At 37.4% G+C, this 461373-nt stretch carries 427 protein-coding genes, 1 tRNA gene and 2 pseudogenes (2 of these 430 running past the window's edge); 186 read left to right on the top strand and 244 right to left on the bottom strand.

Annotated elements, in window-relative coordinates; all coding sequences use genetic code 11:
- The 5 genes from ileS to CPT03_RS20570 form a co-directional block, all read left to right on the top strand.
- A protein-coding gene (gene ileS, locus CPT03_RS20590; protein WP_099440587.1) for an isoleucine--tRNA ligase crosses the window boundary here: on the top strand, nucleotides 1-1323 show its 3' end. It extends 2070 nt beyond the left edge of the window; 1323 of the gene's 3393 nt are visible here — the last part of the coding sequence; the start codon falls outside the window, past its left edge; its stop codon occupies nucleotides 1321-1323.
- A 5-nt stretch (nucleotides 1324-1328) separates the two neighbouring features.
- Nucleotides 1329-1712 (top strand): TraR/DksA family transcriptional regulator, encoded by a 384-nt coding sequence (locus CPT03_RS20585; RefSeq protein ID WP_099440586.1) that lies wholly within the window; start codon nucleotides 1329-1331, stop codon nucleotides 1710-1712.
- A complete protein-coding gene (locus CPT03_RS20580; protein ID WP_099440585.1) occupies nucleotides 1712-2314 on the top strand; it encodes a lipoprotein signal peptidase in 603 nt (200 codons plus the stop codon). Before CPT03_RS20585 ends, CPT03_RS20580 begins: the two co-directional genes overlap by 1 nt.
- Nucleotides 2315-2400: 86 nt before the next feature.
- A complete protein-coding gene (locus CPT03_RS20575) occupies nucleotides 2401-3105 on the top strand; it encodes an SIMPL domain-containing protein (RefSeq protein WP_099440584.1) in 705 nt (234 codons plus the stop codon).
- Between the two features lie 111 nt (nucleotides 3106-3216).
- Nucleotides 3217-3531, top strand: a complete 315-nt coding sequence (locus CPT03_RS20570; protein ID WP_099440583.1) for a hypothetical protein — start codon at nucleotides 3217-3219, stop codon at nucleotides 3529-3531.
- 119 nt (nucleotides 3532-3650) lie between these two features.
- On the opposite strand, the gene serS is transcribed toward CPT03_RS20570, so the two are convergent.
- Nucleotides 3651-4922 (bottom strand): serine--tRNA ligase, encoded by a 1272-nt coding sequence (gene serS, locus CPT03_RS20565; protein ID WP_099440582.1) that lies wholly within the window; start codon nucleotides 4920-4922, stop codon nucleotides 3651-3653.
- A gap of 139 nt (nucleotides 4923-5061) precedes the next feature.
- On the opposite strand from serS, the gene rsmI reads away from it, so the two are divergent.
- From rsmI to lnt, 3 genes are read left to right on the top strand one after another with little or no spacing between them, the layout of a single operon-like run.
- The gene (gene rsmI, locus CPT03_RS20560) at nucleotides 5062-5769 is read left to right on the top strand and encodes a 16S rRNA (cytidine(1402)-2'-O)-methyltransferase (RefSeq protein ID WP_099440581.1); all 708 of its coding nucleotides are present in this window, start codon (nucleotides 5062-5064) and stop codon (nucleotides 5767-5769) included.
- A gap of 47 nt (nucleotides 5770-5816) precedes the next feature.
- Nucleotides 5817-6470, top strand: coding sequence for a PH domain-containing protein (locus tag CPT03_RS20555; RefSeq protein ID WP_099440580.1), 654 nt, complete (start codon nucleotides 5817-5819; stop codon nucleotides 6468-6470).
- Nucleotides 6470-8089, top strand: coding sequence for an apolipoprotein N-acyltransferase (gene lnt / locus CPT03_RS20550; RefSeq protein ID WP_099440579.1), 1620 nt, complete (start codon nucleotides 6470-6472; stop codon nucleotides 8087-8089). The genes CPT03_RS20555 and lnt overlap by 1 nt, the downstream gene beginning before the upstream one ends.
- Here lnt and CPT03_RS20545 read toward each other — a convergent pair whose 3' ends face one another.
- Entirely contained in the window at nucleotides 8090-9730 is a 1641-nt protein-coding gene (locus CPT03_RS20545; RefSeq protein WP_099440578.1) for an NAD+ synthase, read from the bottom strand.
- Nucleotides 9731-9769: 39 nt separating this feature from the next.
- Nucleotides 9770-10432, bottom strand: coding sequence for a porin family protein (locus CPT03_RS20540; protein ID WP_099440577.1), 663 nt, complete (start codon nucleotides 10430-10432; stop codon nucleotides 9770-9772).
- Nucleotides 10433-10494: 62 nt separating this feature from the next.
- On the opposite strand from CPT03_RS20540, the gene gldB reads away from it, so the two are divergent.
- Nucleotides 10495-11538 (top strand): gliding motility lipoprotein GldB, encoded by a 1044-nt coding sequence (gene gldB, locus CPT03_RS20535; protein WP_099440576.1) that lies wholly within the window; start codon nucleotides 10495-10497, stop codon nucleotides 11536-11538.
- A gap of 6 nt (nucleotides 11539-11544) precedes the next feature.
- Entirely contained in the window at nucleotides 11545-12336 is a 792-nt protein-coding gene (locus CPT03_RS20530) for a patatin-like phospholipase family protein (protein WP_099440575.1), read from the top strand.
- Here the strand turns inward: CPT03_RS20530 and CPT03_RS20525 are convergent.
- The 7 genes from CPT03_RS20525 to CPT03_RS20495 are packed head-to-tail and all read right to left on the bottom strand — an operon-like array spanning nucleotide 12320 to nucleotide 19232.
- Nucleotides 12320-13048 carry a 2-phosphosulfolactate phosphatase gene (locus tag CPT03_RS20525; protein ID WP_099440574.1) on the bottom strand — a complete coding sequence of 243 codons (729 nt, stop codon included), beginning with the start codon at nucleotides 13046-13048 and terminating at the stop codon, nucleotides 12320-12322. The genes CPT03_RS20530 and CPT03_RS20525 overlap by 17 nt on opposite strands.
- A gap of 16 nt (nucleotides 13049-13064) precedes the next feature.
- On the bottom strand, nucleotides 13065-14144 hold the full coding sequence (gene gcvT, locus CPT03_RS20520) for a glycine cleavage system aminomethyltransferase GcvT (protein ID WP_099440573.1): 1080 nt from the start codon (nucleotides 14142-14144) through the stop codon (nucleotides 13065-13067).
- 39 nt (nucleotides 14145-14183) lie between these two features.
- Nucleotides 14184-15374 (bottom strand): glycosyltransferase family 4 protein, encoded by a 1191-nt coding sequence (locus CPT03_RS20515; protein WP_245869909.1) that lies wholly within the window; start codon nucleotides 15372-15374, stop codon nucleotides 14184-14186.
- A gap of 42 nt (nucleotides 15375-15416) precedes the next feature.
- On the bottom strand, nucleotides 15417-16016 hold the full coding sequence (locus CPT03_RS20510; RefSeq protein ID WP_099440571.1) for a ribonuclease HII: 600 nt from the start codon (nucleotides 16014-16016) through the stop codon (nucleotides 15417-15419).
- 33 nt (nucleotides 16017-16049) lie between these two features.
- A complete protein-coding gene (locus CPT03_RS20505) occupies nucleotides 16050-17141 on the bottom strand; it encodes an ABC transporter permease (protein WP_099441209.1) in 1092 nt (363 codons plus the stop codon).
- Nucleotides 17141-18277, bottom strand: a complete 1137-nt coding sequence (locus CPT03_RS20500) for a glycosyltransferase family 2 protein (RefSeq protein WP_245869908.1) — start codon at nucleotides 18275-18277, stop codon at nucleotides 17141-17143. The genes CPT03_RS20505 and CPT03_RS20500 overlap by 1 nt, the downstream gene beginning before the upstream one ends.
- Nucleotides 18255-19232 (bottom strand): hypothetical protein, encoded by a 978-nt coding sequence (locus tag CPT03_RS20495; RefSeq protein WP_099441208.1) that lies wholly within the window; start codon nucleotides 19230-19232, stop codon nucleotides 18255-18257. Before CPT03_RS20495 ends, CPT03_RS20500 begins: the two co-directional genes overlap by 23 nt.
- A 43-nt stretch (nucleotides 19233-19275) precedes the next feature.
- On the opposite strand from CPT03_RS20495, the gene ruvC reads away from it, so the two are divergent.
- Nucleotides 19276-19842, top strand: coding sequence for a crossover junction endodeoxyribonuclease RuvC (gene ruvC, locus CPT03_RS20490; protein WP_099440570.1), 567 nt, complete (start codon nucleotides 19276-19278; stop codon nucleotides 19840-19842).
- Nucleotide 19843: 1 nt separating this feature from the next.
- On the opposite strand, the gene CPT03_RS20485 is transcribed toward ruvC, so the two are convergent.
- The 10 genes from CPT03_RS20485 to CPT03_RS20440 form a co-directional block, all read right to left on the bottom strand.
- Entirely contained in the window at nucleotides 19844-20695 is an 852-nt protein-coding gene (locus CPT03_RS20485; RefSeq protein ID WP_099440569.1) for a DUF4349 domain-containing protein, read from the bottom strand.
- 135 nt (nucleotides 20696-20830) lie between these two features.
- Nucleotides 20831-21046 (bottom strand): hypothetical protein, encoded by a 216-nt coding sequence (locus CPT03_RS20480; protein ID WP_099440568.1) that lies wholly within the window; start codon nucleotides 21044-21046, stop codon nucleotides 20831-20833.
- Nucleotides 21047-21129: 83 nt separating this feature from the next.
- Nucleotides 21130-22011, bottom strand: a complete 882-nt coding sequence (gene atpG, locus CPT03_RS20475; protein WP_099440567.1) for an ATP synthase F1 subunit gamma — start codon at nucleotides 22009-22011, stop codon at nucleotides 21130-21132.
- A 26-nt stretch (nucleotides 22012-22037) separates the two neighbouring features.
- Nucleotides 22038-23612: a F0F1 ATP synthase subunit alpha gene (atpA, locus tag CPT03_RS20470; RefSeq protein ID WP_099440566.1), complete on the bottom strand. Its 1575-nt coding sequence runs from the start codon at nucleotides 23610-23612 to the stop codon at nucleotides 22038-22040.
- 62 nt (nucleotides 23613-23674) lie between these two features.
- Complete coding sequence (gene atpH, locus CPT03_RS20465; RefSeq protein ID WP_099440565.1) at nucleotides 23675-24223, bottom strand: ATP synthase F1 subunit delta; 549 nt, start codon at nucleotides 24221-24223, stop codon at nucleotides 23675-23677.
- Between the two features lie 34 nt (nucleotides 24224-24257).
- Nucleotides 24258-24752: a F0F1 ATP synthase subunit B gene (locus tag CPT03_RS20460; protein WP_099440564.1), complete on the bottom strand. Its 495-nt coding sequence runs from the start codon at nucleotides 24750-24752 to the stop codon at nucleotides 24258-24260.
- A 92-nt stretch (nucleotides 24753-24844) separates the two neighbouring features.
- The gene (gene atpE / locus CPT03_RS20455) at nucleotides 24845-25057 is read right to left on the bottom strand and encodes an ATP synthase F0 subunit C (protein WP_048907663.1); all 213 of its coding nucleotides are present in this window, start codon (nucleotides 25055-25057) and stop codon (nucleotides 24845-24847) included.
- Between the two features lie 41 nt (nucleotides 25058-25098).
- Nucleotides 25099-26223, bottom strand: a complete 1125-nt coding sequence (gene atpB, locus CPT03_RS20450) for a F0F1 ATP synthase subunit A (RefSeq protein WP_099440563.1) — start codon at nucleotides 26221-26223, stop codon at nucleotides 25099-25101.
- Between the two features lie 17 nt (nucleotides 26224-26240).
- Entirely contained in the window at nucleotides 26241-26627 is a 387-nt protein-coding gene (locus CPT03_RS20445; protein ID WP_245869906.1) for a hypothetical protein, read from the bottom strand.
- A 53-nt stretch (nucleotides 26628-26680) separates the two neighbouring features.
- Nucleotides 26681-26899 (bottom strand): AtpZ/AtpI family protein, encoded by a 219-nt coding sequence (locus tag CPT03_RS20440; protein WP_099440562.1) that lies wholly within the window; start codon nucleotides 26897-26899, stop codon nucleotides 26681-26683.
- 210 nt (nucleotides 26900-27109) lie between these two features.
- Between CPT03_RS20440 and CPT03_RS20435 the strand changes: the two genes are divergently transcribed.
- Genes CPT03_RS20435 through uvrC form a run of 3 tightly spaced genes read left to right on the top strand, consistent with a single transcriptional unit; the run spans nucleotide 27110 to nucleotide 33843 of the window.
- Nucleotides 27110-29782: a tetratricopeptide repeat protein gene (locus tag CPT03_RS20435; protein ID WP_245869905.1), complete on the top strand. Its 2673-nt coding sequence runs from the start codon at nucleotides 27110-27112 to the stop codon at nucleotides 29780-29782.
- A 2-nt stretch (nucleotides 29783-29784) separates the two neighbouring features.
- Complete coding sequence (locus CPT03_RS20430) at nucleotides 29785-32007, top strand: penicillin-binding protein 1A (RefSeq protein WP_099440560.1); 2223 nt, start codon at nucleotides 29785-29787, stop codon at nucleotides 32005-32007.
- 24 nt (nucleotides 32008-32031) lie between these two features.
- Nucleotides 32032-33843 carry an excinuclease ABC subunit UvrC gene (gene uvrC, locus CPT03_RS20425; protein ID WP_099440559.1) on the top strand — a complete coding sequence of 604 codons (1812 nt, stop codon included), beginning with the start codon at nucleotides 32032-32034 and terminating at the stop codon, nucleotides 33841-33843.
- 52 nt (nucleotides 33844-33895) lie between these two features.
- On the opposite strand, the gene gldN is transcribed toward uvrC, so the two are convergent.
- From gldN to CPT03_RS20385, 8 genes are all read right to left on the bottom strand, one after another.
- Nucleotides 33896-34777: a gliding motility protein GldN gene (gldN, locus tag CPT03_RS20420; protein WP_099440558.1), complete on the bottom strand. Its 882-nt coding sequence runs from the start codon at nucleotides 34775-34777 to the stop codon at nucleotides 33896-33898.
- Nucleotides 34778-34783: 6 nt separating this feature from the next.
- Nucleotides 34784-36322, bottom strand: coding sequence for a gliding motility protein GldM (gldM, locus tag CPT03_RS20415; RefSeq protein WP_099440557.1), 1539 nt, complete (start codon nucleotides 36320-36322; stop codon nucleotides 34784-34786).
- Nucleotides 36323-36368: 46 nt separating this feature from the next.
- Nucleotides 36369-37178 (bottom strand): gliding motility protein GldL, encoded by an 810-nt coding sequence (gene gldL / locus CPT03_RS20410; protein WP_099440556.1) that lies wholly within the window; start codon nucleotides 37176-37178, stop codon nucleotides 36369-36371.
- A 44-nt stretch (nucleotides 37179-37222) separates the two neighbouring features.
- Nucleotides 37223-38590, bottom strand: a complete 1368-nt coding sequence (locus CPT03_RS20405) for an SUMF1/EgtB/PvdO family nonheme iron enzyme (RefSeq protein WP_099440555.1) — start codon at nucleotides 38588-38590, stop codon at nucleotides 37223-37225.
- A gap of 161 nt (nucleotides 38591-38751) precedes the next feature.
- Nucleotides 38752-39522 (bottom strand): uroporphyrinogen-III synthase, encoded by a 771-nt coding sequence (locus CPT03_RS20400; RefSeq protein ID WP_099440554.1) that lies wholly within the window; start codon nucleotides 39520-39522, stop codon nucleotides 38752-38754.
- A 16-nt stretch (nucleotides 39523-39538) separates the two neighbouring features.
- Nucleotides 39539-40519 (bottom strand): DUF4271 domain-containing protein, encoded by a 981-nt coding sequence (locus tag CPT03_RS20395; protein WP_099440553.1) that lies wholly within the window; start codon nucleotides 40517-40519, stop codon nucleotides 39539-39541.
- Nucleotides 40520-40559: 40 nt separating this feature from the next.
- Nucleotides 40560-41018: a hypothetical protein gene (locus tag CPT03_RS20390; RefSeq protein ID WP_099440552.1), complete on the bottom strand. Its 459-nt coding sequence runs from the start codon at nucleotides 41016-41018 to the stop codon at nucleotides 40560-40562.
- Nucleotides 41019-41394: 376 nt separating this feature from the next.
- On the bottom strand, nucleotides 41395-42291 hold the full coding sequence (locus CPT03_RS20385; protein WP_099440551.1) for a LysR family transcriptional regulator: 897 nt from the start codon (nucleotides 42289-42291) through the stop codon (nucleotides 41395-41397).
- Between the two features lie 131 nt (nucleotides 42292-42422).
- On the opposite strand from CPT03_RS20385, the gene CPT03_RS20380 reads away from it, so the two are divergent.
- Genes CPT03_RS20380 through CPT03_RS20370 form a run of 3 tightly spaced genes read left to right on the top strand, consistent with a single transcriptional unit; the run spans nucleotide 42423 to nucleotide 44814 of the window.
- The gene (locus CPT03_RS20380) at nucleotides 42423-43406 is read left to right on the top strand and encodes a c-type cytochrome (RefSeq protein ID WP_099440550.1); all 984 of its coding nucleotides are present in this window, start codon (nucleotides 42423-42425) and stop codon (nucleotides 43404-43406) included.
- A complete protein-coding gene (locus tag CPT03_RS20375) occupies nucleotides 43407-43868 on the top strand; it encodes a DsrE family protein (protein WP_157766507.1) in 462 nt (153 codons plus the stop codon).
- A 25-nt stretch (nucleotides 43869-43893) separates the two neighbouring features.
- Complete coding sequence (locus CPT03_RS20370; RefSeq protein WP_099440549.1) at nucleotides 43894-44814, top strand: molybdate ABC transporter substrate-binding protein; 921 nt, start codon at nucleotides 43894-43896, stop codon at nucleotides 44812-44814.
- Nucleotides 44815-44832: 18 nt separating this feature from the next.
- On the opposite strand, the gene CPT03_RS20365 is transcribed toward CPT03_RS20370, so the two are convergent.
- Both CPT03_RS20365 and CPT03_RS20360 read right to left on the bottom strand, forming a co-directional pair.
- Entirely contained in the window at nucleotides 44833-46314 is a 1482-nt protein-coding gene (locus CPT03_RS20365; RefSeq protein ID WP_099440548.1) for a family 43 glycosylhydrolase, read from the bottom strand.
- Nucleotides 46315-46325: 11 nt separating this feature from the next.
- Nucleotides 46326-47870 (bottom strand): glycoside hydrolase family 172 protein, encoded by a 1545-nt coding sequence (locus CPT03_RS20360; protein ID WP_172954202.1) that lies wholly within the window; start codon nucleotides 47868-47870, stop codon nucleotides 46326-46328.
- Between the two features lie 179 nt (nucleotides 47871-48049).
- On the opposite strand from CPT03_RS20360, the gene CPT03_RS20355 reads away from it, so the two are divergent.
- The 3 genes from CPT03_RS20355 to CPT03_RS20345 are packed head-to-tail and all read left to right on the top strand — an operon-like array spanning nucleotide 48050 to nucleotide 52527.
- Nucleotides 48050-50542 (top strand): hypothetical protein, encoded by a 2493-nt coding sequence (locus CPT03_RS20355; RefSeq protein WP_157766506.1) that lies wholly within the window; start codon nucleotides 48050-48052, stop codon nucleotides 50540-50542.
- A 50-nt stretch (nucleotides 50543-50592) separates the two neighbouring features.
- Complete coding sequence (gene hemW, locus CPT03_RS20350) at nucleotides 50593-51738, top strand: radical SAM family heme chaperone HemW (protein ID WP_099440545.1); 1146 nt, start codon at nucleotides 50593-50595, stop codon at nucleotides 51736-51738.
- Between the two features lie 3 nt (nucleotides 51739-51741).
- Nucleotides 51742-52527: an SDR family oxidoreductase gene (locus tag CPT03_RS20345; RefSeq protein WP_099440544.1), complete on the top strand. Its 786-nt coding sequence runs from the start codon at nucleotides 51742-51744 to the stop codon at nucleotides 52525-52527.
- A 132-nt stretch (nucleotides 52528-52659) separates the two neighbouring features.
- On the opposite strand, the gene CPT03_RS20340 is transcribed toward CPT03_RS20345, so the two are convergent.
- Nucleotides 52660-55818 carry a glycoside hydrolase family 2 TIM barrel-domain containing protein gene (locus tag CPT03_RS20340; RefSeq protein WP_099441204.1) on the bottom strand — a complete coding sequence of 1053 codons (3159 nt, stop codon included), beginning with the start codon at nucleotides 55816-55818 and terminating at the stop codon, nucleotides 52660-52662.
- A 140-nt stretch (nucleotides 55819-55958) separates the two neighbouring features.
- Between CPT03_RS20340 and CPT03_RS20335 the strand changes: the two genes are divergently transcribed.
- Nucleotides 55959-57278 (top strand): DUF3472 domain-containing protein, encoded by a 1320-nt coding sequence (locus tag CPT03_RS20335; protein ID WP_099440543.1) that lies wholly within the window; start codon nucleotides 55959-55961, stop codon nucleotides 57276-57278.
- Nucleotides 57279-57329: 51 nt separating this feature from the next.
- Here CPT03_RS20335 and CPT03_RS20330 read toward each other — a convergent pair whose 3' ends face one another.
- Nucleotides 57330-58595, bottom strand: coding sequence for a DUF1501 domain-containing protein (locus CPT03_RS20330; RefSeq protein ID WP_099440542.1), 1266 nt, complete (start codon nucleotides 58593-58595; stop codon nucleotides 57330-57332).
- Between the two features lie 21 nt (nucleotides 58596-58616).
- Nucleotides 58617-60509, bottom strand: a complete 1893-nt coding sequence (locus CPT03_RS20325; RefSeq protein ID WP_099441203.1) for a DUF1800 domain-containing protein — start codon at nucleotides 60507-60509, stop codon at nucleotides 58617-58619.
- 159 nt (nucleotides 60510-60668) lie between these two features.
- Here CPT03_RS20325 and CPT03_RS20320 point away from each other — a divergent pair, with 159 nt between their 5' ends.
- The 6 genes from CPT03_RS20320 (at nucleotide 60669) to CPT03_RS20295 (ending at nucleotide 67503) form a co-directional block, all read left to right on the top strand.
- On the top strand, nucleotides 60669-61550 hold the full coding sequence (locus tag CPT03_RS20320) for a cupin-like domain-containing protein (protein WP_099440541.1): 882 nt from the start codon (nucleotides 60669-60671) through the stop codon (nucleotides 61548-61550).
- A gap of 141 nt (nucleotides 61551-61691) precedes the next feature.
- Nucleotides 61692-62573, top strand: a complete 882-nt coding sequence (locus tag CPT03_RS20315; RefSeq protein ID WP_099440540.1) for a cupin-like domain-containing protein — start codon at nucleotides 61692-61694, stop codon at nucleotides 62571-62573.
- A 96-nt stretch (nucleotides 62574-62669) separates the two neighbouring features.
- Complete coding sequence (locus CPT03_RS20310; protein ID WP_099440539.1) at nucleotides 62670-63767, top strand: vWA domain-containing protein; 1098 nt, start codon at nucleotides 62670-62672, stop codon at nucleotides 63765-63767.
- 32 nt (nucleotides 63768-63799) lie between these two features.
- Nucleotides 63800-65296, top strand: a complete 1497-nt coding sequence (locus tag CPT03_RS20305) for a sigma 54-interacting transcriptional regulator (protein ID WP_099440538.1) — start codon at nucleotides 63800-63802, stop codon at nucleotides 65294-65296.
- Nucleotides 65297-65316: 20 nt separating this feature from the next.
- Nucleotides 65317-66588 carry a metallophosphoesterase gene (locus tag CPT03_RS20300; RefSeq protein WP_099440537.1) on the top strand — a complete coding sequence of 424 codons (1272 nt, stop codon included), beginning with the start codon at nucleotides 65317-65319 and terminating at the stop codon, nucleotides 66586-66588.
- A gap of 24 nt (nucleotides 66589-66612) precedes the next feature.
- Complete coding sequence (locus CPT03_RS20295) at nucleotides 66613-67503, top strand: hypothetical protein (RefSeq protein WP_099440536.1); 891 nt, start codon at nucleotides 66613-66615, stop codon at nucleotides 67501-67503.
- On the opposite strand, the gene CPT03_RS20290 is transcribed toward CPT03_RS20295, so the two are convergent.
- From CPT03_RS20290 to CPT03_RS23270, 4 genes are read right to left on the bottom strand one after another with little or no spacing between them, the layout of a single operon-like run.
- Nucleotides 67504-68193: a response regulator transcription factor gene (locus CPT03_RS20290; protein ID WP_099440535.1), complete on the bottom strand. Its 690-nt coding sequence runs from the start codon at nucleotides 68191-68193 to the stop codon at nucleotides 67504-67506. It lies immediately after the preceding gene.
- A gap of 44 nt (nucleotides 68194-68237) precedes the next feature.
- On the bottom strand, nucleotides 68238-69905 hold the full coding sequence (locus CPT03_RS20285; protein ID WP_099440534.1) for a sensor histidine kinase: 1668 nt from the start codon (nucleotides 69903-69905) through the stop codon (nucleotides 68238-68240).
- A 10-nt stretch (nucleotides 69906-69915) separates the two neighbouring features.
- Nucleotides 69916-70140 carry an alpha/beta hydrolase family protein gene (locus CPT03_RS23275; RefSeq protein WP_262497705.1) on the bottom strand — a complete coding sequence of 75 codons (225 nt, stop codon included), beginning with the start codon at nucleotides 70138-70140 and terminating at the stop codon, nucleotides 69916-69918.
- A complete protein-coding gene (locus tag CPT03_RS23270) occupies nucleotides 70128-71729 on the bottom strand; it encodes a prolyl oligopeptidase family serine peptidase (protein ID WP_262497704.1) in 1602 nt (533 codons plus the stop codon). Before CPT03_RS23270 ends, CPT03_RS23275 begins: the two co-directional genes overlap by 13 nt.
- 396 nt (nucleotides 71730-72125) lie before the next feature.
- Between CPT03_RS23270 and CPT03_RS20275 the strand changes: the two genes are divergently transcribed.
- Genes CPT03_RS20275 through rfbC form a run of 3 tightly spaced genes read left to right on the top strand, consistent with a single transcriptional unit; the run spans nucleotide 72126 to nucleotide 74815 of the window.
- Entirely contained in the window at nucleotides 72126-73934 is a 1809-nt protein-coding gene (locus tag CPT03_RS20275) for a tetratricopeptide repeat protein (protein ID WP_099440533.1), read from the top strand.
- A 15-nt stretch (nucleotides 73935-73949) separates the two neighbouring features.
- Nucleotides 73950-74252 (top strand): DUF4286 family protein, encoded by a 303-nt coding sequence (locus CPT03_RS20270; protein WP_099440532.1) that lies wholly within the window; start codon nucleotides 73950-73952, stop codon nucleotides 74250-74252.
- 8 nt (nucleotides 74253-74260) lie between these two features.
- On the top strand, nucleotides 74261-74815 hold the full coding sequence (gene rfbC / locus CPT03_RS20265) for a dTDP-4-dehydrorhamnose 3,5-epimerase (RefSeq protein ID WP_099440531.1): 555 nt from the start codon (nucleotides 74261-74263) through the stop codon (nucleotides 74813-74815).
- Between the two features lie 101 nt (nucleotides 74816-74916).
- Here rfbC and CPT03_RS20260 read toward each other — a convergent pair whose 3' ends face one another.
- The 20 genes from CPT03_RS20260 to CPT03_RS20165 form a co-directional block, all read right to left on the bottom strand.
- The gene (locus CPT03_RS20260) at nucleotides 74917-75759 is read right to left on the bottom strand and encodes a flagellar motor protein MotB (RefSeq protein WP_099440530.1); all 843 of its coding nucleotides are present in this window, start codon (nucleotides 75757-75759) and stop codon (nucleotides 74917-74919) included.
- 82 nt (nucleotides 75760-75841) lie between these two features.
- The gene (locus tag CPT03_RS20255; protein WP_099440529.1) at nucleotides 75842-76504 is read right to left on the bottom strand and encodes a DUF2461 domain-containing protein; all 663 of its coding nucleotides are present in this window, start codon (nucleotides 76502-76504) and stop codon (nucleotides 75842-75844) included.
- On the bottom strand, nucleotides 76501-76899 hold the full coding sequence (locus CPT03_RS20250; RefSeq protein WP_099440528.1) for a DUF983 domain-containing protein: 399 nt from the start codon (nucleotides 76897-76899) through the stop codon (nucleotides 76501-76503). The genes CPT03_RS20255 and CPT03_RS20250 overlap by 4 nt, the downstream gene beginning before the upstream one ends.
- Nucleotides 76883-77137 (bottom strand): hypothetical protein, encoded by a 255-nt coding sequence (locus tag CPT03_RS20245; protein WP_099440527.1) that lies wholly within the window; start codon nucleotides 77135-77137, stop codon nucleotides 76883-76885. Before CPT03_RS20245 ends, CPT03_RS20250 begins: the two co-directional genes overlap by 17 nt.
- A 54-nt stretch (nucleotides 77138-77191) precedes the next feature.
- Nucleotides 77192-77764, bottom strand: a complete 573-nt coding sequence (locus tag CPT03_RS20240; protein WP_099440526.1) for a DUF420 domain-containing protein — start codon at nucleotides 77762-77764, stop codon at nucleotides 77192-77194.
- Between the two features lie 21 nt (nucleotides 77765-77785).
- Nucleotides 77786-78493, bottom strand: coding sequence for an SCO family protein (locus tag CPT03_RS20235; protein WP_099440525.1), 708 nt, complete (start codon nucleotides 78491-78493; stop codon nucleotides 77786-77788).
- Entirely contained in the window at nucleotides 78493-78852 is a 360-nt protein-coding gene (locus CPT03_RS20230; RefSeq protein ID WP_099440524.1) for a cytochrome C oxidase subunit IV family protein, read from the bottom strand. Before CPT03_RS20230 ends, CPT03_RS20235 begins: the two co-directional genes overlap by 1 nt.
- A gap of 20 nt (nucleotides 78853-78872) precedes the next feature.
- Nucleotides 78873-79580, bottom strand: a complete 708-nt coding sequence (locus tag CPT03_RS20225; RefSeq protein WP_099440523.1) for a cytochrome c oxidase subunit 3 — start codon at nucleotides 79578-79580, stop codon at nucleotides 78873-78875.
- Between the two features lie 30 nt (nucleotides 79581-79610).
- Nucleotides 79611-80201, bottom strand: coding sequence for a heme-copper oxidase subunit III (locus CPT03_RS20220; protein WP_099440522.1), 591 nt, complete (start codon nucleotides 80199-80201; stop codon nucleotides 79611-79613).
- Nucleotides 80202-80207: 6 nt separating this feature from the next.
- Nucleotides 80208-81086 (bottom strand): heme o synthase, encoded by an 879-nt coding sequence (gene cyoE, locus CPT03_RS20215; protein ID WP_099440521.1) that lies wholly within the window; start codon nucleotides 81084-81086, stop codon nucleotides 80208-80210.
- A gap of 11 nt (nucleotides 81087-81097) precedes the next feature.
- Nucleotides 81098-82054: a COX15/CtaA family protein gene (locus CPT03_RS20210; RefSeq protein ID WP_317044315.1), complete on the bottom strand. Its 957-nt coding sequence runs from the start codon at nucleotides 82052-82054 to the stop codon at nucleotides 81098-81100.
- 192 nt (nucleotides 82055-82246) lie between these two features.
- Nucleotides 82247-84136 carry a cbb3-type cytochrome c oxidase subunit I gene (locus tag CPT03_RS20205; protein WP_172954201.1) on the bottom strand — a complete coding sequence of 630 codons (1890 nt, stop codon included), beginning with the start codon at nucleotides 84134-84136 and terminating at the stop codon, nucleotides 82247-82249.
- Nucleotides 84137-84156: 20 nt separating this feature from the next.
- Complete coding sequence (locus CPT03_RS20200) at nucleotides 84157-85389, bottom strand: cytochrome c oxidase subunit II (RefSeq protein ID WP_099440519.1); 1233 nt, start codon at nucleotides 85387-85389, stop codon at nucleotides 84157-84159.
- A 68-nt stretch (nucleotides 85390-85457) separates the two neighbouring features.
- Nucleotides 85458-86672: a quinol:cytochrome C oxidoreductase gene (locus CPT03_RS20195; RefSeq protein ID WP_099440518.1), complete on the bottom strand. Its 1215-nt coding sequence runs from the start codon at nucleotides 86670-86672 to the stop codon at nucleotides 85458-85460.
- A 14-nt stretch (nucleotides 86673-86686) separates the two neighbouring features.
- Nucleotides 86687-87295: a cytochrome c gene (locus CPT03_RS20190; protein WP_317044314.1), complete on the bottom strand. Its 609-nt coding sequence runs from the start codon at nucleotides 87293-87295 to the stop codon at nucleotides 86687-86689.
- A complete protein-coding gene (locus CPT03_RS20185; protein WP_099440516.1) occupies nucleotides 87288-87824 on the bottom strand; it encodes a DUF3341 domain-containing protein in 537 nt (178 codons plus the stop codon). The genes CPT03_RS20190 and CPT03_RS20185 overlap by 8 nt, the downstream gene beginning before the upstream one ends.
- 2 nt (nucleotides 87825-87826) lie before the next feature.
- A complete protein-coding gene (gene nrfD, locus CPT03_RS20180; RefSeq protein ID WP_099440515.1) occupies nucleotides 87827-89299 on the bottom strand; it encodes an NrfD/PsrC family molybdoenzyme membrane anchor subunit in 1473 nt (490 codons plus the stop codon).
- Nucleotides 89300-89322: 23 nt separating this feature from the next.
- The gene (locus CPT03_RS20175) at nucleotides 89323-92397 is read right to left on the bottom strand and encodes a TAT-variant-translocated molybdopterin oxidoreductase (RefSeq protein WP_099440514.1); all 3075 of its coding nucleotides are present in this window, start codon (nucleotides 92395-92397) and stop codon (nucleotides 89323-89325) included.
- Nucleotides 92398-92444: 47 nt separating this feature from the next.
- Complete coding sequence (locus CPT03_RS20170; protein WP_099440513.1) at nucleotides 92445-93737, bottom strand: c-type cytochrome; 1293 nt, start codon at nucleotides 93735-93737, stop codon at nucleotides 92445-92447.
- A gap of 253 nt (nucleotides 93738-93990) precedes the next feature.
- Nucleotides 93991-94971 (bottom strand): deoxyhypusine synthase family protein, encoded by a 981-nt coding sequence (locus CPT03_RS20165; RefSeq protein ID WP_099440512.1) that lies wholly within the window; start codon nucleotides 94969-94971, stop codon nucleotides 93991-93993.
- A gap of 272 nt (nucleotides 94972-95243) precedes the next feature.
- Between CPT03_RS20165 and CPT03_RS20160 the strand changes: the two genes are divergently transcribed.
- Complete coding sequence (locus CPT03_RS20160; RefSeq protein WP_245869904.1) at nucleotides 95244-96323, top strand: BamA/TamA family outer membrane protein; 1080 nt, start codon at nucleotides 95244-95246, stop codon at nucleotides 96321-96323.
- A 10-nt stretch (nucleotides 96324-96333) separates the two neighbouring features.
- Here the strand turns inward: CPT03_RS20160 and CPT03_RS20155 are convergent, their stop codons facing one another.
- The 3 genes from CPT03_RS20155 to CPT03_RS20145 form a co-directional block, all read right to left on the bottom strand.
- A complete protein-coding gene (locus tag CPT03_RS20155) occupies nucleotides 96334-98199 on the bottom strand; it encodes a M56 family metallopeptidase (protein ID WP_099440510.1) in 1866 nt (621 codons plus the stop codon).
- 1 nt (nucleotide 98200) lies between these two features.
- Nucleotides 98201-98566 carry a BlaI/MecI/CopY family transcriptional regulator gene (locus CPT03_RS20150; protein WP_099440509.1) on the bottom strand — a complete coding sequence of 122 codons (366 nt, stop codon included), beginning with the start codon at nucleotides 98564-98566 and terminating at the stop codon, nucleotides 98201-98203.
- A 105-nt stretch (nucleotides 98567-98671) separates the two neighbouring features.
- Entirely contained in the window at nucleotides 98672-99472 is an 801-nt protein-coding gene (locus CPT03_RS20145) for an O-methyltransferase (protein WP_245869903.1), read from the bottom strand.
- A gap of 17 nt (nucleotides 99473-99489) precedes the next feature.
- On the opposite strand from CPT03_RS20145, the gene CPT03_RS20140 reads away from it, so the two are divergent.
- Nucleotides 99490-100359 carry a transglutaminase-like domain-containing protein gene (locus tag CPT03_RS20140; protein WP_099440508.1) on the top strand — a complete coding sequence of 290 codons (870 nt, stop codon included), beginning with the start codon at nucleotides 99490-99492 and terminating at the stop codon, nucleotides 100357-100359.
- 1 nt (nucleotide 100360) lies between these two features.
- Here the strand turns inward: CPT03_RS20140 and CPT03_RS20135 are convergent, their stop codons facing one another.
- The 3 genes from CPT03_RS20135 to CPT03_RS20125 form a co-directional block, all read right to left on the bottom strand.
- Nucleotides 100361-101275, bottom strand: coding sequence for an alpha/beta hydrolase (locus CPT03_RS20135; RefSeq protein ID WP_099440507.1), 915 nt, complete (start codon nucleotides 101273-101275; stop codon nucleotides 100361-100363).
- A gap of 3 nt (nucleotides 101276-101278) precedes the next feature.
- Nucleotides 101279-102353, bottom strand: a protein-coding gene (prfB, locus tag CPT03_RS20130; RefSeq protein ID WP_157766505.1) for a peptide chain release factor 2 whose coding sequence is annotated in 2 segments (ribosomal slippage) — nucleotides 101279-102292 and nucleotides 102294-102353 — 1074 coding nt in all. Because the reading frame shifts where the segments join, the coding sequence is not laid out codon by codon here.
- A gap of 78 nt (nucleotides 102354-102431) precedes the next feature.
- Nucleotides 102432-102935: a hypothetical protein gene (locus tag CPT03_RS20125; protein WP_099440505.1), complete on the bottom strand. Its 504-nt coding sequence runs from the start codon at nucleotides 102933-102935 to the stop codon at nucleotides 102432-102434.
- Between the two features lie 169 nt (nucleotides 102936-103104).
- On the opposite strand from CPT03_RS20125, the gene pgi reads away from it, so the two are divergent.
- Together pgi and CPT03_RS20115 are read left to right on the top strand one after the other, a co-directional pair.
- The gene (gene pgi / locus CPT03_RS20120; protein WP_099440504.1) at nucleotides 103105-104754 is read left to right on the top strand and encodes a glucose-6-phosphate isomerase; all 1650 of its coding nucleotides are present in this window, start codon (nucleotides 103105-103107) and stop codon (nucleotides 104752-104754) included.
- A 159-nt stretch (nucleotides 104755-104913) separates the two neighbouring features.
- Complete coding sequence (locus tag CPT03_RS20115; protein WP_099440503.1) at nucleotides 104914-105456, top strand: DUF4251 domain-containing protein; 543 nt, start codon at nucleotides 104914-104916, stop codon at nucleotides 105454-105456.
- 13 nt (nucleotides 105457-105469) lie between these two features.
- On the opposite strand, the gene CPT03_RS20110 is transcribed toward CPT03_RS20115, so the two are convergent.
- The 9 genes from CPT03_RS20110 to CPT03_RS20070 all read right to left on the bottom strand — a co-directional run bounded on the left by CPT03_RS20110 (nucleotide 105470) and on the right by CPT03_RS20070 (nucleotide 116039).
- A complete protein-coding gene (locus CPT03_RS20110; RefSeq protein WP_099440502.1) occupies nucleotides 105470-106576 on the bottom strand; it encodes a glutaminyl-peptide cyclotransferase in 1107 nt (368 codons plus the stop codon).
- Nucleotides 106557-106919 carry a YraN family protein gene (locus CPT03_RS20105; RefSeq protein WP_099440501.1) on the bottom strand — a complete coding sequence of 121 codons (363 nt, stop codon included), beginning with the start codon at nucleotides 106917-106919 and terminating at the stop codon, nucleotides 106557-106559. Before CPT03_RS20105 ends, CPT03_RS20110 begins: the two co-directional genes overlap by 20 nt.
- Nucleotides 106919-108892, bottom strand: coding sequence for a DNA primase (gene dnaG / locus CPT03_RS20100; protein WP_099440500.1), 1974 nt, complete (start codon nucleotides 108890-108892; stop codon nucleotides 106919-106921). The genes CPT03_RS20105 and dnaG overlap by 1 nt, the downstream gene beginning before the upstream one ends.
- A gap of 48 nt (nucleotides 108893-108940) precedes the next feature.
- A complete protein-coding gene (locus tag CPT03_RS20095) occupies nucleotides 108941-109606 on the bottom strand; it encodes an SGNH/GDSL hydrolase family protein (RefSeq protein ID WP_099440499.1) in 666 nt (221 codons plus the stop codon).
- A 54-nt stretch (nucleotides 109607-109660) separates the two neighbouring features.
- The gene (locus CPT03_RS20090; RefSeq protein WP_099440498.1) at nucleotides 109661-110605 is read right to left on the bottom strand and encodes a hypothetical protein; all 945 of its coding nucleotides are present in this window, start codon (nucleotides 110603-110605) and stop codon (nucleotides 109661-109663) included.
- A gap of 12 nt (nucleotides 110606-110617) precedes the next feature.
- Nucleotides 110618-111805 carry a M20 family metallopeptidase gene (locus CPT03_RS20085; RefSeq protein ID WP_099440497.1) on the bottom strand — a complete coding sequence of 396 codons (1188 nt, stop codon included), beginning with the start codon at nucleotides 111803-111805 and terminating at the stop codon, nucleotides 110618-110620.
- Complete coding sequence (locus tag CPT03_RS20080; protein ID WP_099440496.1) at nucleotides 111789-112241, bottom strand: SPOR domain-containing protein; 453 nt, start codon at nucleotides 112239-112241, stop codon at nucleotides 111789-111791. The genes CPT03_RS20085 and CPT03_RS20080 overlap by 17 nt, the downstream gene beginning before the upstream one ends.
- Before the next feature lie 69 nt (nucleotides 112242-112310).
- Entirely contained in the window at nucleotides 112311-115625 is a 3315-nt protein-coding gene (gene secA, locus CPT03_RS20075; protein WP_099440495.1) for a preprotein translocase subunit SecA, read from the bottom strand.
- A 111-nt stretch (nucleotides 115626-115736) separates the two neighbouring features.
- Complete coding sequence (locus CPT03_RS20070) at nucleotides 115737-116039, bottom strand: hypothetical protein (protein ID WP_099440494.1); 303 nt, start codon at nucleotides 116037-116039, stop codon at nucleotides 115737-115739.
- 158 nt (nucleotides 116040-116197) lie between these two features.
- Between CPT03_RS20070 and purD the strand changes: the two genes are divergently transcribed.
- Complete coding sequence (gene purD, locus CPT03_RS20065; protein ID WP_099440493.1) at nucleotides 116198-117469, top strand: phosphoribosylamine--glycine ligase; 1272 nt, start codon at nucleotides 116198-116200, stop codon at nucleotides 117467-117469.
- Nucleotides 117470-117651: 182 nt separating this feature from the next.
- On the opposite strand, the gene CPT03_RS20060 is transcribed toward purD, so the two are convergent.
- Together CPT03_RS20060 and CPT03_RS20055 are read right to left on the bottom strand one after the other, a co-directional pair.
- Nucleotides 117652-118803, bottom strand: a complete 1152-nt coding sequence (locus CPT03_RS20060) for a TlpA disulfide reductase family protein (protein ID WP_099440492.1) — start codon at nucleotides 118801-118803, stop codon at nucleotides 117652-117654.
- A 96-nt stretch (nucleotides 118804-118899) separates the two neighbouring features.
- Nucleotides 118900-120081, bottom strand: coding sequence for a formimidoylglutamase (locus tag CPT03_RS20055; protein ID WP_099440491.1), 1182 nt, complete (start codon nucleotides 120079-120081; stop codon nucleotides 118900-118902).
- A gap of 75 nt (nucleotides 120082-120156) precedes the next feature.
- Here CPT03_RS20055 and CPT03_RS23315 point away from each other — a divergent pair, with 75 nt between their 5' ends.
- The 8 genes from CPT03_RS23315 (at nucleotide 120157) to CPT03_RS23185 (ending at nucleotide 128081) form a co-directional block, all read left to right on the top strand.
- Nucleotides 120157-120717 (top strand): SDR family NAD(P)-dependent oxidoreductase, encoded by a 561-nt coding sequence (locus CPT03_RS23315; RefSeq protein WP_317044313.1) that lies wholly within the window; start codon nucleotides 120157-120159, stop codon nucleotides 120715-120717.
- 80 nt (nucleotides 120718-120797) lie between these two features.
- The gene (locus tag CPT03_RS23310) at nucleotides 120798-121124 is read left to right on the top strand and encodes a hypothetical protein (protein ID WP_317044312.1); all 327 of its coding nucleotides are present in this window, start codon (nucleotides 120798-120800) and stop codon (nucleotides 121122-121124) included.
- A gap of 1 nt (nucleotide 121125) precedes the next feature.
- Nucleotides 121126-122424, top strand: a complete 1299-nt coding sequence (locus CPT03_RS20045; protein WP_099440490.1) for an HAD-IB family phosphatase — start codon at nucleotides 121126-121128, stop codon at nucleotides 122422-122424.
- A gap of 1 nt (nucleotide 122425) precedes the next feature.
- On the top strand, nucleotides 122426-123391 hold the full coding sequence (locus tag CPT03_RS20040) for a tryptophan 2,3-dioxygenase family protein (RefSeq protein ID WP_099440489.1): 966 nt from the start codon (nucleotides 122426-122428) through the stop codon (nucleotides 123389-123391).
- Between the two features lie 79 nt (nucleotides 123392-123470).
- On the top strand, nucleotides 123471-124535 hold the full coding sequence (locus CPT03_RS20035) for a branched-chain amino acid aminotransferase (RefSeq protein WP_099440488.1): 1065 nt from the start codon (nucleotides 123471-123473) through the stop codon (nucleotides 124533-124535).
- 118 nt (nucleotides 124536-124653) lie between these two features.
- Nucleotides 124654-126771 (top strand): DPP IV N-terminal domain-containing protein, encoded by a 2118-nt coding sequence (locus CPT03_RS20030; RefSeq protein WP_099441201.1) that lies wholly within the window; start codon nucleotides 124654-124656, stop codon nucleotides 126769-126771.
- A gap of 28 nt (nucleotides 126772-126799) precedes the next feature.
- On the top strand, nucleotides 126800-127609 hold the full coding sequence (locus CPT03_RS20025; RefSeq protein ID WP_099440487.1) for a family 16 glycosylhydrolase: 810 nt from the start codon (nucleotides 126800-126802) through the stop codon (nucleotides 127607-127609).
- Nucleotides 127610-127796: 187 nt separating this feature from the next.
- A complete protein-coding gene (locus CPT03_RS23185) occupies nucleotides 127797-128081 on the top strand; it encodes a phytase (protein WP_317044348.1) in 285 nt (94 codons plus the stop codon).
- 4 nt (nucleotides 128082-128085) lie between these two features.
- Here CPT03_RS23185 and CPT03_RS20015 read toward each other — a convergent pair whose 3' ends face one another.
- Together CPT03_RS20015 and CPT03_RS20010 are read right to left on the bottom strand one after the other, a co-directional pair.
- Nucleotides 128086-129888 (bottom strand): hypothetical protein, encoded by a 1803-nt coding sequence (locus CPT03_RS20015; protein ID WP_099440486.1) that lies wholly within the window; start codon nucleotides 129886-129888, stop codon nucleotides 128086-128088.
- 45 nt (nucleotides 129889-129933) lie between these two features.
- Complete coding sequence (locus CPT03_RS20010) at nucleotides 129934-131742, bottom strand: hypothetical protein (protein ID WP_099440485.1); 1809 nt, start codon at nucleotides 131740-131742, stop codon at nucleotides 129934-129936.
- Nucleotides 131743-132049: 307 nt separating this feature from the next.
- Here CPT03_RS20010 and miaB point away from each other — a divergent pair, with 307 nt between their 5' ends.
- The 9 genes from miaB to CPT03_RS19965 all read left to right on the top strand — a co-directional run bounded on the left by miaB (nucleotide 132050) and on the right by CPT03_RS19965 (nucleotide 141191).
- Entirely contained in the window at nucleotides 132050-133498 is a 1449-nt protein-coding gene (miaB, locus tag CPT03_RS20005; protein WP_099440484.1) for a tRNA (N6-isopentenyl adenosine(37)-C2)-methylthiotransferase MiaB, read from the top strand.
- 16 nt (nucleotides 133499-133514) lie between these two features.
- On the top strand, nucleotides 133515-134750 hold the full coding sequence (locus CPT03_RS20000; protein WP_099440483.1) for a sigma-54 interaction domain-containing protein: 1236 nt from the start codon (nucleotides 133515-133517) through the stop codon (nucleotides 134748-134750).
- 2 nt (nucleotides 134751-134752) lie between these two features.
- Nucleotides 134753-135250: an LptE family protein gene (locus CPT03_RS19995; RefSeq protein ID WP_099440482.1), complete on the top strand. Its 498-nt coding sequence runs from the start codon at nucleotides 134753-134755 to the stop codon at nucleotides 135248-135250.
- A gap of 33 nt (nucleotides 135251-135283) precedes the next feature.
- Nucleotides 135284-136393, top strand: a complete 1110-nt coding sequence (locus CPT03_RS19990) for a hypothetical protein (RefSeq protein ID WP_099440481.1) — start codon at nucleotides 135284-135286, stop codon at nucleotides 136391-136393.
- A 14-nt stretch (nucleotides 136394-136407) separates the two neighbouring features.
- A complete protein-coding gene (secG, locus tag CPT03_RS19985) occupies nucleotides 136408-136758 on the top strand; it encodes a preprotein translocase subunit SecG (protein ID WP_099440480.1) in 351 nt (116 codons plus the stop codon).
- Nucleotides 136759-136987: 229 nt separating this feature from the next.
- Nucleotides 136988-137281 (top strand): co-chaperone GroES, encoded by a 294-nt coding sequence (gene groES, locus CPT03_RS19980; RefSeq protein ID WP_090991726.1) that lies wholly within the window; start codon nucleotides 136988-136990, stop codon nucleotides 137279-137281.
- Between the two features lie 76 nt (nucleotides 137282-137357).
- Nucleotides 137358-138998, top strand: a complete 1641-nt coding sequence (gene groL, locus CPT03_RS19975; protein WP_099440479.1) for a chaperonin GroEL — start codon at nucleotides 137358-137360, stop codon at nucleotides 138996-138998.
- 89 nt (nucleotides 138999-139087) lie between these two features.
- A complete protein-coding gene (locus CPT03_RS19970) occupies nucleotides 139088-139747 on the top strand; it encodes an MgtC/SapB family protein (protein WP_245869902.1) in 660 nt (219 codons plus the stop codon).
- A 16-nt stretch (nucleotides 139748-139763) separates the two neighbouring features.
- Nucleotides 139764-141191: an L-serine ammonia-lyase gene (locus tag CPT03_RS19965; RefSeq protein WP_099440478.1), complete on the top strand. Its 1428-nt coding sequence runs from the start codon at nucleotides 139764-139766 to the stop codon at nucleotides 141189-141191.
- A gap of 6 nt (nucleotides 141192-141197) precedes the next feature.
- Here CPT03_RS19965 and CPT03_RS19960 read toward each other — a convergent pair whose 3' ends face one another.
- Genes CPT03_RS19960 through CPT03_RS19935 form a run of 6 tightly spaced genes read right to left on the bottom strand, consistent with a single transcriptional unit; the run spans nucleotide 141198 to nucleotide 147284 of the window.
- Entirely contained in the window at nucleotides 141198-142544 is a 1347-nt protein-coding gene (locus CPT03_RS19960) for a DUF58 domain-containing protein (RefSeq protein WP_099440477.1), read from the bottom strand.
- 11 nt (nucleotides 142545-142555) lie between these two features.
- The gene (locus CPT03_RS19955) at nucleotides 142556-143533 is read right to left on the bottom strand and encodes an AAA family ATPase (protein ID WP_099440476.1); all 978 of its coding nucleotides are present in this window, start codon (nucleotides 143531-143533) and stop codon (nucleotides 142556-142558) included.
- Nucleotides 143534-143536: 3 nt separating this feature from the next.
- Nucleotides 143537-144721: a DUF4350 domain-containing protein gene (locus CPT03_RS19950; RefSeq protein WP_099440475.1), complete on the bottom strand. Its 1185-nt coding sequence runs from the start codon at nucleotides 144719-144721 to the stop codon at nucleotides 143537-143539.
- Nucleotides 144718-145440 (bottom strand): DUF4129 domain-containing protein, encoded by a 723-nt coding sequence (locus CPT03_RS19945; RefSeq protein ID WP_099440474.1) that lies wholly within the window; start codon nucleotides 145438-145440, stop codon nucleotides 144718-144720. The genes CPT03_RS19950 and CPT03_RS19945 overlap by 4 nt, the downstream gene beginning before the upstream one ends.
- A gap of 1 nt (nucleotide 145441) precedes the next feature.
- Complete coding sequence (locus tag CPT03_RS19940; RefSeq protein WP_099440473.1) at nucleotides 145442-146332, bottom strand: hypothetical protein; 891 nt, start codon at nucleotides 146330-146332, stop codon at nucleotides 145442-145444.
- The gene (locus CPT03_RS19935; protein ID WP_099440472.1) at nucleotides 146322-147284 is read right to left on the bottom strand and encodes a stage II sporulation protein M; all 963 of its coding nucleotides are present in this window, start codon (nucleotides 147282-147284) and stop codon (nucleotides 146322-146324) included. The genes CPT03_RS19940 and CPT03_RS19935 overlap by 11 nt, the downstream gene beginning before the upstream one ends.
- A 131-nt stretch (nucleotides 147285-147415) precedes the next feature.
- On the opposite strand from CPT03_RS19935, the gene CPT03_RS19930 reads away from it, so the two are divergent.
- Nucleotides 147416-148147: an RDD family protein gene (locus tag CPT03_RS19930; protein WP_099440471.1), complete on the top strand. Its 732-nt coding sequence runs from the start codon at nucleotides 147416-147418 to the stop codon at nucleotides 148145-148147.
- Between the two features lie 8 nt (nucleotides 148148-148155).
- Here CPT03_RS19930 and CPT03_RS19925 read toward each other — a convergent pair whose 3' ends face one another.
- The 5 genes from CPT03_RS19925 to CPT03_RS19905 all read right to left on the bottom strand — a co-directional run bounded on the left by CPT03_RS19925 (nucleotide 148156) and on the right by CPT03_RS19905 (nucleotide 151168).
- Nucleotides 148156-148866, bottom strand: coding sequence for an SGNH/GDSL hydrolase family protein (locus CPT03_RS19925; RefSeq protein WP_099440470.1), 711 nt, complete (start codon nucleotides 148864-148866; stop codon nucleotides 148156-148158).
- A 47-nt stretch (nucleotides 148867-148913) separates the two neighbouring features.
- A complete protein-coding gene (locus CPT03_RS19920; protein WP_099441199.1) occupies nucleotides 148914-149249 on the bottom strand; it encodes a DUF2752 domain-containing protein in 336 nt (111 codons plus the stop codon).
- 6 nt (nucleotides 149250-149255) lie between these two features.
- A complete protein-coding gene (locus CPT03_RS19915; protein ID WP_099440469.1) occupies nucleotides 149256-149732 on the bottom strand; it encodes a DUF5684 domain-containing protein in 477 nt (158 codons plus the stop codon).
- A gap of 86 nt (nucleotides 149733-149818) precedes the next feature.
- Nucleotides 149819-150514 carry a lipoyl(octanoyl) transferase LipB gene (gene lipB / locus CPT03_RS19910; protein ID WP_099440468.1) on the bottom strand — a complete coding sequence of 232 codons (696 nt, stop codon included), beginning with the start codon at nucleotides 150512-150514 and terminating at the stop codon, nucleotides 149819-149821.
- 12 nt (nucleotides 150515-150526) lie between these two features.
- Nucleotides 150527-151168 (bottom strand): 4'-phosphopantetheinyl transferase family protein, encoded by a 642-nt coding sequence (locus CPT03_RS19905; RefSeq protein ID WP_099440467.1) that lies wholly within the window; start codon nucleotides 151166-151168, stop codon nucleotides 150527-150529.
- A 67-nt stretch (nucleotides 151169-151235) separates the two neighbouring features.
- Here CPT03_RS19905 and dcd point away from each other — a divergent pair, with 67 nt between their 5' ends.
- From dcd to CPT03_RS19885, 4 genes are read left to right on the top strand one after another with little or no spacing between them, the layout of a single operon-like run.
- Nucleotides 151236-151772 (top strand): dCTP deaminase, encoded by a 537-nt coding sequence (gene dcd / locus CPT03_RS19900; protein ID WP_099440466.1) that lies wholly within the window; start codon nucleotides 151236-151238, stop codon nucleotides 151770-151772.
- 47 nt (nucleotides 151773-151819) lie between these two features.
- The gene (locus tag CPT03_RS19895; RefSeq protein ID WP_099440465.1) at nucleotides 151820-154504 is read left to right on the top strand and encodes a carboxypeptidase-like regulatory domain-containing protein; all 2685 of its coding nucleotides are present in this window, start codon (nucleotides 151820-151822) and stop codon (nucleotides 154502-154504) included.
- A gap of 8 nt (nucleotides 154505-154512) precedes the next feature.
- Entirely contained in the window at nucleotides 154513-155274 is a 762-nt protein-coding gene (locus tag CPT03_RS19890) for an enoyl-CoA hydratase/isomerase family protein (protein ID WP_099440464.1), read from the top strand.
- A 3-nt stretch (nucleotides 155275-155277) separates the two neighbouring features.
- The gene (locus tag CPT03_RS19885) at nucleotides 155278-156153 is read left to right on the top strand and encodes an SDR family oxidoreductase (RefSeq protein ID WP_099440463.1); all 876 of its coding nucleotides are present in this window, start codon (nucleotides 155278-155280) and stop codon (nucleotides 156151-156153) included.
- Between the two features lie 19 nt (nucleotides 156154-156172).
- Here the strand turns inward: CPT03_RS19885 and CPT03_RS19880 are convergent, their stop codons facing one another.
- Nucleotides 156173-157219, bottom strand: a complete 1047-nt coding sequence (locus CPT03_RS19880; protein WP_099440462.1) for a 3-oxoacyl-ACP synthase III family protein — start codon at nucleotides 157217-157219, stop codon at nucleotides 156173-156175.
- 80 nt (nucleotides 157220-157299) lie between these two features.
- Here CPT03_RS19880 and CPT03_RS19875 point away from each other — a divergent pair, with 80 nt between their 5' ends.
- Nucleotides 157300-157581, top strand: a complete 282-nt coding sequence (locus CPT03_RS19875) for an ATP-dependent Clp protease adaptor ClpS (RefSeq protein WP_039866272.1) — start codon at nucleotides 157300-157302, stop codon at nucleotides 157579-157581.
- On the opposite strand, the gene CPT03_RS19870 is transcribed toward CPT03_RS19875, so the two are convergent.
- Nucleotides 157578-158180 (bottom strand): thioredoxin family protein, encoded by a 603-nt coding sequence (locus CPT03_RS19870; RefSeq protein ID WP_245869901.1) that lies wholly within the window; start codon nucleotides 158178-158180, stop codon nucleotides 157578-157580. The genes CPT03_RS19875 and CPT03_RS19870 overlap by 4 nt on opposite strands.
- A gap of 94 nt (nucleotides 158181-158274) precedes the next feature.
- On the opposite strand from CPT03_RS19870, the gene CPT03_RS19865 reads away from it, so the two are divergent.
- The 3 genes from CPT03_RS19865 to CPT03_RS19855 are packed head-to-tail and all read left to right on the top strand — an operon-like array spanning nucleotide 158275 to nucleotide 162126.
- The gene (locus tag CPT03_RS19865) at nucleotides 158275-160764 is read left to right on the top strand and encodes a TonB-dependent receptor domain-containing protein (RefSeq protein ID WP_099440460.1); all 2490 of its coding nucleotides are present in this window, start codon (nucleotides 158275-158277) and stop codon (nucleotides 160762-160764) included.
- Between the two features lie 20 nt (nucleotides 160765-160784).
- Entirely contained in the window at nucleotides 160785-161339 is a 555-nt protein-coding gene (locus tag CPT03_RS19860; protein WP_099440459.1) for an NUDIX domain-containing protein, read from the top strand.
- Nucleotides 161340-161379: 40 nt separating this feature from the next.
- On the top strand, nucleotides 161380-162126 hold the full coding sequence (locus CPT03_RS19855; RefSeq protein ID WP_099440458.1) for a lysophospholipid acyltransferase family protein: 747 nt from the start codon (nucleotides 161380-161382) through the stop codon (nucleotides 162124-162126).
- Nucleotides 162127-162135: 9 nt separating this feature from the next.
- Here CPT03_RS19855 and CPT03_RS19850 read toward each other — a convergent pair whose 3' ends face one another.
- Both CPT03_RS19850 and CPT03_RS19845 read right to left on the bottom strand, forming a co-directional pair.
- Complete coding sequence (locus CPT03_RS19850; RefSeq protein ID WP_099440457.1) at nucleotides 162136-162882, bottom strand: LytR/AlgR family response regulator transcription factor; 747 nt, start codon at nucleotides 162880-162882, stop codon at nucleotides 162136-162138.
- A complete protein-coding gene (locus CPT03_RS19845) occupies nucleotides 162879-163910 on the bottom strand; it encodes a sensor histidine kinase (protein ID WP_099440456.1) in 1032 nt (343 codons plus the stop codon). The genes CPT03_RS19850 and CPT03_RS19845 overlap by 4 nt, the downstream gene beginning before the upstream one ends.
- A gap of 230 nt (nucleotides 163911-164140) precedes the next feature.
- Here CPT03_RS19845 and CPT03_RS22855 point away from each other — a divergent pair, with 230 nt between their 5' ends.
- Nucleotides 164141-164317, top strand: coding sequence for a hypothetical protein (locus tag CPT03_RS22855; RefSeq protein ID WP_157766504.1), 177 nt, complete (start codon nucleotides 164141-164143; stop codon nucleotides 164315-164317).
- A 107-nt stretch (nucleotides 164318-164424) separates the two neighbouring features.
- On the opposite strand, the gene CPT03_RS19835 is transcribed toward CPT03_RS22855, so the two are convergent.
- Complete coding sequence (locus tag CPT03_RS19835; RefSeq protein WP_099440454.1) at nucleotides 164425-165783, bottom strand: M20/M25/M40 family metallo-hydrolase; 1359 nt, start codon at nucleotides 165781-165783, stop codon at nucleotides 164425-164427.
- Between the two features lie 169 nt (nucleotides 165784-165952).
- On the opposite strand from CPT03_RS19835, the gene CPT03_RS19830 reads away from it, so the two are divergent.
- Both CPT03_RS19830 and CPT03_RS19825 read left to right on the top strand, forming a co-directional pair.
- Complete coding sequence (locus CPT03_RS19830) at nucleotides 165953-166330, top strand: BlaI/MecI/CopY family transcriptional regulator (protein ID WP_099440453.1); 378 nt, start codon at nucleotides 165953-165955, stop codon at nucleotides 166328-166330.
- Nucleotides 166327-168318: a M56 family metallopeptidase gene (locus CPT03_RS19825; RefSeq protein WP_099440452.1), complete on the top strand. Its 1992-nt coding sequence runs from the start codon at nucleotides 166327-166329 to the stop codon at nucleotides 168316-168318. Before CPT03_RS19830 ends, CPT03_RS19825 begins: the two co-directional genes overlap by 4 nt.
- An 89-nt stretch (nucleotides 168319-168407) precedes the next feature.
- On the opposite strand, the gene CPT03_RS19820 is transcribed toward CPT03_RS19825, so the two are convergent.
- The 4 genes from CPT03_RS19820 to CPT03_RS19805 all read right to left on the bottom strand — a co-directional run bounded on the left by CPT03_RS19820 (nucleotide 168408) and on the right by CPT03_RS19805 (nucleotide 173580).
- On the bottom strand, nucleotides 168408-169178 hold the full coding sequence (locus CPT03_RS19820; RefSeq protein WP_099440451.1) for a succinate dehydrogenase/fumarate reductase iron-sulfur subunit: 771 nt from the start codon (nucleotides 169176-169178) through the stop codon (nucleotides 168408-168410).
- 23 nt (nucleotides 169179-169201) lie between these two features.
- Nucleotides 169202-171181 carry a fumarate reductase/succinate dehydrogenase flavoprotein subunit gene (locus tag CPT03_RS19815; RefSeq protein ID WP_099440450.1) on the bottom strand — a complete coding sequence of 660 codons (1980 nt, stop codon included), beginning with the start codon at nucleotides 171179-171181 and terminating at the stop codon, nucleotides 169202-169204.
- A 24-nt stretch (nucleotides 171182-171205) separates the two neighbouring features.
- Nucleotides 171206-171886, bottom strand: coding sequence for a succinate dehydrogenase cytochrome b subunit (locus tag CPT03_RS19810; protein ID WP_099440449.1), 681 nt, complete (start codon nucleotides 171884-171886; stop codon nucleotides 171206-171208).
- A gap of 170 nt (nucleotides 171887-172056) precedes the next feature.
- Nucleotides 172057-173580 (bottom strand): Do family serine endopeptidase, encoded by a 1524-nt coding sequence (locus CPT03_RS19805; protein WP_099440448.1) that lies wholly within the window; start codon nucleotides 173578-173580, stop codon nucleotides 172057-172059.
- 175 nt (nucleotides 173581-173755) lie between these two features.
- Between CPT03_RS19805 and dapF the strand changes: the two genes are divergently transcribed.
- A complete protein-coding gene (gene dapF / locus CPT03_RS19800; RefSeq protein ID WP_099441198.1) occupies nucleotides 173756-174541 on the top strand; it encodes a diaminopimelate epimerase in 786 nt (261 codons plus the stop codon).
- A gap of 6 nt (nucleotides 174542-174547) precedes the next feature.
- On the opposite strand, the gene CPT03_RS19795 is transcribed toward dapF, so the two are convergent.
- The gene (locus CPT03_RS19795; RefSeq protein WP_099440447.1) at nucleotides 174548-176842 is read right to left on the bottom strand and encodes a helix-turn-helix domain-containing protein; all 2295 of its coding nucleotides are present in this window, start codon (nucleotides 176840-176842) and stop codon (nucleotides 174548-174550) included.
- Between the two features lie 151 nt (nucleotides 176843-176993).
- Between CPT03_RS19795 and CPT03_RS19790 the strand changes: the two genes are divergently transcribed.
- Together CPT03_RS19790 and CPT03_RS19785 are read left to right on the top strand one after the other, a co-directional pair.
- Complete coding sequence (locus tag CPT03_RS19790; RefSeq protein ID WP_099440446.1) at nucleotides 176994-179801, top strand: outer membrane beta-barrel family protein; 2808 nt, start codon at nucleotides 176994-176996, stop codon at nucleotides 179799-179801.
- 4 nt (nucleotides 179802-179805) lie between these two features.
- A complete protein-coding gene (locus CPT03_RS19785; RefSeq protein WP_099440445.1) occupies nucleotides 179806-180579 on the top strand; it encodes a GLPGLI family protein in 774 nt (257 codons plus the stop codon).
- Here the strand turns inward: CPT03_RS19785 and CPT03_RS19780 are convergent.
- The 3 genes from CPT03_RS19780 to CPT03_RS19770 form a co-directional block, all read right to left on the bottom strand.
- A complete protein-coding gene (locus CPT03_RS19780) occupies nucleotides 180576-181271 on the bottom strand; it encodes a response regulator transcription factor (RefSeq protein WP_099440444.1) in 696 nt (231 codons plus the stop codon). The genes CPT03_RS19785 and CPT03_RS19780 overlap by 4 nt on opposite strands.
- Before the next feature lie 11 nt (nucleotides 181272-181282).
- Nucleotides 181283-183124: a sensor histidine kinase gene (locus CPT03_RS19775; RefSeq protein WP_099440443.1), complete on the bottom strand. Its 1842-nt coding sequence runs from the start codon at nucleotides 183122-183124 to the stop codon at nucleotides 181283-181285.
- A 250-nt stretch (nucleotides 183125-183374) separates the two neighbouring features.
- Complete coding sequence (locus CPT03_RS19770) at nucleotides 183375-183740, bottom strand: DUF3127 domain-containing protein (protein WP_099440442.1); 366 nt, start codon at nucleotides 183738-183740, stop codon at nucleotides 183375-183377.
- Nucleotides 183741-183812: 72 nt separating this feature from the next.
- On the opposite strand from CPT03_RS19770, the gene CPT03_RS19765 reads away from it, so the two are divergent.
- From CPT03_RS19765 to CPT03_RS19745, 5 genes are all read left to right on the top strand, one after another.
- Nucleotides 183813-185000 (top strand): class I SAM-dependent RNA methyltransferase, encoded by a 1188-nt coding sequence (locus CPT03_RS19765; RefSeq protein ID WP_099440441.1) that lies wholly within the window; start codon nucleotides 183813-183815, stop codon nucleotides 184998-185000.
- A gap of 4 nt (nucleotides 185001-185004) precedes the next feature.
- Entirely contained in the window at nucleotides 185005-185652 is a 648-nt protein-coding gene (locus CPT03_RS19760) for an HD domain-containing protein (RefSeq protein ID WP_099441197.1), read from the top strand.
- Between the two features lie 61 nt (nucleotides 185653-185713).
- Nucleotides 185714-186742, top strand: coding sequence for a sensor histidine kinase (locus CPT03_RS19755; RefSeq protein WP_099440440.1), 1029 nt, complete (start codon nucleotides 185714-185716; stop codon nucleotides 186740-186742).
- 87 nt (nucleotides 186743-186829) lie between these two features.
- The gene (locus CPT03_RS19750; RefSeq protein ID WP_099440439.1) at nucleotides 186830-187471 is read left to right on the top strand and encodes a DUF47 domain-containing protein; all 642 of its coding nucleotides are present in this window, start codon (nucleotides 186830-186832) and stop codon (nucleotides 187469-187471) included.
- Between the two features lie 11 nt (nucleotides 187472-187482).
- The gene (locus CPT03_RS19745) at nucleotides 187483-188493 is read left to right on the top strand and encodes an inorganic phosphate transporter (protein WP_099440438.1); all 1011 of its coding nucleotides are present in this window, start codon (nucleotides 187483-187485) and stop codon (nucleotides 188491-188493) included.
- Here the strand turns inward: CPT03_RS19745 and CPT03_RS19740 are convergent.
- Both CPT03_RS19740 and CPT03_RS19735 read right to left on the bottom strand, forming a co-directional pair.
- Nucleotides 188490-189593: a hypothetical protein gene (locus CPT03_RS19740; RefSeq protein WP_099440437.1), complete on the bottom strand. Its 1104-nt coding sequence runs from the start codon at nucleotides 189591-189593 to the stop codon at nucleotides 188490-188492. The two genes, CPT03_RS19745 and CPT03_RS19740, sit on opposite strands and share 4 nt — an antisense overlap.
- Nucleotides 189586-190164 (bottom strand): RNA polymerase sigma factor, encoded by a 579-nt coding sequence (locus CPT03_RS19735; protein ID WP_099440436.1) that lies wholly within the window; start codon nucleotides 190162-190164, stop codon nucleotides 189586-189588. The genes CPT03_RS19740 and CPT03_RS19735 overlap by 8 nt, the downstream gene beginning before the upstream one ends.
- Before the next feature lie 98 nt (nucleotides 190165-190262).
- Here CPT03_RS19735 and CPT03_RS19730 point away from each other — a divergent pair, with 98 nt between their 5' ends.
- The 7 genes from CPT03_RS19730 (at nucleotide 190263) to CPT03_RS19700 (ending at nucleotide 198539) form a co-directional block, all read left to right on the top strand.
- Nucleotides 190263-192161, top strand: coding sequence for a YfbK domain-containing protein (locus CPT03_RS19730; RefSeq protein ID WP_099440435.1), 1899 nt, complete (start codon nucleotides 190263-190265; stop codon nucleotides 192159-192161).
- Nucleotides 192148-192882 carry a DUF4197 domain-containing protein gene (locus CPT03_RS19725; RefSeq protein ID WP_099440434.1) on the top strand — a complete coding sequence of 245 codons (735 nt, stop codon included), beginning with the start codon at nucleotides 192148-192150 and terminating at the stop codon, nucleotides 192880-192882. The genes CPT03_RS19730 and CPT03_RS19725 overlap by 14 nt, the downstream gene beginning before the upstream one ends.
- A gap of 72 nt (nucleotides 192883-192954) precedes the next feature.
- Complete coding sequence (locus tag CPT03_RS19720; protein WP_099440433.1) at nucleotides 192955-194187, top strand: DEAD/DEAH box helicase; 1233 nt, start codon at nucleotides 192955-192957, stop codon at nucleotides 194185-194187.
- A 46-nt stretch (nucleotides 194188-194233) separates the two neighbouring features.
- Nucleotides 194234-195514, top strand: coding sequence for a replication-associated recombination protein A (locus tag CPT03_RS19715; protein ID WP_099440432.1), 1281 nt, complete (start codon nucleotides 194234-194236; stop codon nucleotides 195512-195514).
- Nucleotide 195515: 1 nt separating this feature from the next.
- Nucleotides 195516-196988: a DUF5687 family protein gene (locus CPT03_RS19710; protein ID WP_099440431.1), complete on the top strand. Its 1473-nt coding sequence runs from the start codon at nucleotides 195516-195518 to the stop codon at nucleotides 196986-196988.
- A 5-nt stretch (nucleotides 196989-196993) separates the two neighbouring features.
- Nucleotides 196994-197689 (top strand): ABC transporter ATP-binding protein, encoded by a 696-nt coding sequence (locus CPT03_RS19705; protein WP_172954200.1) that lies wholly within the window; start codon nucleotides 196994-196996, stop codon nucleotides 197687-197689.
- A gap of 169 nt (nucleotides 197690-197858) precedes the next feature.
- On the top strand, nucleotides 197859-198539 hold the full coding sequence (locus CPT03_RS19700) for an OmpA family protein (protein ID WP_099440429.1): 681 nt from the start codon (nucleotides 197859-197861) through the stop codon (nucleotides 198537-198539).
- Nucleotides 198540-198617: 78 nt separating this feature from the next.
- On the opposite strand, the gene CPT03_RS19695 is transcribed toward CPT03_RS19700, so the two are convergent.
- Entirely contained in the window at nucleotides 198618-198962 is a 345-nt protein-coding gene (locus tag CPT03_RS19695; protein ID WP_048907844.1) for a hypothetical protein, read from the bottom strand.
- Nucleotides 198963-199094: 132 nt separating this feature from the next.
- On the opposite strand from CPT03_RS19695, the gene CPT03_RS19690 reads away from it, so the two are divergent.
- The gene (locus CPT03_RS19690; RefSeq protein ID WP_099440428.1) at nucleotides 199095-200108 is read left to right on the top strand and encodes a Gfo/Idh/MocA family oxidoreductase; all 1014 of its coding nucleotides are present in this window, start codon (nucleotides 199095-199097) and stop codon (nucleotides 200106-200108) included.
- 3 nt (nucleotides 200109-200111) lie between these two features.
- Nucleotides 200112-200891, top strand: a complete 780-nt coding sequence (locus CPT03_RS19685; protein ID WP_099440427.1) for a zinc-dependent peptidase — start codon at nucleotides 200112-200114, stop codon at nucleotides 200889-200891.
- On the opposite strand, the gene CPT03_RS19680 is transcribed toward CPT03_RS19685, so the two are convergent.
- Nucleotides 200886-201875 carry an alpha/beta fold hydrolase gene (locus CPT03_RS19680; RefSeq protein WP_099440426.1) on the bottom strand — a complete coding sequence of 330 codons (990 nt, stop codon included), beginning with the start codon at nucleotides 201873-201875 and terminating at the stop codon, nucleotides 200886-200888. The two genes, CPT03_RS19685 and CPT03_RS19680, sit on opposite strands and share 6 nt — an antisense overlap.
- A gap of 88 nt (nucleotides 201876-201963) precedes the next feature.
- On the opposite strand from CPT03_RS19680, the gene hutH reads away from it, so the two are divergent.
- Nucleotides 201964-203454 (top strand): histidine ammonia-lyase, encoded by a 1491-nt coding sequence (gene hutH / locus CPT03_RS19675; RefSeq protein ID WP_099440425.1) that lies wholly within the window; start codon nucleotides 201964-201966, stop codon nucleotides 203452-203454.
- Nucleotides 203455-203502: 48 nt separating this feature from the next.
- Here the strand turns inward: hutH and CPT03_RS19670 are convergent, their stop codons facing one another.
- Together CPT03_RS19670 and CPT03_RS19665 are read right to left on the bottom strand one after the other, a co-directional pair.
- Nucleotides 203503-205824 (bottom strand): TonB-dependent receptor, encoded by a 2322-nt coding sequence (locus CPT03_RS19670; RefSeq protein ID WP_099440424.1) that lies wholly within the window; start codon nucleotides 205822-205824, stop codon nucleotides 203503-203505.
- Nucleotides 205825-205947: 123 nt separating this feature from the next.
- Entirely contained in the window at nucleotides 205948-206292 is a 345-nt protein-coding gene (locus CPT03_RS19665; RefSeq protein WP_157766503.1) for a hypothetical protein, read from the bottom strand.
- 72 nt (nucleotides 206293-206364) lie between these two features.
- On the opposite strand from CPT03_RS19665, the gene hutU reads away from it, so the two are divergent.
- The 4 genes from hutU to CPT03_RS19645 all read left to right on the top strand — a co-directional run bounded on the left by hutU (nucleotide 206365) and on the right by CPT03_RS19645 (nucleotide 210576).
- Nucleotides 206365-208017 carry a urocanate hydratase gene (gene hutU / locus CPT03_RS19660; protein WP_099441196.1) on the top strand — a complete coding sequence of 551 codons (1653 nt, stop codon included), beginning with the start codon at nucleotides 206365-206367 and terminating at the stop codon, nucleotides 208015-208017.
- A 112-nt stretch (nucleotides 208018-208129) separates the two neighbouring features.
- Complete coding sequence (locus CPT03_RS19655; RefSeq protein WP_099440422.1) at nucleotides 208130-208783, top strand: TetR family transcriptional regulator C-terminal domain-containing protein; 654 nt, start codon at nucleotides 208130-208132, stop codon at nucleotides 208781-208783.
- 6 nt (nucleotides 208784-208789) lie between these two features.
- Entirely contained in the window at nucleotides 208790-210106 is a 1317-nt protein-coding gene (locus tag CPT03_RS19650; RefSeq protein WP_099440421.1) for an ABC1 kinase family protein, read from the top strand.
- Complete coding sequence (locus CPT03_RS19645; protein WP_099440420.1) at nucleotides 210103-210576, top strand: nuclear transport factor 2 family protein; 474 nt, start codon at nucleotides 210103-210105, stop codon at nucleotides 210574-210576. The genes CPT03_RS19650 and CPT03_RS19645 overlap by 4 nt, the downstream gene beginning before the upstream one ends.
- Here the strand turns inward: CPT03_RS19645 and hisS are convergent.
- The 3 genes from hisS to pdhA all read right to left on the bottom strand — a co-directional run bounded on the left by hisS (nucleotide 210573) and on the right by pdhA (nucleotide 214755).
- Complete coding sequence (hisS, locus tag CPT03_RS19640; protein ID WP_099440419.1) at nucleotides 210573-211961, bottom strand: histidine--tRNA ligase; 1389 nt, start codon at nucleotides 211959-211961, stop codon at nucleotides 210573-210575. The genes CPT03_RS19645 and hisS overlap by 4 nt on opposite strands.
- 122 nt (nucleotides 211962-212083) lie before the next feature.
- Nucleotides 212084-213730: a pyruvate dehydrogenase complex dihydrolipoamide acetyltransferase gene (locus CPT03_RS19635; protein ID WP_099440418.1), complete on the bottom strand. Its 1647-nt coding sequence runs from the start codon at nucleotides 213728-213730 to the stop codon at nucleotides 212084-212086.
- Nucleotides 213731-213759: 29 nt separating this feature from the next.
- Nucleotides 213760-214755 (bottom strand): pyruvate dehydrogenase (acetyl-transferring) E1 component subunit alpha, encoded by a 996-nt coding sequence (pdhA, locus tag CPT03_RS19630; RefSeq protein ID WP_099440417.1) that lies wholly within the window; start codon nucleotides 214753-214755, stop codon nucleotides 213760-213762.
- 231 nt (nucleotides 214756-214986) lie between these two features.
- Here pdhA and CPT03_RS19625 point away from each other — a divergent pair, with 231 nt between their 5' ends.
- The 3 genes from CPT03_RS19625 to CPT03_RS19615 all read left to right on the top strand — a co-directional run bounded on the left by CPT03_RS19625 (nucleotide 214987) and on the right by CPT03_RS19615 (nucleotide 217757).
- Complete coding sequence (locus CPT03_RS19625) at nucleotides 214987-215541, top strand: C40 family peptidase (RefSeq protein ID WP_099440416.1); 555 nt, start codon at nucleotides 214987-214989, stop codon at nucleotides 215539-215541.
- A 68-nt stretch (nucleotides 215542-215609) separates the two neighbouring features.
- Entirely contained in the window at nucleotides 215610-216722 is a 1113-nt protein-coding gene (locus tag CPT03_RS19620) for a CapA family protein (RefSeq protein WP_099440415.1), read from the top strand.
- A gap of 102 nt (nucleotides 216723-216824) precedes the next feature.
- On the top strand, nucleotides 216825-217757 hold the full coding sequence (locus tag CPT03_RS19615; protein WP_099440414.1) for an SPFH domain-containing protein: 933 nt from the start codon (nucleotides 216825-216827) through the stop codon (nucleotides 217755-217757).
- A 76-nt stretch (nucleotides 217758-217833) separates the two neighbouring features.
- Here CPT03_RS19615 and CPT03_RS19610 read toward each other — a convergent pair whose 3' ends face one another.
- The 5 genes from CPT03_RS19610 to CPT03_RS19590 all read right to left on the bottom strand — a co-directional run bounded on the left by CPT03_RS19610 (nucleotide 217834) and on the right by CPT03_RS19590 (nucleotide 225273).
- The gene (locus CPT03_RS19610) at nucleotides 217834-220020 is read right to left on the bottom strand and encodes a carboxy terminal-processing peptidase (RefSeq protein ID WP_099440413.1); all 2187 of its coding nucleotides are present in this window, start codon (nucleotides 220018-220020) and stop codon (nucleotides 217834-217836) included.
- Nucleotides 220021-220123: 103 nt separating this feature from the next.
- On the bottom strand, nucleotides 220124-220828 hold the full coding sequence (locus CPT03_RS19605) for a hypothetical protein (protein WP_099440412.1): 705 nt from the start codon (nucleotides 220826-220828) through the stop codon (nucleotides 220124-220126).
- Nucleotides 220829-220881: 53 nt separating this feature from the next.
- The gene (locus CPT03_RS19600; protein WP_099440411.1) at nucleotides 220882-223413 is read right to left on the bottom strand and encodes a phosphocholine-specific phospholipase C; all 2532 of its coding nucleotides are present in this window, start codon (nucleotides 223411-223413) and stop codon (nucleotides 220882-220884) included.
- Nucleotides 223414-223553: 140 nt separating this feature from the next.
- Nucleotides 223554-224396, bottom strand: coding sequence for an isoaspartyl peptidase/L-asparaginase (locus CPT03_RS19595; protein ID WP_099440410.1), 843 nt, complete (start codon nucleotides 224394-224396; stop codon nucleotides 223554-223556).
- 1 nt (nucleotide 224397) lies between these two features.
- Nucleotides 224398-225273: a cyanophycinase gene (locus CPT03_RS19590; RefSeq protein WP_099440409.1), complete on the bottom strand. Its 876-nt coding sequence runs from the start codon at nucleotides 225271-225273 to the stop codon at nucleotides 224398-224400.
- Between the two features lie 360 nt (nucleotides 225274-225633).
- Between CPT03_RS19590 and cphA the strand changes: the two genes are divergently transcribed.
- Nucleotides 225634-228249 (top strand): cyanophycin synthetase, encoded by a 2616-nt coding sequence (gene cphA, locus CPT03_RS19585; protein ID WP_099440408.1) that lies wholly within the window; start codon nucleotides 225634-225636, stop codon nucleotides 228247-228249.
- A gap of 53 nt (nucleotides 228250-228302) precedes the next feature.
- Here cphA and CPT03_RS19580 read toward each other — a convergent pair whose 3' ends face one another.
- The 5 genes from CPT03_RS19580 to fumC are packed head-to-tail and all read right to left on the bottom strand — an operon-like array spanning nucleotide 228303 to nucleotide 232061.
- Nucleotides 228303-228857: a DUF1543 domain-containing protein gene (locus CPT03_RS19580; protein ID WP_099440407.1), complete on the bottom strand. Its 555-nt coding sequence runs from the start codon at nucleotides 228855-228857 to the stop codon at nucleotides 228303-228305.
- Nucleotides 228858-228878: 21 nt separating this feature from the next.
- On the bottom strand, nucleotides 228879-229316 hold the full coding sequence (locus tag CPT03_RS19575) for a low molecular weight protein-tyrosine-phosphatase (RefSeq protein WP_099440406.1): 438 nt from the start codon (nucleotides 229314-229316) through the stop codon (nucleotides 228879-228881).
- Complete coding sequence (locus CPT03_RS19570; protein ID WP_099440405.1) at nucleotides 229316-230116, bottom strand: S1/P1 nuclease; 801 nt, start codon at nucleotides 230114-230116, stop codon at nucleotides 229316-229318. The genes CPT03_RS19575 and CPT03_RS19570 overlap by 1 nt, the downstream gene beginning before the upstream one ends.
- A 31-nt stretch (nucleotides 230117-230147) precedes the next feature.
- Nucleotides 230148-230660, bottom strand: coding sequence for a fumarate hydratase (locus tag CPT03_RS19565; protein WP_245869900.1), 513 nt, complete (start codon nucleotides 230658-230660; stop codon nucleotides 230148-230150).
- 3 nt (nucleotides 230661-230663) lie between these two features.
- Nucleotides 230664-232061 (bottom strand): class II fumarate hydratase, encoded by a 1398-nt coding sequence (gene fumC, locus CPT03_RS19560; RefSeq protein ID WP_099440403.1) that lies wholly within the window; start codon nucleotides 232059-232061, stop codon nucleotides 230664-230666.
- Nucleotides 232062-232716: 655 nt separating this feature from the next.
- On the opposite strand from fumC, the gene CPT03_RS19550 reads away from it, so the two are divergent.
- Nucleotides 232717-233946 (top strand): serine hydrolase domain-containing protein, encoded by a 1230-nt coding sequence (locus CPT03_RS19550; protein ID WP_099440401.1) that lies wholly within the window; start codon nucleotides 232717-232719, stop codon nucleotides 233944-233946.
- Here CPT03_RS19550 and recG read toward each other — a convergent pair whose 3' ends face one another.
- The 6 genes and pseudogenes from recG to CPT03_RS19525 all read right to left on the bottom strand — a co-directional run bounded on the left by recG (nucleotide 233947) and on the right by CPT03_RS19525 (nucleotide 240091).
- Complete coding sequence (recG, locus tag CPT03_RS19545) at nucleotides 233947-236052, bottom strand: ATP-dependent DNA helicase RecG (RefSeq protein WP_099440400.1); 2106 nt, start codon at nucleotides 236050-236052, stop codon at nucleotides 233947-233949.
- 4 nt (nucleotides 236053-236056) lie between these two features.
- Entirely contained in the window at nucleotides 236057-236968 is a 912-nt protein-coding gene (locus tag CPT03_RS19540) for an EamA family transporter (protein WP_099440399.1), read from the bottom strand.
- Between the two features lie 3 nt (nucleotides 236969-236971).
- A complete protein-coding gene (locus CPT03_RS19535) occupies nucleotides 236972-237352 on the bottom strand; it encodes a RidA family protein (RefSeq protein ID WP_099440398.1) in 381 nt (126 codons plus the stop codon).
- Nucleotides 237349-237432 carry a hypothetical protein gene (locus CPT03_RS23305; protein WP_317044347.1) on the bottom strand — a complete coding sequence of 28 codons (84 nt, stop codon included), beginning with the start codon at nucleotides 237430-237432 and terminating at the stop codon, nucleotides 237349-237351. Before CPT03_RS23305 ends, CPT03_RS19535 begins: the two co-directional genes overlap by 4 nt.
- Nucleotides 237433-237616: 184 nt before the next feature.
- Nucleotides 237617-238945, bottom strand: coding sequence for an OmpA family protein (locus tag CPT03_RS19530; RefSeq protein WP_099441195.1), 1329 nt, complete (start codon nucleotides 238943-238945; stop codon nucleotides 237617-237619).
- A 376-nt stretch (nucleotides 238946-239321) separates the two neighbouring features.
- Nucleotides 239322-240091 (bottom strand): annotated as a pseudogene (locus tag CPT03_RS19525) (ArgK/MeaB family GTPase).
- Between the two features lie 194 nt (nucleotides 240092-240285).
- Here CPT03_RS19525 and CPT03_RS19520 point away from each other — a divergent pair.
- From CPT03_RS19520 to CPT03_RS19510, 3 genes are all read left to right on the top strand, one after another.
- On the top strand, nucleotides 240286-240945 hold the full coding sequence (locus CPT03_RS19520; RefSeq protein WP_099440397.1) for a glycosyltransferase family 32 protein: 660 nt from the start codon (nucleotides 240286-240288) through the stop codon (nucleotides 240943-240945).
- 84 nt (nucleotides 240946-241029) lie between these two features.
- Nucleotides 241030-241839, top strand: coding sequence for a glycosyltransferase family 2 protein (locus CPT03_RS19515; protein WP_099440396.1), 810 nt, complete (start codon nucleotides 241030-241032; stop codon nucleotides 241837-241839).
- Between the two features lie 2 nt (nucleotides 241840-241841).
- Nucleotides 241842-242636 (top strand): glycosyltransferase family 2 protein, encoded by a 795-nt coding sequence (locus CPT03_RS19510; RefSeq protein ID WP_216641570.1) that lies wholly within the window; start codon nucleotides 241842-241844, stop codon nucleotides 242634-242636.
- On the opposite strand, the gene CPT03_RS19505 is transcribed toward CPT03_RS19510, so the two are convergent.
- Nucleotides 242623-243726: a glycosyltransferase family 2 protein gene (locus CPT03_RS19505; protein ID WP_099440395.1), complete on the bottom strand. Its 1104-nt coding sequence runs from the start codon at nucleotides 243724-243726 to the stop codon at nucleotides 242623-242625. The two genes, CPT03_RS19510 and CPT03_RS19505, sit on opposite strands and share 14 nt — an antisense overlap.
- Nucleotides 243727-243858: 132 nt before the next feature.
- On the opposite strand from CPT03_RS19505, the gene CPT03_RS19500 reads away from it, so the two are divergent.
- Genes CPT03_RS19500 through CPT03_RS19480 form a run of 5 tightly spaced genes read left to right on the top strand, consistent with a single transcriptional unit; the run spans nucleotide 243859 to nucleotide 249822 of the window.
- Nucleotides 243859-245685: an ABC transporter ATP-binding protein gene (locus CPT03_RS19500; RefSeq protein ID WP_099440394.1), complete on the top strand. Its 1827-nt coding sequence runs from the start codon at nucleotides 243859-243861 to the stop codon at nucleotides 245683-245685.
- 24 nt (nucleotides 245686-245709) lie between these two features.
- Nucleotides 245710-246678 carry a glycosyltransferase gene (locus CPT03_RS19495; protein WP_099440393.1) on the top strand — a complete coding sequence of 323 codons (969 nt, stop codon included), beginning with the start codon at nucleotides 245710-245712 and terminating at the stop codon, nucleotides 246676-246678.
- Between the two features lie 41 nt (nucleotides 246679-246719).
- Nucleotides 246720-247892: a glycosyltransferase family 4 protein gene (locus tag CPT03_RS19490; RefSeq protein WP_099440392.1), complete on the top strand. Its 1173-nt coding sequence runs from the start codon at nucleotides 246720-246722 to the stop codon at nucleotides 247890-247892.
- A 52-nt stretch (nucleotides 247893-247944) separates the two neighbouring features.
- Nucleotides 247945-248961 (top strand): glycosyltransferase family 2 protein, encoded by a 1017-nt coding sequence (locus CPT03_RS19485; protein WP_099440391.1) that lies wholly within the window; start codon nucleotides 247945-247947, stop codon nucleotides 248959-248961.
- A gap of 9 nt (nucleotides 248962-248970) precedes the next feature.
- Nucleotides 248971-249822, top strand: coding sequence for an alpha-1,2-fucosyltransferase (locus CPT03_RS19480; RefSeq protein WP_099440390.1), 852 nt, complete (start codon nucleotides 248971-248973; stop codon nucleotides 249820-249822).
- A gap of 17 nt (nucleotides 249823-249839) precedes the next feature.
- Here CPT03_RS19480 and CPT03_RS19475 read toward each other — a convergent pair whose 3' ends face one another.
- The 6 genes from CPT03_RS19475 to CPT03_RS19450 all read right to left on the bottom strand — a co-directional run bounded on the left by CPT03_RS19475 (nucleotide 249840) and on the right by CPT03_RS19450 (nucleotide 257626).
- A complete protein-coding gene (locus CPT03_RS19475) occupies nucleotides 249840-250922 on the bottom strand; it encodes an acyltransferase family protein (RefSeq protein ID WP_099440389.1) in 1083 nt (360 codons plus the stop codon).
- A 107-nt stretch (nucleotides 250923-251029) separates the two neighbouring features.
- Nucleotides 251030-252007 carry a GDSL-type esterase/lipase family protein gene (locus CPT03_RS19470; RefSeq protein ID WP_157766502.1) on the bottom strand — a complete coding sequence of 326 codons (978 nt, stop codon included), beginning with the start codon at nucleotides 252005-252007 and terminating at the stop codon, nucleotides 251030-251032.
- A gap of 97 nt (nucleotides 252008-252104) precedes the next feature.
- Entirely contained in the window at nucleotides 252105-255146 is a 3042-nt protein-coding gene (infB, locus tag CPT03_RS19465) for a translation initiation factor IF-2 (protein WP_099440387.1), read from the bottom strand.
- Nucleotides 255147-255228: 82 nt separating this feature from the next.
- Nucleotides 255229-256464 (bottom strand): transcription termination factor NusA, encoded by a 1236-nt coding sequence (gene nusA / locus CPT03_RS19460; RefSeq protein ID WP_048907881.1) that lies wholly within the window; start codon nucleotides 256462-256464, stop codon nucleotides 255229-255231.
- 2 nt (nucleotides 256465-256466) lie between these two features.
- Complete coding sequence (gene rimP, locus CPT03_RS19455; RefSeq protein ID WP_099440386.1) at nucleotides 256467-256931, bottom strand: ribosome assembly cofactor RimP; 465 nt, start codon at nucleotides 256929-256931, stop codon at nucleotides 256467-256469.
- A 260-nt stretch (nucleotides 256932-257191) separates the two neighbouring features.
- Nucleotides 257192-257626 (bottom strand): hypothetical protein, encoded by a 435-nt coding sequence (locus CPT03_RS19450; protein ID WP_099440385.1) that lies wholly within the window; start codon nucleotides 257624-257626, stop codon nucleotides 257192-257194.
- Between the two features lie 18 nt (nucleotides 257627-257644).
- Between CPT03_RS19450 and CPT03_RS19445 the strand changes: the two genes are divergently transcribed.
- Nucleotides 257645-257992: a phage holin family protein gene (locus tag CPT03_RS19445; RefSeq protein WP_099440384.1), complete on the top strand. Its 348-nt coding sequence runs from the start codon at nucleotides 257645-257647 to the stop codon at nucleotides 257990-257992.
- Nucleotides 257993-258046: 54 nt separating this feature from the next.
- Here the strand turns inward: CPT03_RS19445 and CPT03_RS19440 are convergent, their stop codons facing one another.
- From CPT03_RS19440 to panC, 5 genes are all read right to left on the bottom strand, one after another.
- Nucleotides 258047-258511, bottom strand: a complete 465-nt coding sequence (locus CPT03_RS19440; RefSeq protein WP_099440383.1) for a nucleoside triphosphate pyrophosphohydrolase family protein — start codon at nucleotides 258509-258511, stop codon at nucleotides 258047-258049.
- Nucleotides 258512-258538: 27 nt separating this feature from the next.
- Nucleotides 258539-258745 (bottom strand): hypothetical protein, encoded by a 207-nt coding sequence (locus CPT03_RS19435; protein ID WP_099440382.1) that lies wholly within the window; start codon nucleotides 258743-258745, stop codon nucleotides 258539-258541.
- 61 nt (nucleotides 258746-258806) lie between these two features.
- The gene (locus tag CPT03_RS19430) at nucleotides 258807-259946 is read right to left on the bottom strand and encodes an acyl-CoA dehydrogenase (protein WP_099440381.1); all 1140 of its coding nucleotides are present in this window, start codon (nucleotides 259944-259946) and stop codon (nucleotides 258807-258809) included.
- Between the two features lie 97 nt (nucleotides 259947-260043).
- Nucleotides 260044-260394, bottom strand: coding sequence for an aspartate 1-decarboxylase (gene panD, locus CPT03_RS19425; protein WP_048907888.1), 351 nt, complete (start codon nucleotides 260392-260394; stop codon nucleotides 260044-260046).
- 45 nt (nucleotides 260395-260439) lie between these two features.
- Nucleotides 260440-261279, bottom strand: coding sequence for a pantoate--beta-alanine ligase (gene panC, locus CPT03_RS19420; RefSeq protein ID WP_099440380.1), 840 nt, complete (start codon nucleotides 261277-261279; stop codon nucleotides 260440-260442).
- 153 nt (nucleotides 261280-261432) lie between these two features.
- On the opposite strand from panC, the gene CPT03_RS19415 reads away from it, so the two are divergent.
- Both CPT03_RS19415 and CPT03_RS19410 read left to right on the top strand, forming a co-directional pair.
- Nucleotides 261433-262257 carry a glycogen/starch synthase gene (locus CPT03_RS19415; RefSeq protein WP_245869899.1) on the top strand — a complete coding sequence of 275 codons (825 nt, stop codon included), beginning with the start codon at nucleotides 261433-261435 and terminating at the stop codon, nucleotides 262255-262257.
- A gap of 18 nt (nucleotides 262258-262275) precedes the next feature.
- A complete protein-coding gene (locus CPT03_RS19410; protein ID WP_099440378.1) occupies nucleotides 262276-263721 on the top strand; it encodes a DUF4270 domain-containing protein in 1446 nt (481 codons plus the stop codon).
- A 120-nt stretch (nucleotides 263722-263841) separates the two neighbouring features.
- Here CPT03_RS19410 and CPT03_RS19405 read toward each other — a convergent pair whose 3' ends face one another.
- Both CPT03_RS19405 and mutY read right to left on the bottom strand, forming a co-directional pair.
- A complete protein-coding gene (locus tag CPT03_RS19405) occupies nucleotides 263842-264270 on the bottom strand; it encodes a single-stranded DNA-binding protein (protein WP_099440377.1) in 429 nt (142 codons plus the stop codon).
- Nucleotides 264271-264284: 14 nt separating this feature from the next.
- Nucleotides 264285-265334, bottom strand: coding sequence for an A/G-specific adenine glycosylase (gene mutY, locus CPT03_RS19400; RefSeq protein WP_099440376.1), 1050 nt, complete (start codon nucleotides 265332-265334; stop codon nucleotides 264285-264287).
- Between the two features lie 171 nt (nucleotides 265335-265505).
- Between mutY and CPT03_RS19395 the strand changes: the two genes are divergently transcribed.
- The 6 genes from CPT03_RS19395 (at nucleotide 265506) to CPT03_RS19370 (ending at nucleotide 271910) form a co-directional block, all read left to right on the top strand.
- On the top strand, nucleotides 265506-265808 hold the full coding sequence (locus tag CPT03_RS19395) for an HU family DNA-binding protein (protein WP_008240139.1): 303 nt from the start codon (nucleotides 265506-265508) through the stop codon (nucleotides 265806-265808).
- 7 nt (nucleotides 265809-265815) lie between these two features.
- Entirely contained in the window at nucleotides 265816-266676 is an 861-nt protein-coding gene (locus CPT03_RS19390; protein WP_099440375.1) for a tetratricopeptide repeat protein, read from the top strand.
- A 250-nt stretch (nucleotides 266677-266926) separates the two neighbouring features.
- Nucleotides 266927-268477, top strand: coding sequence for a ribonuclease E/G (locus CPT03_RS19385; RefSeq protein ID WP_099440374.1), 1551 nt, complete (start codon nucleotides 266927-266929; stop codon nucleotides 268475-268477).
- A gap of 99 nt (nucleotides 268478-268576) precedes the next feature.
- A complete protein-coding gene (gene radA / locus CPT03_RS19380; protein WP_099441193.1) occupies nucleotides 268577-269953 on the top strand; it encodes a DNA repair protein RadA in 1377 nt (458 codons plus the stop codon).
- Nucleotides 269954-270387: 434 nt separating this feature from the next.
- The gene (locus CPT03_RS19375; RefSeq protein ID WP_099440373.1) at nucleotides 270388-270945 is read left to right on the top strand and encodes a LemA family protein; all 558 of its coding nucleotides are present in this window, start codon (nucleotides 270388-270390) and stop codon (nucleotides 270943-270945) included.
- A complete protein-coding gene (locus CPT03_RS19370) occupies nucleotides 270945-271910 on the top strand; it encodes a DUF3137 domain-containing protein (RefSeq protein WP_099440372.1) in 966 nt (321 codons plus the stop codon). Before CPT03_RS19375 ends, CPT03_RS19370 begins: the two co-directional genes overlap by 1 nt.
- A gap of 38 nt (nucleotides 271911-271948) precedes the next feature.
- Here CPT03_RS19370 and carB read toward each other — a convergent pair whose 3' ends face one another.
- Complete coding sequence (gene carB, locus CPT03_RS19365) at nucleotides 271949-274765, bottom strand: carbamoyl-phosphate synthase large subunit (RefSeq protein ID WP_099440371.1); 2817 nt, start codon at nucleotides 274763-274765, stop codon at nucleotides 271949-271951.
- 218 nt (nucleotides 274766-274983) lie between these two features.
- On the bottom strand, nucleotides 274984-275301 hold the full coding sequence (locus tag CPT03_RS19360) for a hypothetical protein (RefSeq protein ID WP_099440370.1): 318 nt from the start codon (nucleotides 275299-275301) through the stop codon (nucleotides 274984-274986).
- Nucleotides 275302-275571: 270 nt separating this feature from the next.
- Here CPT03_RS19360 and CPT03_RS19355 point away from each other — a divergent pair, with 270 nt between their 5' ends.
- The 6 genes from CPT03_RS19355 to CPT03_RS19330 all read left to right on the top strand — a co-directional run bounded on the left by CPT03_RS19355 (nucleotide 275572) and on the right by CPT03_RS19330 (nucleotide 281925).
- Nucleotides 275572-276093, top strand: a complete 522-nt coding sequence (locus tag CPT03_RS19355; RefSeq protein ID WP_099440369.1) for a hypothetical protein — start codon at nucleotides 275572-275574, stop codon at nucleotides 276091-276093.
- Between the two features lie 73 nt (nucleotides 276094-276166).
- Nucleotides 276167-276781 (top strand): nicotinamide riboside transporter PnuC, encoded by a 615-nt coding sequence (pnuC, locus tag CPT03_RS19350; protein ID WP_099440368.1) that lies wholly within the window; start codon nucleotides 276167-276169, stop codon nucleotides 276779-276781.
- Nucleotides 276765-277292 (top strand): AAA family ATPase, encoded by a 528-nt coding sequence (locus CPT03_RS19345; RefSeq protein ID WP_099440367.1) that lies wholly within the window; start codon nucleotides 276765-276767, stop codon nucleotides 277290-277292. The genes pnuC and CPT03_RS19345 overlap by 17 nt, the downstream gene beginning before the upstream one ends.
- Nucleotides 277293-277503: 211 nt before the next feature.
- The gene (locus CPT03_RS19340; protein ID WP_410522616.1) at nucleotides 277504-279978 is read left to right on the top strand and encodes a TonB-dependent receptor; all 2475 of its coding nucleotides are present in this window, start codon (nucleotides 277504-277506) and stop codon (nucleotides 279976-279978) included.
- A 4-nt stretch (nucleotides 279979-279982) separates the two neighbouring features.
- Nucleotides 279983-280615, top strand: coding sequence for a thiamine phosphate synthase (locus CPT03_RS19335; protein ID WP_099440366.1), 633 nt, complete (start codon nucleotides 279983-279985; stop codon nucleotides 280613-280615).
- Between the two features lie 35 nt (nucleotides 280616-280650).
- Complete coding sequence (locus CPT03_RS19330; RefSeq protein ID WP_245869898.1) at nucleotides 280651-281925, top strand: MFS transporter; 1275 nt, start codon at nucleotides 280651-280653, stop codon at nucleotides 281923-281925.
- A gap of 2 nt (nucleotides 281926-281927) precedes the next feature.
- On the opposite strand, the gene CPT03_RS19325 is transcribed toward CPT03_RS19330, so the two are convergent.
- From CPT03_RS19325 to CPT03_RS19270, 12 genes are all read right to left on the bottom strand, one after another.
- Nucleotides 281928-283679, bottom strand: coding sequence for an ABC transporter ATP-binding protein (locus tag CPT03_RS19325; protein WP_099440364.1), 1752 nt, complete (start codon nucleotides 283677-283679; stop codon nucleotides 281928-281930).
- An 84-nt stretch (nucleotides 283680-283763) separates the two neighbouring features.
- Entirely contained in the window at nucleotides 283764-284327 is a 564-nt protein-coding gene (frr, locus tag CPT03_RS19320) for a ribosome recycling factor (protein WP_099440363.1), read from the bottom strand.
- 40 nt (nucleotides 284328-284367) lie between these two features.
- Complete coding sequence (pyrH, locus tag CPT03_RS19315; protein WP_099440362.1) at nucleotides 284368-285075, bottom strand: UMP kinase; 708 nt, start codon at nucleotides 285073-285075, stop codon at nucleotides 284368-284370.
- Nucleotides 285076-285098: 23 nt separating this feature from the next.
- A complete protein-coding gene (gene nagA, locus CPT03_RS19310) occupies nucleotides 285099-286220 on the bottom strand; it encodes an N-acetylglucosamine-6-phosphate deacetylase (protein ID WP_099440361.1) in 1122 nt (373 codons plus the stop codon).
- 114 nt (nucleotides 286221-286334) lie between these two features.
- Nucleotides 286335-287174: a translation elongation factor Ts gene (gene tsf / locus CPT03_RS19305; RefSeq protein WP_099440360.1), complete on the bottom strand. Its 840-nt coding sequence runs from the start codon at nucleotides 287172-287174 to the stop codon at nucleotides 286335-286337.
- A gap of 101 nt (nucleotides 287175-287275) precedes the next feature.
- Nucleotides 287276-288106, bottom strand: coding sequence for a 30S ribosomal protein S2 (gene rpsB, locus CPT03_RS19300; RefSeq protein ID WP_048907934.1), 831 nt, complete (start codon nucleotides 288104-288106; stop codon nucleotides 287276-287278).
- An 18-nt stretch (nucleotides 288107-288124) separates the two neighbouring features.
- A complete protein-coding gene (gene rpsI / locus CPT03_RS19295) occupies nucleotides 288125-288511 on the bottom strand; it encodes a 30S ribosomal protein S9 (RefSeq protein WP_099440359.1) in 387 nt (128 codons plus the stop codon).
- Nucleotides 288512-288522: 11 nt separating this feature from the next.
- The gene (gene rplM, locus CPT03_RS19290) at nucleotides 288523-288966 is read right to left on the bottom strand and encodes a 50S ribosomal protein L13 (RefSeq protein WP_099440358.1); all 444 of its coding nucleotides are present in this window, start codon (nucleotides 288964-288966) and stop codon (nucleotides 288523-288525) included.
- A gap of 228 nt (nucleotides 288967-289194) precedes the next feature.
- Nucleotides 289195-289965: an SDR family NAD(P)-dependent oxidoreductase gene (locus CPT03_RS19285; RefSeq protein ID WP_099440357.1), complete on the bottom strand. Its 771-nt coding sequence runs from the start codon at nucleotides 289963-289965 to the stop codon at nucleotides 289195-289197.
- Nucleotides 289966-290017: 52 nt separating this feature from the next.
- Nucleotides 290018-290434: an L-rhamnose mutarotase gene (locus tag CPT03_RS19280; protein ID WP_099440356.1), complete on the bottom strand. Its 417-nt coding sequence runs from the start codon at nucleotides 290432-290434 to the stop codon at nucleotides 290018-290020.
- A 1-nt stretch (nucleotide 290435) separates the two neighbouring features.
- Nucleotides 290436-292079, bottom strand: a complete 1644-nt coding sequence (locus tag CPT03_RS19275) for a sodium:solute symporter (RefSeq protein WP_099440355.1) — start codon at nucleotides 292077-292079, stop codon at nucleotides 290436-290438.
- Between the two features lie 16 nt (nucleotides 292080-292095).
- A complete protein-coding gene (locus CPT03_RS19270; protein ID WP_099440354.1) occupies nucleotides 292096-293325 on the bottom strand; it encodes an enolase C-terminal domain-like protein in 1230 nt (409 codons plus the stop codon).
- A 152-nt stretch (nucleotides 293326-293477) separates the two neighbouring features.
- On the opposite strand from CPT03_RS19270, the gene CPT03_RS19265 reads away from it, so the two are divergent.
- The 7 genes from CPT03_RS19265 (at nucleotide 293478) to CPT03_RS19235 (ending at nucleotide 303379) form a co-directional block, all read left to right on the top strand.
- Nucleotides 293478-294023, top strand: coding sequence for a sigma-70 family RNA polymerase sigma factor (locus tag CPT03_RS19265; protein ID WP_245869897.1), 546 nt, complete (start codon nucleotides 293478-293480; stop codon nucleotides 294021-294023).
- 120 nt (nucleotides 294024-294143) lie between these two features.
- Nucleotides 294144-294779, top strand: coding sequence for a hypothetical protein (locus CPT03_RS19260; protein ID WP_099440353.1), 636 nt, complete (start codon nucleotides 294144-294146; stop codon nucleotides 294777-294779).
- Between the two features lie 14 nt (nucleotides 294780-294793).
- Nucleotides 294794-296032, top strand: a complete 1239-nt coding sequence (locus tag CPT03_RS19255) for a DUF4374 domain-containing protein (RefSeq protein WP_099440352.1) — start codon at nucleotides 294794-294796, stop codon at nucleotides 296030-296032.
- Nucleotides 296033-296121: 89 nt separating this feature from the next.
- Nucleotides 296122-298506 (top strand): TonB-dependent receptor, encoded by a 2385-nt coding sequence (locus CPT03_RS19250; RefSeq protein ID WP_099440351.1) that lies wholly within the window; start codon nucleotides 296122-296124, stop codon nucleotides 298504-298506.
- Between the two features lie 22 nt (nucleotides 298507-298528).
- Nucleotides 298529-299731 (top strand): DUF4374 domain-containing protein, encoded by a 1203-nt coding sequence (locus CPT03_RS19245; RefSeq protein WP_099440350.1) that lies wholly within the window; start codon nucleotides 298529-298531, stop codon nucleotides 299729-299731.
- A 24-nt stretch (nucleotides 299732-299755) separates the two neighbouring features.
- Nucleotides 299756-300883, top strand: coding sequence for a PepSY-associated TM helix domain-containing protein (locus CPT03_RS19240; protein ID WP_099440349.1), 1128 nt, complete (start codon nucleotides 299756-299758; stop codon nucleotides 300881-300883).
- A gap of 9 nt (nucleotides 300884-300892) precedes the next feature.
- Nucleotides 300893-303379, top strand: coding sequence for a TonB-dependent receptor domain-containing protein (locus CPT03_RS19235; protein WP_099440348.1), 2487 nt, complete (start codon nucleotides 300893-300895; stop codon nucleotides 303377-303379).
- On the opposite strand, the gene CPT03_RS19230 is transcribed toward CPT03_RS19235, so the two are convergent.
- Nucleotides 303363-303713 (bottom strand): hypothetical protein, encoded by a 351-nt coding sequence (locus CPT03_RS19230; RefSeq protein ID WP_099440347.1) that lies wholly within the window; start codon nucleotides 303711-303713, stop codon nucleotides 303363-303365. The two genes, CPT03_RS19235 and CPT03_RS19230, sit on opposite strands and share 17 nt — an antisense overlap.
- Nucleotides 303714-303818: 105 nt before the next feature.
- Between CPT03_RS19230 and CPT03_RS19225 the strand changes: the two genes are divergently transcribed.
- The 5 genes from CPT03_RS19225 to CPT03_RS19205 are packed head-to-tail and all read left to right on the top strand — an operon-like array spanning nucleotide 303819 to nucleotide 307139.
- Nucleotides 303819-304025: a hypothetical protein gene (locus CPT03_RS19225; RefSeq protein ID WP_099440346.1), complete on the top strand. Its 207-nt coding sequence runs from the start codon at nucleotides 303819-303821 to the stop codon at nucleotides 304023-304025.
- Between the two features lie 10 nt (nucleotides 304026-304035).
- Nucleotides 304036-305433 (top strand): MBL fold metallo-hydrolase RNA specificity domain-containing protein, encoded by a 1398-nt coding sequence (locus CPT03_RS19220; protein ID WP_099440345.1) that lies wholly within the window; start codon nucleotides 304036-304038, stop codon nucleotides 305431-305433.
- A gap of 27 nt (nucleotides 305434-305460) precedes the next feature.
- Nucleotides 305461-306150, top strand: a complete 690-nt coding sequence (locus CPT03_RS19215; RefSeq protein WP_099440344.1) for a class I SAM-dependent methyltransferase — start codon at nucleotides 305461-305463, stop codon at nucleotides 306148-306150.
- Nucleotides 306151-306155: 5 nt separating this feature from the next.
- A complete protein-coding gene (locus CPT03_RS19210) occupies nucleotides 306156-306713 on the top strand; it encodes a YeeE/YedE family protein (protein WP_099440343.1) in 558 nt (185 codons plus the stop codon).
- 9 nt (nucleotides 306714-306722) lie between these two features.
- Nucleotides 306723-307139, top strand: coding sequence for a DUF6691 family protein (locus CPT03_RS19205; protein WP_099440342.1), 417 nt, complete (start codon nucleotides 306723-306725; stop codon nucleotides 307137-307139).
- A gap of 1 nt (nucleotide 307140) precedes the next feature.
- Here CPT03_RS19205 and pepT read toward each other — a convergent pair whose 3' ends face one another.
- Nucleotides 307141-308394 carry a peptidase T gene (pepT, locus tag CPT03_RS19200; RefSeq protein WP_099441190.1) on the bottom strand — a complete coding sequence of 418 codons (1254 nt, stop codon included), beginning with the start codon at nucleotides 308392-308394 and terminating at the stop codon, nucleotides 307141-307143.
- Between the two features lie 67 nt (nucleotides 308395-308461).
- Here pepT and CPT03_RS19195 point away from each other — a divergent pair, with 67 nt between their 5' ends.
- The 3 genes from CPT03_RS19195 to CPT03_RS19185 all read left to right on the top strand — a co-directional run bounded on the left by CPT03_RS19195 (nucleotide 308462) and on the right by CPT03_RS19185 (nucleotide 311522).
- Nucleotides 308462-309139 (top strand): hypothetical protein, encoded by a 678-nt coding sequence (locus tag CPT03_RS19195; protein WP_099440341.1) that lies wholly within the window; start codon nucleotides 308462-308464, stop codon nucleotides 309137-309139.
- 62 nt (nucleotides 309140-309201) lie between these two features.
- Nucleotides 309202-310902, top strand: a complete 1701-nt coding sequence (locus CPT03_RS19190) for a M14 family zinc carboxypeptidase (protein WP_245869896.1) — start codon at nucleotides 309202-309204, stop codon at nucleotides 310900-310902.
- 2 nt (nucleotides 310903-310904) lie between these two features.
- Nucleotides 310905-311522 (top strand): rhomboid family intramembrane serine protease, encoded by a 618-nt coding sequence (locus CPT03_RS19185; protein ID WP_099440339.1) that lies wholly within the window; start codon nucleotides 310905-310907, stop codon nucleotides 311520-311522.
- On the opposite strand, the gene CPT03_RS19180 is transcribed toward CPT03_RS19185, so the two are convergent.
- Complete coding sequence (locus CPT03_RS19180; protein WP_099440338.1) at nucleotides 311519-312487, bottom strand: hypothetical protein; 969 nt, start codon at nucleotides 312485-312487, stop codon at nucleotides 311519-311521. The two genes, CPT03_RS19185 and CPT03_RS19180, sit on opposite strands and share 4 nt — an antisense overlap.
- Before the next feature lie 88 nt (nucleotides 312488-312575).
- Here CPT03_RS19180 and CPT03_RS19175 point away from each other — a divergent pair, with 88 nt between their 5' ends.
- A complete protein-coding gene (locus tag CPT03_RS19175) occupies nucleotides 312576-313613 on the top strand; it encodes a dipeptide epimerase (RefSeq protein WP_099440337.1) in 1038 nt (345 codons plus the stop codon).
- On the opposite strand, the gene CPT03_RS23005 is transcribed toward CPT03_RS19175, so the two are convergent.
- Together CPT03_RS23005 and CPT03_RS19165 are read right to left on the bottom strand one after the other, a co-directional pair.
- Nucleotides 313600-313788 (bottom strand): DUF6358 family protein, encoded by a 189-nt coding sequence (locus tag CPT03_RS23005; protein WP_099440336.1) that lies wholly within the window; start codon nucleotides 313786-313788, stop codon nucleotides 313600-313602. The genes CPT03_RS19175 and CPT03_RS23005 overlap by 14 nt on opposite strands.
- A gap of 3 nt (nucleotides 313789-313791) precedes the next feature.
- Nucleotides 313792-314109: a rhodanese-like domain-containing protein gene (locus CPT03_RS19165; RefSeq protein WP_048908338.1), complete on the bottom strand. Its 318-nt coding sequence runs from the start codon at nucleotides 314107-314109 to the stop codon at nucleotides 313792-313794.
- Between the two features lie 148 nt (nucleotides 314110-314257).
- Between CPT03_RS19165 and CPT03_RS19160 the strand changes: the two genes are divergently transcribed.
- Together CPT03_RS19160 and CPT03_RS19155 are read left to right on the top strand one after the other, a co-directional pair.
- Nucleotides 314258-315343 (top strand): DUF4407 domain-containing protein, encoded by a 1086-nt coding sequence (locus CPT03_RS19160; RefSeq protein ID WP_099440335.1) that lies wholly within the window; start codon nucleotides 314258-314260, stop codon nucleotides 315341-315343.
- 5 nt (nucleotides 315344-315348) lie between these two features.
- Nucleotides 315349-316662, top strand: coding sequence for a M20/M25/M40 family metallo-hydrolase (locus CPT03_RS19155; RefSeq protein ID WP_099440334.1), 1314 nt, complete (start codon nucleotides 315349-315351; stop codon nucleotides 316660-316662).
- Here the strand turns inward: CPT03_RS19155 and CPT03_RS19150 are convergent.
- The 4 genes from CPT03_RS19150 to CPT03_RS19135 are packed head-to-tail and all read right to left on the bottom strand — an operon-like array spanning nucleotide 316659 to nucleotide 322081.
- On the bottom strand, nucleotides 316659-317153 hold the full coding sequence (locus CPT03_RS19150; RefSeq protein WP_099440333.1) for a GNAT family N-acetyltransferase: 495 nt from the start codon (nucleotides 317151-317153) through the stop codon (nucleotides 316659-316661). The genes CPT03_RS19155 and CPT03_RS19150 overlap by 4 nt on opposite strands.
- Before the next feature lie 19 nt (nucleotides 317154-317172).
- A complete protein-coding gene (locus tag CPT03_RS19145) occupies nucleotides 317173-317733 on the bottom strand; it encodes a thiamine pyrophosphokinase (protein WP_099440332.1) in 561 nt (186 codons plus the stop codon).
- Nucleotides 317734-317768: 35 nt separating this feature from the next.
- A complete protein-coding gene (locus CPT03_RS19140; protein WP_099440331.1) occupies nucleotides 317769-318674 on the bottom strand; it encodes an alpha/beta hydrolase in 906 nt (301 codons plus the stop codon).
- An 8-nt stretch (nucleotides 318675-318682) separates the two neighbouring features.
- Nucleotides 318683-322081, bottom strand: coding sequence for a ThuA domain-containing protein (locus tag CPT03_RS19135; RefSeq protein ID WP_099440330.1), 3399 nt, complete (start codon nucleotides 322079-322081; stop codon nucleotides 318683-318685).
- 147 nt (nucleotides 322082-322228) lie between these two features.
- On the opposite strand from CPT03_RS19135, the gene CPT03_RS19130 reads away from it, so the two are divergent.
- From CPT03_RS19130 to CPT03_RS19120, 3 genes are all read left to right on the top strand, one after another.
- A complete protein-coding gene (locus tag CPT03_RS19130; RefSeq protein ID WP_099440329.1) occupies nucleotides 322229-322840 on the top strand; it encodes a hypothetical protein in 612 nt (203 codons plus the stop codon).
- Nucleotides 322837-324261: a S41 family peptidase gene (locus CPT03_RS19125; protein WP_099440328.1), complete on the top strand. Its 1425-nt coding sequence runs from the start codon at nucleotides 322837-322839 to the stop codon at nucleotides 324259-324261. Before CPT03_RS19130 ends, CPT03_RS19125 begins: the two co-directional genes overlap by 4 nt.
- A 107-nt stretch (nucleotides 324262-324368) precedes the next feature.
- Nucleotides 324369-326180 carry a hypothetical protein gene (locus CPT03_RS19120; RefSeq protein ID WP_245869895.1) on the top strand — a complete coding sequence of 604 codons (1812 nt, stop codon included), beginning with the start codon at nucleotides 324369-324371 and terminating at the stop codon, nucleotides 326178-326180.
- A 1-nt stretch (nucleotide 326181) separates the two neighbouring features.
- On the opposite strand, the gene CPT03_RS19115 is transcribed toward CPT03_RS19120, so the two are convergent.
- Both CPT03_RS19115 and CPT03_RS19110 read right to left on the bottom strand, forming a co-directional pair.
- Nucleotides 326182-327807 (bottom strand): hypothetical protein, encoded by a 1626-nt coding sequence (locus tag CPT03_RS19115; RefSeq protein ID WP_099440327.1) that lies wholly within the window; start codon nucleotides 327805-327807, stop codon nucleotides 326182-326184.
- Between the two features lie 196 nt (nucleotides 327808-328003).
- Nucleotides 328004-328255 carry a hypothetical protein gene (locus tag CPT03_RS19110; RefSeq protein ID WP_245869894.1) on the bottom strand — a complete coding sequence of 84 codons (252 nt, stop codon included), beginning with the start codon at nucleotides 328253-328255 and terminating at the stop codon, nucleotides 328004-328006.
- Nucleotides 328256-328564: 309 nt separating this feature from the next.
- On the opposite strand from CPT03_RS19110, the gene CPT03_RS19105 reads away from it, so the two are divergent.
- A complete protein-coding gene (locus CPT03_RS19105; RefSeq protein WP_157766501.1) occupies nucleotides 328565-329053 on the top strand; it encodes a hypothetical protein in 489 nt (162 codons plus the stop codon).
- 3 nt (nucleotides 329054-329056) lie between these two features.
- Here the strand turns inward: CPT03_RS19105 and CPT03_RS19100 are convergent, their stop codons facing one another.
- Nucleotides 329057-329674 (bottom strand): hypothetical protein, encoded by a 618-nt coding sequence (locus CPT03_RS19100; protein ID WP_099440324.1) that lies wholly within the window; start codon nucleotides 329672-329674, stop codon nucleotides 329057-329059.
- Between the two features lie 73 nt (nucleotides 329675-329747).
- On the opposite strand from CPT03_RS19100, the gene CPT03_RS19095 reads away from it, so the two are divergent.
- Complete coding sequence (locus CPT03_RS19095; protein ID WP_099440323.1) at nucleotides 329748-330038, top strand: hypothetical protein; 291 nt, start codon at nucleotides 329748-329750, stop codon at nucleotides 330036-330038.
- Nucleotides 330039-330120: 82 nt separating this feature from the next.
- Nucleotides 330121-332421 (top strand): DUF6263 family protein, encoded by a 2301-nt coding sequence (locus tag CPT03_RS19090; RefSeq protein ID WP_099440322.1) that lies wholly within the window; start codon nucleotides 330121-330123, stop codon nucleotides 332419-332421.
- Between the two features lie 679 nt (nucleotides 332422-333100).
- Here CPT03_RS19090 and CPT03_RS19085 read toward each other — a convergent pair.
- From CPT03_RS19085 to CPT03_RS23265, 3 genes are all read right to left on the bottom strand, one after another.
- A complete protein-coding gene (locus CPT03_RS19085) occupies nucleotides 333101-333553 on the bottom strand; it encodes a hypothetical protein (RefSeq protein WP_099440321.1) in 453 nt (150 codons plus the stop codon).
- 116 nt (nucleotides 333554-333669) lie between these two features.
- A complete protein-coding gene (locus tag CPT03_RS19080) occupies nucleotides 333670-333903 on the bottom strand; it encodes a hypothetical protein (protein WP_099440320.1) in 234 nt (77 codons plus the stop codon).
- A gap of 122 nt (nucleotides 333904-334025) precedes the next feature.
- Entirely contained in the window at nucleotides 334026-334148 is a 123-nt protein-coding gene (locus tag CPT03_RS23265; RefSeq protein ID WP_262497703.1) for a hypothetical protein, read from the bottom strand.
- A gap of 1114 nt (nucleotides 334149-335262) precedes the next feature.
- Here CPT03_RS23265 and CPT03_RS19075 point away from each other — a divergent pair.
- Nucleotides 335263-336375, top strand: a complete 1113-nt coding sequence (locus tag CPT03_RS19075; protein WP_245869893.1) for a Fic family protein — start codon at nucleotides 335263-335265, stop codon at nucleotides 336373-336375.
- A 700-nt stretch (nucleotides 336376-337075) separates the two neighbouring features.
- Here the strand turns inward: CPT03_RS19075 and CPT03_RS19070 are convergent.
- The 9 genes from CPT03_RS19070 to CPT03_RS19030 form a co-directional block, all read right to left on the bottom strand.
- On the bottom strand, nucleotides 337076-337840 hold the full coding sequence (locus CPT03_RS19070; protein WP_099440319.1) for a DUF2971 domain-containing protein: 765 nt from the start codon (nucleotides 337838-337840) through the stop codon (nucleotides 337076-337078).
- Nucleotides 337841-337899: 59 nt separating this feature from the next.
- Complete coding sequence (locus CPT03_RS19065; RefSeq protein ID WP_099440318.1) at nucleotides 337900-338097, bottom strand: hypothetical protein; 198 nt, start codon at nucleotides 338095-338097, stop codon at nucleotides 337900-337902.
- Between the two features lies 1 nt (nucleotide 338098).
- Nucleotides 338099-338539, bottom strand: coding sequence for a hypothetical protein (locus CPT03_RS19060; RefSeq protein WP_172954199.1), 441 nt, complete (start codon nucleotides 338537-338539; stop codon nucleotides 338099-338101).
- A gap of 181 nt (nucleotides 338540-338720) precedes the next feature.
- Nucleotides 338721-339182: a toll/interleukin-1 receptor domain-containing protein gene (locus tag CPT03_RS19055; RefSeq protein WP_245869892.1), complete on the bottom strand. Its 462-nt coding sequence runs from the start codon at nucleotides 339180-339182 to the stop codon at nucleotides 338721-338723.
- Nucleotides 339183-340089: 907 nt separating this feature from the next.
- Nucleotides 340090-340542, bottom strand: coding sequence for a hypothetical protein (locus CPT03_RS19050; protein WP_157766500.1), 453 nt, complete (start codon nucleotides 340540-340542; stop codon nucleotides 340090-340092).
- Nucleotides 340543-340606: 64 nt separating this feature from the next.
- Nucleotides 340607-341368 (bottom strand): DUF4595 domain-containing protein, encoded by a 762-nt coding sequence (locus tag CPT03_RS19045; protein WP_099440314.1) that lies wholly within the window; start codon nucleotides 341366-341368, stop codon nucleotides 340607-340609.
- 16 nt (nucleotides 341369-341384) lie between these two features.
- Nucleotides 341385-341873, bottom strand: a complete 489-nt coding sequence (locus CPT03_RS19040; RefSeq protein WP_099440313.1) for a hypothetical protein — start codon at nucleotides 341871-341873, stop codon at nucleotides 341385-341387.
- Nucleotides 341874-342192: 319 nt separating this feature from the next.
- The gene (locus CPT03_RS19035) at nucleotides 342193-342693 is read right to left on the bottom strand and encodes a hypothetical protein (protein ID WP_157766499.1); all 501 of its coding nucleotides are present in this window, start codon (nucleotides 342691-342693) and stop codon (nucleotides 342193-342195) included.
- Between the two features lie 138 nt (nucleotides 342694-342831).
- Complete coding sequence (locus CPT03_RS19030) at nucleotides 342832-343344, bottom strand: hypothetical protein (protein ID WP_157766498.1); 513 nt, start codon at nucleotides 343342-343344, stop codon at nucleotides 342832-342834.
- A gap of 367 nt (nucleotides 343345-343711) precedes the next feature.
- Here CPT03_RS19030 and CPT03_RS19025 point away from each other — a divergent pair, with 367 nt between their 5' ends.
- Together CPT03_RS19025 and CPT03_RS19020 are read left to right on the top strand one after the other, a co-directional pair.
- A complete protein-coding gene (locus CPT03_RS19025) occupies nucleotides 343712-344155 on the top strand; it encodes a hypothetical protein (RefSeq protein ID WP_099440310.1) in 444 nt (147 codons plus the stop codon).
- On the top strand, nucleotides 344136-344579 hold the full coding sequence (locus CPT03_RS19020) for a hypothetical protein (RefSeq protein WP_099440309.1): 444 nt from the start codon (nucleotides 344136-344138) through the stop codon (nucleotides 344577-344579). The genes CPT03_RS19025 and CPT03_RS19020 overlap by 20 nt, the downstream gene beginning before the upstream one ends.
- 146 nt (nucleotides 344580-344725) lie before the next feature.
- Here CPT03_RS19020 and CPT03_RS19015 read toward each other — a convergent pair whose 3' ends face one another.
- The 6 genes from CPT03_RS19015 to metG all read right to left on the bottom strand — a co-directional run bounded on the left by CPT03_RS19015 (nucleotide 344726) and on the right by metG (nucleotide 351972).
- Complete coding sequence (locus CPT03_RS19015) at nucleotides 344726-346579, bottom strand: hypothetical protein (RefSeq protein ID WP_099440308.1); 1854 nt, start codon at nucleotides 346577-346579, stop codon at nucleotides 344726-344728.
- Nucleotides 346580-346785: 206 nt separating this feature from the next.
- Entirely contained in the window at nucleotides 346786-347295 is a 510-nt protein-coding gene (locus tag CPT03_RS19010) for a hypothetical protein (RefSeq protein ID WP_099440307.1), read from the bottom strand.
- Nucleotides 347296-347420: 125 nt separating this feature from the next.
- Nucleotides 347421-348215: a hypothetical protein gene (locus CPT03_RS19005; RefSeq protein WP_099440306.1), complete on the bottom strand. Its 795-nt coding sequence runs from the start codon at nucleotides 348213-348215 to the stop codon at nucleotides 347421-347423.
- 74 nt (nucleotides 348216-348289) lie between these two features.
- On the bottom strand, nucleotides 348290-349555 hold the full coding sequence (locus CPT03_RS19000; protein ID WP_099440305.1) for a site-specific integrase: 1266 nt from the start codon (nucleotides 349553-349555) through the stop codon (nucleotides 348290-348292).
- 144 nt (nucleotides 349556-349699) lie between these two features.
- Nucleotides 349700-349771, bottom strand: a tRNA-Arg gene (locus tag CPT03_RS18995).
- A 92-nt stretch (nucleotides 349772-349863) separates the two neighbouring features.
- A complete protein-coding gene (metG, locus tag CPT03_RS18990; RefSeq protein WP_099440304.1) occupies nucleotides 349864-351972 on the bottom strand; it encodes a methionine--tRNA ligase in 2109 nt (702 codons plus the stop codon).
- Nucleotides 351973-352012: 40 nt separating this feature from the next.
- On the opposite strand from metG, the gene CPT03_RS18985 reads away from it, so the two are divergent.
- Nucleotides 352013-352876 (top strand): LD-carboxypeptidase, encoded by an 864-nt coding sequence (locus tag CPT03_RS18985; protein WP_099440303.1) that lies wholly within the window; start codon nucleotides 352013-352015, stop codon nucleotides 352874-352876.
- A 128-nt stretch (nucleotides 352877-353004) separates the two neighbouring features.
- Here the strand turns inward: CPT03_RS18985 and CPT03_RS18980 are convergent, their stop codons facing one another.
- From CPT03_RS18980 to CPT03_RS18955, 6 genes are all read right to left on the bottom strand, one after another.
- On the bottom strand, nucleotides 353005-354108 hold the full coding sequence (locus tag CPT03_RS18980; protein WP_157766497.1) for a S8 family serine peptidase: 1104 nt from the start codon (nucleotides 354106-354108) through the stop codon (nucleotides 353005-353007).
- A 99-nt stretch (nucleotides 354109-354207) separates the two neighbouring features.
- On the bottom strand, nucleotides 354208-354756 hold the full coding sequence (locus CPT03_RS18975) for a hypothetical protein (RefSeq protein WP_157766496.1): 549 nt from the start codon (nucleotides 354754-354756) through the stop codon (nucleotides 354208-354210).
- A gap of 250 nt (nucleotides 354757-355006) precedes the next feature.
- A complete protein-coding gene (locus tag CPT03_RS18970) occupies nucleotides 355007-355828 on the bottom strand; it encodes a hypothetical protein (protein WP_099440300.1) in 822 nt (273 codons plus the stop codon).
- A 176-nt stretch (nucleotides 355829-356004) separates the two neighbouring features.
- Nucleotides 356005-357489, bottom strand: coding sequence for a SusD/RagB family nutrient-binding outer membrane lipoprotein (locus CPT03_RS18965; protein WP_099440299.1), 1485 nt, complete (start codon nucleotides 357487-357489; stop codon nucleotides 356005-356007).
- An 11-nt stretch (nucleotides 357490-357500) separates the two neighbouring features.
- The gene (locus CPT03_RS18960) at nucleotides 357501-360719 is read right to left on the bottom strand and encodes a SusC/RagA family TonB-linked outer membrane protein (protein WP_099440298.1); all 3219 of its coding nucleotides are present in this window, start codon (nucleotides 360717-360719) and stop codon (nucleotides 357501-357503) included.
- A 307-nt stretch (nucleotides 360720-361026) separates the two neighbouring features.
- On the bottom strand, nucleotides 361027-363513 hold the full coding sequence (locus CPT03_RS18955) for a M14 metallopeptidase family protein (RefSeq protein ID WP_099440297.1): 2487 nt from the start codon (nucleotides 363511-363513) through the stop codon (nucleotides 361027-361029).
- Between the two features lie 90 nt (nucleotides 363514-363603).
- On the opposite strand from CPT03_RS18955, the gene CPT03_RS18950 reads away from it, so the two are divergent.
- Nucleotides 363604-364905 (top strand): UDP-N-acetylmuramoyl-tripeptide--D-alanyl-D-alanine ligase, encoded by a 1302-nt coding sequence (locus CPT03_RS18950; protein WP_099440296.1) that lies wholly within the window; start codon nucleotides 363604-363606, stop codon nucleotides 364903-364905.
- Here CPT03_RS18950 and CPT03_RS18945 read toward each other — a convergent pair.
- The 3 genes from CPT03_RS18945 to CPT03_RS18935 are packed head-to-tail and all read right to left on the bottom strand — an operon-like array spanning nucleotide 364888 to nucleotide 367932.
- A complete protein-coding gene (locus tag CPT03_RS18945; protein WP_099440295.1) occupies nucleotides 364888-365367 on the bottom strand; it encodes a gliding motility lipoprotein GldH in 480 nt (159 codons plus the stop codon). The genes CPT03_RS18950 and CPT03_RS18945 overlap by 18 nt on opposite strands.
- The gene (locus CPT03_RS18940; RefSeq protein ID WP_099440294.1) at nucleotides 365354-366781 is read right to left on the bottom strand and encodes a stage 0 sporulation family protein; all 1428 of its coding nucleotides are present in this window, start codon (nucleotides 366779-366781) and stop codon (nucleotides 365354-365356) included. Before CPT03_RS18940 ends, CPT03_RS18945 begins: the two co-directional genes overlap by 14 nt.
- 2 nt (nucleotides 366782-366783) lie before the next feature.
- Entirely contained in the window at nucleotides 366784-367932 is a 1149-nt protein-coding gene (locus CPT03_RS18935) for an ATP-binding protein (RefSeq protein WP_099440293.1), read from the bottom strand.
- 220 nt (nucleotides 367933-368152) lie between these two features.
- On the opposite strand from CPT03_RS18935, the pseudogene ruvX reads away from it, so the two are divergent.
- From ruvX to CPT03_RS18890, 8 genes and pseudogenes are all read left to right on the top strand, one after another.
- Nucleotides 368153-368568 (top strand): annotated as a pseudogene (gene ruvX / locus CPT03_RS18930) (Holliday junction resolvase RuvX).
- Nucleotides 368569-368589: 21 nt separating this feature from the next.
- Nucleotides 368590-369225, top strand: coding sequence for an O-methyltransferase (locus CPT03_RS18925; protein WP_099440292.1), 636 nt, complete (start codon nucleotides 368590-368592; stop codon nucleotides 369223-369225).
- 3 nt (nucleotides 369226-369228) lie between these two features.
- Nucleotides 369229-369909, top strand: coding sequence for a glucosaminidase domain-containing protein (locus CPT03_RS18920; RefSeq protein WP_099440291.1), 681 nt, complete (start codon nucleotides 369229-369231; stop codon nucleotides 369907-369909).
- Nucleotides 369909-370802, top strand: coding sequence for a glucosaminidase domain-containing protein (locus tag CPT03_RS18915; protein WP_099440290.1), 894 nt, complete (start codon nucleotides 369909-369911; stop codon nucleotides 370800-370802). The genes CPT03_RS18920 and CPT03_RS18915 overlap by 1 nt, the downstream gene beginning before the upstream one ends.
- A 50-nt stretch (nucleotides 370803-370852) precedes the next feature.
- Entirely contained in the window at nucleotides 370853-371605 is a 753-nt protein-coding gene (locus tag CPT03_RS18910; RefSeq protein WP_099440289.1) for a hypothetical protein, read from the top strand.
- Between the two features lie 404 nt (nucleotides 371606-372009).
- Nucleotides 372010-373005, top strand: coding sequence for a DUF3078 domain-containing protein (locus CPT03_RS18900; protein WP_099440288.1), 996 nt, complete (start codon nucleotides 372010-372012; stop codon nucleotides 373003-373005).
- Nucleotides 373006-373101: 96 nt separating this feature from the next.
- Nucleotides 373102-374442 carry a signal recognition particle protein gene (gene ffh / locus CPT03_RS18895; protein WP_099440287.1) on the top strand — a complete coding sequence of 447 codons (1341 nt, stop codon included), beginning with the start codon at nucleotides 373102-373104 and terminating at the stop codon, nucleotides 374440-374442.
- Between the two features lie 70 nt (nucleotides 374443-374512).
- Nucleotides 374513-374908 (top strand): hypothetical protein, encoded by a 396-nt coding sequence (locus CPT03_RS18890; RefSeq protein WP_099440286.1) that lies wholly within the window; start codon nucleotides 374513-374515, stop codon nucleotides 374906-374908.
- On the opposite strand, the gene CPT03_RS18885 is transcribed toward CPT03_RS18890, so the two are convergent.
- From CPT03_RS18885 to htpG, 9 genes are all read right to left on the bottom strand, one after another.
- On the bottom strand, nucleotides 374905-375162 hold the full coding sequence (locus CPT03_RS18885; RefSeq protein ID WP_099440285.1) for a hypothetical protein: 258 nt from the start codon (nucleotides 375160-375162) through the stop codon (nucleotides 374905-374907). The genes CPT03_RS18890 and CPT03_RS18885 overlap by 4 nt on opposite strands.
- A 29-nt stretch (nucleotides 375163-375191) precedes the next feature.
- Nucleotides 375192-376625 (bottom strand): COG3014 family protein, encoded by a 1434-nt coding sequence (locus CPT03_RS18880; protein ID WP_099440284.1) that lies wholly within the window; start codon nucleotides 376623-376625, stop codon nucleotides 375192-375194.
- A gap of 29 nt (nucleotides 376626-376654) precedes the next feature.
- Nucleotides 376655-377248 (bottom strand): penicillin-binding protein activator LpoB, encoded by a 594-nt coding sequence (locus tag CPT03_RS18875; protein ID WP_099440283.1) that lies wholly within the window; start codon nucleotides 377246-377248, stop codon nucleotides 376655-376657.
- 39 nt (nucleotides 377249-377287) lie between these two features.
- Entirely contained in the window at nucleotides 377288-377659 is a 372-nt protein-coding gene (locus CPT03_RS18870; protein ID WP_099440282.1) for a hypothetical protein, read from the bottom strand.
- 96 nt (nucleotides 377660-377755) lie between these two features.
- Nucleotides 377756-378334 (bottom strand): TlpA family protein disulfide reductase, encoded by a 579-nt coding sequence (locus CPT03_RS18865; protein ID WP_245869891.1) that lies wholly within the window; start codon nucleotides 378332-378334, stop codon nucleotides 377756-377758.
- 42 nt (nucleotides 378335-378376) lie between these two features.
- Nucleotides 378377-379618 (bottom strand): hypothetical protein, encoded by a 1242-nt coding sequence (locus tag CPT03_RS18860; RefSeq protein WP_157766495.1) that lies wholly within the window; start codon nucleotides 379616-379618, stop codon nucleotides 378377-378379.
- Entirely contained in the window at nucleotides 379605-380174 is a 570-nt protein-coding gene (locus CPT03_RS18855; protein WP_099440279.1) for an RNA polymerase sigma factor, read from the bottom strand. The genes CPT03_RS18860 and CPT03_RS18855 overlap by 14 nt, the downstream gene beginning before the upstream one ends.
- A gap of 113 nt (nucleotides 380175-380287) precedes the next feature.
- Nucleotides 380288-380992 carry a DUF4397 domain-containing protein gene (locus tag CPT03_RS18850; RefSeq protein WP_099440278.1) on the bottom strand — a complete coding sequence of 235 codons (705 nt, stop codon included), beginning with the start codon at nucleotides 380990-380992 and terminating at the stop codon, nucleotides 380288-380290.
- 177 nt (nucleotides 380993-381169) lie between these two features.
- Nucleotides 381170-383059: a molecular chaperone HtpG gene (htpG, locus tag CPT03_RS18845; RefSeq protein WP_216641569.1), complete on the bottom strand. Its 1890-nt coding sequence runs from the start codon at nucleotides 383057-383059 to the stop codon at nucleotides 381170-381172.
- 141 nt (nucleotides 383060-383200) lie between these two features.
- On the opposite strand from htpG, the gene CPT03_RS18840 reads away from it, so the two are divergent.
- Genes CPT03_RS18840 through def form a run of 5 tightly spaced genes read left to right on the top strand, consistent with a single transcriptional unit; the run spans nucleotide 383201 to nucleotide 387689 of the window.
- A complete protein-coding gene (locus tag CPT03_RS18840; protein WP_099440277.1) occupies nucleotides 383201-384181 on the top strand; it encodes a DUF2157 domain-containing protein in 981 nt (326 codons plus the stop codon).
- Nucleotides 384178-385347 carry a hypothetical protein gene (locus CPT03_RS18835; RefSeq protein ID WP_099440276.1) on the top strand — a complete coding sequence of 390 codons (1170 nt, stop codon included), beginning with the start codon at nucleotides 384178-384180 and terminating at the stop codon, nucleotides 385345-385347. Before CPT03_RS18840 ends, CPT03_RS18835 begins: the two co-directional genes overlap by 4 nt.
- Nucleotides 385348-385385: 38 nt before the next feature.
- Nucleotides 385386-385838 (top strand): hypothetical protein, encoded by a 453-nt coding sequence (locus CPT03_RS18830; protein ID WP_099440275.1) that lies wholly within the window; start codon nucleotides 385386-385388, stop codon nucleotides 385836-385838.
- 36 nt (nucleotides 385839-385874) lie between these two features.
- A complete protein-coding gene (locus tag CPT03_RS18825; RefSeq protein WP_099440274.1) occupies nucleotides 385875-387104 on the top strand; it encodes a M16 family metallopeptidase in 1230 nt (409 codons plus the stop codon).
- Nucleotides 387105-387122: 18 nt separating this feature from the next.
- Nucleotides 387123-387689: a peptide deformylase gene (gene def, locus CPT03_RS18820; protein ID WP_099440273.1), complete on the top strand. Its 567-nt coding sequence runs from the start codon at nucleotides 387123-387125 to the stop codon at nucleotides 387687-387689.
- Here def and CPT03_RS18815 read toward each other — a convergent pair.
- The 3 genes from CPT03_RS18815 to CPT03_RS18805 are packed head-to-tail and all read right to left on the bottom strand — an operon-like array spanning nucleotide 387686 to nucleotide 389741.
- On the bottom strand, nucleotides 387686-388327 hold the full coding sequence (locus tag CPT03_RS18815; RefSeq protein WP_099440272.1) for a hypothetical protein: 642 nt from the start codon (nucleotides 388325-388327) through the stop codon (nucleotides 387686-387688). The genes def and CPT03_RS18815 overlap by 4 nt on opposite strands.
- A gap of 54 nt (nucleotides 388328-388381) precedes the next feature.
- Nucleotides 388382-388627 (bottom strand): NifU family protein, encoded by a 246-nt coding sequence (locus CPT03_RS18810; RefSeq protein WP_099440271.1) that lies wholly within the window; start codon nucleotides 388625-388627, stop codon nucleotides 388382-388384.
- Between the two features lie 37 nt (nucleotides 388628-388664).
- Nucleotides 388665-389741, bottom strand: a complete 1077-nt coding sequence (locus tag CPT03_RS18805) for an Mrp/NBP35 family ATP-binding protein (protein WP_172954198.1) — start codon at nucleotides 389739-389741, stop codon at nucleotides 388665-388667.
- Nucleotides 389742-389875: 134 nt separating this feature from the next.
- On the opposite strand from CPT03_RS18805, the gene CPT03_RS18800 reads away from it, so the two are divergent.
- From CPT03_RS18800 to CPT03_RS18790, 3 genes are read left to right on the top strand one after another with little or no spacing between them, the layout of a single operon-like run.
- Nucleotides 389876-392041: a transglycosylase domain-containing protein gene (locus tag CPT03_RS18800; RefSeq protein ID WP_099440270.1), complete on the top strand. Its 2166-nt coding sequence runs from the start codon at nucleotides 389876-389878 to the stop codon at nucleotides 392039-392041.
- A 30-nt stretch (nucleotides 392042-392071) separates the two neighbouring features.
- A complete protein-coding gene (hpt, locus tag CPT03_RS18795; RefSeq protein ID WP_099440269.1) occupies nucleotides 392072-392629 on the top strand; it encodes a hypoxanthine phosphoribosyltransferase in 558 nt (185 codons plus the stop codon).
- A gap of 46 nt (nucleotides 392630-392675) precedes the next feature.
- Complete coding sequence (locus CPT03_RS18790) at nucleotides 392676-393335, top strand: phosphatidylserine decarboxylase family protein (RefSeq protein ID WP_099440268.1); 660 nt, start codon at nucleotides 392676-392678, stop codon at nucleotides 393333-393335.
- A 60-nt stretch (nucleotides 393336-393395) separates the two neighbouring features.
- Here the strand turns inward: CPT03_RS18790 and CPT03_RS18785 are convergent, their stop codons facing one another.
- The 5 genes from CPT03_RS18785 to CPT03_RS18765 form a co-directional block, all read right to left on the bottom strand.
- Nucleotides 393396-394514 (bottom strand): mechanosensitive ion channel family protein, encoded by a 1119-nt coding sequence (locus CPT03_RS18785; protein ID WP_099440267.1) that lies wholly within the window; start codon nucleotides 394512-394514, stop codon nucleotides 393396-393398.
- A gap of 3 nt (nucleotides 394515-394517) precedes the next feature.
- Complete coding sequence (locus tag CPT03_RS18780; RefSeq protein WP_099440266.1) at nucleotides 394518-395744, bottom strand: Glu/Leu/Phe/Val dehydrogenase dimerization domain-containing protein; 1227 nt, start codon at nucleotides 395742-395744, stop codon at nucleotides 394518-394520.
- Between the two features lie 188 nt (nucleotides 395745-395932).
- Entirely contained in the window at nucleotides 395933-396280 is a 348-nt protein-coding gene (rplS, locus tag CPT03_RS18775) for a 50S ribosomal protein L19 (RefSeq protein WP_099440265.1), read from the bottom strand.
- 201 nt (nucleotides 396281-396481) lie between these two features.
- On the bottom strand, nucleotides 396482-396775 hold the full coding sequence (locus CPT03_RS18770) for a hypothetical protein (protein ID WP_099440264.1): 294 nt from the start codon (nucleotides 396773-396775) through the stop codon (nucleotides 396482-396484).
- A 45-nt stretch (nucleotides 396776-396820) separates the two neighbouring features.
- A complete protein-coding gene (locus tag CPT03_RS18765; RefSeq protein WP_245869890.1) occupies nucleotides 396821-397129 on the bottom strand; it encodes a hypothetical protein in 309 nt (102 codons plus the stop codon).
- A 130-nt stretch (nucleotides 397130-397259) separates the two neighbouring features.
- Between CPT03_RS18765 and CPT03_RS18760 the strand changes: the two genes are divergently transcribed.
- Nucleotides 397260-397619, top strand: a complete 360-nt coding sequence (locus CPT03_RS18760) for a hypothetical protein (RefSeq protein WP_157766494.1) — start codon at nucleotides 397260-397262, stop codon at nucleotides 397617-397619.
- On the opposite strand, the gene trmD is transcribed toward CPT03_RS18760, so the two are convergent.
- From trmD to CPT03_RS18745, 3 genes are all read right to left on the bottom strand, one after another.
- Nucleotides 397616-398293: a tRNA (guanosine(37)-N1)-methyltransferase TrmD gene (gene trmD / locus CPT03_RS18755; RefSeq protein ID WP_099440262.1), complete on the bottom strand. Its 678-nt coding sequence runs from the start codon at nucleotides 398291-398293 to the stop codon at nucleotides 397616-397618. The two genes, CPT03_RS18760 and trmD, sit on opposite strands and share 4 nt — an antisense overlap.
- A 15-nt stretch (nucleotides 398294-398308) precedes the next feature.
- Entirely contained in the window at nucleotides 398309-398836 is a 528-nt protein-coding gene (gene rimM, locus CPT03_RS18750; protein WP_099440261.1) for a ribosome maturation factor RimM, read from the bottom strand.
- A 107-nt stretch (nucleotides 398837-398943) separates the two neighbouring features.
- Complete coding sequence (locus tag CPT03_RS18745) at nucleotides 398944-399516, bottom strand: 30S ribosomal protein S16 (protein WP_099440260.1); 573 nt, start codon at nucleotides 399514-399516, stop codon at nucleotides 398944-398946.
- A 161-nt stretch (nucleotides 399517-399677) separates the two neighbouring features.
- On the opposite strand from CPT03_RS18745, the gene CPT03_RS18740 reads away from it, so the two are divergent.
- Together CPT03_RS18740 and CPT03_RS18735 are read left to right on the top strand one after the other, a co-directional pair.
- Entirely contained in the window at nucleotides 399678-400196 is a 519-nt protein-coding gene (locus tag CPT03_RS18740; protein WP_245869889.1) for a 5' nucleotidase, NT5C type, read from the top strand.
- 43 nt (nucleotides 400197-400239) lie between these two features.
- Nucleotides 400240-400560: a YbjQ family protein gene (locus tag CPT03_RS18735; protein ID WP_048908115.1), complete on the top strand. Its 321-nt coding sequence runs from the start codon at nucleotides 400240-400242 to the stop codon at nucleotides 400558-400560.
- A 39-nt stretch (nucleotides 400561-400599) separates the two neighbouring features.
- Here the strand turns inward: CPT03_RS18735 and pfkA are convergent, their stop codons facing one another.
- The 4 genes from pfkA to CPT03_RS18715 all read right to left on the bottom strand — a co-directional run bounded on the left by pfkA (nucleotide 400600) and on the right by CPT03_RS18715 (nucleotide 404732).
- Complete coding sequence (gene pfkA, locus CPT03_RS18730; protein WP_099440259.1) at nucleotides 400600-401583, bottom strand: 6-phosphofructokinase; 984 nt, start codon at nucleotides 401581-401583, stop codon at nucleotides 400600-400602.
- Complete coding sequence (locus CPT03_RS18725) at nucleotides 401576-403267, bottom strand: protein-disulfide reductase DsbD family protein (protein ID WP_099440258.1); 1692 nt, start codon at nucleotides 403265-403267, stop codon at nucleotides 401576-401578. The genes pfkA and CPT03_RS18725 overlap by 8 nt, the downstream gene beginning before the upstream one ends.
- Before the next feature lie 215 nt (nucleotides 403268-403482).
- Complete coding sequence (locus CPT03_RS18720) at nucleotides 403483-403932, bottom strand: protein-disulfide reductase DsbD N-terminal domain-containing protein (protein ID WP_099440257.1); 450 nt, start codon at nucleotides 403930-403932, stop codon at nucleotides 403483-403485.
- Between the two features lie 26 nt (nucleotides 403933-403958).
- Complete coding sequence (locus tag CPT03_RS18715; RefSeq protein WP_099440256.1) at nucleotides 403959-404732, bottom strand: biotin--[acetyl-CoA-carboxylase] ligase; 774 nt, start codon at nucleotides 404730-404732, stop codon at nucleotides 403959-403961.
- 41 nt (nucleotides 404733-404773) lie between these two features.
- On the opposite strand from CPT03_RS18715, the gene rsfS reads away from it, so the two are divergent.
- The 4 genes from rsfS (at nucleotide 404774) to CPT03_RS18695 (ending at nucleotide 409126) form a co-directional block, all read left to right on the top strand.
- Nucleotides 404774-405148, top strand: coding sequence for a ribosome silencing factor (rsfS, locus tag CPT03_RS18710; protein WP_099440255.1), 375 nt, complete (start codon nucleotides 404774-404776; stop codon nucleotides 405146-405148).
- Between the two features lie 30 nt (nucleotides 405149-405178).
- Nucleotides 405179-407272: an ATP-dependent zinc metalloprotease FtsH gene (gene ftsH / locus CPT03_RS18705; protein ID WP_099440254.1), complete on the top strand. Its 2094-nt coding sequence runs from the start codon at nucleotides 405179-405181 to the stop codon at nucleotides 407270-407272.
- Between the two features lie 61 nt (nucleotides 407273-407333).
- Complete coding sequence (locus CPT03_RS18700) at nucleotides 407334-407978, top strand: lactate utilization protein C (RefSeq protein WP_099441182.1); 645 nt, start codon at nucleotides 407334-407336, stop codon at nucleotides 407976-407978.
- A gap of 65 nt (nucleotides 407979-408043) precedes the next feature.
- Nucleotides 408044-409126 carry a 3-oxoacyl-ACP synthase III family protein gene (locus CPT03_RS18695; RefSeq protein ID WP_099440253.1) on the top strand — a complete coding sequence of 361 codons (1083 nt, stop codon included), beginning with the start codon at nucleotides 408044-408046 and terminating at the stop codon, nucleotides 409124-409126.
- 9 nt (nucleotides 409127-409135) lie between these two features.
- Here the strand turns inward: CPT03_RS18695 and CPT03_RS18690 are convergent, their stop codons facing one another.
- The 5 genes from CPT03_RS18690 to CPT03_RS18670 all read right to left on the bottom strand — a co-directional run bounded on the left by CPT03_RS18690 (nucleotide 409136) and on the right by CPT03_RS18670 (nucleotide 413518).
- On the bottom strand, nucleotides 409136-410644 hold the full coding sequence (locus CPT03_RS18690; protein ID WP_099441181.1) for a tetratricopeptide repeat protein: 1509 nt from the start codon (nucleotides 410642-410644) through the stop codon (nucleotides 409136-409138).
- A 204-nt stretch (nucleotides 410645-410848) separates the two neighbouring features.
- Nucleotides 410849-411592: a zinc ribbon domain-containing protein gene (locus tag CPT03_RS18685; protein ID WP_099440252.1), complete on the bottom strand. Its 744-nt coding sequence runs from the start codon at nucleotides 411590-411592 to the stop codon at nucleotides 410849-410851.
- Entirely contained in the window at nucleotides 411592-412689 is a 1098-nt protein-coding gene (locus CPT03_RS18680; RefSeq protein WP_099440251.1) for a Nif3-like dinuclear metal center hexameric protein, read from the bottom strand. Before CPT03_RS18680 ends, CPT03_RS18685 begins: the two co-directional genes overlap by 1 nt.
- Nucleotides 412690-412839: 150 nt before the next feature.
- Entirely contained in the window at nucleotides 412840-413199 is a 360-nt protein-coding gene (locus CPT03_RS18675; protein WP_099440250.1) for a TM2 domain-containing protein, read from the bottom strand.
- Nucleotides 413192-413518, bottom strand: a complete 327-nt coding sequence (locus CPT03_RS18670; protein WP_099440249.1) for a DUF2752 domain-containing protein — start codon at nucleotides 413516-413518, stop codon at nucleotides 413192-413194. Before CPT03_RS18670 ends, CPT03_RS18675 begins: the two co-directional genes overlap by 8 nt.
- A gap of 79 nt (nucleotides 413519-413597) precedes the next feature.
- On the opposite strand from CPT03_RS18670, the gene mfd reads away from it, so the two are divergent.
- Together mfd and CPT03_RS18660 are read left to right on the top strand one after the other, a co-directional pair.
- Nucleotides 413598-416939 carry a transcription-repair coupling factor gene (mfd, locus tag CPT03_RS18665; RefSeq protein ID WP_099440248.1) on the top strand — a complete coding sequence of 1114 codons (3342 nt, stop codon included), beginning with the start codon at nucleotides 413598-413600 and terminating at the stop codon, nucleotides 416937-416939.
- An 11-nt stretch (nucleotides 416940-416950) separates the two neighbouring features.
- A complete protein-coding gene (locus tag CPT03_RS18660; RefSeq protein ID WP_099440247.1) occupies nucleotides 416951-417169 on the top strand; it encodes a DUF3820 family protein in 219 nt (72 codons plus the stop codon).
- A 194-nt stretch (nucleotides 417170-417363) separates the two neighbouring features.
- Here CPT03_RS18660 and CPT03_RS18655 read toward each other — a convergent pair whose 3' ends face one another.
- From CPT03_RS18655 to CPT03_RS18645, 3 genes are read right to left on the bottom strand one after another with little or no spacing between them, the layout of a single operon-like run.
- Nucleotides 417364-418173 (bottom strand): phosphatidate cytidylyltransferase, encoded by an 810-nt coding sequence (locus tag CPT03_RS18655; protein ID WP_099440246.1) that lies wholly within the window; start codon nucleotides 418171-418173, stop codon nucleotides 417364-417366.
- Complete coding sequence (locus tag CPT03_RS18650) at nucleotides 418173-418379, bottom strand: putative signal transducing protein (protein ID WP_099440245.1); 207 nt, start codon at nucleotides 418377-418379, stop codon at nucleotides 418173-418175. The genes CPT03_RS18655 and CPT03_RS18650 overlap by 1 nt, the downstream gene beginning before the upstream one ends.
- Nucleotides 418360-419292, bottom strand: a complete 933-nt coding sequence (locus tag CPT03_RS18645; RefSeq protein WP_099440244.1) for a CPBP family intramembrane glutamic endopeptidase — start codon at nucleotides 419290-419292, stop codon at nucleotides 418360-418362. The genes CPT03_RS18650 and CPT03_RS18645 overlap by 20 nt, the downstream gene beginning before the upstream one ends.
- A gap of 53 nt (nucleotides 419293-419345) precedes the next feature.
- On the opposite strand from CPT03_RS18645, the gene dusB reads away from it, so the two are divergent.
- Nucleotides 419346-420353, top strand: coding sequence for a tRNA dihydrouridine synthase DusB (gene dusB / locus CPT03_RS18640; RefSeq protein ID WP_099440243.1), 1008 nt, complete (start codon nucleotides 419346-419348; stop codon nucleotides 420351-420353).
- A gap of 34 nt (nucleotides 420354-420387) precedes the next feature.
- A complete protein-coding gene (apaG, locus tag CPT03_RS18635) occupies nucleotides 420388-420774 on the top strand; it encodes a Co2+/Mg2+ efflux protein ApaG (protein WP_099440242.1) in 387 nt (128 codons plus the stop codon).
- On the opposite strand, the gene CPT03_RS18630 is transcribed toward apaG, so the two are convergent.
- Entirely contained in the window at nucleotides 420771-421466 is a 696-nt protein-coding gene (locus CPT03_RS18630; protein ID WP_099441180.1) for a zinc metallopeptidase, read from the bottom strand. The genes apaG and CPT03_RS18630 overlap by 4 nt on opposite strands.
- Nucleotides 421467-421549: 83 nt before the next feature.
- On the opposite strand from CPT03_RS18630, the gene CPT03_RS18625 reads away from it, so the two are divergent.
- Both CPT03_RS18625 and CPT03_RS18620 read left to right on the top strand, forming a co-directional pair.
- Nucleotides 421550-422689: an NAD(P)/FAD-dependent oxidoreductase gene (locus CPT03_RS18625; protein ID WP_216641568.1), complete on the top strand. Its 1140-nt coding sequence runs from the start codon at nucleotides 421550-421552 to the stop codon at nucleotides 422687-422689.
- Between the two features lie 62 nt (nucleotides 422690-422751).
- Entirely contained in the window at nucleotides 422752-424077 is a 1326-nt protein-coding gene (locus CPT03_RS18620) for a DNA recombination protein RmuC (RefSeq protein ID WP_099440241.1), read from the top strand.
- Here CPT03_RS18620 and thiL read toward each other — a convergent pair.
- Together thiL and nadA are read right to left on the bottom strand one after the other, a co-directional pair.
- On the bottom strand, nucleotides 424072-425112 hold the full coding sequence (thiL, locus tag CPT03_RS18615) for a thiamine-phosphate kinase (protein WP_099440240.1): 1041 nt from the start codon (nucleotides 425110-425112) through the stop codon (nucleotides 424072-424074). The two genes, CPT03_RS18620 and thiL, sit on opposite strands and share 6 nt — an antisense overlap.
- Nucleotides 425113-425175: 63 nt before the next feature.
- The gene (gene nadA / locus CPT03_RS18610) at nucleotides 425176-426168 is read right to left on the bottom strand and encodes a quinolinate synthase NadA (protein ID WP_099440239.1); all 993 of its coding nucleotides are present in this window, start codon (nucleotides 426166-426168) and stop codon (nucleotides 425176-425178) included.
- Nucleotides 426169-426669: 501 nt separating this feature from the next.
- Here nadA and nadB point away from each other — a divergent pair.
- Nucleotides 426670-428256: an L-aspartate oxidase gene (gene nadB / locus CPT03_RS18605; protein ID WP_099440238.1), complete on the top strand. Its 1587-nt coding sequence runs from the start codon at nucleotides 426670-426672 to the stop codon at nucleotides 428254-428256.
- A gap of 2 nt (nucleotides 428257-428258) precedes the next feature.
- Nucleotides 428259-428768 carry a gamma carbonic anhydrase family protein gene (locus CPT03_RS18600; RefSeq protein ID WP_099440237.1) on the top strand — a complete coding sequence of 170 codons (510 nt, stop codon included), beginning with the start codon at nucleotides 428259-428261 and terminating at the stop codon, nucleotides 428766-428768.
- 2 nt (nucleotides 428769-428770) lie between these two features.
- Here CPT03_RS18600 and CPT03_RS18595 read toward each other — a convergent pair whose 3' ends face one another.
- The 5 genes from CPT03_RS18595 to CPT03_RS18575 all read right to left on the bottom strand — a co-directional run bounded on the left by CPT03_RS18595 (nucleotide 428771) and on the right by CPT03_RS18575 (nucleotide 438426).
- Nucleotides 428771-430261: an Ig-like domain-containing protein gene (locus tag CPT03_RS18595; protein WP_245869887.1), complete on the bottom strand. Its 1491-nt coding sequence runs from the start codon at nucleotides 430259-430261 to the stop codon at nucleotides 428771-428773.
- Between the two features lie 281 nt (nucleotides 430262-430542).
- The gene (mnmG, locus tag CPT03_RS18590; protein ID WP_099440235.1) at nucleotides 430543-432405 is read right to left on the bottom strand and encodes a tRNA uridine-5-carboxymethylaminomethyl(34) synthesis enzyme MnmG; all 1863 of its coding nucleotides are present in this window, start codon (nucleotides 432403-432405) and stop codon (nucleotides 430543-430545) included.
- A 131-nt stretch (nucleotides 432406-432536) separates the two neighbouring features.
- Nucleotides 432537-434399, bottom strand: coding sequence for an ABC-F family ATP-binding cassette domain-containing protein (locus CPT03_RS18585; protein WP_099440234.1), 1863 nt, complete (start codon nucleotides 434397-434399; stop codon nucleotides 432537-432539).
- 254 nt (nucleotides 434400-434653) lie between these two features.
- The gene (gene ybeY / locus CPT03_RS18580; RefSeq protein WP_099440233.1) at nucleotides 434654-435103 is read right to left on the bottom strand and encodes an rRNA maturation RNase YbeY; all 450 of its coding nucleotides are present in this window, start codon (nucleotides 435101-435103) and stop codon (nucleotides 434654-434656) included.
- Between the two features lie 11 nt (nucleotides 435104-435114).
- Nucleotides 435115-438426 (bottom strand): DUF4175 family protein, encoded by a 3312-nt coding sequence (locus CPT03_RS18575; protein ID WP_099440232.1) that lies wholly within the window; start codon nucleotides 438424-438426, stop codon nucleotides 435115-435117.
- 92 nt (nucleotides 438427-438518) lie between these two features.
- On the opposite strand from CPT03_RS18575, the gene CPT03_RS18570 reads away from it, so the two are divergent.
- Nucleotides 438519-439328: a glycerophosphodiester phosphodiesterase gene (locus CPT03_RS18570; RefSeq protein WP_099440231.1), complete on the top strand. Its 810-nt coding sequence runs from the start codon at nucleotides 438519-438521 to the stop codon at nucleotides 439326-439328.
- Nucleotides 439329-439394: 66 nt separating this feature from the next.
- On the opposite strand, the gene CPT03_RS18565 is transcribed toward CPT03_RS18570, so the two are convergent.
- From CPT03_RS18565 to CPT03_RS18555, 3 genes are all read right to left on the bottom strand, one after another.
- Nucleotides 439395-439586 carry a cold-shock protein gene (locus tag CPT03_RS18565; protein ID WP_008241764.1) on the bottom strand — a complete coding sequence of 64 codons (192 nt, stop codon included), beginning with the start codon at nucleotides 439584-439586 and terminating at the stop codon, nucleotides 439395-439397.
- A gap of 97 nt (nucleotides 439587-439683) precedes the next feature.
- Nucleotides 439684-440445, bottom strand: coding sequence for a hypothetical protein (locus tag CPT03_RS18560; protein ID WP_099440230.1), 762 nt, complete (start codon nucleotides 440443-440445; stop codon nucleotides 439684-439686).
- Nucleotides 440446-440691: 246 nt separating this feature from the next.
- On the bottom strand, nucleotides 440692-441945 hold the full coding sequence (locus CPT03_RS18555) for an aspartyl protease family protein (RefSeq protein WP_099440229.1): 1254 nt from the start codon (nucleotides 441943-441945) through the stop codon (nucleotides 440692-440694).
- 31 nt (nucleotides 441946-441976) lie between these two features.
- On the opposite strand from CPT03_RS18555, the gene CPT03_RS18550 reads away from it, so the two are divergent.
- Nucleotides 441977-443308, top strand: coding sequence for a D-alanyl-D-alanine carboxypeptidase/D-alanyl-D-alanine-endopeptidase (locus CPT03_RS18550; protein WP_099440228.1), 1332 nt, complete (start codon nucleotides 441977-441979; stop codon nucleotides 443306-443308).
- Between the two features lie 2 nt (nucleotides 443309-443310).
- On the opposite strand, the gene CPT03_RS18545 is transcribed toward CPT03_RS18550, so the two are convergent.
- From CPT03_RS18545 to CPT03_RS18530, 4 genes are all read right to left on the bottom strand, one after another.
- A complete protein-coding gene (locus CPT03_RS18545) occupies nucleotides 443311-443994 on the bottom strand; it encodes a M15 family metallopeptidase (protein ID WP_099440227.1) in 684 nt (227 codons plus the stop codon).
- A gap of 8 nt (nucleotides 443995-444002) precedes the next feature.
- Entirely contained in the window at nucleotides 444003-445229 is a 1227-nt protein-coding gene (locus CPT03_RS18540) for an alanine dehydrogenase (RefSeq protein ID WP_099440226.1), read from the bottom strand.
- A gap of 67 nt (nucleotides 445230-445296) precedes the next feature.
- The gene (gene tsaE, locus CPT03_RS18535) at nucleotides 445297-445713 is read right to left on the bottom strand and encodes a tRNA (adenosine(37)-N6)-threonylcarbamoyltransferase complex ATPase subunit type 1 TsaE (protein ID WP_099440225.1); all 417 of its coding nucleotides are present in this window, start codon (nucleotides 445711-445713) and stop codon (nucleotides 445297-445299) included.
- 2 nt (nucleotides 445714-445715) lie between these two features.
- A complete protein-coding gene (locus CPT03_RS18530) occupies nucleotides 445716-447269 on the bottom strand; it encodes a bifunctional response regulator/alkaline phosphatase family protein (protein WP_099440224.1) in 1554 nt (517 codons plus the stop codon).
- Between the two features lie 104 nt (nucleotides 447270-447373).
- Between CPT03_RS18530 and CPT03_RS18525 the strand changes: the two genes are divergently transcribed.
- The 7 genes from CPT03_RS18525 to CPT03_RS18495 all read left to right on the top strand — a co-directional run bounded on the left by CPT03_RS18525 (nucleotide 447374) and on the right by CPT03_RS18495 (nucleotide 453997).
- On the top strand, nucleotides 447374-448597 hold the full coding sequence (locus CPT03_RS18525) for an HD domain-containing protein (protein ID WP_099440223.1): 1224 nt from the start codon (nucleotides 447374-447376) through the stop codon (nucleotides 448595-448597).
- Nucleotides 448598-448718: 121 nt separating this feature from the next.
- A complete protein-coding gene (gene lpxD, locus CPT03_RS18520; protein WP_099440222.1) occupies nucleotides 448719-449804 on the top strand; it encodes a UDP-3-O-(3-hydroxymyristoyl)glucosamine N-acyltransferase in 1086 nt (361 codons plus the stop codon).
- On the top strand, nucleotides 449794-451206 hold the full coding sequence (locus tag CPT03_RS18515; RefSeq protein ID WP_099440221.1) for a bifunctional UDP-3-O-[3-hydroxymyristoyl] N-acetylglucosamine deacetylase/3-hydroxyacyl-ACP dehydratase: 1413 nt from the start codon (nucleotides 449794-449796) through the stop codon (nucleotides 451204-451206). The genes lpxD and CPT03_RS18515 overlap by 11 nt, the downstream gene beginning before the upstream one ends.
- Complete coding sequence (lpxA, locus tag CPT03_RS18510) at nucleotides 451203-451988, top strand: acyl-ACP--UDP-N-acetylglucosamine O-acyltransferase (RefSeq protein WP_099440220.1); 786 nt, start codon at nucleotides 451203-451205, stop codon at nucleotides 451986-451988. The genes CPT03_RS18515 and lpxA overlap by 4 nt, the downstream gene beginning before the upstream one ends.
- A 14-nt stretch (nucleotides 451989-452002) precedes the next feature.
- Nucleotides 452003-452617, top strand: a complete 615-nt coding sequence (locus CPT03_RS18505; RefSeq protein WP_099440219.1) for an ATP-binding cassette domain-containing protein — start codon at nucleotides 452003-452005, stop codon at nucleotides 452615-452617.
- A gap of 156 nt (nucleotides 452618-452773) precedes the next feature.
- On the top strand, nucleotides 452774-453334 hold the full coding sequence (gene efp, locus CPT03_RS18500; RefSeq protein WP_099440218.1) for an elongation factor P: 561 nt from the start codon (nucleotides 452774-452776) through the stop codon (nucleotides 453332-453334).
- Between the two features lie 84 nt (nucleotides 453335-453418).
- Entirely contained in the window at nucleotides 453419-453997 is a 579-nt protein-coding gene (locus tag CPT03_RS18495; protein WP_099440217.1) for a 5-formyltetrahydrofolate cyclo-ligase, read from the top strand.
- Here CPT03_RS18495 and CPT03_RS18490 read toward each other — a convergent pair.
- The 4 genes from CPT03_RS18490 to CPT03_RS18475 are packed head-to-tail and all read right to left on the bottom strand — an operon-like array spanning nucleotide 453958 to nucleotide 457644.
- A complete protein-coding gene (locus tag CPT03_RS18490; RefSeq protein ID WP_099440216.1) occupies nucleotides 453958-454926 on the bottom strand; it encodes a formimidoylglutamase in 969 nt (322 codons plus the stop codon). The genes CPT03_RS18495 and CPT03_RS18490 overlap by 40 nt on opposite strands.
- Nucleotides 454926-456170, bottom strand: coding sequence for an imidazolonepropionase (gene hutI / locus CPT03_RS18485; RefSeq protein WP_099440215.1), 1245 nt, complete (start codon nucleotides 456168-456170; stop codon nucleotides 454926-454928). The genes CPT03_RS18490 and hutI overlap by 1 nt, the downstream gene beginning before the upstream one ends.
- Nucleotides 456171-456173: 3 nt before the next feature.
- Nucleotides 456174-456944 (bottom strand): exodeoxyribonuclease III, encoded by a 771-nt coding sequence (locus CPT03_RS18480; protein WP_099440214.1) that lies wholly within the window; start codon nucleotides 456942-456944, stop codon nucleotides 456174-456176.
- Between the two features lie 16 nt (nucleotides 456945-456960).
- On the bottom strand, nucleotides 456961-457644 hold the full coding sequence (locus tag CPT03_RS18475) for a peptidylprolyl isomerase (RefSeq protein WP_099440213.1): 684 nt from the start codon (nucleotides 457642-457644) through the stop codon (nucleotides 456961-456963).
- A 147-nt stretch (nucleotides 457645-457791) separates the two neighbouring features.
- On the opposite strand from CPT03_RS18475, the gene CPT03_RS18470 reads away from it, so the two are divergent.
- Nucleotides 457792-458364 (top strand): YceI family protein, encoded by a 573-nt coding sequence (locus CPT03_RS18470; protein WP_099440212.1) that lies wholly within the window; start codon nucleotides 457792-457794, stop codon nucleotides 458362-458364.
- A gap of 50 nt (nucleotides 458365-458414) precedes the next feature.
- On the top strand, nucleotides 458415-459242 hold the full coding sequence (ygiD, locus tag CPT03_RS18465) for a 4,5-DOPA dioxygenase extradiol (protein ID WP_099440211.1): 828 nt from the start codon (nucleotides 458415-458417) through the stop codon (nucleotides 459240-459242).
- On the opposite strand, the gene CPT03_RS18460 is transcribed toward ygiD, so the two are convergent.
- Nucleotides 459243-460643: an aldehyde dehydrogenase family protein gene (locus tag CPT03_RS18460; protein ID WP_099440210.1), complete on the bottom strand. Its 1401-nt coding sequence runs from the start codon at nucleotides 460641-460643 to the stop codon at nucleotides 459243-459245.
- A gap of 119 nt (nucleotides 460644-460762) precedes the next feature.
- On the opposite strand from CPT03_RS18460, the gene CPT03_RS18455 reads away from it, so the two are divergent.
- Nucleotides 460763-461373, top strand: partial view of a hypothetical protein gene (locus CPT03_RS18455; protein WP_099440209.1) — the 5' portion only. Its footprint extends 559 nt past the window's final position; 611 of the gene's 1170 nt are visible here — the first part of the coding sequence; it begins with the start codon at nucleotides 460763-460765; its stop codon lies off the right edge, out of view.

Below are 461373 nucleotides of genomic sequence, written 5' to 3'. Positions count from 1 at the left end.
TTTAAGACACTGGAAGAGTACGGACCGGATGCTACGCGCTGGTACATGATATCGAACGCAAACCCTTGGGATAACCTGAAATTTGATATTGAAGGAATTGCAGAGGTACGCCGTAAATTCTTTGGAACACTTTACAATACCTACGCTTTCTTTGCATTGTATGCGAATATTGACAAGTTTGAAATAGACCAGGATAACCTGACTCCGGTTGCTGAACGCAGTGAGCTTGACAGATGGATATTATCGCTTTTGCAAACGCTTATTGCGGAGGTAGACGAAAGTTATGCTGCTTACGAACCAACAAAAGCGGCAAGGGCAATTCAGTCGTTTGTAGACGAGCACCTGAGTAACTGGTATATTCGTTTATCACGCCGCCGTTTCTGGAAGGGCGAGATGACAGCCGATAAGAAAGCAGCTTATGAAACTTTATATGCCTGCCTGACCAGTATCTCACAACTAATGTCGCCTATAGCGCCTTTCTTTGCAGATTGGTTATTCCAGAATTTAACTGCCGGAGATGCGGCTAATGATGTTCAATCTGTTCACCTTGCCTTACTTAAGGAAGCTGACCAGAGTTTAATTGACACGGAACTTAATGAGCGTATGCATCTGGCACAAGACATATCATCAATGGTATTGTCGCTGCGTAAAAAAACAGGCATCAATGTTCGTCAGCCTTTGGCTAAAATCCTGATTCCTGTTCTTGATAACAAATTTGCCGGACGTGTTGATTTGGTTAAAGAATTAATCCTATCGGAAACGAATATTAAGGATATTGAGTATATTACCGACACTGCCGGTTTCATTACCAAAAAGATCAAACCTAACTTTAAAGCATTAGGCCCTAAAGTTGGTAAAGACATGAAAATGGTTGCTGAAGTGGTGAACAACTTAACACAGAAACAATTGAGTCAGTTTGAAAATGAAGGGAAATATCAAATTACTGGCACTAATTATGTTATCGAGTTGAGCGACGTAGAGATCATTGCTGAGGATATACCGGGATGGCAGGTAACCAACATGGGCAACTTAACTGTGGCTCTTGATGTTACAATAACCGAGGAATTGAAACAGGAAGGATTGTCGCGTGAACTAATTAACAGAATTCAGAACTTAAGGAAAGAACTTAATTTCGAAGTTACAGATAGAATTACTGTGACTTTACAAAACCATAATTTAGTAGCTGCAGCTGTAGCTCAAAATAAAATATACATTTGCTCGGAAATTTTAGCAGATGAGCTTAAATTAACAGAAAGTCTAGATAACGGAAACAAAATAGTAATCGATGATGTTGAATTACAAATTTCGATTGCCAAACAATAATTATTATGGAAAAAGCTACAAAAACAAGGTACTCTGACAGTGAACTTCAAGAATTTAAAGATTTGATTCAGGAAAAATTACGTATGGCCAGAGAAGAGTTTCTTGATTTAACGAACTCTCTAAGCAATCCTAATTCTAATGGAACAGAAGATACTTCTGGTACTTACAAAACACTTGAAGATGGTTCTGCAACTCTTGAAAAAGAACAATTAAACCAACTGGCTGCCCGTCAGAAAAAATTCATTGAGAATTTAGAGGCTGCATTAGTACGTATTGAGAATAAAACTTATGGTATTTGCAGGGAAACAGGTAAACTGATTCAAAAAGAACGTTTACGCGCTGTACCACACGCAACTTTAAGTATGGAAGCTAAACTGAAGCAGTCGTAATGAAAGGCTATACAAAACCTTTATTAATAATTTTCCTGGTTTTACTTGCCGATCAGGTTTTAAAAACCTGGATAAAGACCAATATGTTTATGGGTCAGGAATTCAAAATCATTGGCAATTGGTTTATTATCCATTTCACGGAAAATAACGGGATGGCTTTTGGACTTGAATTTGGTGGTGAATTTGGTAAGCTTGCCTTATCATTATTCAGAATAGCAGCTGTTGCTGGTATTGGCTACGGATTACATTATCTGATCCAGAAAAAATATCACCGTGGCCTTATTTTGAACGTAGCTCTAATATTTGCAGGCGCACTGGGCAACATTATTGACTCTGTATTGTATGGAGTAATATATGGTTACGCAGGATGGTTTCATGGAAGAGTAGTAGACATGTTCTATTTCCCTATCTGGGAAGGTCATTTTCCGTCGTGGTTTCCTATATGGGGAGGAGAAGATTTTATCTTTTTCAGACCTGTATTTAATATCGCAGATGCGGCCATCTCTGTTGGTGTAATTATTATACTACTGTTTCAAAAAACTTATTTTAAGGAAGAATTTAAAGAAGAAATTGGTCCTAATAATGAGATAGTTGAAGAATAATTTTATATTTTTTGATAATAATTTGTGGAATTAGTATGGTAATTTCATCTAACTATTAAATACACAAAAGAAAAACATTTATCATTATGAAAAAGTTATTAACCCTTGCCTTTGTTTCCTTATTAAGTATAAGTGCTATGGCTCAACAAGTAGATTTAAGAAAAAAGATTAGCGTTAGCGGTTCAGCCGAAACTGAGGTTACTCCTGACATTATTTACATCAGCATTTCCTTAAAAGAATATTTAAAGGACAACAACAGTAAGAAAAAAGTAGAGATCACTACCTTGGAAAATCAGTTGTATGATGCAGTTCAAAAAGCTGGTCTTGATAAAGGCAACTTAACGATTAACAACTTATCAAGCTATGCAATTGTTACCGAGAAAAAGAAAAACCCTGACTATCTGGCTAGCAAACAGTATCGCTTAAAAGTTTCTGATCTGAACAAATGGAATGATATTATTGGTTCTATAGATCCTAAAGGGATTGCTTACACCAATATTGACAGCTACGATTATTCAAAAATTGAAACACTTAAAAAAGAGCTGAAAATTAAAGCACTGCAAGCTGCTAAAGAAAAAGCATCTTACCTGGTAGAAGCCCTTGGCGATAAATTAGGTAGCGTAATTGACATTCAGGAAGTGAACAATGAACAATATCCACAGCCAATGTACCGCAATGTGATGATGATGAAAGCTGAAAGTGCTGATATGGCCGGAGCCGCAGCACCAGAGATTGATTTCAAAAAAATAAAACTGAACTATATAATGAATACCGTATTCGAAATTAAATAGTAGCAGTGACTACTTGAGTATACAGTTTTAACAAAATACCTTTAAAAAACCTATCAATAACTTTTGGTAGGTTTTTTGCTGTTTATACACTATCAAAAAAATTCAAATCGTATGAAAAGATTAATTTACTCTTTAGTGCTAGTTTTCACATTGGCAATCAGCGCAAACACAGTTTCGGCGGCAGGAAAAACGGACAAGATTAAAACTGAGATGACTGCCGAGCAGCAAATTCAGCTAAAGCAGATCACTGACCGTGTTCAGGAGATCCGTGCAATGGACAAATCTCAATTAACAAAAACTGAGAAAAAAGAGTTACGTAAAGAATTGAGAGGATTGAAAAAACAAGCAAATGCGTTAGGTGGTGGCATCTACCTTTCTGTTGGTGCAATTATCATCATCATCTTATTATTAATTCTGATTTTGTAAAACACCCTATTTACATTTTACCTATAAAAAAAGCTTCCCTGATCAGGAAGCTTTTTTTATTTGTGCGGTCGTCATCCTGAAATAAATTCAGGATGACGACCGATTAAACAAAATAGTCATTAATCGATATATTCGAAACCAGTATATTTTACCAGGACCTCTGGAATTTTAATTCCTTTATCGGTTTGATTATTCTCAAGAATAGCCGCAACTATACGAGGTAATGCCAGGGCACTTCCGTTTAGTGTATGTGCAAGCTGTGTTTTACCTGAAGCACCTTTAAATCTTAACTTAAGTCTGTTACTTTGAAAAGTTTCAAAATTAGACACAGAAGAAACCTCCAGCCAGCGCTCCTGTGCAGCACTCCATACTTCCATGTCGTAAGTCATAGCAGAAGTAAAGCCCATATCTCCGCCACATAAGCGTAAAACACGATAGTGTAATCCTAATTCCTGTAAAAGAGACTGAACATAAGTGCTCATTTCTTCTAATGTTTCGTAAGATTTATCAGGATGTGTAATCTGTACAACTTCTACTTTATCAAACTGGTGCAAGCGGTTTAAACCGCGTACATGTGCACCATATGATCCTGCTTCCCTGCGAAAGCATGGAGTATATGCCGTGTTCTTTATAGGGAGATCCTCTTCCTTTAAAATTACATCTCGGTAAAGATTGGTAACCGGTACTTCGGCTGTTGGAATAAGATATAGATTATCTACTCCTGCATGATACATCTGCCCTTCTTTATCAGGTAGTTGTCCGGTACCAAAACCAGATGCTTCATTTATTAAATGTGGCACCTGCATTTCTCTATAACCCTTTGCAATAGCATGATCTAAAAAGAAATTAATAAGGGCCCTTTGCAAACGTGCACCTTTTCCTTTATATACAGGAAAACCCGCACCGGTTATTTTTGTACCCAACTCAAAATCTATGATATCGTATTTAGCTGTAAGCTCCCAGTGAGGCAATGCACCTTTTGGCAGATCAGCAGGGTTGCCATGCTCATAAACAATTTCATTGTCTTCAGCCACACTTCCTGGTTTTACCAGATGATACGGCAGGTTTGGCAGTTGTACTATTAAACGGTATAATGTATCCTCTATTTCTGTTAGCTGATCTGAAAGGTTTTTATGTTCCTCTTTATTTGAGGTGGTTTCTGCCTTTAGCACTTCTGCTTCTTCTTTCTTCCCGTTACGCATTAGCTCGCCAATTTGTTTTGCAGCTGCATTGGCTATTGCGGAAAGGTTATCCAACGAGGTTTGAACTTGTCTTCGTTCTTCGTCAATTTTAATAATTTCATCAACCAGTTCTGGGTGCTTAAAATTACGTACGCTTAGTCCTTCTAAAACTTTCTCTCTATTTTCGCGGATATAGTTAACTTGCAGCATTATTTTATTTTTTAAACAAAGATAAGATTGATTTACGAATTTAGATTGACGAATTACGATTTTTAGGCGAGCCTTAATTCATAAATTTGAAACTTCGCGTGACCAATCCAATTTCTTAAATCGTAAACGGCAAATACAAATGGGTAAACTTTTTCTTGTTCCTACACCAATTGGTAACCTGGAAGATATGACCTTCAGGGCAATTAGAATTTTAAAAGAGGCTGATGTGATTCTTGCAGAAGACACCCGCACCAGTGCCCCGATGTTAAAACATTTTGGAATTGATAAAAAGGCATATTCGCATCACCAGCACAATGAACATCAGGCTACTTCAGAAATCATTAAGTTTTTGAAAGAAGGTAAAATGGTTGCATTGATATCGGATGCCGGAACCCCTGCTATATCTGATCCTGGTTTTTTTCTGGTTAGAGAGGCCATTAAAAATGATTTACCGGTTGAGTGCCTGCCCGGAGCAACTGCCTTTGTACCCGCCCTGGTAAATTCGGGGCTCCCCTCGGACTCATTTGTGTTTGAAGGATTTTTACCCGTAAAAAAAGGGCGACAGACAAGATTTAAAAAGCTGGCTGAAGAGGAAAGAACAATAGTATTATACGAAAGCCCACATAGACTACTTAAAACACTAGAAGAATTTGGACAATATTTGGGTGCAGACCGCCAGGCATCGGTAAGCCGTGAATTAACAAAACTATACGAAGAAACTGTGAGAGGCACTTTGGCCGAAATTAAATCACATTTTGAAAACAATATATTAAAAGGAGAATTCGTAATTTGTATTGCAGGAGCAGAGGAAGTAAAAAAGAAAGCCAAATACGACCGCGATAATTAGGTTCAATTTTTGATAACTAACTACTGAAATTATTATAAAGAAATAACATGATATTAATAGATAGATTTTTAAGTGACGAGCAGGATCCTAAAGCTGTAGAAAAAGTTCTGGGCAAACTGAATGATATGCTAACAAGTAACGAGGAACTGATTTATATGGCTGTGCAAAAAAAGCCTGCTGTAAATCTTTTACCTGATTGTATTGCGGTAAGCAATAAGCGTATCTTCTATTGTGAGCCTGGTAATTTCGGGATCACCATGAACTTTAAAGACATTTCGTGGAAGAGTATTAAAGAGGTTTCATTTAAAGAAGAATTGTTTGGCTCTAAATTTATCTGTGTGCCTTTACACGGTGAAAACATTATTACAGAATATATCCCAAAGGTACAGGCGCGTAAACTTTATCAGGCAGCTTATGAGCAGCTGGAAAGCTTTAAAGAGCAGCAAAGGCAACTTGACCTGGAGGAAAGAAGGTCATCAACATCACCGGTAACCGTAAACACATTACCTACACCAGAACCCGTGGAAGAAGAGCCACAAGCGTTCTTTTCTCAGCCACTTGCTGCACCTATTATACAAGCTGAAGAACCTGAAGATGAGACTACATTAAAGCTAAGAAAATTAAAAAGCCTGTATGACAAACACCTGATTACACAGGAAGAATATGAAGCTAAAAAAGCCGATATTTTAGATAGCTTATAATGAAATTCAAAAACACTGCTCTCCTTGCTTTACTAAGTGCGTTTTTAATGTGGCTGGCATGGCCACCTATTAAGTTTACCACTCCTTTACTATTAATTGGCCTGGTTCCATTATTTATTGCCTTAGAAGGGATTATTCAAAGTAATAATCTTAAAAAGGGGAAGCATGTTTTCCTTACCGCCGGATTAACCTTTTTGGTTTGGAACACGGCCTGTATTTATTGGGTATACAATGCTATAAGTGCTGTAAATGGGCCGGTGGTATCGTTTTTTGTATCGCTTATTCCTTTTGGCTTAGGGGCACTACTAATGACTTTTGCCTTTTGGTTATATTACAGGCTTGGCAGCCTGGTAAATAAGTATGTTTCTTATTTAGGGTTAATATGTTTTTACATTGCAATGGAGTTTTTGCACCAAAGCTGGGATTTGGCCTTTCCATGGATGAATTTAGGAAATGGATTATCAGGGATGCACCAACTGGCCCAATGGTACGAGTATACTGGTGTTTATGGCGGTTCTTTATGGATATTACTAAGTAACATTATTGCTTTTGAAGCTTTTAAAGCCCTTAAACCCGGGGCTGCCACTGGCTTTGCGAGGTTCAAATTTTCGCTTCTGTGGATTGTGATTATTGCAGCGCCTGTTGCGTTATCTTTAAGCTTATATTACAAATATGAGGAAAAAGAAGTCCCGGTTAATGTTGTAGCCGTACAGCCAAATATAGATCCATATCAGAAGTTCAATGGGATCTCTTCAAATGAACAGCTTAACATCCTTACCCATTTGTCTGACTCCATTGCTCAGCCTAATACAGAATATTTTATCTGGCCTGAAACAGCAATTTCAGAACGTTCTGATGAAGACAGGATCCGCAGCAATTCTGAATTTATAAATGCTCAGCGTTTCCTTGAAAAATACAAAAATGGCACTATAATAAGTGGGATAGAAAGTTTTAAATTCTATAACAATAAGCAGACTCAATCTGCCCAAAAGTATGATAATAGCACTTATATAGATGGCTTTAATGCGGCTTTACAGATAGAGAACTCTGCCAATGTACAGTTCTACCACAAATCTAAATTAGTGCCCGGTGTAGAAAAGATGCCTTTTCCATCTGCTTTGTCGGTATTAGCACCCGTTTTTGAAGGTTTTGGAGGAACAGTAGGCGGGTATGGCTGGCAAAAAGACCCTCAGGTATTTTATTCATATGGTGGAGTTGGCGCTGTACCCGTAATTTGCTATGAATCTATTTGGGGAGGCTGGGTGGCTGAGGCCGTTAAGAATGGGGCTCAGTTTATTGCTATTGTAACCAATGATGGCTGGTGGGGAAACACCTCAGGAAAAGATCAGCATATGCTATATGCCGCGTTAAGGGCCATAGAAACCCGTAGATATGTGGTAAGATCAGCAAATACTGGGATTTCTTGTTTTATTAATCAGAAGGGCGACATTATAAAACAGACTAAATGGTGGACCAGAACTGCTATTAAGGCCGACATTAATTTAAATGACGATCTGACTTTTTACACAAGAAGTGGTGATTACATTCCTAAAATCCTTTCGGTATTAGCTATACTGATGGCATTAATTATTCCTTACAGAAAGTGGGTTAAAAAGTAGCTAAGAAAGGTACTTACCAACTATTGGCATTCTGCGGCCCATGCCAAATGCTTTAGGTGAAACTCTTAATATCGGCGGTGTTTGATAACGCTTAAACTCCGCAGTATTTACCATTTTAATGATCCTTCTTACCAATGCCTCGTCATAACCTTGTGCGATAATAGCCGATGAGCTTTGTTTAAGTTCAATGTATTGAAACAGGATCTTATCAAGGATGTCGTAATCTGGTAATGAATCCGAATCCTTTTGCCCTGGTCTGAGTTCTGCCGATGGTGGTTTAACAATTGAATTTTCGGGTATAACTATCCCGTCTTTATTAATATAGTTTGCCAGTTGGTATACCTGGGTTTTATAAACATCACCTATTACTCCAATTGCACCACACATATCGCCATACAGCGTTCCATAACCTACAGCACATTCGCTTTTATTTGAAGTATTTAATAGAATATAGCCAAATTTATTAGACATGGCCATCACAATTATCCCCCTGCATCTTGCCTGAATATTCTCTTCTGTAAGATTAAACGGCAGCCCTTTAAATGCTGGAGCCATCATACTATCGAATGCATCAGCTGCTTCTTTAATAGGAATAATTTCGTGCTCACAACCAATATTTTTGACAAGATCAAGCGCATCTTGAATAGAATGATCAGATGAGTATTTAGAAGGCATTAACACTGCCATTACGTTCTCTGAACCTAGTGCACGGCAAGCCAGTGCACATACCACTGCAGAATCTATACCACCTGAAAGGCCCAATACTGCTTTTTTAAAGCCTGACTTTACAAAATAATCCTTAATACCTAATACCAGGGCTTCATAAATCTGCTCTATGTCTGTAATGGTTCTGTGAGTTTTATGCGTATATCCTTTAATTACATCACCTTCAACCTCATAGACTTTTAACTCTTCTTTAAAATATGCCATCTCATCAAGGAGATTGCCTTCTTTATCAAATGCAAGGGAACCACCATCGAATACAATTTCGGTTTGTGCCCCAACCTGATTCACATATAATAAAGGAAGTTTATACTTTTTAGCATTATCTGCAAGAACCACCACCCTCTCATCATCATGGCAATATGAAAATGGAGACGCGGCAATATTGATCATAAGATCAGGCCCTTGTTTAATCAATTCGTCCATTGGATTGGAAACATATAACGGATTATTGTTAATGTTCCATAGATCTTCGCAAATGGTTAACGCAATCTTGCGCCCTTTAAACTCTATACATTGAAACTGAGTTGCAGGTTCAAAATACCGATATTCATCAAATACATCATAATTTGGCAGAAGTGCTTTTTTTGTAATAGCTTTTACTTTTCCTTCCTCTATAAAATATGCTGCATTATACAAATCTTTACCGGCAAGCACCTCATTTTTAACAGGCAAGCCCACTATACAGGCGATACCATTACAATGAGTGGCAATTTCCTGAGCAGCTGTTTCGCATAAACCAATAAATTCATCAAACTCTAAAAAATCGCGTGGCGGATAACCACAAATAGCGAGCTCAGCAAATACAACCAGATCAGCTCCTTTATCTTTTGCCAACTTAATGTTGTCAATTATTTTCTGGGTGTTGTATTCGAAATTGCCAATGTGGTAGTTGAGCTGCGCCAGTGCTATATTCATGTTGCTTATAATTGTAAAAAATGCTGATAAGTAAGTTTATTAAAAGAAAACGCCAAAATTAATACCCAGATAATGGTTACGAATATTATTGCTTTTATTAGTAGTAATATTTGTAAAGCCATTGTTATATGTTAACCCCGCTGCAATACTTGCATTTCCGCTAAGGTCAAACTCGGCGCCTGCGCCTAATATTAATCCGGCACGATATAATTTAATAGATTTCGAAATATTTTCGTCACGAGAGCTTGATTTCCCTCCGGCATCAGCATCTTGTTTGGCTCCAATATTAAAATCGTTTGATAAACCAAACTGACCATACCAACGGACATCGTTAATCCTTACAGTTTTTAGCTTTACTGTAAGAGGCACTTCAATATATTGAAGCTTATATTTAAGTTCGTAAGGTGTTTGGGTGGGAGGATTGGTTTCCTGCGTAATTATCTGTGTACTTTTACCGTTAATTGTAGTAATGGTAAGTCCTGTTGCGAAACTATAATTCTCAGCGAAATTAAAATCGCCCATTAAGCCATATGAAAATCCAAGTGAAACCCCATTACTTTTGCCCACCTGAGGCTTTACCCAACCTATTGTCGGATGAGCTGTTAACCCTAGTCTAAAACCATAATATGGAGATGAAGAATCTTGTGCAAAAACACTTCCTGTTACAAATAATAATAGTATCCCGATAAGTGTGTGTTTCATATAAATATATTTTCCTTTAATGCCTATGAAGCTTGAATAAACTTACTTTATATTTGTTTACAATGATATATAACGTAAAATTTCATCAAAGCTATCTATTTTTTCTATTTGTGCCCGCTTTTTTTTCTTTGCTGCTGGTTTCGTGCACCCAAAGTACTAAACCTGATGTTAGTGAGATACATTTAGATGTAAAAATTGCTCGGTTTGACAAGGATTTGTATACCGGAAAAGCTAACAGCTTGGATAAGACTAATGAATTCCTGACAAAAAAATACGACGTATTTTATGATGATTATGTACATCGGATGGTTGGTAATTTTGACTATACAAATGAGCAGATCCTAACCACTTTATACAAAGATTCTGCTTACACAGACCTAAACAAAGAGGTTGACAATGTATTTAAGGATATAACACCGATAGAAAAGGACTTATCTGAAAGCTTTAAGTATATCCTTCATTATTACCCCAAGGCAAAAGTTCCCAGGTTTATATCTTTTGTTTCTGGCTTTGCTGTTCAAACGCCAATTGGAGATAATTATATGGGTATTGGACTGGATATGTTTATGGGAAAAGACAGTAAGTTTTATAAAGCTATTGTGCAAAGTGTACCAACTTACCTTTCCCGGCGTTTTACTCCTGAATACATCGTTCCAAGGATAGCTGAAACTTATGCACGCGAAGAATTGTTTCATGAACGGGATGAAGACAGAACCTTACTCTCAAAAATGGTTTATAACGGGAAAATTTTATATTTTATGGATGAGGTACTTGCTGATATTGTTCCTGACTCTGTAAAAATAGGATATACTCAAAAACACTTAGATTGGTGCAAAACGTTTGAAAGTGACATTTGGGCTTATTACCTTCAGAATAATTTGTTATTTGAAACCGATTACCAAAAGATACAGGTCTTTTTAGCTGAAGGGCCTTTTACTCCAGGTTTGGGTGAAAAAAATGAATCTGCCCCTAAACTAGGTATCTGGACAGGATGGCAAATTGTTAGAAAGTACATGCAGGAAAATAAAGAAATTACTTTACAGCAATTAATGGCTGAACAGGACGCTCAAAAAATATTAAATTTATCAAAGTACAAACCTAAATAATGCTAAATGACTAAAATTGGAATTGTATTGTCTGGTGGCGGAATCAGGGGAATTGCACACCTGGGTGTTTTAAAAGCATTTGGAAATGCCGGTATTAAGTTTAGTCACATTAGCGGAACCAGTGCAGGTTCAATTGCCGGGGCATTATTTGCTTCGGGCATGGATCCTGAAGATGCTTTAAATATTTTTATAAAAACCAAGCTGCTAAAATTCCTTCGCCCGGCGGTAGGCTCTCTGGGTTTAATCAATATTGAAAACACCTTAAGTTTATTTAAAGAGTATTTTCCTGACGATAGAATAGAAAGTTTAAAGATTCCCCTTACCATTGCCACAACTAATTTCAGCAAAGGTGAACTGGTATACTTTAGCAAAGGTCCTTTAATTAGGAGCATACAGGCATCGAGCTGTATTCCTGGAATATTTAGGCCAATTATGATTGATAATGAAATGTATGTTGATGGAGGCATTTTAAATAACTTTCCGGTAGAGCCTTTATTAAACAACTGCGACTTCATTATCGGATCGTCCTGCAACCACTTAAAGCCTGTAGAAAAAATGACCAACATTACAGCACTTATGGGAAGAGCCGGACTTATGTCGGTAAATAAAGACATGGAGGAAAAGGCAGCCTTCTGCAATGTGTTGATTGAACCCAAAGGAATGGGTGAAATCAGTACTTTTGATATGAAAAAAGCCGAAACTATCTATTGGCTTGCTTATGAAGAAACATTGAAAACCATTAAAAGCAATGAAAGCCTTAAAAATCTGCTAAAGGTTCCTGTTAAAGTGATTGAGTAACTTTCAAAGAAACCAAGGCATCACCTTCCAGAACCGGAATTGCCTGACAAAGGTTTAGCTGTAAACAGAATTTAACGTCTTCTTCGATGTTTAATTCGGCGAGTCTATGACTGTGTGAAGATTTATGAAGATAGGTCCTCAAGTCATTCTTAGCTAAGGCATACAGGTCTTCTGCTGCTACTGAAGAATCGTCGAAATGAGTAAAATCCTTACGTAATTCAGCAACTACGGCTCCTGCGAAGAGTGTATCTTCGAGATTGAATTTATCTTTCCATCCGGCACAAAGCAATAAAACACTTTTATCCTGGGTTTTAAGCCAGTTGCATAAGGCATGTAAGTTTAAAAAAGAGCCCATCACTACCTGATGTGCTCTTTTTCTTGCCATATGAAGCGCCTTTGTTCCGTTTGTAGTTGTAAGTACCACAGTTCTACCGCCAACCTTTTCTTGTGTATAAGAGAATGGAGAGTTTCCGAAATCGTACTCCTCTACCACTTGCCCGTCACGTTCGGCTGCCAGTAAATATCCTTTATCAGAATAGTCAAGACAATCCTCTACGTTTGCTACCGGTATAATTGCAGCTGCGCCATTATCTATTCCATAAACTATAGACGATGTAGCTCTGAGTACATCAATAACTACAACAATGCTATCTTCAATAGCATACAGATCTAATAATGCGGGCGTTAGACAGACTTCTATACTCTTTTGCATTGACAGGGTATGACTTTTATTTATAAAAAGGGAATTTAACAACCCTGGCTTTAATTTTATTATTACGGATATTGATGAAAATCTCGGTTCCTTCTTTATCCATACCTTTTAAAATATACCCCATTCCTATTGCTTTTTGTAAAGATGGAGATTGAGTACCGGAGGTAACTTTACCAATTACATTTCCTTCAGCATCAACTATTTCATAATCATGACGGGGAATCCCTCTGTCAATCATTTCAAATCCTATTAGTTTACGTGTAATTCCTGCTTCTTTTTGAGCTTGCAAAGAATCAGAATTAGTGAATTTCTTAGTGAATTTTGTGATCCAGCCTAATCCTGCTTCAATTGGAGAAGTATTATCGTCAATATCATTTCCATATAAGCAGAAGCCCATTTCTAAGCGTAAAGTATCACGGGCACCTAAACCTATCGGTTTCATATTGAATGGTAGGCCAGCTTCAAAAATGGCATCCCAAATCTTGTTGGCATGTTCGTTATCAAAGTAGATCTCGAAACCACCTGCACCGGTATATCCAGTTGCTGATATCACAACATTATCTACTCCTGCAAATGTACCTTTCACAAAGTTGTAATACTCCATAGAAGCAAGATCAACCTCTGTTAGGCTTTGTAGTGCTTCAGCCGCTTTAGGGCCTTGTATGGCAAGTAAAGATGTTTTATCAGAAATGTTATGCATTTCTACACCTTTACTGTTAAATTTCTGAATCCAGTTCCAGTCTTTATCGATGTTAGAAGCATTAACTACCAGCATATAGGTTTTTTCGTCTATGCGATAAACCAATAAATCATCTACAATCCCACCTTCTTCATTTGGAAGGCAAGAATATTGCACCTTGCCATCATAAAGTTTTGAAGCATCATTGCTGGTAACACGTTGAATCAGATCAAGCGCATTTTCGCCCTTTAAAATAAATTCGCCCATATGGCTAACATCAAAAACACCAACGCCGTTTCTAACTATGGCATGTTCTGCATTTATACCTTCGTATTGAACTGGCATATTGTAACCTGCAAATGGCACCATTTTAGCCCCTAAAGAGATGTGTTTATCTGTTAATGCGGTATTCTTCATATTATATATCTGTAAAAACGTGGCAAAGGTATATAAAATTTAAGCACTTACTAACTTTTGGTAGATATTCAACATCCTTTTAGAAATAGAAAAAAAGTCGTGGTCTCGTTCTACTGTTTTCCTTGCATTCTCACCTATTTCACGCCACTTTTTGGGGTTAGTAATACATTGCAAAATGGACCTGTAAAACTCATCTGCCGTATTGGCTATTAGAATATCTTTACCATGCTCACATTTAATTCCCTCAGCAGCCATACTTGTGGCAATTATACATTTACTCATGGCCATCCCCTCAATAATCTTTACCCTCATTCCACTACCCGACAGCAATGGAACAATCATAATTGCCTTAGAATTTATAAATTCTATTGCGTCAAAAATTTCACCTTCTACTACCAGATTTTCAGAATCGTATTCAAAAAACTCTCTGGGCATATTTTTTCCGGCAATATAGAATCGCAGTTCACTGCTTAACTTTTCTATATCGGGCCATATTTCATCAAGGAACCATTCCAAACCTTCTTTATTTGGCCGCCAATCCATAGCCCCCAAATGGAACAATGTAGGAAAGCTGGTTTTGGCCGGATCTGTAACATATTTCTCAAAGTCTAATGCCACCGGAAAAACTTCAAGTGCAGTCTCACAGCCAAACCGAAGAATACTTTGTCTATCCTGCTCACTTATAGCAAAAACCTGATGAAACCGATTCATCTGTTCTGTTTCATAAACCTTTAACCTACGGGCAAGGAACTGCAAATATTTCCGTCGTGGTGTAAACTTTTCAGTTCTGGCAATACGTTCCCAAACGTCAAACTCTATATTATGTGCCCTGTAAACTACTTTTGCTTTACTGTTTTCTTTAACAACATCTAGATAAGGTACTACAAAAAGCCCCTCAAATTGAATAATATCAAACTCATTTTCCCTTAAAATATCTTCCAGCAACTTAGCCGCGTCATCATCAAAATACCTCGAAACGTTATAAGACTGATTAGAAAAAATATTAAATAATGCTCCCCACACATTTACCTCTGTATCCAAACTAAAGGAATGAAACTTTATGCTTTCAAAAACAGGATCGTAAATATCGTCAACATCAACCCTATGCTTATTTGTGTTAATACTGAACAGTGTAATTTCCACACCAAGCTGTAGCAGCCCCTTAATAGTGTTATAAACTACTATTGGATATCCGCTATTTGGCGGAAAAGGAACCCTATTTGTAAGCATTAATATTTTCAAATCACGTGAAAATACTAATAATCCTTCGTTTTAGGAAAACAGAGCTAGTTGTGGATTACTTATTGTAAAAGTTTTACGATGAAATGGCGACAATCCATGTTCTAAGGCAGCCATTCTGTGTGCTACTGTTGGGTAACCTTTATTTTGTTGCCACTGATAATGAGGATATTCCATAGAAATTTTCTCCATAAACTCATCTCTATGTGTTTTTGCAAGAATTGATGCTGCCGCAATATTTAAATATTTTCCATCTCCCTTAACAATACATGTATGTGGAATATCCGGATAAGCTTTAAAGCGGTTGCCATCTATACTTAAATACTGTGGCTTTATGGTTAACTTTTGAACAGCACGATGCATTGCCAGAAAAGAGGCATTAAGAATATTAATATTATCAATTTCATGATTGTCAACTTCTGCTACAGCCCAGGCAACAGCTTCTTTCTCTATAATCAACCTTAAGCTGCAACGTTGTTTGTGGGTAAGTTTTTTAGAGTCAGTTAGCTCTCCGGCTATAAAATCAGGAGGCAAAATTACAGCGGCGGCAAATACGGGCCCAGCTAAACAACCTCGGCCTGCTTCATCGCACCCAGCTTCTAATAATTCATTCTGATAACAGTTCAATAGCATATATAACAAAGTTAGTAAATTTAGTGAGTGCAGTTATATTGAAATATTTTGCGATTTTACATCAAATGCATCTCTCAATCCAATAGCCAATAAATTAAACGCATATACAGTAAGCATAATTGCAAATCCAGGCAAAATAGCCAGATATGCTGCATCCATAATGATGTAGCCATAGTGCTCCTTAATCATTCCACCCCAGCTAGGCATCGGAGGCTGGGCTCCAAAACCCAAAAAACTTAACCCTGTTTCTAAAAGTATAGCCGAGGCAAAATTTGCTGAAGCAACAACGAGTATAGGACCCGCAATATTGGGCAGAATGTGCTTTATTATTGTTCTTGGAGTAGAATAACCAAGGGCCTGTGCTGCCTCTACAAATTCTACCTCCTTTAATGCCATTATCTGCCCACGTACCAAGCGGGCAACATCTACCCAGGTAGATAAACCAACTGCTATAAATATTTGCCAAAACCCTTTACCAAGGGCAAAAGAGATAGCAATTACCAGCAACAGTGATGGTAATGACCAGATAACATTCATAAACCAACTGATACTGGCATCTATTTTACCGCCAAGATAACCCGCCAAGGCGCCCAAACTGACTCCGATAAATAAAGAAATAAGGACAGCCATTAGTCCTACTGATAAAGACACACGAATCCCCAGAATCAATCGGCTTAAAAGGTCTCTTCCATACAAATCTGTACCAAGCCAAAAAGTTTGGTGATAATGGTTATTTCCGTTAATTAAAGGGTAGCTGATTTCTTCTGCCTGTTCATCATCTCCAATATATGCTCTAGCATAAACTTTGCCCTCACTTTCTCGATATGAAGTAATAGGGATACTTTTAAAATCAGCCACCTGCCCATAAAGCATTTTCTCAAAGAAATTAACCTTTGCAATGTTCTTATTTCTACTAACTATTAGAAAGTCAAAGGATCTGCCTGGTTTCTTATTGGTGAGCTGAAGGTACATGGTATTTGCATTAGGCGTCTGATCTGGTGTAATCGTATAACCAAGAATCCCCATTAGCATAAGTGTAATGATAAATAATAACCCACTCAAGGCCAGTTTATTGTTTCTAAACCGCCTCCAGACTTTTCTTGAAGGGCTATTATTTGTTTCCACTATTTTACCATTCTTCCTTTCCAATTATATTTTCCGGAGTTGCCCGCAATGCCAATATAAACAATGTATATCATGTGCAGTATATTAAGTACCGGTAATAAAAACAATAATTTTCGTCTTCTTGCAAAACCGGTTACATCATATAAAAACAAGAACTCAACAATGATTTTAGCCAGTACTTGGAAGATAGCCAGTTTAAAATAAAAACCTATAAAGAGGCCAATACCTAGATTCATTAGCACACTTAAATTAAACAACCATATACAGACACCAAGAACAATGATCGACTTGTTTTTATACCTGGTGCTTTTTGAAGCCCAACGTTTCCTCTGCTGAATGAATTCCTTTAATGTGGGCTTTGCATGTGTATAAACGATAGCATCTCTATTCTTTAAAAATCCAACATTGTTATCAAAGCGAGCTGCTATTTTATGCAAAAGTAATTCATCATCGCCAGAAGCGAGATCATCAATTCCTTTAAATCCACCTACTTCATAAAAGGCTTCCTTCTCATAGGCCAAATTGGCACCATTGCAGGTAGACGGTTGTTTGTTCCCTATGGTTGAAGCACCCAAGCCTATTAAATAAAGAAACTCCAGCGATTGTGCCCGCTCAAAGAAACTTTTTTCCTGAAAATAAGCAACAGGTGAGGAAATCATTTTATAATTTCCTGCCTCATAAAACTGGATTATCGTTTTTAACCAGTCTGGCCGCATTCTGCAATCAGCATCAGTAGTAATTATCAATGTACCGGTCGACTGTCCTATAGCTGTTTGTATCGCCTTTTTTTTATAGGAGTTTAAAGCTTGATCCTCATTAAGGCTAATTAATTTTACACCTCTGCTTGCATACGATCTTATAATTTCAGCGGTTCTGTCTGTAGAATGGTCATCGATAAAAATAATTTCTGTAAGTTCTTCATTGTAATTTTGAGCAAGGAGATCATCAACAGTTTTTGAAATATTTTTTTCTTCATTACGTGCCGCAACCAGGATCGATACTCTGGTCTTCCCTTCTTTCTCACCAGGCTTAAAATACATCAGGCTATGCCAACCTTTAATAAATGTAACAACAACTATTACATATAAAATAGTCAAAAATGAGGAGAGATAACTAACTGCGCTGAATATTTCCAAAGAAATTAAGTTTAAAAACGAAATAAGTGCCTAATATAGCAGGAATTATAATATTTATTAACCAGATACCCGCAGTGCATGCTATAACGGCAATGTTCTGATCCGTGATATAGCCAAAAAAATAGGAAGCAGTAACACTTCTAACCCCTATATCAAAAAGATCAAGCGAAGGTAAGGTTGATTGAACAAAAAAAAGAATACTTACCATCATCAATATATTCAGATAATGCAAATCAGGTATCAACCAATAGAAAAGGATAAAATATTGGGTACTAAACACAACATATCTGGCCAAACAAAATAGCAAAATATTTAATAGCTCTTTTTTTTTGTATCTGGCAAGAATCCCATAGAATCTCTCATACTTACGCGTAAAACGCATTGAAACCAAAATCCCATTTAACCATTTAATATTAAAATAGAAAATGATAAAAAATAGGCAAAACATAACAGAAAGAATTACCAGAGCGTAGAATAACCGGTAATCAATATCTACAAATTTATAGATGAAAATACATATTGCAATAGCACCAAAAACATTGGTAAGTACCATTTGACCGATATTCCCAACTGCCATGGCTACCACACCTACAATTCTCCTTTTTGGCGACAGAAAGAAAACCCGGCCACCATATTCACCAATTCTGTTTGGTGTAAATACTGCCCAGGTTAGTCCACAGAATACAGACTCAATAGCCCTCCATACACCAATTTTCTCTATTCCAGAAAGTAGTCTTTTCCATTTTAGCGCTTCAAGACCCCAGTTCAAAAACATAAGTACAATCACCGTAGCCAGTATCAAAATGATCTCTGATTCGGGGATTTGCTTTAATAAAGTCTTAAATGAGCTTAGATTCTCATTATCTGACAGTTTGCTGTAAATAATCCAAAAGGTAAATACAACAATTGCAGTTTTAATAAAGTAAGAAAGTATTTTTTTGTATTGTGAAGTCAACTTTTTTGCATTTACTATCTGCAAATATGCTTAATATTGTTTTATGTTGGCTGAAAAAAAGGAACGGGTGATTATGGGGATAGACCCAGGTACTTCAATAATGGGCTATGGAATAGTGCTGGAAAAAGGAAGTAAAATTGAATTAATCACCATGGGGATTATAAGAATGGATCATATGGATGATCACTTTTTGAAATTACAGCGAATTTTTGAGAAAACAACGCTCCTTTTAGATGAATTTAAACCTGATGTTCTGGCTCTTGAAGCTCCATTTTACGGAAAAAACATTCAGGTTATGCTTAAATTGGGTCGAGCACAAGGTGTGGCAATGGCAGCTGCCCTATCAAGGAACATTCCAATTGCAGAGTATGCCCCACGCAAAATCAAGCAATCTATAACAGGAAATGGGAATACCAGTAAAGAACAGGTTGCGGCGATGTTACAGCGACTCTTAAACTTTAAAGAAACACCCGAATTCCTGGACGCTACAGACGGCTTAGCTGTTGCCGTTTGCCATTCCTTTCAGAGAGTAAACACCAGCGGAGCAGGAAAATCCTACTCCGGATGGGAGGCCTTTGCAAAAGACAATAAAAAACGGCTTAAACAGTAACTTAATTTGCGTTGCCTACTTTTCTTTTACGGTAATATTTCAAACTAAAATAAGCAGCAACCACAATTACTATCCAAACCCATAAATTCATTACTACAAGTATAAATTCCTTAAAAATATACCAGCCATTCTGAAAGCTTAACCCTAATCGGGTAAGGAAGTTTGGACGATAGCTATATAAGTCGTCATTTCCCACAAGAATGCTTTTAACTGTATTATCCTGATAAAAATTAAGTGTAATTGTACTATACTGAACTTTAGTATCAATCATCAGATTTTCAATCTTCTTGTCTACATAATCATCCTTAAGAGATAATGAACTTTCTACATTATTGCTTTTCTTATTGGCATGTTTATTAAGTTGCTCTACTGCCTCGACCCTATTTTCATTTTTTAGCTTATTGCTTAAATAAACAATACTTTGATCATCCATTTTAAGTGACTGCTGATCTATAAAGACTGCCAGTCTTGCAACCTTATTGGTAAAATCATCCAGCTTATCAGAAGGGATCTTTGCTATTACTAATCCTTCTGTACGATAAGAGGTAAGTTCAAGTAATGAGTCTGCAGAATACTTAACTTTTTCTGTTTGTTGAATATTACTTTGAACAGTGAATTCAGCTATTGTTCCACCCTCCAGTTTTATAGCTGAACTTAATTTCTCCTTCGTATTCTGTACATCCTTAACCCTGAAACGCATGTCTGCAGTCTTAATGATCTTTTCGTTTAAAAGCGAATCCGTTGATTCAAGATTGGCGCCTATTGAATCTGAATTTTCTAAATTTGAATTTTTATTAGCATTACAAGAAAACATGATTATTGCCAACAGACAATAAGTTAAATAATTTTTCATAATATTAATGATTAGGTTTTTTCATTAATACCAATTATTTAATTAGGTAACCTTAAACAATATAAACGTTACAAAAAAAAACGTCCTCATCAGCTTTTGCTAATAAGGACGTTTTTAAAAGATATGTTTATATTCTTATGCGTCTAATATTTTAAATACACCTTTGCAAGCGATTATAGAACCGATTAAAAGGATTACCCATGAAATAATAGATAAAGTAGTAGAGTCACCTGCAAAGCGTAGAAATACGCCCAAAATACCAACTAAAATCCCAACGGTCATCAATTTATAAATCGAGATTTCGTTAGCTCTTTTCATGCTTTCTGTATTGTGTTTTGGTGTCTGTTCCATTTTATTTTTTTTATTTACTGGGCAAAAATAATATTTTTTAAACTAATACAGCATAAACGCTGATCTTTTTATATCCTTCAATTCTATCCGTTTAAGGCAGCTGCACCACTTACAATCTCTGTAAGCTCTGTTGTAATTGCAGCCTGACGAGCCTGGTTGTATGAAAGTTTTAAAGCTTTCAATAAATCTCCGGCATTTTCAGTCGCTTTATCCATCGATGTCATACGGGCACCATGCTCAGAAGCATGAGAGTCCAATACGGCTTTATACAATTGAATTTTAATTGACTTAGGTATTAACTGCTCAACTATTTCCTCCTGAGAAGGTTCTAAAATATAATCCACATTTGTAGACTTCTCTTCTGTAGCTTCTTGACCACTGGTTAAAGGAATCAGTTGTTCAGTAGTTAAAATTTGAACAGCAGCATTTTTAAATCTGTTGTAAACCAATTCAACTCTATCATACTCACCTTTGGCAAAGCCTTCCATAATGGCATCAGTGATCTTGGTTACATTTTCAAAAGTAAGTTCTGAATATACCTCGTTATTGTTGCCAATTACGTTGTAGTTACGTTTCTCAAAGAAATCCTGAGATTTCTTACCTATAGCTACAATACTTACATTACCATTTTTTAACTGTTCGCTATACTTCTCGGCAATTAAATTATTAGTAGCTTTAATTACGTTCATATTAAACGCTCCAGCCAAACCACGGTTAGAAGAAACTACAACAATCAAAACCTTGTTAGGTTCACGCTCTTGTATAAAAGGTGATGATGATCCCTCTAAACTAGCTGAAAGATTTCCTAAGATTTCTTTTAGCTTGGTAGCATAAGGGCGTAACTGTATGATAGCATTAGTCGCACGTTTCAATTTAGCAGCCGAAACCATTTTCATGGCTTTGGTAATCTGCTGAGTAGATTGTACCGATGCTATTCGAATTCTTACTTCTTTTAAATTAGCCATTCTTCTTTATCTTCAGTTCAGCTTTATTAGTATTTACTTGAAAGCTCTTTAGCAACAGTTTCTAATACTCCAGTGATTGAATCATCTAACTTACCTGCTTTTAAAGCACTTAAAGTTTCTGGATGACGTAATTCTAATTGCTGTAAATATTCAACTTCAAATTCTCTTACTTTATTTACAGGAACCGAACGCATTAAGTTTTTAGTACCAATGTAAATGATAGCCACCTGTTTCTCAACAGTCATTGGAGAGAACTGACCTTGCTTCAAAATCTCAACGTTACGGGCACCTTTATCAAGAACTGATTTAGTAGCAGCATCAAGATCTGAACCGAATTTAGAGAAAGCCTCTAACTCGCGATATTGAGCCTGATCTAATTTTAAAGTACCTGCAACTTTCTTCATCGATTTAATCTGAGCGTTACCACCCACACGTGATACAGAGATACCTACGTTAATTGCCGGACGAATACCAGAGTTAAACAAGTTACTTTCTAAGAAGATCTGACCATCAGTAATCGAAATTACGTTAGTAGGAATATACGCAGAAACGTCACCCGCCTGAGTTTCAATAATAGGCAGTGCGGTTAATGAACCTCCTCCTTTAACGATACCTTTTAGTGATTCAGGTAAATCGTTCATCGCTTGTGCAATCTCATCATTCGAGTTGATCTTTGCAGCACGCTCTAACAAACGACTGTGAAGATAGAACACGTCACCTGGATAAGCCTCACGACCTGGTGGACGACGTAATAACAATGACACCTCACGGTATGCAACAGCTTGTTTAGATAAATCATCATAAACAATTAAAGCTGGTCTTCCAGTATCACGGAAAAACTCACCTATTGCTGCACCTGAGAAAGGAGCATAGAACTGCAATGGAGCAGGCTCTGCTGCTGATGCAGCAACTACTACTGTATAAGGCATTGCACCATTCTCTTCAAGAGTACGCACAATGTTTGCTACAGTACTTGCTTTCTGACCGCAAGCTACATATATACAGAATACAGGGTTACCTGCTTCGTAAAATTCTTTTTGATTAATAATGGTATCGATACAAACAGCTGTTTTACCAATCTGACGGTCACCAATTACTAGCTCACGTTGACCGCGACCAATAGGAATCATTCCGTCAATAGCTTTAATACCGGTTTGTAAAGGCTCAGTTACAGGCTGACGATAAATTACACCAGGAGCTTTACGCTCAATCGGCATTTCATAAGTCTCGCCCAAAATAGGTCCTTTACCGTCGATAGGTTCGCCAAGCGTGTTAACAACACGTCCCAACATACCTTCACCAACTTTAATAGAGGCAATTTTCTTAGTACGTTTAATAGTATCACCTTCTTTGATTTTGTCTGAAGGGCCCAATAGAACCACACCAACATTATCTTCTTCAAGGTTCAAAACAATACCCTGCAAGCCGGTTTCAAATTCAACTAACTCGCCCGATTGAACCTTAGTTAAACCATAAACACGGGCAATACCATCACCCACCTGCAATACGGTACCAACTTCTTCAAGTTCTGCTTCTGATTTGAAGCCCGCCAATTGTTGCCTGATAATTGCCGATACTTCGTCTGGTCTTACCTCTACCATAATTTTATATTATTTCTTTTGTAAATTCAGTATATGTTATCTCTTATTATATCATCTCAGGATTAAACAATCCCCTGAGCAAATTCCTTTTTAAGCTTACTTAAACCGCTTGAAATACTAGCATCAAATTGTTTATCGCCAACTTTTAAAATAAAGCCACCAATCAATTTGCTGTTAATTTTTTCTTTAACCACAACTTCCTTGGCGCCCATCTCCTTTTTAACTATAGCTACAATCTCAGCTCTGCTTGCAGGTGTAAGTTCAACTGCAGAAGTTACATCCGCAGTAATAATTCCTTTAATCGCATTGTACTGAGCAATAAAAGCCTTTGCTGTACCAAATAAAATCGCAGAACGGCCTTTGCTTACTACCAATTTCATAAAGGTATTGGTAATCTGATGAACTTTTGCACCAAATATATTCTCCAAAATTCCTGCTTTTTTATCCAAAGGAACTATAGGGTTTTTAAGGATAGCTTCCAATTCTGAGCTATCTTTAATTATTTGTTCCACTAGAACCATATCATTTTTGATTTCCTCTAAAGCATTTTGCTCTGTAGAAAGATCTAATAATGATTTGGCGTATCTCGATGCTGCTTTATTTTCTGACATTTTCTTTGGTATATCTAGCTAAACAAACTACTAATTAGTTTAATTCAACATCTTTTAAAAGATTAGCAACTAAATCCTGTTGTTTTGCTTTATCTTCAAGCTGACCACGTAAAACACGTTCAGCAATTTCTAAAGATAAAGTTGAAACCTGACTCTTAAGTTCAGCTAAAGCAGCTTTCTTTTGGTTCTCAATTTCAATTTTAGCTTTTTCAATTAATTTAGCTCCTTCATTATGAGCTTGTGTTTTCGCTTCGTGAACAATGCTATCTTTTAGAGCTTTAGCTTCTTTCAGGATATGGTCACGTTCAGCACGTGCTTCTTTCATTAACTCCTCATTCTGAGCAGTTAAACGAGCCATCTCATGCTTTGCAAGTTCAGCTTTATTTAAAGCTTCGTCAATTGACTGCTCACGTTCGTGAATAGCTGAAAGAATGGGTTTCCATGCAAATTTCTTAAGCAATATTAACAAGCAAACAAATGCTACTGCTGTCCAAAAAACTAATCCTATGGTAGGGGTTACTAATTCCATTTTATATAATATTTTTAAACTTATTCTTCTTTATTAAGGCGGGTAAATAACCAATCGTTATATACCCGCCTAAAATTTTTCAGTTTGAGTTATTAAACACCTAAGCCTAATAATGCAACTACCACACCGAATAAAGCAGCACCCTCAATAAGAGCGGCAGCAATAATCATTGCAGTCTGAATTTTTGATGCAGCTTCTGGCTGACGAGCAATACCTTCCATTGCTTTTCCACCTACCTGACCGATACCGATACCGGCACCAATTACTGCTAAACCGGCACCTATCGCCGCGATTGAACCTACCATAACTAATTTAATTTATATAATTTGTAAAAAATAGTTTCTAATTAATGATGCTCTTCCACTGCCATACCAATAAACAGGGCAGTAAGTAATGTAAATATAAAGGCCTGTAAAAATGCTACAAGTAATTCTAACACATCCATAAACAATACAAATGCAACAGACACAGGAGCAATAGCCAATGTTTTAAAAATAAATATCAATGAGATCAAACTCAAAACGATAATGTGGCCCGCAGTAATGTTCGCAAATAAACGGACCATTAACGCAAAAGGCTTAGAAATTACACCTACAACCTCTACTACAACCATAAGTGGCCATAACCAGAAAGGAACACTAGGTAAAAATATGTGCTTCCAGTAATACTTGTTACCATTGATATTTACAACAATCATAGTAAACAATGAAAGTACAAATGTTAAAGAGATATTACCCGTTACGTTAGCACCTCCAGGAAAAATAGGAATCAAACCTAAAACGTTGTTGATCCAGATAAAGAAAAACACAGTTAATAAATATGGCATAAACTTAGCATGCTTATGTCCGATATTTGGCTTTGCAATATCATCTCTTACAAAAAGAATAATTGGCTCAACAAACGACTGCAAACCTTTAGGCGCTTTACCAACACGTTTCTTATATGCGCCGGCAACTGATATAAATATGATCAGAATAACCGCTATTGCAATAAACATAGCAGCAACATTCTTAGTGATTGAAAAATCAAGGATCTTAGACGAAGCCGCCTCATCTACTTTACCATCGGCGCCAACAATCTTGATCTTATCTTCAACTAAACGATAAGTATTCTTTGCTCCGGCGTAATCATGTTCTCCATGATGAAAATGGCCAGAAGAGAAAAACTCCAAACCAGCATCCGGAGTATATAATATCACAGGAAGCGGAACAGAAAGATGTCCCCAAAGATGCCACACATGCGAATCCGCAATGTGCTCCATAATCACCTTGGTAGGCTCAAACTTCTCTTCTCCATGTCCGGCGCCATGCGCGCTTTCAACATGAGCTGCAGTTGCAGCAGTATCGGCAGGAACAGATGCAGTATCCGCTTGAGCAAAAACTCTAGACGAAACCGACAGAAACGCTAAAAAAAGCGTAAAAACAACAATTAACCTTTTCACTTTAAACTCAAAAACGTGGCTACAATCCATTTAGTCGCAGATTTTTACTATTTATTTTGGTGGCGCAAGTTACGTAACAAAGAGTATATTTCAAAGAAGCTGAACAATAAATATAAAGAAAAAAAATTCAGCACAAAAATCATCCCCTTTTCTTTAGCATTCAGGCTGTAAATCAGCACGAAAGCAAGAGAAAAAAACATTTTCACGGCAATAGAACCCATAATGGCCATAATTCCTACTTCAGGATTACGTTTAAGACCCAAATCAGCGCAGAAATAAGCAATATAAGTTATACCCGCAAAGAAGAAATATACCAGCCAGAACTTTTCAGTTAAAACACGTGTATCTGGAAAAACAATTGGTAATAAATAGGCTATGCCAGCCAAAAAAATGCAATAAAGCAGGTAGGAAACGGTAAAACGTGTTAAACTCAAAATTTATATTTTTTACAAAAGTAGCTATTTACCTTGGCTTAAAATAATCAACTTTATTTTTTATTCAACTGTTTTACAACCTGATACATGGCCGCTCCTACACCTATCAAGCTAAACAAAGCAGTTATAATACGTGTTTTACTCCCTCTGTATTCATCAATTTTATATCCGATGAATGCAAATACACCTATTATTGCCAACATCTGAAAGCTAATTGATGAGTATTTGGCAAATGTGCTTAAGCCCTTTTTCTTTTCTTCCTGATCAGTCATTAACCTATATATTAAATAAAATGGGTTTTGTTAAGAAGTTATTGATGAATAAAAATACTTTTGTATATATTTTGTTTTTATAAGCACCAACATAATTTATATTTTTTGAAAAATTACGCGATCTACAATTTAAAGATAATATTATTTAGCTTATGTGTTTGCATAATATATTCCTGCAGTTCTCAAAAAGATACAGCTTCGAGCCGGGGTATGCAAAATTTAACCGCCCGCTATAATTATATTTATAACTCTAAAGTTCTTTTAATTAATCATCAACAGGAACTTACAGAAACCTACGTTGATAATTACGACCAAATACTCCCTGTTTACCTGGGCCCGGAAACAGACAATAATGAAGTAAGCACTTCTCTGAACTTAAAGCCTATGGACGACATCATTAAAAAGGCCCAAACTATTATTCTAGAGAAAAGCTATAGCAACTATACTGATGATGCCTATATATTACTAGGGAAAGCCAATTTTTTCAATGGCAATTATTTCAATGCCGCTGAATATTTTGATTATACAGCCAAAACTTATAAGGGCAATGTAAGTAGCTATCTGGAAGCCCTCAATTGGAAAGCACGCAGCCTTATGCAGTTAAAAAGAATCAGCGAGGCAAATAAAGTATTAGATACCCTTGAATCTATCCTTCCAAGTATTAAAAAGAAAAGCAAACTTTCTGAACCATTTGCAACCCTAGCGCAAATGTGTATTTATCTCGATAACAGTGCGGCCGCCATCTCATATTTAAAAGATGCAATTAAAGCTAGTCCAGGAACAGACAACAGAATTCGCTGGACTTACATACTTGCCCAGCTTTATGAAAAACAAAAAAACTACCCTGATGCGTTAATAAACTACAGAAAAGTAGTTAAAAGTAATGCCTCTTTTGAAATGTATTTCAACGCTAATCTTAATCAGATTAAGCTAAGAACGCTTGAAAGCGGTCCGCAAAAAGCTAATAAACAAAATCAATTGCTAGCGCTCTTAAAAGACGATAAAAATCTGGACTACAATGATCAGGTATATTTTCAAATTGCTGAAACCCATGCTGCAGACGAACAATATATCGAAGCGCTAAAATACTATCAGCTATCAATTCAGAAAAGCACTACAAACCAATATCAAAAAGGTCTCAGCTATTTAAAAATAGCCGATTTAAATTTCAAGGTTTTTAAAGATTACCTTAAGGCTAAATCATACTATGATAGCACTGTTAACACATTACCAAAAAACTATCCGGGTTATGAGCTTATTCTTAAGAAAAACCAAAACCTACAATATTTAACCAACAGATATCAAATTATAAGTATCGAAGATACTTTGCAAAGCATTGCAAAATTACCAGAGGCTAGCCGCGCTGAAAAGATACAACTCCTTGCAAACCCAGTAGTAGCCCCAGTTCAGACTGCGAATACCAATTCAGCTTCAGCAACAGGCTACCAACCAAATTATAGTCGGAACAATACTAATCAGCTTCAAAGTTCATTCTATTTCAGTAATCCAACTGCAATTGCAATAGGGTTCTCAGACTTTAAAAGAAAATGGGGTAATAGAAAATTAGAAAACAACTGGCGCCAAAGCATTCGAACATCCGCTCAGGAGACCTCCCAGGAAATTGCCAGCAACATCAACACAACAACTGATGATACTGAAGCAACTCAGGCTGTTAAAGACCCCCAAACACTTATAAAGCAATACACCGATTCTCTGCCAGTTACACCAGAGCTTCTGGCAAAATCGAATCAAAAAATCATTAATGCCTATTATGAAATAGCCAGCTTCTATTTACAGGAACTTAGCAGCCCTGAAGAAGCAGCAGAAGTTTATCAACAATTATTAAACCGCTTTCCTGAAAACAATCATTTAGCGGCCACTTATTATAGTTTGTTTTTAATCAATAAAGGAATTGACGAACCAAAATCAATAGATTTTAAGAATAAGGTACTCAAAGATTTCCCTTCATCAATTTATGCCAAAATCATCCTTGATCCTTCATTCTCTTTAAAACAATCAGAACTGGAAACAGCCATAAACAAACAATATAATGATGTATTTGACCAATACTTAAAGAAAGACTTCAATTCAGTTATAAATCATGTTAATGAGATCTCAAAAGGTAATACAAATAGCTTTCTTGCACCACAGTTTGCCTATTTAAAAGCAATTGCAATTGGAAGAACCAACAAGGTTGATGCTTTGTTAACTGCTTTTAGCAGTATCACCGAGCAATTCCCTGACGACCAGCTCATCACTCCTCTTGTTAAAGGCAATGCTGCCTATATTAATGATCATCTTGCCGATTTCCAGAAAAGGGACACAGCGCTTATCGATTTCGATCCTAATGAGCCTCCTTATTTTGGCCCAATCCGGTCAACTCCTATTGTTGTAAAAGCTCCGACGGCCGTTCCAATTCAAAAAACAGATCAAATTGTAAAACCGGCAGAACTTGTTACAGCGCCGGCGCCTCAACAAACAAGCCCAGATGTACCTAAAGCTCCTGCAATAAAGGTCGACGGTCCATTTAGTACAGCAACATCAACTGTTTATTATTTCGTTATAGACGTCGCCGATGCCTCTTTAACATTAAGTTCTTCTCGCTTTGGCATAGGTCAGTTTAACCGCGGAAACTATGCTGGTAGCAGCTTAAAACACCAATTAAAAGAATTTGACAATGATCAACTTATTTATGTGGGGAACTTTAGTAATTTTGATGACGCAAAAACCTATGCATCCGGAATCACTCCACAGCTAAAACAAATAATGAAAGTTCCCGTTAATATTTACACAAGTTTCATCATCAGCAAGGATAATTTCGACAAGCTTACCAGTAAAACATTGCTGGATAAGTACATAGAATTTTATAAAAACAACTATTAAAAATGAGGAAAACACTTTCGCAGGAAGACATCAGAAAGTATAACTTTACATTATGGAAATTATTAATTGGCGGAATAGTTCTTTTTGCCCTTTTTATAGTTTGCATCGGATTTGGACTATTTGGAGAGCTCCCATCATTCAGAGATATTGAACACCCGAAAAGCAATCAGGCCTCAGAAATTGTTACTGATGATGGTAAAGTATTAGGCACTTATTTTGTACAAAACCGTTCAAATGTTACTTACCCGGAAATCTCACCAAATGTTATTAACGCACTGATAGCAACTGAGGACATCCGATTCAGAGAACATTCAGGTATCGATTTCAAGCGTACATTCACCATATTTCTTTACGCCATTGTTGGTAAAAAACAAGGAGGCAGTACAATCACACAGCAGCTTGCACTAAACCTATTTTCTGAAGAAGGGAGACAAAAAAACTTTGCCAAGCGTATTTTACAAAAATTTCAGGAATGGGTTATAGCCGTAAAATTAGAACGGAACTATACCAAAGAGGAAATTATTGTAATGTATCTAAACACTGTAGATTTTGGCAATCAGGCATATGGTATCAAGTCGGCTGCCCGTGTATATTTTAATACTACTCCAGATAAACTTAGTGTTTCACAAGCTGCTACCCTTGTAGGAATCCTAAAAGGTATTACCAGATACTCGCCTACCCGCAACCCGGAACGTTCCCTGGCCAGAAGAAATACAATTATGGGTCTGATGCTTAAGGAAGACCTGCTTACCCAACAGCAATTTGATGCGGAGCAGCAAAAACCACTTGGTTTAAGGTTTAGTGCCGCAACAGTAAACGATGGAATTGCACCGTATTTCAGAGCTGTATTAAAAAACGATATCAGACGAATATTTGAAGAACGATCTATAACAAAACCTGATGGAACCCCATATGACCTGGATAGAGATGGTTTAAAAATAATTACTACCCTAAACTACGATATGCAAGTTGCGGCTGAAGATGCACAAAAAGAATATATGAAAACTCTTCAGCAGTCATTTATCAATAGTTGGAAAGGGCGAAATCCTTTTAAAGGAAAAGAAGCCCAGATAGAACAAGGAGTTAAAAGATCCGACAGGTATAAAGCTTTACAACTTGAAGGTAAATCAGATGCAGAAATTAAAGAAGACTTTAACACACCTACCCGCCTAACCATCTTTACCTGGAAAGGGAACATAGATACATTAATGAAGCCTATCGATTCAGTAAAGTATTACAAAATGCTTTTAAGGAATGCAATGATGGCCATGGATCCGCAAACAGGATATGTTAAAGCATGGGTTGGCGGTATCAATTTTGAGCATTTCAAATATGACCAGGTCAAAATGGGTACCAGACAAGTAGGCTCAACTGCAAAGCCATTTACCTATGCAGTAGCAGTAGAAAATGGATACTCTCCGTGCTTTTCTGTACTTAATGAACCCGTTACAATAGAAACTCCTGGAAGTCCGCCTTGGACTCCACGTTCAGGAGGTACAGTGCCCGGGTACTTAACCCTGCAAAAAGGGCTTGCACTTTCTCAAAACTATATTGCCGCTTATCTGATGAAACAAGTAGGCCCAACTGCAGTTGCCACACTTGCTAAAAAGATGGGGATAACCTCAGAAGTACCTGCATATCCATCCATAGCCCTGGGCTCTTTTGATGCCTCCGTTTATGATATGGTAGGAGCCTACAGTGTTTTTGCAAATAAAGGTATCTGGACAAAACCAATCTATATTTTAAGAATAGAAGATAAGAACGGAGTTGTTTTACACAGTGAAAAACCAATCCCGGTTCCTGCAATGAATGAAGAAGTTGCCTACGTTATGACCCGCATGCTTAGAGGTGTAGTAACAAACGGAACGGGCTGGAGATTAGCTGGCAGATTTGGAATTAAAACTCCAATTGGTGGCAAAACAGGAACAACACAAAACAACTCAGATGGATGGTTTATGGGTATCAGTCCACAATTAGTTGCCGGGGTATGGACAGGTTGCGAGGATAGAGCATTCCATTTTACAAGTACAGCACAGGGAGATGGAGCTACCACAGCCCTTCCTATATTTGCCGGCTTCATGAAACGTGTGTATGCAAATCCAAAATTAAATATTTCTAAAGCAGATTTTGAGCCTCCTAAAAATGGTGTTTCTATTACCTTTGATTGTAACCAATATCAACAACAGGAACAAAAAACTGAACTTGATGAAAAACTAGGTTTCTAACCAACTTAACCCATTCTAATTTCAATGAGTGCTTTTGACTATAAAAAGGCTGTTAGTGATATCCCTCATAAACCTGGTGTATATCAGTTTTGGGATAACGAAGGCATTCTAATTTATATTGGTAAGGCAAAAGATTTAAGGAACAGGGTTGGATCCTATTTTAATAAGGACAATCAGATGAATGGAAAAACAAGAGTACTTGTTTCCAAAATCAGAAAAATAACCTTTACCATTGTTGACACCGAAATTGATGCATGGCTGCTCGAAAACAGTCTGATAAAAAAGCACCAGCCAAGGTATAACATCATGCTTAAGGATGATAAGACATACCCATGGATTATCATCAAAAAAGAGGCTTTTCCTCGTATATACTGGACCAGAAAAATGATTAAGGATGGATCTACCTATTTTGGCCCATATGCCTCAGTGGGTATGATGCATACTATACTGGATCTAATTAAAGAAACATATCCACTGCGTACCTGTAACCTCCCGCTTACCGATAAGAACATCAGCGACAACAAATTTAAAGTTTGTCTGGAGTATCAGATCGGCAATTGCAAAGGCCCTTGTCAAGCCTATCAAACGCATGAAGATTATGACAACAGTATAGAAGAAATCAAAGATATCCTAAATGGGAAAATAGGTAATGTAATACGCGATGTAAAGCAGGTAATTAAAAGTGCTGTTGAACAACTGAATTTCGAATATGCACATCAATACCAGCTAAAACTGCAGGTACTTGAAAAATATCAAAGCAAATCAACTGTAGTAAATAGCGCTATTACCAATATAGATGTAGTAAGTATTGCTTCAGACGAACGATATGCTTTCGTTAATTATCTAAAAGTAACTAATGGCAGTATTATTCAGACTCAAACCATTGAAATCAAGAAACGATTAGATGAAACCGACGAAGAGTTGCTTACAATTGCCATAACAGAATTCAGAACAAAATTCCACAGTACATCTAAAGAAATCATTGTCCCTTTTGACATTGTACTTCTTGATGCCAGCCTTAAATTTACAGTGCCAAAACTGGGTGAAAAGAAAAAACTATTAGAGCTATCCCAGAAGAATGTATTGTTTTTCAAAAAAGAAAGGCTAAACCAATACGAAAAGCTTAATCCTGATCTAAGAACAGACCGGATTCTTACCCAAATGCAAAAGGACCTAAAATTGACCCAGTTACCAAAACATATAGAGTGTTTTGATAATTCGAACTTCCAGGGTCAGTATCCGGTTTCAGCAATTGTAGTTTTTAAGGATGCCAAACCATCAAAAAAAGATTACAGACACTTTAATGTGAAAACCGTTGAGGGACCAAATGACTTTGCTACAATGGAAGAAGCTGTTTACAGACGATATAAGCGCATGTTGGAAGAAGGAAGCACATTACCTCAACTTATAATCATTGACGGTGGTAAAGGCCAGCTATCATCAGCATTGTCAAGTTTAAAAAAGCTGGGAATAGACAAAAAGGTAACTGTAATTGGAATTGCCAAGCGCCTTGAAGAATTATACTATCCAGGGGATTCTTATCCTTTATACCTTGATAAAAAATCTGAAACACTAAAGGTAATTCAACAATTAAGAGATGAGGCACATAGATTCGGTATAACATTTCATAGAAAGAAAAGGGATCAAGGCACATTAAAAACAGAGCTGGAACAAATAGGCGGTATAGGAAAAACAACAGCCGATAAGCTGCTAAGACACTTCAAATCAGTAAAAAAAATAAAAGAGGCATCAGAAGCAGAACTTTCTACAGTGTTAAACAAGAAACAAGTACAAACCCTTTTTAATCACTTCAAACAAAAAAGTCCTGATGTTTAATACATTAGGACTTTTTTGCGTACACTTATTATATATGCTTAGGAGTGTGATTCTAATACTCCCAAAGGCTTTGCTCAAAATCAGAAATTGATTTCTTTATACGCTCAGACTCATATAATTTCCGGGGATCTTTAGGATCTGTCAGTCCTAACATATCTGTAATATTCTTATTTCCAGGATTGGTTTCTTTAACCACATAACTAGAAAACAACCTTCTAACAAAAAAGTCATCAAAAGTTAAGGTAGAAGCATCATTACCTGGGTTAGTAAGGCGTTTTTTACTTAACAGCTCACGTGCATCATCATAATACACCCAAAATACCGGCTGCCAATGTCCTTCAACCTCCTTCATCGGTGCAATACCAACAATTCTTGGTTCAAAAACAGAACGCTTGGAGTCTAAAATCCAATCCTCCTTTATTCTGTATTTTAAAAACTCATCAGATCTTAACCTTCTTAAAGACGGTTCAGCAATTTTTCCTGTTGCAGAATCTGCAACACCCTCGCTTACACCTCTTGCGCTTTGTAAAGCCTCTTGGGCAGTCAAAGCAATACGAAACGAATCATTATCATCAAGAAGCTTTCCAGCTGTGGTGTCTTTATTAGAATAAACGGTTAATTCCTCGTTTCCTATTGCTTCCAATAAGATATCTATTAGTTTCGAATCCTCAGCTTTAAGCACTGAGTTAATTGTGTCTCTCAAATCAATTTCACGCCAAATTCTTTTAGCATAATAAACATCTTCTTCTCTTACATCAGCATATGGAACCATTACATTACTGTCAATGTCTCTTCGTACTGCAAACCCATCCTTTGGTGGAGTTTTGATCTTAGTTTTTTTAACTGAATCTGTCTTCACCGGAGTTGCAGGTACCTGGGCATAAGCACCAATACTTAACAACAATAATGCAACAATACCTAACACATTTTTCATAATATTCTATTTTGCTACAAATGTAATTCCATCCAAAACTTTTTGTCTTCCATCCGGTCCTTCACAAACAATATCCTTAAAGATAATAGTTGCATTAGGTTTAATAGAATTTAAAGCACCTTTAATCTGTCCGTTAAAACCGCCCCCATTACATGGAATGGTAACAGCATCTGCTTTTGGATTAATAAAGGTAGCAGAAAACCTGATCACTCTGAACTTAACATCAAAAACAAAATCTTCAAGTTGTGTTTCAATTCCACCGGCACTTTCTAGCCATTCCAAAGGAACATTTCCTCCGGCTTTGCCTTTTACATATGCTCTTGGTGTTGGCAAGCCTTTAACTCTGAACTGCTGAGAACCCAAATTTAATGTTTTACCTGCATTAGTTGCAGAAACATTAATACTCAAAGTTTTACCAACCTGTCCACCGTCAACATTAACAGTATACTTACCATTACCGCCCGAAATTGATCCTCCTGAAATAGAAGCACGAACACTTTCTAAAGGGAAACCAGCTGCAGAAACAGAGAATGGGTTAGGAATACCTGCATAAATAACATTCATTTTATCTGGTGATACCGTAGCAGAAGGCTTAGCTACCTGATAGCTCTGTTCTGCCGTAGGATATTCTTTAATCTGTCCGTCAGTTTGTCTAACGCGGATGATACCCTTCCATTTAAATACACCAACACTTCCTGTACCTCCGGTATAAGTTCCTTTCCCCTCTTTAACAGATAAAGCATTTCCACCCACAGAAATTTCAGGATTAGATCTTGAATCGCTGGCGGTTAAAAAAACCTGTGCAGTGTACGGCTGGCCTTGTACCACGTATGAACTTGGTGCTACAGCCACCGCCTCAAACTGATCTAAATTTACAAGTGCTTTATCCATGTTACCGAATAATTTCTTTACAATCTCGGCCTCAGCATTTTTAACGTCAGATTGTATTTTAGTCAAAATTGTATTTGCAGCAGTAAGTGGGGTACCTTCACTAAAGTTAATATCTTCCCATTTTTTATTGCCGTTAATGCTTTTCGCAGCGTCTTTAGCCTCAAGAGTAAAGGTTACACCTCCACGATCTTTCTCATCCAGCAAAGCAATTAATTTCTCGCGGGTTTCATTGATCTTAACTTTAAGCTTCTGACCTTCTTTATCATTAATCATAATGCCTTGTGCAATATCAAGGTTTGCTCTTTCAACAAGATCACCTGTTTCCTCATCAATACCTTTCCCTTCAGCATTAAATCTGTCTTTCAGTTTTTGCACATAATTATTCAGCTCATCTGCATAAGCTTTGGCTTTATTAGCCTTTTCCCATATAGGTTGTGCCCTTGCAGGCTCATCTTTTAATTTTGTATTTTGAAACGATGTAAACAATTGTTCAATGCTCGTATTTACATTAGTTTTTGAACTAACTAAACTATCATTGATGTTTTTAAAAGCGTTTAATATGGTATCTGATACGTTTAGGGCGAGCATAGCTAACAATACCAAATACATGATATTGATCATCTTCTGTCTCGTTGTCTGTTTTCCTCCGGCCATTCTGAATAGGTCTGTTTGGTTAATTAATAAATAAAATAATTACTAATTATCCGCGTGGCTGATTCATAGCAGATAACATATTGCCATAAATAGCATTCAATGATGCCAGATTTTTAGCCAGTTTACCTACTTCATCTTTAAACTGTTTAGAATCTTCCATTGATTCATTAAAGTTGTTCATTGTAAGAGACAAGTTCTGGTAAAACTTATTCATAGATTTTAAGTGAGCACTTGAATCCTGTAGTTCTAATTCATAAACAGCATTTAAAGCTGATAAATTTTTAGCAAGCGTATTTACCTGCTCATGGTAAGATTTAGAAGCAACATTGCTTTCGCCCATTTCAACCAATTGCGAGGTAGCTTTTTCAAATGCATTATTTAAGTTATCAAAACTTGCAGATGCGCCTTTGATTTTACCTGTGAATTCAGCAGTTGCAGTTGAAACATCAGCAACATTAGATATGGCGGCAACCTTATCTCCGAAAGTGCGTAAGCCTGTACCCAGGCTTTCAATCAATTCTGGGCCAATTTTAGCGTCTACCAACATTTTATCTAAAGCCGCAGTTGAAGAAAAACTTGCCGGTGCAGCAACAGGTCTGGCCGAAGCTTTAGGCAGTTCACCATCAAAATCATCTCTTAATTCAGGATATACCCTTTCCCATGCCGGCTCCGGTTCAGGCTGAATAAATCCGGTTAGTGCAAATAGAATTGCCTCTACCCCCAATCCGGCACCAATCATATAATTACCCCAAACACCACCAAGGTGTAGGATTTTGAAAAGTGCTCCAAGAATTACAACACTAGCACCAAGCGATATAGCTAAGTGCATCTTATCAAATTTTTTATTTGCTGCCATTTTATTAAAATAAGGATTTTCGATTTTTGGGTTTTATTGGTTTGTTAGTTTTTATAAGAAATATCAGTTCCAGGATATGCAGAAATACATCTGAAACCAATATAAGATCTTGCCTCATCCTGATACTCATAAGTACCAACAGAGTTCTGCAGGAAGAAACCTATGTCTTTCCATGAGCCACCTCTTACAACTTTACGTTTTTTGTATTTGCTGTCCGAAGTTTTGGCTACATAAGTAAAGTTAGGGTTAAAATCGTGTAGCATCGGAGCTGCAGATGGGTTATAAGCAGTTATAGTCCACTCAGCAACATTACCCGCCATATTGTATAACCCATAATCATTCGGAAAATAAGATTTAACGTTTACAGTATACATACCACCATCATCCGAATAATTTCCACGTCCCACTTTAAAGTTGGCTTGCATACAGCCTTTCGTATTACGCACATAAGGCCCACCCCAAGGATATTTTGTTTTCACATTACCACCTCTGGCAGCATATTCAAACTGAGCATCACTTGGCAACTGGTATTCAGGCCTAGCGTTAAGAGGTTGTTTCCTTGCTACAGCTACTGATTCATAGAAGCGTGTACGCCATACACAGAATGCTGAAGCTTGCTCCCAGTTTACACCAACCACAGGATAATCGTCATAAGATGGGTGGTTAAAATAAGTTTTAACCATTGGGTCATTCTGCGAATAAGAATAATCTATTTTCCATACCATTGTATCAGGATAAACTGCAATAGATGGGTGATGATTAGGATTAGAAGGATCAGGCAAATCAGTATAAGTAACAATAAAGTCCTGCCTTTTTTTAGAAGGATCGTTTCTTCCTTCAGCAGCTAAATCTGTACTTACATAGCTGTATGCATATCTTAGTTTTCTAATATCAATTTCATTTCTTCCCGGAATGGCATCAGCACCGCTATAATACATATCGGTTAGCTTACTGGCATATCCCCCATTTTTGCTGCTCCATAACTGCGATCCGTTACCAACTTTTCTCCAGTCAATATTTCTGGTACCACCAAGTGAGGCTGAGCCTGCAGCACCTTGAGGCTGTGCCTGAAAATAAGCAGGTGCACCAGAAGGCCCTAAAGAAGTTACAGCAATTGAATCTCTAACCCAGTTTACAAATTGCCTGTACTCGGCATTAGTAATCTCAGTTTGATCCATAAAAAAAGCACTAAAGGAGGTCATTTTACTAGGTGAGCTCTGTGAGTTATTAATGTCCTCATCAGACATACCTATAAGGGTTCTGCCCGGAGGTATGTAAACCATACCCAAGGGAATCCTATTATTTCTGAATTTCTTATTGTACACCCCAACCAGTTCACCCTGGCCGCCCTTTCCACAACTAGAAAGTAATATTGTAACAATAAAAAAACCTAATAAGTAGCTGTTTCTCATAATTAGCGTTAAGCAATTTCCTAACAATTTTATCAATAATGATTGATATTTACAATTCTTAGGGGCAAAAATATACCTAAAGACTAAAATGAACAGATTTTAGAGCAAAAAAATACAATTATTAAACTTTAACGAAATAAAGCTTAACGATTTGTTAAGCTTTATTTGTTAGACTTTTTAATATAATTCTCTATTGCCATAATCATAGATGGAGCCTCTGGAGAAGGGGCTGCAATATCTACAATAAGGCCAGCGTCTTTAACAGCCTTATGGGTATTTACTCCAAAAGCAGCTATACGCGTATTGTTTTGTTTAAATTCAGGGAAGTTTGTAAATAACGACTGAATACTTGAAGGACTAAAGAACCCGATTACATCATAAAAAACTTCGGCCAGATCTGAAAGATCTGAAACAACCGTTTTGAATAATACTGCCGGAGTAAAATCATAACCATTCTTCTGCAAGAAATTCATGGTATCTTCAGTAGCTACGTCAGAGCAAGGGTATAGGAATTTCTCACCTGCATGTTTTTTTAACACTTCGGCTAAGTCGGCCGCAGTTTGCTTTCCAAAAAAGATCTTTCGTTTTCTGTACTGTATGTACTTCTGCAGGTATAGTGCAGTAGATTCTGAAATACAGAAATACTTCAGATCAGCAGGAACTTCGTATCTCATTTCCTCACAAATTCTGAAAAAATGATCAACTGCATTTCTACTGGTAAATACCACTGATGTGAAATCACTTAATGTGATTTTATCCTTTCTAAAATCCCTTGCAGGCACACCTTCAACATGAATAAACGATCTGAAATCAATTTTCACATTGTACTTTTTTGCTAAATCAAAGTATGGTGATTTCTCTGTTTCTGGTTTTGGTAATGTGATTAATATACTCTTTACCTTACGCAACCTATCTTCTGTCTTTTCTTGCATTTTACAAATTACACGGTTATAATCCTATTGCCTTGATTAAAATTAATATAGGGCAAATTTCGAGGGCACAAAAGTACAAAAACAAATAGACTTTTGAAAATCGATGATGAGATAATATGTTAACCCCTGCCCTTATAAATTGAAAAGCAAAAATCACGCCTAATAGTATAAAAGAGATAGCAATATAGTATGGCCCATATTTTAAGGGCGATAATGAGAAAGCTATAACTAATGGAATGAACACTAAAGAAAGGTTAAAATAACTCAAATATAATATTGTAACATATTCATTAATCGGTTTCTGGATGTTAAAAAGATACCCCAACAGCCTTAGGATAACTATTTTCATTATATACAAAACTACAATCAGAATTGAAATACTGAGATAAAACTGAAAGCCTGTGCCCGGAAATGAAATATGATAAAAGCCAGATACGAGATAAAAAAACATCCCTATTGTAAAGCCAAATTGAACAAATAAAAGCAAAAAGGGCCATGATGTAAATAAGTTGTCCTCTTTATTTAAATTGTTTAATACCCGATTACTGAAAAAGGACTGAACAATTGTTTGCAGTTGTTTATTAAAAGATATTTTGAGTACTGCAAACAAAACCAGAAGTAAACCTACAATAGCAGGAACCCAAACCGAGCCCTTTGGTATAGGCTTGCCCAATCTGTATTTACTTACCTTCATTGTGGTAAGCTCTTTATATCTGGTAATCAGATTAGAACTGCCCACTGTATTTGCCAGAATGATACTATCCATAATCATATGCTTATGAATCATTGAATCCGGAAAGAGCCAGCTATGAGTCATTATAGAATCTGTAACAAATTTTTGGCGGGCAAGAAAAGCAGGGTCCTTTACAAATTTACGGGTATAAGCGGGTGCTGCTATAGTAGTATCTGCATCCTCCGGTACTGTTTGTGCATAAGTCCGATTATAGCCTAAGGCAAAAAACAAGGTCGCAATAAGTATAATACGGCTCAAATTCATTGCCCCAAATTTAGATAAAAGTTTTGAAGATCATGCCTCACTACTCAACGAAGCTGAGAGCTTTGGCTATTAATTTATATAAGTTAAATTCTTCTGTCAAAAACACCTCTCCAATATACCTGCCATGGGCTTTGAAGTGCGCTATTCCATTTTTAGTGATGATGAATTCATGTGGCCCATAGCCGGTTTCAACAAGAGGAAAGGTGTTTTCTTCTTCAGGATCTAATGTTATAAATGCCCAATCCTCATATTTAGGCAGTATCTTATCAGGAAGCTTCTTGCCAACCGGATTCTTATAGAAATTAAGTGGTGAATGCCAGAAACTATGGTTATTTAGGCAAACTCCCTCTTTAAAGTCTCTAATGGCCTCTAAACGCTGATTTGCAAGTTCAAACCACTTTGGAGAGATCTTAAGGATAGCAAATTCTACAGTACTGAAATTACTTCTGGTATAAGCCTTAATAAAGATGTGATTGGTTGCTTTCTTTGATCTTTTCATATTTTAAGGATTAATTTTTTGGCAAAGCGTTGCCATTACGATAATTTGATTCGTTTTTAGGTTCCGGATCGAACCTTCTGTTCGGCAGAATCAGGACAGATTAAGGATTGAGAGCAGATTGCTTCGGAAAATGGATACCTTTACCCGAAGCAAACCCAAAGCTGCCTCCAACCTGTCTAGACGCGGGTCATATCAATCTACAAGAAAGGAGTAATCTTGCTCAGTCTGGTGGGCAAAGGATTAGTGTATAAAGAATAGCTATAAGTACCTCCATATTTTTAACGCAAAAAGCGCGGACCCCCGACTTACCGAGCCAGAGGTTCTGGAAGACCGTGCAACGATAAGGGTGCTCACGGTAGCGTCACTTCTGAGCTAACTATATATTAATGTGGCCTCTGCAAAAAAGCTTAAAAGAATCTATAACTTTTGAAGTTCTGCTATGTAGCTGAATAAATTGAAAAGTTCGAAACATCTCAATCCCTTTAATATCTACAATGCTAAGCTCATTCCTTTTCAATTCACCTATAATGGTTTGCATTGACAAAAAAGCCGCAGCTTCTGAATGAAGCAGATATTGTTTGATGCTGACATTACTTTCTAACTGCAATTCAATTTTGAGATCTTTAAGACTGATGCCAACTTCACCTAATGCTTTTGAAATTACATCAAGCGTACCAGATCCATGTTCTCTGAGTACCAATTGCAAATCAAGCAGCTGATGGGGAACAATCTCTCCTTTTTTGGCTAATGGGTTGTCGGACTTTGTAACTAAAACCAATTCATCATCGCTAAATTTTTCATAGTTTATCTGAGGATAATGCATTTGCCCTTCAACCATCGCCACGTCAATTTTTCCATCTATTACCAATTGCGTAATAGACTCAGTATTGCCCCTGATAAAAGTAAATACAATTTCCGGATAAGCCCTTTTAAATAAAGCAAGGATTTTGGGCATAAAGGTCTGCGCCAGTGTTGTACTTGCCCCTATGCGCAGATTACCTCTAAGACCATCGCTTAACTGGGCAAGGTCATTTTGAATCAACAAATAGATTTCAAATATTTTCCCTGTATGTTTTAATAAAACATTGCCGGCTGCTGTTAAGGAAATATGATTTCCATTGCGAACAAACAAAGCAGTATTTAATTGTTTTTCGAGTTCCCGAATATGTCTGGTTACAGCAGGTTGCGTAATAAAGAGTTCAGCAGCTGCTTTAGTAAAGCTCAGTTTTTGCGCAACAGCCTGAAATACCTGTAACCTGAAATCGAATATCATTCTGCAATATATAAATATCCATAGAATAATGTAATGACCTTTGATAACTTATTGTTATGACCTATAACTATAAACATTTTTTGTATTAGCGTCATTAATGCCATCTTTGGGTAACACACAAAACTAAAATTATGTTAACTAACCAATTAAAACTATTCGCTATTATTGGCGCAGCGGCCTTAATAAGCAGTTGTACCGGACGAAACAAGCCCATACAACAGAACCATTTAAGCAAAACAAAACCAGCCGCCGCTGCTAAAGATGTATGGCACGCTCCTGATGAAAGTACAATTCCAAAAAATGCCAAAGGCGAAATGATCCGCTACGGTAAAGACCTGATTGCCAACACTTCGGCCTATTTTGGTTCTAAAGGAACATTGGGTAAATTTACTAATGGATTGAATTGCCAAAATTGCCATCTAGATGCAGGGACAAGGATATTTGGAAACAACTACGCAGCTGTAATGAGCAGCTATCCAAAAATTACTGCACGATCGGGAAAAATTACCAGCCCTATTGCCCGAATTAAAGGTTGTTTTGAGCGAAGTTTAAATGGAAAGATGCCTGATTCTACATCCAAAGAAATAAGAGCGATGATTGCTTACATGGAATGGCTTAACCAGGGAGTTGAGAATCCGGAAGGCATGTATGGACGAGGAACCGAAAAAATAGCTTTGCTGGATCGCCCTGCTGACCCAAAAAAGGGAGCATTACTCTATGCATCGAAATGTAAAAGCTGCCATGGCGAAAATGGAGAAGGTATAGCTGCAACCGGAGGCAAAACGTTTATCTATCCACCACTATGGGGCAAGGTTAGTTATAATGATGGTGCGGGGCTTTATCGTCTCTCTAATTTTGCCGGATTTATTAAGAATAATATGCCTTTTGGTGCTACTTATAAAAATCCAATACTAACTGATGAGGAATCGTGGGACATTGCAGCCTTTGTTAACTCGCAGGCACGCCCCCACAAAGATCAGCACGCAGATTATCCAAATTTAAAAAAGAAACCTATTGATGCACCTTATGGCCCTTATGGAGACCATTTCTCTGAAAAACAACATAAATACGGCCCATATCAACCAATTAAAAACGTATACAAAACAAAAACATAAATGAAAAACTCAATCAAATACATCTTTGCATTAGCGGCAGTACTTTTTTTTGCTAATCTTAAACCAGCTACAGCTCAAACCAAGAACGAATTTCAAGCGGCTAAAAGTAAAAACAAGCAATATTATGCACTCTATGCATTAAATAGCGGTGATGAACAAAAAATAGCAGGAACATTAAGGAATATTAAAAATGCTCTGGAAGATCCGCGACTAAAAGGAAAACTTCATGTTGAGCTGATTGCCTTTAGTGGAGGCGTAGCAGTCTACGATAAAAATGGGCCGTTTAAAGAGACTTTGCTTGATTTAAAATCCCGCGGGGTAGATCTTGTTCAATGTGAAAATACAATCAGGGAACGTAAGATTGAAAAAAGCTCTTTGTATGATTTCATTAATTATGTTCCCAGCGGCAATGGAGAAATTATTCTGCGCCATTACGAAGGATGGGCAATTGTACATCCGTAATCATTTTTAAATAAAGGTTATAATAATGCGTAAATTAAAACTAATCATATTTATACTAACTGTAGTTCTCCTTAACAGTTCCATTGTTATGGCTCAGAATCATCGTTTTGACCCTCCATGGAACACACCTCCCGAAGCTAAGGTTCAGTTTACAATTCCAGGGATCGACAACATACCTGATATTTATGGCGACATAAATGACCCTCAGCTAGTTGTATTTTTTGCCGGCAATCAGTTCATGGTTATAGATGATTTAATGAAATCATTTAAAATCAAATATCCTCAATATACCCGTGTGCTTGCTGAAACCCTTCCGCCGGGTATTTTAGCAAAGCAGATTGAAGCTGGCAGTATTGTTATTGGCAATATGCGAATCACATTGAAACCGGATGTATACACTGCCGGTAAAACCAGAATTGATGAATGCCATAACTGGTTTAACAGAACTGAGCTTTATGCTAAAAATAAATTGGCGATAATGACCAGAAAAGGAAATCCTAAGCAAGTAAATAAACTGGCTGACTTAGGGCGCAATGATTTACGTGTAAGCATGCCTAATCCAGCATGGGAAGGAATTGGGAAACGTATTGAAGAAGCTTATAGAAAAGCAGGTGGCGAAGCACTTAGAAATACTATAATGGAAACTAAAGTAAAGGACTCTACAACATACCTTACCCAAATTCATCACAGACAAACGCCTATGCGCATTCTATATGAGCAAAGTGATGCAGGGCCTGTCTGGTATTCAGAAGTGCATTATCAGAAAATGATTGGTCACCCAATTGAGTATATTGAAATTCCAGAAAACGAGAATATAAAGGCTCAATATTATGCGGGGCAGCTTAAAAAAGCTCCACATCCTAAAGCCGCTAAAGATTTTATGGATTTTTTAATAAGTAAAGAGGCTCGTGCCATTTATAGCAAATATGGATTTGAACTACCTTAGTAAGGAGTTCAAATCTTATTAATTTTCTTCTTTAAGCGGGCTTACTTTAATGGATTTGAATTTTACTTCGCCATGCTTGGCATAGAACCATAAAAAGCTACCTTTTTGCTCCGGCGTACGATTTACAATGCATCTTTTATTATCTATTGAAACATCTATAATGTCGTCTTTTACAATAAGATCAAGCTTAATAGTTTTATTTAAACCGCTAACTGCTCGTATCATTGTATTACCAAGACTTACAGTTTGATTATTTGGCGAAAAGTTAAGTCGGTAACCGGCTTCTGCTTTTTCACGCGACCTTAAATACAGCCCATACTCGTCAACCGAACCAATGGTTTCTATTTCGAGCGTAATCCGGCTGTTTAATGGAATAGCCTCGGCATGCGCTGCCCCTACACCATTAGGGGCTTTAATTAAAATGCTATTTTTACTAATAAGTGAAGCGTAGAGATCTGCAACGAGATCAGGTTGAATTTCAGGGCCAGATTCGGGAATCATTTCGGCAGGGAATTTTGAGCTTAGTGTCCCGTCGGTCTCCTGTACAATTTCTCTAAATATGGCATTACCTCCAAACCTTTCTCCGCCATCATCCTTATTTTGATCTCTTGAAGGAACCCACGCGGCAGCAATACGTCTGTTATCTTTAAATTCAGCGGTCTTAACAACGTTTGTCCACGACTCATTTATAGTTTGATATCTTGGCTCTTCCCAAGGGCCATAAGGGCTTCTGGATTTTACATAATAGGTATCTCCATTATCGCCATATACCAAATAATACCACCCTTTCCATAAAAAATAATCAGGACATTCAGGTACAGATGATTGTCCGGTTAATACCGGATCAAGCACAGTCCAATTTTTCAGATCTTTTGAGGTAAGGTGTACCAAAGCACCACCTGCATGCCTCAATACAGAATTTTCTTGCCAACTGGACACGAATAAATGAAACTCCCCTGTCTTCTCATCTACAAACACCTTTGGGTCCCTAAAATCTCTTTTGCTATAACCCGGTGCCGAAGTATAAAATGGATTTGGCTTTTGCTTATCGAAGTTAATACCATCAGAACTTATTGCATAACTCAATTGTTCATTAACCTGACCCTCTTTATTGATTAGCCGTGTGGCATAAAAGGCATAATATTTATTTTTATAATAAACAATGGAACCGGTGCATATAGATTTTTCCCATTCCTCATCAATTCCAAGTACCACAGGGTGCTGCTTCCATGTTTTTAGATCTGTTGTAGTGCTTAAAGCCCATTGATGGCCTCCTAATCCTTTTAAGCTTGCATGATGTGCAGAATCTAAAAGCCAGTAAAACGAATAGGTGCCGTTTCGTGAAAAGGGCATACAATCGCCAACAAACAAATTGCCTTTAGGCCGCCAGTATTGAAGGTTCTTAGTGCTTTGAATTTTAGGATCGTACTTTACACCAAGTTGCGCCATAACACTGTTGGCTCCAAGAAAGATTAACAGCAATAATAGATATCTTTTCATATGTGTTATTTTTATCTAAACCCGTACCAATAAGTTGTAGCAGCGCAGTCAGCCGTGCCATTTGCCCAGCCCAGCATTTCCAGATCATATTTAAAATCAGTTTTAAAGGTTACCCCATCCAGATTTCTTGTTCTGGTAAAAGTATTATGACCATAAGAATCTTCTGCATCAGCTCTTGGTGCATTAGCAAAGGGGCTTTGATAAAGCACCACAGGAGCCCAGGAGGTATTGTAATAATCTTCGGCACCCGTTCCAAATTCAGATGGAAAAGTTTCACAGTCTACATATAATTTTTGATCGCCCTCGCCATACCATGTGTGCATATGATTGAAAACTGCAAAACTATCTCCAAGAAAAATACCTTTGCCTTTAATTCTATTAAGCTCCCACTCAATAGCACCATCAGTTTCATCCCATTTCTTTATTGGAACCTTCTCTGTGAACTTCCAATGTGCATTAAAATACATACTGTTACTATTCCATGAATAAAGTTGACTAACTGCCTTTACTTTTATTGAAACCGATTGATCTCCCTGATTTTCTAAAGATATTGAGGCGGTTTTTTGATAAGGCATTGTCCATCTGGATATAATTTCGCCATTGGCTGTGACAGTTCTATACCAGCTTTGCAATGGCTTGCCTCCTACGCCAGATCCAGAAAAATCACCCACCGGACATTCCACACTTTGCTGACCATCAAAAGAGATTTTGAGTATAGTTGATCTCAAAAGCTTCTCGAGATTATCTTTGTTTTCAGATGAGACCTCAATGCTTAGAAATTTAACTGCATTGGCCCCTTTAGGCAGATTTACAGATGCGGTTTGCTTTGGCAGAATAGTTTGATTTATTAGCGATTGTTTCCCTTTGGTAACATTTATAGGGTTTAACAGCTGTTTGTTAACATTGTCTATTAAACCAGATAAACTTCTTGCTTCTTTTAAGGTAAATGTTCTAACAGTTGTGTTTGGGATATATTTTCGGAAATTGATTTGATAGTATCTTGGCTCTGTTATTTCATTTGCTGCGTCTTCCCACGTAACTTTACAATGTTTGGCATAGGGCATTGGTAAATAAAGGGTACTACCTCCTTTTTCAAGAGGTTCATAACTTGAATGAGGAATCAGTAAGGCGGGCCCGGGCTTTAGATCTATCTTCGTCAGATCATATGATGGGATAACAATTTCCGGTTCAGGGTTATTATCAAAATAAACTCTCAGTTTGCCTGCCCTTTTAAAAGTGGTTAGCCAGAATCGCACCAAGGCACCAGGTCCCTTTTCATCAAGCATTACATATTCTTTATGCCCATTAATCTCCTCTACCTTTATGAATTCGGATTTATCCCCATTGGCGAACCAGCCGGGTTTATCAGGAGAAATAGAATGACGATCATAACTGCTGGCCTGACCAGCACTGTAATAGGGTTTGGGCCAATAGGTAACAGCATTAAAATCTGTCATCTCTTTAAGCAACGATGCCATGGTTACTGTCTGCGCTCGACCAATAAATCCTCCAGCGGTTAGCAATACAATCCAAATACCAGTTATAAATTTTTGCATAGAAACTTGCATATAAAACTACTGCTACAAATTTAATGCTATGGAATACTTAACCATCCTGTACTGTTCTGCTTTATGCTGATCGAAGTATATCAAAAAGTACAAACAAAATGTTCTTTACTATAAAAACTGTATTTTGATTTCCGGTTAGCTTTGATAGATATTCCGAAAATTTATTAATGATGAAATTTACGCTAATACTTTCTTTTTTTCTATTATTTATTCATGACACTTGTTTTTCTGCTGAAATGACAAATCATGATATCAAGCATAATACTGGTAACAAAACAATTACGATCACTGTTCCTGATAAAAAAACTTCTATTACAATTGATTATTCAAATGGCTGCGTAATTAAACAATTGAGTTTAAATGGGAAAAATGTGCTTTCATCATCCGGGGTTTATACAGGAATCAGAATAAAGAATTCAGCCTACTCATCAGGTGATAAGAATAGTGGCATTACAGTAACTGAAAACCCAAAAGGGATAACATTAAGCGGAATTAGCTATGGCAATGACACTATTTTAGTTAAGGAAGTTTGGGATTTTAAATTGAATAGTAACAAAATACTGTGGGGCATCAGCCGCGAGTACAGTAACAATGCGAACCTTGAAGACATGGCATTTCCTAAATGGAATTTTGCAGACCTGTCAGCCTGGAAAGGTGGAATAATGGATAATGGCGGAATGGTTTGGTGTAAATACCTTAAAGAAGTAAATGATACATATGGAGTTCATACCGGCGGGGTAACATTCTGGAATGTGGAATCGGGGGATGCATTGCGGATTGCAGCAAAAACAGAAAAAGGTAAAGAAATTGCCTCAAAGTATTCGCACAGCGAAAAAAACGAGTTTACATACACACAATTAATAACTGATATTGAACTGAGTCAGCGATACAATTTAAGCAGGTTTGTTTCACAAAAAGCTGATGTATTTGCACCTTTTAAGGTTAAAAAAGGGAAAATTAAGGTAAGTTTTGAATTCGGGTATCTGGATTACAACAAAGAATATTCAAGAGGAACATTAGCAGGTATAGATGCTTTAGCGGTACGGGAACTGCTAAACACAACTGGACGATATGGCGTTGTAGATAATAATATAATAGGTGCGAATGGCTGGTTGACCAATTGGAAATGTTTGCATGAACCTTTCTTCGCTCAGATTGGCATGGCGGTTAATGATCAGAACTACACCAATAATATGTCGGCCACCCTTGATCAGGAGCGTGATCAGGCCATGCTTAACGACGGACGTGTATTGTCGCGCTGGCACAACGCTGCCGGGGATGAGATACCAGGAACATACAATGCTAAAACCGGATATTACGAAGCAATGTGGGGCTATACAATAGACTCTCAAACAGGTTATGTAATTAACACCAGTGAACAATTCGATTTAAATGGAAATATAGAGTGGCTTCGATCTCATCAAGTGAGTGTTGAAAAGGCTTTGGATTGGCTAATCAAGCGTGATTCGAACAAAAATGGGATTTTTGAGATGATGAATAATAACGTTGCTGAAAAAAAAGCTAGCGACTGGTTAGATATTGTATGGGCAAGCTTTGAAAATTCTTTTGTAAACGCACAGTTATATGAGGCATTAACCCAATGGTCTAAATGTGAAAAGGTATTAGGCAGTCAGCAAAAATCCGATTACTATTCGGCAATAGCCTCACGTTTAAAAATTGCTTTTAACAAGCCAATTGAAGAAGGTGGATTTTGGTCTGCAACCAAACAGCAGTACGTATATTGGCGAGACAAGGATGGTTCTGTACATGGCGATAACCTGGTTACTCCTGTAAATTTTGCAGCTATTGCATTTGGCATATGTGACGACCCGAAAAGAATAGCAATGATCCTTAATCAGATAGAGGAAAGATCTAAAGCTGAAAATCTTTTTCACTGGCCATTGTGTTTTGACTCTTTCAAAAGAGAAGAAGTTAGTGATGGCAATTGGCCATTTCCAAAGTATGAAAATGGAGATATATTTCCGACATGGGGATACCTTGGTGTAAGGGCTTATACGAAATACGACAAAGCCATTGCACTAAAGTACATCAATAATTTGCTGGATCAGTATAAAAAGGATGGGCTTTCTTCGCAGCGATACAGCAGAACTACACAACTGGGGTTAGGAGATGATATTTTGGCTGGCATAAGTACAAGTATTACAGCCTTATACAGAGACATTTACGGAATAAGGCCTAAATGGAATAGAATGGGATTAGAACCAAATATGAGTACTACACTAAACGGAACAAAATTCAATTATACAAACCGCAATACAATTTATAACCTGGAGTTAAGTGTGAACGATTATTTAATGAGTACGCCTGGTTTTTCAATAAAAAGCAAAGAAAGTTTTGGTGCAAATAAGACAGGAAATGTCCTTACATATTACCCCCATAATGACGACGTAATGTTGCTTAAAATTAACGCCGCTACTAACCTCAGCATTAATATGGAGGTTAATTCATGGGATGCCAATGGTTACTCATGGACTATTGCTTCTCCCGATAAATACCAATTTATTGTTAAAGGATTAGTCCCCGACAAAGGCTATCGGTTATCTATAAATGGTGTGATCAGGAATATCCAATCAAAAGGTGATGGAAGCTTTTCGGTTGAGCATGTTTGTAAGCTGCCTACTAAATTCATTCTTAAATAATCTTTACTGATATCCCTTAGTAAATTCATAAATGAGCTTACCTTTGTTGGATGTCTGGCATTTATATCCATATTCCTTTCTGCAAGAAAGCTTGTAGTTACTGCGACTTCCATTTTAGCACCTCTTTAAAATACGTTGACGAGATGACTGATGCAATATGCGAGGAAATTATTCGTAAAAAATCCAGAATAACGGATCAGGTCGGCACTATTTATTTTGGGGGAGGAACACCATCAGTACTCCCCTCAAAAGGTTTTGAAAAAATATTTAATACCATAACAAAGCATTTCTCTGTTTCATCAGATGCCGAGATCACAATTGAGGCAAATCCTGATGATCTTGATGCTAAAAAGATTAATGAATTAAGAAAATTACCTGTTAATCGATTCAGCATCGGAATACAATCTTTTTTTGATGAAGATCTCATCTGGATGAACAGGGCCCATAATGCTGGCGAAGCTGAAAGTTGTATTAAACGCAGTCAGGATGCTGGATTTGAAAACCTGAGCATTGATCTTATTTATGGTTATCCTTTGCTAACAGACAATAAATGGCTAACTAATATCAATAAAGCTATTGAATTCCAAACACCACATATCTCCGCTTATTCATTAACTGTTGAACCACGCACCGCTCTGGCCAATGCAATTAAAAAAGGCAAACAGCCTGCTGTTAATGATGAACAAAGTGCCTCGCAGTTCATGATGCTTATTGATAAACTAAACTCAGGAGGCTTTGAACATTATGAAATCTCGAACTTCAGCAAGCCCGGAAAGTATGCAGTGCACAACACCAATTATTGGCGTGGTATACCTTACCTGGGAATAGGGCCATCTGCACATGGCTTTAGCGGAAAAACCCGATACCTTAACATTGCAAATAATGCCATTTATTTAAGTGAATTACAAGCAGGTAAACTACCTGAAACTATTGAAGAACTTAGCCTTTACGATAGGTTTAATGAATATATAATGACCTCGCTAAGAACTATGTGGGGTACAAGTCTAACTAAAATTGAATCTGACTTTGATAAAGTATTTTTGAGTGACACTATTAAGAACATAAAACCATTTATTGAAAAAAAATGGCTTAAGGATCAAAATAGCCATCTGGTTTTAACCCTGGAGGGGAAATTGTTTGCAGATCATATTGCATCTGAGTTGTTTATAACGGAAGATGATCATTTTAAATATTAAAGAATGAATAATAAAGTTATTTGGATTACCGGCGCGTCATCTGGAATTGGCGAGGCTTTGGTTTATGAATACAATAAAGCCGGAGCAAAACTAATTATATCATCGCGCAACCGTGATGAATTATTTAGGGTTAAAGCTAACTGTAAGAATCCTGTAAATATTCATGTACTGTCCTTAGATCTTGAAGATACAGCCAACCTGAATGGAAAAGCAGAAGAAGCAATTCGTATTTACGGTTGTATTGACATGCTGATAAATAGCGGTGGAATTAGTCAGCGTGGGCTGGCTCTAGAAACTGACCTGGAGACTGAACAACGATTGATGAATGTTAACTTTTGGGGAACAGCCATCCTAAGCAAGGCAGTTCTGCCTAATATGATTGCAAATGGAGGTGGTAATATTGTTTGCATAAGCAGCCTGGTTGGAAAGTTTGGGACCAGGATGCGTTCTGCTTATTCAGCATCGAAACATGCACTGCATGGATACTTTGACTCTCTACGTTCGGAAATGTATGGTAAGAAAATTAACATTACAATTGTGTGCCCCGGCTTTATTAAAACCAAGGTAACGCTTAATGCTTTAACTGCAAATGGCTCCCCGCAAGGTACTATGGATAGTGCCCAGGAAAATGGCATGTCGGCAGAAGAGTGCGCTAAACAGATCGTTCAAGCAGTTAAATCAAATAAAGAGGAAGTTTACATTGGAGGCAAAGAAGTAAAGGGTATTTTATTTAAAAGGTTTTTCCCTTTAAGATTCTCCAAATACCTTAGAACTACAAAAGTTACGTAACAGTTATGGTACAATCTATAAGCTCATAAAAATTGCAAACGTTTGCGCAATCATTTCAATATCAGACAAAAAGAAATAAAAGTTTGACCAAATAAAAAAGGGAACGTGTATGTACGTTCCCTTTTTTATTTGCTATTTAATTGGTTTTATCCAGTAAGAATACTCATGTTTTACGTAAGGTACTCTATACTCTTTTAATGGCATAGCACCCCAACTATCTATTCCCTGAACACCACTCTGGATTAAATCCATGTGCATGTAAATCCTATCGCGCTTAACAAGTTCTCCTGAATGGTACTGTTGCTTTTCTTCCTCAGGATCAAGATCATTTAATGAATACGGCAATGCTGAAAAGCTTAATAAACTATCAGCCATTCCAAAGCTTACTCCTTTTCCTTTTTTATCTGTAAAATTCACCCAGCGTACATCTGTTTTATTACCACTTTCTTGCGGTCGTGCATAAGGGAAATACTGTTCATCAATTGTTTGGCTATAAAGCCCAATAAAGGATCCGGTTTTACGGTCCCAATAATTCTCTCCGGGGCCACGACCATAGAAATTGATTTTACTAAACTCTTTGCTTAATTGCAAATCAGTACCAATCCGTTGCATTAAAGGGTATTTACCTTTTATTGCCACAAACTTGTTATCAACTTTAATTGTACCATCTCCCTTGATTGTAAATATCTGCGTTACTGAGGCATCACCATTTACCAGTTCTTTGGTAAATGTTGCCGTAACATCGCCTGATGCATCTTGTTTAATATCTGCAAGACTTAGTTTGCCTTCTGCATAAGCATTACGCCATTTCCTTAAGCTGCTGTTAAAACCAGCACCAATATCATTATCAGTAGGTGCTCGCCAGAATGCCGGAATTGGTCCTTCCGTAAGCGTTTGGATTCCTTTAATACTGTAGCTGCTCATAGTACCTGCAGCCATATCAAAGGCTACCGAAAAGTCTTTGCCTTTTACAATGGCTTTACCTGATTCTTTTGCTATCAATAGCTTACCGCTTGTAGTTGCTATTTTAAAAGGTTGAGCTACCCCAGCCCATGCAAATTGTTCTGCGGCGATGTTATATCCCGCCGGCAAAAATGGTTCTTCCTTCTTCAGGTTATAATAAACATTTAAAAAATACTCGGCTCCGTTTTTAGCCTTGGTTTTAACAGGCAAACTAATCTCTTTTCCCGTTCTTGGATCTACATTTAAAATACTTATTGTGCCCTTTTCTATAACCTTTCCATTTTCCAGAAGTTCCCAGGCAAGTCCAACATTATCCAGATTCTTGAAGAAATAAGAATTATTGACACTGATCTTATTTGCTCCATTATAAGCTGTTTTGATATATTGATATACCTTTTTTACTTCAACAGCCATAGGTGTCATTCCCCTATAATTGGTAACAACTCCCTTTACGCAAAAATTATTATCACTAAAATCCTGGTTAACCGGACCGCTTAGTGGGAAATCGCCGCCATATGCGTTGATACGTTTTCCATTCTTAACTGTATCAATTGCCTGATCTATCCATTCCCAGATAAAACCTCCCTGCAAATTAGGTTGGGTTTCAATAACATCCCAGTATTCTTTAAAGTTACCCAGACTGTTACCCATTATGTGTGCAAATTCACTCATAATAAGCGGCCTATCAGGTTTGCTGTTTGCATATTCTTTAAGCCAGTTTGGGTCTGGATATTGAGGAACAATCATGTCTGTGTTGTAATCTTCTTCAGCACGTTCATATTGTACAGGTCTGATGTCATTTGATTTAAGCCAATCATAACCTTCATAAAAATTCACTCCATTTCCGGCCTCATTTCCTAAAGACCATGTGATTACTGATGAATGGTTTTTGTCGCGTTCATACATTCTCTTGATGCGCTCCAAATGAGGAACTCTCCATTGTTTATCATTACCAAGCGTATAAGCCAAATCATAATAACGACCATGAGATTCTATATTTGCTTCATCAACTACGTAAAGGCCATATTCATCGCACAGCTCCATCCAATATGGATCAGGAGGGTAATGAGAATGCCTAACTGAGTTAACATTCAGTTTTTTCATCATCTCCATATCTTTCAACATATCAGCATGGGTAAGTGTATGCCCTTGAGTTGCATTGTGCTCATGACGATTAACCCCTTTGAAAAACACCCGTTTACCATTTACAAGAAAGTTATTGTTTACCAATTCGACCGTACGGAAGCCGATTCGCTGAGGAATAACCTCTAGAACATTTCCTTTTTTATCTTTTAGAGTGATGAAAAGTGTATATAAATTTGGTGTTTCTGCCGTCCATGCAGCTACATTTTCTATCTGAGTATTAAAGCTAACGGTACTTTTATAATTTCCAAGAACTGTTTTAACTCTTTTGGTTTCATCTTTATAAACAGACTTGCCTTTAGCATCTACCAGATCTAATTCAACAGCAAACGTATCAGGTTTACTATGCATAGTTTTCTTATCAACCCTATAATTGTTTATCTCGGCAGTAAGAGAAAGTAGCCCGTTTTTATAAGATTTGTCGAGCGTTGCTATTGCTTTGAAATCCCTAACATCTAATTTAGGTGTAGCATATAAATAAACATCGCGCTCAATTCCCGAAATACGCCACATATCCTGGCACTCCAGGTAACTACCATCACTCCACCTGTATACCTGCAAAGCCACAAGATTTTCTCCGGGCTTCACATATTTAGTAATATCAAATTCCGCAGCAAGTTTACTGTCTTCACTATACCCTACTTTTTTACCATTTACCCAAATATAAAAAGCTGATTTCACTGCACCAAGGTGAATAAACACCTGGCGGCCATCCCAGTTTTGGGGAAGGGTAAACTTTTTACGATAAGACCCCACCGGGTTATTATCAACAGGAATATCAAAAGGAGGGTTCATTTTGGCACCCGTATTTTTACGTCCAGCAAATTCATATGGTTGATTGACATAGATCGGCAAGCCGTATCCATTGGTTTCCCAATTGGCAGGGACTTTGAAGTTATCCCATTTGGCATCATCAAAATCGGTTTTATAAAAATCATCCGGACGCTTTCGTGGGTCTTGTACCCAATTAAATTTCCACTGACCATTGAGTGTTAAAAAATAATTGGATTTTTCTTTCGCTCTTTTAGAAGCCAATTCTCTATTTTCAAAGGCAAAAGCTGACGCACGCATCGGCATCCTGTTTACAGAAACCACTTCGGGGGTCTGTAGTTCAGAAGGTAATTGCTGCCCTATTACAGCTGATCCAGCTAATAACAGAGATAGGGTGGTTAAAAAAAATTTCATTTGAATGTTTCGATTGTATTCTGCCATCGAACCTAATTATATTTTAGCTAAAATATTAACGCAAACGTTTGACTTAAATTTAGTTGAACATTTTAATCATGGTTTTCATACATTTAATTCCTAACACAAACAACACATAAATGAATATGAAAAGAACCACCTTGTTTCTGCTTACATTTCAGTTTTTACTTAGTACCATTTGTTTGGCAAAAGTAAAGCAAACTGCAGAATCTGAAACCATTACCATACCGCTTGGAGGAAATGGATGGGTAAACGAAAACTCAACCGCAAGTCTTAAAAAAGAGGGCATAACCAATTGGTCTGCCGCAAGCGATGTAATTACCATTTATTTTAGAACAGAAGCTGCCGGACAGGCAGAATTATCATTAAAATTGAGTGTTCCCGAAGGGAAAAGTAAAATAAGTTTAACCGCCGAAGGCACTACCTTGGTTAAAGAGGTAGGTAATCTAGGCTCTGCATTGGTTAAAATAGGAAACATAACAATTAAACGCCCTGGTTATGTAAAAGTAGAGTTGAAGGGAATTTCAAAAACCGGAGGTGTTTTTGCAGAAGTATCAGATTTAGTTGTTAGTGGAAGTATCGAACTACTAAAGGGTGCTGCTTATGTTAAAAACAACGAAGGAAATTATTTTTACTGGGGCCATAGGGGACCTTCTGTACATTTAGGATACAAAATACCGACCGAAGCACAGAACAATACCGAATGGTTTTATAATGAAATTCAGGTTCCTGTTGGTGAAGATAAACTAGGTACTTATTTTATGTCGAATGGCTTTAGCGGAGGGTATTTTGGAATGCAGGTAAATTCTTCCACTGAACGCAGGGTATTGTTTTCTATATGGAGTCCATTTTCTACTGATGATCCAAAATCTATTCCGGACAGCATGAAGGTAATATTGCTTAAAAAGGGAGAGAAAACAAAGACTGGAGAATTTGGAAATGAAGGTTCTGGTGGACAAAGCTATATGTTTTACCCATGGAAAGCCGGAAAGATTTATGCTTTTCTGATAAGGGCACAGCCTAATACAGATAAAAAAACAACTATATACACTGCCTATTTTAAAGATTTAGAAAAGGGGAATTGGCAGCTTGTTGCCAGTTTTGAGCGTCCAAAATCAGGTGAATACTTAAAAGGGCTTCACTCTTTCCTTGAAAACTTTTCTCCATCTACAGGTGATCAGTCGCGTAAAGCAAATTATAAAAATCAATGGGCTATAGACGCACAGGGCAACTGGCATGAGGTTACTGAAGCTACTTTTACGGCTGATGCAACTGCAAGAGAAAACTACAGGAAAGATTATGCAGGTGGAACAGAGGGTTCGTCGTTCTTTTTAAAGAATTGTGGCTTCTTTAATGATTTCACTCCTATAAAAACTCCTTTGCAAAGAAAAGCCTCGGGAAAAGAACATCCTGAAATTGACTTTAAAAAATTGCCATAAGGCGAGCTCTTGAGGGTGTTTAAAACTAAAAGAATGTTTTAAGCACCCTTCTTAGCTCATTACTCCTATTTTTTTACCACTCCAGTCGGGAAATAGTATTTTATCATTATTAATTTTTAAATGTTTGTCGGCAACCTCGCTAAACACAGCTCTAAAATCTGTAGTAACAGCAAGATCTCGGCCATCTTCAAGGTTTTCAATTGTAAGCGGATTTATTATTCCATGTACTAATCCGCCGTTTACGCTATTTCCAAGAATAAAATTGCAAGATGCCCTGCCATGATCTGTGCCACCCGTTCCATTTTGTTTTACTGTGCGGCCAAACTCAGTCATGGTCATAACCGTTACATCATCCTGTAACGTCCCCATATCTGTCCAAAATGCCATAATACTCTCACTCAGGTCATTCACGTTCCTGGCAAAAATCCCTGTCTCTCTTCCTTGGTTAAAGTGTGTATCCCACCCTCCAGATTCAGCAAAGGCAACTTCCATTCCTACATTCATTTTGATAAGTTGGGCAATCTGCTTCAATGAATTCCCTAAGGCTGAATTAGGATAAACAACTCCGGTGGCTGGCTTATAATTTTTCACATCTGTTTTTTGAAGCATTTTTATTGCTTCGAAACTTTCTTTACCGGTTTCCTTTAGTAGTCCCGATGCTGTTTGGTCATAAAGGTCTTCAAAGCTTTTAGCTGCCATATTGGCTCCATTGATATTGCCTTTCATCTGAATATTAAAATCTTTCAAACTGCTTATTGCAACTGCCGGATAATCGCCATAAAAGGACCTTGGTAAAGATGAGGTTAAACTTACCCCTCTAAGTGGCGATGCAGCATCATGGCCAAGCAAACCCACGGCCCTGTTAAGCCATCCGCTTTCTGTACTTTTCTTAAAGGGTGTACCCGATTCCATGTAATCTTGCGCATCAAAATGGGAGCGTGTATTATTCGGTGAGCCAATTCCATGTACTATGCCCATTCTTTTATCTCTGAATACCTGTTCAAAGGCCGCCATTGAGGGATGCAATCCAAAGTGCCCATCCAAATCTATTAATGGTTTATTTGCGGATATTTTAGCAGCAGACATAAACAGCGAAGGTCTGGCAGCTTTTAAATATTCATCTGTAAAAGGCGTAACAGCCATCAAGCCGTCCATTGCCCCTCGTTGGAAAATGCAGACTAATATTTTCTTTCTTTCAAATAGTCCGGGTTGCTTTATTTCTGCAGCTGCATTGGCAAGAAAGCCCGGTACTCCACCCATTCCTATACCAAATAAGGCAAGGCCTCCGGCTTTTAAAAATCCTCTTCTTGATGTCATGGCTAATCTTTTACTTTAAGTTTATTTACGTTGAAATTCGGGAGAACCCAAAATTACACCTACAACCTGTGCCAGTTCAGAATTCTTTATATATATATCTTTAGCTATCCTACTTTTTTTAATGTTTGCAAGAGTGTCTTCATTAGTATCTGGTATTGTCATTATGTTTTTATTAGCGGCCATTTCTACTTTCTTATTTAAATCCGGATCCTTAAGCATTGGCTTTAACCGCTTTATTGTCGCATCGAGATTTCGTTCGGGCATAATGATCTTACTATATATTGTTAAGGCCTCATCAGCACTTTCTGGTTCATGATGGTTATTTAAAGCTCCGAGATCTACCTTTATTCCCGGAATACGTTGTGAGGCCAGAGCCAGTCCAAAATTCATTCTGTTTAATAAGGCGCCAGTATTAATCCAATACTGTCCCTTATCCGGAAACCCAGTTGGTGCCTGGTAGTAGTACATCTTCTGCCCCATCTTATTAACCCAACTAAACAATTGATATGGCTGTACTATTTGAGCTTCCAGACTCCTTACGGCACTAATGGCTAGTTCAAAGGGCGATTTAGTTTTTTCTCTTAAGGCATCAGCCTGCCAGAATTCCGGAGATGAAACCATAACAATCATTACCTGTTTAATATCTCCATCAGATTTAATGAAAGTTTTCGCCATTCTATCAGCGAGTTTAGCAGCGGGTTGATCACTTACAAAGCGAGTAGCAATTTTTTTTGATATAAACTTTGCTGTAGACGGATGATGGGCCAACATATTTAATAGCACAGTACCCTCTTCGTAGCCACCATTTGGGGCGAATCGCTTCCCCAGAACTATTTTCTCGGCATTATCGTGTCGAGTTGGTACGAATAAGAAATCTCCCTGGTGCACAAACCCTCTTTTTTCAAGATTAGCTTCTTCTATATTATCAATCAGTTTCTTTATAGCTCCGCCATAACTATCATCTCCCATAGGAGCAATAGTCCAGCCGGTTAATACCCTTGCAGCCTGTGTTACATCAGCCTGAGTATATCCACCATCTACACCCAATGTATGTAGTTCCATTACCTCGCGGGCATAATTCTCATTTAGTCCACCCTGTTTCTTTTTTGTCTGAACCTTCCTAAACTTCTTCACTATGGTTCCATCTTTCATAAGTATAGAATCTTTTCTCATTTTAGCAGTTGGTTGTCCACTACTGATAAAATTATCAAGATAGATAAGCATTGCTGGCGACTTTGCCGTAGCGAGGAGCAAATTGCTGAATTTATCGGTTACATTTGGTCTGATCACATCCCGTTCATAAGCGGGAATAAATGATGCACATTGGTTTTTAGTTAAAGAAACATTGAAATGATTGAACCAGAAATCAGTAAGCAATTCGCGCAATTGATTATTCGTATAAGCAGCTCTTAATATTTTTTGATTAATAAACTGACGATACAGTTCCCGTTGCGGCTTTAACCCTTTCTGTTCCATATAATCCTTTATCTGCTTTCTATAAGCTGCCTGATTTCCTTTATTTACAGAATCCTTATCTATTGCCCCTTCCTTAATGGCCATACGTAATACTCTTGCAGCTCGGGGATATTTATTTTCGACTTCAGTATTGGTTAAATTGATGTCCTCAAACTGAGCCAATTTTTCATTAAGTACTTTATCATCCAGATTGCCATCCAACTGCTGCATAAACCATTTTTCCAGGCCCATGTCCAGAACGTGATCTATGTCTCCAGGCTTAGGACCATAAGTGAATCTGCTTAGCAGATGCTCTGCCGCTTGTCGTTCGCTTAAACCCGCCTGCTTATAAGGAAAAATTAATTTTTCTGCTGCCGGTTTCTTTTGAAAAGAAGAGAATAAAAGAACTAATAACAAAACAAATACAAAAGAGAGGGAAATCTTAATTGATGTTTTCATAGGCATCTTGTTGGTTATACTTCTATGACAATTAAAACGCAAAAAAGATTAAACCGGATATAACTTAATGTTTTGTCAGAGATTTTTAATTTTTATTTGGGGTAATTCCCTCCCCTCCTCATTTTCTATAATTTTGTTTCGTCTTAATATTGAATTAACATGCAGTTTGACTTATCACCAATCGATATCGTTAATGATATTTCTAAAGAGGAATTTGAAAAAAACTACCTGAATCCCCGTAGACCACTTATTATAAAAAATATGTCGAGGGCCTGGCCTGCCTATGAAAAGTGGAATTTAGACTATATGAAGAGTGCTGTTGGTGACAGAACAGTCCCTTTATATGATAGTTCCAAAGCAGATCCTTCAAAACCGATTAATGCTTCTGCAGCAGAAATGAAGTTTGCAGACTATATAGAATTAATAAAAAATACACCTACAGACCTTCGCATTTTTTTATTTGACCCTATTAAACAGGCAAAAAAATTACTTGAAGACTACCGTGCTCCAAAAGAACTAATGGGTGGTTTTTTAGATAGCTATCCTAACATGTTTTTTGGCGGAAAAGGCTCTGTTACTTTTTTGCACTATGATATAGATCTAGCTCACATTTTTCACACTCATTTTAATGGGAGAAAGCACATTATCCTGTTTGAAAACAAATGGAAAAAACGTCTATATCAAATTCCGTTTGCTACTTACGCTTTAGAAGACTATGATGTTGAAAATCCTGATTTCAACAAATTTCCTGCATTGGAAGGTGTTAAAGGCGTAGAGGCTTTCCTTGAGCATGGTGACACACTGTTTATGCCTACAGGTTACTGGCATTGGATGAAATACCTGGATGGTTCATTCTCTATTAGTTTAAGGGCATGGGATAAATCATTTGGCGTAAAAGCAAAAAGTTTATACAATCTTACTGTTCAGCGGAAATTTGATGATTTTATGAAGGCTAATTTCAGAGAAAAATACATGAGCTGGAAAGAAAGTCTGGCTATAAAACGAGCAAATAAAGCGCTTGTCAATCATCAGCCCTATTAATGTTGGCAGTTATCTTTAATTTATTTCGGGGATTTTAAACGATTGCATTATGAAGAGAAGGATTTTTTTATCTAAGTTTGTTCTAAATAAGATCAGTAAACAGGCATTTAGTCGTTATTAAGTATCTTATCATTAAAACTTATGAGTTTTATTTTAAAGCCGGTAGACACCGTTGAGAGCATCAGCCCTGCTGATTTTAAGAAAAATTATTTAGATGCAAGACGTCCTTTAATCATTAAAGGGCTTACTAAAACATGGCCGGCAAGAGAAAAATGGACTACCGACTATTTAAAGGAAATAGGAGGAGAATTGAAGGTAAGTTTAATGGACAACTCTAAAGCTGATCCTTCAAAGCCTATTAATGCTTCAGTTGCCGAAATGAAATTCGGAGATTATCTGGATCTGATTAAGTCTAAGCCAACTGAGCTAAGAATCTTTTTCTTTAACCTGTTTAAACATGTCCCCAATCTGGTAAATGACATAGTGATTCCTAAAGACTTGATGGGTGGTTTTATTGAAAGTATGCCCGCAATGTTTTTTGGAGGATCAAACTCAGTTACCTTCTTACATTATGATATAGATTTACCCCATCTTTTCCATACCCATTTTGGAGGCAGAAAACACATTATTCTTTTTGACAATAAATGGAAAGAGCGTTTGTACTGTATCCCTAATGCAACTTATGCGCTGGAGGATTATGATGTGGCTAATCCTGATTTTGAAAAATTCCCTGCACTTAAAGGTGTTGAAGGTTACGAGGTTTTCCTTGAACACGGCGATACGCTTTTTATGCCTACCGGAATGTGGCATTGGATGAAATACCTGGATGGTTCTTTTTCATTAAGTTTAAGAGCCTGGGATGCTTCTATTACCAGAAAAGCCCAAAGTGTTTTTAACCTTGCAGTAAAAGGTGGTGTTGACAGTGTATTAAAAATGGCTTTTAAAGCCCCTTATGCAAAATGGAGAGAACGACTAGCGATAAAACGGGCTGAGAGAGCTTTAGCTAACGGCAGTCCTAAATAATTACTCTAAGCCACCGTATTAGGGGTATTTTTACACCCGGATAACATTATTAATGCCTCAAACTTTTACCTTCGATAATTCGTTTATAATGAATATATGAGAGGTTTTCATTTTTCTAATTTCCAACCCGATGATTTACCAAAAGGTGGGTTTGATGAATTGCTTAAGCTTTTCACCCAGCTACTGAATTATACTGCCGGTGATGCAGGAGAGGCATTGGCATGGATGAATGAGCTGGACAAGAAATATAAGTTCACAAACAATGAATATGGCATGGGCAATTTTATTGATGACCTTACAGAAAAAGGTTATCTTAAAGAGAACCCTGCAAATGGAGACTTAAGCATTACGGCAAAAACTGAACAGACAATACGTAAGTCTGCCCTTGAAGAAATATTCGGTAGATTAAAAAAAGCCGGAAGAGGAAACCATAACACCAATATATCAGGTATTGGTGAAGAAAAAAATGCGGATAGAAGAGAGTTCTCTTTTGGAGATAGCTTAGATCAGATAGATATTACTGCTTCGATACAAAACGCCCAAATAAATCATGGTATTGCAAACTTTACTTTAACTGAGAGAGATTTAGAAGTAGAGGAAAAAGACTATAAAACCCTCACTTCTACCGTACTGATGATAGACATATCTCACTCTATGATTCTATATGGAGAGGATAGGATAACTCCTGCTAAAAAGGTAGCTATGGCACTTGCAGAGTTGATTAAAACCAGATACCCTAAGGATACTCTTGATATTGTTGTGTTTGGTAACGACGCCTGGCCTATATCAATCAAAGATTTACCATACCTACAAGTAGGCCCATATCATACAAATACCTTTGCAGGATTAGAGCTAGCTGCCGATTTATTGCGTCGCCGTAAAACCCATAACAAACAGATTTTCATGATCACCGATGGTAAACCGACCTGCTTAAAGGAAAATGGCCGGTATTATAAAAATAGTATGGGGCTTGACAGAAAGGTGATTAATAAAACATTGAATATGGCAGCTCAATGCAAACGACTTAATATTCCTATTACTACATTTATGATAGCTCAGGACCCGTACCTGCAGCAATTTGTGAGAGAATTTACTCAAATTAATGGCGGAAGAGCATTCTATAGTTCCTTAACAGGGCTTGGAGAATACATTTTTGAAGATTATATAAAGAATAGACGCAAAACAGTGAGGTAAAATACTAAACGCTCAATTCGAAAAGATAAGACATGGATCACAACAATATAAAAACCCTAGGTCAGTTAAAAGCCTCAAGCTACAGATCGTTATCGGTAAAAGACGAGCTTCGCAAAAATCTGATTGTCCAGCTTCAAAATAAGGAAGCAGGATTTGAAGGTATTTTAGGATATGATGAAACAGTAATTCCTGAGTTACAGACAGCTATTTTATCGCGACACAATATTTTATTATTGGGTTTGCGCGGGCAGGCAAAAACACGTATTGCCCGTTTAATGGTAAACCTATTAGATGAATATATTCCTTATGTGAGTGGAAGTGAGATCTTTGATGACCCTTTGAATCCTATTTCGTGGTATGCAAAACATGAAATACTAATTCATGGTGACAATACTCCTATTAGCTGGCAACATCGAAGTGAAAGATATACTGAAAAACTGGCTACACCAGATGTAACTGTTGCTGATTTAATTGGCGATGTGGATCCAATTAAAGCCGCTACCCTAAAGTTAACTTATAATGATGAACGTGTAATTCACTTTGGACTAATACCAAGGGCTCACAGAAGTATATTTGTAATTAATGAGTTACCTGATTTACAAGCACGCATACAGGTAGCATTATTTAATATGCTTCAGGAAAAAGATATTCAGATAAGAGGCTTTAAGCTTCGTTTACCTCTTGATGTACAGTTTGTATTTACTGCAAACCCTGAAGATTATACCAATAGAGGTTCTATTGTAACGCCTCTAAAAGATCGTATAGAAAGTCAGATCCTAACGCACTACCCTAAAAGTATTGATATATCAAGAAGGATAACATTTCAGGAAGCAAAGACATCAGAAGAACAAAAAGCTAATATTGAGGCTGATGGCTTAGTAAAAGATCTAATAGAACAAGTTGCATTTGAGGCAAGAAAAAGTGAATATATTGATCAGAAATCAGGAGTATCAGCCAGATTAACTATTACTGCATATGAGAATCTAATTAGTACTGCAGAACGCAGAATGTTAATTAATGGAGAGAAGAGTACTTTTGTAAGACTTTCTGATCTGGCAGGCATTATACCTGCTGTAACAGGAAAAATTGAGCTGGTTTATGAGGGCGAGCTAGAAGGCCCTGCAAAAGTTGCAAATACGCTTATTGGCAAAGCAATTAAAAGTTTATTTGCCCGCTATTTCCCAGATCCGGAAAGAGCAAAAAAAAGTAAAACTGCAAATCCATACAATGACATCACAGAATGGTTTACAGAAGGTAATACTTTAGATATTGCTGATTCTCTTACACAAGTTAAGTATCAGCAACAGCTGAGAGGTGTTAATGGCCTATATGATCTTGTTAAAAAGTTTCATCCAAAGCTTAGTGAAAACCAGACCCTATTATTAATGGAATTCGTATTGCATGGCCTTGCCGAACATTCACAATTAAACAAAAAATACCTTGAAGGGGGATTCGGATTCTCAGATATGTTTGAAAGCTTGTTCAATACCGAGCTTGATGACGATGATGATGATATTAATTTCAGGTAATTTACTCTAAAAATAATTAAATGGGACGACTACCCGCACTTATAATTTTATCAATTTTCCTTCTGGCTTTCGATTATTATTGCTATCGCGCAGTTTTATCAGTTTTTAACAAATGGAGGCCAGCTACAAAGAAACTTTTCTCTGTAATTTGGTGGACCTATACGGGCATTCTTGTAATAGGGGTATTTTCAGCTATCTATGTCCCTTCTTATTTACCTTTGTACCTAAGCTTACGCTCTATTATACTTGTTGCGTTCTTCTTAACATTAATTTGTAAGATTGTGATGCTACCATTTCTATTGATTGATGATCTCAGAAGATTAATCATTAAAATGAACAGATCACTTAAAAAGAAAGATACATCTGTGGCAGTTAAAGAAACTGAGCCTTTTGGAGAGCCTATAAGTAGGTCATCTTTTATTGTAAAAGCTGGGTTAATTACAGCGGCTATTCCCCTAACTTCACTTACATGGGGCATTTCCTCTGGAGCATATGACTATAAAATAAAACGAAGAACACTGGTTCTACCCAATCTTCCAAGGGCATTTGAAGGCATCAAGCTTGGCCAGATCTCGGATATTCATTCAGGGAGTTTCTACAATAAAAGAGCGGTGCAGGGGGGCGTGGATATGTTGTTGGCAGAAAAGCCTGATTTTATTTTTTTTACGGGAGATCTTGTAAATGATATGGCAACTGAAATGCGCGATTATCAGGATCTGTTTAGTAAGGTAAAAGCACCTCTTGGAGTATATTCGGTACTTGGAAATCATGATTACGGGGATTATCATTTTGGTGGCGCCCCTTCAGCTGCCAAGGCTAAAAATCTTCAGGATGTTATAAAAACTCATAAAATAATGGGATGGGATTTATTAATGAATGAACATAGGCGACTTAAAGTAGATGGTGAGGAAATTGGAGTCTTAGGAATTGAAAATTGGGGTATGGGCCGTTTTCCTAAATATGGTAGGATGGATCTGGCGACTAAAGATACGGCTGATTTACCTGTAAAATTATTACTATCACATGATCCTTCTCACTGGAGACAGGAGGTACTGAAAAAATATCAACAAATAGACGCCATGTTTAGCGGACATACCCATGGTATGCAATTTGGTGTAAGAACTGAGCATTATCAATGGAGCCCAATACAATATATATACAAAGAATGGGCCGGACTATACAGAGAACAAAACCAACAGCTTTATGTAAATGTTGGCTATGGTTTTCTGGGTTACCCTGGAAGAGTTGGAATTTTACCAGAAATAACGATATTTGAATTGAAGCGGGCCTGATTAAATTAAACCTCTTCAGTACAAATGATTAAAAGAATACTTCTTTCTATTCTTGATTTCCTGTTATTCAGCAATCTATTTATCGGTATTTGTGCCGCCGCCCAAGGATTGGTGACCTACCATCTTTTGCATGTTCCTGCCGATAAATACATCCTTGCATTTTTATTCTTTGCTACAGTTGGCCTATACAACTTTAGTATGCTTTTAGCTAAGCCTAAAGATCCAGGGAATTCACCCTATATTAGAGTCAGGTGGATATTTTCGCACCATCGGTTAATCATTTCAATTACATTAATCTGTATTTTGTGTCTAATTCCTCTTGGTTTGTGGTATTTAAGTTTCGAATCGAAACTACTTATGGCCTTTACCGGATTAATGGCAGTGGGCTATAACGTGCCCTTTTTGACACTCAACAAGCAACAAATTGGGCTAAGAAATATCCCCGGAATTAAGCTCTTTCTGATTGCTCTTGTATGGTCCGTGAGCAGCGTACTATTACCAATTGTTGAACTTGAACGCAGCTATCAGATCAATATCTCTTCGGCGGAAACACTTTTGCTTGTAGCCAAACGCTTTCTATTTATTGCAGCTATAACTGTTCCCTTTGACATCCGTGATCTATTCCAGGATAAGCTTTACGCCCTTAAAACAATCCCTGTAATACTTGGAGAGAAAAAGGCATACATCTTTTGTCAATTCCTACTCGGCCTATATGTTTTGCTTTTAATATTATTCAGACAAGCTACACTTGGAGACATCCTTGCACTTACCCTAACAATAATCTTAACAGGTTGGTTAATCTTTAAATCAAATATAAAGAAGAATGAATATTATTATTTCTTTTACCTTGATGGAACTATGCTGTTACAATACCTGGCTTTAATATTATTTGCCTGGTTCCCATTACAAATGTAACTAAGCAGGATTAAAGCGATATCCCACACCTCTTACAGTTTGAAGCAACTGCGGGTTATCCGGATTAAGCTCTATTTTTTTGCGTAGGCGCACAATGTGCATATCAAGAGTTCTGGTGTTCACATCAGAGTTGTATCCCCAAACAACCAGCATAAGCTCATCTCTGTTAATCACTTTATTCGGATTTCTTAAGAAATAAAGTAAAATTCTGTTTTCAAGAATTGTAAGCTCTATTTTCTTCCCATTTCTAAATAGTGTATGGATATTAGGATGATGTTCCATGTTGCCAAAACGATGAACTTCTGAACGGTCATTATTAAGCAAATATTTAACCTTACTATCTAGCATTGCAACCAATACATCCATATTAAATGGTTTAGTTACATAATCAGAAGCACCAAAGTTGTATGCATCAATTTTATCTACATCCTGGGCTTTGGCAGTCATCATAATAATTAGATTCTCAAAGCCTTGTTTACGTACTTCCTCACAAACCTCAGCTCCCTGTTTACCTGGCAACATCCAATCTAAAAGAACAATATCTGGTTGCTCCTCTAATATCATCTTTTCGGCGGCTAAACCATCGCCCACCTCCAAAACATCATAGCCTTCGGCTTTTAAGCGATGTACCACCAAAAAGCGCAAATTCTCATCATCTTCAACAATCAGTATTTTAATTCCCTTAGACATAATTTTTTATTTATTTCAATATAAGTACAATCCTATAATGTAAATTAATCATTATATGGCAATACAATTTTAAACTCTGTTCCTTTATCAACCTTACTTTTTACTGTAATCTCGCCACTCATAAAGTTAACAAGTTCCTTACAGAAAGCCAAACCCAGACCAACGCTTCCATTTTGGTTGTACTGGTTTTGTATGCGGAAAAACTTTTTAAATATATTATTAATTTCTGAGGAAGGAATCCCTATCCCCTGATCTGTAAATCTGAAAACTACTTTCCCTTTAATCAGTCTGGCAGAAATGTGAAGGCGTTTCCGTTGTATAGGCGAATACTTATATGCATTTTCTGCCAGGTTATCAAACAAACTCCCCAATAGTACCGGATCAGTAACAAAAGATTTGAATCCGCTCACATCAAAAGTAAAGTCAAAATCTGGATGCTTTAGTCGGTGAGATTCAACTGTACTTTCAATAAAATCAGTAATATTAACTTTCTCCGAGTTTAATTGAATGGCCTTATTCTCTATTTGGGTAAAAGCGAGTAGCTTATTCATTAAACCATTCAGTTTATCAGCCTCTTCATCAAGAATTTTCCCATAAAGTTTTAATTCTCTATCTGTAAGATTTGAAGCACTTTTAATATTATTTCCAGCAATCTTAATTACACTTACCGGGGTTTTAAACTCATGGGTAAGATTATTCATAAAATCATACTGCAGTTTAAACATCTTCTGATTAATGTTTAGATTTCTGTAGATAAGAAACGCTACCAACACTAATATGCTGTAAAACAACAAGACCCCTAAAGCTATTGGCAAAAAATAACTAAGAATTTCTTTATCAATAAATGACTTGGAAGAAATAAAATAAAGTTTATAATCTGAAAATGGTCCTGGCAATGTTATCTCGGTAGTTACATATAATGAAGATGTTTCAAGAGGATCGTAGGTTAAAGGTTCAATTTTTATATACTGATAAAGTAACGGTCTTGAGTTAATGATCTTAATCTTATATGGATCCAATTGAAAGGAAAGCATATCCTGCTGATAAATTGGCTGCGGATTTAAAGCCCTTCTCATCATTGTTTTGTACATTTTCAGATCATCCATCCTCGGTATATTCAAGTAGGTGATCTTGTTGGATCGTACATTGCTAAAGTTACTAAACAACTCATCCTGACTGGGCACCCTACTGGTATCCAAACTTTCAATGTAAGTAACCAGTTTTAATGCAAGAGCATTAAAATCATCTCCTGCAATAAAATTATGAGTATTATCCCTAGAAAAAAGCTTAACGGAATCCATCGGAACAAGACTTCCGAACTGGTAAATACTCTTGGGGCCGAATGAGAACCTTCCGATATTTAGGCCATCTGTTACCGGAGTGTTTTTAACTTCTGAATCATAAAATACAACCTTAGAAACAAATGGATATTCCAGCAATACAGTATCAACAAAATTGGATGCAGTTGCAGAGTCCAAATAACCATTATAATAGGAAACCTCGGGTAGTTTTTTTTGAAAGAAATCGTTGTACGGCCTAATGCTTTGTTCAAGCACATTTACTTTTTCAGAGACAAATTGGTTTTCAATATATTTTGTGCTAAACCTATAAGCTAACAAAAGCGACAACATAAACAGCACTAGCATCAAGATGATGAAAGTGAGTATTAAGGGAAAATTCTTACGATAACCGCTTTTCTTCTCTGAAGACATGAGGTTGAATTTACTTCTTTTTTAGGTTAACTTCTAAAAATGACTCAAGGGCAGTATAGAGTTTTTGTCTACCCTCGTCATTTTTACTATTGAATGGATCGCCATCATTTTCCAAATAAGTTACGTTTATATTCCGCTTTTGAAGGTTTTTAACGAACTGTATTGTTTCACGGGCATTTATATTCGGATCTTTAGTGTTTTGGGCAATAAACAAGGGTTTCTCTATCCTATCCACCTGAAACAAAGGCGAAGAGACTGACGCATTCTATCTACATCAGTTAAAGGATTACCTATAACTTCGTAATACATTTGGAGTTTCGGCTTTAAAAATGGCGGTATTGATTTTAAATAAGCAAATAAATTAATGATCGCCGAATTTGAAGCACCACATGCATAAGTCTTGTTCTCCGAGTACAAACCATTAAGTGCAATATATCCACCAAAGCCACTTCCATATATTCCAATCCTTTTAGGATCTGCAATTTTTTCGCTAATCAACCATTTAACACCATCATTAATATCATGTTGTATTTTACATCCCCATTCTTTAAATCCAGCGGTCATAAAAGCCTTTCCATATCCGGTAGATCCTCTGTAATTCACTTGAAAAACGGCATAACCTCTATTTGCAAGAAACTGTACTTCGGGATTATACCCCCAAATATTTCTCGCAACCGGGCCATCATGAGGCAGTACTACCACAGGCAAACCCTCTGCTTTTTTGTATAAAGGCAAAGTTAAATACCCATGTATTCTCAGTCCATCCCTTGATATAAAGCTGATAGGTTTCATCTCGCACATTTCCTTTTCATTAATAGCTGAATTGAAATCACTCAACTTTCGTATTTTTCTAGGCTCAGAAAAATAAAGATAGTACGATCCAGGGTTACGATCAGTAAATGATCTTACTATGAAAACGGTTTCTGCTTTATCCCTGTCAATTATTCTAGTCTCTGTTTTAGGTAATAATTTATCAAGATTATTGTAAATTAATTTTACAGAATCATCCAGAAAATGCTTTTCCTTTTTCCAGGTTTCATATACAACGAAGGACATTTTCTGTTTTTTTCTGGAATATTGAGCATCGGTAATATTTATAGTTTCACTTCCAAACAATACTTTAATCTCCTTCCCTGTCTTGCAGTCAATCTCCACTAATGCTCCTTTATCACGGTTAACATTAGAAATAGCGTAAATAATGCTAAGCTTATTTTTTGCAAATGCTATAGGTCTTAACGTATTTTTAAAGTTATTAGTTACTATTGGTTTAAAAGCCTCATTTTCGCTTTCTCTATATAGTAATGTCTCATTTACACCATCACTGCTTGTTGCCAATCTTAGTTTACCTTCAGAATCCGTTGTCCAATCCGTAATATTTCCAGGATTTTTTGCAGCCATCTCCATTTCCCCGTTACGAACATTTAAACGGTAAACATCAAAAACTGTTGAATCGCGTCTGTTAGATGAGACCAGTAGATATTTATCGTCCATCAATTGATCATCCAAAACCCTAATCCTACTCTTTTTATTATTAGATAGTTGCCGCTCATTATTTCCATCTTTATCAATAATGAATATATCAGAAAGTCTTCTTGCAGGATCTGTTTCTTTATAATAAATCAACTCATCTTTACTTACCCAAAAATAAAAGATAATGCTCTTCTCCTTTAACTGGGTTATCTTTTTTCCTTTACCCGTCTCAATATCCTCAACATACAGATTTTGATTCCTCCCCTCTAATTTCAGATATGATAAATTTCTTGCATCCGGTGAAATCCTATAGCCTATCCTATTTTGCGATTTAAAAAAATCGTCGATAGGCATAACTCTTACTCCTTCCCTTTGTGAACAGGCTAGAGTAAAGAATAATAAGAAAAGAAAAAAACACTTTCTAAATACAACCATATCATTTTTCTGCTTACAAAGCTACGGAACCCCTGCCAGTGTAAATGAGTTTACACCAATATTGTTACCTTAAACGCCGTTTCAATATGCTTAAGTTAAAATAAATATTTAACTAATATGAACCATCATTTACTTAGAAACAACCTTCTAAAGTCCTGAAATCAATAATAACCTCATAACCAAAGAAAATAAATGTTAAACAATCGAAAATATTGTCTGAGTAACATTTAAAATACGCATTTATGTTTTTACATATGGAAAGGAAATTAGAATTCAATTCACTACTTTAGAGACTCTTTTGATAACCCAGCCCAAATGAGAAAGTTAATCCTAATCTTATTCTTTTGTTATTCTAGCTTTCTTTCTTTAGCTCAAGGCAATGTTGATGAAGGACTAGCATTTCAATATTACCAGCAGGGACAGTATCACGAAGCCTCTGTTTTACTGGAAAAATTGTTCAATTCAACTAAGAATGATACTTATTTTGATCTCTGGTATACCTCCCTTATTAAGCTTAAAAAATTGGAAGACGCTGAAAGGATAGCAAAGAGACTAGTTAAGCAAAACCCAAAAAACTTACATTATACCATGGCCCTTGCTCGTGTTTATCAGGAAAAGGGACAAATAGATGCAGCAAATAAAGCATATGCAGAAACGTTGAACAATCTACCAGCTGATGAATTTAAAATCAGAGAGGTGGCTAATATATTTTATAGTTTTCAGGCCTATGACCTGGCCATATCTACCTTCTTACAAGGGAGGAAGGTTTTGAATAATGAAAAGATTTTCACTTACGAACTCTTAAGTATATATCGCTTTAAAAAGGATAAGAATATGCTTGTACAGGAATATATAAATGCACTTGGGCAAATGCCTGAATTATTGCCACAGGCAGAAAGTGTGTTATCTACAATTTTTGAAGACAATGCCGATTACCTCATTTTGCAGTCTGCATTACTAAAAAAAATACAGAAAGAACCTCAAACTGAAATTTATACCAAACTTTTAATTTGGCAATATCTCCAGCAGCAAGAATATGAATTGGCATTAAGGCAATTAATAGCTCAGGATAAACGTATTAAAGATGATGGAGGTATACTGTTCAACGCGGCCAATACTTTCGTTGCCAATCAGGCCTATACTACTGCTATAAAAGCCTTTGAATATCTTATAAGTAAAGGGAAGGGGAATCCATACTTTTTGCCTGCAAAGGTGGAAATGATAGATGCAAAGTATCAGTTGGTAATTGCAGGACAGTATGACAAAAAAGCAATTACTGATCTTTCTACAGAATACACTCAGATAATTTCTGAGTATGGAAAAACTGTTCAAACAGTTTTTGCAATGAAGAAACTAGCTAATTTACAAGCATACTTCCTTAATGATTTAAGCTCAGCCGAAAAAACTTTAGAAGATGCATTAACCATCTCTGGCCTATCAGCTACAGAAACTGGGCAAATGAAACTTGAACTTGGAGATATCTATATCTTGACGCAGCAACCTTGGGAAGCCTTTTTAATTTATGAACAAGTAGCTAAGCAATTTGAAAATCAGGCTGTAGGAAATGAGGCTCACTTCCGCTCAGCAAAACTTTCCTTTTATCAAGGTAATTTTGCCTACGCTAAATCACAGGCTGATGTTTTAAAAGCATCAACATCTCAATTAATTGCTAATGATGCATTGAATTTGAGTTTAATGATTTCAGATAATCTACAGTCTAAAATCGATAGCAATGCACTAAAAATGTATGCCGACGCCGAGATGCTTCAATTTAGAAATCTTCCTACAAAAGCTCTTGGAAAACTGGACAGCATTGCAATCAAATTTCCCGATAATGGTTTAGCAGATGATATATTAATGGCAAAATCAAGAATATACATTAAAACCAATGATATAAACAATGCTGTTAAGGTTCTTAAAGAACTTATAGCCCAACAAAGCAATAGTCTCTGGGCTGATGATGCTCTATTTACATTGGCAGACCTATATGAGAAAAACCTAAAGAATAACGAGGAAGCTAAAACCCTGTACCAGAAGCTAATTAGCGATTACCCTGGCAGTATGTTTACCACGGAAGCACGTAAACGTTTTAGAAAACTTCGTGGAGATAATATTGGTACATAGTTTTATCTTTGCACCATGTTATTATATAATGTAACCACAATTATCGAGGATAGCTCAGCAGATCGCTGGCTTCAATGGATGCAGGAAATCCATATCCCACAAGTAATGCAAACCGGATTATTTATTTCAAACCGGCTTCTAAAAGTAGTTGACTCACCAAATGAAGGTGTAACATACTGTTCACAATATGTTGTCGAAGACATGGATAATTTCTTAGAATATCAGAATAAATTTGCGTCTGCTCTAATAGCTGAGGTAAATATTAATTTTCAAAATCAGCAGGTATCATTTACCTCCCTGATGGAATATATTGCTTAACCCCATTTATGAATATTACAGAGACCCCCATTGCCGGCCTTTTGGTTATTGAGCCCAAGGTTTGGAAAGACAATCGTGGATATTTTTACGAAAGCTACAATTCAAAGTTGTTTTCCGAAGCAGGCATCGATGCTAACTTTGTCCAAGACAATCAATCCTTTTCTCAAAAAGGTGCTTTACGTGGACTTCACGCTCAACGGAACCCATTTGAACAGGGTAAATTGGTGCGAGTTTTACAAGGAAAAGTTTTAGATATAGCAGTTGATATTAGAAAGCAATCTGACACCTATGGCCAATATTTTAGTTTGGAACTGAGTGGCGATAACCATAAACAATTATGGATTCCTCCAGGATTTTTACACGGCTTTTTAACTCTAGAAAATGATACAATTTTCACTTACAAAGTAACTAATTATTATGATAAAGCTTCCGAAATCGGAGTAATCTGGAATGACGCTGATATCGACATCAACTGGAATAGCAGCATTCCAGAGGAAGAACTTTTGCTCTCTGAAAAAGATCTGGTATTACCAGCTTTCAAAGATTTCGATAATCCTTTTTAAACGCTTTCTTGATCTTCAGTGGTCCTAAGCTTATGGATCTGGCTTCAACAAAATGCCCTGTTAATATTTAACAGGGCATTTTGGGTTCAAAGTCTATAACACTATTGTTTAATCAAATCATACAACTCGTCCAATTTAGGGGAAAGTACAATCTCAATTCTTCGATTCTTACTTCTTCCCTCTGCTGTTGTATTGGCATTCAAAGGTTGAAATTCTCCCTTTCCGGTTGCCGTCATACGTACACTCTCAACTTTGCTTACTTCTGTCAAATAACGTACTACTGATGTTGATCGCAAAACACTTAAGTCCCAATTGTCTTTAATTTGTCCTAAGTTCGTAATTTTCTGAGAGTCAGTATGTCCCTCAACAGCAATATTTATTTCTGGTTGCTGCTTCAATACATCTGCAAGCTGACTTAAGGCCTGTTTACCTTTCTCATCAATGATAATACTTCCTGAAGGAAATAACAGCTTATCAGTAAGGGAAACATATACTTTACCATTTCTAATCTCTACAGTTAATCCATTTTTAGTAAATCCTAAAAGTGCCTGTTGCAGCTTTTCCTTTAACTGGTTTGTAGCCTCATCACGTTTACGTAAGATTTCTTCAACTTCTTTTAAGCGCTGTTCTCGCTTTTTTAAATCATTAGAAAGTTTGCTGATCTCAGTAGAACTATTATTCTTTAGCTTGGCATAATTGCTATCCATTTCAGAGTACTTGCCCTTCAAATCATTTAATGCACTACTTAAGCCTGTAGTATCCTTTCTTAATCTTGCGATCAAACTTTCCAGATTTTCATTCTTTAATTGTGATTCGCCCCAGCCTGTCCTCAAAGAATCTTGTGTGGCTAATAATGATTTATATTTTTTGGGTGATAGAACAACACAGGAACTAAATGCATTTGCAAGAAGCCCTACGAATAGGAATAAGCTAATTTTTTTCATTAATGTGTTATAATTTAGTGAGTAAGAAAATCCGTATAGCCCATCAATTAAAGTTTTAACACTATACGTTTTTCCTGAAAATTTATTGCGCTACTGCGTTTCTCAAAAATAGAACAAAAGGATAAACACTTTCAAAAGCAGTTTTCAACTTATCAACGATTCCTTGTTTTAAAAACTCATCATCCTTTAAAGGACAAACTGCAATAAAACTTTTAAGTTTTAAAAACTCTATTTGAGGATGTTCGGTATCATATCCCTTTGGAGCATTTTTTAGCTTATCCACCTGGCTTAAATTAAAAATGCTTTTAAAACTTTTATCATCAACTATACTCAAAAATTCAGAACTGTTGTAATCTATCTCTTCTCTTAGACTTTTTAAAACCTGAGCCTCTGGCATCCAAAATCCAGCAGCAAGAAAGCACTCTCCGGGCTGGATATGAAGATAGTATCCAGGGCCATGTATATTGCTTCCTTTAATGTTAAACGAAATGCCAAAATTATTTTTGTATGGATCTTTATTTTTGCTAAAACGAACATCCCGATAAATTCGTAATAAACACTTTTTAGCTGGGGTATCAATAGAAAATTCTGGATCTATGACTGCTAACTTCGGTATTAGCTGATCAATAAAAACCAATACGTCTGCTTTCGCTGTCTCATATCTGCTCTTGTTCTCTGCAAACCATTCACGGTTGTTATTTTGAGCTACATCTTTTATAAAAGTAAGTGTTTCTGGCTTAATCATGGCTTATCGTAATTGGCATCGTACTTTATTTTTGGAGAAAGCCAATGTAATAAAATCACTCGGGAATAACGATAATTAAAGGGTGCCAAAATTAAACAGCCCGTAAAGATTACAGTAAGATATAGCCATAAAGATTCGAACTCAAGATTTCCTCCCGACAATACATAAGTTGCAATACCCAATGCAATCATTTCTGCACAATTCATTGCATAGCTTACATACATGGCTGCGTAAAAATAACCAGGTTCTATTTCAAAGCGTTGGCCGCAATGCCCACAAATCGTATTAGTCTGCTGTACATTAAAACCATAAAGGCTTCCGGTAAAAATATCTCCTCTTCTGCAATGAGGACATTTACCGTGCATAAGTGCGTATAGCTTAGAGGTTTTCTGCATAACTCATGGTTCTTTTGCGATATTTTAAGTACCACAACACACCAATTCCTGATATTAAAACATAAGGGATAGCTAACAGATATAAAATACCAGAGTTTAAGCCTTTTCCTTGAGTATTGCCATTCTTTACACTTTGCTCTGCACTTACAGTACACATAGCACATTGCGCATTCACATTATTTGAAAATGACACTGTCAACAGGATCATAAAGAGGAAGATAAATGCAGCCTTTTTCATATTACAAATATAAGTAAAGAAACCGTAACACATTTCAAGAATAGTCAGGCCAGTTTAAAAATTGTAATAAGGTGATATCATCAGATATACAATTACACCAGTTACAGCAACATAAAGCCATACCGGATAAGCCCACCTAACAATCTTTTTATGACGTTCTACCTGCATATTAAATCCCCTTAAGAAACTCACTAAAATTAAAGGTAAAACTACTATGGCAAGAATAATATGTGTAGCTAGTATAAAGAAATAGATATAACGTGTTGATTCAACTGCGGCCAATTCTACTGCCGACAACACACCATTATGATCAATATCACCATATTTCGTATCTTTTTCATAGAGATGAAAAACAATATAAAAAAGAAGAAAAATTGCCGAAAGAATAAATGTAATAACATTAGTTACTTTGTGAGCCTGTATATTTTTTTTCTTTATAAAGATTAAAGATACAACAAGGAGAACAGAACAAGTTGCATTAATACCGCCTATTATGTGTGGAAATAGATATATGAAAGAGGGTTTAGTTTCCGGAGGTGGCATTAACTTTAATGCTAAAACCACAAGTAACACGACTACAGTTACAATCCATATTAATCTTAAAAAAAATTTATCGTTAAAATTCATATCCTATCTATTTAGACCTTCTTATCTTCCGTCTCTGGAATTTCTCAACTCCTCTGCCAGCAAAACCTTAATCTCATCATCAAGTTTTAATAAGGCCTCCTTACTAGTTGCCTCATAATAGCCTCTAATGCGACGATGACTATCAAGCAATACAAGCATATTGCTATGTATAAATTTGTTCTCAGTGCCAATCTTTTCTTGATGCGCATCTAAGGATAATCCATTTCTTATCAATCCAGATAACTGTACGCTATCACCGGTTAACAAGTCCCATTTTCCCGCCTTCGCAGAAAGTATTTTTGCATAATCAGCCAATACCTCTGGCTTATCAGTTTTAGGATCAATACTGATTCCTATAAAATTAACAGCTTTATTGTGTTCATAGGTTTCATTAAAACCTTTCATCGCCTTTGTTGCTGCTCCTCCACCATTAGCATCTCCTTTTGTATAGAACAGATTTAATATTACAATGTTACTCCCATATTTGCTCCAACTAACAGAATCTTCATTCTGATTAATCAGTTTAAAATCGCTTACTATATGGTAAATCGTATCTGGAATCTGTTTACCTCTAACTGAATGAAATGTAGAAGCAACTTCTTTGTGGCCAAAAATAGGAAGTGGTCTGTATCTGTTTTTGCCCTTTTCCTGAAGTAAATAATACAAAAATCCTGGTACCGCTAATATGGTGACCAGGATTAATACTTTTTTTATTGAAGTACCCTTCATTAAACTAAAGGCATATGTAAGTGTAAGTAACCTCCTTCAATTAACATCAAAACAATAAAGTAAAAGATAAAAACAAAAACGACAGTTAAAGAAAGCTGAAGTCCTACCTTTTCATATTTAAGGTGCATAAAATATGCAACAATATAAAATGCTTTTAATAAAGTTAATGCAATATAAACGAAGTTACCAATGTGTTGAGACATGTGACCGCCTGGAATAAGCACCAAAGCGATGATAAACTCAATTACAGTAATTGCAAGCAGGATACCAAATACCTGCCAAATTTTCTTTTTATCTAGCCCTGCATGCTCACCATGTGCATGCTCGCCGTGAGAGTGATCTGTATGTATTTCTGACATAATATTTTAATTGAGAATAATTAAACCAAATAGAAGAATGTAAACACGAATACCCAAACAAGGTCTACAAAGTGCCAGTATAAACCAACTTTTTCAACCATTAAGTAATGTCCGCGCTTTTCAAATGTACCATTAATAGTCATGCATAAAATGATGATATTAATAATTACACCACTAAATACGTGGAATCCGTGGAATCCAGTAATTGTAAAGAAAAGGTTAGAGAACTGAAGTGCAGAAACAGTTGAGACCTCACCAGTAAACAAATGATGTAATGTTTCCATTGTGGGAATTTTACCCCAACCAAATCCTTCATGGAACAAATGTGTCCACTCAGCCGCCTGACAACCAAGGAACATTAAGCCCCCAATTATAGTAGCAATCATCCACCATACTACTTCTTTTTTAGAGCGTCTGTGACCAGCCTCTACTGCAAGTACCATAGTTACAGAGCTCATGATCAAAATAAACGTCATAATACCCACAAATACCAGTGGAGCACCACTATCAGTTATGCCTGGGATAGATTGGAAAACCAAATCAGGATCCGGCCAAGTAAATTTACTGAAGCGCTGCGCTCCGTAATAGATCAATAATGACGAAAATGTGAATGCATCAGAAACCAGAAAAAACCACATCATTATTTTGCCGTACTCTACTGACCACGGCGAGCGGCCCCCACTCCATGGAGTAGTTTTTACCTGATCTAATTGTGATAATGAACTCATTTTGTAAATAGTAATAGTTTGTTAAAAAATCTAACTGTTCAAAAGTAAAAAAACATAAAGATATATCCATAATATATCTATAAAATGCCAAAATATAGAAGCAATTTCCATCCGGTACTTGCGTGTTTCTATTGGCAATTCTTTATAAGCCCCAATCAGGGCATTTAATACAATACATAAACCTGCAAAAATATGCAATAGGTGGAATCCTGAAACTACGTAAATAACAGAAATAGCAGCATTATTATTCACCATTGCTGCTCCACTTTGATATAGGCTCGACCATGCTTCTACCTGCAGATAACCAAATGCCAATCCAAGAGCGATAGTAAACCACAGGAACAGTCTTTGCTTTTGAATCTGACCGTTTCTTAATGCTCTCGACGCCAGAAATAAGCATATACTACTGCCTATTAATGCAGCCGTACTATACATGAAAATATCAGGTAGTACCAAGCCATGTCCTTTGCCTTTAGAGGCAGCAAAAACAATATAATAACTTGTCCAACCTCCAAACATAATAGTCGAGGAAACCACAAACAACCAGATAACAAACTTTTTAGGTTTAGTATCTATTGGAGCTGCAGAGTTCATATCCTCTTTATTTAATGTGTGTACCATTTTAAATTATTTAGCTATAAAATCAAAAAATAAAATCACTTGAACCAATGGAAGATAAAAGAAGGAGCAAAACATTACCTTCTTTGCACTTACCAAATCCATATTAACCCACATTTTAAATGCTAACCAAGCAAATACCAATCCCGAAATCAATGATACTCCAGCAATATAATAGCCTCCAAATCCATAGAATGTAGGCAATAAACTAACAGGAATTAATATTAAAGTACTGACAAATGTTATAAACGCACTCGTTTTATCTCTTTTGGTAGTGGGTAACAATCTAAATCCTGCCTTTTTGTAATCATCATCAAGCACCCAGGCAATAGACCAGAAATGAGGAAACTGCCATACAAACTGAACTAAAAAAAGTATTACTGCAATTTCATCTATTTTTCCATGAGCAGCCACATAACCAATGAGAGGGGGTAAAGCGCCTGGAATGGCTCCAACAAATACTGCTACTGGCGATTTACGCTTCAATGGAGTATAAGCAAATGCATACAAAAATATCGAGAAAACAGATAATAACCCTGTCTCTATATTTAACTTACCGAGCAACCATGTCCCCAGCATCCCCATTACAAGTCCAGAAACCAATCCCTGCCCCGTGGTCATATGACCCGCAGGCATCGGACGATCTTTAGTGCGAGTCATTAGCTTATCCAGATCAACCTCAATTACTTCATTGAAACAATTGGCAGCAGATGTAACCAGGAAACCTCCAGCTATTAAAATAAGCCATTTCATCCAGTCAATGCCTGGAATCACTCCATTAATTTCTACCTTAGATCCAATTAAAAAAGTAACAGACGCAGAAAATACAACCAGAAATGTAAGTCTGAATTTAATGAGCTTAGAAAAATCTGTTAAAAACTGTTTCAAATTATATATTATTAATGCTCTTGATTGTAAGTATCAGTTTTGTAAACCAGCAAGTACAAATAGTATTGCAGACTAAATAGTAAAGTTGAAAATAAAATATGTAGGGCCTGAGCGTAAGGTGGTAATGCAAAGTTCGACAATATTAATCCCGTTACAATCTGAATAATTAATACAACAGCAATAGAATTAGCAACCATCAATGCAGTGGCTTTGCCGTTGAATCTGTCTTTAACAATCTTATATATAAAAATATTCAAAATAAGCACAATTATGGCCGAATCCCTGTGATAAGAAAAGATCTTTCCAACCTTAATTAACCAGCTTTCACGATCAGTATACATTAATGCTTTTGAAACTGCGTCAACCGCCTCTCTTACTTCAGTACCCAATACAATCTGCAATACACTTACTACTATAGCTAAAAAGATTAAAATCTTCAACCATAAAACCTTAGCCATAACTATAGTTGCTGCTTTATGCATTTGTTGGGCATAATTATAGGTATAAACCAATATTGCCAAAATTACTAAAGCCAATAACATGTGAACTGTAACAATCCATGGCACCAGATTAGTTGAAACCACTATAGATCCCAACCACGCCTGAAAAGCAACCACTATAAGATTAAGCCAACTTAATACAACTATGCGCTTTGCAGTTTTGCGATAAGTAAAAGAATAAACAACCAAGCCAACCAATAAAAAACCAGTTGTAGCTCCCATTAACCGATTTAAATATTCGGTCCAGGTTTTAGCTACATTAAAAGTTTCAGGTTGTAAAATAGATTCATCGTGTCTTATACTATCTGCAAGATGCCCCTTACCCAACTTATCAAGCGTTTTAGCAAAACGTTCATTCTTTACTACACGTTCAGCTACATACTTTTCTTTGTAATCACCCGGCAATTGTTCGGCCGAGGTTGGAGGTATATATTGATCAAAACACTTAGGCCAATCCGGACAGCCCATACCAGAACCTGTACTACGTACTATCCCCCTGCCAAAATCAGCAATAAGGTTACAACTATCGTTATAAGGTTTAGCCTGATAAATCTCTTCTCAGATTTAGGAACCATGGTGTGTATTAGATTTAAAAAAAATGAGGTATCTGTTGTAAGTATTTACCTACTGCAGATACCTCATCATATTATAAACTATATGCTAGTCTAATTTTGTTTTGCCTGCAGCTTCTTCTTTCTCTTCCCACTCTCTCTGTATGCGTTCAGATTCCGCATTTCCTTCAAAATCATGAGGCATATTCGAACTCATAGTTTGAGAGAAAGGCACAGTTTGAGGAATAAAATCTTCTTCAGCTCCTGGCTTGCTATAGTCATACGGCCAACGATAAACAGTTGGGATCTCACCTGGCCAGTTACCATGTAAACGCTCAACCGGAGTAGTCCACTCTAGTGTATTTGCTCCCCATGGATTTCTCGATGAAACTTTACCTTTAAAGATAGAATAGAAGAAGTTAAACAAGAATGCAACTTGAGCTAATGCCGCTATAATTGCAGACCAGGTAACTAAAATATTTACCGTAACCCATTTCTGCATAAACTCAAATTCAGTAAATGCATAGTAACGTCGAGGAACTCCATCAAGTCCTAAAAAGTGTAGAGGGAAGAACACTAAATAAGCACAGATAAATGTGATCCAAAAGTGTAAATAACCAAGCTTACTACTCATTAATCTTCCAAACATTTTTGGGAAGTAGTGATAAACACCCGCAAGCATACCAAATATTGCAGCCGATCCCATTACAAGGTGGAAGTGAGCAATAACAAAGTAGGTATCATGCAAGTTAATATCTAATGATGCATTACCCAAGAATATACCAGTTAAACCACCAGAGATAAAGAATGACACCATACCTATAGCAAACAACATAGCAGGGGTAAATCTAATATTACCTCTCCATAATGTAGCTAACCAGTTAAATGTCTTAACTGCAGATGGAACAGCAATGATCAAAGTTGTAATCATAAACACACCACCTAATAATGGGTTCATACCTGTTACAAACATGTGGTGACCCCAAACGATGAATGATAATATAGTAATACCGATCAATGAATAAATCATTGCGTGGTAACCAAAAATCGGCTTTCTTGAATTTACAGACATAATCTCTGAAGACAATCCCATTGCAGGCATAATTACAATATATACCTCAGGGTGCCCCAGGAACCAGAATAAATGTTGCCATAAAATCGGTGATCCCCCTTCGTTTGGCAATACTTGAGTACCCATAACGATATCAGAAAGGTAGAAACTCGTTCCAAAACTACGGTCAAATACTAATAATACAACACCTGCAACTAACACAGGGAAAGATAGAATACCTAAAATAGCCGTTAAGAAAAACGCCCATATTGTTAATGGCATTTTCCATAAATCCATCCCTTTAGTACGCATGTTTAAAATAGTACTTACGTAGTTGATACCACCCATTAATGATGATGCCACGAATAGTACCATACTAATTAACCATAAAGTCATTCCTAATCCAGAACCACTAATTGCAGTTGGCAATGCAGACAAAGGCGGATAAACCGTCCATCCAGCACTTGCAGGACCAGTTTGTATAAAGAATGAACTCATCATGATTACACAAGCTGTAAAAAAGAACCAGTATGAAAGCATATTAAGAAATGGTGATGCCATATCTCTTGCTCCTATTTGAAGAGGTATCAATAAGTTACTAAAGGTACCACTTAAACCAGCTGTTAATACAAAGAATACCATAATGGTACCATGTATTGTAACTAAGGCTAAATAAAAGTCTGGTTTTATCCTTCCACCTTCAGCCCATTTACCTAAAAATGTCTCTAAAAGAGGGAAACTTTTATCTGGCCATGCTAATTGTATACGGAACAAAATAGATAAGCCCATTGCTATAACAGCCATGATAATACCAGTTATCAAAAACTGCTTAGCGATCATCTTGTGATCCTGACTAAAGACGTACTTTGTAAAAAAAGTCTCTTTGTGATGACCATGATCATCATGGCTATCGTGGTTATGTGTATCGTGTAATGATATAGTTGACATAATGTGCTATTCCAGTATTGTTATTTTTTTAAAGCTATTTGATTCGTTTTAACTGCAGAAGTATCTTTTGCAGCTGTGTCAACAGGCGCTGCTTCAGTAGCAGGAGCCGAAGCTACAGGCAAATTAAATTGCTTCCTTAAATCATCAGTCAGATATGTTGGTAATTCAGCAACCCACGCATCATATTCAGCTTGTGAAACAACTTTAACTTCTCTCTGCATTTTGTAGTGACCATCACCACAAATCTTATTACATAAGAACAGGTATTTAAATTTAGGATCATTTGTTTTAGCCTTCATCTCCTCTGTAGTAATTGTAGGAGTAAATTCGAAATACGAAGTCATACCCGGTACAGTGTTCAATTGAACCCTAAAGTGTGGCATGTAAAAACTATGAATTACATCCTTACTGGTAAGAATTAAACGAACAGGCTTATTAACTGGAATAACCATAACTTCTGCAAGCTGATCATCCAATGTCTTTTTGTCTTTAAAATCAATACCTAATGCATTATCAGAAGTAATTAACTTATAATTTTTCAATCCAACTACGCCATCAGCACCAGCATAGCGAATTGCCCAGGCAAATTGCGATGAAGTAATCTCTATACTGATAGGCTTATTATTAGGATCTTCAACTTTATAAAATATAGATCTCCATGTAAGGAAACCCATAAGTACAAGGACCGTTAATACTAAAGCGGGAATAATTGTCCAGATACGCTCAATCGTATTATTATGAGGGTAGTAATAAGCCTTTCTTTTTCCACTATGTTTATAGAAATAGGCGAAAGTGAATAAAAGAATGTGTGTAACAATAAAAACGATAGTAGTAAGGATCAATGTAATATTGAACATCTGATCTATCTTTTTACCATGCTCAGAAGCGGCCTCAGGTAAGATCATGTTTCCATGAACTGTATATTCCCAATATACACCATATAAACCTACAATAAGGAACAAGGCGAATAAACCTCCGTTTATTGCATCCCAGTTAATTCCCTTTGGTTTATCTTGAACCTCACGGGTCAGTTCATAAACCTTTATTGCTTTACCAACTATTGCTACAAATAAGCAAACTAGTAAAAATGCAAGAACATAGAACGTTGCGGTTTTATAAACCGGTCCCATATCAACAGGTTTCTCAGCGGTTGCAGCGGCCGCCTGTGCAAAGGCGCTCGTATTTGCAAATGCAGTTAAAATCACTGCTAGTGCCGCTATTGTTTTATTACTTATTAATTTTCTTAGACTCATTTCCTTAAAAGTAGTAACACTGTACTTCTATTATACTATTATTTATTATATCCTATCCGGATCACCTATTACAAATGGTGATTTAAACTTTCTTGTAAAAATGGATGGTTCTTTGCAATTAAAGGTTTCTTGCTTAAGCCATTTAAAACTATAAAGGTAAACAAACCCACAAAACCTACTGCAGTACCAATTTCAATGATACTAAAACCATGATGTTCCTCTACTGTTCCAGGCATAATCATTTGATAATAATCAACCCAGTGACCACATAATACTATTATTGATACTGTTAGAAGAATATTCTCCTGTCTTTTATTATCTCTATCCATTAATAGCAATAATGGAGCAAGGAAGTTTAAAATTAAATTCAGATAGAACCAAAATTCATAATTATCAAACCTTTTGTAAAAATATACAGTCTCCTCAGGCATATTTGCATAGTAAATCAATAAGAACTGAGCAAACCATACGTAAGTCCAGAAGATAGAGAAACCAAAAATAAATTGACCTAAGTTATGTAAGTGACTGTTATTTACCCAAGCCATATAACCTGATTTCCTTAAAAGAATCAAGATAATAGCTATGGTAGCTAAACTGCTAACCCACATCGCTGCAAAATTGTACCAACCAAACATTGTAGAAAACCAGTGAGCTTCAAGTGACATCACTGTGTCAAAAGCAAATATTGGAGTAGTAAATCCGTAAATTACAAGAAATACACAAGAATATTTAAAGCTCTTTCTGTAAGAATTTAATCCTCCTTCTAGATCTTCATTATTTGACAATCTAGCAAGTAATAATGCAAAAAAACTATATACCCCCAGGAAAATAACCTGACGAGCCATAAAGAATGGAACATTTAAAAATGCTGATTTACCTTGTATTAATTTATCAAAGTTTTCGCTATTAGGATCTGTTAATCCCGGAGCATTCCAGTGATGATATAAATTATGTGTATATAAACCTGCGGCCATTACAGCAATTAAAATAACCACCGCAATTGGTAGTGCTTTTGCCATTGCCTCAGGTACACGTAGTATAGAAGCAGACCAACCTGCCTGTGCTACAAATTGAACAGCTAAAAAGAATGCGCCCGACATGCAAACACAAGCGAAGTAATAAGCCATTAGTAACAGGTTAGCAAAAGTACGCTCATGAAGCTCCTTAGCCGAAAAGCCATATCCTATAGCCAATAATCCTATTACAATAGCGATTATGCTTAAGGTTTTTGCTTTACCTGTAAACTCAAACTGCTCAGTTAAATTATAATTATGAGTTCCCATTTATTTCTTCTTTTCTATTTTGCTTTTTGTAATTGTTGTACATAAAGTACTACTTTCCATCTCTCTTCTGGCGATAATTGTGATGCGTATGAACCCATCATGTTAACACCATATTTAATTGTATGATAAATCTTACCTGCCGATAGATCTTTCATTAAACCTCCTCTGGAAGAAGTCTTTTCAGGATCATGAAATGATGGAACTCCGTTAATTTTTTCCAATTTAACAAGGTGACCTTGACCATCACCTTCTTTACCATGACAAGGTGAACAAAATGCATTAAATAAATGCTGCCCTTGTAAAAGATTCTGCTCTGTTGCCGGCAAACTGTTTATCAATTTAACACCAGCTTCTTCATAACCTTCTTTTGTATTTGGATAAACATCTTCCTCAACAAAACCAACCGGACTAGTGTGTGCCGGAGGAGTCTGAGCAGTCTGCCCTTTAAAACTTTTTAAAAAGTCATTTGTGGTAGAAACAGGTTGATCCGGATTAAGTGCAATCGGGTCATACATATTCCTTGCGTATTCTAAACCCGTACTACTTTTATCTCTGCATGCTGAAAAAACAACAGCAGTGGCAAGAATACAAAACGAGGTTAAAACTACTTTATTCCTATTCATAGCTAACATACTTCCTTTCATTATACTTTACTTCTAAAGCACCAGCTTCTTTTAATAAATCATCTATCTTATTGTGCTCAACATTTTCTTTTGCATCAATAGCAATAATAAACCTGTCATTTGTTGCTCTTAAGTCCATTACCCTTGGAGCTCTCCCCGGAAATAAATGGGTTGAAGCATAATAAGAACCAACTAAACCAAAAGCACAAAACAAGATGGTAAGCTCAAATGTAATTGGAATAAAATCCGGTAATGCAAAATGCGGTTTACCACCAATATTAATTGGCCAATCATATGCTGCTGCAAAGTATACAAATGACAACATGGTAATTGTACCAGTAATTCCAAAAAAGAAAGCTGCTATATCCAACCTTGAACGTTTAACACCCAGCTTTGCCTCAATACCGTGGATTGGCATTGGTGTATAAACATCATGTATCTTAATGTTATTATCCTGCAATTTTTGAATTCCATGCATCATTTCATCAGGATCACCAAAACTGCCTAAAATATATTTGATATTATTCATTGTTATATTTTTGCGTAATCTTCTTGTTTAACACTATCAAATTTCTCTAAAGAGTCAATGTATTCTGCTACATGTTCTTTTTCAAGATGTCCTTCTTTAATCTGCTCTAACTTAGCCTGCTCACTTGCACTCTTAAGTAACAATTTTACTTCAGCAATAGCAATTGAAGGTAATACTCTTAAAAACAATAAGAACAATGTAAAGAACACACCTATTGATCCTACGAACACACTTACATCAACCCAAGATGGATAGAACATAGCCCAGCTCGATGGCAGGTAATCACGGTGTAATGAAGTTACAATGATTACGAAACGTTCAAACCACATACCTATATTTACTACAATAGATAAAATCCAGGTAGCTGCAATACTGGTACGGATCTTTTTGAACCATAACAACTGCGGAGAAATTACGTTACATGTCATCATCATCCAGTATGCCCACCAGTAAGGTCCTGTTGAACGGTTGATGAAAGCATATTGCTCATATTCAGAACCTGAATACCAGGCAATAAAAAATTCTGTTAAGTAAGCAACACCTACAATAGATCCTGTTAAGATGATAATTTTATTCATCGACTCAATGTGGAACATAGTGATGTAATTCTCCAAACCTAATACTTTACGTGCAACCAACAATAAGGTTAACACCATCGCAAATCCTGAGAAAATCGCCCCTGCCACGAAATAAGGAGGGAAGATTGTGGTATGCCATCCTGGAATTACTGAAGTTGCAAAGTCCATTGATACAATTGTGTGTACAGAAAGTACAAGAGGTGTAGAAATACCCGCAAGGATCAAAGATACAGCCTCAAATCGTTGCCATGTTTTAACATTTCCTGCCCATCCAAATGACATTATTGAATAAACTTTACGTCTTAATCCAGTTGCGCGGTCACGAATAGTTGCGATATCAGGTAAAAGACCTGTATACCAGAATAAAAGTGAAACTGAGAAATAAGTAGAGATCGCAAACATATCCCAAACTAGTGGGGAGTTAAAGTTAACCCAAAGTGATCCGAACTGATTTGGCAGAGGAAGTACCCAATAAGCTAACCATGGTCTACCCATGTGTGATACAACATATGTAGCGGCACAAATAACGGCAAATATTGTCATCGCCTCAGCAGAACGGTTAATAGAGTTACGCCAGTTCTGACGGAAGAGTAATAGTACCGCCGAAATCAACGTCCCTGCGTGACCAATACCTACCCACCATACGAAACCGGTGATATCCCATGCCCAACCTACTGTTTTATTTAAACCCCATGCTCCGATACCGAACCAGAAGGTATAACCAACGGCTACCACCCAAAGAGTAGCACCGCAAAGTGCAATTATAAATCCAATCCACCATGCCCTGTTAGGCTTATTCTCTACAGGCATTAAAATATCATCCGTAATTTTTGCATACGTGATATTCTTGCCTGTGATTAATGGTTCTCTTAATATTGATTCCTTATGTCCTGACATAATTTATTTTCTTTAATATCAGCTTACGCTTGTACTGTTGTATCTGTATTTCTAATTTTTGTCATATAACCTATACCCGGTTGTACGTTTATCTCTTCTAAAACATAGTAAATACGCTCACTACGTAATGCTTTAGATACTTCCGAGTTAGGATCGTTACCATCTCCAAAGATGATTGCATTGGCAGAACAAGCTTGTTGACAAGCCATTTTGATATCACCATCTTTCAATGGGCGTTTTTCAATTTTAGCCTGTAATTTACCAGCTTGGATACGCTGAATACACATAGAGCATTTCTCCATAACACCTCTTGAACGTGTAGTTACATCAGGGTTAAGAACCAACTGCGTAAATTCATTATTCAGGTAGTTATCAAAACGTGAGTCATTCCAGTAGTTAAACCAATTAAAGCGACGTACTTTATATGGGCAGTTATTTGCACAGTAACGTGTACCTACACAACGGTTATAAGCCATATGGTTCAAACCATCTGACGAGTGTACAGTTGCCAATACTGGACAAACAGTCTCACATGGAGCATGGTCACAGTGCTGACAAAGCATTGGCTGATGCACTACAGAAACATTATCCAGGTTATCTAAATGAGCTATCTCTTTCTCTTTAGTTACTGAATTAATACCATTTCCATGTTCACCATGAGCATGAGCTTCTTCTGCATGACCTTCTTCAACATTAAAGCTGTAATAACGATCAATACGAATCCAGTGCATCTCTCTGCGTCTGCGCACTTCAACTTTACCTACAACAGGAATGTTATTTTCCACATTACAAGCAACTATACAAGAACCACAACCAGTACAAGCATTCAAGTCGATTGCCATAACCCAGTTATTACCTGGTTTCTCATATTTATCCCACAGATCGTAAGTTTTATGTTTTGCATGGTCATTACCTGAACCAGCAGCAGGATTCTTTTTATATTCTGTAAAAGTAGCCTCACGAATAATATTTCTACCCTCAAAAGAGTGGTGAGTTTGTGTTTGAGCTAACTCTTCAGTTTTTCCTGTTCCCGAAAGCTTTACAGTAGTTGCATACTTAGAAGTACCATTAGTAAAGCTTACAAATGGGTAAGCATTTTTACCTACGTTATCTCCTGCTTTACCAACTTTTGTACGTCCGTAACCTAAAGCAATAGAAGCAGTTCCCTGAGCTTGTCCTGGCTGAATAAGCACTGGTAACTCAATTTCATAACCTTTATCGTCTTTTATTGAAACGATATCAAATTCTTTAAAGCCTTGTTCCTTAGCAAATTTCGGTGCTAAAGCAATGTAGTTATCCCAGGTTACTTTAGAAACAGGATCAGGTAATTCTTGTAAGAATGCATTGTTAGCATGTTTACCGTCTCTCATTGGAATACTTTCGTAAACCTGTAATTCGATATCCTTAGCTAAAGCTTTGCTATTATTTACAATTGAAGGTATTACAGCAGCCAATGACAAGCTAAATGTATATGTGCCCGCAGGTTTCAATGCCGAGGCAAAAACACCAGTCTGCAATACATCTTGCCATGTTTTACCTAATGCCGGTAAAATACTCTTCTCCCAGTTATTACGTACATACTGATAATATTCTTTAACCGGGCCATTAGACCAGATTAAAAGACTTTCCTCTGCCTGACGTGAGTTAAATACTGGGTTGATAGTTGGCTGTACAATTGAATAATATCCTTCATATGCGTTAGCATCACCCCATGACTCTAAGTAGTTATGGTTAATGGCAATAACATCACACAATGTCGAAGTCTCATCTCTTCTGTCAGAGAAAGAAACTTTCAATCCAACTTTACCTAATCCGTCAGTAAACCCTTTAGCATTTGCGACATCATAAGCAGGGTTGCTATCTAAGAAAAATACTGCGGCAACTTCACCTCTGTTCATCTCGTTGATAAATTCTGCAAATTCTGCATCATTACCAGCGTAACGTTTACAAGGATTATCAAGATCTATAGTAGTACCGTAGCTACCAATTGCCGAATTAATTGCATTTACCAATATTTGAGTAGATACATCATTCGACCCTGAAACTACAAGTGACTTTCCTTTATTTTGTAATAATTCTTTAGCTATTAATTTAAGTGCTTTATCAGCAGTAACATTATTAGGTAATGCAGCACCAGCTAAAGCACTTCCTGTAATCGCATTGTACAAAGCAATTAAAGCAGGACCTTCTTCTGATAATTTAACCGGAACGCGCGTATCAGCATTTGTTCCTGTTAAGCTCATACCCGCTTCGAACTGGAAGTGACGAGACATCTTACCAGCTTTCAAAGATTTGTGATCTCTGTTAGAAACGTATTGTGCAGTAAATTCTTCTCCACTAATCCATGTACCTAAAAAGTCCGCTCCGAAACTTACAATCAGATCAGCTTTATCAAAATTATATTTAGGTACTACAGCTTTACCAAAGCTATTTTCATTCGCTTTAATAATACCTGTATAAGATACAGCATCATACTGAACATGCTTAGTAGTAGGATAAGCAGTAGTAAAATCAGCAACAACCGATTTAGTAGAAGGGCTGCTTACTGAAGATGAAACAATACGGATTTTCTTACCTGAAGCCTGAGCTTTATTTAACTCAGCCTGCACAAACTTATCAATCTCAGCCCAATTACTCTCTGCATCTTTTAATACAGGAGCTTTAAGCTTTGAAACATCGTAAAGATCTAACACAGAAGCCTGAGCTTGAGCATCAGTACCACAATTAAACGTTCCTGCATTAGGATTTGGTTCAATTTTAATCGGTCTTCCCTCTCTTGTTTTAACTAAAACACTTTGTCCGTTAAAACTTGAAACATAATAGTTCGGTATACCTGGAACTACCTCTTCAGGTTTAACCAGGTAAGGAATTGATTTGTGAACAGGAGCAGTTTGACAAGCTGCCAGTGTTACCGCACCTAACCCAAAGCCCAAAGCTTTCAAAAAGTCACGGCGTGGAGTTACTGTACTTAACCCTGCTTCATTTAAAACATCTTCTATTGGAAGTGGCTCAGCAAACTCGTTTTTGTTATTTTCAACAAAATCCGGAGTATTTTTATACTCTTCTAAGCCTTTCCAGTATTTTTTATTGCTTTCCATTTAAGCTATATTACTGTTTATCGAACGTTCTTTTTATTAAACTCTAATTAATAGTGGCACTTACCACACTCTAAACCACCCAAAGCTGCTGGTGTGATTTTCTCACCTTTCTTGATTTTCTCATGCGCTTCGATAATCTTATCGTAGAATGCATTTCCTTTAACTTCAAGTTTGGTATCTTTATGACAGTTCACACACCATTTCATGGTTAGTGGAGAGTATTGATAAATCTCCTCCATTGTGTCAACCGGACCATGACATGCAAAGCAAACAGGCTCATTAGGTTTTAAACCTTTTTCTTTTCTGATCGCTTCCTCACCTACAACTACGTGTTGAGAGTGGTTGAAGTAAGCAAAATCAGGAAGGTTGTGAACTCGAACCCACTCAATTGGCTTTTCTTTTGAGTGATCATAAGTCATAGTTGCAGGATCATATCCAAGCGCAGTGTAGATTTTTTGAATCTCTGGCGAAATCTCTCCGTCATATTTCTCTGTTGCCTGTACCGACTTGTGACAGTTCATACAAACATTCAAAGATGGAATAGTTGAATTTTTTGATTTAAACGCACCAGCATGGCAATATTGACAATCAATCTGATTGGTACCTGCATGTAGCTCATGCGAGAATTTAATTGGTTGAACCGGCTGGTAACCAGTATGGACACCGGTATTCCACATTCCCATCCAGCCAAATGACCCTAATGTTATTATTAAACAAAGAATAAAGAAGAATACAAATTTCTTATTCTTAAATAATCCTTTAATACCCGCACCAAAAGAAACGTTTTCTTCCTCAGCAAGGGCAACTCCTTGTTTTTGAAGTATCAAGCGCTCCAACATTTTTATTGCACGACCTAAAACGATCAATACAATAATAGATATAAGAATAATTGCAGCAACCCCTGCAATTGAGAAACTGGAGGTGCCCTCAGAAACTCCTTCTGCTGCTGCCTTCTCTCCTTCTTTCTTAGGCTCACCTGCTTTAGCGTAAGCTATAATGTTCTTAATCTGATCATCAGTCAAACGTGGAAATGTTGTCATCTCCGCAGCTGAAAACTTCGAAGCCTCGATAGCTTGTTTGTCTCCTGCATCAACTAACGCTTTCCAGTTTCTGATCCACTTGATTGCAAAAGCTTCATCAAGCTCATTAAGTTTTGATGTTAATGCAGGACCAGTACTGTTACGATCTAACTGGTGACAAGAATTACAATTATCCTTAAATAGTTTGCGGCCCTCTACTACATCTTGTGCCTGTGTTGCAGAAACGATTAAAACAGATAGAGCCGTAAACATGAATGCCGACTTCCAAACTCTTCTAACGATCAATGAGATATCCCTCATAATGAGTATTTTATGCTATTTTTTAAAAAACTTTATAAACGTAATTGGCTTTTAAACTTAGGTCCTTCACCAAAACGTCCACAAAAGTAAAATTTATTAACTTACCAATGACAAATAAATGACAGTAAATACAATTTATAATCAATCTAAATAGTTCGTTTTTTATGCTTTAAACGACGAAAATCAGCAATTTTTTAAAAATCATTGATTCCATTTTAAGTCCTACTTTCAAAGCAGGACTTGTTAATTTAAATTACATTTTTAATAACCACGCAAAGATCAGTGGTGCCACTATGGTCGCATCAGATTCTACGATAAATTTTGGTGTATTTATATCCAACTTACCCCAGGTAATTTTTTCATTAGGAACTGCTCCTGAATATGAGCCATATGAAGTTGTCGAATCAGAGATCTGACAGAAATAACTCCAGAAAGGAATATTCTCCATTTCCATGTCCTGATACAACATTGGAACCACGCATATAGGAAAATCACCGGCTATACCACCTCCTATTTGAAAGAATCCAATTCCTTTGCCTTCGCTATTTTTGATATACCAATCTGCTAACCATCCCATGTATTCGATACCGCTTTTCATGGTTGTTGCTTTAATTTCTGATTTCATCACATAAGATGCGAAGATGTTACCCATTGTAGAATCTTCCCATCCTGGCACAACAATTGGCAAATTCTTTTCTGCCGCTGCAAGCATCCACGAATTCTTAGGATCAATTTCATAGTATTGCTCCAAGTCTCCGCTTAACAGCATTTTATACATAAACTCATGTGGGAAAAAACGTTCTCCCGCATTGTCTGCGTCTTTCCAGATTTTATAAATATGTTTTTGCAATCTGCGAAATGCCTCTTCTTCAGGAATACAAGTGTCAGTTACACGATTGTAGTGGTTCTCTAATAAATCCCATTCATCCTGAGGGCTTAAATCACGATAATTTGGTACCCTTTTATAATGTGAGTGCGCAACAAGATTCATGATATCCTCTTCCAGATTCGCACCTGTACATGAAATTATTGATACTTTGTCCTGACGAATCATCTCAGCCAATGAAATTCCCAACTCAGCGGTACTCATCGCACCCGCAAGCGTGATCATCATTTTACCACCTTCATCTAAATGTGTTTCATATCCTTTAGCAGCATCTATCATCGCGGCTGCATTAAAATGGAGATAATTTTTCTCCATAAATTGAGATATAGGTCCTCTTGTTGTACTCATTTTGATTTTATATTTATTGCCGCAAAAATAGGCAAATAATCTTAATGCCCTAATTGTACTTCATCTCTGGTTCAAAATCTATATAACTAATCTCCATATTGTAGCTTCTTTTCTTTCATAATCGCCCTAATATCCTCTTGTAAAATTCTGGCTAGAATAAATAATGGCCTTAAAGTTGATAACCAGAACTGAAAATTAATTTTTTCTACTATTTTAGGCCGATGAAGAAAATTTCCTTGTGTACAATATTAGTTTTAGCTACCATAAACTCTATGGCGCAAAAGAAACTTATAGAACGCTACCTATCCAATAAAACAGATTCCTCCCGTAGGGCGAGTTTTATGCCCGTTCCAGTTTTTAGATACACACAAGAAATAGGTCTTGAATTTGGCATTGGGGCACTCTATTCAACATATCTCGACAGAAAAGACCTTACAAATCGCAGTTCAAATTTTTCCACTGTACTTTCTGCTTCCACTAAAGGGCAGTATAATATTTCCTTAAAAGGAGATGTGTGGACTAAACAAAATACACATCATTACATCTCTGAGGTCCGCTTTAAAAGAATGCCATTCGATTTTTATGGTGTTGGTAATGAAACTCTTGAAGCTAATGAAGACAGACTTATCCAAGGCTATGTAAAAGTTGGCCTGGAAGCCGAAAAACTACTCTTGCCTCATATGTACACCGGTTTATCTCTTGGCTTTGAAAACTATCATTTTACTGATAAAGAAGCTGGAGGTATTTTCACTACCGATCAAACATTAATTCACAAGGTAGGCGGCTCAGTATTCTATGCAGGGATATCTCAAACTTATGATACCAGAAATTCTAATAATTATACTACTAAAGGCTTTTACGGAAAAGTAACCTATCAGTATGCGCCTGACTTCTGGGGTGGTGAGAATTTTACCGGCAGCTTAATAAAGGCCAATGTTCGTAATTTCTGGTCCATATCACCGAAATTTGTTATTGGAGTAAATGCATTATTCCATTCCGTACAAGGCAAAAACACCCCGTTCTATTTATTACAGCAGATGGGGAATGACGAAATGATGAGGGGCTATTATACCGGTAGATACAGAGAAAGAAACTTACTTGCCGGACAAGCAGAACTACGCTATCGTTACAACAACAGGTTTGGGGCGGTTATATTTGGCGGTGCAGGACAGGTATTTGATAATGGCGACCTATCGATGAAAAGCTTTAAACCTTCTTATGGTGCCGGCGGCCGATATTTCTTCGATCCTGAAAAAGGATTAAGTGTACGTGTAGATTATGGCATTGGCGAAAAACGCCCCAATGAAAAACGCCAAACCGGTTTTTACATCAGTTTGGCTGAGGCGTTTTAAAAAATTTTATTTATAAACCTGATATACTACTTAAAATCTGATAAGTTCCTTCCTTAAGATCAAATTTTACAAATTTTTCTATAATAGGATTCTGGTATAGCTCACTAGTGAAACTTACATTTTTTGCATAAATAATCTGGTTGGCGTTTTCATACTTTACTTTATCTGCAGTAATGTTGAGCTGAGCTTGTGTTAGCCTCACTTCTCCGAAAAGTGACACTTGCTTTTCTTTACCAACCACTACAGAATCTCTTGCAGTGTAAGAAATTTTACTATTCGCCTCATCGTTGTTATCCAGATTTCTGAATGCTTTCTTTATTCCTTCTAAGGGAATTTCAATTTTCGACACTGCGATCATTGAGCCATATTCCTTACCATATTTAGCTTTTGTTCCTTTATCTAAGCCACTCCTGAAACTCATGTTACAATCTTTGAACTGGTCAGCGGCCAAAGCTTTAAATTCCCTTTCAGAATATTGTTTACCATTGTAAAGAAGTAGTAGCTTTTTACCTTTGTCTAGCCCTACCGATCCTCCGACACCACTTTTCTGCTTTATACTGATCTCCTCATAGCGGCTACCATCCTGATGTTTCTGAGGGTAGCGAGTATATACCTTACCTAAAGCAAGGGCTTTTTTACGAATAATAACGTTTTCTCTGTCAATTTGGGTGGCATATTCAATTTTGTTATTATGGGTAGTGATCTCAATCTTGTCATTATTGCGTCTCGTTGTACTTATACAGCGCGGGCTGATCTTAGTGAGGATGTCTGCGTCATAAGACTTTCCGTCTATGATCACTTCAGTATATTTGCTCAGCAAAGGATAATCAATCATCCACAAGGTATCAGACTGAGGTTTTTGAGTAAGAATCTTTGTAGTCTTTAATTCTCTATAAGACACTGCCTTCAAAGGAGTTTTCTCTATTTGAGTAGGCTTGACCTCTATTTCTTTTAATGTTGAGTCGGATGGATTTGCATAGACAACTTGCACAGCAAATGTCCATGTAAGCACGAGTCCAAGCGGCAACAATAGAAGATATATTAACTTTTTCATATTTTTTGATTGATTGTTAAAAAGCATTTTGATCCTTCCCTTCAAAGCATTTCGGACAAAGCTGTGTGTTAAAGAAGGATTACGCTTTCTAACAGCCATCGTTAACAATATATTGGCATAAGGCGTATTTCCTATAGTTGCTGAGGTTTCCTTATCCGCCTCGTATTCATGAACCTGCTCCAAGGCCCTTTCGTACAGGTAAGCCAGCGGATTAAACCAGAGCAGTGCTTTACAGATAGTAATAAGTAATTTATCAATAGAATGGTATCTGGAAATGTGCACATTTTCGTGGTGCAGAATTACAGCTACCTCTTCATCACTTAGCTCCTGTCGGTTTAAAAACACATAATTTAAAAATGAACAATTGGTAAAACCTTCTACTTTAAAAACAACCTTAAGCCGACCGATCTTTTGATGCACCTGTCTGGTGTGCTTTAATATCTGAATGGCCTGAAAGGCAAATATTGACAGCATAAGAATTGCAATAAGCAAATAGGAAACAAAGAGTACTTGTGGCCAGTCGATAGCAAGTAAGCTCTCATCTGTTTGCTGAAAGGAAGAAAGGACGGTGGCACCTGTATTAGTGCGGTCTGTAAAGGTACTTGTATAAATTGCTGAAGCCTGTGTAGTCTTGCTGGAATCCTCTGTTAAGCTTTGCACCTGCAACTGTAGCATCGGGATCACGAAGCTTAGAATAAGTGTAGTGAGCAGATAAAATCTGTTCAAATTAAAGAAGGTAAGTCTTTGTAAAGAAAGGTAATAAAAGGCATAAAACAGCCCCATGCAAACACTTACTTTAGAGAGGTAAATCAGCCATTCCATATCATTTGGTGTTTTTATCAATGAGCGATTTGAGTTCAACTATGTCTGATTCGCTTAAGGATTGTTCCTTTACCATAAAAGAGAGCAAACTAACCGGAGAGTTATCAAAATATCCTGCGAATAATTTAGAGAAGGTGGTCTTTGCATACTCTTCCTTGCTAATCGCAGGAAAGTACTCATAAGTTTTACCGTAGGCTTTATACCCCAGATAACCCTTTTTCTCTAAAAGCCTTACTATTGATGAAATGGTGTTATAAGGAGGCTTGGGGTCCTCGTCCATTTCTTCTATGATATCTTTCACAAATGCTTTCTGGAGTTTCCAGATGATCTGCATAATACGCTCTTCTGCTTTGGTTAATTCTTCCATAACCTAAAGCTACAACTTATGTTTCAGTTTTACAACTGTTTTTTAAGTTAATAAACTGCGCAAGCAGTTTAAATGATTAAATACCTGACTATAAGTTAAATAATATTAAAACCTGATTTTAAAATGCTCCTTTGCCTGTCCTTTTCTAAAATAAACTAAGCCAATCCAAAACAAATCAATTGTAACAATAACATCCGGATGATTCTTAATCTCCCCCCAGGCCTCCTTCATTCCCTTACTCCAATATATATCATCAAATATGAGTAGCGAGTTTTCATGAACCTTAGGTAAACACCAATTAAAATAATTCAAAGTAGCTTCCTTTCTATGATTACCATCAATGTAAACAAAGTCAAGCTTATCTCTTTTATCTATTATTTCCGGCAGTAAAACATCAAAATTTCCAACCTGCAATTCAACATTTTCTAAATCCAGCTCCTTAAAATTATTGTAGGCAACTTTTGCAGTTTCTGGGCACCCCTCTATGGTAATAACTTCAGCATCGGGACGAGCTTTCGATAAATAAGCAGTAGTTATTCCCAAACAAGTACCTAGTTCAATAATGCTTTTAGGATTATTATCCTTTGCCAACCTATAAATTAATTGTGCCAAAGCAGGATTCTTCAATGCATTCTTTGCAATCTGGCTTACTTTCTTTGTACGGTTCTTATTTAAATGAGAACCGGCACCCAAATCGGTCACTGTAACCAAAGAATCGTCATTAAAAAGTTTTTTTCTTTGCACTTCAATACTTTTATATTCAATTTTGGACTTAAAATCGTAAATTACCTCATCCGTAAGTTTATAAACAAATGGGGAATGGGTACCATGTCTGCTTTTTGCAGTAAAGCGATGCTTCAGATAATCACTGATAAAGTTAAAAACCATAGCCACAAAAATAGGCATTCAAATTTGTATGTTTAATGGAAAACATTAAAGAAATAACTGCTTTAGTAAAACTTCTTGATGATCCTGATCAGGAAATCTACCAACATGTTGAGGGGCGATTACTTGAGTATGGAAATGAAGTTATTGATTATCTTGAAAATGCCTGGGAACACTCATTAGATTCCTTGCTCCAGCAAAGAATCGAAAACATTGTGCATAAAATACAATTCTCAAATGTCAAAGAGGACCTTAATTTATGGTATCAAAGTGGAGCATTTGATTTATTACAAGGAGCCTTAGTAATTAATCGTTACCAATATCCCGATCTCGACGAAGCCAAGGTCATCCTACAAATTGAAGAAATCAAAAGAGAAATCTGGCTAGGGCTACAATATGAAATGAGTTCTATTGAAAAGATAAAACTCATTAACCATATCTTTTATAACATATACGGTTTTAGTGGAAATACAAAAAACCATCACGATCCCCAAAATTCTTATATAAATCAAGTATTAGAAAGCAAAAAAGGCAACCAGATCTCACTTGCCATTATCTATTCTACACTTGCCCAAAAACTCGATATTCCTGTCTATGGCGTAAATCTGCCTCAACACTTTATTTTAGGATATATAGATGAGAGTAAGCGCGAAGAACAAGAATTTGGAGTGCTTTTTTACATCAATGCCTTTAACAAAGGCGCCATATTTGGCAAACACGATGTAGATCAGTTTCTCCGCCAGCTAAACCTCGACCCCCTTCCAGGATTTTACGCCCCCTGTAGCAATGTAGAGATCATCAGGCGCGTAATTCGTAACCTGATATCTGCTTATGAAAATCTGGGTTCTAAAGAAAAGGTCGAAGAGCTTAAGGAATTACAGGAGATCTTAGTCAACACCGAACTTTAAACTAAAGGAACTTATTGCTCTTCATCCAGTTCATCAGTCTTTCAAACCAATCATCTGATGTGGTTTTGTTATTCAACCCAAAACCATGCCCACCACCCTGGTATAAATGCATTTCTGCCTTAACCTTATTAGCCACTAATGCCTGATTAAAAAGAATACTATTCTGTACCGGCACACCATTGTCATCATTAGCATGAACTAAAAATGTTGGTGGTGTTTGCGGTGTTACATGTCGTTCATTAGAAAAGTACTCCTTCTGCGCCTGCGTTGCATTAGTACCTGCCAAATTATTTGCAGATCCTGTATGAGGAGATTCTATGAAAGAAATAACCGGATAAATTAAGATAGAGAAATCTGGTCTTAGGCTCACTTTCTCTATATTTTCAATTTTCACATCATCATAATGAACCGTCAAAGTCGAAGCCAGGTGACCTCCTGCCGAAAAACCCATAATCCCTACCTTAGCAGGATCCACATTCCATTTCTTAGCTTGTCCCCTTACAATATACATTGCCTGTTCAGCATCCATCAATGGCCCAAATGATTTATCAATCATTATTGCATCACTAGGCAAACGATATTTTAGCACAAATGCAGCTACACCTACCTCATTAAATCGTTTTGCAACATTATACCCCTCATGGTTAATAGCCAAAATACCATAGCCACCTCCCGGACAAATAATCACCGCGGCTCCGGTAGCTTTTTCCTTTGATGGCAAAAACACAGCAAGCGTTGGTTCAGATACTTTGCTCACTCGTATAATTCCATCATCACCAACTGGCGCTATCTCCTTAAAATTAGCAGGCGCGGGTTTTGATCCTGGTATTACACCTGGATATAATTTAACTATTTCCTGAGCATTCAAATTAGCTGTACACATCAGTATCATTAATAATGAGGTAAAATATTTCATCTTTTAAAATTCCATTAAATATGCCTTTAAAAAATTGTTGATATCTCCATCAAGTACAGCCTGTGGATTTGAGGTCTGGTAATTCGTTCGGTGATCTTTCACCCTCCGGTCATCCAACACATAACTTCTAATCTGTGAACCCCACTCTATCTTTTTCTTACTCCCTTCTACCAAAGCTGTAGCTTCCATTCGCTTACGCATTTCAATTTCATAAAGTTGCGATTTCAACAAGCGAATAGCATTTTCTTTATTCTGAAGTTGTGAACGTGATTCCTGATTCTTAATAATAATTCCCGAAGGTTTATGATATAAACGAACTGCGGTTTCTACCTTATTTACATTCTGTCCACCGGCACCACCTGATCTGAATGTTTCAAACTCAATTTCCGAATCTTTTACTTCAATCTCTATTGTATCATCTACCAATGGATATACATAAACAGAGGCGAAAGACGTATGCCTTCTGGCATTTGAATCAAATGGTGAGATCCTAACCAAACGATGCACACCATTTTCTCCTTTTAAATAACCATAAGCAAATTCACCGGAGATTTCAATTGTAACTGTTTTAACACCTGCAACCTCCCCTTCCTGATAGTCTTGCTCGCTTACTTTGTACCCGTTTTTCTCCGCCCACATTAAATACATCCTCATTAACATATAAGCCCAATCGCAACTTTCAGTCCCCCCCGCACCAGCAGTAATCTGCATTACGGCATTCAATTGGTCTTCTTTTGTTTTGAGCATATTTTTCAATTCCAGATCTTCTATAGCATTTACGCAGAGATCAAATTGCTCTTGCATTTCTGCTTCCGTGGCATCTCCACTTTGCCAAAAGTCAAAAAGAACCTGAGTATCCTCCATAAGGCTATTTACATGCTCCCAGCCATCAGTCCAAACCTTCTTGGAGTTAATCTCAGCAATATGTTTCTCTGCTTTCTTTGGGTCATCCCAAAAATTTGGTTGCAGGGTAAGTTCCTGCTCTATTCGGATATCTTCTAAACGGTTTTCAACGTCAAAGATACCTCCTCAGCGACGCTACTCTGTCCCTTAAATCTTGAATTTGTTCTTTTGTCATAATCGCAAATATATAATATAAAACACAAATGGCTACTTAAACAATGTTTAAATAGCCATTCACTAAAAGTTGTTACAACTAATTAAAAAGTCCTTTTAATTTATCAATAATCCCACCATCTTTACCCTCTGCACCAGCTGTACCGTCGTTATTTCCTGTAAACATCCCTGTAATGTCCGATAAGTCGAATTTACCATCCGGCCCGGCAAGATTGCCCAATACATCTTTAATATTAAAAGAATTATCATTTGGATCATTAGTCTTATTTACAAACTTTTCCATTATTGTAGGAATAATAGAAGCTGCAATACTTTTTGCGGAATCAAGATTTATACCCATCCCCGCAAGTTTCTCCGTGAATCCCGAAGATGCCTCATCAACTACAGAGCCTGCACCCCCGTTTTTAAATGTATCTACTAAACCTCCAATATCGCCCGACGACAGCTTAGCTTTAAGTGCATCAATGATAGAACCCGAGGCAGCATCAATAGCTGCTTCATTCTGCTCATTCGGAACTTCACTATTATTTACAATAGCGTCCTGAACATTTTCTGTTACCAGTTGTTTTAAATTCTCAATCATAGCTAGTTTTTTTGTGACAATACATTGCCGTTTATATATAAATATAGCTAAAATAATTCTCTTGCATAAACTTCCTGTAAAACTATGTTTATCATTAAAATATTAAATCTCATCAATCAGATTTTGTGAAATAAAATAAACCGTTACATTTACAAAAACACTAATTATTATGCTTCCAACAATAAACTTTACAGAAACAGCCGCTTACAAATACCTGGCCGATCACTTCATTAACATTAATGAAAAAAGCTTAAAACAGCTATTTACTGAAGATGAAGGCCGCTTTGAGAAATTCTCATTAATATTTGAAGATATCCTAGTCGACTATTCGAAAAACCGAATAGATGACACCACTATCGCTCTGCTCATTCAATTAGCCAGAGAATGTAAATTAGATGAAGCAATAAAGGCAATGTTTAATGGAGATAAAATCAACCAAACAGAGGGCAGACAAGTATTGCATGTTGCACTACGTGAGCCTGCAGATGGCGAAATTTTAGTAGATGGCAAAAATGTAGTTAATGATGTACATCAGGTACTTTCTAAAATGGAAAAATTCAGTAACGCCATCATTTCAGGAAACTGGAAAGGCTATACTGGCAAAGCGATAACCGATGTCGTTAATATAGGAATTGGGGGATCTGATTTAGGTCCCGTTATGGTTACCGAAGCACTAAAAGCATACAAAAATCATCTTAACATGCATTTTGTATCAAATATAGATGGCACTCATATTGCCGAAACGCTAAAACAGGTAAATCCTGAAACTACTCTTTTCCTGATTGCATCAAAAACATTTACAACCCAGGAAACCATGACCAATGCAAACACCGCAAGGAGCTGGTTTCTGGAAAATGGGGCAAAAGCAGATGACATTGCCAAACATTTTGCTGCTTTGTCAACCAATGCAAAAGATGTTTCCGCCTTTGGAATCGATACTGAAAACATGTTCGAATTCTGGGATTGGGTTGGCGGAAGATATTCTCTTTGGAGCGCCATCGGATTGCCAATTTCCTTAAGCATAGGTTTCGACAATTTCAAACAGCTCCTGGCGGGTGCACATGCTGCTGATCAGCACTTTGAAACTGCAGAATTTGAAATCAACATTCCGGTATTACTAGGCCTTATAGGCGTTTGGTACATCAACTTTTTTAATGCTGAAACACAAGCTATTTTACCTTACGATCAATATATGCACCGCTTTGCCGCATATTTCCAGCAAGGTGATATGGAAAGCAATGGTAAACATGTAGACCGCAACGGGAACGATGTAAACTATGAAACCGGCCCAATCATTTGGGGCGAACCCGGCACTAATGGCCAACATGCCTTTTATCAATTAATTCATCAGGGAACACGCTTAATTCCTTGCGATTTCATTGCACCTGCTCAAAGTCTTAACCCTATTGGCAATCATCACCCAATTCTTTTATCGAACTTCTTTGCTCAAACTGAAGCACTAATGAATGGTAAGACTAAAGAGCAGGTAGTTGAAGAACTTAAAAAAGAAGGTAAATCAGACGCTGAGATTAGCAAACTAGCACCATTTAAAGTTTTTGAAGGCAACAGACCAACCAACTCTATTCTCTTAAAAAAAGTTACACCATTTAGCCTTGGAAGTCTGATAGCCATATATGAGCACAAAATTTTTGTACAAGGAATTATATGGAACATCTTCAGCTTTGATCAGTGGGGCGTTGAGCTAGGTAAACAATTAGCAAAAAGTATTCTACCTGAACTTGATGATAATAATGAAGTTTCATCTCACGATGGATCTACAAACGGATTGATCAATCAATACAAGGCCTGGAGAAACTAACTGTCAAACATATGACACTAGCGGGTGTTTTCGCATTAAACCTTTTGCATGTTAATTTGTTCTAACCCAACAGAGTAGCATAGTCATTTTTTTAACGAAAAAAGGTTTAATGCTATTTTATTTGTAAATTGAGATATTAAACATTTAAAGTAAATCATCATGAAAACGCTTAAAAACACATTACTTCTGGTTATTATGTTCGTCGCGGTACAGGTATCTGCCCAAACAGATAAAGAAACCACTACGAAACTTGTAGAAGCCCAAACATTGGTATTTAATGCCACTACAGCATTGCCAATGGCAAATATGGACATCAATAAAGTTATGCAGAGATTTCCCGGCGCACAAGGTGGTGCTATACAGCTTAACGGTTCACAGTATCAGCTAAAAATAGCCAAAGATAGCGTAGAAGCATATTTACCTTATTACGGTAGGGCATATAGTGTAAATATTAGTTCTAATGACTCAGGAATTAAATTTAAATCTAAAGACTTCACCTATAAAACCGAGAAAAAGAAAAAAGGTGGGTGGATAATAACTATCAGACCAAAAGACACTAAAGATGTACAGTCACTTACTTTAAGCGTCGGAGAAAAAGGATATGCCGTACTTAACGTAAATAGTAACTACAGACAAGCCATTGCCTTTAACGGCTTTATAAGCGAGCCTGTTACCCCATCTAATAGTGCTCCGGCAAAATAATTCAAGAATAGCGTTAGTTCTTCTTAACAGGAACTAGCGCTATTTCAAACAATTTAGGCCATTTCTTTCCGGTAACAAACAAACGCTGACCTTGCTTATCCCAGGCAATTCCATTCAAAACATCATTTAAAATACTGTCTTCAGTTTTAAAGTATCCCTTTGGCAATAATCCACTCAAGTCTATTTTCTTCTCCACAATACCAGTATTAGGGTCTATTACCACCAGATAATTATACTGATAAATATTTGCATAGATTTTTCCGTCTATATATTCCAGCTCATTAATAGAATCTACAGCGCCCAGGTTATCATAAACATCAATCACACGTTCGTCTTTATAGGTATCCTTATTCATAAAATAAAGTCGGTTTGTACCGTCAGACATGATCAATTGCTTACCATCATAACATACTCCCCAACCTTCTCTACTAGTTTGATAAGGAAATGTTCCCAGTTGTTTAAAGGTCTTGGCATCATATACAAATCCTGAATTCGCCTTATAGGTTAACATTACAATTTTGTCATCTACAAGAGTAGACCCTTCTCCAAAATACTGCTTATCAAGATCTATCTTTTGTACAGCCTTACCCGTTGCTAAATCAACCCATCTCAATGTCGAAAAACCGTTCTCACCGGTACTTTCCAATAACCTGCCGTTATGGTACTCCAATCCCTGAGTGTAAGATGAGGTATCATGCGGATAAGTTTTAACAATTTTGTAGGTGAATAGCTCAGGATTTAATCCCGATCGTAGTACAATATTGATAGTCGAAGTATCCTTTTTACTTCCATCATCAGTTATTGCTGTAATTATCTTATACCCAACAGCAAGTCCCATTGTTTTTATATTAACAGCTTCAGTACCGTTTTTTGTTTCAACAGTTTTACCATCTACCAGGTAAGTAACAGATTTAATTTGGTTGTCTTTTGGAACATCAAGTTCCACTTTAACCTCATCTCCTAAGCCAAACATTTGCCCTTGCTCAGGTGCTTTAAACCCAACTACAGAAACAGATGGCTCATTCTTACATGAAATGATAAATAAAACGGCAAACAGTACAGAAAAGAATGGTATTATTTTAAAGAAATTGGTGTTATTTTTAACTCGGCCAGAATGCATCTTCTATATGATTAATTTTATAAAGGTGTTTATTTTCAAAAACAATTGCAATAATATCGAAACGAATTTCTCCTTCATGGTTATTCATTTCTATGTAGGCAGATGAAGCATACTCCACTTGTTTCTCCTTCTTACTGCTTACAAAATCTTCAGGTTCCCCATAATCTGTCGAACTCCTTGTCTTTACTTCAACAAAAATTATTGTTCCGTCCTGATTAGCTATAACGTCAACCTCTGCTCTTCCGTACCTCCAATTCATTTTTAAAATATGGTAGCCTAGATTTTCCAGATACTCTTTTGCTATATCTTCACCTCGTTTACCTAAATCATTATGACTCGCCATTATTTTAATATAACTGTGCCCAGATATTTCGAGATATCTCTTTCAACACCCTTTATCATTATGTGTCGTTGCATTAAAATCTCCTGATTTACGGGATCTGTTTCACTGGCAAGCTCCTTAGTTATATCAGTAAGCATTTTTCCGATCTTGTTTTTCTTAAGGTGATATAACCCACCAAAAATCGTTGCCTTTAAATTTACGCTTTCATCCCTAACATAAATATTGTGCTTATTTTCCCAGTTCTCACTAAGCGAATAAGGTGAAGTTGATAGTGTTATTGCCAGATCAACAATCCGCCTGTCTTCATTTTTAATAAACTGACTGGCAACAGGCAAGTGCCCATTTTCTATCTCTTCCCTATAAGTATCAATAATGAGTTTACAGATTTCATCTTCAAAAGTAACATCAGCTAAATTCTGTATAATGAACGATCCGATATACATATTATCTATCTTATCCCAGGTTACCAGCTCATGCCCAAATGCCAGAAGCAGCCTAATAATCTCTCGTTCCTGTATTAAATTATGATCTGTAGTTTCAACCTGCTCTACAGGTGCAGCAACTTCTCCCGGATTTTCAAATAGATTATCTGGTGGTCCATCTTGCTGATATGGGTTTTGCTGATATTGGGATGTCTGCGGTTGATTGCCTCCGCTTGTTTTTTTGAATTTGGCTGCCCTTATTTTATTCAGTTCAGAAAGTAATATCCTTTCTTCAACCTGCAACAAACCACTGCACTCTCTTATAAAAACAGAAGCCTTAATATCATCAGGTATTTTAGCTATGCTCTCTACAATATCTCTGATAATACCAGCCCTTTTTATCGGGTCAGTTCCAGCTTCCTTTAACAGGATGCCAGCCTTATACAAAATAAAATCTTTACGGTTATTCTCAATATACTTCTTAAACTCTCCTGAGCCAACATGATGCATATAAGAATCCGGGTCATGTCCATCCGGAAAAAGCACAACCTTAACATTCAATCCCTCTTCAAGGATCATATCCAAACCACGCAATGAGGCCTTAATACCCGCGGCATCACCATCATATAAAATGGTAACATTCTCCGAGAATCTACCAATCAGCCTTATTTGTTCTGTGGTCAAAGAAGTTCCGGACGATGCAACTACGTTTTCAATTCCCGCCTGATGAACAGCCAACACATCTGCATAGCCTTCAACCAGATAACAGTTATCCGCATCCCTAATTGCTTTTTTTGCATGATACAAACCATAAAGCACATTAGATTTATGGTAAATATCACTTTCCGGTGAGTTTACATACTTAGGAACATTTTTATCGGTTTTAAGTGTCCTTCCACCAAACCCAATTATCCTACCGGTAAAATTATGAATCGGAAACAGCACCCTGCCCCTAAAGCGGTCATAGAGCCTTCCTTTATCATTTCTGATTGCAAGCCCTGTTTTTTCCAGGTATTCTTCCTTATGCCCTGCCCCTACAGCACTTTGTATCAAAGTATCCCAGGCATCAGGCGAATAACCAAGTTGAAATTTCTTTAAGATATCCTCTCTAAAGCCACGCTCCTTAAAATAGCTTAAACCAATTGCCCTGCCGTCTTCACCGGTCCAAAGTTCATTGGCAAAGTAATTTGCCGCATATTCAGAAACTATGTATAAGCTCTCGCGCGCATTTTGAGCTTCTATATTTTGAGGAGACTGAACAATTTCCTCTACCTCAATATTATATTTATTGGCCAGGAATTTAAGTGCTTCCGGATAGGAGTACTTTTCATGATCCATTATAAAGTGAACAGAATCGCCCCCTTTACCACATCCAAAACACTTATAGATTCCCTTTGCTACCGATACGTGAAACGAAGGTGTTTTCTCATTATGAAATGGACAATTCCCTATTAAACTTGAGCCACGCTTTTTTAGAGTTACAAAATCACCTACTACCTCCTCAATACGAGCGGTTTCTGTAATCTTGTTTATGGTATCCTGATCAATCATTCCCTAGTATTTATCCTCTCTCTTCCAAATGCAGCAAAATGCTGAAATCTAATTTACCAGCGGCAGTAACTTTTCTGCTAAAGTCTGATTGCCCTTTTCATTCAAATGCACACCGTCAGAAGTTAAAATTCCTTTTTCTTTGTCCTCAGTATTATGTTCCGTATTGTATGTTTTAAATATTGCTCTCAAGTCACAAAGCGGAAGGTTATTCTTAGCTGCCAGTTCCCTTATCGCTCCAGAATATTTATCCAAATCCCCATCCATCTCATTTGTCCCATTTTTTTTCTCACCAATTACTGCAGGAGTACAAAGAACGATCTTAGCACCATTTGCCTGGATTCTATTTATCAATGCCTGATAGAACTTAATGAACTTATCATAATCCGTTCCTGTTCTGCTCGACTGTTTATGCCATACATCATTAACCCCAATATAAATAACCACCAGGTTAGGCTTTTTGTTCAGCACATCCTCTTCCATTCTCAGGTAAAGATCATATACTTTATTTCCCCCAATACCGGCACCAATAACTTCATACTTTGTTGGATCAAGAGCCTTTTTAATCAAATCAACATACCCACCCGGCTCTACACCAGCCTGAGTAATAGAGTCTCCAAAGAAAATGATCTTTTTAGGTTTATTGTTCATCGCAGAAAAGAGTAATACTATCAGAAATGCAGACAGCAATGTCAGTGATTTAAAGTAAGTTTTCATTGTTATAATCTTTTAAAAATAAAAGCTTAAAGAGCTTATTACGAAGTTAAAAAATTACTTTCCTTTTCCAAGGTGATAATCCTTATGGACAATTAAAAAACTAGCACGTTCTTCCTTTTTAAACGGATAGTCCCAATTCCCCTGATAGGATATTTTTGTTGGCAGCTTTTCCTCACCAAAATAGCTAGTTTCAATGTTCATTTGCACATCAAAATCAAACAGCATATTACTGTATTTCATATCTACATAACGGCCCAGGATTTCAAAATTACGTTTATCAAATATAGTGGTAAGTTCCTTTATCATCAATCCCTCCTTGGTTCCATTACTCAGGTCTTTCTTTACAGTCACTTTAAACCGATATACAGGAATCGAATCAAGATAAGTTCCACTATAATAACTATAATCATAATACTGTCTCATATTGGCAGTAAAAATCTCTGTTTTGCTGCCAATAAAAGGCAATCCCTTAATTGGTTTTCCAGGCGCAAAGATCAGCGTCTTCAACTTATCCTTATACCCTGCATTTGAGCCTTCTGCTTTACCTCCTTTTGAATCTGCCTCAGAAAACTCAGTTTTGTAAGCTTTCAAAAAAATATAATCAAACATTTCAAGTGTATACAATTGGTATTTACCATTCTTCCTGTACACCTTTCCGGTATCCTGTTTGGCAAGGTAAACCATCTTTTCAGGACCTTCATTAGTATGTTTAATCTTGCGATAAATCCGGCCATCTACCTTATTTTTCTTATTGTAGGTATAGATGTTGTTCTCTGCTATGAAATTATACTTTTTCATATTTCTAAAAGCCTTATAAAAGCTTTCATCGGTAATAATGGCATTAATAAAAGTCTCCACTCCAAATTTCTGGGCAGAAATATTTACCGCCGAATCAAGCTGAATAGTTTTAATAGTATCTGGATTAAAACGATCAATTTCCTGAGCAGCCCCTTGTAAAGTAATCCCAGCTAGTACAGCTAGCAAAAGTATTTTCTTCATCTATTCAGTTTATTAATTACCCAGTTGCTTAAGCGCAACATAAGCCATTAATCCGGTAGATGTTCTTAACGCATCTTCATCAATATCAAAGTTAGGCGTATGAACAGAATAGGTGGTCCCCTTGTCCTTATTTCCGGTTCCTAATCTGTAAAAGCAAGCATCAGTAACTTGCGAGTAGTATGCAAAATCTTCAGCCGCCATCCATATATCCAGATCAACCACATTCTCTTTGCCTAAATAATCTTCAGCAAAACCACGTGCATTAGCGGTTAGTTTCTCTTCATTAATTAAATACGGATAACCATCCATAATTCTAAAATCACAGCTTCCACCCATACTTTCGGCAATTCCTTCAGCCATTTTCTTCATTAAACGCTTTGCCTCTTTACGCCATTCTTCATTTAATGTTCTAAAGGTACCCTCAATTTTCACCTCATTAGGGATAATATTTGTTGCGCCATTAGCCTGTACCTTTCCAAAAGAAAGTACCGATGGTAATCTTGGGTCTGCATTTCTGCTTACAATCTGCTGCAATGCAATAATAATATGCGAAGCAATCAACACAGGATCTATATTTTGATGTGGCTGAGCACCATGCCCGCCTTTTCCATGAACCGTTACATACAATTCATCAGTAGACGCCATATAAATACCTGAGCGGAAACCAACTTTTCCTGTCTCAATCAAAGGCATCACATGCTGCCCTATTATCGATTGTGGCTTAGGGCTTTCAAGCACCCCTTCTTTTATCATAATACTTGCGCCACCCGGCAAAACTTCTTCTCCCGGCTGAAATATCAATTTTATCGTACCTCCAAATTCGGCTTTCAAGCTATTCAAAATATAAGCACTGCCTAATAAAGAAGAGCTATGTACATCATGCCCACAAGCATGCATTACCCCTGCATTTTTAGACGCATAAGGTTTTTTATTAGCTTCAAGAATAGGCAAAGCATCCATATCTGCACGCAATGCAATGATTTTATCAGAAGGAAGATCTCCTTTAATAACCCCAACAACACCAGTATTGGCCATATCAGAAAATGGGATACCCCAATCTGTTAAAAGTTTTTTAATAAATGCTGACGTTTCGAACTCCTTAAATGAAAGTTCCGGATTAGAATGTAGGTGCTGGCGATAGCCCACAACCTGATCAAATATCTTATTGGAAAGTGCCTGGATCTTATCTTTCTGTATCATCGTTGTATTCTAAATTAGGTGCATTAATCTTTTCCCTGAATATAAATAGTGTAGGGAAATTACTTCTTAGTTCATTCATAAACCGCTGAGCTTCCAGACGTGTCCGAAAATCTCCTACCCTTAAATAGTAGTTTGGCTCCTTATAAGTAATGTATGTATTAATTGCAGGGTAAAGTGAATTAAATTTCGATTGTTCATTAAAAACCTGTCTTCTATCAGAGCCATAAAATACCTGAACTCTGTATCCCATTTGCGATACTACCGGACCTGGTTTCGCAATTATAGCTCCTGAACCAGCTGGCTTAGTGTTTAATTCTATGCGCTTTGCTATTAAACTATCTATCAACGGATCCTTAATTATGGTAACCTGACCCTTTGTCTGGGCAAACAAACCGAAAGAGGCACAACAGAATAACGCAGTAAATAGTAGTTTCATGAACAAGGCTTTAAAAAAAGAATGCCGATTTTTTTTACAAAAATCGGCATTCTTTATCTTTATTACAAATTACAATCCTGCACCGTGACAGTTTTTGTATTTCTTACCACTTCCACAAGGGCATGGTTCGTTTCTTCCAATTACAGTATCCTTACGGATAGGCTGCTGAGGTACATGCTCACGGGTGTCGTCCATTTGAGCCACATCCGCCGAACTCGTTGCCTGAGAAAATTCAGGTTTAGACATTTTTAATCTGCTTGGCGCTTGTCTTGGTGCCTGAGCTTCCCTTACATCATTAGGATCCGTATGTACCGGAATTCCACCTTTATACAAGAAACTAACCACCTCTTTATTAACCGCATTTAACATATTTTTAAATAAGTTAAATGCCTCCATTTTATAAATAATCAATGGATCTTTCTGCTCGTATACAGCATTTTGTACAGATTGTTTCAATTCATCCATTTCACGTAAATGCTCTTTCCACGACTCATCAATAAGTGCAAGTACAATAGTTTTTTCAAAAGATCTGGTCACCTCACGGCCACCATTATCAATTGCCTTTTTCAAACCTACAGGAACCTGAACGCTACGTATGCCATCAGTAAAAGGAACAACAATCTGCTCAATCTGCTCACCACGCTCCTGATATACCTGGGTTAATACCGGCATAGCCTGGGCAATAATTACATCAGATTTTCTTGTATAGAATGCAGTTACTTCTTCAAACAATTTATCAGTTAAATGATGAACACCTTTTGAGCTGAATTCAGCTTCATCAATAGTTGTGTCTGCAGAGAAGTTTTTAATTACTTCAAGTTTAAACCCTTCATAATTTCCTTCTTCTTTATACTCTGACACAATATCTTCAGCAACATCAAACACCATATTGCTCATATCAACGTCTAAACGCTCACCAAATAACGCATTTTTACGCTTTGCATAAATAACAGAACGCTGAGAGTTCATAACATCATCATACTCAAGCAAACGCTTACGAATACCGAAGTTATTTTCCTCTACTTTTTTCTGTGCACGTTCAATAGACTTCGTGATCATCGAATGCTGAATTACTTCACCATCTTCAATACCCATTCTTACCATGATGTTAGAGATTCTTTCAGAACCAAATAACCTCATTAAGTTATCCTCAAGAGAAACGAAGAATTGAGACGAACCCGGATCTCCCTGACGACCAGAACGACCGCGTAACTGTCTGTCTACACGACGAGACTCATGACGCTCCGTACCAACAATTGCCAAACCACCTGCTTCTTTAACGCCTGGGCCTAATTTAATATCCGTACCACGACCAGCCATGTTGGTTGCAATTGTAACCTGACCAGGTTGTCCTGCTTCAGCAACAATATCAGCCTCTTTCTGGTGCATCTTTGCATTCAGTACATTATGTTTAATACCTCTCAATTTCAACATACGGCTAAGTAATTCCGAAATCTCAACCGAAGTTGTACCAACCAATACCGGACGACCAGCCTCAGTTAATTTCACAATCTCCTCGGCAACGGCATTATATTTCTCACGAACAGTACGGTAAACATAATCCTGCTGATCTTTTCTTGAAATAACCCTGTTTGTAGGTATCTCTACCACATCAAGCTTATAGATAGACCAAAACTCTCCAGCTTCAGTTGTAGCTGTACCCGTCATACCACAAAGCTTGTGATACATACGGAAAAAGTTTTGCAACGTTACAGTAGCATAAGTTTGAGAAGCATCTTCAACTTTTACATTTTCTTTTGCTTCAATTGCCTGGTGCAAACCATCCGAGTAACGACGGCCATCCATAATACGACCAGTCTGCTCATCAACAATTTTAATTTTACCCTCATCAATGATATATTCAACATCAATCTCGAATAAAGTATATGCTTTCAACAACTGATTTACAGAGTGGATACGTTCAGCTTTAATAGAATAATCACGCATTAAAGCATCTTTCTGAGCTATTTTTTCTTCGCTTGTTAATGATGATTTTTCGATATCAGCAATCTCAGTACCTACATCTGGCAATACAAAGAAATTGTGATCTTCTCCAGATTTGGTGATCAGTTCAATACCTTTCTCAGTTAATTCAACCTGATTATTTTTCTCATCAATATAGAAGAACAATTCCGAATCAACCTTAGGCATATTTTTAGACTGATCTGCCATATAATGATTTTCAGTTTTCAATAAGGTTTGCTTTACACTACCCTCACTTAAAAACTTAATCAATGCCTTGTTTTTAGGCAAACCACGATGTGCACGTAAAAGTGCTAAACCACCTTCGCCCTCTTCTGTACCAGCTTTACCATCATTAATTAATTTTTTCGCCTCGTTTAATGCTTTAGTAACATATTCTTTCTGTGCAGTTACCAAACGCTCAATACGTGGTTTTAATTCATGAAACTCATGCTGATCCCCAAAAGGAACAGGGCCTGATATAATTAATGGAGTACGGGCATCATCAATTAAAACTGAATCGACCTCATCCACCATTGCAAAATGTAATTTGCGTTGTACCAGCTGGTCAGGAGTTTGCGACATATTGTCACGCAAATAATCAAAACCAAACTCATTATTGGTACCATATGTTATATCTGCCAGATAAGCATCTCTGCGTTCCTGAGAATTAGGCTCATGCTTATCAATACAATCAACCTTTAAACCATGAAACTCAAATAAAGGACCATTCCACTCCGAGTCACGTCGGGCAAGGTAATCATTCACCGTTACAATGTGTACCCCTTGTCCGGCAAGCGCATTCAGGTAAGCAGGCAGCGTACTTACTAAGGTTTTACCCTCACCAGTAGCCATCTCAGCAATTTTACCGTTATGCAATACCATACCACCAATCAATTGAACATCGTAATGTACCATATTCCACACTACCTCAGTACCTGCGGCATCCCATCTGTTGGCCCAAAGTGCTTTATCACCCTGTATGGTCACATTCTTTTTGCGTGCAGCGTAGTTGCGGTCAAACTCAGTAGCAGTAACTTCTAATTGTTCATTTTCAGAGAAACGTCTCGATGTTTCTTTTACCACTGCAAATGCAGCCGGCAAAATTTCCGTTAATACTACTTCTAATTCTTTATCACGATCTTTGATTAAGGCATCAATCTGATCGTATATAGCAGTTTTCTCTGGTAATGACAATTCCTGGCTTTCAGCATCTGCCTTTAACCCACTTATTTTACCGTCTATTTCTGATAACGCTTTAGCGATAACATCTTTAAAATAAACCGTTTTATTACGCAACTCATCATTGCTTATCGCAGATAGTTTTGCGTATTCTTCATTTATCTTGACTACTATAGGCTGTAATGCCTTAATATCTCTTTCTGATTTGCTTCCAAAAACCTTGGCTAAAAATCCTAACATGTATGTTTGTGTTTGTTTATTATTAATATTAAAAATGATAAAATTACAACAACCAAGCCATTACCAGCGGCAAGCCAGAATGTCAGTTGTAAAGGAAAGAATATCGAATACCTAGGGGCTGTTATTCTTGGGCTTCTCCCTTATTGCAAGTTCTGAAATCCTTTGGTCCTCAACCCGATATTTTATGATATGTATTTCTGGAAGTACTCCAATAGCTGTTAAAGCGCTATAAGATAAAAAGAATGGATACCTTGAATCGTCAGTCTGACTTGAACGAACAGTTGCCTGTTCTGTGCTCACCTGCTGCTTATTACAGTACTTTTCAGTTATAAGTCGTAGTCCCTCAACCCGCTCAGCTTTGGCCAAATGGGTAAGACTAAAAAATACAAGTGATAAAGTAACAATGTGTCTCATGTTGGCGGCAAATCTAATTTTAATCTTTTACAAACCGAAATCTATTGACAAACAACCTTTTCTCAGCATATTTTATGCCTAATTAAAACTTAAACTGTGATAATTTAGCTAAAGCGGTATATTTGCCCAAACAGACCCAACAATTAAATCATATATAGATGAATATCTTACTATTAGGATCAGGAGGAAGAGAAAGTGCCTTTGCCTGGAAAATGAGCCAGTCTCCCCTTTGCTCTCAATTATTTATCGCACCTGGTAATGGTGGTACAGGAGCTTATGGCAAAAACATAAACCTTAACATCAATAATTTTGAAGCTGTAAAAGCATTAGTTCTTAAAGAAAATATAGAACTGGTAGTAGTTGGCCCCGAAGAACCTCTTGTAAATGGTATTCATGACTTTTTTGCTGAGGATGAAAGCTTATCTAAAATCCCCGTTATCGGACCAAAAAAAGAAGGCGCAATTTTAGAAGGCAGTAAAGACTTCTCTAAACAATTTATGGCGCGTCATGGCATTCCTACTGCCAGCTCACGCTCTTTTACCAGCAAGACCTTAGAAGAAGGTTTAACTTACCTGCAGTCACATCCCCTTCCGGTTGTATTAAAAGCCGATGGGTTGGCAGCCGGAAAAGGTGTCTTAATTATTGACAACACAGCCGAAGCACAGGAAGAATTAAAGCTAATGCTAAGCGGTAAATTTGGCGAAGCCGGAGCTACTGTAGTAATTGAACAGTTTTTAAGTGGCATTGAGCTTTCAGTATTTGTACTTACAGATGGTGAAAATTATGTAATACTTCCTGAAGCGAAAGACTACAAACGTATCGGACAAGCAGATACTGGTTTAAACACCGGCGGTATGGGCTCAGTTTCACCCGTTCCATTTGCCAGCAAAGCATTTTTAGATGAGGTAGAACGCGATATTATCATCCCAACTATTAACGGTTTAAAGAAAGACAAAATCAACTACACCGGTTTTATTTTCTTTGGCTTAATTAAAGTAAACGAGAAACCTTTTGTAATAGAATACAACTGTCGAATGGGCGATCCGGAAACAGAAAGTGTAATTCCAAGAGTCGAAAATGACCTTGTAGAGCTTTTTATTGCTACAGCTAAAAAGAAACTAAAAGGCTATAAACTAAATATCAGTCCAAAAAATGCGGCAACTGTAATGGTTGTTGCCGGTGGATACCCTGGCGAATATGAAAAAGGAAAAACCATAACAGGTATTGATAATGTTCGCCAATCTTTAGTGTTCCATGCCGGAACAGTCCTTGAAGGTGGTGTTATAAAAACCAACGGCGGTCGTGTTATTGCTGTTAGTAGTTTACAAGACACTCAATTCGATGCATTGCAATCAGCAACTGCTGATGCAGCGCGACTTTACTTTGATGGTAAATACTTCAGAGAAGACATTGGTTTTGATTTAGTATAATATAAGGTAAATACAAAAAAGTGGGGCGATATCATGATCATGATATCGCCCCACTTTTTTTAAACAATCCGCAATTGTATATGCAATGTATGATGATTGGGTAATCATTGTTTAACGATTGTTTAAACCCCCCAATTTCTCACAAAAATTCCTGCATCAGCAAATACAAATTTTACCAGAATTTATTTTGTTTTTGCAGGTCCTAAAACTTCAGCAAGCTTGCTTTGCAACTCTTCTCCTCTTACATTCTTTGCAATGATTTTTCCTGATGGGTCAATCAGATAATTTGCCGGAATACCACGGATACCATACATCTTGGCAACTGCATTATCCCAGAACTTTAAATCTGATACATGAGTCCATGTTAAACCATCATCTTTAATAGCCTGCAACCATTTCTCTTTTTCCTTAGGCTTATCTAAAGAAACACCAAGAACAGTAAAGTTTTTATCTTTATAAGTGTTAAAAGCCTTAACCACATTCGGGTTTTCACCTCTGCAAGGTCCACACCACGAAGCCCAGAAATCAAGCAATACATATTTGCCTCTAAAATCAGATAATTTAACCGGTTTATCGTTTACATCATTCTGAGTAAAATCCATTGCCAATGTGCCAATAGCATTTTGTTTAGAAGCCGAAAGTAGATTTGCAATGTTTTTACCCAGCTCAGTAGCTTTAACTTCAGCAGAGAATTTATTAAAATCAGGTTCTGCAACAGCAGCATTAACATCAGGCCCCAATGTACTTGCAAACGCAACTAAAGCAACATACGAATCACGATTGGCCAGATAAAACTGTTTATTGATATCAGCAAACTCTTTTTGAATTGCCTCATCACGATCATAAACAGTTTTCATATAGCTCTCATCCTTACGCTCTTCTTCAGTTTTACCCTTATATTCAGCAAGTAAGGCCGCGCTTTTAGCCTTTACAGATTTTGTTATGGCTTTATATTTAACATTATCATCGTTTACCGCCGATGCTTTCACTATTGCATTTTTAACAGAATCCGTTGCTGAATTAATTGCCACCACTTTAGGCTCCAGGTAAAAGCCAAAAACATCAACAGATTCAGGATTTGCCACATCGGGAGCCTTATCATCATGAGCAATTCTTATTGTTGCCTGCGTTATTCCTTCAAGAGGACCTGTAAACGAAAATTTACCTGCTGTAATAATCGCCGAATCAACAACTTGTGTACCACCTGCCTTATAGTATAAAAATGCCTTGGCAGGAGTATTTAAATTTCCAACCTTAGCCTGAACTGTAAATTTACTCTGAGCAATGGCCGCAACTGGCAATAAACAAACAGCAGTAATTAATAATTTCCTCATATTTTGTTCTTTAATTTAACAGACACTTATACAATAGCATGCCCGAGCTCAAATATAAAATTCAAGCCCATACATAACGCTATAAAAATTGTAAAATTATAATAGTTTTTGGAATGTACGCCACCACAGATCGGGCATTTCGCCATTTACAGCAGTCGTATAATCGTCGTAACGACAAGGCACCAAATGAAAGCGCTCATTTTTGGAGATACCTGTTGGGTAAGGGACCTGCATCCACCACCTATCAGACTTTTTACTTTTCACAAACAACATCTCGCCTGTTCCATCATTTAAACTGGCCCTGTAAATAAGGTATTGCGATTTTGGAGTAAGGGGAAAATCCTTTTTTCGATTATAATAACCATCAACGAAATACCATACCATTTGAGCCAGTAACATTGCAGTTTGCCCATTGGTATCAAAAGCAGGGTTAAATTCATAAAAACCGATAGAGGTAAGTTTATCACTCATTCCTGCATACCTCGCAATACGGCATGCCTGCTCACCATAAAAGCCATTTGGCCCTGCATTTGCATTTGCGGCAGCATCCGATGAACGAATAGCACCAATATCGAAACTGAGCATATTGGCATTGCGGACAATTGGTTCAGTTAAGCTAATATCATCTGCAAATTCGCCTAAACGATGTACATCAAAATATAGCTTACTCATTACTTTTAGGCTTTCCTGATTAACATAATAGGTCTGGTAACCGATATTACTAAAATTGAAAAGGTAATTTGGCTGGTGAAGTAATATTTTATTTAAATAGGTATCTGATTTAGCTGCAAGTCCTTCCTGATCTTCTTCATCAAGGTCAAATTTACTGTCTACCACAACCAAATCTACTTTTTGCTCCAGGCTTTCGTAAGCAAGGTATTGTGCATAAGTAAGATCTTGTCCACCCCCAATAATTATAGGTACAATATTTAACTTGATCAGTTCAGATACTACCATTTTTACTGCTACATAAGTATCAGAAATGGAAGCTCCTGCCTTTATATTCCCCAGGTCTATAATTTTGCTGGTATAAGCGCCTTCATTTAAGCTATAAAACTGGGCGCGAAAATAGTCGGGAGCCAGGCCGCAACCCTCATTATTTACAGAAGCACGGTCATCTTGTACTCCAAAAATGGCAATATCGTATTCATTTTCTTCAAGGTCAGGAAATTTATCGGTATAAAAAGTAGCCTTCAAACCTAGCTGACTGGTATAAAATCCGGCTTTTGGTGAGAATTTGTCTGGACTTAAAGGTGAAAAAAAATCTGATAAAGACATATAGTACTATAAATGTATGCCATCAAATATCTATTTTTGAGAGCATATTTTAATGAACATCCTAAAAAAAATGAAATGATATTAGTTACCGGCGCCACTGGATTTTTAGGAGCAGAATTAATAAATCAATTAACTGAGGCGGGTGTAAAGGTAAAAGCATTAAAACGCGAGCACTCTGTTATACCCAAATCAATAAGCAACAACGCAAATATTGAGTGGCTTGTTGCGGACATAAATGACATTTCTTCGCTTGAGGATGCCTTTGAAGGTGTTGATCAGGTTTACCACTGCGCGGCAATGATATCGTTTGACCCGAAGGATAAGGCAAAATTGCTTAAAGTTAATATTGAGGGCACCAGCAACATTGTTAACCTTTGTGCAGAAAATAATATACGGCTGGTTCATGTAAGTTCTGTTGCAGCCTTAGGGAATGCAAAAAAAGGACAACTGATTACCGAAAAGGATTTCTGGGAATATGATCCAAAAGCGCATTCATACGCCATCTCTAAATATGAAGGCGAGATGGAGGTTTGGCGTGGAATTGCTGAAGGCTTAGATGCGGTAATTGTAAATCCATCTGTAATTATTGGGCCGGGGCTGGTTTTGAAGGCAGCGGTGCAATATTTAAACTGGTAAAAGATGGCCTTTCTTATTACACCAAAGGTGCAACAGGTATTGTGGATGTTCATGATGTGGCAAAAAGCATGATTTCATTAATGAACAGTAAAGAAACCGGCGAACGCTACACCATATCTTCTGAGAACTATCATTATCAACAGTTTTTTGGAGAAATTGCTCAGGGCTTTAATGTAAAGGCACCTTCAAAAGAAGCAAAGCCATGGATGCTTGGCATTGCATGGAGGGCAGCAAAGCTGGCATCTCTGTTTACCGGCAAACCTGCAGCATTAACAAGCGATGCGGCAAGAAGCAGCTTAAATGAAAGCTTATATAGTAACGAAAAAATAAAGCATACAATCGGAATACAATTTAAACCGCTTAAGCAAAGTATTGAAGAAGTTTGCAGGGGGTTAAAGAACAACTAAAATGAAGCAAAAAAATATTTACATTATTGATTTTGACAGCACCTTTACACAGGTTGAGGCATTAGATGAGCTAGCCCGTATCTCTTTAAAAAAGCATCCAGAGAAAGATGCTATTTTTCAGAAGATTGAAGACTACACCAACCTTGCAATGGAAGGAAAACTTTCATTTGGCGAGAGCTTGGCTCAAAGGGTTAAACTTCTTGAGGCTAATGAAGATCACCTGAAACAACTAATTACGCATTTAAAGAAAAAGGTTTCTGCCTCTTTTTCGCGCAATGCCGAGTTCTTTAAAAAACATGCTGATGAGGTTTTGATCGTTTCTGGTGGTTTTAAAGAATTCATTACCCCGGTAGTAAGTAAGTTCCACATTAAAAAAGAAAACATCTACGCTAATACTTTTGTAACTACAGGTGATGGAAAAATAATTGATTACGACCACTCTAACCCATTAAGTGAAGAAGGTGGTAAGGTTAAACTAATGCAACAGCTAAACCTTGAGGGAGATCTTTACGGTATTGGTGATGGCTATTCGGATTTTCAGCTTCGCGAAAGTGGTTTGATAAAGAAGTTTTATGCGTTTACTGAGAACATTTCGAGAGAAAGCATTGTTAAAAAGGCCGACCATATTACCCCAAGTTTTGATGAGTTCTTATATGTCAACAATTTACCACGGGCAATTTCATATCCTAAAAACAGGATCCTGTGCCTGATTATTGGTGATGCAGACCCATTAACTATTGAGCTGCTTAAAAAAGATGGCTTTTCTGTTCGTCATAAAACTACTTTTGAAGAGAAGTATGTACCTGATGTACACATGATGTTATTGGCCGATGGCGAAAAAATTGATCTTGAAAAATTAAAAAGAGCCGTTAAGCTTAAAACCATTGGTTACCTGGGCAGCGCAAAAAATAAGGTTGACATTTCTACCTGTACTGAACAGGGTATTGTAGTTTTTGATGATCCTAAACATAATCCTCGTAATATCGATTTCATTCCAAAAAGGATGATAGATTTTATGAACACAGGCACCAGTTATCTGAGCAGCAATTTCCCGAACCTGCAATTGCCAAGAATCGAGAAATCGCACAGACTAATACACATTCATAAAAACGTACCGGGTATTATGGCCAAAATTAATACTGTTTTTGCCAAACATGACATTAACATTGTAGGTCAGTTCCTGATGACTAATGCTGAAATTGGCTATGTGATTACAGACATTAATGCTCAGTATGACAAGCAATTGTTTAAATCATTAAAAAAGATTGAACATACTATAAAATTCAGGGTTTTATATTAGGATGGAACTTACACCTCAGATAAAGGAAAAGCTGGATAAACTGCAGGAGAAATATGCAGCAATGGGCCAGGATATGTCGGCATATCTGGATGGTTTGTTGTATGCTGATTTCTTAACTTACTGGGATTATATCCACCTGGATACTTTACTGAGCCTGCAAAATCCAAAAACCCCTTTTCCTGATGAAGAGATTTTTATCATGTACCATCAGATTACTGAGTTATATTTTAAACTTACACTTCATGAATGTAAACAGATTGCCAATAATGAAAAATTAACTGTTCAGTTCTTTACTGAAAGGGTAAAACGCATTAATTCTTATTTTAATGCGTTAACTACCTCATTTGAAGTGATGGTGAACGGGATGGATAAAGATCAATTTCTGAAATTCAGAATGTCATTATTACCTGCAAGTGGCTTCCAATCGGGCCAATACCGAATGATAGAGATTTGTGCAACAGATTTTATCAGGCTGGTTGATAAAAGCAAAAGAGAAGAACTTGCAGATAAAAGTGTTGAAGAACAATTTGAATTTATTTATTGGAAATTCGGAGCTACAGAACTGGCAAGTGGTAAACAAACCCTTACTTTAAAACAGTTTATACAGAAGTATGCCACTCAGTTTTTACAGTTGGTAAAAGATAGAAAGGAAAGTAATTTTTCTGCTTTGTATCATAAATTATTAGAGCAGGGACACGATGTTTCTGCCTTGGCAGATGAACTTAGAAAACTCGATTTATATGTTAATGTGGAGTGGCCTTTGTCTCATTATAAATCGGCGGTAAGATATCTGGAAAGAGATCCGGTTGATATTGCGGCTACCGGCGGCACGAACTGGCAGAAGTATTTACCTCCACGCTTTCAGAAAAGAATTTTCTATCCCTTTCTGTGGACTGAAGAACAAATGGACGAATGGGGTAAGGGTTGGGTGCTTAGTGTATTGAAAACACTTAAAAATGAGGCATAAGCATTATTAAAATGCAAAATAATAAGGAACAAACAAGGCTTTTTTTTATTAAATTTGCAGCAATAAAATACAAGTCAAAATGAACGAGACATTGGATATAACAGTAACCAAAACTGAGCAGACCAGATTAACAGTAACAGATTTTTCTCAATTACCTTTCGGAAAGGTGTTTTCCGACCACATGTTTATTGCAGAATACGAAAATGGTGAGTGGACAAACCTACAGGTATTACCTTATGGCCCAATTCCTATGAGCCCTGCAATTTCTGCGCTTCACTACGGTCAGGCAATTTTTGAAGGTTTAAAAGCTTATCGTTTAGCTGACGGAAAAGTCAGTGTTTTCAGAGCTGAGAAAAACTTTGAGCGTTTCAATAAATCAGCAACACGCATGGCTATGCCAAGCATCCCTCAGGATATTTTTATGCAGGGAATTGCAGCACTGATTGAGATTGATAACAATTGGGTCCCAAATCAGGAAGGCTATTCTCTATACATTCGTCCGGTAATGTTTGCTACAGACCCTTATTTAGGTGTTAAAGCATCAGACAAGTATACTTTTGCTCTATTAACTACCCCAACAGGTCCATACTACAGCAAAGCTTTAAAAGTTAAAATTGAAACTGAATTTACCCGTGCTGATGATGGTGGTGTTGGCTATGCTAAAACTGCCGGCAATTATGCCCGTTCTTTATATCCATTTGCTGAAGCTCAAAAAGAAGGCTTTGATCAGTTAATCTGGACTGATGCTGCTTCTCATGAGTTTATTGAAGAAGCTGGTACAGCGAACCTGATTTTCGTAATCGATGGCAAACTGGTAACTCCTTCAGTAAGAAGTACAGTTCTGGATGGCGTAACACGTGATACAATCATCACACTTGCTAAAAAAGCAGGTATTGAAGTTGAAGAAAGACGTATCAGTGTAAAAGAAGTTATTGAAGGAATTGAAAATGGCAGACTAACTGATGCTTTTGCAGCAGGAACTGCGGCAACGGTAACTCCAATCGGAGAAATCGGCTATCAAGGTAAAGTTTATACATTAACTGATCCTTCTACACGTACCGTTTCAGCAGGTATTGCTAAAACACTGAACGATATTCGTTACGGATTAGTTCCTGATGAATTCGGTTGGAACTGGATTGTATAATCGTTAGATTATCTTTATAATGTTACAGGGCGTCCTTTTCAAGGACGCCTTTTTTATAAAAACTTTAGTAATTTTCGCCACGCCAAGGCGCAATATCAAAATCAACAGTACCTATAGCATGAAAAAAATATTACTTACTTGTTTAGCTATGTCGTTATTTATTATCAGATCAGAGGCTCAGCTTAAAAAACTTTCACAACAACAAATATTCGGTGGTCAGCCATCGCTAACAAAATCCATGAATATAGTAACCGGGTGGAGTGATGACAATCATTACATTGAAATGGATACCAAAGACCGTAACTTATATGCTGTAGATGTTAAATCTGGTGAAAGAACCCCATACACTCCGCCACCAAAGAGCAATGTAAACCTATCTGTAAAAAACAATGATATTTACATACAATACGGCCAAGATGAACCAAAACGCCTAACGAATGATAAAGATGAGGAGAAGAACCCTACATTATCGCCAGACGGTAAACATGTAGCATTTACAAGAAATAATGATCTTTATTCGGTTGATATTGAAACAGGAAAAGAGGTAAGGTATACTAATGATGGAACTGATGTAATTTACAACGGTTGGTCATCCTGGGTTTATTACGAGGAGATTCTTGGCCGATCTACAAATTATAAAGCCTTCTGGTGGTCGCCAGATAGTAAGAACATCGCTTTTATGCGTTTTGATGACACCAAGGTTCCTATGTTTCCAATTAATGGATCAACAGGTCAGCATGGTTATACAGAAAAAACGCGCTATCCAAAGGCAGGCGATCCGAATCCGGAAGTTAAAGTAGGGTTTGTTCCCGTAGCCGGAGGTTCTGTAGTATGGGCAGATTTTAACGAAAAAGACGATCAATACTTTGGCACCCCTTACTGGAGTTTTGACGGAAGCAATTTAATGGTGCAATGGATGAACCGCGGACAGGATAATTTAAAATTTTATTCGGTAAACCCTGCAAATGGTTCTAAAAAAGAAATATATGATGAGAAACAGCCTTCGTGGGTAGATTTAGATTATGATGGCCGTATCGAGTATCTTGAAGATAAAAAACATTATATCCTTAAGAGTGATAAAACGGGATGGGCACATTTCTATTTATACACTTTAGATGGAAAACTGGTAAATCCGCTAACCTCCGGTAAATGGCAGGTTACTAACCTTGTTCATGTTGATGAGAAAAATAAAGTTGTTTACTTTATGGCACGCAAGGAAGCTTCGACAAGAACTGACTTTTATAGTGTAGACTATAATGGCAGGAACTTAAAACGTTTATCATTTGGCGATTATTCCCATCAGGTAATGATGTCGCCTAAGGGTTCCTATTTCATTACTAATTATTCCAATGTTTCTACCCCTACTAAAAGGACATTGTTAAACAATAAAGGAAAGATTATTAAAGAACTTGGTGACAGTAAATCTGATGACTTTGCACAGTTCAATTATGGCAAAACCGAGATGATAACCATCCCTACTGATGATGGCTATAACTTACCAGCCGTAATAACGTACCCGACAGATTTTGATCAGAACAAAAAATATCCCGTAGTGATGAGTATTTATGGCGGACCAAATGCAGGTACAGTAACTAATACCTGGAAAGGAATTGGCGGACAATGGTGGGCCAATGAAGGAATTGTACAAATCTCTGTAGATCACCGTGCATCAGGTCAATTTGGTAAAGAAGGCGTCGCTTTAATGCACCGCAACCTTGGTAAATGGGAAATGAAAGATTATACCACCGCAGCAAAATGGTTAAAAGCCCAAACCTGGATTGACAACAAAAAACTACTAATTACAGGCCACAGCTATGGCGGCTATATGACTTGCCTGGCATTGACTAAAGGAGCTGATGATTTTGATTTCGGCTATGCCGGAGCACCTGTTACCAGCTGGGAACTTTATGATTCTCATTATACTGAGCGCTTTATGGATACTCCTCAGGAAAATCCTGAAGGTTATAAAAACGGATCGGTACTAACTTATGTAAATAACTACAAAGGTCTGCTTAGAGTTATGCATGGTGATATGGACGACAATGTTCATATGCAGAATACAATACAGTTTATAGATAAGCTTCAAAATGCGAACAAACATTTTGAATTAATGATCTATCCGGGTGGAAGGCATGGATGGGGAGGCGTTAAATCTGCTCATGATAAGGCTGAGCGTTTTCGCTTTTACTACCAAAATCTCTTGAACAAACCTGTACCAGAAGAGTTACTTAAATAAATCTAAATATTTATCATCTTTAGTTATTATGAAAGCATTTAACTGTTTTATTGGAACTGTACTGTTAATGTCTGCCTTGTCTGGTATTGCTCAAACTAAATCCGGGGCCATAGAAAAAGGCGGAACTTTGATATGGAGTGATGAATTCAATTACAAAGGCCTTCCCGATTCTACAAAATGGGACTATGAAGAAGGATTTGTAAGAAACAATGAAAAACAGTTTTATACACGGGCACGACTGAAAAACTGTTACGTAAAACGCGGTAAGCTTGTTATTAAATCGCTAAAGGAAAAATATAAGGACGCTGATTATACTTCGGCAAGTATTAATACACTTGGCAAACAACATTTTGCCGGAGATATCAGAGTTGAAATAAGAGCAAAGATCCCATCAGGAAAGGGCATATGGCCCGCCCTTTGGATGATGGGATCAAACATAAAACAGATAGGCTGGCCCAAATGTGTAGAGTTTGATATTATGGAATTTGTAGGCCATACGCCTTCAACTATTTATGGAACTTTACATTGGTCAGATACCAGTTTAAAAGATCCTAATGGCCATAAAAGCAATGGCTCTAACATAAAAGTTGATGATATTAATAAGAAATATCATGTTTATGGACTAGAAAGAAGAGGCGATAGCGTAAAGGTTTTTATGGACAACCAATACTATTTCAGCATGGCGGCTCCTGCAACTGCCTATAAAGATTCGTTTACTTCTCCATTATACCTTTTAATGAATACTGCAATTGGTGGCTCATGGGGTGGTGATATTGATGATTCTATATTCGCCCAGAAATTCTCTATTGATTACGTTCGTGTTTACAAGTTAGATTAAGCTTGATGTTGGGCGGCAAGAAAACAGACATTGCGGTTACGACTGAGAGGATGACACACAAACTCCGCATCTATTCATTACCTGATATGAAACCTTTAGATAATGGAGGGATTGCTGTATATGAAGGAGAACAAGGCGAGATGTACCGGGATTTGCCAAAGAGGGTTTTACTGAAGATAACGAGGGCATCAGCATCTATAAAACAACTGACTCAACAGGTTATATTCTCGTGTCAGATCAAAGTGCAAACCAATTTAAAGTTTACAGCAGAGAAGGTGTTAAAAATAGAAATGACCACCAACTCATTACCAGCATTAAGGTATCTACCAATCAAAGTGACGGCTCCGACATCTATTCAAAGCCACTTAACGATGATTTTAAGCATGGGATTTTTGTCGCCATGAGCGATAACAAGACATTTCAGTATTACAGATGGGAAGACATTGCAGGTAAAATACTAAAGATTAATTAAAGTCTCAGAGGCCATTCTTTTCCCGAATGGCCTTTCTTTTTAGCCTTATCATCCGACGTTTCTCACGATCTACCTTTATCTTCTCGAATTTTGCGATTTGTTCTTTTATCTTCTTTTCCTTTTCAGGTGTTACACCAACACTATGCTTTATCCCCTGAAAAAGGGTTTTCCAGATAAAACTAAAAAAAGAAGCTGTTTTTTGTCGTTCAAATTTTATTGGAGTTGCTACAAGCACGCCATCTGACTTAGGATTATCCGAATTAATGATCATTGCATTTGCTAAAAAAGACATTAATCCTTGTTTAACTAAATGATCACGCCCTTCTTCTTTTTTCAGTAAAGCTACTGAAAGATCATTAAATGCAAATTTCACTTTACCTTCTGCAAGGTTATCATTAGCCGTGATATCAAATTCTAGTTTCTTAACACGCCCGCTTTTAACCTCAACCATTCCCAGTGGTTTGGTAATTCTGTTGAGGGTTCTTCCATCCATTTCACCCAAAGTTCCGGAATAAGAAAAAGCACCATCGTTAGCAGTAAGATCAAATCTGAAATTAACGTTTAGTTTGCCCTGCCCCATCATATAGCTGGTTAAATTGGCAAACATATAAGGGTTTTTACTCTTGATCTTTTCGGAGTTGGTTATGTTAGTTATACTTCCCGAAGTCTTTTCAAAAGTAATCTTTCCCTTTTGTTTACTCGCCCGGTCAAACTCGGCATAAGTTAAATCAACATTACTTAAATTAAGTTGTTTAATGGTAAGCAAGCCCTTAAACTTTTGCAACAGCTGGTGAGGATACTTTCCAATCTTTATTTCAGTTTTTTTAGGGAGTTCATTATTATTAAAAACGGATATAGAACCATTGTCAACATTCATCTCTGTAGCATAAAGCTCTTGTTTACGAACATACAAGGGCAAGTTAATCCCTTCTAAACTAATATTGCTCATTTGAATATCGAACCTGTCTTTTGAAAAGCCTACGGTTCTTCCGAAATCCATTTCGGTATAACGAGGAACAACACTAAAACTCTTTACATTGAGTTTCCCGGAGGATGCCCTAAAATCTAACTGATTAAGATTGATATGATACAAACTATCAGGCGTTGCAAAAGAGTAATTATTTAAATTTATAACAACATCTTTAAGCAAGTAAAATCGACTGGTATCTCTTACAGAGTTTTTATCGATCAACCAATTTTTTAGTGTGACATTTAAATTCTTAATAGAATCAACCTCGGGAACAGCTAAGTTTTTATTAACATATTTAAAGCTGATATTTTTAAGGTCGATAGTTTTTACTTTAAGCTCTTTAACAAATTTAGAAATATAATCGTAGGGTGATTTATCAGAAAATGGTTTTTTAAGCTCATTAAACTCCAATTGTTTATTTACCATTATAATTTCCGGATTATCAAACAACAGAAGATCAATTTTTACTTTCTTATATCGCAGAAGATTAAAAGGGTGAAAGTTCTTTATAGCAAGTTCTTTTAATTGTATATAATAGATATTGTTTGGAGCATGTTTCAGTCCAACCATTTTTTTTAGAATGTTAGTATCAGGAGTAATTTTAACATCAGATAACGATGCTCTGCCGGTAATAAAATTAGTACTTACGTCCGAAAATTCTATGCGATACAAGCTGTCAGTAGCATTTAAAACCAGGTCTCTGACTTGTGCCTTGATTATCGGTTGAAACCTGACACTCAAATGCCTGGATGCAGCAACCAACAATAAAATAAAGAAAAGCATGATCCCGGAAACCCATTTAAGCGTATTGTAACTCTTTCGGACTTTTTTGATCATAGGCCTTAGTGGTTTAACCTAATATACGAATTTATTAATCAGGCGCTAGGTGTCAGTCTTTTTTTTCTCTGCCCTTTTTTCGGCTCGTTCTTTTCTTCTTTCTTCTCTTTTCTCACGTCGCTCCTGTTTTTTATCTTTTACTTTTTCCATTGCTTCTTCCGGTGTTTTTACAGGTACAATACCTAACCCAACGGTTTCCCTCATACCTACAAAAACGCCTTTCCATAATAGATTAAAAAATGAGGCGGCAGGAGTTCTTTGAAAAGTAATTCTGGCTGTTCTAGGAGCCTCTCCTTTTGAGGGGTTTGCATCTTCAATTAAAAGGCTGTTGGCCAGAAAAGACAAAAACCCTTTCTTCTTGCCTATTCCTCCATTTTCACCCTCTTTAAGCAATTTTATTTTAAGGTCTTTATAATAGAAATGAACAATCCCCGAAGCTCCATTTACATTAGCCTGAATATCAAAATCAGTACCCTGCATTTGACCACTCTCAATTTCAACTAACCCCATATTTTTTGCCATCGGATTTAAAACCATCATATTCATTGGTGCTACATTCCCCTTATAGGTAAAAGAGGCATTTTTATCCGTCAGGTTAAAGTTTATAGCAACTCTGATCCTACTTGTTTTCATTACCAGTGCTGTTAGATTGGCAACAGCATGATTGTTTTTTGCCACCTGAAGCGAATCATTAGTTAAGTTGAGAATATTTCCGCTAAGGTTCTGGAAGTATACCGTTCCTCTTTTTTGGGTTATAGGATTGTATTCTGTATAAGCAACATCGATGTTGGTTAACTTAACAGTATCAACAATAGTCTGAATAGGTAATCTCTTAAGCGCTACATGCGGAAAGTTATGAGCCTTATCAAAATTAGGAGGTGGAGGCAACTCCCTGTTAACAAATATCGCCGCCTTTGCAGGGCCTATCTTTAAAATTCTTGCATATAGATTGCCCTCGGCACTTAGTTTAGTAAAATCTACCCCTGCTAAAGCTATTTCATTAAAAGTTAGATCATATCTGTCTTTTCCATATTGATACTTTCTGCTAAATTCAAGATCAGGATAAAGTGGAATCATTTGTAAGCCCTTTACACGAATAGATTTATCTTTTACTGAACCGGCCACCGTATCTATTTTCAGGGTATACATTTTATCCTTACCTGTAGATTTGTAGCCGGTCAATTCAAAACCAATATCCTTTGTATAATAAAAGCGTGTGGTATCAAACTTAGAAAGCGAATCAATGAGTAGATCTTTAATATTGACATTTAAGTGCTTTATAGAATTTAAAGGTTTAGACGTAGCTCCGTTGATGTAATCAAAATCAGCATCTACTATTTTAATGGCCTTTACATGAATCGATTTAAGTGTTTTAGATATCTGATCATACAAACTCCTCTCATCAGCAGCGCTGTCAATTTTTTTGACTTTATAATGGATCATATTAATTGATGGTTGCTCCAGAACAATAGAATTCATTACTACCTGTTTCTTAAAATAAGCTGTGAGCACACCAATTCTAGTTAACTGCAGACGCGCCAGTTTTATTTGAAACAAATTGGCAGGGGCAAGTTTCAATTCCTTTAGCTGATTAAAAACAGTCGTATCAGGAGTTAGCGTAACACTATCCAGAACCGCACTTCCGGTTATCAGATTAAGATGAATATCTTTAAAATTAATTGTGTAAAGCTTTTGTGAGCCATTGTAAACCCCATCTTTTATCTTTTCGGTAAGTAGCGGTTTCCATTTCGCACTGAAATATAAGGCTACCCCAGCGATAATAAGAATTAAACCACCTAAAACGCCACCTATCCATTTTAACAATCTGTACTTTCCTGCTTTGTTCTGAACCATAAGCTTTAAGTATTAAAGTATAGTAACAATGGCTGCAGGCACAATGTTTGCCTATAAAAAGTCATACATTTCTTTTGCTATCCTTTTGCTTTTCTTTTGCTATTGTTTTGCTTAAGCAGGAAAAAAGCAAAACAAACCAAAAGTATTCGCAATAATAACCCAATACTAAATGTATTGTTTAGACTATTGAGGCATAGAAGCAGTCCTGGGTTTAATAAGCATTTCATTTGAATGTAAAATCACTGCCAATTTGTCATTTGTAAATTAAATTATGTATTTTTGAAGCCCATAAAACAATTGACCATTTATGATTGATTTACAGTTGACAGATAAAACACATGATGAAGAGCGCCAGGGCGAGGCTTTAATTGTTGATGCACCTTTAGTGCGCAATGGCCGCAAACTGTATATTGAAAGTTATGGTTGCCAAATGAATTTTGCCGATAGTGAAATTGTTGCATCTATTTTATTAGATCAGGGATTTGAAACTACAGGCGACTATAAGGAGGCTGATGTGGTTTTTATAAATACTTGCTCTATCCGCGAAAATGCAGAGCAAAGAGTTCGTAACCGCTTATCACAATTTGGTGTTGAAAAGCGTAGAAATCCTAAACTTATTGTAGGCGTTCTGGGCTGCATGGCTGAACGCTTGAAATCAAAATTTCTGGAAGAAGAAAAGTTAGTTGATGTGGTTGTTGGACCAGATGCATACCGTGAATTACCGCAATTATTAAATGAAGTAGAAAGTGGACATAAAGCTATAAATGTGCTATTGTCTCGTGAAGAAACTTATGCAGACATTAGTCCGGTTAGGTTAAACGGAAACGGCATTACTGCATTTATTTCCATTATGCGCGGCTGCGATAATATGTGTTCTTTTTGTGTAGTACCTTTTACAAGAGGTCGCGAGCGTAGCAGAGACCCGCACTCGATTATTGCCGAAGCTCAGGACTTATTTAACAATGGCTATAAAGAGGTTACTTTACTTGGTCAGAATGTAGATTCTTATAAGTGGAAAGGTAATGATGCTGATGATAGTGCTGAAATTGAGGTTAACTTTGCTCAATTACTTGAAAAAGTTGCTTTGATTAGTCCCGAATTAAGAATTCGTTTCTCTACTTCTCACCCTAAAGATATTACTGACGAAGTTTTATATACTATCGCTAAACACGATAATATCTGTAATTATATTCACTTGCCTGTTCAGTCAGGAAGCAGTAGGGTATTGGAATTAATGAACCGTACTTATACAAGAGAGTGGTACATTAACAGGATTGATGCCATTAGAAATATTATTCCTGACTGTGCTATTTCATCAGATATTATTGCCGGATTTTGTACAGAAACGGAAGAAGAGCATCAGGAAACGCTTAGCATTATGGATTATGTGAAATATGATTTCGCGTTTACCTTTAGCTATTCTGAGCGTCCGGGAACTCTGGCTGCCCGTAAACTCGAAGATGATATTCCAGAAGAGGTTAAAAAGCGCAGATTGAGTGAAATTTTACTTAAACAACAAGAAACTTCTTTATATCGTTTACAACAATTTGTTGGAAAAACTGTTAGGATTTTAGTTGAGGGGACTTCTAAGAAATCGGATAAAGATTTTTGTGGTAGAAATGACCAGAATGCAATGGTGGTTTTCCCGGCAACAGAGGGTGTTGCAGCAGGGCAATATGTAAATGTATATATTGAACGTTGTACATCAGCTACCCTATTGGGGACTGTTGTTGTTGAAGAACCTGAGATTGTTTAATTAAACACAGATTACATTGGACGTACAAGACATAAAAAATCGTTTTGGGATAATTGGTGGTTCTCCACTATTAAACCGGGCTATAGATATTGCCAGGCAGGTTGCTCCAACCGACATGTCTGTTTTAATTACCGGTGAAAGTGGTAGTGGTAAAGAGGTTTTCTCTCACATCATTCACCAGATGAGTACGCGCAAACACGGGGCTTTTATTGCAGTGAACTGCGGTGCTATTCCTGAAGGAACTATTGACTCGGAATTATTCGGTCACGAAAAAGGATCTTTTACCGGGGCACATGAGGCCCGTAAAGGCTATTTTGAGGTAGCAAATGGTGGTACTATTTTCCTTGATGAGGTTGCGGAATTACCATTAGGTACTCAGGCTCGTCTGTTACGTATTCTCGAGAGTGGTGAATACCTTAGAGTTGGCTCTTCTAAAGTACAAAAAACAGATGTGCGAATTATTGCAGCAACTAACGTTGATGTTTATAATCGTGTAAAATCCGGCAAGTTCCGCGAAGATTTATATTATAGATTAAATACTGTTCCCTTGCGTATTCCTGCTTTGCACGAGCGCAAAGAGGATATTTATTTATTATTTAGAAAGTTTGCCGCGGATTTTAGTGATAAGTACCGCAGCCCCGGCATACAGCTTGAGCCCGAAGCAATACAGATACTAAGCAATTACAGCTGGCCTGGAAATGTAAGGCAACTAAAAAATATTGCTGAACAAATCTGCGTTCTCGAAAAAGAAAGAAATGTTAGTGCAACGGCTCTACTGAATTATATTCCAAATGAAAGTGCCACCAACCTACCTGTAGCAATTAATGGCAGTAGCAAGGAAGATTATACCGAAAGAGATATTCTTTACAAGGTACTTTTTGATATGAAAAAAGACATGATGGAATTGAAAAAACTGGTTGCCGAAATCATCCAGAGCGGAGGTAATACTTCGCACATCATGGCTGACAATCCTCATTACATTAATCAGCTTTACCAAGAGGTAGATCAAACTTTTGGTAGTGAGCAACCAACTCTTACTATTAAAAAACCAGTTCAAAACGCACCGGTTGATTACAACTATACTCATGAAGCAGAAGAAGTTGAGGAATCATTATCATTAATAGACAAGGAATCTGACCTGATTAAAAAAGCACTGAGAAAGCATAAAGGAAAACGCAAGTTTGCTGCTCAGGAATTAGGTATCTCTGAACGTACATTATATAGAAAAATTAAAGAACTGAATTTAAATTAAGGATGAGAAATTTATCTATAATCATATTATTATTCCTTTTTAGCAGCTGTACAGTAGGGCTAAAAGGAATTTCCATTCCAGAGGGGATGAAAACGATTAGTGTTAATGTTTTCGAGAACAATGCGCCTTTAGTGGTAGCATCTTTAAGCTCACAGTTTACTGAGGAATTGAAAACACGCATCAGGAATCAAACCAGCTTAAGCATTACGCCGAATGATGCTCACGGTGTTTTTTCTGGAAATATTACCGGATATAGTATTACTCCTGTAGCAATAACTGACAACAAGCAACCTACAGCAGGCGCAAACAGGTTATCTATAACGGTTAATGTTAAGTATGTAAACAATCTTGATCCCACAAAAAGCTTTGAGCAATCTTTTGAACGTCATAAGGATTTTAAACTAGCCGGAAATTTACAGGCACAAGAACCGGGTCTAATTAAAGACGTTACTGCTCAGCTTAATGAAGATATTTTTAACAGGGCTTTCGCACAATGGTAGGTTAAAATAGAGATCAATTGTTAACTTAGCAGCGTGGAGCAGGATATAAACATTAAAGAAAAGCTGGCAGAATTGATTGCCGCGCCTGAGAAAGTTTCTCAGCATGATTCCGCTATGCTGCAAGATTTTGCTAAGCAGCATCCTTATTTTCAGCCTGTTCATCTTCTTCTGGCAAAAGCTTCTTTAAATACCAACTCGGGCAATGCTAATCTCGCCACAGCTGCTTTATATACTAACGGACAACTACTTCATAATTTTCTTCACGAAACAGAATCTCTGGAATCGGGTGACTTCAATATCATCAGCCACTCTTTTTCAAGTCCTTTTGGCAATGATCCGGAAACTTTAGACGAAGTTATTATTGACGAGGTTCCAGGCGAATCGGAAGAATTGCAGATAACCGATGATCAGGAGGTTTTTGATGAAATTGGTGAGGTTGATATCAGTGAATATAATCAGGAAAGTAGAGAAAAACGAGAGGATGATCTTGTTTTAGAGAACATTGTTGCCACAGATTTCTTTGCTTTTCAGGAAAACTTTAAAGTTGAGCCTGCACCGGAAACTCTGGAGGTTACTCAAATTGAAGAATATCAGGAAACAGAATCAGTAGAAGAAGATGATACCATTGTAATCAGTAAATATGATGATGATCAGCTTCCCTATACATTTTTATGGTGGTTGGCCAAAACAAGAAAAGAGCATCAACAAATATTTCAACCTTATGCCTCACCTAAACAGGTGAAGAAAGAAGAAAAGCCTGATGTAAACAAAAAAGCAAATGAGCTGCAGCAGCAATATGTAGAGAACATATTTCATATGCAAAGCCCATTTGATGAAGAGGAAATTGACTATTCTGCAAGTGAGTTTAAACCTCGCACAAAGGGAGATGAAATTATAGAAAGCTTTATAAAGAACGAGCCTCAGATAAGTCCACCGAAGCCAGAACAAATAAATAACGAGAATAAAGCTAAAAAAAGTGCGGAGGATCATAATGATCTCGTATCTGAAACATTAGCAAACATCTATATTGAACAGATGCTTTATGACAAGGCCATAGAGACTTATGAAAAATTAAGTTTGATGTTTCCAGAAAAAAGCCGTTACTTTGCCGACCTTATTCAATCGATAGAAAGAAAAATTTAACAACCTAACATAATATGCTTTTCTTAATTATTTTATTAATCATCATTTGTATTGCCTTAGCGCTATTTGTTTTGATACAAAATCCTAAAGGTGGTGGTCTGGCAACAGGCGGATCTGGCAGTAATATGTTTGGTGTTCAACGTACAGGCGACGTTTTAGAAAAAGGAACCTGGATTTTACTGGCACTTGTTGTTGTGCTTACTTTATCAATTACAACTATTGGTAAATCAGGCGGTTCAGCAGCTGTAGCTGGCTCTAAAATTCAGAACCAACTTGACAAAACTCCTACTCCACCTCCAATAGGGGGCGGTAGTACTGCTCCTGCAAACACACCACCAGCAGCAACTGACACAACAAAAAAATAAGTCCTTATATTTTATAAAGGATGCAAAAGCCCGGAAGGATAATATCTTGCCGGGCTTTTTTATGCCCCTGCCACTCTGACACAAAAACAGTTTAGCTTAATCCATTAGCTGACAATGCTGTGTAAATTTGTCAAGCTTAGCCTCCTTGGCATAAAAACTGATATGTTCTTTCCTGCGTAATTAAATTACTTTTACATTTATAAATCTAAAAACAAAACAATAATAAGTTATGGCTTTAAACTTTAAACCTAATGCAGATAGAGTAGTTGTTGAAGCTGCTGCTGCAGAAGAAAAAACAGCTTCTGGTATTTATATCCCTGATACCGCTAAAGAAAAACCTCAACAAGGAGTAGTAGTAGCTGTTGGTCCTGGTAAATATGCTGATCAAACCGGAAATCTAATCCCATTAAGTGTTAAGGTTGGTGATCAGGTTTTATACAGTAAATATGGTGGCACTGAAGTTACTATTGAAGGTACTGAGTATTTAATTATGAGAGATTCTGATATCTTAGGAACTCTTTAATCCAAGTATAATTATTGAAATGAAATTGGTTAATGCTTAATCCATTTCAGCTTAAACAAGAATCAAAATAAATAAAATGGCAAAACAAGTAAAATATAATGTAGAAGCCCGTGACTCACTGAAAAGAGGTGTTGACATTTTGGCTAATGCTGTAAAAGTAACTTTAGGCCCAAAAGGTCGCAACGTAATTATTGACAAGAAATTTGGCTCACCTGCAATCACTAAAGATGGTGTTACAGTAGCTAAAGAAATTGAATTAAAAGACCCAATTGAAAATATGGGCGCTCAAATGGTTAAAGAAGTGGCTTCTAAAACTGCAGATATTGCAGGTGACGGAACTACAACTGCAACTGTATTGGCTCAGGCAATTGTAACTGCTGGTATTAAAAACGTAGCTGCTGGTGCAAATCCAATGGATTTAAAACGCGGTATCGATAAAGCTGTTACTGCTATTGTTGAGAATTTAAAATCTCAATCACAAACTGTAGGTGAAGACAACAACAAAATTAAACAAGTTGCATCTATCTCTGCTAACAATGACGAAGTAATTGGCGCTTTAATCGCTGAAGCTATGGGCAAAGTTGGTAAAGATGGCGTTATCACTGTTGAAGAAGCAAAAGGAACTGAAACTGAAGTAAAAACAGTTGAAGGTATGCAATTTGACCGTGGTTACCTGTCTCCATATTTTGTAACTAATGCTGATAAAATGGAAGCGGAACTAGAAAACCCTTACATTTTAATCTACGATAAAAAAATCAGCAACATGAAAGAATTGTTGCCTGTATTAGAAAAACAAGTTCAAACTGGAAAACCACTATTAATTATTGCTGAGGATTTAGACGGTGAAGCTTTAGCTACTTTAGTAGTTAACAAAATCCGTGGATCTCTGAAAGTTGCTGCTGTTAAAGCTCCAGGTTTTGGTGACAGAAGGAAAGCAATGTTAGAAGACATCGCTATCTTAACTGGTGGTACTGTTATTTCTGAAGAAAGAGGTTATAAATTAGAAAACGCTGACCTTACTTATTTAGGTACTGCTGAGAAAGTTGTTGTTGACAAAGACAACACTACAATCATCAATGGTGCTGGTCAGTCTGACGATATCAAAGCTCGTGTTAACCAGATCAAAGCTCAAATTGAGACTACTACATCTGATTATGACAAAGAAAAATTGCAAGAGCGTTTGGCTAAATTAGCTGGCGGTGTTGCGGTTCTTTATGTTGGTGCAGCTTCTGAAGTTGAAATGAAAGAGAAAAAGGACCGTGTTGATGATGCTTTACATGCAACTCGTGCAGCGGTTGAAGAAGGTATCGTAGCTGGTGGTGGTGTTGCTTTCATCCGAGCTATTGAGGCTTTAGATGGCATGAAAGGTTCTAATGATGATGAAACTACTGGTATCCAGATTATTCGTCGTGCTATAGAGGAGCCTTTACGTCAGATTTGCCAAAATGCTGGTATCGAAGGCTCTATCGTTGTACAAAAAGTTAAAGAAGGTAAAGCTGACTTCGGTTACAATGCCCGTACTGATGTATATGAAAACTTAATAGCAGCTGGTGTTATCGATCCAACTAAAGTTGGTCGTGTGGCATTAGAAAACGCGGCTTCAATTGCAGCTATGTTATTAACAACTGAAGTTGTTTTAGCTGATGATCCTGAAGAAGCTCCTGCAGGTGCTGCTATGCCTCCTATGGGTGGTGGTGGCATGGGTGGAATGATGTAATATTATTCACCTTGCACTTATAAAAAAGACCCGCTGTAAACAGCGGGTCTTTTTGTTTTAAATCTTTGTTATATTTAGGTAGTTAAAATATGATGGAGATTTTTTTAGAAAACGGTCATTTCATTACGCTTAGCGAAGTCAATAAATTCTTAATGGCAACCTTACTTTGCGGTTTAATTGGCGCTGAGCGAGAATTTAGAAGCAAACAGGCTGGGTTAAAAACGATGATTATGATTGGCCTTGGTGCCACACTGTTTACAATTCTGTCGATAAAGATTGGATTAAGCAGCCGTGATCGCATTGCTTCCAATATTGTTACCGGGATAGGCTTTTTGGGTGCCGGCGTTATTTTTAAAGAAGACAATCAGGTTAAAGGCTTAACTACGGCCTGCGTAATATGGATTGTAGCTGCAATTGGTATGGCTATTGGCGCTGGATATTATGAGCAGGCAGTAGGTGTAACTTTGGTGGTTTTGCTGGCATTGTTCACTTTTCCATTTCTGGAAGATATGGTAGAGCGTCGTTTTACTAAAAGGGTGTACAGAATTGTAAAAAGATTTGAGAATGAAAGCCTGGAAAAGTATGAAGAAGATATTAAAACATCTAAACTTAAGCTCACAAGAGGCAAACAGGAGCTTGCCAATGGCATCATCAGTGGAACATGGATAGCAGTAGGAAGCCCTAAAAACCATAAAAAATTTGTAGATCGCATGCTTCAGGATAGAAATATCATAGCATTTGACTTTTAAATTTTAGCTTTGCATCATGCAAAGAGAACAGATATCAGTATTTGATATTTTTAAAATAGGTATTGGCCCATCAAGTTCCCACACACTTGGCCCGTGGCGCGCTGCACAACAATTCACAGCTTCATTAAAGGAGCAAAACCTGCTTGGAGAAGTTGAGCAGATAAAGATTTTGCTTTACGGGTCCTTAGCTAAAACCGGGATAGGACATGGAACTGATGTTGCCATATTACTGGGCTTAACGGGTGCTGATCCGGTAACTTTTGATGTAAGTTCCATTGACAGTACAATAGAATCTATTAAGAAAAATCATTCGTTAGTACTTGCGGGTGAGCAGCCCATTACATTTAACTATGATGACGATCTGGTGTTCTTATTTTTTGAAAGCTTACCCTTCCATCCCAATGCTGTTACCTTTCAGGCTTTCTTAAAAACCGGCAAGGCTATATCTGAAACCTACTACTCAATAGGAGGCGGCTTTGTAATTAAGGAAGGTGAAGATGGTAAAGAAAGGGAACAGGTTGATTTACCTTTCCCGATTGAAAAAGCCGCTGATCTCTTGCACTGGTGTCTTACTACTGGGCTTAAAGTTTCGGAAGTTGTACTGGAAAATGAACTGGCCTGGCGGACAGAGACTGCTACAAGAACAGGAATTTTGCAACACTTCAATGTAATGAAGGATTGTATTTATAGGGGTTGCCATACCTCAGGTTTTTTACCTGGCGGATTGAACGTAGCAAGAAGGGCTGTGGCGCTTAATAAAAGATTAATTGGCAATGGTGTTTATACTAACTACGAAAGTTGGGTGACGGCCATTAGAGCAGGCGGAAATGGTTTTAATTACACTCTTGACTGGGTTAGTTGTTTTGCATTGGCCGTTAATGAAGAGAACGCTTCGTTTGGCAGAGTGGTAACAGCTCCAACCAATGGCGCTGCAGGAGTTATCCCTGCCGTACTCCAATACTTTATAACATTTTGCGATGGCTTTGCTGAAGAAAAAATTACACAATTTATTGCTTGTGCATCTGAAATAGGCAGCATTTTTAAAAAGGGAGCTACTATATCAGCTGCTATGGGCGGATGTCAGGCCGAAATAGGGGTATCATCAGCAATGGCTGCTGCTGCACTTACTGAATGCCTGGGTGGCTCACAGAGACAGGTTTTAATGGCTGCTGAAATAGCGATGGAACATCATTTAGGGCTTACTTGCGATCCTATTGGTGGTTTAGTTCAAATTCCTTGTATTGAAAGAAATACAATGGGTGCGATTAAGGCAATTACCGCAAGTCAGCTTGCTTTACAAAGTAATCCGGATAAAGCTAAAGTAAGTTTAGATGCAGTGGTAAATACTATGTGGGAAACTGCTTTGGATATGAACTCAAAATATAAAGAAACTTCTGATGGTGGTTTGGCTACCAATATTCCAATAAGTTTACCTGAGTGCTAAGCCTTATTAGAGTTTCTGCTGGGCTTTAATAGAAAGATACCTATTAATTACGTTTACAGTTAGTTTTTCTGGTGGAGTAAGAATACTTAGAATCCCATGTCTGGCAAGTTCCTTTACAATTAGTTTTTTCTCGTAAGCGAACTTGTTGGCTATGGTTTTAATATAAATCCCCTCTACATCCTTTACTTCATCCTCTGTAAGGGACTTCAGTTCCGTATCTTCAAAAAATACAATTAGCAACAAATGAAATTTGGCAATACGTTTTAAAAATGGCAGCTGTCTGGTTAAAGCAGACATGCTTTCAAAATTCGTAAAAAACACCAGCAAGCTCCGCTGTTTCATAACGCTCCTTATACTTGTGTACAAGTTCTCCATGTTAGTTTCCAGGTACCGTGTTTTTTCTTTATACAAAACCTCCATAATCCTACCCAGCTGGGCAGGTTTTCGATCGGCCGGGACAATACTCCCTGTCTTTTCAGCTATCGTAATTAGCCCTGCTTTATCTTCTTTTAATAAAGCAACGTTAGAGAGAACTAGACTTGCATTAATAGCATAATCCAATAAGCTTAGCCCCTCAAAAGGCATTTTCATAACTCTTGACTTATCAATTATACAATACACATGCTGAGCCTTTTCGTCTGTAAACGAATTAACCATCAACTCCCCTTTCCGGGCAGTTGCTTTCCAGTTTACTGTTCTGTAATCATCACCCTGGACATAATTCTTTACCTGATCAAACTCCAAACTGTGACCAATCCTTCTTATCTTTTTAATTCCAATCTCACTTAATCTGTTTGAGACAGCCATCAATTCGTATCTTCTTAGTTGCAAGAATGAGGGGTAAACCGGCACGGTCTTTTCTTCTCCGAAGTTAAATCTTCTGGTAATTAAGCCCAGCGGAGAACTAACATATAAACGAACCAACCCGAATACATACTCCCCTCTTTTGGTAGGTCTTAAAACATAATTTATTGTTTTGCGTTCCCGTGCTTTTAAATTACTTGCAAACCAAATATCTCGTTTTTGAAATTGCCATGGAATTTCATCAATGACACCAACTTTAGTGGCAAAGGGATAAAAGCTTTCTATATAAATATTGATTTCATTTTCATCGCCATTACTTAATCTCTCCGGAACGTCTCTTCTTAAAAAGAAGCCTTTATTTTGCCGGTAAAGCAAGATCATGTCTATAGCAATCAATGCCATCAAAATCGAAAAAGCGACAAATGGAATATCACCAAGCCATGGCAAAAAGAAAGAAAACAAAAATAATGTGGCGCAAAGCCCAATTCCTGCAAACAGCTTTTTACCTAAAAACAGGTCTTTATAATATGTAATAAAAAAGTTTTTCAAAAGCTTCGCTGTTACCTTGGAATCTCTAATTTTTGAATAATTTGCCCAACTACATCTGCCGGTGTAAGTCCTTCCATTTCTTTATCAGGTGTTAACATAATTCTGTGGGCTAGCACAGGTGCTGCAACTTTTATTATATCTTCAGGGGTAATAAAATCACGTCCCTGCATCGCTGCAATAGCTTTGGCGCTATTGATCATTGCTAAAGATGCTCGCGGTGAAGCACCCAAATAGAGTGATTTATTATTCCTTGTTTCGTGAGTTATTCTTGCAGCATATTCTATTAGCTTTGGTTCAACATGTAAAGCTTTAATTATGGCCCTGCATTTCTTGATCTTATCAATACTCAAAACCGCTTTAACTGCGTTTATTTCCTGTTCTAGTTTTTGCTGATGTTGATTCTGAAGGATAATTATTTCTTCTTCAAGTGTTGGATATCTTACTTCAATTTTAAATAAAAATCTATCTAGCTGAGCTTCAGGAAGCCTGTAAGTCCCTTCTTGTTCTATTGGGTTTTGGGTAGCCAATACCATAAACGGCTCATCCATTTGATAGGTATGTCCATCTACAGTTATTTGTCGTTCTTCCATCACTTCAAACAAAGCCGATTGAGTTTTTGCCGGGGCTCTGTTTATCTCATCTACTAATATAATATGTCCGAATATTGGTCCTTTTCTATATTCAAACGATGAAGACCTTGGATCAAATACCGAAGTGCCCAGTACATCCGAGGGCATTAAATCAGGAGTAAACTGAATCCTAGAAAATGAAGCATCAATACTTTTCGCAACAAGTTTAGCACTTAATGTTTTAGCCACACCCGGAACACCTTCAAGTAAAATATGGCCATCGGCAAGTAAGGCTGCAATAAGAAAATCAATTGTTTCTTTTTGCCCAATAATAATGCTGCTCAGTGTTTGTCTTATCTGATCAACAGCCTGATTAAGTGCAGTCAAGTCGGTTCTTTCATTAAAAATTTCCGGTTCCATAATTTATTGAGCTTGTTTATAAAATCTTTCAATTAGTTTATTAAGGTTAATCAACATTGCATCATCAACATGGTGATTGGCATTTATTGCTTCTATAGTATTAAACAATAGACCAATCGTTTCTTGCTGAACTCCTGATCTGATATTTAATGCTGTTTCTAATTCTTTATCAATTGTTGTTGTTTTCAGGTTATAGGTACTTCTGATGTGCTCAAGAAAATAGTTGATCTTCTTTTTTGCAATATCACTATTGTCCCTTTGCTGGTAATATACTTTTCCAACAACCTTAACAAAATCTAATGATGAGTTCTTTAATGGTTCTATTACAGGAATTATTCGTTGCCTACGCTTCATTTCAAATATAACAAAGACTATTAATCCTATTAAAGACAGATAATAAGCCCAGCGCAACGACTCATTTCTAAAGATTACCCGTAAAACGGCGGAATCATCAATATTACCACGTGTATTATGTTCATCCCATATTAAATTTGTTGAAGTGGGCAGATAAGAAAGTGCCTTTGCAGCATACTCTGCACCTAAAGGGTTTAACAGGCTATAATTTGTAAATAACCGGGGATTTGGCAAAATGTATATATTTCCCTTACCGAAACTATACTTAATAAAGTTAGGTTTCCCGTCGTTATTTTGACCTAATACCGTTGCTCTCGAAGTATCAATTTTATTGAAATACTGTTCAACAATTTGCTTTCCAAATGCGTAATCGTGTTCAGCTCTTAATGTCGGATTGACGAAATTAACACTAGTGGATTTTTCATCTGAAAAATCACTAAATGACGACCCTATTTCTAATTTAAGTGTACTACTTAAAGTTTTACCTATTTGAAAAGCAGCAATAAAAACATTATTACCTTCCTTTACAAAGGAAACAAGCTCCTTAAAATCCAGCTTATCAAGCTCTATTTTATGAGCAATAAAAAGGTAACTAGTACTACTAAATTTCTTATCCCTTAAAGTATTGTATACTGGATCTCTTGTTACCCTCAGTTCTGTTTTCGGAAATAAATCATGTATTTCGTGAAACAGCAGATAGTTGCCAAAAGGGATCTTATCTTCTTTTAAGTAAGTTGGAGTCCAGTTTGTTGGCTTGGGTTTATAATATTGGGCCAGTAGGTAGCCTACCAGAAACACCGCACTCAATATAAGATATCGTTTTAATCCCTTCATGCGCCAGGCAAATTAAACCGTTCAAAAGTATCTTTAATGATATAGAAGTTTTCCTTATCAATAAAAAATTCGCCGTACCAAACGTATTCAAATTGATGAGTAAGCTTGCTGAACTCCTTTTTCTTATCGGGATCGTTAATCTCACTAATATATGTTTGATTTGTTTTTTCAGGAAGCCAGTGAATCAGGCTCCTGTCACTTAACTTCTTAAGTGTTCTCAAATATAAAAGCCTAACTGCTAATCTGTAATTAGCGGTTGCTACGGCCTTTTCTATTTGATCATTGAAATTAATTTCATGAATGTTATCGTCAGATTCCGTATAAGGGACCTCCACTTTTTGAGACTGCCGAGAAAATATTTTCAGATCTGCCCCAATTATTTTTAGCACTAAGAAAACCACCAACCCAACCAGTACAACAATTGCCAGGTATTTTACAAGGCCCCCAGTCACCTTGTTATTTAAAGTTTTACCAATTAAATCCCAAACCCACAACCAAAACCGATCCCATAAACTAAGATTTGGAGCGGGTGCATCATCATAAATAAAATCAGTTTTTTTACTATAAGTATCCAATTTGCTTTTATCGAATTTACGAAGATTAACATTGGTACTATCTAATCTAACAACCGTTTTTTTAGCAATAGAATCCCTGCCCCCTACGTTTGCCTGAACCTGGAGTATTCCAAAAAAAAGAAAAAAGAAGACCAGTATTCGCATATTAGTATTCTTCGGAGGTAGAATTTAAATCCGATTCAGCCTTCCCTAACTTGTTTATCCTTTCCAGCAATCCGGTATTTTCCAAACGTTCTACTAAATTAAAATAACAAAGTGAAACACCTATAACTGGCAAGATCATGAATACCTGACATACGTATTGAATAACTGTCGCGCTTATAATAGCTAACGTACTCATACCAGTTGATGCTTTTGTAAAAGCGGCAGCCATAGTAAGTATTATAGCTGGAATAGATGCCATTGACATGCACGCATAAGTGATTATCCATATAACAAATATTGCCCCGGCAGTAACCCACCATTGATCTTTTAGCAGTTTAAAAGACCGGCTAAATGAATATTCGAAGCTCCCGTTCTCCAGCACCATGATAGAATAAAAAAGAGACATCGCCGGAAATACGTACACGAATGGCAGACCACAAAATAGAAAGCAAAGAACAAGAAAAATACCTATAGCAATGCTACTTCCAAACACCCTAAGAAAATAATACTTAAAATAAGCCCAAACCTCATCCACAGATGGTGCCTGATTATCTTTTTGGATATATAAGGCTATAAAACTTAAGGTTGATACCACTATAGCGGTATAGTTTAGCACAGAAAATATAATTACCAGAAAATAATTAAATGTAAATAACTGGCTAAGCCTTGTAATGGGATTAGAACTTGCTGATGCGCCCATATAACCGAAACCTAGATCCTTTAATCCAAGCTGATACATGATAGCGGCAAGCATTCCGGCTAGCACGAAAAAACCGCATAAGTAAATATATGTTTTCATTAATGGTTTAAAGTTCTGTTTTATGAACTGAAACATATCATTAATGATTTCTCCAAACTCTCTGAGTTTTCTAAATTCTAATTTATTCTGCATTGTTTATATTTTGAGTGCGTTTAATGAGTTGTATAGGATATAGTATTACATACCAAACAATAAATAAAAATGACCCTCCAAGAATAGAAATACTTAGCCAAAGTGGCATATCTGTGTGCCTTGTAACAAAACTTTCAAACATGGCTGCCACTACAAGTATAGGTACTATCCCTAAAGCTATTTTGGTGCCGTCTTTTGCGCTTTTTATAAATGCCTGAGCACGTGTATATGTTTTAGGGAACAGCAGCCCATGTCCCAAAACCAAACCAGCGCCACCGGCAATAATAATGGCTGATATTTCTAAAGTTCCATGAATCCATATTACCAGTATAGATTCTATTCCCAGTCCTTTACTAAAAAAATAATATTCGAACGAACCTAGCATAATCCCATTCCTTAAAATAAAGAACACCGGCCCTATTGAGAAAAATATTCCGCTTACAAACATTAGTAAAGAAACATAAATGTTGTTGGTGGCAATGCTAAAGAACATACTGAACTCACTTTGCTGTTTATAAACACCAAACGGATCTCCTTTGGCAATGTTTTCATTAGTCATATTTACATATCCATCACCAAGAATTAACCTCAAGAAAGTATCATCGTATTTTGCAGATAATATTCCTATTAAGCTTGAGATTATAAAAAATATTAAAGCGTACAATAACTGCCTCCTATAGGTATAAAACAGCACCGGCAATTCAAATTTCCAGAATTGAATAAAGGTATTGCTACCCTCCTTTTTATTTTTATAAATGGATTGATGGAGCAATGCGGCTACCCCATTTAAATATTCTGTTGTCTTTGATTTTGGGTAAAATGTTTTAGCGTAAGCAAGATCATTGGTAATATCAACAAACCTATCGGCAAGCTCATCTGGTGTTGCCACACTCATTTGCTCATATGATTTCCACTTACTGGAATTCTGTTTAACGAACAACGATTCTCTCATAGGTTTTTTTGAGGGCTTTAATTTTGATGTAAAATAGCATAAAAAAGATTTTTACAAGAAAAATTAATTATCATTATTTTAATTCTCCCGAACATTTCTTTGTTTTAAATTTTATCTAAGTTTGAGTTTATATGGAAACAATACAGGTAAATACCAGTCAGCACGTAGCTATTGATTATCCCGTTGCGGGATTAGGGGAACGGGTAGCTGCAAGATTAATTGATCTGGCGGCTTTTATCGTAGTTGGGGTTCTGCTTTTACTATTAACAGGACTTACCGCAACTTCACAATCAACAGTTGTTATGATTTATATCTGGTCAGTTTACGGGGCCTGCTTCGTTTTTTACCCTCTAATTTCTGAGATTTTTATGAATGGGCAAAGCATAGGAAAGAAATTAATGAAGATCAAAGTAATTAGCCTAAACGGCAGTCAGGCAAGTTTGGGTCAGTATTTCATCCGTTGGTTATTCAGACTGGTTGATTTTCTGTTAACCGCTCAGATGGGCGGATTAATCTGCATTGCAATAACGGAGAATAAACAAAGAATTGGCGATATAGTAGCAGGTACCACGCTTATAAAAACAATTCCCCGCACTAACTTTGACCATATTGCTTTTCATCCGGTAGAAGAGGAATACACACCGGTTTTTGCATATGCTGACCAGCTTTCTGATAGGGATGCCGAGTTAATTCATGAAGTGATAAGCACTTTTTACAAAACAAACAATGCTGATTTAATTTATACAATGTCAGAGAGGATTGCAGCTCATCTTGCCATTAAAATACCGGCAGGTATGAACGAATTAGATTTCTTAAAAACTGTAATTAAAGACTACAGATACATAACTTCGAAAACAGATTAGACAATAAGTTACTTTAAACTATTCGATACCAATGGGGCTAAACTTGTAACCCATCCGGCATACATCTTTCCAGATGGGTGCAAACCATCTGCAGCGACCAGGGTTTTGTCAGACAACGCTAATCTGGAAAATGGAGTAATGTTTGTGTAACTCAAACCCGCAGCCAATGTTTCTTCTTTGTTTATAGCATTAAAGGCATCTATTTCCTTAGTAATAACTTTCGGATCACGACCACTTTGCTGGCCATGTGGTGTGGCCCCCCAATCAGGAATTGATATTATAAAAACATGAGATTTATCATTTGCAAAATTAATAGCAGTTTGCAAAAGTTCCTTAAACTCCTTGCGGTAGACATCTATTGATTCTCCTCTATATTGATTATTTACGCCAATCAACAGGGTAACGATATCAAATTTATACTCAGGGAGTTTCGTGTTTTTGATTCCCAACTGCAATTCGGCGGTTGTCCAGCCTGTTTTGGCCACAATAATTGGTGGGTTTACCCTTAGACCGTTTTTTACAAGTTCATTTGCCAGTTGGTTTGGAAAGTTTTCATTTGTAGCTACCGACTCTCCTATAGTATAGGAATCGCCAAGGGCAAGATAATTTAACTGTTTGCCCATATTTGCAACTGTACTATCTTCATTAGCCATTGCCTTTTCTCCTTTTTTGCAGGTTAATGTTAGCAGTAATACCAGAATTAATATTGAATACTTCATATTCGACATTTACGCAATAACAATAGAAACGGATTTGATAAAACATGCTAATGAAGGTGAGGAATCCACATTTTATAAACGTAATTGAATAACACAATTGACCCTGTAATCAGGTATAACGCTTTAATTAACGGGTCACTTCTTTTACCAAACCAATAATTAGCCGATATGCCCACAACAAAAGTAATGATAAGTGGAATTGCAGGAGGATACATATCAAAGCTCTTTTGCCATTCTCCCTTAAGGAGAAACAATACCGAACGCTGAAATCCACATCCGGGGCAATCTATTTTAAAGACGTACTTAAACGGGCAAGGAAGAAAAAAAATATCCGCCTTGTCTAAAAAAGAAGACCAGGCGGATAAGATATATGTAATAAACACTAACAATTAAATTCCAGGAGTGGTTGGAGGTTTGTTAAACGGATCATTAAATGGATTGTTATTGCCAAAAGGATTGTTAGGATTATTAAAGCCGTTTTGAGCTTCCTTAGCAGAAGGGCCTAAATACTTAGCATCTCCAAAACCTAATATTGGGAAGAAAATAAATGGAAAAAGAACCAGTCCCACAGTAAATCCTTCTGTTTTTCCGAAGCTTTTACTCAAAAGGTTCGTAAGCCAAATACCAAATATTGGAGCAGTACATGGTATTAATAACCAAAGAATCCAAATTGTCGGTTTACCAACAATTTCTATTAATACAATGAGATTATAAATGGGAATAATGGCTGCCCAGCCAGGCTTTCCTGCCTTTTCAAATACTTTCCACATTCCTACGATGTAGAGAACGAGAAGCACAAGATACAAAAAAATCATGCCTGCGCCTATACCGGCAGCGGCAGAAGAGTACTCTGAATTGTAGTCCATAGGTTTTTGAGTTTTAATTTACTATAAAGATAATCTTTATGTCAAAAAATCAAAATTTCCACGCAACTTTTAAAAAGCTGTAAAAATCATAGTAGCCTCATACCGAATAGACTGGCAATATGATTTTTCAATTTCCCTTTCACTTCATCCATATCCACCGGATGGCCTAACTCACGCTGTACCGACGTTACATCTTTATCATCTATACCACAAGGCACAATATTTTTAAAATAATCAAGATCAGCATTAACATTAAATGCAAAACCATGCATAGTTACCCATCGGCTGCATCTTACCCCTAATGCACATATTTTACGCGCTTTTTCATTATCTGCATCCAGCCATACTCCAGTAAATCCAGGATACCTGCCGGATATAATTCCATAATCATTGAGAGTTAAAATAACTGCCTCTTCAAGGGTTCTTAAATAAAGATGGATATCTGTAAAAAAGTTATCGAGATCAAGAATTGGATAACCCACTATTTGTCCAGGCCCATGATAAGTTATATCTCCTCCGCGGTTAATTTTATAATAAGTGGCCTCCTTTTGTTTTAACCCTTCTTCATTAAGTAATAAATTTTCCGGATGACCGCTTTTCCCTAAGGTATAAACATGGGGATGCTCGCAAAACACCAAATAATTAGGGGTCTCCAGATTGGTGTTATTTGTTCGGTTCTGAGTTTTTAAAGCTACAGTCTGATTGAACAGCGTCTCCTGTTTATCCCAGGCATCCTGATAATCAACAAGCCCCCAATCTATAAATTCAACTTTTTTATTCATTTTTATGAAAAGTTAGGCTACCACATAGCCCAACATATAACCATCGTTAGTTTTAAAATAATATACAGTAAGCTCCTGAGTCCCTTCAGGGAGATCAACAAGTGCGTTCAAACCACCCTCGTCCTTAAGTTTAAAAGGTTTAATATGGATATCACGTTTAAACTCAAGTCCTTTTCTCCCATGCCATTTATAAATAGCTTCTTTGGCACACCAGCAAACATATAATCCATTAGTATTATCACCAATTTGCTTTTGGGCAAGTTCCGAGTCAGACAGAAACTTATTTTTAATACTTTTTATTTTGTGTTTAATCAGCTCAATATCAACTCCAACTTTCTTCTTTTTACCAACAATTACTGAAGCATAGTCATAAGAATGGCTTAATGAAATATGGTATCCAAGATTAGGAAGATATGGCTTACCGTGTTCATCCATACGACAGTCAATATACTCAGACGTATTAAGCATTGTCCTAAGTAAAACCCTTGTACTTAACCAGTGAAGCCGACGTTTGCCATTATTTAATGATGCAATCACATCAAGTTCATGCTGTTTCAGTTGTAAACCTGAAATCAGCTGCTCTTCAGTTTCTTCGATTTTCCATACGGCAAGTATGGTATCCTCGTCAATATTTTTATTAAAAACTACAGGCATCTCTATTTTAGAAAACTATGCAAAAGTATCTTAAATTAATCATAATTTCGTCCAAATACTATATAAAATGATACTGTCCGACAAACGAATCCTTGAAGAAATAGATAAGGGAACCATTATAATAGAGCCTTTTAAGCCTGAATGCCTTGGCACGAACTCATACGATGTTCATTTGGGTAAATATCTGGCCACTTATAAAGACAGGGTTCTTGATGCAAAAGCACACAATAAAATAGATCATTTCGAAATTCCAAAAGAAGGATATGTATTACAGCCAGGCACACTGTATCTTGGCGTTACTTTAGAGTATACAGAAACCCATGCCCACATTCCTTTTCTAGAAGGAAAGTCAAGCACAGGCAGATTAGGAATTGATATACATGCTACTGCAGGAAAAGGAGATGTAGGTTTTTGCAATACGTGGACATTAGAAATTTCGTGTGCTCAACCTGTAAGAGTATATGCCGGAATGCCAATTGGCCAATTAATTTATTTTATGGTACAAGGTGATATACAAACCATGTATAACACCAAAAGCAATGCTAAATATAACAATAAAACCACAAAACCTGTAGAAAGCATGATGTGGAAGAATAAGTTCTAAAGCTAATATTTCGTATATTGAGGCTTTATTTGTTAATGTGCATATTTATGAAACGTAAGCTAATTCTGCCTCTGTTGCTATGCTTTGGAATACTTATAATTTTTGCTTACAAAGCAGATGATGATCCGTTTAGTGCATTAATAAAGAAACTTGAAGCATATATTGAAAAATATCCTCAGGAAAAGGTTCATCTGCATCTAGACAAACCTTATTATGCCATTGGCGATGATATTTGGTTTAAAGCGTACATTTTAAATGCACAGTCGGAAAAACCATCTACGATCAGTAATGCGATTTATGTTGAATTGATTAATGAGAAAGATTCAGTTAAAAAGCAGATTAAATTACCTGTAATTTCAGGCTTTACCTGGGGCGACTTTAAACTTCCCGATTCCTTTACAGAAGGAAACTACCGAATAAGGGCATACACCCAATGGATGAAAAATGCCGGTACAGAGTTCTTTTTCGATAAGACTATAAAAATTGGTAATTCATGGGCTAATCAGGTGTTTACAAACACCCATTACACCTTTAGTAAACAAAGCACTGCAGAAAAAGTAGATGCCAGCATTACATTTACAGATAAAAAAGGTAATCCTTATGCTCAAAATGAGGTGTCATACGAGATTCAGTTAAATTTCAGAAACCTGGCAAAAGGAAAGGCCACCACTAATGATCAGGGAGTGGTAAACATTAGTTTTCTGAATACTCAGCCATCTTTGTATAAGTCCGGGAAAATTATAGCCACTTTAACCCTTCCCGATAAGAAAAAGATAATCAAGGAAATTCCGGTTAAGGCAACCTCAAATACTATAGATGTTCAATTCTTCCCCGAAAGTGGAAACTTAGTAGAAAGTTTACCTAATAAAATTGGAATTAAGGCTGTAAATGCTTCCGGCCTGGGCGAAGATGTAAAGGGGTCAATTGTAGACAACGACGGACAGGAAGTAACCCAATTTAGCACACAACACTTAGGAATTGGTAGTTTTATACTCAATCCGCAGCCTGGAAAAACCTATACAGCCAAGGTAAAGTATAAAGACGGTTCCGAAAGCTCAGTGAACCTCCCAAGAGTGCAGCAAAAGGGATATATCATTACGGTAAATAACAATACTGAAAATGTTATAGCTAAGGTTTTGCTAAGTTCTGACCTAATAGGTGGCGGAGAATTAAAACTTATTGCTCAACACAATGGAAATGTTTATTTCATATCAAAGGCTTCTTCGCAAAAACAAATTATAACTACGTCTATTCCTAAAAAAGATCTGCCCTCGGGTATTATTCAACTTACTTTATTTTCTGCCCAAAATGTACCTGTTGCTGAGCGCCTTGTTTTTGTAAATAATGTTAAAGACAGAATAACAACAAAGGTTACCACCGCAAAACAGAGCTACAATAAAAAGGAAAAAGTAAATGTAAACCTTGAAGCTGATTTTGCAGAAAAACCTGTACAGGCTAGTTTTTCTATCGCGGTTACCAACACTGCTTCTGTTAAGCCCGATGAGGAAAATGAAAGCAATATTTTTACTAGCCTTTTACTTACGTCAGATCTTATAGGTTACATAGAAAAACCGAACTATTACTTTTTGCAGGATGATCAAAAAACTCAGCAAGATTTAGATAATCTAATGTTAACCCAGGGATGGAGAAGGATATTATGGAAAAATATAATTAATAATGCCGCGCCCAATATTCGTTATGAGCCAGAGAAATCATTAAAAATAAGTGGCGTGGTTACCAGCTATGGTGGCAAGCCTTTACCGAACTCCAAAGTATCTCTGTTCTCTTCCTCAGGAGGGTTATTTGCAATTGATACACTATCCGATGCTCAAGGCCGTTTCAATTTTGACAACCTGATCTTTAACGACAGCACCAAATTTATTGTACAAGCCAGAACTGCAAAGAACAAGAAAAGTGTGGATATAGTACTTGATGTAGTTTCCGGACAGTTAGTAACCAAAAATAAAAATACTGGTGATATAGAGATTAATGTTAATGAAGCCTTATCAGGATATCTGAAACAAAGTGAAAATTATTTCGACGACTTAACTAAACGTGGAATACTTGAACGCACCATATTATTAAAAGAAGTCAATATTGTGGAGAAAAAGAATCCTGCAAAGAATTCTTCAAATTTAAATGGCGCGGGTAATGCTGACGCCGTTATAACTGCAGACCAGCTTCAATATTGTACTACACTTTCTCAGTGTCTGCAGGGTCGTGTTGCCGGCCTGATCATTAGAAACGGAACTCCTTATTTATTGAGGAACAACAACGTCCCGATGTCGATAGTTTTAGATGGAATGCAAATGGAAGGCGATTTTCTGGATAACATAAATCCAATGGATATAGAAACCATTGAAGTACTAAAATCAGCAGGTAATACTGCAATTTATGGCAGCAGAGGCGGAGGTGGCGTCTTAATTATTACTACTAAACGTGGTGGTGGCTATTCCAGTGCCTCTACGTTTACGCCTGGCATTATACCTTTTTCTCCTAAAGGATATTATACCCCAAGGGAATTCTATTCTCCAAAATATGATGCTCCTGATAGCAGACCAGATTATAGGACTACCATTTATTGGGTGCCAAATATTGTAACTAATGAAAGCGGAAAAGCAGAATTCAGTTACTTCAATTCAGACGAACCTGGAACCTATAGGATGGTTATAGAAGGCATGGATATGCTTGGAAATTTAGCCAGAACAGTTTATACCTATGAAGTAAAATAAATATATAAATGAATACAATTAAAGTCACCATAAAAGATCATTTAAGTATTATAACGCTCGACAGAGGTAAATCTAACGCGCTTAACCGTGAAATGATTACGGAGTTAAATGACATACTTACAAACATATCGTCTGATGCTAACATTGCAGGCGTAATTATTACCGGCAAAGAGCATTTCTTCTCTGCCGGTCTTGATCTTATAGAACTATACAATTATTCAGAACAAGAGGCAGAATCTTTCTGGCATCTGTTTCTAAATTTTACAGCAACAATAACTTCATTTAAAAAACCACTAATAGCAGCAGTAAATGGCCACAGTCCTGCCGGGGGATGTGTTATAGCCCTGGCATGCGATTACAGGATAATGGCCGAAGGGAAATATATTATCGGACTAAATGAAATTCCTGTGGGCATTATTGTGCCTAACAGCATTTTTAACCTATACGCATTCTGGATGGGCCAGGCCAATGCAACCAGAAGTCTTTTAGAAGGAAAGCTATTTACTCCTGAAGAGGCATTGCAAATAGGCCTTGTAGATGAAGTTGTAAATCCGGCCAGTATCCTTACTGCTGCCGAAAGAAAGATCAGAAAGTATATGGCTATGGAGCGCAATACATGGGAACAAAGCAAGCTCAGTATTAGAAAAGATTTAATTGCTGTAACCAGTGCAAACCAAAGTGAAGCGTTGCAGGCAATGTTAAAACAATGGTGGGCTCCTGCAACCCGTAATATTTTAAAAACAATTATTGATAACCTGCAAAAGAAATAAGCCATGTTCAACCAGCCAATGTTAAGAGATGATGCCTTAAAAGGAAAAACAATTGTAGTTACGGGAGGTGGTACCGGCTTAGGGAAAGCTATGGGCACTTATTTTTTGAGACTAGGCGCAAACCTGGTTATCACAAGCCGCAAACTTGATGTGCTACAGAAAACAGCTTTGGAAATGGAGAAAGAAACCGGCGGAAAAGTATTGGCACTGGCTTGTGACGTTAGGGAATATGAACAGGTGGAGCAGGTTTTAAATGAGACTTTAAAAACCTTTGGAAAGGTTGATGCCTTGCTTAACAATGCTGCCGGAAATTTCATTTCACCAACTGAACGTTTATCGGCTAATGCTTTTTCTTCAATAATAGATATTGTTTTAAAAGGCTCTGTAAACTGCACATTGGCATTTGGCAAACATTGGATAAAGGAAAAACAAGCTGCAAGTGTTTTAAACATTGTTACTACCTATGCCTTTACAGGCTCGGCCTATGTAGTACCATCAGCCTGCGCCAAAGGTGGCGTATTAGCCATGACGCGCTCCTTAGCGGTTGAATGGGGTAAGTATGGTATCCGCACAAATGCAATTGCCCCCGGGCCATTTCCTACCAAAGGTGCATGGGAACGTTTATTGCCCGGTGATCTGGCACAGAAGTTTGATTTCAAGAACCGGGTACCATTGAAACGTGTTGGCGAACATCAGGAACTGGCCAATTTAGCGGCATTTCTGATAAGTGATTTTGCGGGTTATATTAATGGAGAGGTCATTACTATTGATGGAGGGGAGTGGTTACAAGGAGCAGGTCAGTTTAATGGTCTCGAAGCCATTCCAAATGAGATGTGGGATGCCTTTGAACAAATGACAAGATCAGCAAAGGGAAGCTAGTGCTTAAGTGCCTGTAATCTTACCACCTAATTAAGGCACTTGCCCATGTAAAGCCAGAACCAAAGGCTGCAAGGCAAACAAGGTCACCATCTTTAATTTTACCTTCTTCCCATGCCTCGCAAAGCGCAATAGGAACTGAGGCTGCCGTAGTATTTCCGTATTTCTGAATATTGTTAAATACCTGGTTGTCGCTTAAGCCTAACAGCTGCTGCACATATTGACTTATTCTTAAGTTAGCCTGATGAGGAACCAACATATCAATATCCTTCTCCGTAAGGTTATTTGCACTTAGAGCTTCTTTTATTACTTCCGGGAATTTCACTACAGCTTTTTTAAATACGGCTGGCCCATCCATGTAAGGTAATGCAGCACCACTTTCCAATTGTTCTGTGGTCATGAATAAACCCCCAAGCTCTTTATCAGGATATCCTGGCTTACCTTTAAGCCATTTATTTGCTGAAGCTCCGGGATAATACATTGCCAAAATCTCGGCATCAGCCCCATCACTATGCAAGTGTGTGCTTAAAATACCCTGATTTTCTTTCTGTGTGGGTTGTAAAACAACCGCTCCTGCCCCATCGCCAAATATGACAGAAACGTTTCTACTCCTTGTCTCAAAATCCATAGCAAATGAATGCTTTTCACTCCCAACTACCAGGATATTCTTATACATTCCGGTTTTTATAAACTGGTCTGCCACAGATAGCGCATAAACAAAGCCTGAACACTGATTACGGATATCCAATGCACCTATTTCTTTCATCTTCATTTCCCGCTGTAAAAGAACTCCGCAACCTGGAAAATAATAATCAGGACTAAGGGTGGCAAAGATGATAAAATCTATATCCTGCGCAGTAATACCTGCTCGTTCTATTGCAATTTTAGCAGCCTCAATGCCCATGGTTGTCGTGGTTTCTTCAAGCCTATCAGCAAAGCGACGTTCTTTAATTCCGGTACGTTCTTGTATCCATTCATCGTTTGTATCCATAAAACGAGATAAATCATTATTAGAATAAACATTTTTGGGTACATAGTAGCCAATACCGGCAATCTTTGAACGCTGCATTATATTTGAGTTTATTACAAATTTTAAGCAAAAATAACTTTAACTACAACATTATTTTGAAATAAGCTTATTTTTGTAATATGTCAACAGAAACCAAAGAGGAAACATTTACATTAGAAGAGATTCTTACCTCATTAAAAACAATTCACCGCTTAATATTATGGAACGACGATGTAAATACTTTTGATCATGTAATTCACTGCATGATGAAATATTTGGATTATTCTGAAAGCCAGGCTGAAAAAATTGCGTGGGAAGTACACAACAAAGGTAAATGTGCAGTTTTAGAGGGTTCTTTTACTGAAATGGAAGTTTACCGCAAAATTCTTCAGCAGGAGGGCTTAACCGTTTCTGTAGACTAGGCTAAATCCCTAAATATTTCCATTAATTCTTGTTGGGTAGTTTGAGTCTTATCCTTGGCATACCATCCATGAAGTTTTTCGGCAATTTCCATCATATCACTGCTGTCTCTTTTCCAACCGGCTAGCAACTCCTGCAAGATATCAGGTCTTGGGCCCCATTTTGTTAAAACATTTCCTTTTTCATCCAGAATTAATAATACCGGGATAGCTCTGCCACCTTTGGTAAGGTGTGCATCAATCAGCGGCAAGTTCTTGTCTCTCAAAACAAATCTGAGTTCAAATTTATCAATAAAGCTAGCTGCTATTTTTTCGAAAACCGGAACAATCTGGGCCGCATCTCCACACCATCCTTCAGAAATTACCAAAAACCGATATTTATTTTTCACAGCACCAAGAACATCCAAGAAAGTATCATTTAACTTCACCGTTTTATCAACCCTGTTCATTCTCTGCACATTCATCTTTGTATAATGTAGCATTGCATCCGAATCATCAGGGCCAGTGGTTTTATGATTTAATAAAAGTTCATTAATCAGACTTCTATATTCCTGGTAAGTCATCCCCTCATTAACAAAGATATTTGTGTAGTTTATCATCATCTGCTGTAATAAAATAGTTACTCCTTTATAATTAAACTTTCCCGCCGTTTCTTTGTCCCTCTTTAAACAAACCCATTAAAAAAGAAAGATCCGAATGAAGAATTCCATACGCAAAGTACTGTTTTTAACTATTGTCTTTTGTATTGCAACTGTAAAACTTAATGCCCAAACCACAGGCGAAGGTCAAATTACGGCCAAAGTTGTTGATGCACAAAGTAATGAAACAGTGCCCTTTGCTACAGCTACTATCCTTAACAGAAAAACAAAAGCAATTATTAAAGGTGCGCAAACAGATGTAAATGGTAATTTATTAATTAATGGCTTACCCAAAGGAGTATTTACTTTCAAAATAAGTTACGTTGGTTACCAAACTATGGTTAGAGACTCTGTTTCCATTTCAGATGCTCAAAAATTAATTAACCTTGGCACAATTAAAATGAAGCCTGCTAAGGGAACAGTATTAAACGAGGTGGCAATTACAGCACAAAAGAGTGCCATTCAGCTTGGTATAGATAAAAAAGTTTTCTCGGTAGATCAAAGTTTAGTTAGCGAAGGCGGTTCTGCTTCAGATTTACTTCAAAATGTACCTTCGGTACAAACGGATATTGATGGTAATGTAAGCCTGAGAGGATCAACAGGTGTAAAGGTTTTAATAGATGGTAAACCATCCCTGATAGCAGGCGGAAACGTTGCTCAAATTCTGCAGTCTATACCTGCCAGTTCTATTGAAAGCGTTGAGTTGATTACCAATCCATCTGCTAAATATGATGCAGAAGGGCAATCGGGAATTATCAATATTGTATTAAAAAAGAATAAGAAATTAGGTTTTAATGGCTCTGCAGCATTTAGTGCAGGTAACCGCGACAACTACAATGCAAGTACAAACCTGAGCTTCCAAAATAAAAAAATAAACCTTTATGGTAACTACGGCTATCGTTATGGTAACCGTATTGGTGGTGGATACAGCAATATAACTTATTTAGATAGTCCTTTCCCTACTATTTTCGCAAATCAAAATACTGATTCAAAATCACAAGACAATGGCCATAACATAAAAGCCGGAATCGATTATAGCATTACAGATAAAAGTGTTATCAGTTTCTCAGGAGGTTTCAATTCAAGAGACAATAACAGAAGTGAATTCCTTAATATCGATAAGCTGGATGGCGTTAAAAATCCTTTAGAATTAAGCAACAGGAACAATACCAACAATGGTTTTGGTAGCAGCTACGATCTTAACCTTGATTATAGTCAAAAATTCAAAAAACCACGAGAAGAGCTTACTTTTAATCTAAGTTTTTCTGAAGGGACAAATGACAACGATCAGATTTACAGCACAAACATTTACAACATTGATGGAGAAACTGCCAGCTCATTACCAAGCATTCTGCGAAATAATGGAAGTGGTTTTAATAGAAATTATAATGTTCAAACAGATTATACCTTACCAATTGGTAAAGCTGGTAAAATTGAAGCAGGCTACAGAAGTCAGATCCGTTTGGCCGAAAATACAGCATTCTCTGATCAGTTAAACAACCTGACCGGAGAATACGAAATAAACTTCGCCTTAACCAATGAGTTTAACAGTAAAGACCAGGTTCATGCGCTTTATTTCAATTACCAAAATCAGGTTAAGAATTTTGGTTATCAGGTTGGCCTTAGAGCAGAAGATGCTACATTAGACACCCGTTTAGGAATGTACAAATTAAATCAGTTAGAATACATTCCGGGAAAAGTTGCCTATACAAGGCTATATCCCAGTGTATACCTAACTCAAAAATTTAAAGGTGAGCAACAAGTACAGCTTAGCTATAGCAGAAGGGTTAACAGGCCAAGAGGATGGGATACCAATCCATTTCTTGATGTTTCTGATCCACTTAATTACCGTCAGGGTAATCCCAACCTGAAACCTGAAGATGTGCATGCTTTTGAGTTAAGCTATAGCAAATTCTGGCCTAAGGTAACATTCACTTCCAGCGCATATATGCGTCAAACCAATGATGTGATACAAAGAATAAGAACAGAGCCTGATGAAAATGGAATCACTATTGTTACTCCTCAAAACTTAACCAAACAACTAGCAAGCGGTCTTGAATTAATTGGCCGTGTTGATGTTGCCAAAGCCTGGAACTTTACAACCAACGTAAATTTATATCAAAGCAAAATTAACGGAGTACCTGCTTTTGGAATTGTAGAGAACTCTGGTTTCAGCTGGAATGCCAACCTAACCAACAACTTCTCTTTACCATATAACATATCTCTCCAAATCAGGGGAGATTACCGCGCACCTGAGGTAATGGCACAAGGCAAAAGAAATGCAATGTACGGTGTAGATGCCGGAGCTAAATATGATTTTAAAGATAAAAAATCATCACTCAGCCTAAATATAAGAGATGTGTTTAGTACCCGCAGATGGAGCATGACTACTAATGGAACCACCTCAACAATCGATTTTAGAAGATATATGCAGGGAACCATGGCGAATTTAACTTACTCTTACCGCTTTGGAAATAACGATTTTAAATTCAAAAAAACGAAGAAACAAGATCAGCAGGACTCCCGACCTGATGAAGAATCATTTTAGTTAATTTGTATATTGCATCCATGGAAAATGCAAACCCATGGAAAACCATAGAGAGCAATAAAATATACGAGAATAACTGGATTGGCTTAACAGAACATCAGGTTATCAATCCCTCAGGTGGCAAAGGCATTTATGGCGAAGTACATTTCAAAAATATCGCGATAGGCATTTTGCCACTTGATGAAAATTTAAACACTTGGCTGGTTGGACAGTACAGATTCCCCATAAAAGCTTACAGCTGGGAAATTCCCGAAGGAGGAGGGGCTCTTTTGGGGGATCCTTTAGATTCGGCAAAGCGTGAACTTGCTGAAGAGACGGGGCTTATGGCCACCGAATGGATTGAAATCCAAAGGATGCATTTATCAAACTCCGTAAGTGATGAACTTGCAATAATATATGTTGCAAAAGACCTAACCCCTGGAGTTTCATCACCCGAAGAAACCGAGCAGCTTGTAGTTAAAAAACTTCCATTTATTGATGTCTATAATATGGTTATTAATGGGGAAATTACTGACAGTATGAGTGTGGCCGCGATCTTGAAAACTAAAATTCTATTGCAGGAAGGTCATTTGTAATCAAAATACAGTAATTTTGTTCAGCTTTACCGTATAAACTATGAATAAATTTTTTGGCTATATTTTTAGCCCTATCTTTTATCTGTTTTTCTTTTTAACACTGATTATATTTCAACCTATTCAATGGGTTTCTTATCGTTTGTTTGGATACAAAGCCCATAAAACTTCAGTAGATATACTTAATTTCTTCCTTACTTACTGCGATTTATTCTTAGGCTCATCAATAACATTCAGGAATGATCATGATCTTCCTTTAAACAGACCAATCATCTTTGTTGCAAACCACCAAAGCATGTACGATATTCCTGCTTTAATATGGTTTTTAAGAAGGTACCATGTCAAATTCATTTCTAAAATTGAACTCACTAAAGGTATTCCCTCCATATCTTTTAACCTTAAATATGGGGGTGGAGCAAACATAGATCGCAAAGATAGCAAGCAAGCAATTTCAGAAATCATAAAATTAGGCCGTAGAATGAAAGAAAATACCTGGTCTACTATGATCTTTCCTGAAGGTACGCGAGCAAAGGATGGCAAGCTAAAAAGCTTCCAGGTAGGCGGAATTGCTACGCTATTAAAAGTTGTACCCAATGCCCTAATAGTCCCTGTTGCAATAGAAAATTCATGGAAACTTGTTCAGTATGGCAGCTTTCCTTTAAGTTTCGGAGAACGCCTGAGATGGACCGTTTTAAATCCAATAGAACCAGATAGAAGAAACCCTGAAATAGTTACTCTTGAAGCCGAAAACGCAATAAGAACTAAACTGAATCAAGTTATCCAAGCATAAATAAAGCTATTATATGTTCTTATTATCGATGTGTTTAAAAAACTCGTCGCGATAAGTATCTCCAATTGGAATAATCTTCCCGCAAATAGAAATTCGGCTACGCTCTATACTCTCTATTTTATCAAGCGAAATAATATAAGATTTATGAACCCTGATGAACTGACCTTTTGGTAATGTCTCCTCCATCTTTTTCATATTCTGTAAGGTAATAATACGCTCAGCTTTAGTGTAGATAGATATATAATCCTTTAGCCCTTCTATATAAAGAATATCATCAAGCTCAATTTTCTGGATTTTATGCTCTGTCTTCACAAAAATAAAATCCTGAATAGGCACAGCAACCGACGAGGGTACCGGAGCCACTAAGGGCTGAGGAGCAGGAACCGGTTCTGTCATTTTTACCCGATTATGCACTTTCTCAACAGCCTTATAAAAACGGTCAAATGCAATAGGTTTTAATAAATAGTCTGATACGTTAAGGTCATAGCTTTCTAATGCATATTGAGAATAAGCGGTAGTTAATATATAGTCAGCCTTTCCATTTGCAATTTTTAGAAACTGTATGCCTGTAAGCTCTGGCATCTGAATATCCAAAAACACCAAGTCAATGCCTCCCGCCTGTACAAGCTGTAAAGCCTCTATAGCATTTTCCGTGCGTTGAACTAATTCAAGAAACGGAACTTTAGAAACATAGTCCTCAATAATATCAAGTGCTAGTGGTTCATCATCAACCGCAATACATTTTAACTTTATCATATATCAAGCATTAACTCACTGGTGTAATGGGTAGCCGAATTTACGATATTTAATTTATACCTATCCGGATAAAGTAATTGTAGCCTTCGTTCAACATTATTTAAGCCTACACCACCCATCTCATCCTTATTATATTTATTCTTTTTATTGGTTATACTAAAGTGCAATATCTTTTGATTAGCAATAATGTTGATCTTAATTGGATTTTTAGGATCATTAGCCACCCCATGCTTAAAAGCATTTTCAACAAAGGATATTAATATCAGGGGTACAATCTGCTGATTATCTATTTCGCCATTCATGGTAAATTCAACAGCCGCGCCATCTTTAAATCTTAACTTTTGTAATTCTATAAAACTTTGTACATATTCAATTTCCTTACTTAAAGAAACCCAGCTGTCATTACTTTCATAAATCATATAACGCATAATTTCTGAAAGCTTTAATATCGCATCAGCTGTTTTATCAGATTTCTGATACGCCAGAGAATAAATGTTATTTAACGAATTAAACAGAAAGTGAGGATTAAGTTGCGACTTTAAAAACTGCAATTCCATCTCCTTCTTTTCACTTTCCAGATTACGTTGAGTACGTTCATTTCCAAACCAGTCAATGGCCAGTTTAAGCAGTGAACTCACTACAATAAAAAAGCCTGATATAAACAGCGCGCTAATTGCATAAGTAGAAATAGGTAAGTATTCTACAGTACCACTACTGCTAAGATGCCGTAAAATAGTTTCTACATGCAAACTGGCTATAACAGTTTTGATCAAACTCATCATTATCATTAATAAAATGATAGAGATGATGTAAAGTCCGTACTTCTTGTTCTCTTTAATTAATAAAGGAATTAGTAGCGTGTAGTTGATATAAAAGATGGAGATATTGATTAATCCAGAATAACCAAAGTTTACCGCAAGATCATAGAAAGATACTCGTTCTTTACTGTAAATAACAATTGCAGTTACAAGCAATACAATAAAGAGCCAAAAGAGAAGATGTATTACAATTGAATTTCTACTTTTCATTTATACGATAACTAAACAAAATTTTATAGGTCCAAAATAAATTAATATGCTTGTTTAAGCACTCCACTTTCGACGAACTGGCTTTTTTTTTCTACCAAATCGCAAAATAATACGCTTAATCACAAAACTATTCAATTTAACCGTTTATCTAGGATAATATACTCTTGGTCTAAAAGATTTTAGCAGGTTTTTTTTATTTATTCTATTTGTTTCATCAAAACAAAACGATTATGAAAAAGTTAGCAAACGTATCGCCATTTTTACTTTTACTGGTTCCTGTTTTCATCATGATGATTTTAACATTTGCAACCAGTATCTCAAATAGCCATAATGAAGACGTTGCTTTAAAATCTTCATCAAGCACCAAAAGTGAATTGGTAAAAATAAGCAACCCTTTCTCTAAATAAGAGATTGGCTCTATATATAGGTGCATTAAATCAGGTTTAATGCACCAAAAAAATAAGTTTAGTTTTAGTTAATAGTAAGAGATGGCGGTTTAGGTCCGCCATTTTCTTTATCTGCCCGGCTTCGGTACAATAATAAGGCTTTCATGTCCATCTGTATCTGTAGATTGTACTCCAAAAAAATAATTGTCTTTTGAATAAGGAATAATCGCAGAAGTATCATTTACAAAAATCTTCTTTTCCCAGACTGGTGAAGTAGTTTCACGTATCAATACATAATATCCTGACGGAAGTTTTCCTTTTGGGGCACCCCATTTCAGGGTCGTTTTATTAGTAAGTGCCGAAGTTAACATAATTACGTTTTCTGGCTCTCTGGGAGACAAAGCAAGGTTCGAAAGCACGGACAAATTCATTCTGGTTATTCTCTGCAGATAACCATAATCTACATATTCCGGCAAATCGCCATATTTAAACCCATTTTCAGTTCTAACATCTTGGTGTTGTCTGTTAAAATCCTCATTCATTTCGGTTATACGTACTGCAGTAAATCCCTGCAAAGAAAATGGTGTATGATCACCTCCTCTTAAAAACCTATCTCTTCTATAAACCAATTTCACAGTAAGGTTGTCTACATAGCGTTCCCCAACCTCTTTAATATATCTGGAGGCCTGTCTGGCCATTCCGTCATTTTCAGCCCCGATAGATTGGCGCAAGGTTGCCTCTTCTTTTGTTTCGACAGAGGGTACACCCTCACTAAACACCCGCACCATGGTATTGTTCTTAATATCAGTTTCCATTCCATAAGAATTACCGATCATATCATTATTCATTACCAAATGAATATCCCATCCTTCTTCTTTTGCTCTTTTCGCCAGGTTTGCAGCGCCATACAACCCCTGTTCTTCACCCACCATTGCTACAAACATTATAGTGCTGTTAAATCGGCTTTTACTCATTACCCTTGCCATTTCCAACACACCTGCCACGCCCGAAGCATCATCATTGGCACCCGGTGCAAAGTCTTTAACATTCATTACATCAGTAACTCTTGAATCATAATGGCCACATACCAATAAAATCCTTTTATCACTTGGATCTGTACCAGGCAACACCGCAATCACATTTTTGAGCACCGAAGGGTTAATAATTCTCTTCCCATCTGCTTTCTGGGTAAATGCATCGTAAGAAACCTGTAAATGGCCTCCACCCATTTCACCATATCTTTCAAATTCCGATTTTATCCAGGTTCTTGCTGCCCCTATCCCTGTTTTTTTACTCAAAGTATCACTTAAGGTATGCCTGGTATTAAAGGATACTAATTTCCTTACTAGGTTTTCCAAATTAGCTGCAGACACATCACCAACCATTTTACTTATAACCGGATCCCTAATAATCACCTGTTGAGCATTTACAACACTTAAATCAAAAAGAAGAACTAATACAACAAAGAGTAATCTATTTATTATCATAACATAAGGGATAAATATCCTGAGGAAGATACGATTCAAAAATAAATCTTCAATAAATATTTTGAAAACTAAATAATTAGTTTTAAGTTTATACTAAGTTTTTAGTTATACAAATATTGCGCAGTATAAGTGTAGTTAAAAATCCAACTAAATACTAAACTAATAATTCATGGAAATTAAAGATTTAACAAAAGCAGAAGAGCAGATAATGCAAATTTTATGGCAGATTGAGAAGGGGTTCGTTAAAGATGTAATGGATTTCCTGCCAGAGCCAAAACCTGCATACAATACTGTTTCTACAATCATCCGCATCCTTGAGGTAAAAGGATTCATTGATCACGAAGCCTTTGGCAAAGCTCATAAATATTACCCGCTAATTAGTAAGGAAGAGTATAAGCGTCATGCCACAGAAAAGCTATTAGGCAATTATTTTGAAAATTCAGTGGAAAGTATGTTCTCCTTCTTTGTGAAGGAAGAGAAGCTTGACCTGAGTGATGTTGATGAAATTCTTAAAATGATTAACAAAATTAAAAACAGACCAAGATGACCTGGGCACACTATATTCTTCAAGTCAATATTTACTTAGTAGTATTTTATGGCTTTTATAAGTTGTTGTTAGACAAGGAAACTTATTTTTTATTGAACAGAATCTATCTGGTCTCAGCCGGAATTTTATCTTTGGTAATACCATTTTTAAGATTCGAATGGTTTACAACACAGCCTGCTACTCAACAGGTATATACGGGAGTAGTCCAAATGAACGATCTCATTGCTCAAATGGCGGTTGTAAAAGATGATTCTCATGGATTTAATCTCGGCAATACCCTTGTGTTTATTTACCTTGCAGGAATTTTATTCTTCGTTGGCCGATTCATTTTTCAACTTATTTCTGTACAGGCCTTAATAAAAAGAAAGAAAAGCGGATCAGCATTTTCCTTCTTTAAGAAAAAAATAGTCGATCAAGATCTACCTCAGGTCCAAACCATTCAAAAACACGAGGAACTTCATATCAGGCAGTGGCATACACTTGATATACTCTTTTTTGAGATTGTAGGGATAATTACCTGGTTTAATCCAGTAATCTATTTTTACAAAACAACTGTTAAACATATCCACGAATATCTGGCTGATGAAGAAGCAGCAACGTTTCAGGGAGATAAAGAGGAGTATGCATTACTACTACTGAGCAGCGCATTTGGAGTACCTGCAAATGCACTCACAAACAGTTTTTTTAATAAATCATTAATTAAAAAAAGAATTTACATGTTACATAAACAAAGATCCAGAAAAACTGCAATACTAAAATATGGAATGTTTGTTCCTCTGTTTGCAGTTACCCTTGTTATGTCTTCAGCAACAATCAGAAATAATGAGGAGATTAAAAAAGTGACAGAGGCAATCCCTTTAGAACAGCCTTTAAAAGTTGTTAAAGAAGTGGTAACAAATGCCATACATACAGATGCGAATAAAGCTGGGGCCAGTAAGGTGATACAACCTCCTGCTATCCGTAAAACGATGGAGAACAAAGCAGATACTGTCTGGGCTAATTTCTACAACCACCTTAAAAGAAGCCTAAGATATTCTCCATTAGCTCAGGAGAAAAATATACAGGGCAATAGCCAGGTTAGATTTATGGTTAAAGATGGTAACCTGGAAGAATTAAACACAGTTACTGCTTTGGGCTATGGATGCGATGAAGAATTAAAGAGATGCATTTCCACTTTTTCTAATTTTCAAAACGTTCCAGATGGTAATTATACGATTAGTACTCAATTTAAACTAAGCTATGATACTGCGCCATCTACTCCGGCAGCGTTTAAAAATCAAAATCTTCCAGCATTAAAAGATTATGTTGCATTGAATGAAATTGTAGTTGTTGGCTTTGGAGGAAAATCACCATCACTAAACAGTGGTGACTCAAAAGTATATGATTTTGTATCATTAGAAACACAACCTACCTTTCCGGGTGGCATGGAGAAGTTCTATGAATACCTAAAGAAAACTGTTAAATATCCAAAAGAAGCGCAAGACAAAAATATACAAGGTAAAGTGTTTCTAAGTTTTATTGTTGAAACTGATGGTGAGCTCACAGGTATCAATGTAGATAGAGGTATAGGATCCGGACTTGATGAAGAAGCTGTTAGGGTAATAGAAGAATCACCAAAATGGACTCCGGGAACGCAGGGTGGACAAAAAGTAAGAGTGAAATACAACATCCCAATAAGCTTCTCATTAACCAATCCTCAACGAGTTCCCCTCCATGGAAAAGTAGAAGGCATACAGATTAAGGACAATAGCATTACTATTGGCGGTAGTAAAACCAATCCATTATACATTATCGATGGGAAAAAACAAGACGCATCCAAACTTGAAAGCTTAGATCCAAATAACATCTCCTCAATCGAAGTACTAAAAGATAAATCTGCAACATCATTGTACGGCTACGAAGGTAAGGATGGAGTAATAAAAATTACTACTAAAGCTAAGAAGCTTGCTGATTCATACAAAAAAGAATCTAAAGAAAAGAAGAATTAGTGCGCTCTCAATGCTCTATTACACACAAAACCCCAGCTAAATTAGCCGGGGTTTTGTGTGTAATACCCTTGTCTCGTCAGATAAATCTATTAAATAGATTCCTCAGATACAAATTTTGCAGAATAAAAATCTCTATTCATACGTGCAATATTCTCTAATGATATTCCTTTAGGACATTCAGCTTCACATGCTCCGGTGTTGGTACAGTTCCCAAAACCTTCGGCATCCATCTGTGCAACCATACTTTGAACCCTGCGATAACGCTCTGGCTGCCCTTGTGGCAATTGTGCGAGCTGAGATATTTTTGCAGATACAAATAACATTGCAGAAGCATTTTTACAGGTAGCAACACAAGCACCACAGCCTATACAAGCTGCAGCCTCAAAAGCTGAATCTGCCTGAACTTTAGGAATAGGAAGATTGTTTGCATCCTGAGCATTACCAGTATTTACCGATATAAAGCCTCCAGAGGCAATGATTCTGTCAAATGCAGTACGATCTACCATTAAATCTTTTATTACCGGAAAAGCCTTTGCGCGCCATGGTTCAACAACAATCGTATCACCATCTTTAAATGAACGCATATGCAACTGGCAAGTAGTAACACCTTCTTTTGGTCCATGTGGCCTGCCGTTAATGAACATAGAACATGCCCCACAAATTCCTTCCCTGCAATCATGATCAAAAACAACCGGTTCTTCACCTTTAGCTACCAGGTCCTCGTTCAGCACGTCGAACATTTCTAAGAAAGACATATCAGGTGATACTTCTGATACTTTGTAATCTACCAAACTGCCTTTGGCTTTGTTATTCTTTTGACGCCAGATTTTAAGCGTTAAATTCATATTTCCTGTACTCATAATATTGAGATTTTAGTACTTAGCTATTTATAACTTCTTTGTGCGACTTTGATATTTTCAAACTTCAACTCTTCTTTATGAAGCTCAAAAGTCACATCACCTTTATATTCCCATGCAGAAACATATGCATAGTTTTCATCATCACGTAATGCCTCGCCCTCTTCAGTCTGATACTCCTCTCTGAAGTGACCACCACATGACTCATTTCTGTTCAACGCGTCCATACACATCAACTCACCAAGCTCAATAAAGTCAGCCACACGACCAGCTTTTTCAAGCTCAGGGTTCATTTCGTCTGCACTACCTGGTACGCGTAAATCACTCCAAAACTCTTTACGAAGTTGCTGAATTTCAGCGATACCTTCTTTCAATCCTTTTTCATTACGTGCCATACCACATTTCTCCCACATGATCTTTCCTAGTTTTTTGTGGAAATGATCTACAGATTTAGTTCCTTTAATAGATAAGAACTTATCGAGAATTGCTTTTGCACTTGCTTCAGCCTCTACAAATGCAGGGTGATCTTGTGGAATTGGTTTAGTAGCCAATTCTTTTGATAAGTAAGCACCAATAGTATAAGGAATAACAAAATACCCATCAGCCAAACCTTGCATTAATGCTGAAGCTCCCAAACGGTTAGCTCCGTGATCTGAGAAATTAGCCTCACCTAAAGCATATAAACCAGGTACAGTAGTCATCAGGTTATAATCTACCCATAAACCACCCATGGTATAGTGAACAGCAGGATAAATACGCATTGGCAATTCATATGGATCCTCTCCTGTAATTTGAGCATACATATCAAATAGGTTACCATACTTCTCTTTAATTACCTCGCGACCTAATCTCATGCAGGTTTCTTTATCCGGATTATGGATATTATGTTTATTAGCCTCAATTCGGCCATAACGCTCTGTATTCGCTTTAAAGTCAAGGTAAACAGCAAGCTTAGAAGCACCTACTCCATAACCGGCGTCACAGCGCTCTTTAGCTGCACGAGAGGCAACGTCGCGCGGAACAAGGTTACCAAAAGCAGGATACCTGCGCTCTAAATAATAATCTCTTTCATCTTCAGGAATTTCTGAAGCCTTACGTGTATCATCTTTTTTCTTAGGAACCCAGATACGTCCATCGTTACGTAACGATTCAGACATCAAAGTTAGTTTAGACTGATGATCTCCCGAAACAGGAATACAAGTAGGGTGAATTTGAGTGTAGCATGGATTACCGAAGAAAGCTCCTTTTTTATGTGCTTTCCAGGCCGCAGTTACGTTACTGCCCATAGCATTTGTAGACAAATAGAATACGTTTCCGTAACCACCGCTGCATAATAATACAGCATGCCCAGAATGACGCTCAAGTTCACCGGTAAGTAAGTTACGGGCAATAATCCCTCTTGCTTTGCCTTCAACTACAACCACTTCAAGCATTTCATGGCGGGTAAACATTTCAACCTTACCCATACCCACCTGACGCTCTAAAGCACTATATGCTCCTAAAAGCAATTGCTGACCGGTTTGTCCGGCAGCATAAAATGTTCTTTGAACTTGTGTACCACCAAAAGAACGGTTATCTAACAACCCGCCATATTCTCTGGCCAAAGGAACACCTTGTGCAACGCACTGATCTATAATATTAGCACTTACCTCAGCCAGGCGATGCACGTTTGCCTCTCTTGCACGGTAATCACCTCCTTTTATTGTATCATAAAACAAGCGATAGGTACTATCACCATCATTCTGATAATTTTTTGCTGCATTGATACCCCCTTGAGCTGCAATAGAGTGCGCTCTTCTTGGTGAATCCTGAAAGCAAAAACACTTAACCTTATAACCCATTTCTGCAAGGGTTGCTGCTGCAGAAGCACCAGCAAGTCCGGAGCCTACTACAACTATTTCGATGCTTCTTTTATTTGCCGGATTAACCAGTGGCATTGACGAACGTAGTTTAGTCCATTTACTGGTTAATTCTCCTTCGGGTATATGAGCATTTAATTCTGCCATGTTATTTAAACTTAAGATCAAAAATTAATTAATATAGCCCAGATACATCACAATGGGCATCAATGCAAAAATCAAAGGAATAATGATTGAAAACCAAAAACCAAATCCTTTAATAAGCGGAGTATACTTCTTATGGTTCCAACCTAAAGTCTGAAATGCCGAAGAGAAACCATGCAATAAGTGATAAGCCAATGAAACCATTGCAAGCACATAAAGCAACACTAAAAATGGGTTTTTAAATGTCTCTACCATTACGGCAAATAAATCGTGGTTTCCATTTGCATCAACAGTAGGGATTCCGGTAAAGCGAGACATTACCCAGAATTTAGAAATATGAACAATCAGGAATATTAACAATAACGTTCCTAACAAGCCCATAGAACGTGAGTACCATTTACTGTTAGCAGCACCGTTGGTAACCGCATACCTTTCAGGTCTTGCAGCTCGGTTTTGAAAAACAAGTCTGAATCCTTGTACAATGTGAGCAAGCAAGCCTGCAAACAACACAACTTCCATTGCGCGGATTATCCAGTTAGTGCCCATAAAGTGCGCACCCATGTTAAAGGTTAAACCACCGTCATTAACTATAATCAGTGAATTGATAAAGCAATGCACCACAAGAAATGAGATAAGGAACAGGCCGGTGATACCCATTATTAATTTTTTTCCTATAGACGAGGAAAAAGCGTTTCCGAAACTAGCCATTAGAATTATATTTTAGTTCTGTTGTGCAAAAGTATTTAATAAAAGAATTAATATGTTAATTTCAGACACAAATCAGCTATTTAGAAACATTCTAATATTACAATATTATGATAAATAAAAAACGGGAAATAACTTTCGCTATCCCCCGTTCCAATTATAGAAAAATACGTTTAGAAACTGAATGTATAATTTCCATTAGGTCCTACACCTGAAATTGTAGTCATTCCATTTTTAGATGACGGTAATGCATCTTCAATATCTTTGGTACTGTTTACAGCTTTCCCATTTACAGTAGTAATTAACATTCCTTTAGGAATATCAATAGAATCAAACACCTTACCTTGCTGAATATCTGTAACCACTACACCACTCTTAACACCGTACTTAGTTTTTAATGCACTTGGTGCCGGTGCAAAGGAAGCTCCAAGTTTACCAATAGTGGCCCCTGTAGATTTCCCTGTAGATGCTGTTTTAGTTGAAACACCAGCCGTATTATCTCCTTTTAAGGTAATAGTAGCATTTTTTTCTGCTCCATTTCTTAAATAAGTAAGCTGAACTTTATCACCAGGGCTTAAGCGTCCAATTTTCTCTTGCAAATCAGGTGAATCATAAATTACAGCCCCTTCAACCTTTTTAATGATATCTCCTTTTTGCAAACCTGCCGCAGCAGCACCACTGCTTGGTACAACATCAGTTACATAAAGTCCTGTGTTCTCTTTAATCTGAAATTTCTCAGCCTGATCAGCATCCAGTGGAGCAAACATTACCCCAATATATCCGCGCTTAACTTCACCATATTTTCTAAAGTCATCAAGAATCTTTTTAGCAAGGTTTATTGGAATAGCAAAGCCATAACCAACATTGGTACCAGTTTGCGATGCAATAGCAGCATTAATACCAATTAATTCTCCATTTGCATTTACCAAAGCTCCACCACTGTTTCCTGGGTTAATGGCAGCATCAGTCTGAATGAAAGATTCAATACTACTGTTAGTGCGCGATGGCAATTTACCGGTTCTTTGGTACTCATCGTATTCTTGCTGAGTCGGCTGATCCTGAGTTCTGGCCAAAATACCAATACTACGTGCTTTTGCACTTACAATACCAGCTGTAACTGTTGTTTGTAAATCAAGCGGAAAACCAACCGCCAATACCCATTCACCTATCTGAACATTGTCAGAATTCCCCATTTTTACAACAGGCAAATCAGTCGCATCTACCTTTATCAAAGCCAAGTCTGTATTTGGATCTTTACCAATCACTTTTGCACTCACCTTACGTCTGTCAGACAAGATAACTTCAATTTTATCGGCATTATCTACCACATGGTTATTGGTAACAATATAACCATCAGACGTCAATATTACTCCTGAACCAGAAGCTGCCCTTGGTGCACGTTGCATTCTTCTGCCCCCGCCACCAAAAAATTCATCAAACATATCCATCGGAGATGATTCACCACTACCCCCAGAATATGAGGTTCTGATGTGTACAACACCAGGAGAAACCGCCGCAGCCGCTTCAACAAAATCAACCGAACCAGCCGAAGAAACCTTAGAATTACTAGCAAAAAGTACTTTTTGCTGATCTTGAAACGATAATTGAGCAGTTTTTGGCTCTAATAACTTATAGCCACCAATTGCAGCCGCACCACCTATAAATGCAGCCAACACTATTAATCCTATTCTTTTCATTTATATATTAATTTATTTTGTTCTCTTTTGTAAACTCATATGAGTCTCATATTTACTAGCAATTGCTTTTCTTTTGATTGATTTAGTCAAATTTAATACCATATCACCGATATTTGCATCTGAGTTAAGTCATGAATACTGTTAAAAAATGTTAAATGAACACCTTACATTAAAAATGAACATTCACTTCTTCAAATACCAGGGAGCCGGCAACGATTTTATTTTGATTGATAATCGTGATCTTTCCTTTAAAGATACAGATAACAATGCTGTTTTACAATTATGTAACAGACGTTTTGGAATTGGAGCTGACGGTTTAATGCTTTTACAGAACCACGCAGATTACGATTTTGAAATGCTTTATTTCAATTCAGACGGCAATCTAGGCAGTATGTGTGGCAACGGTGGCCGCTGTATCGTTGCATTTGCTAAACACCTTGGTGTTATTGATCAAGAGACTGATTTTTTGGCAGTTGACGGACCTCATTACGCCAAAATTTCAGAAGAAGGCAATTGGGTAGATCTTCAAATGATCGACATTGACAATATAAATAAAGATGGTGATGCTTACGTTTTAAATACAGGATCTCCTCATTATGTAGCAGAAATACAAAACTTAAAGGACTACGATGTCTATGAAAATGGCAAAGCCATAAGAAATAACGACACCTATAAGGAGCAGGGAATCAACGTAAACTTTGTAGAAGATAAAGGTGATCACCTCTTTGTACGCACTTTCGAAAGAGGTGTTGAGGACGAAACCTATGCCTGCGGAACTGGGGTAACAGCCGTGGCACTATCAATGGCACAGCACAATCATCAAATTGGCCATATAGAAACCCCAATTAAAGTTCTTGGAGGAGACCTTAAAATCCAATTCGATTACGATGGCAAACAGTTTACCAACGTGTTCTTATGTGGGCCGGCTGAGCAAGTTTTTGAGGGAGAGATCAGTATTTAACAAATACTATCTCTCTGCCAGATGGGCCGCTACGCCAATCTTAATTTCTCCGAAAGAATAATCCCGTCCCAAATAATCTCTGATAGGATTCATCTGCAATGTTTTTAACTCTGTTATAGCATCCAGTATTTTATTAAGTTTTCTGGCCCCGATTATATCTTTTGCTGAAATCTCCTGTTTAGCAACATAATGCGCAAGGTGACCTTCAATAGTACCAATTACCATTTTGCGCTCGGCTGCAATTTCAGGTATAGTTTTCCCCTCTTTTAGTAATACAAGCGACAATTCTTTCGTATCCACCTTAGGCGCCTTCTCTACTTTTGCCTTACTGCCGGTCGATTTTGCTTTAGCAGGTTTAGCTTTCTTTTCTGTAAAATCAAGTTTACCGGGCATAGCAAATACCTTTTCCATCTGCGATGCTCTCTTTGCCTGATCAATCAACTCATTAACATCCTTTCTGGTAAACTCTACCCCATTTATGGTCGCCCTTAATAAAGCTGTTGCCTTACTAATTTTTTTCACCTGCTCATAAAACAGTCCCTCCATTTCTAGCAATTCCGTTAAAAAAGCCACCACCTGCTTATCTTGCTTAACCAGTTCCATACGCTCAAAGATCCGCTTTGAAAATCCGGACAATAATGGGTTAAAATAATTCTCGGCAGCAGCGGTTCTGTCGAATAGCACAGACAAGCCTTCTTCGGTTTTATCTTGAGACAATCGCTTTATCTGAGCCAGAAATTTATTTGCATTGGCTTTTACCTCGCCAAGATCCTTTAATAGTTGCGCAGCCCATTTATGGTGCTTTTGCTTAGCAGATTTATTTATATCCTTAGTATAAGAATGCACATGCTCGTAAACGTAATTATCAAGCGTATTTAAATCAAAACACTGTAATAGGTAAGAACGTAAAAATGCATCACTCTCTTCTTTTATTTGCGCTTCCAATCTGGCAGGTTCCTGCTTATTTCGGGAGAAGAAAGATACATTCTGATCCTGTCGGATGCCCGATCCCGAGATCAGAGAAGTAAGTATCAAACCATTCAATGAGCGCAAACGTGAAAGCGCCACATAAATCTGACCAGGGGCAAAAGCATTTCCAATATCAATAATCGCCTTTTCAAAAGTTAAGCCCTGGCTTTTATGTACTGTAATTGCCCAGGCCAATTTAAGCGGGTACTGAGTAAAAGTTCCGGCCAGATCCTCATGAATTTCACCAGTAACTTTATCAGTAGTATACTTTATATTTTTCCAGGTATATTTTTCTAAAATGATCTTTTCATTACTGCCCTCTGCCTGTACCTCAATCAGGTCAGTCTTTAAAGCAGTAACAATAGCTATTTTACCATTAAAAAAGCGTTGCTCACCAGTAGGATCATTTTTAATAAACATTACCTGTGCGCCAACCTTTAATTCTAAAATATGTTCTGCCGGATACGAATACTCGCTGAAATCATCTTCAATTTTTGCCGTATATAAATACGAAACAGCATTTAGCTCTTCAAGGCTTTGCTTATTTAGTGCATCGGCCTTATTATTATGGGTAGTTAAGGTAATATACTTGTCGTTTATCGAAGGTTTAAAATCGGCCTTGTAATATTTTTCAAGCAACGTTACATCCTGGGCGGTCACGGTATTATTACGTAAGTTATTAAGCAGGTTTATAAAAACTTCATCGGCCTGCCTGTAAATTTTTTCCAGTTCTATATATATCGGCGGATGGTTTTGCAAAGCAAGGGCATCAAAGAAATATGCGCTTTTATAAAACTGCCCAAGCATATTCCATTCGTTTGATTTTACCACAGGAGGCAGCTGATGCAAATCACCAATAAACAGCACCTGAACACCTCCAAAACTTGCCGAATTGTTTCTTCTGATATATCGTAAAACCATATCAATTGCATCCAGCAAATCTGCACGCAACATACTCACCTCATCAATAATCAGCAACTCCATATCAACAATAACCTTGCGCTTTGCTGCAGTCATATTTAAATGTCTTACAATAGACTTTGGTGTATTATATTGCTGATTATAATGGTCTCCCTCTGCATCAGGTTGTTTTGGCAAATAAGCTCCAAAAGGTAGCTGAAACAATGAATGTATTGTAACACCCGCAGCATTTATAGCCGCTATACCTGTAGGAGCAGCAATAACAGCCTTTTTGTGTGTAAGCTCAATTAACCTTCTTAAAAAAGTTGTTTTACCTGTGCCCGCTTTTCCCGTAAGAAATATATGCTTGGAGGTATAATTTACAAACCTTGCAGCAAGTTCAGCAGGATTAGCACTTTCAGAATTCGACATGGCACAAAGTTAACAAGAACTTACTACTTAAACCTAATCGGTAAAAAATGCGTTACAATCAGCATTTTAACATTCTTTAACAAACTTTAACAATTCTACAATTTAATTACTAAACTTTTAGTTATATCTTGCGCTCAACAAAACTCCTAACATGAAATTAACCTCTCTAACACTCCTGCTAGTGCTCAGCTCGATGTTATTGTTTGCACAGAACCCGTATTCTATTAAGGGGGCCGTGGTAGATACCGCCGCCACCTACAAAATGGTAAACACAACGATAACAGTATTAAACCAAAAAGATTCTACACTTGTAAAGTATACCCGGGCTACTCCCGAAGGAACGTTTGCCTTAAACAATTTAAGATCCGGAAAATTCATTCTCATGGTAACCTATCCTGGTTACGCCGACTATATTGAAAATTTCGAATTAGACTCTGCAAAAACAAGCAGAGATTTTGGCAACATCAATGTAATCCTGAAAGCCACATTATTAGAGGGCGTAATTATTCAGGGAAAGGCAGCCGCAATTAAAATTAAAGGCGATACCACAGAATATAATGCGGCCAGCTTTACCATACAACCCAATGATAAAGTAGAAGATTTACTTAAACAATTCCCCGGATTTCAAATTGATAAAGACGGGAAAATTACTGCTCAGGGGCAAACAGTTCCTAAGGTACTGGTAGATGGAGAAGAATTTTTTGGTGATGACCCTACACTGGTTACCAAAAATCTTAGGGCCGACATGGTTGATAAAGTACAGCTTTACGACAAGAAAAGTGACCAGGCTACCTTTACAGGAATTGATGATGGAGTCAAAACCAAAACCATTAATATCAAATTAAAAGAAGACAAAAAGAATGGCTACTTTGGAAAAGTTGAAGGCGGCCTCGGGACAGATAAATTCTATAAAAGCCAGGCCATGTTTAATGCTTTTAAAGGCAAGCAGAAGTTTTCTGCCTATGGCATATCCGGGAATACCGGCCAAACGGGATTAGGCTGGGGGGATAGAGATAAATACGGAGGCTCATCAAGCAATATGGAATTTGGCGACGACGGTGGAATATACTTCTACGGCGGTGGCGATGACTTCGAGAATTTTGATGGACAATACAATGGTCAGGGTATTCCATCTGCTCATAGCGGTGGTTTACACTATGAAAATAAATGGGATAGTGATAAACATGCCATCAACTCGAACTATAAGATAGGTTCGATAGGTGTTGAAGGAACCAGAGATAACCTGACTCAAAACAACTTGTCTAATGGTGTTACAAATAGTAGCTCTCATCAAAAGTTCGATAACCTTATGTTCAGGCAAAAAGCTGACTTCACTTACACTTTAAGACTGGATACAACATCAACCTTAAAAATATCAGTTGACGGAACCCTAAAAAACAGCAAAACAAGAGATAATTTCATATCATCAACCTTAAGAGAAAACAATTCATTACAAAACTCTACCGACAGGGAACTAAGCAACGATGGCGATCAGAAATTATTCAATGCAAGTGCCTTATGGACAAAAAAACTGAAAAAGAAAGGAAGAACCCTCTCGGTGAATATCAGACAAACCGTAAACGAAAACCAAACCGAAGGTTACCTAAATTCAACCAGTGAATTCTTTAACGAACTGGGCGAGAAAACTCAAACAGAAGCAGTAAATCAGTTCAAAACCAACAACACCCATAACCAGACGTTTAACTCTAACATTACTTATACTGAGCCACTATCTAACACATTAAAACTTGCATTAAGTTATGGCCTGAGCATTAATAACAGCAATTCCGATCGTAAATCATTTAACCAAACTGCATCTGGGGAATATGATGATCTGGACAGAGAGTTTAGTAATAACTTTGATTTGGATCAGCTTTCAAATCAAGGAGGTATTACCTTTAATTACAAGAAAGATAAATCAACCATCAATGTCGGAACTAAAGTAAGCAGCGTAAGATTCCAGCAATTTGATGCTTATACAGACAAAACTTTCAAAAGGAATTTCATGAACTGGAACCCACAGGTATCTTATCAATACAGGTTCTCTCAGCAAAAATCTTTATACTTTAGTTATTATGGTAATACCAATCAGCCAACTATTGACCAGATCCAGCCAATCAGGGTAAATACCGATCCATTAAATGAAACCATTGGTAACCCTAACCTAAAACCTTCCTTCAGAAGTGGCCTTAATTTATATTACAACTCTTACAAAATACTAAGCGATCAGTACGTATATCTAAGTGGTAGCTACTCTTTCACAACTAATCCGATAGTAAACCACACAACAATTGACCGCCTTGGAAAGAACTTTTATCAGTCTATTAATTTAAGCGACAAAAGTCCTTACAATTACTACTTCAATTTTGGAACAAGCAGAAAAATTAAGCCTATAGATATGAGTGTAGGTATTAACCTTAGCTCAAATGGAAATGTGAACTACACAAGGGTAACAGATACTGTTAGAACAGAATTAAATACCACCAAATCATTTGGATACTCAGGAAGCCTAAACATATCCAAATACAAAGAGAAAAAGTATGATTTCCGAATTTCAGGAGGCCCTAGTTATAACATCATTACCTCGTCTTCCAGAAACAATTCAAACAACAAAGGGTGGGGTTTTCAGGGTAACGCGAACTTCAATATATACCTGCCTGGCAAAATACAAATTGGCTCAGATGGGAATTACCAGTTTACTGCAAAAACCCAAACCTTTAATGAAGACTTAGAGCGCTTTATATGGAATGCCAGCATATCCAAAAAGTTCTTTAAACAAGATAACCTAAGAATTTCACTCTCCGGAAACGATTTACTTAACCAAAACGTTGGCTTCAGCAGATATGCCAGTGGCAACATGGTTACGCAAAACAGTTATACAACTATACAAAGATATTTTATGTGCACAATTAGCTGGGACTTCAGCAAAATGGGCGGATCAGTTCCTACTAAAAAATAAGAATATGAAACACAAACTAATTATACTCAGCTTCTTGTTATTAAATATAAGCAACCTGTTTGCACAAAATGTAAGATTTGCTACAGATGGCGTAATAGAATTCGAAAAGAGCTCTAACATGTTCGCCATAATGAAAAGGCAAATGGAAAAAAGTTCCAGTGGATTTATGCAGCAAGCATACGAAGCTTACAAAAGGAACCAGCCACAATTCAAAGTATTAAAAAGCACCCTTACCTTTTCTAAAGATAAAACTCTTTTCACACCCATAGCCGATGACAATAACTCAAGAAATTATTTCTTTAGCGACCCATCTACAGGGCAATGGAATACGATATATACCGATTTAGCCTCAGGCATGTATACCACTCAAAAAGTAGTATACGAAGAAACCTTTCTGGTAAAAGACACTACTAGAAAAATAAACTGGAAAATTACAAGCGAATTAAGGAACATTGCGGGATATGAATGTCGCAGAGCAAACGCCGTGATTCTGGACTCTATTTACGTTGTGGCTTTTTATACGGATAAAATTCCTGTATCAGGAGGTCCTGAATCATTTACTGGCTTACCTGGAATGATCCTTGGTGTTGCACTTCCTCATGAAAACATAACATGGTTCGCTAAAACGGTAACAGATAAACCCGTTGCCCCAAATGAATTAAAAGTACCGGCTAAGGGCAAAGCGGTAAACAACAAAACCTTAAGAGAAACCATTAACTCTGCTTTAAAAGATTGGGGAGACTATGCTCAATCAGCGCTAAAGGCTTTTCTGCTTTAATTTACCAGCAGTTTATATCCCTTACCATGAACATTAAGAATCTCTACCTTAGGGTCTTCCCTAAGGTATTTTCTTAGTTTACTTAAAAACACATCCATACTACGGCCATTAAAGTAATTGTCGTCATGCCAGATACTCAATAAAGCTTCTTCACGCGTAAGAACAGCATTCTTTTTTAAGCATAACAACTGAAGGAGTTCAGCCTCTTTAGTCGACAGTTTTTGCTGTTGCCCTTTATAATCTATAAGCTGTGTGGTATAATCAAAAGTATAGTCGCCAATTTGAAATAGTGTTTGTGCCGAACCAGACTCTGGCGTTTCTTTTACTGCTACACGCTTTAACAGGGCATTTATCCTTAACAACAATTCTTCAATTCTAAATGGCTTTGTAATGTAATCATCGCCACCCAAATCATATGCTGATGCCTTATCTTCCATCATAGCTTTCGCAGTAGCGAAAATAATAGGCACTTCCTGATTGATCTTCCTAATCTCTTTACCTAGTGTAAATCCATCCTTTTTAGGCATCATCACATCAAGTATACATAGGTCAAAATCCTGCTTCGTAAAAGCCCTTAACCCTTCATCACCATCAACACACAGTACAACGTCAAATTTGCCTTTAAGCTGTAGGTAATCCTGTAAAAGAAGCCCCAGATTCGGATCGTCTTCTACCAATAAAATTCTTTTCATGCGTTGTGTCGTTAATTATAGTTTAATGGTAAGCTTATTTCAAATACAGTTCCTTTATCCTTTTCACTGTGCACTTTTATTGTTCCGCCCATCTGATTAATAATGTCCTGCACATAGTTTAATCCTAAACCAAAGCCTTTTACATCATGCAGGTTTCCGGTGGGCACCCTGTAAAATTGATCAAAAATACGTTTGGTCTGATCTTTAGTCATCCCTATCCCTTCGTCTGCAACTTCAATAATTAGGTTTTTCCCTGTATTTCTTGTACTAATGTCTATTTTAGGGATTTCTCCACTATATTTATTTGCATTATCAACCAGGTTATAAATTACATTAGATAGATGCAATTCATCGCCATAAATTATTGGATTTTTGGCATCCAGGTTCAGGTTAACTATGGCATTTCTTTTCTGTAGCTGGAGCTCCATACTATCTACAACTGTAGAAAGCACATCATTAATATTTACCTCTGCATATTCTAACTTTAATTCCTTTTTTTCTAATCTGGCTATACTTAAAACGCGCTCTATATGATTCCCAAGGCGAACATTTTCGTCGTATATAATACCAGCTAACCTGCTAATTCGGCTCTTATCTTCAACAACCTCCGGATCCTTGAGGGCCTCGCTGGCAATCATAATTGTGGCCACCGGAGTTTTAAATTCATGAGTCATATTATTAATGAAATCCGTTTTCATTTCAGAGATCTTTTTTTGTTTCATTATTGCATAAATGGTATAGGCAAAAATAAAGATCAATACAAACAGTAACGCGGCAGAAGAGGCCATAGTAGCCCACATATTACTCAGAATTAAAGAGTTTTTATCGGGAAAACTAATATAAAGCATTCCCGGATCCCTGATAATATAGCTATAAAGAGTAGCCTTGAATGTATTTTTAGGCAAAACATGATCTACATTGGTTGATGCTTTTACATAAACTAAAGAATCCTTTTCTGCCAAACTAACCCAAAAATCATAATTCAGCGTTATATTTCTATTTAGAAGTTCTCTTTGAATTAAAGTATCTAAACTTTCCTTCGATATCATCTTGCTTAGAGGCACATTCGCTTCTCTCATTTCCTGAGCAACATCTTTAACCTGGGTTAAGATATCAGAATCGCCTTTTAAAGGAATAGTATCAGACATCAATCTATTCAGTCCATCATCATACCTTCTTTTGGCAAGATTATTTTCAAATTGAAATTTGCGGCCAAGCTCATTGCTTACTGTTGGCACGCTAATTAGTACACTTTTTCCTGTTGCAGGGTTAATAGCATGGTACCTGATTGTATCTGGCAACTGATTGGAAGCAATGATAAATGATTTTGTCTCCTGTGGTACAAAGGTAGATCTGTACCGACCATTAATCATGTTCCCGTATTCATCCAGACCAACATTTACATCAACATGTACAGGCGACTGCAATGGGTTATTCAAATCAGACGCAGCAAGATATTCGGCTTCGGTAATTAAAATTGGATTAGCGTAGGATTTCTTAATTTCTAAATCATTCTGATTTAAGTCGGCAACAATTAATTTTCGCTGTTCTAACAATCGTTTTTGTTCCTGATCTTTAAATCGCTCCTTGTATTCTACCAATCGTTGTGCCTGACTGCGAACCTCTGCCTCACGGTCACGCTCCAGATCCCTGTTTCTCTTATTAATGTAAAGTGCGGCATTTCGCTTCTGCACCTTATTCACCACACTATTAAGCGCCTGATTTACATCCTGTTCAAAAAGCTGTGATTTAAGATTATACGCCTCCCTTATATAATACAATTGCATTACAAACACCCCAAGCAAAGCTATGGTCATAAGGCCGGTAATTAACCAAAGGCTTCTTTTTTTCATATCGGATATTCAAAATTAACGAAGCATTAACACAAAAGCTTGAATTTAACAAATTTTAACAGTCAATTTGACCTCGAGTTTTCTATTCACCCGGACATAAGCCGGGCGATGCCCCCGTTAAATCCGCACCAAACACGGTTAATGTTTGGCTTTGTTTGTGATCTGATTACTATAAAATGTTTAGCAAAAAAAAAATGCCGCCCTGAATCAGGACGGCACGGTGGTCAATTTGTTTATTTAAAAAAGATCTTTAGAAAGGAAGATCATCTTCCTCGCCCGGCGCGCTGCTTAAATCAGCTGGCGGAGCATATGCTGGAGTAGCTGCTGCGGCACTATTTGTTAATGCGTTAATGCGCCACACTACTAAACTGTTAAAATAAGATGTTTTTCCGGTTTTATCTGTCCACGGACGACCACGTAAATTGAATGCAACTTCTACATCGTCTCCTGGCTTTAAGCTATCAAATAAAGCTGTTTTATCTTGTAAAGCCTCAAACCTGATGTATTCAGGATAAGTAGGGTTTTCTGCATATTCTATGATAAGGTCGCGTTTCTTAAAAGTCTCACTCACCTGCTGTAATGCACCAATTTCATGCACTTTTCCTTTTAATTCCATAACAAATACTATTTTATTCTACTACGAAGTTCAAATCTCTATATTTTTATTGATAACTTCGTACAATTAATTATGCAAGTTTTCCACACAAAAAGCAAGGTTATCATAACCTGCAATAAGCGCCTGTCGCAGTATTTATTAGATGAAGTTAAAGCCCTTGGCTATGATGTAGTAAGGGATTTCCCTACGGGGGTAGAATTAAACATCACTTTATCTGAATGTATTAGGCTAAATCTAAATTTAAGGTGTGCCAGCCAGATTTTATACTGTTTAAAAAGCTTTAAAGCAAAAAATCCGGAAGAGCTTTACGGCGAAATGGTGAATATCCCGTGGGAAGAATTAATTGATTTTTCAGGGTATTTTTCTGTTACTTCAAATGTGGATAACCCAACTATTACTACTCCGCTTTTTGCCAATTTAAAGGTAAAGGATGCAATAGTTGATCGTATTAAAGACAAAAAAGGCATTAGGCCTAATTCAGGTTCTGATGCCAACAAAGCCGTAATCCATTTATACTGGAAAGATAATGATGCAGACGTATTTATTGATACTTCGGGCGAAACACTTGCTAAGCACGGATATCGTAAAATTCCGGGAAAAGCCCCTATGTTAGAGGCGCTTGCCGCCGCAACGGTATTAAGCACACAATGGGATCAGAAATCTCCTTTTGTAAATCCAATGTGTGGTTCAGGAACATTGGCAATTGAAGCTGCCCTGATTGCAACCAATCGCAGGCCAGGTTTATTTAGAATGAACTATGGTTTTATGCACATTATGGGTTACGATGAACAGATATTTTTTGCTGAAAGAAGGATTCTGAAAGATCAGGTAATAAAAAATATTGAACTTCAGATCATCGCTACTGATATTTCTGAAGATGCAGTAGATGTAAGTCGCAGAAATGCAAAAACAGCCGGAGTCGATACATTGATTACTTTCGAAGTTTGTGATTTTGCTGAAACAATGGTTCCTGAAGGCGGCAAAGGCGTGGTTGTATTTAACCCTGAATATGGTGAGCGTTTAGGGGTGCATTCTAAACTGGAATTAACCTACAAGCGCATGGGCGATTTTATGAAACAGAACTGTAAAGGATATTTTGGATATATCTTTACCGGAAATCCTGATCTGGCCAAAAAAATAGGACTGAAAGCTACAAGAAAAATAGAATTCTACAACGGAAAACTAGATTGTCGTATGCTTGAATATGAGTTGTATGATGGCTCACGAAGACCTGAGGGAGAAAGGCCGGTTAAAGACTAAGCCAATGAACCCTATAATTGAAAAAACAATTGAGTTTGTTAAAGAAACATTAGCAGATGCAGAGGCGGGTCACGATTGGTTTCATATAGAGCGCGTTTACAAAACTGCTTTAACAATTAACGAACAAGAAAAAGGCGATGAATTAATTGTTGCACTGGCTGCGCTGTTACATGATATAGCAGATCCGAAATTTAATGATGGCGATGAGGAAATTGGTCCGCGTATAGCAGGCGATTTTCTTAAAAGTATAGGTGTTGATTCATCAATTATTGAACATGTAAAGCAGATCATTATTAATTTAAGCTATAAGGCCAGTTTAGGAACCGTTACTTTTCATTCAAAAGAACTCGACATTGTTCAGGATGCGGACCGGCTGGATGCAATAGGCGCCATCGGAATTGCCCGTGCATTTACTTATGGGGGCTATAAAAACAGGGTACTTTATGACCCTGAGGTTAAACCTAACCTGAATATGAGTAAAGAAGAATATAAAAATAGTACGGGTCCTACTGTTAATCACTTTTACGAAAAACTCTTTTTGCTTAAAGATTTAATGAAAACCCCGGCAGGAAAAAACATAGCTCAAAAACGCCATAATTTTATGCAGGAATATCTTGATCAGTTTTATAACGAGTGGGCCGGAATGAAATAAAATAATTGTAAATTGCCTGCACCTGTAAGCGCTCTATCTTACAGTTAATTTGGATAAAACAATGAAATTAAGTGTATTGGTTTTAATTGCCGCATTAGCCGTTGGTATTTCAATAGGCCTTGTAAATTTCTACTTTCAGCATAGCTGGTATTTTATGCTGATGTCGTTTGGCGTATCATTTTTAACCTGTTTTATTGTTTTCTATTATTTGCTCGAAAAATACATTTACTCTAAAATAGTACTTATATATAAGCTTATTCACAACTTAAAACTGGGTAAGGATTTAAAAGATGCGCTTGGAGAATATGTGAGCTCCGACCCTATTAACGATGTTGAACAAGAAGTAAAAGAATGGGCAGGGGCCAAAAAGCGTGAAATTGATGTTTTAAAGAAACAGGAGCAGTTCAGAAGAGAATTCCTATCTAACGTTTCGCATGAATTTAAAACTCCTCTTTTTGCTATACAAGGCTATATAGATACTTTGCAAGATTGTCTTGTGGATGATCCCGAACAAGCTGCCAAATTTTTAACTAAGGCCGGCAAGAATGTTGAAAGGTTAAGTTATTTAATAAATGATCTTGACTCCATATCGAAGTTAGAAACAGGTGAAATTCCGATTAATTACGAGAAATTTGACTTTGTTCTGCTGGCAAAAGAGGTAATGGAAGGCTTAGAGGATAAGGCAAAACTTAGAGAGATAACCTTGTCTTTTAAGGAAAAATACACCCATCCGGCATTTGTAAATGCTGATAGAGAAAAAATCAGACAAGTAATGATTAACCTGATTCAGAATTCTTTAAAATATGGCAGAGAACACGGAGGCTCAACCGCTATAAAGATCTTTGAACTTCATGACCAGTATTTAATTGAGGTTACTGATGATGGAATAGGCATCGACGAAAAACACTTGCCTCGCTTATTTGAGCGTTTTTATAGAATTGATTCGCACAGATCGAGAGAAGAAGGTGGTACAGGCTTGGGATTAGCTATTGTAAAACATATACTTGAAGCTCATCAGCAAATTATATCTGTAAGAAGCACTTTACAGATCGGAACAACATTTGCCTTTACACTTGAAAAGGTTGGCTAACCATCCTAATTCGCTTAGTTAAAAAAACTTAACACTTAACATTAACTTAACATTGTACTCATACTTTTGTATCATATTTTATAAAAGATGAATAGTATTTTTAAGTTCTTCACCCCTAAAGACAAAAAGTTCCAACCGCTATTTGAACAGGCTGGAAGTAACGTATTAAAAATTTCTGAAGCGCTATTGCTTGCATTAAGTGCAACTGATGTAGAAAAAAGAAAAGAGTACATTAAGGAAGTTGAACGTTTAGAGCATGTTGGAGACGACATTACTCATTCGATTTTCCTTGAACTTAGTAAGAACTTCATCACTCCTTTTGACAGGGAAGATATCCACGCGCTAGCTAGTGCGGTTGATGATATTGCTGATTACATTCATGCTTCGGCCAGTAACATTGAATTATACAATGTTAAAAATGTAGGTGATGCAATGATCAAACTTGCTGAGCTTTTGGTAGAAATGTGTACCGATTTGGATAAAGCAATCAGAGAATTAAGAAGTTTTAAAAATATTCGCGTTATTGCCGATGCCTGTGTAAGGATTAACAGCGGTGAAAATCAAGCCGACTATGTTTGTAATTTAGCAATTGCCCGTTTGTTTGAATTTGAAACCAATGCTATTGAATTGATCAAACAAAAAGAGGTGTTACAGACCCTTGAAATGGCTACTGATAAATGTGAAGATGCGGCTAATGTGCTGGAATCTATTTTGGTAAAGAACGCTTAAACCTTCAAAAAATGGTAACTACCTTATTGGTTGTTGTAATTATCCTCGCAATAGGATTTGATTATATAAATGGCTTTCACGATGCAGCAAATTCAATTGCTACCATCGTTTCTACAAAAGTGCTTTCTCCTTTTCAGGCAGTGCTATGGGCAGCGGTATTTAACTTTGCTGCTTATTTTTACTTTACAGATCATAAAGTGGCTAATACCATAGCCAAAACTGTTGTTGAGAATTTTATAACACTTGAAGTTATCCTGGCAGGCCTTATTGCTGCCATAACCTGGAATCTTTTTACCTGGTGGTTCGGTATCCCTTCAAGTTCATCGCATACGTTAATTGGTGGTTTTGCTGGTGCTGGTATGGCAAAAGCAGCTACAGTAGGCGCAAGCGTAATGTCGGCAATTAACCTTGCCCCAATTTTAAAAGTTGTTGCCTTTATTGTTCTGGCTCCTGTAATTGGTATGATCATTTCGGTTATTATTTCGATTATCATTTTGCATATTTCCAAAAATGCAAGGCCATCTGTAGCTGAGAAGTGGTTTAAAAGACTACAGCTAATCTCTTCTGCGGCCTTAAGTTTTACCCATGGTGGTAATGATGCTCAAAAAGTAATGGGTATCATTTATGTTTCTATGGTGGCGGCAAATGCTTTAAAGACCGGAGACCCAATGCCTGAATGGATTCCTATTTCATGTTATGCTGCAATTGCATTAGGTACTATGAGTGGTGGATGGAAAATTGTAAAAACCATGGGTTCTAAAATCACTAAAGTAAATGCTTTTGAAGGTGTAGCTGCAGAATCTGCAGGTGCAGTAACCTTAGGTATTACAGAACATTTTGGTATTCCTGTTTCTACTACACATACCATTACCGGCTCAATTGTAGGTGTTGGTTTATTAAAAAGAGTATCGGCAGTACGCTGGGGAGTTACCGTTAGCTTGCTTTGGGCATGGGTATTAACTATTCCGGTTTCTGCAACACTAGCTGCAATTGTTTACGGAATTATACACTTGTTTTTTTAATACTCAATTGTAAGAAATACGATCGGATGTGCAGTGTCCTGCACATCCCAATCTGGCCCTGTTTGAATCAACCGAATCAGCTCATTATTGAATCTTTCTGAAAAGCCACGTATTACTGTGATATTTATAGGTCTGAAGTCTTTGATTTCAAATCTGAATTCGACAGATTGTCCCTGCTTTGCATCTGTTATATAATTATTATTCTCGCTCAGGTAACTATTAAACTTTGGCCAGCCAGTTATAGGATGAGTTGCTTTTGATGTTTTTGCTGATACGCCTTGCACAATCTGATTTTGACGAGCTACTGGAACATCATTAATATTTTTACTATTTATAGTGAACCTTACAGCATAAGGATCATTAAATTCATCTTGAGGAGTTGCAAGGCCTCTTATTCTAATTTCTCCCCTTACTCCGGGTGCACCTAAAGCCTGTGGAGCTTTCTTTTTCCCATAAGCAGCAACAACAACTTCATTTAATGCGGCGCTTGAATCATTTGATGTTCTTGCTACAGAAATAGGCGCCGCCGCTACAGTTGCTTCAGCAGCAGGAGCTGTTTCGGGGCTAGTTGTTATAGATTTTGATTTAGCCTTTGAATTGGCTGCATAACTGTTAGTTTTAACAGCTTTTATAGCTTTATCAATTTCAGTAGCAGTTTTATCTGTGCTTTCTGTTTTAACTGTTGCTACAGCACCTGCATTTTCGATCATACTATCACTGCTTGGTTTTGGAGCTATGTTTACATCAATTTTTTTGGGTTGTTTTGAAGCCATGTCTTGATAGTTGACTTGCTTCATCCAGAAAATAATACCAACAGAGATAAATATAACCGCTGCGGCTGCGGCAATACTTAGCCGTTGCCAGGTAATTACTGTCGCTTTTTTAGCAGAATGGTGCTCAGCAACACGTTCATGCAATTGTTTCTGGAGCAATGAAAGTGACTCTAAGGATCGTTTAGGCGACATACTTAAGCCAGCCAATGCCTCTGCTACAAAAGGATCTTCAAGCGCTTCACGCTCAACCCTATTCATAGTTTTGGCATCGAGCTTACCATCAAGATAATCTTCTAAAACTGCTATATCTAACCAATCGTTATTCACCACTATTCTTTTCTATACAAATTTTTAAGTTCCTTTTACCATTTTGGATATAGCTCTTAACTTTCAGCATATCGTAGCCGGTAATATCCGCCACTTCTTTATAACACTTCTCTTGCAGATAGAACAAGTTTACACTTACGCGTTGCTCTTCGGGAAGTGTTTCCATACACTTTTCCATAACGGTAAGTTTCGTCTCTTTTGTATCATCAATATCAAGATGCACAAAATCTGTGTTTTCCACAAAAGTATCTTCTAATGAAACAGTTGTATTTTTTGAATTCTTGCGAAGCGTCATTAAGCAATGGTTACGGGATAGTACATGTAACCAACTTTTAAAATTCTGTACTTCATGAATTTTAAGCTTAACCACAAGCTCTTCAAAAATCTGCATTACTGCATCTTTACTCTGCTCTTCGTCTTTTAAATAGTTTAAACACACACCAAATACAAGGTGCATGTATTTATTATAAAGTATGCCCAAGGATTCCAGATCGCCGCTATGCCTGTAGTGCGCAATTAAAGCAGCATCGTCCTGCTCCTGGATTCTGGCGTTATTCTTTATAAACTTCAAAGGTCTTTCAGGTATAATTTTCTCAAGTATAAAAATATTTTTCGAGACTGGTGTGGAATTTCTGCAAAGCTTACATCATTTAGAAAAACCAGATGATTATGAAAAAGCTATTGTTCCCAATATTTATTGTTTTACTGTTTGCCGCATTCAAGACTCCCAGAAATACTGTTAGAACTATTACAGGAATAGTTACGGATAAGAATAACAAAACACCTCTCGCCGGGGTATCTGTATTTTCACTAGATAAGAGGATTAGTACAATGACAGGTAAAAACGGATTGTATACTATCTCCGTTCCTGAAAATGAACAAACTTTAACATTTGAATACATCGGTTATAAATCTTTCACATCAAAAATCACAGGTACCGTGCTAAATGTTAAATTGGAAAAACAAATGGTGTCCTTGAGGGAGGAAGTAATAGTTGGTTATGCAAAGATGGCAATGACTGGAGCACCCGGATCAAGGGGTACGATGGCAATTAGGGGCATCAATCAGGCGAACGTTGTAATGGACGTACCCGTTTTAATCGAGTCATCAGAATCTTACGCATCAATAAAAGAAAACCAATTCAGGAACGCTATCAAAAATCCGCTTTCAACTTTCTCAATTGATGTAGATGCCGCCTCTTATACTAATATACGAAGATTCATTAATAACGGGGGACTACCACCTGCGGATGCGGTAAGAATAGAAGAAATGATCAATTATTTTGATTACGATTACCCACAGCCAAAAGGCAAAGACCCGATTAATATCGTAACAGAAATAGCCGATGCGCCATGGAATACAAGCCATAAACTGGTAAAGATAGGCTTACAGGGCCGCACGATTTCAACTGAGAAATTGCCCGCTTCAAATTTGGTTTTCCTTATTGATGTATCAGGTTCAATGAACCAGGCAAATAAACTTCCTTTACTTGTTTCATCATTTAAATTATTGACTGATCAGCTCAGATCTTCAGATAAAGTAGCCATTGTAGTATATGCAGGTAATGCAGGCCTGGTACTGCCATCTACCCTGGGCGATCAGAAGATTAAAATTAAGGATGCGCTGGATAAGTTAAGTGCAGGAGGATCTACTGCAGGCGGGCAAGGAATAGAATTGGCTTACAAAGTGGCATCTGAAAATTTCATCAAGGGTGGGAACAACAGGGTTATACTTGCTACTGACGGGGATTTTAACGTCGGTGCATCCAGGGATGATGACATGGAAAAGCTTATTGAGAAAAAACGTAAAAGCGGGATCTTTTTAACTACTCTGGGTTACGGAATGGGTAATTACAAGGATAGTAAGATGGAAGTTCTTGCCAACAAAGGCAATGGAAACTATGCTTATATTGACAATATCACAGAAGCAAGAAAAGTTTTGGTCAATGAATTTGGTGGAACCCTGTTCACTATTGCCAAAGATGTAAAGCTGCAAATAGAGTTCAATCCATCGAAAGTGCAATCTTACAGATTAATTGGTTACGAAAACCGTATGCTAAAAGCTAAAGATTTTAATGATGATCAAAAAGATGCCGGAGAGCTTGGATCCGGACATACAGTAACAGCACTGTATGAAGTTATTCCTGTTGGCGTTAAGAGTACTTTTTCGGGTAGTGTAGATGATTTGAAATACCAGAGTAATAGCAAACCTGTTGTTCTGGGAAATAGCAAAGAACTTTTAACGGTTAAACTACGATATAAACAACCAGATGGAAGCGTAAGCAAGTTAATTGAACAACCTGTAATTGATACCAGTGTTCCATTTAACAAAACCAGTAACAATTTTAGGTTCAGTGCTGCTGTTGCTGAATTTGGGATGCTATTAAGGCAATCTGATTTTCGCCAGAATTCAAGCTTTGACCAGGTAATCAGAAATGCACAAAATGCAGTTGGGAATGATAATGAAGGTTATAGGTCTGAATTCATCAAATTAGCTAAATCAGCCAAATTATTGGCTAAAGATTTGTTAAGTTTGGAGGATAAGACAGCATTGAATGAAAAAAAATAAACTTTACCTGCTTGCATTAGCAGTAGCAACATTAAGCAGTTGTGATGTACAGAGCCAGGCTCAGATTGGAAAGATACTAAATCAGGTTCAAACAGGTGGTACCCCTACAACAACTGAAATGGGTTTGGGGATTAAGCAAGCTTTAGAGTTAGGCACATCACATGGTGCTGATCTGCTTTCGGCAAAAGATGGTTTTTTAGGAAATATGGCTGTTAAAATTCTTTTTCCACCTGAAGCACAAAAAGTGGAAAAGACCCTTCGAAGTGTTGGCTTAGGCTCGCTTGCTGATAATGTAATTACCAGTTTAAACAGAGCAGCAGAGGATGCAGCTAAAGAAGCTAAACCAATATTCATATCTGCAATTAAACAAATGACAATTGCAGATGCGACCAATATACTGCTTGGAAGCAAGGATGCTGCAACTATGTATTTTAAAAGGGTTACTACAGCCCAGTTAATGGAAAAATTTAAACCTGTTATTACAACAAGCTTAAACAAGGTTAGCGCTACAAAATATTGGGGCGATGCTGCCAATCAATATAATAAAATTCCTTTGGTAAAGCCTGTATCTACAGACCTTTCTGACTATGTAGCACAAAAAGCTATAGATGGAATGTTTATACAGGTTGCCCAGGAAGAACTTAAAATTAGGGATAATATAGGGGCAAGATCTACAAGCTTACTGCAAAAAGTATTTGGTTACGCTGACAAGAAAAAGTAGCGGGTATATTTACCAGATTATAGAAGAAAAAGGTTACTTTTATACAGATAATACAAACAACATAAAAGTATATTGGATTTTAAAGACTTTAATTTTAACCCTGACTTGTTTGAAGGGTTATCGGCGATGGGGTTTCGTGATGCCACGCCCATCCAGCAACAGGCAATCCCTCTCATTTCAAGTAAAAAAGATCTAATTGCCTGTGCACAAACGGGAACTGGAAAAACTGGCGCTTACCTTTTGCCTATCATGAATATGATTGCAGCAACTGAAGATCGTCATAACAATACTCTAATTCTGGCGCCTACACGCGAACTCGCACAACAAATAGACTTACAGGTTGAAGCACTTTCTTACTTCACAAACATTAGCTCGCTAACTGTATATGGTGGTGGAGATGGAATTGCCTATGAGCAGCAAAAGAGATCGATGCGTGAAGGCGTGGATATTATTATTGCTACTCCCGGCCGCCTGATTTCTCACCTTTCATCAGGAGTTTTAAAATTAGATCAACTGCAACATCTGGTATTGGATGAAGCAGACAGGATGCTTGATATGGGTTTTTACGACGATATCATGCGAATCGTAAGCTATCTTCCTGAGAACAGGCAAACCGTAATGTTTTCTGCAACCATGCCTCCGAAAATCAGGAAACTGGCAGGATCACTGCTAAAACATCCTGAACAAATTAACATCTCAATATCGAAACCTGCCGAAGGGATATCACAGCAGGTTTATCTTATACACGACGAGCAAAAAGTTCCTTTACTTTCGTCTATTCTAAAAACTGATGAATACAAGAGCATTATTGTTTTTGCATCAACAAAAGAAAAAGTTAAAAATTTAGGTAAGGTTTTTAGAAATCTTGGCCTTAAGGCCGAAGCTTTTCATTCGGATCTTGGTCAAAAAGAAAGAGAGGGTATTCTTCTAAAATTCAAAAACAGACAACTGCCTATTATTATAGGCACAGATGTTTTAAGTCGTGGTATTGACGTGGAAGGTATTGACCTGGTAATTAACTTTGATGTGCCCCATGATGCTGAAGATTATGTACACCGTATAGGCAGAACTGCACGGGCTGCTACCAAAGGTACTGCAATTACACTTGTTAATAACAGAGACAAGCGCAAACTTGCAAGTATTGAAAAGCTGATTGAGAAACAAATTGAAAGAATGCCTTTACCGGAACACCTGGGTGAGGCTCCTTTAGAAACAGCTGCCGATTTATCAGAAAAACCTGTGCGCCACAATAAACCAAAACGTAAATTCTGGAAAAAGAAGCCGGCTAAAAACACAGGATCATAGTGTAAAACTATGATATTTTAAACTGGGGTTTTGTATCTTTACTTTTATGCAAAACCTCCCTCCTTTAGCTGAACGCATGCGTCCGCAAAATCTGGACGAATATGTTGGCCAGAAACATTTAGTAGGGCCTGATGCTGTACTAAGAAAGGCCATACAAAGCGGACAGCTACCTTCAATGATTTTTTGGGGACCTCCCGGTGTTGGCAAAACTACCCTGGCGTATATCATTTCTCAAACGCTTGATCGTCCGTTCTTCAATCTGAGTGCTATAAATTCTGGAGTAAAAGACATCAGGGAGGTGATAGACAGAGCTGCTCAGCTTAAAAATAGTTTAATGGGTTTGCCTATTTTATTTATAGATGAGATTCATCGCTTTAGCAAATCGCAACAGGATAGTTTACTTGGAGCAGTGGAACGTGGTTTAGTCACTTTAATAGGAGCTACTACTGAAAACCCCTCTTTTGAGGTGATATCAGCTTTACTATCAAGATGCCAGGTGTATATTCTAAAAGCCTTGGATGAAGCTGAACTTTCTGGATTATTACAGACGGCAATTAAAAAAGACTTTGTTTTAAAGGAGAAGAAGATTACTATTAAGGAGCATGAGGCATTGATCAGGTTATCTGGCGGGGATGCAAGAAAGCTCTTAAATGTTCTGGAAATTGCTGTTAACGGTATTGGTGGCAATAAATTAACACTAAATAATGAAAACGTTTTGCTTCATGCCCAACAAAACCTTGCTCTGTACGACAAAGCGGGTGAACAGCACTATGACATTATATCGGCCTTTATTAAATCCATCAGAGGCAGTGATCCGAATGCTGCTGTGTATTGGCTGGCACGGATGATAGAAGGTGGTGAAGATCCCCTATTTATTGCCAGAAGGTTATTAATACTTTCATCAGAAGATATAGGCAATGCAAATCCGAATGCCTTATTACTTGCAAACAATTGCTTTCAGGCAGTAAACGTAATAGGTTATCCTGAAGCGAGAATCATTCTTTCTCAAACGGTTACCTATCTTGCATCATCGGTAAAAAGCAATGCATCTTACGAAGCAATAAATAAAGCACAGGCTCTGGTGAAACAAACCGGCAATTTACCAGTCCCATTACATATTAGAAATGCGCCAACCAAACTCATGAAGAACATTGGCTATGGTAAAGATTATGAATATTCGCACGCTTATGAGGGGAACTTTTCTGCTCAGGAGTACCTTCCGGAAGAAATAAGCGGAACTAAATTATATGACCCCGGAAAAAATCCTGCAGAGGAAAAATTAAGAGAAAAACTAAAACAGAACTGGAAAAATAAATACAAATATTAATATGCTCATCACTTTTCTAAATCATCAATGGAAAGCCTTTTGGCGCTCTAAGAACAAAGGAGGTTCTATTGCTGCACAAATTTTTATTGGTTTTATTCTTCTTTATCTGCTTGCAGTAGCTGTTATTGCCGGGCTTGGCCTGGAGATTTTGATTGAAAAATCTTTCCCCGGAAAGGATATCTTCGTAATATTTAATGGTTTTATTTTATACTATTTTGCTATTGATATGATGATGAGGCTTCAATTGCAGGATTTGCCTACGCTAAGTATAATACCCTACCTGCACCTCAAGATATCTAAACAAACTATAGTTAACTTTTTAAATGCAAGAGCATTATTTTCCGCATTCAATATCTTGCCATTATTCTTATTCATTCCGTTTTGTGTAACTGCAATAGCTGATGCTCATGGCTCATTTGTAGCTTTAATGTACATTGTTTCTATCATTTCCCTTGCACTTTTTAATAATTATGCCGCACTTTATATAAAGCGAATGAGCATTTCCAATTTAAAAGTTATCCCAATAATGCTTGCCTCAATTTTAACACTAGGCTTATTGGAATATTTTAAGGTATTTTCTATTACGGCAATATCAAACAGCATATTCAATGTAGTTTCTTTGCATCCCGTATCGGCCCTGGGTTTTTGTACACTTGCTTTGGCAATATTTCTTATCAACTCCAGATACCTTCGCAACAACTTATATACAGAAGAATTAAGTAAAAATGAGGAGAAAAAAACGAGTACTGATTATCCAATACTTGGCCGTTTTGGAGAAGTTGGTACTTTGGTTGCCTTGGAACTTAAATTAATACTTAGACATAAAAGAACCCGATCTAGCCTTATAATGTGTGTGATCTTTGTTTTTTACGGCTTCCTTTTCTATAAAAAAGATTTTTTGCAGCGCGATAATTTTGCTGCAATGCTTTTTGCCGCCGTTTTTATGACTGGCAGTGTGATTAGTATTTATGGCCAGTTTATGTTTGGATGGCAGGCTTCTCATTTTGATGGGTTATTGGTTAACAAAATAGATTTTAAAAAATTCATTAAAGCTAAGTTCCTGCTGTTCACTACTATGTCTACCTTAACCACATTAATCATAAGTCTTTACGGATTTATCAGCTGGAAGATTTTAGCGGTTCAGTTTGCCGCTTATTTGTACAATATTGGTATTGGAACAATAATAGTACTCTATTTTGCAACCCGGAACTATAGAGCTATAGACTTAACCAAAGCTGCCACCTTTAATTTTCAGGGGGTGGGTGCAAGCCAGTGGGTTTTGGGGTTGCCATATTTCCTGTTGCCTTATGTAATATTCTTACCCTTCTTTCTTGTAGGCCACCCTTATTGGGGACTTGCAGCTTTAGGGGCTGTGGGTGCTATTGCGCTGCTAACCCGCGAGTTTTGGGTTAACTTTTTGGTGAATCAATTTAATAAGAGAAAATATAATATTGCTGAAGGCTTTAGAGAATAATAACGATGCTAGAAATTTCAAAACTAAAAAAGGTCTACGGAAGTAAAACCGTAGTAGATATTGAAGAATTACAGATCAATGCTGGTGAAACTATTGGCCTGGTAGGAAATAACGGAGCCGGGAAAACAACACTTTTCAGAATGTTGCTGGATCTGATTCGTCCAAATACAGGTCAAATTCTCTCTAAAGGTGAGAATGTTGCCAGGCACGACAAATGGAAAGACTATACTGCTTCTTATCTGGATGAGGGTTTCTTGATAGATTATTTAACTTCTGAAGAGTATTTTATTTTTATTGGAGGCCTCCATAATTTTAGCCCTGCTCATGTAATGGATTACTTAAACCAATATACTGAGTTTTTTAATGATGAGATCTTAAATAAGGGTAAGTACATCCGCGATTTTTCGAAGGGCAACCAAAATAAAATTGGCATTGCTGCGGCGCTGATGCAGAACCCGGAGCTGCTAATATTGGATGAACCTTTTGCCAATTTAGATCCAACTACGCAAATTCGACTAAAATCATTAATTAAAAATTTGAAGCAGGAGCATAAAATGACGACTCTAATTTCGAGTCATGACTTAAACCATGTTACAGATGTATGCGACAGAATTATTCTTCTGGAAAAAGGCCTGGTGATTAAAGATTTCCTTACAGATGAAAATACGTTGAAAGAATTAGAAGAATATTTTTCAGAATAATGATTGATTGTACTGAATTTTGGTCGCTCTGATATAAATTAAAATACGGAGTTGTCCTTTTGTAACATTTATGTTTGCAAAAATTAACGGTGAAAGACAATAAAAATAAGAAACAACAAAACTGGCATTAGGTTTGAGTTAGGGAGAGAGTAAAACAAACAATTATATTATGATTACTTCAAAATTTAAAATAGCAACATTTAGTATCGCTCTTTCTCTTGGTGCAATGGCATTTCAAGGTTGCGATAGTTTAACAAAAACACAAAAAGGAGCTGGTATTGGAGCTGCAGCGGGTGGTGTGATTGGTGCTATTATCGGTAAAAAAGCTGGTAATACAGCTGTAGGTGCTATTATTGGTGCTGCAGTTGGTGGTACAGCCGGTGGATTTATTGGTAAAAGGATGGATAAACAAGCTGCTGAAATACAAAATGCTATCCCAAATGCTGAAGTTATCCGTGAGGGTGAAGGTATTATCGTTAAGTTTGATAGTGGTATTCTTTTTGGTTTTGACAAATCAGATTTAACTGCTCAGGCTAAAACAAATATTAAATCACTAGCTGGGTCAATAAATCAATATCCTGGAACTGACATTAAAGTTATTGGTCATACTGACAACAAAGGTACTGAAACCTATAACATGGCATTATCTGAAAGAAGAGCAGCAGCTGTTAAGGCGTATGCAGTTTCTCAAGGTGTTCCATCGTCACGTTTGATTACTTTAGGTAAAGGTTTTTCTGAACCAATTGCTGACAATGCGACTGAAGAAGGAAGAGCGGCTAACCGTAGAGTTGAGGTTGTTATCGTTGCTAACGATCAACTGAAAAAAGAAGCTCAACAACAAGGCAAATAAGAACATTTACATCTACCTATAAAATAAAAACCCGTCGTACTATGTACTTCGGGTTTTTTACTTTTTATGATATTTTTCCTATTGGTAGATATCTTCAAAATAATGTATAGCAAGGGATTTAAGAAGTAACTCCTGCTCCATCATTGCAAACGAAGGAACCGGCTTTACAAGTTTCCAATGAGGCCATCCGTCCTGGTCCAATCCTTCTAACTCGTAGAATCCCATTTCACTTAATAAACGACAGGTAGCAATATGCATTAGCTCCTCTTTTTGACGTTTACTATATTTTCCTGGACCTTTTCCTAACTCCTGAACACCAATCAAAAACAGTATAACTTTTAGATCAGGTACATCAGAATCAAATTCCTGTGCTATTTTTTGTTGCAAAATTTTCCATTTTGCATGTATTTCTGCAGGTTTCATATTACAAAGATACAATTAGACATGAAGCTTTATTACAATAATATTAAGCGTTTAGTAAAGTGATTTCTTATTTTAGCCAATATAACAGAGGTTATAGTAGTTTAAAAGAATTAAAAGGAAATTTATATTAAAATGGAAAGAAAAATTATAACGGGCATAATGGCCTACGGAATGTCTGGCAAGGTATTTCATGCGCCTTTTGTTAATGGACACCCAGGTTTTAAATTACATGCTGTAACTGAACGTAATAAAAAACAAGCCGCAAATGATTACCCAAGTATAATAAGTTATAATACTATAGACGATTTAATAGCGGATGAGGCTATTGAACTTATCATTATAAATACACCTAACTATACTCATTTTGATTATGCCACCAAATCACTAAGCGCAGGTAAGCATATTCTGGTTGAAAAACCATTTACAGCAACATCAGCTGAAGCAAAAGAACTTTTTGACTTAGCTGATCGCGTTGGTAAAAAAATATTCTTTTACCAAAACAGAAGATGGGATAGCGATTATACTGCTGTACGTGAAGTTATAGAAAGCGGCAAGCTTGGAAAGCTGAACGAAGTTCACTTTAGATACGACAGGTATAGATTAGCTATTGGACCTAAAACTTTTAAGGAGGAGCCAATTGCTGCAAGTGGATTAATGTATGATCTGGGACCTCATTTATTAGACCAGGCAATTAGTATTTTCGGAAAACCTGAAACATTCCACAAAATTCTAGGTAAAAACCGTAAGGATACTAAAGTTGATGACTACTTTTCTATCCATTTAGGTTACCCAAATAGTGTTAATGTTTTTGTGCATTCTAATTTACTATTGGTAGATGCGCTACCCGCCTTTGTTTTACATGGTGAAAAAGGTTCTTTACATAAAGAAAGAACTGATATACAGGAAGAGCAACTATTAAAAGGGATGAAGCTTTCTGATAGTGCCTATGGAATTGAACCTGCAGGAAAAGAGGGAAAATTGACATTAATTGATGAACAAGGCAATAAAACAGTATATGCCGTACCTTCTTTAAGAGGAAGCTACCTGCCATTATTTGAGGCTGTTTACCAGAGTATTGTTAATGATGTTCCTTATCCGGTTACTCAGGATCAGGTGATTACTCAACTTGAAATTCTGGAAGCATAATAAATGGACGGTTTATTTATTCTTATCCCAATATTACTTCTGGTAGTTTATTTTGTTCTTAGAAAAGATAGCCGCCATAATTATGTAAGCTTAAGCGAAGGGGATAAGCAGTTGCTATTTAAAACCGTGAGCTATTACCAGCAACTGGAAGTTGATGATAAACCTAGATTTGAACAGAAGATTTCTGAGTTTTTAAGCTATATCCGAATTGAAGGTGTTGGCACTGAAATTACCGTTTTAGATAAGCTTCTGATTGCGTCGAGCGCAATTATTCCCGTCTTTGGCTTTGAGAATTGGAGGTACAATAATCTGAGCAGTGTGATTTTATATCCTGACACCTTTAATACTGAATTTCAATATGAAGGTGGAGAAAGAAGGGTTATGGGTATGGTAGGTAACGGTTTTATGAATGGGCAGATGATCTTATCGAGGTCTGCCCTTCTGCAAGGTTTTTCAAATAGTGCAGACAAAGAGAATACCGCAATTCATGAGTTTGTTCACTTGTTGGATAAATCTGATGGCGCAACTGATGGGGTTCCGGAAAACTTAATGAGACATGAGTATACCCTTCCGTGGGTTAAAATGATCCACGAGGAGATACAGCGTATTGAAAAGGGCAAATCGGACATTAGCCCCTATGCCATTACCAATGAGGCAGAATTTTTTGCGGTAGTTTCAGAATATTTCTTCGAAAAACCAGAACAGTTTAATGCAAAGCATCCTGAACTATATGAAATCTTATCTAAAATATTCCTACAAGATCCGGCAAAGAAAACATTATAGGCTACCTAATAACGCAACATTAAATTCTGTTGGTATTTCTATATGCGGGATGTGACCGCAAGCTTCGAACTCAACTATTTTTGCACCAGGTATTTTAGCGGCAGTCTGTTTCCCTAGAAGCTTGTATTGCCCATATAAAGCCTGCTGATCAGGACTAAGCAATCCTTTTCCGACTACTGTTTTATCTTCCTTGCCAATAAATAATACTGTTGGCACTTTAATATTGTAGAATTCATAAACTATCGGTTGCTCATAAATCATAGTATATGTCATGGCGGCAACCTTTGCCCAACGCGGAAAATCACCGCTATAGGTTACCCCTCCGGCAATCCTCACAAGCTCTTCGTATTCTGCTTTCCAAAGTGTAAAGTAAGAGCCCTGATAGTATTTCCTTATGCTTTCTGCAGTAGATGTGAGTTCCTTTTTATATTGATCTTCTGTACTTAGATAAGGTATGAAACGACGATAGTCTTCTAATCCAATAGGATTTTCAAGTAATAATTTTTCAGTTTTTTCGGGATACATTAATGCAAATCTGGTTGCCAGCATCCCCCCCATGGAGTGACCAAGAATACTTGCTTTTGCTATCCCCAAACCATCTAACAGTTCCTTATTCCATTTAGCCATTTGATGAAAACTATAATGAATAAATGCTTTTGATGATTTGCCAAATCCAATCTGATCTGGTACGATAACCCTAAATCCCCGGCTGGTTAATGCTTTTATAACATTTGTCCAGTAATAGCCACCAAAGTTTTTCCCATGGAACAACACTACGGTTCTGCCATTTGTAAGCTGGGTTGGCGGGATATCCATATAAGCCATACGAAGATCCTGACCTTCTGTATTGACAGCAAAATATTTTATGGGATAAGGGTACTTTACATTTTCCAGATTAATAGAAATTGTATCAGCTTTTTGAGCAAATAACGAAGCTACTGAACATAATAAAAGAACGAAGGACAGGGATATTGTTTTTAACATAGGTAAGTTTTAAATTGAAACAATAATAAGGTAGTGAAAGTTCTAAACTTAAGCATTATTTATAATTTTGCTAAAATATAAACAAAGAATGAGCATTCATTATTTAGGTGAGGAAAGGTTAAGCCTTCCCCAGATTACAAAAATCATTGCTGAAAAGCATTCCATTGAACTATCTGAAAATGCTATCGAGAGAATTGAAAAGTGCAGAAAGTATCTGAACGATAAGTTAAATGATAATGATGCCCCTATATATGGAATAAATACTGGTTTTGGATACTTACAAAATGTAAAGATCGAGGCCGAAATGCTGTCACAATTACAACACAACCTGCTACTGTCTCATGCATGTGGCACCGGCGAAGAGGTTCCTTCAGAAATTGTGAGGCTAATGCTTTTGTTAAAAATACAATCGCTTAGTTATGGACATTCTGCAATAGCATTAACAACAGTTCAAAGGCTCATAGCTTTTTATAACAACGACATTCTTCCTGTCATTTACACCCAGGGCTCTTTAGGTGCTTCCGGAGACTTAGCTCCTCTCGCCCACCTTGCTTTGCCGCTAATTGGCGAGGGCAGTGTAATCTACAAAGGTGAAAAGATAGCTACGATTGACCTATATTCTGCTTTAGGGTGGAAGTCGCTTGTTTTACAGTCTAAAGAAGGATTAGCGCTAATAAATGGCACTCAATTTATGAGTGCTTATGGGATTTACTGTATTTCTAAAGCTCAGCATCTCGCTAAATGGGCGGATGCTATAGCGGCAATCTCTATTGATAGTTTTGACTGCAGAATAGATCCATTTGATGACCTTAGCCATGTAATAAGGCCACATGCAGGCCAGCTCCAAACTGCAGCAGTTATTAACAATTGGCTAAAAGGGAGCGAGTTGATTAAACAAGAAGGCAAACAAACCCAGGATCCTTATTCATTTAGATGCGTACCACAGGTTCATGGTGCAAGTAAAGACAGTATCAATTATATCCAATCGGTTTTTGAAACTGAGGTAAATTCTGTTACAGACAATCCGAACGTTTTTCCGGATGAGGATAGAATCATCTCTGCAGGTAATTTCCATGGGCAGCCTTTGGCATTAAATCTGGACTTTATGTGTCTTGCCTTGGCGGAATTTGGATCTATATCTGAAAGAAGAACATTTCAGTTGATTTCTGGACAAAGAGGTTTGCCTCCTTTTTTAGTGAAAAACGCAGGGTTAAATTCAGGCCTGATGATAACCCAATACACTGCTGCATCTATTGCCAGCGAAAATAAACAACTATGTACGCCAGCATCTGTTGATAATATTGTTTCAAGTAACGGACAGGAAGATCATGTAAGCATGGGCGCCAACGCGGCAACTAAATGCTTGAGGGTAGTAAATAATTTAGAAAGAATTCTTGCGATTGAACTGCTAACCGCAGCACAAGCTCTGGAATTTAGAAGACCCCTTAAAACCTCACCTGAACTTGAAAAGTTAATTTTTGCCTTCAGACAAAAAATTCCGGCACATGAAAACGACAGGGTACTCTCTATAGAAATACAAAAATCCATAGCATTTTTAAATGCCTACAAGGATTTATAATAAAATAAAGGAGCAAATTGATATTGCTCCTTTATTTTATTTATTGGGTTACTTTTTTAAAGTAAACGGAATATTCACTCCAAATGTGACGTTACGGCCCTGATTATAAATACCAAGAGCAGGATCTTCATCACTTAACCTACCAGGCTTAAACCGACTTAGATGGTCATAATAAGCTTTATCTAATAAGTTTTTGCCGGCAACATAAATCGTAATATCTTGATTTTTACTCAGCTTAACGGTTGTTCCAATTGCTGCATTTAGAAGCGTATAGCCAGATGAGGGTTGCTCAAAACTGTCGATTTTACTTTGCTTAAAGAAATTATCAATACCAACAGAAAGATAAGAATGTTCAGTCCCGTTAATTTTTGGCTCAAAGCGCAATTCATTGCGTAAAGTTGCCGCCGGAATAAAGGGTAGAGATTCTTTCGTTGTACGATTGGTAGCTCTTGTAAAAGAAAATCCGTTCTCTAAGTGAATAAAACTTACCGGATGTAAAGTCAAGGAAGCTTCTATGCCTCTCAAAAATGCATTATCCTGAACAAAGTTGTAAACAGGAAAGTCTCTGCCATCAACTTCTTTGGTCTCCCCGCTGGTGCTATAATAGATATAATCGTTGATGTAATTTGCAAAACCACCTAAACTGGCGCTTAGATATTTGTTCTCATAATCAAAGGATGCATCAAACTGATAACTCTGCTCAGGCTTAAGATTTGAATTACCTACTTCATAACGGAATACCCCCTCATGTACACCATTAGATGATAATTCTGCAATATTTGGTGCTCTGAACGCACTTCCGGCATTAGCCTTAAAGCTAAGTGCATCATTAAATTCATGTGTATAACCCAGGGCACCGGTTATGTGTGAAAATTTATTACTAAATGCATTGAAATCTACATCATCGGTATGGAAATCTTTACCGGTCATTTTTCTATAATCAAACCTGGCACCAATGTTAAAAGTATTTTTGTCCCATGTTTTCTTAACGAAAGCAAAGCCACCAAATGCCTGACTGTCAAAATCCGGAATTAATTGCTCTTCTCCCTCCGTATTCAAACTATGGATGAACTCACCTGAAACACCAACTACAGGAGCCCAGCCATTCACTTCATTAAAAGAATATTTTAAATCATAGCTATAGGTATGACTATTTAAAAATAAAGCCGGGTCTTCACCTGCCGCTTCAAGCTCTCTGCGTAAATTGTGCTGATAGCCAAGGGTTGCTTTTAAGCTTCCTTCGCCTAATAAGATATTACTGTTTAAAGCAACCTTATAATGGCGGACATCTTGTTTTGGGAATGCCAATGTTCGGTCTTTATTCTGCTTATCTGTAAAAACAGCTCCATCTTCATCCACAAGCTGCCCATCTTCATTTCTGGCAGGCTCATAAAACCCAATATTAGTACGGAAGCTGGATGCATCTAAATGTGCATAACCCCACCTTTTATTTAATCCAATCTGACCTTCAAAGTTAGATTCATTAAACCCTGAATTGGGTACATACTCTGTAGGTGTCTGATAAGAATAGGCATTTTTATAAGAGCCCCTGGCCCTATAAACAAACCCATTTTCGTTACCCTGAAGCATTAATGAACTACCGGTTAGACCATTGTTTGTTGCATAATTCGTTAAGAGCTCTCCTTTTAGAGTCCCTTCTGGAGCTGGTAAGGCATCAAGTATATTAATAACCCCACCTAAGGCGTCAGATCCATACATTAAACTTGCAGGGCCTTTTAACACTTCGACCCTATCTGCACTGTATTGATCAATTTCAATTCCATGCTCATCTCCCCACTGCTGTCCTTGTTGCTTAACCCCATTATTAAGGGTAACTACTCTATTATAACTTAAACCACGGATAACCGGTTTTGATATTCCAGCCCCGGTTGTGATTTGAGATACTCCCGGGGTACGGGATATAGCATCGATCAGATTAGTTGACGGGCGATACAGCAGATCTGCCTTGCTTACCGTTGCTATAGAAGTACTGTTTTTCTTATTATCGGAACTATTCGCCGATCCAGTGATAACCACTTCCCGTCCCTCGATTACGCTTGACTTTAGGCTGAATTCCATTGATCCTACAGTTTTAAAATCAACAGTTTTGGTTATTGTTTGATATCCAATGTATCTAACCTGCACAAGGAAGCTCCCGCGGGCAGGTACATTTTTAAGGGTAAATTCACCCGCATCATTTGTCATAACAGAAACCCTAAGATCCGGGATTACAATTGAAGCTCCCGGTAAAGGCTGCTGCGTTTCGGCATCAACAACTTTACCTTTCAATTCTATTAATTCAGTAGCAAAACCTGTTGCAGAGAAAAACGCATATAGTAGTACAACTAATAAAAATTGTATCTTTTTCATAAATAATAATTATAAGATTACATAACCTACCCGAATGCTCAGGCCGGTTTCAAATGAGTGTATAATATCATAAGGCACCACATAAAATCAATGTAGTGTCATGAATAATAAATTAAAGAAACATTAAGCTATTGGCGGGCCCCTTAATCCTAAACTGATCAGGTCAGCATAAGAATTGCTGACTGGGTCTATGGGCTTTATGCCGGGTTTGCTAACCTGATATAAAGCGTAATGAGAATGAGTTTTGATGTAATCTTTTTCGAAATGAGCCGCACATATTAAACATGTTTCGGCGTGTTTGCGAACATGAAATTCGTGCTTACAGGTCTCTCCGTTTTTTGCACACTGGGTTTCCTCTTCATGATGATTATGAAGAATGCTAAATGGCGTAAGTGCAATGGAAAAGACCATTAGCAAAACGATCGAGATAGCTTTATTGATATGTAAAACCCTTTCTTTCAATTTCAAAAACCAAACTTAGTCAATTCTATAGAATTATATACATTTGTCTGGTAACATTGCCTTTATATGACTGCTATTATGAATTTAAATCTTGATCTCAGTAAAAAAAACACACCAACCGGCACTACATTAAGCTGCAAAGGATGGATACAGGAAGCCGCATTACGAATGTTATTGAACAACCTTGATCCGGAAGTTGGTGAACGTCCTGAAGAGCTTATAGTTTATGGTGGCCGCGGTAAAGCTGCCAGAAATAAAGAAGCCCTTGCTTTAATTATTAAAGCTTTACAAAACCTGGATGACAATGAGACACTCCTGATACAATCGGGCAAACCTATAGGGGTATTACCAACACATAAAGACGCTCCAAGGGTATTGATATCCAACTCTCAGCTTGTTCCCAAATGGGCTACCCAGCAACACTTTGACGAACTTGAAGATAAGGGCTTGATGATGTATGGGCAAATGACAGCAGGGTCATGGATCTACATCGGCTCGCAGGGCATAGTACAAGGCACTTATGAAACCTATTCGTCATTGGCTAAAAAACATTTTAATGGTAATTTAAAAAACACTTTAAATGTTACTGCAGGCCTTGGGGGTATGGGAGGCGCGCAGCCACTTGCAATAACAATGAATAATGGGGTATGCTTGGCAGCTGAGGTTGAAGAATGGCGCATTCAGAAAAGATTAGAAACAAGATACATCGATGAGATTGAACATAATATAGATACTGCAATTGACCGAGCATTACAATATAAACAAGAAGGCAAAGCAATATCAATTGGTGTGGTTTGTAATGCAGTAGAGCTATTACAGCGATTAATTGATAGAAATATTACACCTGATACTTTGACCGATCAGACCTCTGCTCATGATCCTTTGATTGGATATTTTCCTGAAGGATTAAGTGTTTCAGAAGCCAATGCTTTGCGTAGTGCAGATCCTGAAAAGTATGTAGAACGCTCTTATGCCACAATGGCCAGGCATGTACAACAAATGTTGGAATTGCAGAAGAGAGGCGCAATTACCTTTGATTACGGCAACAATCTGCGTGGACGCGCACTGGAGGTTGGTGTTAAAAATGCATTTGACTTCCCTGGTTTTGTTCCGGCTTATATTCGTCCGCTTTTTTGTGAAGGTAAGGGGCCTTTTAGATGGGCAGCCCTAAGCGGAGATCCTCAGGATATTTATGAAACAGACAAAGTAATTCTTGAGTTATTTCCTGAAAATGAAAGCTTAAAACAATGGATCACTATGGCGCAGGAACGCATCGCGTTTCAGGGTTTACCGGCAAGAATTTGCTGGCTTGGACAAGGAGAGCGGGAAAAAGCAGGCGTGGCATTTAATAAATTAGTGGCGGAAGGAAAAGTAAAAGCGCCAATTGTAATAGGTAGAGATCATTTAGATACCGGCTCTGTTGCTTCGCCAAACCGCGAAACTGAGGGAATGATGGATGGTTCTGATGCGGTTGCAGATTGGCCAATTCTTAATGCCCTAATTAATACAGCCGGTGGAGCTAGCTGGGTTTCACTTCACCACGGTGGCGGAGTTGGAATTGGATATTCCATCCATGCGGGAATGGTAATAGTTGCTGATGGCACTGCAGATGCTGAAACAAGAATTAAACGTGTGTTGCATAATGATCCAGCAATGGGCGTTATAAGACATGCGGATGCAGGATACGATATTGCTAAAGATACTTTGAGAAAACACAGACTGGGCCTATAACGCTTAAACCTGTTTCGATTTTTTATTACAAAACGATGATAGAATAACTCAATAACTTTAAAAGGTTTTTGAAACATGCTAACTACTTATACGTTATATAAATAAAAAGGAAATGGCAACTGCTCAGCAAATTCGAAATGGCTATATCGATTATGTTTTAATGAACGATGAGAAGCCTAAATCAGTTTATAGTTTTGTTAAAAAATTAAAGATATCTGAGTCCGATTTTTATGAGTTTTATGCTTCTTTTGAAAGCATAGAAAAGATTATATGGGTTGACTTAATAGTAGAAACTATTGATACCTTACAGCAACAAGAGGTATGGAATGAATATTCATCCCGAGATAAGATCCTGGCATTTTTCTATAGTTATGTTGAGGTACTCAAAAAGCAAAGAAGCTTTATAATTTATAGCCTCAAACAGGCTAAAGATAGTTTCTCCACTCCTGCTGCCCTTTCAGGCGTAAAACCAATATTTGAACATTTTGCCGAGGATATTTTAAACGAAGGTTTAGATACAGGAGAATTGGAAGATAGAAAGTTTTTTAGCAAAAGATATAAAGATGCTCTTTGGATGCAATTTGCCTTTATATTAAAATTTTGGGTTAATGATGATAGTGCCGGGTTTGAAAAAACTGATGAAGCAATAGAAAAAGGTATAAATGTAACCTTTGACTTATTTCAAAGATCACCCATCGATAACCTCCTGGAATATGGAAAGTTTCTTTCCAGAAATGGGCATTTTAAAGAGAAGATGAGATTTTAAGAGCAGATGAAAGAACAAAGCAGTATCCCAGTAACTAAAGCGCAAAGGTCGGCAAAGTTTGTAAAGACAGGATTCCAGATTGGTGGCAACTACATCAAACATTATTCTAAAAAGCTCTTTAATCCGGACCTTACTAAAGATGAATTAAATGAAGACAATGCTACAGACATTTATAAATCACTTAGTGAACTAAAAGGCAGTGCCCTTAAGATTGCCCAAATGCTTAGCATGGATAAAAACATACTTCCTAAGTCATATATTAATAAATTCACTCAATCGCAGTATAATGCTCCTCCGTTATCAGGGCCGCTTATAGTAAGGACTTTTACCCAAAGCTTTGGAAAAACGCCTGAAAAAATTTACGACAAATTTAATCTCAGTTCAACAAATGCTGCATCAATTGGCCAAGTCCACACTGCCGAATTAAATGGAAAAAAACTTGCGGTAAAAATTCAATATCCGGGTGTTGGCGACAGTATCTCTTCTGACCTTAAAATGGTAAAACCATTTGCTTTCCGCTTATTAGGAATGAGCGAAAAAGAATTGAACATTTACATCAAAGAAGTTGAAGAACGTTTGTTAGAAGAAACTGACTATGAACTTGAGGTAAAACGTTCTATTGAGTTCTCCGAAGCATGTAGGAATCTTAATAATGTTGTTTTCCCAACTTACTATCCAGAACTATCGGGAAAGAAGATTATCTCAATGGACTGGATAGATGGTCTTCATCTAAAAGAGTTTTTAAAGACAAAACCTTCACAGGAGTTACGCAACAAAATTGGTCAGGCTCTTTGGGATTTCTATAACTTTCAGCAACACGAATTGAGAGCAGTTCATGCAGATCCTCATCCCGGAAATTTTTTGATTACGCCTGAAGAAAACCTCGCAGTTATCGATTTTGGCTGTATAAAAGAGATGCCGGATGATTTCTATTACCCCTTTTTCGCACTCATATCTACGGATGTGATTAAAGATAAAGCCAAAACCATAGAAGCATTTCGAAAACTGGAAATGATTCATAAGGAGGACAATGAAGAGCAGATTGAATTCTACTATAAAGCCTATCGCGAAATGATTGAGCTATTTGCGAGACCATATACTAGCGAGGTATTCAACTTTGATAATCCGGATTTTTTTGCGCAACTATACTCCTATGGTGAAAAAATATCCAAAATGGCTGAATTTAAACAAGCCAGAGGGGTGAAGCATTTTATTTATGTTAACCGTACAAACTTTGGATTATATGCCATTTTACAAGAGCTTAAAGCTATAGTAAATACCACAACCTACAAACCAAAAACAGTAAACATGCAATCGCTATGACTCCAAATGAAGAACTTATCCATCACTTTTATACAAGTTTTCAAAATAAAGATGTACAGGCAATGCAAGATTGCTATGCAGACAAGGCCATCTTTAATGATTCTGTATTTACCAATTTAGATGCAAACGAGGTCCGCTCTATGTGGGCTATGCTAATTAAAAGCGGTAAGGATATGCGAATAGAATTCAAAAATATTTCCGGAAATGAGTTTGGGGGGAATGCTGACTGGGATGCCTATTATACTTTTTCTGCCACAGGAAATAAGGTGATTAATCGAATTAAGGCATCCTTTTTAATAGAAAACGGAAAAATCACAAAACATACTGATCATTTTGATTTCTACACATGGGCAAAACAGGCCCTTGGTTTTACCGGACTTATATTAGGGTGGACAGGATTTTTAAGAAACAAAATCAGAACAAAAGCAAAACGAAATCTTGAAACCTTTATGGCTTCCACCAAAGGTTAATTAAATTTTAACTGATCAATAATAGCTGCAACGGTTAATTTGTCTTGTTGTCCACTTTTCATATCTTTCAATGTTAGCACACCATTACCCATTTCTTCACTACCAATAAGTATTACGTAAGGAATATTTTTATCATCTGCATAGCTCATTTGCTTTTTAAGCTTAGCTGAAGATGGATACAGTTCAGTAGCGATGTTTGCACCTCTTAATTGCTGTAAGATTGGCAGTGCGTATCTTTCTGCCTCCTTATCGAAATTACTAATCAAAACCCTTGTACCTGCAGCCGCAGATTCTGGAAAAAGATTCAGTTCCTGTAATACGTCATAAATCCTATCTGCTCCAAAAGAAACTCCCACTCCGGTTAAATTTTTCAAGCCGAACATACCGGTTAAATCGTCATATCTTCCTCCTCCACCAATACTCCCCATGGCAACTTCATTGGTTTTCACTTCAAATATGCAACCTGTATAATAATTTAAACCCCTGGCAAGAGTTATATCTAATTCAACATTAGGATTTATCGATGAGCTAGCTTTAAGCATTGAACTTAGGTAATCAAATACTGTTTCTATTTCTTCAACACCTTTAAGTCCTGTTTCAGAAACGGACAGCACAGTTTTTAAACTATCCAGTTTTTGTTCGTTAGTCCCCTCAAGTAAAATAACCGGTTTGAGTCTGTCAATGTCTGCTTCGGTAAATCCACGCTCCAATAACTCTTTAATAACGCCATCCAATCCTATTTTATCAAGTTTATCAATGGCAACAGTCATATCTATTATTAGTTCTGGCTTACCAACAACTTCAGCAATTCCAGATAATATTTTACGATTATTGATTTTTATTGTAAAATCCTTTAATCCAAGATCACTCAGGGCCTCCTGATAGATCAGTATAAACTCAGCCTCGTTCAGTAAACTATCTGACCCTACAACATCCACATCACATTGATAAAACTCTCTGTAGCGACCTTTCTGTGGTCTGTCGGCACGCCATACCGGCTGTACCTGAAAACGTTTAAAAGGCAGTGAAATATCATTCTGATGCATCACAACATAACGTGCAAAAGGCACAGTTAGATCATAACGCAGCGCTTTTTCGCTAATTGAAGATATAACGGCATTTGAATTCGCCTGTGCAAGCAGTTCAGGTTTTACCTTAGAAAGAAAGTCTCCGCTGTTTAATATCTTAAATATTAGCTTATCCCCTTCATCACCATATTTACCCGTTAAGGTCGAGAGATTTTCCATAGATGGAGTTTGTATCTCTGAGTATCCATATTTTTTAAATACTGTTTTAATGGTATCAAAAATATAGTTACGTTTTACCATTTCCTGTGGAGAAAAATCTCTGGTTCCTTTTGCTAAAGAGGGCTTGATGTTCGACATGAGCGCAAAAGTACGAAAAGTAACAAGCATAAAAAAGGTTGCCTGTATTATACACAAGCAACCTCAGTTTTTTATATGGTACAGCGTTCTGAATTTACTTCAGAATTCTGTACGCATTCTGATTATACCAATAATCTTATTGGCTCTTCCAGCAATCCTTTAAGTGTTTGCAGGAAGGCAGCACCTGTAGCGCCATCAACAACACGGTGATCACAGCCTAAGCTCAGTTTCATTACATTACCTGGCACAACTGCTCCGTTTTTAACAACCGGAATTTGTTGTATTGCACCTACAGATAAAATTGCACCATCAGGAGAATTAATGATTGATGTAAATTCATCAATACCAAACATACCCAGATTAGAAACGGTAAAAGTAGAACCTTCCCAATCTGCCGGCTGTAGTTTCTTAGCTTTCGCTTTCTGTCCGTACTCCTTAACTTCTGCTGATATATGAGATAATGACTTACCATCTGCAAAACGAACTACAGGAACCAATAAACCATCCTCTACAGCCATTGCAACACCAATATTAGTATGCTCATTGAAGCGGATTTTATCTCCTCGCCATGAAGAATTAACTGCCGGGTGTTGTTTTAACGCAACAGCAACAGCTTTAATTATAATATCATTGAATGAAACTTTAACCGGAGCAACTGAATTGATAGCAGTACGCGCAGCCATAGCATTGTCCATATCAATACTAATATTTAAGTAGAAATGTGGAGCAGTAAACAAACTTTCAGCTAAACGCTTAGCGATCACCTTACGCATTTGCGACACTGGTTTCTCAGTAAATCTTTCTTCACCAACATATTGAGGAATAACCGGAGCCGATTTTTCTGCAGGCACACCTGCCTCAACAACTTTGGCAGCAGGCTTAAAGTTTTCAATATCTTTTTTAATGATACGACCACCATCTGCACTACCAGCAACCTGGCTAAGGTCAATTCCTTTTTCCTGAGCAATTTTTTTAGCAAGAGGAGATGCCTTTACGCGATCAGTACTTCCCGAAGCAACAGGAGTTTCTTCTTTCTGGCTTGATGAAGAAGATTTCTCTTCAACAGGGGCATCAGATTTACCATCAGCAGCAGGTTTTGCTGGTGCATCACCCTGGCTAAGTATTCCACTAATATCAGTTCCTTCCGGACCTACAATGGCAATAATACCATTTACTTTAGCGGCTTGTCCTTTTTCAACTCCAATATGCAATAAAGTTCCTTCAGCATAACCCATAACTTCCATAGTAGCCTTGTCGGTTTCCACGTCAGCAAGAATATCATCATTCTTAATTTTATCACCTACTTTTTTATGCCATTCAGCAATTACGCCTTCTGTCATCGTATCACTCAATAAAGGCATACGAACAACTGTAACTCCTTGTTTTTCCAGATCTGCATCAGTCAAAGCAGGAGCCGATGATGTTTCCTTTTTTTCTTCAACCGGAGTTTCAGCTTTTTTATCAGTAGCGGGCTCAACATTAGCAGGTGCAGCACCTCCTTCAGCATCAAGGGCAGCTTTATAATCTTCGCCTTCTTTACCAACTACAGCAATTATAGCATCAACAGGAACAGCCTTACCTTCTTCTACACCTATGTACAATACGGTACCATCCCAATATGATTCTAAATCCATGGTTGCCTTATCGGTTTCCACTTCGGCCATAACATCGCCGCTTTTAACTTTATCGCCAACTTTTTTATGCCATTTAGCCATTACACCTTCGGTCATGGTGTCGCTCATCTTGGGCATTCTAACTATTTCAGCCATTCTATATATCTATTGAAATGCGTTCTAAATTAATCTTTAACGTAAGGATAATCCTGTTGTATATAAACATCAGTATATAATTCTGATGCATCAGGAAAAGGAGATTCTTCTGCAAACTTTACAGCATTGTCTACAATCTGTTTTATCTTACTCTCGATTTCCTCAATCCAGGCTTGATCTGCATATTTCTCTTTCAAAACAACTTCTCTTACAGCCTCAATAGGATCTTTTGATTTATACTCTTCTAATTCATCTTTAGTACGATATTTAGCAGGGTCAGACATAGAATGTCCACGGTAACGATAAGTCCTCATTTCCAGGAAAGTAGGCCCTTCTCCAGCTCTTGCACGCTGAATCGCTTCATCCATTGCATTATGAACTGCAACCGGATCCATACCATCAACAGGAGCACAAGGCATATCAAACCCTAAACCTATTTTATAAATATCAGTCATATTTGTAGTACGCTCTACAGAAGTACCCATTGCATAAAAGTTATTTTCACAAACAAATACAACAGGAAGTTTCCAAAGCATAGCCATATTAAATGCCTCATTTAAAGCGCCCTGACGAACAGCACCATCACCCATGTAGCAAATATTTACATTATTTGTGCCTTTATATTTTTCAGCAAATGCAATACCCGCACCTAATGGAATTTGTCCGCCCACAATACCATGTCCACCATAAAAATTAAATTCTTTACTGAACATGTGCATGGAACCACCCTTTCCTTTTGAACAGCCCGTTGCTTTACCATACATCTCCGCCATAATGCTATCTGCACTTACACCCAAAGCCAGTGCATGAGCATGATCACGGTAAGTAGTAATCATGGAGTCACCTTGCTGCATTGCAGAGATTGCTCCGGCTACCACCGCTTCTTGACCGATATATAAATGACAAAATCCACGGATTTTTTGTTGTCCATAAAGTTGACCGGTTTTCTCTTCGAACTTGCGCATCAGCAACATCGACTCAAACCACTTCAGATAGGTATCTTTATTTATTTCTACTGCACTCATTTTGGGGTGTTGATTTTTTTACGAGAGCAAATCTACTTCTTTATTGCAACATATCGAAGAAAATGATGTAAAATGCACACTAAGGTTACAAAAAATGTTAATAACTTTTAATATTAGGTGTATGACATTTGGATAACATTTGTAAAATACATATGTTTGCCATCCAAACAATAAGCCCTAGTGGTGTACGTTTAAGTGTAAGTGCCTTTTACCCAAACTTAACAGTATAACATGATAAAAAAGTTTTTGTTGTCTTCTCTGATTGTATTGTGCAGCCTCTCGGCCCTCAACGCACAAACAAAAACAAAAGAAACTTCTAAATTAGAAGATCCTGATAACTTAGCCTCACAATATTTTTCGCAGGTAATGGGTGTTGCTGTCGACGCAACTTCTAACATCAAACTCTACAAATTCATCTATGAATGGATTGGTACCCCATACAGATTCGGAGGAAATACAAGCAAAGGGATTGATTGTTCAGCTTTTACAAAAGCTATTTACGATAAAGTTTTCAACACTACAATATTAAGAAATTCAAGAGATATTTTTAGCATGGTTGATCCATTGTCTAAAGACGAACTAAAAGAAGGGGATCTTGTATTCTTTAAAATAAAAAGCAGAAGCATTACACATATCGGAATCTATTTGGGAGATAACCGCTTTGCACATGCTTCATCAACACGTGGTGTTGTAATTAGTAACTTAAATGAACCTTATTACTCAAGATATTTTTATAAAGGCGGAAGAATAATTGATGCTGTAAAGAATGATCTGATTGAGGAATAAAATTCTATTTAGATATAACGCATTAAGTCTTCCTGATATTTTAGGAAGACTTTTTTTATAAAATAAAAATGAGAGTTCTTAGCATAAGTCTTTTTAACATCCTAATAAGCTTAACTCTGTTAAGTTGTACTACAACAGCTTCAACAACCGAGACCTCTCTGATTCAGGACGTCAAACAAAATGACACTTTAACCTTAAACAAAGACACCATTTCCGTCATTGGCGTTGGCGATATTATGCTTGGATCAGCCTATCCTGACAAATCTAATTTACCAAAAGACGATGCTATAAACAGTTTTAAAAATGTAGCTGACTTTTTAAAAGGAGATATTGTATTCGGCAATTTAGAAGGATGTTTCCTTAATAGCGGAAAATCTACAAAATGTAAAGATACTATTGGGAATAGTTGTTTTGCATTTAGGATGCCTGAAAGATATGCGGGGATTATAAAAAAGGTAGGATTCAACTTATTAAGCATTGCAAATAACCATGTTGGTGATTTTGGTTTTAAGGGTAGGGAAAGGACAGTCGCAATTCTTGACTCCCTAAATATAAATTATGCAGGACTACAATCCCATCCTTCAGTAATTTTCGAAAAGGATAGTATCAAATATGCTTTTTGTGCATTTGCTCCTAATGAAAATACCGTCTCTATTAATAAACTTGATAGCGCAAAGTCTCTAATTGCAAAATTAAAATCGCAGGTAAATATTGTTATAGTCTCCTTTCATGGTGGTGGTGAAGGTGCTAAATTTGAACATGTTCCCAAAACTGACGAAATCTTCTATGAAGAGAATAGAGGTAATGTATATGCGTTTGCTCATGGTGTAATAGATGCAGGGGCTGATGTAGTTCTTGGCCATGGTCCTCATGTAACAAGGGCTGTAGAGGTTTATAAAAACAAATTCATAGCTTACAGTCTAGGCAATTTCTGCACCTATGGAATGTTCAGTCTTAAAGGACCTAATGGGTTTGCTCCATTACTACAGCTTAAAATCAAGTCGAATGGTGATTTTATCCTTGCCGATATTATCTCTGTAAAACAGGATAAGGTTAAACGCTTAACTCTGGACACGAATTATACAGCCTTTAAAAAGATCCAATGGCTAACTAATACCGACTTTCCAGGCCATTCATTGCGCTTCTCAGGCAATGGACGTATTGAGTTAAAAACAGAGTAAGCTTAGTTCTTCGTATTCTTTCGCAGTCAAAAGTTAGTTTAACATTCATAACATAAATGTTCGTATCTTAACTTATTCATTATTCTAACCAATTATAACGCTATGGAATACACTTTTTACATCATTCTTTTTATCGCAGCTGTAATATTAATCAGTTCATTTGTAACGGTAAAACAAGGTACAATTGCAGTAATTACCATTTTTGGAAAATATAGAAGACTACTAAGTCCGGGGCTAAGTTTAAAAATACCTCTGATAGAAAATATACATTCCAGAATTTCAATACAAAACCGATCTGTTGAACTTTCATTCCAGGCTGTAACACAAGATCAGGCCAATGTTTATTTTAAAGCTATGTTGCTGTACTCTGTAATAAACCACGATGAGGAAACAATCAAAAACGTTGCTTTTAAATTCGTTGACTCTACAAACCTGATGCAAGCACTTATTCGTACAATTGAGGGCTCTATCAGGGCTTATGTAGCAACCCAAAAACAAGCCAATGTACTTGCCCAGAGAAACGAAATTGTAGAGCATGTTAAACACCAGATAGATCAGGTTTTAGAAAGCTGGGGCTATCATTTACAAGACCTTCAGCTTAATGACATCACATTTGATGAGGAAATAATGCGTTCCATGAGCCGTGTGGTTGCATCAAACAATTTAAAAGCTGCTGCCGAAAATGAAGGACAGGCTTTGCTGATAACAAAAACAAAAGGCGCAGAAGCAGATGGTAACGCTATTAAGATCGCTGCAGCGGCAGAACGTGAAGCCGCCCAACTTAGGGGGCAGGGTATTGCTCTATTCCGCGCAGAAGTTGCTCATGGTATGACTAAAGCTGCACAGGAAATGGAAGAGGCTAATCTTGACATTTCTGTTATTCTTTTTACCATGTGGACTGAATCCATTAAACAGTTTGCGGAGAACAGCGAAGGGAATGTTATTTTCCTTGATGGATCTACAGAAGGTATGAATCGTACTATGAAAGAAATGATGGCCATGCAGATACAAAAGAACTCTGATATTAAGAAGTAATCTTAGGCATAGTAAAAAAATAGGGTATCCATTGATTTGGATACCCTATTTTATGCAATTACAATTGATGCTTATGTTAGAACTCTTTTACTGTTTTAACAAGGCCTTTATCTTTAGGATTTGTAGATTTCATAAAATCAAGCATAACCTTTAAGCTCTCTTCCTCAACAAAATCAAAGCTTTCCTCTTTAGTAACTTTGGCTCCCTTCTTTATTGGGGCAAGGCCTCTTTCTGCTCGCAGCAAATTGGTTTTTTCTAATGATTTTGTTTCAAGGCTATCACGCTCTGCTTTAAGTTTGGCTTCATTTAAAGTTATAGAAACCTCTTTTTCTCTTTTCTTCATGTCAGCAATATCCTGATTAAGGATTTTATAATCTAAAGACTTAGCCATTCTTTCCTGATGAAGCTTGATCAACTCTGGCTTAATAGGATTAAGGTCTGCAACTGCAACAAAATTAGATCTCTTCACCTCGTCCCAAGGTAATGCAGATTTCTCAGTATCTTCTCCAATCTTATCCATCGGGTATACAGAAGGGAACACAATATCGGGCATTACACCTTTATGTTGCGTACTACTACCAGTTACACGATAGAATTTAGCCATTGTTAAATTAATCTGACCTAATTGAGGAGGAGCCACACCATCCTTTCCGGCAGCACCAGACGCTACATTTTTACCTACTAAAGCTGCAAGTCTTTGTAGGATTGAAGGGTTTACAAGTTGGTTCATATCAATTGACGACTGTACAGTCCCTTTGCCATAAGTCTGCGTTCCCATAATAATTCCGCGTCCGTAATCCTGAATTGCTCCCGCAAAAATCTCAGAAGCAGAGGCACTTAATCTATCTACCATTACACCGAATGGGCCTTCCCAAATCGCACCAGGATTAGTATCCTCATTAACTTCAATTCCTCCCTTAAGATCTTTAACCTGCACAACAGGCCCCTTATTAATAAATAAACCAGTCAAATCAATTGCTTCTACCAAAGATCCACCTCCGTTTGCTCTTAGGTCCATAACTATTGCATCAACCTTATCCTTATTTTTCAGGGTATCAATTAACAATCTTACATCACGGGTGGTACTTTTATAGTTAGGATCTCCTGCCCTTGCGGCTTTAAAATCAGCATAAAATGCAGGAACTGTAATTATCCCAATCTTGTATGGTTGTCCATTAGACTGTATCGTTTTCACTTTCTTTTTAGCAGACTGCTCTTCCATAACAATCTTTTCCCTAACCAATTCAATAATCACCGGTTTAGAAGAAAGATCCATTCCTACTGGAATTATTTTCAATCTAACTTTTGTTCCCTTAGGACCTTTTATTTTGGCTACAGAGTTCTCTATCCTCCATCCAATTATATCCTCAAATTCTGCACTCCCTTGCGCTACACCTACAATTCTATCTCCTGCACTTAAAAGTTTGCTTTTAAAGGCAGGGCCACCAGGGATAATCTCAGAAATTTTAAGCACTTCGTTTTCCAATTGCAACCTGGCACCTATTCCCTCAAATGAACGAGCCATATCTTCATTGAAAGCCTGAGCATTAGTTGGATTAAAATAGTTAGTATGTGGGTCAATTGTTTCAGTAAAAGCATCCATAATCGTTTGGAATATATCCTGATTATTAACTTTAGAAGCCTGAGATTTCAAATTCTGATATCTTTTGGTCAGGGTTTCAACATTTTTAGCCTCAGCTGTACCCGCTATTTTCAAATTAACAAGTTCATATTTTACCTTCTTTTTCCAGATATCGTTTAATGCAGTAGAAGAGGTGGCCCAAGGCATTTTTTCACGATCAAAAGTATAGGTATCATTTTGATTGAAATCATATTTGACCTTTATCTGATTCATTGAATAAGCCAACCATTCATTATACCTTTTCAGATATACATTAAAAATATAAAATGGAGCATTTAAACTGCCTACTCTAAAATCATCATCTAATGAATATCTAAATTTTTCAAACTCTTTTATATCCGAGGCTAGAAAATAATTTTTATAAGGATCCAGATCCTTTATGTATTTATCCAAAATCAGGGATGATATTGAGTCATTAACCTTTATTTTTTTATAATTCCAATTTTCTATGAGGGTAACTATTTCCTTACAAACCAGTGCTTGCTTCTCATCGGGCACAATATTACTTACACCCTGAACCATTTGCTGAGGTTGTGGTGATGCATGACATGCGAGTACAGCGGCGGTAAAGGTTACCAATAATATTCTTTTCAACATCTCTTTTACTAATTTAAAGTCCATTTTATAATTCCACACTAATATGATACCAATTTCATAAATAAACAGAAAAGAGACAGTAATAATACTGTCTCTTTTCTGTAAACTTACGAAAGTTCTGGAAATACTATTTCTTTTTTGACGATTTCTTTGTGGTCTTGGCAGCTGCTACAGCCGGAAGCATGGATCTAGCGTCTTTTATCTGATTTTTGAACTCGCTTGTATTTGCTGATTTTGCTAAAAGTTCAGCTCTGTTAAGATCCTTACTTGCCAAAGCATACTCCTTTTTCCTGATTTTTACATTTGCGGCACCCAAAACAGATTCAATATAAGCTGAACTATTACCTATCTGCTTTGCCAATATTCCTTGCTGAGTATAAAACCATAAAGACTGTGTAGGTTTATTTAGTGCCAGATAAATCCTTCCCAACTGACTATAAGATTCCATCTGGCCATTTCTACTCCCTATCTTTGAATAGTTCTTTAATGCAACATTTAAAACTACTTGCTCTGCCTCATTAAAGTGGGCCAGTAAATAATGTACGTTACTTAACCTCATTAAGGCTTCCCCATAACGGACAAACTGTTTAGCGCTATTATATTCAAAAGCGGCTTTACCAAATAAGGTTACTGCTTCATTAAGTTCTCCATTTCGTTCATTTCTCTCAGCCTCAGCAAAATACATATCCCCTTCGTTCTCCTCCAAATTGGATACTACAATATTAATAGCTCCACTTCCCTGTGGCGGTTGCTGCGGCAGAAAATGACTGGTTTGGGTCATTGCTTGATTTGATATAATCAGAAAAATGATTGCTAACCAACTCTTGTTCATACGGTAAAGATATAACAAAAGTAATAAACAATCCTATATCATCTTTATCAATGCTAAGCTGTACCCCCCATTAACGGGTCCGTTTTGGTCTCTAAACCTGTTTCTACTCTCCCTGCAAACCGCTCTTCAAAAATATTATTTCCCTCAAGCTTTATGCTAAGATCATACCATTGGTATGATCTTGATAGATCCAGAACAACGCTTGCCTTACCGCCAGCTGCTACCAATTTGGTTTGACTTCCTTTACCATAGCTATTGTCTCTTATAATAACTGTTTGGGCTTTTGCCCCAGCATTAACAATATCCACTTTAATATTACCAGTTAGTTTAGCTGGATTAAGTCGGTTAGACTCGTAGCTGGCATTTACCTTTATCTGTTGATTATCTTCATTTCCAATAAACTCCCTATAAAAACCATTAGGCCCATGAACACGAAGATGATACACTCCGTTTTCAAATGCATTAACAGGCCAGCCGTAATTTAAATGATCTCCAGCTGAAACAGCAAACGACCAATTTCTTGAGATTTCATCTTTACTTGTTTCGTCATTATACTTTACGGGTACACTAACTGTAAACGGAGATCCTGCAGTTTTTTTGTCGAAAATATTATTCCCCGCTTTAAATTCAATTTCAAAATTAGTTCCATCCTTAGTTATCGCTCCATCAACATACAACTCATAAGGCAGAGCACAAGATGGGCGTATCCCCTTTTCCTGTACCAGCATTCCTGCCTTTTGATTTGCAATTCGCGCAATATCCGAACCCGAAAGCTTCTTAAATCCTATAGGGCTATCCTTAAATTTAGCATTATATATAGTTTCAACATTTTTATCTCTGTCAAGAAAAGCAATCTTTTCTAGTTTATCACCATTATAAGGACTAAAAGCGGAAGTAAGGTCTCCACAAATGGTACGACGCCATTTGCTTATATTATCAAGCTTGATATTCTTTTTAAATTTCTTATTTACAAACCCTTCCAAAAACTGTAATGTTGAAGTATGATCAAAAACTTCTGAGCACACTTTACCTCCTCTGCTCCAAGGTGATGCAATAACCATCGGAACCCGAAAACCAAGACCTATTGGAGCCTCTCTGGCCTGATTTTTAGGAATTCCCTGTTTCAATTCATTCTCCAAACGTACATGTTCGATTTCAGTTTCTATACCTGCAGAACATTTTCCGCTTCCGGGCAGCCTGGTGTCTGAAATTGAAAAAGGAGGAACATGATCAAAATAACCATCATTTTCATCATAAGTAACAATGAATATTGTTTTCTTCCAAACTTCGGGGTTCTTGGTTAAAATGTCTAGAATTTCTGACACATACCATGCTCCATACCATGGAGCACTTGGATGGTCGGAGAAGTTTTGTGGCCCGGCAAGCCAGGATACCACCGGCAATTTCCCTGTATTTACATCCTGTCTAAATTGATGAAGCAAATCTCCTTTTGGCACTGTCACATTTCGCTTTGCACCTTGATCATTATAGGTAAGTTCTGTAATTGATCGAAAATCAGAATCTCCGGAATTGATCACGAAAGCACTTTTGTAAAGGCTCTTCTCTTTATCCGACAGTTTTTCATAACTCTCTTTATTCCATTTTGAAAGCTCGCTTCTTGCATTATCCAGTACTTCCTGTTTTTTTCTAACACTTTCAAGAGCTTTTTTGCCATCCTCTTCACTAGACGGCGTCCTTTCCTGCAGTTTATTAATTTCACCAGGAAGCTCCTCCGCTTGTTTCTGTAAGTTCTTTATGTATCGCTCAGAAAATTTAACATTATAAGCCTTAAAAAATTCCAAAAGATTACACCCAAAGTTAGATAACCATGATCTTTCCTCTCCTACAAACCCACCGCCACAGCTTAAATCATTTTGATAAAATTTCCATGCAATATTATTTTCTTCCAACAATTCAGGGAAGGTATTCCAGGGCATATTTCCGTAACCAAAATCTGTATTTCTAATGTTGGCTTTTGGGATGCCATTTTCATCATGGGTAATTTTACCCGTCCAAAAGAATGAACGATTAGGCGTAGTACTGGTCATTGCAGAGCAGAAGTTCTGATCACATACTGTAAAAGCGTCAGCCATACTATAATTAAAAGGCAAATCATCGCGGGTATAATAACCTAAAGTTAAAGGCATATCTGCATATGATTTATTTCCCGATCGCTTGGCCGGCAACCATTTATCATACTTTCCAAAATTATTGGCATCAACCTGGCTTGCTCTTGAATGCGGAAGATCTCCCATCCAGGTAACTTTTGTGTTTTTTATGTTTAATCTAAATGGAGCGTACGTATCACCGGTTGCATCAGTTTGTAACCATACAGGCTTTTTATCAGGCAATTGAACAGCCCTTGTATCATTAAAACCCCTTACACCTTGTAAGGTTCCAAAACAGTGATCAAATGATCGGTTTTCCTGCATTAGTATAACAACATGCTCAGCATCAAGATATGTACTGCCAATTTCAGGGTTTATAGCAAATGCTCGTTGTATTGCAGAAGGCATAATTGCAGTCATAGCCGTACTGCCCGATAATAATGCAACCTTTCTTAGAAAATCTCTGCGTGAATCCATTTCATTAATATTTAAGTTTCATGTGAAAATGCCACTGGTCAAATATCTCTCACGAAATTAAAATTAATGTTAGCGGGTAGTTAATCTATAAGAAATTTAGTATTATAACTGTTACGTTGCCACAGGCAACTATGCATTACTTAAGGAAATACTTCTAAACAATTATCAAAAGCCGCCCATACCATATAAGGATGAGAGTCTAAGTGATAAATTTCTCCTTTTGATGAAATCCCTATTACACCTGCAAAACCATCAATAAGTTTCAACTCTGCAAAAGATTTATCACAAGCATCTTTAAGGCTAAGCCCATCTGTTACACGAGTAACTATTTTTGCTGCCATAGCAACATTAACAATATCTTCTCCCACACCCGTACAAGAAATACCAGCAAACTGATTTGCAAAATTTCCCGCTACAGTGGCAGAGTCACTTACTCTGCATGGGATTTCAAAGCCCTTTCCCCCTGTCGAAGTTGCCGCAGCAATATTGCCATCAGCATCCAATGCCACACAACCTACAGTTCCTTTCCTTTCCTGCTGGTTCAATTTTGCCTCGTACTCTTGTTGTCTTTGGGGGGTAATAGGATCAAAATAGTCAAAGCCGTTTTTGGCCGCAAAAGCACATGCTCCTTCACCACTTAATACCCTGTCTTCATACTTAAGTAATTTCTCAGAAACCCGAATAGGATTTTTTATATCCTCAATATTGATAACCCCACTAAATTTTTGAGTTTTACCGTCCATTAAAGATGCACTTAAACGCACCTTACCGTCACTTTGTATCTGGGATCCCAAACCTGCATTAAACAATTGGTCATCTTCAAGCAAACTAACGGCATAAACTACCGTTTCTAATGCCGTATGTGTTTTCAAATAATTATGGGCTTGGGTAACTATAGAAGCCAAGGCTTGTTGCTTTGACTTTTTTGTTTCCTGATTGGTACCAGATTCGCTAAAAAAACCGCCATGTATAATTACTTTCATCCTAATCTGTTGAAACAACCTTTGGGTGATGAATGGTCAACTTATGCTCAGTAAGGTTATAGGTATCTCCATCACACATCACATGTACAATCATATTTTTAATAGAAACCGGCTGCCCCATCTCAACATCTGTTAAATTGGTATCGGCCATATCTCTGCCATCAACCAAAATGACCATTCCACTGCCTATAGCTTCCATCTTATTTCCTTCCGAAATATACAATCCTGTATCTTCACCTAAACCTATACCCAGAATCCCCGGATTACTTGCTGTAGCATATAACAGACGACCGATTCTACCTCTTTGGACAAAATGTGTATCTACAATTACACCATCGATAAACCCTAGTCCGCCGGTAATTTTCACCTCTCCTTTCAAAAGTGCATCCTTGGAACTTCCCTGATAGATCATATTTTTTGAAGATGCCGCTGCTCCTGCTGATGTCCCCGCAATTACTACAGGTTCATTCTGATACTTATCTAATAAGATCTGATGAATCGATGTCCCTCCAAATATGGATGACAAGCGAAGCTGGTCTCCTCCTGTAAATATAATTACATCAGCCGCCTTAACCCTCTCGCAATTCTCATTTGAATTAGCCTGTTCCCGACTATTAATATTTAATACACCAACGTCATGCACATCAAGCTGGGCAAATGCCTTTATATATTCTTCTCCAACTTTCTCTGGAATAAGGGAGGCTGTGGTAATGATTTCAAATCTGGATTTACTATCTCTTACAGATTCAACAGTGATTTTCTTTAAAATACCCCTTTCAAAAAAGTTCATATTTTGGGGCAACCCGAACTGAGTTTCGGTAAAACTTCCGGTATTTATTGCACCCCCTATAATAATTAATTTACCCTTCGGAGTCATTTTAAATATTTATATTTCCAATAGGGCCAAACTTAGATAAAATTGATTTGTAATGCAATTTTAACCCTATTAACAATTTCATTATTTAAACTTTACTTCCAAATTATTTACACAAAATATATTCACAACAAATTGGATTAACAGCTGCATAATTCTCAGAAAATTTTTATACTTTAATCTCTCCATTTAAAGCATAAAGTAATCCGGGTAAAAGTTCGAAATACTTTTAAAAATATGCTGTAAAAAGCCAAGGGCATTTTCTTCAAAGAGAGCAACAGTAAACAACAAACTTATTTAAGCTTAGCGTGTTATAGAACTAACGCTAGGTGGATTTAATCATTAAAGAACAAATTTATACCAATGAAAATATTAGGCATACAGGTGCTTCGTGGACCAAACATTTGGTCGATAAACAGAAAAAAGTTGATTCAGATGAGGCTGGATCTTGGGGAAATGGAGCAGAGGCCTACCAACCTTATCGATGGTTTTAGAGAACGTATTGAAAAATTGATCCCAACCTTGCAAACTCATCGATGCTCTAAGGGCGAACCTGGTGGTTTTTTAGCAAGGATTGAGGAAGGCACCTGGATGGGTCATGTAATTGAACATATTGCATTAGAAATTCAAACCCTGGCAGGTATGGACACTGGATTCGGAAGGACCCGACAAACCAAAACGGAAGGCATTTATAATGTCGTATTTAGTTACATTGAAGAAAAGGCAGGAATTTATGCTGCCGAAGCCTCTGTTCAAATTGCTGAAGCATTAATAAACAACCATGAATACGATCTGGAAACAGATATACAACGCATGCGTGAGCTTAGAGAAATGGAAAGACTGGGCCCAAGTACAGGCTCAATTGTAGACGAGGCAATCTCAAGAGATATCCCTTGGATAAGGTTAAATAAAAGCTCCTTAGTACAGTTGGGTTATGGCAAAAATCAGGTCCGTTTTCGAGCAACGATGACAGAAAAGACAAACAGTATAGCTGTTGATATTGCCGGCAATAAAGATGAAACTAAGAGACTGTTACAGGATTCTGCTATTCCAGTTGCTAAAGGAGTAACCATATCAGACATCGAGGACCTTCCCGATGCTATAAAAAAGGTAGGCTTCCCACTGGTATTTAAACCACTGGATGGAAATCATGGCAGAGGTGCCACTATAAATGTCAAAACTGTTGAGGCGGCCACTGAAGCTTTTGAATATGCTAAGAATTATTCAAGAAGAATAATCATTGAACGGTTTATTACCGGATACGATTTCAGGGTACTGGTAATTGATCATAAAATGGTTGCCGCTGCTCTGCGAGTTCCGGCACATATCACCGGCAACGGACAAGATACTGTTCAGCAATTGATAGACAAAGAAAATGAAGACCCACGAAGAGGTTATGGACATGAAAATGTCCTAACTGAAATTACGGTCGACAGGGATACCTTAGACTTACTGTCAAAAAAGGATTACACATTAGATTCTATACCTCCACAGGGTGAAACAGTTTATCTAAAATCAACGGCAAACTTAAGTACAGGTGGTACATCAATTGATGTTACAGATCTGGTTCATCCGCAAAACGTTTTTATTAGTGAGCGCATTTCAAGAATAATTGGCTTAGATATTTGTGGTATAGACATCATGGCCGAAAACTTAACCCAGCCACTTCCAGAAAACGGAGGGGTTGTTTTAGAAGTAAATGCAGCTCCTGGTTTCAGAATGCACCTTGCGCCTAGTGAGGGCTTACCAAGAAACGTAGCCGCTCCTGTTATTGACATGCTATATCCGCCAGGCAAGGACGCAAGGATTCCAATTATTGCGGTTACAGGAACCAATGGAAAAACTACCACTACAAGATTAATCGCTCATATTGTTAAAAGCAATGGAACCAGGGTTGGCTTTACAACATCAGATGGGATTTACGTGCAAAATACAAAACTCATGAAAGGCGATACAACTGGGCCAGTTAGTGCAGAGTTTATTTTAAGAGACCCTACTGTAGAATTTGCGGTATTAGAAACTGCCCGTGGAGGTATTTTGAGAGCCGGGCTAGGATTTAACAAGTGTGACATCGGTGTTGTTACCAATATTCAGGAGGATCACCTTGGAATATCAGACATCCATACACTAGATGATCTTTGCAGGGTAAAAGAAGTAGTAATCGGTGCGGTAAAACGAACCGGATGGAGTGTACTTAATGCAGATAACAAATATTGTATAAAAATCGCTAACAATGCAGATAGCAATGTCGCTTATTTTAGCATGGACGAGAAAAATCCCGTTATTAAAGAACATTGTAAAAAAGGCGGTATTGCCGCTATTTATGAGAACGGGTACATCACTATCAAGAAGGGCGACTGGAAAATAAGGGTAGAGAAGGTTACCCACATCCCATTGACTTTTGGTGGCAGCGTTGATTTTATGATCCAGAATGTCCTCGCAGCTACCCTTGCTACATTTTTATGGGGATATAAAATCGAAGATATCAGAATGTCGTTAGAAACATTTATACCTTCGGCAGCTCAAACACCGGGCAGAATGAATACCTTCAAATTTAAGGAGTTCAAGATCCTGGTTGATTTTGCTCATAACCCTGATGGCTTTAACGGAATAAAAGCCTACTTACAAAGCATTGAAGCAACCGAACATGTAGGAGTAATATCAGGCACTGGCGACAGGAGAGATGAAGACATAAAAGAGACTGCCCGAATTGCTGCACAAATGTTTGATAAAATCATTATCTGTCAGGAGAAATACCTAAGAGGTCGTGATCAACAAGAAATAATTAATCTGTTGATAGACGGAATCCATGAAATAAAGCCAAACATGGAAATCATTATCAATAATAATGGAAATGATTGCTTGAAATATATTATAGCAACTGCAAAATCAGGATCATATGTTACCATTTTAAGTGATACTATTGACAATGCTATTGTTAAAGTTTCTGAATATTTAGATAAAGAATTTGGTGTTTAAGAAAAGGCCACAAAACAAGAAGGGCGGGAAAATTTCCCGCCCTTCTTGTTTTGCTATAGCTTGCTAAGGATAATATATCCCAAATGCATTTCATCTTTTGGCATTCCCGAAGCCAAACTAATTTGCAGCTTATATTCTTGCTTAATACTCGTTGAAAGTATATCTTCAATTTCAAATACATCATCAACATCTACACCATATTTATCATCAATATGTGATGTAGCCCCCTCAAACCCTGTATGCTTATAAAATGCTGTTTCCTTTGCCCTTTTAATAGCTGTTACCTTTTCATCTGAAACGGTTAACATCTTATAATGCAGTTCATCAAATTCGCCCTCTTTATAGCCACCCAAATTTAAAAAGAACAGCTTCTTATTGGTCGACTCTTCCTCTTTGCCTACCACTTTTATCTGATATCCATCAACTTCGGTTACCTCACGCCAGGCATCAATATGTATTTTCCCATTTGCTTCGGGCCAAAAAGCAATAATTTCTTCTTTAAGATCTTTTAATGAATTACCTATTGCAAAAAAAACATCATGTTGTTCAGTGTGCCTTCCAGAAGGAGTACAACCCAACAACAACATAAATAATTTAGGTGATGCCATACTATGTTTTTATTAAAAACCCTATCTAAGTTCCTCAATCAATTGCTTACACCTTGCTTCTATCTCTAAAAACACAGGTTCAAAAAGATTGCTATCAAAATATGGATCCGTTACTTCATTTTCATCAGTTAAAAACAATTTAACTTTTTTACGTTGCTCTTCACTTGTAGCTAATCTCTGAACATCCTTTAAATTATTTCTATCCATTACAAGGATGCTATCAAATTCATCAAACATCTGTTTGTTAAAATGTTTAGCCCTTTGTTTAGAAATATCATATCCAAAGTTTTTCGCAACAGCAATACTTCTCCTATCAGCAGGCTGGTTAACATGCCAATCGCCTGTTCCTGCCGAAGCAACCTCCCAACCTAACCCTTCCTCGTTAATCAAATGCCTCATAACCCCTTCTGCCAACGGCGAACGACAAATATTACCCAGGCAAACCATTAAAATCTTCATTATTTATAAATATCATTAAGGATATTTGCCAAACAGATGCCTCCTTTTAACAGTTGATCATTCAACAAACCTACAAAGTCGAAGTTATATTTATAACTCAATTTATCCTCAGGCTTTGTGGTTTCGTAGATTTTATTGCAGGCTAAATAAGACCCGTAAACAAAATCTTTAAGAGAACTGTCTCTCCATACCCTCAATTGTTCATTATTAGGATAATTGATAGCAGCAGCATATTCAGTATAACTCAATTGCTGATATTCTATTAATGATTCATCCCACACCCTGTGTAGATTAGACTTCTCACCAAACCAGGTAACAAAAACTCTGTTGCCTCCTAAATCTTCTTTACGTGCTGTATGCATTGGCTGATTTAAATCGCCAACAAGATGTACAAGTAACCTCATTGCCAGCTTTTTTTGTTCTGGCGAACTTTGCTCGTTTTTCAGAACAGAAACCATTTCTGGAATCTTATTGTATACATTAGCCGCAGTATCTTTATCAAGAAAATCATATACCCCCTGCTTATCCAATCCTGCCGGTAAGTTTACAAAATGCCAGTTATAGAGATAATTATAAGAAGGGTCTGATTTAATAAAATCGCCCCAATTACTTGCCATTGCCAGGCTCTCATTACCTAAAATCTCTTTAATCCCTTTCTTTGCTCTTTTACTCAGGTGCGTTTCTGCAATCTGGCCTACTATTCTATGGCCAAGCATTCCCCATGCACCTGCACTCAACGGCATATAAGCTATTATAGAAAAAACTATAAACCCTTTAAAAATCTTACCTGCTATTTTCATATTTATCTATTTTTAATTGCACGCATTTACACTATAAGCTCTGCGGAGTACAAGTAATTTTTTCTACAAGTCTTAAATCAACCTCTCTTTGATTGTCTGTTCCTTCAAGCAATAATCTACCAGTATCCGCCAATTTAATTTTGAAGATTTTAATGTACTGCCCTATTTGGTAACATCCTGAAATCTTTTGCTTATAGTTAGCTTTCGTAAAAGTGCCAGTCAAAAAAACACTGTCAGATCTCACCTGATAAACGCCCTTGGCATATTCTTTCCATACCCCATTATTAAAACAGGAATCAGCATAGTAATTCGCTTTCGAATGAGTAATCATGTCTACGTAAAATGAGTCGCAGGTAAACTTAAATTTATGCTGTGTATAATTCAATAGCTGATTAGCATTTTGCACACTATCCTGATTCCAAACCCCTTGTAAAAGCGACGATCCCTCTCCCTGTACATTTGGCAGTCTCCTGCAAGAGAAGAATACACCCAGGAGCAATAACGCCAGAAACAATAATCTCCACATATATGGGTATTTGCTCATTACTTATTTTAAGCTTCCTACCATATCTTCCGGACGAACCCATTCATCAAATTGTTCTCCGGTAAGTAATCCTAATTCTATAGAAGCTTCACGTAAGGTTTTGTTTTCCTTATGTGCTTTCTTTGCAATTTTGGCTGCGTTTTCATATCCCACATGAGGATTCAAAGCGGTAACCAACATTAAAGAATTTTGTAAGTGCTTCTTAATTTCTGGCAGATTTGGCACAATTCCTTCAGCACATTTATCATTGAATGAAACGCAAGCATCACCAATTAATCTTCCCGATTGTAAAACATTGGCAGCGATAACAGGTTTAAACACGTTCAATTCAAAATGCCCATTGCTGCCTCCAATACCTACTGTTACATCATTACCCATTACCTGAGCGCAAACCATAGTCATAGCCTCTGGCTGTGTAGGATTAACTTTACCCGGCATAATAGATGAGCCCGGTTCATTGTCAGGAATAATGATCTCTCCAATTCCACAACGAGGCCCGGAACTTAACATTCTTACATCATTAGCAATCTTCATTAAAGAAACAGCAGTGCGCTTATATGCACCAGATAACTCAACCATTGCATCATGAGCGGCAAGAGCCTCAAATTTATTAGGTGCAGTTACAAAAGGAAGTCCTGTTAATTCTGCAATTTTCTTAGCAACCAGAACGTCATATCCTTTAGGAGTATTTAAGCCTGTTCCAACAGCTGTTCCGCCTAATGCCAACTCACCAATCATTACCAGAGCATTTTTTATTGCTCTTACACTGTTATCTATTTGTTGTACATATCCAGAAAATTCCTGACCTAATGTTAATGGCGTAGCATCCATAAAATGAGTACGTCCTGTTTTAACAATATCATTAAATTCAACTGCTTTTTTATGTAAAGTATTTCGTAATATTTCTAATCCTGGCAAAGTGATTTCAACAGCTTGTTTATAAGCTGCAATATGCATTGCTGTTGGATAAGTATCATTTGATGATTGAGATTTATTTACATCATCATTAGGGTGAAGTACTTTTTTATCATCACCCAATGCACCTCCATTTAAAACATGAGCACGATTTGCGATTACCTCATTCGCATTCATATTACTTTGAGTACCAGAACCTGTTTGCCAGATTACCAACGGGAACTGATCATCCAAGCTACCTGCAACAACTTCATCACATGCTTTTGCAATTAAATCAGCTTTTTCACTTGTTAAAACACCAAGCTCAGTATTAGCCAAAGCAGCTGCTTTTTTCAAATAACCAAATGCATGTATAACTTCCTTTGGCATTGAAGCCTCCGGACCAATCTTAAAGTTATTTCTTGAACGTTCAGTTTGAGCACCCCAATATTTATCAGCAGGTACTTGTACTTCACCCATCGTATCGTGTTCGATTCTAAAATTCATAGTATTCTAAGTTTTATATTCGCAAATCTAGGGTTTTTAAAATTTCTAAAGAGCCCTTTAGTGTCAGATGTTTAATACAACTTCAAAAAAAATTACAAATAAAATCTCACAGCTGCCCAAAACGTTTTTGATGAAGTAAAAAATAAGGGGTTGGGCCTGCTTTACACTCAAAAATCATTTTAAAAACATATAAAACGCATAATGTGTCTTATTACGCATAAAGCGTAAAAGTGCATTTAAATTTCTTTTATATTTAATTATAGAATAGATCAGTAAAAAAATTGAATGGAATCTGGCTTGGTGCCGGGTTTGGGAAATACACATTTTTCAGCCTATAATATAGTCGTTTTTGGATGCATGCTAATACCGGCCTTGTTCGGACTTCGTTCGACCAGAGTCGAATATGTAGCGAACCAAAATGGCGCCAGGCCCGAAGGAGCTGAACCTCCCAAAACTGCTCCAAAAAATATTGGATTTTGTTGGCTTTAATAATGATGTATTCGGTTGGTTTCTTTAATCTTTTCATTTTTATAAAGATGAATTTTTGGGCAAAGCATAGCCACATGTGCTCTTAATCTGCAATGTTTAAAACTCTTTTGCGTTAAAAGCATTAATATTCCTTAATTTTCGGGCGTTTAAACTGTACACACAATTCATGAGTTATCGTAATATTCTAGCAGTGGCATCAATGGCCGCCTTTTTATTTATTGCCTGTTCAAATTCCAGAAAAAGCACAAGCTTAAAAGAGCCAAGTAAGGAACGTACTGTTGAGGATGATAAGGCCGATAGTGTACTTTTATCCTACGACCCTTCAAAGGGTGATAAGTGGATAGCTGATTTTGTGCAGAATCTGCATAAAAAGTATGGTTTTAATGGAAACATGCTGGTTGCTAAGGATGGAAAAATCCTTTATGAAAAGGCAATCGGATGGGCAGATTATCTGCATCGCGATAGTCTTAAGATAAACTCTGAATTTGAACTCGCCTCAGTAACTAAAACTTTTACAGGTACTGCTATTATGCAGTTAGTTGAGCAAGGCAAACTCTCATTAGATGATGATGTAAAAAAGTTTTATCCTAACTTCCCTTACGATGGAATCAAAGTCAAACTGCTTCTTTCACACCGCAGTGGAATGATGAACTATGTCTATTTCATTGATGATATATGGCGTAAGGAAAAGCGCGACATGAAAAAAGGAGTATCCAATCAGGATGTGATGCAAGTTATCGCAGAGAAAAAACCAAATCCTTATGCCAAACCGGACAACCGTTTTCATTACAACAATTCCAACTACATGGTACTTGCCGCAATTATAGAAAAAGTTACAGGCAAACCGTATGCTGATTATATGATGGAAAACATCTTTAAGCCAGCCGGCATGAAACATACCCATGTCTATTCAACTACGGTTTACCCAAAAATACCGGTTGATGTTGTTGGACATGATCGCACATGGAGATATTCTGTTGCACAAAACTTTTTGGATGGACCAGTAGGCGATAAAGGAATTTACAGCACATTGCATGATCTTGTCCTATTCGACAAATCATTAAAAAATGGCCGATTACTGAAAAACTCAAGTCTTGACTCTGCATACAAAGGCCGCAACAAAGCAATTAATGGTCACTTTAATTATGGTTACGGATGGCGCATATTTGATGGAGATAACGGCCGCAAAGTGGTTTATCATACAGGATGGTGGCATGGGTTCAGACACATATATGTGCGCGACGTTCAGAAAAACATTGTCATTATATTTCTTGGCAATCTTACCAATGGCAGCTTGTTACATCTTGATGAGCTTTACAAATACCTTAAAACTCCAATAATACGCAAAGGCGCTTATTCAGGATCAGGGTCATTGCCGGGAAGCGATGAAGATTAATTACGATATTTTGTCAAACGCAATACCCCTGCTTCTTTTAGCGAGGTAAGTTCTTAACAGGCTATTTTGAGGATTCTCCAGATTAGGATCCTCAGAAAGGGTTTCTATTACAGTACTTCGTGCCTCCTGTAATATGAGTTGATCTTTAGCAAGATCGGCAAGCTTAAGCTCTAGTACACCACTCTGTTGTGTTCCCGAAATATCTCCAGGCCCCCTAAGCTGCAAATCTATTTCCGAAATCTCAAACCCATTATTGGTTTTTACCATCGTTTCTAAACGAAGTTTACCATCTGCACTTAACTTATTTCCTGACATCAGGATACAAAATGATTGCTCTGCACCTCTGCCCACTCTGCCCCGCAATTGATGAAGCTGTGAAAGTCCAAACCGCTCTGCATTTTCTATTACCATTACCGAAGCATTGGGAACGTTTACTCCAACCTCAATTACTGTGGTTGCAACCATAATCTGGGTTTTGTGATCAATGAAGCGTTGCATTTCATATTGCTTATCTGCATTAGTCATCTTTCCGTGCACTATGCTAATCTGATAATCCGGCAAAGGAAATTGATAACTAAGTTGCTCAATTCCTGCTTCGAGATGTAAAAGGTCTAATTTTTCGCTCTCCTTTATCAAAGGATAAACAATATACACCTGCCTGCCCTTCTTAATCTCCTCCTTCATAAACCCAAACATCCTCAATCGCTGCCCTTCATACAGATGCCTTGTTTCAATTGGTTTTCTTCCAACAGGCAATTCATCAATAACCGACACATCAAGGTCTCCATACAAGGTCATGGCCAAAGTACGAGGGATCGGTGTAGCAGTCATTACTAATATGTGAGGAGGAACAACGTTTTTTCTCCAAAGCTTTGCTCTCTGCTCTACACCAAACCGATGTTGCTCATCAATTACTACCAGACCCAAATTCTTAAACACAACCTTATCTTCAATTAAGGCATGAGTTCCAACCAGAATATCTATCTCGCCTGCTTCAAGTTCTTTATGAAGTTGCGTCCTTTGTTTCTTTGTACTACTCCCTGTAAGAATAGCTACTTTTACTAGCCGATCTTTTAACAAGTCAACAATAGATTGATAATGTTGACGGGCTAATATCTCAGTAGGAGCCATCATACAGGCTTGATAGCCATTATCATTTGCAAGCAGCATACTCATAAGGGCAACAGCCGTTTTCCCGCTCCCTACATCGCCCTGCACCAATCGGTTCATCTGAATTCCCCGTTGTGTATCCAGCCTTATCTCCTTTATTACTCTCTTTTGTGCACCCGTTAATTCAAATGGTAAAATTTCTTTATAAAAGGTATTTACTTTTTCGCCAACTACATCAAATAAATGCCCCTTAAACCTCATTTCGCGTAATTGTTTGTTATGAAGTAATTGAAGTTGAATAAAAAACAATTCTTCAAACTTCAACCTCCTTTCCGCAGCCTTCAAAGCCTTAACATCCTTAGGAAAATGAATATTTAACAGGGCCTCTTTCCTCCCAACCATTTGATACTTTTCCAGGATATACGGAGGAACTGTTTCCGTAATTTCCTTAAGATGCTGCTCTATTAATGAGGTTTGTAACTTTTGAATACCCTTACTATCAAGAAAAAACTTCTTTAGCTTCTCTGTAGAATGATATACCGGCTGTAGCATTAAGTTGCCGGTTATAGTTGCTGGCCGTGGATAATTTTCTAGCTCTGGATGCGAAATACTAAATGAGCCGTTAAATACAGTAGGCTTTCCAAACACTATGTAAACTTTACCTTTGACAACATTTTCATCAACCCATTTCAAACTCTGAAACCATACCAGCTCTATCGACCCGGTATCATCCGTAAGCCGTGCTACCAAACGTTTCTTATGTTTCTCTCCTATCTGCTCTTTACTTGTAATCCTCCCGAGTATCTGTACATAAGGAAGTTCAGGATCTAACTCGTTAATCTTATAGAATCTGGTTCTGTCAATATACCTAAAAGGATAAAAGTTTAAGAGATCTGCATAAGTAAAAATACCTAACTCTTTTTGAAAAAGTTCAGCCCGTTTAGGCCCAACGCCTTTAAGAAATTCTATAGTCGTATCTAAGGTAGAAACAAACAAGGTTTTAAATATTTTTTCTATTAAGTGTAAATATACCTTTTATTATACCCCAATTAAATACAATTACCGAAACTAATAACAACAAATAAGCCAATAGTTTGTGAGAGTCTATGTGCTCATTAAAATAGAAAATAGCGACAGCAAATGCAATAAGGGGATTTACATAGATAATTATCCCTAAGGTAGATGAAGGAATCCCTATCAAGGCGTACAAACTTAGGAACAATGGAATAATAGTAAATAGTACTGCAACTACAGTAATATTAGCCCAAAACCATATACTAGATGGAACAGGCTGATGTGTGCTAATGTATAGAGGCATCATCAAAATGACGGCAAGTCCAATTTGAGTTGCCAGAACGTTTAGTTTATCCAGATTCTTCATCTTACGCTGGATAATTAAATAAAAGGCATATAAGGTTGCAATAACAACCGACCACGCCACTTCAATAAAAGACCCTGTTGCCAGCAAGATGATACTAAACAAAGCTATAGCTAGAGACAGGAGTTTTAATCTTGACAGCTCTTCCTTTAAAAGGACGAATCCTCCAAATGCTGTGATTAATGGGCAAACCATATAGGCAAACGCGGCAGACTGTAGGCTAACATTATTTACCGCATATATGTAGGTATACCAGTTTGATGTTAAAAGGAACGTTGATGCAACTATCTGCAGAATAATTATGCTCCTCTCTTTTGAAGTTACTGAAGATATATAAGCTATATCACTTTTCAGGTATTTGCGTCTGAAAAGAAAAATAGCAATCCAAATAAAAATCAGGGAAGTAAAAATTCGATAATACAGGATCTCCTCAGAAGGGAATTCTTTAAGATTTCTTAACGGAATAGAAAAGAACCCCCATATCGCAAAGGATAAGATGCCGGCAAAAAAATACCTTAGATTTGATTTCGGCAAAACTTATGCTTTATAAGCAGTCATAGATATCTCAACATTCACTCCTTTTGGCAGGCCTTTTACTGCTACTGTTTCTCGTGCAGGAAAATCCTTATGAAAGAATGAACCGTATATTTCATTTACTTCGGCAAATAAAGCCATATCAGACAAAAAGATTGTCGTTTTAACAACATCTTCAAATCCATATGAAGCCTCTAGCAGAACAGCCTTAATGTTTCGCATAACCTGATGCGTTTCTTCGGCAACTGACGATTGTATCACCTCTCCTGATTCAGGGTTTATGGCAATCTGTCCAGATAAAAATAAAAAGCCATTAGCTATTACTGCCTGACTATACGGCCCAATTGGAGCCGGTGCATTTTTTGTGTTTATTATTTTATTCATTTCAGTAAAATCCAATCAATTAATTTCCATAAAATCCCTGCAACAAACACAATAATAGCTGTTGCATTAATGATATGCATTATTTTGATATTAATATTAGTAGGCCTGTTCGGGTCTTTTTTTCTAAAGAAATACATCTTACTCCAAATTTAGATAAAATAGTGCTAAATATAATTAGAAGAACATCTCCGCCTTGCAAAATTTATTGTAATAAAAAAGGGCTCCAGTATTTGGAGCCCTTTTAAGTATTGTTGTTAGAAATTCTTAGTTTCTAGCTGTTTCAACACGACGGTTTTGGATACGACCTTCTTCAGTATCGTTAGAAGCAATTGGATTAGCTTCGCCATAACCTTTAGTTACAACTTGACTAGCGTTAACACCAGAGTTAACTAAGTAAGTTTTAACAGAATTAGCTCTGTCTTTAGATAATTTCAAATTGTATGCAGCAGTACCTTCGCTTGAAGCGTAACCGTTAACAGCTACTTTACCACCGTTTTCACGCAATACTGAAGATAATTTATCTAAAGTAGGGTAAGCTTCAGTTTTTAAAACTGATGAGTTAAATTCAAATTGGATAGTTTCAAAACCAGTTACATTGCTAGCAGGAGCTGTTTCAGTCATTTTAGGTAGAGGACATCCTGAACCGTCAACAGCAGTACCTGCAGGAGTTCCTGGGCATTTGTCAAACTGATCAGAAACACCGTCACCATCAGAATCTTTTTTCAAACCTTCAACAGCTTGCTCAACATTAGCAACACGAGCTTTTAAAGCTTCAACTTCTTGACGTAATGAAGGATCTTTCAATTCATCATACATTAAAGCAAGTGGGTTAACCCAATCCAAGTTCGGTTTAGATTTAGAACCTAGAGAGAATTCTAAACCAGCATATCCGTAAGAGAATTTATCTTTGTTAGAAGCTCCGTTTGCGTAAGTTGCATCAAAGTTATCTCCATCAATGAAGTGCATAGTATAACCTAAGTTAAATGATACACGCTCAGAAACTTTGAATTTAACACCAGCACCAACTGGGATATAAGCTTCTTTTACATAAGTTTTAGCATCGTGTCTGTCATTAACATCACCTATAGCTTTATCTTTCCAGTCAACACCGTCAACTTTAGGAGCATAAGCGATTAAACCGTAACCAGCAGTAACGAAGAAGTTAACTGAGTTCTCACGACGTAAGAAATCAACAGTTGCAACGTTAACAACACCTCTGATGTCAGCAGCATAACCTATTTCAGTTTCAAATTCTTTTGGAGAAATTGTAGCATTTTGTCTTGATCCAGATACTTTTCCACGGAAAATGTTACCTTCTAAACCAAATGCATGACCTAATTGCTTTCTTAATGAGATACCGTAACCTAAGTTTACGTCCATCTTGTTGAAATCATTGGTACCACCGATAGCAACAAATGGTGACAAAACACCACCGTTGATCCCGAATGACCAAGATCTGTACTGACCTCTCCCACCAAATACCTTGGCTGAAGAAGAAGATCCAGTAGCATCCTGAGCGTTAGCAAGAGAGGTAACTCCCATTAACGCAACAAAAGAAACTGCTAGACTCTTTTTTAAAGTAGAATAATTCATAATTTTCTTTTTTAAGGTTAAACAAATTTTAATTGTATGTTTTTTTTGTGTAGCAAAATTAAACAAATTTTTAATTTCTCAAAACACTTGTACAAACTCTGTTCCAAATTTATTAAATACCGACAATTATGCAAACATAACAAGAATAGTATTTATGTTTTGTATTAAAAAAATGTCAATAAAAATGAATCCTGAATTCCATACAGCATTAAAAGTACAAAAACAGCGCCTACAGCCCTTAGAATCATGTTTACAATTAACAATTCTGAATCTGCTATGTAAAATAAAAGTTAGATGATGTTAAAAACAATTAACATTTTTTAAATATTGTCCTATTCCTGTATACATAAAAGTCCTGTTTTTAAGACAAAGCCATCTAAATCCATTGATCCACAAACTTATAAATGTTAAAATCTGACCTTTTCAGTGCTTCTACCATTTCTGAATGAAGTTTAACTTTATCAACATTTTTCATACGATAGTGTTCTATAAGCTTAAATGCCTTCTCTGCCAATAACAAGGCTCTCCGTTTTCCATCAGATTTACCTGGAATCATTAGCCATTCACAAAGCTCTTCCACTCCTTCATTCTTATCTGCAACAGTTTTAAAAACAGGTATCTGTTGATGCCGTACAAGCTTTTTTAAAGTATTTGCAAATACATCAGCGCCTTCTCTATCTGCTTTATTTACAACAAAACACTGCGCGATTTCCATTATCCCCGACTTTATACTCTGGATTTCATCTCCTGATTCAGGCACTAAAACAACAACTGTTTTATCAGCAAGACCCGCAATTTCAATTTCCGATTGCCCTACTCCAACCGTTTCCACAAAGATCACATCAAAGTCAGCACTCCTCATCACATCAATCATTTCTATTGTTTTTGCTGAGATCCCCCCAAAGCGCCCCTTGTTGCCACAGATCTGATATATACATTCGGATTGTTAAATTGTTGAGACATTCTAATGCGGTCGCCCAACAATGAACCAAAATTAAAAGGAGAAGTAGGATCGACTGCCAGAATGGCTATTTTTTTACCCTGAGCAGCAAGATGCTCTGTTATTGCATTAACCAGCGTACTTTTGCCCGCACCAGGAGGCCCCGTAATTCCAATTATTGGAACTGCCGATCTAACATTAAGCATACGCAAAATATCAGCAGAAGGAGCAATATCATTTTCAACCAACGTTAAGGCTCTTGCCAAAGCTAAAAAACTTCCTTGCTCAATTCCTTCTATAAGGGGATAATTGGTATCCATTAATAAACTATCTTTGGCACAAAGAAATACAATTTATTCATTATTTAACGTGTTTTTCATTACATCTTTTTTATTCTAAAATGTCAATACCAAAAATCATACACCAAACTTTTAAATCAAAAAAGCTGCCTTTAATTACACGTTGGCACATTTTCAGATTCCTAAAAAGAAACCCAGACTATCAATATGAATTTTATGATGATGAAAGGATTGAGAAATTCATTACCGAGGAATTTGATGATGAAACGTTAAGGCTATACAAAAAACTAAACATTGGTGCTGCCAAAGCAGACTTTTTTAGATATGCCGTTTTATTAAAAAAGGGAGGTGTTTATCTGGACATTGATTGTAACGTTAAACAGAACTTTAACCAATTCATAAAACCTGATGATGTAGCAGTACTATCTCCTGAGAAAAACCCAATCTGTTATGTACAATGGGCTTTGTTTTATGAAGCAGGCCACCCATTCCTTCAAAAAACCATGGAGCTTGTACTTGAAAATATCAGGAAAAACGAATTCCCGCATGATGTACATAAAATGACTGGACCCACTGTATACACAGCTGCAATAAATGATTGTTTATCAAAAAACCCAGATATCCCTTATAGAACATTCGGGATAGAATATGCCCCATATCTAAGAGACAAATACAAGTTGGCAAAATTTTTCCTGTACGAAAAGAAATCCAATCACTGGAAAAAACTTCAGCTAACTTCAACTGTACTAAAACCGGAATAAATTTAAATCAAAGGAGCAAATTCTAGTGAATTATAAATTGGGGCACATAAATTGTAAATTTGAGCCTTTATCCCGAACTACCCAATGCAAAAACAAATTACGGTTGCTTTATTAATATCTACGTACAATTGGCCGGAAGCTCTAGATTTGTCGCTTTCTAGCGTTTTATTGCAGTCAAAAATGCCAGATGAAATACTAATTGCCGATGACGGATCTACAGAAGAAACCAAGATAATAATTGAAAAATATAAAAAACTATTCAATATACCCATACTCCATTTTTGGCAGGAAGATCTTGGTTTTAGAAAAACCCTGATCTTAAATAAAGCTATTGCAGGCGCCAAGAGTGACTATATTATTGAAATAGATGGCGACATTATTATTCACAGAAAATTCATTGAAGATCATATAAACTTCGCTATTCCCGGAACATTCGTAAGAGCCAGTCGAGGATACTTGAGCAAAAAACTTTCGGCCAAATTAGTAAGCAAGCAGGTTTCTAAAATTAATATCTTCAACAAGAACGTAGATAATTTTTTCAGCGTTATACGTATCCCTTTTTTATGGCCACTGTTCGAAAAAAAATACAAAATCAAGGGCGACGAGCTATACGAAATTCACGGATGCAACATGGCATTTTGGCGTTCTGATGCTATAAAAGTAAATGGGTATAATGAAAGTTTTACCGGATGGGGCCCTGAAGACAAAGAATTTATTGCCAGACTCCTTAATATCGGAGTAAAAAAACGTTTCCTCAAATTGGGAGCAGTCGCATTTCATATATACCATAAAGAAAATTCCAGAGCCTCCCTGGCAGAAAACCAGAGGCTATTTAAAGAGACTATAGCACTCAAAAAAGTTTATTGTGAATATGGTATAAATCAATACTTATAGACATGAATAACAAAATTTCTGTAACTCTTGTTATATCTACGTACAATTGGCCCAAGGCACTGGAGCTTGTTTTCAAAAGCATTTTAAACTTAAGGGTATTGCCCGATGAAATAATTATTGCTGATGATGGCTCAGACGAAAGGACAAAAGTTACTATAGATGAATTCAAACATAAAGTAAAAGTACCTGTAAAACATTTATGGCAGGAAGATCTTGGTTTTAGAAAAACCATTATTATGAATAATGCCATTTCTTCGGCAAGTGGAAATTACATCATACAAATAGATGGTGATATTATTTTGCATCCAAGCTTTATTGCCGACCATATTGAAGAGGCTCAACATGGTTATTACATTAAAGGAAGCAGGTCAATGCTATCAGCCGATTTAACAAACACCATAATAAGCAGCAAAAACATCCAAATTAGTTCTTTAACCAAAGGAGTAGGCAGTAAAATAAATGCCAGCTATTTGCCAATTTTCTCTGGCCTGTTTAAAGGCAATCACTTCAGATCAAACAATCTTAGAGGCTGTAATTTTTCATTTTGGAAACACGATTTCATTGCAGTCAATGGTTACAACAATGATCTTGAAGGTTGGGGTCACGAAGATATTGAACTGGCTGCAAGGCTTACAAACCTTGGGATCAGACAGAGGCAATTAAAATTAAAGGCAGTTTGTTTCCATCTTTTTCATAAAATAAACTCCAGACATAACGAAGATATTAATTTCAAAAAATATCTCAATGCTGTCAGAAAAAAGACTATTCGCTGTAAGAATGGAATTATAAAAGAGTAGCAGTAAACATAATTATTAGAAGAACCATTTTGATTATCTTCCATTTATTTAACCTAAACCAACCTGGGTTTTCTTTAGCAAATCCCATTTCAATCCGCTCTCCAAAACCTGACAGTCTGCCTCTTGATAAACTTTCGAAGAGATACCCGGCTTCATAACAGTTCTTGATCCAAAACAGATTTAAAGCTACAGAAAGAGAGAATCCTTTTGATTTATAAAAGGTTTTAATAAGGTTGGTTAATATCTCTGAGAAAAGGATTAAAAACATCAGCAAAAACAAGGTTCGAGCTGAATAGAAAGCTACTGTCATAGCAGAACAAACCATCAAAAGCAGAAGAGATTCTGATGTATTTAGAAAATCATGATAAGTATAAGGTTTTATTGTATCAAGAACTGCAATATCTGCTGCGCCACGCCCATATCTAAAACCCCGCTCTGTTTGGATAGCGCCATTATCCCACCATGGGTGTTCTACTACTGCACCGGGTACAGGAGTATATTTTTCTTTATAAATTAAGCTATTTCTAAGTAAAAACTCTATATCCTCCCCCCCTTTATCCAACTTCTCGTTAAACAAAGTTGTATCCATTTTTTCTCTGTTTAACATAACATTAGCGGTTGGTACCCAGGCCAAAGGTTTGTTATCTAATGCCGCATTAAAGTGTCCTGTTGTACCATTAATATCCATAGCCCGTGTAGCTGCATTAAATGGCAAAGGAAAGTTGGTCACCCCTGCAAAACCAATAGAATCCAGGTTGCTTTTAATTGCATCCGCATATGCGATCAATAGTTTTTCTGAAGGCACAATATCATCATCTAATAGTAAAACCCATTTACTATTGCCTAACCGAATACCATTATTCCTAGTTTTGGAAAAACCCAAATTAACCTCATTCCTAATTAGGTTAATTTTATGCTCCTCAGCTAATTTTAAAATTCCATAGGGTATTTCTGCTGAGGGATTATCAGCCACAATATAAAAATTCACTAAAAATCCGTCTGGCCTTTCAACATTAAAAATGTTTAAAAGGATACTCTCATCTAACCTGAAAGAAGGTATAACTATATCAATGGAACTATTTTGGTACATGAAATACAAATATACACCCTTTTATATAAATGAATATTGACTTAAAAAACTAAATAGTATGTACCTTTGCTCTTTAGTCACATGTCGTTACTTAACGAATTATCATAACAGATAAAAACAAAATACATTTTGATGAAAATCTATTTCAGATTACTTTCCTTCGCAAAACCAATAGAAAAGTTTGCTATTCCATATGTTATAACCACAGTGCTCTCCGTTATTTTTAGTGTACTTAACCTTACCTTATTAGCTCCATTATTCGAAACATTAATATCTGATGAGCCTACCAAAAGTTCGGGTTTGGCTGATAATGCCGCGTCTGCATTTAATATTACTGCTCAATTTAAAGAGTTTGTAAACTCATCAATAATCACAAACGGACAAGAGAAAACTCTAACCTACATCTGTCTCATTATTGTCCTCTCTGTGTTGCTTTCAAATATATTCAGATATTTTTCTCAAAGATCAATGGAAGACCTAAGGGTTCACACCCTGTTAAACCTTCGTAAAACGGTTTTCGAAAATGTAATGAATTTACATGTTGGTTATTTTAATAATGAACGTAAAGGAGACATTATATCAAAAGTTTCAGCAGATGTTCAAGTAGTACAATTTACAGTCACCAACACACTACAGGTTGTATTTAAAGAGCCGCTCACCCTTATTTTCTATGTTTTAGTACTCTTATCCATTTCTATAAAGCTAACTCTGTTTTCATTATTAGTTATTCCTATCTCAGCATTTGTAATAAGTAAAATTGTAAAAAGAATAAAACATCAGGCCAAGGAAGCCCATGAGTCATTCGCAAAAATGATTGGATTTTTAGATGAAGCCCTGGGCGGAATAAAAATCATTAAAGCCTTTAATGCTTCGGAGCGGATAAAAGAAAGATTTCATAATGAAAACGTCTTTTACTCTAACATAAACCGTAAGATGGTAAGGCGTCAGCAACTTGGATCTCCTTTGTCTGAGTTTTTAAGTATTGTAATGGTTTCGTTCATTGTTTGGTATGGTGGTCGCTTAATCATCAGTCATCAGCCCGGAGCACTCTCAACAAGTCAATTTATAGCATATATAGCTATATTTTCACAAGTAATGCGCCCTGCTAAGGCCCTTACTGATTCTTTTAGCGGAATCCATACGGGAATAGCTGCCGGAGAACGTGTACTCGATTTAATTGACACCAAAGCAGAACAGATCAATAAGCCCGATGCAAAAGAAATATCTTCTTTCAACAATTCATTAGTTTTTGAAAATGTTTCCTTTTCATACGAATCAAAAGAGGTATTGAAAAACATTAACCTTACTATTCAAAAAGGCAAAACTATAGCCTTGGTTGGGCCATCTGGTGGAGGAAAAAGTACGCTCATGGATTTAATACCAAGATTCCACGATCCAAAATCAGGTAGCATAAAAATTGATGGACTTGATTATGCAGATTTAACTGTAGAGAGCATTCGTTCTCAACTAGGTATGGTAAACCAGGAATCTATTTTATTTAACGATACCATATTTAATAATATAGCCTTTGCTAAGCCTGATGCAACTGAAGCAGAGGTAATTGCTGCAGCAAAAATTGCTAATGCACATGACTTCATCCTACAGACCGAAAATGGTTATGAAACTTATACAGGTGACAGAGGAAATAAACTATCTGGCGGACAAAAACAGCGTTTATGCATAGCAAGAGCTATTTTAGCTAACCCACCTATCATGCTTCTTGACGAAGCAACCTCTGCATTAGATACAGAGTCAGAAAAGCTTGTTCAGGATGCACTAAATAAATTGATGGAAAATCGTACTTCCCTGGTAATAGCACACAGATTAAGTACAATACATGGAGCTGATCTTATCGTTGTAATTGATAAGGGAGAGATCATTGAAACAGGAACTCATCAAGAGTTGCTTAGCCACAATGGACTCTACAAAAAACTAATTGAATTGCAAACATTTAGCTAATTCAAAAAGGAGAAATAAAACTCAATGGAAAAAGGAATTACCGTTATCATTTGCACATATAATGGCGCATCCAGGCTTTCTGAAACTTTAAATCATCTTGCCGCTCAGAGTATCCCAGAAAATCTAGCCTGGGAGATCATTCTCGTAGACAATGCATCAACAGACGGCACATCTGCCATTGCCACAGAAATATGGGGAAAGCATAACGTTAAAGATGCTTCCTTAAACATTATCAATGAAACTACTCCTGGCAAATTATTCGCTTTTCGGAAAGGAATAACTCATGCCAAATACGAATATTTTATAATTTGTGATGATGATAACTGGCTAAGCCCTGATTATGTGAATCTAGCATTTAGCATCCTGGATAAAGACCCAAAAATTGGAGCTGCTGGCGGAAAGGCTATTGCTGTGACAGAAGGTGGGGCTGAACTTCCTGAATGGTTTGAGGAAGCTAAAGAGGGTTATGCAGTTGGAGAACAAGCCAAAAATACTGGTTTTGACACTAGGAGAGACAGTTTATGGGGTGCAGGACTAGCATCACGAACACAACTCTATCTTGACACTTATAAAACCTTTCCCTCACTTTTAATAAACGACGACAACAAAAAAATACTAACTGCCGAGGATACAGAATATTGTTTAAGAATCGTTCTGAAAGGATATAAACTTTATTATGACTCCAATCTATCTTTAAAGCATTATATAACAGCAGGCCGACTGACACTAGATTATAAAAACAACTTATATAACAATTTTATTAATGCCAACTCAATTATGGAAGATTACTATCTGGCATTAAAATTTGGCCCTAATGGCCCACTGAATCTATTTAATAAGATAAGATTAACTATAATCACTCCCATAAGGTATATATTTTCTTCTGGCAAAAAGCAGTCAAAACAAAGAAAAATCCTTAGCTACTTACTACCATCTGTTATTAAGCCAGATTCTATTACCTCACAAATAAAAGCGCTTATGAAAAATAAATAAATCCTACCATCTACCCTATAAAAACAAGAGTTCAAAATATTATGCTTAAAAAGATTAAAAGATTTGCAGAAAACATAACTGCATTATCTAAATACTCTGAGATAACAACACAACTTTCAAAGAAAAGAAATATTTACTTTTTCTTTCCTTCCTGGTCTTTTGGGGGCGCAGAGCGTGTCCATGTAGACATAATGAATCTTTTTAATGATCCCAAACCCCTCTGTTTTATCACAGACAGATCTATAACTAATGGTTTCCAAAAAGAATTTGAAGCTGCTGCTGATGTTATTGAACTAGGCCGATGGGCTGAAAAAAAAGAGCTAAAAAAACATTTGTTCAAAAAGATAGCTAAGGCAATAAATGAACAGAAAAACCCGGTAGTTTCTGGTTGGTGCAGCAGGTTTATGTATGATATGATTCCACTTTTGGCTCCTCATGTTCAAATAGTAGACATCATGCATAATTTTACTGATGACGACAAAGGAATTGAGTGGTACAGCATCCCGCATGTACCCAGAATAAACAAAAGAATAATTGTAGGAAAGGTCTTGATAGAACAATTTAAAGAGCTATACCGTCTAAATCATGTTCCAGATATGTATTTGGAAAGGCTAACAGTTATTCAAAATAAAATCGCCTTTGATGGGTTATTTCCTTTAAAAGATTACGAAGGTGCATTGCAGATTCTTTTTGTTGCCAGAAATAGCCCAGAAAAAAGACCAAATGTACTGATCAGGATTGCAGAAATCTGTCACGAGTTAAACCTTCCTGTTGAATTTAAAATCATTGGCGACTTCAAAGCAGAAGAAACTATTGTTCCACCTAATTCATACATTGTTGGAGAAGTTCACAACAAAACTATATTAAACAACTATTACAAGGAAGGGCATTTGTTGCTACTTACCTCACACCGCGAGAGCTGGGGGCTTGTTGTTTTTGAAGGGATGAACCTGGGAGTTGTACCAATATCAACCAATGTAGGTGAACTTTCAAATTACATCTCCGGTCAAAAAGAAAACGGCATATTAGTTGAGAACCTTGATCAGGTAGAAGATCTTGCCAGGCTATTTATTACAGAGATTCAGCGCTTTGTAACTAACAGAGAACTCTTAAGCCAGTTTAGTAAAAATGCTTTTAATACAGTGAAGCAACTAGCCGAAGAGTGTGATTTTGATGAAGCTTACAAAAGGGAGTTATCCTTTGTGTCCAAATAATTACAATCACTCATAATCCTAGTCTCTCTTATCAACGTTACCTTTGTTTAGCATGAATCCAAAAATAACCGTTTTTATGGCTGCTTACAACGCAGCAAGTTATATCCAAGAGTCAATTCAAAGTATTTTAGATCAAACTTTTGAAAACTTTGAATTGCTGATCGTAAATGATGGTTCTACAGACGAAACAGTTGTGGTCATAAATAGTTTTAAAGATTCCAGAATCAGGTTAATTCACAACGATAAAAACCGGGGCTTAACCTATACTAGAAATGTCGTTTTAAATGAAGCAAAGGGAGAGTACATTGCAATATTAGATAGCGATGATGTTGCTATCACTAATCGTCTGGAACTTCAATACAACTTTTTTCAAGAACATCCTGAATACGCATTATGTGGTGGCCATGGCTCTGTTATCGACGAAGCAAGCAAACCGGTAGTTGATAACAGATTTACTGTTCCTATTGGCCCCGATAAAATAAAAATGACGCTTCTTTTTCAAAATACATTTATCAATTCTACAGTAATGTATAAAACTACTGTATTAAAAGAATTAAATGGCTATAATGATTATGCTCCAGCTGAAGATTATGAATTATTTATACGACTTTCGGACAAGTACCCTGTAGCCAACTTAGATACTATTTTGGTGAAATACAGAATACATGGGAGTAATACTTCTATCTTACAATCTGAAACTGGCAGATTAAAAGTTCGTTCCATCAAAGAGAAACAACTGACCAATCTCCAAATAAAGGCCGACAAAAAAATAATCGATGCATTTTTCAGTATATTGGAATGGAACTACAGGGCTAATTTCGCAGACTATCTTTCGTTATTCACTAAATTAAAGGCCGCTAATAAGGACTTGCATAAATATCCTGAAATCCCCTTCGAAAAGATGCTTTTTAACTACTGGTTTGAAATAATCTACACAAAAAAAGCTAAAATGAATGCACTTCCATTATTATTAAACAAGAATATTTTTAAGTGGTCTTACGTAAATTTCCGTCAGCTCAGAAAAGCATTCAAGCTTTCAATAAAAGGAATAGGCCAATTATCTACATAAAACAATTCAATGAAAATTATTAGATTTCTAGGTGGTTTAGGCAACCAAATGTTTCAATACACCTTGTACAAGTCATTGCAAAATAAATTCCCAAATACTAAAGCAGATTTGCAAGGTTATAATGATTATCCGCTACATAATGGGTTTGAATTGGATAAAATCTTTGATCTAAAAGTAAACACGGTCTCACCATTCACAAGTAACTTATATTACAATAAAAAGTGGATTTATAGAAAGCTTAGAAGATTGCTTGGCCTAAAGAATGCTTATACGGAAGAAAAAACACTGTTCTCATTTGACGAGTCAATCTTAAATAATCCAAAAACAGCCTACTATTGGGGTTATTGGCAAAATTTTAAATATTTTGAGAATATTGCCAGTGAAGTAAAAAACGATTTCAAATTCACATCTCCACTTTCAAAAGAGAACCAGGAAATTCTAGATCAGATAAAACTTAAAAATAGCGTTTCCATTCACATAAGAAGAGGAGACTACCTTAAAGATCCACTTCTTGGTGGCTTATGTGGCCCTGAGTATTATAAACAGGCAATCAGCCATATCCAAGCCAATTTAACTTCTCCTAGTTTCTTCATTTTTTCAGACGACATCCAATGGTGCACAGAAAATTTAACCCTTGATGATTGCACCCTGATCTCTTGGAACAAAGGGTCGGCCAGTTATATTGATATGCAACTAATGAGCGCCTGCAAGCATAATATTATTGCCAACAGTAGTTTTAGCTGGTGGGCGGCCTGGCTTAATTCTAATCCAAATAAAACGGTTATAGGCCCTAAAAAGTGGGTAAACCATGATGATCCGAATGTCTATATGTCATTTCCACAAACCTGGATTAGCTTGTAGTTGCTTTTCTTTAAATATTAACCACCAACAATCCATTTAGCCCGAGTTAGTCTAATCAATTTTACAAGAAAAAAACTCAAGCCATATACGATTAAAAATCGCGAAATGTGAATACCACTATTTACCCATACCGAATAATTTAAATAATCCAATTTCATCGGTTGAAAGATCAAAGGTAAAAGTCTTACCACTAAAACATAATGCACCAGGTATATACCAAATGTAGTTTGTCTTGGTTCCATCTTTTTCTGAAGAACCTCAATATTCCCTATCTTCAACAATAAAGCAAACATTCCGAAAGAGTAAATTATATTACTTACCCGAAGTGTATTGTAAGCATCCTTAGACCCCAGACTCAGCAATTCAAAGGATTCTAAAATCGCAAGCACAAAAAGAACAACTACAGTTAATATCATTATAGGCCAGGAAATACGATTTATATAGTTCATTACTCTATCAAAATATCTATTAAGAATAACACCAAGCCATAAATAGAAAATAAAGCCAAACAGCGCCATTGAATGATTCGTTACGAACCAATTGTGATATAAATTAAGGCTATAAACCAAAGAAACAATCCCCAAAACAACTCCAAACCACCAATTGTATAGATACTTCTTAAAAATAAGGAGTATACAAATACAGAGTAAAAAGTTTAGCACAAACCAACTGGACGTATAGCACAAACCAAAAACGAAATGATTCCAGGTAGTCCCTAAAAAATTCGTTACAACAGCGTCGTCACCACCCCTTAAATAAGAAACATACCTATCAATCATCATCAAGGCTACATATACCAACAGCCAAAATAACCAGGGCCTTATTGTGCTTTTAAACCTGTTCTTTAAATATTGTTTTGTGCTGTATTCCTGAAACTTATGATTAATAAGAAAGCCTCCTATAAGAAAAAAGGCAATTGTACTAAACTTAAACGACTGAATTAAAGAGCTTTCAACAGCAGTATCAAATGTTGAACTATAAATTCCGGATTGAATTGCAGCAGAGTGTTCAAAAACAATACCCATCATTGAAATGCACCTGATTGTATCTACAAAATCAAAATTTTTCTTTACTGTTTTTTCTTCTCTTTTTTTATCCATCCAAATTTAATTTGGCCAAAAATGGGCTTTTTTATGCTAAAAGACACATCCATTAACATCTCTTAACATTTAACACCAGAAGGATAGACAAGAAATTTATAAATGGTTTAATGGGATATCACCATTTTTTTTGAGAATCTGGAATTGGGCAACTCATAGTTGAGGATATAAATACCAGTGGGGTACTGTACTGTCGAGATCTGTTCTTCCTGATAACCGGCATTTCTAAAATCATCAAATACAACACCAACCCTTTGCCCAGCCATATTGTACAAAGTAACCCTAACCCTTCCCGCAGTATTTAATGTAAATCCAAGCTTGGTAAATGAATTTGCCGGATTAGGATAATTTTGTACAATATGGCTGGCCAAATGATTAGCAATTATATTTTGATTAAGTGCATCAAACCAAACCAAAGCCATTACATAATATCCTTTTGCATTTGGATGTACATCATCAGAATACAGTTGTTTATTCTTACTAAAAACAGCACCAATATCAGCTATTTCAATCCTCATTTCTTTCGCCAGTTCCTTATAACCTTTATTAATTAGATCTATTGCTCTATTTCTACGGTGAACAAGCTTGGTTGGATCCGGGTAACCAGGGATATCTCTAAAATATTGTAGGGTACCTAAAATTACATCCAGATTTTTACTCTTAGCCTTCTCAATCATTGTTCTCATATTTGCCAGAGTTGTACTTACCCTTGCCTTACCCTCGGCTATAAGTGTCGCATCATTAGCTCCCATCAATATCATCACAAGGCCGGTTCTTCCGGCTATTGCAGCATCAAATCTTAATAGTCCCTGTGTAGTGGTTTGGCCTGCAATACCATTATTGGCAATGTTAACAGGCTTATTTGCATAACAGTTCTCAATAAATGATTTAAGATGCTTTTGGAAGCCTAATGGAGCAGGAACTCCCTCAACAGTACTGGCGCCAAACGTAACTATGTTTATACTATCTCTATTATAAAACTGCGCATGAGTACCACATGCCGGCATTCTGCCTTGCGAAAATGCGGCAAAACCAATCAAGGTAAAGCAAATAAAACTATAAAACTTTATTATATTAATCTTCACTTTACACCTAATTCAGCGCGTTATTATTTAGCATTTTCTTTACTTAACAAAAAAAAGCGCCTTAAATTAAGGCGCTTTTCAATAATATTTTCGATGATTATAATTTTCTCTTAACCTCTACTTGTTCATAAGCCTCAACAATATCACCTACTTCAATATTGTTAAAGTTATGGATATTCAATCCGCACTCATAGCCTCTCGATACCTCTTTAACATCATCTTTATAGCGTTTCAACGAAGCCAATTCACCTGTATAAATTACCACACCATCTCTAACAATACGGATTTTACTATTACGTGTAATCGTACCATCCAACACCATACATCCGGCAATTGTACCAACTTTAGTAATTTTAAAGGTTTCTCTGATCTCAACGTTAGCAGTGATTTTCTCTTCAAACTCAGGAGCCAACATACCTTCCATCGCCGCTTTAATCTCATTGATTGCATCGTAGATGATAGAATATAAGCGGATATCTATCTGCTCAGCCTCTGCCAGTTTACGCGCACCTGACGACGGGCGAACCTGGAAACCTATAATGATCGCATCAGAAGCAGAAGCTAACAATACATCAGATTCAGAGATCTGACCTACAGCTTTACTAATGATATTGATTTGAATCTCTTCAGTAGAAAGTTTCAGTAATGAATCAGATAGTGCTTCAATTGAACCATCCACATCACCTTTAACAATCAGGTTAAGCTCTTTAAAGTTACCAATTGCTAAACGACGACCAATCTCATCAAGAGTAATGTGTTTCTGAGTACGAAGCCCCTGTTCACGCATCAATTGTAAACGTTTGTTTGCAATTTCTCTTGCTTCAACTTCACTTTCAAGTGCATTGAATCTATCACCTGCAGTAGGCGCACCTTGCATACCCAATACCTGAACCGGTACTGATGGGCCTGCTTTATCAACTTTTTGTCCACGTTCGTTAAACAACGCTTTTACACGTCCGCTATAACTACCTGCCAAAATAGGGTCACCAATTTTTAATGTACCTGCCTGTACAAGAACCGTAGTAACAATACCACGTCCTTTATCCAAAGTTGCCTCAATTACACTACCTGTTGCACGTTTATTAGGATTAGCTTTTAAGTCTAACAACTCTGCCTCTAGTAAAACTTTCTCTAAAAGTAAGTCAACATTTAAACCGCTTTTACCAGATATCTCCTGCGACTGGAAGTTTCCACCCCAATCCTCAACAAGGATATTCATTATCGATAATTGCTCACGTATTTTATCTGAGTTTGCACCTGGTTTGTCAATTTTTGTAAAGGCAAACACCAATGGTACGCCCGCAGCCTGAGCATGGTTAATAGCCTCTTTTGTTTGAGGCATCACCGCATCATCCGCAGCTACAACAATAATTGCAATATCTGCTACCTTAGCACCACGAGCACGCATCGCCGTAAAGGCCTCGTGACCCGGAGTATCTAAGAAAGTAACTTTTTTACCGGTCGAAGTAGTTACCATGTAAGCACCAATGTGCTGGGTAATACCACCCGCCTCACCGGCTACTACATTCGCTTTACGGATGTAATCCAGCAAAGATGTTTTACCATGATCCACGTGTCCCATAATGGTAACAACAGGTGCTCTCGGCAATAAATCCTCTTCAGAATCCTCTTCTTCAATAATAACATCGCTTTCATCATCCGGTTTAACGAATTGAATTTCGTAACCAAACTCATCAGCAACAATTGTTAAGGTTTCAGCATCCAAACGTTGGTTAATAGATACAAACATTCCCAAACTCATACAAGTTGCGATAATCTTTGTAACTGGTTCATCCATCATTGTAGCCAATTCATTTGCCGTAACAAACTCTGTAACCTTTAAAACTCTCGATTGCAATTCTTGTTCCATTGCAGCCTCGTCTGCTGAAAGCGCAACATCATCACGTTTTTGACGACGTAATTTAGCACGCTGAGCAAACTTACCAGATTTACCTGCTCCACTTAAACGTGCAAGCGTGGCTTTAATCTGATCTTGTATTTCTTTTTCCGTAGGTTCTTCTTTAGGACCACTGTGGCTATGACCTCCACCTGGTTTATTGTTCCTAAAATTAGGCCTGTTGGCAGTATTGTTTGTGTTATTTCTAAAATCCGGTCTGTTACCTATAGGGGCTGCAGGTTTTTGCTGACCCGGTTGCCCTTGTTGTCCTGCCTGTCCGCCGTGTTGGTTACCACCTGAAGGTTGGCCATGACCACCCTGACCAGGATGCCCTCCCGGAGTTTTTTTACGCTTACGTTTTCTCTTCGCATCAGCACTATCAGCAGAAGATGCAACAGGCTGAGATTTACGATCTGGTGTTGTAGGCAATACAATTTTACCTATAATATTCGGACCTGAAAGCTTTACTGAACGAGCCTTAATAACCTCTGATTCCTCAGGCTTTTCAACTTTAGGAGCCGGTGGAGGAGTAACAGGCGCAGCCTTAGGCACTACTGGTTCCGGGGCTTTCACTACTACTGGTTGTTCTGCAACTTTAGGTTGCTCAACCACAGGTTTAGCTTCTTCAACAGGCTTTACAACCTCTTGTTTTACCTCTTCTACTGGTTTTTCAACCTTCTCAACTGGTTTTTCTTCTTTTACAACTTCCTTAACTGGCTCTTCAGCAACCGGAGCTTTAGGCTCTGGAGCCGGAACAGGCGCAGGAGCTTCTTCAGCTTTAACCGGGCGCGTTTTAGAATTTAAATCATCAAGATTTATTTTTCCTACTATTTTAACACCTGGCAAAGAGCTTTCATCTGCTTTTTCTGCAGGAGCTTCCGGTTTAGCCGGAACTTCTTCCTTAGGCTTCTCAGCTGGAGGAGTATATGAATGAAGATTCTTTATTAAAACGCCTTCGTTTTCGAATTCAACATTTTTTCTAGGTGCCTCAGCAACTTTCTCAGTTACTTCAGGTTCATCACGACGAATTTTACCAATAACAATCTGATTGGCTTCTTCTTTTACGATTTTATCGCCCTGAAACTCTTTTAACAGCGCATTATACATGTCGCGAGAGAGCTTAGTAGTGGGTTTATTCTCAACAGAAAAGCCTTTCTTTTCCAGGAACTCAACGGCCGTAGCTATCCCTACGTTAAGTTCCTTAACTGCTTTAAATAAAATTATTGGTTTGTCGTCTGACATTGATATCCTATTTTTTCTTTAATTCTTATACAAAAGTAACGTTTATTCTTATTTATTTCATTGTAGGTCGTGAGTTTTTGTATTATTCAAATTCTGATTTCAAAATACTCATCACTTCCTTGATGGTTTCTTCCTCCAAATCGGTACGTTTAACCAATTCATCAACGGAAAGTGCTAACACACTTTTAGCAGTATCACATCCGATAGCTTTTAGCTCATCGATGATCCAGCTATCGATCTCATCCGAGAATTCTTCAATATCCACATCCTCATCCTCTTCACCAGCTTCACGGTATACATCTATTTCATAACCGGTTAATTTTCCGGCAAGTTTAATGTTATGACCACCGCGACCAATTGCCAACGAAACCTGATCAGGTTTTAAGTAAACTGAAGCATGTTTTGTTTCATCATCTAACTTAATAGAGGTGATTTTTGCAGGGCTTAGCGCTCTGGTTATATATAATGAAATGTTATTGGTAAAGTTAATTACATCAATATTTTCATTTTTAAGCTCTCTAACAATACCATGTATACGGGAACCTTTCATACCCACACAAGCTCCTACCGGATCAATTCTATCATCGTAAGATTCTACAGCAACTTTAGCTCTTTCTCCCGGTTCACGAACAATTTTCTTAATGGTAATTAAACCATCAAAAATCTCAGGAACTTCAATTTCGAATAAGCGCTGTAAAAACTCAGGGGCAATTCTGGAAATAATAATTTTTGGAGTGCTGTTCACCATATCCACTTTAAGGATTACGGCACGAACGGTATCACCTTTTTTGAAATAATCAGCCGGGATCTGTTCAGTTTTAGGCATCATTAATTCGTTGCCTTCATCATCAAGAACCAGTGTTTCTTTTTTCCAAACCTGGTAAACCTCTCCGGTTACAATCTCACCAACCCTGTCTTTATATTTTTTAAAGATTTCGTCTTTTTCAAGTTCTAATACTTTTGAAACAAGAGTTTGGCGGGCAGCTAAAATAGCTCTTCTTCCAAAACTCTCTAAAGTGATCTGCTCAATGTAATCGTCGCCAACTTCCATATCCGGATCCAACTGTTTAACCTCAGCAAGTTCAATTTCTAAATCATCGTCCTCAGAAAAGCCATCTTCCATCACTTTTCTGGTACGCCAGATCTCTAAATCTCCGTTATCCGGGTTAACAATTACGTCACAATTCTCATCAGTACCATATTTTTTACGCAACATACTGCGAAATACCTCTTCCAGCACACTAATCACTGTAGGGCGGTCGATGTTCTTAAAGTCCTTGAACTCCTGAAATGAATCGATTAAATTAATATTGCTCATTTTTATTTAAATGAAATTAAAACCTTTGTTTCTGTTATACTACTAAAATCTATTCCGGTTTCTACCAGAATCGCCTTTTTTCCTTTTTCTTTCACTTTTGCTTCTATAGTGATGCCATTATCATCTACAGAAAGTAACTTACCTTCTTTTATTTCGCCGGCAGCAAGTTTTACACTTAAATCACGCCCAACGTTTTTATCGTATTGTCTTTTCAGCTTCAATGGCTCACCTACACCAGGCGATGAAACCTCCAGATTATATGCTTTATCAATGGTGTTTTCTTCTTCCAAATGAAAACCAACATGTCTGCTAATAGCCGCGCAATCCTGTATTGTGATTCCTTGATCGCCATCAACATGGATAATCAGTTTGTTATTTGGCAGCATTTTCACCTCAACAAGAAACAACTCCGGTCTGTCCGAAATTTTTTCTTCTACTAACTCTGTTACTCTTTTTTCTATCTGCATAACCAATTCACCAATAATAGAAAAGAGGGGACTTTTGCCCCCTCTTACCTCTATTACCGTGCAAATGTAAGAAATATTTTTGCAAATTAAAAATGCTATAACACAATCACTTCTGTCTGTAAATAAGATCCTCTTTACATAATCACGTAGTTCTTCACAAGATTAGTGTTTCTTCACACCTCCTACACACATCCTTCACACCAAATACACAAACAGGTACCTTTTTGTGAAGGATGTGTGAACCATGTGAGGACTTGGTATTATCTGGTTAGTAATTTCTGCAAAGGCTTTACACTAACATGCACCTTCCCTTTCATTATATCCTCGGCATTGCCAAAGCGCGAATTCAGGTAAGTTATAACCAAATAATCTCTGCCTTTTACAAATGGTTTTTCCGGTACAAATACCAAACCTTCATCGTTAGCAGTTATCCTTCCATTCACAGGCATTTCTTTTATAAGGCTATCCTTTTCAGATGGAGTTTGCAAAACAGTAAGCACATCGTAAAAAACAGAATCTGCAGCAGGTGCATTTTTAAGCTGCAAAAGCCCTGCCTGATCTATATTTCTAAATACAATAGCCGAACTATCAACCGAAAATTCTATTAAAAGTGGCTTACTATTTGTTAATGTACATGAGAAAACAAGGGTAGTGGCACAAAATGCCATCAATATTTTAACAAAAAATTTAACCATAACACTAAATTAAGCTTTATGAAACTAATTGTAGAAATTTTATTAATGGGCCTTGCGGTATTTCTGGGCGCCAAAATTGTACCGGGAGTACAAGTAGATGGTTATGGATCTGCAATTATTGCAGCCGTATTAATTGCACTCGCAAATTCAACAATCGGATTTATTTTGCGTTTGTTTACTTTCCCCATCAACTTCCTTACTTTAGGGTTGATGTCGTTCATTATTACCGTTTTAATGATCTTACTGGTTGATTACCTAATGGCCGGATTTAATACTACAGGTTTTTGGGCCGCAGCATTGTTAGCAATTGTAATTGCCTTAATTAAGGCTGTGTTTGGAGCTATTGCAGGTTCTGATAAAGATTAAGATTAACCCTTCCTGTTGAAATTAAAAGGTTTCGACAGGAAGGGTTATATAGCTTTAAAGAATACTCTCCAAATCGGCTGGAGAGTAATTTACAGATTTTAAAGTCTTGTTATCTTTGGTTCTGTATACTAAAAACAACGAATCTTCTTCTTTGAAATAAGAATCACTATCGTCTTTAGCTTTGTAATGAGCAATTGTTTGGTTGGCTTCTTCTTCCGACTTACATGCCTTACTCATATTTGAACGGTGCACTTCATCGAAAAGGTCTTTAAATTTATGGGCTAGTCCAAACTCTAAAATAGCACCGGCCAAAACGTACTGTATATCGCATAAAGCATCTGCTACTTCAACAAGGTTATTGTCTTCAATTGCTTGTTGCAATTCCTTCACCTCTTCAACCAGCAACGAAACCCTTAAGTCACTTCTTTGTTTTGATGGAATAATTGGCGAATTCTCTATGGGGTGCTTAAATGTTCTGTGAAATTCGGCTACCTGATTCAATGAGTTTGACTCTTTCATGCTTTAATATTGATTTATAAAAATTTTTTAATTTTTTTCTTTTACGTGATCGGCTAGTTCATATCCGCTTTGCTCACTTTTATCTTCTAAAAACAACAGTACTATCAATGAAATGATAGGAATAAGGAAGGAGATAAGAAACCAGAACCAAAACTTCCTGCCCATACTTTTCGCAAGTATCCCAGCCACAATTTGCGGGATTAACATAACGCATAAAAGGAGAATTTCGGGCATATTTCTTTGTTTTTATAAACTACGATAAGCTTATAAAAACAAAGATAATAATTACGATTATTTAACGGATAATCTCTCTGGAGATTACCATTTTTTGAATTTCAGAAGTTCCTTCGTAAATCTGGGTGATCTTAGCGTCACGCATCAATCGCTCAACATGATACTCTTTTACGAATCCATAACCGCCGTGTATCTGAACAGCCTCTACCGTTACATCCATGGCTACTTTTGAAGCATACAGCTTAGCCATTGAGCCGGCAAGCGTGTAGGATTGCCCCCGGTCTTTTAACCATGCCGCTTTATAAACCAACATTCTTGCTGCTTCTATGCTGGTGGCCATATCTGCAAGCTTAAAAGCTATTGCCTGATGTTCTGCAATGGACTTACCAAACGATTTACGTTGTTTAGCGTAGCTTAACGCCAGCTCATATGCTCCGGATGCAATGCCAAGCGCCTGTGCTGCAATGCCAATTCGGCCTCCCTCCAGCGTTTTCATGGCAAACTTAAATCCAAACCCATCTTCACCAATTCTATTCTCTTTTGGCACTTTAACGTCGTTAAACATTAGAGAATGTGTATCAGAACCACGGATGCCCAATTTGTTTTCTTTTGGGCCAACCGTAAAACCTTCCATACCTTTCTCTACAATAAATGCATTTATTCCTTTATGCTTTAAAGCTTTATTTGTTTGTGCAATTACAAGATATGTTGATGCTGTACCACCGTTGGTAATCCAGTTTTTGGTTCCGTTTAAAAGGTAATAGTCGCCTTTATCTTCGGCAGTAGTTTGTTGCGAAGTGGCATCAGATCCGGCTTCGGGTTCCGAAAGGCAAAAGGCTCCGATCTTTTCGCCGGATGCCAGGGGTTTTAAATACTTTTCTTTTTGAAATTCAGATCCGTACGTTTCTAAACCGTAACACACCAATGAATTGTTTACAGAAACAACTACAGATGCTGATGCATCTATTTTAGATAGCTCTTCCATCACCAGCACGTATGAAATAGCATCCATACCGCTGCCACTGTATTTTTCTGAAACCATCATCCCTAAAAAACCCAGTTCACCAAGCTTTTTTACCTGCTCAGCCGGAAATTTTTGGTGCTCATCTCTTTCAATAACTCCTGGCTTAAGTTCATTTTGTGCAAAATCCCTTGCTGCCTGCTGAATCATCAATTGTTCTTCACTTAGTTGAAATAGCATAATTATATATAATAAAAAAATACCTACCGCCAAATTTAGTATTTCTCAACCAAATTACTATGGCAGCATAGTATTATTTTTACAATGTAATTACAGCCTATTTCAGCAGATGGTTATTATCATCAGGAAAAACTAATATTGGGTGATATTTTTTAGCTTCTTCTATAGGTAAAGATCCGTAAGACATGATGATCAGTATATCACCAACCTGAACTTTACGGGCTGTAGCTCCATTTAAACAAACGGTTCCTGTTCCCCTTTCACCTTTTATTACATAGGTTTCAAAACGCTCGCCGTTATTGTTATTTACGATCTGTACTTTCTCGTTTGCAATAATTTGGGCAGCATCCATTAAATCTTCATCAATGGTAATACTTCCAACATAATTCAGTTCTGCCTGTGTTACTTTAACACGGTGGATCTTCGATTTTAATATCTCGATAATCATAATGCAAAGTTAGATAAAGTTTGTGAATGAATGGTTTTCCGTTTTTCAGCTAAGTATCATATTATCTATAAGCCTTGTTTGCCCTACTTTGGCAGCAACAAGAGCTATAATATTCTGATCATTTTTATCTGTTTCGGGCAAAAGTGTTTGGCCATCGGCAATTGTAAAGTAATCCAGCTCTACTCCCGGGGTTTCTTCAATTAATTGCTTTGCCTTTTCTAAAAGCTCAGGAATACTTTTGTTCTTAAAATTTTCGCTTACATAAGTAAGAGCTCTACTTAATACTAACGCATTTTTTCTGTCGGTAGCATCAAGATGGATATTTCTTGAACTCATGGCCAATCCATCGTCTTCTCTAATAATCGGACAGGAGATAATTTGAACCGGAAGATTAAAGTAAGCAACCATATTCTGGATCATTAATACCTGCTGGTAGTCTTTTTGCCCAAAGAAAGCAACATCAGGACTTATGGCATCAAATAGTTTTTTTACGATTTGGGTAACTCCCTGATAGTGGCCTTTTCTGAACTCTCCTTCTAAAAGAAATTCTGCTGGGCCAAGGTCTATGTGCCATTTTTCTTCGGCTGGGTACATTTCCTTTACAGAGGGCATAAATACCACATCGCATCCGGCATCTTTAAGCATAGCCATATCATGCTCAAGTGGCCGTGGATATTTTTCCAGATCCTTTGGATCAGTAAATTGAGTTGGGTTAACAAATATGCTGCAAACCACTATATCTGCCTGCTGCTGAGCCATCTTTATTAACGATACATGGCCTTTATGCAACGCACCCATAGTTGGCACTAAAGCAATTTTCTGCTTAGCCAATTTAATTGGACCAAGCAACGACTTTAACGCCGCAATAGTATTTAGTACTTCCAAACCTGCTTATAAAATTTCAGGGGGCAAAGTTGGTTATTTATCCATTCCCAACAAAACATCTTGCGTATTATATTGATAAATGTTATTATTTTCCTTATCTTTGCCCCTTGATAATCTTTTCTTTAACATAAATTTTTATTTACGAATATGGAGATGGCCAAAACGAAGCTACTGATTGTTACACACGAGATGTCGCCTTTCCTTGAACTCACAAAGATTTCAGAAATTACCCGTCAGTTACCTCAGGCAATGCAAGATAAAGGATTTGAAATCCGTATCTTAATGCCAAGGTTTGGGAATATTAATGAAAGAAGGAACAGATTACACGAGGTTATCCGTCTTTCAGGTATGAATATCATTATTGATGACAATGATAACCCGTTGATCATTAAAGTTGCCTCAATTCCGGCAGCAAGAATGCAAGTTTACTTCCTGGATAATGAAGATTATTTCCAACGCAAGTATGTATTTAGAGATAAGGAGGACAAGTTTTATGCCGACAACGACGAAAGAACAATTTTCTTCTGTAAAGGTGCCCTTGAAACTGTTAAAAAATTAGGCTGGTCGCCGGATATTGTTCATTGCCATGGCTGGATGACTTCTTTAGTACCTGCATATATTAAAACAACCTATAAAAACGATCCTACTTTCAAAAATTCAAAAGTAGTGTATTCAATTTATGAGGATTGTTTCTCTGAAAAAATGAATGCTGATCTGTATAAAAAAGCTGTAATGAACTCAATGACTGTTGAGGACACCAAAGTATTTGAAAAAGCAGACTGCAGTGCCCTGCATATTGGAGCTGTAACTTATTCTGACGCGGTAGTTTTAGCTGATGAAAACATCAATAGTGATGTGTTAAAATTTGTTAAAGATTCTAATAAGCCAACTTTAGCTTTTAATTTAACCGAAAATTTCGAAAACTTCTATTCATTATATGAGGAGATTTCGGATGAAGAATTGGTTTCAATAGCTTAAACTCAGGTATTCTAAAATATGAAATTTATAAAACTAGACTTATTGACCCTGTTGATAGGTCTTTTTCTTTTTGCATCTTGTAAAGATGCTAATACTATTGGCCTTACGCCCGAAGGAGAAAATCCTATTAAAGGTGTTTTAGACAATACCGTTCTTGTTGATTCTAAGACAGTGCTTGATTCGGCTACTGCATCAATTGGATTGGCAAGACATCCTCTAGGTTATATTAGCGGAGATGCTACTTTTGGAACTACAGAAGCAAGCCTTTCTATGACGGTAAGCCTTCCTTCGAACAGCTATAATTTTGGAGGCATCCCGTCTGTGGATTCGGCAATTCTTGTTTTACCTTACTCAACTCAGTTTTATGGTGATACTACTACTTCGGTTTATAGCCTGAATGTGCATCAGCTTAAAGATGACCTGTCTTTACAAAAGATATTTCTAAGCAACAAAGTATGGCCTGTAGAAACTGAATTGGTAGGCTCACTTACAGCTAAGATAAAACCAAAAACTCCTTTTAAAATTACTGATATAGTAAATGGCAAACCTGATACACTTAAAACGGTTGCTCCGCAATTAAGAATAAAACTTAGCAATGCATTTATTCAGGAACATATTTTAAATGTTGATTCAGCTTTAAGATCAACCAATACTAAATTCTCAGCTATTTTTAAAGGCCTTCAGGTTAGTGTAAACAAAACCGCATCAACTGGTCCTGGTGGCATAATGTTCATTAATTTTGGCGGAACTGATGCCAATCTTCAGATATATTACAAGAAGCAGGTTGGAACCAGTGTTATCGAAAAAGATACGGTATCGGTTAATTTCCCAATATCATCAACTTCAGGTCCTATTGCAGCAACTGTTAAGCATGATTACACAGGAACACCCATCAAAGCACAGTTAGATGCACCTACAGCATCATTTGATGTTACGTATCTGCAGGCTCTTGCCGGAGTAAGGAACAAAATTTCTTTCCCTGGGTTAAATGCTTTTATTGAAAAAGTAAAAGCTGGTAATGCAAATGCACGTATAGTAATCAACAGGGCAGAATTGGTTGTTAACCTTAAGAGCGGAACAGACGTATCTCCATGGAATGCTGCACAGAGATTATCTCTTTACAGGCTTGATATTGCTGGTCAGAGAGCAAACATTCCGGATGGAGATGGACCTACACAAGCCAATCCACAACCGCTTGATACTTATGCAGGTTCTGAAGCCGCATTTGGTGGGTTTTACGACGTGACCAACAAGAGATATATTTTTACTGTGACCAGCTATCTGCAGGCTATAATTGACAATAAAACGAAAGACTATGGAACTTACCTGGCCCCTAGTTCACTTACCGAATACAATCTTTACCCTTCATTAACGTCTGGGGCAAGATCAATCATAAACACTGCTACTCCGGCTACAGGCGAAAAAGGTATTAAGCTAAATATCTATTATATGAGGGTAGACTAGTAAAACTTATTTATACACGATTGTGTTTATATCCTCCGAAATTAAATTTTCGGAGGATATTTTTTTTAAACCCTATTGCTTATTTCTAAGAATGGTTAAATATGTGATGGGTATATTGGTTTAAAATGGCAAATCGCCCGAAGTATCGTTTGGATCTATATAATCTGATTCGCTTTTTGGCGTACTATTCTCGCCAGTAGAAGGGGTCTGTTCAAAATCGCTCTTTCGGCCCAGAATTGTAAAGTTCTCAGCAACTACTTCAGTAACATACTTTTTTACGCGCTCCTTATCTTCAAAAGAGCGGGTCCGAAGTTTACCTTCAATATACACCAGCTTGCCCTTTTGCAAATACTTTGAGGCTACCTCTGCTAAACCTCTCCACAAAACGATGTTATGCCACTCTGTTTGCTCTATTCTTTTGCCATCTTTGTTATACGTCTCTGATGTTGCCAATGGGAAACTTGCTACTGTTACACCACCATCTAAATGTCTGACTTCAGGATCTTTTCCTAAATGCCCTACTAAAATAACTTTGTTAATACCTGACATGAATTCTGATTTTTCTAATTTACTGAATAAGAGCTTATAAAATTTGTTATCACTTTAGGCTGTGGCAATTCGTCCAACTCGCTTAGCGAAACCCATTTTATTTCTGCATTCTGATTAAAGTTAATGATATAATTATCTAAAGCAAAAAATTGAACATATATAGTTTGGTGGGTTAATAAATGTTTTTTTTGCTCTAAAGGAGTAACTGTGCATGTATTTCCAAAATTATTCTTTAGCATAGTCAGAAATTGCTCTTGCGCTTCCAGATAGTTGTCATCAGTTTCTATTAGAGGAAAATCATATAATTCCTGCCATATATCTCCTGGGTTTCGCTTATTTACCAAAATCTCATCTCCGTTAACACACACCAAATAGTTGAAATAACGGGTGCGTTTTTTAAGCTTTTTCTCCTTAACAGGAAGGACATTTACCAGATCATTTTTGCGGGCAAAACAATCGGATTGAATTGGGCAGGTTGCACAGGAAGGAGATTTAGGCTTACATTGAAGTGCCCCAAATTCCATTATAGCCTGATTGTATACGGACGGCTCCTGCCCTAGAATTAAACTTTGGGCAAGCTCTATAAATTGTTTTTTCCCTGAAGTACTGTTTATAGGTGTTTCAATCCCAAAATATCTTGCCAGAACTCGAAATACATTACCATCAAGCACTGGCTTCATTTCATTAGATGAGAATGATGAAATGGCAGCGGCGGTATAATCTCCAATACCTTTTAATTTAATCAGTTCGCTATAGCTAGTAGGAAATTTTCCATCGTACAGCTCCTGGATCTGTTTGGCTGTATATAGCATGTTTCTGCCACGCGAATAATAACCTAATCCCTGCCATAGTTTAAGTATTTGAGTTTCAGTAGCTGCTGCAAAAGCAGTAATTGTAGGGTAGCTCTCTAAAAATCTGTTAAAATACGGCAATCCTTGCTCTACTCTGGTTTGTTGCAATATAATTTCTGAAAGCCATATCACATAAGCATCATTTGTACCTCGCCAGGGCAGGTCTCTTTTATTGTTTAAATACCATTTTACTATTTCTGTTTGAAAAGCCATAGGCACAAAAATACGGCGTTCTTAATTTGTTTTCGGCAAAACTTGCAATTCTCTGATACAAACCGAAACAAATAAATCATCTTTTATTTTCCTATCTCATTAAAAAGCAATACTTTTGCAACCCCAAATCACTTATAAAGTATATAATACACTATAAATAAATAATAGAATATGACTAAGGCAGATATTATTTCAGAAATATCAACAAAAACAGGAATTGAAAAGGTAGATGTACAAGAAACCGTTGAGGCATTTTTCAAAGTGATCAAGAACAGCATGATCGGAGGAGAGAATGTATATGTTAGAGGTTTTGGTAGTTTTGTTGTAAAAAAGAGAGCGCAAAAAACTGCGAGAAATATTTCTAAAAACACTGCAATTATTATCCCTGAGCACTTTGTGCCAAGTTTCAAACCTGCAAAAGTGTTTGTTGACAAAGTAAAAAACAATTCAAAAAAAGTAAGCGTAGAAGCTTAATCAACTTATGCTAAACAATATCCGTTCAAAACAAATCATCGTAATTGGAGCAATATTATTGCTTGGAGCTTTTTTGTTTACACGGGATATTAAAGGTTTAGTTAAGCCAAAAGAGCAAACAGCCAATGTTCCAGCCGCAGGGCAGATGCAATCAGATATCCCTCAGCCAATTAGTTTGGAAGAAGTTTCGGCTTCTGGGAAAACACTGATCAGTCCTAACTTTGCTGCTGAAATCACTTCACTTGAGAACGCTTTTAAAACAGCTACCGATAAGGCTGCTGCTGCTAAAGTACTTGCTCAAAAGTGGAATGATGTTGAACAGAGTGCGCCAAGCGCTTTATACCTTGAGATTGTAGCCAATCAGGAGAAAACATTAAACAGCTGGCTAATAACCGGAGACCGTTTTTTAAAGGCATTTGACAGTTCAAGAGACAGTATACTACAACCTGCATTATTGCAAAGAGCAAATGCTGCTTACACTAATGCAATGAATATTGACTCTGCCAGTGCTGATGCTAAAACCGGCTTAGGAATTACCATTGTTGATGGAATGGGAATGCCAATGAAGGGTATTGCATTATTGATGGATGTGGTAAAAAAAGACCCAAAGAATTTGAAAGCGAATATGAGTTTAGGTACATTCGCGATTAAATCTGGCCAGTTTGACAAAGCCATAACCAGATTTAACAACATTATTGCCATTAAGCCTACTCCGGATGCTTACTTCTATTTAGCCACAGCTTATGAAAGCCTGGGCAAAAACGAAGATGCTATTGATGCTTATCTGAAGAGTAAAAAGCTAGCTGCCAATCCTAAATTATCTAAATTCATTGATGATAAGGTATTAGAGCTAAAGAGTAAAAAATAATAAACAGATTAAAAAAATATTTAAAATTCAAGACTATGCCAAGCGGTAAAAAAAGAAAAAGACATAAAATGGCTACCCACAAACGCAAAAAACGTTTAAGAAAAAACAGACATAAGAAAAAATAATTTTTCTTATTGAGTTGCACATAAAATAAGGCTACGACTAGATCCTAGCCTTATTTTTCGTTGCAATCATTTTTTTATTTGTCCATGTGTTAATAAGGCAGTTAATGCCTTAAAATCTGTAGCTTTTGGTAAAAGAATTAATTATAGATTCCTCTCCACTGGGAGTAACCATAGCTTTAGTTGAAGACAAACAACTTGTAGAACTTCATAAAGAACAGATCAACAACAATTACGCCGTTGGCGACATTTATTTAGGCCGCATTAAAAAAATCATGCCGGGTCTAAATGCTGCGTTTGTAGATGTTGGTTATGAAAAGGATGCATTTTTGCATTATTTTGATCTTGGTCCTCAAGTCCAGTCTTTAATTAAGCTAACTAAAATCAAGCGTAACGGCTCTGTTAATGGCACTTTACTGGATAATTTCAAGCTAGAGGGAGACATTAACAAAGCAGGCAAAATATCAGAAGTAGTAAGCAAGAATCTTGTTTTACCGGTTCAGATAGCTAAAGAGCCAATTTCAACCAAAGGTCCGCGTTTAAGTTCAGACCTTTCAATTGCAGGCAGATATATTGTATTAGTTCCTTTCTCTAATGTAATCTCTATTTCCAAAAAGATTAAAAGCAATACCGAACGTAATCGTTTAAAAAAGATTATCGAAAGTATTAAACCTAAAAATTTTGGGGTAATTATCAGAACTGTTTCTGAAGGGAAAGGTGTTGCAGAACTTCAAAAAGATCTTTTAGATTCTGTTGCTAAATGGGAAAACTTTATTAAAAAGCTTCCTGATGCAGAGCCATCTAAACGAGTTTGGGGAGAAATGGACCGGACATCAACATTGATCCGTGATATTTTAAGCACCGACTTTACAAATGTTTATGTAAGCGACAACAATCTGTTCGAAGATATCCGTTCTTATGTTCACGAAATCTCTCCTGAGATGGAAAAGATCGTGAAACTATACAAGCATAAGGAACCTATTTTTGAGCATTTCGGTATTGAGAAACAAATCAAGAACTCTTTCGGTAAAACCGTAAACTTAGCAGGAGGAGCTTACCTTGTTGTTGAACATACTGAGGCGCTTCATGTTATTGATGTAAATAGCGGAAACAGAACTGCCAGTAAAGAAAATCAGGAAGATAATGCTTTACAGGTAAATAAGGAAGCTGCTAAAGAAATTGCGCGTCAACTTCGTTTAAGGGATATGGGTGGTATTGTAGTAATCGATTTTATCGACATGCATAAACCTACTAACCGTAAAATGCTGTTCGACCATCTTAAGGATCTGATGTTGCTGGATCGTGCCAAGCACACCATATTGCCTCCAAGTAAGTTTGGCCTTGTTCAGATTACACGCCAGCGTGTAAGACCGGAAATGAACATTGTAACCAGTGAGAAGTGCCCTACCTGCGATGGTACGGGAGAAATTAAGGCCAGTATTGTTTTAATGGATGACATTGAAAATAACCTGACCTATATTTTGCAGGAGCAAAATGAAAAAAATATTACGCTTTGTGTACATCCGTATATAGAAGCTTTCATTAAAAAGGGCTTTATCTCTTTGCAGTGGAAATGGTTTTTTAAATTCGGACAGCGAATTAAAATCAGAGCGGTCTCGTCTTACAACCTGACTGAATTTCACTTTCTTTCTTCAAAAGACGAAGAAATTAAATTGTAAAGATTAATGTATCAACTAAACAAGCCCGATCTCTATGAGATCGGGCTTGTTTGTTTTAATAGAATTAAGCATAAATTAGCAGAATTAAATTATAATCAATTGGCTAAAACTAAATCAGCATATTTCTGCCAAAGCTGTGGATATGAATCGGCAAAATGGCTCGGAAGATGTCCTTCATGCAACGAATGGAATACCTTTGTAGAAGAGATTATAGAAAAAACGAGCGCTAAGGTCCCTTCCTGGAAAACAACAACCGGCACTCAACGTTTAAATAAACCATCTAAAGTTGATGACATTCAATCTATAAGCGAAGACAGAACTTTAACCGGTGATCTTGAGCTTGACAGGGTTTTAGGTGGCGGTCTGGTTGCTGGTTCTGTTATATTGATTGGCGGGGAACCGGGAATTGGAAAATCTACCCTCATGCTTCAGCTCGCATTAAACATTTCGGGAAAAAAAATTCTATATGTTTCAGGAGAGGAGAGTGAGCAGCAGATTAAAATGAGGGCCGAGCGAATTACCACCTCCCCTAAAGCAGATTGTTATATCCTTACTGAAACATCAACGCAAAACATTTTTAAGCAGATTGAAACACTTGAACCAGAAATAATTATTGTTGATTCTATACAAACACTGCACTCGGCTAATATTGATTCTACTCCCGGGAGTGTATCACAGGTTAGAGAATGCACTGCAGAATTACTCCGTTTTGCCAAAGAAACAGATACCCCTGTATTTTTAATTGGCCACATTACAAAAGATGGCACTATTGCCGGGCCAAAAATACTGGAACATATGGTTGATACGGTTCTGCAATTTGAAGGTGACCGACACCATGTATACCGAATTTTACGATCTATAAAAAACCGTTTTGGTGCAGCTGCAGAAATGGGAATTTATGCAATGCACAGTACAGGTTTAAGGCAAGTTTCTAACCCATCTGAAATCCTCCTGTCGCAGCGTGATGAAGAAATGAGTGGCATTGCAATTTCAGCAACATTAGAAGGCGCCAGACCAATGCTAATAGAAACCCAGGCACTGGTTAGCACTGCGGCATATGGAACGCCACAGCGGTCTGCAAACGGCTTTGACACCAAAAGAATGAACATGCTGCTTGCCGTACTGGAAAAGAGGTGTGGTTTTAAACTTAGTACCCGTGATGTTTTTTTAAACATAGCAGGAGGAATTAAGGTTGAAGATCCTGCAATAGACCTGGCAATTATGGTAGCCATAATCTCATCACATGAGGATATTGCTATTTCTTCTAAAATCTGTTTCGCGGCAGAAGTTGGCCTATCTGGAGAGATCAGGGCTGTTAACCGTATTGAACAACGGATCTCGGAAGCTGAAAAACTTGGATTTGAAAGAGTTTTTATTTCAAACTATAATTTGAAAGGACTTATTCCGGATCGTTTTAAAATTGAGTTGACCCCCGTAAGGAAGATTGAAGATGTATTTTCGGCATTATTTGGATAGCAAATTCTACGCCTACCGTGTATATTTTCCATTAAGTTTCTACACATTGGGGATATTATTTCCCTCTCAAATATTTGGCGCACATTTAACAAAAGCGTGCATTAAGCTATATATAAGGTAGTTATATCCTTAAAAGGCAGCTATTTTCAAATTGGCTTACTAATTGCAATTACCTACATGTTATCAGTCATTTATGAATGGTAATAAACAATAGGGATGATTATCCTCGTTATCGTAAGATAGCGAGGATTTTTTCATTTTAAGCTTAAGGAATCGTAATTTTAGAACCAATTAGAAAGGTTCTCCTTTTTAATATTGATTGATTAGACCCTGTCTTCTCCGAGACAGGGTTATTTACATTTTTCTTTTATTAGTTATAGGCTCAGAAATTTTAATATATTTAGATATTAAATAACCTCTTAACCCCTTAAATAATGATTATAGTTGCTATTATCATCGGTGTGCTGTTAATTTTCGGAATCAGCATATACAACTCACTTATTGGTAAAAAAAATCAGGTAGCAAATGCCTTTTCTGCCATTGATGTAATGCTTAAAAAACGTTTTGACCTGCTGCCTAATTTAATTGAGACAGTTAAACAGTATATGCAGTATGAAGGAGATCTTTTAACTAAAGTGGTAGAACTTCGCGCCAAAGCTGCCAGTCCAAATTTGAGTAACGAGGAAAGACTAGATCTTGACAAACAACTGGGTTCCAGTGTTAAAGGTTTAATGGTTAACGTAGAAAACTATCCTGATTTAAAAGCCAACCAGAATTTTCTGAATTTACAAAGTACATGGACGGAAAGCGAAGAACAAATTGCAGCCGCAAGAAGAACTTACAATGCTTCTGTTACTGATTACAACAATGCCATCATGATGTTCCCCGGAAGTATTTTTGCCGGAATGATGAACTATCAATCCATCCCTATACTGGCAAACACAGAAGAAGAGCGTAAAAACATAAGTGCAAAAGATCTTTTCAATAGTTAATGGCAGAAGAAATTGCGGTGGAAGCCTCTATGCAAAGTGCACTTAATGAGCTTGAAATACAGAGAAAAAAGATTTCAGAATTAAAAACAAAAGCCTATCTGTTCCTTGCTGCGGGAGCAATAATAATAGCTATTGGCGTTTTTATGAGCAGTCTGTTAATTGCGGCAGCCATAATTGGCGGGGCTTCAATAATTACCTCCGTTGTTTTTTTTAGTAACGCGGGGCAAAAATTCACCGAGTACAGACATGAATTTAAGCAAAGGGTAGTTGCCATAGCCTTAAAATCTGTAGACCCAAGTTTAGAGATTGAATATAAATATGGTTTGCCCGAGGATGACTTTATTAATTCCCAATTATTTACTCAGCAGCCTGACAGGTATAGCAGCCAGGATCAAATTTATGGTAATGCAGGAAAAACATGTTTTTCTTTCTCTGAAGTTCATGCTGAATACAAAACTGAAACACAAACAAAAAATGGCAGACAAGAGCATTGGCATACCATTTTAAAAGGAATTGTATTTTGTGCCGACTTTAACAAGCATTTTAATGGAATAACAGTAGTAAAACCAAAGGATATGGGAAGTACTTTGGGTGCATGGATATCCGATAAAATGCCCATCTTTTCTTCATCTAGTAAAGAGCTGGTAAAACTAGAGAATCCTGAATTTAATAAAGCCTTTATTACCCACTCAACCGATCAGGTCGAAGCCCGGTACATCCTTACTCCTACAATGATGGAAAGGCTATGCGAATTAAACAACCAAAGTAACGCCACTATTTCTGTATCTTTTATTGGCACGTATGTTTACATCGCCTTTCCTTTAGAAAAAGACTATTTTGAACCTCCTGTATTTAAAAGCCTGCTTACAACCGAATCATTAAACGAAGACCTTAATGTAATCCGTTTTATGTATGGAATTATCAATGAATTAGACCTGAACACAAGAATCTGGGGAAAAGAATAAAAGCAGCACAATAAAAAAGTCCCTTTCGGGACTTTATATTATTTAGATAAATACATTGATTTGTCTTTAACCAGTTTTCTGAAGTAAGGATCCTCAGTGTCTTTGATGAATCTGATGGCCTCGCCTGTCGACTTCATTTCCGGACCTAGTTCTTTTGTTACCTCAGGGAATTTATAGAAAGAGAACACAGGTTCTTTAATGGCATACCCTTCTAGTTTACGCTCTATAGTAAAGTCTTTCAGTTTATTCACGCCTAGCATCACTTTAGCAGCAATGTTAATGTATGGTACGTCATAAGCCTTAGCAATGAAAGGAACAGTTCTCGAAGCTCTTGGATTGGCTTCAATCACATATACTTTCTCATCTTTAACAGCAAACTGGATGTTTAACAAACCAATTACATTTAATGCTTTCGCAATCTTTTTAGAGTAAGTCTCCATATCGTTCATTACCTTTTCAGATAAACTGAACGGTGGCAATACCGCACTCGAGTCTCCAGAGTGAATACCCGCTGGCTCAATGTGCTCCATCAATCCAACAATATGCACATCCTCTCCGTCACAGATCGAGTCTGATTCAGTTTCCTCAGCTCTATCCAGGAAATGATCAATCAGTACACGGTTACCAGGCAAGTCACCCAGTAATTTTACGACTGCTTTCTCCAGGTCTTCATCGTTAATTACGATACTCATACCTTGTCCACCCAATACATAACTTGGTCTTACCAGTACCGGATAACCAACTTCATTTGCTACCACAATTGCCTCTTCAGCATTTTCTGCAACACCATATTTAGGATAAGGAATTTCTAGTTCTTTTAACAAGTCAGAGAAACGGCCCCTGTCTTCAGCTACGTCCATATCGTTGTATGAAGTACCAATGATCTTGATGCCTTTCTCATGTAGCTTTTCAGCCATTTTAAGTGCAGTTTGTCCGCCAAGCTGAACAATTACACCAATCGGATTTTCAAGTTCTATGATCTCACGTACGTGCTCCCAGAATACAGGCTCGAAGTACAATTTATCAGCCATGTTGAAATCTGTAGATACAGTTTCAGGGTTACAGTTGACCATAATCGCTTCAAATCCGGTTTCCTTGGCTGCAAGTAATCCATGTACACAAGAGTAATCAAATTCTATCCCTTGACCGATACGGTTAGGTCCCGAACCCAGCACAATCACTTTCTTTTTATCTGAAGGAATCGATTCATTCTCTTCTTCAAAAGTTGAATAGTAATAAGGTGTTTGTGCGGCAAACTCAGCAGCACAAGTGTCTACCATTTTATAGACACGTCTGATTCCCAATGCTTTTCTGCGCTCGTAAACCTCGTCTTCCGTTACATTTCCAAGCAAGTAAGAAATCTGTACATCAGAGAAGCCTTTCTGTTTTAATGTAAGCAAGAAATCTTTGGGGACATTATTCAGCGAGTAACGCTTCAATTCCGTTTCAAGTTGAACAAGTTCATGAATCTGTGAAAGGAACCATTTGTCTATACGTGTTACTTTTCGGATAGATTCCAGTGGAACACCCATTGACATGGCATCTTTTATTAAGAATAAACGGTTCCAGCTTGCGTGCTCCAAACCATTCATAATCTCTTCGACGTTTCTGTTGTGTTTCCCGTCGGCACCCAATCCTGCTCTGCCGATTTCCAAACTCTGACAAGCTTTCTGTATTGCTTCAATAAAAGTACGACCGATTGCCATTACTTCACCTACAGATTTCATCTGTAAGCCAAGTTCTGTATTTGCACCTTTAAACTTATCGAAGTTCCAACGAGGAACTTTTACGATTACGTAGTCAAGGGTAGGTTCGAAATATGCGGATGTAGTTTTTGTAATTTGATTTTCCAGCTCATCCAGGTTATACCCGATAGCCAATTTAGCTGCTATTTTTGCAATTGGATATCCCGTAGCCTTACTTGCCAGTGCAGATGAACGTGAAACCCTTGGATTAATCTCGATCGCGATGATCTCATCGTTATCAGGATTTACCGAAAACTGCACATTACAACCTCCAGCGAAGTTTCCTATCGCACGCATCATTTTGATCGCTTGGTTACGCATATCCTGATAGCAACGATCAGACAAAGTCATTGCCGGTGCTACAGTAATAGAGTCTCCTGTATGGATACCCATTGGATCGAAGTTCTCAATTGAACATATAATGATCACATTATCGTTGCTGTCTCTTAATAGTTCCAGCTCATATTCTTTCCATCCCAATACTGCCTGCTCAACAAGCACTTCGTGAGTTGGAGATGCTTCAAGACCACGTTTTAACGCCTGATCAAATTCTTCTTTTTTGTGAACAAAACCACCACCAAAACCACCCAGTGTATAAGAAGGGCGGATAACCAATGGATAACCAATTTCCTGCGCAGCCTCTTTACCTTCAAGGAAAGAGTTGGCAATTTTTGAAGTAGCTACGCCAACACCTATATCAACCATTAACTGGCGGAAGGCTTCACGGTTTTCAGTTTTCTCAATGGCAGCAACATCAACACCGATGACCCTAACACCATATTTATCCCAAATCCCGCGTTCAGATGCTTCGATACATAAATTCAATGCAGTTTGTCCACCCATGGTAGGCAATACAGCATCAATTTTACGTTCTTGCAAAATCTGCTCTATCGAATCTACAGTTAAAGGCCACAGATAAACATGGTCGCCAATAACCTTATCGGTCATGATGGTAGCAGGATTAGAATTAATTATGGAAACTTCAATCCCTTCTTCTTTTAAAGATAGGGCGGCTTGCGATCCTGAATAATCAAATTCACAAGCTTGGCCAATAATAATTGGGCCTGATCCGATAATTAGTACTGAGCGTATCGAGGTGTCTTTAGGCATAAGGCTTTAAAAAGTCTAAAGTTATAAGGGTAAAAAATGCAATTATTGTAGACTGGAATCGTCTTAGAGATTTCTTTGATATCATTAAAGATCCCCGACTCTTCTGTCGGGATGCAAAGTTACGCTTTTGAACGTTAAAAATCAGGTATTTTTTCAAAAACCCTAAGAAACAGAAAAAGAGGCTCAATAGCCCCCTTTTCAATGTTGAATCTAAAGAATTATTGTTGGAGTTTTATTTCCCCAACATCGGTTACCGTACTGTCAACCACAGCTACGTTCTCTACCGATGTATCTTTATACGGCGCTTTAGCTTTTACCCATACGGTATAGGTTCCCGGTTTTACATTATTTATGGTAAAAATGCCACTACTCAGATCTCCTTTTATGGTATCCGTACCTGAAACTGCAACAACCTGCAATGCACTATCTGCAGGAGAAACTTTACCTTTAATTCCGCCATCTTTTATGGTAACGAAAGCCAATAATAACAACGAAAACGCTGCAATTACCAAAAAATTCACACTTAACTTTTTCATAGGAATTTGATTTTGCTGAATAACATGGCTATTAAACCTCTAGTTACTCAGTATTATTTAACCATCATTTAGTTAGTATCATTATTCCATATCAGATTATTTATTTAAGCGCTATGTAATTACAAACAGATTAACCTAATTGTTTTTATAAAGTTCAAAAACAACTACACAAGCCTTCACTTCGTCTGAAAAACCTGTATATAATTAACTACAAAACAGCAATAAATCCTTCTTTTAACGTGATGGAATAACATTTGCATATTCTCAAACATGAAAAAGATATTGCCATTTTTATTCACAATCGCTGTAATTATGGTCGGTTGCGGAACAGTACAGTCAATTATTAAATCTACATTTCCTTACACTGCATCAATAGTTATTCCTGCCTCAAGTAAAAGTAATACTCCCATATCTGCAAAATCTGCGGCAACCAGTTTCGATGATGTTTTCGGAAATCAAAATGGAACCAATTATATTAAGGAAGTTAGAATTGCTTCAGCAAAAATGATTGCCAGCAACCCATCCAACAAAAGCATGGGAATGTTTAAGTCGGTAAAACTTTTTGTTGCAAACGGAAACGGTGATGAAGTCATGGTTGCGTCAAGAAGCGATATACAAGAGAACATTGGCTCTGAACTTGCATTAGATATAGACAATTCAAAATTCCTGGACGACTATATAAAAGGGACCAGTCTACGTGTAAGGGTTGAATATGTTTTAAGAAATACTACTAGTGCTGATGTGAGTATAAGAACATCTATAGGCTTTACATCATCGCCTAAAACACAATAAAAGATAATTAGTTTGTTTGGTTTACTATCCGACAGGGAGTTTCTTCCTGTCGGATTTTTTTTACTTTTGGCAAATGGTTGATGTTTTAAAGGATAGTTTTACACAGTTGTTTTTACAAACAGGTCTCCTGGAATGGCTAGGTGTTTTTACGGGTATATTATGCGTATGGCTTGCCGCCAAAAATAATATCTATAACTGGCCCATCGCAATAATTAGCGTTGTAATCTACATTTTCATCTTCTTCGAATCCAAGCTTTATGCCGATATGGGCTTACAGTTTTACTTTTTTGCCATGAATGTTTATGGCTGGTATTTCTGGAGTAAAAATAGAAATAACCCCGAAGCATCAAGACCAATAACTATTATTACCAAAAAAGAAATTATGCTCTCTATTTTAGGAGTAATTGTTTTCACATTAATACTAGGCTTTGTGCTAAAAAAGAACACTGATGCCTCCTTCCCTTTTTTAGATAGCTTTTGTACCGCATGTAGTTTAATAGCCCAGGTATTTCTTGCACGGAAGGTATTGCAGAATTGGCTGATCTGGATTTTTGTTGATATTATATACGTTGGCATGTACATTTCTAAAGATCTGTACGCTACAGCAATTATGTATGCTTTATATGTTTACATTGCCGCTGTAGGCTACTTAGATTGGAGGAGAACTTACCGTGAGCAAACCCATTAAAAAGATAGCTATAGTTGGGCCAGAGAGTACCGGAAAATCAACCATTACCCAACAGCTGGCAAAGCATTTCAACACTTTATGGGTACCAGAATATGCCCGTTATTATTGTGCTGCCCTAACTGAATCTTGCAATTTACAAGACGAGGTAAACATGTTCCATGGTCAATTAGCCCTCGAGGATTCCATACTTGCGATAGCTGAAAAGGACCTGATCTTCTGTGATACAACCTTCATTACTGTAAAAATATGGAGCGATGAGGTTTTTGGAGAAACCCCTCAGATTGTTCTGGATGCACTCCCTAAATACAATTATGATCTATACCTGCTTATGGATATCGATCTGCCCTGGCAGGAAGATCCGTTACGCGACTTCCCTCATAAAAGGGAGCATTTTATGCAGGTATGGCATCAGGAGCTTAAGGCCTTAAACGCATTATATGTTAAAGTTGGCGGTCAGGGAGAAGAAAGAATTAGCAATGCAATTACAGCTGTTCAATCGTTTCTGGTATAAAAACAAATTAAATCTATACCTTTGCGCTATCAAAAAGGGGTGCCTTGTTTTGTAAAAAACACAAAAGCAGGCTGAGAGCATACCCATTATATCTGTTTACAGATATATGCACCTGATCCGGATAATGCCGGCGGAGGGATTGGAGTTATGGAGTTTAACTGGGCTGTAAGTGCCCCTTACTTACAGCGGTTTAACTAAAAGAAACAATAAAGTGAAAAAATTAATGATCACGGCACTTGCTGTGTTGCTATTGCCGATTCTGGTACAGGCTCAATTCACCATTTCGGGTACAGTATCCGAAAAATCAAATGCCACATTACCCGGTGCTACCATTAAGCTAAAAAGTAAACCTGCCGGAACAACTGCCGACAAGCAAGGAAAATACGAATTAACTAACTTAAAAGAAGGAAATTACACATTATTAGTAAGCTACCTGGGCTTTCAGACCATCGAAAGGAATATTACTGTTAACTCTGATCAAACAATCAACTTTGTATTAACTCAATCTGCTTTACTTGCCGACGAAGTTATTGTAAATGCCACGCGGGCAAATGAAAAATCTGCAACCACTTACAAAAATATCAGCAAAGCAGATATTGAGCAAAACAACTTTGGTCAGGATCTTCCTTTCATTCTAAACAACACGCCTGGTGTGGTAGTTACTTCAGACGCTGGCGCAGGGGTAGGTTACACAGGCATCAGAATAAGAGGCAGTGATGCCAGCAGGATAAACATTACCATTAATGGAATCCCTTACAACGATAGCGAAAGCCAGGGCACATTCTGGGTTAACATGCCCGATTTTGCTTCGTCTGTTGATAATGTACAAATCCAGCGTGGTGTGGGTACTTCAACAAATGGCGCTGGCGCATTCGGCGGAAGTTTAAACATACAAACCTTATCAAGCTCAGAAAACCCTTATGCAGAAATAAACAACACCTACGGAAGCTATAACACCCTTAAAAACACTATTAAAGTAGGCACTGGCCTTATAGACGGCAAATGGAGCTTTGACGGGCGTTTGTCAAGAATTAAATCGGATGGGTTTATTGACCGTGCAGCGTCTAATCTTAAATCATACTTTCTGTCAGGTGCCTACCACGGAAAAACCGATATACTACGTGTAAATATATTTTCAGGAACGGAAGAAACTTACCAGGCCTGGAATGGTGTTCCAGAAGCAAGACTAAAAGGAGACATTGAAGCATTAAAGGAGCACTACACCAACAATCTCGGCTACCTGTACAATACCAAAGCAGATTCTTTAAACCTTTTCAATTCAGACAATAGAAAATACAACCAGTTCCTTTACAAAGACCAGAACGACAATTACAAGCAAAATCATTATCAGGCTTTGTATGCCAAGCAGTTTAACGAGCAGTTCTCGTTTAACGGGGCATTGCACCTAACGCAAGGTCAGGGATATTTTGAAGAATATAAAAACGATCAAAAACTTAAAAAATATGGACTCCCAGCGGTTGTAGTTGGTGGTACAACTATTGAAAAAACTGACCTTGTTCGTCGCCGCTGGCTAGACAATAACTTTTATGGTCTAACCTATGCCTTTAATTATCAACCTGAGTCTAATTTAAATTTCACGCTTGGTGGCGCTTATAATCAATACAGAGGTAAACATTTCGGAGAAATCATATGGGCTCAATATGCATCCACATCAACCAACGATTACCATTACTACGATGGCAAAGGTGATAAAGACGATTTAAACAGCTATTTCAAAGTAAATTATAATCCGGTAAGCCAGTTAAGTTTATTTGCTGATATGCAATACAGAAATGTAAAATACGATATTACAGGCACCGACAAAAATCGTAAGGGTTTAGATTTCCATAACAACTACAATTTCTTTAACCCTAAAGTTGGGGCTACCTATTTCTTAAATGATTTAAGTAATTTTTATACGTCATTTAGTGTTGCAAATAAGGAACCGAACCGTGATGATTTCACAAACCTAAAAGAAGGATTAGCTGTTCCCAAGCCAGAACGTTTAAACAATATAGAAGCAGGTTACCGTTTTAAAAACACCGATTTTAATGTTGGTGTAAATGCATACGGCATGTTTTACAAAGATCAGCTAATCTTTACAGGCGAAATAAACGAATACTCGGATGCTTACCGTCAAAATGTAGACAAGAGTTACAGGATTGGCCTGGAGCTGGATGCTTCATACATTATCAGTTCTCAATTTGCCATTAATGCCAATGCTGCCTTCAGCAGAAATAAAATCAAGAATTACATAGACTATGTATCTGAATACGACAGCGATTTTAATCTAATTAATGTTCAGGCTACAAACTATGCTAACCCAGACATTTCCTTCTCGCCAAACTCGGTGATCTTCGGTGAACTGGTTTATAAACCAATAGCTGGTTTTGCAATAGCCCTACAGAGCAAATATGTAAGCAAGCAATACATGGACAACACGCAGAACGAAAGCCGTAAACTGGATGCTTATTGGGTAAACAATGCCAGACTTGGCTACGATTTCAGCCTAAAAGGAATTAAAAATATAAACATCGGCCTGCTTGCCAATAATATTCTAAACAAAAAATACGAAAGCAATGGTTACACCTATAGCTCTATTTATCCATGGGGAACCACAACAGAGAACTTTTACTTCCCTCAAGCCGGAACTAATTTCTTACTTTCGTTAAATTTGAAATTTTAACCCTATGAAAAAGTTCATCGAAAAACTACATTTTATTACACACGATATTGAACAATTAACACATATTGAGCAGGTAGAAATTGCTTGCGAAGCCGGAGCAAAGTGGATTCAATACCGTTGTTTAACTAAAAATGACGATGAGCTTTTAGAAGATATCAATGTGATTGCTGAAATCTGTGACGATTGGGGAGCCACCTTAATCGTTACAGATCACATTCACCTTAACGGCAAAGCCGACATACAAGGGTTTCATATTGAAGATATGGATGCCGATTTCACAAAACTTAGAGAACAACTAGGCGAGGCCGTAACCCTTGGTGGTTCTTCTAACACCATTGAAGGTTTAATCAGACTTGCTGCTGAAAGAGCAGACTACGCCGGATTTGGTCCTTTCAGGGAAACCACCACCAAGCCTAATAATGCACCCCATATTGGATTGGAGGGATACAAAAAAGCTGTAGCAATCCTAAGTGAAAAAGATATTACTTTACCTGTTTTAGCCGTTGGCGGGGTTACCAGTAACGATATTGATGCACTTATAGAAACGGGTATATTTGGGATAGCAGCCTCAGCAGCAATAAATCAGGCTGAAGATATGAGAGAGGCATATCTTACATTTTATGATAAGATTATGTAATCTATCAACTACATTTGTTCAAAATATTTTTTCTTTTGGACAATACCGAAATCATAGAAAAACCTGATCCCTACGCCGCCCTGCGATACAGAGACTTCAGATCTTACCTTGGCATGCGTTTCTTTTTTACGTTTGCATACCAAATGCAGGCAGTTATTATTGGCTTTCACATTTACCATCTAACCAAGAATCCGCTTGCCTTAGGATTAATTGGCCTTTGCGAAGCCATTCCTGCTATCAGCATTTCATTATATGGAGGCTATGTTGCCGATAAATCAGAAAAACGAGGGCTCCTCCTCAAAATATTTTTTGGAGTATTTCTTTGCTCGCTGATAATGCTTGTTTCTACAACCAAGCAAATGCACACATATATCCCCACAAGTTATATTGTACCAATTATGTACCTTATGGTTTTCGGAATAGGTATAGCAAGGGGCTTTTTTAGTCCGGCTTCATTCTCTATAATGGCGCAAATTGTCCCTAAAAAACTATACCCTAACTCAAGCACCTGGAACAGCTCAAGCTGGCAACTGGCTTCAATATTGGGCCCGGCATTTGGCGGGCTAATTTATGGGTTCTATGGGATTACAGTAACTTATTGTGTAATACTCACATTTATATCCATTTCACTTATCTGCATCTTCTTTTTAAAGCCTCATCCACCCACCTATATACCAAAAGAAAGTATAGTAAAAAGCCTTACCGAGGGCGTACACTTTGTATTCAAAAATAAAATGATGCTTGGTGCAATGAGCCTCGATCTGTTTTCTGTATTTTTTGGTGGAGCAGTTGCACTATTACCTGTGTTTGCTAACGACATCCTCAAAGTAGGCTCAGAAGGCTTGGGGTTTATGCGTGCTGCCGCTTCTCTTGGAGCGGTACTAAGTATGCTGGTTATGACACGCTTCTCTCCAATGAACAAGCCATGGAGAAACCTGTTAATAGCTGTAACAGGATTTGGAACAAGCATCATCTGTTATGGTTTGTCCAAAAACTTCTATTTAACACTTGTGCTTCTATTTGCAGAAGGAGCCTTTGATAGTGTAAGTGTAATCATCAGATCCACAATTATGCAACTGTTAACGCCAGATGAGATGAGAGGGCGTGTATCAGCTGTAAACAGTATGTTTATTGGCTCCTCAAACGAAATTGGCGCGTTTGAATCAGGTTTAACCGCAAAGCTGATGAGAACAGTACCTGCAGTAGTATTTGGAGGTAGCATGACCATTATTGTGGCGGGTATTACCTACCTTAAAACCAAAAATTTGACCAAGCTAACCCTAAATGAAATAAACGAGCAGAATACTTAATCTTAAACAATAGATAACCTTTCGCCAACCTGCTGTCTCCACATAGCATAATATAACCCATTCTGAAGCACAAGCTCATCATGGGTACCTTGCTCAATTACATGGCCTTTTTCGAGCACATAAATCCTATCTGCATGTTTAATTGTCGATAAACGGTGAGCAATCAATATCGTCATATGGTTATCTATATCAGAAACCTCTCTGATAGTTGCCGTAATTTCCTCTTCAGTTAAAGAATCCAATGAAGATGTAGCCTCATCAAAAACCAGGATATCCGGCCTGCGCAATAATGCTCTGGCGATAGACAAACGCTGCTTTTCGCCACCCGAAACTTTTACTCCACCTTCACCAATCACAGTATCCAAACCTTTATCAGCCCTTGCCAGTAAATTCTGACAAGCCGCCTGATGTAACACCCTCATACACTCCTCATCGTTTGCATTTGGCCTTACAAACTGCAGGTTCTCTCTAATAGTTCCAGAAAACAACTGCGTATCCTGTGTTACAAAACCTATTTTTTCTCGTAATACATCCAGGTCTATATTTGTAGCTGCAACTCCATTATACTTAATCGCTCCGTTCTTAGGTTCATATAAACCAACTAAAAGCTTTACCAGGGTTGTTTTACCGGAACCTGATGGACCAACAAATGCAATTGTCTCGCCAATATTAGTTTCGAAATTAATACTATGTAAGGCATTAGTAGAGGCAGATTGGTGTTTAAAGCTAACTTCATTAAATTCAAGCTTCTTAATTTTAGCTATAGAAGCCGGATTATCAGGCTTCTTATCTTTTGGAATAGACATGATCCGCTCAAAATTATTTAGCGACACCTCTGTTTCTCTGTAAATATTGATGATATTACCTAGCTCCTGTAAAGGGCCAAAAATAAAGAAGGAATATATAAACAACGAGAAAAATTCGCCTACGGTAATTCTTCCTGCAAAAATGAGGTACATCATTAAAAAGAGTAAACCGTTACGCAACAAGTTCACAAACGTTCCCTGAATAAAGCTTAAACTGCGTATATATTTTACCTTTTTAAGCTCCAGCCCCAGGATTTTGGTAGTTGTTGTATTTAACCTGTTAATCTCCTGCTTTGCAAGCCCCAGACTTTTTACCAGCTCTATATTACGCAGAGATTCTGTAGTGGACCCCGCAAGGGAAGTTGTTTCTGCTACAATATTCTTTTGAACTTTCTTTATACGTTTACTTAAAAAAGAACTCAAAAACCCAAGTAAAGGAATGGCCGAGAAATACACAACCGCAATAACCCAATATACCGAGATGGCATAAACCGTAACAAAAATAATCCCTATTATACTGGTAAATAAAACATTTATTACCGCCTGAACAAGCTTCTCCGTATCAATTCTAACCTTTTGCAGTATACCTAATGTTTCTCCGCTTCGCTGATCTTCAAAAACCTGATAAGGTAATTCTAAGGAATGGGCAAGACCATCAGAATATATTTTAGCACCTAGTTTTTGCGTAATCACGTTTACATAGTAGTCCTGAAAATTCTTGGCTATACGCGATACCATTGCAGCACCCATGGCCAGCAAAATAAGTACCCCTGCTCCCTTTATAAACTCGTCGGTAGTAAAATGTTTATAGTTGGTAACGTATTTATCAATGATCAGACGAAAAACATATGGATCAAGAAAAGAAAATATCTGATTAACTGCAGCCAGAAACAAGGCGAGCACAATCAGTCCCTTATAATTTTTTAAATAGCTGTATAAGATCTTCATAAGTAAAATTTGTTAAAAATAAACAAAGGGAATGAAGCATTAAGCTCATTCCCTTTAATTTACCTATAGATTATAATCTTTGACTTAAACAGTCATGATATCTTTCTCTTTTGCTTCAGCATGCTTATCGATCTTAACAATGTAAGCATCAGTAATCTTTTGAACTTCAGCCTCACCGGTTTTAATCTCATCATCAGAAACACTTTCGCCTTTCAATTTTTTAACCTTTTCGTTAGCATCTTTACGGATGTTACGAACGGTGATGCGGCCTTTTTCAGCTTCTTCTTTAACTTTTTTAACTAAATCCTTTCTACGTTCTTCAGTTAAAGGTGGAACTACCAGACGAATAATAATACCATCATTTTGAGGATTAATACCAATGTTGGCTTCCATAATTGCACGTTCAATAGGAACTAGCAAAGCTTTTTCCCATGGCTGTATAAGCAATGTACGAGCATCAGGTGTATTGATACTTCCAACCTGGCTTAAAGGAGTTGGATTTCCATAATAATCAACCATAATACCATCCAGCATCCCGGCTGAGGCCTTACCTGCACGAATTTTCGTCAGTTCCGACTCGCAGTGCAAAATGGCTTTTTCCATGGTAGCCTGAGCATCTTGTAATTGTTTCTTTATGAGGTCATTCATGATGTGTAAAATTTAACCAAACTTATATAAAATATTGTTATTAGTTTTTAACAAGGGTACCAATGCCATCGCCATTAGCGATTTTCATGAAATTACCCGTTTTATTCATGTCAAAAACAATAATTGGCAGTTTATTTTCTTCGCAAAGTGTAAAGGCAGTCATATCCATTACATTTAGCCCATTAGCGTAAACTTCTTTAAAAGTAATTTCAGAATATTTAGTTGCTGAAGGATCTTTTTCCGGATCAGCGGTATAAATACCATCAACACGGGTTCCTTTTAAAACAACATCTGCTTTTATCTCAATTGCACGTAAAGCAGCTGCAGAGTCAGTAGTAAAATATGGATTTCCGGTACCGGCTCCAAAAATTACAACACGTCCTTTTTCAAGGTGGCGCACAGCTCTTCTGCGGATGAAAGGCTCACAGATCTGTTCCATTTTTATTGCCGTAAGTAATCTTGTTTTAAGGCCTACTTTTTCAAGTGCATCCTGCAAAGCCATACTGTTAATTACCGTGGCCAACATACCCATATAATCAGCTTGAGCACGGTCCATTCCAGATTTTTCTGCACTTAAACCTCTAAAAATATTACCACCACCAATAACAATTGCTATTTCAAGGCCTTTGTCATGTACTGCCTTAATGTCTTCAGCATACTGCTTTACAACCTCATTATCAATACCATACTGCTTATCGCCCATTAGCGATTCGCCACTTAATTTCAATAGGATCCGTTTATACTTCATGACTCCAAAAATAACTATTTGTTTTAATTAATAAGGCTCAAATGTTCAACTCCCTCAGCAAAAACTTTTAACAGATCTAATTTATCGGAAAGTAACACCAAATCAGCCTTGCTGCCAACCTTTAAACTACCTGTTTTTTCATTCAGTCCCATAAGCCTTGCCGGGTTTAACGTAGCTAAATTAATCGCCTCTGATAATGGAATATCACAATGTGCTACGCAATTTTGCACAGCTTGCAGCATCGTAATATTAGAGCCTGATAAAGTTCCATCAGGGGTAATGAATTTCTCGCCTGAAAGTTGATGCTGATAAGGACCGATATTACATGAGGTAACAGCATCGGTTATCAAAAACATTCTTTCTTTGAGCAACTTATAGCTCATTTTAACAATTTCAAAATCAACATGGTTTCCATCTGCAATAATACTTGCCATTGCTGTGGAGTGACTAAACACTGCTGCAGGTAAATTCGGAGACCTGTGATGTATAGAAGGCATTGCATTAAATAAATGCGTGGTGGTTTTAAAGCCTCTATTATAAGCGGTAGTGGCTTGTTCAAAATCGGCGTCGCTGTGTCCCAATGACAACACTATACCATTATCAACAAGATAATTTATTACCTCATCATCCTGCAGCTCTGCCGCTATGGTCATCATTTTTACCGTTCCATCCGCATATTCAAGCAATCTTTTTACTTCATCAAGAGACGCTTTACAAATGAATTTTTCAATATGGGCACCCCTTCGTTTCGGATTGATGTATGGACCTTCCAAATGTAAACCTAAAAACCCTCTGGCTTCGCTGCGATAAGCTTTTGCCGCAGCAATAGACAGATCAACAACCTCAGGTTTATTTGTTGCCACGCAAGCTAAAAACCCTGTAGTTCCTTTACTTATCAAATCCAAATCCATTTGCCTTAATGTTTCTGCAGTTGGATAAGCAGAAAAGAGATCCTTTCCGCTACCATAAATCTGAAGATCAATAAAACCAGGACTAAGGTAACTTCCCTCTGCGTCTACAATATTAAATCCGGAAGGAATCTCTTCAGTACTTATTTTCACTATCTCACCACCATCGATTAAAACATTATGGCCTGCAACCTGCAACCCATCGGCAAAGAACTTACAATTTTTAATAGCTAACATAGAAATACAATTATGCCCAAACTTATATAAAAGTTTTTAATAGAATGTTTCCTCCACAAAAAGAGGGTGTATCATGATCATGACACACCCTCTTTTCATTTATATTAAAAGCAATTAAGCTCCTAACTGGATACGTTTAAATGCAGTAACGGTTAAACCGTTAGCTGTATCATTTAAGAATTTACGAACATCTTTAGATGAATCTTTAACAAATTCCTGGTTTAATAAAGTACTGTCTTTATAGAATTTATTCAATTTACCAGCAGCAATTTTTTCTACCATTTCTTCAGGTTTACCTTCAGCACGGATTTGTTCTTTAGCGATTTCAGTTTCACGCTCAATAGTAGTAGCATCAACATCACCTTTATCTAAAGCAACCGGGTTCATAGCAGCAATTTGCATTGCAACATCTTTACCAGCCTCATCAACACCAGCAACATCTTGGTTTAAAGCAACCAAAACACCTAAACGGTAGTTACCGTGGATGTAAGGAACAACTTTCTCACCTGATACAGATTCGAATTTAGAGATACCGATTTTCTCACCGATTTTACCAGTGTTTTCGATAATGATATCAGAAACTTTCTGACCATCAATTTCTAAAGATAAAAGCTCTTCTAAAGAAGCAGGGTTTTTATCAATAGCTAAATCAGTAAATTTATTAGCCAAAGCAACGAAATCAGCATTTTTAGCAACAAAGTCAGTTTCGCAGTTTAATTCAACCACAACACCACGTTTGCCATCAGCTGTAGCTTTAGCAATAACAACTCCTTCGTTAGAATCACGATCCTGACGTGAAGCTGCTACTTTAGCACCTTTTTTACGTAAGTAATCAACCGCAGCTTCGAAATCACCGTTAGCTTCGATTAATGCTTTTTTGCAGTCCATCATACCAGCACCGGTTTGTTGGCGCAATTTGTTTACATCTGCTGCAGAAATTTGTACTGTAGACATTTTATTTCCTTTTTAAGTTATTATCAAAAATTATGGGTTGTACGTGATAGTTGTAAGTAAAACCTCCAACGCACAGCATACAACCCAAATTATATTATTAATTAAGCTTCTTCGCTTGTACCTTCTTCGGTTTCAGCTTCGCTACTTACTTTTTTTCTTCTTGCACCAGGAGCAGCAGCTTCAGGAGCATCAGCAGCAGCTTTAGCAGCTACAGCTTCTTTTTCAGTTTCCTCGTCTTTTTCACGTTTGCGCTCATCTAAACCTTCTTCAATTGCTTTGATGATAACATCAGTAATTAAAGAGATAGATTTAGTTGCATCATCATTCGCAGGGATTGGGAAATCGATGTTTGAAGGGTCAGAGTTAGTATCAACCATTGCAAAAGTTGGAATGTTCAATTTCAACGCTTCGCTAACAGCGATGTGCTCTTTTTTAACGTCAATTAAAAAGATAGCAGCAGGTAAACGGTTTAAATCCGCGATACCACCTAATAAGCTTTCTAATTTGATACGCTCGCGCTGAATCATTAAACGCTCCTTTTTAGAAAGGATTGAATAAGTACCGTCTTTAGTCATTTTATCGATGGTTACCATCTTTTTGATTGACTTACGTACGGTAGCAAAGTTAGTTAACATACCACCTAACCAACGCTCAGTTACGAAAGGCATGTTTACTTTTTTTGCTTGCTCAGCAACAATTTCTTTAGCTTGTTTCTTAGTTGCTACGAAAAGAATCTTACGACCAGATTTAACGATCTGTTTGATTGCTGAAGCAGCTTCTTCAGTTTTAGTTAAAGTTTTATTTAAATCTATAATGTGGATACCATTGCGCTCCATGAAAATGTAAGGCGCCATTTTTGGGTTCCATTTACGGGTAAGGTGACCAAAGTGTACACCTGCATCCAATAAGTCTTGATATGTAGTTCTTGCCATTGTTTTGTCTCCTTAAGATTAACGTTTACTGAATTGGAATTTCTTACGTGCTTTTTTACGTCCTGGTTTCTTACGTTCAACCATACGCATATCACGGGTCATTAACCCTTTAGCACGTAATGCTGATTTTTTCTCAGCATCTAACTCAACAATAGCTTTAGCGATAGCTAAACGAACTGCTTCTGCCTGACCTTTAACACCTCCACCTGCTACATTTACAGTAACATCATACTGACCAACTAGTTCAGAAACTTCGAACGATTGGTTAACGATGTATTGTAATGGTAACGTTGGGAAATATACTTTATGGTCTTTACCATTTACGGTAATAGTGCCGTTGCCTTCTTTTAAATAGATACGTGCAACAGCTGTTTTTCTTCTTCCTGAAGTATTTGTAACTGACATTTCTTCTTTAATTAAAGTTTAATGGTTTTTGGTGATTGTGCCGCGTGAGGATGCTCTGAACCTGCATAAACATATAAGTTGGTGTATAATTTAGCACCAAGTTTAGTTTTAGGTAACATACCACGAACAGCTTTCTCGATAACACGTTTTGGGTGTTTTGCCAATAACTCTTTTGGAGAAATGAAACGTTGACCACCTGGGTATCCGGTGTAAGAAGTATAAATTTTTTCTGACAATTTATTTCCTGTCAACTTAACCTTGTCTGCATTAATAACGATAACGTTATCACCGCAGTCTACGTGTGGGGTATACTCAGGCTTGTTTTTACCACGGATGATCATTGCGATCTTCGATGACAAGCGCCCCAAAATCTCGCCTTGTGCGTCAACAACAACCCACTGTTTGTTAACAGTTTTTGCATTGGCAGAGACAGTTTTGTAACTTAACGTATTCACTTGCTTGTATTTAATTTGTTTAACAATTATTTATTCCCCCTAAATTTTAGGGACTGCAAAGATAGTGTAATATCTTTAATTGTCAAATAGTTGAAGAAATAATATTATTATAATAACAGGAAACTATTGCGATCAATTTTTTTCCAGGCAATGTTTATACAATGTTTATACAATCAAAAACCGTTTAAACGCTGTTTTATCATTTTATAATTTACCCCGTTTAACGGGTTATCTTACCGATCTATAACCAAGTTCCGCACCCCCGCTAATCGGTAAAATTGTTCCTGTAATAAATCTTGCTTTTTCCGAAAGCAGAAAAACACAGGCATCAGCAATTACATCTCCTTCAGGGCAATAACCCAAAGGGTGGATATCATCAAGATATTGCTCAATTGATGCTGTATTTGATTGCTCCTTACTCCATTGCCTTAACATTGGGGTCCATACTCCAGCTGGCAAAACAGCATTTACCCTTATTTTATACTGAGCATAATCCAATGCCATGGATTTGGTAAGCGCATTCATCCCCCCTTTAGTTGCTGTATATGCTGCATGATTGTCCTGTCCAATCTCCCCAACAAGGCTGCTTGTATTTAAAATACATCCTTTTGATTCCTTTAATGCTTCAAATCCAAATCGGGTTGTATGCAGTACACTCTTCAAATTCACATTCATAAGTTGCTCCCACTCCTCATCACTGGTTTCGTGCAGGGGTTTAGAAGGCGATGCAATACCTGCATTATTGTGTATTGCATCCAGCCCGCCATAATACGCCAGGGTTTGCGCAATAGCACTTTCAACTTCATTAGCTTTCGATACATCACATACAATTCCAAGATGCGAAGAACCTAATAGACTCAGGGCATCTGCAACAGGTTGGGCCGAAGATGCAGCAACAACCACATTAGCTCCAGCCTCAGCATAAGCCTTTGCACACTCTAAACCAATCCCTGTCGAGCCTCCCGTGAGAAAAATAACTTTACCGGATAATAATTGCATGTTTAATACTTTCTATAAATTTTAATTATTTACTATTTAAAAGATCACCGTTTTAATCGGTATGGAAAACCTCTTCCATATTTGTCCAGATCTGCTTTTTGGCTGCCGTTTCTGGTAATGGCTGCTGGCATGGATCTGTTTCTTTCCACCATTTTTGAGTATTTGGATCATCTGCCATCTTTTTCATATCAGCATCAAAATTGGCTCCCGTGTATTCAAAATAGCTAAACAGATAATATGCATCTCCTATTTTTTGCAGGTAGATAGAGTAATTCCTGATGTTACATTCCTTTATTTTTTTCAGAACAGAGGGCCAGGCATTGGCATGCAATTCCTTGTAGTAGTCCATTTTTTCGGGTTTTAACCCTGTTACCGAACCAAATCGTTTTACATCAACCGATTCTGTTTTCTCTTTACAGCCCGCCAGAAAAAGGCCGGCAAAAAATACAATAAGAAGATATTTTTTCATTTTATCTGAATATATAGTACAACACCCCGGTAACTAACAAAAGTAAGCCCGACAATACTTTATAATTTCCTAACCCTTTCCAGGCAGGGCCTCGAAGAGGTTCCAATGGCGATTTCCAATAGAGCTGGGAACTTTCTTCTGTATGCTGCACCGGATATATGTAAGAAAAACTTATCTGAATAATCACACAGGTGCAAAAAAGATAGAATGCCATCATCATAAAAGGTATATGACCGATAAGCGTTTCAGGAAATATTTTGTTAATGGCGAACACCACTACACCTAAAGCTGAACCTATCCACAAAGTTAATTTAGCCGATTGGGCTGATGCACCCTTCCAAAACACTCCTAGCAAAAACACACAAGTAATTGGAGGCGCTATATGGGCTATAACATCATTAATACCGCTAAATATACTTTCATACTTATCAAGCATAGGCAGTAATGCCAATGAAAACACCATGGCAACACCTGCTGATATTTTACCTATCCTTATCAATTGTTTATCTGATGCTTCAGGTCGATAACGCTGATACATATCGTAACTCACCATGGTTGAAATGGAATTCAGTGCTCCTGAAACCTGACTCATCAAGCCAGATAAAAGTGCCGCTACCAAAATGCCAATTAGTCCTGATGGCAATAACTGGGTTATCATCAGCGTATAGATCCCTTTTGAATTTACATTCCCCTTATCATCCAGGCCTAAACTACTTACATCTAAATGTCCTGATTGCGCTAAAGTATAAGCCAGTAGCCCAGGTAAAACGAAGATAAAAACGGGTAATATCTTTATAAATCCGCAAAATAAAGGACCTATTCTTGCATGGTTCTCATCTTTAGCACCAAGCACACGTTGCACAATAGTCTGATCAGCACACCAGTACCAGATTCCCAAAATAGGGTAGCCTAAAAATACGGTATACCAGGGCATGCCGCTGCTATCGCCATGCGGGCGCATCATCGAGAGCTTATCCAATTCACCTTTGCTTTTCAACACTTCGGTCATTGGCCCCCATCCGCCCATTTTATGGAAGGCAGCATAACTAATAATAAAGGCCCCGGTAAGTAAAACCACGGTCTGAATAGACTCGGTTACTACCACTGCTTTTAGTCCGCCTATAATGGTATAAATAGCTGTAATTATACAGATAACGATTACGCTTACATACATGTTTAGTCCAAAAAGCGTTTTTAGAACAATACCTCCCGCCAGCATAGAGAACGCGATATGAATAATTATTGCCGAGACTACTGAAATAATAGCCAGCCAGTCGCGACTGGAACGATCATAGCGTTTTTCCAGAAAATCTGGCAGGGTAGCCACGCCTGATTTAATATAAAATGGAACAAAGAACAGCGACAACAAGATAAGTGTAAAAGCAGCCATCCATTCAAAATTACCATTAAGCAGGCCACTGTCGAATCCGCTTTGCGCCAGGCTTACCAAATGAACAGTAGAAATATTTGTAGCAAAAAGTGCCAGACCTATTGCCGGCCACTTTAAGGTTTTACCTGCCAGAAAATATTCACCGGCAGCATTTGCCTTGCTTTTACGCCGATGGCTGATCCCTGCCCATAAGCCTATGACTAAAATGCCCAGGATATAGAGGATAGTAATACTTAAGTCTAGTGATTTTAACATTCCTAATTTCTGAGGTTTAACTTAATGGCTTCAGGTCACTGCTACTGCCAGGTTCCATTGGTGTTTTATATACCCCGCCTTCTATAATTACCGGATTTACAAAATGCTTTTGCAGATGTGGAATATGCTCTAGAAACAAAGCCTCATGCCCCATTGTAATGTGGTTAAACAATACCAGGTGCTGATGAAGCTGTCCCATATCGCCAACATGTGGAACTACTGGAATTCCATATTTTCGGCATAGCAGACTTACGGTAATAAATTCACTTACTCCACCCACTCTTACTGCATCTACCTGCATAAAACCAGCAGATCCGGTTTGCAGATAGTTCTTAAAGATAATCCGGTTTGGCACATGTTCTCCTAATGCCAGCTTAGTTGGGGCAATAGCATCGGCAAGTGTTTTATGTGCAAGCACATCGTCAGGGTGGGTTGGCTCTTCAATCCAATAAGGGTTCATACCCTGTAGCTCTTTACATATTTTTAGCGCCTGTGGTAATGTCCATTGCTGGTTTGCATCAAGCATCACCTTCACATTATCGCCCGCTACTTCACGCACAATGTGCGATCTGCGGATATCTCTTTGAGGATCTGTACTCCCTACCTTCAGTTTCATTGCAGTAAACCCCTCTGCAATGGCCTTTTTACAATTTTCACGAACCTTATCATCTGAATAATTGAACCATCCTATTGAAGTGTCATATCCAGGGTAGCCCTGCGCAGTAATTTGCTTACGCGATTCCTTTCCCGGTTCATTATCAGTTAATAGCTGTAAAGCCTGGGCAACCGTAAGTTCATCTTCCAAATAAGACAGATCGAGTGTATTAACTATTTCCTGTGGCGACAAATCAGTTAATAATTTCCAAAGTGGCAGCCCTCTCTTTTTAGCCCAAAGGTCATAACAGGCGTTGGTAACAGAGGCAAGTGCCAAATGTACAATACCTTTATGTGGCCCTAACCAGCGAAACTGCTGCTCGTTGGACAACTGATTAAATACATTTCCAAAATCAGACATCAATTCCTCAATATCTCTTCCTTTAAGCTGCTCTGCATAAAACTGTGCAGCTTTGCATACAAGATCATTTCCCTCTCCAAGAGTAAATGCAAAACCCGTTCCCACAAGACCACTATCATCAAGCAGATTCGTTACTGCGTAAGAATATATGGGGTCGCGATGTATGGCATCGCTGCCTGCTCCCTTGGCTAATGGAAACCTTGCATCCTGTATATTTATCTTTTTAATCATAAAGCTAAATTAGCGTGTTAACCTTTTTTAAACAATGAATTATACTTCTGTTTTAATGAATTATTCTATTGCCTTAAATAATTCTTCATCTTATTGTTTATAACAAGTCTAAATAAACTATATTTGTCGCCTAATCACAAATCGCCAGAGCATTGTCAGACAAAAACACTACAGATTACGGCACCAATCCTCTCCGGATCGACGAACAAATGTTCGAAACCGTATATAATCTGTATTGGGAAAAGGTTTATGCTGTTTGTTATAACAATATCCGCGAAATAGAACCTGCAAAAGAAATGGTTCAGGATATTTTTAAATCACTGTGGGAAAGGCGCCATGAGTTAGAGCTTGAAAAAGTAAGTAACTATTTAATCAGGTCGGCCAAGTTCAAAACATTCGAATACATCAGAAATAAAGTTAGCAGGCAGAAACACGTAACCATTAAAATGCAATATTCATGCTCATCAAGCAATTGCACAGAGGAACATGTTTTATTTAATAATCTTAAAGAAAAGGTAAATATTCTTGTTGATACACTTCCATGTCAATGCAAAAGAGTTTATAAGATGAGCAGGGAACAAGGCCTTAGCAATAAAGAGATTGCATCAGCTCTTTTAATTACAGAGCGCGCGGTTGAATACCACATTACCAAAGCAATGAGCGTACTTAAAATTAAATTAGCTCCGTTTAATAATTAATTTTCAATAAAGCTTACGGAAATTATACTGTTGCGCTACTTACATTTAAAAGCAGTAATTTTATATAAGTTATATTACTTTTACCAATAAGACCTAAAATTTGGGTAACTGTAAACTATTATGAATATCAATCAAGAACTGATAGAGAGATACCATAGAGATGAATGCACCGAAGCAGAACGCAAAGCTGTAGAAGAGTGGTTGTTTTCAGACGACTCAGCAGATGAGCTTGATCTTCCTGTTGGTGAAGAAAAGGCAGCACACAAAGCTTCTATATGGAATGAAATTGCGCCTGCCCTTCCTAATCAAAACGTTACCAAAAATCATTCACTTTCGTTCTGGAAAGGAGTAGTTGCCGCCTCATTGGTTTTCGGGGTATTGGGTTTCGGTTTTTATCAGTTTAAGCTAAAAAATGACTCTCCTCAATCTGTATCAGTCGACAATACCTCGGCAATAAATGTTAGGCATCTGGATTCTAAAGGATATAATATTTCTGTTGGCCCAAATACATTTGCCAAAATAAACTATGCAACCGGGTCGGTTGATCTTTCAGGCAGCATGCTGATTTCGCCTAAAAAAGATGTGGAACTTAAGTTTAAAGGAAGTGACAAAAAAATACATCTAAAAATGGGGCAAACCTATATTATCCTTAACGGCAAAACTGATGGAGATAAAATTATTGTAGTTAGCGAAAGAAACCTGATGGACTTACCGCCTGTATTACAGAAACAAATTATTAATCAGTTCAGCATCTAACTCTTACATCACCATTGCAACAAAAAACTCCATACAAATCTTTAAAAAGGGCGATTCTTTTATTTGTTCCGGTTATTTTATCGCTATGCCAATCGTGCTATCAGAAGCCAAACAACAATCCTGACGGCAATAGTTATAGCCTGTATATTCTTGGTAAAGATGGCAAAGAATACATTATTGAAACCAATTCATTGGATAGCGGAAAGATATTACCCGAAAAACAAGGTGCAATATTAGATGCTAAAGCAATGGATAGGGACATCATTGTTAAAAATGGCAGCTATTACCACCTAAACAGAAAGAAAGCTGAATTGTCTAAGTACAATTTACAGAATGGAACGCTGAATAGTGTTGCATCTACCCCGCTTAGAGATTTTTCTATTGAAAATTATTTCTGGGCAGGCAAAGATTCTTTGCTGCTAACGGGGCTAGATGTTAAAGGTTTTAAACAAGCAAAATATGTTCTTATAGAAACCAACAAGATGAATCTGCTTTCATCAGGCACTCTGGCCATTCCTCAACCATCCGGTAAATTTACTTCTATGTCAATTGGCTTTGTTGAGTTGCGTAAAAACAATCTTTTTATTGGTTATACCTATCATCACCAATTAAGCTCATCCAGTTATACCACCAGCGATACTACTTATATTGCTGAATTGGACTATCCGCAAATGAACCTGATAATGGTTGACAGGGACACCCGTTCAACCTACCCTGGCGGCATAAATACGGTACAATCTTATAGCTTTAACGATGAGCAAAACAATTATTATTTTATGTCGTGCCCGGGAATAGCATTAGGTAATCGTCCTGATTTGCCAACCGGAATATTCAGAATTAAGGCCGGAGAAGAGCATCTGGATAAGGATTACTTTATTAACATATCTTCTTCAATAGTAAATAATCATGCCTATGGAATGTGGTATCTGGGCAATAACAAAGCTATTATACGAAGCGAGAGGAAGGATCTTTTTAAAGGAATAAGTGATCATTACAGCGCCGCTCATTTTGAATTTTATTTAATAGATCTGGCCGCATCAAAAGTTGTTAAAAAACTAGACCTTCCGCTGGATAAAGGAACAAGAAGAGAGTGTGTTATTGTAAAAGGCAACATTGCTTACATTGCCGTAAACTCAAACACTGAGGGAAACTTTATATGGACATACAATATCCAAACCGGCATCCTAAAGAAAGGCCTTGAACTAGCCGGAAACACCGATTTTATAATGCGCATTGACAAGCTCAATCCCTAAAGTTTAATTATTTTAATATTTTTTGCTTCCCCACCTACGGGAAGGTTGTTGTTATGCTACTTACAGTATAAATACACAATATTAAAATAATGCTATATCGTAAAATTCTACTTTCAATTCTCTTCGTCTCTCTATCTTCTTATGTGTTTGCACAAAATTCTTCAATCTCCGGATTTGTAAAGGATAGCACCACCACCATATCAGGAGCTTCAGTTATTTTAAAAAATACAAAAACAGGGATCACAACTGATTCGAAAGGGTATTTTGAACTAACTGGCCTTGCAAAAGGAGCTTACATCATTCAGGTAACTTACCTGGGTTACATTGCAGAACTGAAACGGGTGACGCTAAAGGAAAACGAAAAGCTTAGTATTAATTTTTCACTAAAAAGAGACCTTAGACTACTAAATGATGTGGCTATTGACGGGAAGACCAAAACACGTGAAATTAAAGAATCTGGATTTTCGGTAAATGCAATTGAGACAAAGAAGTTTGCAAATACTACTGCCGATTTGAATCAGATTCTGAACAGGAGTACAGGTGTTAGAATCAGGGAGCAAGGCGGATTAGGTTCCGATTTCAAATTCTCTATCAATGGATTATCAGGAAAGCAAGTAAAATTTTTTATTGATGGAATCCCAATGGATGTAATGGGAAGTGCGATGTCATTAAATAATATTCCTGTTAACCTTGCAGAACGCCTTGAAGTTTACAAAGGTGTTGTACCGGTTCAATTAGGAGCTGATGCAATGGGTGGCGCAGTAAATGTAATTACAAACCAGAAGGTAAGTAACTATCTTGATCTAAGCCATAGTTATGGATCATTTAGCACCAACCGATCAGCACTTACAGGTCAGTATGTTCATGAGAAAACAGGGATTATTGTAAAAGGAAGTGGCTTTTTAAACTCATCTGTAAACAACTACAAAATGAAAGATGTTGATGTTGTTGTTGGGGGTGTAAGAGAGGGCAATTACATTTCGGATGTTACCGATGCCGAGTATGTTAAGGCAGATGTAAGACGTTTTCATGATAATTATCTGTCGGCGCTAGGCCAGGTAGAGGTAGGCATTACCAATAAAACATGGGCAGATGTTCTCTTTATTGGAGCCGGATATAATGAAGGACATCAGGATCTGCAAACCGGCTTTGACCAGAACACAGTTTATGGAAAAGTTAGAAGAACCAACTATGCAAAAAGTGGTACGTTAAGATATAAAAAGGACAACTTATTTACCGAAGGTTTGAACTTTAGTGCTTTTGCGGCAAGATCCAAAGACACTTACAAAACAACAGACACTTTGTTCCGCAATTACAATTGGGATGGAACCTGGTATGATAAAGGTTATACGGAAATGGGCAACGGTATTAAGACCATTGCCAACATTGTACGACCGCGCACTTATGCAATGGGTAACTTAAGTTATGTGATTAACAGCAAACACTCATTAAATCTTAACTATACACTTGATCATTTAAAAAATGAGAATTTTAATCAGTTACAGGTAGATCGCGACAGCCTTCCGGGCCTAATAAATAAACAGATTATAGGTTTTGCTTTTCAGCAGAATCTGTTAGAAAACCGCTTGGTAAATACCTTTTTTGGCAAGTACTATCATCTTGGATTAGCAAGAGCTAAATATATTAACGGTGCTTATGCACTAATGGATACTACCTTTGGAAATTTTGGATATGGAGTAGCTTCAAGATATAAATTAACACAGGGCCTGGGTATAAAAGCATCTTATGAGCATACCTACAGGCTACAGGAAGCAGAAGAAATGTTTGGCGATGGATTAAACCTTCAGGGTAATCCGGATTTAAAACCTGAGCGTAGCGACAATATTAATTTTGGTGCGTATTACGGTTTTAAAATTAACAAGAGTTCCTTTTTTATTGAGGCTTCAGGGTTTTATCGCAATGCAAAAGATTTCATTTTCCCGGTGCCTGACGTACGCTCTAAACTGCTAAAAAATGAAAACCAATCAAGCGTTCGTATTACAGGTTTTGAATCTGAAGTAAGATATAATTACGCCCAGCTTCTTTCCCTCACATTAAACCTTACTTATCAAAACGCAATAAATACAACAAAATTAGGTCAGACAGAGTCTTACTATGTTGAAGGAACCTATAAAAATAAAATCCCTAATCAACCCTGGTTGTTCGGAAATGCTGACTTTACAATTGGTAAGGACAATTTACTTGGAAAAGATACCCGCTTGCAATTTAACTGGTTTACACAATATGTAAACTGGTTCTATCTGACCTGGGAAAGCAAGGGAAATCCAAATGGAAAATCAGATATTCCGACACAATTTATCCATAATGCCTCTCTAAGCTATTCATTTCAAAAAGGCAGGTATAACATTTCTGCAGAATGCAGAAACCTAACAGATCACCTTGCATACGACAACTTTAAACTGCAAAAACCTGGTAGATCATTCTCAGTTAAACTCAGATATTTCATTCAATAAATTAATATTTCACAAAGTAAACATGAATAAATTATTTCACTGTACCTCAAAGCTGTTACTGGTTGCATTAATACTTATATCAGTTAGCGGATGCGAAAAAAGAGACATTGGTAACGTAGAAGAAGGAACCAAATATTCTGCAATTCTATGCGTAGGTAGCTGGCCAAATACCGCTTATTACATTACCAGCATCCCTTCATTAACTAGCGGAACAATTAGCTTAAAGGGCAATGGCGCAGAAATGACCGGTAAAGTATATGCACAGGATGTAGTTCAGAAAGATGGATTTTACTATCATGCAAATGCCAATAGCGGACGTTTAGGAAAATATCATGTAGAAAACGGATCATTGATCATAGATAAAGAGATTCCCTTTGCATGGTTAAACTGGAGCTCTTATACCTGGGCTGACAACAATACACTGGTTATTTTTGGAGATGGCAATGGAGAAGCACGTTATGCTGTAGTCAAAGTAGATAAAATGACCATTAAAACCGGTACGCTTGATCTTGAAGTTATCCCTTCTGGATTTCAGACCTATAACATTGGTTTTGCAGAATACAGGGATAATAAGTTATTTCTGGGATATGGTTTTGGGTCTAACGACTGGACGCAGTATCCAAATATGCCTGTTTACCAGAAATCATTTGTTGCAGTTATAGATTACTCAACAATGAAGGTTGAAAAATCATTATCAGATATCCGTACCACAGGACCTGGCGGGCCAAATGTTTACGCTCCATCATCTTTTGTTGATGAAAACAATGACCTGTACTTTATTACAGATCCGGTAAATGTATATGATTATAAATCACCGGCAGTAATGTACCGGATTAAAAACGGACAAACAGAAATTGATCCCACTTACTTCTTTAACTTCTCTGCTTCCACTAACAATGAAATGGCGCCTGCAATGTGGTACATCGGTAATGGTAAAGCTATAGTAAGATCGCGCATAGCAGGGCAATCTATTGATGCTGATCATTACTTCACCGTTATTGATGTGAAAAATGGTTCTCTAATTAAAAAGTTAGATCTGCCTGCAGATAAGGGCGAACGAATGGTAAATGGAGTAATTGTTGAGGACGGAAAAGCCTTTATTGCGGTTAACGCTGTTGATAGAGACTACATATGGGAGTATGATCCGGCTACTGAGAAATTGACAAAGGGTGTTGAATTTATAGGTGGTATTGACTACATACTTCGTATAGAAAAACTGAAATAGTAGATATAACTTTTGACTTTATAAATGGTTTTCAAAAAAATCAACGCCTGGTTTCATTTGTGGTTTGGATTAGCATCCGGAATTATAGTATTTATACTAAGCATTACTGGCTGTGTTCTGGTGTTTAAACAAGAAATAAAAAGCTTTAGCTCACCGTGGCTACATGCCCAAAAAACTATGGAGGCGGATAAGTTTCTGCCGCCTTCAATACTTTACAAAGCTGTTCAAAAAGCTTTACCGGGTAAAGAAGTTGAATCTATATGGTATTATGGAGAAAACCGGACTGCACAACTTAGCATTCATGAATCAGACTCTATTGTTTATGTAAATCCGTATACTGCAAATGTGGTTGCTATGGTTGATCATGAAGACATCTTTCATTTTTTTGAAGATGGACACTATTATATGTGGTTGCCTCAAAAAATAGGCCATCAGGTAGTTGGTTGGGGCACATTTGTTTTCTTTGTACTATTGATTAGCGGACTGATATTGTGGTGGCCAAAAAAGTGGAATAAAAAAGGGCGCGATCAGAGCTTCAAGATAAAATGGCGGGCTAAATTTAAGCGGGTAAACTACGACTTGCACAATGTACTGGGCTTTTATTCCCTAATTGTAGCCGCTATCCTTGCCTTTACAGCCCTAATGATGAGTTTTACCTGGTTTAACAAAAGTGTATACTGGATGGCCGGTGGAGAAAATAAGCCACGCATAGAGGCTTTGTCTGACACTACAAGCAACCCCAACTCAAATATGCTTACTCAGGTTGATAAGGCCTGGCATAAAGGTATAAATGAAATTGCTGAACACGAACGTCACGATATTCTGATGCATTTTCCTGAGAAAGCCTCAGATCCAATTTACGTTTGTACGGATATGTACAGAGGAACATGGCGTGATGTTTATCTGGACCAACACACCCTTGCAGAGCTACCTGCTTCAAATAAACGATTAAGGGATGAAGACGCGGCATCATGGATTCGCCGGTCAAACTATGGTCTGCATGTAGGTGCATTTGCTGGCCTTACAACAAAGATCATCTATTTTTTTGCCAGCCTCATTTGTGCCAGTCTACCCGTTACTGGCTTCTACGTATGGTGGGGCAAAAGAAAAAAAGCAGCAAAAAAGAATAAACTCGTTCCGATACTTTCTTAAATAAAACCTATGAAAACATATATTTTAGAAGGCCTAAAGCTTTCTACAGGAATTCTTTTACCTTATATTTTATTAATAATACTTACTTCGGCCCAACTCGATGGATATGCACAAACCAGCGGAAACATATCCGGGAAGGTAGTTGATAATGAGGGGGCTTCAATAGAATATGCTTCTGTAGCCTTGCTCTATGAAGATGGAAAAATGATAAAAGGAGCATTGAGCGATTCGACAGGTAAGTTCTTGTTTACGGCAATTCCCGACGGAAAATATCTGGTAAAGATCAGTGGGATTAGCTACCATTCTCTTACTACTGAAATATTTGTAATATCAGTAGAAAACAGAAAGCTTGATCTGGGTCTTTTAAAATTAAAAGAAGACAGTAAACTACTAAACGCTGTAGTAATTTCAGCTCAGAAAAAGCTAATAGAGCAGACTATAGACAAAACGGTAATAAATGTAGAAAACAGCATTGTATCAGAAGGTAACACAGCTCTTGAGCTTCTTGCCAGGGCACCGGGTGTTAAAGTAGATGATGAAGGCCAGATTTCTTTAAAAGGGCGATCGGGTGTATTGGTTATGATTAATGGCAAATCTACTTACCTCTCTCCAAAAGAGTTAAGCACTTTATTAAAAGGAACAAATTCATCTTCTATTTCGAAAATTGAAATTATGAGCAATCCATCTGCAAAATATGATGCTGCAGGAAATGGGGGAATCATCAATATCCAGATGAAGAAAAATATGAAAACAGGTTTAAATGGTTCGATCTCTTTAAACGGTGGCGCCAGCAGAAATGCACGTTACGGTAGTGCCACAATCCTAAACTACAGAAATGAAAAACTGAATGTATATGGAAGCTATGATTATGGCTATCGTGGTGAAACAGAATACCTGGATTTTGTTAGACGTTTTTATGATAATGGCAATATTGGAAGTACCCCTACGCGAACGTCTTATCAGGATACGGAAACTGACGAACCACTTCACACAAACAATTTCAGACTTGGTCTTGATTATGAATTAGATAGTTCAAACACATTAGGATTTCTTATAAACGGAAATGTAGGTAAGTATACTCATGACAGCAAGACCGGAAACAGATTAATTTCTGGTGATGGATCAATAATCAACCAGATGGCTACAACAAATTATGATCAGCAAAACTGGAAAAACTTAACTTACAATGTTAACTATCTTCATAAATTTAATAAGGAAGGTCGAACATTCTCTGCTGACGCTGATTTTGCTAGTAATAGCTTTACTTCAAAGCTTAACTTAAAAACAACAATGCTTCAGTCTACTGACGGGCAAACGGGCGCAATCACCAGCAGACGTGGATATGTACCTGCCATAACAGATGTTTACCTTGCTAAGGTAGACTATACAGATCCTCTTAATAAAACCATTAAATTAGAAAGTGGTTTAAAAAGCAGTTTCATACAGTCTGACAATAACCTCCGGTACGACATTCTAAACAATGGGAACTGGGAATATGATACTAATGGAAGCAACCATTTTAAGTATAAAGAGCAGATACATGCTGGCTACCTAAACTTTAATCAAGAATTTAAAGGGTTTAGTGTGCAGGCTGGTTTAAGAGGAGAGTATACAAGAACAGAAGGGCACCAAATAACAACTGACTCTTTATTAACCCGCAGCTACTTCCAGCTGTTTCCAAGTGTTTTTGTTAGTAAACCGCTTGGCTCGAATCACCTGATTCAGGCGGCCTACAGCAGAAGAATAGAAAGACCCGATTACGGAGACTTGAATCCTTTTAGAATGTTCAGAGACCCGCTTCTTTTTTATCAAGGGAATCCCTTTTTAAAGCCTGAGTTGATCAATACATTTCAATTGAGCCACAGTTTTAAGGGAAAATATACTACTGCGTTAAACTACAATCGAACTACTGATGTGATTACCTGGCTAAGTGGTCAGATAGATTCATTAAATGCTACTTTTGAATCTCCTCAAAACTTAAGCAAACTGATCAACTATGGCGTTAGCTTCACCGCTTCTACTACATTTTTTGATTGGTGGAATGGAACTCATTTCGCAAATATTTTCCGAAATGAATACAAAGGAAATGTACAGAACAGCACATTTAATAACAATACAACAAGCTTTAGTTTTAATTCTCAAAATTCGTTTAAAGCAGGAAAGGGCTATACACTGGAACTAAGCGGTTTTTATTACTCAGGCTCTGTTTATGGTATTTCAGAATATAAGGGTAGCTATGCTATATCAACAGGTGCACAAAAGGCTGTGTTAAAAGATAAAGGAACCATTAAACTTATGATAAATGATATCTTCCAATCTGACAGATACAGAGAGCAAACAAAATATCAGAACATAGATATGTATACCAATAAAAGACCAGATAGTCGCCGTGTTATGCTTTCCTTCTCTTATCGATTTGGCAATCAAAATATCAGCAAAAAAGACCGCAAGACAGGTAGCGAGGATATTCAGAACAGGGTTAAGGGCGGTGGATAAACAACGTTATAATTTGAATTACTATTCCTGCAATTAAACCGGAACTAATGGTAATATACAGCCAGCTATTACCAAAATAGTCATGTTCAAAAGAGGAGAGAACTACATTATAGGTCCATATTGCCAAAAAAAAGGCAAACAACAATACCATAACTGCAAGTACAAGGTGCAAGGCTGTAGGTTTTATATCCTTCTCTGCATTCCTGATGGTCAGTGCACTAAAAGTAATTAGTATAAAAACTCCAATTATTGCATAAGATGTACTGTTTAGCAAGTAGAACAAAAAGTATACAATAGCCAAAGCAATATTTATAAATGATATGGATCTTAACATCCGTTAAAGATACCGAATCAATTATAGCTTTCAGATTAAGAAAAATGTAAAACAAGAGAACCATTCGGCTCTATTTTTGTTTAACTTTCATAAAAGAACATCATTATGAAGAAAGAAACTAAAATAATTGCAGGTATATTGGCAGGAGTAGCTCTTGGCACAGCAATAGCAATAATACTATCAGCAGATAAAGAAGGTGAAATGAAAGGCAAAGTAACCGATTGGTTCTGCGATTTATTAGATTCTTCTAAAGATAAGTTTGCAGATGTTTCAGGTAAAGTAAAGGACACTATTGCAAAAGTAAGAGCATAATATATTTTTAATGAAAATTGCTTTTCATGGTGCAGCACGTGCTGTAACCGGTAGTAAACACCTTATTACCCTAAGTAATGAAACTCAAATTCTATTAGACTGCGGCCTTTTTCAAGGAATGGGCGATATTACCGAGGGCTTGAATGAGTCCTTCGGTTTTGATCCTGCAAAAGTTACGTACATGATTTTATCTCATGCGCATATAGATCACTGCGGATTACTACCGAAATTAGTTTCTGAAGGCTTTAAAGGCACCATATATTGTACCCCGGCAACCAGAGATCTGGCAAGGATTTTATTATTGGACTCGGCCAAAATACAAATGCAGGATGCGGAATACGCAAACAGAAAAATTAAACGGGTAGAAGATCAGGAAATGCCCTTGTACACAGACAAGGACGTAAACCAAACCCTCAGCCAGTTTAAAACCGTTCCTTATGATCAGGACTTTATAATAGACCCTACCATAAACCTTCGTTTTACTGATGCAGGACACATAGTTGGAAGTGCTGCTGTCCATTTAAAGATAAATGAAGATGGGAAAACTACGCACATTACCTTTAGTGGAGATGTAGGACGCTATGGCGACCTGCTTTTGAAAAGTCCGCAAACATTTCCTCAGGCCGATTACATTATAATGGAATCAACATACGGCGATTCTTTGCATGTTGATCTGGAGCCTATAGAAAATATGTTGTTGCAGATCATTAAGAATACCTGCGAGGTTAAGAAAGGAAAAGTAATTATCCCTGCCTTTAGTGTTGGCCGTACGCAGGAACTTCTTTATGCCCTAAACAGCCTTGAGCTGAAGAACCAATTGCCAAATGTTCGATATTACGTAGATAGTCCCCTTTCACTTGAGGCCACTCAGGTATTAAAAGACCATCCTGAAGTTTACAACAATGGCGTTAAAGAGGTTTTTAAAGTAGACAATGACATATTCGATTTTAAAGGCTTAAAATTTATAGAGAGTGTCGAGGAATCAAAATCGCTGAATGGTGATGACCGCCCTTGTGTGATTATATCCTCGTCTGGCATGGCTGAGGGTGGCAGGGTTAGGCATCATATCAGAAATAATATCATTGATCGAAAAAATACCATTTTAATGGTTGGTTACGCAACAGCAAATTCTTTGGCAGGCAGGTTAATTGCCGGTCAAAAAAAGGTTTGGCTATTTGGTCAGGAATACGATGTGCAAGCCGAAGTCCGCTCTATAAAATCTATGAGTGCACATGGTGATTACGAAGATCTGTTACAATTCTTGTCGGTACAAGATCCTTCAAAAGTTAAACAGCTATTTCTTGTTCATGGGGAGTATGAGGTACAGCAGAAATTTGCCCAGCGCATACTCAATAATGGTTTTAAAAATGTAAACATTCCCGAATATCATCAGGAGTTTCAATTATAACAGGCAAAGGTTTTTATCTTTGCCTTTATGGATGTTTTCGGTGAAGCTTTAAAAGACCAGTTTACAAAACCGCCCGCAGAAACTTTATGGGTGCACAACTCTTATGATGAACCTGAAGAAATGCCGGTTGATGTTTACTTCAGAGGTGAGGATGAAATGCCAGAACTGGAGCTTACAGCTTTAGCCATGTGCAAAGGAAAAGTGCTTGATGTTGGTGCCGGTGTAGGCAGCCATGCTCTTATCCTGCAAAAACGCGGATTTAATGTTACAGGTATGGATATTTCTACTCCTGCTGTTGCCATTATGAAACAACGTGGACTAAAACAGGCCATAGAAGGAAACATACTTACCTATAAAGAAGATACTTACGACACCCTTCTGTTTATGATGAACGGCATTGGCCTGACAGGATCAATTGCTGGGCTAAAGGCGTTTTTACAACATGTAAAGGGGCTGATAAACCCCGATGGCCAATTGGTATTTGATAGCTCAGACCTATCATACCTTTACCAGGAGATTCCCTTTCCGCTTAATGGTTATTATGGCGAGGTAAGTTTCAGATACGAATATAAAAGTATTAAAGGCAATTGGTTTAAGTGGGTTTATGTAGATCAAAAAACACTTATAGATATTGCCCGGCAATCTGGCTGGGATGCCGAAATAGTTTTTGAAGATGATCATGATCAATATTTAGCACGGTTAACACTAAGCAAATAAATAGTATGCTTGAATTTATTAAACAGCCCTGGCCATGGTATATCTCGGGCCTGACAATCAGTTTTATAATGATAATTCTGATCTTTTTTGGAAAATCCTTTGGCTTTTCATCAAACCTGCGAACCATGTGCAGTATACTGGGAGCCGGAAAATGGGTGAGCTTTTTTAATTTCGATTGGAAAGCACAGCGATGGAATCTGCTTTTCCTGCTAGGGTCTGTAATAGGGGGCTTTATTTCTGCAAATTGGCTTCAACCGGATGTTCCTTTAAATTTATCACAGCATACAATTCAGGACCTCCAAAAAATCAACATCCGGTTTGATGGAAATATAGTCCCTTTGCAATTATTTAATTGGGATTTTCTGGCTACAGGAAAAGGATTATTAATGTTTCTTGGGGGTGGCATTTTAATTGGCTTTGGAACACGTTATGCAGGTGGCTGTACATCAGGTCACGCAATTAGTGGCTTATCAAACCTGCAACTCCCTTCGCTGATTGCAGTTATCGGCTTTTTTATCGGCGGCCTGATAATGACCCACTTAATTTTTCCACTCCTTTTTTAACATTAAGCCATGATAAAGTCAGTTAAATTTATCCTTGCCGGCATACTGTTTGGCATTATTATGAGTAAATCAGAAGCCATATCCTGGTATCGCATTCAGGAAATGTTCAGATTCCAATCGTTTCATATGTTTGGCATTATGGGTACAGCCTTACTAACAGGCATAATTGCAGTTTGGCTAATGAAAAAAATGAAAGCCCGTGATGTTGAAGGGAAGCCAGTTTCATTTACTGATAAAGAAAAAACATGGCGCCGGTATTTAATTGGAGGTACCATTTTTGGGTTAGGCTGGGCACTTACAGGCGCTTGTCCGGGGCCAGTGTTTGTACTGCTCGGACAAGGCTACCTGGTTATGATAGTTGTAATAATTGGCTCACTATTGGGAACGTTTGTTTACGGATTATTGAAAAACCGTTTACCGCATTAATCTATGCCTTTTCCTCCCAAATTGAGGCAATGTTAACAATGGTTTGAACTGCCTTTTCCATGTCTTGTACCGAAGCCCATTCTTGTTTACCATGAAAAGCGTGCTCTCCGGCGAAAATATTAGGACAAGGCAAGCCCATAAACGAAAGACGTGAACCATCAGTACCCCCTCTAATACTTTGTTGTTTAGGTACAATTCCTGCTCTTTTAATAGCTTCAATGCCATATTCAATAACCTGAGGGTATTGATCAAGCACCTGTTTCATATTGCGGTATTGCGGAGTTATTTTTAACGTATAAGTTGAGTTCGGAAAATCCTCAATAATATTCTGAACCGTTGCATCCAATAATTCTCCATTGGCACTTAGTTCTTCGTCATTAAAAGCACGAAGGATAAAGCGAGCTTCAGCCTGCTCAACACTTCCCCCAAAGGTAACGGGATGGATAAATCCCTCCTTAAGCTCTGTCGACTCAGGAGAGAGACAATCTGCCGGCAATGCACTAATTACATCAGCCAGGATCTTTATTGCACTTTCCATTTTTCCTTTAGCAAACCCCGGATGTGTACTTACTCCATTTATAGTTAATACCGCACCATCTGCAGAAAATGTTTCATCCTCTATTGAGCCTAAAGTTTCGCCGTCAATAGTATATCCAAAATCAGCACCAAGTTTCTTCAGATCTGCTTTATCTACACCTCGTCCAATCTCTTCATCTGGCGTGAATAAGATTCTGATTTTTCCGTGTTTAATTTCGGGATGTGATATTAAAAATGCTGCTGCCTCCATAATCTCGGCAACTCCAGCTTTGTTATCGGCGCCAAGAAGTGTAGTTCCGCTTGCGGTAATAATGTCGTTCCCAATCTGATCTTTTAAATCAGGATGCTCTGCCATTTTTAAAATGATGGTCTCATCGTCAGGAAGCACCAGGTCCTGTCCCTGATAATTGGGATGAATAATAGGTTTTACATTCTTTCCGCTGCAATCAGGAGAAGTATCCATATGCGAACAGAAACAAATTACAGGTACCTCCTTTTCTGTTGTAGAAGGTATAGTTGCATAAACATAACCAAAGTCGTCAAGATGGGCATCTGTTATTCCCATTTCTAAAAGCTCCGCAACAAGCACCCTACCCAGGTCCTTTTGTTTCTCTGTCGATGGAATGGTCTCCGATAATGGATCTGATTGCGTATCAATCTGAACGTACTTTGTGAACCTACCTTGAAGTGTTTTGTTATTATTTTGATATTTTAGCATACTCATATAGAAAAAACAAAGTTATATATAAGATTATTAAATAGGTTCGAAACTTAAAGAAGAAACTTTGAAAACAACATTTATCTCCATTCTGGCTACTTTACTTTGTTTAACCGCTACAGCGCAATCTAATTTTTATAAACTTAGCCTCGGTGGTGGTGGTGGACTTACCCAGTCGTTTATGGACTATGAAAAGCACAAGTTTGGAAAATCTATTTATGGGGTTGGCGAATTCTTCTTCACTCCGTTTATTAGTCTGGGAGGAGAAGGACAGATAGGTAGGATTAAAGGAGAAGGTGGTAATCTTGATAAAAAAAGCTTTGTCAATTCTTACAAATCATTTACGATAAATGGGAAGATATATTTAGGAGCTGTAATTGACTACAGAAGAAATAGTTTTTCTAATGCAATGAAAGGGCTTTATCTGGGAGCTGGCTTAGGTGGAGTATTAAATAATGTAAGCGGTGCCGAAACACCAAAAACCAAAGACATTATTATACCGCTTAATATTGGCTACACCTATTATTTCCCTGATAAATCCGGATATTATAGATATGGAATAAATGTAAACTACCAAACTAACCTTAGCCTTGATGATGGCCTTGATGGCTACGAAGAGTTTTATTCGCCCCCTGCCGGTGTAGACAGAAAACCAAATACTTATACGGATATATATACCTATTTTTCTATTGGTATCAGGTATCAGTTTGGACTAATGGGACTTTCCAGAAAAACATTATACTAAAACAGGATTCGTCCCAGCTATAAATGAAGCACTATCTTATCCTCTTACTTTTAATAACTGCAATGGATACATCAGCACAACTAACGCCTTATGAATTAAGCGGCAAAAAAGAAACTGCTACTTACTACCAAGCCATTAAGCATTATGAGCAATTAGACAAAACATATGAACAAGCAAAGTTACTTAGCTACGGTAACACAGACTTTGGCAAACCTCTGCATCTTTTGGTTTTATCAAAAGATAAAATATTTGATCCCGTTGCTATACGAAAAAGCAACAACCGTATTTTACTAATAAACAACGGAATACACCCCGGAGAGCCGGAAGGCATAGATGCCAGTATGATGCTGGCCAGAGATTTATTGAAAGGAGATTTGTTACCTAAAGATGTAGTAATTTGCATCATTCCGGTTTACAACATAGACGGCAGTTTTAACCGAACAGGCACATCAAGAGCAAATCAAAATGGCCCCGTAGCTTATGGCTTTAGGGGAAACAGTAAAAATTACGACCTGAACAGGGATTTCATAAAAACAGATTCCAAAAATGCGTACTCTTTTCAGGAGATTTTTAATATCTGGCAGCCCGAAATATTTGTAGATACACACACCAGTAATGGTGCAGACTACCAATATGTAATGACACTTATACCTACTCATAAGGATAAGTTAAATCCTGTATTATCGGAATACATGACTAAAACTATGTTGCCAACCCTTTATACCGAAATGAAAAATTCAGGTTATGAGATGATCCCCTACGTAAATTCAGTTGAAGAAACACCTGATGCCGGCATTACCGGTTTTTTAGAATCAGCAAGGTATTCTACCGGGTACACAACTTTACACAATACTATTGGGTTTATGCCAGAAACCCACATGCTAAAAGATTATGACAAAAGAGTTGATGCCACATATAAGCTTTTGCAGATCTATATTAATGTTGTAGTACGAGACGCAAAGATAATCGGAGAGAACAAACGAAAAGCAGATGAACAGGTTGCAAAACAAACTACATTTCCAATAACATGGATACTGGACGAGACTGTTTCAGAAGATCTGGAATTTAAGGGATATACAGCAAAGCAAAAACCAAGTGAAGTAAGTGGAATAGATCGTTTGTACTACGACAGAAATGAACCACATACTAAAATCATTAAATACTGGAATACTTACAAGCCATCTGTTTCTGTTACAAAGCCCATTGCTTACATTATACCAAAAGCATGGGATAAAGTTGTTGGGTTATTAAAGCTTAACAATGTGAAGGTACAGCAATTGCAAAAAGACACTCAGATTGATGTTGAGTCGTATTATGTTACAGATTATAAAACAATGAGTAGTCCGTTTGAGGGGCATTACCTACACTCTAACGTAAAAGTTAATCCTATAAAACAGACTTTGCAGTTTTACGAAGGCGACTTTGTAGTCTATACAAACCAGCGCGTTAACAGATATATTATTGAAACGCTTGAACCACAAGCTATGGATTCGTTTTTCAACTGGAATTTCTTTGATTCGATACTAGGAATGAAAGAGCACTTTAGCGCTTATGTTTTTGAAGACACTGCAGCTGAATTATTAAAGAAAAATCCTGAAATAAGAAAAAAACTTGAGGCTCAAAAAGCTAAAGACAGCAGTTTAAGTAAAAATGCTGAGGCACAGCTTGACTTTATCTATAAAAATTCTGATTATTACGAAAAAACGCACTCCCGATACCCCATAGCTCGTCTGGTAAACGACACTAAAATAACACTTAAATAAGAATGGAATACCTTCAGCATACTCCTGTAGCCTCAATAATCTTTGTTTTTACAATTATAACCAGTATATACGCTTTTAATGACCATGGGTTATTTGGCAAATTCATGCTGCACCCTTACAGTGTAACTCGAAAACATAAAATTTATACCCTTTTAACGAGTGGGTTGATCCATGCAGACTGGATGCACTTGATTTTTAACATGATGACCTTCTTCTTCTTTGCTTTTCAATTGGAAGCGATGATAGGTTCATGGCAGTTTGCTATAGTTTATTTTTTTGGTTTAATTTTAAGTGACATACCATCTGTTATAAAACACAAGAACGATATGTGGTACAATAGCCTGGGTGCATCAGGGGCAATAAGTGCTGTATTATTTAGCTACATCTTATTTCAGCCCTTCTCTTCAATGATTATATTTCCATTGCCTATTCCGATCTGGGCAATCATATTTGGCCCATTATACCTGGCATATTGTGTATATGCATCTAAACATTCCAGAGACAGTATAAACCATGATGCTCACTTTTTTGGTGCGCTTACAGGTTTAATTGTTACTGTACTTATTGTTCCGGGAGTAATTCCTCACTTCTTAAGTCAGCTGCTTACAAAAATAGGCTAAGTAGTAGCGGGTAAGCTAGATGGATTAAAATAACTGATTGGATTTGTAGGATCTTTAATGATCTCAAAAAGAGTATGATCCCATGGTTTCCAAAAATCCTGTAAAACCTGGGCATAAGTTTTATGTTGCCAATGATCAAATAGAGCCTTATTTAGAGTGCCCCTTAATGGCATTGCATCGATATAAATAGATCCTTCAACCGGCAATATTGCATATTCAGGCAACCTGTTAAACAAATAGGCCGAATAAAAGAACCTTGCACAAAGTTCTTCAAATTGCTGTGGTGAGAGTGCGGTATTACCTATCTGATCCAGCAGTTCATGATGGTATTTTTTATTTGTGCCATTATCCTGCAAACAGGCTATAATCCCAAAGTCCTTTAATTTCAACGAAAAGGTCATCGTGTTGATTTCGTCTCTAAAACTAAAGGCCGTATCATGTTGTTCTAATGGAACCACAACTATTGACCATGGTGTAAAATCTTCAAATACCACATCAGTATAAATCCCCTGAATCATGGTGTGAAGGTTCCCGAATTTATGCATCAGTCCCTGTGACATATTTACGCCGTCGGCACTTAATTGCTGTTGGCGGACAGCCGCATGCATCTCTACATAAATAAGGCTATACATCATCTTACCTATCCACCTGAACAGATCAACTTCGTCAAGTTTAGAAACACCTTCATATCCCTTTAAAAACGCATCATGAATCTTCTCTTCCAGAGGTTCAATGAAATGAGTTAATACTTCAGTATTGCATGGAACTTTTAAGCTATTGTATGACCGAATACTTTCATCAAGCAGTTTAATTTGCTCCTCTCCACTAAAATTAGCTACTCCTAACAGCCATTCTGGCAAAATACCTATCTCAGTTATAGGCGTAGAGAATGTATCTCCGCTAAGAAAGCAGTTTTTATACTTAAAATCGAAGTTTTTAAACGGTTGATATATCGTGCTATTCATACAAGGCGCAATATTAGGCATATTATTTTTACATTAGCTGCAGCTCCTATTTTTTTAACTTTGATATTACTTAAAGCTTTTTTAGCTCATGCAGGTAAACTCCAAACCCTATCAACTGGAATTAAAACATCCATTTTCTATTGCAAAATTCTCAAGAACTAGTACTCCTATTATGCTCATCAGTCTTAATTACGAAGGAATTATTGGTTACGGAGAGGCATCAATGGTTCCTTATATGGGCGAAAGTATGGAAAGCGCCAGTGCCTTTCTAAACAAGGTAGAGTGGAAAAGATTTGCCTATCCTTTTGATTTTGCTGGAATCATAAAATATCTGGATGAAATTGAACATGGCCACCCCGCCATAAAAGCAGCGATAGATATTGCTTTTAACGACATAAATGGCAAGATTTTAAACAAACCTTGTTATGAAATTTACAACGCTGACCCGAAAAAAATGCCTGTAACTTCTTATACCATCGGTATTGACACCCCAGAAGTTATAAGAGAAAAAGTAGCGGATGCCGAAAGCTTTAAAGTACTAAAAGTAAAACTAGGCCGCGAGAACGATAAAGAGCTGATCAATACAATTAGAAGCGTAAGCAACTTGCCTTTGTATATAGATGCCAATCAAGGCTGGGCAAATAAAGCTGAAGCTATTGACATGATTTACTGGCTGCACGACAAGGGAGCGTTACTAATAGAGCAGCCAATGGACAAGGCAAACCTTGATGGGAATGCCTGGCTAACAGGCAGAAGTCCAATACCTATACTTGCTGACGAGGCAGTGCAGCGCTTAACAGATCTGGATGGCCTAAAAGGTGCTTATCACGGCATTAATGTAAAACTGATGAAAAGTGCAGGCATGTATGAAGCTCACCAAATGATCCTAAAAGCGCGTTCGTTTGGAATGAAGGTTTTGATGGGTTGTATGAGCGAAACTTCATGTGCTACTCAGGCAGGGATTGCTCTTGCACCGCTGTGTGATTGGGTTGATTTAGATGGGCCATGGCTAACCAAAAACAATCCTTTTAAAGCTCCGGAAATGGCCGATGGCAAGTACTTATTAAAATACCTCCCTGGTCTGGGCCTGGAAGGTATTCCTAAAGATCTTTTTACTTCTTTTTAAGGTTACTTCGCATCTCTTTCATAAGCTGTAGCTTTTGATACAGAAAAAATCCTGCAGTAGCCACAAATAATGCCACAACTAGATATTTCTGATTATTAAAAGCCCAGAATACGCCGTAACCTGATAGGATAATCCCCAGGTTATAAAAAACGTTTAAAGCTATTTTCTTCCACATATCCTAGTAAACAGGCATATCAGGATCAAACGCTTCTTGCCATGCCAGGATACCACCTTTAAGGTTATACAAATTGGTTAAACCAAGTTGTTGTTCCAACTGCATTACAGCCGCAGCACTTCTTTTGCCACTTCTGCATTGCATAATTACCGGTTTATCGGTAGCAACTTTATCTGCTTCAATTAAAATACCGCCTAAAGGGATATTTAACCCATTAAGGTTCGACGTTTCGTATTCAAAGGGCTCTCTCACATCAATCAATTGAAAATCTTCGTTATTATCAATCTTTGCTTTAAGTTCCTCAACTGTTATTTCCTTAATCATATTATTTTGATTTTTTCAAACTTAGATAAAGTTACGCAAGTATCTATAATTGGAGAAAGAAACATTACAAAAAAGTGAATAACTGTAACAACTAAGTATGTCAGGCGTTTAATAGTAAGTCTTTGCTAATTTTGGTTTAAATGTCATGAATTCAATTTCACGTTTCTTTTGGTTTTGTTCAGGAGTACATATCCCTACCCTAGAAAAACATCCTACTGAGCACAATAAATATCTTGGCATTGGAGCCACCATTTTCTTTACCGGATTGTTTGCTGCGCTTTCTGGTGGTTATGCCATGTATTTTGTTTTTAAAGGGGATTCAACAGCACTCCCATTTGCCTTCCTTTTCGGCTTAATATGGGGTCTCGCCATTTTTAATATGGATCGTTATATCGTTTCCAGCATCAATAAAAGTGCTTCTACCGGTAAGCAGTTGCTGCAGGCAACTCCGCGTATTTTACTGGCCATCATGATAGGGATTGTAATCTCACGTCCGCTGGAATTAAAAATATTCGACAAAGAGATCAAAGAAAAATTAAAGGTTACTTATTTAAACAATCAACGCGCTAAAATTGACACGTTAAATGTCGCATTTAACAATAAATATAAAATTGAACTTGCTAAGCTTAAAGAAACAAAGGCCCAACGCGACTCTTTGGAAAGCGGAATAAAGACAGATAGGCAAAAGCTAAACTTTGAAATTTTCGGGAACAAAACCACAGAAACATCCGGTATCATGGGTTATGGGCCTTACGCCAAAAGAAAAGAAGGAGAATTGAAGCAACGGGAACAAGATCTCGACACACTATCAGCCGGAGTACGAAAACTTGAAGATTTTGTAGATGGCAGGAAGCAATTTGATGGCCTGATGAGTGAGAAATTATACACCAGTAAACAGCTTGACAGCCTAACAAGTATAGCTGGCTTTGCTGACAGGAATTCTGCACTGGGACAGTTAAGTATTAACTCTAATGGTAAAAAAGATGTAAATACTGCACTGGCTATAACATTTATTGGCTTGTTATTTATTTTCTTTGAATGCTTACCTGTTTTTGTTAAATTGATGAGCAGCAGAGGCCCATACGACAGATCTGTAGAAAACATAGAAACTGCACAGATGTATGAATCTGATAAAGACAAAGATTATGAAATAACTGTAATTGATGGTGTTCACGACACGCGTGTTTCAACAGAGATAAACAGAAGAAAAAATGCATTGAATTCTAACTAACATATATGAGAAAAGTTCTTTACTTCTTTTTTGCACTTCTTGTTGCCCAACAGACAAAGGCACAAGACATTAACAAAATAATCACAAAAGATTATGTCGATCGGCTAATCAAAACCCTTAGCAGCGACGATATGCAGGGTAGAGGAACGTTTACTCCTGGCATAGACAAGGCTGCAACCTTTATAGAATCTGAATTTAAAAGCATTGGACTAAAGCCCCTTACAGGAGAGACCGGATACCGCCAGTCATTTTTTAAATATCAATTGAAGCCTGAAACCCCTTCAGTTACAATTGATGGGTCTGCCATTGAGCCAGCAAACGTTCTTGTATATGGCAACACCTCTGAAAACCTAACTTTTGACAATACAAATAGTGACGGGTGGATTAAGCTTGACCCATCAAAGGCTTTTATAGATCAGTTCAGACAAATCAGCAGAAGCGGAAAGAAACAATTGATATTAGTTGATGCAAAATTTGCAGATGCCTTTAACAGAATCAAAGGGTATCTTGATAAAGGTAGTATAATGGACGAAAAAGATATAAATACCAAGTCAGCTGCGCTTGTTTTTGTGCTTGATAAAGACACCGTTAAAAGCAACTTTAAGGTTATCCTGAAAAACTCTTTCGCAAAAATGCCATTATTTAATGTGGCAGGAATGATCCCCGGAAAATCAAAAGCTAAGGAATTGGTAATCTTTTCTGGGCATTATGATCATCTGGGTATTATTAAAGCTGATGGACAAGACAGCATTGCAAACGGGGCAGACGATGATGCATCGGGCACAACTGCAATGATCGCTTTAGCCAAATATTATAAAAAATTAAACAACAATGAACGCACCTTAATATTTGTTGCTTTTACCGCAGAAGAAATTGGAGGTTTCGGGGCCAGGCATTTCTCGGAAAAACTAAATCCGGATGATGTTGTAGCAATGTTTAATATAGAGATGATTGGCAAGGACAGTAAGTTTGGTAAAAATACGGCCTTTATAACAGGCTTTGATAAATCAGATTTTGGCCAGATCTTACAGAAAAACTTAAAAGGAACAGAGTTTACTTTCCATCCTGATCCTTATCCACAGCAAAACCTTTTCTATAGAAGTGACAATGCAACATTAGCAGCCCTTGGCGTACCTGCGCATACTATCAGTACAGATCAGATCGATACTGATAAGTTTTATCATACCGTAAAAGATGAGTACAACACTCTTGATTCAGACAATATATTGTCTACTATTAAGGGTATTGCCAAGAGTGCAATAAGTATTATAAAAGGTATTGATACACCAACAAGAATTCCAAAACTAGAAAATAATTAGATGGTTTTCTCCATCACAAAGTCATCCATAACGAAACCGTTGCCAATATCAAGGACAACGGTTTCTTTTATTATAAACCCTGCCTTTTCATAAAAATCCTTTGCCTTATTGTTCTTGTTAACATTTAACTGAAGAGATTTAGCTCCTGCTTTTTTAACCAGGTTAAAAACTTCATTTATTAACAGCTTGCCTACGCCCTTTCCATGTGTTTGCGGCAAAACATACAGTTTATGTAATTTATAGGCATGAGTTTCGGGCTGTATAATTGAAAAACCTGCAAAACCAAGATCTTCATTATCTTCTTCAGCAATCAAAAAAGTATGTCCCTTTTCCAATTGCGAAAGCAACTCTCCACGGTTATACATTTTCTCTAACATATAATCAATCTGCTCTGCTGATAGGTATTCAGCATAAGTAATTCGCCATGTTCTATCAGCAAGATCCTGAATGGTAGCAATATCCTCTTCCTTTGCTTTTCTTAAAATTATCATATACAAGCGTGTTAACTAATTACAACACCTCACCAATAAAAAGATATGGCACATTGAATATGAACTCAACAAACCCATCGTTTATTACCTCGAAAGAATTATCTTCGGTTTGCTTTAAATTGCTCGTTTCAAAATAAGAGACTACCTCAATATTAAAAATAGTGCCTTTAGGCTTCCATACCTTAAAGCCTGATTTAATAGCATACGACTTTTCAGTTTCTGTAAATACAACAATATTTATTTCCTCAATATAACTACCCAACTCTCTGAGTTCGCTTTTCGAATTAATAACATTTACGGCTGAATATTTTTCCGAAATCAAGTAATCTAAAACAGCATCCAACTCTGCTGACTTTGCATGGATTACCCTGGTATTCTCCTGAAAATCCTGATCATTTGAACTGACTACAACATCCACCTTTAAGCCAAGGCTGATAGCCTTTTCATAAACCGCAGCGCTAACTATTAAAGTTGGACTCCATTCAAGCAGCTGACCTAAATATTCTTCATTAAAAGACCCTAAATGATGAATATATAGTGCCGGCTCTTGTTTCTCCCTAATGATATGATGTGATGACATACAGCAAATATCCTAATATTTTTTTTATTTAAGTTTCAGATCAAAGACATGCTTTTCATCCAGAAAATACACCGCCCAAACCATTCATCAAAAGATGGGGCAGTTAAAAACCCATGCTCTCCTTTGGCATAAATATGCAATTCTCCAGAAACCTTATTTTGCTTAAGGGCCCTATAAAACTCCACACTATTAGACACTGGCACAACCTGATCAGCATCTGAATGAATTAAAATAGTTGGAGGGGTTTCTGGAGTTACCTGTAACTCGTTAGAAAAAAGTTTTATCTTTTCTTCTGTTGGAGAAGGTCCAAGAAGATTATTTCTGGAACTAATATGGCCAATCTCGTTGGTAAAAGATATTACCGGGTTTATAAGCATCATAAAATCTGGCCTAAGACTAGTTCCTTGTAAATTTTCTATAACAGGCCTATTAAAATGTGTTCCAGCGGTTGCTGCAAGATGCCCCCCTGCCGAAAAACCCAGAATACCTATTTTTTTCGGATCAACACCCCATTCTTTAGCCCGCTGTCGAACTATCTTAATAGCCTGTTGCGCATCTTGCAAGGGGCCAATCGATTTATCAACCATAGTTTGGTCGCTAGGCAGCCTATACTTTAATACAAATGCAGTTACCCCCATTTTAGCAAACGCTTTGGCAGCATCACTGCCCTCTCTTTTTGTAAGCAACACATGGTAACCCCCACCCGGACAAATGATAACTGCTGTTCCATTTGCTAAACTCTTTGGTGGCAAATAAACGGAAATAGTGGGCACAGACACGTTAGAGGTAAGGCTATCTACATCTGGGTTAGCTACACGTTCTTCTTTGTTGGTTACAGACCTTGAGTTGGGTACATTATCCTGATATAATGATATCACCTGCTGTGCCCTACAGTGTGGAACCAAAAATAACAGTGATAAAAGCACAATATACTTTACCATAAGATCAGCTATTCAAAATTGATCCAGTCTACACTTATCAAATCGCGATTTGGAGGAGTACTCTTAATGAATACAAAATACAGATCATGCTTACCTCCAGGATTTTTTATAGAAGCGCTTAACTCAGTATACTTCTCCCAATTACCCGTTGAACTAAAATTAACTGTACTAATTACCTCACCTTTTGGCGAATCAATGTGCACCTCTATGGTTCCGCTGTGATTTGCGGAAGCATAATAATAAGTGAGTTTATTAATATTTTTAAGATCAATATTTTTAAATGCGATGTACGATTTGTTGTGAATACTGCCAACATAACTGTCGCCTTTATCAACGTTATTAAAAACATCTGCATCCTCTGCCTGTACTTTAGCCGGGCGCAGTACAATCGTTTCCTTTTTTGTTAATGGAGTTATTGCCCCGCCCTTATCTGTATACGAAGCAGAGAAAATATACCTGCCCTGATCCTTATTACCCAAATGCTGTTTTAACATTATAGTCCCTTGCTGTGGCAATGCGGCACTCTCTTTTTTAGCATTTAAACTTAAAATATATTTAACAATCTCAGTTGCATCATCATTAGAAATCTGTGGATGCGCACTCATCGCGTGCTCTCCCCAAACACCTCCGCCACCTACAATAATCTTCTTAGCTAAACGCCCTACTGCATCCTTGTTACCAGAATATCGCTTTGCAACCTGCATAAATGAAGGCCCTACTGATTTGCCATTTATCTGATGGCAAGCTTTACAATCACTTTTAGCAACTAATGATTTACCAAAATTATAGCTTGGTGAAATCTCCTGATGGCCAACCAAAGCCTGAGTACTCTCAACCTTGGCAATAAAATCAAGGTTTACCTTTACTTTTTTTGCATCTATAACTTTATCCTCATTGTCTTTCACATCAACCTTGTAATTAAAAGCACTTGCTTTAGGGAAGAAGAAAGAAGTATTACTTGTGGTATTTATTGCTACCTGAGGCATGGTGTTACCCACCTTAATCACAACTGTATCAAGGCTGCTTTTCCCAGCAGCATCAGTTACTTTTAAAATGGCATTATATATCCCATTCTTTTGAAAAGTATAGATAACATTTTGATAAGTTGATGCCACCTTATTTCCTTCAAAGCTCCATTCGTACGATAACTTATCATCATCGTCATTATCATAGCTTTTTGAGGTAAAAGCAACTTTATATGGCGCAACTCCTATTGTATCTTTTGTTTCAATTTTAGCAACAGGAGCACGGTTTCCGCCATTATAATCGATACGAACCAAGCGGGCATCAACATTATCTATACCATATACCGATCCATACTCTAACATATAAAACGAACCTTCCGGTCCTACCTCTATGTCAATAGGGCGCCTAAAATCGCCATTAGTTTCCATAAAAGGCTCCATGCGTACATAATTTTGATTCTCATCCAGTCGAACCGCAAACACCCAATTCCTCATCCAATCATACATAAAAAGTGCCTTATCATAATATGCCGGAAACTTAGTGTCTGATTTAAGTGCAGCATTATAATGATATACAGGCCCTCCCATAGCACATCTTCCTCCCTGACCCAAAGCAGGAAACTCTTTTGACATGTTATAAGGATACCAAACCATAGCTTTCTGTGCCGGAGGCAATATTTGCGTTCCTGTATTGTTCGGAGAGTTATTTGCAGGTCCATTTACATCAAAGAAATCTCCAACCTTTTTGGTTGCAAAATCATACTCTTTATAAGCTTTATTATCTCCAACAAAATATGGCCAGCCAAAATTACCGGCTTTTTTTGCCTGATTAAATTCATCATACCCACGTGGACCTTGTAAACCATCTGAACCAGAATCCGGTCCAACCTCTCCCCAGTATACAATAGAGGTTTCCGGATCTACCGACATCCTATATGGGTTACGACAGCCCATTACATAAATTTCAGGCCGTGTTTTTGGAGTCCCTTTAGCAAACAAATTGCCCTCAGGAATAGTATAGCTTCCATCGGCTTCAGGATGGATACGTAAAATTTTACCGCGAAGATCATTTGTATTACCAGCCGATCTTTCTGCATCAAAAGTTAAGCGGTTATCTCTTTTATCTATTGGAGCAAAGCCATCAGATTCAAAAGGAACAGTATTATCACCAGTTGATATGTACAGATTCTTGTATTTATCCCAGGCTAAAGAACCACCTGTATGCGCACTTACTTCAAGATCAATTGGAATTTCAATCAGAATCTGCTCAGATTTAAGATCAAGCTCATTTTCCTGGCTAATTTTAAAGCGCGAAATATGTTGTTTGTATTTATCCCCTGTGGAAGCAGTGTAAAAGAAATACAAATAGTTGTTTGTTGCAAAATCAGGATCAATAGTCATCCCCAACAAACCATTAAGGTATTTATCTACAGCCTTCACAGGGAATTTGTAAACCAATGATGTTTTACCATCTAAGGGATTGTAAACATAAAAATTACCGGCACGCTCAATAAAAAACACCCTGCCGTCAGGAGCTACAGATAATTCCATAGGCTCATTTAAATCATTAGATAGAACTGTTTTAGTAAAACGGTTATCCTCTGGTTTTTTAACAGCATATGCTTTTGAATAATCCAGCGTTACATTATTACCAATTGCATATTTAATGCCACCTAGCAAGTGCGTTAAAAATAAAGGCTCACTAAAACTTTCATCGGTATGCCCACCACCAGTATAAAAAGCTCTGCCACCATCATATTCATGATACCAGGCAATAGGATGATGCTCTCCGTTTTCACCACCTTCATAAGTATCCTCATCCAGCTTGGCTACAACTTTTATATCGCCTTGTATGCTCTTGTAATTATACCACTCGTCCGTACGCTCCCATCTTTTAGGAAGACCTTTTGTAGATATATGAGTTGTATCAATAACATCGATGGTTGCCTTACGCACATTAGGATTACCCGGATGGCTTTTAAAGTATGCTCCAACAAGTTTATTATACCATGGCCAATCGTATTCGGTATCTGCCGCAGCATGAACACCGGCATAACCGCCACCAGATTGAATATATCGCTCAAAAGCTACCTGTTCATCTGCATTTAAAACATTCATTGTAGTGCTTAAAAAGATTACAGCACTATAATTTTTTAAACTATCCTGAACAAAATATGCTGAGTTCTTTGTGGTGTCTACAATAAAGTTATTCTCTTTTCCCAGCTTTTGTATTGCAGCAATACCTGCAGGTATAGAGGTGTGATAAAAGCCCTTGGTTTTAGAAAACACCAGAACACGGGCAGGTTTTGCAGGTATAGCAACAGTAGAAACTGTAGTAGCAGTGGTTTTAGACCCTACAGTTTTACAGGCGTAAAATATAACAGACAAACAAACTGTTGAAAACACAGCAAGACAGGTATTAAAGTATTTAGTTTTAAGCATAAAAATATTTGTAAAGTAAACTTAGCAATTATTATGAAAAGGAGAAACATACGCATTAAATATACTGACAGATAAATAATTACATGAAAATTTAACACACTAATTCTGATATATTCATTACATTAGGAAACATTTAAATATAATCCTATGCTAAAAAAAACTCTTGTAGCAGGCATGGCATTTTTAATGCTCTCTTGTGGTAATCAAAAAAAAGAAGAAGGTGATTCAGGTTCCGGCAGTGTCATCGACAAAGTTAGTAACCTGAATAAAATGGCCAATTCCGCCGATAAAATGGAAGAATTGTCTGCAAAGCTAAAAAAGCTTACTCCATTAACCAATGATGAATTAAAAGCCGCTGTTCCAGAAACACTGGACGGATTGAAAAGAAAAAGTTTTAGTGCCGGAGGTTATGCTGTAGCGGGCATGAGTACTATTGAAGCCGAATATGGTGATGATGCAAAATATGTAAAAGTTGGCATCATTGATGGTGCAGGGGAATCAGGAAGCGCTATTATTTCTTTAATGGCCATGACATTAAGCATGGACAGAGAATCAGAATCTAACGGAACTGTCTCTAAAAACGTAGATGTTAATGGCATTCGTTCCATAACAGAAGAAACGAAATCCGAAAACTCAATTAGCTCATCTATAAAATTCCTATACAAAGACAGATATTCAGTAAATCTTGACGGCACTCAATATACCCTGCAAGAATTAGAAACATTCCTTAAAAGCCTAAAGCTTGATCAACTAAAATGAAAAAACTATTTGCTTTCCTTATTACTCTTGTCTTTCCGTATTTACTATTAGCACAACAACCATCTTGCAACTGCCTGGAAAACTTAAATGAAGCAATTACTAAAACAGAAGCCAATTATGCCGGGTTTCCAACTAAGGTAACAACTACAACCAAAGCGGCTTACGAAACTTTGATAAACAATCTTCGCACAAAGGCAGACAAAGAAAACAATGAGAAAAACTGTTTCAACATCGTAAAGGACTACATAAGATTTTTTAAGGACAAGCATTTTTCATTAACCTATCTGAATAAAGATGACAGTGATAACGAGATCGTAAACCTGGATGAATCTTATTTTAAGACCCAGAAACCTTCTAAAGATATTGAAGGCATATGGACAAATCCGGACAGCTCAATTACCCTGGGAATTAAAAAATTCCCAGGAAATGAATACAAGGCTATTATTCTTAAAGCCAAAGACGAAAAGCTACAAAAAGGATTAGTCTACTTTAGTTTAAAACCTCACAAAAAAGGCTATTTACTTAAACAGTACAATGTTTTTAATAGCATAGATTTTTATGCCAAACAAAGAGGGGACCTTCTGCAATTATGGAATTTTGCCCTTTTTGGAAGGACTTTTCCAAGAGAAATGACCGCAGAAGAAAAAAGGGAGCTAAATACCTGGAAAAATAATAACAACGGACTGGACTTTAAACAGCTGGATAAAGAAACCAGCTACATCAAAATTCCAACCTTTTTTAACAACGATAACAAGATTGAAAAACTAGTTGCAACAAACGACAAGGCTATTAGAAATAGTAAATACCTCATCATAGATCTTCGTGGAAATGGAGGAGGCAATTCTGGCTGGAGTTTTCTTTTACCCTATGTAATAACCAACCCAATTAAACAAGACAATCCATTACTGCGCATTTCAAAAGATAATGTTCAGCTCAAAAGATCAGAGCTTGAAGCCTTTGTCAAAAACCCTATGCCAGAAGATGCAAAAAAATACTTTCCTGATGAATATGTAGCACGGCTTAAAAAAATTTACGACGAGCTCCCAACGACCAAAGATACCTTCTATGAAATTCCAGGTTTAACTATTCCTGTAGACTCCGTTTTAAGTAGCCCTGCCAAGGTAGCCTTAATTACCGATGACCTTTGTGGAAGCTCAACAGAATACTTTTTTCAATTAATGAAACAAAGCAAAAAAACTACACGTTATGGTGCAAATAGTGTGGGAATGATGGATTATGAAGGCCCTACCTCAACAACACCACTTCCATGCAAGGGCCTTATTCTGATGATGCCTATTTCAAAATCGAGTTGGACTGATAAAAATCCGATCGATGAAAACGGCTTCACTCCTGATGTTAAACTCAACATGCAGGGAAATCAATGGGTTGAATACATCATCAAAGATCTTAAAAGGTTATAAATTGGAGGTACGAGTACAGCCAACTGAATATACACGGCGATTGAAGAGGGAATATAATTTAGAAAATGTACTTTTAGGCTTTCCTAATACATATTAATCCAAGCGCCTTGAAAAATATCATCTCATTGGTTTTATTAACCATCAGTATAAATTTCTCATTAACTGCCCAAAACAGTACAAAGACTTACAAGTTAACAGACTACGGAATAAAACCCAATACCGGACAAAATATTACTCCACTACTTACCTCAGTCCTCGAAAAGATCAAGGGTAAAACTTCTGCAATGGAGGGGGTTGTTATTCAATTCGAAAAAGGAAGATATGATTTTTATCCCGAAGGAGCGCTGAAGCGAACATATTACATCTCCAATCATGATCAGGACAACCCAAAAACTGTAGGTATAGAAATAGAGCATTTTAACAACGTTACCTTAAAAGGTAAAGGCACTGATTTGATGTTTCATGGACGTATGCTTCCATTGGCGTTAATTGAAAGCAGCAATGTGAAAATACAGGACTTGAATATTGACTTTGAAAGGCCTCAAATTGCCCAGGTAAAGATAATCTCAAATGACACAATTTCCGGTAGTATCGTATTTGAAACTGCACCATGGGTAAAATATAAGATAAAAGACAGTACCTTTTACAACACCGGAGAAGGCTGGGAAATGCAACCAACCTCTGGTATTGCGTTTGAAAATGCTACTAAACACATCATATTTAACAGCGGAGATATCAGGGTTGGGACAAAAGGTGTTAGCGAACTTTCAGCTGGAAAAATCATAGCACATCATTGGAAAAATAAAAAGCTGATTCCCGGAACTGTGATTGCTATGAGAAGCTGGCATAGACCTGCTCCAGGTATTTTTGTGCACAAAGGCAAGAATATCCGCTTCGAAAATGTAAAGGTACATTACGCAGAAGGAATGGGACTGCTGGCACAGCTAACAGAAAACATCTACATGGATGGCTTTGGTGTTTGTTTGCGAGGCAAAAACGATCCACGATATTTTACTACCCAAGCCGACGCGACACATTTCTCTGGCTGTAAAGGAGAAATTGTGTCGAAAAATGGATTGTATGAAGGGATGATGGATGATGCAATCAATATCCATGGAACTTATCTTAAAATGATAAAAAAACTAGATGATCGTACCGTGATCGGTAAATATATGCACGAGCAATCTTATGGTTTCGATTGGGGAAACATTCAGGACACGGTGCAATTTATAAAATCGAAAACAATGGATCTTTGGGATGCAAAAAATACCATTGTGTCCATTACGCCTATAAAATCGAACAGCAATGATCCAATTAAGGAATTCAGAATTGAATTTGCAAAAGCACTGAACCCTGAGGTTGATCCTTCAAAAACAGACATTGGAATTGAAAACCTATCATGGACACCATCCGTGATTTTTACGGGCAACACCATCCGCAACAACAGGGCTAGAGGTGCATTGTTCAGTACACCAAAACCAACATTAGTAGCCAATAATTTATTTGATCATACTTCTGGCTGTGCAATATTGCTATGCGGCGATAGCAATGGCTGGTATGAAACTGGATCGTGCCGAGACATTACCATCCGCAACAACAAGTTTATAAATGCCCTGACAAGTATGTACCAATTTACCAGTGCAGTGATTTCTATATATCCAGAAATCCCAGATCTTGCAGGTCAAAAAAATTATTTCCATTCAGGTATCAGGATACTGGACAACCAATTTGAAACATTCGATAAACCCATTCTATATGCAAAATCTGTAGACGGGCTGATATTTAAAAGCAATCAGATTAAAACAAACAAGGAATATCCGGCATTCCATAGTAACACTAAACGTATCCTTCTTGAACGCGTAACTGGCACAGATATTAGTAACAATCAGATAGATGGGAAGGCCTTTCAACCAATGTAATTTATTGTTTCTTCCCAAAGCTCCCTTTTAAAATCGACTCCATTATTTTTAGTGTTTCGGCAGATTTAGCATCTCGTTGCTTTTGCTTTTCTATCGCATCAAGACGATCCTGCTCTTTTCGCCTGGCCACTTCTTCATCCTGGCGTTGTTTTTCGGCAAGGATCTGTGCCGTTTGCAGCTCACTAGCCACTTTATCTCTAAACCAAATCTGATCAAAGTTACCTGGATAGCTTACAGTTTTCCCATCCATTTTCATTTCGTAAATATACTTTGATCTAAATTCGCTGCTCAGGTATTGTGCCATCATGTTCTTCATGTAATCCATATCCGATGAGCCTATATAAATCCTTGTACTCTTATTAAAAATAGGATTATTATAGTTAAAATAACATCTCGCATAAGCATTGCTGGATGTTGCGTAGTAAAAGTCAAATTTATCTCCAACTGGATCAGGAATCAATATGTTTTTTACGGTATCTACTTTTATCTGGTTCATGTAAGAACTTGTTATAGATTCTGCTACTTCATCTGAAGTTCCACTCTGATATAATTCTACCAGCTCATTAAAGGTTGGAGCAGATGTATTTTCCAATCTTGTTTTAGTATCCCCAGGTAAAGGATTTATTCTAAAAACTATATCTTTCCCATATGAAGAAACAATTGCAATTACGTTATCATGATTGTAGTAATCATCATCATTTTCGTCAGATTCAGTTTTTTGCCATTGCAAAACTCCCAATGTCTTTTTTAATTTTGAAAATGTAATAGGGTCACTGGAGTCTATGAATATAAATTTTAATTTTCTGGCTATTGAGGTATTAATGGTAAGCGAAACACCATTACTAAATTTATAATCACAGGAATAATTCGAAAGGACTTCATCTAAAGTGATCGGCCGATTTTCATTTTTGTAAAGCAAGTTTATACCTATTTTTTTCATTAGCTCTACAATTGCATAACCGATATCCTCAGCATTGTTGTATACATTCAGGCTTGTAGGATCAAATGGCTTAAAGTTTTTTGGCACATAAGTATAAGGCACTATTCGCTTAATTAGTACAGTATAGCTTTCATTAAGCACTTCTCCTTTATCATTTTTGTTGATGTAACTCGAAGAATTTGCAATTATATCGCCATTCTTATAGGTTGTGTCATTATCAGCCAGCGCTACTTGAGGCCAGCCACCATAAGCCATCATATTTCTTACAGCTTTTACCTGTTTTGTATTTCCCGAATACATCGAAAATGAAACCTCCTGGATGAGGTCGTCTTCATCCGAAGTTATAATTGCCTGAAATTTATTGTCGAAAACCAGCGTTCTTGAAGTAGAAAGTAAATCGCCTCTTTTGCCAGTAATGTCATAATAATAAGAAGATTCCTCGTTAATATCATTAAGCGTTATCTTAAGCTTCTTCAGCTCGTCATTTAGCGTTTGCACTGCATCATCCGGAGATAAACTAAAGAAATCAATTTTGCGTAAAACAGGTTCCTTTGTTACAGTAATTGGTGATTTGGATTTTGCAGTTGCCGTTTTAGGTTTTACAACTGGCCTCTTTACCTGGGCATTTAACTGGCAACCGAAGACAGCTGCACCTAATAAAATGCCAATAAAAATGATCTTTTTCATTTTATTATTCCTAATAGTGTGATGGTTCAAATAGCCTTATCACTCCCTTGCTATTTACTACTATTAATTTAATCATTTTTTATGAAACAAACATTAATTAAGATTTATTTTTATTTCATAATATTTCCGAATGGTTAACCCATAATGGAAAAACTATTTAGCATTCTTTCATTTCAAAATTACCACTCATTTAAACCTATTCGGTCTGATAAGCCAGAAGTTTTCTAATCTGGTAAAAAAACCTCTCAATTAATCTTAAATCTTGTGTTACAATTTCAGCGTTGCCCTTCAGTTCCTTGTCAAAAGGCAGCGTTTTTTGATAAGAGGTCCTTAAACCTTTAGGCAGCAAAACATCTTCATAATAATTTCCTTCTTCATCAGGTGTAAAAGATATGTTTTGAACTCTCCCTTCTACAATACCATATTCCTGAAAACGATAGTTATCCAATTTAATTAAAATTTTTTCGCCTTTGGCAATTTTTCCTGAATTGGAGACACAAGTGGTAGTTTATATGCGATGGATATGAACCTAGATTCGTCAATTTTTTACGCATATTCGTTAAAACGGAATAAAATAAAATACCGACATACCAACCAATACTGTAAAAAATATTTATGGCTATATTTAACAGGCGAACTAATTCTATACGAACTATAATTGAAAGCAAAGTTTTATCTTATTGTCTGTATTTGCATTTTACTAGGTTTTAATACGCTTTTTGGGCAAAAGAATGAAAAGCTTAACAAATACCTTGAGATGTTTAACATACAATACTCAATGCCTAATGGCTATCTTGAGTCCGATTCCTCGCTGGTTATTTATAACAAATCTGGGCATAGAGTTGGGAGCTCAGTTTATAAGTTAATAGCTCAAAAAGATAGCATTGCAATTCTTTTTAGGTTTAATGGCCCCATAGATACGAGTAAAAATCTAACTGGTTTTATTGGAGTGGATGGCAAACAATTCGATCCAAATAAGAACTATAGGCCATCCAAAACAGAGTACACAACCTTTAGCGATTCATATACCACTAAAATTTATAATGCAGATGTCTCTGGAACCTATAATCTTCAAGTATCCGAAAAAAATCATATTTTAAATTCTGGTGAGAAATGTAAAGTAATATTTATTCATAAGGATAATAAAGTAGATATAGAGTTATTTTATTTTTACAACAAAAGCAGCGAACCCCAACTAAACAAGCATTTAAAAAGAACAAGAAAAATGCTCCGGTTTAAAAATTAGTCATTAATTTTTAAACCTTAGTATATTATAACTGCGCCTTATGTTCTTTTTTAAATTTACTGCGCTTTTATCTGTATAAAAATAATACAATTTAATATCACACATATCGTTTTTATGAATAAAAATCCCTTTACACTTTGTATAAATCCCTCGATAAGCATATTGAAGTGGGTATTCCAATTCAAACATTCCTGAATCATGCGCATTAAATTTTCTGCGAGAGTATCCTGCTGAAAAATGAATAATAGGATGCTTTATTGTATCTGTGTTCAGGTTCAAATAACTTTCATTAACATCAAATTCCAATCCCCAACTTTTTAATTTATTATACATCGCCTTAGTAGTATCTATATGCTGTATTGTAATGTACAAAAGAATACTATCGTCATTTGTTTGCAATTGACACATTGATGCTGATAAGAATATAACCCCCATTCTTGCATTGATATCTTTAAAGGTCTCATTGTATCCATTAGGCAGCCTATATTCGAGGTCCTCGTTTTTAAGTGTCTTGTGAAATATTTGCTTTACATCTGGGTTTTCATCAAGCAAAGACTGAGCTGATACCGAAAAGCATGCAAACAAGAATAAAAACAGAATATACGTAATTTTCAGTATCATTAAAATCTATTCTATTTAGCAAATCATCATTTTTTTTCTTATTTTAAGTTCAACTTAAGAAGCAAGTCTATACATGACCCGAATAGAAGCGTTTGATAAGACTACTAAATATAATTATTTAGTAGGAAAAAAAATTGGTCAAGATGTTATTGCCGCAATTATGCCAATACCAATCACTCCAAACTTATCCGTGGAACAGATGTTTACTATTGCTTTAAATAATCTTCCTTACGACAAAACTTTTAGTAATTTCTCTGAATTCAGAATAGCAGTAATGCTTAATTACCAACAATTTCTTGATAAGGGCCAAGTCATTTGGAAAGACATTAATGAGGTTTTGGAGATACTAGGGATAGAAGAATGATCTTTGGAACTTAACATAGCTATCAAATTGCATAGAGAAAAATAATAAATCTTATATTTACTATTAAACATTCTCAATCAATATGAAAACCTATTTAACCCTCTTAATTTCGCTAGTAGTAATAACTAACGGCTTTTCTCAGCAACTTCAAGTTCCAAAAAACAAGACTTTCGAAATAACCAACAGAACTATTGATACTTTAATTGGCAAATCAGATGAGTCATTTACTTATGCATTTCGCTCATTAGGTAAAAACGCTGAGGGTAACAATGTCTTTGAATGCAAAATCGTAAAGGCCCTAATTAAAAATAACAAAAAGCTATTGCTGAATACTGACTCGCTGAGAAAGACCAATTTCATGTCAACAGGCGTCCTATTCCCCATTGCCATGCTCAACAAACCCTTTATACTAACCTTAAACAATAGTGGAAAAGTAATTAGTGTAACCCATTTGCAGGAACAATTAAAATCTGCCCTTAGCAAATGGAACTTAAATCCTGAAATTGAGCAGCAACTACTTAACAACGCCGATGGTGGTTTTACTGCTGAAATACAAGGCTTATTCTACCAATTTCCCGACAAAGCACTCGCAACTCAAACCACCTGGGAAAATAAAGAAACAGGAACCAAGTTTAAAGTTGTTGCAAATAAGGACGGAGTACTAAAGCTAAATACTGCCGAAACGCGTAAGGATGGATCGACCAACAATTCCAAATATTCCTTTGATTCAAAAACAGGTTTAATGCTCAGCCAAATCTCCAAAACAAATTTTACTTCTAAGACCACGGATCTGTCATCTGGTGCTGAAAGGTCTCAGAAAGGAGAAATTATCAATATGAAGAAACTAAATAAAGCCAATACCGTAGTCAAACCAGATTCAAACTGGATAAACATGGCCGTTAAATTTAGCTATTGGAGTAATGAAATGAAAACCGGTGGAGAATATGATTCTTTAAAAGTCAAAAGAGCTATAGAACAACTCAACCCTATATTCAAAAATGATGCTTATTATGCAGTAAGTAAACTCAATTTAATTCAGCAAACCAGAAATGATCATAATTACAAGGTGTATTGGGAAGCCTTGATGGAAACTCCAAACGAATACCTTAAAGATCAAAGCAGTCACCTCCATAACAAGCAAGGGACAGCATTGGATAAAGGAAGCGCAGCAGATGCTTACGCAGTAAGCAAATATTTTTATAATACGCCCTCGTTTACAGGCTGGGTTCAACAGTCGTTTGCTCAAAATTTTATAGGCGAACACGATTATCCTGGGCGTAAAGAAATGGACAGAAAAAGTGCTGAACTGATTCAGATGTTTGCATCCGATAAGAATCAAATTTACCGCCAAAAAATAAGAGCTTTAAACTTATGGGTTAAGGCCAAAGCTGATTCGAAAAATACTGCGCTCCAACTAGAAACCGCAACAGCCTTTAACAAAATGAGCGATCAGGAGATGAAAGAGGGCAATGGTGGGCGTTATGCATTACTTATGTACAACTTACTGCTTGATGTAAGCAAAAAAGGCGCCGCCGATTCTTTATTAAATTCTGCAATTACAAAACTTCAAAAATACACGGCCGATAGCCTAAACAAAGAGCGTTATGAAAGTCAGAACATGCTGGCTCATGCTTATTACTTAAAATTTCTTTCGTTAGCAAAAACGGATTCTGCTAAAGCAATTGGTTACCTGGCCAAGGCAGCAGAATACTCACCAAAGAACAACAAAGAAAAAGCTTATGCCAGCTTTTACGATCGGGTCTTTTTAAAATCTAAAGAAAGCTATCGCGATGATTATATCGACCAGCTACTAAATGCAGGCAATGAGCAAGAAGCCTTGAAATTATTAGCTGTCCAAATTAATTCAAGTCCTGAAACATTGACCGATATGCAAAAGCGTTTTGAAACAACATTTCCCAACCGCAGCTTTAAGACCTTTTTTACAGAACACATTATTAGTACGTGGCAAAATGCACCAGAGTTTACGGTAAAGAACATTAATGGCAAGGAAAACAGTCTATCAGATTTTAAAGACAAATGGCTGGTACTCGATTTTTGGGGCACCTGGTGTGGGCCCTGCAAGCAAGAACTTCCGGATGTTAATAGATTCTATACCGAATTGACAGAAGGCAAACATGGAGATTCAAATTTCCTCAGTGTAGCCTGTTATGACACTGAAGAAAAAGTAAAAGACTTTTTAGCATTGAACAAGTATACCATCCCGGTAGCGATGTCTGACAATAAGATACAAAAGGATTATAAGATCACAGGATACCCTTCTAAGATCATCATCTCACCTGATGGACGTATGCTCAATGTTCAATTCGGGAAAGACTGGAAAAGGATTCTTAAGAAGTTTCACGAAATATATGCGAGTAAATAAATATTTTAACGCTCTTTTGCTTAAAAAATAATGGGGTGTTAGGATCATGAGAGATAAATTAATCATTAAATTCGGTAATACATGACTATACTTTAGGCTCTTTTGTAAACATTGACCTTGCATCTTTTCTTGTAATAATAGGACTATTCACAATGATAGTTTTTTATTGCTAAAAAGGTTTTTTTCAAGAAAACTTGGTCATCAAAAGAAATCTGTTATTAATATTTATTCCGGGATATTCAGTCTACTGTTCACTGTTGTGGTGATTCTAGTGATGCTGTACTGTTTAATGTAAAAAAAACCTCATAAAGACGAGATTGCGATTTCTTTTGCTGTACATTTTATACATTCTGTCGTATAGGTGTATTTTATCTCCCATTTAAATTTCCCCTTTTAAGTTGTTATGAGATCAAAATTAACTTGTCTAAAATACCTATTAATCCCTTCTGACTTAGAATCTGCTCATAAGCAGATTCTAAGTCAACTTTCGTTGCCTTTTTACACGGACGCTGGAGATAAGCACCGCGGAAATCCCCCTAAGAGATCTACATCATTACCCCATATTTTACAACATAAAAATGCATACTAACAGATAAAGGTATCTTTGACTATGCAAAAAAACATTAAGTAAAGAAAGGAGCTCGCCAATAGCGCATATGGTAGTTAAAATGCTTTATCACTATTGCTTTTTAAATACATAACGCTCTCCCCCCTCTTCATCTTTCCACTCGAAAAGATACCAAGGGGGATTTTGTGATAGTAAGCCACTTGACCCTGAGATCAAAATTTGAGTATCAAACTCATCCTCTTGATTTAAGATTTTGTTGAAGTTCATAGATATTTCCCACCAACCCTGCCCTTTTTTTAATAGCCATTTACCACTCCCATAAACTTTCTTGCCTTTATGCCCTTGAGTTTGACCAAAAAAATGCTCTCCAGGAAGCATCTCCCCCTCAAATGTTCCATTGGCTTTAAACCTTAACTTCGAACCATCAACGCCAATCCATTCTCCTATAATATTTTTTTTAGTAGGCACAGCACTATTACACGAATGGAAAAAAAATGCTAGTGCAACAATTACAATATTTACTAATCTGATATTTTTCATTTTAACCTTATTCTTTCTATCCAATTATATGTTTAAGTTGTTTTTGATAAAGGACCACTTAAAAAAAGTTATTTAATGGCTGCCCTATATAAGTGTTCTACCAGGAAGTACAACCTACGACCGGAGGAAGGGTTGCGGATTCAATCGTCGGTCTCATCGCGCTTTTTGTTAAATTCAATTTTACCTTTCTCTACTTTATCAAAAAAGTATCCGCTTGACACGATTTCAAATCCATTTGCATTAATATCAAATGTGATAAAGGTTTCAGTTTTTTGGCTAATCCGATAACCTATTGTTCTAAGTTCAGATTCTATTTTTTCCACAACAGTTTGTGTATCTGAGCTTACTAATTGTTCGATTTTAAATTTCAGCATAATTCTAATGTTGTCCGTAGCTATTAATGTAATTATTTGTAAGGTGGCTTGGCGTCGGTCCAATATATATTGGTGAGCCAATTAAAGTAGTAGATTGAAACAAATGTACATGCTTGTGATCCTCATACGGAAACACCAATTTTTCCGCTACCCGCAGATGCTCCGAAACCAAGTCCATTCCAATCAGAAAATATAGGTTGATATCCTTTTTTAGCTGAGACCAAAGTGCCATTAATACGCTTCATTATTTTCACTAACAGAAATATACATCGGCCCATAAGCTGGTAATGATTCTAAAATCTCGTAACGAAGTATATGTGACATCCTTATTTATGTTACTATTGAAATTGGTTTCAGTATAAATATCGTTTAATTTACAGAAAGCTCATTTTCTTTTGAGAGAGTAACGAAACTCACCTCTCTGGACTTAGCCTTGGCTTAAATAGTGTTCATCTTTTTCGGACAAGAAAAAGTGGTTAAAACGTATGATTAAATTTAGTTTGCTCTGCCTCTTCAATTTTTATCTTTTTAATTGTTGAGTTGTTCAGCTCAGGATTACTATTCCATGTCTGTGTGCCTCAAATAGTACCTTCAATGGTCTGAACTTGATTTCATGTCTTTCTCATACCTCAGTTGAGCATTGCTCATCTATTCTCTTTGTGATTTATCATTATTCTGGGATTAGTACATAAATTAAAGTCATTTACTTACATATTCCTATACAATGGTTCTCATTTCCCCTCGGCGGGTAAATGAGGTAACGTTGATGTCGTGAGTCGAACACTGGTTACACAAAAACCAAACAATTCGTACAGCATCAAAGAAATCTGTCAAAAAGGTATTTTAAAATAATTTTTATCTATACAGAAATTAAATTTCTTGAGCTCTGAACAACGTATTTTGATGAAGCTAAAAGATTGACCTCAAAGCTCAAATTAAATCATTTGAAGACCAATCATCTTCAAATTTACTCGCCCTTTTTCTAGCCTCTTGAGGCAAAAAAGCCAGCAGTTATGTATAACTACTGGCAAAGTAAGTGGTCTCAAAGACACCAATTTCAAACTCTTTTTTGGAAGATTTACAGGTAATTATTGACATTCTAGGTCATGAAGGAGGATTTTAAATATCTCGACGAGATGGATTTCAAACTTTTTTAGTATTGCAGTATGTTTTAAACCGCTCGTATCTATATGTCCAGTTTTATGAAATAAATGAACAGATGATGGTTTTATGTCCACTTACTTATTCTTTTTCACAACGTGTTCATTTTTTTTGAAAAACTGAACACGTTGTGCTTATATGTCCAACCACTATGTGTATATTTGTTTATAACTTCAATATCATCGAAAAACTGAACATATGCCATACGATAGAACACAGCCTTTCAACGATCTTCCATTTCTACCTCCACTTAAAAATATGGAAGAAGATGTTGAAGTGATGAAGAAACTCGTCACTGCTTCCCGTGCTTTGGCGACTACAAATTCCAGTATCCATAGGCTTCCAAACCCTACCATGCTCATCAATACCATTGCACTTCAAGAAGCACAAACCTCTACAGCAATCGAGAACATATTTACCACCGAAGATGAACTTTACAAGGCGGTGTCAGAAACAATTCGGGAAGAAAATATAAAACCAGCTACAAAGGAGGTACTACGCTATCGGGAGGCATTATGGGAAGGATATAACATCACCCAAGAAAAAGGGAAGATGGACATGGATAGTATCATTAGCACCTTTAGACAGATTAAGAACTCTACAGCTGGAATAAGGCCACCACAGACCCTTACGGTGATTAGACGAGGGCAAAGCGAATTCAGATCGGGCGAGGTAATATATACTCCTCCAAGAGGGGCGGGCATCATAGAAGCCAAGATGGAAAATCTGATCGAGTACCTAAATGACGATAAGAAATACCCTACCGACCCTCTGATCAAAATGTGCATTGCCCATTATCAGTTTGAAGCCATACACCCATTTTCAGACGGAAACGGAAGAACCGGTAGGATTTTGAACCTTTTATACCTTGTGAACAAAGGCCTATTAGGACAACCAGTACTCTATCTTTCCAAATACATCATGATCAACAAGGACGACTATTACCACCATCTGAGCGGGGTTACCCAGCGTGGTGCATGGAAGCCATGGGTGATGTACATGTTAGATGCTGTAGAGAAAACAGCAGAGCTGACCAATCAATTAATCACAAGTATTCTCAACCAAATTGAGGCGACACTTGCCCATGGCAAGACAACCATTAAATGGTACAACAAAGAGGTCAATGAGGCGGTCTTCAGCCAACCCTACATCAAGCCAAAATTCATAGGAGAATTATTGGGCATTACCTCAAGAACTACGCTGACTAAATACTTCGGCGAACTCGTTGCCGCAAAGGTCTTGAGCCCAGCCAAGGATGGAAAAGAAGTATATTACATCAACGACGACCTTATCCAAATTCTGAAGGGCTAAAGCAAAGTTGATGCGCGACGTATAATTACGTTATTAGATACTTTTGGCAGGTTCCTAAAAGAAAAAGGCTATGAACATTAAATTCACAACCTTTTAAACCGTGTTGGAGTTATTTGTGGTCCCGACGAGAATCGAACTCATATCTAAAGTTTAAGTAGTTTCTATCTATCCGTTGAACTACTGGCACTTTTTTAGACTCCAGTCATCACTTATATAGCTTGGTTGTCGGTTTCGTTGTCGCCAACAGTTGCTAAAGGCTTATATAAAATAGTAGGTAACCTTGTTAATAAATCTGTTAATTTGATTCTAAGTTACGTATCTGCTTAAGAGATATCAAGTAGTATCAACATAGTCACTATAAGAATCATCAATAGCGGTCTCTTGTCTGTTCAAAATGCTTTGTGTCATTGGTCTGGTATTAATTATAGCACCCAAACCAGGCTTTCCAAGAGACTAAGTAAAGAGGCAACGGAATAAATGGGCTGTGCGCCTGCTGTTGTGGGTTTATGCCGGAACTTCTTTCAACGTGTCGATTGGACAAGCTTAACTTTGTGTAATGATTAATACACTCGCCAGTTCAATATCCACGTTTTATACTGAACGTAGTCTTATAAGGTTGAATAGAAATCAAACTGTAAGGCTCGGTTGTTGTTTGTAACTCGGAACAAGAATTGCATAGCGACACCAAGCGATATCATTCCTATATCTTGTTTCTGATTCTAAGAGAGCTAACAACATCGCGTTGGACTTTTGGATTGTAAGTATCAAGAAGTGCATTAAGGATGACTAGATTACTTTCGGTATGCTTGGGTCCTAGTAGTATTTGCATACCTTCGAAGGCATCATCTCGAATTGGAACATCAATGAACTTTTGTTTCATTTCAATTGAAGTCCTATATTTTCCGTTCCCGTCTGGCTTCACTCCTCCAGTGGGATGTAAAATGATGCGATACCGAACCTCTTCCTGAAACGCCCAACAATCGTCTTTAAACTTCCCTAGTCTACCAAGATGGGTAATCTTGTTATGCTCATCTATCTTTTCGACTATAACTGGTGTTTGTATAATGCTTGAATGTAAGTATTCGACATCAATCAAATATCTCTCCCCCCAAGGGAACTCAGATGCATCGTCAATATAACCATCCTTTAATATCAATGAGTCTTGAAATGGATAGCTTTCGATGCGTTTAGGGTTTCCAAGAAACGAGTAATGTAAAAAAGGATACTTGGGGAGAGCGATACGGACCCCTCCCATGTCCTTGCCGTACATATTCCATTGTGGGATACTTTCTTTTGCATTCTTAGTCCAGCAGCTAACGAATACGAATTGACCATAACCATCAACGTCATTAGCCAAGCCCTCGTCCATGTCGTCGACATTATCCAAAGACGTAAATCGGATTGTCCTCCTTTTTAAAATGAGAGCAAGGCTTTCTATTGATGTGTAGTGATAGAGGTAGTCCATATGTAAATATAATAATTCCGTGGGGAGAAGAGCAGATCAACCGATCGACAATAGCATCTTTATCGCCGCCCTGAACCATTACAGCAGGTACAAACCGAACCAGAGGCATTCAGTACGTGACTCTTTTGAATTAAATCAGGCAACTCTTTTTGTATGTCAGTATACCACCACCCCTTATTTGCGGCAAGGTTGGAATTATATTCTTCTAAAGCCTTCTTAGCTTCTCTGATCTTCGTCAGCACTTCATGTTCAGTCATATTATATTATCGTTTGTGTCACAGTTGCAAGGTCAGTATCACTCATATCTCTATACGCTTTGCGTATTTCGCTTGTTATCAAACTCCTACATGACTTGTTCAGGCCAGGAACGAGCGAATCCAGACTGACCAGTTTATCATAGATATCTCGATAAGGTGTCCAGTATGTTTGGTATAGGATACTTTTCTCTATCACATCGTGATTCCACAGAGAAGCAGTCAAAGCTAACGCGTTCACCGCCTTGACGACGTCTGGTCCTATCAAAGCGACTGGGTCAACATCGTTGACGTTTTGCCAAGCCATATGAAGATCGATTATCCCTTGACGCTTGAACATATTTTTATTTATTACCGAGGCCCTACCTGCCATGAATATCGCAACCACGCTAACTGCAAAGGCAAGGAATGTAAATACGAGCGACAAGGCTTCATAAGTAGTCATTTTGGAAAGGTCAATCATTCATTAAAGCTAATTTAAAAATCTAACTTTGTCAAGTTTGTAATGCATATCCTAGCTCACCACCTACTCATGGAGTGAAGTTAATTAGGTCAGCATTCATGTCACTTCATACCGAAGCTACAGCCTTCTAGAAGCTTTGAAGGACTCCTGTCTATTAAATTTTTTAGACTTGGACTAGCTCGGCGAGCTTGGCCGCGAGTTCTGCCATTGGTTCTTCTGCAGTGCTTAAGCCTCTTCGTGACCCGAGTAGAGGGCTGACTTCACGTAGGGCTTCATAGGTCGTGTTGTGCACGATGGGAACCAGCTGATCACGCGCAAGCAATGCTGAAAGCTCTTTGTCGGCAATGCCCTCCTGTGGGAGACGGCGAAGTAGTGCAGGAGTTACCAACACAAGCCCGATTCGCGAATTCGCTAATCCCTTGTCGATGGCGCGCATCAATGGAACACCGAGTCCGACATCTTTCTCGCTGAACCAAACGGAGACCCCATGCGACACAAGCAAATCGTGCAGCTCCTTAGCGGCGCCCTGCCTATCATCCCAAGCGTGACAAAGAAAGACATCCCGAAGATCAGGTTGCACCGCTCTCTCTTCAACTGTGCGGCGGATTGGCGTGAGCGTCTGCACTTCGGTGGGCGTGTAATACACTGAAGAACCTGCTCGCGACCAGCGCGGCTTTATGCTTCGGCTGCTTCCGCCACCACTACTACGGCTGCTTGCACTGCTCACTGGCGAGGAATAGGGCGTGGAATAGGACGGGTACGAATTGTAGCTACGATAGCTACGACTACTACATGCAGGGCATGCTGCTGCCCCGCTTGCTGTGCGATGACCATATCTTGGTGCTGTACATCTCGACATATTTTTAAGTTTAAGAGGTTAACGGACACCAAACTAGCACTTTCTTTTCATAATTGCAAATGATGTTGCTCACCGTCTGCGAATGGAGTGAAGGTGTCAACTGGAAGAGCGCAAAGCGCGGCAGTTGACTATGTCTCGACACAAGCAACTGGCAAAGTATTTGAAAGCAAGGGATGGTGCGCAGGATTATCAAATGGTGTGACAGTTGTGCAGACTGAACGACCCGCAGGTGAGCCACACTGAGAACCGCGAATAGATTTGTTAGGGATGAAACTTTAGTGAGTTGCTAACAAAGATATAAGGAGTGGTTCATGAGCTGCGCCGCTTGCTGATAGCCAAAAATGATGACAGATTGCATGTGGGTAGCTTAAGCCAGGCTGCTAAGCCTAGCTGAGTGCTTTGGGGCAGTTGAGTGCAGATGTGCTTGTAAAAGCTTATCAAACGAAACGACATCTGGAACCATTTTATGGCCAGCATAGTAGCGGCTCATACGTATGTTCCTGCGTCTTGCTTTGTCCAGAACCTACAGGCTTATGATAGCACGAATAGTCCGCAGTTGCATATGTGAGCTGTTCTGTACCAATGTTCACCTTGTAAACAAATGACTGGACTTAGGCTTCGCCTCAGTTAAGCCCCCTCTTTTGAGCGAAGCCTGAGAATAGGAATGCCGTTCCTATTTGCTCTTCTCAAACACAACCCCCTCGCATTGATCAGGATCACCGATACTTATAGGAATTGAGATTTTTTCATCCTTTTTGCATAGTGTTACTACGCAAATCCCTTCCAATTCAATCATGCAGCCATATGACTCTGCGCAATCTGTATACCATCGTCCTGCCTTTATAAACGTCCCATTTTTACTATGCTCGTTCATGATTTCAGATGGCCCATCTGTCAGAAGGTATTGGTGTTCACCTTTCAATTCAAGCTTTGTACGTTTCAGGCTATCACCGTTCAAGTCTGCTATAGATTGCTCTGTTAAATAATAAACTCCAATCATTTCGTCCTCCGCAGGTTCTGAATCAACTGGAGAGTAGCCCTTATTCCAGAAGCATACCCCAAGATTGCAGCTTGGTAGCATTACCATCAGACATAGCAAAAGAAGGAGCGTGGGAGATCTCAGCATAAGCTTGAAGTTAAACAAAAAGAGCTACATCTCTGTAACTCTTTTCAATTTCTAACTCAGTAACCTATTTACACTCATAGGTAAACTTATACTCTGATGTAAAGCTATCGGATGTCCCACTTGATGATACCATCTTAACTGATGTTAACTTACCCGAAGCATCACTTGTATAGGTAAGATTCGCTGTTGTCTGATCTGCTCCTGGCTCATAAATAATCTTGCTTGGTAGGTTTTTAGATAGCTTACCAATGAATGGTGCAACACGATAACCAATCTCATCATAGTCTAACAGTTCACCAAATACCCAAGCGTAAACAATCGAGTTCTTCACCTCATTACCACCGTAACTTAAACTCATCCATATCTTTGCATCATAAGAAGAGGTAACTAGGTTACCGTTTAAATAGGTGAAGGTTTCAATGTCATCACCAGTTCCAACCTCGATTAGTTGACCATCAGTGTTATACTTGAATTTCAAGATGTCATCACCTTGTACAACAGTTGTAATCCTTCCATTGGCATCGAGGTTGTACACCTCTACATCTCCATCAACACCTTTCCATGTTACTTTATTCGCTGTGTAGGTGAAGGTTTCAACCTCATTGGATTGCTCCTTACCATAGTCAACACGAGTTATTCTGCCTTCTCCATCATAACTGTAGTAGTACTTATCAGTTTTGTTTCCGTTACCACTTGTGTAGGTGTGTTCCACCAGTTTAACCTTACAGGTTTGTTCTTTGTCTGGCTCAGGGTCGTTCTTGGATTTAGAGCATGAGGCTACGATCAGCAGGCATACCGCTGAGAGCGTTAATAGTGATTTGTTCATTTTATATATTGTTAGATTAGAATTTGAGCATTAATGACATTCTTGATGATTGTGGTGAGTCCCTTAGTACGTGGAATAGTATCTGCCTTGTGTCGTTACCTTCGAGGTAAATCCTGTATTGGTAGATTCTGTGGCCAGGCTTGTTCTCAATCTCCACAGCATTGAATTTGTCTTCGAAGAAGTTTACAAGGTGCGTCCATTCATTCGCGTCACGAATCACATATGTTATAACAACGTCCAAGTCGGCGTTTCCTCCTTTAGAGATCATGACACCTTCTTTGATTCCCCATATATCCTTTTTAAGGTTGTATTGGATCACACTTGTAAACTGCGGATGGCTCATTTGAACATCAGAAACAGCCTTAGATTTGATGTAGCGTTCAAAATCATTGAAGCTACATCCCTCTTGAAAGATCTTATTGAAGATCGGCGCACAACTAGCCTGAGAAGGGATTTTGATTTCAGGGTTGAGGAAGTGATTCGGTTTATCCAGTTTAGAATTCATAGTATGTAATGCCCTTTAAGTTCCAATTCGGCGCGTTAATAAACACTAAAGCGTAGGGAACTGTGCCAATCCTGCATTCAGAGGCTCCTAGGAGGGCCCATTGCAACAGGCGGACAGCACCTACGCTGTAGCGTAGGCGTGACCACTCTGTTCTTGTTGCAATGTTTGAATGTTCCTAGGATTCCTGATATGCAAGAACTGATAGCTACGCTATATTTCTTAATAAGATATGTTACTGTCTAGTCTCTGTAATTGGCTTTGTTCTCCTTGTTTTAAGTTTGTGTAAAGTTATAGAAATGTAAACGAAAAGAAAAGGGCATTACACCCTTTCTTTCTCTACAGTCACTAGTTCATCAACCGTAATAGTCGTGTAGTCATTATCTCCTTCCATTGTACGTTTATAGAAGAAGTTCCTTATGTCTTTTGTGTTGGCATCAACTCTAATGCAGGATTCAATGTTAATGACTGTCGCTTCCTTCATTGTATGCCTCATAACCTCACGTAGCAATTGGTTATGCAACATCGATCCAAACCGCGCTACGGATTCTGTATCAAACCCAATGTAGATAACGAGTAATGAATTACGATTGCGCGTGAGGGTGATGTTAAAGAAATAAGAGAGGTACTCTTTGATTAAACTGTTACTGCTGTTCTGTAGGTGGTCAATCATTACTGAGGTGCGGTACTTCTTCGTTTCGAAGTTGCTGACCACTCCACGAGCTGATTCGGTGATAAGGTGGAACACTCTGATTACCTCTCCGTTGATTTGTTGTTGTGCTGTGAGCTCTTGCTCTACTGTTGTTGCTTTCTTTACTTTCATCTTGATTATGGTTTTGTGTTTTGAATAGTGGCTTGTCATTCATTTAAAAGGTAAGATGCTTACAGGTGAAGCCTGTTTGACTAGGTTACCTTGTAAACAGAAAGGCCTGTCGTTGACGTTGACAAGCCTTATAGTGGATTAGAGTTGATGTATAAAACGGTCTGGCTGTACCTGCAAACACCGTTGAAAGAAGGCAGGATAATCGGGTTGATTAACAACCTCGGTGCTGTAGCTGCGCATGGAGAATGCGTTGATGAGTTGTTGAATCTCTTCTTCCACAGGGCAGTTATGGAACTGGTATTCTATCCTGTACTGGTTGGTGATCGAACACTCTAGGTAGAAGAAAAATGTTGGGGTGATGAGAGTAAACAAGCCATGTGAGTCGGTTGGGTCAAGCTCGTTATTGAGTTCGATGATGACTCTATCCTCCTTGTTTGGCAGCTTACTGTACAGCTCTTTCACCTTGTTAACTATCACGTGGTAGAATCCTGAAATCACTGGGTTCATGGCCTTTTGTGAGGTCGTACCGTTGAGCTTGGCACGGATAGAGTTCTTATAAACGCGCTTAGTCGAGCTCAAACGAGCCTCAATTTGCTTTAGTGCCTCTAGATTTTTGTGATTAGGTGGATTTCTGTTGAGTTCTGGTCTCATTTCTTGTTGTTTTAAAAGGTGAATTCTTCTGAGTTGACTTCTGTTGAAAAGCGGTTCTATGTAGCTGTATATCGCTTGTACTATCTTTTTGCTTTCCTCAAGAGCAAGATTCGGGGGTGAGTGTCCTACCTGCCTCTCTGAGCACTTTATAGATAAAATTTCATTTCTGGGCACTAAGTTTAGAGAGGTCGGTCTAACGCTGACACCTTATAAATGAATAGTGAAAACAGTTAGATCAGCATAGACTCACTGAGCGCAGCATATACATGAAACAGTTTCCAAAGAGGTTGGCGGAGGGGGTGGGTATTGTTGGCAACCTCGAAAATTATATTATTAGAAATGCAGTTGTATGTTTACCTTTAGCTTAATGCTCCAACACTACAGATACCCTTTCAATGTATGGCTGACCAGTGTGCTTATTGGGCCATTGGTGTTATTGTTTAAGTTTAAACCGACAGTAGCTACTGTACTTAGCTCCTTTTTCTCGGTAGGTTTCATCGAGTACTATTTCGTCGCAGTACTGATTGGAGGCTTCTGTTCAATCCCATGTTTTCTCTTTCTCTGGCTATGCTATACCCTCTTGATAAAAAAAGATACACCTGTTTGGTTGATTAGGGTAGCGCTTGCATTAGTAAGTCTACTTTGCTGCATCGCTGTTTTCATTGTAATGTCCTTACCTGACCTAAAGAACTTCTGGGGCAGAGGTAACATTATACTGATTAGTGCTTACACAATACCTCTGATTGCAGGAGTATTGATGTATAAGGTAACAACTGTCAAATCCAAGAGTGATGGGATTGAAGTACAATAAGATATTGGATACGATAAGATTCCCCCTTAAGGTATGGCTGACCAGTGTATTGCTTAGCCCAATACTCTATTTGCTTATTATTAACCTCGGTGGTTATAGAGATCACTACGCTGCATTGTTTAATGCATGGGGATTCTATGCTGTTGCTGTTGTGATAGGGGGCTTGGTTTCGATTCCTAACTGGCTATTGCTGTGGGTCTGCTACTACTTTGTCAATAAGACAAAGTGGGCACTATTAACCAAAAAGCTTGCATTGTGTGCGTTTAGTGTTCTTCTAACAGTGCTGCTATTCAGATGGAACTTTAGCGAATTAGATAGCATCAGTAGAGGCGATTATATAACCGCCATTTCTTATATGGTGACTGTTGCAGTTGGCTGCTTGGTTTATAAGGTAGATACTGTATCCCCTCATCGGCAATTATAGAGCAAATCAATGTATCTGTGATTTGCTGCCGTATTCTTGAATGTGTCAAATAATTAGCTCTATCGTCGTTCTTTTGTATATATAAATACAGAACGGGCCAATCATGTTTTTTTGACACACCCACTATCGATGCGAGCTAATGTAGGTTAGTTGGCATCCGGCAGTTTATCAAGAATCCAAACTGGAACTCTCTTGATCTTTCCTGTTTTGGGGTTGATTGTACCCGCCTCATCTTTCCTCTGTGTTTTAGTTATAAGAAAGACGTTCAACCGTTCTAGGTCAGTAGCCTTTACCTTCTTTCTTTTACCGTTAGATGCTTTAATACGTAGGTCATCATAAATTTTTTGAAGTATAGCTGCAATACGATCAGTCGTGTAGGGGATGTTAAATTCAAATGCGGACTTAGCTCTTGTTTTCAGCTCATGTTCTTGGTTGGCATTGCTATGGTCTACAAGGGCTTTTCTTATTGCTTTGTCATCATAGCCGAGTCGCTCAAGTTCTGCCTTTCCAAAGCGGTTATGTGCCATCAGCAGGTCTTTGAATTGATCCCTTAGCTTCCCGATAATAATATCGGCTTGGCTATAGGAATATTTGTCTGGATGGATAGCATATTCTTCTATCATTTCAATAACCTGTCTGTTGACTGTTGATTTAGGAACGCCTTTTATCTCTAGTGGTTTAAGGTCCTTTTGATGGTTCAACTCCGTTTCATAATTCATTTCCTGCCAGTGCCGTTCAATGGTTCCAATATTAGAATAACCCTCTATGCTATATTCTTTACAGATGTGCTGATCAACCTTCATAGGATAAACATATGCTTCCATGGTCACCGATGTAAACTTACAGAATGGATGTGCAAGCTTCCATGTTTCCTGTTTCTCTTCCATCCCATCCCCGCACGCCTTAAATTTAAAGTCATTGTAATACTGGGCATGGTTGCTTGCCTGATAGTGCCAGTTCTTACTTATGTGATCAAATGATCTTACATCCTTATCTTCCTTGCCAAAGTTGTTGGTGACATGGTATATTTTATGAGGTGAAACCTTTCTAAGCCTCCCTACGGATTGAAAGCCATTGTAGGGTATCCCTACCAAGCTATGTTTCACGCTTATGTCTGTAACAAGTATTATAGTCGCTTTATCATTGTCAAATAGGTCCCAACCATCATAGTATCTTGCACTGTAGAAATTAAACTTCTTATAGTCGTCAGCACATGGTTCGTACTTGAAATGGATTGCACTGTCTCCAAGTATCTTATGGTTGCGTTCCTCGTCACGACAGTAGACATTGACATCTTTTATACCTGCTGCACGTATTACCTTTTCTATCTCTTTAACAGAGTTATAGAAGATATGAACATTGCCTGGGAACTTCTCAGGGTGGGTAAGGAAGTGATTAAGGACTGCTTTGGGGTCTTTATGGTCAACAATAGTAATCTTACCAAAGGGTTTGTCATAGGTGATTTTGTAATGTGTAAGCTTATTGAACCTTGAATCGCTGTACGGGAAGTAGGTTGCTGTACCGAGAGCCTTATTAACAAACTTCCAAAAATAATTGAATGGGGTAAGAATAAACTTTCTGAATGCTTCTACGGCGTAGCAGTGGGCTTCGTCAAGTAAGCAAAAGAAGTGTTCGTACAGCCAATCTAGTTTATCAAGCGCGATAGCAGCATCGATAATCTTCTTAAACCCCTCTGGTGTCGTTATTAGTTTCTTATACTTCACATCTGAGGTTAAATACTCTTCAATTGCTTTAGCCTTTACTTCGTCTACAATCTTCAATGGCTGTTTGTACTTGTACTCTTTCGCTTTTAAATCTATGATGCTTGTGTACGGTATGACAATGATGCTGTGGCGCTCAGCATGAAATTCTGAATAGGTCATACCCAGTCCTGTTTTACTCTTGTCTAAGTATGAGTTTGAAGGTATTAGCTTATCAGGGAAAGCTACTTCAAAACTATCGGTTAACTTCAGTTCGATCTTTGTTACACTTGTTTGCATCTCTTGTTTTACAGAGGGGTTTGACTCCGTTGATGCAAAAGTGCTGATGCCTCCATGCGTGGGAGGCAATGGTAAGGAAGGGTTTTAATAAAGTTTTATAGCCTTGTATTTCAGCTTGTTACAAACAAGTGCTATGGGCAAAAAAAAGGAAGCCAACCACAAGGGGAGCTTCCTCTTAAAGTAACAAATGGTATGCTTATGTCTACTTAATAATCCTGACTGTCATCAGCTTCATAATCAATTTCTTCATCACCCAAATCTAGCCCCTCTGTGGACTTTAACATGCTGTCAATAAGATCAAGTTCACCCAATTGAAGTAACTTGTTTAAGTCACCAACAGTAGCTTTTTTACTTGACAGGATTTCCCAATCGACAATGAACCGACGGGTGCCGTCATTCTTTATTTCGGCACTTCTAACATGAATGGTTTTATTTGTTAAGTCCTCAGACAGTAGTAGTGAAGAACCTGGATATGGGTTTCTATTGAAGGACTCAAGCTGTGTTTTAGTTTCGAAACTAGTATCGAACTCATCATCGATATTTAGTTTCCAGTATGCGACTACCCCCTTTATAAGATGGCCTGAAATTGCCACTCTACATTTGCGTATTACTTTGTAATACCCTATTCTTGGGGCATATTGGTTCATCCCTTTTGGCTCAAGTTCTAAGTACGTTTGGCTGGTTGTTTTGTTGCTTCTGTAAATCTCTGGTTTCATAACTTTTGTTTTTAATCATCTGCTTCATTGCTGATGATGATACAAATGTCATTGTAACCCAGTTGGGTAGAGGCAATACTATTTACTAAGTATAGATAAGTTTTATAACCTTAACAATCAGCTATTTACTTAGTGTGATTTCTGATCATTGTATGAATGTAATCCTTAGGTTCAGATTCTATTTTGTCTCTATCAAGGTATTCTAAAAGTTCCAGTACGTCGAAGAAGAAGTTGGCTTGTGCATCGGTAAGTGATACGTCAGATGGGAGAGTCAACCTCGTATGCTCTATAAGGTAATCTTTGATGTAAGAACAGAAATCTACATAGAGTTTTTTAACTCTTAGCGTTGGCTTCTTTGGGTTAAGCTCTGAAGTAGCCTTTAACCGCTCTAAGGATATTGGTTCATCGGTAGCAAAGCTATCACCAAAGAGGTCATATAATATCTTTTCTCCAAACACACCTAAAGGAAAATCTCTAGCTTCTATAGCCTTGTATATCTGCTCACACATCCACTTTGCTACCACTGTATCCTTTATTGCGACACTGCCTGTTACTGGCTTGGCAACTAGCTGAAAGTGTTGTCTTGGGTTTGATTCCTTGTAGGCGAGTAAGAACTTGGCAACCTCCTTGGAGGTCTGATCGTCGTTATAGTTATTCCAGTACGCCTCGTAACGTTCTGCGATTTGTTCATTCTTCTTCAAGATAAGGTAGAGCAATTCTTCATAATGGTCAGCTATGCCATACGTCTCTACGATGGTTTTTAGCCCTTCAGAGACACTCAAATAACGTGTTTCCCTCATGTATTCTAAGTTAACAGGAACGCCTCCTGCTTGCTGTATTGCGGCGATATCAGCATCTGTGATATTAGGGAAGAATGTCTTTAGTTTATTAAAGTCAGGGTTGAGAGTTGTTTCGTACATGGCTATCTGTTTAAACGGAGCAGCTAAGCTACTCCGCTGTAAAGATATTCATCAGCCCGATATTTTCAATACTGCTATTCTTGCATTCTATCCATAGCCAGCTTTAATATCTCCGCATGTTCCTGATTACTTTTTCGCAGGTATCTTAAGAATGCAGCCTCGGTTTTGTGAGTTGTAATCGCCATGATGGTATTATTAGGTACAACTCCGTACAAGTTAGTAGCAAACGACCTTCTAGCCGTATGAGTACTGATCAGTTGCCACTTCTTAACATTCGAGACTTCCTTCCTCCCATTGACGAATTGAACCTTCTCTTCGCGAGAATTGATCTTCGCCATCTTACAGAGTACCTTTATCTGCCTGTTCATGTACTGATTGGCATAACCACATGGCAATCCATTGTCATACTTAGAAAGTATACACCTGACTACTTTATTGATTGGTATTACTGCTAAGGAACTAGTCTTGCTTGTCTTTATCTTTATAAACCCCTCCTGTATGTGTCCTTCAGTTAACCTATTGAAGTCACTAAATCGCAATCCTGTCCATGCGCCGACCAAAAACAAATCTCGAATGCGGTCTAACTCTACTCTTTTAGATAAGTCTAGTTCATAGAGTAACTTTAGCTCTTCTCTGTTGAGGTAAACAGTCTCAGAGAGGTAGGCAGGCTTCCTAAAGTCTCTGTGCTTATAAAAGGTAACATCGTGTAACCCCTCTTCTTCGGCTTTGCGAAGCCAACATTTTATAACTTTGATATGCTTACCGATGGTACTTGGATTATAACTTTTTTCACTATTGCACCAATCAGTAAACCTGAAGTACCAGTTCATGTCTATGTCTTTGAAATCAAAATCTCCTATCTCCTTGGCAAACACCTTTAGCAATCTAAGAGTAGTAGTATAAGTTTTAATCGTGTTAACGCTGGTAACACTTGTCTCGTTGTTGGTTACGATCTGCTTCTTTGGTGCGTACTCATAACTAAACCAATCAATGAACTCGAAGAAGGTCTTCTTAGACTCCTTCACTGTCCTATCAAACCTTAAGTCCAGTAGTTGCTTTAATTGCTTAGGATCAGGATACCGTTGGTCGCTGCCTCTAAGGTATGTTTCGATCTCTGCATGGATAGCCTGAGTCATCAACCTTAAATTTGAATTGAGTAGCTCTGCGGATGGGAAGTCCTTCATCTTTCTTGCTTTCTGATTAGCTACATCCCAGTATTTCGGCAGTACACGCTTCCCGCTCGAATAGACGAGTCTCTGATTGTTGTAACGTACAATTACATTGATTGGTGTTTCTTTGTCTGCATTGGGCTCTCTTAAATTGAGTTTAATCTCTGCCATCTTGGTAAGTGTTGCAACCACGACAACCGTTTTTTCGTTGTCGGTTTGGTTGTCGGATACCTACTATTCTATTAAAACCCGATAAACAAAAACGGCCTCTCTGTATTAGAAAAGCCGTTTAGAGGATTATTTCACCTCTCAAAGTGGTCCCGACGAGAATCGAACTCATATCTAAAGTTTAGGAAACTTCTATTCTATCCGTTGAACTACGGGACCAATAATAAATGCTATAAAATATATTTTAGTAGCAGGCGCAAATATAATAATAAATCAATAGCATAATGCCACAAAATAATAGTGTGATTCGATTATCGAATCACACTACCGTTGCTATGATTTTGTACTGGTGATACGAAAGCTAACTTGCCATCCGAATCTTCAGACATCAGGATCATTCCCTGAGAAAGAATTCCTTTAATTTCGCGTGGAGCCAGGTTTACAACCAAACTAACTTGCTGTCCTATTATTTCTTCTGGCTTATAATACTCGGCAATGCCCGAAACAACAGTTCGTTGATCAATACCAGTGTCAAGCGTTAGCTTTAACAGCTTCTTGGTCTTCTCAACCTTTTCTGCTGCAATAATTGTAGCTACCCTGATATCAATTGCCGTAAATTGTTCAAATTGAATGTTCTCTTTAGCAGGCTCTACAGTTGCTGTTGCAGCAACATTATCGGCTTTGCTTTTTTTAAGTTTATCTATTTGAGCTTGTACCGTTTCGTCTTCGATCTTATCAAACAACAACACAGGCTCGTTAAGCTCGTGGCCGCGTTTCAATAAGCCCATTTTACCAGCATCCTCCCATAAATGGCCACCGTAATTAAGCATTTTCTGCAATTTATCGGCAGTAAAAGGTAAAAAAGGTTCAATCAGTATTTCTAGGGTGGCAGCAATTTGCAAACTGATGTTTAGGATGGTGCGTACACGATCTTCATCTGTTTTTATAACCTTCCAGGGCCCTGTTTCTGCCAGGTATTTATTACCTAAGCGAGCAACATTCATTACCTCTGCCAAAGCCTCTCTGAAACGATAATTTTCTATCGAAGCACTTATTTTTGCAGGGTATGCAGCCAGGTCATCAATCACCTGCTGATCTTCTGGTGTGATGGTCATGCATGTTGGAACCTTACCTCCAAAATATTTATGCGTTAAAACTACCACTCTGTTAATGAAATTACCTAAAATGGCAACCAGTTCATTGTTATTTCTTGCCTGAAAATCTTTCCAGGTAAAGTCGTTATCCTTTGTTTCGGGAGCTGTAGCTGTTAAAACATAGCGTAAAACATCCTGTTTGTCTTTAAACTCAATCAGGTATTCATCAAGCCAAACCGCCCAGTTTTTAGAAGTCGATATTTTTTGACCTTCCAGATTCAGAAACTCGTTTGCAGGCACATTATCAGCCAATGTATAATCGCCGTGAGCCATTAACATGGCCGGAAAAATAATACAGTGAAATACAATATTATCTTTACCTATAAAGTGAACAAGCTTGGTTTCATCATCTTTCCAGTATTGCTCCCAGTTGCCATTTTCTACCTCATTTTGGTTAATGTAATATTCCTCGGCTTTAGGATTCCAAATACCCAAACGAGCGTATTCAAATAACTCTTTAGTGGCCGAGATGTAACCAATAGGAGCATCAAACCACACATACAAAACTTTACCTTCGGCACCTTTAATAGGAACTTTAATACCCCAATCCAAGTCTCTGGTCATCGCACGGGGCTGTAAGCCTGCGTTTAACCAGCTTTGGCATTGTCCGTATACATTTGGCCTCCATTCTTTATGGCTTTCAATATAAGTTCTCAATTGATCCTCATATTGATCAAGGGGCAAAAACCAGTTTTTTGTTTCTTTCCTTACGGGTTTCTCTCCAGATAAGGTAGATTTAGGGTTGATAAGATCAGTTGCATTTAAAGTACTTCCGCAATTTTCACACTGATCGCCATAAGCATTTTCATTTCCGCACTTAGGGCAGGTACCGGTAATGTATCTGTCGGCCAAAAAGGTTTGTGCTTTTTCATCATAATACTGTTCGGTAACTTCCTCAGTAAAAACACCTTTATTATAAAGGGTTTCAAAGAAATCTGAAGCAGTTTGATGGTGCGTTAATGATGATGTGCGGTGATAAATATCGAAAGAAACACCCAGTTCTTTAAATGAATCGCCAATAATTTTATGGTATTTATCTACTATAGCCTGAGGCGTAGTGCCTTCCTTTTTAGCCTTTAGCGTAATGGGAACCCCATTTTCGTCAGATCCGCAAATAAACTTTACATCTCTTTTATTAGAGCGCAAATACCTCACATAGGTATCAGCAGGTAGGTAAACACCGGCTAAATGCCCAATATGTACAGGTCCGTTTGTATAGGGCAGCGCAGCCGTAACGGTATATCTCTTTATTTTACTGTTATCCAAAACTATTTTTATTATTTTGTCAAAGATAAGTGTTTTATTAATGATTAAACAGCCAGCATATTTAAAAAAAGGCGACAAAATTGCAATAGTTTGTCCGGCAAGTAAACTACCAAGAGGCATAGACTCTGCACTGCAGATCTTCGAATCGTGGGGTTTGGAAGTTGTTATGGGAAAGACTGTTAATGCTAAATATCATCAGTTTGCCGGTGATGACACCCTACGCACAGAGGACCTGCAAGGCTTTTTAGATGATCCATCTGTAAAAGCAATCATTGCCGGACGAGGGGGATATGGTTGTATCCGGATAATTGACGCTCTTGACTTTAGTCTATTTGTTGAGCATCCGAAATGGCTTGTAGGTTTTAGTGACATCACAGTATTGCTTTGCCATGTTTATGCTCAATTTGGTATTCAAAGCATTCATGGGCCGATGCCTTATACCTTTGATGATGCTACACCTGAATCTTTAGCTTCTTTGAAGGCTGCTTTGTTTGGGGAAAAGATCACTTATAATTATCAATCATCTCCGCTGAACCGCGATGGAAATATGCAGGGGATTTTGGTTGGCGGCAACCTAACTTTATTGGCTATGACAATTGGTTCTGCCTCTGAAGTAGATTATGATGATAAGATTTTATTTATCGAAGATATTGGGGAACGTCCGGCTGCAATAGACCGCATGATGCGTATGTTGAAACGGGCAGGAAAACTGGCTAAACTAAAAGGATTGATTGTTGGTGCTTTTAATGAATTACCCGATGAAAAAATTCCCTTTGGGCAAACGCCTGAAGAAGTGATCTGGGAAATAGTGAAGGAATATGACTATCCCGTATGGTTTAATTTCCCTGTAGGGCATATAGATGATAACCGGGCGGTAATAATAGGAAAAGAATATCCTTATTAATCCCAGAGCGTAGCCCTACGACTTTAGTAGTTTAATATAGCGCCTTGATCATTCTATGCTACAATCATTACTAAAAAGTTTCAATAAAACTCAGGCTTTGAAATTAAAGCCTGAGTTTTATTATTATGTTATATACAATCGTTTTTTAAATTCATTGTTAACGAAGAAGTGATTGACCCACAACCTGGCATTGTAATAGTAGCAGTAATTCTACCTATGCCTTGAGTATATGCTGGGTTACCATTAATTGCAACAGTTGATGATGTAGTTGAACCTACAATATTAACCCTAAAACCACTCCATGAAATGGTTGCTCCCGGGGGAACATTTATGCTATAATATTGTATAGATTCCGGAATATTCACACATAATCTGCCAAAATACTCCCATTGAGGAACTATCGAATATATATCATTTTTTGCTGTTGTCATAGCCGCAGACACTTTTAATCTTCCATATCCAAATGTATTATCAAATCCAGCCACACCCATATCAGTAGCTGTTGAACGCAGATATGATACAATTTGAGACTCAGTAAAATTAGGATTAAGCGAAAGGATTAGTGCAGCAGCACCTGCAACCTGTGGGCAAGCGGCTGAAGTGCCTCCAAAATTATTGTAATAGTTTCCAGAAACATATCCAAAAGCTCCAGTTCTATCTATAGTCACAATGTCCCCAGCACCCCCTAAATCCCCTGAAGGAGCCACCAAATCGAGTTCTGGCCCACGGTTCGAATATCCCCAAATCGCACCAAACTTATTAATAGCTCCCACTGCAACAACTCCGTTTACATTTGCAGGAAATGTCACGGATCCTCCTGCATTTCCTGAGGCAAACACCACGGTCGCTCCTTTTCCGCCACGGCCTAATGTTCTAGCTCTTGTTATTGCATTAACAATATCATCTGTTCCGGAAGTCGAGTTATAACCCCAGGAATTACTTAAAACATCTGCCGCACCCTCGTCCCAAGCCCAATCTATAGCCCCTGCAATATCAGCAGTGGTTAAGAGACCTTGAAAAATATTGATAGGAATAACTAAGGCTTTAGGGGCTACGCCAGATATCCCTAAATTATTGTCCTTCGCGGCTGCAACTATTCCGGCACATGCTTCCCCATGAGCGCCCCCACTTCCTGGACTACCTAAGCCACTAGGCATATTTGGTGTGTATCCTGGCAATACTCTCCCAGCTAGCTCCTCGTGTGTTTCAACACCATCATCAATCACTGCCACTTTAATCCCACAATAAAACCCATCTGAAACGGACCAGTTTGAGATACTTATATCAATTCCTGATGTACCCCCAGTTTGGCCAGTATTACTAAGATAATACTAAGAGCTAAATAACGGATCATTTGAAAACTTGACAATTCTTGCTATAAAATTTGGATGTGACGACTCTACAAGACCGCTTTTGTATATTTCATTTGCAACATCAAGAATTGAAGCATTACTCTCAACTTTTAAAACATATGTTCCATACTTGTTTCTATTTTTGATGCTTAATTTAGCGTTCGATTTAGCTAAAATAGCACCAAACTCAACTCCTTGTTTTGGCTGAACCACTATTTCACCCGTAGGAGTTAACTGTTGATTTGATAATGTTTTATACCCATACTGCAGGTTTTTAACTTTTCCTATTACCTTCGAAAGATCCAGTCTAGCCTTACTCTCAAATAAATAATAATCAGATCTTAACTTTGTACTTTGGCTGACCGATTTAAGAGAGGATCTCACATTTTCATAATCCTCAGTTAAGACTATTCCTATGGTTGAGTCGATTACTAACGGTATTTTACTTCCATTATACCAATAATACATAGATGAGGTCAACTGAGCGCGAACATTTGCGTTCGATTGAGTGACAGAATCATTATCCATTTTTTCTGTTTGTTTTTTGCATGAATGAATGAATACCCATAGCAAAAAAGGCCAAGAATAGGCCTAGATAGCGTTTTTTCATTTTTTACAATTTAAGGATGATTAAATATCATTTAAGATAATAAATCCATTCCTTAGATCAAATGATTAATTAAATTAACCAACACCTAAATGCCTGATTTTTAACTCATATCAAATAAAAACCCCTGACTATTCAATAGCCAGGGACGTGTAGCAGAATTGAAATAATCTATTTATTGTTTGTATCTGTAGTCTCAGTTGTTGTTGCACTCATGGCCCCCAAAAGAACAATTCCTCCAGCAACAGCCATCGTTTTTGCATAACCTGTAGGTTTAAAATTATAGAATATATCTGAACGATTTGCTTTATAAAACTCGGTAGTTTTAGGCTTTCTTCCGGTTTGTATTGATTGCGAAACATAGAATTCCTGATCATAAGGAAGGACCTGCAAGTTTTTATCTTTTTCTAAATATAAGGTAATATAGCTTTTGAAAATTAGCGGAGAATTCTCTCTGGAGAATCTAGCTATCTTTACATTATAAGATGCTTCTCCTTCGAGTTGATAAACGCGTAACTTTTTTAAAGAATCTTTAGCCAACGATATAAATCCTGCAGTCACATTTAAAAGCTTTTTATCAATTTTAGCATGTGGCGGTATAAAAGCGATATCTTCAGGAACCGTAGCTGTCCCGGTTATTCTTCCCGATTGAATTTGATAGTCACGAGAAAACAGCCCGTCACTACTTCCACTATATTTTCCGTCCAAAGCTATTTTATTCCCAGAATAACTAATTGCCCGGTCTCCAAGAATTAAAGCTGATTTTTTCCAATTAACGTACAAGGGTTCATCAAGCTTATTTTTAATCTCAACCTCCAAAGGTCCATTTTCTCCCTTAAATTTATAAACTATTTCAAGTGTGTCATTTTTAACAATAAAATCACCGGTCTGCTCATCCTTTGGGGTTTTTAAACTACTTAGGGTATGAATCTGATATTTTGAACATGCGGATAGCAGGCAGATTATACTGCCAAGAATAAATACGTTTTTCATGATGGTTAAATTTATGTGTTATGTAATTTACAGAATATCCTACACAAATACATCTGCTTTGAAAACCACAACAAACAAATTACAATACCATTAAACAACATAATAAAGCTCTAATAAAAATGGGCCAGATAGTATATTATCTGACCCATTTCATAAACGCTAATATTAGCTAAATTTTATTGATGTTTTTTATCCCACCAAACTGGTGTGTAAACAGGTACTGAACCTGGGAAACTTGCATTAGATGTAGCTTCTGTACTAGGGTATGCCATACGAAGTGGCATTCTGCCCGCGCCAATAGTAGATGCAGCAGATTGAACAAAGAAAGTTGGATATCCTGTTCTACGCCATTCTGTCCAAGCCTCAAAGCCTTGAAAACCACACATAGCAAAATATTTCTGTGTAATAATAGCTTTAATTTGGGCTTCTGTGTTACCAACTAAAGCTGCTGCACCAGCAGGTGCTGTAGCAATATAAGTTGTAGCATCACCAGCTCCAGTCGCTGTGAAACTTGCCTGTATACCTTGAGCATAAAGTGTTGCTACTGCTCCGGTTCCATTTGTCCATCCTCTTGCTACTGCTTCAGCTTGTAAGAAATAACTTTCAGCAGCTGAGATAAATTTAACAGGCGCTGTAGCTGAAGCAGAGTTATTAGCTCTACCTCCAACTAGCGGAGATGGAGGAGAAACTGTTTTACCTGTGTTACCATTATAAGTTCCCTGAAGAATTGATCGCTCTGTTTTGTTTTCAACACTGGTTGGAAGCAAATCATAGAATTTTGCAACCCTTGGGTCATTATTTGCATCAAATGCGCCAACAGCGGTAGAGCTCGCTACAATGTTTTGAGTTCTGCTCAAAGCAATCATTTCATTATGCAATGGATTCTCATTTCCTCCTGTGCTTAAATATTTAATTGAAGCATCAATCGTAAGGAAAGTTGGCTTTGTAGCATATAGGGCTTTTATTCCTGCTTCCGCCTTGCCAGCATCAACATATGCCAATCTTAGATAAGCTTTCAATTTAAGTGTATTTGCAAACGCTTTCCAATTGTCCATATTACCTTGAAATAAGATATCCTGTGCACCTGGCGATAGAGGACTAGATCCGCTTACCAAAGCCATCCCCCTATCGATATAATTAAAAATACTATCGTAAACAACTGATTGCGCATCATATTTAGGCGCAGGAAAAGCATTTCCTTGTAACGCTTCCTTAACAGGAACATCACCAAAAGCATCAGTAGTTACCTGGAATGCATAAGCCTTCATTAAATAAGCTATACCTTTAGTATACTCAAGATTTGGAGCATTACTTTTTATAATCAAATCAGCATTAATCAGCGCATTACGATATAACACAAGCCATGGTCTGTCAAAAGCCGTAGCTGCGGGATTGTATTGATCAATCGTTCTGTATTGAGATGATGTTGGATTTTGTGTCCAATATTGTCCCCAGATATTTCCATATACCTGGAAGGCATTACCAACCACCTGGCCAATTGCCGCTTGTGATGCTGGTAAAAGTAAATTAGGTGCTGCGGAGTCAGGATTGTTAGGGTTTTCATTTACATCTAAAAACTTCTTACATCCAGATAATCCTGCGGCGGCGATAATAACCGTAAGCAGTATCTGCTTAGTTTTGAATATATATTTTTGGTTCATGATTTTTATAATTAAAATGTAACTTTCACATTAAACCCGTAGTTACGAACAGATGGCTGTGCTGTAAAATCAAATCCTTGTTCGTTAGTAGCTCCTCCTGAGTTTACCTCTGGATCTACATATTTGTTTTCTTTTGCTGTCCACACAAATAAGTTATTACCAAACAAACCTACCGACAATGTACTGAATGGAAGAGTTTTTAATTGCGCTTTGTTAAATGAATAAGATATTCCAGCACTACGCATTTTAACAAACGATCCGTCAATAACATTCATACCAGGATTAAGATCCGGATAGTAATCTTGTTTATTATAGAAAACGTTAGTATTAACAACGCTATTACCATTGTCATCTAAATAAACAGAGTTAGGGAACGGCAAGCCCGATCTTTGACCACCAGTTTCTGCTGATACACCCACAAAGGCAAGAATGTCTTTAGTTCTTGAATATAATTTGTTACCATGTTTCACATCAAACAATACATTCACATTTAAGTGTTGTTTAATAGTAATGCTTGTACCAAATGAAGCTTGATACTTAGGGTTGTAGCTTCCTAAATATTGAGCGCTGGTAGTTGCCAATGGCAAGCCACTTTCTGCATCAACAATAGTACGTCCCTGAGCATCAGTTTGGTTAGTTACAGCATAGAACTCACCATAAGGTCTTCCTTTAGCAGCAACAATTGACATACCTCCAACACCACCAAGTACGATCTGGTCAACTCCTGGAGCAAGGTCAACAACTTTATTGGTGTTTTTATAGAAAGTACCAAAAAGCTCAACATTCACATCCTGCGTTCTGATAGGCGTACCTTTTAAGCTTAACTCAATACCTTTGTTTTGAACTTCACCAGCATTGATTACGCTAAATCCGTAACCTGATGAGTTAGGAATTGGAATAGCTAAAATTTGATTTTTAGACTTGTTTTGGTAGTAAGTAAAGTCAACACCCAATCTGTTGTCAAGGAATGATAATTCAGTACCAACTTCATACGCTGTTGTTATCTCTGGTTTAAGATTAGCATTACCAAGGGTTGTTCCTGCCTGAAGTGCTGCAACGTTACCAAAAGGGAAAATGGTGCTACCAAAGTTACCATTAATTGTACCTCTTGCGAAAGTATTTAACAACTGATAAGGGTCAGTATCGTTACCAACTTTTGCAACACTGGCACGTAATTTACCGTAGCTAAGGATCTTGTTAGGTGCAATTAACTCACTGAATACAAATGAACCACTTACACTTGGATAAAAGAATGAGTTATTTTTTACGGGTAAAGTGGATGACCAGTCGTTACGAGCTGTACCTTCTAGGAATAACATGTTTTTGTAAGACAGGTTCAAATCGGCATATAAACCAACAAGTCTTCTTTTAGAAATATTATCAGTAATAACATTCAATGGTCCGTTACTGTTTTGAAGGTTATACCAATCTGGTACAACTAAACCCGCACTTGCGTTAGTAGCAGTTCTGTTCGTTGATGTATTTCTCTGACGAATGTTATTACCCACCATTAATGATCCTTTAAAGTCTTCATTAAAGCTATGAGTTGCAGTAACCATCAAATCATGAACAAGCTCTGTTACGTTGAACTGATCGATTTGATATCCACCATTACTAATGTGGTTACCCTGGTTAGTATTTTTATCAATTGGTGAGAATGAAAACTTAGGTGTTAACTGTCTTCTGCGTTCAGCATAAGTATCTGTACCAATACGCTCTTGAATATTTAACCAAGAAACAGGTTTGTACTCAAGGTTAACGTTACCTGTAACTCTATTAATTACATCATCGTTAACAAAGTTTTCGATTATATAATATGGGTTTAAAGTATAAGAACCATAATAACCATATTTATCATTGTGAACAACACCATTAGCATCTGTATAACCAAAGCCATTGTATTTATTGGTTAGATCACCTAATTGATCAACATGAATATCTCTTGGTGTTTGCAATACGTTGTCAAAAACTGAGTTATCATTTTGTCCACCTGCAATTTGTCTGGCGTCTATTTTATTGTAGTTGAAAGATACTCCGGCACTGAACTTATCACTAAAGTCAGTTTTACCGTTAAACCTTACTCCATATTTGTTATAAACATCTTGTTTTCCAGGAAATATACCATTTGAATTCAAAGTGTTTAAAGCCAAATAGAAAGTTGATTTATCAGTACCACCTGAAAAATTCAGGTTATTATCTGTAGCAAAACCTGTTTTGAAGAAGTTTTTAACGTTGTTTGTTGCAGCCGAGTAAGGTTTCGATTGTCTAACACCATCTATCGACTGACCCCATTCTTGCATTTCGCCAGTAAAAGGCGCTCCCCAGCTCCAGTTTTCTTGAGTATCATTAAAGTACTCGGTAGGATTACCATTGTCATCAAGCTCAGTATAGTATCCTTGTCCATATTCATTTTGAAAATCTGGCAATTTAAGTACTGATGAGAAAATATTTGATGTATTAAAAGTAACCTGAGTTTTTCCTTTTTTACCTGATTTAGTAGTGATTTGCACCGCACCGTTTGAAGCTCTTGAACCGTAAAGTGCTGCCGCAGCCGGACCTAAAAGTGGTGTTATGCTTTCAATATCATCAGGATCGATATCATTGGCTCTGTTACCAAAGTCAACACTCGAGCGACTATCAGCACCACCGGTAACACTTGAGTTATCAACAGGAACCCCATCAATTACGATTAACGCCTGGTTATTACCAGCAATAGATGAACCCCCACGGAAAACGATACGGGTTGAACTACCTGGTGTATTTGAACTAGAACTAATGTTCATACCCGCTACACGACCTACTAATGCGGTTAGTGGACTTGGGCTACCACCTTGTACCAACACATCAGATGAAATGGTAGGTGCAGCATAACCAAGAGATCTTCTATCTCTTTTAATTGAGTTTGCTGTAACAACGACCTCTGCCAAATCTCTCAAATCTGAAGCAAGGCTAACATTGATAACATTTGTAGTTGTTACGGTAATTGATTGACTGGCATAGCCCAAATAAGAGAATTCTAATGTGGCTGGCCCTGAAGGCACTGATAACGAGTATTTACCATTGGAACCTGTTTGAGTACCAACTCTTGTACCCTTAATTACAACTGTTACTCCCGGAAGTGGCTGGCCATCATCCTTTCCAGTAACTGTCCCAGTAATTGTTCGATCTTGTCCCATCGCGGATCCCGCGATGAACAAAAATATGAACAAACTTTGTAGAAGTTTTTTCATGAAAAATAAATTTAGGTTAGTTAATAATATCCAAATATACAGATTTGATATGCGAGCATAGATAATTTATTGCTCAGCTAAATTAAATGACTTTTTCATGACACTTTATTGCCGCAATTATCATTGGAAATACTGGCTTTGACAAAACATTATTCCGAAAATACATCAAAAAAAAGCCAAAATCATAAAAAAAGCTATGTCAAATAATATTATCCAAAATATTTAACTTTTTTTAACAGAATTCTACATAATAATTAACTATACTATAACACCATTATCGCCAGCTTTAATCTTTGTGCCAAAAAAATCAATTAACCAAAAAAACAGCATTCGTAAACATCTGTTTTCCATTCTCCCAAAAAGACCTGAAAAGCAGGTCACTACCGAGATAAATAACAGTCCCTTTCGATACAGATTGAACACCAAACAACATACCGTTGTCAAGCTTTCTTAATACCCCTTTACCCACAACACCAGCCATATAACTATTTGGTTTTAAAACACCTATATTCCAATCTCTACTCAAAAGATCATAAATCTTATCGTCTGTTTTTAAGGCATAATAGTAATCCCCTAAACCTGCTGATATGGGGTGACTATGATCAAGACTAACTTTAAAAATAGCTCCTGGAATGGTTTCAGATAAATCATCAAGATTGCGTTCTCCATACTTTTTTGCACCATTAACCTTTGTTTCATTTTTTAAACTCTCTCTCAACCGAATATTAAATGGCCTTTTTCCCAAAGTGCTTGAAATTGCATCTTCAAACAGAATTATTTTTCCTCCAATCTCAATCCAACTCTCCAACTTTTCATTAATATCATCTCCATAGCTACCATCAGGCATAATCAGTGTATTAATTTTATTGATATCCAAATCATCAATATTATGAGCGGTAATCATTGTAATGGGGTAGTTTAGCTCCTGCTCAAAAAAATGCCAGGCCTCGCCAACACCCTGGCTTGAAATACCTGTACCTGATACAATAGCTATTTTAGGCACGCTTAAAATAGGATAAACGTTCGATCCAAAATCTTTACCCTTATCTACAGAACCGCTTACAGAAGTATAAACTACTGCATTTAAATCCTGTTGTATCCGTGCAATCTTTGCAGAAAGCCCTCTTACCTGTCGTTCATTCTCAGTCCTGTAGACCAGCAAAGTCCCCGGAGGAAACACTTTTGTGCCGATAGTAAACTCTTGCTCTGCCGATCGCACCTTTATATTAGCCCGCTGAAGTGCAATAAGAACCTGCGCATCTTCTATCGAATTCCATTTAAAAATCCAGGCATAAGGTTTTTCAGCTATCGGCGGCTGTTCTTTCGTATCATCCAACACAGCATAAAGTCCTTTTACAGATTCCTTACTTGCATACGATTTTAATCCATAAACATAAGGTAACGCCCAGGCTGTAATGTCATAAGTATTAGAATCACTCACTGCTGTTTGTGGCTCAAACAATACATTAGCCAAAACAGCTTTTGGCTGCTGCAGATTTACAATAAGGTCATTTCTATCAACCTTAAAGCCCTCAACCTTCTTTGTTTCATAATTATACCCCCGTAAATTCCTGTCCAGTCCAAAACTATATTCAATACCGTTCTTTTTAAGAAGTTCGGCCAGTTTTTTAACTTTACTCAGATTCTGTGCCTTTACTACATAAGTTTTATAAATACCCGGAGGGTTAGTAACAGCCTTTTGAAAATATAACCTGAATTGATTTACCAGCTTATCTACATTTTTTGAAACCGCCTCAATAGTAGCCATACCAGTGGTATAGTGATGGCTAATTCTATCTTTAAGCGTAAGCGTATCTCCATTTATGGTTATCACCGATAAGCCGGCCCCAATTCCACCTTGTTCATATGTCATCCCTACGGCGCCATTATATAAGGGATAAGTATCTCCGTACGACGGATAAAGCAAATCGAACCGCTCTTTAGTGAAATATTGCCACCCATTTTCATCAAAGTATTTAGCGTTATTTTTACCCACAATAACCTGAAATTCCCGCTGCCATGGGGTAATATCCTGATGAATTGGTTCAGCCGCGGGAGCAAAGTAATAGGGTTCGTTATAACTTTGTTCATGAAAATCAACATGTACCTCTGGCATCCACTCATGATAAAGTTTTAGCCTTTGCTGTGTTTCAATCTGCGTTTGCCAGGCCCAGTCTCTGTTTAAATCAAAATAATAGTGGTTAGACCTGCCTCCCGGCCATGACTCTGAGTGTTCTCTGGCCATCGGATTAGGGTTTGGTTTATGGCCACTAACCGAGTTAAAATAACTTACATACCTTTCTCTCCCATCCGGATTAAGGCATGGATCTATCACTACAACCGTATTCTTTAACCAATTCTCAATGTCGCTTGTTTTAGCTTCGGCCAGGGCAAATATTGTTTTCATTGCTGTTTCAGTTGAGCTGGCCTCATTTCCATGCACATTATAGCTTAACCATAATATAGCCGGCTGCTTGCCTGCCGGCGCTGTTGCCGATTCGGCTTTACTTAAACTTACATTATACTTTCTTATCTGCTCTAAACCCTCCATGTTCTCTTTCGAGGATATTATCGCTACCAACAACTCTCTTCCTTCGTAGGTTTTGCCGTAGCTTACAAGCTTTATGTTCTTTTCTTTACTGCTTAAGTATTTAAAATAGTCTATAACCTTATTATGCGAAGTAAATTTACTTCCAAGGGCATATCCTAAAAATTCATCAGGCGACTTTGTTTGGGCATCTGTAACACTCAAACCCGCTAGTAAAAACAAAAAAGGAAGGAAAAAGTATTTCATATTGATGAATTAAGACTCCAAAATACTAAAGAATATTTTTTGTTTCTCTTTCATAGTGTAATTTTACCATATTAATTATTCTTTTTATCTATGGCCGCCATCGAAACCCTTTATCAGCACTACCTTAAGCATCCCGTTATCTGTACCGATACACGGAACATAACGCCCGGCTGCTTGTTTTTTGCCCTAAAGGGTGATAATTTTGATGCCAATACCTTTGCCGAGAAAGCCCTCACCAACGGTGCCGCTTATGCCATTATAGATAATCTGGCCTACAAAACAAGTAAACAGTGCATTTTAGTGCCTGATGTATTAAGCACTCTACAGGATCTGGCCAGGCATCACCGTTCACAATTAAACATTCCCGTTGTAGGTTTAACCGGAAGCAATGGTAAAACAACAACTAAAGAACTTATAAACGCTGTTCTGTCCGAAAAATATAAAACCTTTGCTACCAAAGGCAATTTAAACAATCACATAGGTGTACCCTTGTCTATTCTATCCTTAACAAAGGATACAGAAATTGCTGTAATTGAAATGGGAGCCAATCACCAAAAAGAAATAGAGTTTTTGTGTACCATTGCCCAGCCAACTCATGGGCTAATTACCAACGTAGGCATGGCTCACCTAGATGGATTTGGTGGATTTGAAGGAGTAAAAAAGGGGAAAGCAGAACTCTATGCTCATCTTAAAAATAGCCATGGCTTTGCATTTATAAACAGGAACAATCCTTATTTATTAGAAATGAGTGCCTCGGCCCATCTTGATAAGGTTATATATTATGGTACGGAAGCAACAGATGCCATATCGGGAAAACTAATAAAAACAGATCCTTTAATTGAAATTTCATGGTCAAATAAAACCGGAACCTACCAAACCTCTGTAAATTTAACCGGTTCTTACAATTTCGAAAACATATTGGCCGCTGTATGTATAGGTGCTTTTTTTGAAGTTAACCCCTCGGCAATAAACAAAGGTCTTTCCGGATATTTCCCTAACAACAACCGCTCTCAAATCACAAAAACAGCGCATAACACCGTGATATGTGATTTTTATAATGCTAACCCAAGCAGCATGGCTGCCGCATTGAATAACATTTCTCTTTTAACTGCCGACAAAAAAACTGTAATTATTGGAGATATGTTTGAACTAGGCCCAGAATCAGCGGAGCAACATGATCTAATTGCCAAACAAGCTGAACAGCTTAGTGTTGAAACGCTTGTTTTTATTGGAAAATACTTTTACGCATTAAAAGATAAATACAAAGGAAATTACTTTAGCACCCCCGCCGAGGCTCAGGAGTTTCTAAAAGCTAATCCTGTAAAGAATAATCTGATATTGCTAAAAGGATCAAGAGGAATGGCGTTGGAGCAATTACTGCCCCTGCTTTAATTCTACCTTTATACCCGCGTCACTAATTTCGGCAAGCGGGTTGTCGCGCATATTTTGCTCAACTTCTAATAGATATTTTCCCTTTGCCGGGAATCTGTAGTTTGTAAGCAAAGGCAAATTATAGGTAAACAGGTTCCCTGAGCCTGAACCATTCCATTGCCCATCTGGTTGTGCCAGCCTATATTCATACCTTCTGGTGTGCTTTTTTTGTCCACCTCCGGTTATATGAAATAAAACAAAGATATTGGAGTACCTGTAATCGGCTGTATGGCGCAATTTAAAATATACGTTATAGGGTTTACTGCTATCTGTAATTTCAACTAATGTTTTAACCTTATTGGGGTAGCTCCAATTACGTGCAGGCATAGACATATTACTATCTATAAGCGTATTGGTGTCACAACCACTTAAAAAGAGTACCATCAAAACTGAAGACAGCAGTAAAACTTTAAGCTTGATCATTTTTAGGCTTTTCCTTTTGTTTTTTTCTTCGGTTGTTGTTCCTGTTTCTATTCCTGTTTGCAGATTGCTGACCGGCAGGCGCTCCTGTCTGTTCAGCAACAGCACCTTCCGCAGGTTGAGCCACAGGCTTATTATTGCCTTTTGGTTGTTGCCCTTGTTTAGGATTCTGACCTTGTTTCTGGTTTTGCTGTTGTTTCTGTGCCTGCGGTGGTTTAGGGCCTTTCTCTTGTTTAGCAACTGGGGCCCCTTGTTTAGGGCCTTGTGCCTGCTTGGCATTTTTATTCCGGTTATTCTTGTTGTTTTTGTTTCTGGGTTTATCATCCAGTCGGGTTAAACTATCCTGTCCAACAACATTTTCATAATCAGGAATCTTCTCTATAAAAGCAACCGGAGCAAGTTCAATAGCCTCTTCTTTAAGATTAACAGGCTTTTGTCCTCGCTTGTTCATTGCCATAATCTCCTTAACACGATCAACTTTTAGCGGAATCCAGTCCTCTGTATTAGGGTAGCTGAACCACATTACCTTTTTAAAGATGTCTGTTTTTTGGTGACGGGCAACACCTATTTCAGTTTGCAGGCTTTCAATACGATCAGGAATGTCCTTTAAGGCATCTAAATATGTATCAAGCTCATAATTTAAACAGCATTTTAACTTGCCACATTGCCCGGCCAGCTTTAAAGTATTTAAAGAAAGGTTCTGATACCTGGCCGCAGCAGTAGATACTGTTTTAAAATTTGTTAGCCAAGTAGAACAGCAAAGTTCGCGACCGCAAGAACCAATCCCACCTAACCTACCGGCTTCCTGACGCATTCCAATCTGGCGCATTTCTATCCGGATTCTAAACGTTTCGGCCATCTTTTTAATCAGCTCCCTAAAGTCAACCCGTCCTTCGGCAGTATAAAAAAATGTTGCTTTGGTTTTATCTCCCTGATAATCAACATCGCTAATTTTCATTGACAAGCGCAGGTCTAGAGCAAGTGTACGTGCTTTATGCATCGTTTCCCATTCCAGAGCCTTAGCTATTTTCCATTTTTCAACATCAGCCTCTGTGGCCTTTCTGTAAACTTTTCTGGTTACCTGATCAACAGTAGTTTTACGGCGTTTCATTTGCATACGCACCAGTTCTCCGGTTAAAGAAACATGACCGATATCGTAACCACCTGTAGGCCCCTCAACAGCTATTAGCTCTCCTATTTCCAGGTAAATATTCTCGCTGTTAAGGAAAAATTCTTTCCTTGCCCCTTTAAATTTAACTTCTATTACTTGAAAAGGTATATAATTTGATGGCATATCAAGATTAGACAGCCAGTCGTAAACTTCCATTTTTCCGCATCCTCCAGTAAGGCAAGAGCCATTACTTTTGCAACCCGAGGGGGCACATCCGCCACCTGTAGAACAACTTCCACATCCCATAATTAACTATATATATATTGAGTCCCTTTCGGGAGCGTTTTAAACTTTATTATTTTAACTAGCTGTAAAGATACATCTAAAAACAGAATTTTGGGATTCGCATTTCTCTCGATGTGATAATGTGCCTTTTCCAGTTCCGAAATAATAGCATCGGCCATGTTAAGATTAAGCACGTGGGTTGATAGCTTTTTTGCTGTTTCCATAGCCGAAACCGGCAGTTTAACCAGGTCCTCAGCTCCGCTTAACAGCAGGCTGCATTCTCTTAAAAAACTAATCCCGTATTTTAAAAAGTTCTTTTGGTTTTCCCTTCCCCATCCGGCAATCTGATCTACAAAATTGGTTAAATCCAAAACCCGGTTGCCATAACCCATTCTTAACCATTCGGCAAACTTGTCGGCATTTTCATTTTGTGTATTGGCCACCAACTGCTTGGCCTCAATTAAATTTCCATCTGCAAGAAAACTGTATTCGGTAGCCTGATTTTCCGACAGGCCATATTCATCCATCAAATAGCTTTCAACAGTGGCATGAGGCAGTTTCGGTATTTTAACAATCTGCGTACGCGACAAAAGGGTTGAAAGAATTTGCTCCTGATTGTTTGCCACTAAAATAAACAGGGTATTTTGAGGTGGTTCTTCAATAATCTTTAACAATGAATTGCCTTCTTTATCCAGATATTCGGGCAACCACATAATCAAAACCTTTGTCTGTGCTTCAAAAGCTTTATAACTTAATTTTTTGATGATATCATGACACTCTGCGATGTTAATATTTGCCTGTTTATTCTCAGCGCTCAATTTAGAACGCCAGATATCCATATCAAAATAAGGATCGGCAAGCATCATACTTCGCCATTCGTCTAAAACATCTACCGCTATTCTTACATCTTTTGAGGCAAAAAACGGATAAGAAAAATGCAAATCAGGATGAATATATCTTTCGTACTTTCTGCACGAAGAGCATTCTCCGCAGCTATCATCAGCCTGTTTATCAAGGCAGTTAATGTATTGGGCATAGGCAATTGCCATAGGTAAGGCTCCGCTTCCTTCTGATGAAAGAAACAACTGCGCATGACTTATCCTATTCTCAGCAACTGTTTGTATCAATTGCTGTTTTATGCTTTCCTGACCTATGATATTCTTAAACTGCATTTGGTGCAAAATAGCAAAATTTTAAGACTTGCCTATAACCGCCATTAAAGTTGACACAATACCTGACAAGCATATACCTTCGAGCACACTGGAAGCACACTGCTTGCACACCTCTTCGGGTAAAGGTACCTGTTTTCCGAAGCAATCTGCTCGCAGTCTACTCTCAGCCTTGATTCAGCCGAACACCAGGTACCTGCCAGATTTTATTATATTTGCCGCTATGCCCAGGATTTTAGCCTTTGATTATGGAACCAAACGTATCGGTTTAGCCGTTACCGACCCCTGCAAATTATTGCTACCGGGCTTGACACAATACATCCTAAAGACGCCATAGAATATTTAAAGAAGTACCTTTTAACTGAACAAGTTGAAGCCTTTGTTTTTGGTGATCCAAAACAAATGGATGGCTCTCCTTCAGATTCTGCACAGCATGTTAAAGGTTTTGCCAGAACTTTAAAAAGAACTTTTCCTGATATTCCGCAACATTGGATTGATGAACGGTTTACTTCGAAGTTAGCCCATCAAACAATTATGCAAAGCGGATTAAAAAAAACAGACAGGCAAAATAAGGAACGGGTAGACACCATTTCTGCAACTATTATTTTGCAATATTTTATGGAACAGCGCCGTTTATAGATTGCATTTATTAAAAATTATATGAGCCTTATCAGCGATGACATGCAACAGCTTTTGCTTAATTACTGCGAACCAGAAAGCAAATTGCTGCAAAAAATAGATAGAGAAACCAACTTAAAAGTACTGATGCCCAGGATGCTTTCGGGCCATTATCAGGGCAGGGTACTTAGCTTTCTAAGCAAAATGATAAGCCCAGTGCGTGCTTTGGAAATTGGCACTTTTACGGGCTATGCAACTTTGTGCCTTGCCGAAGGGTTAGTAGATAACGGGATCATTTATACCCTGGACATAAATGAAGAACTGGAAGATATGGTGCGCAGCAACTTTGCTGAATCTGAGTTCAACAGCAAAATAAAATACATACTTGGCGATGCAACCCAAACTGTAAACTCATTAGACGAAACCTTTGATCTTGTGTTTATTGATGCGGACAAGAAAAACAATGGCACTTATTATGATCTTGTTTTCAACAAAATCAGGCCTGGTGGACTCATTATAGTTGATAATGTGCTATGGAGTGGAAAAGTACTGAACACCAACCAGGACAAAGACACTAAAAATATCACTACATTTAATGACAAAATTGCGGCAGATGACCGTGTAGAGAAACTCATTCTACCTGTTAGAGACGGGTTGTTTATCATCAGAAAAAAATAAGGTATGATTAAATCAATACTGTTAGTTTGGGTTAGTGTAATCGCTATAAATTTTATTGCAAAGGCCCAAACCACAGCAGAATATATTGCGGAGAATGTAGAATATGCGCAAACGCTAATGAGGGAACATAAAGTGCCTGCCAGCGTTATTCTTGCTGTTGCAATTCATGAATCGGCCTCGGGCACCAGTAAAATTGCCAGGTATCTTAACAATCACTTTGGTATTAAAGGCGCCAACAGCAATACAGAAATCCGCTCATCATACAGAGACTACCCATCTGTTCGCGAATCGTATGATAGTTTTTTGGAATTCTTAAAAAGCCGCTCCTCTTTTGAAGCCCTTTTTGTGAAATATGATCAGTTTGATTACAGAAACTGGGCCAGAGGGATACAACGCGGAGGCTATGCACGCAGCCGGACCTGGGCATCGCAAATTATAGGGATTATTAAAAGAAATGACCTTACACAATACGATGAAAGGCCTGATGATTATGTAGAACCTGCAACACCAGTGGTGAGCAGCAAATCCAGATCGGCAAGGAAATCAGCATCAGCTTATACTGTTAAAAAGGGCGACAGCCTGAATAAAATAGCGAAGTTGAAGGGAACAACGGCTTCGGCATTAATGAAAAAAAACGGACTAAAAGGCTCCGCGCTTAAACCCGGACAAAAACTTAAACTATAATGAACAAAAGATTAATTATACTGGCAGCTGTTGCATTATTTTTCTCTGCCTGTAAATCACGCAAGTACAGTCGTAATAACAAGGCTATTGAAAAGGAGGCCGATAAGGCAAATCCTGACTATAAATCTCGTACTACGGTAATGTATATTGATGAATTTAAAGGGGTGGCAATTGAAGAGATGAACAAGTCTGGGATTCCGGCCAGTATTACCCTTGCGCAAGGCATTATTGAGTCGGGAAGTGGAAACAGCAGCCTGGCCAAGTATGCAAATAACCATTTTGGCATCAAGTGTACCTCTGAATGGAAGGGAAAAGGATATTACAAAGACGATGATAAGGCCGATGATTGTTTCAGGGTTTATAAAGATGCCCGTGAGTCTTACAGAGACCATTCTGAATTTTTGAAAAGAAAGCGCTACAGCGCTCTTTTTGAACTTGATAAAAACGATTATAAAAACTGGGCTCTTGGACTAAAACAAGCCGGCTACGCTACTAACCCTAAGTATCCGGACCTGTTGATCAATATTATTGAAAAATATCAACTGTATTTTTATGATCTTCCTGAATCAGAGAATGAAAAATTAAAACGCGAAGACCGTGTTTTCTCAGAAATCAATGCAAACATCCCTCAGGAAAAGAAAAAGTTCACTCCTGTGGCGACTCCGCCTTCAAAGCAAGTAGTTAAAACTCCTGATACCTTAAAAATAAGTACCCCAGAACCTGTAAAAACCACTGACCCAGTAACTATAGAAAGCTCTTACACTGTAAAACAAGGTGACACGCTTTATAACATATCTAAACGCTTTAACATCTCGGTAGATGATATAAAAGCATTAAACAATTTGCCAGACACCGGTATAAAAATTGGCCAGAAACTTGTGTTAGTTAAATAATGTTAATGTTTATTAAGCGCTGATAGTTATCTTGTAGTTTTGCATATTCAATGAGATTTTTTAGCCTGTTATTAATTCTTTACTGCACAGCATTATCTGCTATGGGCCAAACCAATACGGTAAAGGGCTTTGTGGTTGATAAAGATTCGAAACTTCGACTGGCTAAGGTATATATCTATAACGCCAGCAAAGACGAAGGTATTTACAATACCCCAAAAGGAGAGTTCTCTATAAATGCTTCTGTTGGAGACACTTTGTATGCGGTACTGCAGGGCTATGCGGTAGATACAATTATCCATAGCGGCCAAAAAGCAGTTTACTTTCAGCTTAAATCGCTTGGTATTAATTTACGCGAGGTATCTATTACAGGCCGAAAATATACCCCTAAAGAAATACATGCCAATACGTTAAAGGAGTATAAGTATGCTTTAGACAAAGGCAAGGCTAAAGATCTGCTTAACCTTGGCCTTGGCGGAGCGGGCTTAGGTATTGATGCAATTTATAACCTGTTGAGCAGGGAAGGCAAAAATGCACGTCATCTGCAAAAAATACTCGAACGCGATTATCACGAGGCCATTATAGACTATCGATTTACCCCTGAATACGTAAAAAAAGTGTTACACTTAGGCGACTACGAATTGGAAGATTTTATGCAGCAATACCGCCCAACTTATCAGTTTGTTTTAACCGCTTCAGATTATGCCTTTATTGTTTACTTAAGGAACAGCTATGCTAGTTATAAGCGCAATCCGGCTGCTTTTAGGTTACAACCACTTCCTAAAATAAAGGTTGAAGAGTTTTGAAACCATGGTTTTTCATATTATCAAAGCTGCCGGCCAATGCAATGGCCATTTTCCCTTTTATTATTTTAAAAAACAAGTCGCTTAAGGTTGATAAAGTACTAATTAACCACGAGCGGATACATTTTAGGCAGCAACTGGAGCTGCTTATTTTGCCTTTTTATTTTTTGTATTTATTGATGTACCTGATAAATCTAATCAGATACCGGAATCATTACTTAGCCTATTTTAATATCCCCTTTGAAAAAGAAGCATATCACTTTGATAATGACTTATCGTATTTAGCTCATAGAAAGGCTTTTGCCTGGATTAACTTTACTGGCAAAAAACGATAAATCGACTTAGGTTTTGTAATTAGTTTACTAATAAACTTTTAATAAGTCACATTTTTGTTTTTCTTTGTAGTAATGAAGAGTTTTAATATCTGCCTCTTGTTACTGTTTATCACCTCATCAAGCCTGATTGCTCAGGAGATTGATACTGTGCCTATTGAAACCAAAGGCATGGAGATAAAATTAAAACGTAGTCCTTTACCATCAAGGACCGGAATACTGAATTACACACCTGTAAAGATTCCACCGGTGGTTATTGCCGAAAAAGTTAATTATTGGAAAGTAAGAACTTCTGTTGGTATTAACCTAAATCAGGGTAGCTTTTCGAATAACTGGAAAGCGGGTGGTGTAAACTCTCTTGCCATTGGCGGACTTATTAACTATCGGGCTGAATACAGAAAAGAAGGTTATGGCTATGTAAGTGAGGTAATGCTTGAATATGGCAAGGTAAAAAACAAGGATCAGCTGCAAAAGAAAACCAGAGACAGGATTTTCTGGGATAACAAAGCTGATTTAAGATTATCAAAAAGCTGGTATTTCTTTGGTTCTGTTACCTTTGAATCTCAATTTGATAAAGGATATGCCTATTTTAGAGAAAACAATGTTGAGCAAGCCTCACTTGTTTCTAAATTCATGGCTCCGGGCTATCTTACAGAATCAATCGGTTTTGAATATAGACCAGTAGGTTATTTTTCGACCAGAATTGGTACGGGTACAGCCAAACAAACATTCCTTTTGGATAACGTTAGAAACAAAAAATATAATCCTGGGAATTATGGCGTAGACACATTAAAAAACTTCAAAAACGAGCTCGCTTTTCAAATTGTAAGTAATTTTGACAAGCAAATCTTTAAAAATGTAAACCTGAAAGCAAGATATCAGATGTTTATTCCTTATGACAGGCCATTGGTACATGTTGATCACCGTTTAGATGTTGAACTAAGATCTCAGATCAACAGGTTAATGAATGTAACACTTACCGGTGTAGGTTTATTCGATAAGGATGCTGACGATGAGATACAGGCAAGTCAGGCACTGGCTTTGGGTGTGGCATTTACCTTCCCACGTTAACATTCTACATAAAGATTACGGATATTTACTATCGGTATCAGGCAAAATTAATAACTTTGCACTTCACAAAAAATTGAACACTAAGCATTAAAGAAAATGTTTGAAAATTTACAGGATAAGTTAGACCGCGCGTTTAAAGTTTTAAAGGGACAGGGAAGTATTACAGAGATCAACGTGGCGGAGACCATGAAAGAAATCCGTAAGGCTTTATTAGACGCCGACGTAAATTATAAAACAGCTAAAAGCTTTACCGATGAGGTTAAAGAGAAGGCATTAGGCTTAAATGTTCTTACAGCTGTTTCGCCAGGCCAATTACTTACTAAGGTAATGAACGACGAGCTTACCGCTTTAATGGGTGGAGAGGTAACAGAATTAGATCTAAAAAACAATCCTACTATTATACTTATTGCCGGGTTAAACGGTGCTGGTAAAACTACTTTTACCGGTAAATTAGCCAACTTCCTTAAAAGTAAAGGCAAGAAACCACTATTAGTTGCCGGCGACGTTTATCGCCCTGCGGCAGTAGATCAGTTACAGATTTTAGGTGAGCAGATTGGAGTTCCTGTTTATTCGAACACGGCCTCTAAAGATCCTGTTGGCATAGCCCTGGAAGGTATTGCTGAAGGTAAAAAACAAAATAATAATGTAATCATTATAGATACGGCCGGCCGTTTAGCAATAGATGAGCAGATGATGGATGAGATAGCCGCCGTAAAAGCCAGTACTAAACCGCACGAAATCCTGTTTGTTGTTGATGCCATGACCGGACAGGATGCGGTTAACACGGCAAAAGCTTTTAACGATAGATTAGACTTTACCGGTGTTGTATTAACCAAATTAGATGGTGATACACGTGGTGGTGCCGCCCTATCTATTAAATCTGTAGTAAACAAACCAATCAAGTTTATTGGTACAGGCGAGAAAATGGAAGCTCTTGATGTATTCTATCCTGAAAGGATGGCATCAAGGATTCTGGGCATGGGTGACGTAGTTTCTCTTGTTGAACGTGCGCAACAGCAGTTTGACGAAAAAGAAGCTGCTGAGCTTCAAAAGAAAATCCGCAAAAACAAGTTTGATTTTAACGATTTCTACAATCAGATCCAACAGATCAAAAAAATGGGTAACATGAAAGACCTAATGGGCATGATACCTGGTGTTGGCAAAATGATGAAGAACGTTGACATTGAAGATGATGCATTCAAAAGCGTTGAGGCTGTAATTCAGTCGATGACTAAATTTGAGCGCGAAAACCCTGATAGTATCCAACAGAGCAGACGTTTACGTATTGCTAAAGGTTCGGGTACCAAAATTGAAGAGGTAACTAAGCTGATCAAACAATTTGAAGATATGCGTAAGGTGATGAAGCAATTCTCTAACCCGGCCGCAGCTGCAAAAATGATGAGGAACATGCCTAAAATGCCTCAGGGCAAAATGTAATTTCAATAAATTTTACAAATTCCAACCACTTAATGTCTAAATCAGTATAGTTTAGCACTACACATATTGTATGCTAAATTATGCTCATCAAAACTTTTGGAAGTGTTGTTTTTGGGGTAAATGCTTTAACAATCACCATCGAGGTAAGTATTGGAACAGGTACCACATTGTTGGCTTGAAGGCCAGAGCAGTACAGAACGAACGATTTTCTGCTACCAATACGCTACATTGCAACGCCCAGATGAGCCCAAATATGGTTCGCAACATTTTCCGGATAAATAACGACGGACAAGTGCTAATAAAACAGGCTATGGAAAAGCTGGGCCTATCCGCCCGTGCATATGATCGTATCTTAAAGGTATCCAGAACTATTGCAGACCTTGCGGGAAGCCAGGAGATTGAACTGGAACACCTGGCAGAAGCGATACATTACCGCAGCCTGAACAGAGATAGCTGGGCTGGTTAATCCAAATCTTCATCCTCTTCTTCATTGTCTTCAGGAACATAAGCCATAATTTCTCTGCCAATGCTGTTGATCTCTTCGTCAGTTTCGAAAACAGGGATTGCTGTTTCAAGATCAAGCCTTAACCACTGTAAATCTGTGTCTTTTTGTATGTGAGCGTATTCCTTGCCATTTTTATAGATTACATAAGTATCATTTCCTTCCGGAAATATGGCGTAGTCAATATCTCCAATTTGAATGTCGAAAGGCTCTTGCATAGTTTATTATTTTATTTCAGGGTGGGCTGCTAACGCAGAGTTGAGTAATTATAAAACTGCATTTTCCCGGTCCCGGTTATATTAATTGTTTTTGTTTCGTTGTTGCCATTGACTCCTTTTAAAGTAAGGGTAATCGCATTATCCCCCTTTTTTAACGGGATTCGGGCATAACGGATTTCGCTGGGCAGTGTTTGCCAGTTTCTGGTATCTGCTTTCTCTGACAGCAGGCTATACAACTGCATACCGAAGCCTAAGCCCTCAAGTAAGGAATTGTCCTTACCATCTTTTCCATTTCCCTTGGCGCTGGCTTTAAGTGCATATTCAGCACTTTTCTTTACTGCCAAACGGGTCAGTATTTTACCCATCTCCTTTGCAAAACGCTGGTTGAGCGTTTTAAATGCAAGTTCATTAATATCTTCAGCCTTTTCAAAGCTAATTGTTGAATCGGCATTTGTAATTGTGGCACTGGCGAAATAAGGCCGCTGAGCCACGTATTTCGGATAAGTGGCCCTTAGGCTATTAACAGAGTTTAAATTAATGTCGCCGGTTCCATATGCCGTATTATAGGGAATAAACAAGGTCCCTGCAGCATTGGTAAATACCAGATCTCCATTACTGCCACGGATAAGGGAAAAAAGAAACTCTTCTTGTTGCTTAACCGGTGCTAAACCATTTTCCCAAAAAAGAATTAGCGTTCCCCCTTCCGAAGAAGGCTGTGGCTGATATTTTATATTAAACAGTTCTTCAAATCTGTTTAATTCCGATTTAAAGCCATTTTCATCAGCCATTCTAAGTACATCAAGTTCTAGCTCTTTAGGTAAAGTTGTTCCGTAGTAGGTTTTATCCGGGCTTTTTAAATAAACTTCTGCGGCATTCCGGTAAGCGATAAAAGCATTATTAACGTCTCCGTCGCTTTCATATATTAAACCCTGAAGCATTAAAGAAAATGCATCTTTAGAATATCTGTTCTCTTTATCGTTAAACTTATCCCCCTGCTCTTGCGATTGCAGGCTAATTCTTCGGGCTTCTACTATCGCATCTTCTGTTTTGTGCAGATATAGGTAGTTAAGAGCCTTATAATAATGAATCATAAACTTTTCAAAGTCTTCTCCTTTATAAGCCTGGGTCATGGGATTTACAAGCGTTCCAACAACAGCATCCATAGCACCACCAATTCCATTTTCCAAAAGTTGGTCGGCCTCATTAAAATAACGGTTGCTGTTTTCATAGTCACCGATCAGGTGGCTTGCTTTTCCTTTTTCCATTAAGAACAGCAATTTATTTCGTGGTTTCTGGAGCAGGCGATTCTTATCCAGCTCCTTAACAGCCTCATTATAATTTCCCGTTGCGATTTGTTTATAATACCCCGCAATTTTCTCATTATAAGAAGCACAGCTAAAAAGAAAAAGCATCAATCCTAAAAGAACTGATGCCTTAAGCTTATTCTTACTATTATTTGTCATACTGTTATCTTAGCCGGACCAGGATCCTGCTAGTTCTTAACGTATTTAGCAATTTTTTTATCTCCTATCCATACAACTTCGTTGGTTTGGATATCTGTTAACTCCAGATTTACCTGATAATAAACTACTTTTTTGCGTTTATGAGAATCAACAATCGAATTAATTGAACCCTGCAAAATATAGTCAGCTCCGTTTTCCAATCCGAATTTCTTCATTGTAGAAACAGAGGCATTATCTTGCTGATCTGCTTTTTCTGCGCGCAGTTCTTCTCTTTTTTTACCTCCCTGCACCAAACGAACGCGCTCACTTTGAACAAATGCCTGCTCAACATCTTTAACAAATGTTTCTGCATCTATATGCTCATGGCTTTTATTTTGAACAAGGCCAACGACTACTACTGGTTTTTTGCCTGCTTTAGCCTCAAGATGGGTAGATAACCATTTGGCGCCCAACACGCTTTGTGTCATTTCCTGAGCAACTATTCTGGAGTCAGTGTTATTCCAATTTCCGCTAACATCAACCGTCTCTGTTGTGTTAATTCTTGTTACTTGTCTGGAACATGATGAAATCATAAGGCCAGAAACTGCAATGGCAGCGAGAGTTAATATTTTTTTAAACTGCATTTTATTAGATATATTTTTAAGTAAATGTTGTGTTTTAGCTTACCAGCCCCAGCATGTTCCGTAATTCCCCCAATAGTTGTAGCGATGGCCCCATCCAAAATTTAAGGACGGGTAGTAATAAGAGTTCCCGTAATAATAAGGGTAGGAATACAGGCTACGCTCATAATTACGTTCACGCCGCAGTTTTCGGCGTTCTTCTCTGACTTCGTACCAATCGTATGCCTTATAGGTGTTTTGAACAGTTGTACCCTGATCTCGGGTTAAAGAGTCGGACATGTTCATGTATTTAGCCCTGGCCTCTTCATATCTGGGGTTTTGATCCTTAACCAGATTGGCTTGCTGTCCATACCCATTAAAAGTATAGGTAACACCGGCTAATAAGCCTGCAATAATCATCAAAGTCCTTTTCATAGTATAAAGGTTTAACTGAAAGCAAAATTACTTAATATTTTTATTGATTTTCTTATAGAATTACAATCCAAGTGTCAATAATCCAGTTAAAAAATGTTAAATCTTAAGATTCTTCAATTGCTCAATAAATTCAATGAATTTTGAACTTGCATAATTGGCTGCTCCAGATTCATTGTAGGATATACGACCTTGCTTATCAAAAACAATTGTTGTTGGCAATGCCCCTTTAAAAAGATTTTCGGGAATGTTTGACGCAACTGAATAAACCGGCATTCCGTAGCTTCTTGAATCCATATACTTTTGTGCTTTAGCTAAGTTGCTATCTGCATCTACCATAATAAAAACAACATCCTTATCACTTTTATATTGTTCATAAAGCTTGTTGATAGAAGGCATTTCTGCCAGACAAGGAGGGCACCAGGTAGCCCAGAAATTAATAAATATTACTTTGCCTTTTAATGACCCGAGGTCAACCGTTTTTCCGCTCTTATCTTCAAATTTAATTCCTGAAAGGTCAGCAGGAGGAGTCCCTGCTGCTATGGGTTCTGTTCGAGGTTTAAACAAGCCTATCTCCATTAGCCCTTGCATTAAAAATGCTTTGGCCGACGGAACAAATAAAATGATCAGGAACAATGCTATAAATACAGCATTTATTATGTTTTTCTTCGTCATCATTTCTCTCATAGCAAAGCAAAGTTACGCGTTTAAAAATAAACGCTAAAAATCAAGCTTTAGCCTCACTCCCGTGCCAATCAGTCGTAAGTTTTCTTTAGAAACCTCTTTCATTGGCACTTTCATAAAAGGTTCAATTGATACCGCTTTATTTTTAGATATCTTTTGCTTGTATCCAAACGAAAAATTATAGAAGCCAATATATCTTCCATCTTTTATTTCTGATTCAGGAGCCGGCTCAACAACTCTTTCGTTTACGGCAAATGTTTTCATATCTGCCAGTCCGTCGCTTGAAAACGCAGGACTCTCTACCAGTTTACCCTGGATATAGCTATTGCTCTGTTTTTGATTTATTACAGCAAATGCAGATACCCCAACATTGGCATAAAAGTTTTTACTTAAATGGTATTTAAGCTCAAGAGGAATATCTATTCCGGTAACTTGTGCTTCTATAGATTCCAGATCTTTATTTTGCCCAGCAAGAGCCGTACTTACGGTAGGAGGCAAACTTTTTGAAGCAGCCATTTCGCTATAAGATACACCAGAACTTAAAGAGATTTTGTCTGTTAATGCATATCCCATAGTTACGCCATAACCCATGTTAAGCTTTTTGGTATTGCCAAACGATGGAGAAACGACTAGCCCCAATTCCCATTTGTCTTCTTTTTGATGAACTGCTGACTTTACTATAGGATTACCCTGATTTTTCCGAGTCTCTCCGTTAAGAAATTCCTGAAAAACGGTAGTTTTATTCTCTGTGGCAGTCGGTTTGGGTGCTGTTTTTACAATCTCCTGGGTTACCTCAGGAACTCGCCCTACAGGTACAACAGGGCTTGATTTTTCGACAATTGTTTCTGTAGAAGTAGCCGAAACAGCGCTTAAAGGCTCTTTATCAGCAGCATAGGCAACAATATTGTTTTTTTGCATTTGAGTTGGCACTTGCTCATGCTCTTTGACCACTATTGACAGATTTGCATCTTTAGCCTCTTTTTCTTCAGGCTTAACATAAGGATGAGGTGCCTTTTGTTTGTGCTGTACACTTTGTACTGGCAGCTGATCTGTTACTTTATTGCTAAAAAACATCATTGCCGCAGCAGCAATTAATACCACGGCAGCCGCACTGCTTAAGCGCCACAGCCATAATACTTTTGTATTTCTTTTGCCTTCAATTTCACTAAAGTTCTCCCATGAGCCTGGGACATACTCTTCCTCATGCCCCGACAGACTTTCTTTTATGTGAGCTATTAACTCATCTTCAGACTCTTTCATATGTTCAGTTCGTTGCATATGAATTAATTAATGTTTTAGAATATAAGTCCCTCAACTTATTCTTTGCCCTTGTAAGGTAAACCCTGCTTGAGCTTTCCGGAATGTTCAGCATTTTCGATATCTCATCATGCGAAAACCCTTCAATTTCATACATATTAAAAATAATCCGGTGTGTTTCCGGCAATTTATTTAGGAGTTTTAGAATATCCTGCACATTTAATTGCGAAACAGCATCAATACGTGTAAGAGGCTGCTGGTCTTCGCCTATATCATCAACGTACATGTATGTCTTTTTTGTTCTTAAAAAGTCTATTGCCGTACGAGATGAGATTCTTGCTATCCAGCCCTTAAAAGCCTTTTGTAATTCTGTATCATCCTTTGGGAAACTAAACTGTGTTATCCCTTTAAAAATCTTTATAAAACTATCATTTACAAGCTCTTCCGAGTCATTTCTATCGTTAACATAACGCAAAATAACACCCATTAAATAGCCGTAGAATGATTTATAAATCATCTCCTTACTTTTGTTGTCATTCTTCAAACACCCTGCTATAATATCCTCAAGCCCGAGCATTCCTTTTCAGCACAATTAAGAATTCGTGTTATAATCATATCTATAGCGTAGCGCAAGCGAATTAGGTTTATGTAAGCCGGCTTACTTTGCAGGCCGGCTTATTAAGCAGATTATTAGTGGTTAAAAATAACCGCTCCAACTTTCATTTCGTCAGTTGTAGCCGACTTAAGTCCTTTTACCCAAATGGTATAAACTTTACCATTTTCAATTTTTTGATCAACTAAGGTTGCAACTTCAGCACCAGCACCGTCTTTAACCTTAAATGTTACTTTATCGCCTGCATCAATACTTTCAAAGTTACTATATTCTTTAAATAATTTATTTGTAGCAACAGGCGCATCTTTTCCGGCAATTTCTAGGTTCAATGCAGGGGCATCAGGACTAAGGTTTATAAAACGAAGTTTAGCTTTACCTGAACCCGGCATAGTAACAGAATCCTTAACTAATAGAAACTTTACTTTATCAAATCCATCTATCACAAAAAGCGAGTATGCCATTTGCTCTTTTAATTTTAGCTTTTCTGATAGAACACTTGTAGCAGATCCTTTTTTAGTAATTTTTACATCTCTTTCTCCAGAAAGAACCTGTTTGTAGTTAATTCTGTTGGTGTAAGCAAAATCATCGTTATTTACTTTAGTCTCTCCAATGTAAAAATCTAGTTTTTCAGTAGTTGGAGAAGCATGAATAACGCCCAAAGCGGATATCGGTTGAGGTGTATAGTCAAACTTATCCTTTGTACAAGATACCATTACCGCTGAGACTGTAACCGCAGCAATAAGTGTTTTTGATATCGCTTTAAATTTGTTTGTAAATTTCATAATGTATTATCTTTTAAGGGTTGTATTATCAATATTAAAATATATGGTTAATGGCCATTAACACTTTTTTCTTGCTAAAACGACTTTATTGATCAAAACGCTACACCTGCATTAAAAATAAAAATCCCGCCATGATGCTCATGGTGGGATCTAAATATTATAAACTGAATTTAGAATCTATATCAGCTCAACGCTTCTGCTTACAAAAGCTGTTAATTCTGCCCCTGTTAGCATTCCTTGTGCAAGTAAGGCAAGATCAACGGCCTGTTTAGCAAGCAAGCTTTGTTCTTCCTCATTCTCGGCCTTAAGAATCTTTCCGATTAGCTTATGGTTTCCATTAATAGCAACCTTATAACTATCAGGCATACTGCCATAAAAGCCCATTCCGCCTCCCATTTGGGCCATATCTTTCATACGGCGCATAAATTCATCCATGGTTACAGTAACAGGCAATTCATCAGGGCTTAAACCCACCACCTCTACGTGCATACCTGGTTTAGTTATCGCTTTCTCAAAAATACCAGATACGGTTTTACTTTGCTCTTCGGTAAGTACTGATTCAATAGCGTCGCCTTTTTCAATTAATTTATCGGCCACACTTGAATCTACACGCTTTAAAGATGTTTTTTCAAGTTTTTGCTCCAGATGGCTAACAAAGTGGTTATCAATAGGAGAATTCATCAGTAAAACATCGTAATCTTTTTTATTTGCCGATTGAATAAAGCTATCTTGTTTTGATGGATCGTTTGAATAAATATAAACTACCTGTCCGTTTTTATCAGTTTGGAAATCTTTAACTTTTTCATGGTACTCATCAAGCGTAAAATTTTCATTCTTAGTGTTCGTCAGCAATGCGAAGTCTTTTGCTTTATCATTAAACTTCTCTTCGCTTACCATTCCATATTTTACAAACAGGCCAATATCTCCCCACTTCTCTTCGTATCCTTTACGGTCTTTATTAAATAGTTCCTGAAGTTTATCGGCTACTTTTTTAGTGATGTAGCTGTTGATTTTTTTAACGTTACTATCAGCCTGCAAAAAGCTTCTTGATACGTTTAAAGGAATATCAGGCGAGTCGATAACCCCATGCAACAACATTAAAAACTCTGGCACAATATCTTTTACTTCGTCGGTAATAAACACCTGACGTGAAAACAATTTGATTTTATTGCGCTGCATATCAAAATCATTTTTCACTTTAGGGAAGTAAAGCACTCCGGTTAAGTTAAAAGGATAGTCTACATTCAGGTGAATCCAGAACAACGGATCTTCAGAGAATGGATACAATTGCTTATAAAATGCAAGATAGTCTTCATCTGACAAATCTGCAGGCGCTTTAGTCCAGATTGGGTTAGTTGTATTGATGATATTATCAACCTCTACTCCTATTGTTTTTGGTTTTCCTTCTTCATCCTCGCCATCTGGTTCCTGAACTGTTTTTGTTCCAAATTTAATTGGTACCGGTAAAAACTTACCGTATTTATCAAGAATTTCTTCTATTTTATGGTTATCTAAAAATTCTTCAGACTCAGCATTTATATGAAGTATAATTTCGGTACCACGGGTGGTTCTGCTACCAGCAGTAATTTCAAACTCAGTACTTCCATCGCAAACCCATCTTGCCGGCTCTGCGCCATCCTGGTAAGACAACGTTTGGATCTCTACCAAATCAGCCACCATAAAGGCCGAGTAAAAGCCTAAACCAAATTTACCAATAATCTCATTAGCATCTTTGGCGTCTTTAAATTTCTCTACAAATTCGCTTGCTCCAGAAAATGCCACCTGATTGATATACTTTTTGATCTCTTCGGCTGTCATCCCTAAACCATTATCTGTAATGGTAATGGTCTTTTTTTCTTTATCTACAGCAACCTCTACCAAAGGCTCTCCCAGCTCCCCGCTGTACTGCCCTAATGCTGCTAAACGTTTAATTTTTTGTACCGCATCAACGGCATTTGAAACAAGCTCTCTTAAAAAGATCTCGTTATCGGAATACAGGAATTTCTTGATGATTGGGAAAATGTTTTCCGTGTGAATGGATATGGTTCCTTTTTCTTCTATGCTCATATGTTAACTCATTTTTAAGTACATAGGCTCCCTATCAAGGGATGTTCCAAATTAGTTTTGTTGTCAAATTGACAGTAGTTGGTATTTACACGACATCTTTTTTGTATACTTGAGTTATCCTGTGATTAACATCTCTTTATAATGAACATTGAACTTTTTAAAAAGCTTTTTGAAGAAGACTGTATTTCGGAAGATTCCTTCGAAAAGGTTAAAAACATGTCAGGGAACACCTTGTTTTCTCTGCATTGGGAAATTAAAACACTGCTTTACCTTGGGGTAATGCTTTTAAGTTCCGGACTGGGCATCCTGATCTATAAAAATATAGATACCATTGGCCATCAGGTAATTTTACTCATCATTGCGGCAATAAGTGCCGGATGTTTTTTTTACTGCTTTAAAAATAAAAAGCCATTTAGCAAAGAACTTGTAAAATCACCCAACTCTTTTTTTGATTATATTCTACTCTTAGGTTGCCTTAGTTTCCTATCATTCGTTGGATATTTACAATTTCAATATACTGTGTTTGGAACGAACTATGGGATGGCCACCTTCATTCCCATGGTTATGTTATTTTATATAGCCTACCAGTTCGATCATCTTGGAATTCTGGCCATGGGAATAACCAACATGGCAATCTGGATGGGAGTTTCGGTAACGCCAAAACAATTGTTGTTAAATACTGATTTTAATAGCCAAACCGTTATCCTCACTTACCTGTTTTTAGGGTTATTACTTCTCCTTGCAGCACATTTAAGTACTCATTTTAATTTCAAAAAGCACTTTAGATTTACCTACCAGCATTTTGGAGTGCACCTTTCGTTTATATCCCTATTGGCTGGTTATTTCTTTTATTACGAGTCAGGGCTTTCATTTCTGTTCATAATTACCTTGTTTGCTTTAGCTTTCTATATTTATAAAAATGCCTTGAAACATCATTCTTTTTACTTTTTGCTTTTGGTTGTTTTGTATACCTATATAGCAGTTAGCAGCCTGGTATTAAGAATGCTTTTTGCGATGAAAGACGATGCGTCCATTACACTTTCATTTATGTATTTCATTGCCTCTGCTATAGCTATTATATTTCTATTAATTAACCTCAATAAAAAAATTAAAGCCGCATGATTATTTATAACAACATTTGGCTTGCGAATTTATTAATTAGGGAAGAAGCACAAAAAGCCCGTAAAGCTGAGGCAATCAGTATTGATGAACAAAAGAAAATAGCAGACAAATATCCTGTAGGGTTTTATACGCCTAACATTTTTATCAGAATAGGTTTATTTATTCTGACCTGCATTATTGTTTCTTTTTCCGTTGGCTTGCTGGTTATGATGACCAGCAACCTGGATATCATTGATACCTGGGGCTTTTCATTATTTATCGGCATTATTACTTATATCGTTCTTGAGGTTATGATAAAAAGTAATAACCACTTTAAATCTGGTGTGGATGATGCCCTGATCTGGATTTCGGCGGGCTTCATTTTAACCGCGTTCATTCTGTTGCAACCAACCATAAATAACGATTTCCCTTATTCTCGAGTTTCCCTCTTTATCTTTTTACTTGCGTTTTACTACGCCCTCCGTTTTACGGATATGCTGATGACAGCCGTAAGTTTGATCGCACTTATTGCAACTGTCTTTATGGTATGGAAAGACCTCATTTTGTGGGGAATGTTAACCATGCCTTTTTTAATAATGATTGTTTGTTCTGGAATTTATTTTTTATCAAGGCGCAGTGTAGGGAAAAAAACAACCATTTATTACAACAACTGCTTCCTTGTAATACAGATTATTAGTTTGCTTATTCTATATCTGGCGGGGAATTACTATGTAGTGCAAGTATTGAGCCCTGTAAGTTCCGACATCGCTAAACCCACCCCAGTTCCTTTTGGTTTTTTCTTCTGGACATGGACTATTCTGCTCCCTCTTGTTTATATATATTCTGGGCTCAGAAAAAAAGATGCAATTGTATTAAGAACGGGCCTGTTACTGGTAGCAGCTGCCGCTTTTACTTTCAGAAACTACTACCATGTAATGCCAATTGAAGGAGTACTTTGTATTGCGGGAATTATCCTTCTAGGGATTTGTTACTGGGTAATGAAATACCTGAAAACGCCAAAACATGGCTTTACTTACGAAGACTTGGAACAAGACAACTTTATGGATAAGCTAAAAGTAGAATCGCTCATTGTTTCAGAAACTTTTTCCGGCCCGCAAGTCCCGGCAGACAACACAAGATTTGGTGGGGGTGATTTTGGCGGTGGGGGTGCCAGTGGTAATTTTTAAAAGAAATCATTATCTTGAATTAACTTAATGCTTTAAAAATGGCTTCTTCAAAATTAAAAGCAATGCAAACCATACATCTTGCATTTTGCTTAGCAATAGTGGCAATGGCCGCAACCTCATATTTAACGGTTAAGGATCGCCTTTATCTGGATGCAGACCTGAATCAGAATGATATCTTTTTCCCTTTATTCCCTTTGATTGGGCTAGTTTCAATTGTGCTAGGCCAGTTTTTATTTAAAAGGCAACTATCTAATCTTCAGGAGCTTTCTGCAGATGACAAGATTAATAAATACCAGGTTGCTTTTTTAATGCGGACAGCCCTTTTTGAACTGCCTGCGCTATTAAACATTGTTGGTTTTCTGGTAAGTGCAAACTTTGTGTTCCTGATTGTTGGGGTTGTTTTTTTCATGCTTCTGGTATCGGCCAGACCAAGTAAACAGGCCATAATTGAAGCTTTAAACCTGAACTACCCCGATACCGAAAAATTATAATGGCATGATATATTTCTCTGTATCTTTGCACGATTAATGGAATACAACATTCATACCTTGCCAAATGGCATCCGTCTACTTCATGTACCATCCGCATCTGCAATATCTCATGCCTGCATCATTATAAATAGTGGTTCAAGAGATGAGAAAGATGAAAACGCAGGATTAGCACATTTTATTGAGCACCTGATATTTAAGCGCACAGAAAAGCGAAATACAAATCAAATATTAAACAGACTTGAGAGTGTTGGAGCTGATCTAAACGCCTATACAACTAAGGAGTACACATGTGTTCATGCTTCTTTTTTAAATCCATATCTGGATAGAACGCTGGAGCTTTTTAATGATATTGTTTTTCATTCTACATTTCCTGAAGATGAAATGGATAAGGAAAAAAGCGTGGTACTAGATGAGATAGCGTCTTACCTTGACCAGCCGGAGGAAGCAATTTACGATGATTTTGAAGACCTGGTGTTCTCCGGACATCCATTGGGAAGAAATATACTGGGGACAACCGAAAGTGTAAGTAAAATTACTCAGGAAGACATCCATAGGTTTATAAAGGAAAACTATCATACTGATAAAATTGTTGTTGCTGTTTTGGGTAATTACACTTTTAATAAGGTAATAAAAGTTGGAAGCAGGCATTATTCAGAAATTCCGGCTAATCTGCATAGTGTAAGCAGACAATCCCCTTTAAAGGCTCCTGTTGTTACAAAAACATTCAATAAACCAATTCAGCAGGCACACGTAATGCTCGGCTCACAGGCTTATTCATTACACCATCCTTATAAAACAGGCTTGTTATTGCTCAATAACCTGCTTGGTGGCAATGGCATGAGTTCTATATTGAACCTGCAAATCAGGGAAAAATATGGAATTGCCTATACTATTGAATCTGGTTATAGTCCGCTAAGTGACACTGGTATATTCACACTTTACTTTGGTACTGATAAAGAAAAGGTAAATAAAGCCAGCAGCCTCATTTTTAAAGAGCTAAGGAAGCTACGAGATAATCCATTTAGTGAAATACAACTCCAAAAAGCCAAGAATAAATTTATCGGGCAGATAGCCCTTGGTGAGGAAAACCGAATTGGACTAATTATTTCTATGGCAAAAAGCCTTATCGACTATAATAAAATAGATGATCTGCAGACTGTTTTTAACAAGATACAAGCCGTTACAACAACAGAGATTGGCAATATTACCAACGAAATATTAGATGAAAGTAATCTTAGTGCCCTAACTTTTTATCCTTTAGGGTAATATTTGTATTTTTGCAGAATGAAGTTACCCATTGTAGCATACGGAGATCCGGTTTTGAAGAAAGTATGCGCTCCAATTGATGAGACATACCCGGACCTGACACAGCTAATAAGCAATATGTTCGACACCATGTATAATGCTAATGGAGTTGGCTTGGCAGCCCCTCAAATTGGGCTACCAATACGTCTGTTTATTGTTGATACCGGTGCCGATGATAAAGACAAAAACCGCTTTAAAAAGGTTTTTATTAATGCTGAAATCCTTGAAGAAACCGGAGAACCATGGGCTTTTAATGAAGGTTGCTTAAGTATTCCTGATATTAGAGAAGATGTATCGAGAAAACCAAATGTTCTAATTGAATATTACGATGAGAACTGGGAACTACATACCGAAGAATTTACGGGTATGCCTGCGCGCGTTATACAGCATGAGTACGATCATATAGAAGGCACTTTGTTTACTGATAAATTAGGATTATTGCGCAAAAGAATGCTTCAAAGCAAGTTAGATGCAATTTCTAAAGGTAACATAAAGGCCGAGTATAAGATGCGTTTTCCGCATCAGAATAAGGGCAAGAAGCACTAATTATCTGCGCTTCGGCTCTTATCTCCCTTAAAAATAGACTGCATTAGTTTACCCCATGCAAATGGATTAAGCAATGGGTTGGTTTGAACCATATTCTTGTTTATGGATCTGCCGTGATTTGCCCTGAAATTTGAGCTCTGAATTTCTCCTCCATCTCTTGGCAGGGTTTGCATTAACCCCGAAAGGCTTTCCTGTGATAGGTTTTTAAAGGCGATAGCATAATCGTCATCCGCTATTTTCATAGACATGAAGTCTCTGGTGAACTCCTCTACAGTGGCCCATGGATAAACCCGAACAGTGGGAAGGTTAATAATTTCGGCTTTTAACTTAATCATAGCCGTATATTTGGTATCATTAATTACAGAAGGAACCGCCAGCAGCAAATCCTTATAACCTACTGCAGTATACAAAATTGTATCTCCTGGATGGGCTATAAAAGAGAAAAATCCCTTATAGTTGGCTGCGTAGCGCTGCTCTTTATCTGTTAAATTTGTAACGGTTACGTAAGGTACAACTGTATTACTGTCCACATCCGTTATTATTCCGGAAAACTGGATCAATTTCTTGTCTGCAGTAATCTGCTGAGCAAATACTGAAGAAACAAAAAGAAGCAATATTAAGGTGAACGAATACTTCATGTTACAAAATTAGCTGTATTTAATAAAACGGCTAGTTAAATAGTGTTAAATTGTCTATACCGGTTCAGCTAAGTTTATAGCCACTACTGAGGTAATTTCTGGTACCGCCTTCATAATTGCCTGTTCAATGCCCGCTTTCATTGTCATAAAGCTCATTTTGCAGGAGCCGCAGTTACCTAATAATTTTAATTTAACTACATTCTCCGGCGTAATCTCTTCAATGGCAACATCTCCACCATCCGCTATTAAATATGGACGGATAGTCTCTAATGCCTGCTCTACTTGTTCTGTTAAATTCATTGGTTATATTTTAGTAAAGTATAAAAATAGTAATTTTTTAGCAATTAGCAGGTTGTGCATTATTAATAGCTATCTGTTGGGCTACTCTTCCTGCTATTTCTGCAAACTCTGCCGAAAGTATGCTATCTGTATTTAAAGCAATAGGTGCTCCGTTATCTCCTGCCTCTGCAATACTTTGCACTATTGGAATCTCACCTAAAAATGGCACATCAAAAGATTTTGCCAGTTCCTTACCTCCATCTTTACCAAAAATATAATACTTATTTTCTGGCAATTCTTCAGGTGTAAAATAAGCCATATTTTCGACAACTCCTAAAACAGGAATATTAATTCCCGGCATTTTAAACATGGCCAGACCTTTTCTGGTATCGGCCAAAGCCACTTGCTGTGGGGTAGTAACAATAACTGCTCCTGCAATAGGGAAACTCTGTGTAATGGTAATATGAATATCTCCTGTGCCAGGAGGAAGGTCTACAATCAGATAATCAAGCTCACCCCAATCGGCATCATTAAACAATTGCTTAACGGCATTTGAGGCCATAGGCCCACGCCATGGCACTGGCTGATCAGGATCTGCAAAAAAGCCTAAAGAAAGTAGCTTTATACCATGCTTTTCAATCGGTAAAATAAGGGTTTTACCCTCTTCCGTTTCTCTGGCACTTGGTTTAGCCCCAACCAGATCAAACATTGTTGGTACTGATGGCCCATAAATATCCGCATCAATCAAACCAACCTTTGCTCCGTCAGCAGCTAAAGACACCGCAAGATTACTTGCAACAGTAGACTTTCCTACGCCTCCTTTTCCGGATGAAACAAGAATAATATTTCTGATTGCTTTTAATTGGGTAGTATCCATTGGCTTGGTTACCCTTGAAGTAATGTTGATGCTCACCTCTGCCTCCTGACTAACAAAATGTTTTATCGAATTCAGACACGCATTTTTAAGCATGTCCTTCATAGGGCATGCAGGGGTGGTCAACTCTAAGGTAAAACTTACGTTTTTATCTTCAATTTTTAAATCTTTGATCATGTTCAAAGTCACCAGATCTTTTTTAAGATCAGGATCTTCAACATTTCTCAAGGCTGCAAGGACTTGTTCTGGGCTAATAATCATTGTTACAAATTTAACTAAAACTCATCAAGCATTCATGCCCGTTCTTTACATTATTGCAAATGGGTGAATAATTTTAATTGACTTTAGCGTTTTTAGTGTAATTTTAACACCAAATAATAATTTTATTCTACAGCATGCATCTTCCAAAAATTAACATCCCTAAAAAATATATAAAGATTGGAGCGTGGGTTTTAGGCAGTTTTCTTGTGGTTTGTATTGCGTTGGGCGCCATTGCTTACAACAAAAGAGAAGCTTTATTACAAAAAATGATGGCCAAAGCAATTGCCAAAGCCAATAAAGATTTTAACCTGGATATCAAGATTGGAAGTGCAGGTTTTAGCGGGCTAAGTACCGTACACATGACCGATATTTCTATTGTACCTAAAGAAAGAGATACATTAACTACCATCAATGATCTTACTGTAGGTGTTAAGCTATTCCCTTTACTGGTTGGTGATGTAAAACTCTCAGAAGTAACCTTGAATACTGGTAAAATAAACATTGTATTTAAGGATTCGCTTAGCAACCTTGACTTTATTTTAAAGCGTAAAAAAAAGGATAGTACTGAAAAAAAATCTAAAGTTGACCTTGGCGATTTAGCGCATAACCTACTCAATCAGTTTCTTTACAAAATACCTGACAACATGGAGGTTAAAAACCTGATGCTGGCTGTAAATGATAATGATACAGCGAAGCTAAAGTTTTTAACAAGCACCGCAACAATAGACGATGGCGACCTTACTTCTACAATACTTGTAAATGATAACGAAGCAACCTGGCATGTTAACGGAAAACTAAAGCCGGGACGGAAACAGCTGGATGTAATGCTCTTTGCAGAAAAAAGCCCTGTTCAGCTTCAGTATCTTAATGATAAGATTCATGCTAAATTTAGCTTTGATACCGTGAGGACGGAGATGAAAAGTGCTGATTACAGTGGTGATGCATTCAAAATTGAAGGTTCCTGGTCGGTTAAGAATTTACTGGTAAACCATCCAAAAATTGCATCTAATGATATCATTATCCATGATGCGAAAATTGAAGCTGATATGCTTATTGGAGAAAACTACCTTGCTTTGGATAGCTCTTCAACAATTCTTTTAAAAAATGCAGCCATACACCCTTACCTAAAATATACACTTTCGCCCAATAAGATATATGAAGTAAAAGTTCGTGCCCCTGAACAAGATGCCCAAGAGCTTTTCAACTCATTTCCGCAAGGACTATTCGAATCGTTGGAAGGGCTAAAGGTTAGTGGAAAACTTAAGTATGACCTTGACTTTTATCTTGACAGTTCTTTACCAGACAGCGTTAAATTCTCATCTGGCTTAACCCCAACAAATTTCAAGATTTTAAAATGGGGAAAAACCAACCTGCAGAAAATCAATAAAGATTTTATATATACACCATACGAACGTGGAAAGCCGATGAGAGACATTCTTATAGGTCCCGGAAATCCGAACTTTACCCCACTTTCAGAGGTTTCGAGCAACTTTAAAAATGCAATATTAACCTCCGAAGACCCTTCCTTTTTTACACACAAAGGATTTGTTCAGGAATCTATTCGCAAGTCTTTTGCAGTAAACTTTAAAGAGAAAAGGTTTGTTCGTGGGGGCAGTACTATTTCAATGCAGTTGGTTAAGAACGTGTTTTTGAGTCGCCAAAAAACACTTGCCCGTAAAGCTGAGGAAATATTAATAGTTTGGCTTATAGAAAATAACCACCTCACTACCAAAAACAGAATGCTTGAAGTCTATTTTAATATTATTGAAATGGGACAGAATGTTTATGGCATTGGTGAGGCCACAAGGCATTATTTTGGGAAAAGACCATCAGACTTAAATATTGGAGAAGGTATATTTCTTGCAAATATAGTTCCCCGACCTAAAATAGCCCTGTACAAATTCAGAGGAGATGGTGGCCTTAAAGACTACATGTATCCATACTTTAAATATATTGGTAACATTATGGCTAAAAGAGGGTTAACGCCTCCTGATACTAGCGGATATGGCTTCTATAATGTACATTTAAGAGAGGGCTTAAGACAGTATTTATTGCCTGATACAACTACTATTGATACAAATGCCTTTGACAGTGATGATCCGCTCCCGGCTATAGAAACCCATGATGCGTCTAAAAATCTTTTTGATAGGTTATTTGGTGGAGAAACCAAGAAAGACTCTGTTTCAAAACCAACCATAACAGTTGATACCGTTAAGAAAACCCGCAAACAATTAAGAGAAGAAAAAAGAGAGCAACGAAGAAAAGAAAAGGAGCTTGAAAAACAACTCGAAAACCAATAGCCGATCCATTTATTGGTTAATATATTACTTATGAATAACATTCAGATAGACGATAAAGAATTCGAAATATTAATTCAAAATGAGAATATTGCCAAACGAACACGCTTAATTGGTATTCAAATAAATGTGGACTACGAAGATCGCTGCCCTATATTTATTGGCGTATTGAACGGCAGCTTTCTGTTTATGGCCGATCTTCTGAAAGAAATTACTATATCCTGCGAAATCGGATTTATAAAGGTCTCATCTTATGAGGGCACAGAAAGTAGCGGCAATATCAGAGAGACATTTGGCCTGCCTAATGACCTTGAGAACAGGGATATTATCCTTATTGAAGACATTGTTGACACCGGACTTACCCTTAGCTATATCCTTAATGAAGTATACAAACAAAATCCTGCTTCTGTTAAAGTATGCTCCTTATTATTAAAACCGGCCGCACTAAAAAGTCCAATTAATGAATTGGAATATGTAGGTTTTGAACTCACTAATGAATTTGTTGTTGGCTATGGCTTAGACTACAACGGCCTTGGGCGAAACCTTAAAGATATTTACAGGGCCAAATCTGTTACCCCTCAATTACCGTAATCCGATATTTTTTTCCCAATTTTGCATCAAACATATTACTAAAAGAATGACCATACACAAAGAAGGATATACCACAATAGCAGTATCACTACTCTTCATTTTTATAATTAATGCAGTTGTTGACTATAAATTTGCAGACCTTACCTGGCTAAGGTGGTTCATTTATATTTTTTCTTTTGCACTGTTTGTCATTGTACTGCAGTTCTTCAGAAACCCCAGCCGCACATTTACTACTGGTGATAACCTTGTAATTTGCCCTGCTGATGGCAAAGTTGTAGTAATTGAAGAGACCGAAGAAGGTGAATATTTTAAAGATAAGAGACTACAGGTATCCATATTTATGTCACCCGTAAACGTACACATTAACAGAAATCCTATCTCAGGAGTTGTTAAATTTTTCAAATACCATCCGGGTAAGTATCTGGCCGCATGGAACCCTAAATCATCGACAGAAAACGAACGTACAACCGTTGTTGTTGAACATAAAAATGGCACGCCAGTATTGTTCAGACAAATTGCAGGTGCACTTGCAAGACGCATTGTTTGGTATGTTAAAGAAGGAGATAACGTTCAACAAACTGAGCAATTTGGCTTTATTAAATTTGGCTCAAGAGTAGACATATTTTTACCGGTTGGCACCAAAGTTAACCTTGAACTTGATCAGGTTGTTAAGGGAGGAATTACCGTATTAGCTGAACTTTCTTAAAGAGTATTACCTATAAAAAAAGCGGCCTGATCAAATGATCAGGCCGCTTTTTTTATAGGCTTATTTTTCAATAGCCGGGGCATCGGTTACCGACCTCTGCGTTGGATAAGCAAACTCAGATTTATAGGTTTCTACTATTTCGATAAGCTTAAAATTAATCTCTTCTTTTACTTTAACATACTGGCTATGTTCCATATTTATTACCAGATACACAACCTGTACATGCAATGCAAAATCACCAAAATTATCAAAAGTCGCATAGCCATCTTTCGTATTTCGATTACCCTTTAAATACTCATTAATGGCAGATACAATTTTCTTTACATCCTCGCTCTTAGTTTCGTAGGTTAACCCTATCTGGAAGTTTACCCTTCTGTAATTTCTTAATGTAACATTCTCCAATACCCCATCAATCATGGCCCTGTTAGGAATAACAATGGTCGTCTTGTCTGGGCTTATCAACCAGGTACTTCTAAAACCGACCTTTTCAATAGTCCCTTCAATTCCATCTACTTTAACAACATCACCAACAGTAAATGGTTTATCCAGGAAAATTGTAAAAGAACCTATTAAATTTTCCAGGCTTTCCTTAGCAGCTAAAGCTATGGCTATACCACCAATACCCAAACCGGTAATTAATGTTAATACATTAATTTCAAAAACAAACCCGAGTAGCACAAAGAAGCCTAAAAAGCAGATTAATGTTTTTGTAAGCTCCTTTAGAAAGGGAATTAATTGGTCATCAGCCTTATTATTAGTTAACGATGCCTTGTACTTTAAAACGTGGGCTATAAAATCAATTATCCTTAAAATAATCCAAAAAATAGACAGGATGATAAGGAACAAAAAAATCTTATCAATACAATCACCAATAGTCACCTGGAGCTTAGATTTTGTTCGGTGCCACATTACTACATCAAGCGGAAATTTTAATTGATTTACGGCAAGATAAAGCGTACAAAACGTGATAAAAGATTCAATTGGTTTTAACAGCAGCGCTACAAACGTATCGTCTTTAATATCTTCGGCAAATTTTTTAAATGCCGTAAAAATTAAAAGACTAAACAGACGTGATACCAATCTTTTAAAAAGCAGTCCCAATAAAATGAACCCTACAAAAAAGCAGTATTGCTTTACTGTGTTCCCCCAAAATACCTGATCGAAAATATTAATATCCATAGTTTATACAAGTTGTTTTAGTGCGATTTCAAATGCCGTTTTTGATAGCCCCGTTTTAGCCTCCGAATGTTGATGAACAGCCTTCATTGCTTTATAAATTATATCAGACGCATCCGAAAAAATAGCGTCATCACTCATTTCAACATTTTTTTGCATTAAGTATGCAAATACTCTTGCCATACCGCAATTGGAAATAAAATCAGGAATAACTGCAACATGGCTATCCGCGTGTTCCATAATACTGCCAAAAAAAATCTCTTTATCAGCAAAAGGGACGTTTGCACCGCACGCAATAACCTGAAGGCCGCCAGCAATCAACTGATCTACCTCTTCTTGCTTTACAAGACGAGAAGCCGCAGCAGGAACAAATATTTCTGCGCCAATATTCCAAATCTCCTTATTAGCTTCATCAAAAGGTATTAATGATGGCGATATCAATGTATTTCCGGTTCTACTATTAAATAAACCTACAACTTCTTCGACAGTGAAACCTTCGGTATTAATTAAACCACCAATCCGGTCAATTATCCCAACAATTTTTACGCCGTTTTGAGCAAGGTAATATCCTGCCGCAGCAGCAACATTCCCCCATCCCTGAATAATAGCTCTTTTACCCCTTAAATTGCCTCCCCAAATTTTATAAAAATGTCCGATTGATTCCGCAACCCCATAGCCGGTAATCATGTCGGCAACCTTATATTTTCTTTTAATATCAGGAGTATAGTTTAAATCTTCAAGCACCTTCGAAACACCATAGCGCAGCTGCCCTATCTGATGAATCCGTTCATTCTCCCGTGCTTGATAATGTCCGCTGATCACCCCTTCCTGAGGGTGCCACAAGCCATAATTTTCAGTTATAGGAATAACTTCATGAATCTCGTCTATATTTAGGTCTCCTCCGGTACCATAATAGTTCTTTAGCAAGGGCATTACAGCTTTATACCAACGTTCAAGAACCTGGGTTTTCCGGGGATCTGAAGGATCGAAATTTATGCCCGACTTAGCTCCTCCAATTGGCGGGCCTGACACAGTAAATTTCACTTCCATTGTTTTTGCTAACGACTCAACTTCCCTCTTGTCAAGTCCCTTTCGCATTCGGGTACCACCGCCGGCAGCTCCACCACGTAAAGAATTAATAACCACCCAGCCTTCAGCTTCAGACTCTCTGTCTTTCCACTCAAAAACAATCTCAGGTGGCTTGTCTTCAAATTTTTTTAATAGCTCTTTCATAAATTCCAGTTAAATCCGGATAAAGTTAGTTGTAACAAACTTAGACAAAAAGGAGCTAAGCATTTACAATTCACTATTAAAAATAATGTCAGACCCTGGCAATTACCAGTAGCACAGAATCGCGCTAGCGCAAACAAAAAAACCTCCCCGATATAATCGGGAAGGCTATTATGTTTTGTCTAAAAAGATTAAACTCTTTTAGATTTGATACGAGCTGCTTTACCAGTTAATTCGCGTAGATAGAATAATTTCGATCTGCGAACTTTACCGTGACTGTTAACCTCAACTTTAGCGATGTTTGGAGAATTTATCGGGAAGATACGTTCAACACCAACACCGTTAGAGATTTTACGAACGGTAAACGTTTCATTCGCACCAACGCTATTACGTTGTAATACTACACCTTGGTAAATTTGAACACGTTCTTTATTACCTTCGCGAATTTTATAGTGAACACTCACTGTATCTCCTGATTTGAATGCAGGAAACTCATTTTTTGCGATTACCTGCTCTTCAACAAATTTTACTAAATCCATGATTTTAAGCTATTAAGCCGATTTTTTGTTGTTTAAAATCGGACTGCAATATTAGGAATTTTATTTTAGAAATAAAAGCGATTTTTATTTTTTTCCACATTCTTTATTATTTCCACATATTCAAAAGTTAACCGGCCTATTCTTCAGCACACTTATTCATACAATTAAAGCCCGTAAATAATCTTTACATGCCCTTCTTTGCTAAGCGCTAACAGATTCAAGATTATGGTATTCAGTTATCAAAACAGTCAAATCATCACAACAAGGTTGTGAATTGGCCAGCTCTCCTATCTTCATCTTAAACATAATCTCCAGTTTTCTTACCATCTCGTATGGAATATCAGCTTTATCAGTAATCTTTAGCTTCCTATAATTATGAAAAGTATTAGAAGCAATTCCCAGCTCACGCGGAATAATTCTTAAAGCCGCCTTATAATTTGGCAAATTCAACTGCCTAATGGCTTCATCAATTTTATATTTTCTTTGCTCTTTCATGATATAATGATGTTGTTAGTTAGTTTTATGGTTTTAAGGATATCATCATTTCCCTTTTTGTGGCAGCTCTGAATTTATAAGGTCATCCAATGTTTTACCCCTTATCGGCTTATTCAGTAATCCACCGGGCTGCAGCTCAAACAACTGTTCAAACAACACTACAATTTCGTGGGGAATATCCTGAGGGTCGTTAAAAAGAATATTCCGGTAATTATGCAAGGTATTAAGCGAAATCCCCATATAGTTTGGAATTTTTCTAATTGCTACGCGATGGTGATCAATCGATCTTTTAAGTAAACATTCATTAATCTTGTACTTCCTTACAGCGCTATCGCTGATCTTTACTTTTTTCATACTTAGCTAGTTTAGTTTGGTTACACTTATTTTTTGTATTTTTATCAAAAAAATGTATTGCTATTCATAATTTTATAGCATAAATATACTAAATATTTTAGGTGTAAGCCAAATTTATACGAATTTTTTTATGGTATTAAAGAGTATTGTCGACGAGCTACTCAAAGAAAAAGACAGGTCTATGACCTGGCTTGCAGCAGAAATGGGTAAGACCTTCGATGGCCTAAAACTGAGCTTAACAAAGGGTTCAATTAAATATAATGACATTATAACCCTTTCAAAAATCCTTGATGTGCCTCCTGCCGCATTTTTTCAGGCAACAGCAATACCATACAAAAGCCAGTCCATAGAAAGCCTCGTAGGTGAACAAAAAGGAGAATATAATAATCTGAAAAACAACCTTAAAAACTGCAAAGAGATGCTTACGGCACTAAAAGATCAGATAAAAGATAAGGACAAAATTATTTCACTGCTTAGCAAAGAAGACTAATCTTCAAGCAAATCAGGTCGGCGTTGTTGTGTTCTGGCTAAAGCCTGTTCATGGCGCCATTCATTAATCTTTGCCTCATGTCCGCTCAACAGAACATCAGGAACTTTATGCCCGTTCCAATCAGCCGGCCGGGTGTAAACTGGCGCGTCCAGCAACTCCCCCTGAAAACTGTCAGACAACGCAGATGTTTCATCGTTCAAAACACCTGGTATTAACCTAACAATCGCATCAACCAATACAGCCGCAGGGAGCTCTCCTCCCGACAAAACATAATCGCCAATAGAAATCTCACGGGTAACAAATAAATCCCTTACACGTTGATCTATACCTTTATAATGGCCGCATAAAATCATAATGTTGCCCCTTCCCGATAATTCGTTCGCAATGGTTTGGTTAAAGGTCACACCATCAGGACTCATAAAAATCACTTCATCATAATCCCGTTCTGCCTTTAAGCTTTCTATACACCTTGCAAAAGGCTCAATAGACATCACCATACCGCTACCGCCACCATAAGGATAATCATCAACACTTTTCTGCTTATTTGCGGCATAATCCCTAAGGTTGTGAACCACAATTTCAGCAATTCCCTTCTTTTGAGCACGTTGCAAAATAGAGTGGGCAAAAGGGCTATCCAAAAGAGCCGGCAAAACAGTTATTATGTCAAAACGCATGGTGCAAAGATAAAATTAAGGATTAATATATATATCTAATAAGCCTTCAGGCAAATCGACAAGCATAGTACCTTCATCTTCATCAATCTCAACAATCATATCATCATTAAGCGGAAACAGGATTTCTTTGTTTTGATAAGCCACGGTTGCAACAAATTGCTGAGGGTATTCATTTACCTCAATAATCTCACCCAGCTCTCCATGAGTTTCATCAAAAACAACAAAGCCCTTCAAATCATTATAATGAAAATCATCATCAGAACGGTCAGGCATTTTTGTTAAAGGCAAATAAACTTTTTTTCTTAAAAGAGGTTGGGCTTTATCTATATGATCAATGTCATCAAAATAGAAATTCCCTGTATTATTGGTCTGAAGCTTACACGAAGACACAAAGAAAGGTACCAGTTTACCATTTATATCTACAAAAACCACATCCAGATCCAACAAATCAGGCTCGTCGTATTCAAAAAATAGCTGAACCTCTCCTTTTAATCCTTTTGTTTTGGTAATGTACCCTATATAAAATGCTTCCTCTATCTTCATTGGTATATGTATTTCAATAATAAATCTTTCGCAAAAATGGTAAGTAAAAAAAATAGCGAAGAAATCATATTAAAGATTCTTCGCTATTATTCAGAATAACAAAAATACTATGCTTCTTCTTCTTTGCTTTCTTCTGTAGCTTCTGCTGCAGGAGCCTCTTCAGTTGCAGCTTCAGCTACTGGAGCTTCTTCAACAACTTCTTCTTCCACAACCTCTTCTACCGGTGCATTTTTAATTGCAAGGGCAGCAGCACGGTCCGCATTTTTCTTAGCCTCAGCAGCTAGAGCAGCTTTTTTAACTTCTTCTTTCGATTTAGTTAAGCTGTCTTTTTTACCTTCAATTCTACCGTCTTTAGCGCTTAACCATTCTGCAAATTTAGCCTCTGCCTGTTCTGCGGTTAAAGCACCTTTTTTAACACCACCTTCTAAGTGTTTTTTGTATAAAACACCTTTGTAAGAAAGGATAGCACGACAAGTATCCGTAGGTTGTGCACCTTTGTTTACCCAGTCTAACGTTTTGTCAAAGTTAATTTCGATAGTAGCTGGATTGGTGTTTGGGTTGTATGAACCTAAACGCTCAATGAATTTACCATCTCTTGGTGAGCGTGAATCCGCTACCACAACGTGGAAAAAAGGTTTACCTTTTTTACCGAATCTTTGCAATCTGATTTTAGTTGCCATTTCTCTTTTAGTTTATGTATTCAACATAGTTCCCGGAGCTTCATGCTTGCGGGGTTGCAAAAGTAAGTAAAATACTAATGATTAACAAGATGCAATAATTTTAAATTCATTTAACACTATTATCTGCCCAAATAAAGATATTTGGAACAAACGATATACAAATGAGAATAGCCATAGACATGGACGAGGTTTTAGCCGATCCGATACATAAGTTTATACAACTTTATAACCGTGACTACGGAATCCCGCTCGACTTAATTATTGAGCCCGGAAACGAAGTTTACCACCATATGCCTGAACACATTAACAACAAATGGTTCGAATACATTAATGAAAAGGGCTTTTTCAGAGATCTTAGGCTCATTGAAGGCAGTGTAGAAGCTGTAAAAAAACTACAGGAACACCACGATGTGTACATCGTTTCAGCAGCTACAGAATTCAGAAACTCTCTTGAAGATAAGCTCGATTGGCTGGCAGATCACTTCCCTTTTATTACCTGGAGAAACATCATGTTTTGTGGAGATAAAATTGTGGATGTAGATGTAATGATTGACGATAGGGCGAAAAACTTTATAGGCTTTAAAGGCAGGAAACTCCTATTCTCATCACCTCACAACTTACTCTTAAAAGAATATGAACGTGTAGACACGTGGGAACAGGTTCTTGAGAAATTATTGTAACAAATTTTCAAAATCATCATCAAACCTAAAAACCAATTAAAAGATGTTAATTACAACAACCAATTCAGTAGAAGGCAAGAAAGTAGTTAAGTACATAGGCCTTGTAAGTGGCGAAACCATTATCGGCGCCAATATTTTTAAAGATCTGTTTGCCGGAATACGAGATATCGTTGGGGGCAGATCAGGATCATACGAACAAGTATTAAGAGAAGGAAAAAATACAGCAATTAACGAAATGCAGCAATACGCAGCAGCTATGGGCGCTAACGCAATAATAGGCGTTGATTTGGATTATGAAACAGTAGGTAGCGGAGGCAGCATGCTAATGGTTGCTGCAACAGGAACTGCGGTAGTAATTGAATAACAAAAACAAAGGCCCTAAAAATTTTAGGGCCTTTGAGTATTATAATGATAATATTTCTACCAGCTTTAACCAGGCCGGACTAATTTCCTTTACATCAATATGCTTTATTGCATGGTTAAACGGTGTAAAAAGAATTTCCTTATTCTTTTGACCAACCATCACGCCTGTTTGTCCAGCTAATAACCCTTCTACCGCAACAACACCTAAACGGCTAGCCAATACCCGGTCCATGCAGCTTGGCTTACCACCACGCTGAATGTGTCCCAATACAGAAACACGGATGTCGTACGAAGGGAATTTCTTTTTCAATGCTTCACCAACATTAAAACCACCCCCAATCTCATCACCCTCAGCAACAATAATTATTTTCGAGGCTTTATCCTTACGTCCGGTTTCAAGTCGCGTAATTAATCCGTCTATCCCCATATTAGCCTCAGGTATCATAATGGCTTCTGCACCAACACCAATTCCACTTCTTAAGGCAATAAGTCCAGAATCACGCCCCATAACCTCTACAATAAACAAACGATCATGCGATTCTGCAGTATCCCTTATTTTATCTACAGCATTAATAACCGTATTAATTGCTGTATCGTAACCTATAGTAAAATCTGTACCTTCAAGATCATTATCAATAGTTCCAGGCAAACCTACAACAGGGAAATTAAACTCATGAGTAAACAAATCAGCTCCTGTAAAAGTCCCATCTCCGCCAATAACAATTAATGCATCAATGTTATTTTTCTTTAATTGGTTGTACGCTTCCTCTCTACCCTCTTTGGTTCGGAATGAATCGCTTCTTGCCGTTTTTAAAATGGTACCCCCGCGTTGAATGATATTTGCAACAGACTTACGGTCCATTTCAATAAAGTCGCCATTTATCAATCCTTCGTAGCCTCTCAGAATACCGGTAACCTGTAAATCGTAGTAAATTGCCGCCCTTACAACCGCTCTTATCGCAGCGTTCATTCCGGGAGCATCGCCTCCAGATGTTAATACACCTATGTTTTTAATCTTATTCATTTGGTTTTTCAGCTTGTTTGAATTTATCTAAACCACTTTGTAAATATGCAGCATATTCTTTTGCATCAAAAACTGCTCCCTGTGGTTTAACTAAGGGAATTAAATCATGTCCCGCCAATACATAGAAAGGCTGAGAGTTAGATCCATATTTTGTAGCCTGGAAATCGCCATTCCATTTACCCAAATCATCTGTTGTTGTCCTCAGAATCTCTGAATAGTGAACTTTTTCCTTTGGCATTTTAATTTTACGTTCATCAACATATAGTTGAATTAACACATATTCGTTAATAATACGACCAACTTCTGCATCAATCCATATGTTGTCTTCCATTTTTCGGCAATTAACGCACGACCATCCTGTAAAGTCTATCATCACCGGTTTATTTACCTTTTTTGCATAAGCCAGTCCTTCTTCCAGATCAAAGAATGGAGTAAACCCGATTGGTTTTTTAAATACATCATCGTATTTCACTTTTGAAGGAAACTCACTATCTGTCTTTACCTGGGCAGATCCGTTCCCGTTAAGAATAAAATCCTGTGTATTCATTGGCGGGGCAAGGCCACTTAAAACACTTACTGGTGCTCCCCAAAGGCCAGGAACCATATAAACCGCAAACGAAAATGAAAGTATTGCAAGAAATAATCTCGGTACCGAAACATATGGCAGGTCACTATCATGAGAAAATTTGAGCTTTCCAAGTAAATAAAAGCCCATCAAAACGAAAATAACTATCCATAGTACCAGAAAAACCTCTCTGTCAAACCATTCCCAGTGCCAAACCAAATCAGCAGCCGAAAGAAATTTCAATGCCAAAGCAAGTTCCAGGAAACCAAGGCAAACTTTCACACTATTTAACCAACCGCCAGACTTAGGCATGCTGCTTAAAAAACCTGGGAAAATTGCTGAAAGTGTAAACGGAAGCGCTAAAGCCAGCGAAAAGCCAAACATTCCTACAGCCGGAGCAAGTAACTCGCCTTTCGAACTTGCATCAACAAGCAAAGTTCCTATAATAGGTCCAGTACAAGAAAATGAAACCAGCGCCAGCGAAGCCGCCATAAAAAATATGCCCCCAAGCCCCTTACTGTTATCGGCTTTATTATCAATTTTATTAACGAAAGAACTTGGCAATGTGATCTCAAATGCACCAAAAAAGGAAATGGCAAAAACAACCAGCAATACAAAGAAAAAGAAATTAAACAGCCCGCTGCTGCTCAATGCATTTAACCCCGCTGATCCGAATAATACCGTAATCAATAATCCAAATGCTACATAAATAACAATTATTGAAAGGCCATAAATAACCGCCTGGCCAATTCCTTTGTTTTTACTTCCAGCTCTTTTGGTAAAATAGCTTATCGTTAACGGTACCATTGGAAAAATACACGGCATTAAAAACGCTAAAAAGCCACCAACAAGACCCGCAATAAATGTTTGCCAAAGTGTTTTTTCGTGATCAGCCTCTTCAGTCGAAGCAGAAGCCACCGATTTATCCTGCGTTACAGTTGCAGTAACCTGAGCTGAACTATCTTGTTTTACCGTATCTTTTGCTATGCTATTTGCCACACTATCCTGAGCAGACCCAACCTCCGTAAAAACCAAATCATCTGTTCCGGTTGAATCCTGAGCCTGCATTTTTACAATAAAAAGAAAGAACAAGCTCAGTATTAAAAGTATTTTTTTCATCCGTATTCCAATTACCTATTTAAAACCCATGAAAAACCCCTCGGTTATATTCATTTTTATGATGAGGGCGTGAAATTACTTATTATTTTTTACTTAAAGGCTGTGTTATAGCCTCCGCGCATTAATTTTACCATGAGCTAATAATCTCTTAAAGGCTCAAAAACAAAAAAAGTGCTTTGAAAAACCCAAAGCACCCTTTTATTTATCAATTTATCCTACTTTACAGGAATGCTAAAACTAACCTCTTCTGGAGGTAAACATTGTTTATCGTTACAAACCATAAACTCTACCTTTCCTTTTACAGCAGTAGTTCCTTTATTCAATTTAATTTTTTGCTGAAACGTTACCCCATTACCAAAATAGCTAACATTCATTTTAAAATTCTCATCAAAATAGTTGATTGCTTTAGGCTCTATAGTTTTTCCAACAAGAGCATAATCGCCAGAAGGGCTAAAAGTAAATGTTGTTTTAGTTGGGCCACCCGGTTTTACATTTTGAGAATAAATGTGCCATCCCTCCTCAATATTTGCCTTAATATAAAGTATCGCCTCTGTTTTACTTACTTTCTTAGCTGCGTAAGCCCATGTAACAGGCCTTTCAATTTGAGCTACTGCTCCCAGAACTGTAAATAAAACTAACGTTAATACCAAACCTATTCTTTTCATCTGTACTTTTTTTAATTTTTATGTTTCTAATTCTTTAAAAATTCAATCTCCTTAAAGCTATACCTTTTTTCAGTACCAGAGGTTAAAACAATCAACTTTCCTTCCTCTGTAACTCCGGTTATTGTAGCTTCAAAAACCTCGCCATTCTGTCTGTACAATCCCTGTTCATTAAATTTGTACAGGTTTTCCAGGTATGTTTTCATCAGGCTAATGTAATTTCCTGACTTTAACTGTAGGTACTGACTTTCAATATGACTGCAAATTTCCGCTAATAAGTCAATTAAATTAACATCGTGCTGTAAAATTTCATATAACGATGTTGCTACTTTAGTCTTCTCAATATCAAATTTTTGCTGGTTAACATTTACCCCTATGCCAATAATACTTGATTTAAATGCGCTTCCGCTGATGCTATTTTCTATCAGAACACCTCCGATTTTACTATCATTATAGTACAGATCATTAGGCCATTTGGTCTTAATTCCAGCTCCTATAAAGCGCTTTAAAGCCTTGTTAATGCCGTTGCTAACCGCTATATTTAGCATAAATTGCTTGTTTATAGGTAAAAATGCCGGCTTTAGAAATATGCTGAAAGTAAGGTTTAGTCCAGGCTCACTGTACCAGGTGTTTTCCTGTTGTCCTCTACCAGCAAATTGGTTATCTGCCATAATAACAGTTCCTTCTGGTAATGGCTCGGATTTTGACACCATCAATTTCAAAAAGTTATTAGTAGAATCAACCGCTGATAATCTGATAAGATTTTGACCAACAAATAATGTTGAAAAAGTGTTATTTTGCAAGTGTTGATTGTATATTTGTTTATCAAAATTAAAACATTTTAATGGTAAAAAAGAAAATTGCAAACCTTTCTACATACCTCTCAGAAATAGCCGTACACGGCATACAGGAAAAAAAAGGCAATGATATTGTGCGCCTGGACCTAAGAGACCTTAACAGTTCCGTTTCTGATTATTTTATCATCTGCAGCGCTAATTCAGCCACTCAGGTTAAGGCTATTGCCGACAGCGTAGAAGAAGAAGTTTATAAGAATACCAAAACTAATCCGTGGCGCAAAGAAGGACAAGATGCTGCCGAATGGATAATTTTGGATTATTTAGATGTTGTTGTCCACATATTTAAAACTGAAAAGCGAGACTTTTATGGGATAGAAGACCTATGGGGCGATGCCCAGGCAACCTCCTATAAAAGCGCATAATCATTTACTTCCACATTTTTTGATATAACGATGAAAGAGAACCCGAATACAAAACCCAAATTAATAAAGAGAATTCCAAATATTCCGAAGAAGCCTCAAAAAGGTTCAAAATTCAATATTTTTTGGGTTTATGCAGCTATTATTTTAGGACTCATATTATTGCAGTTCCTATTCAATGCCGATACCAGCAAGCCAATTACCTACCGCGTTTTTGAAAAAGAAATGTTGTTGCCTGGTGATGTGCAAAAATTAGTGGCCTATAAACACGAAGATCTCGTAAAAATTGAGGTATACATTAAAAAGGACAGACTAGCTGAGGCTAAATACAAAGACTATCAAAACAAAAGCAATTTTGGATCTAATAATACCGGTCCTATAGCCTATTTCACTGCCGGATCAATGGATGCTCTGGATACTCAGTTAAAAGAGTCTCAGAAAAACCTTCCTCCTGATCAGCAGATTTTAGCAGAAAAAGAAACCAGACAAAGTTCATTTAACTCCTGGTTCTTCACAGTAATTATCCCGGTACTACTATTCATAGGCTTCTGGATCTTTATTATGCGCCGTATGGGCGGTGGTGCAGGTGGTGGAGGTGGTCAGATTTTCAATATCGGAAAATCTAAAGCTACCCTGTTCGACAAAGAGAGCCAGGTAAACGTAACGTTTAATGATGTTGCAGGTCTTGAAGAAGCAAAACAAGAGGTAATGGAAATTGTAGATTTCCTTAAAAACCCTAAAAAATATACCAACCTTGGCGGTAAAATACCGAAAGGAGCACTATTAGTAGGCTCTCCGGGTACTGGTAAAACGTTATTGGCCAAAGCCGTTGCTGGCGAGGCACAAGTTCCTTTCTTCTCACTTTCAGGTTCTGATTTCGTAGAAATGTTTGTGGGTGTTGGAGCATCACGTGTACGCGATTTGTTTAAGCAGGCTAAAGACAAGGCACCTTGTATTATATTTATTGATGAGGTAGATGCTATTGGTCGTGCCCGTGGTAAAAACAGCATGATGGGTGGTAATGACGAGCGTGAAAACACTTTAAATCAGCTTTTGGTTGAAATGGATGGTTTCGGTACCGACTCGGGTATCATTATCCTTGCCGCTACCAACAGACCGGATGTATTAGATGCAGCGTTATTAAGACCGGGAAGGTTTGACAGACAAATCTCTATTGACAAACCTGATTTGGTTGGTCGTGAGCAAATCTTTAAAGTTCACCTTACCCCTATCAAAACAGCACAAGAAGTTGATGCTAAAAAACTTTCGGCTCAAACACCTGGCTTTGCAGGAGCGGAAATTGCCAATGTTTGTAATGAGGCCGCCCTTATTGCTGCCCGTCGAAATAAAGAAAGTGTTGACATGCAAGACTTCCAGGATGCAATTGACCGTGTTATTGGAGGCTTAGAGAAGAAAAACAAAATCATATCTCCTGAGGAGAAAAGAATAGTTGCTTATCACGAAGCCGGCCACGCAATTGCCGGATGGTTCCTTGAACATGCAGATCCTCTTGTAAAAGTATCTATAGTGCCTCGTGGTGTTGCAGCTTTAGGATATGCACAATACTTACCTAAAGAGCAGTTCTTATACACAACCGAGCAATTAACAGACGGTATGTGTATGACAATGGGCGGCAGAGTAGCTGAAGACATCGTTTTCGGTAAAATCTCTACAGGAGCTCAGAATGACCTTGAAAGAATTACCAAGCTATCATACGCAATGGTAACTATTTACGGTATGAACGATACTATTGGTAATGTGTCTTTTCACGATCCTCAAAATGAATACAACTTTAATAAACCATATTCAGAAAAAACCTCTGAAATGATTGATAATGAAGTGCGTAATCTTATTGCTGATGTTTACGAAAGAACAAAGCAATTACTTACAGATAAAAGAGAAGGCTTAGAGAAACTTGCGCAGAAACTGATTGAAAAAGAAATTCTTTTCCAGGCAGATCTTGAAGAAATCTTAGGAAAGCGTCCTTTTGATAACCGTACTACTTATGATGAGTTTGTAAACGGTACAGGCGATCAAAAACCTGCAGCAGAAGGTCTTTTGCATGAAGGCGTTGGAGAGACTACAGACCCTTCAGCTTCTATAACACCAACCAATACAGAGTCTTAATTACAATATTTATGGGGCAGCCATTTCACCGCAAATGAAATGGCTGCAAATCCCTTTTTTTATGCAAGAAAATATTTCCTCCAAAGAGTTAATGCTGAAAAAGATAAGGAAGGCGCTTCTTGAAAAAAGAGACAACCCTTATCCAAATCTCGAAGATACCCCTCTTTATAAAGAGAACACAGAATATCCCGAGGTATTATTTGCAGAGCAACTTACTGCCGTTTCCGGAAACTTTATTTACTGCGAGAACGGAATAGAGTTTATTGAAAATATCCTTCAACTTGCAGAGCGTTTTAACTGGCGCAAAATATACTGCTGGGAGCCTGAATTACAAGAACTCTTATCAGAATACGAATTCCCATTTTACAAAACAGACAAAGACTTTGACCTGGCAGAAGTAGGAATTACATTATGCGAAGCCTTAATTGCGCGCAACGGATCTGTAATGGTATCTAACCAAAATGCAGCAGGACGCAGGCTTAGTATTTTCCCTCATCATCACATTGTTATTGCCAGAACAGGGCAGCTAGTAATCGATCTTAAAGATGCTTTTAAGCTTATTAAAGACAAGTATGGCAGCCAAATCCCCTCTATGATAAGCACCATTACCGGGCCAAGCAGAACCGCTGATATCGAGAAGACCCTGGTTCTTGGAGCGCATGGTCCTAAAGAATTATTTGTATTTTTAATTGAAGATTTCTCTTAAAATTTTTATTTCTGATATAATAGTTATATTTTTAAACCGTATACCAAAACAGTCTGCGGTTCATAATGGGCAACAAAATAAACTTACACTCGGTTATTACAGGCACAGGCAGCTATATTCCCGAAAACGTCATTTCTGGCGACGCTTTTTTAAACTCAACATTTTACGATAATGGGGTAGCTTTAGAAAAAGACATCAACGAAGTAATTAATAAATTTGCAGAGATCACAGAGATTCTGGAAAGGCGTTATGTAGATAAAGATATTGTAAACAGCGACATTGCTGCTATTGCTGCTCAACGGGCAATTGATAATGCCGGAATAGATAAGGAATCATTAGATCACATTATCTTCTGCCATAACTTTGGTGATGTTAAAAACGGCAGCAACAGAATGGATATCCTTCCTTCTCTGGCAGCAAAAGTTAAGCAAACTTTGCACATCCTAAATCCAGATTGTGTTGCTTACGACATTATATTTGGCTGTCCGGGCTGGGTACAAGGAGCCATACAGGCCAATTATCTCATTCAAAGTGGCGATGCAAAAAGAGTAATGGTTATAGGAGCAGAAACCCTGTCCAGAATAACTGATCCGCATGACCGCGATAGCATGATTTTCTCTGATGGCGCAGCTGCTGTTATTTTTGAAGCTCAGGAATCTGAAAATCAGCTTGGTATTATTGCTCACAAAACGCAAACATTTGCTGTTGATTACGCATCGTTGCTTGTAATGGGTAAAAGTAATAACCCGAGCGAAAGCAATGGCAATACCTACCTTAAAATGAATGGCCGTAAGCTTTACGAATTTGCAGTAATAAATGTGCCACAGGTTGTTAAAAAAGCTATCGATAAAGCTGGAATAGACATTAAGGACATTAAAACGGTCTTTATCCATCAAGCCAACGGAAAAATGGATACCGCTATAATGAAACGGTTGTTTAAGCTATATGAGCTGGATACAGTACCCGAAAACCTGGTTCCTATGACAATCTCGTGGCTGGGCAACAGCTCTGTAGCAACTATTCCGACGCTTTTGGATCTTGTTCTAAAAGAAAAGGTAGAAGGTTATAAAATTAAAAAGGGCGAATATGCAGTATTTGCATCTGTTGGTGCAGGCATGCACATCAATGCATTTGTTTACCGCTTTTAGCGCTCAGTTTTAGTCAGCATTTTTATCAATTCTTTTAATGCCGGCCTTGGCCTGTGTTTCAATACTGCTTTCATAATCATGATTCTTCATTTGAATTGCAATATTGAAAAAGGCTTTTGCCTTTGGCAAATTGCCCTTTCTTTCATAAATCCGTCCAATTAGCAATGCGGAATTGGCAGCAAAGTAATACCTTAAGGTTTTGCCTGTAGTAATCGCATTCTGATAATTTACAAGTGCAGCATCATCCTTTCCAAGCTCATCATTTATACGGCCAAGGCGATAATAATATTCTGTTTTGTCTCTGGCTGAAGCAAAGCCCTCTCCCTTGCCATCTTTTAACTCCTCCAGCGCATTATTATAATAACCACCATCAAATAATAACCTCGCCTTTAAAAGGTCTTTATTTGGAGTAGATTCGCCTGCTTCATTAAGCGCCTGCTTATCCTTTTCCTGATAAGTATAGCCGGTAGACTTAACCTTGTTCATAGCCACAGTATAAGCCCCTGTATCGCCTTTTAACAAAGCAATCCAGCCTAAGCGCAGGTTTGCATCTTTTATGTAATTAACCCCCTTATTTAGCTGCAAAAACCTATTAAAATTCTGAACAGATGAATAGTCTAGCTTATTAAGTTTTGCTGAACCCTGCAAAAACTCCAGATAAGGAAAAGATTGGTACTCCGCTCCTGTTGGCTTGTCATTTAAAATCCGGATTGCCTCATCGTTATGCCCGTTTCTTGAGCAAACCAATGCCTGTAAATATGTTTTTAATAAGCTACTGTCCGAAATCCTGGCTGTATATTTCATTGTCTTGCTGTAAGCCGAAGGGCTATGCGCAATATCGTTCAATACAAAAACATAATAAAAGACAACCTCTTCATAAAATGGTTCGAATTTCGATTTTGGCAAGCCTTCCGATAACTTATCAAGCATAGCTATTCCAGCCTGTAAATTCCCCTTTATGCCAAAGGTAGAAAGCGTGCTTTTTAAAATTCCATCAGGTAAATTGCCCAGAAAAGCATTAATAAGCCCTAGTCCCTTTGCATTTAAAGCAAATCCTGAAAATTTCTTATTGTTGTCCTGTAATAAGCTGTTGGCTTTTTTAATTTCTCTGGCGGCAGTAAAATATTCTCCGTAACGCCCTCTAATTAAGGCCCATTGCAAATTTATCTCGGCCTGGGCATATAAATAATAAGGCGATGACTCATCACCATCAGCGATCTGATCTAAGCGTTTTGATTTATTCTCCTTTAGCCTATCAAACTCGCTCTTACTTTCTGTTGTAAGCAAATAAAAATAATCAACATAATTCTCTAACAACGGAACAATTCCATTATCGGGATGTATCTTTTTTTCAGCAGCAATCAATTGTCTTGCTGTATTTAGCTTAAGTTCAAATACGCTCTGGTAAGCCTTTAAACAATTAACATTAAAGTCAAAGTTTGCATAAATAGCTGTTGGCGAGAACAACAAAAAGCCAATCAGAACATACTTATAAACAGAACCGGAAATTTTATTCATAACCAGGGCACGAATTAATAAATCAAATAATGTTTCCAGCAAGCAAAAATTCTTCCATAAAAAATAAGGTGCATCATAAATTATGATACACCTTATTTTGTTATTCTTTTGTACTCTATTTCGCCTTCGCTATCCTTTGCGCTCTCGTTATCCAGAATTTATTTCAGGATCCGGGAACAGAAAGATAAGGCATTGTCCGCACTACTATGCAGGCAATTCTTCCTGAGTAAGCGCCTCATCAACTAAAATTCTACCGCAATGCTCACAAACGATGATTTTTTTGCGCTGACGGATATCTAATTGACGCTGAGGTGGAATCTGGTTAAAACAGCCTGAACATGAATCACGATCGATAGTAACAACCGCAAGACCATTGTTAGCATTTCCTCTTAATCTCTTATAAGCTGTTAAAAGTCTGTCTTCAATTTGAGTTTCAGCTTTTTCAGCTTTTTTACTCAATGATTGCTCTTCTTTTTCAGTTTCAGCAGTAATTGTTTGCAACTCTCCTTTTTTAATATCAAGATCTTTTCTTCTCGATTCTAAATCAGCAAGTGCTTTTTCGTAAATCTCAGTTTTTTGAGTAATATCAAACCCAAACTCTCTGATCTTTTTCTCGCAAACCTGAATCTCAAGAGTTTGAATCTCAACTTCCTTAGTTAAAGCGTCATATTCACGATTGTTTTTAACATCTTTTAACTGGGTTTCGTATTTTTTGATCAGGCCTTGAGCTTCCTTAATCATATTTTTACGTGTTACAATGGCATCTTCAGTATCGTCCAATTCACTTTTGAATTTTTGGATACGTGTTTCCAGTCCTTCAACCTCATCTTCAAGGTCAGCTACTTCCATAGGTAATTCACCACGTATCTGACGTATTTTATCGATCTTAGTATGAAGAGTTTGTAATTCGTATAAAGCTTTTAGCTTTTGCTCTACAGTTTGTTCCATTAAATGAAATAATTTATGGGGTTTGTGTTATGCTCCGTTAAACGGATTGCAAAGTTAGGAAATTTTTCTTGAATAATATCTATCAACAAATTAGATGTAAATTGTTCACTTTCAAAGTGTCCGATATCAGCGATCACCAATTTTTCATCAGCATCAAAAAACTCATGATATTTAAAATCCGCAGTTACAAAGGCATCAGCTCCGGCAGCGATCGCTTCTTTAAGCAAAAAACTGCCTGATCCGCCACAAACAGCTACCTTTTTAATCCTTTTGGGCAGCAACCTGGTATGTCTTATTACCTCCGCATCCATCCTGTCTTTAACCAAATGCAGAAAATCCCTCCCATCCATCTCCTCTTCAAGCCAACCTACCATTCCAGCACCAACAGTGTCCAAACGGTTCTCTAACGGATAAATATCATATGCAACTTCTTCATAAGGATGATTTTCAAACAATGCCAAAAGGACTTTTCGTTGATCCTGAGCTAAAAAAACAGTCTCTATCCTTATTTCAGATTCATGATGTTGAACTCCTCTTTCGCCAACAAAGGCATTAGTGTCATTCCCGCCTTTAAACGTCCCGGTACCCTCGGTATTAAAACTACACTCACTGTAATTACTAATATGTCCGGCTCCGGCCTCAAACAGAGCCGACCTTACATCCTCCGCTTGCGCAACCGGACAAAATGTCACCAATTTTTTTAAAAGGGATGCTTTAGGACTCAATATTTTAATGTTTTTAAGGCCCAAACGTTGACTGATTACGCCATTTACACCATATTTTACATGATCAAGATTAGTATGAATAGCATAAAGGGCAATATTGTGCCTGATAGCTTTTAATACAACCCGCTCCACATAGTTTTTTCCGGTAAGCTTTTTTAGCCCCTTAAAAACTATTGGGTGATGCGTTATAATCAAATTACAGTTCTGAGCAATGGCCTCATCAACAATAACCTCCGTGCAATCAAGTGCAACCAGAGCCCCCCGAATATCCTGATCAGGGTTTCCAATCAACAACCCCGAATTATCATAATCTTCCTGATAATTCAATGGAGCAAACACTTCCAGATGCTTTATTAAAATTGCTAATCTCATAAGCAGTAAATTTACAATATGGGCACCAAATTTTCATTTTAATTTCCCCTTAAAACAAAATTAACCTGGTAAATCCAAACTTTGAGTTTGGATTTACCAGGTTAACGTCTTGGTTTTTTAGAGGGGTATCTAAAAAGCCTCCCTCATAAACTATTGAATATTTCCCATTTTTACCATCTGTAAACTTTCAAATACCATACGCTGATTATATTCAAAAGCAAGGTTTTTATGATTTATTAAATCGATAATAGTTCCTATAAAACATAGCCCAACAGTAAAGAAATACAGTACACCCATACCAATCTGATTTACAAGGAATCTTGGCAATCCAGGCACAAAAAACCCTAAAATGCAATACAGCACCATATCATCCGGATTTCTTCTTTTATTCGCATAAATCATTAAAAACCCTCTCAACTGTTGCTCACTAAATCCTGTAGTTGCAGTCTGCAAGTACGAATATTCCTGAGGCGTGATACCCGGTAGCGTCATAAATGGTGAATCAAACATATCCTTCCTCCTTATATTTTAAAATTTTATTTCTTTTAACACTTAATTTTATCAGTACAACAATCCTGTATATAATAATAAGCAGGGCAGGTATTCCAAACCAATGGAGCTTAATGCTCTCTGCAATATTACCATGAAACAGCTGCGTTAAAGCCCTTCCAATTCCACATCCCGGACACCAATCTATCCCCATGTTTGCTAGCGGACAAAGGGTAAAGTGATGTTCCTGGCCATGTACCTGTGGTTGCGCTAATCCCAGCAACACTAAAGCCGTTATCCAAAAAATGAGTTCCAGTGGTATGCGGCTCAGCATTTTCATGTTATCCTCTTTTTATTTTAGATTGATTAATAGATACTTTGTTACATCTAAAGCTAATCATAAATCTTACATTTGTAATGTGAACATCCGCGACCTTATTAATCGATACAAAACAGATGAACGCATTGTAGCATTGGCAAAAGCCCTTAATACGGGTAAAGGTAATAAACTTCAACTAAAAGGACTAGTTGGTTCTGCCGATGCAACAATTGCAACCGCAACCTATTTTCTGCTCCATAAACCAATTTTATTTGTGTTACCGGATAGGGAAGAGGCATCTTATTTTCTTGCAGATCTGGAAAGCATTCTCGACAAAGAAGTCCTTTTATTTCCTTCTTCTTTCCGCAAAGCATTTGAATTTACACAGGTCGATACCGCAAATGTTCTGGCCAGGGCCGAAGTACTGAACGAATTAAACCATCATTCTGAATACGGAAAAATAGTAGTTACATACCCCGAAGCCATTGCAGAAAAGGTTATAAACCGTTCTATTCTTGAAAAAAACACGCTTGAAATTAGTCTGGGAGCCAAATTAGGCATCGATTTTATAAATGAATTCCTTATTGATTACGATTTTAACCGGACAGAGTTTGTTTACGAACCAGGGCAGTTTTCAATCCGCGGAGGGATAGTAGATATTTTCTCTTTCTCACACGACCTCCCTTATCGTATTGAATTTTTTGGCGATGAAATAGAAAGTATCAGAACCTTTGAAATAGAGAGCCAGCTGTCGGTAGAGGATGTAAAAACCCTCACCATTATCCCAAATGTTCAATCAAAATACCTCACAGAAAGCAACATCAGCCTGCTTGATTATATAGAAAAAGACACCCAGCTATGGTTTAAAGATGTAGAGTTTACACTCGATATTGTCAAATCCGGCTATAAAAAAGCCGTAGAGCTTTGGAAAGCTTTACCGGTAAAAGAAAAAGAGGAAAATCAGGACTGGATTGATCCCAAATTTGCTTTTACCGACGAAAAAATGATGGCCGATATGCTGCAGGACTTTCTTCTGGTTGAATTTGGAAAGCAATTCTTTTATAAAGCAGAGCATATTTTTCAATTCGAAACCAAGCCTCAGCCGTCCTTTAATAAAGATTTTAACCTGCTTATTCACAACATTAAAGAAAATGAAAAGCAAGGTATTCATAACTTCATTTTTAGTTCGTCAACCAAGCAAACGGAGCGTTTATACGCCATACTTGACGATATAGACAAAACTGCAAAGTTTACTCCGGTAAACATCCCTTTAAGAGAAGGGTTTGTTGACGCAGAACAACATGTGGCCTTTTATACAGACCACCAGATCTTTGATCGTTTCTACAAATACAAGCTCAAAAGAGGCTATCAGCGCAGTCAGGCAATAACTTTAAAGGAACTTAGAGACTTAAAACCGGGCGATTTTGTAACTCATATAGACCACGGAATTGGTAAATATGCCGGTTTAGAAAAGGTAGAGGTAAACGGAAAAACACAGGAAACGATTAGGCTGGTATATGCCGATAATGACCTGCTTTACGTAAACATCAACTCACTAAACCGCATTGCAAAATACAGCGGAAAAGATGGTACCGCACCTAAAATGAACAAGCTGGGTACCGAGGCATGGGACAAGCTTAAAAAAACCACCAAAAAAAAAGTTAAAGACATAGCCCGCGACCTAATTAAGCTGTATGCCTTAAGGAAATCGCAGGTCGGTACCGCATTCGATCCGGATGGCTACCTTGAAACAGAACTTGAAGCCTCTTTCATTTACGAAGACACCCCCGATCAGGAAAAGGCCACCAGCGATGTTAAAAGAGACATGGAAGCCCCTCATCCTATGGATAGGCTTGTGTGCGGCGATGTGGGTTTTGGTAAAACAGAGATCGCTATACGTGCTGCCTTTAAAGCCGTAGCAAATGGCAAACAAGCTGCAGTATTGGTGCCAACTACTATTTTGGCACTACAGCACTTTAAAACCTTTTCTGGCAGGCTAAAAGGATTCCCGTGCAATGTAGATTATATTAATCGTTTTAAAACCAACAAACAGATAAAAGATACACTTACCGCCGTTACAGAAGGCAAAGTAGATATCATTATAGGCACGCACCGTTTGCTAAGCAAGGATGTAAAATTTAAGGATCTGGGCATCATGATTATCGATGAGGAGCAGAAATTCGGTGTAGCATCAAAAGAAAAACTGAAGGCTTTAAGGGTAAATGTTGATACCCTAACCCTTACAGCAACCCCAATTCCTCGTACCCTCCATTTTTCGTTAATGGGAGCAAGGGACCTTTCAATAATGAGCACCCCGCCACCAAACAGGCAGGCTGTAAATACAGAATTACATGTTTTTAACGATAAACTGATTCAGGATGCTGTTCAGTTTGAACTTGATAGAGGCGGACAGGTATTCTTTATCCATAACCGTGTAAACGACCTTCCTCAATTGGGAGGTTTAATACAGCGCCTGGTTCCAAAAGCGCGCATAGGCATAGCCCATGGGCAGCTTGATGGTGATGCCCTTGAAGATGTAATGCTCGATTTCATTAATGGCGAAAAAGATGTGTTGGTTGCCACAACAATTATTGAGGCCGGTTTAGATATTCCAAACGCAAACACCATTATTATTAACCATGCGCATATGTTCGGGTTAAGCGACCTGCACCAAATGCGTGGCAGGGTAGGCCGATCAAACAAAAAAGCATTCTGTTACCTGCTTAGTCCACCACTTTCTACCCTCACATCCGAAGCCCGCAAAAGACTTAGTGCTATAGAAGAGTTTTCGGACCTTGGAAGCGGCTTTAACATCGCGATGAGGGATTTAGACATTCGCGGCAGCGGAAACTTGTTAGGAGCAGAGCAAAGTGGCTTTATTGCCGAAATAGGTTTCGAAATGTATCATAAAATATTAGACGAAGCCATCCAGGAGCTAAAAGCCGATGAGTTTAAAGGCTTGTTTAAAGATGAACCAGAGCGCCCTTTTGTTACTTTTACTCAAATAGACACAGATTTGGAATTATATATTCCTGATGATTATGTAACCAATATTACCGAAAGGTATAATCTATACACCGAACTCTCTAAAATAGAGAACGAGGCACAATTAAAAGCATTTGAGCTGAGCTTAAAAGATCGGTTTGGCCCTGTTCCAAAGCCTGTTAAAACAATGCTTAATGTGTTGCGCCTGCAATGGGTAGCTAAAAAACTGGCTTTCGAAAAAATAACCTTCAAGAAAGGTACTTTGCGTGGTTATTTCATAACAGATAAGCAATCTTCGTTCTTCGATTCTACAATGTTCAATAAAATATTGCACTTTGCACAATTACACCCTCGATTATGTAACCTAAAGGAAGTTAAAGACAGCCTAAGAATTGCTTTTGATAACCTTAACACAGTTGATGAAGCCGTAGAAATGCTGGAAATGGTGGTTAATTAATGTAAAGCTAAATGAATCCGCAAATACTTAAAGATCTGGTTACCATGCAAATGCCATTTGGCAAATATAAAGGGCGTATTTTATGCGATTTACCAGAATCTTATCTGATCTGGTTTCACAAAGAGGGTTTTCCACCAGGTAAACTTGGCGAAATGATTGCCACACTTTATGAAATTAAACTAAATGGTTTAGAGTACCTGCTCCAGCCTTTAAAAAATCAGCATCGCTAAGCATTGCCTTTCGGCATACTTCAATTTTGTCAAAGTCCATGTTGAGTCCATGGTAAGTCCATGCCTAGTCCATGTATTGCCGATAAAAATATGGATTTAGGCTGCATTCGAAACTGATTTGTCTTTGATTTTATCACTATTGATTCCTAATAAAGCCAAAATCCGGTCTTAAGACAGTATTTTCTGAGAAAAAATTAGCGCAATAAAAGGTATAGGTATGTATAAACCACTGGCGCGGCAATCAACAGGCCATCAAAACGATCTAAAAGACCTCCATGTCCTGGTAAGAAAGATCCCGAATCCTTAACGTTAAGGCTTCGTTTAAGCATTGATTCTACAAGATCTCCAAGAGTACCAAAACTTGCTATTAAAAGCGCCATTCCGGCCCAGATCCAGCTGTTTACTTCTGTAAATTGCAGTGAGATAAGATAAGATACCAATACACTGGTAAACATTCCGCCAAAAAAACCTTCCCATGATTTTTTAGGCGAATGACGTTCAAAAAGCCTTGTTTTTCCAAATTTCATCCCAAAAAGATATGCTCCGGTATCATTTGCCCAAAGCATTAGCAAAAAGGATAAGGGTAAATGAAAGCTATAATCAGTGTTTCCGGTTAAAAAACCAAGCGAATAAAAGAAACAAAATGGCGTTGTTACATACACAAAACCTACAAATGTATAAGATATGTTGGCAAAGGGTATTTTGTCTTTTTTATAAAGTTCACTTATAAATACTGAAAACAAAAGCGGTATTAAAAGCAAAAGATATTTGGTTTCAAACTGCAGAAAGTGGTATCCGGCAGTCATTAAAAATATTATTGTAGCAGCAAAAAGCGCAATATTTCTGTGTGGTCTTATTCCGGCTGTTTTAATCAGTTTAAAGAATTCAAATAGCGCCGCAAGGCTCAAAAAGAGGTAGAAAAAGGTAAAGGTATAGCCACCTAAAAAGATGGATCCCAACATCACTATAGTAAAAAAGAACGCAGTTATAGCTCTGGTTTTCATTAAATATTGTTTTCTAAAATGTATTCTTTGGCCTTTTCCAGGTTATCAGGGTGTACTAAAACGCTTAAAATACCAAACGTTTTGTAAGATGAATCTTGTTTGTTTAATACCACTGCATCAATGTCAATTGCCATTAATCCTTGCTTCAGAATCTCGGCCTGAAATTGATCTTCTGTTTCGTAAACTTTAATCCAATTGCTGCTCATGTGCTTTTGATGTTTTATTTTTAAAAATCTGGAATACAAGGATGGTTAAAATAAAGCTAATCAGGTATCCATACCAGGCAAAATTACTTTTACTATCAGCTTCAGACAAAGGTATGTTGTTTTTTTGCATATACCATGCTGCACATACCGCATAAGCATTATTTAAAAAGTGTGCTAACATGGAATACCATAAACTACCACTCCAGTAATAAATATAGCCAAATCCGGCACCTAATAACAAGCGGGGCAAAAAGCCATAAAACTGCAAATGTATAGCGCTGAAAAGAAATGCAGTTACCCATATGGCAACGTGAGGGCTTTTAAACATTCTTAAAAATGACCGCTGAACGCCTCCTCTGAACATCAGTTCTTCGGCTACGCCAGGTAATAAAGCTATCAGAAAAAGGTTAACTAAAAGCTCTGATATATGCTGCATTTTTAAAAGAACCATGGTGGTTTGCATGGCCTGATCTTCCTTTTCACGAATCCAGTTTTCTACCCATTTAAGATAATCGGGCAGCACCAGTTTCTGATTCAAAAGAGCTGTCCATTCCATAAATGGCATTGAAGCTATTATTATTAACAAAACGATAAGCAGGAGGTTTATTTTTGGTTTTTTGAGCCCATAAAACTTCTTTAATTTTATTCTTTCTGTAAATGCGAGAAATATTGGTGGGGCTAAAAACATACCTGCAGAGGTAGCTGCTAAAAGAATTTGCAGGGCCGGGCGATATTTTGGTTCAGCACCGGAAAGTACTGCAGGATCATTAAGGGCGCCAACTCCATACATAGCAACTATAATAACGAGGGCCACAATAGAAAAAATAAAAAGACCGGCTATTGCGTATCCGAGGAGCATAAGTAGCTGCATATAAGGAGTATTTTCTTCTCGTTGCTTTTCTATGAAATTCATTATTTTGATTATTTGTACCTTTGCGCTTTGAAATTTGGATTGAAGATAGAAAAATGTCTGTAAAGATAGGAAATATTGACCTGGGAGAGTTCCCTTTATTGCTTGCACCGATGGAAGATGTGAGCGATCCTCCTTTTCGTTTTGTGTGTAAACAGAGCGGGGTAGATATGATGTATACTGAATTTATTTCGTCGGAAGGATTAATAAGGGATGCTGCAAAAAGCAGGGCAAAGCTCGATATTTTTGAATATGAGCGTCCTATTGGTATACAGATATTTGGAAGTGAGATTGACCATATGCGTGAGGCTACTGAAATTGCTACGCTGGCCAAGCCCGATCTGATGGATATTAATTATGGCTGTCCGGTTAAAAATGTTGCTTGCAGAGGTGCAGGAGCCAGTTTACTGCAAGATATTGACAAGATGGTTAAAATGACTGATGCTGTAGTTAAAGCTACTCATTTGCCTGTAACCGTTAAAACCAGATTAGGATGGGACGACAATACCAAGAATGTTGAAGAAGTTGCAGAAAGGCTACAGGATATTGGTATACAAGCACTAACTATACATGGAAGAACCAGGGCTCAGCTTTATAAAGGTGAGGCCGACTGGACATTAATAAGAGAAATTAAAAGAAACCCACGCATAAAAATCCCAATTTTTGGTAATGGTGATGTGGATAGTATACAAAAAGCTGCTGATTGGAGACTGGAATATGAAATTGACGGCATCATGATTGGTAGAGCTGCTATTGGATATCCATGGATATTCAGGGAAATAAGACACTTTTTTAATACAGGACAAATTTTAGCCGGACCAAGCGTTGAAGAGCGTGTTTCGGTATGCAGAACTCATTTTGAAAAGTCAATTGCCTGGAAAGGCCCTAAGGTTGGTGTATTCGAAATGAGACGGCATTATGCAAACTATTTTAAAGGTTTACCAGATTTTAAACCTTACAGAATGTTGCTTGTCAAAGAAGAAAATATAGAAACAATACATAGTCTGCTGGACGAAGTGGCAGATAAATATCATAACATTCTGCCTGTTGGGGAAATGGCTTGATTTTTGAAAACATATAACAATAAAAAGAATTGCAATGGTTACAGCGACAACAGAAGGTGTTAAAATTTCAGTAGAAACAGTTTATCAGGATGAATATTCTAATCCTGCAAATAGTCACTATGTATTTGCCTATCGCATTAATATAGAAAACTTATCAGATTATTCTATACAACTCAAAAGACGTCAATGGTTTATTTTTGATTCGAGCGGTGTACAGAGAGAAGTAGAAGGAGAGGGAGTTATAGGTTTACAACCTGTAATTGAGCCAGGAGAAAGCCATTCGTATGTATCAGGATGTAATTTAACTACAGATATGGGTACCATGACCGGTAGCTATTTAATGAGCCGATTGGTTGATGATACGGAGTTTACAGTTGATATTCCTAAATTTAGCTTAATAGCATCGTATAGGTTAAATTAACCTTTTTGTCTTCCAAATAGTATTGAAAGATAATAAACGAGGTTGGTCATTGCACCTAATGCAGCTACTACATAGGTCATTGCAGCCCACCAAAGTGCATCTTTAGCTTGTGTATTTTCTTCTTTTGTATACAGTATTTGTTTATTGTTTTTAAGCCATATAAGCGCTCTTCTGCTGGCATCAAACTCTACCGGTAAGGTAATTATACTAAATATGGTGATTAAGGTTAATCCTATCACTCCAATTGTTAAAACAACAGGATTAAAAGTAAAAGCTATTAATAATACACCCAGAATTAAGACCCACTGCAGCAGATTAGAGGTTAAACTTACCACAGGAACCATATTTGTTCTGAGGCTTAACCAACTGTATGATTTGGCTTGTTGCAGGGCATGCCCACACTCATGAGCAGCAACCGCTGCTGCCGCAACGCTACGCCCATAATAAACATCTGTACTTAAGTTTACTGTTTTATCTGATGGGTTATAGTGATCTGATAATTGTCCATCGGTACTCATCACCCTCACATCAAATATTCCATTGTCGTACAGCATTTTTTCTGCAACTTCCTTCCCCGAAAACCCCGAATTCAATTGCATTTCGGCATATTTTGAAAATTTATTTCTAAATCTCCATTGTACAAACATGCTTAGCATTAGAATCGGAATTATCAAAATCAAATAAATTCCCATTTTTTTAGTTTTGTTCCTGCTAGTTTTAATCAAAAAGCGTTCCCAATTTGTTTGATAATCAAAAAATAACATAATTTTATGTTATGTTGGCAATGATTTCTTATTGGGAAAAACAGCATTTTTTTAATTATGATATTATCATCATAGGAAGTGGAATTGTTGGCCTTAATGCTGCAATTAGTTTAAAAAAGGAGACACCTCATTTAAGTATAGCTATATTGGAAAGAGGCTTCCTGCCATCGGGAGCAAGTACAAAGAATGCAGGATTTGCCTGTTTTGGAAGTATTTCTGAATTAATTGAACAAGAGAAAATTATAGGAACTACCGGTTTATATAATTTAATTGATAAACGCTGGAATGGTTTGTTAAAGCTGCGAAAACTATTAGGAGACAGCTCAATAGCTTACCATAATTATGGAGGTTATGAATTATTTAAGCCTTTAGAAAACGAATTATCTTCATTGTGTGTCTCTAAAATTGGTCATTACAACGAGATTTTGAAAGATATAACAGGCGAGAAGGAGGTTTTTAAAGTTGCTGCCGATAGAATTTCTGAGTTCGGTTTTAAGAGCATTGACATCCTTTTAGAGAACACTTTAGAAGCACAAATAGATACTGGAAAAATGATGCAGAGCTTGACTGGTAAAGCTTTAGCAGAAGGAGTAAGAATTTTTAATTCGTGTTTGGTAACTCAATTAAAGGAAGAAGGAGATAAGCAGGTGATTGTTACTAAGGAAGGAAATTTTTGCTGTAAAAAGGTATTGCTGTGTACAAATGCTTTTGTAAAAGACCTGCTGCCATCTTTAGATGTTGTACCTGGACGTGGGCAGGTAATTATTACAAAACCTATAAAAGATCTAAAAGTTAAGGGTACTTTTCATTATAATAAGGGTTACTACTATTTCAGAAACATTGATGGAAGAATTCTTTTAGGGGGAGGAAGAAATCTTGATTTTAAAACGGAAGAAACTACTGAATTTGGGCTTACTGAGTTAGTGCAAAATGAACTTAAAAAATTACTGTTGGATGTAATTTTACCTGATACTTTTTTTGAAATAGAACAAAGTTGGAGTGGAATTATGGCTTTCGGATCGGCCATTGATCCTATAATTAAAGAGATAAAACCTAATATTTTCTGTGCTGTAAGGTGTAATGGGATGGGAATTGCCATGGGTACACAAACCGGAGAAGATGCTGCCAGACTTGTTATGAAATCTTTATAGCTAATTACTATTTATTTTTGCAATTTAAAGTTTTTATCATCATTTTTGATAACAATATTAGTATGGAAATAGCAGGAATAGTATTATTAGTTGTCATTTTAGCCTCACTTATTTTTTTGTTGTTTAAAAAACCAGTGGTTAATCAAAATCATATTGCGCTTTTGGAGTTAAAGGAATTGGAACATCAAAAATCAATGAACTGGCTTAAGGATGAAAAATTAAAGCTGGAAGATGAATTGAATGATCTTCGTATTAATTATATGAATGAGCGCAGTAAGGTTATTAAGGCCGAAGAATCGCTGATTGCCCAACGTGAAAAACAAATTGAACAGGATAAATATATTGCTGAATTACAAGAAAGATTTAAGCTGGAATTTGAAAATATTGCCAACAAAGTTCTTGAAGAAAAAACAGCACGGTTTACAGAACAAAACAGAACTAATCTTGATATTATTTTAAATCCGTTTAAAGAAAACATTAAAGCTTTTGAAGATAAGGTTGATAAGGTATATAAATCTGAATCGGACGAAAGAAATGTTTTAAAGGGGGTAATATCTCAATTAATGGATCAGACCAAGCAAATTCAGGAAGATGCTAATAACTTAACCAAGGCGCTTAAGGGTGATAATAAAAAACAAGGAAACTGGGGTGAGGTGATACTTGAGCGAGTTCTGGAAAGATCTGGTTTGGTTAAGGATAGAGAGTATAGAATACAGACCAGTTTAAGCTCTTATGATGGGGGTAGGATGCAACCAGATGTTATTATTGATCTTCCGGATGATAAACATATTATAATTGATTCTAAGGTCTCTTTACTGGCTTATGAGCGATTGGTTACTTCAGAAGCAGATGTGGATAAGGAATTGAATTTAAAACAACACCTTGCTTCTATAAAAGCGCATATTCAAGGTTTATCTGCAAAAAACTATCATGAACTTTATCAGATAAATTCTCCTGATTTTGTTTTACTGTTTATATCTATAGAATCTTCTTTTGGTATTGCTGTACAACAGGATACTGAACTGTTTAATTATGCCTGGGATAAGAAAGTAGTTATTGTAAGTCCATCTACTTTATTGGCTACTTTACGTACTATTGCCAGTATATGGAAACAGGAAAGACAGAATAGAAATGTGTTGGAAATTGCCCGTTTAAGTGGCAATATGTATGATAAATTTGTTGGTTTTTTAACTGATATGGAGGGCATAGGAAAAAATATTAAGCAAAGCCAGGATGCTTATGATAAAGCTTTAAATAAGCTTTCAACAGGTGCAGGTAACCTATCTACAACTTCAGAGAAAATTAAGAAATTAGGTGCCAAAGCTACCAAGCAAATTGACACCAAATTTCTGGATTCTGCCTTACCTGATGAGGAAGATATTTTATAATTTAAATGCATTCCATCCTTGTGCTTTTAATTCGTGCACAACATTGGATTTTGATATCATTTTACACCCTGAGTTTTTATCAGTAATGTGACCAATAATGGTGATATCAACATCATTTTTTAGTTTAGGATAGTCTTCCTGTTTAATTGTAAACAGTAATTCATAGTCTTCTCCGCCGCTTAAAGCACATACAGTTGGATCCAGGCCAAGTTCACGCGCAGTTTCGTAAGTCATTGGATCTATTGGAATTTTTTCTTCGTAAAGGTTACATCCTTTTTCTGATTGCTGGCAAATGTGTAATATTTCTGAAGCCAACCCGTCAGATACATCTATCATTGATGTTGGTTTAATTTCCATTTGTGCCAAAAGATCGACTATATCTCTTCTGCCTTCAGGTTTTAACTGACGTTCTATGATATAATCTTTGCCTTCCAGATCTGGCTGAATATTAGGATTTTCAAGGAAAATTAGTTTCTCTCTTTCTAATATCTGCATTCCGACATAGGCACCGCCTAAATCTCCCGAAACACATAAAAGATCACCTTCACCAGCTCCATTTCTATAAACCACATCACTTTTTTCTGCATAACCAATGCTGGTTACGCTAATTACCAATCCTTGTTTACTTGCTGAGGTATCACCACCAATAAGATCTATATTAAATTTATTGCAGGCAAGTTCAACTCCTTTATAAATTTCTTCAACAGCTTCTAAAGGAAATTTACTCGACAAGCCAATAGAAACTGTTACCTGAGTTGCAATACCATTCATAGCATAAATATCGCTTAGATTGACTTGTATGGCTTTATAGCCCAAATGTATCAAGGGCACATAAGCCAGATCAAAGTGAATACCTTCGAGTAAAAGATCTGTGGAAACCAATACTTCTTTGTTATTAAAATTTAGTACTGCTGCATCGTCTCCTATACCTTTTATACTGCTTTCATGTCTTATTTTAAAAGTATCTGTTAAATGCTTTATCAGCCCAAATTCTCCCAACTCTGAAATATCAGTTCTTTCTTTATTTTCAAACATTATATTATATTGTTATACAGTAAATTAACATAGTTACCAACATACTTATTTTTATAAAAAAACTTATAAACCTAAACTTGCAGATATTTCAAGCATCCTTTCAATAGGTTTTCGTGCTTGTTCTATAATATTTTCAGGCACGGTAACCTCTGGAGTTTCATTCTTTAAACACAAATAAAGCTTTTCTAATGTGTTTCTTTTCATATAAGGGCAATCATTACAAGCACAATTGTTATTTGGCGGGGCAGGTATAAAGGTTTTTCCAGGATTAGCTTTCTCCATTTGATGAATAATGCCGCTTTCTGTTGCTACAATGAATTCCTGAGCATCGCTATTTATAGAATATTTTAACAATCCTGTTGTAGAACCAATGTAATCGGCCATTTTTAATACAGCTTCTTCACATTCAGGATGTGCAATAAATTTTGCATTTGGATGGCGCTCTTTAAGTTTTGTAATTTTTTCTCTTGAAAATATTTCATGTACCATACAGGCACCATTCCACAATACCAGGTCTCTACCTGTTTTCTTTGCTACCCAGGCACCCAGATTTTTATCTGGTCCGAAGATTATTTTTTGATCTTTAGGTAAACTTTCAACAATTTGAACAGCATTTGTTGATGTACATACGATATCACTTAATGCTTTGAGTTCTGCAGTACAGTTTACATAGGTTATTACCAGGTGATCAGGATATTTCTCTTTAAATTTCCTAAACAAATGTGGCGGGCAACTATCTGCAAGTGAGCATCCTGCCTTTACATCTGGCAATAAAACGGTTTTATTGGGAGAAAGAATTTTAGCTGTTTCTGCCATAAAATGGACTCCGGCAAAAACAATAATATCTGCTTCTGTTTTAGCCGCTTCCTGAGATAATCCTAAACTATCACCAATATAATCAGCAATATCCTGAATATCAGGCTCCTGATAATAGTGGGCTAATATAATAGCATTCTTTTCCTTCTTTAATCTTTCAATTTCCTCAAAAAGGTCAAGTGTAGGGTCGATCTTTTCATCTATAAAACCTTTTCTGTTAATTTCCTCTAAGGTGTCCATTTTAATGAGTTGATATTTCTTTATTAATATTTTGTTTTAGTGCATCAAAGAACAGGATAAATTTTAATTATCTGTTTTGGAACTTTTGTAAAGGTACGGAGCTTTCAACACTTCAATAAAATATAATTATTTAATATAAATAGATTTCTATTGTTTATTAGTGTGTTAATATTGTTTAAAAGTACTTCAAAAAAATGCTTTTTTATGAGTTATTAGTAACTTATTAACATTTATATTACATTTTTAATAAAAATATAGACTGATTTACAACGATATATTAATTGGCATTAAAACTTATCAATACGAATATGTGTATTCTTAGTTGGTGAAAAAAAAGTTGATAACCTTGGTAATCTTGCTTAAAAATAAGTTAAAATATTGTGTCAAATTACCATTTTAGCTTAGCTTTAAACATTCAAATAAAATTGTTCTAATTATTTAGACAAGAAGTTAACAATTATACCAACGTTGTTAACAAAGTAGTGGAAATAACACATTTTAATGAGAAAAGTAGATTTTTTGGTCATAGGATCAGGTATTGCTGGTTTGAGTTTTGCTTTAAAGGCAGCTCAGTATGGTAAAGTATTAATAGTTACTAAGTCTAATGAAGACGAATCCAATACTAAATATGCTCAGGGTGGGGTGGCAGTTGTTGTTGATAAGGATGATTCTTTTGAGAAGCATATTGAAGATACATTAATTGCCGGTGATGGTTTATGTGATGAACATATTGTTGAAGTGGTTGTAACTGAGGGTCCTCAGCGTATACAAGAGATTATTGATTATGGGACTAATTTTGATAAAGATGGTACCGGTGTCTATGATCTGGCTAAGGAGGGTGGACATTCAGAACATCGGGTACTGCACTATAAAGATGTGACCGGTTATGAAATTGAAAGTGTATTATTAAAGCAAATTCATCAGAATGAGAACATAGAGATATTAACACATTACTTCTGTTTGGAGTTAATTACGCAACATCACTTGGGTATTCATGTTGATAAGACTACTGAGGTTATTAACTGTTATGGTATATATGCCTTTAATACAGAACTTAACGATGTGGAAAAGATACTTGCTAATGTGACTATCATGGCTTCTGGTGGTGCAGGACATATTTATTCAAGCACTACAAATCCGGTAATTGCAACTGGGGACGGAATGGCTATGGTTTACAGGGCTAAAGGTAAAGTGAGGAATATGGAGTTTATACAGTTCCATCCAACTGCTTTATATCACCCTGGGGAGTATCCTGCTTTTTTAATTTCGGAAGCTGTTCGTGGTTTTGGAGGTGTGCTTAGAAGGAAGAATGGTGAAGAATTTATGTATGAATATGATAAGCGGGGATCTTTAGCACCAAGGGACATTGTAGCAAGAGCAATTGATTCGGAAATGAAAAAATCTGGTGAGGATTTTGTTTATCTTGATATAAGAAATAGGGAAAAAGCTGATATTTTAGCTCATTTTCCTAATATTTATGCTAAGTGCTTGTCTATTGGTATTGATATGACCAAAGATCTTATACCTGTTACTCCAGCTGCTCATTATATGTGCGGTGGAATAATGGTGGATGAGTTTGGAAGATCTTCTATAAAGAATTTATATGCTTGCGGGGAATGTTCTTCGACCGGCTTGCATGGAGCTAACAGATTGGCTTCTAATTCGTTGCTTGAGGCTCCTGTTTTTGCACATCGTATATTTGAACATGCTGTTGCTAATTTTAAGAATAATATAATTCCTGAAGATATACCGGAATGGAATGATCATGGGGTTACACAGTCTAATGAGGATATATTGGTTACTCACAATTTAAGGGAAACTCAGAAGTTGATGAGTGATTACGTTGGGATAGTTCGCTCTGATTTTAGATTAGAAAGAGCAATGAGACGTTTGTATTTGCTGCATCAGGAAACTGAGGATTTTTATAAAGGAAATAAGGTTTCTGTAAAACTTTGTGAACTAAGAAATGTAATACAGGTGGCTTTTATTGTTATAAAATCGGCTATGGCTAGAAAAGAGAGCAGAGGACTGCATTTTACTACCGATTATCCGGATCATTCAAAACAGTTAACAGATACAATTTTTTAATTATGCCAGTTATATTACCAGTAAAAAATGTACATCCGAAGTGGGGCGAAAATTGTTTTATAGCACCTAATGCTACAATAGTTGGCGATGTGGTTATGGGAAAAAATTGTTCTGTTTGGTTTAATGCAGTGATTAGGGGGGATGTGAATAAGATTACTATCGGTAATGACAGCAATATTCAGGACGGTGCGGTTATTCATGCAACATATTTAAAAGCTTCTACTACAATAGGAAACAGGGTATCTGTAGGCCATAATGCAATTGTTCATGGGTGTATTTTAAAGGATCATATATTGGTTGGTATGGGGGCAATAATAATGGATAATGCGGTAGTTGAGGACTACACAATTATTGCTGCCGGTGCTGTGGTTTTAGAAAATACACATTGTGAAAGTGGTTTTATTTATGCAGGAACTCCTGCAAAAAAAATAAAGCCCATTACTGATGAGCAAAGGGCTTTATTAAATAAGTTACCTGATAATTATATTATGTATTCTGACTGGTTCAGATAATTTTATTCTTTAGGAATTGTTATTACTTCATTTCTTTCCCAGTTTGGTCTGATTGATAGCTCTTTAGGTTCGTTCCATATTTTTTCTGGCTGTATACCTAAAGAAACATTTCCCGTATCCCATACACCATTTTTATTGGTATCGTATGTTATTCTTATAAAGTATTTTCCGCCTTTGTAATTGCTAAAAGTTACTGCAGTATCTTGCTTTACAACTATTGTATTTACTATGCTTTTACTGCCATCAATAATTTCCAGGATATAACTTTTCTGTTTTTCTGGTGGTACTATTTTTACTTTTAAGGTGCCATAATCATCTTTTTTACCTAACTCAAGACTGGTTTTAATTTCTTTGTTTTGAGTTTTAAAAATGCCTGTAAATGCACCTGGTGCAAAGGTTATGTCGTACATAGTTTTTTGTCTCCAGGGGTATCTGAAATAGAAGGAGAGATGGTCTAAGCTGTCTTTAGTGAGGGTAAAGGTTTTGGTATCAACAGAGTCCTCTAAAAGCGTTATTTTGCTTGCATCAAAGCTTTCAATTGGAAAATTGAAGGTGAATTTTAACGTTCTTCCTGGTGGTAATGCGCGATTATCAAGGTTATTTATTGCAGTTAATGACCGTGTATATGTATCTTTTTTACCTCTTGTGAGTGTTGTTGTTTGAAGTAATTTTCCGTTTTCTTTTAGGCTGATTTTGGTTGAATCAAAACTTAAATCTGTAAGCCATACTTTTAGAGAATCGTTGTTTTTGCTGAATTTTATTTTCTTTGAAACGTCTAAAGCCGGAGGATCAAGAACTACTACTTCTGGTTTTTTTAGCTTCTGATTGAAGCTGAATGACATGCTTCCATCAGGATTTAATCGCTTATCTAATATTCTGAATACTGTTGCATCTTCTTTAAATACTTTTATGTTCATGCTATCAAGATTTTTTGTGAGCACTATGGTATCTTTTAAAAACCCTACTTCGTCAGTAGCTTGCTGATAGATTTTATCACCATTTTTTTCTTTAAGAACATAGAGTTTATAGCTGCCAGTTCTTAAATTGTTTAGACTATAGTTACCACTGCTATCAGTTAATGTATAGATGGACGGCTTTCCTTTTCCAAATAAGGTATCTCTGTTTAGTGGTAATATAAAAGCAACTGCATCTAATTCAGGTTCGCCAGTAAGTGAATTTGTTACTTTACCTTTTATGCTTAGTGAATCGAGCTTAGGTCCGGTTGAAAATACATAAGTTAAATTTTTAGCAGCATTTGATTCGTTTACATCGGCTACTGCCTTTCCAAAGTTTAAAGTATAGGTTGTGTTTTTTTCGAGACTATCTGGAAAGTTTATTTCTAATTTTTTTCCCTTTACTTTTAAAACCGGTGGTTTAGGCATTTCGGGAGAAACAGAAAATTCTTTGAACTCATTCTGTAACTTAAAGTATTCATCAAATTCAATAACAACTTTTTTGGCAGTGAAGTTTACAGTCTGATTTTTTGGTTCCATTTTTAGAACCTTTGGTGGGGTAGTATCTCTTGGCCCTCCCTGAGGTTGCTGAATACTTGCGCAGCTATAAATTAAAGAAATTATCAAAAAATAGACTATGAAATTTCTTAAATAGACTATGTTGTTATATTTAGTCATTTATATGTTGTGTGTTGAGTTTAACCCTTCTTTTGATAGTTATCATTAAAACTTTTTAAAAGTGTCTTAAATCGCTTTAAAATGATCCGTGTTTTTAATTGTTTTATATTTATCTAATGTATTATAATACAGTTAGTTGTGTGTTATTTGCTAATATGAACCATTAAAACCGAGATATCGGAAGGTGAAACGCCCGAAATTCGGGAAGCCTGACCAAGAGTTCTGGGTTTTATCCTTAATAATTTTTCTCGAGCCTCTTTTGATAAAGATACTAATTGCGAGTAGTCAAAATTTGGATTGATATCTTTGTCTTCCATTTTTTGCATTTTATTTACAATCTCCTGTTCCTTTTCAAAATAACTCTCATACTTGATCTTTATTTCAGCTTGTTCAATAGTTTCTTTATCAAATTGCTCAAGGAACTCATTGAGGTTAGGACTTACTTTTCTTAGATCGTCTATTCCTACCTGAGGACGGCTTAAAAGATTAAAAATTTTTACTGTTTGATTTAATGTACTTGTTCCAAGATCTTCTAAGAGGGCATTTGCCTGGCTCATGTCGATTGCTTGTTTCTTGGAGAAGTCTACAATTGCATCTGAATTGGCTACTTTTTGCTTAACAAGTTCTAGACGTTCATCGTCTATTAAACCTAAGCTATGGCCGATAGGGGAGAGTCTGATATCGGCATTGTCTTGTCTAAGTAAAAGTCTATGTTCTGCTCTTGATGTAAACATTCTATACGGCTCCTCAGTGCCTTTGGTTACAAGATCATCAATTAGTACACCAATGTAAGATTCGGAGCGTTTTAGAATAAGCTCGTGTTTGTCTTTTACCTTTTGGTGGGCATTGATTCCTGCTATAAAACCCTGACTAGCAGCCTCTTCGTATCCTGTTGTTCCATTTATCTGGCCAGCAAAGAACAAATTGCTTATTAATTTAGTTTCAAGTGTTAATCCTAGTTGAGTAGGTGGAAAATAGTCGTATTCAATGGCGTAGCCAGGTCTGAACATCTTGGCATTTTCGAATCCTGGAATCTTTGTTAGGGCTTTATACTGTACATCTTCTGGCAATGAGGTTGAAAATCCGTTAACATATATTTCGCAGGTATTCCAGCCTTCAGGTTCTACGAATATCTGATGTCTTTCGCGCTCTGCAAATCTGTTGATTTTGTCTTCAATTGAAGGGCAGTATCTTGGCCCCAGTCCTTTGATACGGCCTGTAAACATTGGAGATTTTTCGAACCCTTCTTTTAAAGTTTCGTGAACTTCGAGATTAGTATAAGTAATCCAGCAACAGCGTTGTTCAGTTGGACGGGTAGTATTAGTGAAGGAAAATTTACCAGGATTTTCATCACCCCACTGTTCTTCCATTACGGAGTAGTTCAAAGATCTTCCGTCGATTCTGGGAGGAGTTCCGGTTTTCATTCTTCCGGCCTCAAAGCCGAGTTCTGTAAGTTGTTCTGTAATTCCGGTTGCTGCTTTTTCTCCTGTGCGACCACCGCCAAATTTTTTTTCTCCAACATGTATGACACCATTCAAAAATGTTCCATTTGTTAGTACTACAGACTTGCCTTTTATCTCGACACCGAGTGAAGTTTTAACACCAACTACTGTGTTGTTTTTGATCAAAAGACTGCTTACCATGTCCTGCCAGAAGTCGACATTTGGAGTTCGTTCCAAGGCTAATCTCCATTCTTCAGCGAATCTTTTTCTGTCATTTTGAGTTCTTGGGCTCCACATGGCAGGTCCTTTTGAAAGGTTTAGCATGCGGAATTGGAGTGTTGTTTTGTCACTTATAATCCCTGAGTAGCCGCCCATAGCATCAATCTCCCGAACAATTTGTCCCTTGGCAACGCCGCCCATTGCAGGGTTGCAACTCATCTGCGCGATGGTTTCCATGTTCATTGTAATCAGGAGAACAGAGGAGCCAAGGTTGGCTGCTGCTGCCGCTGCTTCACAACCGGCGTGTCCTGCTCCGACAACAATTACATCATATTCATTAAACATAGCTTAGTATATTTTGTATGTTCCACGTGAAACTTTTGGTAAAATTATTTAGGTGTTTCACGTGGAACGTGTTTGCAAAGTTATTAATTAAACACGAGATAGGACTCCAGATTAACCTTTTATCTGGGGTTTTATTTCTCTGAAAGTTCCATCCATCTGTTCATTACGGCATCCATCTCGGTATTCAGTGTTTCAATAGAATTCGAAATAGATTGAATTTCAAGATAGTTTGAGCTCTCTATTTTTAGCAATAATTGTGTTAGTTTTTCTATTTCTATTTCTATTTCTGGCATCCTTGATTCAAGCTCTTCAAGCTCTTTTTGCTCTTTGTAGCTTAGTTTTTTTTGAGTAGAAGGAGCAGAGGATGGCGTAGATGTTTCTTTCTTTTTTGCTTCTGGTTTTTCTTTTGCGACATCAAGACTTAGTCTGTATTCAGAATAGTTTCCATTATAAATTGTAACCTCACCATTGCCTTCCATAATAAATAATTGCTCACTCATTTTATCCAGAAGATATCTGTCGTGAGATACGAGTATTAATACTCCCGGAAAGTTTTCAAGAAATTCTTCAAGAACATTTAATGTATCAATATCAAGGTCGTTTGTTGGCTCATCCAGAATTAAGAAGTTAGGATTTTGCATTAGAACCTTCATCAGGTGCAACCTTTTCTTTTCTCCACCGCTCAGTTTTTCAACCATGCCATGCTGCTTTTTAGGAGGGAAAAGAAATAAAGTTAAAAGTTGGGATGCAGATATGGTTTGCCCATCTGCCATTTTGATATATTCGGCATCAGACTTTACAATATCAATAACACGTTCTTTTTCATTGAAGGCTAAGCCGCCTTGTTTATAGTAACCATAAACAGTTGTTTCGCCAGTGCTAACTTTTCCTTTTTCAGGTTTAATAAACCCTGTAATGATATTTAGCAAAGTGGATTTTCCGGTTCCATTTTTACCTGCTAACCCAATTCTATCGGCTCGCTTAAATGTGTAACTGAAATCATTTATGATTTTTTTATCTTCAAATGCTTGGCCGATATGGTCAAGCTCAAGAATTTTGTTTCCCTGACGCGACATTTTTACATTTAAAGTAATGCTTTGATTGTCAGTTCTTTGCTTGGTTTTGCTTTCTAAATCGTAAAAAGCATCAATTCTTGCCTGGGATTTAGTCCCACGGGCCTGGGGCATCCTTCGCATCCACTCTAATTCCTTCTTTAAAAGATTTTTATTCTTTTGAAAAGTGCTTTCATCCGCAGCCTCTCTTTCAGATTTCTTTTCAAGGAAGTAGGCATAGTTGCCACTGTAGTTATATATTTTTCCTCTATCTAGCTCAACTATTGTGTTACATACGTTATCAAGAAAATAACGATCGTGAGTTACCAGTAGAATTGTTTTGTTGCCTGATGTAAGTAATTTCTCGAGCCATTCTATTGTGTCTATATCCAAGTGGTTGGTTGGCTCATCAAGCACGTATATTTCTGGATCTTCTATAAGGAGTTTTGCCAAAGCCAACCGTTTTTTCTGCCCCCCGGAGAGGGTGGAGATTTGCTGTTGAAGATGGGTAATTCCCATCCTGCTTAGAATGGTTTTTATCTCGTGCTCATATTCCCAGGCATTGTGCTCACTTAATTCCTCATATAAACGATTTAATGTTTTTTCGTCTGGATTGGGATTCTCAATAAGCTCCTCATATTCTTTAATGAGTTGTTGCTGTTTGTTTTCTAAAGAAAAGATAAAATCGCTAATAGAATAGCCTTCAGTAAAAGATGGCTCCTGATCAAGAAAACCGATCTTCACAGATTTGTTCTTTACAATTTTACCCTCAAGTGGAGAGAATCTTTCGGCAAGTAATTTTAATAAAGTGCTTTTCCCGGCTCCGTTTATCCCGACAAGCGCTACGCGCTGACCGGTTTGTATGCCCAGGGTTAAGCTCTTAAAAAGCCATTCATCATGATAAGCATGGCCTAAGTTTTCGGCTGCAATTAGTGTGCTCAAAGTCTGTGTTTAACGAGATTATAGATAAGAAATTGCCACAAAAGTAAGCAATAATTATTTGGTATATAACTGAGGCTAAGTTTTACAGGATATTTATTGTAACGAAAATATTATAATTGGTGGCCTATTTGAAAAATTGTAACATTTAAAGATAAAATCAGAAGAAAAACGGATTTATTTGGCCCTCGTAGAGGCAATAACGCTATCGGGCTTGGGCTTTGTGTTGTAAACACGGCCGGATTCGTTAGAGGGCCTTAAAATGGCTTATTTTGAACTTTAGATAAAAGGGCAAGATAATGATCCTCCCGGGCCGTCATTAATGTTTTTGCTGGTTTAGTTTTGTCTTTATATCCTAAAAGATGAAGGGCTCCGTGAATCATTACTCTGCATAATTCCTGATCTGTGGTGAATTTAAATGTTGCCGCATTTTCCTTTATTCTGTCAATACTGATAAATATATCTCCTACAATTGTTTTGATCTCCTCTGAGTTGTCAAAAGTGATCACGTCGGTATAAGTGTCATGATTAAGGTAATCCTGGTTTATACGCAGTAAATATTCGTCTGAGCAAAGAATAAAATTTAATTCCTTTAGCTGATAATCTTCTGAGGCAATAGCAGATTTGAGCCAATTCTTAATAATTGTCTTTTTTTTAAGGGTATAATTGGTGTCTTCATTAAAAAAATTAATGGTTGCTTTGCTCATCAGATCATAAATTATTGAGGCAAATTTAGCAATTTAAAATATTCAGTTATTTTCTTTTTGTAGAAGAAGTTTAAATCTGGGGGCAATTTTTGTAGCCATTCTGTTTCAGATTGCTGATTTTTTTTGAATTTTTCAAGCATTTGTTTGTAAGAAGGAGGGAAATCTTTAGCTGCTTTGGCTTCTCTTTTGGAATCTTGATCTTGCTCGCGCTGTGCATTCTCTGCATCAAGTAATTTTGTAAGAATGCTTTTTTGACGGTTAAGTGTTTCCTGTTCTATTTTTTTGTTTACTAATTCACTTTCAGTGGCCTTCATGTCTTCTATCATCTGATTAAGGTTTCCAAGGCCATTTTTTCCATCTTTATTTTGTTCTTGATTTATTTTCTGAAGTGCTTCCCTGATCATTTGCTGTTGCTGAGCCATTTTTGCAAACTCTTGACTCATTTGTCCTTTTGGCACGGTACCTTTGTTTCCGCCCTTTTGAAGTTCTTCACGGGCCTTTTGCATGCTGTTATTGAGCTGTTTTTGCATCTGCTGGAGTTGCTGCATGCTGCCTTTTTTTCCTTTACCCCCTCCTTTTGCATTTTTTTTCATGTTTTGGACCTGATCGAGGGCTTCATTTAACATCAATGTAAGATTGTTGATTGAAGTCATGGTATATTGCTGGTTTCTGTTGGCCATCGCAGTATTTCTTTCTCCAAGGTTTTCCAAGCTTTTATCGATGTTGAAGTTTACCTTTTGCATCTCCTCATTAACCGCTGTTTCAATTTGTGGCACTCTCTTGCTTAAGGAGAATAAACTATCCGCAATGGTTTTCATGTTGTCTTTAATGCTGCGCTGTTTCTGCACGTTTTGGGTATAAAGAGGATCATTGCTGTTCATTCCTTTTAGGTTCAACATTACTTTTTCCTGATCGAAAGAGGTATTTAGTAAGTTTTTAAGCAATTGACGAAGTTCGGTAATGTTTAAATTGCTTTCCATTTCTGCAGATTCCTGCTGCATTTGTTCCATCTGTTTAGCGACTTTTTCCATTTGTTCAGCGGCTTTTTGCTGACTCTTAGATGCATCTTTTTTGTTGTTCTGACCTAATTTGTTTTCGCTGTCTTTTTGGTTTTGCTTAATCTCAGATGTTTCTTTTTCTGGGTTCTTAAATGGATTTGGACGTTCCATTTGTTGATTTTTTTCTTCAAGTTTCTCTAAGTCCTTTTTAATATCATCGAACTCGGATGACAGCTCTTTTTGTTCCTCTTTCAACTTATCTGATGAAGCGTCATTTTTTGCACTTTTTTCTGACAAGTCCTTTTGTACTTTGGCAAGATCGTTTAGCCTGTCGGTATTATTTCTCAGGTTCTGTTCGAACTCTAGTTGTTTGTAGAGCTCTAATATTCTGTCAAGTTCATTCTTCAACGATTTATTATCCATTTGCATTTTAGACAATTCGTTTTGTGTCTGATCCTTATTGTTTTCATCCATAAGGCTTTGAAGTTTTTGGAGAAGTTCTTTGGTTTTTTCATTAAGAACATTGTTGAACAAGTCATCGATTTTCTTTTGCTTCTCTATTAATTCGTCCTTTAGGGCATTATTTTCTTCTTTTTGGATTGTATTCTTTTCGTTCAGGGATTTGATTTCCTCTACTGCTTTTTCAAGTTGTTGCTGTTTATCGAGAAGTTGTTCTATTTGTTTTTTATCGTCAAATGAGAGCTGTCTTTTATCAAGTAGGGTTTCACCAAGCTTTTTGCTTTCTTTTTCAACCTCGGATGCCAGCTTAATTGTTTTTTCCATTTTCTGCTTAAGCTCGGCACTGCCCTGGTTTAATTTTTCTGCAACCTGCTGCTGTGTAGGCACGTCTAGAATTTTTATTGCAGATTTCGTCTTTTTTGCCCCATTTACCGCATCATTGTCTGCTATTTCAAAGTAATACTCAAGTGCCTGCCCGGGTTTTAAAGGGGCTTCATTTAAATTCCAAAGAAAGAAGAAAGTGTCTTCTTGCTGGTTTTTCTTTATAGAAATAGATTTTGTGACTGTACTTTTTAATACTCCGTTTTCTTTAATATTGTATTGAAACTTGAGTGCACTGAAACCGTGATCGTCAGATATATTTCCTGAGAAATATAAAGCTTTACTGCTCACAGAATCTGGTGTTTCGACTATAGAAATGCCAGGGAATTCATCCTTTATAACATCTATTTGATGAGAAATTGAATCTTTACTATTTATAAAGCTGTTTTTAGGGACGATTTGATATTCGGTATTTTCTTGCAGTTTTTTGGTGAAATTAAAGCTATTGTTAGCAGAGGTTAAAGGATGTTGCTTGCCCTGGATGATAAAGTTAATAGCGTTACTGTTCTCTGTTTTTAGGACCCACGTTACCTGGGTTCCCTCGGGCAGGAATAGATCTCCTGCATTGAGAAGGGTTTCTTCTTTTTTGTTGAGATAGGACGGGTATTGGAGTTTAGCAATGATATTTACTACCGAAGGGCGGGGCTTGACTTCAATTGTATGAGAATGAGAATTAAATCCGCCTGCAAGGAACTGAATATTTTTATTTTTTTGCAGGTTTTTGAATATATAAGAAAACCTGCTTTTGTCTTGCTTTTCTAATTTATAGGTATTTATTCCGTCTGATACATATACTTCCTGTGGAAGTTCGTTACCTCTCAGTTTAACGTTAACAGTTAAATTATCGCCCTGCTGAACGATTAGAGTTTTATTAAGAACAACGAATTCAAACGGAGCTTTAGGCAGAATTTCTTTATTGTACTGAACTAAACTGCGTGTTCCTTCTTTTAATATTGCTGGCGCAATAATGCCAATAAGCAGGATAACGGATAATGGTATAAGAAAGTATTTAACATACTTTTTGTTGTCTTTGAGGTTTATGGCGCTGGCAAATGGAATGGGTCTCAATTCCATTATTTTCTGATCGATTCCGGCTAAAATTAATTGATTGTTGCCCGGGTGTTGATTGGCAAGGGCTTGGAGTTGAAGGGTATTTAGTAACTTATCTTTTACGTTAAAAAAATGATTGCCAATTAATGCGGCGGCTTCCTCTATGCTTAAATTCTTGCTTAGTTTGAAGTATGATAGAGCTGGCTTTACCATTAAAAACGATATTACAGCTACAGAAAATGCTAAAAATGAGAAAAAAAGAACAGTTTTGGTTCCTACTCCAGGGTTTATAAAATAGACAAACAGAAATAGGAAAAGATAGCCCAAAAGCAGCAAAGCCAGGGCATAGATACAGCCACGCAGAAGCTTATTGAGATAAAACTTTTGCGTAAACTCATTAACTTTAGCTATTAAAATGGCGTAATTATTATTCATTAAAACATTGGAATGGGTAATAAAGTTAAAAAATAACTTTAAGAAAACGTTTAGATAAGCATTTAACGAGTATTTTTAGAAAAAGTATATTTATGAAATCATCAATTGTAGCGATTACCCTTATGGCTTTATTTACAAAAAGTTTTGACCCTCAGCCCGAGCTGATTAATAAGGGAAATTCATGGAATAAGAATCCTGTTATTGCCCATCGAGGAGCCTGGAAAAAGAATAATTTACCAGAAAATTCTATTGCTTCTCTTAAGGAGGCGATAAGATTAGGTTGTTACGGATCTGAATTTGATGTTCATATGACTTTGGATAGTGTTTTGGTTATTAACCATGATGCAGACTTTTATGGCCTTCATATAGCTCAGGTTACTTATAAGGAACTTTTGACGAAGAAGCATCCAAATGGTGAGAATATCCCTACGTTGGAGGAATATCTGAAAGAAGGAATAAAACAGAAAAAGATGAAGCTTATTCTGGAAATAAAACCGTCGAAAAATGATCCTGAAAGAGATCAAAAATTGACGGATCGCGCTGTAGCAATGGTTAAGAAATTGAAAGCGAAAGAATGGGTTGATTACATTAGTTTTAGCTACGATGTTCTTAAACGAATTTTGGTATTGGATCCTAAGGCTAATGTGGCTTATTTAAACGGAGATGCATCTTTAGAGAAGCTTAAAGCAGATGGGTTTTACGGAGCAGATTACCACTATAGTGTTTATCAGAAAGGGGAGTGGTTTGCTAAAGCGAAAGAATTAAATTTAACCATTAATGCGTGGACGGTTAATAGTGCAGAGGATATGAAATGGCTGTTAAAGAATAAGGTGGAGTTTATTACTACGAATGAACCTGAATTAGCTTTTGAGACAATCAGGGCTGTGCAAAGCGGAAATTAAAAAGCTATAAAACAAAAAAGCATCGCAGGTTATCTGCGATGCTGTACAATTTATGTCTATAATAATCTAGATTACTTTAACATTAATCGCATTCAACCCTTTTTTACCGCTTTCAACATCGTATTCAACTTTGTCGTTTTCACGAATTTCATCGATAAGGCCTGTTGAATGTACAAAGATTTCGCTATCTCCGTTTGCTGGGATGATGAATCCGAAACCTTTAGTTACATTAAAAAATTTTACTGTTCCTTCTTGCATTGTATTATTTATTAAAATTAAGTCTGCAATGTACATATTATTTTTTTATTAAAATGCAAGTGCTTAATATTTTAGCGAATATAAAATCAGGAAAGCATCAATTATTGCTCTTTTTGCCTTGAACTACCAATTTAATTTCGCTGGAATGAGGTATTCCAAGTGTTTTTCCCGGTGTTACCCTCAAAAGGTTTTGAAGATATACGCTTATTATTGCCTCTAATGACTTTTTTCGGGCCTCCCTGTATTCAGGCAAAACATTTGCAAATGAGGTTAAATACATTTTTCCATTTGCATTGACAAGAACATTAAATTCATATGCGAAGTCTTTGTATGATTTATCAATATCAATGCGATAATATGGGAATAAATAGTCGTAAGACTGCGTTCGGCCCATAATTGGGTCAACTGTTGTTATTTTTTTTACTTTGATTAGTTTGCTTACAGGGGTGAATTCTACAGGCTGTCTTCCTGCAAAGGCACTATCTAAATTTTGTGGATTGCGGTTGGACCGGGCAGAAAGCTTTTGAACATAAAGCGTATCAGCTTTGGATGGTTTTTGCAATTCTGCTGCAGTTGTTTTTAATTCATTTTTTAAGTAATTCTCAGAATAATAGGTGATATTAACATCAGACCTGATGTCTTTAGAAATCTCTTTTTTCTGAAGGTGTAGTCTTTGAAATACAAGACTGTCTTTGCTTATTTTTTTTATTCGAAAATACTCATTTGCAAAATTATATACATCACCATGGTCAAACATTAGAAAAAAAGGCTGCATTTTTTTCTTTTGAGGGCTGTAGGCCATTACAGTATCGTTTGATTTAAATTGAATGATCCATGAAGGTTCTTGTTGAAATCCCATTTCATTGAATGAAAGCCCAGTGCTAAATTTGCGCTTTACTTCTTGATATCTTATTCCAATAATTGAATCAAATGAAAGTTTTTTAACGACTCTTTTCTCTTCTTTGGGGGGATTGCAACTATAAAACGTACCGAATAAAACTAAGCTTAAGAGTATTGTAAAACGGGGTATTTTCATCATATTTATTGGCCTTGTTTTAGCGTAGAATGTATGTTTTTTACCTATGGAAAGGGTAAAAATAAATATTTATATCCGTTTCTTCAATTTTATCAATTTGATGAGTAATTCACCATTTCTGTTTATCGAGAGAAAAATGCCCCGACCATCTCCTGATCGTAATGTTTTAGTGATGTCGTTAAGGTTTAATGTTTTAGTGTTTGTAAAGTTTATAGATAAAATTTCATCTCCCTCACGTATTCCTGCTATTTCTGCTGGGGAATTCGGCTCAATTCTGCTAATAAAATAGTGTTTAGTGGCATCTTCTTCAACATAAACTTCAATTCCCGACATATCGTGCTCAAAAGGGCGCTTGTAAGTTGGGTTTTGTTTCAGATACATAATTTCATTAGTATAATCGAAGGTTGTATTAAACCTACTCAGGATATCGGCGCCTAAATTTCCATTTCTGTTTAAAAAGAGGGTTTTTGCTGCTACATCATTATATATTGGATACGAGGAAATGACTTCCTTTAACTCGAAGTTTCCAATTCTTATTTTGGGAATACGGCCAACATTTCCGCTAATTGGTCCGCTTAGTCCGATTCCCAGATTTGCCGGGATAGAATTAAGAGGGACGGGGAAGGGTTTTTCATTTAGTGTTTCTAAGGAAATGGCATGACTGGCGCCATTATCTACTACTACTTTTGCGTTTATTGTGCCCAGCTCCTTGGTGTAGAGCTCTACGTTGATATAAGGCTTATTATTGATTATCTGTAAAGGGATTATATCTCCTTTTATCTTCTTTTTAGTGCCGGGTAAACTAAAGACTACTCTTTTAGAAGAGTAGTTTATTTCGACGGTAAAGCTATTGAAGAAATAGTAACCGAGTAGACCATAAACTTTGACACCCATGTAATTTGATAGGCCTAAAATATCTGTTTTCAATATAGCAGTAGGGATATAATCGATGGATGCTTTACCGACTCTTGCTGACACTTGATTGGTTAGAAATGCATCAATCTCTATTCCTTTTCCGAGGCCGGTTATTTTGATGGGGCGAAGATCGCTTAGGCGAAGATCATTAATAATTGTTGTGTCTGTGATTACTAATGGGCCTACACCGGTATCAAGAATGAAGTTATATGGGCCTTTGTCATTGATGTATATCGGAATAATAACAAGGTTTCGGATAAGGTTAAAGTTGACGGCATTTTTAGTACGGGTGCCATTAAAGCTAAATTGTTGCGCTTTTAAGCTATATAAGCAGCAAAATCCAAATATTATGGAGAGGGGAATAACTTTAAAGAAAAAGAAATTAACAGCACGCATTCGCGAATTCATTTAAACTAATTTAAGTAAATTAGTAGTTAGTATGTGTAAATCTGATTTTAAAATTAAAGGCATATTTGTTTTATTGACTGCGTGCGCAGGCTTTTTTTTAAGTGGGTGTTCTGTTAATCATCGTGTAGCAAAAGGGGTTAATAGCCTCTTTAAGCATTCTGAGGTGCTAAAAAAACACTATGTGGGGTTTGCTTTATACGATATGTCGACAGATAAAATTCTGTTTGAAAATAACGCTGATAAATATTTCACTCCGGCATCAAACACCAAATTATTTACCTTTTATGGAGGTTTAAAAATGATTCCGGATTCAGTTCCTGCTTTAAGGTACGTTGAGCATGGAGATTCCCTGATATTCTGGGGGACCGGAGACCCATCTTTTTTACATGCAAAGCTCAAAGGAAACAAGGCTTTTAACTTTTTAAAAATGAGCAATAAGCGACTTTACTTTGCCTCAGGAAGGTATAAAGGAGAGTTTTACGGGAGTGGATGGCAGTGGGATGACTACAACGATTATTATCAGGCTGAAATAAATGAGCTTCCTATTATGGGAAATCTGGTTGAAGTAAATGAATTGAATGGCAAACTGAATGTTTCGCCTATGTTATTTGCCGATTGTGTGAATCAGGATTCGTCAATAAGGGATACCTCTTTTCTGGTAAAACGGAATTTTAATGAGAATAGATTTAACTACCCGCCTATAAAGGTGCCTAAGGGATATTCACAGGCAGTGCCATATAAGGTTAGCCTGTCTACAACGTTAGCGATGTTGTCTGATACATTAGGGAAAAAAATTGAGCTTATTCACATGAATATGCCATCAGACGCGGCGACACTTTATTCTTTAAAATCTGACTCGGTTTTTAAGGAGATGATGATTCCGAGTGATAATTTTATTGCTGAGCAGCTACTTTTGGTATATTCTAATCTGCTTGGACAAGATTTAAGTGGGGAGGGAGCAATTAGATACATTGCAAAAAACTATTTAAAAGAGTTACCGGATAAGCCGGTGTGGGTTGATGGCTCTGGTCTTTCTAGATATAATTTGTTTACCCCAAGGGACATTATAAAGCTTCTGGAGTTAATTTATAACCAGGTTAATGATAAGGAACGGTTATTTGCCATGCTGCCGGCAGGAGGGAAAAGAGGAACCTTAAAAAATGCTTATCCAAAAACGAATAACCCTTTTGTTTTTGGTAAAACGGGAACACTGTCGAATGTGCACTGCCAGAGCGGTTATGTTGTGACCAAAAAGAAGAAGATATACCTGTTCTCTTTTATGAACAATAATTTTGTTTCATCTACTGTCGGGGTTAGAGAGGAGATGGGCAAAATTATAAGTTATATTCACGAGAATTTTTAGGATTATAGGCTTTCAAACGGGATGTCCATAAGCGCATAGTTCTTCCATCCGATGAAATCGAAATGCCACCATTCATTTTTTATTACACGGAAACCATAAGCTTGCATTGTTGTAATTAATAATGTTCTGTTTTTTATTACCTGGGGCGGTAGGTTTGAATAGGATGGCGAGGCCTGCTCGGCAAAGCTGTCGTATGGGGTTGGCATTTGCAGCTCTTTTCCGGTTTTTAAATCAATCAGGGTGAGGTCAACAGCACATCCACGATTATGTTTAGAGCCTTTTTTGGGGTTGGCAACAAAGTTTTTATTCAGGGCTTTTTGATAGAATGCCAGTGTGATGGCATATGGCCGGTACGCATCGAAGATTTTTAGGCCATAGCCTTTTTTGTTAAGGACTAATTGTATCTTTTTTAGCTGTGTAACAACAGGCTTTCTGGCAAAAGCGCGGGCCTCTTTGTACATAACCTGATTCATGAAATTATTTTTGGTGGCGTACTTAATGTCGAGCTTAATATTTGGAATTTCCCTTTTGATTTCTATGAGTTCGTTTTGCGGGTTTTTAGCATAGGATGCCTTGTAGTCTTTATCTGAGCCAATGACCTGTAAGCCATAAGGATTGCCTTTGTATTGCTGGGCCGAGATAAAGAAAGGGCAGAGCAAGAACAATAAATACAGGTACTGTTTCATTTTCAAGACTACTGATTTGAGACCATAAGCAGTTCAATATCTTTGTACGGAAGATTGTACATGTTTGCAAGATCTTTGTTGGTTAGATGCCCCTGATAGATATACAGCGCCTCCCGGATTCCGGGCTTGCTCCAAACCATATTCATGAGTCCGCCCATGTCGCCAATGTCTAAAAGAATGGGGGTAAATATATTTGTAAGTGCGTATGATGCTGTTCTTGGTACTCTGGACGCAATATTAGGGACACAATAATGGATCACATCGTGTTTCCTGAATACAGGATCTTTATGGTTTGTGACTGTAGAGGTTTCGAAGCAGCCGCCCTGGTCAATACTTACATCGATTACGACAGAGTTGGATTTCATTCGGGATACAGTTTCTTCCATTACAATACACGGGCTTCTTCCATGGGTAGCTCTGATTGCGCCTATAACGACATCACAGGTAGTAATTGCTTTTCCAAGAACTATTGGCTGCATTACAGAGGTAAAAACGCGACTGCCCAGGTTGTTTTGTAGGCGTCGCAGGCGATAAATAGAGCTATCAAACACTTTTACCTCGGCACCTAAAGCAAGAGCTGTACGGGCGGCATATTCGCCAACCGTACCGGCACCAAGAATAACAATTTCGGTTGGAGGAACTCCTGTGAAGCCACCTAGCATCAGGCCTTTTCCTCCTGTTACATTGCTCAGGTATTCTGCCGCAATAAGAATAGACGTTGCGCCAACAATTTCGCTCATTGCCCGTACTACGCTTAGAATATTTCCTTCATCCCTCAGGTTTTCAAAGCAGATGGCATTGATTTTTTTATTAAGAAGGGCTTTTAGATAGCTTTCTTTCAAGCCTCCCATTTGAAGGGCCGAAATCAACGTTTGCCCCTTGTGCATTAACGCAACTTCTTCTAAAGTAGGTGGGGCTATTTTTACCAGTATATCGGCATTAAAAACATCTTTTTTATTAAATGAAATTATTGCCCCCTGCTCGCTGTAATCTTTATCTGAGAAATTTGAGCCAACACCAGCACCTGTTTCTATAATTACTTTATGCCCGTTGTTAATTAAAAGAGCAACAGATAATGGGGTAAGGGCTATTCGGTTTTCCTGAAATGAGATTTCTTTTGGAATGCCAATATACAAACTATTGCTTTTCTGACGGGTTTCTAACATTGTCTCTTTGGGCTGTAAAAGCCCTTTTTGAGCAATTGAGGCCATACCTTCGCGTAATCCTGTAGCCATATTTGTTTATGAGATATTTTAGCTTGAAATTAAGAAAAAAATAACCTAATAATCAGGGTCTGCTATTTTATATTTTATTGATGGACAGTAATCTTTCGTTTTCATTAATCATTTTGATCTCAACTTTTATATAATGTTCAGGTAATAGTTCCTCAACTTTTTCTGGCCACTCGATAAAGCAGGTATTTCCTGAAAAGAAGTATTCTTCATAGCCAATATCATATGCCTCCTGAAGGTTTTTGATACGGTAAAAATCAAAATGATAAAAGGTTTTGCCTTTTCCTTCATATTCATTTACGATGGAGAATGTGGGGCTGGAAACCAGCTCTTTTACACCAAGTGCTTTAGTTAAAGCCTTGATGAAAGTAGTTTTGCCGGCGCCCATATCACCTTCAAAAACAAATATTTTTTCTGTTCCGGCAAAATCTAAGAGCGAAATAGCGGCCTGGTCTAAATCAGATAAACTGTTAACATTAATATTCATTATTATCTTGAGCTGTAAGTTGCAATTGGTATTATCATTTCTTCTAATGAAATACCTCCGTGCTGAAAGGTTTCATTGTAATAGTTTACGAACTGGTTGTAATTGTTCTGGTAAACAAAATAACGATCTTCTTTTGCGAATATATAATTAGAGCTGATATTAATTTTAGGCAATTGAGCTTCGTGCGGGTTTTTAATAAGAAAAACTTCTTTTGGATTAAAGTTAAGGTTGCGCCCCTGTTTGTAACGGAGGTTTGTGTTGGTGTTTCTGTCTCCAATAACTTTGCTTGGGTGTTTTACCCGAATGGTTCCATGATCAGTTGTAATGATAACTTTAACATTTTTCTGAGATATTTTTTTCAAAAGGTCCATTAATGGCGAATGCTCAAACCACGACAAAGTTAAAGAGCGGTAAGCAGCATCGTCATTAGCCAGTTCCCGAATCATTTGCATGTCAGTTCTGGCATGCGATAGCATGTCTACGAAATTATAAACAATAGCATTGAACTCATTTTGCAGGAGATTGTTTACTTGCTCATTAAGGGCTTTCCCGTCATCATATGTTAATATTTTGTTGTAACTGAATTTACAATCTTTACGCAGGCTACGCTTAATCTGATCTGCTAAAAATGTGCCTTCATGCAGGTTTTTCCCGCCCTCATCGTCGTCATTTTGCCATAATCCGGGAAAGCGTTTTTCCATTTCGAGCGGCATTAGGCCTGAAAATATCGAATTTCGCGCATACTGGGTTGCAGTGGGCAAAATACTTGAATAAGTATCTTCTTCATCTAGGCGGAAGTGCTCGCTAATCAGAGGATTAATAATGCGCCATTGGTCATATCTTAAATTATCAATTAGGATAAAAAAGACAGGGACATTGTTATTAATTAATGGGAATGCCTTTTTCTTCAACAGATCATTGGAAAGCAGAGGAGCTTTGCCTTTGCCATTGACCCACCCGAGGTAATGATCTTCAATAAATTTTGAGAATTGCATGTTTGCCTCCGACTTTTGCATTGTCAGAATTTCGTGCATTTGCGGGTCATCTAGCTTCTCTAGCTCTAGCTCCCAAAATACCAGCTTTTTATAAACATCTACCCACTCTTCATAACTTAGCTTATCATTTAAGGTCATGCCTAATCGCCTAAAGTCTTGCTGATAGGCCATGGATGTTCTTTCGCTTACGAGACGCTTATTGTCGATTATTTTCTTGATCGTTAGCAATACCTGCTTAGGATTAACTGGCTTGATAAGGTAGTCGTCTATTTTAGACCCAATTGCATCTTCCATTAAGTTTTCTTCTTCACTTTTGGTTATGAGGACAACGGGGACATCATTTCTGATGTTTTTTATAGCAGTTAGCGTTTCAAGGCCACTCAATCCGGGCATATTTTCATCTAGAAAAACCAGATCAAAGTGTTCTTTCCCAAATGCTTCAAGGGCATCATTGCCATTTGTGTAAGTGGTAACATGATATCCTTTTTCGTTTAACAGCAGTATATGTGGTTTTAATAAGTTTATCTCATCATCGGCCCATAGAATCTTGGTTTCCTGCATTATCGTATTTATATAATGTGAATTTATTTGTCAAAAAGAGAGAGTGTCTTTCTTACTATGGATAAAAATAGCAATTTTTGTACCGTATAATTTATTTTTAAGGATTGAACAAAAAGAAAATAATAAATGATCCGGTTTATGGTTTCATAAATATTCCTTCAGAAATAGTCTTTGATCTGATATCTCATCCCTATTTTCAGCGATTGAGATATATAAAGCAATTGGGAATGACCCATTTGGTGTATCCGGGAGCATTACATACCCGTTTTCACCATGCTTTAGGGGCAATGCATCTTATGGGGTTGGCTATTGAAATTTTAAGAAGCAAAGGGCATAAGATAAATAGTGAAGAAGAAGAGGCTGCCACAATTGCTATCTTGTTACATGACATCGGACATGGTCCTTTTTCTCATGCGCTGGAGTATTCACTGGCTCATGGAATAAAGCATGAAGACATTTCCATGCTAATTATGGAAAAGCTAAATGCTGAATTTGGGGGGAGACTAACGCCTGCAATTGATATTTTTAAAGGTAAATACCACAAGAAATTTCTGGCTCAGCTGGTCTCAGGACAGTTAGATCTTGATAGAATGGATTACCTGAACCGGGATAGTTTTTTTACCGGAGTAAGCGAAGGGGTAATTAGTTTTGATCGGATCATTAAAATGTTTAATGTGCTGGATGACAATCTTGTAATTGAAGAAAAGGGCATTTATTCGATAGAGAACTTTCTGATCTCAAGAAGATTGATGTATTGGCAGGTTTATTTACATAAAACTGTTATTGCAGGAGAAATGGTGCTGGTGAAAATTTTAAAGCGAGCAAAGGAATTGGCCGCACGAGGAGAAGCCCTTTTTGCTACGCCTGCACTACAGCATTTTTTGATAAATGATGTTACGGAAGCAGATTTCTTTTCGGAAGACATTCACTTATCCATGTTTGTACAGCTAGACGATCAGGACATTTTTGCTTCAATAAAGGTTTGGCGCAATCACGGTGATAGAATACTGGCACAGTTGTGCAAAATGCTCACTAACAGGAACCTTTATAAGGTTGAGATTACAAATGATGCTCCAGATCAGAACAGAGTGGATGTACTTAAGGAGAACACCGCAGAATTTTTAAATCTTATTGGTGATGAAGTGTCTTATTTTGTTTTTACAGATGTGGTAAGAAATAGGGCTTATGATGCCGGAAACAGCAATATAAACATTTTATTAAAAAACAATATCATAATTGATATTGCAAAAGCATCAGATTTATCTAACTTAGAATCTTTAGACAAAACAGTGAAAAAGCACATACTTTGCTACCCAAGAATTATTTAGCATATTTTAACAAAATAATTAATTTTTAATCCCGTTTTTAGTTTTTTAAAACTAATTATGGAATTGTAATAACCTAAATAGGTTTATTTGTTCATATCAATTTAACATATAACTTTGTAAAATGCAATTTACTGCCAAGCAGATAAGCGAATTTATAAATGGCACCATTGAGGGCGACGAAAATGTAAAAGTCGAAGAGCTTTCTAAAATAGAAGATGGCAAGCCGGGATCTTTATGCTTTTTGTCAAACCCCAAATATGAGAACTATTTATATTCTACCAATGCTTCTGTAGTTATTGTTAGTAAGGAATTTTTACCGTCACAACCTGTAAAAAGCACTTTAATAAAAGTTTCAGATCCTTATAGTGCATTTTCTGTTCTGTTAGACAGGTACAATGAAGTGATAAGTCAGGTTAGCGAATCATCCGGTGTTGAGCAACCTTCTTTTGTTCACCCGACCGTAAAACTGGGCAAAAATGTCTTTATCGCGGCGTTCTCTTATATAGCTGAGAATGTTGAAATAGGAGACAACACCAAAATATTAGCACAGGTCTATGTTGGGCCCGACACAAAAATTGGATCAGGATGCACACTTTTCCCCGGGGTTAAGGTTTATAACCGGTCTGTTATTGGTAATCGTGTTTTTATACATGCCAATACTGTAGTGGGTAGCGATGGATTTGGATTTGCACCACAGGCGGATGGAACCTATTCAAAAATTGCTCAAATTGGCAATGTGGTTATTGAAGATGATGTTGAGATTGGTGCAAATACTACAATTGACCGGGCAACAATGGGCTCAACTTTTATTAGAAAAGGAGTTAAACTGGACAATTTGATTCAAATTGCTCATAATGTTGATGTTGGTGAACATAGCGTTGTGGCTGCACAAACCGGTATATCTGGAAGTACCAAGCTGGGCGAAAAATCAGTAGTGGGAGGTCAGGTAGGAATAGCAGGCCATCTTTCATTAGCGAAAGGAACGCAAATTGGCGCTCAGGCTGGCATTAATTTTAGTATATCAGAAGAGAATAAACAGTGGCATGGCAGTCCTGCCCAGCCTTTAAGAGATTGGATGCGCGCATCTGTAATATTTAAACAGTTGCCTGCTGTTGAAAAAAGAATAGCAGCTTTAGAAACAACTATCGCCCAACTAAGAGCGGTAATTGAACAAAATAGTACAATACAGAATAATAATGAACGTTAAGCAAAAGACCATTAAAAACGAAGTTTCCGTAAAGGGTGTAGGCCTGCATACCGGAGCAAATGTCACATTAACTTTTTGTCCGGCCCCTGAGAATCATGGATTTAAATTCCAAAGGATAGATTTGCCGGGAGCACCAATAGTGGATGCAGATTGTGATAATGTTACCGATACTGCACGAGGGACTACTATTTCGCAGAACGGAGCTAGTGTAAGTACCGTTGAGCATGTTATGGCATCGCTTGTGGGAATGGATCTGGATAATGTGCTTATGAAAGTGGATGGTCCTGAAACACCAATTATGGATGGTAGCGCAATTCTATTTTTAGATGCACTTGAGGCTGCAGGAATACAGCAACAGGAGGTTGATAGGGAGTATTTTCAAATACCACATAATATAACATATACTGAGCCGGATAGAAAAGTTGAAATTGTTGCAATGCCACTTGACGACTACAGGTTTACCTGTATGATAGACTATAATTCACCGGTTTTAGGAAGTCAGCATGCAGGAATTTCAAGTATTGCAGAGTTCAAAAAAGAAATCGCATCATGCAGAACTTTTTGCTTTTTACACGAACTTGAATATCAATTACAGAATAACTTGATTAAAGGTGGCGATTTAAATAATGCCATAGTTATTGTAGATAAAGAAGTTACAAAGGAGGAATTAGACCATTTAGCAACTATTTTTAATAGAAAGGCTATGGAGGTTGCCCCACAAGGAATTCTAAATAATATGGAATTAAGGTATCAAAACGAGCCTGCCAGACACAAATTGTTAGATATGATTGGTGATTTGGCGCTTGTTGGTATACATTTGAAAGGCCATATTATGGCTGCCCGCCCAGGTCATGCCGCAAATGTTGCTTTTGCAAAAAAGATTAAAGCAGCAATCAAAAAAGAAAAAAATAAAAAGGTACAGCATGTTTATGACCCATCGGTAAAGCCGCTTTATGATGTGGTTCAGATCATGGATATTTTACCACATAGGCAGCCTTTTTTATTTATAGATAAAATATTGGAACTTTCTAAGACACACGTAGTTGGTGTTAAGAATGTAACCATGAACGAAGAGTTTTTTAAAGGGCATTTTCCTGGAGCCCCGGTATTTCCTGGGGTAATTCAAATTGAGGCAATGGCTCAAACCGGAGGTATTTTGGTTTTGAGTACTGTTCCTGATCCAAGAAATTACCTTACTTTGTTTTTAAAAATAGATAATGTACGCTTTAGAGCTCAGGTGTCCCCAGGGGATACCATTGTCTTCAGATGCGATTTGATGGAACCAATCAGAAGGGGAATTGCCCAGATGAAAGGCGTTGGAATGGTAGGAGGCAAAGTAGTTGTTGAAGCGGAGATGATGGCACAAATTATAAAAGTTAAAGATAGCGAACCGACAACATGATACAACCCCTAGCGTATATACACCCTCAGGCAAAAATTGCCGATAATGTGGTAATAGAGCCTTTTGCAGTGATACATAAGGACGTGGAGATTGGTGAGGGAACCTGGATAGGTTCGAATGTCGTTATTATGGATGGCGCTCGCATTGGAAAGAACTGCCGGGTTTTTCCAGGCTCAGTGATTTCAGGTGTGCCTCAGGATTTAAAGTTCGCCGGAGAGGTAACTACTGCCGAAATTGGCGATAATACAACCATCAGAGAGTGTGTTACTATAAACAGAGGAACAAAAGATAAATGGAAAACTGTAATAGGCAGCAATTGTCTTATTCAGGCTTATTCTCACATTGCTCACGATTGCGAAGTTGGAGATTACTGCATATTTTCGAACAGCACAACTTTAGCTGGCCACATCACAATTGGTAATTATGTAGTATTGGCGGGTTTGGTGGCTATTCATCAATTTGTTAAAGTTGGAGCCCACGCATTTGTTACAGGGGGTTCCCTGGTAAGAAAGGATGTCCCCCCTTATGTTAAAGCCGCCAGAGAGCCCCTTTCATATGCAGGGATTAACTCTGTAGGTTTGAGAAGAAGAGGTTTCTCTTCTGAGAAAATTAACGAGATACAAGAAATTTACAGGGTTTTATTTGTTAAACATAACAACGTTACCAAAGCTCTGGATATGATTGAAGCAGAATTTATACCAACGGAGATCCGTGATGAAATAGTTGATTTTATAAGAAACTCAAACAGAGGTGTAATGAAGGGCTTTGGGTCTGGTAGTTAATTGATATCAGATCAATGACAATTACGTTAGAGGACATTGGGCGAAGATTTAACCAGGAGTGGATTTTTAAAGGTGTTAACTATCAATTTAATCCGAGCGGTAAATACGCAATCTTAGGGCCCAATGGCTCAGGGAAATCAACATTTCTAAGTGTGTTGCTTGGGAGTTTGTCTCCCTCTGAAGGCAGAATATCGTATAATAGTCAGAAAGAAATCGCTGTAGACCACATTTATAAATATATTAGTTTTGCGGCCCCATATCTGGATTTGATAGAGGAGTTTACCCTTCAGGAAACGATTGATTTTCATTTTAAGTTTAAGCAATTACAGAAAGGCTTTGACGAGGGGATGGTTTTGGAGTTGCTGGGGCTAAAGAAATCGCAGGATAAAGCATTAAAGTATTTCTCGTCAGGAATGAAGCAGAGAACTAAGTTAGTGCTGGCATGCTGCACAGATACTCCTATATTATTATTGGATGAGCCAACCTCAAATTTAGATAAGCAGGGCATTACATGGTACCATGAGCTAATGGAACGCTTTACTTCTGATAGACTTGTAATTGTAGGTTCAAATCAGGAGGTAGAGTATTCCTTTTGTAACCATTTCGTTCAAATAACTAATTATAAATAACAAAAATTATATTTGTATTGAGTTTAAAAGCGGGCAATTTGATGCTTTAAGACCGATAAAAATTTATTTTTAAATTACTATTGTAGAATTAATAAATAGTTTATACCTTTGCGGCACGAAAAAAGGCCGGTGGTTTAGGCAAAATTTCAGAATAAAATGGCAAAAGCATCAGAAGTAAAAAATGGTAATATCCTTCGTTTTAACGGAGAATTAGTACAGGTAGAAGAGTTTTTACACCGTACGCCAGGTAATTTACGTGCTTTTTATCAATCAAGAATGAGAAACGTAAAAACAGGGAAACTTGTTGAATATAGATTCCGTGTTGATGAGGATGTTGAGATTTGCCGTGTTGAAACCAGCGATTACCAATATTTGTATGAAGATGGCGATGCACTTGTAGTAATGGATAATGCTACTTTCGAACAATTTAATATTCCAAAATTATTATTTGGTAAAAGTGTTCGCTTCTTGAAAGAAGGAATGAATGTAATCATCGCATTTGAAAGTGATGAGCCTATTATGGCGCAAACGCCTTCGCATGTTGAATTAGAAATAACGTACTCCGAGCCTGCAGTTAAAGGCGATACATCTACAAACGCATTAAAATATGCAACTGTAGAGACTGGAGTTGAAATAAAAGTGCCAATGTTTATCAATCAAGGTGATAAAGTTAAGATAGATACACGTACTGGCGATTACGTAGAAAGAGTTAAATAAGAATTTTCATAGTTTAGTTTTAGGTTTAGGTTGATTGTGGCTTCGGAGTGGTTCCCGAAGCCATCTTTTTTTATATTTGTTTTGATGAAAAAGGTACAACTAAGAAAACTGGCGCTAAACCAGAGAGCATCGCTCTCTCCTTCGGTAATACCCACGCTTTCCAATCAATTATTAGCCCATTTTTCTAAGTTTGATTTTTCAGAAATAAGAACGATACATATTTTTTTACCCATCGCAGAAAAAAACGAGCCTGATACATTTCTTTTCATTGACTGGTTAAAAAACAATCATCCGGAGATAAAAATTATTGTACCGAAAGCCGACTTTGAAACAGCATTAATGAGCAATTATGTTTATTCGGAAAGAGAAGATTTACAAAAGAACCTATATAATATTCTGGAACCTCAAACAGGAGAATTGCACTCAGGAGAAGTAGAAATGGTGATAATTCCGCTGCTGACTTTTGATAGAAAAGGATATAGAGTTGGATATGGGAAAGGGTTTTATGATAGGTTTTTAGAAGGCTTGAGAACTCTTAAAGTGGGGATTTCATTTTTTGAGCCAGGAGATGATATAGAGGATGTGAACGAACATGATATCCGCCTGGATTTATGCATCACCCCTCACATTGTATATGATTTCAGGAAATCAGTAATTAAATAAGCAATACTTTTTCCGGTAAAAGAACTTGTTCTTCCGTCTTCCATTGTGCTCGCACCTTCACATATATGCAAATAAGCAAATTGCTTTGACGAACTAAGAATGAACTTTCTTACCTCATTTAAGCTAAAACCAGATGGCGTAGCAGCGCTTGAGAGTATGTTTTCTATGCTATCAAGGTCAATTTCTAAGCCAGGAGTTTTAAATTGACTGATAAGTTGGTTCCAGAGGGTTGCAATGGTCTCTGATAATAGAATATCATCAAAGAAAACAGCAGTTATTTTTTTGTTTTCCTTTATTTGATTTAGAATAGCTTCATTGTTGTAGTTCTGATGCAATCCGAAAATGCCATACTTGGCTATATAGCCTTCTTTTAAGGCATAACTGAAGCTATTGCCACTGTTCCGTCCTATTGGTTCTCTTAGGTCGGCATGAGCGTCTATATTGATTATTTCAGCTAACTCCCCTTTGGCTAAGGCGAGAGCTTTGATTATGGGGTAGGCATTGTTATGGCCTCCTCCAACAATGATTGGAATTTTCCCGGCGTCAATAATTTTAATGATGCATGCACAGACTTCGCCATCAATTTCAGTTACCTTTCTCTCCAGTTCTTCTATTGTATTGTTTTGGGGATCTGCAAACTCAAAATGCCCGAGGACAATTAAATCTGAACCATTTAAAAAGCGGTTAGATTGCGTATTAAGCAAAGCCTTAAGTGTGGGATGCCAAGCTGTAGAGGCCCCTGCGAGGCCATAATTGGCCCTAATTCCAATGTCTTCGGGAATACCCACTAAAACAAAACGGGCTTTTGAGGTATTAAGGTTTTCTAAAGAGGCAACAACCTCTACGCATTGACCTAATTTTGTTTCTCCGCTGCGGGTGTTAACTAATTTTAGAATGTCTTTACTGGTGTAAATTTGAAGTCCATCCATTAATATATTTCTCCATTTAAAACTACTTTTTCTATTTGCGACTGCCCAAAACTATAAGGGAGGTAAGCAAGTGAACTCATTGGCCGTGTAATGAATAGGTTTGCTTTTTTTCCAATTGCGATGCTTCCCGTAATATCAGATAGCTGAATTGCAGCCGCGCCGTTTAAAGTGGCTGCGTTAATTGCTTCTTCTGGGAGCATCTTTAATTTGATGCAGCCTAAAGAAACCACGAGGTTCATGTTGCCCGAAGGAGTAGATCCAGGATTAAAATCAGAAGCTAAGGCTACGGGAATATCGGCATCTATTAGGTTGCGTGCGTTAGCAAAGGGGATGCCGAGGAACAGGGAGCAGGATGGAAGAAGGGTAGCAATAGTATTGCTTTTACTTAAACATCTAACCGCTTCTTTGTCAGTAACCTCAAGGTGATCTACCGAGACTGCATTGTGCTTTACTCCAACCTGAACGCCTCCTGAAATAGACAATTGGTTTGCATGAATTTTAGGAGGTAATCCATATTTTGCTGCGACATCTAAAAGTTTATCTGTTTCATCTACCGAAAAAAAGCCTTTTTCGCAAAACACGTCCATGTAATCTGCCAGACCTTCATCCGCAATCTGTGGAAGCATTTTATCAACAATTAGCTGAATGTATGCGTTATGGTCGTTTTTATAATTTTCCGGATAAGTATGTGCTGCAAGGAAAGAAGCTTTAACGGGAATTTTAAAAGCCTCTTTGATACGCTTGATTACCCGGAGCATTTTTAATTCACTATCAACAGTCAGACCGTAGCCGCTTTTAATTTCAACAGCTCCGGTTCCTAACTTAATCATGTCGTTTAACCTCATAGAGGCGCTTTCAAACAAAGAATCTTCTGATACTTTTTGAAGCTTGTGAGCCGAGTTTAAAATTCCACCTCCTGCTGCGGCTATTTCTTCATAGCTCTTTCCCTGAATTTTCATTTCAAATTCCTCTTCTCGTGAGGAGGCAAACACAATATGAGTGTGTGAATCGCACCATGAAGGGAAAACGTAGCCTCCGTTAGCAGAAACGGAGGTTAATGAGGTTGGCAGATCAGTAGGAATATTATCCATGCTGCCAAAACGCGTTATTAATCCGCTCTCACATAATATCCAGGCGTTATTTACTGCCGGTAAAGCACCCATGGCACTTCCCTTTAAAACCAGAACGTTTTTAGGATGAATGCCAACAAGCAAGCCAATATCTGTTATCAGGAGGGCCGACATGGTTTAGGGGTTTAACTCCAATAGCACAGGGCAATGATCGGAATGGACGGCATCTGGAAGAATTGTAACCTTTTTAAGCTTATTTAATAGAGGCTGGGTTGCCAGATGATAGTCAATACGCCATCCAAGATTCTTAGCTCTGGAATTTGCTCTGAAACTCCACCAAGTATAATGATGCGGGTCTTTATTAAAATGCCTAAAAGTATCTATAAAGCCATTATTTAAAAACAATTCCATCCACTCGCGTTCTTCAGGTAAGAAGCCAGAAGAATTTGCATTTGATTTAGGGTTATGTATGTCGATAGCGGTATGACAAATGTTATAATCGCCCGAAATAATCAAATTAGGGCATTCTTTGCGTAGCTCGGCAATATATGTATCGAAGAAACGCATGAATTCGTACTTTTTAACTTGTCTCTCGTCTCCACTTGATCCCGATGGCATATAGAGGCTCATTAAAGAGAAGTCGTTAAAATCAGCCCTTAAAATGCGCCCTTCTTTGTCTATCCACTCTTCCCCGCAACCGTACTCAACGTGATTTGGCTTAATCCGGGTTAATATAGCCACACCGCTATAGCCTTTTTTCTCAGCAGGAAACCAGTAATGATGATATCCCAGCTGCTCAATTAAGGATAGTATATCAGGAATCTGAGAAGGTAAAGCCTTAACTTCCTGTAAACAAACCATATCAGCATCAGTGGCCTGTAACCATCCAAAAAAGTTTTTGGTTGATGCCGAGCGGATGCCATTAACATTGTAAGATATAATCTTCATAAAATATATTGCTGGATTAATTAATTTGTTTTTCTAACTTTTTAGCTGCACGTCTTTTTAAAACGGAAACTGACATTTTCACATCAACAACAGGACGGTCGTTTGAATCTCTTGCAACAGAGGCAATTTTATCAACCATATCTAAGCCTGAGATAACCTCTCCAAAAACAGTGTAGTTCCTGTCTAAATGAGGGGCGCCACCTATGCTTTTATATATTTCTCTCTGCCAAACAGGGATTTTGAAATGAAGGCGGTTCTCTTCTAATGAATCCAGCCCTTCATCGGTAAATTTTTTACCCTGAACAATGTAAAACTGAGACCCGCTTGATGCCTTTTCCGGATTATTGTCTCTAGCGGCAGCGAGTACCCCTTTTTTATGAAACAGACTATCTCTAAATTCTGCCGGAATAGTATAGCCTAGTGATCCATCCCCTAATAAGTCTCCTTGTTTTGCTTTTTTTGAATCCGGATCACCACCCTGAATCATAAAATCCCTAATCACCCTATGAAATAAGGTGCCTTCGTAAACGTGTTTTCTAATAAGAGATATAATGTTATCGCGATGTTTCGGGGTTTCATTATACAACATAATAATACATTCGCCCATATCGGTTTTTATTTTAATGTATTGGTGTTTTGGCCTTGCAGCAAAGCCAGATAAAAAAGCCAGACATAGGATTAAGGTAAGAATTTTGTTCATTAGTAATTACTTTGAAGCTAAGGTAAGTTAAAAATGGCTTTATTGAAATGCGGCTCAGGTCAATTTTATTGATTATCTTTCTTATCATACATCAATATCCATTAAGGAAGACGGATGTAATTTTGTAAATTAATAACTCAAAAAATTATGAAGAAGGTATTTTTATTTCTGGTTGCAATTTCAATCAGTGTTGCGTCTTTCGCACAAACAAAGTGGACAGTAGATCCAATGCACTCATTTGTGAATTTCTCAGTAAAACATATGGGAATCTCTTTTGTAGACGGATCATTTAAAAAATTTGATGGCGCAGTCACTGCAGCTAAAGCAGATTTAACAGATGCAAAAATTAGCTTTTCGGTTGATGTAAATAGCATTTCTACAAGTGTTGAGCCTCGCGATAAGCACTTAAAATCTGATGATTTCTTTAATGCTGAAGGGTTTCCATATATGACTTTCGAAAGCACATCATTCAAAAAGCTGAAAGGGAACAACTACGAATTGAGTGGAAAACTTACAATCCGTGATGTAACCAAAGATGTAAAATTCAGCGTAGTGTATGGTGGAACTGCTAAAGATCAGCAGGGAAACACCAAAGCAGGATTTTCAGCACAGACGACCATTAATCGTTTGGATTACAACATAAAGTACGATCCAAGTGGAATGGGCGTAGCTAAAGATGTTAAAATAGTTTTGAACCTGGAGTTTGTTCAGGCAAAATAATTGATTTACAGGTCGTCTTAATCTGGCGGCCTGTATTAATTTCTAATCATATGAATAACTTATCTCAATTCAAAACATTCACAAGCAGGCTGCCAATTCAAGATAGCCTTATGCCGGTGTTATTTATAGGGCACGGGTCTCCGATGAATGGGATAGAGGATAATGAATTTAGCGGGAAATGGGCTTCAATGGCACAAAACATACCTGTGCCCACAGCAGTACTGGTAGTTTCTGCGCATTGGTTTACTAAAGGGATTCATATTACAGCTATGGATTTCCCCAGGACTATACATGATTTTGGTGGGTTTCCGCAAGCGCTTTTCGATGTTGATTATCCCGCTCCAGGAGATCCTGAGTTGGCTGCTGAAACCGCTGGACTTATACATAGCACTCCTGTTGGTTTGGATCATGACTGGGGTTTGGATCATGGGGCATGGACAATTGTAAGACACATGTACCCTGAAGCAAATATTCCTGTTCTTCAATTGAGTATCGATTATACAAAGGATGCGCGTTATCATTATGAGTTGGCCAAAGAATTGCAGCTTTTAAGAAAAAAAGGCGTTTTAATTCTGGGAAGCGGAAATATGGTTCATAACCTTAGGATGATGAGCTGGCAAATGATAAATGGTGGTGGTTACGATTGGGCTTTGCAAATGAACGATAGATTCAAACGCCTGATATTAAACAATGAACATCAGCCGCTAATGAACTACCAGTCTCTGGGTAAAGAGGCAATGCTTGCAATACCTACTCCTGAGCATTATTTGCCCCTGATGTATACTCTTGGCCTAAAAAATGAAAACGAAGAGATTTATTTGTTTAACGATAAAGCTGTTGGCGGATCATTAACCATGACCTCTGTTCAAATAGGATAATTACATAAGTTTTTTTAGCCATTTTAATACCCAGTCCTTGCCCTTATAGGGTGGGTAAATAATATTGGTCATGTCTAGCTTAGACTGAAAAACGACTGCTCTTTCATGGCTAAACGACTTAAAGCCGAATACCCCATGGCAGCTTCCCATACCACTTCCGTTTACACCTCCAAAAGGAAGTTTCGGGTTCGAAATATGAATCAGTACATCATTAACGCAAGTGCCCCCGGCACTGGTATTTGCTATAATTTTATTGATGTTTTCCTTGCTTTCGCTAAAAATGTACAATGCCAGAGGTTTGCTTTTTTGGTTGATACGGGCAATTGCTTCATCTAAATTTTTATACGGAATAATTGGCAATACAGGGCCAAAAATCTCTTCATTCATAATAGCCGAATCGTCTTGAACCTGAGTAAGCACAGTAGGGCCAATTGTTTTACTGGATTCATCCATTTCGCCACCCAGGGCTACGCTGGCACCTTTGCTTGTTGCATCGGTAATCAGGCTAGATAATCTTTTAAAATGCCTCTCGTTTATGATTTTCGCATAAATGGCCGGGTCAATTGTGCTGGCTCCATTACAGAACATTTTATTTACAGATTCCTTGTAGAGCCCAATAAACTCTGCTTGAAGGCCTTCAGGGATAAAAAGATAATCGGGCGCGATGCAGGTCTGTCCGGCATTCATCAGTTTCCCCCAGGCAATCTTTTCTGCGGCATTTTTAAGATTTGCAGTAGTGTCAATTATAGTTGGTGATTTTCCTCCTAACTCCAATGTTACAGAGGTAAGATTTTTTGCCGCGGCCGCCATAACCACCTTTCCAATGGCAGTGCTCCCTGTAAAGAAAATGTGATCAAAAGGGAGCTCCAGTAAAGCTGTAGAGACAGTTGCATCGCCTTCAAAGCAAGAGATTTCTTGTTCCTCAAAGCATTCGACAATAATCTGTGCTATAATTGAACTTGTAGCAGGGCTAAGTTCCGAAGGTTTTAGTATTACGCAATTTCCGGCGGCAATGGCCGAGATTAAGGGAGCCATCAGTAATTGAAAAGGATAATTCCAGGGCGAAATGATCAGACACACGCCTTTTGGCTCATAATACAGTCTGTTTTTAGCAAAAAGGTTAGTTATTGTTTTGCCAATATACTTTGGCCTCATCCATTTTTGCAAATGCTTAATGGCAAAATCAATCTCAGCATAGGTAAATATCAGCTCGGTAACAGCCGCTTCAAATTGGCTTTTTCTAAGATCTTGTTGTAAAGCGGCGTACACTTCGTTCTCATGTTTTTCTATGGCATGCTTTAATGCTTTTAATTTACTTATTCTTTGTGCAGCACTATTAGTCCGAAGCGTATATTTATGCGCCTGTTGGGCATTGAAAATTGAATTGATGCTTTGAGTCATGTTGGCTTGCCAAGCTGGCCTGAAATTGTTAAAATAGGTTAAATTAATAATCCTTAATTGCTATTGTATTGAAAATAGATTGATTTAAGGGATATTGCACATGTAAAATAAATATACAAATGAAAAGGGGATTTTTTACTGCATTAGTAACTATATTATTTCTTCAACTGGCAAACGCACAAACTATTAAAACAGGTGTGCTGGTTATTGGCAACGGCAGCAGTGCCGCTGCTGCAAGTATTCAGTCAAGTGTTTCGGGTGCAAAAACAATTGTATTACTCCCTGGAGAAGGTTTTGAAGCAACGCTCACTTCTGGGAATTTGTCTGCCGGCATTGAGGCGGATCTGTTTAAGGGCCTAAAGACTAAAGATGTAACTAAAGTAAACTCCGTTATAAAATCATGGACAGACACACTTAAAAACTTAACTATAATAAAAAAAGCCAACTGGATTAAGTTAAAAAGATCTGGAAGCGGGTGGAGTGTTCAATTAAATGATGGCAGAACAATCAAGGCTATTGCATTGATAAATGCTGACAGAACGGGAAAAGTAAATGCTGCTATTCCGGTTCGGACAGCCGTTAAGCCGTGGCATTTGCTTAGCTATGAAAATACCCTTTACAGAACAAGCATAGCCTCAGGGCAGCAAGTTGGAAATACATCTTCAAATCTGCTATTTCTAAGTGATCTGCTTATTCCTGAGCAAGATAATCTTGTGCTATTAAACTCTGG

Origin of the sequence: Pedobacter ginsengisoli (genome assembly GCF_002736205.1) — a bacterium.
GTDB lineage: Bacteria > Bacteroidota > Bacteroidia > Sphingobacteriales > Sphingobacteriaceae > Pedobacter > Pedobacter ginsengisoli_A.
The sequence above is the reverse complement of the archived record's forward strand: the minus strand, read 5'-3'. Positions and strand labels throughout refer to the sequence as shown.

Excerpts from the sequence above, each read along its gene's own strand:
- CPT03_RS20585 (WP_099440586.1), top strand. The coding sequence starts at position 1,329 with ATGGAAAAAGCTACAAAAACAAGGTACTCTGACAGTGAACTTCAAGAA.
- CPT03_RS20580 (WP_099440585.1), top strand. The coding sequence starts at position 1,712 with ATGAAAGGCTATACAAAACCTTTATTAATAATTTTCCTGGTTTTACTT.
- CPT03_RS20575 (WP_099440584.1), top strand. The coding sequence starts at position 2,401 with ATGAAAAAGTTATTAACCCTTGCCTTTGTTTCCTTATTAAGTATAAGT.
- CPT03_RS20570 (WP_099440583.1), top strand. The coding sequence starts at position 3,217 with ATGAAAAGATTAATTTACTCTTTAGTGCTAGTTTTCACATTGGCAATC.
- serS (WP_099440582.1), bottom strand. The coding sequence starts at position 4,922 with ATGCTGCAAGTTAACTATATCCGCGAAAATAGAGAGAAAGTTTTAGAA.
- rsmI (WP_099440581.1), top strand. The coding sequence starts at position 5,062 with ATGGGTAAACTTTTTCTTGTTCCTACACCAATTGGTAACCTGGAAGAT.
- CPT03_RS20555 (WP_099440580.1), top strand. The coding sequence starts at position 5,817 with ATGATATTAATAGATAGATTTTTAAGTGACGAGCAGGATCCTAAAGCT.
- lnt (WP_099440579.1), top strand. The coding sequence starts at position 6,470 with ATGAAATTCAAAAACACTGCTCTCCTTGCTTTACTAAGTGCGTTTTTA.
- CPT03_RS20545 (WP_099440578.1), bottom strand. The coding sequence starts at position 9,730 with ATGAATATAGCACTGGCGCAGCTCAACTACCACATTGGCAATTTCGAA.
- CPT03_RS20540 (WP_099440577.1), bottom strand. The coding sequence starts at position 10,432 with ATGAAACACACACTTATCGGGATACTATTATTATTTGTAACAGGAAGT.
- gldB (WP_099440576.1), top strand. The coding sequence starts at position 10,495 with ATGATATATAACGTAAAATTTCATCAAAGCTATCTATTTTTTCTATTT.
- CPT03_RS20530 (WP_099440575.1), top strand. The coding sequence starts at position 11,545 with ATGACTAAAATTGGAATTGTATTGTCTGGTGGCGGAATCAGGGGAATT.
- CPT03_RS20525 (WP_099440574.1), bottom strand. The coding sequence starts at position 13,048 with ATGCAAAAGAGTATAGAAGTCTGTCTAACGCCCGCATTATTAGATCTG.
- gcvT (WP_099440573.1), bottom strand. The coding sequence starts at position 14,144 with ATGAAGAATACCGCATTAACAGATAAACACATCTCTTTAGGGGCTAAA.
- CPT03_RS20515 (WP_245869909.1), bottom strand. The coding sequence starts at position 15,374 with ATGCTTACAAATAGGGTTCCTTTTCCGCCAAATAGCGGATATCCAATA.
- CPT03_RS20510 (WP_099440571.1), bottom strand. The coding sequence starts at position 16,016 with ATGCTATTGAACTGTTATCAGAATGAATTATTAGAAGCTGGGTGCGAT.
- ruvC (WP_099440570.1), top strand. The coding sequence starts at position 19,276 with ATGTTGGCTGAAAAAAAGGAACGGGTGATTATGGGGATAGACCCAGGT.
- CPT03_RS20485 (WP_099440569.1), bottom strand. The coding sequence starts at position 20,695 with ATGAAAAATTATTTAACTTATTGTCTGTTGGCAATAATCATGTTTTCT.
- CPT03_RS20480 (WP_099440568.1), bottom strand. The coding sequence starts at position 21,046 with ATGGAACAGACACCAAAACACAATACAGAAAGCATGAAAAGAGCTAAC.
- atpG (WP_099440567.1), bottom strand. The coding sequence starts at position 22,011 with ATGGCTAATTTAAAAGAAGTAAGAATTCGAATAGCATCGGTACAATCT.
- atpA (WP_099440566.1), bottom strand. The coding sequence starts at position 23,612 with ATGGTAGAGGTAAGACCAGACGAAGTATCGGCAATTATCAGGCAACAA.
- atpH (WP_099440565.1), bottom strand. The coding sequence starts at position 24,223 with ATGTCAGAAAATAAAGCAGCATCGAGATACGCCAAATCATTATTAGAT.
- CPT03_RS20460 (WP_099440564.1), bottom strand. The coding sequence starts at position 24,752 with ATGGAATTAGTAACCCCTACCATAGGATTAGTTTTTTGGACAGCAGTA.
- atpE (WP_048907663.1), bottom strand. The coding sequence starts at position 25,057 with ATGGTAGGTTCAATCGCGGCGATAGGTGCCGGTTTAGCAGTAATTGGT.
- atpB (WP_099440563.1), bottom strand. The coding sequence starts at position 26,223 with ATGGATTGTAGCCACGTTTTTGAGTTTAAAGTGAAAAGGTTAATTGTT.
- CPT03_RS20440 (WP_099440562.1), bottom strand. The coding sequence starts at position 26,899 with ATGACTGATCAGGAAGAAAAGAAAAAGGGCTTAAGCACATTTGCCAAA.
- CPT03_RS20435 (WP_245869905.1), top strand. The coding sequence starts at position 27,110 with ATGCAAAATTTAACCGCCCGCTATAATTATATTTATAACTCTAAAGTT.
- CPT03_RS20430 (WP_099440560.1), top strand. The coding sequence starts at position 29,785 with ATGAGGAAAACACTTTCGCAGGAAGACATCAGAAAGTATAACTTTACA.
- uvrC (WP_099440559.1), top strand. The coding sequence starts at position 32,032 with ATGAGTGCTTTTGACTATAAAAAGGCTGTTAGTGATATCCCTCATAAA.
- gldN (WP_099440558.1), bottom strand. The coding sequence starts at position 34,777 with ATGAAAAATGTGTTAGGTATTGTTGCATTATTGTTGTTAAGTATTGGT.
- gldM (WP_099440557.1), bottom strand. The coding sequence starts at position 36,322 with ATGGCCGGAGGAAAACAGACAACGAGACAGAAGATGATCAATATCATG.
- gldL (WP_099440556.1), bottom strand. The coding sequence starts at position 37,178 with ATGGCAGCAAATAAAAAATTTGATAAGATGCACTTAGCTATATCGCTT.
- CPT03_RS20405 (WP_099440555.1), bottom strand. The coding sequence starts at position 38,590 with ATGAGAAACAGCTACTTATTAGGTTTTTTTATTGTTACAATATTACTT.
- CPT03_RS20400 (WP_099440554.1), bottom strand. The coding sequence starts at position 39,522 with ATGCAAGAAAAGACAGAAGATAGGTTGCGTAAGGTAAAGAGTATATTA.
- CPT03_RS20395 (WP_099440553.1), bottom strand. The coding sequence starts at position 40,519 with ATGAATTTGAGCCGTATTATACTTATTGCGACCTTGTTTTTTGCCTTA.
- CPT03_RS20390 (WP_099440552.1), bottom strand. The coding sequence starts at position 41,018 with ATGAAAAGATCAAAGAAAGCAACCAATCACATCTTTATTAAGGCTTAT.
- CPT03_RS20385 (WP_099440551.1), bottom strand. The coding sequence starts at position 42,291 with ATGATATTCGATTTCAGGTTACAGGTATTTCAGGCTGTTGCGCAAAAA.
- CPT03_RS20380 (WP_099440550.1), top strand. The coding sequence starts at position 42,423 with ATGTTAACTAACCAATTAAAACTATTCGCTATTATTGGCGCAGCGGCC.
- CPT03_RS20375 (WP_157766507.1), top strand. The coding sequence starts at position 43,407 with ATGAAAAACTCAATCAAATACATCTTTGCATTAGCGGCAGTACTTTTT.
- CPT03_RS20370 (WP_099440549.1), top strand. The coding sequence starts at position 43,894 with ATGCGTAAATTAAAACTAATCATATTTATACTAACTGTAGTTCTCCTT.
- CPT03_RS20365 (WP_099440548.1), bottom strand. The coding sequence starts at position 46,314 with ATGAAAAGATATCTATTATTGCTGTTAATCTTTCTTGGAGCCAACAGT.
- CPT03_RS20360 (WP_172954202.1), bottom strand. The coding sequence starts at position 47,870 with ATGCAAAAATTTATAACTGGTATTTGGATTGTATTGCTAACCGCTGGA.
- CPT03_RS20355 (WP_157766506.1), top strand. The coding sequence starts at position 48,050 with ATGATGAAATTTACGCTAATACTTTCTTTTTTTCTATTATTTATTCAT.
- hemW (WP_099440545.1), top strand. The coding sequence starts at position 50,593 with ATGTCTGGCATTTATATCCATATTCCTTTCTGCAAGAAAGCTTGTAGT.
- CPT03_RS20345 (WP_099440544.1), top strand. The coding sequence starts at position 51,742 with ATGAATAATAAAGTTATTTGGATTACCGGCGCGTCATCTGGAATTGGC.
- CPT03_RS20340 (WP_099441204.1), bottom strand. The coding sequence starts at position 55,818 with ATGAAATTTTTTTTAACCACCCTATCTCTGTTATTAGCTGGATCAGCT.
- CPT03_RS20335 (WP_099440543.1), top strand. The coding sequence starts at position 55,959 with ATGAATATGAAAAGAACCACCTTGTTTCTGCTTACATTTCAGTTTTTA.
- CPT03_RS20330 (WP_099440542.1), bottom strand. The coding sequence starts at position 58,595 with ATGACATCAAGAAGAGGATTTTTAAAAGCCGGAGGCCTTGCCTTATTT.
- CPT03_RS20325 (WP_099441203.1), bottom strand. The coding sequence starts at position 60,509 with ATGAAAACATCAATTAAGATTTCCCTCTCTTTTGTATTTGTTTTGTTA.
- CPT03_RS20320 (WP_099440541.1), top strand. The coding sequence starts at position 60,669 with ATGCAGTTTGACTTATCACCAATCGATATCGTTAATGATATTTCTAAA.
- CPT03_RS20315 (WP_099440540.1), top strand. The coding sequence starts at position 61,692 with ATGAGTTTTATTTTAAAGCCGGTAGACACCGTTGAGAGCATCAGCCCT.
- CPT03_RS20310 (WP_099440539.1), top strand. The coding sequence starts at position 62,670 with ATGAGAGGTTTTCATTTTTCTAATTTCCAACCCGATGATTTACCAAAA.
- CPT03_RS20305 (WP_099440538.1), top strand. The coding sequence starts at position 63,800 with ATGGATCACAACAATATAAAAACCCTAGGTCAGTTAAAAGCCTCAAGC.
- CPT03_RS20300 (WP_099440537.1), top strand. The coding sequence starts at position 65,317 with ATGGGACGACTACCCGCACTTATAATTTTATCAATTTTCCTTCTGGCT.
- CPT03_RS20295 (WP_099440536.1), top strand. The coding sequence starts at position 66,613 with ATGATTAAAAGAATACTTCTTTCTATTCTTGATTTCCTGTTATTCAGC.
- CPT03_RS20290 (WP_099440535.1), bottom strand. The coding sequence starts at position 68,193 with ATGTCTAAGGGAATTAAAATACTGATTGTTGAAGATGATGAGAATTTG.
- CPT03_RS20285 (WP_099440534.1), bottom strand. The coding sequence starts at position 69,905 with ATGTCTTCAGAGAAGAAAAGCGGTTATCGTAAGAATTTTCCCTTAATA.
- CPT03_RS23270 (WP_262497704.1), bottom strand. The coding sequence starts at position 71,729 with ATGCCTATCGACGATTTTTTTAAATCGCAAAATAGGATAGGCTATAGG.
- CPT03_RS20275 (WP_099440533.1), top strand. The coding sequence starts at position 72,126 with ATGAGAAAGTTAATCCTAATCTTATTCTTTTGTTATTCTAGCTTTCTT.
- CPT03_RS20270 (WP_099440532.1), top strand. The coding sequence starts at position 73,950 with ATGTTATTATATAATGTAACCACAATTATCGAGGATAGCTCAGCAGAT.
- rfbC (WP_099440531.1), top strand. The coding sequence starts at position 74,261 with ATGAATATTACAGAGACCCCCATTGCCGGCCTTTTGGTTATTGAGCCC.
- CPT03_RS20260 (WP_099440530.1), bottom strand. The coding sequence starts at position 75,759 with ATGAAAAAAATTAGCTTATTCCTATTCGTAGGGCTTCTTGCAAATGCA.
- CPT03_RS20255 (WP_099440529.1), bottom strand. The coding sequence starts at position 76,504 with ATGATTAAGCCAGAAACACTTACTTTTATAAAAGATGTAGCTCAAAAT.
- CPT03_RS20250 (WP_099440528.1), bottom strand. The coding sequence starts at position 76,899 with ATGCAGAAAACCTCTAAGCTATACGCACTTATGCACGGTAAATGTCCT.
- CPT03_RS20245 (WP_099440527.1), bottom strand. The coding sequence starts at position 77,137 with ATGAAAAAGGCTGCATTTATCTTCCTCTTTATGATCCTGTTGACAGTG.
- CPT03_RS20240 (WP_099440526.1), bottom strand. The coding sequence starts at position 77,764 with ATGAATTTTAACGATAAATTTTTTTTAAGATTAATATGGATTGTAACT.
- CPT03_RS20235 (WP_099440525.1), bottom strand. The coding sequence starts at position 78,493 with ATGAAGGGTACTTCAATAAAAAAAGTATTAATCCTGGTCACCATATTA.
- CPT03_RS20230 (WP_099440524.1), bottom strand. The coding sequence starts at position 78,852 with ATGTCAGAAATACATACAGATCACTCTCACGGCGAGCATGCACATGGT.
- CPT03_RS20225 (WP_099440523.1), bottom strand. The coding sequence starts at position 79,580 with ATGAGTTCATTATCACAATTAGATCAGGTAAAAACTACTCCATGGAGT.
- CPT03_RS20220 (WP_099440522.1), bottom strand. The coding sequence starts at position 80,201 with ATGGTACACACATTAAATAAAGAGGATATGAACTCTGCAGCTCCAATA.
- CPT03_RS20210 (WP_317044315.1), bottom strand. The coding sequence starts at position 82,054 with ATGGGCTGTCCGGATTGGCCTAAGTGTTTTGATCAATATATACCTCCA.
- CPT03_RS20205 (WP_172954201.1), bottom strand. The coding sequence starts at position 84,136 with ATGTCAACTATATCATTACACGATACACATAACCACGATAGCCATGAT.
- CPT03_RS20200 (WP_099440519.1), bottom strand. The coding sequence starts at position 85,389 with ATGAGTCTAAGAAAATTAATAAGTAATAAAACAATAGCGGCACTAGCA.
- CPT03_RS20195 (WP_099440518.1), bottom strand. The coding sequence starts at position 86,672 with ATGGGAACTCATAATTATAATTTAACTGAGCAGTTTGAGTTTACAGGT.
- CPT03_RS20190 (WP_317044314.1), bottom strand. The coding sequence starts at position 87,295 with ATGAATAGGAATAAAGTAGTTTTAACCTCGTTTTGTATTCTTGCCACT.
- CPT03_RS20185 (WP_099440516.1), bottom strand. The coding sequence starts at position 87,824 with ATGAATAATATCAAATATATTTTAGGCAGTTTTGGTGATCCTGATGAA.
- nrfD (WP_099440515.1), bottom strand. The coding sequence starts at position 89,299 with ATGTCAGGACATAAGGAATCAATATTAAGAGAACCATTAATCACAGGC.
- CPT03_RS20175 (WP_099440514.1), bottom strand. The coding sequence starts at position 92,397 with ATGGAAAGCAATAAAAAATACTGGAAAGGCTTAGAAGAGTATAAAAAT.
- CPT03_RS20170 (WP_099440513.1), bottom strand. The coding sequence starts at position 93,737 with ATGAGGGATATCTCATTGATCGTTAGAAGAGTTTGGAAGTCGGCATTC.
- CPT03_RS20165 (WP_099440512.1), bottom strand. The coding sequence starts at position 94,971 with ATGAGTACAACAAGAGGACCTATATCTCAATTTATGGAGAAAAATTAT.
- CPT03_RS20160 (WP_245869904.1), top strand. The coding sequence starts at position 95,244 with ATGGCGCAAAAGAAACTTATAGAACGCTACCTATCCAATAAAACAGAT.
- CPT03_RS20155 (WP_099440510.1), bottom strand. The coding sequence starts at position 98,199 with ATGGAATGGCTGATTTACCTCTCTAAAGTAAGTGTTTGCATGGGGCTG.
- CPT03_RS20150 (WP_099440509.1), bottom strand. The coding sequence starts at position 98,566 with ATGGAAGAATTAACCAAAGCAGAAGAGCGTATTATGCAGATCATCTGG.
- CPT03_RS20145 (WP_245869903.1), bottom strand. The coding sequence starts at position 99,472 with ATGCCTATTTTTGTGGCTATGGTTTTTAACTTTATCAGTGATTATCTG.
- CPT03_RS20140 (WP_099440508.1), top strand. The coding sequence starts at position 99,490 with ATGGAAAACATTAAAGAAATAACTGCTTTAGTAAAACTTCTTGATGAT.
- CPT03_RS20135 (WP_099440507.1), bottom strand. The coding sequence starts at position 101,275 with ATGAAATATTTTACCTCATTATTAATGATACTGATGTGTACAGCTAAT.
- CPT03_RS20125 (WP_099440505.1), bottom strand. The coding sequence starts at position 102,935 with ATGATTGAGAATTTAAAACAACTGGTAACAGAAAATGTTCAGGACGCT.
- pgi (WP_099440504.1), top strand. The coding sequence starts at position 103,105 with ATGCTTCCAACAATAAACTTTACAGAAACAGCCGCTTACAAATACCTG.
- CPT03_RS20115 (WP_099440503.1), top strand. The coding sequence starts at position 104,914 with ATGAAAACGCTTAAAAACACATTACTTCTGGTTATTATGTTCGTCGCG.
- CPT03_RS20110 (WP_099440502.1), bottom strand. The coding sequence starts at position 106,576 with ATGCATTCTGGCCGAGTTAAAAATAACACCAATTTCTTTAAAATAATA.
- CPT03_RS20105 (WP_099440501.1), bottom strand. The coding sequence starts at position 106,919 with ATGGCGAGTCATAATGATTTAGGTAAACGAGGTGAAGATATAGCAAAA.
- dnaG (WP_099440500.1), bottom strand. The coding sequence starts at position 108,892 with ATGATTGATCAGGATACCATAAACAAGATTACAGAAACCGCTCGTATT.
- CPT03_RS20095 (WP_099440499.1), bottom strand. The coding sequence starts at position 109,606 with ATGAAAACTTACTTTAAATCACTGACATTGCTGTCTGCATTTCTGATA.
- CPT03_RS20090 (WP_099440498.1), bottom strand. The coding sequence starts at position 110,605 with ATGAAGAAAATACTTTTGCTAGCTGTACTAGCTGGGATTACTTTACAA.
- CPT03_RS20085 (WP_099440497.1), bottom strand. The coding sequence starts at position 111,805 with ATGATACAGAAAGATAAGATCCAGGCACTTTCCAATAAGATATTTGAT.
- CPT03_RS20080 (WP_099440496.1), bottom strand. The coding sequence starts at position 112,241 with ATGAAACTACTATTTACTGCGTTATTCTGTTGTGCCTCTTTCGGTTTG.
- secA (WP_099440495.1), bottom strand. The coding sequence starts at position 115,625 with ATGTTAGGATTTTTAGCCAAGGTTTTTGGAAGCAAATCAGAAAGAGAT.
- CPT03_RS20070 (WP_099440494.1), bottom strand. The coding sequence starts at position 116,039 with ATGAGACACATTGTTACTTTATCACTTGTATTTTTTAGTCTTACCCAT.
- purD (WP_099440493.1), top strand. The coding sequence starts at position 116,198 with ATGAATATCTTACTATTAGGATCAGGAGGAAGAGAAAGTGCCTTTGCC.
- CPT03_RS20060 (WP_099440492.1), bottom strand. The coding sequence starts at position 118,803 with ATGAGGAAATTATTAATTACTGCTGTTTGTTTATTGCCAGTTGCGGCC.
- CPT03_RS20055 (WP_099440491.1), bottom strand. The coding sequence starts at position 120,081 with ATGTCTTTATCAGATTTTTTTTCACCTTTAAGTCCAGACAAATTCTCA.
- CPT03_RS23315 (WP_317044313.1), top strand. The coding sequence starts at position 120,157 with ATGATATTAGTTACCGGCGCCACTGGATTTTTAGGAGCAGAATTAATA.
- CPT03_RS23310 (WP_317044312.1), top strand. The coding sequence starts at position 120,798 with ATGAACAGTAAAGAAACCGGCGAACGCTACACCATATCTTCTGAGAAC.
- CPT03_RS20045 (WP_099440490.1), top strand. The coding sequence starts at position 121,126 with ATGAAGCAAAAAAATATTTACATTATTGATTTTGACAGCACCTTTACA.
- CPT03_RS20040 (WP_099440489.1), top strand. The coding sequence starts at position 122,426 with ATGGAACTTACACCTCAGATAAAGGAAAAGCTGGATAAACTGCAGGAG.
- CPT03_RS20035 (WP_099440488.1), top strand. The coding sequence starts at position 123,471 with ATGAACGAGACATTGGATATAACAGTAACCAAAACTGAGCAGACCAGA.
- CPT03_RS20030 (WP_099441201.1), top strand. The coding sequence starts at position 124,654 with ATGAAAAAAATATTACTTACTTGTTTAGCTATGTCGTTATTTATTATC.
- CPT03_RS20025 (WP_099440487.1), top strand. The coding sequence starts at position 126,800 with ATGAAAGCATTTAACTGTTTTATTGGAACTGTACTGTTAATGTCTGCC.
- CPT03_RS20015 (WP_099440486.1), bottom strand. The coding sequence starts at position 129,888 with ATGATCAAAAAAGTCCGAAAGAGTTACAATACGCTTAAATGGGTTTCC.
- CPT03_RS20010 (WP_099440485.1), bottom strand. The coding sequence starts at position 131,742 with ATGGTTCAGAACAAAGCAGGAAAGTACAGATTGTTAAAATGGATAGGT.
- miaB (WP_099440484.1), top strand. The coding sequence starts at position 132,050 with ATGATTGATTTACAGTTGACAGATAAAACACATGATGAAGAGCGCCAG.
- CPT03_RS19995 (WP_099440482.1), top strand. The coding sequence starts at position 134,753 with ATGAGAAATTTATCTATAATCATATTATTATTCCTTTTTAGCAGCTGT.
- secG (WP_099440480.1), top strand. The coding sequence starts at position 136,408 with ATGCTTTTCTTAATTATTTTATTAATCATCATTTGTATTGCCTTAGCG.
- groES (WP_090991726.1), top strand. The coding sequence starts at position 136,988 with ATGGCTTTAAACTTTAAACCTAATGCAGATAGAGTAGTTGTTGAAGCT.
- groL (WP_099440479.1), top strand. The coding sequence starts at position 137,358 with ATGGCAAAACAAGTAAAATATAATGTAGAAGCCCGTGACTCACTGAAA.
- CPT03_RS19970 (WP_245869902.1), top strand. The coding sequence starts at position 139,088 with ATGATGGAGATTTTTTTAGAAAACGGTCATTTCATTACGCTTAGCGAA.
- CPT03_RS19965 (WP_099440478.1), top strand. The coding sequence starts at position 139,764 with ATGCAAAGAGAACAGATATCAGTATTTGATATTTTTAAAATAGGTATT.
- CPT03_RS19955 (WP_099440476.1), bottom strand. The coding sequence starts at position 143,533 with ATGGAACCGGAAATTTTTAATGAAAGAACCGACTTGACTGCACTTAAT.
- CPT03_RS19950 (WP_099440475.1), bottom strand. The coding sequence starts at position 144,721 with ATGAAGGGATTAAAACGATATCTTATATTGAGTGCGGTGTTTCTGGTA.
- CPT03_RS19945 (WP_099440474.1), bottom strand. The coding sequence starts at position 145,440 with ATGCGAATACTGGTCTTCTTTTTTCTTTTTTTTGGAATACTCCAGGTT.
- CPT03_RS19940 (WP_099440473.1), bottom strand. The coding sequence starts at position 146,332 with ATGCAGAATAAATTAGAATTTAGAAAACTCAGAGAGTTTGGAGAAATC.
- CPT03_RS19935 (WP_099440472.1), bottom strand. The coding sequence starts at position 147,284 with ATGAGAGAATCGTTGTTCGTTAAACAGAATTCCAGTAAGTGGAAATCA.
- CPT03_RS19930 (WP_099440471.1), top strand. The coding sequence starts at position 147,416 with ATGGAAACAATACAGGTAAATACCAGTCAGCACGTAGCTATTGATTAT.
- CPT03_RS19925 (WP_099440470.1), bottom strand. The coding sequence starts at position 148,866 with ATGAAGTATTCAATATTAATTCTGGTATTACTGCTAACATTAACCTGC.
- CPT03_RS19915 (WP_099440469.1), bottom strand. The coding sequence starts at position 149,732 with ATGGACTACAATTCAGAGTACTCTTCTGCCGCTGCCGGTATAGGCGCA.
- lipB (WP_099440468.1), bottom strand. The coding sequence starts at position 150,514 with ATGAATAAAAAAGTTGAATTTATAGATTGGGGGCTTGTTGATTATCAG.
- CPT03_RS19905 (WP_099440467.1), bottom strand. The coding sequence starts at position 151,168 with ATGCCTGTAGTTTTTAATAAAAATATTGACGAGGATACCATACTTGCC.
- dcd (WP_099440466.1), top strand. The coding sequence starts at position 151,236 with ATGATACTGTCCGACAAACGAATCCTTGAAGAAATAGATAAGGGAACC.
- CPT03_RS19895 (WP_099440465.1), top strand. The coding sequence starts at position 151,820 with ATGAAACGTAAGCTAATTCTGCCTCTGTTGCTATGCTTTGGAATACTT.
- CPT03_RS19890 (WP_099440464.1), top strand. The coding sequence starts at position 154,513 with ATGAATACAATTAAAGTCACCATAAAAGATCATTTAAGTATTATAACG.
- CPT03_RS19885 (WP_099440463.1), top strand. The coding sequence starts at position 155,278 with ATGTTCAACCAGCCAATGTTAAGAGATGATGCCTTAAAAGGAAAAACA.
- CPT03_RS19880 (WP_099440462.1), bottom strand. The coding sequence starts at position 157,219 with ATGCAGCGTTCAAAGATTGCCGGTATTGGCTACTATGTACCCAAAAAT.
- CPT03_RS19875 (WP_039866272.1), top strand. The coding sequence starts at position 157,300 with ATGTCAACAGAAACCAAAGAGGAAACATTTACATTAGAAGAGATTCTT.
- CPT03_RS19870 (WP_245869901.1), bottom strand. The coding sequence starts at position 158,180 with ATGATGATAAACTACACAAATATCTTTGTTAATGAGGGGATGACTTAC.
- CPT03_RS19865 (WP_099440460.1), top strand. The coding sequence starts at position 158,275 with ATGAAGAATTCCATACGCAAAGTACTGTTTTTAACTATTGTCTTTTGT.
- CPT03_RS19860 (WP_099440459.1), top strand. The coding sequence starts at position 160,785 with ATGGAAAATGCAAACCCATGGAAAACCATAGAGAGCAATAAAATATAC.
- CPT03_RS19855 (WP_099440458.1), top strand. The coding sequence starts at position 161,380 with ATGAATAAATTTTTTGGCTATATTTTTAGCCCTATCTTTTATCTGTTT.
- CPT03_RS19850 (WP_099440457.1), bottom strand. The coding sequence starts at position 162,882 with ATGATAAAGTTAAAATGTATTGCGGTTGATGATGAACCACTAGCACTT.
- CPT03_RS19845 (WP_099440456.1), bottom strand. The coding sequence starts at position 163,910 with ATGAAAAGTAGAAATTCAATTGTAATACATCTTCTCTTTTGGCTCTTT.
- CPT03_RS22855 (WP_157766504.1), top strand. The coding sequence starts at position 164,141 with ATGAAAAAGTTAGCAAACGTATCGCCATTTTTACTTTTACTGGTTCCT.
- CPT03_RS19835 (WP_099440454.1), bottom strand. The coding sequence starts at position 165,783 with ATGATAATAAATAGATTACTCTTTGTTGTATTAGTTCTTCTTTTTGAT.
- CPT03_RS19830 (WP_099440453.1), top strand. The coding sequence starts at position 165,953 with ATGGAAATTAAAGATTTAACAAAAGCAGAAGAGCAGATAATGCAAATT.
- CPT03_RS19825 (WP_099440452.1), top strand. The coding sequence starts at position 166,327 with ATGACCTGGGCACACTATATTCTTCAAGTCAATATTTACTTAGTAGTA.
- CPT03_RS19820 (WP_099440451.1), bottom strand. The coding sequence starts at position 169,178 with ATGAGTACAGGAAATATGAATTTAACGCTTAAAATCTGGCGTCAAAAG.
- CPT03_RS19815 (WP_099440450.1), bottom strand. The coding sequence starts at position 171,181 with ATGGCAGAATTAAATGCTCATATACCCGAAGGAGAATTAACCAGTAAA.
- CPT03_RS19810 (WP_099440449.1), bottom strand. The coding sequence starts at position 171,886 with ATGGCTAGTTTCGGAAACGCTTTTTCCTCGTCTATAGGAAAAAAATTA.
- CPT03_RS19805 (WP_099440448.1), bottom strand. The coding sequence starts at position 173,580 with ATGAAAAGAATAGGATTAATAGTGTTGGCTGCATTTATAGGTGGTGCG.
- dapF (WP_099441198.1), top strand. The coding sequence starts at position 173,756 with ATGAACATTCACTTCTTCAAATACCAGGGAGCCGGCAACGATTTTATT.
- CPT03_RS19795 (WP_099440447.1), bottom strand. The coding sequence starts at position 176,842 with ATGTCGAATTCTGAAAGTGCTAATCCTGCTGAACTTGCTGCAAGGTTT.
- CPT03_RS19790 (WP_099440446.1), top strand. The coding sequence starts at position 176,994 with ATGAAATTAACCTCTCTAACACTCCTGCTAGTGCTCAGCTCGATGTTA.
- CPT03_RS19785 (WP_099440445.1), top strand. The coding sequence starts at position 179,806 with ATGAAACACAAACTAATTATACTCAGCTTCTTGTTATTAAATATAAGC.
- CPT03_RS19780 (WP_099440444.1), bottom strand. The coding sequence starts at position 181,271 with ATGAAAAGAATTTTATTGGTAGAAGACGATCCGAATCTGGGGCTTCTT.
- CPT03_RS19775 (WP_099440443.1), bottom strand. The coding sequence starts at position 183,124 with ATGAAAAAAAGAAGCCTTTGGTTAATTACCGGCCTTATGACCATAGCT.
- CPT03_RS19770 (WP_099440442.1), bottom strand. The coding sequence starts at position 183,740 with ATGGAATTAAAAGGAAAAGTGCATGAAATTGGTGCATTACAGCAGGTG.
- CPT03_RS19765 (WP_099440441.1), top strand. The coding sequence starts at position 183,813 with ATGCAAGTTTTCCACACAAAAAGCAAGGTTATCATAACCTGCAATAAG.
- CPT03_RS19760 (WP_099441197.1), top strand. The coding sequence starts at position 185,005 with ATGAACCCTATAATTGAAAAAACAATTGAGTTTGTTAAAGAAACATTA.
- CPT03_RS19755 (WP_099440440.1), top strand. The coding sequence starts at position 185,714 with ATGAAATTAAGTGTATTGGTTTTAATTGCCGCATTAGCCGTTGGTATT.
- CPT03_RS19750 (WP_099440439.1), top strand. The coding sequence starts at position 186,830 with ATGAATAGTATTTTTAAGTTCTTCACCCCTAAAGACAAAAAGTTCCAA.
- CPT03_RS19745 (WP_099440438.1), top strand. The coding sequence starts at position 187,483 with ATGGTAACTACCTTATTGGTTGTTGTAATTATCCTCGCAATAGGATTT.
- CPT03_RS19730 (WP_099440435.1), top strand. The coding sequence starts at position 190,263 with ATGAAAAAGCTATTGTTCCCAATATTTATTGTTTTACTGTTTGCCGCA.
- CPT03_RS19725 (WP_099440434.1), top strand. The coding sequence starts at position 192,148 with ATGAAAAAAAATAAACTTTACCTGCTTGCATTAGCAGTAGCAACATTA.
- CPT03_RS19715 (WP_099440432.1), top strand. The coding sequence starts at position 194,234 with ATGCAAAACCTCCCTCCTTTAGCTGAACGCATGCGTCCGCAAAATCTG.
- CPT03_RS19710 (WP_099440431.1), top strand. The coding sequence starts at position 195,516 with ATGCTCATCACTTTTCTAAATCATCAATGGAAAGCCTTTTGGCGCTCT.
- CPT03_RS19705 (WP_172954200.1), top strand. The coding sequence starts at position 196,994 with ATGCTAGAAATTTCAAAACTAAAAAAGGTCTACGGAAGTAAAACCGTA.
- CPT03_RS19700 (WP_099440429.1), top strand. The coding sequence starts at position 197,859 with ATGATTACTTCAAAATTTAAAATAGCAACATTTAGTATCGCTCTTTCT.
- CPT03_RS19695 (WP_048907844.1), bottom strand. The coding sequence starts at position 198,962 with ATGAAACCTGCAGAAATACATGCAAAATGGAAAATTTTGCAACAAAAA.
- CPT03_RS19690 (WP_099440428.1), top strand. The coding sequence starts at position 199,095 with ATGGAAAGAAAAATTATAACGGGCATAATGGCCTACGGAATGTCTGGC.
- CPT03_RS19685 (WP_099440427.1), top strand. The coding sequence starts at position 200,112 with ATGGACGGTTTATTTATTCTTATCCCAATATTACTTCTGGTAGTTTAT.
- CPT03_RS19680 (WP_099440426.1), bottom strand. The coding sequence starts at position 201,875 with ATGTTAAAAACAATATCCCTGTCCTTCGTTCTTTTATTATGTTCAGTA.
- hutH (WP_099440425.1), top strand. The coding sequence starts at position 201,964 with ATGAGCATTCATTATTTAGGTGAGGAAAGGTTAAGCCTTCCCCAGATT.
- CPT03_RS19670 (WP_099440424.1), bottom strand. The coding sequence starts at position 205,824 with ATGAAAAAGATACAATTTTTATTAGTTGTACTACTATATGCGTTTTTC.
- hutU (WP_099441196.1), top strand. The coding sequence starts at position 206,365 with ATGAATTTAAATCTTGATCTCAGTAAAAAAAACACACCAACCGGCACT.
- CPT03_RS19655 (WP_099440422.1), top strand. The coding sequence starts at position 208,130 with ATGGCAACTGCTCAGCAAATTCGAAATGGCTATATCGATTATGTTTTA.
- CPT03_RS19650 (WP_099440421.1), top strand. The coding sequence starts at position 208,790 with ATGAAAGAACAAAGCAGTATCCCAGTAACTAAAGCGCAAAGGTCGGCA.
- CPT03_RS19645 (WP_099440420.1), top strand. The coding sequence starts at position 210,103 with ATGACTCCAAATGAAGAACTTATCCATCACTTTTATACAAGTTTTCAA.
- hisS (WP_099440419.1), bottom strand. The coding sequence starts at position 211,961 with ATGTCGAACATCAAGCCCTCTTTAGCAAAAGGAACCAGAGATTTTTCT.
- CPT03_RS19635 (WP_099440418.1), bottom strand. The coding sequence starts at position 213,730 with ATGGCTGAAATAGTTAGAATGCCCAAGATGAGCGACACCATGACCGAA.
- pdhA (WP_099440417.1), bottom strand. The coding sequence starts at position 214,755 with ATGAGTGCAGTAGAAATAAATAAAGATACCTATCTGAAGTGGTTTGAG.
- CPT03_RS19625 (WP_099440416.1), top strand. The coding sequence starts at position 214,987 with ATGATAAAAAAGTTTTTGTTGTCTTCTCTGATTGTATTGTGCAGCCTC.
- CPT03_RS19620 (WP_099440415.1), top strand. The coding sequence starts at position 215,610 with ATGAGAGTTCTTAGCATAAGTCTTTTTAACATCCTAATAAGCTTAACT.
- CPT03_RS19615 (WP_099440414.1), top strand. The coding sequence starts at position 216,825 with ATGGAATACACTTTTTACATCATTCTTTTTATCGCAGCTGTAATATTA.
- CPT03_RS19610 (WP_099440413.1), bottom strand. The coding sequence starts at position 220,020 with ATGGACTTTAAATTAGTAAAAGAGATGTTGAAAAGAATATTATTGGTA.
- CPT03_RS19605 (WP_099440412.1), bottom strand. The coding sequence starts at position 220,828 with ATGAACAAGAGTTGGTTAGCAATCATTTTTCTGATTATATCAAATCAA.
- CPT03_RS19600 (WP_099440411.1), bottom strand. The coding sequence starts at position 223,413 with ATGGATTCACGCAGAGATTTTCTAAGAAAGGTTGCATTATTATCGGGC.
- CPT03_RS19595 (WP_099440410.1), bottom strand. The coding sequence starts at position 224,396 with ATGAAAGTAATTATACATGGCGGTTTTTTTAGCGAATCTGGTACCAAT.
- CPT03_RS19590 (WP_099440409.1), bottom strand. The coding sequence starts at position 225,273 with ATGACTCCGAAGGGTAAATTAATTATTATAGGGGGTGCAATAAATACC.
- cphA (WP_099440408.1), top strand. The coding sequence starts at position 225,634 with ATGAAAATATTAGGCATACAGGTGCTTCGTGGACCAAACATTTGGTCG.
- CPT03_RS19580 (WP_099440407.1), bottom strand. The coding sequence starts at position 228,857 with ATGGCATCACCTAAATTATTTATGTTGTTGTTGGGTTGTACTCCTTCT.
- CPT03_RS19575 (WP_099440406.1), bottom strand. The coding sequence starts at position 229,316 with ATGAAGATTTTAATGGTTTGCCTGGGTAATATTTGTCGTTCGCCGTTG.
- CPT03_RS19570 (WP_099440405.1), bottom strand. The coding sequence starts at position 230,116 with ATGAAAATAGCAGGTAAGATTTTTAAAGGGTTTATAGTTTTTTCTATA.
- CPT03_RS19565 (WP_245869900.1), bottom strand. The coding sequence starts at position 230,660 with ATGAGCAAATACCCATATATGTGGAGATTATTGTTTCTGGCGTTATTG.
- fumC (WP_099440403.1), bottom strand. The coding sequence starts at position 232,061 with ATGAATTTTAGAATCGAACACGATACGATGGGTGAAGTACAAGTACCT.
- CPT03_RS19550 (WP_099440401.1), top strand. The coding sequence starts at position 232,717 with ATGAGTTATCGTAATATTCTAGCAGTGGCATCAATGGCCGCCTTTTTA.
- CPT03_RS19535 (WP_099440398.1), bottom strand. The coding sequence starts at position 237,352 with ATGAATAAAATAATAAACACAAAAAATGCACCGGCTCCAATTGGGCCG.
- CPT03_RS23305 (WP_317044347.1), bottom strand. The coding sequence starts at position 237,432 with ATGCATATCATTAATGCAACAGCTATTATTGTGTTTGTTGCAGGGATT.
- CPT03_RS19530 (WP_099441195.1), bottom strand. The coding sequence starts at position 238,945 with ATGAATTATTCTACTTTAAAAAAGAGTCTAGCAGTTTCTTTTGTTGCG.
- CPT03_RS19520 (WP_099440397.1), top strand. The coding sequence starts at position 240,286 with ATGTCAATACCAAAAATCATACACCAAACTTTTAAATCAAAAAAGCTG.
- CPT03_RS19515 (WP_099440396.1), top strand. The coding sequence starts at position 241,030 with ATGCAAAAACAAATTACGGTTGCTTTATTAATATCTACGTACAATTGG.
- CPT03_RS19510 (WP_216641570.1), top strand. The coding sequence starts at position 241,842 with ATGAATAACAAAATTTCTGTAACTCTTGTTATATCTACGTACAATTGG.
- CPT03_RS19505 (WP_099440395.1), bottom strand. The coding sequence starts at position 243,726 with ATGTACCAAAATAGTTCCATTGATATAGTTATACCTTCTTTCAGGTTA.
- CPT03_RS19500 (WP_099440394.1), top strand. The coding sequence starts at position 243,859 with ATGAAAATCTATTTCAGATTACTTTCCTTCGCAAAACCAATAGAAAAG.
- CPT03_RS19495 (WP_099440393.1), top strand. The coding sequence starts at position 245,710 with ATGGAAAAAGGAATTACCGTTATCATTTGCACATATAATGGCGCATCC.
- CPT03_RS19490 (WP_099440392.1), top strand. The coding sequence starts at position 246,720 with ATGCTTAAAAAGATTAAAAGATTTGCAGAAAACATAACTGCATTATCT.
- CPT03_RS19485 (WP_099440391.1), top strand. The coding sequence starts at position 247,945 with ATGAATCCAAAAATAACCGTTTTTATGGCTGCTTACAACGCAGCAAGT.
- CPT03_RS19480 (WP_099440390.1), top strand. The coding sequence starts at position 248,971 with ATGAAAATTATTAGATTTCTAGGTGGTTTAGGCAACCAAATGTTTCAA.
- CPT03_RS19475 (WP_099440389.1), bottom strand. The coding sequence starts at position 250,922 with ATGGATAAAAAAAGAGAAGAAAAAACAGTAAAGAAAAATTTTGATTTT.
- infB (WP_099440387.1), bottom strand. The coding sequence starts at position 255,146 with ATGTCAGACGACAAACCAATAATTTTATTTAAAGCAGTTAAGGAACTT.
- nusA (WP_048907881.1), bottom strand. The coding sequence starts at position 256,464 with ATGAGCAATATTAATTTAATCGATTCATTTCAGGAGTTCAAGGACTTT.
- rimP (WP_099440386.1), bottom strand. The coding sequence starts at position 256,931 with ATGCAGATAGAAAAAAGAGTAACAGAGTTAGTAGAAGAAAAAATTTCG.
- CPT03_RS19450 (WP_099440385.1), bottom strand. The coding sequence starts at position 257,626 with ATGGTTAAATTTTTTGTTAAAATATTGATGGCATTTTGTGCCACTACC.
- CPT03_RS19445 (WP_099440384.1), top strand. The coding sequence starts at position 257,645 with ATGAAACTAATTGTAGAAATTTTATTAATGGGCCTTGCGGTATTTCTG.
- CPT03_RS19440 (WP_099440383.1), bottom strand. The coding sequence starts at position 258,511 with ATGAAAGAGTCAAACTCATTGAATCAGGTAGCCGAATTTCACAGAACA.
- CPT03_RS19435 (WP_099440382.1), bottom strand. The coding sequence starts at position 258,745 with ATGCCCGAAATTCTCCTTTTATGCGTTATGTTAATCCCGCAAATTGTG.
- CPT03_RS19430 (WP_099440381.1), bottom strand. The coding sequence starts at position 259,946 with ATGCTATTTCAACTAAGTGAAGAACAATTGATGATTCAGCAGGCAGCA.
- panD (WP_048907888.1), bottom strand. The coding sequence starts at position 260,394 with ATGATTATCGAGATATTAAAATCGAAGATCCACCGTGTTAAAGTAACA.
- CPT03_RS19415 (WP_245869899.1), top strand. The coding sequence starts at position 261,433 with ATGGCCAAAACGAAGCTACTGATTGTTACACACGAGATGTCGCCTTTC.
- CPT03_RS19410 (WP_099440378.1), top strand. The coding sequence starts at position 262,276 with ATGAAATTTATAAAACTAGACTTATTGACCCTGTTGATAGGTCTTTTT.
- CPT03_RS19405 (WP_099440377.1), bottom strand. The coding sequence starts at position 264,270 with ATGTCAGGTATTAACAAAGTTATTTTAGTAGGGCATTTAGGAAAAGAT.
- mutY (WP_099440376.1), bottom strand. The coding sequence starts at position 265,334 with ATGGCTTTTCAAACAGAAATAGTAAAATGGTATTTAAACAATAAAAGA.
- CPT03_RS19395 (WP_008240139.1), top strand. The coding sequence starts at position 265,506 with ATGACTAAGGCAGATATTATTTCAGAAATATCAACAAAAACAGGAATT.
- CPT03_RS19390 (WP_099440375.1), top strand. The coding sequence starts at position 265,816 with ATGCTAAACAATATCCGTTCAAAACAAATCATCGTAATTGGAGCAATA.
- CPT03_RS19375 (WP_099440373.1), top strand. The coding sequence starts at position 270,388 with ATGATTATAGTTGCTATTATCATCGGTGTGCTGTTAATTTTCGGAATC.
- CPT03_RS19370 (WP_099440372.1), top strand. The coding sequence starts at position 270,945 with ATGGCAGAAGAAATTGCGGTGGAAGCCTCTATGCAAAGTGCACTTAAT.
- carB (WP_099440371.1), bottom strand. The coding sequence starts at position 274,765 with ATGCCTAAAGACACCTCGATACGCTCAGTACTAATTATCGGATCAGGC.
- CPT03_RS19360 (WP_099440370.1), bottom strand. The coding sequence starts at position 275,301 with ATGAAAAAGTTAAGTGTGAATTTTTTGGTAATTGCAGCGTTTTCGTTG.
- CPT03_RS19355 (WP_099440369.1), top strand. The coding sequence starts at position 275,572 with ATGAAAAAGATATTGCCATTTTTATTCACAATCGCTGTAATTATGGTC.
- pnuC (WP_099440368.1), top strand. The coding sequence starts at position 276,167 with ATGGTTGATGTTTTAAAGGATAGTTTTACACAGTTGTTTTTACAAACA.
- CPT03_RS19335 (WP_099440366.1), top strand. The coding sequence starts at position 279,983 with ATGAAAAAGTTCATCGAAAAACTACATTTTATTACACACGATATTGAA.
- CPT03_RS19325 (WP_099440364.1), bottom strand. The coding sequence starts at position 283,679 with ATGAAGATCTTATACAGCTATTTAAAAAATTATAAGGGACTGATTGTG.
- frr (WP_099440363.1), bottom strand. The coding sequence starts at position 284,327 with ATGAATGACCTCATAAAGAAACAATTACAAGATGCTCAGGCTACCATG.
- pyrH (WP_099440362.1), bottom strand. The coding sequence starts at position 285,075 with ATGAAGTATAAACGGATCCTATTGAAATTAAGTGGCGAATCGCTAATG.
- nagA (WP_099440361.1), bottom strand. The coding sequence starts at position 286,220 with ATGTTAGCTATTAAAAATTGTAAGTTCTTTGCCGATGGGTTGCAGGTT.
- tsf (WP_099440360.1), bottom strand. The coding sequence starts at position 287,174 with ATGTCTACAGTACAAATTTCTGCAGCAGATGTAAACAAATTGCGCCAA.
- rpsB (WP_048907934.1), bottom strand. The coding sequence starts at position 288,106 with ATGGCAAGAACTACATATCAAGACTTATTGGATGCAGGTGTACACTTT.
- rpsI (WP_099440359.1), bottom strand. The coding sequence starts at position 288,511 with ATGTCAGTTACAAATACTTCAGGAAGAAGAAAAACAGCTGTTGCACGT.
- CPT03_RS19285 (WP_099440357.1), bottom strand. The coding sequence starts at position 289,965 with ATGCAATTATTATCCGGTAAAGTTATTTTTCTCACGGGAGGCTCGACA.
- CPT03_RS19280 (WP_099440356.1), bottom strand. The coding sequence starts at position 290,434 with ATGAAAAAATATCTTCTTATTGTATTTTTTGCCGGCCTTTTTCTGGCG.
- CPT03_RS19275 (WP_099440355.1), bottom strand. The coding sequence starts at position 292,079 with ATGTTAAAATCACTAGACTTAAGTATTACTATCCTCTATATCCTGGGC.
- CPT03_RS19270 (WP_099440354.1), bottom strand. The coding sequence starts at position 293,325 with ATGATTAAAAAGATAAATATACAGGATGCAAGGTTTCCATTAGCCAAG.
- CPT03_RS19260 (WP_099440353.1), top strand. The coding sequence starts at position 294,144 with ATGAATATCAATCAAGAACTGATAGAGAGATACCATAGAGATGAATGC.
- CPT03_RS19250 (WP_099440351.1), top strand. The coding sequence starts at position 296,122 with ATGCTATATCGTAAAATTCTACTTTCAATTCTCTTCGTCTCTCTATCT.
- CPT03_RS19245 (WP_099440350.1), top strand. The coding sequence starts at position 298,529 with ATGAATAAATTATTTCACTGTACCTCAAAGCTGTTACTGGTTGCATTA.
- CPT03_RS19240 (WP_099440349.1), top strand. The coding sequence starts at position 299,756 with ATGGTTTTCAAAAAAATCAACGCCTGGTTTCATTTGTGGTTTGGATTA.
- CPT03_RS19235 (WP_099440348.1), top strand. The coding sequence starts at position 300,893 with ATGAAAACATATATTTTAGAAGGCCTAAAGCTTTCTACAGGAATTCTT.
- CPT03_RS19230 (WP_099440347.1), bottom strand. The coding sequence starts at position 303,713 with ATGTTAAGATCCATATCATTTATAAATATTGCTTTGGCTATTGTATAC.
- CPT03_RS19225 (WP_099440346.1), top strand. The coding sequence starts at position 303,819 with ATGAAGAAAGAAACTAAAATAATTGCAGGTATATTGGCAGGAGTAGCT.
- CPT03_RS19220 (WP_099440345.1), top strand. The coding sequence starts at position 304,036 with ATGAAAATTGCTTTTCATGGTGCAGCACGTGCTGTAACCGGTAGTAAA.
- CPT03_RS19215 (WP_099440344.1), top strand. The coding sequence starts at position 305,461 with ATGGATGTTTTCGGTGAAGCTTTAAAAGACCAGTTTACAAAACCGCCC.
- CPT03_RS19210 (WP_099440343.1), top strand. The coding sequence starts at position 306,156 with ATGCTTGAATTTATTAAACAGCCCTGGCCATGGTATATCTCGGGCCTG.
- CPT03_RS19205 (WP_099440342.1), top strand. The coding sequence starts at position 306,723 with ATGATAAAGTCAGTTAAATTTATCCTTGCCGGCATACTGTTTGGCATT.
- pepT (WP_099441190.1), bottom strand. The coding sequence starts at position 308,394 with ATGCTAAAATATCAAAATAATAACAAAACACTTCAAGGTAGGTTCACA.
- CPT03_RS19190 (WP_245869896.1), top strand. The coding sequence starts at position 309,202 with ATGGATACATCAGCACAACTAACGCCTTATGAATTAAGCGGCAAAAAA.
- CPT03_RS19185 (WP_099440339.1), top strand. The coding sequence starts at position 310,905 with ATGGAATACCTTCAGCATACTCCTGTAGCCTCAATAATCTTTGTTTTT.
- CPT03_RS19180 (WP_099440338.1), bottom strand. The coding sequence starts at position 312,487 with ATGAATAGCACGATATATCAACCGTTTAAAAACTTCGATTTTAAGTAT.
- CPT03_RS19175 (WP_099440337.1), top strand. The coding sequence starts at position 312,576 with ATGCAGGTAAACTCCAAACCCTATCAACTGGAATTAAAACATCCATTT.
- CPT03_RS23005 (WP_099440336.1), bottom strand. The coding sequence starts at position 313,788 with ATGTGGAAGAAAATAGCTTTAAACGTTTTTTATAACCTGGGGATTATC.
- CPT03_RS19160 (WP_099440335.1), top strand. The coding sequence starts at position 314,258 with ATGAATTCAATTTCACGTTTCTTTTGGTTTTGTTCAGGAGTACATATC.
- CPT03_RS19155 (WP_099440334.1), top strand. The coding sequence starts at position 315,349 with ATGAGAAAAGTTCTTTACTTCTTTTTTGCACTTCTTGTTGCCCAACAG.
- CPT03_RS19150 (WP_099440333.1), bottom strand. The coding sequence starts at position 317,153 with ATGATAATTTTAAGAAAAGCAAAGGAAGAGGATATTGCTACCATTCAG.
- CPT03_RS19145 (WP_099440332.1), bottom strand. The coding sequence starts at position 317,733 with ATGTCATCACATCATATCATTAGGGAGAAACAAGAGCCGGCACTATAT.
- CPT03_RS19140 (WP_099440331.1), bottom strand. The coding sequence starts at position 318,674 with ATGGTAAAGTATATTGTGCTTTTATCACTGTTATTTTTGGTTCCACAC.
- CPT03_RS19135 (WP_099440330.1), bottom strand. The coding sequence starts at position 322,081 with ATGCTTAAAACTAAATACTTTAATACCTGTCTTGCTGTGTTTTCAACA.
- CPT03_RS19130 (WP_099440329.1), top strand. The coding sequence starts at position 322,229 with ATGCTAAAAAAAACTCTTGTAGCAGGCATGGCATTTTTAATGCTCTCT.
- CPT03_RS19125 (WP_099440328.1), top strand. The coding sequence starts at position 322,837 with ATGAAAAAACTATTTGCTTTCCTTATTACTCTTGTCTTTCCGTATTTA.
- CPT03_RS19115 (WP_099440327.1), bottom strand. The coding sequence starts at position 327,807 with ATGAAAAAGATCATTTTTATTGGCATTTTATTAGGTGCAGCTGTCTTC.
- CPT03_RS19105 (WP_157766501.1), top strand. The coding sequence starts at position 328,565 with ATGTTTAACATACAATACTCAATGCCTAATGGCTATCTTGAGTCCGAT.
- CPT03_RS19100 (WP_099440324.1), bottom strand. The coding sequence starts at position 329,674 with ATGATACTGAAAATTACGTATATTCTGTTTTTATTCTTGTTTGCATGC.
- CPT03_RS19095 (WP_099440323.1), top strand. The coding sequence starts at position 329,748 with ATGACCCGAATAGAAGCGTTTGATAAGACTACTAAATATAATTATTTA.
- CPT03_RS19090 (WP_099440322.1), top strand. The coding sequence starts at position 330,121 with ATGAAAACCTATTTAACCCTCTTAATTTCGCTAGTAGTAATAACTAAC.
- CPT03_RS19080 (WP_099440320.1), bottom strand. The coding sequence starts at position 333,903 with ATGCTGAAATTTAAAATCGAACAATTAGTAAGCTCAGATACACAAACT.
- CPT03_RS23265 (WP_262497703.1), bottom strand. The coding sequence starts at position 334,148 with ATGAAGCGTATTAATGGCACTTTGGTCTCAGCTAAAAAAGGATATCAA.
- CPT03_RS19075 (WP_245869893.1), top strand. The coding sequence starts at position 335,263 with ATGCCATACGATAGAACACAGCCTTTCAACGATCTTCCATTTCTACCT.
- CPT03_RS19070 (WP_099440319.1), bottom strand. The coding sequence starts at position 337,840 with ATGGACTACCTCTATCACTACACATCAATAGAAAGCCTTGCTCTCATT.
- CPT03_RS19065 (WP_099440318.1), bottom strand. The coding sequence starts at position 338,097 with ATGACTGAACATGAAGTGCTGACGAAGATCAGAGAAGCTAAGAAGGCT.
- CPT03_RS19060 (WP_172954199.1), bottom strand. The coding sequence starts at position 338,539 with ATGACTACTTATGAAGCCTTGTCGCTCGTATTTACATTCCTTGCCTTT.
- CPT03_RS19050 (WP_157766500.1), bottom strand. The coding sequence starts at position 340,542 with ATGCTGAGATCTCCCACGCTCCTTCTTTTGCTATGTCTGATGGTAATG.
- CPT03_RS19045 (WP_099440314.1), bottom strand. The coding sequence starts at position 341,368 with ATGAACAAATCACTATTAACGCTCTCAGCGGTATGCCTGCTGATCGTA.
- CPT03_RS19040 (WP_099440313.1), bottom strand. The coding sequence starts at position 341,873 with ATGAATTCTAAACTGGATAAACCGAATCACTTCCTCAACCCTGAAATC.
- CPT03_RS19035 (WP_157766499.1), bottom strand. The coding sequence starts at position 342,693 with ATGAAAGTAAAGAAAGCAACAACAGTAGAGCAAGAGCTCACAGCACAA.
- CPT03_RS19030 (WP_157766498.1), bottom strand. The coding sequence starts at position 343,344 with ATGAGACCAGAACTCAACAGAAATCCACCTAATCACAAAAATCTAGAG.
- CPT03_RS19025 (WP_099440310.1), top strand. The coding sequence starts at position 343,712 with ATGCTCCAACACTACAGATACCCTTTCAATGTATGGCTGACCAGTGTG.
- CPT03_RS19020 (WP_099440309.1), top strand. The coding sequence starts at position 344,136 with ATGGGATTGAAGTACAATAAGATATTGGATACGATAAGATTCCCCCTT.
- CPT03_RS19015 (WP_099440308.1), bottom strand. The coding sequence starts at position 346,579 with ATGCAAACAAGTGTAACAAAGATCGAACTGAAGTTAACCGATAGTTTT.
- CPT03_RS19010 (WP_099440307.1), bottom strand. The coding sequence starts at position 347,295 with ATGAAACCAGAGATTTACAGAAGCAACAAAACAACCAGCCAAACGTAC.
- CPT03_RS19005 (WP_099440306.1), bottom strand. The coding sequence starts at position 348,215 with ATGTACGAAACAACTCTCAACCCTGACTTTAATAAACTAAAGACATTC.
- CPT03_RS19000 (WP_099440305.1), bottom strand. The coding sequence starts at position 349,555 with ATGGCAGAGATTAAACTCAATTTAAGAGAGCCCAATGCAGACAAAGAA.
- CPT03_RS18985 (WP_099440303.1), top strand. The coding sequence starts at position 352,013 with ATGATTAAACAGCCAGCATATTTAAAAAAAGGCGACAAAATTGCAATA.
- CPT03_RS18975 (WP_157766496.1), bottom strand. The coding sequence starts at position 354,756 with ATGGATAATGATTCTGTCACTCAATCGAACGCAAATGTTCGCGCTCAG.
- CPT03_RS18970 (WP_099440300.1), bottom strand. The coding sequence starts at position 355,828 with ATGAAAAACGTATTTATTCTTGGCAGTATAATCTGCCTGCTATCCGCA.
- CPT03_RS18965 (WP_099440299.1), bottom strand. The coding sequence starts at position 357,489 with ATGAACCAAAAATATATATTCAAAACTAAGCAGATACTGCTTACGGTT.
- CPT03_RS18960 (WP_099440298.1), bottom strand. The coding sequence starts at position 360,719 with ATGAAAAAACTTCTACAAAGTTTGTTCATATTTTTGTTCATCGCGGGA.
- CPT03_RS18955 (WP_099440297.1), bottom strand. The coding sequence starts at position 363,513 with ATGAAATACTTTTTCCTTCCTTTTTTGTTTTTACTAGCGGGTTTGAGT.
- CPT03_RS18950 (WP_099440296.1), top strand. The coding sequence starts at position 363,604 with ATGGCCGCCATCGAAACCCTTTATCAGCACTACCTTAAGCATCCCGTT.
- CPT03_RS18945 (WP_099440295.1), bottom strand. The coding sequence starts at position 365,367 with ATGATCAAGCTTAAAGTTTTACTGCTGTCTTCAGTTTTGATGGTACTC.
- CPT03_RS18940 (WP_099440294.1), bottom strand. The coding sequence starts at position 366,781 with ATGGGATGTGGAAGTTGTTCTACAGGTGGCGGATGTGCCCCCTCGGGT.
- CPT03_RS18935 (WP_099440293.1), bottom strand. The coding sequence starts at position 367,932 with ATGCAGTTTAAGAATATCATAGGTCAGGAAAGCATAAAACAGCAATTG.
- CPT03_RS18925 (WP_099440292.1), top strand. The coding sequence starts at position 368,590 with ATGAGCCTTATCAGCGATGACATGCAACAGCTTTTGCTTAATTACTGC.
- CPT03_RS18920 (WP_099440291.1), top strand. The coding sequence starts at position 369,229 with ATGATTAAATCAATACTGTTAGTTTGGGTTAGTGTAATCGCTATAAAT.
- CPT03_RS18915 (WP_099440290.1), top strand. The coding sequence starts at position 369,909 with ATGAACAAAAGATTAATTATACTGGCAGCTGTTGCATTATTTTTCTCT.
- CPT03_RS18910 (WP_099440289.1), top strand. The coding sequence starts at position 370,853 with ATGAGATTTTTTAGCCTGTTATTAATTCTTTACTGCACAGCATTATCT.
- CPT03_RS18900 (WP_099440288.1), top strand. The coding sequence starts at position 372,010 with ATGAAGAGTTTTAATATCTGCCTCTTGTTACTGTTTATCACCTCATCA.
- ffh (WP_099440287.1), top strand. The coding sequence starts at position 373,102 with ATGTTTGAAAATTTACAGGATAAGTTAGACCGCGCGTTTAAAGTTTTA.
- CPT03_RS18890 (WP_099440286.1), top strand. The coding sequence starts at position 374,513 with ATGCTAAATTATGCTCATCAAAACTTTTGGAAGTGTTGTTTTTGGGGT.
- CPT03_RS18885 (WP_099440285.1), bottom strand. The coding sequence starts at position 375,162 with ATGCAAGAGCCTTTCGACATTCAAATTGGAGATATTGACTACGCCATA.
- CPT03_RS18880 (WP_099440284.1), bottom strand. The coding sequence starts at position 376,625 with ATGACAAATAATAGTAAGAATAAGCTTAAGGCATCAGTTCTTTTAGGA.
- CPT03_RS18875 (WP_099440283.1), bottom strand. The coding sequence starts at position 377,248 with ATGCAGTTTAAAAAAATATTAACTCTCGCTGCCATTGCAGTTTCTGGC.
- CPT03_RS18870 (WP_099440282.1), bottom strand. The coding sequence starts at position 377,659 with ATGAAAAGGACTTTGATGATTATTGCAGGCTTATTAGCCGGTGTTACC.
- CPT03_RS18865 (WP_245869891.1), bottom strand. The coding sequence starts at position 378,334 with ATGATGACGAAGAAAAACATAATAAATGCTGTATTTATAGCATTGTTC.
- CPT03_RS18860 (WP_157766495.1), bottom strand. The coding sequence starts at position 379,618 with ATGCAACGAACTGAACATATGAAAGAGTCTGAAGATGAGTTAATAGCT.
- CPT03_RS18855 (WP_099440279.1), bottom strand. The coding sequence starts at position 380,174 with ATGCTCGGGCTTGAGGATATTATAGCAGGGTGTTTGAAGAATGACAAC.
- CPT03_RS18850 (WP_099440278.1), bottom strand. The coding sequence starts at position 380,992 with ATGAAATTTACAAACAAATTTAAAGCGATATCAAAAACACTTATTGCT.
- htpG (WP_216641569.1), bottom strand. The coding sequence starts at position 383,059 with ATGAGCATAGAAGAAAAAGGAACCATATCCATTCACACGGAAAACATT.
- CPT03_RS18840 (WP_099440277.1), top strand. The coding sequence starts at position 383,201 with ATGAACATTGAACTTTTTAAAAAGCTTTTTGAAGAAGACTGTATTTCG.
- CPT03_RS18835 (WP_099440276.1), top strand. The coding sequence starts at position 384,178 with ATGATTATTTATAACAACATTTGGCTTGCGAATTTATTAATTAGGGAA.
- CPT03_RS18830 (WP_099440275.1), top strand. The coding sequence starts at position 385,386 with ATGGCTTCTTCAAAATTAAAAGCAATGCAAACCATACATCTTGCATTT.
- CPT03_RS18825 (WP_099440274.1), top strand. The coding sequence starts at position 385,875 with ATGGAATACAACATTCATACCTTGCCAAATGGCATCCGTCTACTTCAT.
- def (WP_099440273.1), top strand. The coding sequence starts at position 387,123 with ATGAAGTTACCCATTGTAGCATACGGAGATCCGGTTTTGAAGAAAGTA.
- CPT03_RS18815 (WP_099440272.1), bottom strand. The coding sequence starts at position 388,327 with ATGAAGTATTCGTTCACCTTAATATTGCTTCTTTTTGTTTCTTCAGTA.
- CPT03_RS18810 (WP_099440271.1), bottom strand. The coding sequence starts at position 388,627 with ATGAATTTAACAGAACAAGTAGAGCAGGCATTAGAGACTATCCGTCCA.
- CPT03_RS18805 (WP_172954198.1), bottom strand. The coding sequence starts at position 389,741 with ATGATTATTAGCCCAGAACAAGTCCTTGCAGCCTTGAGAAATGTTGAA.
- CPT03_RS18800 (WP_099440270.1), top strand. The coding sequence starts at position 389,876 with ATGCATCTTCCAAAAATTAACATCCCTAAAAAATATATAAAGATTGGA.
- hpt (WP_099440269.1), top strand. The coding sequence starts at position 392,072 with ATGAATAACATTCAGATAGACGATAAAGAATTCGAAATATTAATTCAA.
- CPT03_RS18790 (WP_099440268.1), top strand. The coding sequence starts at position 392,676 with ATGACCATACACAAAGAAGGATATACCACAATAGCAGTATCACTACTC.
- CPT03_RS18785 (WP_099440267.1), bottom strand. The coding sequence starts at position 394,514 with ATGGATATTAATATTTTCGATCAGGTATTTTGGGGGAACACAGTAAAG.
- CPT03_RS18780 (WP_099440266.1), bottom strand. The coding sequence starts at position 395,744 with ATGAAAGAGCTATTAAAAAAATTTGAAGACAAGCCACCTGAGATTGTT.
- rplS (WP_099440265.1), bottom strand. The coding sequence starts at position 396,280 with ATGGATTTAGTAAAATTTGTTGAAGAGCAGGTAATCGCAAAAAATGAG.
- CPT03_RS18770 (WP_099440264.1), bottom strand. The coding sequence starts at position 396,775 with ATGAAAGAGCAAAGAAAATATAAAATTGATGAAGCCATTAGGCAGTTG.
- CPT03_RS18765 (WP_245869890.1), bottom strand. The coding sequence starts at position 397,129 with ATGAAAAAAGTAAAGATCAGCGATAGCGCTGTAAGGAAGTACAAGATT.
- CPT03_RS18760 (WP_157766494.1), top strand. The coding sequence starts at position 397,260 with ATGGTATTAAAGAGTATTGTCGACGAGCTACTCAAAGAAAAAGACAGG.
- trmD (WP_099440262.1), bottom strand. The coding sequence starts at position 398,293 with ATGCGTTTTGACATAATAACTGTTTTGCCGGCTCTTTTGGATAGCCCT.
- rimM (WP_099440261.1), bottom strand. The coding sequence starts at position 398,836 with ATGAAGATAGAGGAAGCATTTTATATAGGGTACATTACCAAAACAAAA.
- CPT03_RS18745 (WP_099440260.1), bottom strand. The coding sequence starts at position 399,516 with ATGGCAACTAAAATCAGATTGCAAAGATTCGGTAAAAAAGGTAAACCT.
- CPT03_RS18740 (WP_245869889.1), top strand. The coding sequence starts at position 399,678 with ATGAGAATAGCCATAGACATGGACGAGGTTTTAGCCGATCCGATACAT.
- CPT03_RS18735 (WP_048908115.1), top strand. The coding sequence starts at position 400,240 with ATGTTAATTACAACAACCAATTCAGTAGAAGGCAAGAAAGTAGTTAAG.
- pfkA (WP_099440259.1), bottom strand. The coding sequence starts at position 401,583 with ATGAATAAGATTAAAAACATAGGTGTATTAACATCTGGAGGCGATGCT.
- CPT03_RS18725 (WP_099440258.1), bottom strand. The coding sequence starts at position 403,267 with ATGAAAAAAATACTTTTAATACTGAGCTTGTTCTTTCTTTTTATTGTA.
- CPT03_RS18720 (WP_099440257.1), bottom strand. The coding sequence starts at position 403,932 with ATGAAAAGAATAGGTTTGGTATTAACGTTAGTTTTATTTACAGTTCTG.
- rsfS (WP_099440255.1), top strand. The coding sequence starts at position 404,774 with ATGGTAAAAAAGAAAATTGCAAACCTTTCTACATACCTCTCAGAAATA.
- ftsH (WP_099440254.1), top strand. The coding sequence starts at position 405,179 with ATGAAAGAGAACCCGAATACAAAACCCAAATTAATAAAGAGAATTCCA.
- CPT03_RS18700 (WP_099441182.1), top strand. The coding sequence starts at position 407,334 with ATGCAAGAAAATATTTCCTCCAAAGAGTTAATGCTGAAAAAGATAAGG.
- CPT03_RS18695 (WP_099440253.1), top strand. The coding sequence starts at position 408,044 with ATGGGCAACAAAATAAACTTACACTCGGTTATTACAGGCACAGGCAGC.
- CPT03_RS18690 (WP_099441181.1), bottom strand. The coding sequence starts at position 410,644 with ATGAATAAAATTTCCGGTTCTGTTTATAAGTATGTTCTGATTGGCTTT.
- CPT03_RS18685 (WP_099440252.1), bottom strand. The coding sequence starts at position 411,592 with ATGGAACAAACTGTAGAGCAAAAGCTAAAAGCTTTATACGAATTACAA.
- CPT03_RS18680 (WP_099440251.1), bottom strand. The coding sequence starts at position 412,689 with ATGAGATTAGCAATTTTAATAAAGCATCTGGAAGTGTTTGCTCCATTG.
- CPT03_RS18675 (WP_099440250.1), bottom strand. The coding sequence starts at position 413,199 with ATGTTTGATTCACCATTTATGACGCTACCGGGTATCACGCCTCAGGAA.
- CPT03_RS18670 (WP_099440249.1), bottom strand. The coding sequence starts at position 413,518 with ATGAAAATGCTGAGCCGCATACCACTGGAACTCATTTTTTGGATAACG.
- CPT03_RS18660 (WP_099440247.1), top strand. The coding sequence starts at position 416,951 with ATGAATCCGCAAATACTTAAAGATCTGGTTACCATGCAAATGCCATTT.
- CPT03_RS18655 (WP_099440246.1), bottom strand. The coding sequence starts at position 418,173 with ATGAAAACCAGAGCTATAACTGCGTTCTTTTTTACTATAGTGATGTTG.
- CPT03_RS18650 (WP_099440245.1), bottom strand. The coding sequence starts at position 418,379 with ATGAGCAGCAATTGGATTAAAGTTTACGAAACAGAAGATCAATTTCAG.
- CPT03_RS18645 (WP_099440244.1), bottom strand. The coding sequence starts at position 419,292 with ATGAATTTCATAGAAAAGCAACGAGAAGAAAATACTCCTTATATGCAG.
- dusB (WP_099440243.1), top strand. The coding sequence starts at position 419,346 with ATGTCTGTAAAGATAGGAAATATTGACCTGGGAGAGTTCCCTTTATTG.
- apaG (WP_099440242.1), top strand. The coding sequence starts at position 420,388 with ATGGTTACAGCGACAACAGAAGGTGTTAAAATTTCAGTAGAAACAGTT.
- CPT03_RS18630 (WP_099441180.1), bottom strand. The coding sequence starts at position 421,466 with ATGGGAATTTATTTGATTTTGATAATTCCGATTCTAATGCTAAGCATG.
- CPT03_RS18625 (WP_216641568.1), top strand. The coding sequence starts at position 421,550 with ATGTTGGCAATGATTTCTTATTGGGAAAAACAGCATTTTTTTAATTAT.
- CPT03_RS18620 (WP_099440241.1), top strand. The coding sequence starts at position 422,752 with ATGGAAATAGCAGGAATAGTATTATTAGTTGTCATTTTAGCCTCACTT.
- thiL (WP_099440240.1), bottom strand. The coding sequence starts at position 425,112 with ATGTTTGAAAATAAAGAAAGAACTGATATTTCAGAGTTGGGAGAATTT.
- nadA (WP_099440239.1), bottom strand. The coding sequence starts at position 426,168 with ATGGACACCTTAGAGGAAATTAACAGAAAAGGTTTTATAGATGAAAAG.
- nadB (WP_099440238.1), top strand. The coding sequence starts at position 426,670 with ATGAGAAAAGTAGATTTTTTGGTCATAGGATCAGGTATTGCTGGTTTG.
- CPT03_RS18600 (WP_099440237.1), top strand. The coding sequence starts at position 428,259 with ATGCCAGTTATATTACCAGTAAAAAATGTACATCCGAAGTGGGGCGAA.
- CPT03_RS18595 (WP_245869887.1), bottom strand. The coding sequence starts at position 430,261 with ATGGAACCAAAAAATCAGACTGTAAACTTCACTGCCAAAAAAGTTGTT.
- mnmG (WP_099440235.1), bottom strand. The coding sequence starts at position 432,405 with ATGTTTAATGAATATGATGTAATTGTTGTCGGAGCAGGACACGCCGGT.
- ybeY (WP_099440233.1), bottom strand. The coding sequence starts at position 435,103 with ATGAGCAAAGCAACCATTAATTTTTTTAATGAAGACACCAATTATACC.
- CPT03_RS18575 (WP_099440232.1), bottom strand. The coding sequence starts at position 438,426 with ATGAATAATAATTACGCCATTTTAATAGCTAAAGTTAATGAGTTTACG.
- CPT03_RS18570 (WP_099440231.1), top strand. The coding sequence starts at position 438,519 with ATGAAATCATCAATTGTAGCGATTACCCTTATGGCTTTATTTACAAAA.
- CPT03_RS18565 (WP_008241764.1), bottom strand. The coding sequence starts at position 439,586 with ATGCAAGAAGGAACAGTAAAATTTTTTAATGTAACTAAAGGTTTCGGA.
- CPT03_RS18560 (WP_099440230.1), bottom strand. The coding sequence starts at position 440,445 with ATGGGATTTCAACAAGAACCTTCATGGATCATTCAATTTAAATCAAAC.
- CPT03_RS18555 (WP_099440229.1), bottom strand. The coding sequence starts at position 441,945 with ATGAATTCGCGAATGCGTGCTGTTAATTTCTTTTTCTTTAAAGTTATT.
- CPT03_RS18550 (WP_099440228.1), top strand. The coding sequence starts at position 441,977 with ATGTGTAAATCTGATTTTAAAATTAAAGGCATATTTGTTTTATTGACT.
- CPT03_RS18545 (WP_099440227.1), bottom strand. The coding sequence starts at position 443,994 with ATGAAACAGTACCTGTATTTATTGTTCTTGCTCTGCCCTTTCTTTATC.
- CPT03_RS18540 (WP_099440226.1), bottom strand. The coding sequence starts at position 445,229 with ATGGCTACAGGATTACGCGAAGGTATGGCCTCAATTGCTCAAAAAGGG.
- tsaE (WP_099440225.1), bottom strand. The coding sequence starts at position 445,713 with ATGAATATTAATGTTAACAGTTTATCTGATTTAGACCAGGCCGCTATT.
- CPT03_RS18530 (WP_099440224.1), bottom strand. The coding sequence starts at position 447,269 with ATGCAGGAAACCAAGATTCTATGGGCCGATGATGAGATAAACTTATTA.
- lpxD (WP_099440222.1), top strand. The coding sequence starts at position 448,719 with ATGCAATTTACTGCCAAGCAGATAAGCGAATTTATAAATGGCACCATT.
- CPT03_RS18515 (WP_099440221.1), top strand. The coding sequence starts at position 449,794 with ATGAACGTTAAGCAAAAGACCATTAAAAACGAAGTTTCCGTAAAGGGT.
- lpxA (WP_099440220.1), top strand. The coding sequence starts at position 451,203 with ATGATACAACCCCTAGCGTATATACACCCTCAGGCAAAAATTGCCGAT.
- CPT03_RS18505 (WP_099440219.1), top strand. The coding sequence starts at position 452,003 with ATGACAATTACGTTAGAGGACATTGGGCGAAGATTTAACCAGGAGTGG.
- efp (WP_099440218.1), top strand. The coding sequence starts at position 452,774 with ATGGCAAAAGCATCAGAAGTAAAAAATGGTAATATCCTTCGTTTTAAC.
- CPT03_RS18495 (WP_099440217.1), top strand. The coding sequence starts at position 453,419 with ATGAAAAAGGTACAACTAAGAAAACTGGCGCTAAACCAGAGAGCATCG.
- CPT03_RS18490 (WP_099440216.1), bottom strand. The coding sequence starts at position 454,926 with ATGGATGGACTTCAAATTTACACCAGTAAAGACATTCTAAAATTAGTT.
- hutI (WP_099440215.1), bottom strand. The coding sequence starts at position 456,170 with ATGTCGGCCCTCCTGATAACAGATATTGGCTTGCTTGTTGGCATTCAT.
- CPT03_RS18480 (WP_099440214.1), bottom strand. The coding sequence starts at position 456,944 with ATGAAGATTATATCTTACAATGTTAATGGCATCCGCTCGGCATCAACC.
- CPT03_RS18475 (WP_099440213.1), bottom strand. The coding sequence starts at position 457,644 with ATGAACAAAATTCTTACCTTAATCCTATGTCTGGCTTTTTTATCTGGC.
- CPT03_RS18470 (WP_099440212.1), top strand. The coding sequence starts at position 457,792 with ATGAAGAAGGTATTTTTATTTCTGGTTGCAATTTCAATCAGTGTTGCG.
- ygiD (WP_099440211.1), top strand. The coding sequence starts at position 458,415 with ATGAATAACTTATCTCAATTCAAAACATTCACAAGCAGGCTGCCAATT.
- CPT03_RS18460 (WP_099440210.1), bottom strand. The coding sequence starts at position 460,643 with ATGACTCAAAGCATCAATTCAATTTTCAATGCCCAACAGGCGCATAAA.